This window comes from Shinella sumterensis (genome assembly GCF_004514425.2).
GTDB lineage: Bacteria > Pseudomonadota > Alphaproteobacteria > Rhizobiales > Rhizobiaceae > Shinella > Shinella sumterensis.
Genome location: NZ_MYFN02000002.1, coordinates 110823 through 559271 on the forward strand (window position 1 = coordinate 110823; position 448449 = coordinate 559271).

At 63.8% G+C, this 448449-nt stretch carries 417 protein-coding genes, 3 tRNA genes, 1 other RNA gene, 1 pseudogene and 1 riboswitch (2 of these 423 running past the window's edge); of the genes and pseudogenes, 226 read left to right on the forward strand and 196 right to left on the reverse strand.

All coding sequences use genetic code 11. The features are described 5' to 3' along the window. Nucleotides 1-714 carry the 3' portion of a dihydrodipicolinate synthase family protein gene (locus tag B5M41_RS04360; RefSeq protein WP_167718755.1) on the forward strand. The gene continues 453 nt to the left of window position 1, outside the view, so only the last 714 of its 1167 coding nucleotides appear in the window; the start codon falls outside the window, past its left edge; the stop codon is at nt 712-714. Nucleotides 715-803: 89 nt separating this feature from the next. Continuing rightward, nucleotides 804-1499 carry a uracil-DNA glycosylase gene (ung, locus tag B5M41_RS04365; protein WP_134646089.1) on the forward strand — a complete coding sequence of 232 codons (696 nt, stop codon included), beginning with the start codon at nt 804-806 and terminating at the stop codon, nt 1497-1499. A 16-nt stretch (nt 1500-1515) separates the two neighbouring features. Here ung and B5M41_RS04370 read toward each other — a convergent pair whose 3' ends face one another. The 6 genes from B5M41_RS04370 to B5M41_RS04395 form a co-directional block, all read right to left on the reverse strand. Then, nucleotides 1516-2466 (reverse strand): nucleoside hydrolase, encoded by a 951-nt coding sequence (locus B5M41_RS04370; RefSeq protein ID WP_134646087.1) that lies wholly within the window; start codon nt 2464-2466, stop codon nt 1516-1518. 38 nt (nt 2467-2504) lie between these two features. Then, the gene (locus B5M41_RS04375) at nt 2505-3740 is read right to left on the reverse strand and encodes an NAD(P)/FAD-dependent oxidoreductase (RefSeq protein WP_134646085.1); all 1236 of its coding nucleotides are present in this window, start codon (nt 3738-3740) and stop codon (nt 2505-2507) included. A gap of 110 nt (nt 3741-3850) precedes the next feature. Further along, nucleotides 3851-4693: a metal ABC transporter permease gene (locus B5M41_RS04380; RefSeq protein WP_134646083.1), complete on the reverse strand. Its 843-nt coding sequence runs from the start codon at nt 4691-4693 to the stop codon at nt 3851-3853. Then, on the reverse strand, nt 4690-5562 hold the full coding sequence (locus B5M41_RS04385; protein ID WP_306037507.1) for a metal ABC transporter permease: 873 nt from the start codon (nt 5560-5562) through the stop codon (nt 4690-4692). Before B5M41_RS04385 ends, B5M41_RS04380 begins: the two co-directional genes overlap by 4 nt. Further along, entirely contained in the window at nt 5559-6428 is an 870-nt protein-coding gene (locus B5M41_RS04390) for a manganese/iron ABC transporter ATP-binding protein (RefSeq protein WP_329959074.1), read from the reverse strand. The genes B5M41_RS04385 and B5M41_RS04390 overlap by 4 nt, the downstream gene beginning before the upstream one ends. Further along, nucleotides 6425-7315 (reverse strand): metal ABC transporter substrate-binding protein, encoded by an 891-nt coding sequence (locus tag B5M41_RS04395; RefSeq protein ID WP_134646081.1) that lies wholly within the window; start codon nt 7313-7315, stop codon nt 6425-6427. Before B5M41_RS04395 ends, B5M41_RS04390 begins: the two co-directional genes overlap by 4 nt. Nucleotides 7316-7526: 211 nt before the next feature. Here B5M41_RS04395 and B5M41_RS04400 point away from each other — a divergent pair, with 211 nt between their 5' ends. The 3 genes from B5M41_RS04400 to B5M41_RS04410 all read left to right on the forward strand — a co-directional run bounded on the left by B5M41_RS04400 (nt 7527) and on the right by B5M41_RS04410 (nt 10990). After that, complete coding sequence (locus B5M41_RS04400; RefSeq protein ID WP_134646079.1) at nt 7527-8231, forward strand: hypothetical protein; 705 nt, start codon at nt 7527-7529, stop codon at nt 8229-8231. Nucleotides 8232-8368: 137 nt separating this feature from the next. Then, nucleotides 8369-10483 carry a glycine--tRNA ligase subunit beta gene (gene glyS / locus B5M41_RS04405; RefSeq protein WP_134646077.1) on the forward strand — a complete coding sequence of 705 codons (2115 nt, stop codon included), beginning with the start codon at nt 8369-8371 and terminating at the stop codon, nt 10481-10483. 12 nt (nt 10484-10495) lie between these two features. Then, nucleotides 10496-10990, forward strand: coding sequence for a 2-thiouracil desulfurase family protein (locus B5M41_RS04410; RefSeq protein WP_134646075.1), 495 nt, complete (start codon nt 10496-10498; stop codon nt 10988-10990). A gap of 100 nt (nt 10991-11090) precedes the next feature. On the opposite strand, the gene B5M41_RS04415 is transcribed toward B5M41_RS04410, so the two are convergent. Continuing rightward, nucleotides 11091-11561 carry a plant virulence effector HPE1-like domain-containing protein gene (locus tag B5M41_RS04415; RefSeq protein ID WP_134646073.1) on the reverse strand — a complete coding sequence of 157 codons (471 nt, stop codon included), beginning with the start codon at nt 11559-11561 and terminating at the stop codon, nt 11091-11093. Nucleotides 11562-11665: 104 nt separating this feature from the next. Then, nucleotides 11666-12937: a phosphoribosylamine--glycine ligase gene (gene purD, locus B5M41_RS04420; protein WP_134646071.1), complete on the reverse strand. Its 1272-nt coding sequence runs from the start codon at nt 12935-12937 to the stop codon at nt 11666-11668. A 269-nt stretch (nt 12938-13206) separates the two neighbouring features. Here purD and B5M41_RS04425 point away from each other — a divergent pair, with 269 nt between their 5' ends. After that, nucleotides 13207-14010 (forward strand): MipA/OmpV family protein, encoded by an 804-nt coding sequence (locus B5M41_RS04425; protein WP_370359124.1) that lies wholly within the window; start codon nt 13207-13209, stop codon nt 14008-14010. Between the two features lie 82 nt (nt 14011-14092). After that, nucleotides 14093-15046 carry a 4-hydroxybenzoate octaprenyltransferase gene (ubiA, locus tag B5M41_RS04430; RefSeq protein ID WP_134646069.1) on the forward strand — a complete coding sequence of 318 codons (954 nt, stop codon included), beginning with the start codon at nt 14093-14095 and terminating at the stop codon, nt 15044-15046. 3 nt (nt 15047-15049) lie between these two features. On the opposite strand, the gene B5M41_RS04435 is transcribed toward ubiA, so the two are convergent. Both B5M41_RS04435 and B5M41_RS04440 read right to left on the reverse strand, forming a co-directional pair. Beyond that, complete coding sequence (locus B5M41_RS04435) at nt 15050-15211, reverse strand: hypothetical protein (RefSeq protein ID WP_167718751.1); 162 nt, start codon at nt 15209-15211, stop codon at nt 15050-15052. 150 nt (nt 15212-15361) lie between these two features. Continuing rightward, the gene (locus tag B5M41_RS04440; protein ID WP_134646067.1) at nt 15362-15925 is read right to left on the reverse strand and encodes a DUF6101 family protein; all 564 of its coding nucleotides are present in this window, start codon (nt 15923-15925) and stop codon (nt 15362-15364) included. Between the two features lie 285 nt (nt 15926-16210). Here B5M41_RS04440 and B5M41_RS04445 point away from each other — a divergent pair, with 285 nt between their 5' ends. After that, nucleotides 16211-18793, forward strand: a complete 2583-nt coding sequence (locus tag B5M41_RS04445; protein WP_461675918.1) for a DUF1217 domain-containing protein — start codon at nt 16211-16213, stop codon at nt 18791-18793. A gap of 2 nt (nt 18794-18795) precedes the next feature. Here B5M41_RS04445 and B5M41_RS04450 read toward each other — a convergent pair whose 3' ends face one another. Next, nucleotides 18796-20226 (reverse strand): FAD-binding oxidoreductase, encoded by a 1431-nt coding sequence (locus B5M41_RS04450; RefSeq protein WP_134646063.1) that lies wholly within the window; start codon nt 20224-20226, stop codon nt 18796-18798. 72 nt (nt 20227-20298) lie between these two features. After that, the gene (locus B5M41_RS04455; RefSeq protein ID WP_134646061.1) at nt 20299-21273 is read right to left on the reverse strand and encodes an L-threonylcarbamoyladenylate synthase; all 975 of its coding nucleotides are present in this window, start codon (nt 21271-21273) and stop codon (nt 20299-20301) included. Nucleotides 21274-21430: 157 nt separating this feature from the next. Here B5M41_RS04455 and B5M41_RS04460 point away from each other — a divergent pair, with 157 nt between their 5' ends. Continuing rightward, nucleotides 21431-22495 carry a diguanylate cyclase domain-containing protein gene (locus B5M41_RS04460; protein WP_167718748.1) on the forward strand — a complete coding sequence of 355 codons (1065 nt, stop codon included), beginning with the start codon at nt 21431-21433 and terminating at the stop codon, nt 22493-22495. A gap of 19 nt (nt 22496-22514) precedes the next feature. On the opposite strand, the gene B5M41_RS04465 is transcribed toward B5M41_RS04460, so the two are convergent. After that, the gene (locus tag B5M41_RS04465; protein WP_134646057.1) at nt 22515-23129 is read right to left on the reverse strand and encodes a DUF6656 family protein; all 615 of its coding nucleotides are present in this window, start codon (nt 23127-23129) and stop codon (nt 22515-22517) included. A gap of 295 nt (nt 23130-23424) precedes the next feature. Then, nucleotides 23425-23678: riboswitch (cobalamin riboswitch) on the forward strand. Between the two features lie 107 nt (nt 23679-23785). Here B5M41_RS04465 and B5M41_RS04470 point away from each other — a divergent pair. Both B5M41_RS04470 and B5M41_RS04475 read left to right on the forward strand, forming a co-directional pair. Further along, nucleotides 23786-25030, forward strand: a complete 1245-nt coding sequence (locus B5M41_RS04470; protein WP_134646055.1) for an aromatic ring-hydroxylating oxygenase subunit alpha — start codon at nt 23786-23788, stop codon at nt 25028-25030. A 1-nt stretch (nt 25031) separates the two neighbouring features. Further along, entirely contained in the window at nt 25032-26135 is a 1104-nt protein-coding gene (locus B5M41_RS04475; RefSeq protein ID WP_134646053.1) for an FAD-binding oxidoreductase, read from the forward strand. Between the two features lie 80 nt (nt 26136-26215). Here the strand turns inward: B5M41_RS04475 and lysS are convergent, their stop codons facing one another. The 5 genes from lysS to B5M41_RS04500 all read right to left on the reverse strand — a co-directional run bounded on the left by lysS (nt 26216) and on the right by B5M41_RS04500 (nt 32986). Then, nucleotides 26216-27712 carry a lysine--tRNA ligase gene (gene lysS / locus B5M41_RS04480; protein ID WP_134646051.1) on the reverse strand — a complete coding sequence of 499 codons (1497 nt, stop codon included), beginning with the start codon at nt 27710-27712 and terminating at the stop codon, nt 26216-26218. A gap of 183 nt (nt 27713-27895) precedes the next feature. Further along, entirely contained in the window at nt 27896-29365 is a 1470-nt protein-coding gene (gltX, locus tag B5M41_RS04485; RefSeq protein ID WP_134646049.1) for a glutamate--tRNA ligase, read from the reverse strand. A gap of 128 nt (nt 29366-29493) precedes the next feature. Continuing rightward, nucleotides 29494-31266 carry an SLC13 family permease gene (locus B5M41_RS04490; RefSeq protein WP_134646047.1) on the reverse strand — a complete coding sequence of 591 codons (1773 nt, stop codon included), beginning with the start codon at nt 31264-31266 and terminating at the stop codon, nt 29494-29496. 304 nt (nt 31267-31570) lie between these two features. Beyond that, nucleotides 31571-32323 carry a TerC family protein gene (locus tag B5M41_RS04495; RefSeq protein WP_134646045.1) on the reverse strand — a complete coding sequence of 251 codons (753 nt, stop codon included), beginning with the start codon at nt 32321-32323 and terminating at the stop codon, nt 31571-31573. A gap of 138 nt (nt 32324-32461) precedes the next feature. Continuing rightward, nucleotides 32462-32986 carry a TetR/AcrR family transcriptional regulator gene (locus B5M41_RS04500; protein WP_230639992.1) on the reverse strand — a complete coding sequence of 175 codons (525 nt, stop codon included), beginning with the start codon at nt 32984-32986 and terminating at the stop codon, nt 32462-32464. Between the two features lie 279 nt (nt 32987-33265). Here B5M41_RS04500 and B5M41_RS04505 point away from each other — a divergent pair, with 279 nt between their 5' ends. The 7 genes from B5M41_RS04505 to B5M41_RS04535 all read left to right on the forward strand — a co-directional run bounded on the left by B5M41_RS04505 (nt 33266) and on the right by B5M41_RS04535 (nt 43051). Then, the gene (locus tag B5M41_RS04505) at nt 33266-34468 is read left to right on the forward strand and encodes an HlyD family secretion protein (protein WP_134646041.1); all 1203 of its coding nucleotides are present in this window, start codon (nt 33266-33268) and stop codon (nt 34466-34468) included. A gap of 26 nt (nt 34469-34494) precedes the next feature. Further along, nucleotides 34495-36087, forward strand: a complete 1593-nt coding sequence (locus tag B5M41_RS04510; RefSeq protein ID WP_134646039.1) for a DHA2 family efflux MFS transporter permease subunit — start codon at nt 34495-34497, stop codon at nt 36085-36087. A 77-nt stretch (nt 36088-36164) separates the two neighbouring features. Beyond that, nucleotides 36165-37283 (forward strand): metallophosphoesterase, encoded by a 1119-nt coding sequence (locus B5M41_RS04515; RefSeq protein ID WP_134646037.1) that lies wholly within the window; start codon nt 36165-36167, stop codon nt 37281-37283. Between the two features lie 83 nt (nt 37284-37366). Next, nucleotides 37367-38434, forward strand: a complete 1068-nt coding sequence (locus B5M41_RS04520; protein WP_134646035.1) for a LacI family DNA-binding transcriptional regulator — start codon at nt 37367-37369, stop codon at nt 38432-38434. 10 nt (nt 38435-38444) lie between these two features. Continuing rightward, entirely contained in the window at nt 38445-39899 is a 1455-nt protein-coding gene (gene xylB / locus B5M41_RS04525; RefSeq protein ID WP_134646033.1) for a xylulokinase, read from the forward strand. Between the two features lie 24 nt (nt 39900-39923). Then, nucleotides 39924-41234 carry a xylose isomerase gene (gene xylA, locus B5M41_RS04530; protein WP_134646031.1) on the forward strand — a complete coding sequence of 437 codons (1311 nt, stop codon included), beginning with the start codon at nt 39924-39926 and terminating at the stop codon, nt 41232-41234. 308 nt (nt 41235-41542) lie between these two features. Further along, entirely contained in the window at nt 41543-43051 is a 1509-nt protein-coding gene (locus B5M41_RS04535) for a methyl-accepting chemotaxis protein (RefSeq protein WP_134646029.1), read from the forward strand. A 3-nt stretch (nt 43052-43054) separates the two neighbouring features. Here the strand turns inward: B5M41_RS04535 and B5M41_RS04540 are convergent, their stop codons facing one another. Next, a complete protein-coding gene (locus tag B5M41_RS04540) occupies nt 43055-44086 on the reverse strand; it encodes a LacI family DNA-binding transcriptional regulator (protein WP_134646027.1) in 1032 nt (343 codons plus the stop codon). A 218-nt stretch (nt 44087-44304) separates the two neighbouring features. Here B5M41_RS04540 and B5M41_RS04545 point away from each other — a divergent pair, with 218 nt between their 5' ends. The 5 genes from B5M41_RS04545 (at nt 44305) to B5M41_RS04565 (ending at nt 50535) form a co-directional block, all read left to right on the forward strand. Beyond that, entirely contained in the window at nt 44305-45831 is a 1527-nt protein-coding gene (locus B5M41_RS04545; protein ID WP_134646025.1) for a sugar ABC transporter ATP-binding protein, read from the forward strand. Nucleotides 45832-45882: 51 nt separating this feature from the next. Next, the gene (locus B5M41_RS04550) at nt 45883-46893 is read left to right on the forward strand and encodes an ABC transporter permease (RefSeq protein ID WP_134646023.1); all 1011 of its coding nucleotides are present in this window, start codon (nt 45883-45885) and stop codon (nt 46891-46893) included. Nucleotides 46894-46999: 106 nt separating this feature from the next. Continuing rightward, nucleotides 47000-47953, forward strand: coding sequence for a substrate-binding domain-containing protein (locus tag B5M41_RS04555; RefSeq protein WP_134646021.1), 954 nt, complete (start codon nt 47000-47002; stop codon nt 47951-47953). A gap of 180 nt (nt 47954-48133) precedes the next feature. Continuing rightward, entirely contained in the window at nt 48134-49186 is a 1053-nt protein-coding gene (locus B5M41_RS04560) for a sugar phosphate isomerase/epimerase family protein (protein ID WP_134646019.1), read from the forward strand. Between the two features lie 164 nt (nt 49187-49350). Beyond that, nucleotides 49351-50535 (forward strand): Gfo/Idh/MocA family protein, encoded by a 1185-nt coding sequence (locus B5M41_RS04565; RefSeq protein WP_134646017.1) that lies wholly within the window; start codon nt 49351-49353, stop codon nt 50533-50535. Nucleotides 50536-50583: 48 nt separating this feature from the next. Here B5M41_RS04565 and B5M41_RS04570 read toward each other — a convergent pair whose 3' ends face one another. After that, a complete protein-coding gene (locus B5M41_RS04570) occupies nt 50584-51486 on the reverse strand; it encodes an HD-GYP domain-containing protein (RefSeq protein WP_134646015.1) in 903 nt (300 codons plus the stop codon). 191 nt (nt 51487-51677) lie between these two features. On the opposite strand from B5M41_RS04570, the gene B5M41_RS04575 reads away from it, so the two are divergent. Continuing rightward, nucleotides 51678-53051, forward strand: coding sequence for a GH1 family beta-glucosidase (locus B5M41_RS04575; protein WP_134646013.1), 1374 nt, complete (start codon nt 51678-51680; stop codon nt 53049-53051). Nucleotides 53052-53065: 14 nt separating this feature from the next. Here B5M41_RS04575 and trhO read toward each other — a convergent pair whose 3' ends face one another. Continuing rightward, nucleotides 53066-54004 (reverse strand): oxygen-dependent tRNA uridine(34) hydroxylase TrhO, encoded by a 939-nt coding sequence (gene trhO / locus B5M41_RS04580; protein ID WP_134646011.1) that lies wholly within the window; start codon nt 54002-54004, stop codon nt 53066-53068. A 54-nt stretch (nt 54005-54058) separates the two neighbouring features. Then, nucleotides 54059-54544, reverse strand: a complete 486-nt coding sequence (locus B5M41_RS04585; RefSeq protein WP_134646009.1) for a CYTH domain-containing protein — start codon at nt 54542-54544, stop codon at nt 54059-54061. Nucleotides 54545-54698: 154 nt separating this feature from the next. On the opposite strand from B5M41_RS04585, the gene B5M41_RS04590 reads away from it, so the two are divergent. The 4 genes from B5M41_RS04590 to B5M41_RS04605 all read left to right on the forward strand — a co-directional run bounded on the left by B5M41_RS04590 (nt 54699) and on the right by B5M41_RS04605 (nt 57142). Next, nucleotides 54699-55337, forward strand: a complete 639-nt coding sequence (locus tag B5M41_RS04590; RefSeq protein ID WP_134646007.1) for a 2-dehydro-3-deoxy-phosphogluconate aldolase — start codon at nt 54699-54701, stop codon at nt 55335-55337. A gap of 114 nt (nt 55338-55451) precedes the next feature. Further along, complete coding sequence (locus B5M41_RS04595; protein ID WP_134646005.1) at nt 55452-56144, forward strand: tellurite resistance TerB family protein; 693 nt, start codon at nt 55452-55454, stop codon at nt 56142-56144. 96 nt (nt 56145-56240) lie between these two features. Then, a complete protein-coding gene (locus B5M41_RS04600) occupies nt 56241-56933 on the forward strand; it encodes a GNAT family N-acetyltransferase (RefSeq protein WP_134646003.1) in 693 nt (230 codons plus the stop codon). Then, entirely contained in the window at nt 56930-57142 is a 213-nt protein-coding gene (locus B5M41_RS04605) for a hypothetical protein (RefSeq protein WP_134646001.1), read from the forward strand. The genes B5M41_RS04600 and B5M41_RS04605 overlap by 4 nt, the downstream gene beginning before the upstream one ends. Here B5M41_RS04605 and B5M41_RS04610 read toward each other — a convergent pair. From B5M41_RS04610 to B5M41_RS04625, 4 genes are all read right to left on the reverse strand, one after another. Then, nucleotides 57139-58143 carry a nickel/cobalt transporter gene (locus B5M41_RS04610; protein WP_134645999.1) on the reverse strand — a complete coding sequence of 335 codons (1005 nt, stop codon included), beginning with the start codon at nt 58141-58143 and terminating at the stop codon, nt 57139-57141. The two genes, B5M41_RS04605 and B5M41_RS04610, sit on opposite strands and share 4 nt — an antisense overlap. Beyond that, nucleotides 58137-58778, reverse strand: a complete 642-nt coding sequence (locus tag B5M41_RS04615) for a DUF1007 family protein (RefSeq protein WP_134645997.1) — start codon at nt 58776-58778, stop codon at nt 58137-58139. The genes B5M41_RS04610 and B5M41_RS04615 overlap by 7 nt, the downstream gene beginning before the upstream one ends. Nucleotides 58779-58848: 70 nt before the next feature. Next, on the reverse strand, nt 58849-59754 hold the full coding sequence (locus tag B5M41_RS04620; RefSeq protein ID WP_134645995.1) for a LysR family transcriptional regulator: 906 nt from the start codon (nt 59752-59754) through the stop codon (nt 58849-58851). After that, nucleotides 59742-60008 (reverse strand): hypothetical protein, encoded by a 267-nt coding sequence (locus tag B5M41_RS04625; protein WP_134645993.1) that lies wholly within the window; start codon nt 60006-60008, stop codon nt 59742-59744. The genes B5M41_RS04620 and B5M41_RS04625 overlap by 13 nt, the downstream gene beginning before the upstream one ends. 346 nt (nt 60009-60354) lie before the next feature. Here B5M41_RS04625 and odc2 point away from each other — a divergent pair, with 346 nt between their 5' ends. The 4 genes from odc2 to B5M41_RS04645 all read left to right on the forward strand — a co-directional run bounded on the left by odc2 (nt 60355) and on the right by B5M41_RS04645 (nt 64182). Next, nucleotides 60355-61488: an ornithine/lysine decarboxylase gene (gene odc2 / locus B5M41_RS04630; RefSeq protein ID WP_134645991.1), complete on the forward strand. Its 1134-nt coding sequence runs from the start codon at nt 60355-60357 to the stop codon at nt 61486-61488. A gap of 92 nt (nt 61489-61580) precedes the next feature. Further along, nucleotides 61581-62171 (forward strand): GNAT family N-acetyltransferase, encoded by a 591-nt coding sequence (locus B5M41_RS04635; protein ID WP_134645989.1) that lies wholly within the window; start codon nt 61581-61583, stop codon nt 62169-62171. Nucleotides 62172-62367: 196 nt separating this feature from the next. Then, a complete protein-coding gene (locus B5M41_RS04640; protein WP_134645987.1) occupies nt 62368-63063 on the forward strand; it encodes an OmpW/AlkL family protein in 696 nt (231 codons plus the stop codon). A gap of 102 nt (nt 63064-63165) precedes the next feature. After that, nucleotides 63166-64182 (forward strand): serine hydrolase domain-containing protein, encoded by a 1017-nt coding sequence (locus B5M41_RS04645; RefSeq protein ID WP_134645985.1) that lies wholly within the window; start codon nt 63166-63168, stop codon nt 64180-64182. On the opposite strand, the gene B5M41_RS04650 is transcribed toward B5M41_RS04645, so the two are convergent. Continuing rightward, on the reverse strand, nt 64183-64818 hold the full coding sequence (locus B5M41_RS04650) for a LysE family translocator (RefSeq protein WP_134645983.1): 636 nt from the start codon (nt 64816-64818) through the stop codon (nt 64183-64185). A 235-nt stretch (nt 64819-65053) separates the two neighbouring features. On the opposite strand from B5M41_RS04650, the gene B5M41_RS04655 reads away from it, so the two are divergent. After that, nucleotides 65054-65500, forward strand: coding sequence for a glyoxalase superfamily protein (locus B5M41_RS04655; RefSeq protein ID WP_134645981.1), 447 nt, complete (start codon nt 65054-65056; stop codon nt 65498-65500). A gap of 3 nt (nt 65501-65503) precedes the next feature. On the opposite strand, the gene B5M41_RS04660 is transcribed toward B5M41_RS04655, so the two are convergent. Further along, a complete protein-coding gene (locus B5M41_RS04660; protein ID WP_134645979.1) occupies nt 65504-66667 on the reverse strand; it encodes an outer membrane beta-barrel protein in 1164 nt (387 codons plus the stop codon). Nucleotides 66668-66919: 252 nt separating this feature from the next. Between B5M41_RS04660 and B5M41_RS04665 the strand changes: the two genes are divergently transcribed. Further along, nucleotides 66920-67225 carry a hypothetical protein gene (locus B5M41_RS04665; RefSeq protein ID WP_230639993.1) on the forward strand — a complete coding sequence of 102 codons (306 nt, stop codon included), beginning with the start codon at nt 66920-66922 and terminating at the stop codon, nt 67223-67225. Nucleotides 67226-67309: 84 nt separating this feature from the next. Here the strand turns inward: B5M41_RS04665 and B5M41_RS04670 are convergent, their stop codons facing one another. From B5M41_RS04670 to B5M41_RS04680, 3 genes are all read right to left on the reverse strand, one after another. After that, a complete protein-coding gene (locus tag B5M41_RS04670) occupies nt 67310-68299 on the reverse strand; it encodes a WD40 repeat domain-containing protein (RefSeq protein WP_134645977.1) in 990 nt (329 codons plus the stop codon). A gap of 55 nt (nt 68300-68354) precedes the next feature. After that, nucleotides 68355-69443 (reverse strand): CobW family GTP-binding protein, encoded by a 1089-nt coding sequence (locus B5M41_RS04675; RefSeq protein WP_134645975.1) that lies wholly within the window; start codon nt 69441-69443, stop codon nt 68355-68357. Between the two features lie 77 nt (nt 69444-69520). Then, nucleotides 69521-70312, reverse strand: a complete 792-nt coding sequence (locus tag B5M41_RS04680) for a creatininase family protein (RefSeq protein ID WP_134645973.1) — start codon at nt 70310-70312, stop codon at nt 69521-69523. A gap of 90 nt (nt 70313-70402) precedes the next feature. On the opposite strand from B5M41_RS04680, the gene B5M41_RS04685 reads away from it, so the two are divergent. Genes B5M41_RS04685 through B5M41_RS04700 form a run of 4 tightly spaced genes read left to right on the forward strand, consistent with a single transcriptional unit; the run spans nt 70403 to nt 73489 of the window. Continuing rightward, nucleotides 70403-70939: a MarR family winged helix-turn-helix transcriptional regulator gene (locus B5M41_RS04685; RefSeq protein WP_134645971.1), complete on the forward strand. Its 537-nt coding sequence runs from the start codon at nt 70403-70405 to the stop codon at nt 70937-70939. A 57-nt stretch (nt 70940-70996) separates the two neighbouring features. Continuing rightward, nucleotides 70997-72025, forward strand: a complete 1029-nt coding sequence (locus tag B5M41_RS04690) for a LacI family DNA-binding transcriptional regulator (RefSeq protein ID WP_134645969.1) — start codon at nt 70997-70999, stop codon at nt 72023-72025. Between the two features lie 13 nt (nt 72026-72038). Further along, nucleotides 72039-73025: a 2-hydroxyacid dehydrogenase gene (locus B5M41_RS04695; protein ID WP_134645967.1), complete on the forward strand. Its 987-nt coding sequence runs from the start codon at nt 72039-72041 to the stop codon at nt 73023-73025. Nucleotides 73026-73084: 59 nt separating this feature from the next. Next, entirely contained in the window at nt 73085-73489 is a 405-nt protein-coding gene (locus B5M41_RS04700; RefSeq protein ID WP_134645965.1) for a hypothetical protein, read from the forward strand. Between the two features lie 5 nt (nt 73490-73494). Here the strand turns inward: B5M41_RS04700 and B5M41_RS04705 are convergent, their stop codons facing one another. Continuing rightward, a complete protein-coding gene (locus B5M41_RS04705; protein WP_134645963.1) occupies nt 73495-74274 on the reverse strand; it encodes a gamma-glutamyl-gamma-aminobutyrate hydrolase family protein in 780 nt (259 codons plus the stop codon). A gap of 446 nt (nt 74275-74720) precedes the next feature. On the opposite strand from B5M41_RS04705, the gene B5M41_RS04710 reads away from it, so the two are divergent. From B5M41_RS04710 to B5M41_RS04735, 6 genes are all read left to right on the forward strand, one after another. Next, the gene (locus B5M41_RS04710) at nt 74721-77030 is read left to right on the forward strand and encodes a putative bifunctional diguanylate cyclase/phosphodiesterase (protein ID WP_134645961.1); all 2310 of its coding nucleotides are present in this window, start codon (nt 74721-74723) and stop codon (nt 77028-77030) included. A 167-nt stretch (nt 77031-77197) separates the two neighbouring features. After that, a complete protein-coding gene (locus B5M41_RS04715) occupies nt 77198-77971 on the forward strand; it encodes an N-acyl amino acid synthase FeeM domain-containing protein (protein WP_134645959.1) in 774 nt (257 codons plus the stop codon). Between the two features lie 254 nt (nt 77972-78225). Then, entirely contained in the window at nt 78226-78450 is a 225-nt protein-coding gene (locus B5M41_RS04720) for an aa3-type cytochrome c oxidase subunit IV (protein ID WP_134645957.1), read from the forward strand. An 85-nt stretch (nt 78451-78535) separates the two neighbouring features. Continuing rightward, nucleotides 78536-79690 (forward strand): Re/Si-specific NAD(P)(+) transhydrogenase subunit alpha, encoded by a 1155-nt coding sequence (locus B5M41_RS04725; protein ID WP_134645955.1) that lies wholly within the window; start codon nt 78536-78538, stop codon nt 79688-79690. Beyond that, nucleotides 79690-80100, forward strand: a complete 411-nt coding sequence (locus B5M41_RS04730) for an NAD(P) transhydrogenase subunit alpha part 2 (protein WP_023515780.1) — start codon at nt 79690-79692, stop codon at nt 80098-80100. Before B5M41_RS04725 ends, B5M41_RS04730 begins: the two co-directional genes overlap by 1 nt. A gap of 10 nt (nt 80101-80110) precedes the next feature. Continuing rightward, a complete protein-coding gene (locus B5M41_RS04735) occupies nt 80111-81511 on the forward strand; it encodes an NAD(P)(+) transhydrogenase (Re/Si-specific) subunit beta (protein ID WP_134645953.1) in 1401 nt (466 codons plus the stop codon). Nucleotides 81512-81589: 78 nt separating this feature from the next. Here B5M41_RS04735 and B5M41_RS04740 read toward each other — a convergent pair whose 3' ends face one another. Beyond that, complete coding sequence (locus B5M41_RS04740) at nt 81590-82429, reverse strand: tetratricopeptide repeat protein (protein WP_230640011.1); 840 nt, start codon at nt 82427-82429, stop codon at nt 81590-81592. A 273-nt stretch (nt 82430-82702) separates the two neighbouring features. Continuing rightward, nucleotides 82703-82930, reverse strand: a complete 228-nt coding sequence (rpsU, locus tag B5M41_RS04745; RefSeq protein ID WP_134645949.1) for a 30S ribosomal protein S21 — start codon at nt 82928-82930, stop codon at nt 82703-82705. 325 nt (nt 82931-83255) lie between these two features. Here rpsU and B5M41_RS04750 point away from each other — a divergent pair, with 325 nt between their 5' ends. From B5M41_RS04750 to B5M41_RS04765, 4 genes are all read left to right on the forward strand, one after another. Beyond that, nucleotides 83256-84509 carry a sarcosine oxidase subunit beta family protein gene (locus B5M41_RS04750; protein ID WP_134645947.1) on the forward strand — a complete coding sequence of 418 codons (1254 nt, stop codon included), beginning with the start codon at nt 83256-83258 and terminating at the stop codon, nt 84507-84509. Nucleotides 84510-84574: 65 nt separating this feature from the next. Beyond that, the gene (locus B5M41_RS04755) at nt 84575-84919 is read left to right on the forward strand and encodes a sarcosine oxidase subunit delta (RefSeq protein ID WP_134645945.1); all 345 of its coding nucleotides are present in this window, start codon (nt 84575-84577) and stop codon (nt 84917-84919) included. Beyond that, complete coding sequence (locus B5M41_RS04760; RefSeq protein ID WP_134645943.1) at nt 84916-87909, forward strand: sarcosine oxidase subunit alpha; 2994 nt, start codon at nt 84916-84918, stop codon at nt 87907-87909. The genes B5M41_RS04755 and B5M41_RS04760 overlap by 4 nt, the downstream gene beginning before the upstream one ends. Next, nucleotides 87902-88450, forward strand: coding sequence for a sarcosine oxidase subunit gamma (locus B5M41_RS04765; RefSeq protein WP_134645941.1), 549 nt, complete (start codon nt 87902-87904; stop codon nt 88448-88450). Before B5M41_RS04760 ends, B5M41_RS04765 begins: the two co-directional genes overlap by 8 nt. A 30-nt stretch (nt 88451-88480) precedes the next feature. Here B5M41_RS04765 and B5M41_RS04770 read toward each other — a convergent pair whose 3' ends face one another. From B5M41_RS04770 to ilvD, 13 genes are all read right to left on the reverse strand, one after another. Continuing rightward, entirely contained in the window at nt 88481-88969 is a 489-nt protein-coding gene (locus B5M41_RS04770) for a MaoC family dehydratase (protein WP_134645939.1), read from the reverse strand. Between the two features lie 62 nt (nt 88970-89031). Continuing rightward, a complete protein-coding gene (gene glgX, locus B5M41_RS04775) occupies nt 89032-91005 on the reverse strand; it encodes a glycogen debranching protein GlgX (protein ID WP_134645937.1) in 1974 nt (657 codons plus the stop codon). Nucleotide 91006: 1 nt separating this feature from the next. Next, nucleotides 91007-92638 carry an alpha-D-glucose phosphate-specific phosphoglucomutase gene (locus B5M41_RS04780; RefSeq protein ID WP_134645935.1) on the reverse strand — a complete coding sequence of 544 codons (1632 nt, stop codon included), beginning with the start codon at nt 92636-92638 and terminating at the stop codon, nt 91007-91009. A 13-nt stretch (nt 92639-92651) separates the two neighbouring features. Further along, the gene (gene glgA / locus B5M41_RS04785) at nt 92652-94100 is read right to left on the reverse strand and encodes a glycogen synthase GlgA (RefSeq protein ID WP_134645933.1); all 1449 of its coding nucleotides are present in this window, start codon (nt 94098-94100) and stop codon (nt 92652-92654) included. Nucleotides 94101-94107: 7 nt separating this feature from the next. Continuing rightward, nucleotides 94108-95370: a glucose-1-phosphate adenylyltransferase gene (gene glgC, locus B5M41_RS04790; RefSeq protein WP_134645931.1), complete on the reverse strand. Its 1263-nt coding sequence runs from the start codon at nt 95368-95370 to the stop codon at nt 94108-94110. Nucleotides 95371-95392: 22 nt separating this feature from the next. Then, nucleotides 95393-97606: a 1,4-alpha-glucan branching protein GlgB gene (glgB, locus tag B5M41_RS04795; RefSeq protein WP_134645929.1), complete on the reverse strand. Its 2214-nt coding sequence runs from the start codon at nt 97604-97606 to the stop codon at nt 95393-95395. Beyond that, nucleotides 97606-100065: a glycogen/starch/alpha-glucan phosphorylase gene (locus tag B5M41_RS04800; RefSeq protein ID WP_134645927.1), complete on the reverse strand. Its 2460-nt coding sequence runs from the start codon at nt 100063-100065 to the stop codon at nt 97606-97608. The genes glgB and B5M41_RS04800 overlap by 1 nt, the downstream gene beginning before the upstream one ends. A 204-nt stretch (nt 100066-100269) precedes the next feature. Then, nucleotides 100270-101454 carry a vWA domain-containing protein gene (locus B5M41_RS04805; RefSeq protein WP_134645925.1) on the reverse strand — a complete coding sequence of 395 codons (1185 nt, stop codon included), beginning with the start codon at nt 101452-101454 and terminating at the stop codon, nt 100270-100272. Nucleotides 101455-101594: 140 nt separating this feature from the next. Then, a complete protein-coding gene (locus B5M41_RS04810) occupies nt 101595-102482 on the reverse strand; it encodes a transglutaminase family protein (RefSeq protein ID WP_134646235.1) in 888 nt (295 codons plus the stop codon). Between the two features lie 22 nt (nt 102483-102504). Further along, complete coding sequence (locus tag B5M41_RS04815; protein WP_230639994.1) at nt 102505-104910, reverse strand: circularly permuted type 2 ATP-grasp protein; 2406 nt, start codon at nt 104908-104910, stop codon at nt 102505-102507. A 21-nt stretch (nt 104911-104931) separates the two neighbouring features. Next, complete coding sequence (locus B5M41_RS04820) at nt 104932-108273, reverse strand: transglutaminase family protein (protein WP_134645923.1); 3342 nt, start codon at nt 108271-108273, stop codon at nt 104932-104934. A 100-nt stretch (nt 108274-108373) separates the two neighbouring features. Further along, complete coding sequence (locus B5M41_RS04825) at nt 108374-110620, reverse strand: methyl-accepting chemotaxis protein (protein WP_167718745.1); 2247 nt, start codon at nt 110618-110620, stop codon at nt 108374-108376. A 226-nt stretch (nt 110621-110846) separates the two neighbouring features. Next, entirely contained in the window at nt 110847-112682 is a 1836-nt protein-coding gene (ilvD, locus tag B5M41_RS04830; protein ID WP_134645919.1) for a dihydroxy-acid dehydratase, read from the reverse strand. A gap of 205 nt (nt 112683-112887) precedes the next feature. Between ilvD and B5M41_RS04835 the strand changes: the two genes are divergently transcribed. Beyond that, nucleotides 112888-113940: a GntR family transcriptional regulator gene (locus B5M41_RS04835; protein WP_167718742.1), complete on the forward strand. Its 1053-nt coding sequence runs from the start codon at nt 112888-112890 to the stop codon at nt 113938-113940. After that, the gene (locus B5M41_RS04840) at nt 113937-114290 is read left to right on the forward strand and encodes a VOC family protein (protein ID WP_134645915.1); all 354 of its coding nucleotides are present in this window, start codon (nt 113937-113939) and stop codon (nt 114288-114290) included. The genes B5M41_RS04835 and B5M41_RS04840 overlap by 4 nt, the downstream gene beginning before the upstream one ends. On the opposite strand, the gene B5M41_RS04845 is transcribed toward B5M41_RS04840, so the two are convergent. Next, nucleotides 114291-115820, reverse strand: a complete 1530-nt coding sequence (locus B5M41_RS04845; protein WP_134645913.1) for a UxaA family hydrolase — start codon at nt 115818-115820, stop codon at nt 114291-114293. It lies immediately after the preceding gene. A 180-nt stretch (nt 115821-116000) separates the two neighbouring features. Here B5M41_RS04845 and B5M41_RS04850 point away from each other — a divergent pair, with 180 nt between their 5' ends. Next, nucleotides 116001-116141 (forward strand): hypothetical protein, encoded by a 141-nt coding sequence (locus B5M41_RS04850; RefSeq protein WP_160871555.1) that lies wholly within the window; start codon nt 116001-116003, stop codon nt 116139-116141. Between the two features lie 69 nt (nt 116142-116210). Here B5M41_RS04850 and B5M41_RS04855 read toward each other — a convergent pair whose 3' ends face one another. From B5M41_RS04855 to cpdR1, 5 genes are all read right to left on the reverse strand, one after another. Further along, complete coding sequence (locus B5M41_RS04855; protein WP_134645911.1) at nt 116211-117695, reverse strand: nucleobase:cation symporter-2 family protein; 1485 nt, start codon at nt 117693-117695, stop codon at nt 116211-116213. Nucleotides 117696-117994: 299 nt separating this feature from the next. Continuing rightward, nucleotides 117995-118447: an energy transducer TonB gene (locus B5M41_RS04860; RefSeq protein ID WP_134645909.1), complete on the reverse strand. Its 453-nt coding sequence runs from the start codon at nt 118445-118447 to the stop codon at nt 117995-117997. 53 nt (nt 118448-118500) lie between these two features. Then, nucleotides 118501-118749, reverse strand: a complete 249-nt coding sequence (locus tag B5M41_RS04865; protein ID WP_134645907.1) for a hypothetical protein — start codon at nt 118747-118749, stop codon at nt 118501-118503. A gap of 111 nt (nt 118750-118860) precedes the next feature. Then, nucleotides 118861-118935 (reverse strand) — tRNA-Val (locus B5M41_RS04870). A 95-nt stretch (nt 118936-119030) separates the two neighbouring features. Then, complete coding sequence (gene cpdR1, locus B5M41_RS04875; protein ID WP_023512679.1) at nt 119031-119393, reverse strand: response regulator CpdR1; 363 nt, start codon at nt 119391-119393, stop codon at nt 119031-119033. Between the two features lie 191 nt (nt 119394-119584). Between cpdR1 and B5M41_RS04880 the strand changes: the two genes are divergently transcribed. Beyond that, nucleotides 119585-120469: an N-formylglutamate amidohydrolase gene (locus tag B5M41_RS04880; RefSeq protein WP_134645905.1), complete on the forward strand. Its 885-nt coding sequence runs from the start codon at nt 119585-119587 to the stop codon at nt 120467-120469. A gap of 250 nt (nt 120470-120719) precedes the next feature. Further along, on the forward strand, nt 120720-121493 hold the full coding sequence (gene hisN / locus B5M41_RS04885) for a histidinol-phosphatase (protein WP_134645903.1): 774 nt from the start codon (nt 120720-120722) through the stop codon (nt 121491-121493). Between the two features lie 5 nt (nt 121494-121498). Here hisN and B5M41_RS04890 read toward each other — a convergent pair whose 3' ends face one another. Further along, complete coding sequence (locus B5M41_RS04890; RefSeq protein ID WP_134645901.1) at nt 121499-122461, reverse strand: alpha/beta fold hydrolase; 963 nt, start codon at nt 122459-122461, stop codon at nt 121499-121501. A 445-nt stretch (nt 122462-122906) separates the two neighbouring features. Between B5M41_RS04890 and B5M41_RS04895 the strand changes: the two genes are divergently transcribed. Continuing rightward, nucleotides 122907-123368, forward strand: a complete 462-nt coding sequence (locus B5M41_RS04895; protein WP_134645899.1) for an Hsp20 family protein — start codon at nt 122907-122909, stop codon at nt 123366-123368. Nucleotides 123369-123437: 69 nt separating this feature from the next. Here B5M41_RS04895 and B5M41_RS04900 read toward each other — a convergent pair whose 3' ends face one another. Then, nucleotides 123438-124484 carry a threonine aldolase family protein gene (locus tag B5M41_RS04900; protein WP_134645897.1) on the reverse strand — a complete coding sequence of 349 codons (1047 nt, stop codon included), beginning with the start codon at nt 124482-124484 and terminating at the stop codon, nt 123438-123440. Between the two features lie 508 nt (nt 124485-124992). Between B5M41_RS04900 and gltB the strand changes: the two genes are divergently transcribed. Further along, the gene (gltB, locus tag B5M41_RS04905) at nt 124993-129717 is read left to right on the forward strand and encodes a glutamate synthase large subunit (protein WP_167718740.1); all 4725 of its coding nucleotides are present in this window, start codon (nt 124993-124995) and stop codon (nt 129715-129717) included. Between the two features lie 182 nt (nt 129718-129899). Next, the gene (locus B5M41_RS04910; RefSeq protein ID WP_134645895.1) at nt 129900-131357 is read left to right on the forward strand and encodes a glutamate synthase subunit beta; all 1458 of its coding nucleotides are present in this window, start codon (nt 129900-129902) and stop codon (nt 131355-131357) included. A 105-nt stretch (nt 131358-131462) separates the two neighbouring features. Here the strand turns inward: B5M41_RS04910 and B5M41_RS04915 are convergent, their stop codons facing one another. Together B5M41_RS04915 and B5M41_RS04920 are read right to left on the reverse strand one after the other, a co-directional pair. Beyond that, a complete protein-coding gene (locus B5M41_RS04915) occupies nt 131463-132608 on the reverse strand; it encodes an SGNH/GDSL hydrolase family protein (RefSeq protein WP_134645892.1) in 1146 nt (381 codons plus the stop codon). A 124-nt stretch (nt 132609-132732) separates the two neighbouring features. After that, nucleotides 132733-133953, reverse strand: coding sequence for a lytic murein transglycosylase (locus tag B5M41_RS04920; protein WP_134645890.1), 1221 nt, complete (start codon nt 133951-133953; stop codon nt 132733-132735). A 196-nt stretch (nt 133954-134149) separates the two neighbouring features. On the opposite strand from B5M41_RS04920, the gene galU reads away from it, so the two are divergent. Then, a complete protein-coding gene (gene galU / locus B5M41_RS04925) occupies nt 134150-135037 on the forward strand; it encodes a UTP--glucose-1-phosphate uridylyltransferase GalU (protein ID WP_134645888.1) in 888 nt (295 codons plus the stop codon). Between the two features lie 3 nt (nt 135038-135040). Here the strand turns inward: galU and B5M41_RS04930 are convergent, their stop codons facing one another. Further along, the gene (locus B5M41_RS04930; RefSeq protein WP_167718733.1) at nt 135041-136561 is read right to left on the reverse strand and encodes an outer membrane beta-barrel protein; all 1521 of its coding nucleotides are present in this window, start codon (nt 136559-136561) and stop codon (nt 135041-135043) included. Between the two features lie 130 nt (nt 136562-136691). Here B5M41_RS04930 and B5M41_RS04935 point away from each other — a divergent pair, with 130 nt between their 5' ends. Beyond that, nucleotides 136692-137687 carry a KpsF/GutQ family sugar-phosphate isomerase gene (locus B5M41_RS04935; RefSeq protein WP_134645884.1) on the forward strand — a complete coding sequence of 332 codons (996 nt, stop codon included), beginning with the start codon at nt 136692-136694 and terminating at the stop codon, nt 137685-137687. Nucleotides 137688-137690: 3 nt separating this feature from the next. On the opposite strand, the gene B5M41_RS04940 is transcribed toward B5M41_RS04935, so the two are convergent. The 9 genes from B5M41_RS04940 to B5M41_RS04980 form a co-directional block, all read right to left on the reverse strand. Beyond that, nucleotides 137691-138149 (reverse strand): NfeD family protein, encoded by a 459-nt coding sequence (locus B5M41_RS04940; protein WP_134645882.1) that lies wholly within the window; start codon nt 138147-138149, stop codon nt 137691-137693. A gap of 2 nt (nt 138150-138151) precedes the next feature. Continuing rightward, nucleotides 138152-139186 (reverse strand): SPFH domain-containing protein, encoded by a 1035-nt coding sequence (locus B5M41_RS04945; protein ID WP_134645880.1) that lies wholly within the window; start codon nt 139184-139186, stop codon nt 138152-138154. Nucleotides 139187-139280: 94 nt separating this feature from the next. Continuing rightward, on the reverse strand, nt 139281-140315 hold the full coding sequence (hemH, locus tag B5M41_RS04950; protein ID WP_134645877.1) for a ferrochelatase: 1035 nt from the start codon (nt 140313-140315) through the stop codon (nt 139281-139283). A gap of 137 nt (nt 140316-140452) precedes the next feature. Further along, nucleotides 140453-142324 carry a 5'-nucleotidase C-terminal domain-containing protein gene (locus tag B5M41_RS04955; protein ID WP_134645875.1) on the reverse strand — a complete coding sequence of 624 codons (1872 nt, stop codon included), beginning with the start codon at nt 142322-142324 and terminating at the stop codon, nt 140453-140455. A gap of 207 nt (nt 142325-142531) precedes the next feature. After that, nucleotides 142532-142903: an outer membrane lipoprotein Omp10 gene (gene omp10 / locus B5M41_RS04960; RefSeq protein ID WP_134645873.1), complete on the reverse strand. Its 372-nt coding sequence runs from the start codon at nt 142901-142903 to the stop codon at nt 142532-142534. Nucleotides 142904-143078: 175 nt separating this feature from the next. Next, nucleotides 143079-144530, reverse strand: coding sequence for a homospermidine synthase (locus B5M41_RS04965; RefSeq protein ID WP_134645871.1), 1452 nt, complete (start codon nt 144528-144530; stop codon nt 143079-143081). Between the two features lie 164 nt (nt 144531-144694). Then, nucleotides 144695-145357: an aminotransferase class IV family protein gene (locus B5M41_RS04970; protein WP_230639995.1), complete on the reverse strand. Its 663-nt coding sequence runs from the start codon at nt 145355-145357 to the stop codon at nt 144695-144697. After that, nucleotides 145342-146502 carry an aminodeoxychorismate synthase component I gene (locus tag B5M41_RS04975; RefSeq protein WP_134645867.1) on the reverse strand — a complete coding sequence of 387 codons (1161 nt, stop codon included), beginning with the start codon at nt 146500-146502 and terminating at the stop codon, nt 145342-145344. Before B5M41_RS04975 ends, B5M41_RS04970 begins: the two co-directional genes overlap by 16 nt. Before the next feature lie 27 nt (nt 146503-146529). Then, a complete protein-coding gene (locus tag B5M41_RS04980) occupies nt 146530-148377 on the reverse strand; it encodes a M3 family oligoendopeptidase (protein ID WP_134645865.1) in 1848 nt (615 codons plus the stop codon). A 165-nt stretch (nt 148378-148542) separates the two neighbouring features. Between B5M41_RS04980 and B5M41_RS04985 the strand changes: the two genes are divergently transcribed. Together B5M41_RS04985 and B5M41_RS04990 are read left to right on the forward strand one after the other, a co-directional pair. Then, the gene (locus B5M41_RS04985) at nt 148543-150069 is read left to right on the forward strand and encodes a sigma-54-dependent transcriptional regulator (RefSeq protein ID WP_134645863.1); all 1527 of its coding nucleotides are present in this window, start codon (nt 148543-148545) and stop codon (nt 150067-150069) included. 196 nt (nt 150070-150265) lie between these two features. Then, nucleotides 150266-152038: a DUF882 domain-containing protein gene (locus tag B5M41_RS04990; RefSeq protein WP_134646231.1), complete on the forward strand. Its 1773-nt coding sequence runs from the start codon at nt 150266-150268 to the stop codon at nt 152036-152038. 74 nt (nt 152039-152112) lie between these two features. Here B5M41_RS04990 and B5M41_RS04995 read toward each other — a convergent pair whose 3' ends face one another. The 3 genes from B5M41_RS04995 to B5M41_RS05005 form a co-directional block, all read right to left on the reverse strand. After that, nucleotides 152113-152379: a DUF2312 domain-containing protein gene (locus tag B5M41_RS04995; RefSeq protein WP_134645861.1), complete on the reverse strand. Its 267-nt coding sequence runs from the start codon at nt 152377-152379 to the stop codon at nt 152113-152115. 111 nt (nt 152380-152490) lie between these two features. After that, entirely contained in the window at nt 152491-152796 is a 306-nt protein-coding gene (locus B5M41_RS05000) for a DUF1244 domain-containing protein (protein ID WP_134645859.1), read from the reverse strand. A 10-nt stretch (nt 152797-152806) separates the two neighbouring features. Beyond that, nucleotides 152807-153595, reverse strand: coding sequence for an N-formylglutamate amidohydrolase (locus B5M41_RS05005; RefSeq protein WP_134645857.1), 789 nt, complete (start codon nt 153593-153595; stop codon nt 152807-152809). Between the two features lie 243 nt (nt 153596-153838). Between B5M41_RS05005 and B5M41_RS05010 the strand changes: the two genes are divergently transcribed. Then, nucleotides 153839-154267: a DUF1036 domain-containing protein gene (locus B5M41_RS05010; RefSeq protein ID WP_134646229.1), complete on the forward strand. Its 429-nt coding sequence runs from the start codon at nt 153839-153841 to the stop codon at nt 154265-154267. Then, complete coding sequence (gene pyk / locus B5M41_RS05015) at nt 154267-155706, forward strand: pyruvate kinase (RefSeq protein ID WP_134645855.1); 1440 nt, start codon at nt 154267-154269, stop codon at nt 155704-155706. The genes B5M41_RS05010 and pyk overlap by 1 nt, the downstream gene beginning before the upstream one ends. Here pyk and B5M41_RS05020 read toward each other — a convergent pair. The 6 genes from B5M41_RS05020 to B5M41_RS05045 all read right to left on the reverse strand — a co-directional run bounded on the left by B5M41_RS05020 (nt 155693) and on the right by B5M41_RS05045 (nt 159577). Beyond that, nucleotides 155693-156721: an alpha/beta fold hydrolase gene (locus tag B5M41_RS05020; RefSeq protein ID WP_134645853.1), complete on the reverse strand. Its 1029-nt coding sequence runs from the start codon at nt 156719-156721 to the stop codon at nt 155693-155695. The two genes, pyk and B5M41_RS05020, sit on opposite strands and share 14 nt — an antisense overlap. 89 nt (nt 156722-156810) lie before the next feature. Then, a complete protein-coding gene (locus B5M41_RS05025) occupies nt 156811-157431 on the reverse strand; it encodes a tetratricopeptide repeat protein (protein WP_134645851.1) in 621 nt (206 codons plus the stop codon). 74 nt (nt 157432-157505) lie between these two features. Beyond that, nucleotides 157506-157631, reverse strand: a complete 126-nt coding sequence (gene ykgO / locus B5M41_RS05030) for a type B 50S ribosomal protein L36 (RefSeq protein WP_024271182.1) — start codon at nt 157629-157631, stop codon at nt 157506-157508. Nucleotides 157632-157799: 168 nt separating this feature from the next. Then, complete coding sequence (locus tag B5M41_RS05035; RefSeq protein WP_134645849.1) at nt 157800-158858, reverse strand: 5-(carboxyamino)imidazole ribonucleotide synthase; 1059 nt, start codon at nt 158856-158858, stop codon at nt 157800-157802. Beyond that, the gene (gene purE, locus B5M41_RS05040; protein WP_134646227.1) at nt 158855-159322 is read right to left on the reverse strand and encodes a 5-(carboxyamino)imidazole ribonucleotide mutase; all 468 of its coding nucleotides are present in this window, start codon (nt 159320-159322) and stop codon (nt 158855-158857) included. The genes B5M41_RS05035 and purE overlap by 4 nt, the downstream gene beginning before the upstream one ends. Nucleotides 159323-159373: 51 nt before the next feature. Next, complete coding sequence (locus B5M41_RS05045) at nt 159374-159577, reverse strand: YdcH family protein (RefSeq protein ID WP_134645846.1); 204 nt, start codon at nt 159575-159577, stop codon at nt 159374-159376. A gap of 217 nt (nt 159578-159794) precedes the next feature. On the opposite strand from B5M41_RS05045, the gene B5M41_RS05050 reads away from it, so the two are divergent. Next, entirely contained in the window at nt 159795-159965 is a 171-nt protein-coding gene (locus tag B5M41_RS05050) for a YdcH family protein (protein WP_134645844.1), read from the forward strand. A 177-nt stretch (nt 159966-160142) separates the two neighbouring features. On the opposite strand, the gene B5M41_RS05055 is transcribed toward B5M41_RS05050, so the two are convergent. Together B5M41_RS05055 and B5M41_RS05060 are read right to left on the reverse strand one after the other, a co-directional pair. Next, nucleotides 160143-160403, reverse strand: a complete 261-nt coding sequence (locus tag B5M41_RS05055) for an ArsR/SmtB family transcription factor (protein WP_134645842.1) — start codon at nt 160401-160403, stop codon at nt 160143-160145. A gap of 59 nt (nt 160404-160462) precedes the next feature. Continuing rightward, entirely contained in the window at nt 160463-161233 is a 771-nt protein-coding gene (locus B5M41_RS05060) for a sulfite exporter TauE/SafE family protein (RefSeq protein WP_134645840.1), read from the reverse strand. 92 nt (nt 161234-161325) lie between these two features. Between B5M41_RS05060 and B5M41_RS05065 the strand changes: the two genes are divergently transcribed. The 5 genes from B5M41_RS05065 to B5M41_RS05085 all read left to right on the forward strand — a co-directional run bounded on the left by B5M41_RS05065 (nt 161326) and on the right by B5M41_RS05085 (nt 166283). After that, nucleotides 161326-161979 (forward strand): thiamine phosphate synthase, encoded by a 654-nt coding sequence (locus B5M41_RS05065; RefSeq protein WP_134645838.1) that lies wholly within the window; start codon nt 161326-161328, stop codon nt 161977-161979. 9 nt (nt 161980-161988) lie between these two features. Then, complete coding sequence (locus tag B5M41_RS05070) at nt 161989-163104, forward strand: tetratricopeptide repeat protein (RefSeq protein ID WP_134645836.1); 1116 nt, start codon at nt 161989-161991, stop codon at nt 163102-163104. Between the two features lie 179 nt (nt 163105-163283). Continuing rightward, nucleotides 163284-164084 (forward strand): inositol monophosphatase family protein, encoded by an 801-nt coding sequence (locus B5M41_RS05075; RefSeq protein ID WP_134645834.1) that lies wholly within the window; start codon nt 163284-163286, stop codon nt 164082-164084. Between the two features lie 109 nt (nt 164085-164193). Then, on the forward strand, nt 164194-165249 hold the full coding sequence (locus B5M41_RS05080; protein WP_134645832.1) for a MotA/TolQ/ExbB proton channel family protein: 1056 nt from the start codon (nt 164194-164196) through the stop codon (nt 165247-165249). A gap of 2 nt (nt 165250-165251) precedes the next feature. Continuing rightward, nucleotides 165252-166283, forward strand: coding sequence for a peptidoglycan -binding protein (locus B5M41_RS05085; RefSeq protein ID WP_134645830.1), 1032 nt, complete (start codon nt 165252-165254; stop codon nt 166281-166283). Between the two features lie 46 nt (nt 166284-166329). Here B5M41_RS05085 and B5M41_RS05090 read toward each other — a convergent pair whose 3' ends face one another. Beyond that, the gene (locus tag B5M41_RS05090) at nt 166330-168153 is read right to left on the reverse strand and encodes an ABC transporter transmembrane domain-containing protein (protein ID WP_134645828.1); all 1824 of its coding nucleotides are present in this window, start codon (nt 168151-168153) and stop codon (nt 166330-166332) included. A 190-nt stretch (nt 168154-168343) separates the two neighbouring features. On the opposite strand from B5M41_RS05090, the gene rpmE reads away from it, so the two are divergent. Further along, nucleotides 168344-168565: a 50S ribosomal protein L31 gene (rpmE, locus tag B5M41_RS05095; RefSeq protein ID WP_117370525.1), complete on the forward strand. Its 222-nt coding sequence runs from the start codon at nt 168344-168346 to the stop codon at nt 168563-168565. A gap of 290 nt (nt 168566-168855) precedes the next feature. Here the strand turns inward: rpmE and rcdA are convergent, their stop codons facing one another. The 3 genes from rcdA to B5M41_RS05110 form a co-directional block, all read right to left on the reverse strand. Further along, on the reverse strand, nt 168856-169374 hold the full coding sequence (rcdA, locus tag B5M41_RS05100; RefSeq protein ID WP_134645826.1) for a protease adaptor protein RcdA: 519 nt from the start codon (nt 169372-169374) through the stop codon (nt 168856-168858). Nucleotides 169375-169748: 374 nt separating this feature from the next. Continuing rightward, on the reverse strand, nt 169749-169937 hold the full coding sequence (locus tag B5M41_RS05105; protein ID WP_134645824.1) for a DUF1192 domain-containing protein: 189 nt from the start codon (nt 169935-169937) through the stop codon (nt 169749-169751). Further along, entirely contained in the window at nt 169934-171214 is a 1281-nt protein-coding gene (locus B5M41_RS05110) for an MFS transporter (protein ID WP_134645822.1), read from the reverse strand. The genes B5M41_RS05105 and B5M41_RS05110 overlap by 4 nt, the downstream gene beginning before the upstream one ends. A gap of 151 nt (nt 171215-171365) precedes the next feature. Between B5M41_RS05110 and B5M41_RS05115 the strand changes: the two genes are divergently transcribed. Next, entirely contained in the window at nt 171366-171521 is a 156-nt protein-coding gene (locus B5M41_RS05115; protein ID WP_167718723.1) for a hypothetical protein, read from the forward strand. A 234-nt stretch (nt 171522-171755) separates the two neighbouring features. Here B5M41_RS05115 and B5M41_RS05120 read toward each other — a convergent pair whose 3' ends face one another. The 4 genes from B5M41_RS05120 to tkt all read right to left on the reverse strand — a co-directional run bounded on the left by B5M41_RS05120 (nt 171756) and on the right by tkt (nt 176608). Next, the gene (locus tag B5M41_RS05120; protein WP_134645820.1) at nt 171756-172955 is read right to left on the reverse strand and encodes a phosphoglycerate kinase; all 1200 of its coding nucleotides are present in this window, start codon (nt 172953-172955) and stop codon (nt 171756-171758) included. Between the two features lie 13 nt (nt 172956-172968). After that, a complete protein-coding gene (locus B5M41_RS05125; RefSeq protein ID WP_134645818.1) occupies nt 172969-173535 on the reverse strand; it encodes a putative glycolipid-binding domain-containing protein in 567 nt (188 codons plus the stop codon). 11 nt (nt 173536-173546) lie between these two features. Then, nucleotides 173547-174557 (reverse strand): type I glyceraldehyde-3-phosphate dehydrogenase, encoded by a 1011-nt coding sequence (gene gap / locus B5M41_RS05130; protein ID WP_134645816.1) that lies wholly within the window; start codon nt 174555-174557, stop codon nt 173547-173549. Between the two features lie 68 nt (nt 174558-174625). Continuing rightward, nucleotides 174626-176608: a transketolase gene (gene tkt / locus B5M41_RS05135; protein ID WP_134645814.1), complete on the reverse strand. Its 1983-nt coding sequence runs from the start codon at nt 176606-176608 to the stop codon at nt 174626-174628. Between the two features lie 329 nt (nt 176609-176937). Here tkt and B5M41_RS05140 point away from each other — a divergent pair, with 329 nt between their 5' ends. The 3 genes from B5M41_RS05140 (at nt 176938) to ssrS (ending at nt 177845) form a co-directional block, all read left to right on the forward strand. Next, a complete protein-coding gene (locus B5M41_RS05140; protein WP_134645812.1) occupies nt 176938-177210 on the forward strand; it encodes a DUF4164 domain-containing protein in 273 nt (90 codons plus the stop codon). A 20-nt stretch (nt 177211-177230) separates the two neighbouring features. After that, complete coding sequence (locus B5M41_RS05145; RefSeq protein ID WP_134645810.1) at nt 177231-177602, forward strand: cell division protein ZapA; 372 nt, start codon at nt 177231-177233, stop codon at nt 177600-177602. 84 nt (nt 177603-177686) lie between these two features. Continuing rightward, a non-coding RNA gene (ssrS, locus tag B5M41_RS05150) (6S RNA) lies at nt 177687-177845 on the forward strand. A 41-nt stretch (nt 177846-177886) separates the two neighbouring features. On the opposite strand, the gene B5M41_RS05155 is transcribed toward ssrS, so the two are convergent. Both B5M41_RS05155 and tal read right to left on the reverse strand, forming a co-directional pair. After that, nucleotides 177887-178270 carry a hypothetical protein gene (locus B5M41_RS05155; RefSeq protein WP_134645808.1) on the reverse strand — a complete coding sequence of 128 codons (384 nt, stop codon included), beginning with the start codon at nt 178268-178270 and terminating at the stop codon, nt 177887-177889. A 142-nt stretch (nt 178271-178412) separates the two neighbouring features. Beyond that, nucleotides 178413-179375 carry a transaldolase gene (tal, locus tag B5M41_RS05160; RefSeq protein ID WP_134645806.1) on the reverse strand — a complete coding sequence of 321 codons (963 nt, stop codon included), beginning with the start codon at nt 179373-179375 and terminating at the stop codon, nt 178413-178415. A gap of 304 nt (nt 179376-179679) precedes the next feature. Here tal and B5M41_RS05165 point away from each other — a divergent pair, with 304 nt between their 5' ends. Next, nucleotides 179680-180681 (forward strand): sugar-binding transcriptional regulator, encoded by a 1002-nt coding sequence (locus B5M41_RS05165; protein ID WP_134645804.1) that lies wholly within the window; start codon nt 179680-179682, stop codon nt 180679-180681. Here the strand turns inward: B5M41_RS05165 and B5M41_RS05170 are convergent. After that, entirely contained in the window at nt 180668-180889 is a 222-nt protein-coding gene (locus tag B5M41_RS05170) for a helix-turn-helix domain-containing protein (RefSeq protein ID WP_160871586.1), read from the reverse strand. The genes B5M41_RS05165 and B5M41_RS05170 overlap by 14 nt on opposite strands. 200 nt (nt 180890-181089) lie before the next feature. Between B5M41_RS05170 and B5M41_RS05175 the strand changes: the two genes are divergently transcribed. Together B5M41_RS05175 and B5M41_RS05180 are read left to right on the forward strand one after the other, a co-directional pair. Next, a complete protein-coding gene (locus tag B5M41_RS05175) occupies nt 181090-181674 on the forward strand; it encodes a 5-formyltetrahydrofolate cyclo-ligase (RefSeq protein ID WP_134646225.1) in 585 nt (194 codons plus the stop codon). Nucleotides 181675-181683: 9 nt separating this feature from the next. Next, the gene (locus B5M41_RS05180; protein ID WP_134645802.1) at nt 181684-182505 is read left to right on the forward strand and encodes a TIGR00282 family metallophosphoesterase; all 822 of its coding nucleotides are present in this window, start codon (nt 181684-181686) and stop codon (nt 182503-182505) included. A 2-nt stretch (nt 182506-182507) separates the two neighbouring features. Here the strand turns inward: B5M41_RS05180 and B5M41_RS05185 are convergent, their stop codons facing one another. Further along, complete coding sequence (locus B5M41_RS05185; protein WP_134645800.1) at nt 182508-183044, reverse strand: pyridoxamine 5'-phosphate oxidase family protein; 537 nt, start codon at nt 183042-183044, stop codon at nt 182508-182510. Nucleotides 183045-183200: 156 nt separating this feature from the next. On the opposite strand from B5M41_RS05185, the gene B5M41_RS05190 reads away from it, so the two are divergent. The 3 genes from B5M41_RS05190 to B5M41_RS05200 all read left to right on the forward strand — a co-directional run bounded on the left by B5M41_RS05190 (nt 183201) and on the right by B5M41_RS05200 (nt 185462). Continuing rightward, nucleotides 183201-184037, forward strand: coding sequence for an MBL fold metallo-hydrolase (locus tag B5M41_RS05190; protein ID WP_134645797.1), 837 nt, complete (start codon nt 183201-183203; stop codon nt 184035-184037). A 17-nt stretch (nt 184038-184054) separates the two neighbouring features. Next, nucleotides 184055-184549 carry a hypothetical protein gene (locus B5M41_RS05195; protein WP_134645795.1) on the forward strand — a complete coding sequence of 165 codons (495 nt, stop codon included), beginning with the start codon at nt 184055-184057 and terminating at the stop codon, nt 184547-184549. Nucleotides 184550-184715: 166 nt separating this feature from the next. Next, the gene (locus B5M41_RS05200) at nt 184716-185462 is read left to right on the forward strand and encodes a YebC/PmpR family DNA-binding transcriptional regulator (RefSeq protein ID WP_134645793.1); all 747 of its coding nucleotides are present in this window, start codon (nt 184716-184718) and stop codon (nt 185460-185462) included. A 100-nt stretch (nt 185463-185562) separates the two neighbouring features. Here B5M41_RS05200 and B5M41_RS05205 read toward each other — a convergent pair whose 3' ends face one another. After that, nucleotides 185563-186564, reverse strand: coding sequence for an LLM class flavin-dependent oxidoreductase (locus B5M41_RS05205; protein WP_134645791.1), 1002 nt, complete (start codon nt 186562-186564; stop codon nt 185563-185565). 158 nt (nt 186565-186722) lie between these two features. Here B5M41_RS05205 and ruvC point away from each other — a divergent pair, with 158 nt between their 5' ends. The 20 genes from ruvC (at nt 186723) to serA (ending at nt 206703) form a co-directional block, all read left to right on the forward strand. Further along, nucleotides 186723-187235, forward strand: coding sequence for a crossover junction endodeoxyribonuclease RuvC (gene ruvC / locus B5M41_RS05210; RefSeq protein ID WP_134645788.1), 513 nt, complete (start codon nt 186723-186725; stop codon nt 187233-187235). A 55-nt stretch (nt 187236-187290) separates the two neighbouring features. Then, complete coding sequence (locus B5M41_RS05215; protein WP_134645786.1) at nt 187291-187554, forward strand: AbrB/MazE/SpoVT family DNA-binding domain-containing protein; 264 nt, start codon at nt 187291-187293, stop codon at nt 187552-187554. Beyond that, nucleotides 187535-187951, forward strand: a complete 417-nt coding sequence (locus tag B5M41_RS05220; RefSeq protein WP_134645784.1) for a type II toxin-antitoxin system VapC family toxin — start codon at nt 187535-187537, stop codon at nt 187949-187951. The genes B5M41_RS05215 and B5M41_RS05220 overlap by 20 nt, the downstream gene beginning before the upstream one ends. Nucleotides 187952-187962: 11 nt before the next feature. Further along, on the forward strand, nt 187963-188580 hold the full coding sequence (ruvA, locus tag B5M41_RS05225) for a Holliday junction branch migration protein RuvA (protein WP_134645782.1): 618 nt from the start codon (nt 187963-187965) through the stop codon (nt 188578-188580). 40 nt (nt 188581-188620) lie between these two features. Further along, a complete protein-coding gene (ruvB, locus tag B5M41_RS05230) occupies nt 188621-189661 on the forward strand; it encodes a Holliday junction branch migration DNA helicase RuvB (RefSeq protein ID WP_134645780.1) in 1041 nt (346 codons plus the stop codon). 13 nt (nt 189662-189674) lie between these two features. Beyond that, entirely contained in the window at nt 189675-190184 is a 510-nt protein-coding gene (locus tag B5M41_RS05235) for an NUDIX hydrolase (RefSeq protein WP_134645778.1), read from the forward strand. Nucleotides 190185-190189: 5 nt separating this feature from the next. Then, complete coding sequence (gene ybgC, locus B5M41_RS05240) at nt 190190-190651, forward strand: tol-pal system-associated acyl-CoA thioesterase (protein ID WP_134646223.1); 462 nt, start codon at nt 190190-190192, stop codon at nt 190649-190651. A gap of 310 nt (nt 190652-190961) precedes the next feature. Further along, entirely contained in the window at nt 190962-191678 is a 717-nt protein-coding gene (tolQ, locus tag B5M41_RS05245) for a protein TolQ (RefSeq protein WP_134645776.1), read from the forward strand. A 26-nt stretch (nt 191679-191704) separates the two neighbouring features. Further along, nucleotides 191705-192157 carry a protein TolR gene (tolR, locus tag B5M41_RS05250; protein WP_134645774.1) on the forward strand — a complete coding sequence of 151 codons (453 nt, stop codon included), beginning with the start codon at nt 191705-191707 and terminating at the stop codon, nt 192155-192157. 9 nt (nt 192158-192166) lie between these two features. Next, entirely contained in the window at nt 192167-193279 is a 1113-nt protein-coding gene (locus tag B5M41_RS05255; RefSeq protein ID WP_134645772.1) for a hypothetical protein, read from the forward strand. 22 nt (nt 193280-193301) lie between these two features. Further along, complete coding sequence (gene tolB, locus B5M41_RS05260) at nt 193302-194606, forward strand: Tol-Pal system beta propeller repeat protein TolB (RefSeq protein WP_134645770.1); 1305 nt, start codon at nt 193302-193304, stop codon at nt 194604-194606. Nucleotides 194607-194846: 240 nt separating this feature from the next. Beyond that, entirely contained in the window at nt 194847-195386 is a 540-nt protein-coding gene (pal, locus tag B5M41_RS05265; protein WP_134645768.1) for a peptidoglycan-associated lipoprotein Pal, read from the forward strand. Between the two features lie 153 nt (nt 195387-195539). Continuing rightward, on the forward strand, nt 195540-196538 hold the full coding sequence (gene ybgF, locus B5M41_RS05270) for a tol-pal system protein YbgF (RefSeq protein WP_134645766.1): 999 nt from the start codon (nt 195540-195542) through the stop codon (nt 196536-196538). A 20-nt stretch (nt 196539-196558) separates the two neighbouring features. Further along, on the forward strand, nt 196559-197839 hold the full coding sequence (tilS, locus tag B5M41_RS05275) for a tRNA lysidine(34) synthetase TilS (RefSeq protein ID WP_167718720.1): 1281 nt from the start codon (nt 196559-196561) through the stop codon (nt 197837-197839). Nucleotides 197840-198040: 201 nt separating this feature from the next. After that, a complete protein-coding gene (gene ftsH / locus B5M41_RS05280; protein WP_134645762.1) occupies nt 198041-199963 on the forward strand; it encodes an ATP-dependent zinc metalloprotease FtsH in 1923 nt (640 codons plus the stop codon). 284 nt (nt 199964-200247) lie between these two features. Beyond that, nucleotides 200248-201600, forward strand: coding sequence for a phosphoglucosamine mutase (gene glmM, locus B5M41_RS05285; protein ID WP_134645760.1), 1353 nt, complete (start codon nt 200248-200250; stop codon nt 201598-201600). 243 nt (nt 201601-201843) lie between these two features. Next, a complete protein-coding gene (locus tag B5M41_RS05290; protein WP_134645758.1) occupies nt 201844-202674 on the forward strand; it encodes an outer membrane protein in 831 nt (276 codons plus the stop codon). A 166-nt stretch (nt 202675-202840) separates the two neighbouring features. Beyond that, nucleotides 202841-203671: an outer membrane protein gene (locus B5M41_RS05295; protein WP_134645756.1), complete on the forward strand. Its 831-nt coding sequence runs from the start codon at nt 202841-202843 to the stop codon at nt 203669-203671. Nucleotides 203672-203849: 178 nt separating this feature from the next. Beyond that, the gene (locus B5M41_RS05300; RefSeq protein ID WP_134645753.1) at nt 203850-205031 is read left to right on the forward strand and encodes a phosphoserine transaminase; all 1182 of its coding nucleotides are present in this window, start codon (nt 203850-203852) and stop codon (nt 205029-205031) included. A 76-nt stretch (nt 205032-205107) separates the two neighbouring features. Then, complete coding sequence (serA, locus tag B5M41_RS05305) at nt 205108-206703, forward strand: phosphoglycerate dehydrogenase (RefSeq protein ID WP_134645751.1); 1596 nt, start codon at nt 205108-205110, stop codon at nt 206701-206703. A gap of 63 nt (nt 206704-206766) precedes the next feature. Here the strand turns inward: serA and B5M41_RS05310 are convergent, their stop codons facing one another. Continuing rightward, complete coding sequence (locus tag B5M41_RS05310; protein WP_134645749.1) at nt 206767-207660, reverse strand: DMT family transporter; 894 nt, start codon at nt 207658-207660, stop codon at nt 206767-206769. A 214-nt stretch (nt 207661-207874) separates the two neighbouring features. On the opposite strand from B5M41_RS05310, the gene B5M41_RS05315 reads away from it, so the two are divergent. Then, entirely contained in the window at nt 207875-209170 is a 1296-nt protein-coding gene (locus tag B5M41_RS05315) for an adenylosuccinate synthase (protein ID WP_134645747.1), read from the forward strand. A gap of 69 nt (nt 209171-209239) precedes the next feature. Continuing rightward, complete coding sequence (locus B5M41_RS05320; RefSeq protein WP_134645745.1) at nt 209240-211480, forward strand: hypothetical protein; 2241 nt, start codon at nt 209240-209242, stop codon at nt 211478-211480. Between the two features lie 75 nt (nt 211481-211555). Here B5M41_RS05320 and rpoH read toward each other — a convergent pair whose 3' ends face one another. Further along, a complete protein-coding gene (gene rpoH / locus B5M41_RS05325; protein ID WP_134645743.1) occupies nt 211556-212461 on the reverse strand; it encodes an RNA polymerase sigma factor RpoH in 906 nt (301 codons plus the stop codon). Between the two features lie 235 nt (nt 212462-212696). Then, a complete protein-coding gene (locus B5M41_RS05330; protein WP_134645741.1) occupies nt 212697-213740 on the reverse strand; it encodes an RluA family pseudouridine synthase in 1044 nt (347 codons plus the stop codon). 35 nt (nt 213741-213775) lie between these two features. Between B5M41_RS05330 and B5M41_RS05335 the strand changes: the two genes are divergently transcribed. Then, on the forward strand, nt 213776-214165 hold the full coding sequence (locus tag B5M41_RS05335; protein WP_134645739.1) for a hypothetical protein: 390 nt from the start codon (nt 213776-213778) through the stop codon (nt 214163-214165). Between the two features lie 5 nt (nt 214166-214170). Then, nucleotides 214171-215001 (forward strand): TrmH family RNA methyltransferase, encoded by an 831-nt coding sequence (locus B5M41_RS05340; RefSeq protein WP_134645737.1) that lies wholly within the window; start codon nt 214171-214173, stop codon nt 214999-215001. A gap of 8 nt (nt 215002-215009) precedes the next feature. Here the strand turns inward: B5M41_RS05340 and B5M41_RS05345 are convergent, their stop codons facing one another. Both B5M41_RS05345 and B5M41_RS05350 read right to left on the reverse strand, forming a co-directional pair. Next, the gene (locus B5M41_RS05345) at nt 215010-216161 is read right to left on the reverse strand and encodes a hypothetical protein (protein ID WP_134645735.1); all 1152 of its coding nucleotides are present in this window, start codon (nt 216159-216161) and stop codon (nt 215010-215012) included. Nucleotides 216162-216306: 145 nt separating this feature from the next. Next, nucleotides 216307-216831: a DUF1134 domain-containing protein gene (locus tag B5M41_RS05350; RefSeq protein ID WP_370340519.1), complete on the reverse strand. Its 525-nt coding sequence runs from the start codon at nt 216829-216831 to the stop codon at nt 216307-216309. Nucleotides 216832-217105: 274 nt separating this feature from the next. On the opposite strand from B5M41_RS05350, the gene chpT reads away from it, so the two are divergent. Both chpT and B5M41_RS05360 read left to right on the forward strand, forming a co-directional pair. Further along, the gene (gene chpT / locus B5M41_RS05355) at nt 217106-217759 is read left to right on the forward strand and encodes a histidine phosphotransferase ChpT (protein WP_134645731.1); all 654 of its coding nucleotides are present in this window, start codon (nt 217106-217108) and stop codon (nt 217757-217759) included. Nucleotides 217760-217872: 113 nt separating this feature from the next. Then, a complete protein-coding gene (locus B5M41_RS05360; protein ID WP_134645729.1) occupies nt 217873-218235 on the forward strand; it encodes a response regulator in 363 nt (120 codons plus the stop codon). A gap of 153 nt (nt 218236-218388) precedes the next feature. Here the strand turns inward: B5M41_RS05360 and ctrA are convergent, their stop codons facing one another. Further along, nucleotides 218389-219087, reverse strand: coding sequence for a response regulator transcription factor CtrA (ctrA, locus tag B5M41_RS05365; protein ID WP_018327818.1), 699 nt, complete (start codon nt 219085-219087; stop codon nt 218389-218391). 530 nt (nt 219088-219617) lie between these two features. Between ctrA and B5M41_RS05370 the strand changes: the two genes are divergently transcribed. Then, nucleotides 219618-219968, forward strand: a complete 351-nt coding sequence (locus tag B5M41_RS05370; protein ID WP_134650592.1) for a flagellar export protein FliJ — start codon at nt 219618-219620, stop codon at nt 219966-219968. Nucleotides 219969-220033: 65 nt separating this feature from the next. On the opposite strand, the gene B5M41_RS05375 is transcribed toward B5M41_RS05370, so the two are convergent. Beyond that, on the reverse strand, nt 220034-220315 hold the full coding sequence (locus B5M41_RS05375) for a GNAT family N-acetyltransferase (RefSeq protein ID WP_134650662.1): 282 nt from the start codon (nt 220313-220315) through the stop codon (nt 220034-220036). Nucleotides 220316-220410: 95 nt separating this feature from the next. Between B5M41_RS05375 and B5M41_RS05380 the strand changes: the two genes are divergently transcribed. Next, nucleotides 220411-220905, forward strand: a complete 495-nt coding sequence (locus B5M41_RS05380; RefSeq protein ID WP_134650593.1) for a paraquat-inducible protein A — start codon at nt 220411-220413, stop codon at nt 220903-220905. 36 nt (nt 220906-220941) lie between these two features. Here B5M41_RS05380 and sciP read toward each other — a convergent pair whose 3' ends face one another. Further along, nucleotides 220942-221217, reverse strand: a complete 276-nt coding sequence (gene sciP, locus B5M41_RS05385) for a CtrA inhibitor SciP (protein WP_023515011.1) — start codon at nt 221215-221217, stop codon at nt 220942-220944. A 438-nt stretch (nt 221218-221655) separates the two neighbouring features. Here sciP and B5M41_RS05390 point away from each other — a divergent pair, with 438 nt between their 5' ends. The 4 genes from B5M41_RS05390 to B5M41_RS05405 all read left to right on the forward strand — a co-directional run bounded on the left by B5M41_RS05390 (nt 221656) and on the right by B5M41_RS05405 (nt 225341). Then, nucleotides 221656-222405, forward strand: coding sequence for a helix-turn-helix transcriptional regulator (locus B5M41_RS05390; RefSeq protein WP_134650594.1), 750 nt, complete (start codon nt 221656-221658; stop codon nt 222403-222405). 183 nt (nt 222406-222588) lie between these two features. After that, nucleotides 222589-223785 (forward strand): tRNA 2-thiouridine(34) synthase MnmA, encoded by a 1197-nt coding sequence (gene mnmA, locus B5M41_RS05395; RefSeq protein ID WP_134650595.1) that lies wholly within the window; start codon nt 222589-222591, stop codon nt 223783-223785. 134 nt (nt 223786-223919) lie between these two features. After that, nucleotides 223920-223996 (forward strand) — tRNA-Met (locus B5M41_RS05400). Between the two features lie 340 nt (nt 223997-224336). Beyond that, entirely contained in the window at nt 224337-225341 is a 1005-nt protein-coding gene (locus B5M41_RS05405; protein WP_134650596.1) for a hypothetical protein, read from the forward strand. A gap of 12 nt (nt 225342-225353) precedes the next feature. Here B5M41_RS05405 and B5M41_RS05410 read toward each other — a convergent pair whose 3' ends face one another. Both B5M41_RS05410 and B5M41_RS05415 read right to left on the reverse strand, forming a co-directional pair. After that, nucleotides 225354-226781 carry an oligosaccharide flippase family protein gene (locus B5M41_RS05410; protein WP_134650597.1) on the reverse strand — a complete coding sequence of 476 codons (1428 nt, stop codon included), beginning with the start codon at nt 226779-226781 and terminating at the stop codon, nt 225354-225356. A gap of 3 nt (nt 226782-226784) precedes the next feature. After that, nucleotides 226785-227843, reverse strand: a complete 1059-nt coding sequence (locus B5M41_RS05415) for an endo-1,4-beta-xylanase (RefSeq protein WP_134650598.1) — start codon at nt 227841-227843, stop codon at nt 226785-226787. Between the two features lie 210 nt (nt 227844-228053). Between B5M41_RS05415 and B5M41_RS05420 the strand changes: the two genes are divergently transcribed. After that, nucleotides 228054-228998 carry a glycosyltransferase family 2 protein gene (locus B5M41_RS05420; protein ID WP_134650599.1) on the forward strand — a complete coding sequence of 315 codons (945 nt, stop codon included), beginning with the start codon at nt 228054-228056 and terminating at the stop codon, nt 228996-228998. Nucleotides 228999-229001: 3 nt separating this feature from the next. On the opposite strand, the gene B5M41_RS05425 is transcribed toward B5M41_RS05420, so the two are convergent. Then, nucleotides 229002-230339 (reverse strand): O-antigen ligase family protein, encoded by a 1338-nt coding sequence (locus B5M41_RS05425; protein WP_134650600.1) that lies wholly within the window; start codon nt 230337-230339, stop codon nt 229002-229004. Nucleotides 230340-230356: 17 nt separating this feature from the next. Continuing rightward, the gene (locus tag B5M41_RS05430) at nt 230357-231871 is read right to left on the reverse strand and encodes a GumC family protein (RefSeq protein ID WP_134650601.1); all 1515 of its coding nucleotides are present in this window, start codon (nt 231869-231871) and stop codon (nt 230357-230359) included. Nucleotides 231872-232187: 316 nt separating this feature from the next. Between B5M41_RS05430 and B5M41_RS05435 the strand changes: the two genes are divergently transcribed. The 5 genes from B5M41_RS05435 to B5M41_RS05455 are packed head-to-tail and all read left to right on the forward strand — an operon-like array spanning nt 232188 to nt 237924. After that, nucleotides 232188-233627: a UbiA family prenyltransferase gene (locus tag B5M41_RS05435; protein WP_134650602.1), complete on the forward strand. Its 1440-nt coding sequence runs from the start codon at nt 232188-232190 to the stop codon at nt 233625-233627. Beyond that, on the forward strand, nt 233627-234979 hold the full coding sequence (locus B5M41_RS05440) for an FAD-binding oxidoreductase (protein WP_134650603.1): 1353 nt from the start codon (nt 233627-233629) through the stop codon (nt 234977-234979). Before B5M41_RS05435 ends, B5M41_RS05440 begins: the two co-directional genes overlap by 1 nt. A 7-nt stretch (nt 234980-234986) precedes the next feature. Further along, on the forward strand, nt 234987-235409 hold the full coding sequence (locus B5M41_RS05445) for an EamA family transporter (protein ID WP_134650604.1): 423 nt from the start codon (nt 234987-234989) through the stop codon (nt 235407-235409). 48 nt (nt 235410-235457) lie between these two features. Next, nucleotides 235458-236468, forward strand: coding sequence for an NAD-dependent epimerase/dehydratase family protein (locus B5M41_RS05450; RefSeq protein ID WP_134650605.1), 1011 nt, complete (start codon nt 235458-235460; stop codon nt 236466-236468). Nucleotides 236469-236478: 10 nt separating this feature from the next. Next, a complete protein-coding gene (locus B5M41_RS05455) occupies nt 236479-237924 on the forward strand; it encodes an aspartate aminotransferase family protein (RefSeq protein ID WP_134650606.1) in 1446 nt (481 codons plus the stop codon). Nucleotides 237925-237970: 46 nt separating this feature from the next. Here B5M41_RS05455 and B5M41_RS05460 read toward each other — a convergent pair whose 3' ends face one another. From B5M41_RS05460 to B5M41_RS05470, 3 genes are all read right to left on the reverse strand, one after another. Beyond that, the gene (locus tag B5M41_RS05460) at nt 237971-239650 is read right to left on the reverse strand and encodes a hypothetical protein (RefSeq protein WP_413713158.1); all 1680 of its coding nucleotides are present in this window, start codon (nt 239648-239650) and stop codon (nt 237971-237973) included. Nucleotides 239651-239778: 128 nt separating this feature from the next. Further along, nucleotides 239779-240723: a glycosyltransferase family 2 protein gene (locus B5M41_RS05465; RefSeq protein WP_134650607.1), complete on the reverse strand. Its 945-nt coding sequence runs from the start codon at nt 240721-240723 to the stop codon at nt 239779-239781. Nucleotides 240724-240825: 102 nt separating this feature from the next. Beyond that, nucleotides 240826-241617: a WecB/TagA/CpsF family glycosyltransferase gene (locus tag B5M41_RS05470; RefSeq protein WP_134650608.1), complete on the reverse strand. Its 792-nt coding sequence runs from the start codon at nt 241615-241617 to the stop codon at nt 240826-240828. Between the two features lie 287 nt (nt 241618-241904). On the opposite strand from B5M41_RS05470, the gene B5M41_RS05475 reads away from it, so the two are divergent. Then, nucleotides 241905-242555 (forward strand): hypothetical protein, encoded by a 651-nt coding sequence (locus B5M41_RS05475; protein ID WP_134650609.1) that lies wholly within the window; start codon nt 241905-241907, stop codon nt 242553-242555. Between the two features lie 112 nt (nt 242556-242667). Beyond that, entirely contained in the window at nt 242668-242829 is a 162-nt protein-coding gene (locus tag B5M41_RS05480) for a hypothetical protein (RefSeq protein WP_167719284.1), read from the forward strand. Between the two features lie 53 nt (nt 242830-242882). Here the strand turns inward: B5M41_RS05480 and B5M41_RS05485 are convergent, their stop codons facing one another. Then, nucleotides 242883-243722, reverse strand: a complete 840-nt coding sequence (locus tag B5M41_RS05485; protein WP_134650610.1) for a fumarylacetoacetate hydrolase family protein — start codon at nt 243720-243722, stop codon at nt 242883-242885. Nucleotides 243723-243837: 115 nt separating this feature from the next. Between B5M41_RS05485 and B5M41_RS05490 the strand changes: the two genes are divergently transcribed. Beyond that, entirely contained in the window at nt 243838-244512 is a 675-nt protein-coding gene (locus B5M41_RS05490) for a GntR family transcriptional regulator (protein WP_167719287.1), read from the forward strand. A gap of 4 nt (nt 244513-244516) precedes the next feature. Here the strand turns inward: B5M41_RS05490 and B5M41_RS05495 are convergent, their stop codons facing one another. Beyond that, nucleotides 244517-245944: an efflux transporter outer membrane subunit gene (locus tag B5M41_RS05495; RefSeq protein ID WP_134650612.1), complete on the reverse strand. Its 1428-nt coding sequence runs from the start codon at nt 245942-245944 to the stop codon at nt 244517-244519. 646 nt (nt 245945-246590) lie between these two features. On the opposite strand from B5M41_RS05495, the gene B5M41_RS05500 reads away from it, so the two are divergent. Further along, complete coding sequence (locus B5M41_RS05500; RefSeq protein ID WP_134650613.1) at nt 246591-246809, forward strand: hypothetical protein; 219 nt, start codon at nt 246591-246593, stop codon at nt 246807-246809. A 158-nt stretch (nt 246810-246967) separates the two neighbouring features. Then, on the forward strand, nt 246968-248524 hold the full coding sequence (locus B5M41_RS05505) for a VOC family protein (protein WP_134650614.1): 1557 nt from the start codon (nt 246968-246970) through the stop codon (nt 248522-248524). A gap of 70 nt (nt 248525-248594) precedes the next feature. Here B5M41_RS05505 and B5M41_RS05510 read toward each other — a convergent pair whose 3' ends face one another. Together B5M41_RS05510 and B5M41_RS05515 are read right to left on the reverse strand one after the other, a co-directional pair. Then, a complete protein-coding gene (locus B5M41_RS05510; RefSeq protein ID WP_134650615.1) occupies nt 248595-249152 on the reverse strand; it encodes an NADPH-dependent FMN reductase in 558 nt (185 codons plus the stop codon). Between the two features lie 67 nt (nt 249153-249219). Continuing rightward, on the reverse strand, nt 249220-250173 hold the full coding sequence (locus B5M41_RS05515) for a ring-cleaving dioxygenase (RefSeq protein WP_134650616.1): 954 nt from the start codon (nt 250171-250173) through the stop codon (nt 249220-249222). Between the two features lie 363 nt (nt 250174-250536). On the opposite strand from B5M41_RS05515, the gene B5M41_RS05520 reads away from it, so the two are divergent. The 4 genes from B5M41_RS05520 to B5M41_RS05535 all read left to right on the forward strand — a co-directional run bounded on the left by B5M41_RS05520 (nt 250537) and on the right by B5M41_RS05535 (nt 258606). After that, on the forward strand, nt 250537-252846 hold the full coding sequence (locus B5M41_RS05520) for a methyl-accepting chemotaxis protein (protein WP_134650617.1): 2310 nt from the start codon (nt 250537-250539) through the stop codon (nt 252844-252846). A gap of 539 nt (nt 252847-253385) precedes the next feature. Beyond that, nucleotides 253386-254456 carry an efflux RND transporter periplasmic adaptor subunit gene (locus B5M41_RS05525; protein ID WP_167719293.1) on the forward strand — a complete coding sequence of 357 codons (1071 nt, stop codon included), beginning with the start codon at nt 253386-253388 and terminating at the stop codon, nt 254454-254456. Beyond that, nucleotides 254453-255526 (forward strand): efflux RND transporter periplasmic adaptor subunit, encoded by a 1074-nt coding sequence (locus B5M41_RS05530; protein ID WP_134650619.1) that lies wholly within the window; start codon nt 254453-254455, stop codon nt 255524-255526. Before B5M41_RS05525 ends, B5M41_RS05530 begins: the two co-directional genes overlap by 4 nt. Then, on the forward strand, nt 255523-258606 hold the full coding sequence (locus B5M41_RS05535; protein ID WP_134650620.1) for an efflux RND transporter permease subunit: 3084 nt from the start codon (nt 255523-255525) through the stop codon (nt 258604-258606). The genes B5M41_RS05530 and B5M41_RS05535 overlap by 4 nt, the downstream gene beginning before the upstream one ends. Before the next feature lie 33 nt (nt 258607-258639). On the opposite strand, the gene cysQ is transcribed toward B5M41_RS05535, so the two are convergent. Then, the gene (gene cysQ / locus B5M41_RS05540; protein ID WP_167719297.1) at nt 258640-259446 is read right to left on the reverse strand and encodes a 3'(2'),5'-bisphosphate nucleotidase CysQ; all 807 of its coding nucleotides are present in this window, start codon (nt 259444-259446) and stop codon (nt 258640-258642) included. 180 nt (nt 259447-259626) lie between these two features. Here cysQ and B5M41_RS05545 point away from each other — a divergent pair, with 180 nt between their 5' ends. From B5M41_RS05545 to ureG, 21 genes are all read left to right on the forward strand, one after another. Continuing rightward, nucleotides 259627-260877, forward strand: coding sequence for a sarcosine oxidase subunit beta family protein (locus tag B5M41_RS05545; RefSeq protein ID WP_134650622.1), 1251 nt, complete (start codon nt 259627-259629; stop codon nt 260875-260877). Between the two features lie 7 nt (nt 260878-260884). Next, nucleotides 260885-261154, forward strand: coding sequence for a sarcosine oxidase subunit delta (locus tag B5M41_RS05550; protein ID WP_134650623.1), 270 nt, complete (start codon nt 260885-260887; stop codon nt 261152-261154). Next, the gene (locus B5M41_RS05555) at nt 261151-264108 is read left to right on the forward strand and encodes a sarcosine oxidase subunit alpha family protein (RefSeq protein WP_134650624.1); all 2958 of its coding nucleotides are present in this window, start codon (nt 261151-261153) and stop codon (nt 264106-264108) included. The genes B5M41_RS05550 and B5M41_RS05555 overlap by 4 nt, the downstream gene beginning before the upstream one ends. 9 nt (nt 264109-264117) lie before the next feature. Next, nucleotides 264118-264672, forward strand: coding sequence for a sarcosine oxidase subunit gamma (locus B5M41_RS05560; RefSeq protein ID WP_134650625.1), 555 nt, complete (start codon nt 264118-264120; stop codon nt 264670-264672). A gap of 148 nt (nt 264673-264820) precedes the next feature. Next, a complete protein-coding gene (locus B5M41_RS05565) occupies nt 264821-267247 on the forward strand; it encodes a GcvT family protein (RefSeq protein WP_134650626.1) in 2427 nt (808 codons plus the stop codon). Between the two features lie 283 nt (nt 267248-267530). Beyond that, complete coding sequence (locus B5M41_RS05570) at nt 267531-268433, forward strand: branched-chain amino acid ABC transporter permease (RefSeq protein ID WP_134650627.1); 903 nt, start codon at nt 267531-267533, stop codon at nt 268431-268433. A 3-nt stretch (nt 268434-268436) separates the two neighbouring features. After that, nucleotides 268437-269822: a high-affinity branched-chain amino acid ABC transporter permease LivM gene (livM, locus tag B5M41_RS05575; protein WP_134650628.1), complete on the forward strand. Its 1386-nt coding sequence runs from the start codon at nt 268437-268439 to the stop codon at nt 269820-269822. Continuing rightward, nucleotides 269822-270715 (forward strand): ABC transporter ATP-binding protein, encoded by an 894-nt coding sequence (locus B5M41_RS05580; RefSeq protein ID WP_167719295.1) that lies wholly within the window; start codon nt 269822-269824, stop codon nt 270713-270715. The genes livM and B5M41_RS05580 overlap by 1 nt, the downstream gene beginning before the upstream one ends. After that, nucleotides 270715-271440, forward strand: coding sequence for an ABC transporter ATP-binding protein (locus B5M41_RS05585; RefSeq protein ID WP_370340505.1), 726 nt, complete (start codon nt 270715-270717; stop codon nt 271438-271440). The genes B5M41_RS05580 and B5M41_RS05585 overlap by 1 nt, the downstream gene beginning before the upstream one ends. Nucleotides 271441-271456: 16 nt before the next feature. Beyond that, nucleotides 271457-271801, forward strand: a complete 345-nt coding sequence (locus B5M41_RS05590) for a DUF6867 family protein (protein WP_134650630.1) — start codon at nt 271457-271459, stop codon at nt 271799-271801. A gap of 106 nt (nt 271802-271907) precedes the next feature. Next, the gene (locus tag B5M41_RS05595) at nt 271908-273026 is read left to right on the forward strand and encodes a branched-chain amino acid ABC transporter substrate-binding protein (RefSeq protein ID WP_134650631.1); all 1119 of its coding nucleotides are present in this window, start codon (nt 271908-271910) and stop codon (nt 273024-273026) included. A gap of 143 nt (nt 273027-273169) precedes the next feature. Further along, nucleotides 273170-274006 carry an urease accessory protein UreD gene (locus B5M41_RS05600; protein ID WP_134650632.1) on the forward strand — a complete coding sequence of 279 codons (837 nt, stop codon included), beginning with the start codon at nt 273170-273172 and terminating at the stop codon, nt 274004-274006. A 111-nt stretch (nt 274007-274117) separates the two neighbouring features. Beyond that, the gene (locus B5M41_RS05605) at nt 274118-274420 is read left to right on the forward strand and encodes an urease subunit gamma (protein ID WP_134650633.1); all 303 of its coding nucleotides are present in this window, start codon (nt 274118-274120) and stop codon (nt 274418-274420) included. 4 nt (nt 274421-274424) lie between these two features. Then, entirely contained in the window at nt 274425-274691 is a 267-nt protein-coding gene (locus tag B5M41_RS05610) for a DUF1272 domain-containing protein (protein ID WP_134650634.1), read from the forward strand. Beyond that, complete coding sequence (locus B5M41_RS05615; protein WP_134650635.1) at nt 274688-274993, forward strand: urease subunit beta; 306 nt, start codon at nt 274688-274690, stop codon at nt 274991-274993. The genes B5M41_RS05610 and B5M41_RS05615 overlap by 4 nt, the downstream gene beginning before the upstream one ends. A 1-nt stretch (nt 274994) precedes the next feature. Continuing rightward, nucleotides 274995-275420, forward strand: a complete 426-nt coding sequence (locus tag B5M41_RS05620) for a lysozyme inhibitor LprI family protein (RefSeq protein WP_134650636.1) — start codon at nt 274995-274997, stop codon at nt 275418-275420. Nucleotides 275421-275429: 9 nt separating this feature from the next. Next, on the forward strand, nt 275430-276065 hold the full coding sequence (locus B5M41_RS05625) for a glycosyltransferase family 29 protein (RefSeq protein ID WP_134650637.1): 636 nt from the start codon (nt 275430-275432) through the stop codon (nt 276063-276065). A gap of 3 nt (nt 276066-276068) precedes the next feature. Further along, nucleotides 276069-277775 carry an urease subunit alpha gene (ureC, locus tag B5M41_RS05630; protein ID WP_134650638.1) on the forward strand — a complete coding sequence of 569 codons (1707 nt, stop codon included), beginning with the start codon at nt 276069-276071 and terminating at the stop codon, nt 277773-277775. Nucleotides 277776-277800: 25 nt separating this feature from the next. Further along, nucleotides 277801-278271, forward strand: coding sequence for an urease accessory protein UreE (gene ureE, locus B5M41_RS05635; RefSeq protein ID WP_134650639.1), 471 nt, complete (start codon nt 277801-277803; stop codon nt 278269-278271). After that, nucleotides 278255-278926 (forward strand): urease accessory protein UreF, encoded by a 672-nt coding sequence (locus B5M41_RS05640; protein ID WP_413713160.1) that lies wholly within the window; start codon nt 278255-278257, stop codon nt 278924-278926. Before ureE ends, B5M41_RS05640 begins: the two co-directional genes overlap by 17 nt. A gap of 94 nt (nt 278927-279020) precedes the next feature. Next, nucleotides 279021-279632 (forward strand): urease accessory protein UreG, encoded by a 612-nt coding sequence (ureG, locus tag B5M41_RS05645; protein ID WP_134650641.1) that lies wholly within the window; start codon nt 279021-279023, stop codon nt 279630-279632. A 1-nt stretch (nt 279633) separates the two neighbouring features. Here the strand turns inward: ureG and B5M41_RS05650 are convergent, their stop codons facing one another. The 8 genes from B5M41_RS05650 to B5M41_RS05685 form a co-directional block, all read right to left on the reverse strand. Further along, a complete protein-coding gene (locus B5M41_RS05650; RefSeq protein WP_134650642.1) occupies nt 279634-280317 on the reverse strand; it encodes a Crp/Fnr family transcriptional regulator in 684 nt (227 codons plus the stop codon). Nucleotides 280318-280469: 152 nt separating this feature from the next. Continuing rightward, a complete protein-coding gene (locus tag B5M41_RS05655) occupies nt 280470-283781 on the reverse strand; it encodes an efflux RND transporter permease subunit (protein ID WP_134650643.1) in 3312 nt (1103 codons plus the stop codon). Between the two features lie 96 nt (nt 283782-283877). Beyond that, nucleotides 283878-285065: an efflux RND transporter periplasmic adaptor subunit gene (locus B5M41_RS05660; protein WP_134650644.1), complete on the reverse strand. Its 1188-nt coding sequence runs from the start codon at nt 285063-285065 to the stop codon at nt 283878-283880. 317 nt (nt 285066-285382) lie between these two features. Next, nucleotides 285383-286375 carry an ABC transporter substrate-binding protein gene (locus B5M41_RS05665; RefSeq protein WP_134650645.1) on the reverse strand — a complete coding sequence of 331 codons (993 nt, stop codon included), beginning with the start codon at nt 286373-286375 and terminating at the stop codon, nt 285383-285385. A 25-nt stretch (nt 286376-286400) separates the two neighbouring features. Next, nucleotides 286401-287267 (reverse strand): ABC transporter permease, encoded by an 867-nt coding sequence (locus B5M41_RS05670; protein WP_134650646.1) that lies wholly within the window; start codon nt 287265-287267, stop codon nt 286401-286403. Then, a complete protein-coding gene (locus B5M41_RS05675; RefSeq protein WP_134650647.1) occupies nt 287264-288148 on the reverse strand; it encodes an ABC transporter permease in 885 nt (294 codons plus the stop codon). The genes B5M41_RS05670 and B5M41_RS05675 overlap by 4 nt, the downstream gene beginning before the upstream one ends. 2 nt (nt 288149-288150) lie before the next feature. Continuing rightward, complete coding sequence (locus tag B5M41_RS05680; protein ID WP_134650648.1) at nt 288151-288486, reverse strand: hypothetical protein; 336 nt, start codon at nt 288484-288486, stop codon at nt 288151-288153. After that, nucleotides 288486-289280 carry an ABC transporter ATP-binding protein gene (locus tag B5M41_RS05685; protein ID WP_413713159.1) on the reverse strand — a complete coding sequence of 265 codons (795 nt, stop codon included), beginning with the start codon at nt 289278-289280 and terminating at the stop codon, nt 288486-288488. Before B5M41_RS05685 ends, B5M41_RS05680 begins: the two co-directional genes overlap by 1 nt. Before the next feature lie 125 nt (nt 289281-289405). Between B5M41_RS05685 and B5M41_RS05690 the strand changes: the two genes are divergently transcribed. Further along, on the forward strand, nt 289406-289819 hold the full coding sequence (locus B5M41_RS05690) for a cupin domain-containing protein (protein ID WP_134650650.1): 414 nt from the start codon (nt 289406-289408) through the stop codon (nt 289817-289819). 26 nt (nt 289820-289845) lie between these two features. Here B5M41_RS05690 and B5M41_RS05695 read toward each other — a convergent pair whose 3' ends face one another. From B5M41_RS05695 to B5M41_RS05710, 4 genes are read right to left on the reverse strand one after another with little or no spacing between them, the layout of a single operon-like run. Then, nucleotides 289846-290223, reverse strand: coding sequence for a hypothetical protein (locus B5M41_RS05695; protein WP_134650651.1), 378 nt, complete (start codon nt 290221-290223; stop codon nt 289846-289848). Continuing rightward, complete coding sequence (gene hydA, locus B5M41_RS05700; protein WP_134650652.1) at nt 290223-291677, reverse strand: dihydropyrimidinase; 1455 nt, start codon at nt 291675-291677, stop codon at nt 290223-290225. Before hydA ends, B5M41_RS05695 begins: the two co-directional genes overlap by 1 nt. Then, on the reverse strand, nt 291674-292315 hold the full coding sequence (locus B5M41_RS05705) for an endonuclease domain-containing protein (protein ID WP_134650653.1): 642 nt from the start codon (nt 292313-292315) through the stop codon (nt 291674-291676). Before B5M41_RS05705 ends, hydA begins: the two co-directional genes overlap by 4 nt. Before the next feature lie 4 nt (nt 292316-292319). Then, nucleotides 292320-293570, reverse strand: a complete 1251-nt coding sequence (locus B5M41_RS05710) for a Zn-dependent hydrolase (RefSeq protein WP_134650654.1) — start codon at nt 293568-293570, stop codon at nt 292320-292322. Between the two features lie 271 nt (nt 293571-293841). Here B5M41_RS05710 and B5M41_RS05715 point away from each other — a divergent pair, with 271 nt between their 5' ends. Then, nucleotides 293842-294492: a TetR family transcriptional regulator C-terminal domain-containing protein gene (locus B5M41_RS05715; protein ID WP_134650655.1), complete on the forward strand. Its 651-nt coding sequence runs from the start codon at nt 293842-293844 to the stop codon at nt 294490-294492. Here B5M41_RS05715 and B5M41_RS05720 read toward each other — a convergent pair. After that, nucleotides 294473-295696 carry an OpgC family protein gene (locus tag B5M41_RS05720; RefSeq protein WP_134650656.1) on the reverse strand — a complete coding sequence of 408 codons (1224 nt, stop codon included), beginning with the start codon at nt 295694-295696 and terminating at the stop codon, nt 294473-294475. The genes B5M41_RS05715 and B5M41_RS05720 overlap by 20 nt on opposite strands. Nucleotides 295697-295969: 273 nt before the next feature. On the opposite strand from B5M41_RS05720, the gene B5M41_RS05725 reads away from it, so the two are divergent. Continuing rightward, complete coding sequence (locus B5M41_RS05725; RefSeq protein ID WP_134650657.1) at nt 295970-296608, forward strand: exopolysaccharide biosynthesis protein; 639 nt, start codon at nt 295970-295972, stop codon at nt 296606-296608. A gap of 38 nt (nt 296609-296646) precedes the next feature. Here B5M41_RS05725 and preA read toward each other — a convergent pair whose 3' ends face one another. Together preA and B5M41_RS05735 are read right to left on the reverse strand one after the other, a co-directional pair. Continuing rightward, on the reverse strand, nt 296647-297960 hold the full coding sequence (preA, locus tag B5M41_RS05730) for an NAD-dependent dihydropyrimidine dehydrogenase subunit PreA (protein WP_134650658.1): 1314 nt from the start codon (nt 297958-297960) through the stop codon (nt 296647-296649). A 12-nt stretch (nt 297961-297972) separates the two neighbouring features. Continuing rightward, complete coding sequence (locus tag B5M41_RS05735) at nt 297973-299334, reverse strand: NAD(P)-dependent oxidoreductase (RefSeq protein ID WP_134650659.1); 1362 nt, start codon at nt 299332-299334, stop codon at nt 297973-297975. 257 nt (nt 299335-299591) lie between these two features. Here B5M41_RS05735 and B5M41_RS05740 point away from each other — a divergent pair, with 257 nt between their 5' ends. The 8 genes from B5M41_RS05740 (at nt 299592) to B5M41_RS05775 (ending at nt 308778) form a co-directional block, all read left to right on the forward strand. Further along, nucleotides 299592-300545: a sugar-binding transcriptional regulator gene (locus tag B5M41_RS05740; protein ID WP_134650660.1), complete on the forward strand. Its 954-nt coding sequence runs from the start codon at nt 299592-299594 to the stop codon at nt 300543-300545. A 169-nt stretch (nt 300546-300714) separates the two neighbouring features. After that, nucleotides 300715-302025, forward strand: coding sequence for an ABC transporter substrate-binding protein (locus tag B5M41_RS05745; RefSeq protein ID WP_134650661.1), 1311 nt, complete (start codon nt 300715-300717; stop codon nt 302023-302025). A 203-nt stretch (nt 302026-302228) separates the two neighbouring features. Beyond that, on the forward strand, nt 302229-303008 hold the full coding sequence (locus B5M41_RS05750) for a carbohydrate ABC transporter permease (protein WP_230639999.1): 780 nt from the start codon (nt 302229-302231) through the stop codon (nt 303006-303008). 11 nt (nt 303009-303019) lie between these two features. Next, complete coding sequence (locus B5M41_RS05755; RefSeq protein ID WP_134652361.1) at nt 303020-303844, forward strand: carbohydrate ABC transporter permease; 825 nt, start codon at nt 303020-303022, stop codon at nt 303842-303844. A gap of 13 nt (nt 303845-303857) precedes the next feature. After that, nucleotides 303858-304859, forward strand: a complete 1002-nt coding sequence (locus tag B5M41_RS05760; RefSeq protein ID WP_134652363.1) for an ABC transporter ATP-binding protein — start codon at nt 303858-303860, stop codon at nt 304857-304859. 80 nt (nt 304860-304939) lie between these two features. After that, nucleotides 304940-306424 carry a mannitol dehydrogenase family protein gene (locus B5M41_RS05765; RefSeq protein WP_134652365.1) on the forward strand — a complete coding sequence of 495 codons (1485 nt, stop codon included), beginning with the start codon at nt 304940-304942 and terminating at the stop codon, nt 306422-306424. A 78-nt stretch (nt 306425-306502) separates the two neighbouring features. Next, nucleotides 306503-307195 (forward strand): HAD family hydrolase, encoded by a 693-nt coding sequence (locus B5M41_RS05770; protein ID WP_134652367.1) that lies wholly within the window; start codon nt 306503-306505, stop codon nt 307193-307195. Further along, a complete protein-coding gene (locus tag B5M41_RS05775) occupies nt 307195-308778 on the forward strand; it encodes an FGGY-family carbohydrate kinase (RefSeq protein WP_134652369.1) in 1584 nt (527 codons plus the stop codon). Before B5M41_RS05770 ends, B5M41_RS05775 begins: the two co-directional genes overlap by 1 nt. Before the next feature lie 274 nt (nt 308779-309052). Here the strand turns inward: B5M41_RS05775 and B5M41_RS05780 are convergent, their stop codons facing one another. Beyond that, nucleotides 309053-309847, reverse strand: a complete 795-nt coding sequence (locus B5M41_RS05780; protein ID WP_134652371.1) for a response regulator — start codon at nt 309845-309847, stop codon at nt 309053-309055. A 166-nt stretch (nt 309848-310013) separates the two neighbouring features. Here B5M41_RS05780 and B5M41_RS05785 point away from each other — a divergent pair, with 166 nt between their 5' ends. The 3 genes from B5M41_RS05785 (at nt 310014) to B5M41_RS05795 (ending at nt 312375) form a co-directional block, all read left to right on the forward strand. Then, the gene (locus B5M41_RS05785) at nt 310014-310193 is read left to right on the forward strand and encodes a NepR family anti-sigma factor (RefSeq protein ID WP_202402124.1); all 180 of its coding nucleotides are present in this window, start codon (nt 310014-310016) and stop codon (nt 310191-310193) included. Nucleotides 310194-310203: 10 nt separating this feature from the next. Continuing rightward, complete coding sequence (locus B5M41_RS05790) at nt 310204-310755, forward strand: RNA polymerase sigma factor (RefSeq protein WP_134652375.1); 552 nt, start codon at nt 310204-310206, stop codon at nt 310753-310755. Nucleotides 310756-310872: 117 nt separating this feature from the next. Continuing rightward, nucleotides 310873-312375, forward strand: coding sequence for a sensor histidine kinase (locus B5M41_RS05795; RefSeq protein ID WP_134652377.1), 1503 nt, complete (start codon nt 310873-310875; stop codon nt 312373-312375). Between the two features lie 28 nt (nt 312376-312403). Here B5M41_RS05795 and B5M41_RS05800 read toward each other — a convergent pair whose 3' ends face one another. From B5M41_RS05800 to B5M41_RS05825, 6 genes are all read right to left on the reverse strand, one after another. Continuing rightward, complete coding sequence (locus B5M41_RS05800) at nt 312404-312835, reverse strand: hypothetical protein (protein ID WP_134652379.1); 432 nt, start codon at nt 312833-312835, stop codon at nt 312404-312406. A 68-nt stretch (nt 312836-312903) separates the two neighbouring features. After that, nucleotides 312904-313302, reverse strand: coding sequence for a glycine zipper domain-containing protein (locus B5M41_RS05805; RefSeq protein ID WP_160869919.1), 399 nt, complete (start codon nt 313300-313302; stop codon nt 312904-312906). Between the two features lie 115 nt (nt 313303-313417). After that, nucleotides 313418-314206 (reverse strand): heme ABC transporter ATP-binding protein, encoded by a 789-nt coding sequence (locus tag B5M41_RS05810; RefSeq protein WP_134652383.1) that lies wholly within the window; start codon nt 314204-314206, stop codon nt 313418-313420. A 5-nt stretch (nt 314207-314211) separates the two neighbouring features. Continuing rightward, nucleotides 314212-315330, reverse strand: a complete 1119-nt coding sequence (locus B5M41_RS05815) for a FecCD family ABC transporter permease (protein WP_134652385.1) — start codon at nt 315328-315330, stop codon at nt 314212-314214. Further along, complete coding sequence (locus B5M41_RS05820) at nt 315317-316267, reverse strand: heme/hemin ABC transporter substrate-binding protein (protein ID WP_134652387.1); 951 nt, start codon at nt 316265-316267, stop codon at nt 315317-315319. Before B5M41_RS05820 ends, B5M41_RS05815 begins: the two co-directional genes overlap by 14 nt. Before the next feature lie 39 nt (nt 316268-316306). Further along, nucleotides 316307-317353 (reverse strand): hemin-degrading factor, encoded by a 1047-nt coding sequence (locus B5M41_RS05825; protein ID WP_134652389.1) that lies wholly within the window; start codon nt 317351-317353, stop codon nt 316307-316309. A 234-nt stretch (nt 317354-317587) separates the two neighbouring features. On the opposite strand from B5M41_RS05825, the gene B5M41_RS05830 reads away from it, so the two are divergent. The 5 genes from B5M41_RS05830 to B5M41_RS05850 all read left to right on the forward strand — a co-directional run bounded on the left by B5M41_RS05830 (nt 317588) and on the right by B5M41_RS05850 (nt 320361). Then, nucleotides 317588-318019: a hypothetical protein gene (locus B5M41_RS05830; RefSeq protein ID WP_134652391.1), complete on the forward strand. Its 432-nt coding sequence runs from the start codon at nt 317588-317590 to the stop codon at nt 318017-318019. Between the two features lie 72 nt (nt 318020-318091). Then, nucleotides 318092-318985, forward strand: a complete 894-nt coding sequence (locus B5M41_RS05835) for an energy transducer TonB family protein (RefSeq protein ID WP_134652393.1) — start codon at nt 318092-318094, stop codon at nt 318983-318985. Between the two features lie 392 nt (nt 318986-319377). Next, the gene (locus B5M41_RS05840) at nt 319378-319773 is read left to right on the forward strand and encodes a DUF2325 domain-containing protein (protein ID WP_230640014.1); all 396 of its coding nucleotides are present in this window, start codon (nt 319378-319380) and stop codon (nt 319771-319773) included. 23 nt (nt 319774-319796) lie between these two features. After that, on the forward strand, nt 319797-320036 hold the full coding sequence (locus B5M41_RS05845; RefSeq protein WP_370359604.1) for a hypothetical protein: 240 nt from the start codon (nt 319797-319799) through the stop codon (nt 320034-320036). A gap of 10 nt (nt 320037-320046) precedes the next feature. Continuing rightward, nucleotides 320047-320361 (forward strand): antibiotic biosynthesis monooxygenase family protein, encoded by a 315-nt coding sequence (locus B5M41_RS05850; RefSeq protein ID WP_134652397.1) that lies wholly within the window; start codon nt 320047-320049, stop codon nt 320359-320361. Nucleotides 320362-320438: 77 nt separating this feature from the next. Here the strand turns inward: B5M41_RS05850 and B5M41_RS05855 are convergent, their stop codons facing one another. Then, nucleotides 320439-320804: a DUF423 domain-containing protein gene (locus B5M41_RS05855; protein WP_134652399.1), complete on the reverse strand. Its 366-nt coding sequence runs from the start codon at nt 320802-320804 to the stop codon at nt 320439-320441. Between the two features lie 16 nt (nt 320805-320820). After that, nucleotides 320821-321231, reverse strand: a complete 411-nt coding sequence (locus tag B5M41_RS05860) for a group II truncated hemoglobin (RefSeq protein WP_134652401.1) — start codon at nt 321229-321231, stop codon at nt 320821-320823. A 137-nt stretch (nt 321232-321368) separates the two neighbouring features. Here B5M41_RS05860 and B5M41_RS05865 point away from each other — a divergent pair, with 137 nt between their 5' ends. From B5M41_RS05865 to B5M41_RS05880, 4 genes are all read left to right on the forward strand, one after another. Further along, the gene (locus tag B5M41_RS05865; RefSeq protein ID WP_134652403.1) at nt 321369-321929 is read left to right on the forward strand and encodes a TetR/AcrR family transcriptional regulator; all 561 of its coding nucleotides are present in this window, start codon (nt 321369-321371) and stop codon (nt 321927-321929) included. A gap of 34 nt (nt 321930-321963) precedes the next feature. Next, entirely contained in the window at nt 321964-322305 is a 342-nt protein-coding gene (locus B5M41_RS05870) for a DMT family transporter (protein WP_134652405.1), read from the forward strand. A 107-nt stretch (nt 322306-322412) separates the two neighbouring features. Continuing rightward, a complete protein-coding gene (locus B5M41_RS05875) occupies nt 322413-323198 on the forward strand; it encodes a ThuA domain-containing protein (protein ID WP_134652407.1) in 786 nt (261 codons plus the stop codon). A 7-nt stretch (nt 323199-323205) separates the two neighbouring features. Next, complete coding sequence (locus tag B5M41_RS05880) at nt 323206-324249, forward strand: Gfo/Idh/MocA family protein (protein WP_134652409.1); 1044 nt, start codon at nt 323206-323208, stop codon at nt 324247-324249. 2 nt (nt 324250-324251) lie between these two features. On the opposite strand, the gene B5M41_RS05885 is transcribed toward B5M41_RS05880, so the two are convergent. Further along, a complete protein-coding gene (locus B5M41_RS05885; RefSeq protein WP_134652411.1) occupies nt 324252-325268 on the reverse strand; it encodes a substrate-binding domain-containing protein in 1017 nt (338 codons plus the stop codon). Between the two features lie 664 nt (nt 325269-325932). On the opposite strand from B5M41_RS05885, the gene B5M41_RS05890 reads away from it, so the two are divergent. Beyond that, entirely contained in the window at nt 325933-326730 is a 798-nt protein-coding gene (locus tag B5M41_RS05890; RefSeq protein ID WP_134653362.1) for a glycosyltransferase family protein, read from the forward strand. A 247-nt stretch (nt 326731-326977) separates the two neighbouring features. Here B5M41_RS05890 and B5M41_RS05895 read toward each other — a convergent pair whose 3' ends face one another. Further along, a complete protein-coding gene (locus B5M41_RS05895) occupies nt 326978-327622 on the reverse strand; it encodes an outer membrane protein (protein ID WP_134653360.1) in 645 nt (214 codons plus the stop codon). Nucleotides 327623-327836: 214 nt separating this feature from the next. On the opposite strand from B5M41_RS05895, the pseudogene B5M41_RS05900 reads away from it, so the two are divergent. Continuing rightward, nucleotides 327837-328059, forward strand: a pseudogene (locus B5M41_RS05900) (transposase); the annotation flags it as partial. Between the two features lie 209 nt (nt 328060-328268). Here the strand turns inward: B5M41_RS05900 and B5M41_RS05905 are convergent. From B5M41_RS05905 to xylF, 4 genes are all read right to left on the reverse strand, one after another. Beyond that, nucleotides 328269-328345, reverse strand: a tRNA-Arg gene (locus B5M41_RS05905). A 149-nt stretch (nt 328346-328494) separates the two neighbouring features. Beyond that, a complete protein-coding gene (locus B5M41_RS05910) occupies nt 328495-329280 on the reverse strand; it encodes an ATP-binding cassette domain-containing protein (RefSeq protein ID WP_134646800.1) in 786 nt (261 codons plus the stop codon). A gap of 12 nt (nt 329281-329292) precedes the next feature. Further along, nucleotides 329293-330603 carry a sugar ABC transporter permease gene (locus B5M41_RS05915; RefSeq protein WP_134646803.1) on the reverse strand — a complete coding sequence of 437 codons (1311 nt, stop codon included), beginning with the start codon at nt 330601-330603 and terminating at the stop codon, nt 329293-329295. A gap of 164 nt (nt 330604-330767) precedes the next feature. Beyond that, the gene (xylF, locus tag B5M41_RS05920) at nt 330768-331808 is read right to left on the reverse strand and encodes a D-xylose ABC transporter substrate-binding protein (protein WP_134646805.1); all 1041 of its coding nucleotides are present in this window, start codon (nt 331806-331808) and stop codon (nt 330768-330770) included. Nucleotides 331809-332051: 243 nt separating this feature from the next. Here xylF and B5M41_RS05925 point away from each other — a divergent pair, with 243 nt between their 5' ends. After that, the gene (locus tag B5M41_RS05925; RefSeq protein WP_134646807.1) at nt 332052-333269 is read left to right on the forward strand and encodes an ROK family transcriptional regulator; all 1218 of its coding nucleotides are present in this window, start codon (nt 332052-332054) and stop codon (nt 333267-333269) included. A 61-nt stretch (nt 333270-333330) separates the two neighbouring features. Here the strand turns inward: B5M41_RS05925 and iolG are convergent, their stop codons facing one another. From iolG to B5M41_RS05950, 5 genes are all read right to left on the reverse strand, one after another. Then, nucleotides 333331-334323: an inositol 2-dehydrogenase gene (gene iolG, locus B5M41_RS05930; RefSeq protein WP_134646809.1), complete on the reverse strand. Its 993-nt coding sequence runs from the start codon at nt 334321-334323 to the stop codon at nt 333331-333333. A gap of 91 nt (nt 334324-334414) precedes the next feature. Further along, nucleotides 334415-335434, reverse strand: coding sequence for an ABC transporter permease (locus B5M41_RS05935; RefSeq protein ID WP_134646811.1), 1020 nt, complete (start codon nt 335432-335434; stop codon nt 334415-334417). A 32-nt stretch (nt 335435-335466) separates the two neighbouring features. Beyond that, entirely contained in the window at nt 335467-337005 is a 1539-nt protein-coding gene (locus tag B5M41_RS05940; RefSeq protein WP_134646814.1) for a sugar ABC transporter ATP-binding protein, read from the reverse strand. Between the two features lie 90 nt (nt 337006-337095). Then, nucleotides 337096-338025, reverse strand: a complete 930-nt coding sequence (locus B5M41_RS05945; RefSeq protein WP_134646816.1) for a sugar ABC transporter substrate-binding protein — start codon at nt 338023-338025, stop codon at nt 337096-337098. Nucleotides 338026-338274: 249 nt separating this feature from the next. Further along, the gene (locus B5M41_RS05950; RefSeq protein ID WP_134646818.1) at nt 338275-339087 is read right to left on the reverse strand and encodes a TIM barrel protein; all 813 of its coding nucleotides are present in this window, start codon (nt 339085-339087) and stop codon (nt 338275-338277) included. A 191-nt stretch (nt 339088-339278) separates the two neighbouring features. Between B5M41_RS05950 and B5M41_RS05955 the strand changes: the two genes are divergently transcribed. Continuing rightward, nucleotides 339279-339509, forward strand: coding sequence for a hypothetical protein (locus B5M41_RS05955; RefSeq protein ID WP_134646820.1), 231 nt, complete (start codon nt 339279-339281; stop codon nt 339507-339509). Here the strand turns inward: B5M41_RS05955 and B5M41_RS05960 are convergent. Both B5M41_RS05960 and B5M41_RS05965 read right to left on the reverse strand, forming a co-directional pair. Further along, nucleotides 339506-339994, reverse strand: a complete 489-nt coding sequence (locus B5M41_RS05960; protein ID WP_134646822.1) for a hypothetical protein — start codon at nt 339992-339994, stop codon at nt 339506-339508. The two genes, B5M41_RS05955 and B5M41_RS05960, sit on opposite strands and share 4 nt — an antisense overlap. 22 nt (nt 339995-340016) lie before the next feature. Further along, the gene (locus B5M41_RS05965) at nt 340017-341024 is read right to left on the reverse strand and encodes a LysR family transcriptional regulator (protein WP_134646824.1); all 1008 of its coding nucleotides are present in this window, start codon (nt 341022-341024) and stop codon (nt 340017-340019) included. A gap of 254 nt (nt 341025-341278) precedes the next feature. On the opposite strand from B5M41_RS05965, the gene chvE reads away from it, so the two are divergent. From chvE to B5M41_RS06000, 7 genes are all read left to right on the forward strand, one after another. After that, complete coding sequence (chvE, locus tag B5M41_RS05970; RefSeq protein ID WP_134646826.1) at nt 341279-342352, forward strand: multiple monosaccharide ABC transporter substrate-binding protein; 1074 nt, start codon at nt 341279-341281, stop codon at nt 342350-342352. 118 nt (nt 342353-342470) lie between these two features. Continuing rightward, nucleotides 342471-344006 (forward strand): multiple monosaccharide ABC transporter ATP-binding protein, encoded by a 1536-nt coding sequence (gene mmsA, locus B5M41_RS05975; protein WP_134646828.1) that lies wholly within the window; start codon nt 342471-342473, stop codon nt 344004-344006. Continuing rightward, nucleotides 344006-345214 (forward strand): multiple monosaccharide ABC transporter permease, encoded by a 1209-nt coding sequence (gene mmsB / locus B5M41_RS05980; RefSeq protein WP_134646830.1) that lies wholly within the window; start codon nt 344006-344008, stop codon nt 345212-345214. The genes mmsA and mmsB overlap by 1 nt, the downstream gene beginning before the upstream one ends. 129 nt (nt 345215-345343) lie before the next feature. After that, nucleotides 345344-346339: an AraD1 family protein gene (araD1, locus tag B5M41_RS05985; RefSeq protein WP_134646832.1), complete on the forward strand. Its 996-nt coding sequence runs from the start codon at nt 345344-345346 to the stop codon at nt 346337-346339. Nucleotides 346340-346363: 24 nt separating this feature from the next. Beyond that, the gene (locus B5M41_RS05990; protein ID WP_134646834.1) at nt 346364-347797 is read left to right on the forward strand and encodes an aldehyde dehydrogenase family protein; all 1434 of its coding nucleotides are present in this window, start codon (nt 346364-346366) and stop codon (nt 347795-347797) included. Between the two features lie 48 nt (nt 347798-347845). Beyond that, the gene (gene araD, locus B5M41_RS05995; RefSeq protein ID WP_134646836.1) at nt 347846-349585 is read left to right on the forward strand and encodes an L-arabinonate dehydratase; all 1740 of its coding nucleotides are present in this window, start codon (nt 347846-347848) and stop codon (nt 349583-349585) included. A 201-nt stretch (nt 349586-349786) separates the two neighbouring features. Next, nucleotides 349787-350485: a hypothetical protein gene (locus B5M41_RS06000; protein WP_134646838.1), complete on the forward strand. Its 699-nt coding sequence runs from the start codon at nt 349787-349789 to the stop codon at nt 350483-350485. A gap of 38 nt (nt 350486-350523) precedes the next feature. On the opposite strand, the gene B5M41_RS06005 is transcribed toward B5M41_RS06000, so the two are convergent. Genes B5M41_RS06005 through B5M41_RS06015 form a run of 3 tightly spaced genes read right to left on the reverse strand, consistent with a single transcriptional unit; the run spans nt 350524 to nt 353706 of the window. Further along, entirely contained in the window at nt 350524-351345 is an 822-nt protein-coding gene (locus B5M41_RS06005) for a transglutaminase family protein (protein WP_134646840.1), read from the reverse strand. 20 nt (nt 351346-351365) lie between these two features. Next, on the reverse strand, nt 351366-352307 hold the full coding sequence (locus B5M41_RS06010) for an alpha-E domain-containing protein (RefSeq protein WP_134646842.1): 942 nt from the start codon (nt 352305-352307) through the stop codon (nt 351366-351368). Between the two features lie 4 nt (nt 352308-352311). Continuing rightward, a complete protein-coding gene (locus B5M41_RS06015; RefSeq protein ID WP_202402138.1) occupies nt 352312-353706 on the reverse strand; it encodes a circularly permuted type 2 ATP-grasp protein in 1395 nt (464 codons plus the stop codon). Between the two features lie 333 nt (nt 353707-354039). On the opposite strand from B5M41_RS06015, the gene B5M41_RS06020 reads away from it, so the two are divergent. After that, the gene (locus B5M41_RS06020) at nt 354040-354924 is read left to right on the forward strand and encodes a DMT family transporter (RefSeq protein ID WP_134646846.1); all 885 of its coding nucleotides are present in this window, start codon (nt 354040-354042) and stop codon (nt 354922-354924) included. Nucleotides 354925-354948: 24 nt separating this feature from the next. Here B5M41_RS06020 and B5M41_RS06025 read toward each other — a convergent pair whose 3' ends face one another. The 3 genes from B5M41_RS06025 to B5M41_RS06035 all read right to left on the reverse strand — a co-directional run bounded on the left by B5M41_RS06025 (nt 354949) and on the right by B5M41_RS06035 (nt 359770). Continuing rightward, nucleotides 354949-356688 carry a peptidoglycan D,D-transpeptidase FtsI family protein gene (locus tag B5M41_RS06025; protein WP_134646848.1) on the reverse strand — a complete coding sequence of 580 codons (1740 nt, stop codon included), beginning with the start codon at nt 356686-356688 and terminating at the stop codon, nt 354949-354951. 219 nt (nt 356689-356907) lie between these two features. After that, nucleotides 356908-358317 (reverse strand): DEAD/DEAH box helicase, encoded by a 1410-nt coding sequence (locus B5M41_RS06030; RefSeq protein ID WP_134646851.1) that lies wholly within the window; start codon nt 358315-358317, stop codon nt 356908-356910. 352 nt (nt 358318-358669) lie between these two features. Further along, the gene (locus B5M41_RS06035; RefSeq protein ID WP_134646853.1) at nt 358670-359770 is read right to left on the reverse strand and encodes a DNA alkylation repair protein; all 1101 of its coding nucleotides are present in this window, start codon (nt 359768-359770) and stop codon (nt 358670-358672) included. A gap of 208 nt (nt 359771-359978) precedes the next feature. Between B5M41_RS06035 and B5M41_RS06040 the strand changes: the two genes are divergently transcribed. Continuing rightward, nucleotides 359979-360431 (forward strand): host attachment protein, encoded by a 453-nt coding sequence (locus tag B5M41_RS06040; protein ID WP_134646855.1) that lies wholly within the window; start codon nt 359979-359981, stop codon nt 360429-360431. An 84-nt stretch (nt 360432-360515) separates the two neighbouring features. Here the strand turns inward: B5M41_RS06040 and B5M41_RS06045 are convergent, their stop codons facing one another. After that, nucleotides 360516-362108: a trimethylamine methyltransferase family protein gene (locus tag B5M41_RS06045; protein ID WP_134646857.1), complete on the reverse strand. Its 1593-nt coding sequence runs from the start codon at nt 362106-362108 to the stop codon at nt 360516-360518. 206 nt (nt 362109-362314) lie between these two features. Here B5M41_RS06045 and B5M41_RS06050 point away from each other — a divergent pair, with 206 nt between their 5' ends. Next, on the forward strand, nt 362315-365947 hold the full coding sequence (locus B5M41_RS06050) for a PAS-domain containing protein (protein ID WP_134646859.1): 3633 nt from the start codon (nt 362315-362317) through the stop codon (nt 365945-365947). 3 nt (nt 365948-365950) lie between these two features. On the opposite strand, the gene mnmC2 is transcribed toward B5M41_RS06050, so the two are convergent. Beyond that, the gene (gene mnmC2, locus B5M41_RS06055; RefSeq protein ID WP_134646861.1) at nt 365951-366670 is read right to left on the reverse strand and encodes a tRNA (5-methylaminomethyl-2-thiouridine)(34)-methyltransferase MnmC2; all 720 of its coding nucleotides are present in this window, start codon (nt 366668-366670) and stop codon (nt 365951-365953) included. Here mnmC2 and B5M41_RS06060 point away from each other — a divergent pair. Further along, nucleotides 366669-367847, forward strand: coding sequence for an NAD(P)/FAD-dependent oxidoreductase (locus tag B5M41_RS06060; protein ID WP_134646863.1), 1179 nt, complete (start codon nt 366669-366671; stop codon nt 367845-367847). The genes mnmC2 and B5M41_RS06060 overlap by 2 nt on opposite strands. A gap of 6 nt (nt 367848-367853) precedes the next feature. On the opposite strand, the gene B5M41_RS06065 is transcribed toward B5M41_RS06060, so the two are convergent. Then, nucleotides 367854-368228, reverse strand: a complete 375-nt coding sequence (locus B5M41_RS06065) for a PRC-barrel domain-containing protein (protein WP_134646865.1) — start codon at nt 368226-368228, stop codon at nt 367854-367856. A gap of 150 nt (nt 368229-368378) precedes the next feature. Here B5M41_RS06065 and puuE point away from each other — a divergent pair, with 150 nt between their 5' ends. From puuE to uraH, 4 genes are read left to right on the forward strand one after another with little or no spacing between them, the layout of a single operon-like run. Then, complete coding sequence (gene puuE / locus B5M41_RS06070; RefSeq protein ID WP_134646867.1) at nt 368379-369311, forward strand: allantoinase PuuE; 933 nt, start codon at nt 368379-368381, stop codon at nt 369309-369311. Then, on the forward strand, nt 369308-369805 hold the full coding sequence (gene uraD, locus B5M41_RS06075; RefSeq protein ID WP_134646870.1) for a 2-oxo-4-hydroxy-4-carboxy-5-ureidoimidazoline decarboxylase: 498 nt from the start codon (nt 369308-369310) through the stop codon (nt 369803-369805). Before puuE ends, uraD begins: the two co-directional genes overlap by 4 nt. A 51-nt stretch (nt 369806-369856) precedes the next feature. Continuing rightward, a complete protein-coding gene (locus B5M41_RS06080; protein ID WP_134646872.1) occupies nt 369857-370351 on the forward strand; it encodes an ureidoglycolate lyase in 495 nt (164 codons plus the stop codon). Nucleotides 370352-370360: 9 nt separating this feature from the next. After that, nucleotides 370361-370723, forward strand: coding sequence for a hydroxyisourate hydrolase (gene uraH, locus B5M41_RS06085; RefSeq protein WP_134646874.1), 363 nt, complete (start codon nt 370361-370363; stop codon nt 370721-370723). On the opposite strand, the gene guaD is transcribed toward uraH, so the two are convergent. Next, nucleotides 370720-372027: a guanine deaminase gene (gene guaD, locus B5M41_RS06090; protein ID WP_134646876.1), complete on the reverse strand. Its 1308-nt coding sequence runs from the start codon at nt 372025-372027 to the stop codon at nt 370720-370722. The two genes, uraH and guaD, sit on opposite strands and share 4 nt — an antisense overlap. A gap of 5 nt (nt 372028-372032) precedes the next feature. After that, nucleotides 372033-373265, reverse strand: coding sequence for a urate hydroxylase PuuD (puuD, locus tag B5M41_RS06095; protein ID WP_134646878.1), 1233 nt, complete (start codon nt 373263-373265; stop codon nt 372033-372035). A 159-nt stretch (nt 373266-373424) separates the two neighbouring features. Here puuD and B5M41_RS06100 point away from each other — a divergent pair, with 159 nt between their 5' ends. Next, nucleotides 373425-374138, forward strand: a complete 714-nt coding sequence (locus B5M41_RS06100) for a glutathione S-transferase (RefSeq protein WP_134646880.1) — start codon at nt 373425-373427, stop codon at nt 374136-374138. Between the two features lie 3 nt (nt 374139-374141). Here B5M41_RS06100 and B5M41_RS06105 read toward each other — a convergent pair whose 3' ends face one another. The 3 genes from B5M41_RS06105 to B5M41_RS06115 form a co-directional block, all read right to left on the reverse strand. Further along, the gene (locus B5M41_RS06105) at nt 374142-375029 is read right to left on the reverse strand and encodes a LysR substrate-binding domain-containing protein (protein ID WP_230640000.1); all 888 of its coding nucleotides are present in this window, start codon (nt 375027-375029) and stop codon (nt 374142-374144) included. 327 nt (nt 375030-375356) lie between these two features. Then, the gene (gene xdhC, locus B5M41_RS06110; RefSeq protein WP_134646884.1) at nt 375357-376166 is read right to left on the reverse strand and encodes a xanthine dehydrogenase accessory protein XdhC; all 810 of its coding nucleotides are present in this window, start codon (nt 376164-376166) and stop codon (nt 375357-375359) included. A 37-nt stretch (nt 376167-376203) separates the two neighbouring features. Continuing rightward, nucleotides 376204-376977 (reverse strand): 3-hydroxybutyrate dehydrogenase, encoded by a 774-nt coding sequence (locus tag B5M41_RS06115; RefSeq protein ID WP_134646886.1) that lies wholly within the window; start codon nt 376975-376977, stop codon nt 376204-376206. 196 nt (nt 376978-377173) lie between these two features. Here B5M41_RS06115 and glpK point away from each other — a divergent pair, with 196 nt between their 5' ends. Further along, nucleotides 377174-378667, forward strand: coding sequence for a glycerol kinase GlpK (glpK, locus tag B5M41_RS06120; protein WP_134646888.1), 1494 nt, complete (start codon nt 377174-377176; stop codon nt 378665-378667). Between the two features lie 24 nt (nt 378668-378691). Here the strand turns inward: glpK and B5M41_RS06125 are convergent, their stop codons facing one another. After that, nucleotides 378692-379225, reverse strand: a complete 534-nt coding sequence (locus tag B5M41_RS06125) for a GNAT family N-acetyltransferase (RefSeq protein WP_134646890.1) — start codon at nt 379223-379225, stop codon at nt 378692-378694. 140 nt (nt 379226-379365) lie between these two features. Between B5M41_RS06125 and B5M41_RS06130 the strand changes: the two genes are divergently transcribed. The 7 genes from B5M41_RS06130 (at nt 379366) to sbmA (ending at nt 386092) form a co-directional block, all read left to right on the forward strand. After that, nucleotides 379366-379794, forward strand: coding sequence for a YkgJ family cysteine cluster protein (locus tag B5M41_RS06130; protein ID WP_230640001.1), 429 nt, complete (start codon nt 379366-379368; stop codon nt 379792-379794). Nucleotides 379795-379869: 75 nt separating this feature from the next. Continuing rightward, entirely contained in the window at nt 379870-380244 is a 375-nt protein-coding gene (locus B5M41_RS06135) for a YciI family protein (RefSeq protein WP_134646892.1), read from the forward strand. Further along, nucleotides 380241-381512: an RNA polymerase sigma factor gene (locus tag B5M41_RS06140; RefSeq protein WP_134646894.1), complete on the forward strand. Its 1272-nt coding sequence runs from the start codon at nt 380241-380243 to the stop codon at nt 381510-381512. Before B5M41_RS06135 ends, B5M41_RS06140 begins: the two co-directional genes overlap by 4 nt. A gap of 81 nt (nt 381513-381593) precedes the next feature. Beyond that, nucleotides 381594-382655, forward strand: a complete 1062-nt coding sequence (locus tag B5M41_RS06145) for an LLM class flavin-dependent oxidoreductase (protein ID WP_134646896.1) — start codon at nt 381594-381596, stop codon at nt 382653-382655. Nucleotides 382656-382701: 46 nt separating this feature from the next. Continuing rightward, nucleotides 382702-383454, forward strand: coding sequence for a type I methionyl aminopeptidase (gene map, locus B5M41_RS06150; RefSeq protein WP_134646898.1), 753 nt, complete (start codon nt 382702-382704; stop codon nt 383452-383454). A 74-nt stretch (nt 383455-383528) separates the two neighbouring features. After that, nucleotides 383529-384719 (forward strand): YbfB/YjiJ family MFS transporter, encoded by a 1191-nt coding sequence (locus tag B5M41_RS06155; RefSeq protein WP_230640002.1) that lies wholly within the window; start codon nt 383529-383531, stop codon nt 384717-384719. Between the two features lie 95 nt (nt 384720-384814). Continuing rightward, the gene (gene sbmA / locus B5M41_RS06160) at nt 384815-386092 is read left to right on the forward strand and encodes a peptide antibiotic transporter SbmA (protein ID WP_134646900.1); all 1278 of its coding nucleotides are present in this window, start codon (nt 384815-384817) and stop codon (nt 386090-386092) included. 30 nt (nt 386093-386122) lie between these two features. On the opposite strand, the gene B5M41_RS06165 is transcribed toward sbmA, so the two are convergent. Then, entirely contained in the window at nt 386123-387085 is a 963-nt protein-coding gene (locus B5M41_RS06165; protein ID WP_134647244.1) for a polysaccharide deacetylase family protein, read from the reverse strand. Between the two features lie 190 nt (nt 387086-387275). Here B5M41_RS06165 and B5M41_RS06170 point away from each other — a divergent pair, with 190 nt between their 5' ends. The 3 genes from B5M41_RS06170 to der all read left to right on the forward strand — a co-directional run bounded on the left by B5M41_RS06170 (nt 387276) and on the right by der (nt 390103). Further along, nucleotides 387276-387860, forward strand: coding sequence for an NnrU family protein (locus tag B5M41_RS06170; RefSeq protein ID WP_134646902.1), 585 nt, complete (start codon nt 387276-387278; stop codon nt 387858-387860). A 101-nt stretch (nt 387861-387961) separates the two neighbouring features. After that, nucleotides 387962-388633, forward strand: coding sequence for a tetratricopeptide repeat protein (locus B5M41_RS06175; protein ID WP_134646904.1), 672 nt, complete (start codon nt 387962-387964; stop codon nt 388631-388633). Between the two features lie 36 nt (nt 388634-388669). Beyond that, nucleotides 388670-390103: a ribosome biogenesis GTPase Der gene (gene der, locus B5M41_RS06180; protein ID WP_134646906.1), complete on the forward strand. Its 1434-nt coding sequence runs from the start codon at nt 388670-388672 to the stop codon at nt 390101-390103. On the opposite strand, the gene B5M41_RS06185 is transcribed toward der, so the two are convergent. The 4 genes from B5M41_RS06185 to B5M41_RS06200 all read right to left on the reverse strand — a co-directional run bounded on the left by B5M41_RS06185 (nt 390054) and on the right by B5M41_RS06200 (nt 393661). Next, the gene (locus B5M41_RS06185; protein ID WP_134646908.1) at nt 390054-390911 is read right to left on the reverse strand and encodes a helix-turn-helix transcriptional regulator; all 858 of its coding nucleotides are present in this window, start codon (nt 390909-390911) and stop codon (nt 390054-390056) included. The genes der and B5M41_RS06185 overlap by 50 nt on opposite strands. Before the next feature lie 167 nt (nt 390912-391078). Beyond that, nucleotides 391079-391630, reverse strand: a complete 552-nt coding sequence (locus tag B5M41_RS06190; RefSeq protein ID WP_134646910.1) for a YbhB/YbcL family Raf kinase inhibitor-like protein — start codon at nt 391628-391630, stop codon at nt 391079-391081. Between the two features lie 92 nt (nt 391631-391722). Then, complete coding sequence (locus B5M41_RS06195; RefSeq protein WP_134646912.1) at nt 391723-392640, reverse strand: sugar kinase; 918 nt, start codon at nt 392638-392640, stop codon at nt 391723-391725. Nucleotides 392641-392656: 16 nt separating this feature from the next. Further along, complete coding sequence (locus B5M41_RS06200) at nt 392657-393661, reverse strand: Ldh family oxidoreductase (RefSeq protein ID WP_134646914.1); 1005 nt, start codon at nt 393659-393661, stop codon at nt 392657-392659. A gap of 148 nt (nt 393662-393809) precedes the next feature. On the opposite strand from B5M41_RS06200, the gene bglA reads away from it, so the two are divergent. Next, entirely contained in the window at nt 393810-395453 is a 1644-nt protein-coding gene (gene bglA / locus B5M41_RS06205) for a beta-galactosidase BglA (RefSeq protein WP_134646916.1), read from the forward strand. Here bglA and B5M41_RS27210 read toward each other — a convergent pair. From B5M41_RS27210 to B5M41_RS06260, 11 genes are all read right to left on the reverse strand, one after another. Beyond that, nucleotides 395450-395719, reverse strand: a complete 270-nt coding sequence (locus B5M41_RS27210) for a ParE family toxin-like protein (protein WP_134646918.1) — start codon at nt 395717-395719, stop codon at nt 395450-395452. The genes bglA and B5M41_RS27210 overlap by 4 nt on opposite strands. Continuing rightward, nucleotides 395716-395916: a hypothetical protein gene (locus B5M41_RS06215; protein WP_134646920.1), complete on the reverse strand. Its 201-nt coding sequence runs from the start codon at nt 395914-395916 to the stop codon at nt 395716-395718. Before B5M41_RS06215 ends, B5M41_RS27210 begins: the two co-directional genes overlap by 4 nt. 73 nt (nt 395917-395989) lie before the next feature. Continuing rightward, entirely contained in the window at nt 395990-397684 is a 1695-nt protein-coding gene (gene ade / locus B5M41_RS06220; RefSeq protein ID WP_134646922.1) for an adenine deaminase, read from the reverse strand. Between the two features lie 74 nt (nt 397685-397758). Further along, nucleotides 397759-398628 (reverse strand): aldose 1-epimerase family protein, encoded by an 870-nt coding sequence (locus tag B5M41_RS06225; protein ID WP_134646924.1) that lies wholly within the window; start codon nt 398626-398628, stop codon nt 397759-397761. Between the two features lie 44 nt (nt 398629-398672). After that, nucleotides 398673-399569, reverse strand: coding sequence for a DMT family transporter (locus B5M41_RS06230; RefSeq protein WP_134646926.1), 897 nt, complete (start codon nt 399567-399569; stop codon nt 398673-398675). A gap of 138 nt (nt 399570-399707) precedes the next feature. Beyond that, the gene (aptA, locus tag B5M41_RS06235; RefSeq protein ID WP_134646928.1) at nt 399708-401033 is read right to left on the reverse strand and encodes an omega-aminotransferase AptA; all 1326 of its coding nucleotides are present in this window, start codon (nt 401031-401033) and stop codon (nt 399708-399710) included. Nucleotides 401034-401220: 187 nt separating this feature from the next. Beyond that, complete coding sequence (locus tag B5M41_RS06240) at nt 401221-401550, reverse strand: ArsR/SmtB family transcription factor (RefSeq protein ID WP_134646930.1); 330 nt, start codon at nt 401548-401550, stop codon at nt 401221-401223. A gap of 194 nt (nt 401551-401744) precedes the next feature. After that, nucleotides 401745-402509 (reverse strand): HugZ family pyridoxamine 5'-phosphate oxidase, encoded by a 765-nt coding sequence (locus B5M41_RS06245; protein WP_134646932.1) that lies wholly within the window; start codon nt 402507-402509, stop codon nt 401745-401747. A gap of 76 nt (nt 402510-402585) precedes the next feature. Beyond that, the gene (choV, locus tag B5M41_RS06250) at nt 402586-403626 is read right to left on the reverse strand and encodes a choline ABC transporter ATP-binding protein (protein WP_134646934.1); all 1041 of its coding nucleotides are present in this window, start codon (nt 403624-403626) and stop codon (nt 402586-402588) included. After that, on the reverse strand, nt 403623-404495 hold the full coding sequence (gene choW / locus B5M41_RS06255; RefSeq protein WP_134646936.1) for a choline ABC transporter permease subunit: 873 nt from the start codon (nt 404493-404495) through the stop codon (nt 403623-403625). The genes choV and choW overlap by 4 nt, the downstream gene beginning before the upstream one ends. A gap of 147 nt (nt 404496-404642) precedes the next feature. Beyond that, nucleotides 404643-405602 (reverse strand): choline ABC transporter substrate-binding protein, encoded by a 960-nt coding sequence (locus B5M41_RS06260; protein WP_134646938.1) that lies wholly within the window; start codon nt 405600-405602, stop codon nt 404643-404645. A 229-nt stretch (nt 405603-405831) separates the two neighbouring features. On the opposite strand from B5M41_RS06260, the gene B5M41_RS06265 reads away from it, so the two are divergent. From B5M41_RS06265 to B5M41_RS06310, 10 genes are all read left to right on the forward strand, one after another. Continuing rightward, nucleotides 405832-406419, forward strand: coding sequence for a thymidine kinase (locus B5M41_RS06265; protein ID WP_134646940.1), 588 nt, complete (start codon nt 405832-405834; stop codon nt 406417-406419). Nucleotides 406420-406446: 27 nt separating this feature from the next. Continuing rightward, on the forward strand, nt 406447-406821 hold the full coding sequence (locus tag B5M41_RS06270; protein WP_134646942.1) for a c-type cytochrome: 375 nt from the start codon (nt 406447-406449) through the stop codon (nt 406819-406821). A gap of 172 nt (nt 406822-406993) precedes the next feature. Next, nucleotides 406994-408082 (forward strand): hypothetical protein, encoded by a 1089-nt coding sequence (locus B5M41_RS06275; RefSeq protein WP_134646944.1) that lies wholly within the window; start codon nt 406994-406996, stop codon nt 408080-408082. A gap of 247 nt (nt 408083-408329) precedes the next feature. Next, the gene (locus tag B5M41_RS06280; protein WP_134646946.1) at nt 408330-409478 is read left to right on the forward strand and encodes a hypothetical protein; all 1149 of its coding nucleotides are present in this window, start codon (nt 408330-408332) and stop codon (nt 409476-409478) included. 49 nt (nt 409479-409527) lie between these two features. Next, entirely contained in the window at nt 409528-411438 is a 1911-nt protein-coding gene (locus B5M41_RS06285; protein WP_134646948.1) for an AAA family ATPase, read from the forward strand. Nucleotides 411439-411507: 69 nt separating this feature from the next. After that, entirely contained in the window at nt 411508-411741 is a 234-nt protein-coding gene (gene relB, locus B5M41_RS06290; protein ID WP_134646950.1) for a type II toxin-antitoxin system RelB family antitoxin, read from the forward strand. After that, complete coding sequence (locus tag B5M41_RS06295; RefSeq protein ID WP_134646952.1) at nt 411725-411994, forward strand: type II toxin-antitoxin system RelE family toxin; 270 nt, start codon at nt 411725-411727, stop codon at nt 411992-411994. Before relB ends, B5M41_RS06295 begins: the two co-directional genes overlap by 17 nt. Before the next feature lie 18 nt (nt 411995-412012). Then, nucleotides 412013-413314, forward strand: coding sequence for a DUF6638 family protein (locus B5M41_RS06300; protein WP_134646954.1), 1302 nt, complete (start codon nt 412013-412015; stop codon nt 413312-413314). Then, nucleotides 413307-414455: a DUF2333 family protein gene (locus tag B5M41_RS06305; RefSeq protein WP_134646956.1), complete on the forward strand. Its 1149-nt coding sequence runs from the start codon at nt 413307-413309 to the stop codon at nt 414453-414455. The genes B5M41_RS06300 and B5M41_RS06305 overlap by 8 nt, the downstream gene beginning before the upstream one ends. A 217-nt stretch (nt 414456-414672) precedes the next feature. Further along, entirely contained in the window at nt 414673-416352 is a 1680-nt protein-coding gene (locus B5M41_RS06310) for a formate--tetrahydrofolate ligase (RefSeq protein WP_134647246.1), read from the forward strand. A 51-nt stretch (nt 416353-416403) separates the two neighbouring features. On the opposite strand, the gene B5M41_RS06315 is transcribed toward B5M41_RS06310, so the two are convergent. The 3 genes from B5M41_RS06315 to B5M41_RS06325 form a co-directional block, all read right to left on the reverse strand. Beyond that, nucleotides 416404-416910 (reverse strand): DUF1993 domain-containing protein, encoded by a 507-nt coding sequence (locus tag B5M41_RS06315; RefSeq protein ID WP_134646958.1) that lies wholly within the window; start codon nt 416908-416910, stop codon nt 416404-416406. A gap of 86 nt (nt 416911-416996) precedes the next feature. After that, nucleotides 416997-417698, reverse strand: a complete 702-nt coding sequence (locus B5M41_RS06320) for an extensin-like domain-containing protein (RefSeq protein WP_230640003.1) — start codon at nt 417696-417698, stop codon at nt 416997-416999. Between the two features lie 229 nt (nt 417699-417927). Further along, on the reverse strand, nt 417928-420228 hold the full coding sequence (locus B5M41_RS06325; protein ID WP_134646962.1) for a TonB-dependent hemoglobin/transferrin/lactoferrin family receptor: 2301 nt from the start codon (nt 420226-420228) through the stop codon (nt 417928-417930). A gap of 351 nt (nt 420229-420579) precedes the next feature. Between B5M41_RS06325 and B5M41_RS06330 the strand changes: the two genes are divergently transcribed. From B5M41_RS06330 to queF, 4 genes are all read left to right on the forward strand, one after another. Then, nucleotides 420580-422775 (forward strand): anthranilate synthase, encoded by a 2196-nt coding sequence (locus B5M41_RS06330; RefSeq protein ID WP_134646964.1) that lies wholly within the window; start codon nt 420580-420582, stop codon nt 422773-422775. 57 nt (nt 422776-422832) lie between these two features. Continuing rightward, complete coding sequence (lepB, locus tag B5M41_RS06335) at nt 422833-423642, forward strand: signal peptidase I (protein ID WP_134646966.1); 810 nt, start codon at nt 422833-422835, stop codon at nt 423640-423642. A 151-nt stretch (nt 423643-423793) separates the two neighbouring features. After that, nucleotides 423794-424711, forward strand: a complete 918-nt coding sequence (locus B5M41_RS06340) for a cation diffusion facilitator family transporter (RefSeq protein ID WP_134646970.1) — start codon at nt 423794-423796, stop codon at nt 424709-424711. Then, on the forward strand, nt 424708-425172 hold the full coding sequence (gene queF, locus B5M41_RS06345; protein ID WP_134646972.1) for a preQ(1) synthase: 465 nt from the start codon (nt 424708-424710) through the stop codon (nt 425170-425172). Before B5M41_RS06340 ends, queF begins: the two co-directional genes overlap by 4 nt. Before the next feature lie 6 nt (nt 425173-425178). Here the strand turns inward: queF and B5M41_RS06350 are convergent, their stop codons facing one another. Next, nucleotides 425179-425757, reverse strand: coding sequence for a HupE/UreJ family protein (locus B5M41_RS06350; RefSeq protein ID WP_134646974.1), 579 nt, complete (start codon nt 425755-425757; stop codon nt 425179-425181). A 279-nt stretch (nt 425758-426036) separates the two neighbouring features. Here B5M41_RS06350 and B5M41_RS06355 point away from each other — a divergent pair, with 279 nt between their 5' ends. From B5M41_RS06355 to B5M41_RS06365, 3 genes are all read left to right on the forward strand, one after another. Then, nucleotides 426037-426615 carry an ATP-dependent Clp protease proteolytic subunit gene (locus B5M41_RS06355; protein ID WP_117366840.1) on the forward strand — a complete coding sequence of 193 codons (579 nt, stop codon included), beginning with the start codon at nt 426037-426039 and terminating at the stop codon, nt 426613-426615. Between the two features lie 472 nt (nt 426616-427087). Continuing rightward, nucleotides 427088-428794, forward strand: a complete 1707-nt coding sequence (gene leuA, locus B5M41_RS06360; RefSeq protein ID WP_134646976.1) for a 2-isopropylmalate synthase — start codon at nt 427088-427090, stop codon at nt 428792-428794. A gap of 130 nt (nt 428795-428924) precedes the next feature. Then, nucleotides 428925-429398 carry a VOC family protein gene (locus tag B5M41_RS06365; protein ID WP_134646978.1) on the forward strand — a complete coding sequence of 158 codons (474 nt, stop codon included), beginning with the start codon at nt 428925-428927 and terminating at the stop codon, nt 429396-429398. Nucleotides 429399-429463: 65 nt separating this feature from the next. Here the strand turns inward: B5M41_RS06365 and B5M41_RS06370 are convergent, their stop codons facing one another. From B5M41_RS06370 to B5M41_RS06385, 4 genes are all read right to left on the reverse strand, one after another. Next, a complete protein-coding gene (locus B5M41_RS06370; protein WP_134646980.1) occupies nt 429464-430324 on the reverse strand; it encodes an anti-sigma factor family protein in 861 nt (286 codons plus the stop codon). After that, the gene (locus B5M41_RS06375) at nt 430324-430842 is read right to left on the reverse strand and encodes an RNA polymerase sigma factor (protein ID WP_134646982.1); all 519 of its coding nucleotides are present in this window, start codon (nt 430840-430842) and stop codon (nt 430324-430326) included. Before B5M41_RS06375 ends, B5M41_RS06370 begins: the two co-directional genes overlap by 1 nt. 192 nt (nt 430843-431034) lie before the next feature. Then, the gene (locus tag B5M41_RS06380; RefSeq protein WP_134646984.1) at nt 431035-431637 is read right to left on the reverse strand and encodes a tetratricopeptide repeat protein; all 603 of its coding nucleotides are present in this window, start codon (nt 431635-431637) and stop codon (nt 431035-431037) included. Nucleotides 431638-431767: 130 nt separating this feature from the next. Beyond that, entirely contained in the window at nt 431768-432670 is a 903-nt protein-coding gene (locus B5M41_RS06385; protein WP_134646986.1) for a metallophosphoesterase family protein, read from the reverse strand. A 109-nt stretch (nt 432671-432779) separates the two neighbouring features. Here B5M41_RS06385 and B5M41_RS06390 point away from each other — a divergent pair, with 109 nt between their 5' ends. Then, nucleotides 432780-433277, forward strand: a complete 498-nt coding sequence (locus tag B5M41_RS06390; protein WP_134646988.1) for an NUDIX domain-containing protein — start codon at nt 432780-432782, stop codon at nt 433275-433277. A 1-nt stretch (nt 433278) separates the two neighbouring features. Here the strand turns inward: B5M41_RS06390 and B5M41_RS06395 are convergent, their stop codons facing one another. Further along, nucleotides 433279-434265: a glutathione S-transferase family protein gene (locus B5M41_RS06395; protein ID WP_134646990.1), complete on the reverse strand. Its 987-nt coding sequence runs from the start codon at nt 434263-434265 to the stop codon at nt 433279-433281. Between the two features lie 291 nt (nt 434266-434556). Here B5M41_RS06395 and B5M41_RS06400 point away from each other — a divergent pair, with 291 nt between their 5' ends. Next, complete coding sequence (locus B5M41_RS06400) at nt 434557-435057, forward strand: GNAT family N-acetyltransferase (protein WP_134647248.1); 501 nt, start codon at nt 434557-434559, stop codon at nt 435055-435057. A 138-nt stretch (nt 435058-435195) separates the two neighbouring features. On the opposite strand, the gene B5M41_RS06405 is transcribed toward B5M41_RS06400, so the two are convergent. The 5 genes from B5M41_RS06405 to B5M41_RS06425 all read right to left on the reverse strand — a co-directional run bounded on the left by B5M41_RS06405 (nt 435196) and on the right by B5M41_RS06425 (nt 442752). After that, nucleotides 435196-435732, reverse strand: coding sequence for a glyoxalase superfamily protein (locus B5M41_RS06405; protein ID WP_134646992.1), 537 nt, complete (start codon nt 435730-435732; stop codon nt 435196-435198). 194 nt (nt 435733-435926) lie between these two features. Then, the gene (locus B5M41_RS06410) at nt 435927-437999 is read right to left on the reverse strand and encodes a hypothetical protein (RefSeq protein WP_134646994.1); all 2073 of its coding nucleotides are present in this window, start codon (nt 437997-437999) and stop codon (nt 435927-435929) included. A gap of 1 nt (nt 438000) precedes the next feature. Beyond that, on the reverse strand, nt 438001-440811 hold the full coding sequence (locus tag B5M41_RS06415; protein ID WP_134646996.1) for a DUF4159 domain-containing protein: 2811 nt from the start codon (nt 440809-440811) through the stop codon (nt 438001-438003). Beyond that, entirely contained in the window at nt 440808-441725 is a 918-nt protein-coding gene (locus B5M41_RS06420; RefSeq protein ID WP_134646998.1) for a DUF58 domain-containing protein, read from the reverse strand. Before B5M41_RS06420 ends, B5M41_RS06415 begins: the two co-directional genes overlap by 4 nt. A gap of 13 nt (nt 441726-441738) precedes the next feature. Further along, complete coding sequence (locus B5M41_RS06425) at nt 441739-442752, reverse strand: AAA family ATPase (protein WP_134647000.1); 1014 nt, start codon at nt 442750-442752, stop codon at nt 441739-441741. 191 nt (nt 442753-442943) lie between these two features. Between B5M41_RS06425 and B5M41_RS06430 the strand changes: the two genes are divergently transcribed. Genes B5M41_RS06430 through B5M41_RS06440 form a run of 3 tightly spaced genes read left to right on the forward strand, consistent with a single transcriptional unit; the run spans nt 442944 to nt 445446 of the window. Next, on the forward strand, nt 442944-443561 hold the full coding sequence (locus B5M41_RS06430; RefSeq protein WP_134647002.1) for a DUF1285 domain-containing protein: 618 nt from the start codon (nt 442944-442946) through the stop codon (nt 443559-443561). Continuing rightward, the gene (locus tag B5M41_RS06435) at nt 443558-444190 is read left to right on the forward strand and encodes a CoA pyrophosphatase (protein WP_134647004.1); all 633 of its coding nucleotides are present in this window, start codon (nt 443558-443560) and stop codon (nt 444188-444190) included. The genes B5M41_RS06430 and B5M41_RS06435 overlap by 4 nt, the downstream gene beginning before the upstream one ends. Further along, nucleotides 444187-445446, forward strand: coding sequence for a CCA tRNA nucleotidyltransferase (locus B5M41_RS06440; RefSeq protein ID WP_134647006.1), 1260 nt, complete (start codon nt 444187-444189; stop codon nt 445444-445446). Before B5M41_RS06435 ends, B5M41_RS06440 begins: the two co-directional genes overlap by 4 nt. 25 nt (nt 445447-445471) lie before the next feature. Here the strand turns inward: B5M41_RS06440 and B5M41_RS06445 are convergent, their stop codons facing one another. The 3 genes from B5M41_RS06445 to hemF form a co-directional block, all read right to left on the reverse strand. Continuing rightward, on the reverse strand, nt 445472-445663 hold the full coding sequence (locus tag B5M41_RS06445) for a DUF1059 domain-containing protein (protein WP_134647008.1): 192 nt from the start codon (nt 445661-445663) through the stop codon (nt 445472-445474). A 97-nt stretch (nt 445664-445760) separates the two neighbouring features. Then, nucleotides 445761-446012, reverse strand: coding sequence for a hypothetical protein (locus B5M41_RS06450; protein WP_134647010.1), 252 nt, complete (start codon nt 446010-446012; stop codon nt 445761-445763). Between the two features lie 112 nt (nt 446013-446124). Continuing rightward, the gene (gene hemF, locus B5M41_RS06455) at nt 446125-447036 is read right to left on the reverse strand and encodes an oxygen-dependent coproporphyrinogen oxidase (RefSeq protein ID WP_134647012.1); all 912 of its coding nucleotides are present in this window, start codon (nt 447034-447036) and stop codon (nt 446125-446127) included. A gap of 171 nt (nt 447037-447207) precedes the next feature. On the opposite strand from hemF, the gene B5M41_RS06460 reads away from it, so the two are divergent. After that, entirely contained in the window at nt 447208-447465 is a 258-nt protein-coding gene (locus B5M41_RS06460) for a hypothetical protein (RefSeq protein WP_134647014.1), read from the forward strand. A gap of 133 nt (nt 447466-447598) precedes the next feature. Then, on the forward strand, nt 447599-448449 hold the 5' portion of the coding sequence (locus B5M41_RS06465; RefSeq protein ID WP_134647016.1) for a hemolysin family protein. The gene runs 430 nt beyond the window's last position; only the first 851 of its 1281 coding nucleotides appear in the window; its start codon is at nt 447599-447601; the stop codon falls past the right edge of the window.

A 448449-nucleotide genomic window follows, 5' to 3' on the forward strand; every position in this document is an offset into this window, starting at 1 on the left:
CGCCCCATCATGATGGCAAGCCGGGCGCTGGCGCGCATCGCTCGCTCGCCGGACGACTACCGCAAGGTCTATGGCGGAATTCTCGGCCAGGCGAAGGACAGGGTCGTGCTGCACTGGCTGGGCGACATGTTCGATCCGCAACTGCGGGGTTACTGGGGCTCGCAGAATTTCGAGCCGGCACTCGATACGGTCATCTCGATCATCGAGGAGAACCGCGCCAAGGTCGAAGGCATCAAGATCTCCCTGCTCGACAATGCCTACGAAGTGGCGCTGCGCAATCGCCTGCCGGAAGGGGTGCTCTGCTTCACGGGTGACGACTTCAACTATGCCGAACTGATCGAAGGCGACGGGGTGAAGTACAGCCACGCACTGCTCGGCATCTTCGATGCCGTCGCGCCGCAGGCCTCGCAGGCATTGGCTTCGCTTGCGGCAGGCGACGTGGCAACGTTCCGGGCCGTTATCGAACCGACGGTTCCGCTGTCGCGCAAGATCTTCGAAGCGCCGACGCAGTATTACAAGGCCGGCGTCGTCTTCCTTGCCTGGCTGAATGGCCACCAGGATCATTTCACCATGCCGGCCGGCATGCAGTCCGCCCGCGGTGTCGTGCATTATGCGGATGTTTTCCGTCTGGCCGACAAGGCCAATGTGCTCGACAAGCCGGAGCTGGCGGCCGCACGGATGAAAAGCCTGATGACGGTGCTCGGCGTTTCCTGAGATAGCTGTGGATGACCGGCCGTTTGGCCGGTCGATCGCGCCGTCAGGCGTTAAACTCCCGGTCTCGAAATGTGTGACGGGAGCAGGATATGACGGCTGGCGACGTGAAGATCGGCGAGAGCTGGAAGGCGCCGCTGGCGGCGGAATTCTCCAGCCCGTACATGGCGGAGCTGAAAGCCTTCCTGCTGGAACAGAAGCAGGAGGGCAAGCGGATCTTTCCCAAGGGCGCGGAATATTTCCGGGCGCTCGATCTGACGCCGCTCGACGAGGTGCGCGTCGTCATCCTCGGTCAGGATCCCTATCACGGCGAAGGACAGGCCATGGGACTGTCCTTTTCGGTGCAGCCGGGCGTGCGCATTCCGCCCTCGCTCGTCAACATCTACAAGGAATTGCAGGATGATCTCGGCATTCCCCCGGCGCGGCACGGCTCTCTGGAGCATTGGGCGAAACAGGGCGTGCTGCTGTTGAACAGCGTGCTGACGGTGGAGATGGGCCGCGCGGCCTCACATCAGGGCAAGGGCTGGGAACGCTTTACGGATGCGGTGATCCGCGTGGTGAACGAGCAGGAAAAGCCCGTCGTCTTCATTCTCTGGGGCTCCTACGCCCAGAAGAAGGCGGCCTTCGTCGATAGCCGCCGTCACCTCGTGCTGCGCTCGCCGCATCCTTCGCCGCTCTCGGCGCATAACGGCTTCTTCGGCACCAAGCCCTTCTCCAAGGCAAATGCCTTTCTCGAAAAGCATGGCCGCAAGCCGATCGACTGGCAGCTGCCGGCGACGCCTCAGTAGTGCGCCGGGTTGCTTCTTAACGCACCAGTGTCTCGTCAAGCAGGGCCATAACCTTTTCCGCGTCGATGCCGATGCAGGCTTGCTGGCTCGGCAGGCCGTCCCAGTCGCCCGGCGGGAAAGCGCGACCGTCCGGCTTCTGGATGGTCTGGCCGTCCGCGATACCGCCGGTCACGACGCGGATCGCGCCGCGGCGGGTGGTGAAGAGTTCCGGTGCGACGAGGTAGACGCAGGCGCAGCTGTCATGCACCACCATGCCCTCGTCCTGCACGTGCCGGCCGTAGAAATCGATATAGAACTGGGAGATATCGGAGAGCAGCTTCAGGTGCCTGCCGTTGGCTGCGGTGAGTTCAGCCAGGCGCTTGCGCGTCATCACGGTTTTCATCGTGACGTCGAGACCGACGACGACCACGTTCCAAGATGCGCCCATCACCACGTCGGCCGCTTCCGGGTCACCATGGATATTGGCCTCGGCGGCGGGCGTGATGTTGCCCGACACGTCAAAGGCGCCGCCCATGATGATGACCTGCTTCACGAGGTTCGCGATGTCAGGGTCTTCCCGCAGCGCGTCGGCGAGGTTCGACATGCGGCCGACGGCAATCAGCGTCACTTCACCCGGATTGGCGCGAACGGTGTCGATGATGAAGCGGTGGGCAGGACGCGGATCGACGGGAAGATCGATCGTCTCGGGCACGCCGATATTGCCCAGTCCGTCATGGCCGTGGATCATCACCGGCCAGTCGGCCGTGTTGCGTGCGGGATCGTAGGTCTGGCCGTTGCCCTTGGCGACGGGGGCATCGATGCCCCATTCGCGCTTGAGAAACAGCGCGTTGCGCGTGGTCGTCTCGATAGAGGCATTGCCGAAGACGGTGGTGATGCCGATCAGGTCGATTTCGGGATGGTTGTGCAGGAACAGCAGCGCCATGGCGTCATCGACGCCCGGGTCCGTGTCGAAAATTACCTTATGCATATGGTTCTCTGTCTTGTTGTTCTTATGAGAGGTGCCGCTTACTGGAAGCGGGTGATGGAGAAGGGGGCAAGCGCATCGTCGCGTTCGCCGGCCAGCAGCCGGGCGACGTGGCGTCCGGTCGTGGCGGAAAGCGTCAGGCCGAGATGGCCGTGGCCGAAGGCGAAGGCAATACGCGGGTCGCGCGGGTGCAGGCTGATCACCGGCAGCGAATCCGGTGTCGAGGGGCGACGCCCCATCCATTCCGTGCCGCCTTCCTCCTGAAGATCGGGCACGTAGCGGCGCATCTTCCTGCGCATGGCGGCGGCGCGCTTGTAGTTTGCAGGCGCTTCCGGCGATGCGAGCTCGACGGCGCCGCCGATGCGCAAGGCGTTCTCGAAGGGTGTCGCGACAAAGCCGTGCTCGGAGAAGAACACCGGCATTTCGAGCGTCGTCGACGGGTTCATGAAGGTCGTGTTGTAGCCGCGCTCCGTTTCCAGGAGCACCTTCAGGTCGAGATCGGCCACGAAGCGGCGCGACCAGACGCCGGCGGTGATCACCAGCTTGTCGAAGGTGAACTCCCGCCCGCCCTCGGTCCTGACGGTCACGCCGTCTGCGGCCTGCGCCACGGACGCGATCGTCGCATCCAGCAACGTGGCGCGCTCGCGCAATACAGCCTGCAAGCGGCGCAGGAAGGTCAGCGGATAATCGAAGGTGCGGTAGCCATCGTTGAAGATGGCGCCGGCGAAGGTGCCCTGCAGGGCCGGCACGCGGCGGCGTGCCTCTTCCGGATCGAGTTTCTCGACATTGCAGCCGATCAGCCGGGCATTCTCCGCCTCGTGGGCGAACGCCTTGTCGCGCGCGGCAACGTTATCGAAGACCGTCAGCGCGCCGGTGTCGCGCATATGGCCGGAAATACCGGCGAGATGGCCGAGGTGCACATGGTCGGCCTCGGCCGTCTTCATGAGATGCAGCAGGGCGGCGCGGCTGGCGGCGACCTTGCCGGCGCGGGCGCAGAGCAGCAACCGGATGAGCCACGGGGCAAGTGCCGGCAGATCCTGCCATCGCAGGGTGAGTGGGCCGAGCGGATCGAGCAGCCATTTCGGAACGGAGAGCAACATGTCCGGACGGGCGATCGGGTCGATTTCCGGCACCGCCAGGATGCCGGCATTGCCGACGGATGCGGGAAGGCCGCCGGCGTCGCGCTCCAGAACGGTGACGCTGTGGCCTTGCTCAAGCAGATGAAGGGCTGTGGCGCAGCCGATGATGCCGCCGCCGACGATTCCGATATGCGCCATGCCGTCCCGTCTGTGTCGATTTCCACGCTGGCGGCCGAAGCATGCCGGCCGTTTGCGCGGGACGATAAACGCAAACGGCATGGCTGTCGACAGCGCGCAAAGCGTCTCGATCAGACCTGTTCGGCCGGCCTGCGGTTGCGGACGATCTGCCGCAGGAAGGCGAAAACGAAGAGGATCGACATCAAAAGCACGATGGTCGGTGCCGGTGCGCTGTCGATGATGAAACTCAGCCAGATACCGCAGAACGAGGACCCGACGGCGACGAGCACGGCGACGGCCAGCATGGCCGGGAAACGGCGCGTCAGGAGCGCGGCGATGGCCCCCGGCGCAACCAGCATGGCGATGGCGATGATGATGCCGACAGCTTTCAGCGCGCCGACGACGACGAGCGACAGCACGGCCAGCAGCCCGTAATGCAGCAGCCTGACCGGCAGCCCGATGGCCGACGCGTGCTGCCGGTCGAAGGCATGGACCAGCAGATCCTTGCGGAAGGCGAGAATGAAGCTTGTGGAGGCCGCTGCGATGACGGCGGTTTCCAGAAGGTCGGAAGCACCGATACCCAGCATGTCGCCGAACAGGATGTGGTCGAGGTGGATATCGGGCTGGATTTTCACATAGAGCACCAGGCCGAGCGCGAACATGCCGGAAAAGACGATCCCGAGAATCGTATCCTCCTTCACGCGGCTGTTGTCCTTGAGGTAGCCGGCCGCCAGCGCACAGAACAGGCCCGCGACGAAGGCGCCGGCCGCGAAGGGCAGGCCGAGCACATAGGCACCGACGACGCCGGGCAACACGGCATGGGAGACGGCATCGCCCATCAGCGACCAGCCCTTCAGGACGAGATAGCAGGATAGCAGTGCCATCGGCACGGCGATCATCAGCGTCACCAGAAAGGCATTCTGCATGAAGCCGAGCTGGAAGGGCAGGAGCGCGAGTTCAAGCGTTTCGCTCATGACGGAAGGCTTTCGGTGGTTGCAAGCGCCAGCCGGCTTTTGCGGCGGGCGGCCAGCAATCCGTGTTTCGGTGCGAACAGGAAGGCAAGGAGGAAGATCGCCGTTTGAAGCACGACGATGATGCCCCCGGTCGCGCCATCCAGGAAATAGGAAAGATAGGCGCCAACGAAACTCGTTCCCGCCCCGAGCGCGGCGGCGATCACGATAAGACGCTGGAAGCGGTCCGTCAGGAGGTAGGCGGTTGCGCCCGGTGTCACCACCATCGCGACAACGAGGAAGGCGCCGACGGTCTGCATGGCGGCAACCGTGGAGGCGCTGAGCAGCGTGAAGAACAGGATCTTCAGGCCCGTCGGGTTTATGCCGATGGAGCGGGCATGGCTCTCGTCGAAGAAGGCGACCATCAGGTCCTTCCACTTGAGAAGGAGGATGACCAGCGTGACGAAGCCGATGATGGCGAGCTGGATCGTGTCCTCGCGGGTGATGGCGAGGATGTTGCCGAGCACGATGGTCTGGATGTTCACCGGGGTGGGCGAGAGCGACACCATGAAGAGGCCGAGGCCGAAGAAGGAGGAGAAGATCATGCCGATGATGGCATCTTCCTTCAGCCGCGTCTGACGGTTCAGGAACAGCATGGCCGCGGCGGCAAGCCCGCCGGACAGGAACGCGCCCGCCGCGAAGGGCAGGCCGAGCATATAGGCGCCCGCCACGCCCGGCACGATGGAGTGCGAGAGCGCGTCGCCGATCAGCGACCAGCCCTTCAGCATCAGATAGGCCGAAAGAAAGCCGCAGATGCAGCCCACCAGCGCGCTCACCCACATGGCATTGACCATGTAGCCATAGGTGAAGGGCTCGAGGAGCAGGTCGGTCACGGCACCTTCTCCTGCTCGCGCTCGCTGTAGATGACGAACGGGCGCTCATCGTCGGTGATGACCTTGACCGAACGCTTGTCCTCGTCGTCATGCAGGTCCTGGCCGCCGAGAATGAAGTGGCGCAGCACGCCGCCGAAGGCCTTTTCGAGATTGGCCTCGGTGAAGGTCTCGGCGGTCGGGCCGGAGGCGATGACCGTGCCCTTGACGAAGACGGTCCGATCGCAGAAATCCGGGACGCTGCCCAGATTGTGCGTGGAAACCAGCATGACGCGGCCTTCGTCGCGCAGCTTGCCGAGCAGTTCGATGATCTGCTCCTCGGTGGTGACGTCGACACCGGTGAACGGCTCGTCGAGCAGGATCACCTGGCCTTCCTGCGCAAGCGCCCGCGCGAGGAAGACGCGCTTTCTCTGTCCGCCCGAGAGTTCGCCGATCTGGCGCTTGCGATAGGCGCTCATGTTGACGCGCGTAAGCGCCTCGTCGACCATCTCGTGGTCGCGCTTGGAGGGGATGCGCAGCCAGTTCATGTGGCCGTAGCGCCCCATCATCACCACGTCCTCGACAAGCACGGGAAAGGTCCAGTCGACCTCCTCGGCCTGCGGCACATAGGCGACGAGGTTCTTCTTCAAGGCTTCCTGTACGGAAAGGCCGAGGATCGTCACATTTCCGGCGGCGATGGGCACGAAGCCCATGATCGCCTTGAAGAGCGTCGACTTGCCGGCGCCGTTGACGCCGACAAGGGCGGTGATGGTGCCTTTCGGCACGGAGAAGCTGGCCTGCCGAAGGGCGGTGTGCCCGTTGCGATAGGTGACCGTCACATTGTCGGCGACGATGCCGTCGACCTTCCTGGGCTTGCTTCCCATCATCATTTCGAGAGGCCTTCCACGATTGTCTCCGACGTCACGCGCAAGAGGTCGAGATAGGTCGGGACGGGGCCGTCCGCTTCGCTCAGCGAGTCGACATAGAGCACGCCGCCATAGGCTGCGCCCGTTTCCGCTGCGACCTGCTTGGCCGGGTCGGCCGAGACGGTGCTTTCGCTGAAGACGACATGGATGTTGTGCTCGCGCACCGCGTCGATGACGGCCTTCACCTGCTTGGGCGTGCCTTGCTGGTCGGCGTTGATCGGCCAGAGGAAGAGTTCCTTCAGGCCGAAATCGCGGGCGAGGTAGCTGAAGGCGCCTTCGCTGGTGACGAGCCAGCGCTTCTCTTCCGGCAGCGCGCCGATCTTCGCCTTCATCTCCTCGTCGAGCGCCTTGATCTTCTCGCCATAGGCCTTGGCATTGGCGTCATAGGTTGCGGCGTTCGCCGGATCGAGCGCGACCAGCGCCTTGCGGATGTTCTCGACGTAAACAAGCGCATTGTCCGGCGACATCCAGGCATGCGGGTTCGGCTTGCCCTGATAGGGGCCCTCGACGATGCTCATCGGTTCGATGCCGTCGCTCACGACGACGTTCGGCACGTCGCCGAGATTGGCGAGGAATTTCTGAAACCAGAGTTCCAGGTTGAGGCCGTTCCACAGCACCAGCTTGGCGTCCTGCGCCTTGAGGATATCGCGCGGCGTCGGCTGGTAGTTGTGGATCTCCGCACCCGGCTTGGTGATGGATTCCACCACTGCGGCATCACCGGCAACATTGGCAGCGATATCGGCGATGATCGTGAACGTCGTCACCACCTTCGGCTTTTCCTGGGCGAAGGCGGGCGCTACGGCGAGAAGGGGCAGGCTGAGGATAAGGGCATTGAACGAACGGCGGAACATGAAGGGTCCTAAACTGCTTTTGCGAATGAGTTGCATTAAACTATAGGGCGCTTTCGGCCGCTGTCAACGCTATTGCAAATCATTCGCAACTATGTGCCGAAATGAACCCGTCCCCCTTAAAACTTCCGAAACGCCCTGCTTGTAGAGTGTGCTCAGTTCGCGCGCTCTCGGCGCGTTCGTTGTTCTGCGTTCCAAGAGAAGTCCGTCGCCCGTGAAGCTGCTCCCGATCTCGTTCCGCTTGTCCCGGAAGCTTCTGATCATCGTTGCCGGTGTAACGGTGCTGACCGGTGCGTCCGGTGCCGCCGCCATCTTCGTCGGGCGCGACGTTCTGCTCGGCCCCTCGACGGAAACGGTATCAGGGGCCGCCTGCACGACGGTCACCACCGTGCGGCTTGATCGCGACGGGCAGCAGTGGCTGCGCAAATATGTGCGCTCCGATGCCAAGGACGGCGAGGTTCGCGTCAAGACCGCGCTGCGTGTCGCCGGTGCGGTTTCCAATGCGGAAGAGGCCGATCTCTACCAGGTGATCATGCTCGATGCCGCCGGTCCGGTCTATCGGGCCGACATGCGCGGCCGTGCCATCGGCGCCGAAGTGCTTTTCGCGCGTGACCCCTCGGCCATTCCCGGCATGAGCGCGCCCTTCGTCGCCCGCTATACGGATGGAAAGCCGGCGGGCAACGGCGAATTCTACGGTGAACGCAAGGAGCTTTCGCTCGACGAGATCAAGACCATCGTCACCGCCATGACGGAACGGGAAGACTGTGTCGATCCCAATGCGGTGGCCGAGGCTGGCAAATCCGGCGGGCATGGCGAGGCGAAGCCGGAGGAGGGCGGCCACGAGGCGCCGGCCGATGGCCACGCCTCTGCCGACACGGCCGAGGAAGGCTCGCACGAGGTTGCCGCGAGCGGTCACTGACGGCGGTTCCATCCGCCGCAAGGCAACTTTGCCGTTGTACAGCACCGCCCAACTTTGCTAGCAGAAGCACACGATTTTGACCCCGTACCGGCCGGTGTGCCGACCTTCTCCCGGCGGAGAGGGTGAGGAAAGTTGACATGCCCGATCTTCTGCTTGAACTCCGCTCCGAGGAAATCCCTGCCCGCATGCAGCGCAAGGCGGCAGGCGACCTGAAGAAGCTGGTCACCGATGCGCTTGTCGAGGCGGGCCTGACCTATGAGGGCGCACGCGAATACTGGACCCCGCGTCGCCTGACACTGGATATCCGCGGCCTCAACGCCCGCTCCAGCGACGTGCGCGAGGATATCAAGGGCCCCGCGACATCCGCGCCGGAGCAGGCGATCCAGGGCTTTCTCCGCAAGGCCGGCCTTTCCTCGATTGCCGAGGCCCACGTTCACAGCGATCCGAAGAAGGGCGACTTCTACGTCGCCCACGTCGTCAAGCCGGGCCGTGTAGCCGATGAGATCATCGCCGAGGTGATGCCCGGCATCATCAGGAACTTCCCGTGGCCAAAGCCGATGCGCTCCGGCGCGGAATCGGCCAGGCCCGGCTCGCTGCAATGGGTGCGCCCGCTGCAATCCATCGTCTGCACCTTCGGTTCGGAAACCGAGGAAACCCGCGTCGTGCCGTTCGAGATCGGCGGCATTGTCGCCGGCAATGTCACCTATGGCCACCGTTTCCACGCGCCGGAGCCGATCATCGTGCGCCGCTTCGAGGATTATGCCGCCAGCCTCGAGAAGGCCAAGGTCGTGCTCGATGCCGAGCGCCGCAAGCAGATCATCGCGACCGACGCCAACAATATCGCCTTTGCCAACGGTCTTGAACTGGTCGAGGACGAGGGGCTTCTGGAAGAGGTGTCCGGCCTCGTCGAATGGCCGCAGGTGCTGATGGGCACGTTCGAGGAGGATTTCCTGTCGATCCCGTCGGAAATCATCCGCCTGACGATCAAGACGAACCAGAAGTGTTTCGTGACCCGCAAGCCGGGCGCCGATACGCTCTCTAACCACTTCATCCTCGTTTCGAATATCGAGGCGAAGGATGGCGGCAAGGAGATCGTGCACGGCAACGGCAAGGTCGTGCGCGCGCGGCTCTCCGATGCCAAGCATTTCTGGCTGCGCGACCAGGGCGATCTGCCGGATCTCGACACGCTGAAGGCCTCGGCCGAAAAGTTCGGTCTCGATCTTTCGAAGCCGCTCGACCAGCGCATGGCCAAGCTCGACGCTCTCAACGTGACCTTCCACGCCAAGCTGGGCACGCAGGGCGAGCGCGTCGCGCGCATCCGCACGCTCGCAGCCGAACTCGCCCCGATCATCGGCGCCGATCCGGCGCTGGTCGACCGGGCCGTGGTGCTCGCCAAGGCGGACCTGCGCACGGAGGCCGTCGGCGAGTTTCCCGAACTCCAGGGCATCATGGGCCGCAAATATGCGCTCCTGCAGGGTGAGGATGCGTCGGTGGCCGAGGCCATCGAGGATCATTACAAGCCGCAGGGCCCGTCCGACCGGGTGCCGTCGGGCAAGGTCGGCCTCACGGTCGCGCTGGCCGACAAGCTCGATACGCTGATCGGCTTCTGGGCGATCGACGAAAAGCCGACCGGCTCGAAGGACCCCTACGCACTGCGCCGCGCCGCGCTCGGCGTGATCCGCATGCTGCTAGAAAAGAACATCCGGCTGCCGCTCTCGACCGTGGTGAAGGATGCCGACCTCGTGTCGTTCTTCCACGACCGTCTGAAGGTCTACCTGCGCGACATGGGCGCGCGCCATGACCTGATCGACGCGGTCCTGACGCCTGACGCCGACGATCTCCTGATGGTGGCACGTCGCGTGGAAGCACTGACGGCGTTCATCACCTCGGAGGAGGGGCGCAACCTGCTCGCCGGCACCAAGCGCGCGACGCAGCTGTTGGCTGCCGAGGAGAAGAAGGGCACGGTGATCGAAGTCGCCGTCTCGCCCGATCTTCTGGCGCTGGATGCCGAGAAGACGCTTTATACCGCGATCGAGACGGCCTCCAGGGATGCCGCGGTCGCCGTGGCCGGCGAGGATTTCCGCTCCGCCATGGCCGCGCTTTCGACGCTTCGCGCGCCGGTCGACCAGTTCTTCACCGACGTTCTCGTGAATGACGAAGACCCGGCGATCCGCGCCAACCGGCTGGCGCTCTTGTCTTCCATTCGTGCGGCGACCGGCACGGTTGCCGATTTCTCCAAGATCGCGGGATGAGGCGCTGCGCTGATGACAGGAAAGATCCTCATCAGCGCCTGCCTCGCCGGTCTGCCGGTCCGCTACAACGGATCGGCCAAGCCGCTGCTCCATGAGGCCGTGGACCGTTGGCGTGCGGCCGGGCGGCTGGTGACGCTCTGTCCCGAACTGGCCGGCGGCTTTGCCGTGCCACGGCCGCCTGCCGAAATCGAAAACGGTCTGGATGGCGACGATGTGCTCGACGGGCGGGCGCGCGTGTTGGAAATTTCCGGCGGGGATGTGTCGGCGGCCTATATCGAAGGCGCGCATATCGCGCTCGATGTGGCGCTGGCGCATGGCTGCCGGCATGCGCTGCTCATCGACGGCAGCCCGTCCTGCGGCTCGGGCTTTGTCTATGACGGCTCGTTTTCCGGCGTCCGGCATGTCGGGAAGGGCGTGACGGCTGCGCTTTTGCGCCGCAACGGCATTGCCGTCTATTCCGATGGGCAAGTGGATGCGCTGGCGCGTGATCTCGCGGAGACCGCCTGACACGCATACGCCCCTGCTTGAGGTCAGGGGCGCAACGTCCGCTTTCGCGAATTCCCGTCAGTCTGGAGGGACCGAGAGGCAGGGTTCCTCCAATATGGGGTCATTCCACGCGAAGTTCAAATTTTGTCGGATCAAACTCCCGTGAGGTGGCGACCGCTGCGGTCGCTGTTTCGCGCGCTGCATCGGTTCCCAGCGCGCTCGTCTTGGCGCTGGTGTCGACGGTTTCGGCCGCGGCGTTCTCGTCCAGCGGCTTTTCAGCCTCGGCCGCCTGGACGGTTTCAGCGGGCGCCTTGTTGACGAACAGCACGGGCGAGCCGCCCATCCACGCTTCCGTCCGGAAAACCTTGCGCTCGCCGTTCTGTTCGCGGATTTCGATCTTCTGCGTGCCCGGTGCGATGGCATCGACGTGATAGGTCGAGGTCTCTGCCTTCGGCTTCAGCGCGGGGCACCCATCGCAGCGCACCGTCGAGATGCTCGAGGATGACGTGGTGGCAGGCATGGTCTCGATCGAACCGGCAAAGGCAGGCGCGGCGAGCAGAAGCAAGCCAAAGGTCGGCAGCAGGGTACGCATCAACGGGTCTCCCTCATGGTTGAGGGAAGAATAGCCGTTACCGGTTACGGTCCCGTCAGGAGAGATGGTAAAATTTGAGCAAACCGGCCCGTTTCGGCCGGGCCTCAGGCCTGTTCGCGGGCGACGGCGCGCCAGCCGATATCGCGGCGGCAGAAGCCGTTGTCCCATGTCACGGCGTCGACGGCGGCATAAGCGGCCTTTTGCGCTTCCGCCACCGTCGGCGCGACGGCGGTGACGTTGAGAACGCGGCCGCCTGTCGCGACCAGGTGTCCGTCCTTCAGGGCTGTCCCGGCGTGGAACACCTTCGTCGCCGCGTCATCCGCCGGCAGCGACAGGATCGGCGTGTTCTTCTCATAGGCGCCCGGATAACCCTTCGATGCCATGACGACGGTGAGCGCCGGCGCGTCGCGCCATTCCGCGGTGACCTTGTCGAGCCGGCCAACGGCGGATGCGTGGAGGATCGGCAGCAGGTCGCTGTCCAGGCGCATCATCAGCACCTGGCATTCGGGATCGCCGAAACGCACGTTGTATTCGATGAGTTCGGGACCCTTGGCGGTGATCATCAGGCCGGCGAAAAGCACGCCCTGGAACGCATGGCCATCCGCCGCCATGCCACGGATCGTCGGCTCGATGATTTCCCTCATCGTGCGGTCGACCATGTCAGGCGTCATGACCGGGGCGGGCGAATAGGCGCCCATGCCGCCCGTATTGGGTCCGGTATCGCCGTCACCGACGCGCTTGTGATCCTGTGCCGAGGCGAGCGGCAGGGCGTTTACGCCGTCGCACAGGCAGAAGAAGCTCGCCTCCTCGCCGTCGAGGAAGGCTTCCACCACCACTTCGGCACCGGCCGCGCCGAAGGCGCCGTCGAAGCAATCGTCGATCGCTGCAAGTGCCTCATCCAGCGTCATGGCGACGGTCACGCCCTTGCCGGCGGCAAGGCCATCGGCCTTGATGACGATGGGCGCACCCTGCTCGTTGACATAGGCCTTGGCGGCGGCTGCATCGATGAAGCGCTGGTAGGCGCCCGTGGGAATGTCGTATTTCGCGCAGAGATCCTTGGTGAAGCCCTTGGAGCCTTCGAGTTGGGCGGCCGCCGCCGACGGGCCGAAAACGTCGATGCCCTTGGCGCGCAGCACGTCGGCCAATCCTGCGACCAGAGGCGCTTCCGGACCGACGACGACGAAGGATACGCCGTTATCGGCACAGAAGGCGGCAACGGCTTCGTGGTCTTCGATATCGAGCGCGACGAGCGTCGCGCATTCGGCTATGCCGGGATTGCCGGGTGCGGCATAGAGCGTCGTCAGCAGCGGCGACTGCGCCAGCTTCCAGGCAAGGGCGTGTTCGCGTCCGCCTGATCCGATCAACAGAACCTTCATGCCCGTACCCTCGATCCGTCCGTGATTAGCAGGCGGGTTAAGGGGACGGGGCGCAAAGGTCAAGGGCCTGCGGCTTCAGAGGGTGGCGGCACCCTTTTCCGCGACGGGACGGCCGAGGTTTTCCAGTTCGGTGTCGATCAGGTGCACGTCCTCGTACCAGTCGCGGGAACGCGATGGTTAGCGAATCGGTAATCAAACATGGATAATTCTAGGCAATCAAAGTTCACGGCGGCCTACTGCGGGGCCGTCGGTCAAACGAGGATTGTGTTTTGAGTATCCGTGTTACGACCGCAATGACTGCGGCTGCGCTTCTGTTTGCGCCCATATCCGCCCGTGCCGGCGATTACTTCTGGTCCGGCGACTGGTATCTGAAGGTGGGTGCGGCGGGCTTCTCCGCTCCGCGTTACGAAGGCTCCAAGAAGTACCTTTTCCAGGTCACGCCGCTGATCTCGCTCGGCAAGGCCGGCAGCACGGTTCGTTTCTCCTCGCGCAACGACAACCCGTCCTTCGCGCTGATCGACAACGGCGCCTTCCGCGCGGGTGCGACCGGCAAGCTGATCATGCCGCGCGACGAGGGTGATTCGGACGATCTGAAGGGCCTGACGCCGGTGAAGTTCGGCGGCGAACTCGGTGCTTTCGCCGAGGTCTATCCGACGGATTTCCTGCGCCTGCGCGGCGAAGTGCGCCACGGCATCCGCAGCCATCATGGTGTGGTCGCCGATATCGCGGCGGATGCCTTCGTCGACGTCGTGCCGAATGTCCGCGTTTCGGCAGGCCCGCGCATGACCATCGCGTCCAAGGACTACATGAAGACCTACTACGGCGTGAAGCCGAGCGAAGTCGCCGCGTCCGGTCTCGCGGCCTACGATCCGGGCGGCGGCATCCAGTCCGTCGGCGCGGGTGCGGCGATCACCTGGCAGGTCAACGAGAAGATCGAGACCAGCGCCTTTGCGGAATACAAACGCCTCGTCGGCCCGGCGGCGGATTCGAGCCTCGTCAAGCAGCGCGGTGACCGCGATCAGTTCCTGATCGGCGTCGCGGCGACCTACAAGTTCGATTTCACGCTCCGCTAAACCGCAACAGGGCGCCGTCGCAGGCTCACGGTTGCGACGGCGTGACGCTTGACCGGAACGTGAGCGCTTGCGATCAAGGTGCATGATCACCACCTCGACCGATTCCGGCCGCGTCGCCGACGCACCGTCCAACAACTGGGTCTATCGCGTGCTGCCGCGCGCGCTCTGGCCCTATGCGCAGCTTGCCCGCTGGGACCGGCCGATCGGCTGGCAGCTGCTCATGTGGCCGTGCTTCTGGTCGGCTGCGCTCGCCGCCAATGTCGCGGCCGCCGCCGGGACGTTCGACTGGACGCGCTTCGTCTTCCATCTCGTGCTGTTCTTCATCGGCTCGGTGGCGATGCGCGGTGCGGGCTGCACCTATAACGACCTCGTCGACCACGATATCGACAATGCGGTGGCGCGCACCCGCTCGCGCCCGCTGCCATCCGGTCGCGTCACGCGCCGGCAGGCGAAGGTGTTCATGCTCCTGCAGACGCTGGTCGGCCTCGTCGTGCTGCTGCAATTCAACCGCTTCGCCGTGCTGCTTGCCATCGCCTCGTTGCTGATCGTCGCGATCTATCCCTTTGCGAAGCGCTTCACGGACTGGCCGCAGTTCTTTCTCGGCATGGCGTTTTCCTGGGGTGCGCTGATGGGCTGGGCCGCCGAATTCGGCACGCTCTCCCTGGCTGCCGGCACCCTCTATGTCGCCGCCATCGCCTGGACGGTGGGCTATGACACGATCTACGCCCATCAGGACAAGGAAGACGATGCGCTGATCGGCGTGCGCTCCACCGCGCGCCTGTTCGGCGATCGGACCAAGCAATGGCTGGTCGCTCTTTACGGTCTGACGGTCGCACTCATCGCCGTCTCGTTCTGGCTTGCCGGCGTCGGCATCGTCGCCTGGCTGGGGCTCGTCGTCGCGGCTTTCATGCTGGCCTGGCAGATCAGGACGCTCGACATCGACGATCCGGAGCAGTGTCTGGCGCTCTTCAAGTTCAACGGCGTCGTCGGCCTCAGCATCTTCCTCGCGCTGGCCGTCGCCATTCCTTTCGCCTGATCCTTAGCCCCGGCGCGCACTGTTCTGCGGGCAAAGGCCCGTGCGGCGGAGCGTTGCGGGATGCATGGCCAGCTCGAAGCCGCGGCGGGGCGGCCGGCCGTGCGAGACGAGGGCTGCATCCGCCTTGCGCAGATGGATGAGGAGTGTGGTGAAGAGCTTTGCCATGTGATCCGTCCCTTGCGCTCGTTTCCGGCCGGGCCGGCGTTGACGCTATGTGGCATGGAGGGGCGGAGACGGCTGTTCCTGCGGGAACAGGGGGGCGCGAAAAAGCCGGCCGCAGGGAACGGCCGGCTTTTCATGGAGGTCAGCGCATGCTCAACGGCGGGCGATGATTTCCCGTCCGTCGATCTTCATCTGGACGCCGAGCTTGCCCGTCGTGCGGCGCACGAGGAAACGCGGACGGCGGTCCGCAAAGTAGGAATGGCGGCGGCGCGGCTTGGCCGGGCGGCTGCCGACGGTGAGGTTTTCATCGAGGGGCCGGGCGATGCCGTCGGCCTCCACCATCAGCATCGGAATGCGGTAGGCATCCGACCAGCTGCGCCAGTCGGCGGCGATATCGCAAAGATCGTGCGCCACCAGCAGCGGAATGCAGAGATCCGGGTCGTCGTGGTGGAGTTCGAGGGTAACGGTCACGTCGCCGTTGCCATGGTCGATGGCGCGCGCGGCGACGCCCTTGAAGGCGCGGGCAGGCAGCGCGATGGAAAGCGGAAGCCCGCTCGACGGCAGGACCTTGCGCAAAACGGCGCCGCGCTCGTCGAGGGTGATGGTGGCATCGGTTCCCTCGGCGCGCAGCTCGAACGATACCTGCTGCGGGAAGCGCTTGGGATCGAGCCGGAGCGTGTTGCCGGCCCATGCCGGCTTGGAAACGGTATTCAGCATGTCTTTCACCCTTGTTTTCCTTGAGAGCCGGTTTCCGGTCTTCTCATCGGGACTTTTCGTCCTCTGAGGGCGAGAATAGGCGCAGCCCCTTCCGAGCCGCTTAAAAATTGCGGTTAAGAAAACTTTGCGGTTCCCGATGGTTAGCAAAACCGAACCGGCTAGGGTTTCGAACTTATGAATGCCGGCGGCGCGATGTGTGGCGCGCCAGCCCGACAGGCCGGGGCAAGGCTCGGCAGCGAAAATGACGCCGATCGGCTTGCCGATGACTGGAAGGAACGGTTCCCGATGCTGTCGACCTATACGAGCTACAACCTCATCGCGAAGGACCTGTTGAAGTCGCTGAACCGAACGGCGGCGGAGACGGTCAATGCGCGCGACGCCGCCTATTACAAGGAGAATATCGGCAAGGTTACCTCGGTCGACGCGTTCCTCGATGATCACCGGCTCTACTCCTATGCGGTCAAGGCCTATGGCCTGGACGACATGGGCTATGCCAAGGCCTTCATGCGCAAGGTGCTCGACAGCGACCTCGCCGATCCCAACAGCTTTGCCAACAAGCTGACGGACGAGCGCTACCGGAACTTCGCAAGCGCCTTCACCTTCAACACCTCCACGACGGCGACGGCCCAGACCGAGGCGCAGCTCGATGAGGTCATCGGCCTCTATACGGCGGGCGCCGCCAATGCCGGAGCGGCGATCAAGGAAGAGAGCCGGTACTACAACGCCGTGATCGATCAGGTCACAAACGTCGATCAGCTTCTCAACAATGACCGGCTGCGAAGCTATGTCTTCACGGCCTTCGGTATCGATCCCAAGACATACTCGCGCGAGGCCGTGCGTGGGGCGCTGTCGAGCGACCTGAACGATCCGTCCAGTTACATCAACACACAGTTCGGTGGTGGCGTAACGGCGGCGCAGGAGGCCAGGCAGGTGGCGAGCGATGCACTGGCGCCGCTACAGCTGCGCGAGACGCATCTCGCCCGTATCACCAAGCTCGAAACCGATATTCCGGCCTTGCAGACGCAGATCACCGATCTGGATGCCGAGATCGCCCGGCTTTCGACCAATCCGGATGGGCTTGGCGCCGCGGAGCTGCAGGCGCTCATCGACAGCAAGGAGGCGGCGAAGGCAACCCTCCAGACCCGCCGGTCGGATTACCAGGCCGAACTGGTCGAAAAGCAGGCCGCCGTGGCCGATCTCGATGCGGTGCTGGTTCCGCGCGCGGAGGCGGCGTCCCGCATCGCGTCGCTCAAGACGGAAATCGCGCGTCAGGACACGATCATTTCGAGCGCCAACAAGTACTTCATGCTCGCGGCAGCTTTCAACTTCGCAGCGGACGGGACGGCGGCGCCCGGAACGGTTCAGGATGCCAGCCAGAAGACGAGCACGCAGGAACTCTACACGCTTTCCAATCCGCGTGTGACGACGGCCGCGGCGCTGATCCATCAGGACTACTTCGAAAGCCGGATCGGCAGCATCACCACCGCGCAGGAACTCGCCGACGACGCGCGTCTCGTCTCCTATCTCAAGGTCGCCTATGGGCTCGACAAGCTGTCGGTCGGCAGCCTGACGATCCGCAACATCATCACGAGCGATCCGGATCCGGACAACCCGTCGAGCTATATCAATGCCTTCGGCGGTGCCGACAAGGCGAAATACATCGCGCTGCGGGCGGCCTTCAATTTCCAGGAAGACGGTACGCTTGCGGCAGGCGACAGCGCCCAGACGGCGACACAGACCGCGAAAACCGCCAGCGCTTATCTCACACATTACAATGACAAGGACGAAGAGGCCGACGAACTCGCCATCAAGCGCTTCAAGGGGCAGATCGGCGCGGTGAAGACCGTGCAGGACTTCCTGGGCGAGTCCACGCTCTACAGCTTCGCGTTGAAGGCCTTCGGCATCGATCCGGCCAAGGTCTCGGCGTTTACGATCAAGAATGTGCTGAAAAGCGATCTCAACGATCCGAAAAGCTACGTGTATCAATTGAAGGACGAGCGCTTCGTCGAACTGGCGAAGGCGTTCAATTTCGGGCCGGACGGCAATGTCACGGCTCCAAAGCTGGCACAGTCGGAAGCCGAAATTCTCGTGATGTCGCGCGCCTATCTCACGGCGAAATCCCGTTTCGGCACGAAAGACGACAAGGAACTGGCGCAGAAGGAGGCGGAATATTACTCCGCCCAGATGCAGAAGGTGGAGACCGTCAAGGAATTCCTGTCGGACGAACGCCTCGTGGCTTTCGTGCTCACGGCAAACGGGATCGACACCCAAAGCGTCGATGCGGAGTTCATGGCGAAGATCTTCACCTCCGATCTCGACGACCCCAAGAGCTTCGTGAACCAGCAGTCCAATCGCGCCTACCGCAAGATGGTCGCTTCCTTCAACTTCAATGCCGATGGCAGGGTCGTGCAGCCGGACGTCGATGCCGTGCAGTCGCGGCGCGGCATCTACGAGACCATCGACAGCCATGTCCGGCAGATGCTGGAAGAGGAAGCGGGCAGCGACAATGCCGGCGTGCGCCTCGCACTCTATTTCGAGCGCAAGGCTCCATCGGTCGGCAGCGCCTACGACATCCTTGCCGACGACGCGCTGTTTGCGGTCTTCAAGACACTGTTCCAATTGCCCGATGAGGTCGGCAGCGCCAACATCGATGCGCAGGCCGACATGATCAAGCGCCATCTCGACCTGAAGGACCTGCAGGACCCGGAAAAGGTGTCCAAGATGATCGTGAAGTTCTCGGTGCTCTACGATCTGGACAATCAGGCCACGACCGATCCCGCCCTGTCGGTGCTGACCAGCAATGGTTCGGCCGGTATCAGCGCCGATCTCATGATGTCGCTGGCGCAGCTGCGCACCGGCGGCGCCTGACGTCAGGCCTTCAGGACCTTTCCGGGGTTCATGATGCCGGCGGGGTCGAAGGCGCGCTTGACCCTGCGCATCAGGTCCATCTCGATCGGCGCGCGCACCGCGGCAAGCTCGTCGCGCTTCAATTGGCCGATGCCATGCTCGGCTGAAATCGAGCCGTGGTATTTCAGCACGATGCCGTGGACGAGGTGGTTGATTTCCCGCCAACGGTCCAGGAACGCCTGCTTGTCGGCGCCGATGGGCTGGGAGATGTTGTAATGGATATTGCCGTCGCCCATGTGCCCGAAGGAGCAGATGCGCGCGCCGGGAATGGCCGCCATGACGGCGGCGTCCGCTTCCGCCATGAAGTCCGGGATGGCGGAAACCGGCACCGAGACATCGTGCTTGATCGATCCGCCTTCCGGCTTCTGCGCCGGCGACATGCTTTCGCGCATGTGCCAGAGCGCCTTGCGCTGTTCCTCGCTTGCCGCGACCACCGCATCCTCGACCAGCCCGGCTTCCAAACCTTCGGACAGAAGCGCCTCCATCATGCGCGTGGCGGTCTCGGCGGCATCGGAGGTCGAGATGTCGATCAGGACATACCAGTCATGCGCGGTGGCGAGCGGGTCGCGGACGCCTGGAATGTGCCGTGTGGTGAAGTCGACGCCGAGGCGCGGCATCAGTTCGAACCCGGTAAGCGCGGTACCGCACCGGCTGGAAGCGCGTTCGAACAGCGCCAGCGCGTCCTTGACCGATTTCAGCCCGGCGAAGGCGACTTCGTGGCCGAGTGGACGGGGAAACAGCTTGAGCACAGCGCCGGTGATGACGCCGAGCGTGCCCTCCGCGCCGATGAAGAGGTCGCGCAGATCGTAGCCCGTATTGTCCTTCTTGAGGCGACGCAGCCCGTTCCAGATCTCGCCTGTCGGCAAAACGACCTCGAGCCCGAGGCAGAGCTGGCGCATGCCGCCATAGGCGAGCACGGCGGTGCCGCCGGCATTGGTGGAAAGGTTGCCGCCGATCTGGCAGGAGCCCTCCGAGCCGAGCGACAGCGGAAAGAGCCGGCCCACCGCCTCGGCTTGCGCCTGGATGTCGGCCAGGACGCAGCCGCCGTCGGCGACGATGACATCGCCCACCGGATCGACATCGCGAATGCGGTTGAGGCGGGAGAGCGAGAGCACGACGTCGGCGGCCCCTTCACGCGGGACGCTTCCGCCGACATGGCCGGTGTTGCCCCCCTGCGGCACGATCGCCGTGCGCGTTTCCGTGGCGAGCGCCAGGATATCGGCGACCTCCTGCACGGTTCCGGGCCGCAGCACCAGCGGCGAGACACCGTGATACAGGCCGCGGCTTTCGATCAGGTAGGGGGCGATATCGCCATCGTCGACAAGGGCGTGTGCCGGGCCGACGATGGCGGCGAACCGCGCGATGAGGTCGGGGGAAAGGGTCGCCTGGATCATGCGTCGTCGTTCCTTCCTGTGCATCTCCCGCCCACACGCATGGCATCGGCGCCGGGGAATGCCGTCATAAATCTAGCCGCGCGGCGCGGCGGCCCGTTGCAGGCGGTCGTTGATGGCCTCGCCGAGGCCGGTCTCCGGGATCGGCGAGAAGGCGATGGAGCCGGCACCGGTCGCGTCCGCACGCTTCATATAGCCGAACAGGTTGGCGGCGGCTTCGGCCAGGTTGCCGGCCGGGCTCAGATCCAGCACGAGTGCTGCGGCGTCCTCGCCGGGAAGCGGTGCGCCGCCGAAGCGAATGAGCACTTCGCCCGGTTTGACGTCGCTTGCGTCAAGCCGCACGGGCGCCACGGGTGCATAGTGCGAGGCCAGCATGCCGGGGGCCTCGATGGCGGCACCGGCCTTTTCGTTGCGCTGGACGCGCCGGCCGGTCACGCGTTCGATTTCGCTGACATCGAGGCCGCCCGGCCGCAACAGACGGATCGCGTCGCCCTCGACCTTGAGGATGGTGGATTCGAGCCCGACCGCCGCCGGACCGCCGTCGAGAACCAGTTCCAGCCTGTCCCCGAAGTCATCGGCGACGTGGCGGGCCGTCGTCGGGCTGATCCTGCCTGACGTGTTGGCGCTGGGTGCCGCCAGCGGCCGGCCGAAGGCGGTGAGCAGACGGCTTGCAAAGCCCGCCGGCACGCGGATGCCGACCGTATCCAGGCCGGCACGCGCCAGCGGATGGATGGCGCTTTCGGGACGGATCGGCACAATGAGCGTCAGCGGTCCCGGCCAGAAGGCTTGCGCGAGTGCCCGCGACAGGGGATCGAAGACCGCGTGTTGCTCCGCCATCGCGAGATCGGCCATGTGGCAGATCAGGGGGTTGAAGCGCGGCCTGCCCTTCATTTCATAGATGCGGGTGATCGCCAGCGGGTCGGTGGCGTCGGCTGCCAGGCCGTAGACCGTTTCCGTGGGAATGGCGACGGGCACGCCGCGGGACAGGGCCTCGCAGGCGCGCTCCAGGGCTGCCGCCGCATCCGTCCTCGTGTCCACGATATCAGCCATTTCGCGCTTCCGTTTCGTCGGCTTCCTTTACAGGGCTTTGGCGGCGAATGCCAAGAGGCCAGCCCATTGCCTAAAATTGGAGCGACCTGATTAGACTGGCCGTAAGGGCGCACTGATATGCCTGATGGTAACAGGTTGTGCCCACAGGTTCCGGTTGATGACACACAAGAAATCCTCCACGATCGATGTTGCGCTGCGCGTTGCGACGGCCATGAAGCAGATGGGCATCGAGGGCCTGCCGCGAAACTACGAGCTGGTTTACGAGGCCTACGCGGGCAACAACCCCGACCTCGTGCGCGAGTTCATTGCGCTCGGCAAGTACAAGACCCAGGCGGGGCTCGACGAGCTTGGGCGCAAATACCTGCCGCATCAGCACGAGGCGAGCGTACTGCAGCGCTCGGCGGGCGCGATCACCAACGAGATGGCCAATTTCATGGACCTGCTCGGCCAGGAGCGCGCCTCGCTTTCCGACTATGGCCGCCTGATCGGCGAAGCGTCGCAGGTGATCCGCAATGCCAGCGGCATGGGCGAGGGCGCGCTCGGCACTTCGCTCGAGGCGCTCCAGCGGGCAACGGAGCTGCGTGTCACGCACACGGCGGAAATGGAGAAGAAGGTCGCGGCGCAATCGGTCGTAATGGACGGCATCCAGAAGGAGATGGCGGAATTCGAGGCGATGAAGTTCATCGATCCGCCGACGAAACTCGGCAATCGCCGGGCCTTCAACAAGGCGCTTGCCGGCGTCTATGCCAATGCCGAACTGCCCATGCTGTGCGGCGTCGCCATCGCCGAGGTCGATGCAGGACGGCGCTTTTCTCCCGCGCAGATCGAGGCGCTTTCGGATCACCTTGTGACCTTCTATGGCGGCCTCATTCGCCAGGTGTTCCCCGGTGAAGACCTCGCCGTCCGTTTCGATGGCCTGCGCTTCGGGTTCTTGTTCCACACGGGGGACGAAGCCGAGGTGTTGCGGCTCATCGATCAGTTGCGCAATACGTTCGAGACGGTGGCGCTGCGCGATCCGCGCACGGGCCGCAATCTCGGCCATCTGACCCTGTCCGCCGGTGTCTGCATGGCCGACCGGGCCGATAGCGCGCTGGCTCTGTCATCGGCCTGCGAGCAGGCATTGGCGGAGGCGCGGGCTGGCGGCGGTGACAGGGTCGTCGTGCATGGACCGGGCGTATCCGCCGCTTCCGGTCGTGACTGGATGCTCTACCGGGCGTCTTGAGCCAACGGTCGCTGCCCCGCTACATCGCCCGGATGATCTTGCGCAGCGCCTCGTTGCCTGCGCCAAGCATGAGAACGTTCTTCATCGCCAGCTTCGGGTCATCGGTGCGAAACAGCACGCCGTTTCCGCGTATCTTGCTGTCGATCCTGAGCCGTCCGGCTTCTTCCGCAGGCATGATGGCGACGGCGAAGTACATGCGGCCCGGCGTGTGGGAGATGCTATCGAAAAACTGCTCGCCGTGGTCGCTGTCGGCGCCGATCTCGGCCTGGAAATTGGCCATGTAGAAGGCCCACTGAACATTCTCGAATTCGGCAAAGCGGGACTTGGCGACGGTGATGTGGCAATAGCCGAGATGCGGCGTGCCGGCGAGCGTTCGGTGAAAGATCAGGCGGGGAAACTGGATGGACTGGTGGAAGCGGTTGATACGGCCGTGGGTGATGCTGCCGGCCCGTTCCAGCTTGCGGCCGGTGCGCTCGGCGACTTCTTCGTAGCTGAGATACCGCTTTTCCGTAGCGCTCCAGGTCGGCGTGCGATCGATCCGCCCCGTGCGCAGGAATTCGGTATGCGCGGATCGGGGCGGGTTCGCGCGCTTGAAGGCGACAGCGTCGTAGTATCGGAAACCTGTCTGCTGCACCCGTCGCACCCCATCGTCGCGCCTTTATCGACGAAAGAGTATGGAAACGTCGTTAAGCTTTCCTTTCCGACAGCGTGCCGTTTCCAGATGCACCCTTTGTGGTCGCAATATGACAACCTGACGTCATGTGGCAGTCCGCTGCCAAAACTATACGCATAGCGCCGCAAAATTAGGCTCATCGCATTGAAACCTTTGGCTTAATGAAAGCGATTCAGATGGAACCCCTGCAAAGGCGGCTGTCGTCAAAACATGATGGCATGTCGTTTTCCGGCATGCCGCCCGGACATTCTTGCGGTTAGATAAGAACACTCAAGGTGCCCGCCTCCAAGGGAGGGGTGGAGAATTGGGAAGCCGGTTTAAATCCGGCGCTGCCCCCGCAACGGTGTTGGAGCAAGGTGCAGCAGGAAGCCACTGGACGGGAGGTCCGGGAAGGCGCTGCACCAGGTCCGGAAGGCATGGTCCCAGACGAGCCGCGAGGCTTTCTGTCCGGATCATGATCGGCCAAGGACACTCCTCAGCCCGGAAACCAGCCTGGAGTAACGATCGTGACTGGCTGCGGCGGGCGGCCGGGAAGCGTGCAGACCGTGCGGCTTGCCGCCCGGATGCCGTCTCCTCAGCGCGCCTCGGCAAATTATTGGATATTCTGAGGATCCGGCATGGACATTCACAGCGACGTGCTCCGCAAGCTCAAGAACCGGCGCGAAGGCCACAGCCTCGAGCAGGCTTTCTACATCGACCCCGATTACTACAAGCTCGATCTTGAGACGATCTGGTACCGCGACTGGCTGTTCATCGGCCACGACTGCGAGATCCCCAAGTCCGGCAACTATTTCACGGTGCAGGTGGGCGATTATCCCGTCGTCGTCACCCGCGACCGGACCGGCACCGTTCGCGCCCTTCACAATTCCTGCCGCCATCGCGGCTCGCGCGTGTGCACGCAGCACAAGGGCTCTTCCGCCAAGCTCGTCTGTCCCTACCACCAGTGGACCTACGAACTCGACGGTTCGCTGCTCTTCGCGCGCCACATGGCCGAGGATTTCGACAAGACCCAGCACGGCCTGAAGCAGATCCACTGCCAGACGGTCGGCGGCTATATCTTCATCTGCCTTGCCGACGAGGCGCCCGATTTCGCGCCGTTCCGCAATCTCGTCGATCCCTATCTCGCCCGCCACCGCCTCGGCGAGACGAAGGTCGCTTTCGAGAGCACGATCATCGAGAAGGGCAACTGGAAGCTCGTTTGGGAAAACAACCGCGAGTGCTACCACTGCGCCGCCAACCATCCGGAACTCTGCCGCACCTATCCCGAAGCGCCGAGCGCGACGGGCGTACAGGGCGCCAAGGATGATCCTGTCATCGCGGAGCACTGGGCGAAGTGCGAAGCCGCCGGCCTGCCGAGCGAGTTCAAGATCTCGCCCTCCGGCCAGTTCCGTGCCGCCCGCATGCCGCTCATCCAGGATGCCGAGAGCTACACCATGTCCGGCGCGCGCGCCGTGCAGCGGCCGCTGTCGAGCGACGTGCTGGAAAGCCATATCGGCACGCTGCTGCTCTTCCATTACCCGACGACCTGGAACCATGTGCTGGCCGATCACGCCATCACCTTCCGCGTCCTGCCGCTCGGCCCCGAGCTGACGCAGGTCACGACGAAGTGGCTGGTCAACAAGGATGCGGTCGAGGGCGTGGATTACCGGCTCGACGAGCTTACGCATGTCTGGACGGAAACCAACGACCAGGACCGCCGGATCGTCGAGGAAAACGCCTTCGGCATTCGCTCGCCGGCCTACCAGCCCGGCCCCTACTCGCCCGAAGACGAGGGCGGCGTGATGCAGTTCGTCGAGTGGTACACCAACTTCATGGTGGAGCGGCTCGACGGTGCCAAGAAGCCGCTGTCGCGGGTCGCCTGACATGACGGCCACGAGCGATTTCCGCCATTTCGACGAACTCCAGCCGTGGAACGATCGCCAGCATATGCTGGAGTGCATCGCCGTCACGGTGGAGACGGCTGATGTGATGACCTTCACCTTCCGTTCCGATCGCGACAACTGGTTCCGGTACCTGCCGGGCCAGTTCGTCACGTTGGAATTGCCGGTCTCGGAAGACGATCCCGTCATGCGGACCTATACGCTGTCTTCGACGCCTTCGCGTCCCTTCTCCGTCGCGGTGACGGTGAAGGCGCAGAAGAACTCGATCGGCACGCGCTGGATGTTCGATCATCTGCGTCCCGGCATGAAGCTGAAGGCCTTCGGCCCACTCGGCGATTTCTCCTTCGTGCGCTATCCCGCGGAAAAGTACCTCTTCATCTCGGCCGGCTCCGGCGTGACGCCGATGATGTCGATGACGCGGTGGATGTCGGACTGCAGCCCGCAATCGGATGTCGCCTTCGTCACCTGCGCCCGCAAGCCGGAAGACCTGCTGTTCAAGGCGGAGCTCGAATGTCTCGCGGCCCAGATGCCCAACCTGTCGCTGGGCTTCGTCGTGGAAGGCCACAATCCGCGTGACGGATGGCATGGCGTGCGCGGCCGTATCGATGCGGCCCGGCTGTCGCTGCTGGCACCCGATTTCCGTGACCGCACCGTCTTCTGCTGCGGCCCGGAACCCTTCATGCGTGGCGTGCGCGACATGCTCAAGGTCTGCGGCTTCAACATGGACCGCTACCACGAGGAAAGCTTCCAGCCGGCGGCCGCGCCGGCGCCGGAGGAAATCGCGATCCGTGCGGGTGCGGGTGAGCAGGAGGTCGATGCCAACGCGGTCTCGACCGTCACCTTCACCATGGCGGGCAAGGATGCGAAATGCCCGCCCGGCCAGACGATCCTCCAGACGGCGCGATCGGCCGGGGTGCGTATCGGCGCGGCCTGCGAAGGCGGCCTGTGCGGCACCTGCCGGGTGATGAAGATTTCCGGCGAGGTCGAGATGAACCACAATGGCGGCATTCTCGATGATGAAATCGAGGAAGGCTACATCCTTGCCTGCTGCTCGCGGCCGATCGGCGACGTTTCGATCGAAGCGTAAGGCAGCACTGCACGATCTCGATAAAAAGCCCCGTCACCGGCCGGTGACGGGGCTTTGTGTTTTCGGATTATGATCCGGCCTCAGTCCGCCTTTGCGCGGCGGGCCGGGAAGAGGATGACGTCGCGGATCGACGGGGCGTTGGTGAGCAGCATGATCAGGCGGTCCACGCCGATACCGAGGCCGCCGGCGGGCGGCATGCCCTGGTCGATCGCATCCAGGAACTCGTCGTCGAGCTGCTTGTCCTTCTCGCCGCGGGCATGGGCCTGGTTGAGCTGCTCGACCATGCGGGCGCGCTGCTCTTCCGGATCGTTGAGTTCGGAGAAGGCATTGCCGAGTTCCCAGGCGTTGCAATAAGTCTCGAAACGCTCGACGAGGCGCGGCTCACCCGGCACTTCCTTGGCGAAGGGCGAGATGTCCTTCGGGAAATGGGTGACATGGCTCGGCTGGATCAACGTGCCCTCGACCTTCTCTTCGAAGATGAAGGCAAGGCACTCGCCCCAGGTCCAGTCCTTTTCGACTTCGAAGCCGGCCGCCTTGGCCGCGGCGCGGGCTTCCTCGTCCGTTTTGATGGCCAGGAAGTCGATGCCGGTCGCTTCCTTGACCGCATCGGGCATCGGCACACGCTTGAACGGGCCCTTGAAGGAGAGCTCCTTGTCGCCATAGGCGAATTCGGTCGAGCCGTGAATCTTGACGGCCAGTTCGGCGAAGAGGCGTTCCACGAGGTCCATGATGTCCTCGTAGTCGGCATAGGCCCAGTAGCACTCCATCATCGTGAATTCGGGATTGTGCCTCGTCGACACGCCCTCATTGCGGAAGTTGCGGTTGATCTCGAACACCTTGTCGGTGAGGCCGGAGACCAGCGTGCGCTTCAAAAACAGTTCCGGCGCGATGCGCAGGTACATGTCGAGCTTCAGCGTGTTGTGGTGCGTCTTGAAGGGCTCGGCCGTCGCGCCGCCGTACACCGAGTGCAGCATGGGCGTCTCGACTTCCATGAAGCCATCGTTTTCCATGAAGCGGCGGATGCCCGAGACGATCTTCGAGCGCTGCTGGAAGCGCAGCTTCGATTCCTCGTTGGTCATGATATCGAGATGGCGCTTGCGGTAGCGGATCTCGACATCCGAAACGCCGTGCCACTTCTCGGGCATCGGCAGCAGCGTCTTCGTCAGCATGACGATCTCCTGCGCGTTGATCGTCAGCTCGCCGCGCTTGGTGCGGCGCACGGTGCCGGTGACGCCGATAATGTCGCCGATATCGATCATCGGCAGCAGGTCGCGGGCCTCCTGCGGGGTCGTATCCTTGTGGCTGAAGATCTGGATCTTGCCCGAGGCGTCATGGATGTCCATGAACATGCCGGAATTGCGCGAGGAATAGACGCGGCCGGCGACCGTAACGACGTCGCCGCTTTCCGTATCGGGTTCCAGCGTCTCGTATTTGTCTGCCAGTTCCGCATTGGTCATCGTGCGGTGGAAATGCGCCGGATACACATCGCCGATCGTCTTGCGCAGCTGCTCGAGCTTCTGGCGGCGGACTTCCGTCGGATCGGAGGAAAGGGCGGTTTCTGTCTTCGTGTCGGTCATTTTTTCGAACTCTGTTGCGGCGCTTGCCGCGCAATTAATTGCAAAACGCCGCCCCTGGCTACCCCCTCACCCTAACCCTCGCCCCGAGGGGAGAGGGGACTGGAGTGCGTCGTGGGCGCCATATTCCCCTTCTCCCCTCGGGGAGAAGGTGCCGGCAGGCGGATGAGGGGGAACCCCTCTTTCTTACTTCCCGCTACCGACCATCGAGGCCACCACCTGCGCGGCGACCTTGAGGCGCTGGCGCACGACGGAGCGGCCGAGAATGGCCATCGAGTCGAACAGCGGCAGCGAGCGCGACGAACCGGAGACGGCGACGAAGAGCGGGGCGACGACGACCTTCAGCTTCTTGCCGAGCTTGTCGGCGCTGGTGCGCAGTTCCGCCTCGATGCTTTCGACCGTCCATTCCGGCATCTTTTCGAGATCCGGCTGTACCTGGTTCAGCACGTCCAGAATCTCTTCCGGCGTGGACTTCACCTTGGCGAAGGACTCCGGCGTCAGGCCGAGATCGGATTTCAGCAGGAAGCCGGCGAGGTCGGGCAGTTCGCCGAGCTTGGAGATGCGCGACTGCGAGAGCTTCAAGCCCTGGCGGACGCGGTCGTTCTCCATGGCCCATTCCAGCACGCGCTGGGTGAACTGTTCCTCGGTCAGCTGTTCGCGAAGCCAGCGGCCGTTCAGCCAGTCGAGCTTCTGGATGTCGAAGATGGCGCCGGCCTTGGACAGGTTCTCCGGATCGAACTTCTCGGCGAGCTGATCCATGGTCAGCAATTCCTCGCCCTCGGCGATCTGGATGAAGAACAGGCCGAGGAAGTTCATCAGCGCTTCCGGCAGGTAGCCGAGCGCCGAGTAATAGGAGATCGAGGTCGGGTTCTTGCGCTTCGACAGCTTCGACTTGTCGTGATTGCGCATCAGCGACAGGTGCATGAAGACCGGCGGCTCGAGCCCGAGATATTGATAGATCAGGATATGCTTCGGTACGGAGGCGAGCCATTCCTCGCCCCGCGCCACATGGGTGATCTTCATCAGGTGGTCGTCGACCACATTGGCCATGTGGTAGGTCGGCATGCCGTCGGCCTTGAGCAGAACCTGCATGTCGACCGCATCCCACGGGATCTCGACCTCGCCATAGACGCCGTCGACGAACTTGCAGGAGCCTTCGGTCGGGATCTTCATGCGCACGACATGCGGCTCGCCGGCTTCGACGCGACTGGTCACTTCTTCTGCCGAAAGATGCAGGCAGCGGCCGTCATATTTCGGCGGCTTGCCGGCGGCGCGCTGGGCCTCGCGCATCTGCTCCAGCCGCTCGGGCGTGCAGAAACACTTGAAGCCGTGGCCGCTCTCGACGATCTTGTCGACGAAGGGACGGTAGATGTCCTTGCGGTCGGACTGGCGGTAGGGACCGTAGGGTCCGCCGATGTCAGGACCTTCGGACCATTCCAGGCCGCACCATTTCAGCGCATCCAGCACCTTCTGTTCGAACTCCGGCGTGGAGCGCGTGGCGTCCGTATCCTCGATGCGCAGGATGAACGTGCCGTTGTGCTTCTTGGCGAAGAGATAGTTGAACAGCGCGATATAGGCGGTGCCGACATGCGGTTCGCCGGTCGGGGAGGGTGCGATGCGTACGCGAACGCCGGATGCGGTTCCGGAAGTGCTCATGATGTGGCCCGTCTTGACTTATGGAGGGGAGAGCCCGGTTTTGAGCCGTTTCAAACGGCGGAAAGAGGCTTTCCATTGGGCTGGGTGAGACCATATTCAGCCCGGCGCGTCAAGAAAAACTCCGCCTGTTACCGTACGGGCCAGACGGCGAGCAGGGCCGGAACGCTGACGATGACGATGAGGACCGAAAGCGGCAGGCCGACGCGCGGGTAGTCGGAGAACCTGTAGCCGCCCGGCCCCATGACCAGCGTGTTGCACTGGTGGCCGACGGGCGTGAGGAAGTCGCAGCCGGCGCCGATTGCGACCGCCATCAGGAAAGCCTCGGGCCTGTAACCCAGCGTGGCGGCAAAGCTCGCCGCGATCGGGGCCATCACGAGCACGGTGGCGGCATTGTTGAGGAAGGGTGTCACGGCCATCGCTGTGAGCAGGATCAGGGCTATGGCACCGAAGGGCGGCAGGTGCACGGCGACTGCGCCGAGCCATTCGGCGATGAGTTCGCTGGCGCCCGTCGTGCGCAGGCTGTCGGATACGGGAATGAGGGCCGCAAGCATCACGAGGATAGGCCCGTCGAGCGCGGCATAGGCCTCACGCAGCGGCACGGTTTTGAACAGGACCATAGCGACGGCCGCGGCAAAGAATCCCGTCGCGACAGGCACAATCCCAAAAGCGGTGGCCGCCATGGCGGCCACCAGGATCAGCACGGGTATCATGGCGCGCCGCGGCGCACCGAGCAGGATTTCGCGCTGGGCGAGGGGCAGAAGGCCGAGTTCCGGCAGGAGCGATGGCAAGGTGCGGTCGTTGCCCTGGATGACGATGAGGTCGCCGGGGCGCAGGCGCACTTCCGAGAGCTTTTCCCGCAGGCGCTGGCCCTGGCGGCTCACCGCCAGCAGGTTGATGCCATAGGAGTGGAAAAGGCCGATGCTGCGTGCCGAGAGGTCGACAAGGCGCGATTCCGTGCCGACCACCGCCTCGATCGCGCTGATTTCTCCGTCTTCTCCGCGTTCCAGGAGGATCGGCTTGCCGGAGAGCGCGAGCCCTGCCGCCGAAACCACCTTGTCGAGCCCGCCGGCCGTGCCTTCCATCAAGATGGTGTCGTGGGCCTGCAGGACGATGTCGGGCAGCGGCCGCAGATGGGCATTGCCGCGGATGACGGCGGTCGCGATCACCTCGCCGTCGCCATTGCGCAGCACCTCGTTCAGGGATTTGCCGACGGAGGATGAGCCTTCTTCAACCGTCGCATCCGATGAATAGGGAGCGGCCTCCAGCGATTCCTCGATGCTGGCATTGTTGTTGCCGCGCTTCGGCACGATGCGGTTGAAGAACAGCATGAAAAGAATGCCGCAGACGGCAAGCGTCGCGCCGACCGGCGTGAAGTCGAACATTGTGAAGCTCTCGCCGGTGATTTCCTGGCGCATGCGGGACACGACGATGTTGGGCGAGGTGCCGATCTGGGTCATGAGGCCGCCGAGCAACGCCGCGAAGGCCATGGGCATCAGGAATTTCGAAGCGGGCGCGCCGGATTTGCGCGCGAACTGGAAGGCGAGCGGCATCATGATCGCAAGCGCGCCGATATTCTTGATGAAGGCCGAGAGCACCGCGACCGATACGAGCAGAAGGGCAAGCTGGGCGCGCATCGCCGTGAGGTTCGGGAAGAAGCGCTTCACCGCAACGTTGACGATGCCCGAGCGCGCGACGGCCGCGCTCACCAGCAGTGCGCTGCCGACGATGATCACGATGTCGTCGGAGAACCCGGAAAAAGCCTTGTCGAAGGGCACGATGCCGAGCGCCAGCGCAAGAAGCAGCGAACAGCATGCAACCAGATCATACCGGAACCGACCCCACATGAACGCCGCCATCATCAGCGCGATAACGGCGAAGGCGAAGGTCTGCTCTAGGGTCATGTCGGGATCCATGCATGAAGCAAATGTCTGCGGAAATTCCTTCGGAACGGCTGCGGTTCCACCGTGGGCGTGAGAAGATATGCGCCGCTTCTTTCAGGAACAATCCGTCTCCGGCACGGTTTGCAAGGGGAGGGCGGGCCGTGTCAACCGGACCCGACGGCGATGGAGAACACGGGGATTTTTCCGGTTTCTTCCCGTGGCCAACGAAACGGCAGGCGAGCTCCCAACCCGTCCGGTCCGCCTTCGACCTTCATCGGTACCCACAAAAGAAACCGGCGGGATGAATGTCCCGCCGGTTTTTCTGTCAGTGATGGGTGGTGCCCTTGTTTTTCTGCCGTGCCCGGCGAGAAAACATGTTCAGAAGTTCAACGAGAGCCGAGAACGCCATGGCGGCGTAGATGTAGCCCTTAGGCACATGGAAGCCCATGCCTTCGGCAATCAGCGTCGTTCCGATCATCAGCAGGAAGGCGAGCGCCAGCATGACGATGGTCGGGTTCTTCTCGATGAAGTTCGCGAGCGGTGTTGCGGCGAGCAGCATGACAGCCACGGCAAAGACCACGGCGACGACCATGATGGGCAGATGCGGCGTCATGCCGACGGCGGTGATGATGCTGTCGACCGAGAAAACCAGGTCGAGCAACAGGATCTGGCCAATCGCTGCGCCGAAGTTCGTTGCTACCGTGCGGCCGACCATGTCTTCCTTGTGGTCGATAGGGTCCACATTGTGATGGATTTCCTTGGTCGCCTTCCAGACGAGGAAGAGACCACCGGCGATGAGGATGACGTCCTTCCAGGAGAAGCCGTGGCCGAAGAGTTCGAAAATAGGGGTGGTCAGCTTGACGATCCATGCGACCGTGCCCAGCAGGGCGAGGCGCATAACGAGTGCAAGCCCGATGCCGATGCGCCGCGCGCGTTCGCGCTGCTCCACCGGGAGCTTGTTCGTCAGGATCGAGATGAAGATGAGGTTGTCGATGCCGAGGACGACTTCCATCACGATGAGCGTGACGAGTGCGATCCAAGCGGCCGGGTCTTGCATGAGTGCAAGAATGCTGTCCATCCGGTGTGTTCCTCTCCAAGGTACGGTGTGTGAACGGTTCCGTATGTATGAGGAAATTGGCGGCTGACAAGCGGATGAGCCACCCGGCGCACATTATTTCACGAATTCGTTATAAGATTGCGACGATAGCGGGTGTTTTCAGGACCTGACGCCATAGGCGGCGGTGAAAACCCGGATCGCGGAGGCGACATTCTTCTCGATCGTCGCTTTCAGCGGCGCTTCTTCCATTACGCCGAAGATGCGGGGCTTGAAGAGGCCGACCGTGGTGAGTTCCATGAACTGCCGGGCCGCATGAGCCGTGTCGTCGCAGACGAGGACACCCGCCGCGACCTGCCTGTCCAGATAGGCCTGGAGAACGGACATGGGATTGACCGTCGAGGTGGAGAAGAAATTGCGACACAGTTTCGGAAGGCGATGATTGGCGGCGATCACCATGCGCATGGCGCGGATGGTGGAATCGTTGGTGACATGGGTGGCGAAGAGCGTACCGAACTCCTCCAGCGTCTTTTCCAGTTCCTGATTTGCATCGAGCACATGGCGTACCGACTCCGTGAGCTTGCTGCGCTCGCGCTCGACCATGTCCTCGAACAGGTCTTCCTTGTTCTGGAAGTAGACGTAGATCGTGCCCTTGGAGACGCCGGCAGCACGCGTGATGTCATTCATGCTCGCGGCTTCGAAACCTTGCTTCATGAAAACGCGTTTTGCGCCGTCGAGAATCTGTTCACGCTTCGCCGGGTCTTCTCCGGCGGCGCGCCTTCCCGGCTGCGTAACGGTCGATCTGTCTGCCGTCGTGTCCATCTGGCGTTGTGTGTCCGAAACCCTGGGTGAACTATTTCGAACCGGTTGGTTCGATTTCACTTGATATGGGGGAAAAATAGCATTATGTCAAATCGAACCGAACAGTTCAGTTCGAATGATTATCCAGAGAATGGTGACGCTCGCATGTCGACTTCCCATGGTGCCGGCACGGCAAAGGTCCGTCCAGTCAACGATGATTTCGAGGCGGAGACCGGCGAGGCCCCGCCGGCCGCCGCAGAGGTGTCCGCGTCCGCGGATGCTGCGCGCGAGCCCGAGAAAAAGAAGGGCGGGCGTCGTCTGCTGCTGCCTGTTATCGCGCTCGCCTTGCTGGCCGGTGCCGGCTGGTTCGGCTACGAGTGGTGGACCAACGGCCGCTTCATGATTTCGACCGATGACGCCTATATCGAGGGCGACATTGCCTCCATCTCGCCGAAGGTCTCCGGCTATGTGGCGGCCGTGAACGTCGTGGCGAACCAGACGGTGAAGGCCGGCGATCCGCTCGTGACGCTCGATGACGGCGACTACCGCATCGCCCACGAGCAGGCGGATGCCCAGATTGCGACCCAGAAGCTGGCGCTCAACCGCATCGATGCGCAGATCGAAGGTGCCAAGGCCAGCCTTGCCCAGGCGGAAGCGCAGAAGACCGCCTATCAAGCCGCCCTCGAAGGTGCGCAGGTCGCCGAGACGCGCGCGAAGGAGCTGAATTCGAAGGCTGTCGGCACGACCGCCTCGCTGGACAGCGCCACCGTCGCGCTCGACCAGGCCAAGGCGAACCTCGTCGGCGCGGATGCCAACATTGTCTCGGCCAGGGCCAACATCGCCGTCTTGCAGGCGCAGCGCGCCGAGGCGGAAAGCACGGTCCGGTCGCTGCAGCTGGCCAGCGACAAGGCAGCGCGCGACCTCGGTTTCACGGTGCTGAAGGCGCCCTATGACGGCGTCGTCGGCAATGTTTCGGTGCAGGTCGGCGATCTCGTCTCGGCCGGACAGAGGCTTGCCGCGCTGGTTCCGGTCACGCAGCTTTACGTCGAGGCCAATTTCAAGGAAACGCAGATCGCGCATCTGGTGCCGGGCTCGAAGGTTCACCTGCATGTCGATGCCTTCGACAAGGACGATATCGTCGGTACGGTCACGTCAATTGCGCCGGCATCCGGTTCGGTGTTCTCGTTGCTGCCGGCAGAAAATGCTACCGGCAACTTCACCAAGATCACGCAGCGCGTGCCGGTCCGCATCGCCATCCCGCAGGATGCCCTCGATACGGGCAAGCTGAGGGCCGGGCTCAGCGTCGTCGTTGATGTGGACAGCCGGACGGCGCCGACCGACACGGCGGCAGTGGCGAAAGCCGAATAGGCCTCACGAACGAAGGAGCGCGGGCGATGGCCGCGACCGCTCAGCCGACTGCTGGCGCCCTGACGGCGGCGCCAACGCAGTCTGACAAGGTTCCCGTCCGCCGGATGGTCGCGTTCTTCGCGATGGTCTTCGGCATGTTCATGTCGATCCTCGACATCCAGATCGTTTCCGCCTCGCTCGCCGAAATTCAGGCGGGCCTGAGTGCGGGTGCAGATGAAATCGGCTGGGTTCAGACCTCCTACCTGATCGCCGAAGTCATCATGATCCCGCTGTCCGGAACGCTGGCGCGCATCGTTTCGACGCGTGTGCTGTTCGCGACGTCGGCGGCCGGATTCACGATTGCCAGCGCCCTTGCGGCGACCGCGACAAACATCGACCAGATGATCGTCTACCGCGCGATCCAGGGGTTTATCGGCGGCGGCATGATCCCGTCGGTCTTCGCGGCCGCCTTCACCATCTTTCCGCCGTCGAAGCGCTCCGTCGTCTCGCCGATGATCGGCCTCGTCGCGACGCTTGCGCCGACCATCGGTCCGACGGTCGGCGGTTATTTGAGCCATGCCTTCTCCTGGCACTGGCTGTTCCTCGTCAATATCGTGCCCGGCATCATCGTGACGGTGCTGACCTGGAACCTCATCGATTTCGACAAGCCGCAGTTCAGCCTCATGAAGAAGTTCGACTGGCTCGGACTTGCCGCCATGGCGGTCTTCCTGGGCGCGCTCGAATATGTGCTGGAAGAGGGCAATGCCAACGACTGGTTCAACGACGAATATATCGTCATGGGCGCCGTCGCCTCGACCATCGGCGGGCTGATCTTCTTCTATCGGGTGTTCTCGGTGGAATTTCCCGTGGTGGACCTGCGTGCCTTCAGCAACCGGAATTTCGCGTTTGGCTCGCTGTTTTCCTTCGTCATGGGCATTGGCCTCTATGGGCTGACCTATCTCTACCCGCTCTATCTCGGGCGCATCCGCGGCTACGATTCGCTGATGATCGGCGAAACCATGTTCGTCAGCGGCCTTGCGATGTTCTGCACCGCGCCCATCGCCGGCGCCTTGTCGAGCCGCATGGATCCGCGCTTCATGATGATGATCGGCTTCGCGTGTTTTGCCTACGGCACGTGGATCATGAGCAGCCTGACGACGGACTGGGACTTCTACGAGCTGCTTCTGCCCCAAATCCTGCGCGGTTTCGGCCTGATGATCTGCATGGTGCCGATCAACAACGTCGCCTTGGGAACCCTGCCGCCCGACAAGATCCGCGGCGCCTCGGGGGTTTTCAACCTGACGCGAAACCTTGGGGGTGCGGTCGGGCTCGCGGTGATCAACACGATCCTGACGCAGCGGCAGCAGGAGCATTATGCCCGGCTTTCCGAGCACGTGCAGTGGGGCAATCCCGCAGCGATGGACCAGCTGCGCAATATGGCGTCGAACTACAATGCGCACGGTCTCGACGGCAACACGATCGCCATCCAGAGGATGTCGGGGCTCGTCCAGCAGCAGGCCACGATCCTGTCCTTCGCGGATGTCTTCCTGCTGCTGACGGTCTTGTTCGGCACCCTTGTCCTATGCGCCTTCATCATCAAGAAGCCGCAATCCGGCGTCGGCGGTGGCGGCGGGCACTGATTGCCCGTCATGCCTCTTGCCCGCGCCTGGGCAATGCCATCAGAATGCGGGCCTACAATCGCTGTCCGGAGGCCCGCATGCCCATTTCCGTTTCACGTCGTCATCTGCTCGCCGCGGCCGGCGGGCTCGGCCTCTCGATGATCCTGCCGGGGCAGCGTGGCCTCGCGCAGGCGCAGCGTCCGGCGACGGACGTCACCTTCCTGTTTTCCTGCGACGTGCATGCCTGCCTCGTTTCCGCAGACGCCCTCAGCCCGAATTGCGCGGATGAGGGCAAGACCGACGCGGCTTTGCTGAAGCACGTCGCAGCGGTCAACGGAATTGCCGGTCACGCCTGGCCTAGCGAGATCGATGGCAAGCCTACGGGCCTTGCTGGCGCGGGAAGCCCGATCGCCACGCCGCGCGGTCTCGTGTTCGGTGGCGACATGACGGATGATGGCGGCGGACAGGTGAAGGTTCCTGGCGAAGGGCGCCAGCTTCAGCAGTTCGCCAGCCGCTATCAGCAGGGCACGGGGCCGGATCGTGTGCATTATCCCGTCTATACCGGGCTTGGAAACCATGACCTCGATCAGGACGGCGTGCCGCCGCACGCCGACTGGTACCGCCGCGAGCTGCGTGACTACGTCGAGCTGAACCATCGCTCCACCGTTTTCTACAAGGCGCCGGTTCCCGTCACCAATTACGATATCGATTCGGACAACTATTCCTGGGATTGGAGCGGGCTGCATCTCGTCCAGCTCCAGCGCTTCGGCGGCGACGGCACGAAGGGCGCGATCAGCGGCCTGCCCTGGCTTCAGCAGGACCTTGCCACCTACGCTTCAGACGGCCGGCCGGTCGTGCTGTTCCAGCACTATGGCTGGGACGATTTTTCCACCGAACACTGGGATCCCGTGGCCAAGACCTTCGATCCGCACGGCTCCGGTCCCGCGCACTGGTGGACGGACGAGGCGCGCGCCGCCCTTCTGGCGACGCTGACCAAATACAATGTCGTCGGCATTTTCCACGGCCACGAACACCCGACGCCGATGATCTACAACCGCGACGGCCACGACATCTTCAAGCCAGTCGCGGCCTTCATGGGCGGTCTTGCCGTGGTCCGCGTCACGGATCGGTTCATGGACGTGGTGCTCGCCCGTGCCGGGACGAGCGCCACGGACATCGTCTTCACCCACGCGTTCAGCAAGCGCCTGAGCGGTTAAAAAAGCCGGTTTCGAAGCGTCGATCCATTTTTTTGATTTACGTACATCAAAAACTCCTCTAAGGGTCTGGCCACGGAGGAGACATGCGACCGACAGTTCACGACATTGCCGAACGGGCAGGCGTCAGCCTCGCGACCGTCGATCGGGTTCTGAACGATCGGCCGGGTGTGCGCGGCGTGACACGCGCCAAGGTCGAAGGGGCCATCGCCGAGCTCGGCTATGTCCGCGACGTGGCTGCGGCCAATCTTGCCAAGAGCCGTGTTTATCCGCTCGTCTTCATCCTGCCCGAGGGCGATAATCCGTTCATGCGCGGGCTGGAGGACGAGGTTCGTCGCGCCGGCGCCCATTCGATGGTCGAGCGCACGCAGCTTTCCGTGGTGACGGTTCCGGCCTTCGATGGTCGTGCTCTTGCACGGGAAATCGACGGTGCGATCGAACGGGCGGTTGCCGGTATCGCTGCCGTCGCGGTCGATGCGCCGGAGGTGCTGGCTGCGATCGGCCGGGCGCGCGAGGCCGGCATACCCTTCGTCACCCTCGTATCGGACCTTGCCAATTCCGGCCGCGACCATTTCATCGGCGTCGACAACATCGCCGCGGGCCGCACCGCCGGCAGCCTGATGGGGCGGTTCCTGGGCGAGAGGCCCGGGCCGGTCGCGGTGCTCGCGGGCTCGATGCGGGTGCGCGACCACGGTGAACGCCTCGAAGGCTTCCTGGCCGCCATGTCGGCCATGCCGGTATCCCGCGCGGTCCTGCCCGTGCTGGAAGGACAGGACGATCCCGAGCTTTCCTTCGGCCTCATCGCCAAATGTCTCGCCGACGTGCCCGATCTTGCCGGCATCTACAGCCTCGGCGCGGGCAACCGGGGACTGGTGAAGGCGCTTGCTGCGACCGGCGCGGCCCGAAGCCTCTGCGTGATCGCCCACGAAGTGACCGACGAGACCCGCGCCGCGCTCGAAGGCGGACTGGTCGATGCCGTGCTCAACCAGGATGCCGGCCATGAGGTGCGCAGCGCCATTCGCGTGCTGCGCGCCAAGGCCGATGGCCTGCCGGTGATTGCCGCGCAGGAGCGCATCCGGCTCGAAATCTTCATCAAGGACAATCTTCCGTCCGAACCGGGCGCAGATGATACGCCCGGCGCGGCCGGCAATTAGGGAGAAGCGCATGTATCTCGGGATCGATCTCGGCACATCGGGCGTCAAGGCCATGCTGATCGGCGACGACCAGGCCGTCGTCGGCTCGGCCTCCAGCAAGGAAGTCACGACCACGCGGCTGCACGACGGCTGGTCCGAGCAGGATCCAGCCGACTGGATCCGCGCCACGGAAGAAGCGATCGCAGGCCTGCGCTCGGCCCATCCCGACGCGTTTTCCGCCGTGCGCGGCATCGGTCTTTCCGGCCACATGCACGGTGCGACGCTTCTCGACGCCGATGACAAGGTTCTCCGGCCCTGCATCATGTGGAACGATACGCGCAGCCACCGCGAAGCGGCAGCGCTGGATGCCGATCCGCGCTTCCGCAAGATCACCGGCAATATCGTTTTTCCGGGCTTCACCGCGCCCAAGCTCGCCTGGGTGAAGAACAATGAGCCGGATATCTTCGCCAAGGTGCGCTGGGTGCTGCTGCCCAAGGACTACCTGCGCCTCTGGCTCGCCGGCGAGCATCTCTCGGAAATGTCGGATTCGGCGGGCACATCCTGGCTCGACACGGGCGCACGCAAATGGTCCAGCGAGTTGCTTGCAGCAACGGGGCTCGATGAAAGCCAGATGCCCGGTCTCGTGGAAGGCACCGCGCCGGCGGGAACGTTGCGGCCGGAGCTTGCCGCGAAGTGGGGCCTTCGCGAGGGCATCGTCATTGCCGGCGGCGCCGGCGACAACGCCGCCTCCGCCTGCGGCATGGGAACGGTGCGCGAGGGCACGGCTTTCGTCTCGCTCGGCACATCCGGCGTGCTCTTTGCGGCCAATGCCCGCTACCTGCCCAATCCGGAAAGCGCCGTGCACGCCTTCTGCCACGCACTTCCCGACACCTGGCACCAGATGGGCGTCATCCTCTCGGCCACGGATGCGCTGAACTGGCACGCCCGCGTCACCGGCGCGTCCGCCGCCGACCTGACGAAGGAGCTGGGCGATACGCTGAAGACGCCGTCCCACGTGACCTTCCTGCCCTATCTCTCCGGCGAACGCACGCCGCACAACGACGCGACGATCCGCGGCGCCTTCCTCGGTCTCGGCCATGAGGCCGACCGCACGGTTCTGACCCAAGCCGTGCTGGAAGGGGTCGCGTTCGCCATTCGCGACAGTCTGGAAGCCCTGAAATCCGCCGGCACCGCGCTCACGCGCGTCACCGCCATCGGCGGCGGATCGCGTTCGCGCTACTGGCTGAAGTCCATCGCCACCGCGCTCGGCCTGCCGGTCGACCTGCCGGCGGATGGTGACTTCGGCGCTGCCTTCGGTGCGGCACGCCTCGGCCTGATCGCTGCGACCGGCGCCAACCCGACGGACATCCTGACACCTCCGGCGACGGCGGAGACGATCCATCCGGAGGCAGCGCTGTCGGCCGCCTACGAGGATGCCTATCAGCGCTACCGCCGCCTCTACCCGGCGATCCGCGCTGCCTACTGACCAACGAGAACGAGAGGAGACACCATGTCCACCGGCTTCTTCGGCGATATCGCCAAGATCAAATATGAAGGCCCCGAGAGCACCAACCCGCTCGCCTTCCGCCATTACAATCCGGATGAGATTGTCCTGGGCAAGCGCATGGAGGACCATCTGCGCTTCGCCGTCGCCTATTGGCACACGTTCGTGTGGCCGGGCGGCGACCCCTTCGGCGGCCAGACCTTCGAGCGTCCCTGGTTCGACGACACGATGAAGGCAGCCAAGCTCAAGGCAGACGTCGCCTTCGAGTTCTTCCAGCTGCTCGGCGTGCCGTTCTACTGCTTCCACGATGCGGATGTGCGCCCGGAAGGCAAGGACTTCATCGAGAACACGAAGAACCTCAACGAGATCGTCGACTATTTCGAGAAGAAGCAGGCCGAGACCGGCGTCAAGCTTTTGTGGGGCACGGCAAACCTGTTCTCCAACCGCCGCTACATGGGCGGCGCCGCCACCAATCCCGACCCTGACGTCTTCGCCTTCGGCGCTGCGACCGTGAAGACCTGCCTGGACGCCACGCACCGCCTCGGCGGCGACAACTATGTGCTGTGGGGCGGCCGTGAAGGCTACGAGACGCTGCTCAACACCAATATCGGCCAGGAACTCGACCAGCTCGGCCGTTTCGTCAACATGGTGGTGGAGTACAAGCACAAGATCGGCTTCAAGGGCGCGATCCTCATCGAGCCGAAGCCGCAGGAGCCGACCAAGCACCAGTACGACTACGATGTCGCGACGGTCTACGGCTTCCTCAAGAAGTACGGCCTGGAAAACGAGGTCAAGCTCAATATCGAGCAGGGCCATGCCATCCTGGCCGGCCACTCCTTCGAGCACGAGCTGTCTTTGGCCAATGCGCTCGGCATCTTCGGTTCGATCGATATGAACCGCAACGACTATCAGTCCGGCTGGGACACCGACCAGTTCCCGAACAATGTGCCTGAAATGGCGCTGGCCTTCTACCAGGTTCTGTCCGGTGGCGGCTTCACGACTGGCGGCACCAATTTCGATGCGAAGCTGCGCCGCCAGTCGATCGATCCGGCGGATCTGCTGATCGGTCACATCGGCGGCATGGATTGCTGCGCGCGCGGCGTGAAGGCTGCGGCGAAGATGATCGAGGACAAGGCGTTGTCGGCGCCGCTCGCCGATCGTTATGCCGGATGGCAGACGCCGGAAGCGCAGAAGATCCTGTCGGGCGGTTCGTCGCTGGAAGCGCTGGAAGCCTATGTGGTCAACGGAAACGTCAATCCGCAGCCGCGCTCCGGCCGTCAGGAATATCTGGAGAACGTGGTCAACCGCTACGTTTGATTGCGCTTTACAGACTATACGAAGGGCGCCGCTGGCGCCCTTCTTCGTTTCAGACGGTTGAAGCCTCGCCCGTGGCAGATGTACTGCCTTACGTTACGTTATGTAGAATTCTAGTCTTAGGCCGGTTGTATTTTGTATCGTTTCAGTTGTCCGCATTACGTTATAAAATTGATGTCCATCAAGTTTTGTGCGATTTTCGGTGGCGATATAGGCTTTATTTACCATCATTCCCAAGAGTTAAAGGGAATCAGGGGTGTCGTGGCCTCAACCTTTGATTGATTCCGGGGCGGCCACCAGGACTATTTCCGATGACCGCGCAGGATGCCAAGACCAAGCAGCTGAATGACCGCCTCCAGTTTGTCGATCTCGACGTGACGCAGCGCGCAGCGCTGAAGCGCGTCCTGCCGACGATTTCCGCTTCGCTGGACGGTGCGCTCGACACATTCTACCGCAAGGCGCGCGCGACGCCCGAGACCGCGCGCTTCTTTTCCAGCGAGGCGCACATCCAGGGCGCGAAGGGCCGCCAGATCAAGCATTGGGAACTGATCGGTTCGGCGACATTCGATGCGCAGTATGTCGACGCGGTCACGATGATCGGCAAGACGCATGCCCGCCTCGGGCTCGAGCCGCGCTGGTATATCGGCGGCTATGCGCTGATCCTCGATTCCATCCTTCAGAACGTCATCGCCAAGCATCTTGAAGGCTTCCTCTTCCGCAAGAAGGCAGCGGCGCTGAGCGAGGAGGTTTCGTCCATCGTCAAGGCCGCGCTCGTCGACATGGACTATGCGATCTCGGTATATCTCGAAGCGTTGCAGGAAGAGCGTGACAAGGTCGAGACCGAACGGCAGGCGCAGAATGCCGAGCAGGAGGAGGCCCTTGCCGCGCTCGATACGTCTTTGAACCGTGTGGCCGGGGGCGATCTGACGGCGTCCATCACCAAGCCGCTTGCGCCGCAGTTCGAGCGGCTGCGATCCAATTTCAACGCCGCCATCGGCAAGCTCGACGATACGCTGGGCTCCATTGCCGCCGCGGCCGAGGACGCTGCCGGCAATTCCAGCGAGCTGGTGGCCGCGACGAACGACATGTCCAGGCGGACGGAGCAGCAGGCGGCTTCGCTGGAAGAGACTGCGGCGGCGGTCGAGGAAATCACCACGATCTCACGCGAAGCCGCCAACCGCGCGGAGGAGGCGAGGCGCGTCGTGGGCAGCGCCACCGAGGAGGCGCGCCGCTCCGGCGCCGTCGTCGAGCAGGCCGTATCGGCGATGAGCGCGATCGAGGATTCTTCGCGTCAGATCACTCAGATCATCGGCGTGATCGACCAGATTTCCTTCCAGACCAATCTTCTGGCGCTCAATGCCGGCGTCGAGGCCGCCCGCGCCGGCGAGGCGGGCAAGGGCTTTGCCGTCGTGGCGCAGGAGGTTCGCGAACTCGCGCAGAAATCCGCCGAGGCCGCCAAGGAAATCAAGGCATTGATCGACAAGTCCTTCGAGGATGTGTTGCTCGGCGTATCCCTGGTCAACAAGACCGGCGAGGCGTTGCGCCATATCGGCGAGCAGGTGGTCCATATCAACGGGCATATCGATGCCATCGCCAGCTCCGCGCGCGAGCAATCCGCCGGCATTTCAGAGATCAACACCGCCGTCGTCAGCATGGACCAGATGACGCAGAAGAATGCCGGCATGGTGGAAGAGACCAATGCCGCCACGCACAGCCTGATGCAGATCAGCACGAAGCTGAAAGGGCTGGTCGACAGCTTCACGGTCTCGGCCGGGCGCGCCCGGGCAGCATCCTTTGCCGAAGAGCGGCGCTACGGCTGAGGTTTAGCGCTTCTGGAAACGCCGCGAAGGTGCCGAGACGGAATTGCGCACGATGAGGTCGGGGCGCAGTAGGATTTCCGTTTCGGCCGGCTCGCTGTCTGACAGCAGTTCAAAGAGCAGCGCCATGGCGCTCTTGCCGATGGCCGTGCGCGGCTGGCGGATCGTCGTCAGCGACGGGCTCATGAAGCTCGCTTGCGGGACGTCATCAAAACCGGTGACGGAGAAGTCTTTCGGAATGTCATAGCCGCGCGCGCCAAGCCCGATCATGACGCCGATGGCCGTCTGGTCGTTCACGCACATGAAGGCGCTCGGCAGCGTGTCGCGCATGAAGAGCTGTTCGAGCGCAAGCCGTCCGCTTTCGATGGTGCCGTCGCCCTCCAGCACGATCCGGTCGCTCTCCGGTACGCCCGCTGCGTCCAGCCCCGCGTCATAACCCTGGCGCCGGCGGGCATAGGCGAGGCGCGTGCGTGAATCGCCGACGAAGGCGATCTTGCGGTGGCCTTCGGCGATCAGCAGATCGATCGCCTTGCGTGCGCCCTCGATATCGTCGACGCCGACATAGGGAATGCCGCCATTATAGACGGGCTCGAAGACGCCGACGCTGGGCGGCAACCGTGCCGTCATGCTCTGGTGCCCGAAGGGCAGGATGCCGGTGAAGAGGATCAGCCCGGCAGCCTGGTTCGAATTGAGGAACTTCAGATATTCCAGCCCGCGCTGCGGATCGTTCTGCGTATGGCCGATCAGGATGCCGTAGCCGTGCGCGCGCGCCTCGTTCTCAAGGCCGACGAGGATATTGGAGAAGTTCGGATCGCCGATGTCGGGTGCGACCACGAGGATCATGTTCGACCGGCCAAGCCGCAGGCTGCGCGCCATCGCATTGGTCGTGTAGCCGGTGATGGCGATCGCCTGGTTCACCTTCAGCCGCGTCGAGTTGGCCACTTTCTCCGGTGTGTGGATCGCCCGCGACACGGTCGCGATCGAGACTTGCGCGATACGCGCGACATCCTCGATCGTGGCTGGGCTGGACATCGACAAACTGGCTCTCACTCGGCGGCGACGGTTCCAGATATGCGAAACGATTCTCTATCCGGAACGGCTGGTACAAACGATTTGCGGGACACTACACAGACTGGCCCGAGGGTCAAACGACGCTTGATGAAAATTCCTGATGTCCGATGATGTAAACCTTTACATAGATCGTGTAAAGGTTTACATAGGGCTCAAGCGGTCGAGGAGCCGCAGGGAGGAAATCGATGAATTCGGACGTTGCCGACGGCGCACCCGTTGTTCTGGCCGCACGCCGTGTCTCGAAGTCGTTCAACGGCGTGCAGGTGCTGTTCAGCGTCAACTTCGAGCTGCGCGCCGGCGAAATCCATGCGTTGATGGGAGAGAACGGCGCCGGCAAGTCGACGCTGGTGAAGATTCTTTCGGGCTTCGAGCAGCCCACCTCCGGTGAAATCCTTCTCGACGGCCAGCCGATCAAACTGCCGCCGAACGGCCAGGCCGAGGCGCTCGGCATCGTCATCATCCACCAGGAATTCAATCTCGCGGAGCACCTGACGGTATCCGAGAGCCTTTTCCTCGGGCGCGAAGTCACGCGCTTCGGGGTGCTGGATCGCAAGTTCATGCGTGCGGAAACGCGCCGCGTGCTCGATCAGCTCGGCTCTCATGTCGATGAAAATGCGCTGATCAGTTCGCTATCCATCGCCGACAAGCAGATGGTGGAAATCGCCAAGGCGATCAGCCGCGATGCGCGCATCATCTTCATGGACGAGCCGACGGCCGTTCTCTCCCGCGAGGAGACCAATTACCTGTTCCGCCAGGTGCGCAAGCTGCGCGAGCGGGGCACCTCGTTCGTCTTCGTCTCGCACAAGCTGGACGAGGTGATGGAGCTGACCGATCGCGTCACCGTGCTGCGCGATGGCCAATGGGTGAAGACGGCGCCGACCAGCATTCTCGACGGCGAGTCCATTGCCCAGCTGATGGTCGGCCGCGAGCTTTCCAGCCTTTACCCGGCCAAGCAGGAGCCGAGCGTCGACGAAGACGTGATGCTTTCCGTCACGGGACTGTCGACGCATTACGTGCAGGACGCCAGCTTCGATGTGCGCAAGGGCGAAATCCTCGGTTTCTCCGGCCTTATCGGGTCCGGGCGCACGGAGTTGATGGAAGCGGTTGCCGGTCTCAGGTCCCGTACGGCGGGAGAAGTGTCCGTGCGCGGCACGCCGGTGCCGGCAGGCGATGTGCATGCCGCCAATCGCGTCGGCATCGCCTACATGACCAAGGACCGCAAGCACAAGGGCCTGCTTTTGAACTCCGGCATGACGGCGAACCTTACCTTGCAATCGCTGGATCGGCACGGTGACCATGGCTACCTGAGCCCGAAGAGCGAAGCGGCCGCCCTGGAGCGGGCGCGCCGACGCTTCGACATCCGCGTGCGCGACGGCCGCGTCGTCGCCGGCCGCATGTCGGGCGGCAACCAGCAGAAGCTTCTTCTTGCCAAGGTCATGGAAACCGAGCCCGACGTCATCATCATCGATGAGCCGACGCGCGGCATCGATGTGGGCACCAAGCAGCAGATCTATCACTTCATCTCCGCGCTCGCGCGCGACGGCAAGTCGATCATCGTCGTCTCCTCAGAGATGCCGGAGATCATCGGGCTTTGCACCCGCGTCGCGGTGATGCGGGAAGGGCGGATCGTCGGCATTCTCGAAGGCGAAGAGATCTCCGAGCAGGAGATCATGCGCTACTCGGCCGGCCTCAAGAAAAAGACCGCTGCCTGACCCTTAAAGGGCGGGCGGCAACACAACAACGCATTCACGTCGGGGACGAACATGACGGCAAGCGAAGACGCGGCAGAAACCAGCGCGAGGGGCCGCACCTGGCGAGATATCGACCTGAGAGCGGTCGCGCCCTTTGCGGCGCTGGCACTGCTTTTGATCGTCGGTGCGCTGGTCAATCCGAATTTCATCGGGCTCAACAATCTCGCGAACGTGGCGACACGCAGCGCCTTCATCGCGATCATCGCGGTTGGCGCGACCTTCGTCATCTCGTCGGGCGACCTCGATCTTTCGGTCGGGTCTATGGTGGCCTTCGTGGCCAGCATCATGATCCTCTTCATGAATTCCGGTGCGATTGCCGATCCGTCGCTGATGCTGGCGGCTGCGGTGGCGCTGACGATCATCATCGGCGCCGGCTGCGGCCTGGCGAACGGCCTGATCACCACCGTCGGCAAGATCGAACCCTTCATCGCCACGCTCGGCACGATGGGCATCTATCGCGGTCTCACCACCTGGCTATCGCAGGGCGGCGCGATCACGCTGCGCGAACCGGAATTGCAGGCGCTCTATCGGCCGGCCTATTTCGGCAGCATTCTCGGCGTGCCGGTTCCGATCGTCGTCATCCTGGCGGTGACGATCGTCGCAGCCTTCGTTCTCTACCGCACCCGCTATGGCCGTCATGTGGTCGCTGTCGGTTCCAACAGCGATGTCGCACGCTATTCCGGCATTCCGGTGAACCGCGTGCGCACCATTGCCTTTGTCATCCAGGGGGTCTGTGTGGCGATTGCGGTGCTGCTCTATGTGCCGCGTCTCGGCTCCACTTCGGCCACCACCGGCATTCTGTGGGAATTGCAGGCGATCACTGCCGTCGTCGTCGGCGGCACGGCGCTGAAGGGCGGGGCAGGGCGCGTCTGGGGCACGATCTGCGGCGCCTTCATTCTCGAACTGGTCGGCAACATCATGCTGCTTTCCAACTTCATCAGCGAATATCTGATCGGGGCCATCCAGGGCGCGATCATCATCATTGCGATGCTCGTCCAGCGCTCGCTGGTACGCAAGTCGTAAGCCAGGCAATTCCGGCCACAGCACAAGGCGGCCGGGGTTGTGGGAGAACAGTCGGGTTCACAGGTCGCCCGGCCACGAAGCAAGACCTGCTTTTGGGAGGAAACTCATGCGCAAGAAACTATTGGGCCTGACGGTCGCCGCGGTTGCCGCCTTTGCCGGCTTCGCCCACGCCCAGGAAGAGAAGAAGGTCACGATCGGCGTCTCGATCCCGGCCGCCAGCCACGGCTGGACGGCAGGCGTGATCTATCATGCCGAGCGTGTCGCCAAGCAGCTCATGGCCAGCCATCCGGGCCTCAACGTCGTGGTCAAGACCTCGCCGGATCCGGCAAGCCAGGCGAATGCCGTGCAGGATCTTGCCACGCAGGGCATCGACGCGCTCGTCATCCTGCCGACCGATCCGGATCCGCTGGTCAACGCCATCAAGGAAATCAAGGGCAACGGCACCTTCGTCGCGCTTGTCGACCGCGCGCCGAGCGTCAACGACGGCACCGTGCGCGATCTCTATGTCGCCGGCAACAACTTCGCGCTCGGTGAAGTGGCCGGTCAGTACATCAAGGAGACCACGCCGGAAGCCGAAGTCGTCGTCATCCGCGGCATGCCGATCCCGATCGACCAGGAGCGCCAGAACGGCTTCGACAAGGGCATCGAAGGCTCGGGCGTCAAGGTTCTCGACCGTCAGTACGGTAACTGGAACCGCGACGATGCCTTCAAGGTCATGCAGGACTACCTGACCAAGTACCAGAAGATCGATGTCGTATGGTGCCAGGACGACGACATGGCCGTCGGCGTTCTCCAGGCCATCGAGCAGGCCGGCCGCACGGACATCCAGTATGTCGTCGCGGGCGCCGGTTCGAAGGACATGATCAAGAAGGTCATGGACGGCGACAAGATGATCCCCGTCGATGTTCTCTATCCGCCGGCAATGGTCGGTACCGCCCTTGAGATGGCGGCTGCCCATTTCTACGGTCAGGTTCCGGTCCGCGGCGTCTACACGATCGACGCGACGCTGGTGACGAAGGACAACGCGAAGGACTTCTACTTCCCGGATTCGCCGTTCTGATCCATTCCTGATGCGCCGCCCGGGACATCGTGTTCCGGGCGGCCTTTCATTGGCGGGCGCGTCGATTTCGCATTGCCCGCACTGTTAAAGGTCGCTAGTTTTCAAAATCTGCGGTACGTACCGCAAGAATATCTTTAACCCGTCGCGGGGAGCGGCCGGGTGCATGGGAGGAAGCCGAATATGAAGACGATCAAGGGCCCGGCCCTGTTTCTTGCACAGTTCGCCGGCGATGCCGCGCCGTTCAACTCCTGGGACAGCATCACCAAGTGGGCCGCCGATATCGGTTACAAGGGCGTGCAGGTTCCCACCTGGGACGCGCGGCTGATCGACCTGAAGAAGGCGGCGGAATCCAAGACCTATTGCGACGAATTCGCCGGCAAAGCGCGCGAGAACGGCGTCGAGGTCACCGAGCTTTCCACCCATCTTCAGGGCCAGCTGGTCGCCGTGCATCCCGCCTATGACGAGGCCTTCGACGGCTTCGCCGCACCCGAAGTGCGCGGCAATCCGAAGGCCCGGCAGGAATGGGCCGTCGAACAGGTAAAGCTCGCGTTGACCGCATCGCGTAATCTCGGCCTGAACGCCATGGCGAGCTTCTCGGGCGCGCTCGCCTGGCCGTTCGTCTATCCCTGGCCGCAGCGCCCGGCCGGTCTTGTCGAGACCGCGTTCGACGAGCTTGCGAAGCGCTGGAAGCCGCTGCTCGACCATGCGGATGAGAATGGCGTGGACGTCTGCTACGAGATCCATCCCGGCGAAGACCTGCACGACGGCATAACCTATGAGATGTTCCTGGAGCGCACCGGCAATCATGCCCGCGCCTGCATGCTCTACGACCCCTCGCACTATGTGCTGCAATGCCTTGACTATCTCGACAACATCGACATCTACAAGGATCGTATCCGCATGTTCCATGTGAAGGATGCGGAGTTCAATCCGACGGGCCGGCAGGGCGTCTATGGCGGCTACCAGGGCTGGGTCAACCGCGCAGGCCGCTTCCGCTCGCTGGGTGACGGACAGGTGGATTTCGGCGCCGTCTTCTCCAAGATGGCGGCCAACGATTTTGCCGGCTGGGCCGTGGTCGAATGGGAATGCGCGCTGAAGCATCCCGAGGACGGTGCCCGCGAAGGCGCGGAATTCGTCAAGGCGCATATCATCCGCGTGACGGACAAGGCCTTCGACGACTTTGCCGACGGCGGTACCGACGAGGCGGCCAACCGGCGCATGCTGGGGCTTTAAGGATGATCCTGTCCCTCTCTCCGCATGCGGGAGAGAGGGTTCGCCCACGCAGTGGTGAAGGTTGGATAACGGTGCGGCCTATCTCCCTTCCCGCTCGCGGGGCGAAGGTGGCCGGCAGACCGGATGGGGCTTGCCCCGCGAGAAACGTGAAGGAGGACCAAAGGATGGCAATCGAAGGAAGCGCAAGCGAAACGCGCGAACGCCGGATCCGGCTCGGCATGGTCGGCGGTGGTTCCGGCGCCTTTATCGGTGCGGTGCACCGCATGGCAGCCCGGCTCGACGATCACTACGAACTGGTCGCCGGCGCGCTGTCTTCCTCGCCCGAAAAGGCCGAGCAGTCGGCGCGCGAACTGGGCCTCGACCCGGCCCGCAGCTATGGCAGCTTCAAGGAAATGGCGATCCGCGAGGCCAAGCTGAAGAACGGTATCGAGGCGGTGGCGATCGTCACGCCCAACCATGTGCACTACGAGGCGGCCAAGGAGTTCCTCAAGCGCGGCATCCACGTCATCTGCGACAAGCCGCTGACTTCGACGCTCGGCGATGCGCGCAAGCTGAAGAAGCTGGCCGACGAAAGCGACGCCCTCTTCGTGCTGACCCACAACTATACCGGCTATCCGATGGTGCGGCAGGCCCGCGAGATGATCGCAAACGGCGATCTCGGCACCATCCGCCTGGTGCAGATGGAATATCCGCAGGACTGGCTGACCGAGGATATCGAGTCGAGCGGCCAGAAGCAGGCGGCGTGGCGGACGGACCCCTCCAAGTCGGGCGCGGGTGGCTCGACGGGCGACATCGGAACGCACGCCTACAATCTCGGATGCTTCGTCTCGGGCCTCGAGCTTGAAGAACTCTCGGCCGATCTGGACAGCTTCGTGCCGGGCCGCAAGCTCGACGACAACGCCCATGTCCTGATGCGCTTCAAGGAGAAGGACGGTGCGCGCGCCAAGGGCATGCTGTGGTGCAGCCAGGTCGCGCCCGGTCACGAAAACGGCCTGAAGGTTCGCGTCTATGGCACGAAGGGCGGCCTGGAATGGGTGCAGGCCGATCCGAACTATCTCTGGTACACGCCCTTCGGCGAGCCGAAGCGCCTCATCACCCGCAACGGCGCCGGCGCCGGCGCCGCAGCCGGCCGTGTCAGCCGCATTCCGTCCGGTCATCCGGAGGGGTATCTCGAAGGCTTTGCGAATATCTATTCGGAAGCTGCCCGCGCGATCTATGCCAAGCGCAATGGCGCGCCCGTCGATGCCGCCGTTGTCTATCCCACGGTGGACGATGGGCTGAAGGGCATGCTCTTTGTGGATGCCTGCGTGCAGTCTTCAAAGAAGAACGGCGCCTGGATCAAGATCTGAGAACCGCAACCCCGTGGCCGCCGCATCTTCGCGGCGGCTGCGATACCATCATGAGAACATGCTGCCGAGGCGCAGGACCAGCTTCGTGTCGAACATCTGGTTGTGATCGAACATCCAGTTGATGGCGTCCTTCGTCGACCAGGCCTTCTTGTAGGGCCGGGCGCTCGTCAATGCCTCGAAGACGTCGCACACGGTGGCCAGCCGCACCTCGGCGCTGATCCTGTCGCCCTTCAGGCCGAGCGGGTAGCCTGTGCCGTCAAGGGCTTCGTGGTGCAGCCGGCAGACATCCAGAACGATACCGGAAACATTGCCCTGCTGTTTGAGCATGCGGTAGCCGACTTCCGGGTGATTGCGGACCAGCTGGCGTTCGTTCGCGTCGAGCCTGCCGGTCTTGTTCAGCACGGCGTTGGGAACCATCAGCTTGCCGACGTCATGCAGCAGGCCGGCGACGCCCAGTTCGCGTACGGCATCGTCATCGTATCCCAGCGCGCGGGCGAGCTGCATCATCAGCGCGCTGACGGCCAGCGAATGAACATAGGTTCCTTCATCCTTCGTCTTGAGGCGCGTGACCTCCAGAAAGACATCGGGTGCGGCCTCGATGCGCTCGGCAATCTCGTCGGCGACCGGCCCCAGCGTCTCGATCTTCAGCGTGCCGGCTTGCGCCGCCAGGAAGCTTTCGCGCAGGGAGCGCGCCGATTGGGACACCGTTTCGAGTGTATGCTGGCGTTGTTCTTCCTGCGCCTTCGCAGCGCCGTTCATCACGGCATCCACGTCGATCGTGCTTTGTTGCTGGTTGACCAGGGCGTGGGTGGCTGATGTGGCCAGAATGGCGCGAACCGCATCTTCGGATTTGATCAGAAAGCGTCGGGCCTGAAATTCGGTAACCGGGCATTCCACCGTTTCGATGAACATGCCCTTGCGCACGAGATGCTTCGGAATTCTGAGTACCACGCCCTTATCCCCGCAGAACCTGACGCAGCTTAGGCGACGAAGCCTAATTACTGATTAAGTGTCATCTGATTTACATATGAATAGAAGACGGTCGTCAGCGCGCGCCGTGGCTCTCCAGAAACCGTTTGATTTTTCACGCTGCCACTTTTACGGCGACGTTGCAGTGGTTTCATCATACTGAAAGGGCCGCCATGACCGATCCCAAGATTCTTGCCGACCGCTTTCCCGGCGATTTCGTCTTTGGCGTGGCGACCGCCGCGTTCCAGATCGAAGGCGCCACCAAGGCGGACGGCCGGAAAGCGTCGATATGGGATGCCTTTTCCAACATGCCGGGTCGGGTCCATGGCGGCCACAACGGCGATGTCGCATGCGATCACTACAACCGGCTGGACCAGGATCTCGACCTGATCAAGGATCTCGGCGTGGAAGCCTACCGCTTCTCCATCGCATGGCCGCGGATCATTCCGGAGGGGACGGGACCGATAAACGAGAAGGGGCTGGACTTCTACGACCGCCTTGTCGATGGCCTCAAGGCACGCGGCATCAAGGCGTTCGCGACGCTCTACCATTGGGACCTGCCGCTCATGCTGGCCGGCGATGGTGGCTGGACGGCGCGCCGGACGGCCTACGCCTTCCAGCGCTACGCCAAAGCCACGATCGCGCGCCTCGGCGACCGGCTCGATGCGGTGGCGACCTTCAACGAGCCATGGTGCTCCGTGTGGCTCAGCCATCTCTATGGCATCCACGCGCCCGGCGAGCGTAACATGGACGCCGCGCTGCACGCTTTGCACGTCACGAACCTCGCGCATGGACTTGGTGTTTCCGCCATTCGCTCCGAACGGCCCAACCTGCCGGTCGGGCTCGTCCTGAACGCGCACAGCATCTATGCCGGCAGCGACAGCGATGAGGATAAGGCCGCTGCCGACCGCGCCTTCGATTTCCACAACGGCGTTTTCTTCGGGCCGGTCTTCAAGGGCGCGTATCCCGAGCGTTTCCTGTCGGCGCTCGGACATCGCATGCCGAAGATCGAGGCGGGCGACATGGAGACCATCGCCCAGCCGCTCGACTGGTGGGGGCTCAACTACTACACCCCGATGCGTGTCGCGCATGATCCGTCGGAGGCGGCGCTCTTCCCGGCAACGGTCGATGCGCCACCGGTTTCCGCTGCGAGGACCGATATCGGCTGGGAGGTTTATGCGCCGGCACTCGGCGACCTCGTCCGCAAGCTCAACGCCGCTTACGCGCTTCCGGATTGCTACATCACGGAGAACGGCGCCTGCGACAACACCGAAGTCGAGAACGGCGCGGTGAATGACGGGATGCGGCTCGACTACATCGCCGACCATCTCGGCGTCACCGCGGACCTGATCGGTGAAGGTTACGCGATGCGCGGTTATTTCGCCTGGAGCCTGATGGACAATTTCGAATGGGCGGAAGGCTACCGCATGCGGTTCGGCATCGTGCATGTCGATTACGAAACACAGGTGCGCACGGTGAAGAAGAGCGGCCATTGGTACAGCGCGCTGGCCGGGCAATTTCCGAAGGGCAACCATCGCACCGGCTGATGCCGGCGCCGGCGTTATTTGCCGAGATGGCGCTCGCCGCGCTGCCGTGCCAGGTCCATCTGCTTCTGTCGTTGACGGAAGCGCAGGCGATCGTCCTCGCTGCGCGTGGCATGGCAATGCGGACAGGACACACCGGCCTCGTAGAGCGGCGACGCAATATCCTCCGGCGTGAGCGGATGACGGCAGGCGCGGCAAAGCCGGTGCTCGCCCTCCTCAAGGCCATGCGTGACGGAGACACGTTCGTCGAAGACGAAACACGCACCCTCCCACAGGCTTTCCTCCTGCGGAATCTCCTCAAGATATTTCAGGATGCCGCCCTTGAGGTGATAGACCTCGTCAAAGCCCTGTTCCTTCATGAAGGCCGTGGCCTTCTCGCAGCGGATGCCGCCGGTGCAGTACATGGCGATCTTCGGCTTGTTGTGCAGGCCGGTGTTTTCGCGCACCCAATCGGGAAACTCGCGAAAGGTCTTGGTGTTGGGATCGACCGCGCCCTTGAACATGCCGATGGCGGTCTCGTAGTCGTTGCGCGTGTCGATGACGATTGTGTCAGGGTCGGAGATCAGCGCGTTCCAGTCCGCCGGCGCAACATAGGTGCCGACGGAGCGGGTGGGGTCGATGTCCTCGACGCCCATGGTCACGATCTCCTTCTTGAGCCGCACCTTCATGCGCAGGAAGGGCATGTCGGCCGCATGGCTTTCCTTGTGCTCGAGACCGGCGAATTCCGGCTGGCTGCGCAGGAAGGAGAGGACCGCGCGGATGCCGGCGGCACGACCGGCGATGGTGCCGTTGATGCCCTCATGGGCGAGCAGCAGCGTGCCGCGCACGCCGTTCTCCTCGCAGAGTGCCTGCAAGGGCGCGCGCAGCTCCGCAAAGCGCGGAACAGAGACGAAATGGTAAAGCGCGGCCACCAGGAAGCCGCTCTCTTCAGTCGGTGAGGCAATCTCGTTTGTCATGGTCGCCACATACCGCGTCGCCGCATTTCCCGCAATGCGGCGTGACGTAGCGGTTCAGGTGAGCTGGCGCAGGCTGGCGCCGTTGCTGATGCCGAGCGCCATCGACTGGTTGGAATACCGGCTTTCGCCGGTCACTTCGCGGCCCACCCAATCGGGCAGCTCCGGCTCGTCGAGGCGGGAGGAAAGCTCGACCTCCGCAATGACCAGACCGCGATGGACGCCCTGGTAGACATCGATCTCCCAGACATGGCCCTTGTGGGGCACACGGTAGCGCACCTTCTCGATTACCTTGCCGATCGCATGGCGCAGCATGTCCTCGGCTTCGTCGCGATCGACGTCGTACTCGTATTCGTCGCGGACAAGGACGGCATGGCCGATCTTCAGGGTGATGCGCGCGCGTCCGTCGCCAAAGATCCGCACCCGGAGAGAGCGGTCATCCTGCGCGACGATGTAGGCTTGTCTTATGGCGATGCCTTCATCCGCGAAGGCGCGCCACCGCTGGCTCGACACCAGAAACTTCCGTTCGATCTCTTTTGCCATAGGCACGCTTTCGCTGTTGGAGACACGTCAGGAGCGGGCAAACACTACACGATACAGGTGTCATGACAAGTCCAAGAATTGCGCGTAAGGCTCGACACGTGGTCGCAGACGCGATATGCCCGATTTCAATTCAATCGTTTTAAAAGGTGGTGTCATGAGCGACAAGAATGCCAAGCTGCTTTCCGTCCTGAAGCTCCAGCCGGTCGTGCCGGTTCTTATCATCGACGACGTCAAGACCGCCGTTCCCCTGGCGCGCGCGCTCGTCGCCGGCGGGCTGAAGGCCATCGAGATCACGCTTCGTACGCCTGCCGCCCTCGAAGCGATCCGCGCCGTGGCCAACGAAGTGGAGGGCGCTGTCGCCGGCGCCGGCACGATCCTCAATGCCGCGCAGTTCGAAGCGGCCGTCGAGGCCGGTTCGCAGTTCATCGTCAGCCCCGGCACCACGCAGGAGTTGATCGATGCGGCCTCCGATTCCGACATTCCGCTCCTGCCGGGCGCGGCGACGGCAAGCGAGGTCATGGGCCTTCGCGAGGAAGGCTATGAAGTGCTGAAGTTCTTCCCCGCCGAGCAGGCGGGCGGTGCGGCCTATCTGAAATCGCTGTCGTCGCCGCTTGCCAGCACGCTGTTCTGCCCGACGGGCGGCATCTCGCTTGCCAATGCCCGCGATTATCTTTCGCTGCCGAACGTCGTCTGCGTCGGCGGTTCGTGGGTCGCGCCGAAGGATCTCGTCGCCAGGGGCGACTGGGCGGGCATCGAGAAACTGGCCGCCGAAGCGGCTGCCCTGAAGGGCTGATCGCAATTCTCGGAATTTGCAGACGGGCGGCCCTAGCCGCCCGTTATGCGTTTGTAATCGGCAAAGGTCATTCCTATCTTGCCTGATAGTCGGCAGAACAACGGAGACCGCCCCATGTTTGACGCGAAGAAGTTGCTTGATCAGTTCCTCGGTTCGCAGGTGCCCGGCGCCGGTGGAACCGTGCGGGATCGCGCAGGTCAGGTCACGCAGCTTGCCAAGGACAATCCGCTCGCCAGCATCGCCATTGCCGGTGTCCTGCTGGGCACAGACAGCGGCCGCAAGGTTGCCGGCTCCGCTCTGAAGATCGGCGGCCTCGCCGCGATCGCCGGCCTCGGCTACCAGGCCTACAAGAATTATCGCGACGGTCAGAACCCCGCCGAAGCCGCGCAGGGCGGGACGCCCGAACTTCTGCCGCCTCCGGCCGATTCCGGTTTTCATCCGCAAGCGGTAAGCAGCGACTTCGCACTCATCCTCGTGCGCGCCATGATCGCAGCCGCCCGTGCCGACGGCCATATCGACGATGCCGAGCGTGCCCGCATCATCGACAAGCTGAAGGTGTCGGGCCTCGGCGACGATGCCGCGGCGTTCCTGGAAACGGAACTTGCCAACCCGATCGATATCGATGCCATCGTCGCGGCCGCGCAGACCGAAGAACAGCGCGTCGAGCTTTATACGGCCTCGCGGCTTGCCATAGAGCCGAAGTCGCGCGCCGAACGCGGTTATCTCGATCTCCTCGCCGGCCGTCTTGGACTGGCGGATGCGCTGGTCGACCATATCGAGGCGACGGTTTCTGCCGCCACCGTCTGATTGTATCGGGGGGCGGCGGAACGCCGCTCCCTGCTTTGCGCATTGCGCGCAACCGCCCGCTGCTCTATCCCTTCGGGACGACCGATGGAGGATATCATGCGCGATCTCAAGGACTGGAAAGGGGCACCGCCTCCCGCTCCCGTTTTGCTCGAAGGCCGTTACGTGCGGCTGGAGCCCTATGATCGTGCGCGCCATCTTAACGCGTTGTGGGATGCGTTCGGCGGCATGGCCATCAACCCTTTGCTGCGCTATTTCGCGCAGCCCGACTTTACCGGCATCGAGGCTTTCGATGCCTGGTCGGACGCAGTGATCAAATCCGGTTGGGTGCGTGAGGTCATCGTGGACAAAGCCAATGGCAAGGTCGTCGGCATGGCGCATTACATGCGGCCTGACCCGGCGAACGGCGTCGTGGAGATCGGCGGCATTGCCCATGGCAGCGGCATGTCGCGTTCGCCGCTTTCTACAGAGGCGCAATATCTGCTTGCCAGGCACGTCTTCGAAGACCTCGGCTACCGTCGTTATGAATGGAAGTGCCACAACGACAATTCGGCCAGCAAACGCACCGCCGCCCGTCTCGGCTTCTCCTTCGAAGGGGTCTTTCGCCAGCACATGCTCTCCAAGGGAGAGAACCGCGACACGGCCTGGTTCTCCATCATCGACGGCGAATGGCCGGTGATCGCAAAGGCCTTCGAGGCCTGGCTGGCACCCGACAATTTCGATGCTGATGGCAACCAGAAGCGCCGGCTCGAGGATATAAGGGCGGACATCGTGGCAGGAGGTGCGGCATGAGCGGCGGCGACAAGGGACGGTCGACGGCGATTGCCGCCATCCTCATTCTGCTGGGAACGGGCGTGGTGTTCTACTTCGTGCCCAGGATCATGATCGCGCTGGGCGATCTTTCGCCATGGCTGGCGGGCGCCTTCGGCGCGGCGATGGTGCTGTGCTTCTTCCTGCTCTTCTGGCTGCGGGCGCGCTATCAGCGCAAGCACGGAAACTAGAGCTGGAGCGAGGCTCCGAGCAGGAGCAATCCCAGGACCATGACCATCAGTGCGCCGGCGATCTCGATCGCCGTGCCGACACGCACGGCTGCCGAGCCGTTGCCGGCAAAGCGCACGGCGGCGCCCTTGGCCGTGACCGCGAGCGTAGCGAGGATCGAGACGGTGATGGCCGTGCCGATCGACATGGCCAGAACGGCAAGCATGCCGCCGAGGTAAAGGCCGTTGAGCAGCGCGAAGCTCAGAACGATCAAAGCACCGGAGCAGGGGCGAAGACCGACCGCGACGATGGCCGACCATGCTTCGCGCAGCGCGAAGCGGTCGCCTTTCAGGAGCGACGGGTCCGGCGCGTGCGCGTGGCCGCAGGTCGAGCAAACCTCGCCTGCATGATGATGGTGCCCGTGCGAATGGTGATGGTGGTGGTCATGGACTTCCACGGCCTGCGCGCCCAGCGCCGACGCGCGGCGTGCCGGACGCAGTTTCCGGAAGAGCAGCCAGGCACCGAAAAGCGTGATGAGCGCGTAACTTCCCGTCTCCAGCGCCCGGGTAGCGTCCGTCATCGAGACGGTCGTGCCGCGCAGGAAGAGATAGGCGGCGCCCACCAGCAGGATGGCGACGATACCCTGGAGGATGGAGGACAAGAAGGAGAGCAGTACGCCGCGCCGAAGTTCCACCTCGTTCGCCAGCATGTAGGACGAGATGACCGCCTTGCCGTGGCCCGGGCCGGCGGCATGGAACACGCCGTAAGCGAAGGAGAGGCCGACCAGCGTGGATGCCGCCCAGGGGTTTTCGCGCATATCCTTCAGCGCGCCGGTCATCATGCGGTAGAAGCCCTGTTGCTGGGCGTTGATCCACGAGAACAGCCCGCCGAAAGCGCCGTTGGTGTTGAAACCAGGCTCCGCAGCGCCGATGCCGAGCGGCGACTGTGCATGGGCGAACGTTGCGGTGGCGGCGATGGCTAGCGTGACGGTGACAAAAACGATGGCGCGGTTGCGGGTCAGCATGTCAACTCCAGGCGGGTGGCGAACATCTTCGACATGTCGGTACCGGCGGGATCGTTGAAGAATGCCTCGGTCAGGCTGGCCTGGTTCTGGGCCAGAACCTCGTCGGGGTCCGGACGCACCACCTCGCGCTTGCAGGCGGCGAACTTGTTTCCGACCACGACGAGATCGTCGTCGGAGGCGAAATCCATCGCGGCATACATGGTGGGATCATAGACGCCGAAGGTGAGCTTGCCCTTGAGCGGCATGACTTCGCCCGGCTTCACCGTGAAGAACATCAGGAGCTGGCCGTCCTTGTAATCGACATTGATTGCATCCGGCTTGGCCACCTTCACGGTTTTTCCGTCCTCGGTGATGGTGGTGTAGTAGCTGAACTCCTCCAGCGATTCGAGCACCGTCTTGCCGATTTCGGCAAGCTCGTCCGGATCGAGCTGGTTGTCGCCGTTCTTGTCGAAGTCCATCACGACGCTGGCGGAGAACATCTCGTCGAAACGCCAGACATTGCGCAGTTCGCTGATGGTGCCGTCCTCGTTTGCGGTCACTTCCAGCCGTGCCTCCGCGAAGATGTGCGGATGGGCGAAGGCGGTGGCCGGCGCCAGCAGGGCTGCTCCGGCGAGCAGGCGAGGCAGGAAGCGCATGAAGTTCAGTCCTCTCGGCGATAGGAATCGACCGGATGAATCTAACGCAAATGGGTCGGAATTGGGACCCTCAGGCCTCTATGCCCGGATTGCGGCGGAACCAGCCGTGCAGGAAATCGACGAAGGTGCGCACCTTGGCCGGCAGATAGCGTCTGTGCGGGTAGATCGCATAGATGCCGCGGTCGGTCGGCAGATAATCCTCGAGGATCGAAACGACCTGCCCCGCATCCAGGCAGGGCCGCGCGATGAACGCCGGCACCTGGGCGACGCCGAGTCCGCTCGCGGCCGCGCGTATGGCGGCGGTCGGGCTGTTGACCTCGATATGCCCGCCGACCGGCACGCTGAAACCCGCACCCTTGTCATCCACGAAGCGCCAGTTGCTGTGCGACTTGCCGTTCGTGTCGATGATGCAGGGCAGGTGGGCGAGATCGCTCGGGTGATTGATCGGCCCGGTGCGGTCGAGGAACTCCTGCGTCACGCAGATCTTGAGAAGGAAATCACCGAGCTTGCGGGCGATGAGGGCGGAATCCTCCAGCCGCGTGATGCGGATCGCCACGTCGAAGCCTTCCTCGACGAGATCGACGAAGCGGTCGTCGGCGACGATTTCAAGCGACAGTTCCGGATATTCCTTGCCGAAATCGATCAGCGACTGGCCGATCTCGGCATCGACGAAGGTGCGCGGCGCCGAAACCTTCAGCTTGCCGCGCAGGTCCGTGTTCTTTTCGCGCACGAGATCGGCGAGGTTGTCGATCTCCTTCAGGATATCGGAGGCGGTGCGGTAATAGGTGTGGCCGGGCTCGGTCATCGAGAACTGGCGGGTGGTGCGGTTGAGCAACAGAGCGCCGAGCTCGTCTTCCAGTTCGCGTACATATTTGGACAGAAGCGCCTTGGACCGGCCGGTCTTGCGCGATGCAGCGGAAAATCCCTCGGCGTCGACGACGTCGATGAAGGCCCGGATTCGGGTCAAAGTGTCCATGTGTCCCCACTTAAATAGACGTGCCGCTGGATCGCGGGTGCGGCCTGCGGCTGAAGACGGCGCTTGGGTCGCCGATCGTAGAAAAAAGTTCCATCGAAAGCCAGTTTCGCGAATGTCGTGGCTGGCGGATTATTTTCAATAGCGCCACGCAAAAAAAGCTCTTGATTACGACAGCGATTCTTCTTATCTCCCGTGCTGCCCAAAGTCGCACGTGCCTGTGGGTGTCCGCCGACCCTCGATTTGGTGAGGATCATCGGTAAGGTACCTGGAACTAACCGCTCCAGTCGCTATTCCGGCCAACCGGGAAATGCGAGGACATCTTGAAGCAACGACGGTGCGGGCCTTTCTGGTGTCTGCCGGCTTTCCATCAGCCGGGGTTACTGAAGAGGCACACCTTCATTGCCGGACGTGCGGTCGGGTTTCCCACCAATCCAAGGCAGACAAAGCCGAATTGAAGCCTAGGCGGGCTTCGGTTCACCGTTCGCGCTGATGCGCATGCTTGGTACCGGGGTCTCCACCGGCTGGTTCCAGAGCGTGTTCGTATCCGCCCTTTGTCCTCCGGGATTTTCCCGGAGCAACCTGGATATGGGGAATACCGAGATGGCAACCGCACGTATCATCGACTTCCTGAACACCCGACGTCCCGACGGCCCGTGCCTCGTGGTCGACCTCGACGTGGTGCGCGACAATTTCAAGGCTTTCCGCCACGCCCTGCCGGACAGCGCGATCTACTATGCCGTCAAGGCCAACCCGGCGCCGGAAATCCTGCGCCTTCTCGCCAGCATGGGCTCCAATTTCGATTGCGCGTCTGTCGCAGAAATCGAGATGGCGCTCGATGCCGGCGCGACCCCGACCCGCATTTCGTTCGGCAACACGATCAAGAAGGAACGCGATGTCGCGCGCGCTCATGCGCTCGGTGTCTCCCTTTTCGCCGTCGACAGCCATGAGGAAGTGGAGAAGGTCGCACGCGCCGCTCCCGGCGCGCGTGTCTTCTGCCGCGTCCTCACGGATGGCGAAGGTGCGGAATGGCCCCTGTCGCGCAAGTTCGGCTGCGTGCCGCAGATGGCCGTCGACGTGCTCGTCTATGCGCACCAGCTGGGCCTGACGTCCTATGGCGTGTCTTTCCATGTCGGCTCTCAAATGACGAAGCTCGACGCGTGGGATGCGGCTCTCGCCGATGCCAAGCGCGTCTTCGTGCAGCTGGCCAAGCAGGGCATCGAGCTGAAGATGGTCAATATGGGCGGCGGCTTCCCGACGAAGTATCTGCGTGATATCCCGTCGGCCGAAGCCTATGGCAAGGCGATCTTCTCGGCGCTGAAGAAGCATTTCGGCAACCAGATCCCGGAAACCATCATCGAGCCGGGCCGCGGCATGGTCGGCAATGCGGGTGTCATCAAGGCGGAAGTCGTTCTCGTCTCGAAGAAGTCCGATAACGACGCGCATCGCTGGGTCTTCCTCGACATCGGCAAGTTCGGCGGCCTTGCCGAAACCATGGACGAGGCGATCCGCTACCCCATCCGCACGGCGCGCGATGCCGACGAGATGGAGCCCTGCGTGCTCGCCGGCCCGACCTGCGATTCGGCCGACGTGATGTACGAGAAGAACATGTATCCGCTGCCGATCACCCTTTCGATCGGTGACGAGGTTCTGATCGAAAGCGCCGGCGCCTACACAACCACCTATTCGGCGGTCGCCTTCAACGGCTTCGAGCCGCTCAAGGCTTTTGTCATCTGACCGCCCCGGCGCTCCCGTCCCTGCGGGAGCGCCATCTTCACAATTCGTTCCGGATACCGTTTGAATCGGTTTTGAGCACGGGAGGCCCAGAGATGGCCACTGTTCTTGATTCTGTCCGCGCGTTCTTCGCGCATTCCGCCTTTACCATCGACCAGGAGAATGCCGGCGATGTCGTTGCGCGCGAGCGTCTGCTCGACCGTGTCATGGGCGAGGCGCGCTTCCGCAAGTCGTCGGAGACGCTGCGCCGCGGTCGCCTGCCGGCCGAAGGCCTTGCCTTCGTTGCGCGTGATGCCGAAGGGCATGTGATCGGCACCGTGCGTCTGTGGAATGTCGAAGCGGGCGTCGATGCCGATGGCAATGCCGTGCCGGCGCTCCTGCTCGGCCCGCTCGCCGTCGACTGCGAGCACGAAGGCAAGGGCATCGGCGGCGCGCTGATGCGGGCTGCCATCACCGAGGCGCGCGACCGTGGACACGGTGCGGTGCTTCTGGTCGGCGACCCTGAATATTACGAGCGCTTCGGCTTTTTCGCCGCCAAGGCGCAGCATCTCGTCATGCCCGGTCCCTTCGAGCGCCGCCGCTTCCTCGCGCTGGAACTGAAGGACGGCTGGCTGGATGGTGCGGCGGGCGTGCTCGTTCCCAGCGGTCGCCGCCGCGTGATGCCGGCTGCGCGAAAGGCTGCCTGAGGAATGGCCGGCTGCGGGCCGGCCATTCCATTCTTGACGCTTGTCATTGTTTTAATTGGACGTTTGACAAGTCTCCCGTCGATTTCCATGCAATCGTCCATTCGCATGCCTCTCACTTGATCCATCTCAAAGGCTTCTCTCGCGCCGGGCTCTCATAGTCGCGTCGCAAAACGAGTCGTGATGATGGAGAGACGACATGAAGAGAGATGGGATTGTGCGGATCAGGCGCGCGGCGCTTGCCGCGGCGGTGACGCTGATCGGCAGCGGGGCTTTTGCGGCTGATCTTGCAGAGCGCATGGCGCCTGCGGAAGCGCCGGTGGATATCGCGGCGCAGAGCCCCTGGCAGATCCGCGTGCGCGGGCTTGGCGTCATCACGAACGATTCGGGTTATGTGGACGCGATCCCGGGTTCGGGCCTGACCTATTCCAATACGGTCGTCCCGGAACTCGACATTTCCTACTTCTTCACGGACAACATCGCGGCGGAACTCATCCTCGGCACCACCTATGCGAATGTGAACGCGGCGGATTCCATCGCCGGCCTTGGCAAGGTCGGCAAGACCTGGCTCCTGCCGCCGACGCTGACCCTGCAATATCACTTCACCGATTTCGGCGCATTCAAACCCTATGTCGGCGCGGGCGTGAACTATACGCTGTTCTATAACCAGTCCGGTTCCGGTGATTTCGCCGATCTCGACGTCAAGAACAAGGTCGGCGCGGCCCTGCAGGTCGGCTTCGACTACATGATCGACCAGCACTGGGGCGTGAACTTCGACGTGAAGAAACTGTTCCTGGAGCCCGAATGGAAGGTCAATTACCAGGGGACGCCGCTGACCGGCAAGGCGAAGCTGGATCCGTGGCTGGTGGGCGCCGGTATCACCTACCGCTTCTGAGGACGAATCGGCTTATGGCCGGGTGCTCACAGGTTTTCAACACTGCGTGAAGCCCGGCCATCGGCCATGAAATTGCGCTGCCCGTCGCCTATCTGCCTTCCCATGAGGAAGCAGCTTTTCATCATTGGCCTTGCCCTGGCATTCCCGCTCGCCGGCGCCCGCGCGCAGGAACCCGTTGTCGCCCAGCCGGCGCGGACGGTCGCCGAGACGCTGTCTGCGGCCTCGTCGCTGTCGCAGCTGAAGGCGGTCGTCGTCGCGCATAACGGCAAGATCGTCGCCGAGCGCGGTTATGGCGGGCATACGCCGGCCGAAAGCGCGAACATCAAGTCGGCGTCGAAATCGATCATCTCGGCCCTCGTCGGCATTGCCATCGCCAAGGGCCTGCTCGAAGGCGTCGACCAGCCGATCGCGCCCATCCTTGCCAGCGACCTGCCGGCGGAACGTGACCCGCGGCTCGGCCGCATCACCATCGGCAACCTGCTTTCCATGCAGGCAGGGTTGGAGCGCACCTCCGGCGGCAATTACGGGCGCTGGGTCGCCAGCCGCAACTGGGTGCGTGCGGCGCTCGCCATGCCCTTCGTCGACGATCCGGGCGGGACAATGCTCTATTCCACGGGCTCGACGCATCTTCTCTCGGCTATCCTGACGAAGGTCGGCGGCAAGTCGACACTGGCGCTGGCGCGCGACTGGCTCGGCCCGCTCGACGGTTTCCGCATCGGTGCCTGGGATCGAGACCCGCAGGGCATCTATCTCGGCGGCAACCAGATGGCGATGAGCACACGCTCGCTGCTGGCCTTCGGCGAGCTCTACCGCAATGGCGGGCGCACCGCCGACGGCACGCAGCTCGTGCCGGAGGACTGGATCCGCCAATCCTGGCAGTCGCGCACCAATTCGCGCTTTTCCAACGACGGGTACGGCTACGGATGGTTCGAGCGGGTAATCGGCGGCAAGACGGTTCACTATGCCTGGGGTTTTGGCGGCCAGATGCTCTATATCGTGCCCGACCTCGGCCTGACCGTCGCCATGACTTCCGAAGAGGGCGATCCTTCCGCCCGCTCCGGCTATCGCGACAACCTGCATGACCTCCTTGCGAAGATCATTGGCACGGCTGAGAGCTGATCAGTTCGCGGCGCGACGATAGAAGGCGAGTGAGCCCGCAAGCGCCAGCAATGCGCCGCCGCAGACGCGGTCGAGCCAAGCAGCGCCCGATGTCTTGAGCATGCGCGCGGCCTGCGAGCCGAGTGCTGCGTAACCGAACATTACCAGGAAATCGATGGCTGCGAAGACAAGCGCGAGCAGTGCATATTGCTGCGTCTGAGGGGCTGCTGGATCGATGAATTGGGGCAGGAAGGCCGAGAAAAACAGGTAGCCCTTGGGATTGGTTACGGCGACCAGCAGGCTTTTGGAGAAGATCGCCTGCGACGTCTTGCGGTCGGCGGCCTGCATGTCGTCGAGAGTGCGGCCGAGCGAGCCGGTGGAACGCAGCATCTGGATGCCGAGGAAGGCGAGATAGGCCGCACCCAGCCATTTGACGACCGAGAACCAGAATTCCGAAGCCGCCAGCAGCGCGCCGAGGCCAAGCGCGACTGCGCCGATCAGCATGAAGTCTGACAGAACGGCGCCAACCATGCCGGGAAGTGCCCGGCGGATGCCGTAGCGCGAGCCGTTGGTGAGGGCGAGAAGCACAGTGGGGCCGGGCGTGGCAATGCCAATGAAGGCGACGGCGGCGAAGGCGATGAGGGTAACGGATGTCATGGTGGGTTCCTCCTGGGAAAGTGCTCCCACGCTTCCGGCCCTCGTGCAAGCGGGAGATTTGACAGACGGGCCGCGAAGACCTATGTGCAGGGCAGGGTGAGAGCCCCTGCCGTCCGCGAGCGCAAGCTTTGGTGAAGTCTCTCTTAGGATAATCGGTCTTCCAGCATCACGCATGCGAACCGGTGGCAATGCGGGCTCCCTCCGAAATGACGCATGCAGACACTGGAGTTCCGACATGCGTCCTCTCTCGACGCCCCTTCCTTCCCTCGATACCCTGAAAGACCAGGCGAAGCGGCTGCGTGCGCGCTTTGCGGACGAGATGCAGCCCGTTTCGCATTCACGTGCCCTGGAGCTGATCGCGGCCCAATACGGCTTTCGCGACTGGAATACGTTGCATGCCGCGGTCGGCAACCGGCCGCCGTTCAATCCCTGGATGCTCGGCTCGCGCGTGCGCGGCACCTATCTTGGCCAGCCGTTCGATGCCGAGGTCATCGGCGTGCAGGCGCTGACCAGCCAGCCGGGCCGCTACCGCATGACACTGCATTTCGACACGCCCGTCGATGTGGTGACCTTCGACAGTTTCTCCGCCTTCCGCCAGCGTGTGAACTGCACCGTCGACGAAACGGGGCGGACGCTGGAGAAGACCTCGAACGGCCGGCCGCATCTGGAACTGGAGTGGTGAGGCTCAGAACGAGCCCTGGAACCGCGCAGCGAGACCGTTGACCTTGAAGTCGGCGGTCTCGTCGGTCTCCTTGCGCACGAGGTGGCTGTATTCCAGCGCCACGGACGCGCCCTTTTCGAGCGTGTAGGTGAGGGTCGCCGTCGTGGCATTCGTGCGTGTCCGATAGTCGTAAGTGAGCCAGTCGCTGTACGCCTGCTCGAAGGCGAGGCTGAGCTTCAGCTTCTCCGTCAGCGCGGTTTCCAGCGCCAGGCTGAGCGTCCGTACATCCTCGCCCAGGGGATCATCGATGTCGGCAAGTGCGATATCCCGTGACAGCTTTCCCTTGAGCGCGACCGTCTCGGTCATCGCCCAGGCGAGTTCGGTTTTCAGGAACGGACGGGTCGGATCGACGCTCGCGCCCAGGTCCGGGCTCTCAACGCGCACGAGACCCGCCTCCGCCAGCAATGTCACGGCGCCGAACACGCGGCCGAAGGCGATCGAGCCGCGCAGGGTCCGTGCGGGGTAGCGCTCGAAATTGTCCTGGGGATCGCATGGAATACGGTTGGTGCGAAACTGCACCGTTGCGCCCACCTCGCCGCCGAGCAGCGGGCGGATATGCCCTGCCGTTACTTCGTAGAGCGTGTTGCCGCCCTCAAGCTGCACGCGCGGCAGTCCTGGAATTGTCAATCGCGCCTTGCCGGGGCCGAAGCGGGCGAGTGATGCCGTGAGGTGGCTCTTGCCGCCGGCGTGCTCGATCGTGAGGCCCGTGCTGGCATTGGCCAGAATGTCCGCCTGGCGGTAGCCGATGAGAAGGCCAGGCAGGGCGAGGAGGACATCGCCCGTCTGCCGGTGTTCGATACTGCCGCGAAGCGTGAACTTGACAGCCTCGCCGATATCGCGCGCAAGGCCGATTTCAATGCCTGCCGCCCGCTCGTCCGCGAAACGGTAGCGGGGCACCTTTCGCGCCCGCGTCGTCACCGCATAGGCGATATCGGTTTCCTCAAGGTCGAAACTGCCGCGAAGGCTCAGCGCTGCTTCGGCGAAGGAGGCGGGAAGCCGCGTCGTGTCCTTGAAGATATTCGATGTGCGGCCACTACCGAATGTGTAATCTATGGTTGAATCCGCCAGCGACGGATTGCCGCCCGCCACCAGCAGGATCGTGGCCAGCATGGCCTGTGAAATACGCATCCGGTTCCGCGCCCCGTATCGGTTATCGGCTCGAAATCCTGGACTTATGTGGTTAAAAAACCCTCAAAGGTTGAGATATCGCAGGTAAATCCCGCGATAATTCCGCAATGGTTGCATTCCGGAGGTATTCGTTAAACTTGTCTACGTTATGGTTAACTCTTTGCTATATCGAGCAAATCCGGTTGTGTTGATGGAATCTTGCATTACTTTTAGTTGTGCATCTTTGAGGTGCGCAACCAAAGGAGAGAGACCATGAACAAGACCCGCATCATCGCAATCGCTACCGTGATCGCTCTTGCCGGTGCCGGCCAGGCGTCCGCCGGCGGCCTGCTCGGCCTCGGCATCCTCAGCGGCAACAAGACCAAGACCGGCGGCATCGTGATCGCCCCGAGCGTCGGCGTGGGCGTCGGCAACGTCCTCAGCGACAACAATGTCCTGAACGGCGTGCTGAACAACAGCCTGAACGGCACGCTTTCGGGCGTGCTCAACGGCTCGGCCCTCGGCATCCTGAGCGGCAGCGGCGGCAGCGATTGCGGCTGCAAGAAGCGCAGACACTGACCGTAATCCCCGCCCTGTCCCTGCGGTCAGTGGCCCGGGAGAGCTTGCTCTCCCGGGTTCCTCATTTTAGGGGGGTGCGGAAGATCAGCCGGCCAGATCGATGACGCCGCAGTCGCCCGTCTCGCTGGCGAAGGCAAGCAATTTGCCGTTGCGGTTCCAGCCCATCGATGTGATGGCACCCTTGCCGGGGCGGCGCAGCAGCACTTCACGGCTGTCGGCAAAGCGGGCCGCCAGAACCATGCCGTCGGAATAGCCGATGGCGACGACATCTTCCGCCGGATGACACGAGACGCAGGTGACCATGACATCGGCGCGGGTGCCGAGTTCGAGCGGCGGCTTGCCCATCGGGCCGTCCTTGGCCGAGAAGGGCCAGACGATGGCGGCGGGCGCGCCGGAAGACGCGAGCCATTTGCCCTTGGCGGACCAGGAGAACGATTTCACCTTGGCAGGGTAACCCGTCATGCGCATATGGCGGGTGTCGGCACCCGCTTTCGGATCGAGCTTCCAGCCGTGCAGGGCGTTTTCCTGCATGGTGGTGACGACGAAGCGGCCGTCCGGCGAGAAGGTGATGCCGTTATGCGCGCCCTTCCATTCCAGTTCGACCGGCTGGGCCGCCATCGCGACCCAGTGCAGCGAAACGCCATTGTAACGGGCGATCCCGATGCGCAGGCCTTTCGGCGCGAAGGCCATGCCCTCGACGGATCGGCTTTCCGGAAACTCCTTGATCGTCCCGTCTGCCAACCGTACGCGCGCCGTGCGTCCCTCGGCGAAGCCGACGGCGCCCTGCGGGCCGGCCGCCACGACGGATATCCACTTGCGCGGCACCTCCGCCAGCAAGGTCGCGGTGCCGTCGGCGGCGATGCGCTGCACCTTGCCGTCCTCGCCGCCGGTGATCAGCGTATCGTTTGCTTCGTCGCGCACGCAGGCCAGCAGGCCGTCATGCGCCTCGCTGGCCTTCTGGCCATGATCGAGACGATGGATGACGCCGGAGGCGGAGGCGAAGAACGGCACGTCGCCGAGAAAGGCGGTCGCGACGACATGGCCGTCGAGATCGAGAGGGGCGACTGTCGGCATTACACGTCTTTCCTGCGTATGGCGTTATCCGAAAACCGGGTCACACTGTCCGGCGTCATGCCTTCTGTGCCTCGCAGGCCTTGAAGGTCCGTTCGATCTTCTCGCGATCGAGATCGCGGCCGATGAAGACGAGGCGGCTTTCCCGCTTCTCGCCGTCCTTCCAGGCGCGCTGGTGATCGCCTTCGACGATCATGTGCACGCCCTGCACGACATAACGCTCCTCGTCGCCGGCGAAGGCGATGATGCCCTTCAGGCGCAGGATGTTCGGCCCGTCCGTCTGGGTGATCTTCTGGATCCAGGGGAAGAAGCGTTCCGGGTTCATCTCGCCGCCGCGCAGCGAAATCGACTGCACCGTCACGTCATGGATCGGCGAGACGCCGTGGTCATGATCATGGTCGTGATGGTGATGGTCGTGATCGTGGTCGTGCCCATGATGATGGTGATCATGGCCGCAATCGGGGCCGCAGACATGGTCAGGATGATCGTGATCGAGGAAGTGCGGATCGTTTTCGAGCGCCCGCTCCAGGTTGAAAGCGCCCTGGTCGAGAACCTTGGTGAGGTCGATATCCGAGCGGGTCGTGCGATGGATGCGGGCGGACGGGTTGATCACGCGCACCGTCGCCTCGATCCTTGCAAGCTCTTCCGGGCTGACGAGGTCGGTCTTGTTGATGAGCACGACGTCTGCAAAGGCGATCTGGTCCTCGGCCTCGCGGCTGTCCTTGAGGCGCAGGGGCAGGTGCTTGGCATCGACCAGCGCGACGACCGCGTCGAGTTCGGTCTTCTGGCGAACATCGTCGTCCATGAAAAAGGTCTGGGCGACCGGAACCGGATCGGCAAGGCCCGTCGTCTCGACGATGATGGCGTCGAAGCGGCCGGGGCGGCGCATCAGGCCTTCCACGACGCGGATCAGGTCGCCGCGCACGGTGCAGCAGATGCAGCCATTGTTCATTTCGTAGATTTCTTCATCCGACTCGACGATCAGGTCGTTGTCGATGCCGATCTCGCCGAACTCGTTGACGATGACGGCGTATTTCTTGCCGTGGTTCTCCGTGAGGATACGGTTGAGCAGCGTCGTCTTGCCGGCACCGAGATAGCCGGTGAGCACGGTGACGGGAATGGGCTTGGGAAGAGCTGTTTCGGTCATGGGAACCTCGAGGGATGGGACGTCTGGTCCGTCGTCGCGACTGATATAGGAGATCGAACGGGCCAGCGCAAATGCCGTCAGCGAAGTGTTTCGACGTCGAATCCGTCAACATCCTCGAGAAGGCCGACAAGACCGCGCACGGCGTGCATGATCAGTTGTTCGCCCTTTTCGGCCGTCGCGGCACTGGCGTCTCCGGCCACGCCCAGCGGATTGAGGTCGGACATCTTCCAGCCGAAGGCGTGCGGGCCGTAGGCGCGCAGATGGGCGAAACGCGCGGCGAATTCCGCCTGACGGGAGCCGAAGCGCTCCGCCTTGTCCATCCGTACCTTTTCGGGGTGCAGCGCCAGCATCACGGAGGTCTCGATGTCTCCGCCATGGATGTCGATCGCCTTGTCCTCCGGCTTGATCCATCCGTCCGGCTGGCCGAACCGCGTCCAGGCCGTCGCCACGACAAGCATATCGAAACGCACGCGCGCTTCCGTCGCCACGATGGTCATCAGCGGCGCGTTGCCGCCGTGCGCATTGAGAAGGACGAGTTTGCGCAGGCCGAAGCGGTTGAGATCCTCGGCGATGCGTAGCCATCGTTCGATAGCGACGGCATAGTCCAGCGAGCGTGTGCCGGGCACGTCGAGATGCTCCGGCGAATAACCGATGGGTTCTGCAGGCAGGAACGTTACGGGCAGGTGCGCCGGCAGGACGGCCATCAGGCGCTCCGCAATGCCCTCGGCGATCAGCGTGTCGGTTTCGAACGGCAGGTGGGGGCCGTGGCTCTCATGGGCGCCGAGCGGCAACACGGCAATCCAGCCAGCGCGGTCCGCCGGCGCAAGCATGGGGTCGTTTTCGGTCCACCGCATCTTCGGATGCGCCATGCCTGCCTCCGATCCTCACTTGCCGCCAGCCTTCAACCTGAGTCATACAAGGACAGGCCCGTGATGCAAGGGCGTGGAGCGAGGCGATCGATGGGCAAGAAGCACAAAGACGGCAAGGACGGAAAGAAGGCCAAGAAGAAGAAATCGCACGATGCCGTTTCCGGCTCGGGCCTTGCTGCGGCCGTCGTGAATGCGGCACGCTCCATGCGTACGGTGCTTTCCCGCAATCTGCTCGCCACCGGCCTCTATGCCGGACAGGACGGCGTGATCCTCGCGCTTGCCGAAGAGGGCGGGCTGACCGCCGGGGCGCTTGCCAACCGCCTCGGCGTCAAGGCTCCGACCATGACGCGCACGATCGGGCGGCTCGAAGCGCAGGGTTTCGTCGAACGGCGGGCGGATGGCACGGATGGTCGCCTGACCGTCGTGCATCTCACCGAGGCGGGGCATGCCTCCATCGAGAAAATCACCGAGGCGGGACGATTGAGCGAGCAGCAGGCTGCCGAGGGCCTGAGCGAAAAGGACGTCCGCAATCTCCTGAAACTGCTGCGGGCCATGGACGAAAACCTGCACGGCGCAGGGCCCGACGACGCCCGGGACAGCGAAAAGACAGTTGCCGACGAGATTTAAACTGTTTAAATAAACGGTTTTAAACGCGCAGGATGGCGCGGTCGCCGGGGAGGGGTCGTGGCACAGAAAATCAAGCTTTCCACCATCGCGGAGACGCTCGGCGTTTCCACGGCGACGGTGTCGCTTGCGCTGAGGGACAGCCCGCTGGTGGCGGCGTCGACGCGCGACCGGATCAAGGAGCAGGCCCGCGCGCTCGGCTATATCTACAACCGTCGCGCAGCGAGCCTGCGCACGTCGCGCTCCGGCATCATCGGGGTCGTGGTGCATGACATCATGAACCCGTTCTACGCGGAAATCCTGAAGGCCATCGAAAGCGAGCTGGACCGGGACCGGCAGACCTTCATCCTCTCCAACCACTACGATTCGGTCGAAAAACAGCGCAACTTCGTCGAGACGCTGCTTCAACTCGGCGGTGACGGTGTCATCATGTCGCCGGCGATCGGCACGCCGCCGGAGGATATCCGGCTTGCCGAGGACAACGGCATGCCGGCGATCCTGATCGCGCGCTCCATCGAGGGGCTGGACGTGCCGATCTTCCGCGGTGACGACAGCTATGGAATCTCGCTTGCCACCAATCATCTGATCGGCCTTGGTCATCGCACCATCGCAATGGTGGGTGGCACGGACCAGACCTCCACCGGCCGCGATCGCTACCAGGGTTACGTGAACGCCTTGCGCAAGGCCAATATCGAGGTCGATCCCAGCCTGCGCATTCCGGGGCCACGCACCAAGCAGGGCGGTTTCGAGGCGGCGGTGCATTTCCTGTCGCTGCCGCAGAAGCCGACGGCGGCCGTCTGCTGGAACGATCTCGTCGCCATCGGCCTGATGAACGGCATCGCGCGCGCCGGCCTCGTGCCCGGTCGCGACGTCTCCGTCACCGGCTATGACGACCTGGAGGAGGCGGCAATCGCCACGCCCGCGCTCACCACGGTCTGGAACGGCCAGTCGGAAGTGGGACGCAACGCCGCGCGTGCGCTCCTCGACAAGCTGTCCGGCAGCCACGAGCCTGACGGCATCCATCTCATCAAGCCGGAAATGCGCATTCGCCAGTCCACCGGACCGCTGAAGCCGCATCCGGAAGGTTGAGAGGTCGACGTCCATGGGCAAGCCGCGCATCCTTATTCCGGGCATCATCCGTGAACGTGTCGTCGATCGCCTGAAGGAGGCTTTCGACATCGTGCGCATCGACAACGCGGATCCGTCGCTGGTGGCGCGGTCCGAAGCCGCTTCGGTGTCCGGGGTGGCGGTTTCCGGGCGGTTCGACGCGTCGATGATCGCGCATCTGCCGGCGCTTGAGATCATCGCGAGTTTCGGCGTCGGCTATGATGGCGTGGACGTGTCGGCGGCTACTGAGCGCGGCGTCGTCGTGACCAATACGCCTGACGTCTTGAACGACGAGGTTGCCGATACGGCGATCGGGCTTCTGCTCAACACCGTACGCCGTTTCCCGCAGGCCGAGGCGTGGCTGCGCGAAGGGCGCTGGCAGCGCGATGGCGCCTTTCCGCTCTCGCCGCTCAGCCTTCGCGGTCGCAAGGCCGGCATCTATGGGTTGGGGCGCATCGGCCTGGCGATCGCACGGCGACTCGAAGGTTTCGGCGTCGACATCGCCTACCACACCCGCCGGCCGCGCGAAGGCGTGCCCTATACATACCATCCTTCGCTGATGGCCCTGGCGCAGGCGGTCGATATCCTGATAGCGATCGTGCCCAAGACGCCGGAAACGCATCGGACGATCGATGCTGATGTCCTCCAGGCGCTGGGTGGCAACGGGGTGCTGATCAATGTCGGACGCGGCTGGACCGTCGATGAGCCGGCGCTTATCGCTGCGCTGAAGAACGGCGTTATCGCCGCCGCCGGGCTCGACGTGTTCTATGACGAGCCGAACGTTCCTGACGGCCTGCTCGATCTGCCGAACGTCTCGCTTCTGCCGCATGTCGCGTCCGCCTCGGTTGCGACGCGCGACGCGATGGCCGACCTCGTTGCCGACAATCTCTTCGCCTGGTTCGAGCGCGGCCAGGCCGTGACGCCGGTGCCGGAAACGCCCTTTACCCGCAAATCAGGCCAGCATCCGGAAAGTCTTCGTTAACCATTCGGCAAGCTTGCGAGCGCATGCTTTTCGTGTCGAATCGCGCGAAGGAGATTTCCATGAAGACGCTCACAATCGCCGCTCTGGCCGCTGTCGTCTCCCTGGGGCTCTGGGCCGCCCGTGACCGGGCTCCGGACGTGGATCCGATGGTGTCGGGTTCCATTCCCAGCCCGTCGGCCGGTCACAGCTACACGATCACCAACGCCGTCGCGAAGACCGCCTGCCTTGCCGAACGCGGTGCGGCGATCTCGGGGCGCAGTACGCGCTTTACCGCCGGTCCGGATTGCGATGCCGTATGGCCCGGCCTTGCCGGTGCGCGGACATGGACGCAGAACGGCGACGGCACCGTCGATGTGCTGGATGCGCGCGGCGAGCCGCTTCTCACAGTCGTCGATGGCGATGGTCTGGCTTATGAGGCCGTCGAACCGGCCGATGCCATGGTCACCTTCATCGGGGCGGACTGAGCGACCTATTCGGCCGCCGTCCTATGCGCAATGCCGTGCCTTGTCGCAGCGTAATCGCGCACGGCCTCGCCAAAGGCGGCAAACAGCTTGTTGGAAGGCTGATCGGAACCGACCCAATATTCCGGGTGCCACTGTACGCCGACCGCAAATGCCTTCGCGCCGATGACGGAGACCGCTTCGATCGTGCCGTCTTCCGCGACCGCTTCGACGGCCAGGCGCGGCGCCATGTCCGAAATGGCCTGGCGGTGCAGCGAATTGACCTGGATTTCCCCGGCGCCGACGACGCCCGCAAGGCAGCTGCCTTCCTTGACGATCACCTTCTGGCGGATGCCATAGGCGACGTCGAGTTCGGGCGTGTCGGGCTTGCGGTGGTCCCATATGCCGGGCTGTTCCTGAATCTCGTTGGCAAGCGTCCCGCCGAGCACGACGTTGAGCTCCTGAATGCCGCGGCAGATGGCAAGCAACGGAATGCCGCGCTCCAGCGCGCGCTTGATGAGCGGCAGGCTGGTCGCGTCGCGGGCGCGGTCATAGGGGCCTTCCGCTTCGGTTGCCTCCTTGCCGTAAAGCGAAGGATGCACATTCGTGCGCGAGCCGCTGACGAGAAGCCCATCCACCCGGTCGAGGATGCCGTCGAAGTCGTTGTCCGCATCAAGCGCCGGCACGAGAAAGACGGTGACATCGGCGCCTTTCACGGCGGCGCGCACATACTGGTTCGGGGTTGCCTGCCAGACGTTGCCTTCGATCTCCCTGATATCGGCGGGAATGGCGACGACGGGTTTCGACATGCTGGGCTCCAGGGAAAGAAATACCAAAACAGGATTTGATATCAAATCCTGTTTCAGTCAATTCCTCTTTTCAGGCGAAATGACGACGGCCGCCGTTCCTCACCGGTGCCCATCATCCGTGGGACCACTATTTTCCGCGGGTGGATTCGAAAATAATTGTTAACCAAACATTTGTGAATTTAGGTTGTACCCAGCAGTTATTCATACGCTTTTTGGATAAATACTTTCGCGTATCCTCATCCCTATAGTTGCGCAATCAGCCTATGGAGGGTTGAGTATCTTTACTTTCCGCCTTTATTTTGCAATATTTGGTTGAAACTGTTCTTCCTGGGTTGGGGGTGCGCGCGAAAATTGCCGGGTGAGTCCCCCGTTGTTGGGTAATCTCCCGAAATCATTCATTAAATTTTGGCCGGTAACCCTCGCATGCCATAGGGAGTGCCGAGTCCATGACGGATAAGGGTCAAAACACACTGCCGGCTGATGTATACCTGTCGTTCGTCAGCTCGCTGTACGGAAACCGTCAGACCCTTTTCGTGGGCATGATTTCGCATGTCATCACGTTCGCCTTCGTATTCGCCAAGACCTCCGATCCCTTTTTCCTGCTGTGGAGCGCGTTCGTCGTGCTCATCTGGTCGCTGCGCGCGCATGGTATGCGCCGGTTCGACCGCGCTGACAAAACCGCGCTCGACATGGCGGGCATCCGCTATTGGGAGAACTGGTACAATCTGGGCGCGGTCGGCACCACATTCGCGCTGGGCACGGCCTGTTGCTACAGCCTGGTCGTCAGCCGCGATGCCTTTGCGGAGATCGCCTGTATCTCCGTGACCTTCGGCACCATGGTGTCGGTCGTCGGTCGAAACTATGGCTCGCCGAGGACCGTCAACTACATGGTTCTCGCGGCCTGCCTGCCAATCGCCGCCGGCTTCCTGGCTTTACAGGATTTTTATCACGCGGTTCTCGCCACGCTTGTCCTGCCCTTCGCGATGACCACGCGTTCCATGGCCAACGGCGTCCGCACGTTCCTGTACGAGAACGTGCTTGCGGCGCGCGACCTCGCAACGATCGCCGACCGTTTCGACACGGCGCTGAACAACATGCCGCACGGCCTGTTCATGCTGGACGCGGACCATCGCATTCTGGTGGCCAACCGGCGTGCCTGCGAGCTCTTGCATCTCGGCAGCCAGGACCGGCTGAAGGATTGCCATCTCGATCTCGTCCTGCGCTACGGCGTGCGCAACACGTTCCTGAACCTGGAGCAGAGCAAGGCGATCCTGCGCCAGCTCCAGGAGCTTCTGAGCGGTGACCGCTCGCGTGCTCTCTTGCAGGTCAGGGAGGGACTGTATCTCGAGTTCACCGCGGCGCGCCGGGAAAACGGCGGCGCCGTGCTCATTTTCGAGGATGTCACAGCGCGTGTGCGGGCGGAAAACAAGATTCTCCACATGGTGCGTTACGACAGCCTGACCGGGCTTCCCAACCGCGCCTACTTCTCCGATCTCGTTCAGGATGCGCTTACGGAGCGCAAGAAGCCCGGCATGGTGGGCTTCATGGTGCTCGACGTCGACGATTTCAAACATGTCAACGACATGAAGGGACACATTACGGGCGACCGCCTCCTCTGCGCGATCAGCGAGCGGCTGCGTCGGCTTGCGACGGACAAGATCGTCGTCAGCCATCTGATGGGTGATGAATTCATCCTGTTCTTCCCGAACGAAGCCAATCGTCGCGACTTGGAGGCACGCATGCGCCGCTTCCATGAGCAGCTGCGCGGCACCTATGAGTTCGACGGCATGACCTTCCTCGTCTCGTTCAGTGCGGGATGCGTGATGGTGCCGAGCGACGAGTTCCGGCTGGATGAAATGCAGATCCGCGCCGACCTCGCGCTGTTCGAGACGAAGTCCCGAGCCAAGGGCAGCGTCACCGTCTTCGAAGAAGAGATGGACGCCCGCTACGTGGATCGCCAGAAGCTCAAGGAAGACCTGCGCGAAGCCTTGGCCGCCGATGCGTTGTCCGTCGCTTACCAACCGATGTTCGTCCCTGATGGCACGAGTATCGAATGCTGCGAGGCGCTTGCGCGCTGGACGCATCCCGAACGCGGCGCCGTTGCGCCGAATGTCTTCATCCAGATTGCCGAGGAGATGGGCATCGTCTCCGAGATCACCCGCTTCATGATCAACCGCGCCTGCGCCGATTGCGCGACGTGGCCGCCGCATATGAGCGTCTCCGTCAATCTCTCCGTTCAGGACCTGCGTGGAACGTCGATCATCGGCGTTGTGACGGAAGCATTGGAGGCGGCCGGGCTTGCGCCGCACCGTCTGCATCTGGAGGTGACCGAAAGCTGCCTGATGGAAGAGCCGGTCAAGGTGCAGGCCATCCTGCAGGAACTGCGCGCCCGCGACATCACCATCGCCATCGACGATTTCGGCACGGGCTATTCGAGCCTCAGCTATCTCGATCAGCTTCCGCTCGATGTCATCAAGATCGACCGCTCCTTCGTGCGCAACATCGGCGAGGACGCGCGCCGTTTCAAGCTTCTGCGCGGCACGGTCAACCTGTCGCGGGAACTCGGCTTGCGCATCGTCATCGAAGGTGTCGAGACGCAGGAACAGCTCGCGCTTATCAACAAGTATCACTGCGCCGATCTGGTGCAGGGCTATGTCTTTGCGGCGCCGATGTCGCCTGATGCCCTTCGCGACCGCTATGAAAGCCTCGCCCGCAAGCCGGGTGAAGCGCGCCGCCGCGGCCGCCGCGTCGCCTGATCCATCCCCCGTTCACTTGAAAACCCGCCGCTTGCATCAGTTTATGCAAATTTAGCGTTAACCATATATTAAGGTTAATGAATGGTATTTTACACAAATTGTCTTATATCGCTGATTATCAGTCCGGGGATGTCGTATCGCCGGTGTGTATTCGGGGGTGTTGGGCTATGGCGAGCGTTGGAACGGTGGCCAATCGCTTTTCTGAGAAACTGCTGGGGCTGCTTGACGGGGTGGAGTACCGCCGCGTCGAGACGAGCGAGGACATGGAGGATATCGCCCGCATCCGCTACAAGGCCTACAAGGCCGGCAGCGTGATGCATCTGGGCGAGGAGACGCCGCTTCTCATCGATGAAGTCGACTTCGACAGTCATGCCTATGTCTTCGGCATCTATTACGAAGAGCGCCTGATTTCGACGGTTCGTCTGCACCACGTCACGCCCGATCACCGCGTGACCTCGTCGGGCAAGGTGTTCCCGGACGAGACCAAGGCGTTTCTCGATGCGGGCCTGACGCTGATCGACCCGGTGCGTCTGGCGGCCGATCCCGAAATCTGGAGCGAGATGCCGGCCATCCCGTATCTGACCTTGCGTCTTGCGACGATGGCGGCCGACTATTTCGATGCCGATCGCGTTCTCCAGATGGTGAAGCCGGCGCATGCAGCCTTCTACAAGCGGGTGTTCGACGGCGACTTCGTGGCATCGCCGAAAAGCAACCAGGGCAAGTTCATCATCGACCTGATGCTGATGGCGACGCGCTGCAAGGACGTGCGGTCCTCGCTCTATGCCCGTTTCCCGTTCTTCCAGTCCGAGCCTTTCGAGCGGCGCATGCTCTTTGCCCGCGGCGACGATATGCCGTTCAGCCCGCTGACCGTACGGCCGACGGCGCGCCTTGCCGACAGCCATCGCCGGATACAGCTATCGGGCGGCGCTTACGCTGGATGAGCCTTGCGCCCTTATGTCGCAGTGCAGGCTGGTTTCACCCGAAACCGGCCTGCATCGTTTCCGGAAGGAGAAAGTGGCCAAGGCTAAGTCACCCTTGCCGTTGCGCTTTGGCGATCCATTGTGTATGGCCTGAACAACGTGCGCTTCTGGCGCTTGGGGAAGAGCCGGGTCGCTACGCAGGCCCGACGGATGTAAGCGCTCATCGGATGGGGGATTTCCGGCTGGCGAGCGTGGCTGCTTAGGAGAAGGTGACTATGGCTGAACATCATACCGGACCGATCGAAATGGGCGCTCCGATGGATTATCCCGAGCACGAGAAGACCTACAATCTCTTCATTGCAGGCGCCAAGTACGGCACGCTGATCTGCGTCGCCCTGTTGATCGCCATGGCTGCCGGTTTCTTCACCAGCGCCGGCTTCTTCAGCGCCTTCCTGCTTTTCATCATTCTCAACGTCGCCGGTTTCTTCCTGCTTCGTTAATCCAGACATCTGCATTCCGCAGCTTGTTCCGGCGCCATCCGGCGCCGCGATTCTACACGGCCAGTCTCGGGGGGAGGACCACGGTTTGAGTCAGTGTGTTTTTGTAGCGCGTGAAAGTGATACGGCAGAAGGTCGTGTCGCGGCTTCCGTGGAAACCGTCAAGAGAATGAGAGGCCTCGGGCTGGACGTGCTCGTCGAGGCCGGAGCGGGGCTTAAATCCCGAATTCTCGATGCCGACTATGAAGCTGTCGGCGCGCGCATCGTCGGGGCCGAAGAGGCCAGGTCCGCCGATGTCGTTCTGAAGGTGCGCCGGCCCACATCAGGGGAAGCCGCCACCTACAAGCCCGGCGCCATCGTCATCGCCACGATGGATCCCTACGGCAACGAAGTCGCCATCGCCGAGATGGCGAACGCCGGCCTCACCACCTTCGCCATGGAACTGATGCCGCGCATCACGCGCGCCCAGTCGATGGACATCCTGTCCTCGCAGGCCAACCTTGCCGGCTATCAGGCCGTCATCGATGCGGCCCATGAATTCGACCGCGCCATGCCGATGATGATGACCGCAGCCGGCACGGTGCCGGCCGCCAAGGTCTTCGTGATGGGTGCCGGCGTGGCAGGGCTTCAGGCCATCGCCACCGCCCGCCGCCTCGGTGCCGCCGTTTCCGCGACGGACGTGCGTCCGGCCGCCAAGGAGCAGGTCGCTTCGCTCGGCGCCAAGTTCATCGCCGTCGAGGACGATGAGTTCAAGGCTGCCGAAACCGCCGGCGGCTATGCGAAAGAGATGTCGAAAGAGTACCAGGCGAAGCAGGCCGCTTTGTTGGCGGACCATATCGCCAAGCAGGACATCGTCATCACGACGGCGCTCATTCCGGGTCGCCCGGCGCCGCGCCTCGTGACCCGCCAGATGCTCGCCGCCATGCGCAACGGCTCCGTTGCGGTGGACCTCGCCGTCGAACGCGGCGGCAATGTGGAAGGCGCCGAGCCCGGCAGGATCGTCGAGGTCGAGGGCGTCAAGGTCATCGGCTATCTCAACGTGCCGGGCCGCATCGCGGCCTCCGCTTCCGCGCTCTACGCCAAGAACCTGCTGACGTTCCTGGAGACCATGGTCGACAAGGAAACGAAATCGGTTTCGGTCAATGTCGAGGATGAACTCGTCAAGGCGACGATGCTGACCAACGGCGGCGCCGTTGTGCATCCGAACTTCGGCGGCTCCGTTCAGCAAGGGGAGGGCAAGTGATGGCGAACGAACTTCTCGACAAGGCAATCACCGATCTCGAACGTGCTGTCGAAGCTGTTCGCGCGGCATCCGAATATGTGCCGGATGCGGCTGCAGCTGCGGCCCACGGCGTTTCCGGCGGCGCGATCGATCCCTTCGTCTTCCGCCTGGCGATCTTCGTGCTGTCGATCTTCGTCGGCTACTACGTGGTGTGGTCGGTCACGCCGGCGCTGCACACGCCGCTGATGGCCGTCACCAACGCGATCTCGTCGGTCATCGTGGTCGGCGCGCTCCTGGCCGTCGGCATCTCGCTCTCGGGTGTGGCGACGGGCTTCGGCTTCGTCGCGCTCATCCTCGCCTCCGTCAACATTTTCGGCGGCTTCCTCGTCACCCAGCGCATGCTGGCGATGTACAAGAAAAAAGAGAAGTGAGGGCGGCCCGATGAACGCAAACTTCGCAGCCTTCCTCTACCTCGTCTCCGGGGTGCTCTTCATCATGGCTCTGCGCGGCCTGTCGCATCCCACGACCAGCCGCCGCGGCAACATGCTCGGCATGATCGGCATGGGTATCGCCATCGGCACGACGCTGCTTCTGGCAACGCCGTCCTTCGGCGGTCTCGTGCTCATCGTGCTCGGCATTGCCATCGGCGGCGGTGCCGGCGCCTATATCGCGCGCTCCATCGCCATGACCTCGATGCCGCAGCTCGTCGCCGGTTTCCACTCGCTCGTCGGCCTTGCCGCCGTGCTGGTGGCTGCTGCCGCACTTTACTCGCCGGTGTCCTTCGGCATCGGCCAGATCGGTGAGATCCACGGTCAGGCGCTCGTCGAAATGGCGCTTGGTGCGGCCATCGGCGCGATTACCTTCACCGGCTCGATCATCGCCTTCCTGAAGCTCGACGGGCGCATGTCCGGCAAGCCGATCATGCTGCCTTACCGGCATGTGATCAACATCGTGCTCTTGGCCGCGATCGTCTTCTTCATCGTCGGGCTCACCTTGTCGGAAAGCCACTTCGATTTCTGGTTGATCGTCATTCTTGCCCTGGCGCTCGGCGTGCTCCTGATCGTTCCGATCGGCGGCGCGGACATGCCGGTCGTCGTGTCCATGCTCAACTCCTATTCGGGTTGGGCGGCAGCCGGCATCGGCTTCACGCTCGGCAACCTCGCGCTCATCATCACGGGTGCGTTGGTCGGCTCCTCGGGTGCGATCCTGTCCTACATCATGTGCAAGGGCATGAATCGCTCATTCATCTCGGTCATCCTCGGTGGCTTCGGTGGCGACAGCGGTGCGGCGGCGACCGACGATGGCGTGCAGCGCACGGTCAAGCAGGGCTCGGCCGACGACGCGGCCTTCCTGATGGCGAATGCCTCCAAAGTCATCATCGTGCCGGGCTACGGCATGGCGGTGGCGCAGGCGCAGCATGCGGTTCGCGAACTGGCCGACGCGCTGAAGAAGAACGGCGTGGAAGTCAAATACGCGATCCATCCGGTGGCCGGCCGCATGCCCGGCCATATGAACGTGCTGCTTGCCGAGGCGAATGTGCCCTATGACGAAGTGTTCGAACTCGAGGACATCAACTCGGAATTCGCACAGGCCGACGTCGCCTATGTCATCGGTGCCAACGACGTGACGAACCCGGCCGCGCGCGACGACAAGTCATCGCCGATCTACGGCATGCCGATCCTCGACGTCGACAAGGCCAAGACCTGCCTCTTCGTCAAGCGCTCGCTCGGCTCCGGTTACGCCGGCATCGACAATACGCTGTTCTACAAGGACGGCACCATGATGCTGCTGGGCGACGCCAAGAAGATGACGGACGATATCGTCAAGGCGATGAACCACTAGACGGTCCACGCCGGTCTGAAATGAAAAAGCCCGCGAGACGATCGCGGGCTTTTTGTTTGGGAAAGCGCAAGCGGCCTGTCAGGTGGGCTGGGGCTTGTTGCCGGCGCCGCGCGTGCGGGCGAGGCCATCCTTGGCCGGCTTGTAGTTCGGGTCGAGACGCAGCGCCTGGGAGTAGGAGCGGGAAGCCTTGGCCATTTCGCCGCGGCGCTCGTAGATCAGCGCCTGGTTGGCCCAGGACTCGGCCAGCTTGCCATCCAGGTTGATGGCCGTGTTGAAGTCCGAGAACGCGTTGTCGTCGTCACCCTGCGCCGCATAGGAAATGCCGCGGCCGTTATAGGGTTCGGCCGAGTTCGGCGACAGCGAGATGGCCTTCGAGAAATCCTCGATTGCCTTGGGATGCTGGCGGCGTGCCTGATAGATCAGGCCGCGATTGTGGTAGGCACGGGGATCGGTCGTATCGAGTTCGATGGCGCGGTTGAAATCGCGGAACGCATCGTCCAGGCGTCCGGCCTGACGGTAGAGATTGCCGCGACCGATATAGGCCACGTCATAACGCGGGTTGATCTGCAGCGCGGTGTTGTAGTCGGACACCGCCTGCGCCTGATCGCCCAGGCTGCGCTGCACAAGCGCGCGGTTCGCATAGGCCTGGTAGAAGCGCGGATTGAGTTCGATCGCACGGTTGAAATCGTCCAGCGCGCGGCGGTTTTCGCCGGCGCGGCCATAGGCCGAACCGCGCACGTTGTAGCCTTCGGGATCCTGCGGATTGGCGGCGATCACGGCCGAAAGCGACGCGATGTTCTGCTGCGAACCCTGGGCGCGTTCGACCTTGAGGACATCCGTCGAGGTCGTCGACTGGCAGCCGGCCAGAAGAACGGCGAGCGATGTCGCGGCAACCGCGGCCATCAGGGAGCGACGCATGTCGGCGGCGGGAAAGCGATTGTTCAGAAACCCGGTAGATGCAGCCATATTCAAGTGCGAGTCCTCAAAGTAAGCTTCTCTCACGCCTCATGCGCAAGGAAACCGCTACGGCTTTGTCAGCAATTCCGGCGGGTGATTGTAGCGGGTGCGCCCGAAATTGCACGGAACGTCTTTCATAAGGGTGAAAAAACATCCGTTCACGTCAAAAAAGGCGGCGGCGATATGTTCGCCCCCGCCCGGTCTTGCATCCGAAAACGTCTAAAAGACGGCCGATTAACGGGCGCCCGGACGTGCGCTGACGAGGCCTTCGCGCTGTGCACGCTTGCGAGCGAGCTTGCGAACGCGACGGACGGCTTCAGCCTTCTCGCGTGCACGCTTCTCAGACGGCTTTTCGTAATAGTCGCGCATCTTCATTTCACGGAAAATGCCTTCGCGCTGCATCTTCTTCTTGAGAGCGCGGAGAGCCTGATCAACGTTGTTGTCGCGGACAAGTACCTGCACGAGAATCCCGTTCCTTTGGTTGTTGTAAGCCAGGCGAGGACTGGTCGCGAGGCAAATGGATGACGTTCGCTCAGCCCAACGGGCCGGCAATTGGCGGGTCGGATATCAGATCGCTGCGGGAAAGTCCAGCCTGTCGGCGCGCGTGTTAAGGATATTTGCATGGGCCCGGCATAAATCCCCAGCAAAGCGCGGATGCCGGTCATGTCGCATGTGGTACAAGGTGCGCCTGAATGCGTCGCAAAGGATACGGCGCGAAACGCCAGGATTTGCTTTTTATCGGGGCAGGAAACAGCCGGCGCGACCGGCGAGATATTGAGGATACGGGATGCGCAAATATTCGGTTTTCGCCGTCGCCCGGGAGGCGATGCGCGGCCACAAGGGGTGGGAGGCGCAGTGGACCTCCCCCGAGCCGCGCAAGGAATACGACGTGATCATCGTCGGCGGCGGCGGCCATGGCCTGGGCGCAGCCTATTATCTCGCCAAGGAGCACGGCATCACCAATGTCGCCGTCATCGAAAAGGGTTGGCTCGGCGGCGGCAATACCGGCCGCAACACGACCATCATCCGCTCGAACTATCTCTATGACGAGAGCATGGACATCTACGAGCACTCGCTCAAGCTCTGGGAAGGGCTGAGCCAGGACCTCAACTACAACGTCATGTACTCGCCGCGTGGCGTGATGATGCTGTCGCACAACGTGCACGACAAGCAGTCCTTCAGCCGCCATATCCACGCCAATCGCCTTTATGGCATCGACAACGAATGGCTGACCCCCCAGCAGGCGAAGGACTTCGTTCCGGTTCTCGATATCTCGGCATCCGCCCGGTATCCGATCAACGGTGCTGCCCTCCAGCGCCGCGGCGGCACGGCCCGCCACGACGCGGTCGCCTGGGGTTATGCCCGTGCGGCATCGGATCGCGGCGTGCATGTCATCCAGAACTGCGAAGTGAAGGGCATCCGCCGCGGGCCTGACGGCGCCGTGACGGGCGTGGAGACCTCGAAGGGCTTCATCGGCGCCAAGAAGATCGCGGTTTCGGCGTCCGGCCACAACTCGGTCATCCTGTCGATGGCCGACGTCAAGCTGCCGCTGCACTCCGTGCCGCTGCAGGCGCTCGTTTCCGAGCCGATGAAGCCGATCTTCCCCTGCGTGGTCATGTCCAACTCAGTGCATGCCTATATCTCGCAGTCGGACAAAGGCGAGCTCGTCATCGGCGCCGGTACGGACCAGTACAATTCGTACTCCCAGACGGGCGGCCTGCAGATCATCACGCATACGCTGGACGCCATCTGCGAACTCTTCCCGATGTTCCGCCGCGTGAAGATGATGCGCCAGTGGGGCGGCATCACCGACAACACGCCTGATCGTTCCGCGATTCAGGGCGTGACACCGGTGAAGAACCTCTTCGTCAACTGCGGCTGGGGCACCGGCGGCTTCAAGGCCACGCCCGGTTCCGCTCACCTCTTCGCGCATCTCATCGCGAAGGGCGAGCCGCACAAGCTGGCCGCCGGCCTGACGCTCGACCGCTTCCGCACCGGCCGCCTCATCGACGAGGCAGCGGCCGCGGCCGTCGCGCACTGATACCCCGTTATTCACCCGCGCGTCCGGCGGCTTGAGGCCTGCCGGCGCGGGACAGGAGAAACCCGATGCTTCTCATCTACTGCCCCTATTGCGAGGAAGAGCGCTCCGAGCTCGAATTCCGCCACGGTGGCGATGCGCATATCGCGCGCCCGACCAATATCGCCGACGTCACGGACGAGGCGTTCGAGGAATATTTTTTCCTGCGCGACAATCCGAAGGGCCTGATCTTCGAGCGCTGGCGCCACATCCATGGCTGCGGCCGCTTCTTCAACGCGGCGCGCGATACCGTCAGCGACAAGTTCTACCTGACCTACAAGGCCGGTGAGCCGAAGCCCGTCATTCCCGGTGTTTCTCCCGCCACCGAGAAAACCGTCGAAACCTATGAAGCCACGGAAGGAACCGCGAAATGAGCGGCGCCAATCGCATTGCCGGTCAGGGCCGCCTGACGCCCGCCAAGACAGCGCGTTTCACCTTCGACGGAAAGACCTATCACGCGCTTGAGGGCGATACCGTTGCCTCCGCGCTGCTCGCCAACGGCGTGCATCTGGTTGGCCGTTCGTTCAAGTACCATCGTCCGCGCGGCATTCTTTCGGCCGGTCCGGAAGAACCCAATGCCCTGATCGACGTTTCCCGCGATGCCGCGCGCCGCCAGCCGAATGTCCGCGCGCCGGTGCAGGAAGTCTTCGACGGCATGAAGGTGGAATCGCAGAACCGCTGGCCTTCGCTCGCCTTCGATATCGGCGGCGTGAACAACCTGCTGTCGCCGTTCTTCGCTGCCGGCTTCTACTACAAGACCTTCATGTGGCCGAAGGCCGCCTGGGAGAAGGTCTACGAGCCTTTCATCCGCAAGGCCGCCGGCCTCGGCGTGTCGCCGACGGAAGACGATCCGGACCATTATGCCAACCGCTACGCGCATTGCGACGTGCTGGTTGCCGGTGCCGGCGTCGCGGGCCTTTCCGCCGCGCTTGCCGCCGCTGAAGCGGGCGCCCGCGTGATCCTCGTCGACGAGCAGCCGGAAGTCGGCGGTGCGCTGCACTTCGACACCTCCGTCAAGATCGACGGCCAGAACGGTTACGACTGGGCGCAGGCGACGGCTGCCAAGCTGAAGGCGATGGAGAACGTCACCGTTCTCACCCGCACGACGGCCTTCGGCTACTACAACCACAATTTCGTCGGCCTCGTCGAACGCGTCACCGATCATCTCCCCAAGCCGGACAAGAAGCTGCCGCGCGAGCGTCTTTGGCAGGTCCGCGCCAAGCGCGTCATTCTCGCGACCGGTTCGATCGAGCGCCACATGGTGTTCGCCAACAACGACCGTCCGGGCATCATGCTCGCCTCGGCCGCGCGCACCTATCTCAACCATTTCGGCGTCGCCGTCGGCCGCAAGGTCGGCGTCTATACGGCAAGCGATTCTGCCTATGAGGCCGCCTTCGACCTGAAGCGGGCGGGCGTCACCATCGCCGCCATCGTTGATAACCGCGAGAAGCCCGGCGAGGCCGTCCTGGCTGAAGCCCGAAAGCTCGGCATCGAGGTTCTGACCGGTCATTCCGTCGTCGACACCAAGGGCAAGCTGCGTGTCTCCGCCATGTCGGTCGCCCGCAACGGCGGCGGCTCGGCGCGCTGGATCCCCATCGACGCGCTTTTGATGTCGGCCGGCTGGACGCCCTCCGTGCATCTCTTCTCGCAGTCGCGCGGCAAGGTGGCCTATGACGCCGCTTCGGGCCGCTTCCTGCCGGGTACCTATGCGCAGGATTGCCTGTCGGTCGGTTCGTGCAACGGCACGGACGGGCTTCAGGCGACCATCGAGGAATCGCTGGCTGCCGGCGAGCTGATGGCACGTGCCACCGGCAACGAAAATGGCGTCAAGGTCGAGCTTCGTGGCGAAAGCGCCTTCGAATGGACCGGCGGCATGGCAGGTGCTGGCGAAGGCGCAGGTGCCGACACCACGGTCAAGGCCTTCGTCGACTTCCAGAACGACGTTTGTGCCAAGGATATCCGCCTTGCCGTGCGCGAAGGCATGCACTCGATCGAGCACATCAAGCGCTTCACCACCAACGGCATGGCGACGGACCAGGGCAAGCTGTCCAATATCCATGGCCTCGCCATCGCTTCTGAAGTGCTGAACCGCGAGATTCCGAAGATTGGCCTCACGACCTTCCGCGCGCCCTACACGCCCGTCACCTTCGGTGCGCTGATCAGCCATTCGCGTGGCGCGCTTTTCGACCCGGCCCGCAAGACGCCCATGCATGCCTGGGAAGAAGCGCATGGCGCCGTCTTTGAGGACGTCGGCAACTGGAAGCGCGCCTGGTACTATCCGCGTTCGGGCGAGACGATGCACGATGCGGTCAACCGCGAGTGCCGCACGGTGCGTAATGTCGCCGGTCTCTTCGACGCCTCCACGCTCGGCAAGATCGAGGTCGTCGGTCCGGATGCCGAAGTGTTCATGAACCTCATGTACACCAATGCCTGGGACACGCTGAAGCCCGGTCGTTGCCGCTATGGCATCATGCTGCGCGAAGACGGCTTCGTCTATGACGACGGTGTCGTCGGCCGCCTGTCGCAGGATCGCTTCCACGTCACCACCACGACGGGCGGCGCGCCGCGCGTCATGCACCACATGGAAGACTATCTCCAGACGGAATTCCCGCATCTCAAGGTGTGGCTGACGTCGACCACCGAACAGTGGGCGGTCATCGCCGTGCAGGGCCCGAAGGCGCGCGAAATCCTGGAGCCGCTGGTCGAAGGCATCGACATCTCGAACGAGGCCTTCCCGCATATGAGCGTGCGCGAAGGTCAGATCTGCGGCGTGCCGACCCGGCTCTTCCGCATGTCGTTCACCGGTGAAGCGGGCTATGAAGTCAACGTTCCCGCGGATTACGGCCAGGCCGTCTGGGAGGCCATCTGGGCACGGGCGGAGCCGCTCGGCGCCTGCGCCTACGGCACCGAGACCATGCACGTGCTGCGCGCCGAGAAGGGTTACATCATCGTCGGCCAGGATACGGACGGCACGGTCACGCCGCACGACGCCAGCCTCAGCTGGGCCGTCTCCAAGAAGAAGACGGACTTCGTCGGCATCCGCGGCCTCAAGCGGCCGGATCTCGTCAAGGAAGGCCGCAAGCAGCTGGTCGGCCTCCTGACGAAGGACCCGAACGTGGTGCTGGAGGAGGGGGCGCAGATCGTCGCCGATCCGAACCAGCCCAAGCCCATGACCATGCTTGGCCATGTCACGTCGTCCTACTGGTCGGAGAATTGCGGCCGGTCGATCGCCTTGGCGCTGGTAGCCGGCGGTCAGGCCCGTCTGGGCCAGACGCTCTACGTGCCGATGCCGGACCGTACCATCGCGGTCGAGGTCAGCGACATGGTCTTTGTCGACAAGGAAGGAGGACGCCTCAATGGCTGATCAAGCTCTTCGCAAGCCGCCGCTTGGCCGCAGCCATGGCGGTTCCGCCGGTGCACGCGTCACGCCTGCCGCACCCGCAACCCGTCTTTCGCTGCGCGCCGGCGCGGATGCCATCGGTACGCTCTCCCTGGCCTTCGGCCTCGAACTGCCGCAGCGTCCAAAGACTTCCGCCTCGGTCGGTGGTCGCCACGCGCTCTGGCTCGGCCCGGACGAATGGCTGCTGATCGACGAGACCGGCGCGGACCTGATGGGCATTGCTGCTGGCGTTTCGGCGCTGCATTCGGCGACGGATGTCTCTCACCGCAATGTGGGCATCACCGTTTCCGGCCCGGATGCGGGCGCGGCGATTGCCAGCGCCTGCCCGCTCGATCTGAATAACGGGGCCTTCCCGGTCGGCGCTGCGGCACGCACCGTTCTCGGCAAGATCGAGATCGTCCTGCTGCGCACCGGAGAGGAAGACTATCGCGTCGAATGCTGGCGCTCGTTTTCGCCCTATGCCTTCGGCCTTCTCTCGGAAGGCGCTGAAGACGCCGGTCTCTGATGAAAAATCCCGCTTTCGAGGCGGGATTTTTTAGACGTTCTCCGGCCGATCCTTCGGATCGAACTGAATGATGGTGATCCAGTCGGCGGTGAGCGCCGGCTTGCGCTCGTCCTCGATCTCGACGGAAACATCATAACGGATCGTCACCATGCCCGCGCCGCGGAAGCGCGCTTCGTCGAGCACGAACCGGCCGCGCACCCGCACACCGCTTTTCACCGGCGTGATGAAGCGGACCTTGTCGAACCCGTAATTGATGCCCATCGTCTGCTCGAGGATGCGCGGCACGCAATCGAAGTTCATGGCCGAGAGCAGCGACAGGGTGAGAAAACCGTGCGCGATGGTTCCGCCGAACGGCGTCTCGGCCGCCGCGCGCACGGGATCCGTGTGAATGAACTGGTGATCCTCGGTGGCGTCGGCGAAACGGTCGATCATCGTCTGGTCGACGACGAACCAGCGGGAAACGCCGAGTTCGCTTCCGACGAGCGCGGGCACATCTTTCAAATGAATATCTGCGGGCATAGGGCCTTCCATTGATCGATCGGGATTCGTTCTAGAGACGCGCTTTGGCCGGGCAATGAATTTCAGTAGTTTTCGACAAGAATTTCGACTGTGCGCGCGCCCACCATCACGTTGGGCGCATGGCCGACGGTAAGCAGGCTGACCCATTCGCGGCCGTCCGGCAAGGGGAAGGCGAGCGGTTGTTCGCCATGGCTGCGATTGACGATAACCGCGAGGCGGACGGTGCGCCGTTGCTGCACATCCGGCGTCTTGAAAAGGGCCATGAAGGTTGCCGCCCCGGGCTGCTCCCAGTCCTCGACTGTCATCGGTGTGCCGGCAGCGGTCAGCCACTCAACATCGCCGTCTCCGTTCAGAAACGTCGTCTCCGTGAGGGCCGGAAAGCGCTTGCGGATCGCCGATAGCATGGCGGTATGCTCGATCAGGCCTTCGTCCAGACCCTTCCAGTCGAGCCAGGTCATTGCATTGTCCTGGCAGTAGGCGTTGTTATTGCCCTGCTGCGACCGGCCGCCCTCGTCGCCCGCCGTCAGCATCACCGTGCCGCGCGAAAGGAACAGGCTGGAGAGCAGGGCCTTTACATCGGCGCGCCGGGCGGAAAGCACCACGCCGTCCGTCGACGCGCCCTCGGCCCCGTTGTTCCAGGAATGGTTTTCGCTGTGACCATCCCGATTGTCCTCGCCGTTCGCCTCGTTGTGCTTGTGCGTATAGGAAACCAGGTCCATGAGCGTGAAACCGTCATGGGCGGCGAGGAAGTTGACGCTGCGTGTGCGATGCCCGCCATGGCGGGAGAAGATGTCGGAGGAGCCCGCGAGCGCCGTGACGAAAGCGCCGAGCTTGTAGCTGTCACCGCGCCAGAACATCCGCGTGTCGTCGCGATAGCGGTCGTTCCATTCGAGAAAGGGAGCGGGAAAGTTGCCGAGCTGGTAGCCGCCGGGTCCGATATCCCAGGGTTCGGCAATCAGCACGCGGTCTTTCAGCAGTGGATCGGCGCAGATATCGGCCAAGAGGGCGGCATTGGTGGAAAAGCCGTCGGCCTCGCGGCCGAGAATGGTTGCGAGATCGAAGCGGAAACCGTCGACCCCGGCCTGACGCACGAAATGGCGCAGGCTGTCGAGCACCAGCTGGCGCACCACGGGATGTTCGCCTGCAATGGTATTGCCGCAGCCGGTATCGTTGATCAGCTCGCCCGGCCGATCCGGCACGTGGCGATAGTAGGTGAGATTGTCGAGGCCGCGCATGGAGAGCGTCGTGCCGTGGCGGTCGCTTTCGCCGGAATGGTTGAAGACGAGGTCGAGGATCACGCCGATATTCTCGGCCCTGAGGGCGGCGACCGTATCGGCAAGCTCCTGCATTCCGCCGGGCACCAGGCGCGGATCGAGTGCCATCAGCGCGATCGGATTGTAGCCCCAGCTGTTCGAAAGGCCGAGCGGCGGCAGATGCCGCTCATCGATCCAGGCGGTGATCGGCATGAGCTCGACGGCATCGACACCGAGGCGCTTCAGGTGTGCGAGCACCGAGGGATGAGCCAGCGCGCCGACCGTTCCGCGCATGGCCTCCGGCACGTCGGGATTGAGCATGGTGAAGCCACGCACCGCGGTCTCGTAGATGAACCCGCCGGGGCGGAAAAGCGGTGGCTTCACCTCGACGGGTCGGTCGCACGTGACGATGGCCTTCGGCACGATATCGGCCGTTTCGGTGCCGAACTGTGTCAGGCGAACGTCATGCACAAAGCGGCGGTCTAGCTCCTTTGCATAGGGATCGACGAGCAGCTTGGCAGGATCGAACCACAGGCCATGGTCGGGCGAGTAGATGCCATCGGCGCGAAAGCCGTAACGTGTTCCTTCCTGCGCGCCCTCGACGAAGACGCGGTGAAAGCCGTTCTCGTCCCGACCCATGGCGAGGCGGGCGAGTTCCTTGTCGTCGCTGCCGTCGAACAGGCAGAGATCGATGCGGGCGGCATCGCGGGAATAGACCGAAAACTCCACTCCGTCCCCGGAGAGCGTGGCGCCCGGCGCGAAGGAAGGAGGGGTGAGGGCCATCTTACGTGATCACGCTGGGTTCTTGGCGGCCGGTGCGTGCCTTGATGGAGGCAATCTCGTCGGCGACGGCGATAAGGTCCGCCAGTGCTTCCTGCGTGTCGATGTCGTGGCGGGCCGCATCCGGCTCGTAGCGCTCGATGTAGACCCGCAGCGTCGCGCCGGATGTGCCTGTGCCGGAGAGGCGGAAGACGACGCGCGAGCCGCCTTCGAACAGGATGCGGATGCCCTGGTTCCGGCTGACGGACTGATCGACCGGGTCGTTATAGGCGAAGTCGTCGGCGGTCTCGACCGTCAGCGCGCCGAAGCGTTTGCCGGGCAGGGTCGCGAGCTGGTCGCGCAGGTTGGCCATCAGGCCGTTCGCAGCCTCGCTGTCAACCTCCTCATAGTCATGGCGTGAATAGTAGTTGCGGCCAAAGCTCGCCCAGTGCTGCTTGACGATGTCGAGCACGCTTTCCTTGCGAACCGCCAGGATGTTGAGCCACAGCAGCACGGCCCAGAGGCCATCCTTCTCGCGCACATGGTTGGAGCCGGTGCCCGCGCTTTCCTCGCCGCAGATCGTGGCAAGGCCGGCATCGAGCAGGTTGCCGAAGAATTTCCACCCGGTCGGGGTCTCGTAGAGACCGATGCCGAGCTTTTCGGCAACGCGGTCGGCCGCACCCGAAGTGGGCATCGAACGGGCGATGCCGGCAAGGCCCTGCGCATAGCCGGGCGCCAGATGCGCGTTGGCGGCCAGGAGGGCGAGGCTGTCGGAGGGGGTGACGAAGATGCCCCGGCCAATGATGAGGTTGCGGTCGCCGTCGCCGTCGGAGGCGGCGCCGAAATCCGGCGCGTCATCGGCCATCATCGTTTCATAGAGCGCACGCGCGTGGACGAGATTTGGATCGGGGTGATGGCCACCGAAATCCGGCAGCGGCATGAAGTTCAGCACCGAGCCCTTGGCGGCGCCAAGACGGTTTTCGAGGATTTCCTTGGCATAGGGGCCGGTCACGGCGCTCATGGCATCGAAGACGATGCGGAAGCCGCCGGCGAGCAGGTCGCTGATGGCCTCGAAGTCGAAAAGCTGCTCCATCAGCTCGGCATAATCGGCGACGGGATCAATGACGTTGACGGTCATCCCGGCGATTTCGTGCGTGCCTTCCAGGTCGAGATTGACGTCCTCGACATCGGCGATCTTGTAGCTGTCGATGGTCTTGGTGCGGGCGAAGATGGCGTCGGTGATCTTTTCCGGCGCAGGGCCGCCATTGCCGATATTGTACTTGATGCCGAAGTCTTCGGTCGGCCCGCCCGGATTGTGGCTGGCGGAAAGCACGATACCGCCGAACGCCCTGTTCTTGCGGATGACATTGGAGGCGGCCGGCGTGGACAAGATGCCGCCGCGCCCGACGAGAACGCGGCCGAAGCCGTTGGCGGCCGCCATCTTGATGGCGAGCTGGATGACCTCGCGGTTGTAGTAGCGGCCATCGCCGCCGATCACCAGCGTCTCGCCTTCAAAGCCTTCCAGCGAATCGAAAATCGCCTGGATGAAGTTCTCCGCGTAGTTCTGCTGCTGGAAGACCGGCACTTTCTTGCGCAGGCCGGACGTGCCGGGCTTCTGGTCGGTATAGGGCGCGGTCGTTACGGTCTTGATGGTCATAAGCTGATACTCTTCAGGAAAGGTTGGCTCGCGTCAGGAGACTGGAAAAGAGGTCGGCATAGCGGGCGGCGCTGCTTTCCCAGGAAACCTCGGATTTCATGCCCTGGTTCTGGATGCGGCCCCAGACCTTCGGCTCGCGCCAGGCCTTGAAGACGCGGCGCAGTGCCTGGCGCAGACCATCCGCATTGATGGGCGTGAACTGGAAACCGGTGGCGACGCGGGCGGACAGGGCGGCCTCATTCGCGTCGATGACCGTGTCGGCAAGGCCGCCTGTGCGGGCCACGACGGGGATGCAGCCGTAACGTAGACCGTAGAGCTGGGTGAGGCCACACGGTTCGAAGCGCGACGGGATGAGAATGGCATCCGCGCCGGCCTGCATGAGATGCGACAGCGGCTCGTTGTAACCGATGACGATGCCAATACGGCCGCGATGCCGCGAGGCGGCGGCGAGAAGCGCGCCCTCCAGCCCCTGGTCGCCGGAACCGAGAACCACCAGCTTGCCGCCCTGCTCGACGATCCAGTCGGCGACATCGGCGATGATATCGATGCCCTTCTGCCAGGTCAGGCGGCTGATGACGCAGAAGATCGGACCGCCATCCTGCTCGATGTTGAAACGCTCGGCGACCGCCTGCCGGTTGACCGCACGCTGCTTCAGCGAGCCCGCCGTATAGGGCCTGGCGATATGCGCATCGCTTTCCGGGTTCCAGACGCTGGTGTCGATGCCGTTGACGATGCCTTCAAGGTCTGCCGAACGGGCATTGAGCAGCCCTTCGAGGCCCATGCCGTATTCCGGCGTCATGATCTCCTGTGCGTAGTTTGGGCTGACTGTGGTGATCGACCACGCCGTACGCAGACCGCCTTTGAGGAAACCGACGTCGCCGTAATATTCCAGGCCGTCGACGGTAAAGGCTTCCGGCGGGAGGCGCAGCTGCCCGAAAATATCGGCTCCGAACTGGCCCTGGAAAGCCAGGTTGTGCACGGTGAGGATGGTCGGGATGTGCTGCAGGCCGGTGTAGCGCATGTAGACCGTGGTCATCGCCGCCTGCCAGTCATGCGCCTGAACGATGTCCGGCCGCCAGTCCGGCAACAGGCCCCGGGCGATTTCGGCGCCGGCGAAGGAGAGCGCTGCGAAGCGGTGCCAATTGTCGATGAAGTCGTTTCCGTTGCCGTCTGTATAGGGACCGCCCGCGCGGTCGAAGAAGGCAGGTGCGTCGAGCACGAGGAGATCGAGCCCCTCGTGGGTCGCTGCGAGAACGCGGGCAGGCTCACCGAGCAGATCGTCGAAGGTGGCGACGACCCTTGTATCGGCGAGGCGCTGCAAGACGATCGGATAACCGGGCATCAGCGTACGTACGCGTATTCCATGTCCCGCCAATGCGAGCGGCAGCGCGCCGGCAACGTCGGCAAGGCCTCCCGTCTTGATGAGCGGGAACACTTCGGATGCCACCGAAAGGATATTCATGTCCGGGTTAGAGCTCCAGCTTGTCGATCATGTTCTGGGTGATGAGGCATATGCCGTTCTCGGAACGGCGGAAACGCTTGGCGTCGAAGTCCGGATCCTCGCCGACGACAAGGCCCTCGGGTATGACGACGCCGCGATCGATGACAACATTCCTGAGTTGCGCGTGGCGCCCGATCATGACATTGGGCAGGACCACCGCACCATCGAGCCGCGAGTAGGAGTTCGCCCGCACGCCGGTGAACAGAAGACTGCGGTGCAGCGTCGAGCCGGAAATGATGCAGTCGCCCGAGACGAGCGAGGAGATGGCCGAGCCGCGGCGGTTCTCGTCGTCATGCACGAATTTGGCCGGCGGCTTGATCTCGGCGAAGGTCCAGATCGGCCAGGAGCTGTCGTAGATGTCGAGTTCCGGCGTGATGTGTGTGAGGTCGATATTCGCCTGCCAGTAGGCATCGACCGTACCGACGTCGCGCCAGTAGGCCTCGCGCTCGAAATCGGAACGCACGCAGGAAGCGGTGAAGCGGTGGGCCACGGCCTTACCGTGCTGCACGATGTAGGGAATGATGTCCTTGCCGAAATCGCGACTGGATGTCGGGTCGGCGGCGTCGCGGCGCAGCAGGTCCATCAGGAACTTCGTGTGGAACACGTAGATGCCCATGGAGGCAAGCGCCATCTCGGGATTGCCGGGAATGCCGGGCGGGTCCGCCGGCTTTTCCACGAAGGCGATGATCTCGTCCTTCTCGTCGACATGCATGACGCCGAAGCCGGTCGCCTCCATGCGAGGCACTTCCAGGCAGCCGATGGTGACCTGAGCGCCGGAATCCACGTGCTGCTGAAGCATCAGCTCGTAGTCCATCTTGTAGATATGGTCGCCGGCAAGGATGACCATGTATTCGACGCCGTAATCCTCGATGATGTCGATGTTCTGGTAGACGGCGTCGGCGGTGCCTTCATACCACTGCGTCTCGGAGACGCGCTGGGAGGCGGGAAGGATGTCGAAGCTTTCGTTGCGTTCGGGACGGAAAAAGTTCCAGCCGCGCTGCAGGTGGCGGATCAGCGAATGCGCCTTGTACTGGGTGGCCACGCCGATGCGGCGGATACCGGAATTCAGCGCATTGGACAGTGCGAAATCGATGATGCGCGCCTTGCCGCCGAAATAGACGGCGGGTTTCGCCCGCCGGTCGGTCAGTTCCTTGAGGCGGCTGCCGCGTCCGCCGGCCAGGACATACGCCATGGCGTCACGGGCAAGGGGTTGAATGCGCTTCTGCTCCATAGGTTTCCTCCCGATTCTTGTTTTATGCATCCAGCTCGAGCATCAGCGTCGCCAGCGGCGGCAGCGTGATATTGGCTGTTATCGTTCCATCGCCGTGTCTTTTTGCCTGGACGGCGCCGCCATTGCCCTTGCCGCTGCCGCCGTAGATTTCGGCATCGGTGTTCAGTATCTCCCGCCACCGTCCCTCTGCCGGAAGCGGCACGCCGTAGTTCTCGCGGTAAACGGGCGTGAAATTCGTGACGATGGCGATCGGCTTTTCGCCCGGCGCCTTGCGCAACCATGCGAAGACGGAGTTCTCGCGGTCGTCGGCGATCAGCCATTCGAAGCCGTCGCCCTCGCAATCGCGCGCGTGTAGCGCCGCCTTGCGCCGATAGGTGCCGTTCAGGTCGCGCACGAGCCGGCGCATGCCTTCATGCAGCGGGTATTCGAGCAGGTTCCAATCGAGCGCGCGTTCCTCGCTCCATTCCTGCCACTGGGCGAATTCCTGCCCCATGAACAGCAGCTTCTTGCCGGGATAGCCCCACATGAAGCCGTAATAGGCTCTGAGATTGGCGAACTTCTGCCAGTCGTCGCCCTGCATCTTGGCGATCAGCGAGCCCTTGCCGTGCACAACCTCGTCATGGCTGAGCGGCAGCACGAAGTTCTCCGTGAAGGCGTAGAGCAGGCCGAAGGTCATGTCGTTGTGGTGGAACTTGCGGTGAACCGGCTCGCGCGACAGATATTGCAGCGTGTCGTGCATGAAGCCCATGTTCCACTTGAAGCCGAAGCCGAGGCCGCCGTCATGCACCGGCGCCGAGACCTTCGGCCAGGAGGTGGATTCCTCGGCGATGGTCAGCACGCCGGGATGAGCGGCATAGACGCGGGCGTTCATCGTTTGCAGGAAGCGCACGGCCTCGAGGTTCTCGTTGCCGCCATACTCGTTCGGCACCCATTCCCCATGCTTGCGGGAATAGTCGAGATAGAGCATCGAGGCGACGGCATCGACGCGCAGGCCGTCCAGGTGGAACTTCTCGGTCCAGTAGAGCGCGTTGTTGACGAGATAGGAGAGAACCTCGGCGCGGCCGAAATTGTAGATTGCGGTGTTCCAGTCGGGATGAAAACCCTGTCGCGGATCTTCATGCTCATAGAGGGCGGTGCCGTCGAAACGGCCAAGGCCATGCGCGTCCGTCGGGAAATGCGCCGGCACCCAGTCGAGAATGACGCCGATGCCCACCTTGTGGCAGCCGTTGACGAAGCGCGCGAACCCGTCCGGCTCGCCAAAGCGCGCGGTCGGCGAATAGAGGCCGGTGGTCTGGTAGCCCCACGACGGATCGAAGGGAAATTCGGAGATCGGCAGGAACTCGATATGGGTGAAGCCCATGTCGACGCAGTAGGATATGAGACGTTCGGCCAGTTCGTCCCAGGTGAGGAAGCCGCCGCCGTGCTGGCGCTGCCACGAACCGGCATGGACCTCGTAGATCGAGATCGGCTGACGACGGGCGTCGGCCTCGGCCCAATGTTTGAGATGCGCCTCGTCTTCCCATTTCTGGTCGATCTGGCCGGTGGTGACCGAGGCGTTGGCCGGGCGCAGTTCCGAGCGGCGCGCGAAAGGATCGGCCTTGAGCGGCACAAGCGCACCGTCCGGCCCGACGATCTCGTATTTGTAGGCATGGCCGGGCCCGATTTCGGGAAGGAAGATTTCCCAGATGCCGGTGTCGCGGCGCAGGCGCATCATGTGCCGGCGACCGTCCCAGGCATTGAAGTCCCCGACGACGGAAACGCGCTTGGCATTGGGGGCCCAGACGGCAAAGTGGAAGCCGTCGATGCCTTCCAGCGTCATGGGATGGGCGCCCATCTTGTCGAAGAGACGAAGGTGCGAGCCCTGACGGATGTAATAATCGTCCATCGGGCCGAGAACCGGCCCGAAGCTGTAGGGGTCGATCACCACCCATTCCCCGCCCTCATTGCGGGCGTGGTAGCGGATGGGCTGCAACTTCCTGATCGACACCTCGCCGGCGAAGATGCCGGCCGGGTCGAGCTGTTGCAGCGTGCCGATCTCCTTGCCGGCCAGCGTCTGGGCGGTCACTTCCGTCGCACCGGGCAGGAAGCAGCGGGCGATGTAACGATCGCCGGAAGCATGAAGGCCGAGCACGGCGAACGGGTCCCAGTGCCGGCTTTCGAGGATTGCATCGATGTCCGCCTTCGCCAGAAGCTCTAACGGTTGGTCCGTCGTGCCTTTGTTCGGCGGTGTGGTCATCAAGCTCTCCAGATTTCCTTGGCGTATTGACGTATGGTGCGGTCGGAGGAAAACCAGCCCATACGCGCTGTGTTCCGGATTGTTTTTGAATACCACGACGTTTTGTCGTTCCAGATGCCGTCGACCTCGCGCTGGGCCTTGGCATAGGCATCGAAGTCGGCAGCCACCATGAACCAGTCGTGGTTGTAGATGCCATCCACGAGGCCGGTGAAACGAGTGCGGTCATCAGGGGAGAAGACGCCGGAGGAGATGGCGGCGAGCGCCTGCGAAAGCTCCTTCGACTGCTCGATGATGGCGCGCGGATTGTGCCCTTCGGCCCGCATCGTTGCGACCTCTTCCGCCGTCATGCCGAAGATGACGATGTTTTCCTCGCCGACATGGTCGCGCATCTCGACATTGGCACCGTCGAGGGTGCCGATGGTGAGGGCGCCGTTCAGCGCGAACTTCATGTTGCCGGTGCCCGAGGCTTCCATGCCGGCGGTGGAGATCTGCTCGGACAGGTCGGCGGCGGGAACCATGATCTCTGCAAGCGAGACGTTGTAGTTCGGCACGAAGACGACCTTGAGCAGGCCACGCACGGCCGGGTCATTGTTGATCACCCGGGCGACGTCGTTCGCGAGCTTTATGATGAGCTTTGCATTGTGATAGCTCGGCGCCGCCTTGCCGGCGAAAAGCTTGACGCGGGGCGTCCAGTCGAGTTCGGGATGCGAGCGGATCTGATCGTAGAGCGCGACCGCCTCGATGATGTTGAGAAGCTGCCGCTTGTATTCGTGAATGCGCTTGATCTGGATGTCGAACATCGCGGTCGGGTCGATGCGCACGCCCATGCGGCTGCCGACGAGATTGGCGAGGCGGTTCTTGTTCTCGCGCTTGATCGCCGCGAAACGCTCCTGGAAGTCCCTGTCGTCGGCGAAGGCGTCGAGCGCCGTCAGGGCCTCGGCGTCGTCCATGAACGCATCGCCGATCGCTTCGCGGATCAGGTTGAACAGGCCCGGATTGCACTGCATCAGCCAGCGGCGCGGCGTGATCCCGTTCGTCTTGTTGTTGATGCGGTCGGGATAGAGCTTGTGAAGGTCCGCAAAGACGGTCTCCTTCATCAGCTCGGTGTGGAGTGCGGAAACGCCGTTGATCGAGTGGGAGCCGACGAAGGCGAGGTTGCCCATGCGCACGCGCCGTTCGCCCGATTCCTCGATCAGCGAGATGCTGCGGATCCGCTGGTCCTCGAAGTCCTTTTCCTTGCGGGCCTGCAGGAGGATCTTCGCATTGATCGCGTAGACGATCTGCATGTGGCGCGGCAGCAGGCGCTCGAACAGCGGCACCGGCCAGCTTTCCAGCGCTTCGGGAAGCAGGGTGTGGTTCGTGTAGGAGAAGGTGCGGCGCGAGATGTCCCACGCCGTATCGAAGTCGAGGCCATGCACATCGCTCAAAAGGCGGACGAGCTCGGCGACGGAGACGGCGGGATGCGTGTCGTTGAGTTGGATCGCGACCGCATCCGGCAGCGACGTGAAATCCGGGTATTGCTGGAGATGGCGGCGCAGGATGTCCTGCAAGGAGGCCGAACAGAAGAAGAATTCCTGTCGCAGGCGCAGTTCCTGGCCGGCCGGGGTGGCATCGGCGGGGTAGAGAACACGCGTGAGGCTCTCGGCCTTGTTGCTTTCCTTAAGCGCGCCGATGTGGTCGCCGGCGTTGAAGGCCTCGAGCAGGATCGGATCGATCGGATTGGCGGCCCAAAGGCGCAACGTGTTGACACGCTTCGCCCGCCAGCCGACGGCCGGCGTATCGTAGGCGGTCGCGATGACGCGCTCTGCCGGCTTCCAGACGAAGCGCTGCTTATCCTCGCCGATATTGATCGTTTCGACGACACCGCCGTAACCGATCTCGTAGGAGCTCTCGCGCCGCTCGAATTCCCAGGGGTTGCCATGGGCAAGCCAGGTCTCGGGCAGTTCCACCTGCCAGCCATCGGCCATCTGCTGGCGGAAAAGGCCGTGCACGTAGCGGATGCCGTAGCCATAGGCTGGTACGTCCACCGTCGCCATGCTTTCCATGAAACAGGCGGCCAGACGCCCGAGGCCGCCGTTGCCGAGGGCGGCATCCGGCTCCAGTTCGGCGATGACATCGATATCGACGCCGAGCGAGGCGAGTGCCTGGCGCATTTCTTCCATGATGCCGATATTGGTCATGGCATCGCGCATCAAGCGGCCGATGAGGAACTCCAGCGACAGGTAGTAGACGCGCTTGGCGCCCGTCGCATAGGTGCGGCGGGTCGAGTCCATCCAGGCGTCGGTGATACGGTCGCGGGCGACGAGAATGGCAGCCGTCAGCCAGTCATGCGGCTTGGCGACTTTCGGGTCCTTGCCGATACGGTACTTCAGCCGTTCGAGAAGTTCGACCGCCAGCTGTTCGACATCTGAGGTGCGGGGCGCCGGAGTGAGGTCGTTGCTGTTAACCCGGTTCATCATCGGCGAACTATGCCCCTCGCGTCAGTCGGTTTTCGGTGCTTCGAAAAGCGCGTTTAAATCAATTTATGCATCTATCCGAAGCGCTTGCAATATGCGTTTTCAAGAAAGGACGCATGCATTTTCGAAGTGTCTTACATGCCATGAAAATACGGAAAACCCGCCTTGCAGGAGCAAGACGGGCCCGATCCGAAGCAAAATTCGGGCTTATTTCGTAAGACGCGACATGATGGCGGCGGCACGCTCACCGATCGCCTTGAATGCGGCGACGAGCTGATCCATTTTTTCTGCCGCGAAATAGTTTCCGGGCTCGCTCACGCAGGCTTTCAAAAGCTGCTGGCCGCGCGTCGGCGCCATGAAAGCCACGCCGTAGACCACCATCCCGTCAGCCTTCGCCTTCGCGCAGATGTCCTTGGTTTTTGTGTCGTCGGACGTGTTGTTGTTGTTACCGTCGGTCATCAGGATGATGTATTTGGTCGGGACCTGGCCGTTCTTTTTCTTGTGCTCATCGTTTTCGGTCGATGCCTTCAGTTTGTTATAGGCTGCCTCCATTGCAGCACCTGAGGCCGTGCCGCCACCTGCAGACAGCGCATTCACTTGGGTGAGGGATGCGCCCGTGCCCCAAACCAAGTTTGATGCCGTGGACATGGAGCTGTTATAGGAGACGGTGCCTGTTCGCACGTACATCGTCTTTGGGTCCGCGGCGTTGAGCTGCGTGAACAAGCTTGCCGCAGCCAATTTCAGGGCCTCGATTTTCTTGATGTAGCAAGGGCTGAAAGTGCCGATGGAAGAACCGCTGTCATTGTATTGTGTACAGCTTTTCTCGGGTATGATCTTCTCGTTGGTATTCGCGAGCATCGAGCCCGATTTGTCGAGCACGAGATACATCGAGAGTGCGTTCTTGGATTCGGTCGCGCTTTCCGTGAAACTCTTTGCGGTAAGCTTGATCCCGTCGTGACCGAGCATCCTCGTAAAGGCGCTGAACTTCACGGAATAGGTTGCTGTGATGTCGATGTTGTAGATCTTGCCATTATTCTCGGTCGTCTTTTGCGAGATGTTGATGATAGGGGCAGCGTCCACGATCGTGGTGTCCCCTTCCTTGACGACGCCGGATGTGCCGCTGATTTGCATGGCAAAGAGCTCTTCGGCGATCTGCTTTGCCTGCGTCGCGGTCTTTTTTTCGTTGGCCAGAGCGGAGGCCGCCGCAAGTGCTGCGGCATCGGTCGCATCCTGAAGCTCGGCTTTCGCCAACACCATCTTGGTCATGTCGATGGCGACGCCGCCGGCGGCGAGGATGACGGGGATCGTGACGGCCGTCACCATGGCGAAATTGCCAAAGCGATCCTTCAGCAGCCGCGATAGAATCGTCCGTCCTTGCGTCTTCTTCGTCATGAGAGTCCACCCGCCATTGCCCTGATATGCGGTGAACCTATCAGCGAAGTCTTATTCAACGGTTGGAAGGCGTGGTATAGTTTTCGTAAAATTGCGCCGATGCCGCAATTCCGCGCGCGGTTCTGTTTCCAAACGGGAATTCAGGCCGATTGGCGCACCGGAACCACATCGACCGCCTGGCTGGTCTGGTGTTCGCCGTAGCCCTTGAGAACACCGATGACGGGGGCCACATCGGCGTAATCGCGGCCATAGGCGACGACGATGTGATCGTTTCCGGCGGGGATATTATTGGTCGGGTCGAGTTCCATCCAGCCATTGACCCGGCCGCACCAGTAGCGCACCCAGGCATGCATGGCATCCGCGCCCTCCAGGCGCTCCTTGCCCGGCGGCGGAATGGTGCGCAGGAAGCCGCTGACATAGCCTGCGGGTATGCCGAGGCTGCGCAACGCGACGATCATCACATGCGTAAAGTCCTGGCACACGCCGCGTTTCAGCTTGAAGGCTTCGCGTGGCGTCGTGCCCACGCTCGTCGCCTTGGCATCGTAGGTGAAGTCCTTGTGGATGCGTGCGCAGATCGCCGTCGCGATCTCGCGAACGGTCATATCCGGGTTGACGGTGCTGCGGGCGTAGTCGGCGATTTCAGGGCAGTCCTTCAGGCGCGGGCTGGGGCCGGTGTAATGATGCGGCGAATTGGCATCGAGCGACCAATGGCCGGCGATCTCCGACGGCAGCGCCTCCAGGCGCGGCGAGAAGTCCGCGGCGGTTTGCGGCACGTCGACATGAACGCGGGCCTGCATGCGGATGTCCAGCCGCTCGTGGTTGCTGCGAAACAGGATCGCGCTCATCGGATTTTCGAAGAAGTCGCTGTGATCGACACGCTCGCCGGGCACCGGCGCAACGCCGATCGTGCCGGCGACCAGCCGCTGGCGCCGGCCGAGCGAAAGCGGCAGCACACGCACGATATGCCGGCCGCCGGAAACGGGTGTGTCATAGAGGTAGCCGATGTGAAGGTTGACGTCGTAGAGCATGGTCACAGCGTCTTCCTCCCGCTCAGCTCAGATAGGTTTGCGCAAGGATATCGGAAAGCTTTTCGAGCTCCGCCTCGAAGCGCTTGTAGACAGCGTCGGTCATCGTCTCCGGCGTCATCACGGCAAGGCCGGCATGCAGGCGCATCGCCTCGCGGTAGAACGGCGACATCTGGCCGTTGGCATAGGCGTTCGGCAGCTGCTCGACCTCGTTCTTGATCTCGTTGAGCTGATAGAGGATCGAGCGCGGATTGAGCGGGTCGAGCGCGAGCAGGTCGGTCACGGTGAGGCGCGCCGTGGCGACGTTGTAGCGACGTCTGTGGGTCATCACGCTGTCGCCGATTTCCAAGAGCATGTCGAGCGCGCCGTCAGGCGCATCCTCACCCGACATGTGCCCGAGAAGGCGCGTCATGTGCAGGCCGCGCTCGAGATAGCGGCCGATCGACAGGAAGCGCCAGCCGGTGAAGCGGTACATATTTTCATGCACGAGGCCCGCGAAGCCCGCGAGCTTGCGCAGAAGGACGGTCATGGCCCGCGTCGCGTCATCGCCCGGCTCGACGCTGACGTGGAAGCGCCGGGCGGTCTTTGACAGGTCGTTCAGCGCCAGCCAGCCGTCAGGCGAGAAGCGATCGCGGATGTTGCTGGCGGAGAAGACGGCGCTGTCGATGTTGCGGATGAGGCTTGTCGGCACGGCTTCCGACGTGTCGATATCCAGCGCGTCGAGATAATCGGTGACATCCTTCAGCAGCGGCTGGGACGGATCGGCATATTCGGCATAGCGGCCATGCCAGGCCCGCAGGATGCGCAACGCGCCCTCGGCGCGTTCGATATAACGGCCGAGCCAGAAGAGGTTGTCGGCCGCGCGGCTCGGCAGGCTGCCGGGCATGTTGCGGATGAACACCTCTTCCGCGGGCAGCAGGCTGGTGCGCTCCACCGGTTTTTGGCTGACGATCCAGACATCCGCCGCCGAACCGCCCTCCTGCATGGCGATCGCCGACACGTTGTCGCCAGCGCCGATGCGGGCGAAGCCGCCGGGCATGATCTGCCAGCCGTCGCGGGTGCGGGCGGCGAAGACCCGAAGCGACATCGGCCGCGGCACGAGCTTGCCATCGACGAAGGCGGGTGTGGTGGAAAGCGTGACGGCTTCCTGCCCGACGAGGCTCGGGCCATCCGTCTCAAGCCATTCCGTAATCGACTGTTTTGCCGTTTCGCGCAGCGAGGAACCCAGGACGGACTGCTCGTTGTCGTCGAAGAACGGCCGGGTCGAATAGGCAGGGCCGACGATCATGCGTTCGATATGGGCTGCGACATGGGCGCGCTCGTCTTCCTGGCCGCACCACCAGGTGGCGATGGAGGGAAGGCGCTGATCCTCGCCGAGCAGATGGCGACAGATATTGGGCAGGAAAGAAAGGAAAGCACGCGTTTCCACGATACCGGCGCCAAGCGCATTGACGAAGGTGACGGAACCGGCGCGCAACGCCTCCACCATGCCGGGCGTGCCGATATGGGAGTTCTGGTTCAGTTCGAGCGGATCGGCGAAGGCGGCATCGAGGCGTCGCCAAAGCACGCCGACGGGTTTCAGGCCCGCGACGGTGCGCACCATGACCTTGCCGCCGACGACGGTGAGATCCTCCCCCTCCAGCAGCATGAAGCCGAGATAGCGGGCGATATAGGCGTGCTCGAAATAGGTCTCGTTGGCAAGCCCGGGTGTCAGGACGGCGATACGGTCTTCGGCCGGCTTGCCCGCTTGCAAGGCGTTGCGGAAGGCGCCGAAGAAACCGGCGAGACGGTGCGCATGGGTTTCGGCATAGACGTCGGAGAAGGCGCGTGTCGTCGCCACGCGGTTTTCCAGCGCGAAGCCCGCGCCGGAAGGGGCCTGTGTTCGATCCGAAAGCACCCACCAGTTGCCGTCAGGCCCGCGGCCGATCTCGAAGGACACGAAATGCAGGAAATGCTGGCCGGCCGGCTGTACGCCCACGAGCGGCCGAAGGAATTCGTTGTTGGATGCGACGAGGGCCGGCGGCAGGAGACCGTTCGCGACAAGGTCGTTCTTGCCGTAGATATCGGCCACCACGGCTTCGAGCAGTTCGGCGCGCTGGATCAGACCGCGCGAGAGTTGTTCCCATTCGGCCTCGTCGATGAGGACCGGAATATGGGAGAGCGGCCAGGCGCGGTCGGTGATCGTCTCCTTGCCATAGGCACGGTAGAACACGCCGGCATCGCGAAGGTAGCGGTCGGCGCGGGCGAAGCGGCCGGAAAGCTCCGTCTCGTCCATCCGCTCCAGCGCCGAGAGGAAATGGCGCCAGACCGGGCGGACATGGCCGTCCGTGTCGACCATCTCATCGGCGACGCCGGGGAGTGGCGCATAGCCGCGGGCCGGCTTTTCGGCCGGTCCGGTTTCGGGCTGTGCCTGCGCACTCGTGGTCTTCACTCACATTCTCCTACAGGCCGCTCAAAGCCCCGGCGGCCGGCGCAGATCCAGCGTCAGCGGGAAATCCGCCGACGGCGTTTCCGGCCACAGCGTGTAGCCGCCCGCCCGATGACCCCACGGTTCGAATCGCGCCAGCCGGCGCGCCTCGGCCTCGTTTCCGTTTACAGGGAAGGTGTCATAGTTGCGTCCGCCGGGATGGGCAACGTGATAAATGCAGCCCCCGATCGCCCGGCGCGACCATGTATCATAAATGTCAAATGTCAGCGGTGCGTTGACGGGCAGCACCGGGTGCAGGCCGGAGGCGGGCTGCCAGGCCTTGTAGCGCACGCCGGCGACCGAAACCCCTTGCGTGCCCGCCGGTTTCAGCGGGACGGGGCGACCGTTGCAGGCGACGGTGTAGCGCGCCGGGTTCGTTGTTTCGAGCTTTACCTGGAGACGCTCGACAGAGGAATCGACATAGCGGACAGTGCCGCCGATCGCGCCCTGTTCGCCCATGACGTGCCATGGCTCCAGCGCCTGGCGCACCTCCAGGCCGACACCCTCATATTCCACCTCGCCGCAGAACGGGAAGCGGAACTCGAGCTGGGCGGCGAACCATTCGGGCCTCAGGTCGAAGCCGTTGGCGCGCAGGTCGGCCAGCACGTCGAGAAAATCCTGCCAGACATAATGCGGCAGCATGAAACGGTCGTGCAGCGTCGTGCCCCAGCGCACGAAGCCGCCTTCGGCCGGGTTCAGCCAGAAACGCGCGATCAACGCGCGGATCAGCAATTGCTGGGCAAGGCTCATGCGGGCATTGGGCGGCATTTCGAAACCGCGAAACTCCACAAGGCCCAGTCGTCCGGTCGGCCCGTCCGGCGAGAAGAGCTTGTCGATGCAGATTTCCGAGCGATGCGTGTTGCCGGTGACATCGGTGAGCAGGTTGCGGAAGAGCCTGTCGACGAGCCACGGCAGGGGCGGCGCGCCCTGGCCGGGCGGCGGGACCTGCGCGAGCGCAATCTCCAGTTCATACAGCGAATCATGGCGCGCCTCGTCCATGCGCGGTGCCTGGCTCGTCGGGCCGATGAAGAGACCCGAGAAGAGATAGGAAAGCGAGGGGTGGCGCTGCCAGTGCAGCACGAGGCTCTTCAGCAGGTCCGGCCTGCGCAGGAACGGGCTGTCGTTCGGGTTCCTGCCGCCCACGACCACGTGGTTTCCGCCGCCGGTGCCGGTATGGCGGCCATCGATCATGAACTTGTCGGCGCCGAGGCGTGAAAGCCGCGCCTCCTCGTAGACCGCGGTGGTGATGTCGACGCAGTCCTGCCAGTCGGAGGCAGGGTGGATATTGACCTCGATGACGCCGGGGTCCGGCGCGACACGAATGACGTTGAGGCGCTCGTCCTGCGGCGGCGCATAGCCTTCGATATGGACGGCGAGCCCGAGACGGGTCGCCGCCTGTTCGGCGGCCGTCACCAGTTCGAGATAATCTTCCACGCGCTCGACGGGCGGCATGAAGACGCACAGCCTGCCATCGCGGGCCTCGACGCTCATGGCCGTGCGCACGGCGCCGACGATATCGCTGCGCACCTGCTCGACGCGGGCCTGTCCGGCGTCGCTCGCCTGAAACGACGCCTCGGCCATTGCGCGGCCGCCTTCCGCCATCACCTTGCCGGCCTGGGCAAAGTCCGGCAGCGGCGGCCTCGCCTCTGAGGGATCGGCGGGGTTGATGTAGGGATAGTCGGACGGCGCGAGGTAGGGCAGGGCGCCGAGCGGCAGGCGATAGCCAACGGGACTGTCGCCGGGCACGAGAAAGATCTTGCCGCGGCGCGTCTGCCAGCGTTCGCTGATCCAGCGCTTGCCGCTCGCCTTGGCGTTCCACGCCTGCACCGGCAGGATGTGGCCTGTCGGCTTGGTCAGGCCGCGTTCGAAGACGCGCGCGATGCGGTTACGCTCCTCGGGATCTTCGAGTTTCGAGTTCGACGGATCGACATTGTCGGGCAGGTTGCCTTCCTTGATGATCCACTCGGCAGGATCCTCGTAGGCAGGCTGCACCAGATCGGGCGCAAGACCGAGTTCCTGTGCGATGGCGCCCAGAAGAGCCGCCGCGTCGGCTTCACTTACGCCGGCATCGTTGCCTTCCTCCGCAATCAGGTCCGGATTGTGCCAGATCGGCTTGCCGTCGCGTCGCCAGTACAGCGAGAATGTCCAGCGCGGCAGGCTTTCACCGGGATACCATTTGCCCTGGCCGTAATGCAGGAAGCCGCCCGGCGCGAAGCGCTGGCGCAGGCGCCGGATCAGTTGGTCGGCTTTTTCGCGCTTGGTGGGGCCGACGGCATCGGTATTCCATTCGCCGGATTCGAAATCGTCGATGGAAACGAAGGTCGGCTCGCCGCCCATGGTGAGGCGCACGTCGTTTGTCGCCAGCACGCCGTCCACATCGCGGCCAAGCGCATTCAATGCTTCCCAGCTTTCTTCGGAGAAAGGCTTGGTGATGCGCGGATGCTCGGCCACGCGGTCAACCGTCATGGCGAAATCGAATGTGGTGTTCGCCTCGCCGAAATAGCCGCCGCTGATCGGGGCTGCATTGCGGTAGTGCGGCGTGGCGGCAAGCGGTATGTGGCTCTCGCCGGTCAGCAGGCCGGATGTCGGGTCCAAGCCGATCCAGCCCGCGCCGGGCAGATAGACTTCGCACCAGGCATGCAGGTCCGTGAAATCGACTTCGGTGCCGGAGGGGCCGTCAAGCGCCTTCAGGTCCGGCGTCAGCTGGATGAGATAGCCGGAGACAAAGCGCGCCGCAAAGCCGAGATTGCGCAGGATCTGCACCAGCAGCCAGCTCGAATCGCGGCACGAGCCCAGGCCGACCTGCAACGTCTCCTCCGGCGTCTGCACGCCCGGTTCCATGCGGATGACATAGCCGATCGTCTGCTGCAGGCGCGCGTTCAGGCCGACGACCATGTCCACCGTGCGCTGTCCGAGCGTGCGGTCGACCGTCGCCATGAAGGCTTCGAGCGCCGGGCCCATGGGCTCCGGGGTCCGGTAGATCTCGAGATCTTCGCGCAGGTCTTCCGGATAGTGGAACGGCCAGTGCTCCGCCTGCTCCTCGACGAAGAAGTCGAAGGGATTGTAGACGGTCATGTCGGCGACGAGGTCGACCTCGATCTTCAGTTCGGTGACCGGATCGGGAAAGACGTAGCGGGCAAGGTAATTGCCGTACGGGTCCTGCTGCAGGTTTACGAAGTGGTTTTCGGGCGAGACCTTCAGCGCGTGACTGATGACCTTGGTCTTGGAATGCGCCGCCGGCTTCAGCCGGATGATCTGGGGTCCGAGGCGGACCGGTTTATCGTAGATGTAATGGGTCAGGTGGTAGATACCGGCCTTGATCGACATGCGCGCTCTTGTTCCCCTCGGGCGGTCTCATGCCGCCATCGAGAGGATTTTGTGCGCTGCGAAGAAAGATTGCAAGCGGGATCGCAGCCGGCCTCTCCGATCAGGCGCGGCGGTACAGGGCCGGGTGCGCGGCTATGGTCGCGCCGGGAACCTCGAACTGGCCGACGAGCCGGGCGAGGGCCGCGGATTCGCCGGAGAGGCGGTGCGTTACGGCGCTGCTTTCCTCCACCATGGCGGCATTCTGTTGTGTCACGGCATCGAGCTGGCGGATCGTCGCGTTGATCTCGCGTATAGCTACCGACTGGTCGCGGGCGGCGCGGGCGATCTCCTTGACCTCCGCATCGATCGCATGGACCTTGCCGGTGATGTCGCGCAGCACTGTTCCCGTCTCGCGCACGAGGCCGACGCCGCGCGTGACTTCGCCTGCGGATTTCGTGATGAGCGCCTTCACCTCGCGTGCTGCCCCTGCGGTGCGCTGCGCCAGCTCGCGCACCTCCTGGGCCACGACGGCAAAGCCCTTGCCGGCCTCGCCGGCTCGGGCCGCCTCGACGCCGGCATTCAACGCCAGAAGGTTGGTCTGGAAGGCGATATCGTCGATGACGCCGATAATATTCTCGATCTCGTGCGAGGACGCCTCGATCTTGCCGATCGCTTGAACCACGTTGTCCACCACCACCTCCGACGCGGTCGAACTCTTCTTCGTGTCCGAGGCCAGCCGCTCGGCGACCGTCGTGCGCTCGGCAGCTGACTGCACGGCCTGCGTCATTTCGGTGAGCGCCGTCGCGGCCTCTCCGAGCGAGGCGGCCTGCCGCTCGGTGCGTTCGGAAAGCTGGACGAGCGCCTCGTGCATTTCGCTGGAATCGTCCCGGATGCGGTGGGTGTTCGTACGCACCGTCGTCATGGCTTCCGCCAGCCGTTCGACGGACGCGTTGTAGTCGGTGCGGATACGGTCGAGCGCTGCGATGAAGGGCGTGTCGATGCGTTGCGTGAGATCGCCCCGGGCGAGATGCTGGAGTGCCTCGGCCAGATGCTGGACGGCGGTTTCCGTCGCCACGTCCTCCGCTTCCTTGGCTGCATCCCGGGCCGCGCGTTCGTGTTCAGCTTCCGCCCGCATGGTGGCGGTTTCCTGCTGGAGGCGTTCTTTTTCGACGGCTGCGTCGCGGAAAACGACGACGGAGCGAGCCATGTCGCCAATCTCGTCGCGGCGCTCCCGGCCCTCGCAGGCGATCGTCGTATCTCCCGCGGCGAGCCGGTTCATGTCGGCGACGAGGGCGGTGATCGGGCGTGAAAGGCGGCCGGCGAACACAAGGCCGATGGCCGCCGTCATCACGAGGACGCAGAGCGAGACGAGCAGGGTCCAGTTGATGAGGCGTGTGAGGCCGGAAAACACTTCGCTCGATGCCATGACGGCGGCCACGGTGAAGGTGCGGCCGAGGAAATCGAAGCTGGCGGCCGCGAGCCTTGCTTCGGCGCCGCGATGCGCGGGCAGCGTGGCCTGTGAAATGGCTGCACCATCGGTGCTTGTCAGCAGTTCCGGTGCGATGTGCATCGAAAGCACATCGTCGCTCTCGCCATGGGAGGTGCGGCTAAGAAGATACCCGTCGGCGTCGAGCAGCATGGCCTCGCCGGTTTCGCCGAGCCCGACGTGATTGTTCAGCTTGGCAGCGATACGTTCGATCGGCAGGGCGACGACGAGGACGCCGATCTTGCCGGCGACCGACGAAACGGGAACGGCCAGGAAGGCCGATACGCCTCCCCCCGGCGCATAGCTCTCAAAGCCGCCGAAAGCGACGATCGCGGTATCGGTGCCCGGGGCTGCCTGGGCGAAGACCCGCCCGAGGCCGGTGTCCTTCAAGGCCGGATCGCGGACGACGTTGCCACCGAAATCACGCCGCTTTCGCAGCGAATAGACGACATCGCCGCTCAGGTTGACCAGCAGCATGTCCTCGAAGCCGATAGCCTCGGCATTGCGCTGGAAAAAACCGTGATAGCGGCTGTGCATCCGGTCGTACTCGGCGTCTCCCGCGGATTTGAGATCGGCTTTGCCGCCGTAACGCCTCCGCAATTCAGCTGCCTTGTCGCCCTCCGCCGAGCCAAACGCACCCGACAGATCGTCGAGCGCCTTGGTGACGACCTTCTCGCCGGCAAGATCGCGCGTTTTCTCGACGATGGACTGAAGATATTGCGCCAGCTCGTTGCGGCGACCATCCGCCAGCGTCTCCAGTTTCGTCATCGCCGCTGCTGTTGCCTGGCTGGCGCTCAGATACAGACTCGCGACACTGGTTGCCGAAATGGCGACAACGGCCAGCAGCAGCGCTGCCAGCGAAAGCTTCAGGGAAAGACGCATGGAGATGATTTCTGAAAATACGCAGCTACAGAGCATGCCGGCAAGGCGGCTGTCAGAAAATGCATCCTGCGTCCGGAGGCGTATCCGGTTCTGACCGTCGCATTCTAACCGCTGGACATGACGGTTGCGTGACGGTCCGGAGCAGCCTGGCGGTAAGCCCCGTGTTTGTATGTCGCGCCGGAGGCAAGCCGGGCGCGGAGCAAAAGCTGCGCGCCCGGGAAAAATCTTATTCCGGCAAGATGCGCACCGCGCCCTTGTCGGCGCTCGCGGCGAAGGCGGCATAGGCCTTCAGCGCGGTCGTGACATTGCGCTTGCGCGGAGCCGCCGGCTTCCAGCCGAGCTTGTCCTGTTCGGCGCGGCGGGCAGCGAGCTCGTCTTCCGGAACCGCGAGGTTGATCGTGCGGTTGGGGATGTCGATCTCGATCAGGTCGCCCTGGCGCACGAGGCCGATGGCGCCGCCCTGGGCTGCCTCGGGCGAGGCATGGCCGATCGACAGGCCGGACGTGCCGCCGGAGAAGCGGCCATCGGTGATCAGTGCGCAGGCCTTGCCGAGGCCCTTCGATTTCAGGTAGCTCGTCGGATAGAGCATTTCCTGCATGCCCGGGCCGCCCTTCGGGCCTTCGTAGCGGATGACAACGACATCGCCCGCCTTCACCTCGTTGCCGAGAATGCCCTTCACCGCCGCGTCCTGGCTTTCATAGACGACGGCCGGGCCGGAGAATTTCAGGATCGATTCGTCGACGCCGGCGGTCTTCACGATGCAGCCGTCGAGCGCGATGTTGCCGGAGAGGACGGCGAGGCCGCCATCCTTGGAGAACGGGTGCTCGACGGAGCGGATGACGCCCTTTTCGCCGTCCGTATCCAGCTCATCCCAACGGGCTTCCTGGCTGAAGGCGACCTGGGTCGGGATGCCGCCCGGTGCGGCGCGGAAGAAGGTGCGCACGGTCTCGCTGGAGGTGCGGGTGATATCCCAGCGGTCGATGGCGTCGCCCAGCGTTTCGGCATGCACGGTCGGCGTATCGCGGTGGATGAGGCCGCCGCGTTCCAGTTCACCGAGAATGCGCATGATGCCGCCGGCGCGGTGCACGTCTTCCATGTGCACGTCCTGCTTGGCGGGCGCCACCTTGGAAAGGCAGGGAACGCGGCGCGACAGGGCGTCGATATCGTCGAGATCGAAGTCGATGCCGCCCTCATAGGCGGCGGCGAGGATATGCAGGACCGTGTTGGTCGAACCGCCCATGGCGATATCGAGCGACATGGCGTTCTCGAAAGCCTTCTTGTTGGCGACGTTGCGCGGCAGGATGCTCTCGTCCTCCTGCTCGTAGTAACGGCGGGCGAGATCGACGATCAGGTGGCCGGCCTCGACGAAGAGGCGCTTGCGGTCGGCGTGGGTTGCCAGCGTCGAGCCGTTGCCCGGCAGCGAAAGGCCGAGTGCCTCGGTCAGACAGTTCATCGAGTTGGCCGTGAACATGCCCGAGCACGAGCCGCAGGTCGGGCAGGCGGAGCGCTCGATGACCTTGACGTCCTCGTCCGAAACCTTGTCGTCGGCGGCCGCGACCATGGCGTCGACGAGGTCGAGCGCGTGGGTCTTGCCGTGCAGCACGACCTTGCCGGCTTCCATCGGGCCGCCGGATACGAAGACCGCGGGGATGTTGAGGCGCATGGCGGCATTCAGCATGCCGGGCGTGATCTTGTCGCAGTTGGAGATGCAGACCATCGCGTCGGCGCAGTGCGCATTGACCATGTACTCGACGCTGTCGGCGATGATTTCGCGCGACGGCAGCGAATAGAGCATGCCGTCATGGCCCATGGCGATGCCGTCGTCCACGGCGATCGTGTTGAATTCCTTGGCGACACCGCCGGCCTTCTCGATCTCGCGGGCGACGAGCTGGCCGAGGTCCTTGAGATGCACATGGCCGGGCACGAACTGGGTGAAGGAATTCACCACCGCAATGATCGGCTTGCCGAAATCCGAGTCCTTCATGCCCGTCGCGCGCCAGAGGCCGCGGGCACCGGCCATGTTGCGGCCGTGGGTGGTGGTTCGGGAGCGATATGCGGGCATGGTCAGTTCCTCGGAGATGGACGCGGCTGGCATATGGGGCCTTGGCGGCCGCATTGCGAGCCTTGAGAGGGTTCCCTAGCGCAAAACACCCCGCGCGTCACGAAAGGAATGATGATTTTTTGACGGCGCGGCGCAATTTCCTTGCTGGTGGCGGGCTCGGTGCTGACCGTTGTCGGCATGGTGCATTCGTGGCATGGTCCGCGCCATGAACGACAGCAGTCAGGGTTTGGCCGAGGCCGGCGGAGAAGGCATGGAGGCGGCGCTCGACAAGAGCCCGCTCTACCTGCGTATTCGCGATGTGCTGGCCGATGCGATCTCCCGCGGCCGCCTGCCGAAAGGCGCGCTCCTGCTGGAGGGGCCGGTCGCAACGCTCTTTGCCTCCACCCGTACACCGGTGCGCCAGGCGCTCGCCCTTCTCGAAGAGGGGGGAATGGTGCGCCGGTTCGACGGGCGCGGGTTCCTGGTCGGACAGGGCCGCACCGGCCCGAAACGGGTAACGCTGACGGCCGACATGCTGGGCCTCGACGAGGAGGCGCCGGCGTTGCGCAAGGCGCCGGGCTGGGAGGCGATCTACGAGAGCCTGGAACGGGAGATGGTGCACCTCTCCGTCTTCGGCCGCTACCGCATCAACGAGGTGGAGCTTGCGCGTGCCCGGGGTGTGGGCAGGCAGGTGGCGCGTGATGCGCTCATGCGGCTGGAAGCGCTCGGTATCGTCGAGAAGGACGAGCGGATGCGCTGGACGCTGGTTCCGCTCGACGAACAGCGCATGCGCGACCTGCATGCCATCCGTATCGCGCTGGAGCCCGTCGCATTGCTCCAGGCGGCGCCCTTCATTCCGCCCTCTGACCGGAAGGCGATGACGGAGCGGCTGGAGGAGGCGCTGGCCGTCTATCCCGCCCTGTCCGTCGAGGCGATGGACGATCTGGAAACGGACCTGCACATCACCTGCCTCGGCTATTGCCCGAACCGTGAACTGCTGATCGCGTTGCGCCGTGCCCATTTCATGCTGAATGTCAGCAAGCACGTTATCGGCGTCTCACACCGCATGCCCGAAGACGAGCCCTTCATCGCCGAGCACCTCGCGGTGTTCCGTGCGCTCGACGTCGAGGATTTCGCCCGGGCGGCCGAGACGCTGCGTCATCATATCGTGGTCTCACTGCCCAAGGTAATTGGGCGGGTTGCGGAATTGCGCGGGGTGCACCGGCCGGACATGCCGGCCTATGCGACGCCGGTGGCGCGCGCCGGAGAACCCGCATGAAGGTGAAGCGCATCGTCGCCAATATCGCGACGACCGATCCCGCATTGGTGGCCGGCTTCTACAAGGATGTGCTGGGGCTGGACCTGCTGATGGATCACGGCTGGATCGTCACCTATGGCAACGAAAGCCCGACATCGCCGCAGGTGAGTTTCGCCTCCGAGGGCGGTGCCGGCACGCCGGTGCCGGCGCTTTCGGTCGAGGTGGACGACGTGGAAGCCGCGTATCTGGCTGCTTGCGCGGGCGGTCATGACATCGAGTACGGGCCGGTGGATGAGCCCTGGGGCGTGCGCCGCTTCTTCGTGCGCGATCCCGCCGGCACGCTGGTCAATATCGTCATGCACAAACGATGATCAGGTAATCGCGCCGACCTGCCAGGGCACGAATTCGTTGTCGCCGTAATCGAAGGCCTCGCTCGCGGTCTTGCGTCCGGACGCGGTTTCGATGACGAATTCGAAAATACGGCGGCCAGCCTCTTCGATCGTCTCGCTGCCATCGACGATCGTGCCGCAGTTGATATCCATGTCGTCCTTGATGTGCTCGTACATGGGCGTGTTCGTGGCGATCTTGATGCAGGGCGCCGGCTTGTAGCCGGAGACCGAGCCGCGACCCGTGGTGAAGGCGACGAGATTGCAGCCACCGGCGATCTGCCCGGTCACGGCTGCCGGATCGTAACCGGGCGTATCCATGAAGACGAAGCCCGGCTCCGTCACCTCCTCGGCATATTCATAGACGGCGTTAAGCGGCATGGAGCCGCCCTTGGCGACCGCGCCGAGCGATTTTTCGAGAATGGTCGTCAGGCCGCCGGCCTTGTTGCCGAACGAGGGGTTGTTGTTGAGTTCGGCATCGTTGCGCGCCGTGTAGTCGCGCCACCAGTCGATGCGCGACAGGAGCTTTTCCGCGACCTCCGGCCGGGCGGCACGGCGGGTCAGCAGGTGTTCTGCGCCGTAGATTTCGGGTGTTTCGGAAAGCACCGTCGTCGCGCCCTCCTTTACAAGAAGGTCGGAGGCGACGCCGAGCGCGGGGTTGGCGGAGATGCCCGAGTAACCGTCCGATCCACCGCATTCGAGCGCCAGCTTGATGCCCGACAGCGGTTGCGGCGTTCGGCGGATGCGGCCGACATCCGGCAGCATGTCGTCGATCATCTCGCAGGCCGCGTCGATGGTCTTGCGCGTGCCGCCCTGGTTCTGGATCATCATGGTGCGGAAGGTCTTGCCTTCCTCTAGACCGGCCTCTTCCACGAGCGGGCCGTATTGAAAGGTCTCGCAACCGAGACCGATCATCAGGATGCCGCCGAAATTCGGATTGCGCGCATAGCCCTTGAAGGTGCGGGTGAGAATGCGCCCGCCCTCGGATTTGAGGTTCAGCGCGCAGCCGCCGCCATAGGTGAGCGCCACGACGCCATCGATATTGTCGTGGCCGGCCTCGCGGAACCGGCGGGCATAATGCTCCGCCACGTAGCGCGAGACCGTGGCGGAACAGTTCACCGTTGAGAGGATGCCGATATAGTTGCGCGTGCCGATGCGGCCGTTGCCGCGATCGAAGCCATCGAAGGTGCGCCGCTGCTCCTCCGGCACCATGACAGCAGGTGCGTTGTCCACGCAGAATTCATGCTTCAGCGCCAGGTCGAGGATGGCGAGGTTTTGCAGATGCACATGTTCGCCAGGCTGGATGGCCTTCGTCGCGTAACCGATGATCTGGCCGTATTTCAGCACCGGCGCGCCTTCGGCGATATGTGAGATCGCCACCTTGTGGCCGCGCGGAATGCGCTCGGCGGCGACGACGCCGTTCACCAGCGCCCGGCCGGCATCGACATTGGCCGGCACGACGCCGACATTGTCTTTCGCGTTGAGTACGAGCACGGCGGGAAGGTCGGCAATCATCGCAGTTCCTCTGTTGCGTCTGCGCATTATGCACTTTGCCGGCAAAAGTCAATATTGCCGGCCGCCCGTCGCGACGGTGTGTGGAGCATCGGCCGGCCGGACGCTTTTCGCTGTGCCGCGCCGGTGGACGAATGACGCCCGAGCGCCTATGTGTTTTGCGTACACCAGAAGGAGAGGTCCATGCGTCCCATCATCGGCGTCATCGCCGCCGCTTTTGCCGTTCTGTCGCTTGCGGGTTGCAACACGACGTCGTCGGCCGACAACACCACCTATGCACGCCCGCCGGTTTCGGACGGTGGCGTGCGGGTTCCGCTGAACTGATCATTCGATCACGACAATAGAAAAGCCGGCCCGCGATGAACGGGCCGGCTTTCTTTTTAGGCTCATGGTTCAGTGGCTGTCGGCGAGCCTCGCGGCATCGATCGCCGAGGCCTGTTCGAAGCGCACGCCGTTGAAGAAGGCGTTGAGAACCACGGCGGCGATGGAAGCGAGCACGATGCCCGATTCGATGATCGGGTGGATCGCATGCGGCATCCACATCAGGTAGTTCGGCGCCAGAAGCGGGATCAGGCCGAAGCCGACGGACACCGCGACGATGAACAGGTTGTTGCGCGAGGACTTGAAGTCCACCGTCGAGAGGATGCGCACGCCCGTTGCCGCGACCATGCCGAACATCACCAATCCTGCGCCGCCCAGAACGAATGTGGGCACGGCTTCCACCAGCGCGCCCATCTTCGGGATGAGGCCGAGCACGATCATGATGACGCCGCCGGCCACGCAGACATGGCGGCTCTTCACGCCGGTGACGCCGACGAGGCCGACATTCTGCGAGAAGCTCGTATAGGGGAAGGTGTTGAACAGGCCGCCGATCATGGTGCCGATGCCGTCGACGCGCAGGCCCGCCGTCAGCTGTTGCTGCGAAACCTGCCTGCCGGTGATTTCACCAAGCGCCAGGAACATGCCGGTCGATTCGATCATGACCACGATCATCACGAGCGTCATGGTGGCGATCAGCACGGGATCGAAGATCGGCATGCCGAAATGCAGCGGGGTGACGACCGCAAACCAGCCGGCATCCGACACGCGGTCGAAATGCATCATGCCGAGGATGGACGCGGCGAGACAGCCGATGATCACCCCGCAGAGCACCGCGATATTGCTGATGAGGCCGCGGCCGAAACGGGCGATCAGCAGGATGGAGACGAGCACCAGCGCCGAAAGCGCGATATGGCCGGGCTCGGCATAGATCGGGTTTGGAACGCTCGGTGCGAGCGCCAGGCCATCCGGCACGGCCGGGCCGCCGGTTTCGGCGAGCGTCTTCATCTGGGCGAGCCATTCGCTATGGGCCGGGTCCACCAGCTTGGGGGCGGTGGGTCCGAAGGGATTGCCGAAGATCCAGTTGATGCCCACGCGCATCAGCGAAACGCCGATGACGAGAATGATCGTGCCCGTCACGATGGGCGGAAAGAAGCGCAGCAGCCGGCCCATGACCGGGGCAAGCAGCAGAGCGATGAAGCCGGCACCGATGATGGCGCCGAAGATCATGCGCGCGCCCTCGATGCCCGGGACGGCATTGGCCATGGAGACCATGGGCCCGACGGAGGCGAAGGTCACGCCCATCATGACCGGCAGGCGGATGCCGACATGACGCCCGAAGCCGAGAGACTGGATGATGGTGACGATGCCGCAGACGAAGAGGTCGGCGGAGATGAGGAAGGCGACGTCCTGCGGGCTGAGCTGCAAGGCGCGTCCGACGATCAGCGGCACCGCGACCGCGCCGCCATACATGACGAGCACATGCTGGATGCCGAGGGTGGCGAGCCTGCCCGTGGGCAACCTCTCATCCACGGGATGTATGCTGGATGCGTCGCTCATGGATACTCCTCCTATCACGTCGACCCCTCACGTCCCGTCCTCCAACGGGAGGGGGCATCTTTGGGAGCCGCGGTGCGGGCTGCAAGTATAGGCGGGCGATAAACACTTTACGGATTTCCGGGGTAATCCCGCACGGGCGGATCCACCGGAAACACGATGCACTGCTTAAATTCCATTTTTGCTTCAAGTGCTTGCGTACCGGTCAAGACCGTCGCGCAAGCCGTATGTGACGCTATTTGAACGTCAAAGATCGCGTGCCGTCAACTTTTTCTTGCACTGCACAACTGTCTTGCCGAACATTATTCGGCCGCGGCGGGCGGGGCCGGTTCGGACAGCGTGTCGGCCGTTTCCGGCTTCTTCAGCTTCAGAATGATCGGCGCGAGCATCGATACCGGCTCGTCTCCCATGTCTGGTGTAAAAGTGGGGAAGGGCGCGGCGCGATTGGCCATGTCAATGGCCACCGCATCCAGTTCGGGATGACCTGACGACGTAACGATGCGGGCACCGGAGACCTTGCCATCGGGTGAAATCGTAAATCCGACGCTGACCTGGAAATCACCGTCCAGTCCGAGCTCGCGGGCTTTTATCACGGCGTGCGCGCTCTGGCGCTTGATCTTCGCGCCGACCGCCTGCGTCCAGTCCTCCTTGTCGCTGGGAGCGGGGCGTTGCGACTTTGTATCCTGTGCGAAGGCGGGAGGAGAAAGCGAAATGGCCGCTGCGGCGAAGGCCGCAAGAATGAAACGTGTCGTCATGTCATCCTCGTTGTCCGGTGGAACATCGGTGGTGGCGACGAGCGTTCAATGCGTCATTCCTTCATGTCTCCGGCCTTCATGTCGCCGGATGGCTGCGCAGCTTTCAGCGCCTCGTCGGCGGCGCCGATCGCCTCGGCCTTGCTTGCGGCCGCGCGCGCTTCCGCATCCGCCTGTTCCTCGGCGGTACGCCGAGCATATCCACCCTGCGCGCGCTCTCCAATAGTCGGCCCGAAATCGATCGTCAGCATGGCCAGGAAGAGGGTGGCGGTGATGACCGCGATGAGCCAGAGGGAAAGCCGCATGCGAGCTCCGTTGCGCGTTGCCGGTCTCTGGGAACGGGGGCTGCGGGCAACCCTGCCTTCAAACCCGCAAAAACAAAAAAGCCCTGTGAAAACAGGGCCTTTTGGATCGAATGGTGGGCGTGACAGGGATTGAACCTGTGACCCCTACGATGTCAACGTAGTGCTCTCCCGCTGAGCTACACGCCCGTTCGATGAGGCGCATAGACCACAAAACATCCGGCGGCGTCAATAGGCTTTTTGAAGCTTTTTTTACGTGCCGTTTTCGTGGTCTTTTCCGTGGCTTAGGCCGCCAGCATCTTGTTGACCTCTTCCACGAGATCACGCAGGTGGAAGGGCTTGGAGAGCACCTTGGCGTCCTTCGGAGCCTTGGAATCCGGGTTCAGGGCAACAGCCGCAAAGCCGGTGATGAACATGACCTTGAGGTCGGGATCGAGCTCGGTCGCGCGGCGCGCCAGTTCGATACCGTCCATTTCCGGCATCACGATATCGGTCAGGAGAAGCGAAAAGGGTTCTTCGCGAAGCCGGTCATAAGCGCTGGCGCCGTTGTCATAGGACAGCACCTGATAGCCCGCCTTTTCGAGCGCCTTCACGAGGAAGCGGCGCATGTCGTTGTCGTCTTCTGCGAGGAGAATCTTTGGTGTCATGGGAATTCGGGAACCATTGCTGAGGTTATCTGCCCGCGGACGGGCGCTGTTGCTACAAGATCGTATTCCGGTAAATATCCGGTGAATGGGCCAGGACAAGCCCCATCCAGATGCCATCGAGTATGGACACGGCCCAAGCCCGCTGGCAACATGGGCGACGCAATGACTTTCAGGCATGGTAAAGGACGGCAATGGCGGAGGCTTTCAGCGAAATCAGCCACTTCGAAGTGCTGGAGCCGGTTTCGCAGAGCGTGCCCCTCGTTTTCAACTCGCCGCATAGCGGACGACGTTATCCACAGGACTTCCTTGACCGCTCGCGTCTCGACGCCCTCGGCATCCGCCGGTCGGAAGACCATTATGTCGACCAGCTCTTTTCCGTCGCCCCCGCACTGGGGGCTCCCATGCTCGTGGCGCACTTTCCGCGCGCCTGGCTCGATGTGAACCGCGAGCCCTATGAGCTCGATCCGCGCATGTTCGACGGGCCGTTGCCCTCCTATGCCAATATCAGCTCCATCCGCGTCGCGGGCGGGCTTGGCACGGTGCCGCGGGTCGTGGCGGAGAACATGGAGATCTACAAAGGCCGTCTGCCGCTGGAAGAAGCGCTCGAGCGGGTGGAAACCGTCTACAAGCCCTACCATGCCTGCCTGCGTCGCCTCGTGGTGCGAACGCATGTCGCCTTCGGCTTTGCCGTGCTGATCGATTGCCATTCCATGCCCGGCAATATCCGTGTTTCGGGCTCGGGCCTGCGGCCGGACTTCATCATCGGCGACCGGTATGGCACCAGCGCCTCCGGCGACCTGTCGCGGGTCGCCATGCGGCTGCTCGATGACATGGGATTTTCCGTCGTGCGCAACAAGCCCTATGCCGGCGGTTTCATCACCGAGCATTATGGCCGGCCGGCCAAAGGGCTGCATGCCTTGCAGATCGAGGTAAACCGCGGGCTCTATATCGACGAGACGACGCTGGAGAAGAAACCCGACTTCCCGGTGCTGCAGACGGCCATCTCCGCCTTTCTTCAGGACTTTTCGGATTACGTCGAGGAATATGCGGCCGATCGGTCGCTGGCCGCGGAATAGGCCCTGTTTCCTCTCAAAAAAAACCGCGCTTGTGGCGCGGTTCAAGTCTAGGGAGGAAACACCCAAGGAGGGTATTACAGCCACAAGTGACTGCCAGAAGACCCTAATATTGCGCTGCACAAATGTCAAGTGCAGCTGCGAAGAATTCAGCGCTTCGAACAATCGAATCGACCAGCCGAGATTCTCCCCGGTTTCGTTTTGCCTCCCGATGTTTTATGGGGAGAGAGTTTCCTTCGCTTGAGAGAATTCCATGCTACCTGACCGTGCCTTTTTCGACCTTCTCGCCGAAGCGGCCAAGAAGGAAACCCTTCCGCGTTTCCGTGTCGGCGCCGATGTGGTCAACAAGGAAGCCGGCGGCTTCGATCCGGTGACGGAAGGCGACCGCGCCGCCGAAACCGCAATCCGCGCACTGATCGAGCAGCATTTTCCCGAACACGGCATTCTCGGCGAGGAGCACGGCTCCGTCGGTCTCGACCGCGAATATGTCTGGGTGATCGATCCCATCGACGGCACCCGCGCCTTCATTTCCGGCGTGCCGGTCTGGGGTACGCTGATCGGCCTCTACCGCAACGGCGATGCCGTGATGGGGCTGGTTGACCAGCCCTTTACGGGCGAGCGCTATTTCGCGGATGGCAAGGCGGCGCATTATGCCGGCCCCGATGGCAGCAAGACCCTCTCCACCCGTCCGTGCGCCAGCCTTGCCGATGCGATCATGTTCACGACCTCGCCGCATCTCTTTACCGGCGACAGGCGGGCCCGTTTCGAGGCCGTCCAGGACAAGGTCCGCCTCTTCCGCTACGGCGTGGACTGCTACGCCTATGCGCTGCTGGCGGCCGGCCATGTCGACCTCGTCGTGGAATGCGGGCTGAAGCCCTACGATGTCGGCGGCCTCATCCCCGTCATCGAGCAGGCGGGCGGCATCATCACGGCCTGGGATGGCGGGCCGGCGGAGCGCGGCGGGGAGATTATCGCCGCCGGAAGCCGCGCGGTCTATGACGAGGCGATCGCGCTGCTCCGCGGCTGAGCGGTTCAGGCGCCGAGGCTGGTGTCCTCGGCGTCGCTGCCAGGAATGAATGCCTCGATGGCCGCCAGCACCTGGGCGCGATAGCGGTCGGCCTCCTGAAACAGTTCATGCCGTGCGCCGTCGATCTCGATCAGGCGTCCGGCGCGGAAGACGCGGGCAAGATGTCCGACAGCCGCGCGGGGCACGAGCGCATCGGAGGTCGCGCAGAGCAAAAGCGTGGGGATGCGGATGCGGGTGAGGTGATCCTGCCGCGTCACCTTCGCCATCGTCGCCAGCGCCTGGTTGAGCCAGCGCGCGGTCGGCCAGCTGATCGACAATTCCGGATGTTCCGCGACGATGGCGAGATTGCGCTGGAAGCGACGCTCGTCCGATGTGACGATGTTGCGTGGAAAGTCGAGCCCGGGATCGCCCTTGCGGAAGGTGCGCTTGCCAAGCCCGGACCAGGAGGCGAGCCGCGCGATGATGGAAATCTTGCGCTGGCTCATCGTCTGTCCGTCGAGCGCGATGAAGGGCGAGGCCAGCACCATGCGTTCGATGCGGTTTTCCAGGCTCGGCGCCTGCGAGAGCGCGACCAGCGCGCCCGTCGAGTGGGCGACGATGAAGAAGGGCAGGCGGGCGTCCGGCAGCACGATCTTTTCAAGAAAGAGCGAGAGGTCCGCCTCATAGTCGGAGAAGCGGGCGACATGCCCGGCCCGGTTGCCTGCGATCAGGCGGTCCGAGCCGCCCTGGCCGCGCCAGTCGAATGTCGCGACCCACAGGCCGCGGGCGGTGAGGTCGTTGATCGTCTCAAAATATTTCTCGATGCATTCGCTGCGGCCCTGCAACAGAACGACCGTGCCTTTCGCCTCCCGCGTGCTGGAGCGAAACACGGCGTAACGGATCTTCACGCCGCCGCGCCCTTCGAGGAAACCGGCAAAATGGTTCTCGGGAACGGGATTGTCGGTGCTGGCGTGGAGGATCGAATCCATCGGGCAGGCGGTCTCGAGGTTGCTACAGGATGGATAGGCGCTTGGTCTTGAGCCGTCAAAGAAAAAAGCCGGATGCATGTGGCAACGGGGGTGGCACACATGCAGCCGGCACAATTTAACCAGGGCGGAAGGGACGTTGCACCCCGGTCTTCGAAAGCTTTCGCTTCCGATGTTGCGTTTCTAGCAGGGCCAAGCTGAACGATATCCGAAGTGCGTGTTCATCCGCCGTTCATGCCGGAAAAAATTCGGATGGCGGCCTTCGAGGCCACGGCAACCTCTTGAACGGGCCAAAAACCGTTCCCATCTCATCGTCACGGGCGCCGAAAGGGCCCGTCGAGGTCTTCGTCGCCAGAATGGGGCGCGGACCGGATGAACCGGGCTGACCCTTCGGAAATCAGGGGCAGCCTTCAGAAAGATCGCAACCGTTGCTCTGAAGGAGGACACCATGCGTCACGTCGATTTCTCCCCCCTCTACCGTTCCACCGTCGGTTTCGACCGTCTCTTCACCATGCTCGACAGTCTCGGCCAGCCTGACCAGGCCCAGACCTACCCGCCCTACAATATCGAGCGCACCGGCGAAGACACCTACCGCATCACCATGGCCGTTGCCGGCTTCGATGAAAGCGAGCTTTCGATCGAAGCGCGCGAACATGCGCTGACCGTCAAGGGCGAAAAGAAAGACGAAACGGCCGATGACAGCCAGTATCTCTATCGCGGCATTGCCAAGCGCGCCTTCGAGCGCCGCTTCCAGCTCGCCGATCATGTGGAAGTGCGCGCTGCTTCGCTGAAGAACGGCCTTCTCCACATCGATCTCCTTCGCGAGATTCCGGAAGCCGCCAAGCCGCGCCGGATCGAGATTGCGGCCGTCAACCGCGAAACCAAGCAGATCGAAGCCCAGAGCAACTAAGCCGGGTTTTATCGGCCGGATTTATCGGAATGAAGAGGGCGGTGCCGCAAGGCGCCGCCTTTTTTCGTATCAGAGAGCCGAGAGGAAGGCGTCCACATCCGCCTCGCGGGTCGCGAAGCTCGTGACGAGGCGGACCAGGGTCTCGTCCTCGCGCATGGTGGCTTTCACCGCTGGGCCGGCGGGCCAGTCGTAAAAGGCCGCACCCTTCTCCCGCAGCGTCTTCAGGGCATCGTTGCTGACGATGGCGAAGAGCTCGTTCGATCCGGTCGGCCAGGCAAGGCGGGCCTTGTCGGAGGCGGCAAAGCCGTCGGCGAGGCGGTTCGCCATGCCATTGGAATGGCGGGCGAGGGTCAGCCACAAATCATTCCGGAAATAGGCGTCGAATTGCGCGGCGATGAAGCGCGACTTGGAAAAGAGCTGGGCGGAGCGCTTGCGCAGGAAATGCATCTGCTGGGCCTTCGATGTGTCGAAGAGGACCAGAGCCTCCGCACACCAGCAGCCGTTCTTCGTGCCGCCGAAGGAGAGGATGTCGACGCCGCGTTTCCAGGTCATCTCCGCAGGGCTCGCCCCCAGATGCACGAGCGCATTGGCAAAGCGGGCGCCGTCCATATGGAGCGGGAGCCCGGCTTTCCTGGCGATATCGGACAGGGCCGCGATCTCGTCCAGCGTGTAGGCCGTGCCGGCTTCGGTCGCCTGCGTCATGCTGACCGCCATCGGCTGGCCGCCATGCACGAAATTTGGTGGGAAGCGGCCGATGGCGGCGGCGAGCGCCTCCGGCGCGATCTTGCCTGCCGGGCCATCGACGGGCACGAGCTTGGCGCCGGTTGCGAAGAATTCGGGCGCGTTGCATTCATCGACATTTATATGGGCCTCGCGGTGGCAGAAGATCTGGCCGCCCGGCCTGTTGAAGCTCGCCAGGGCGAGCGAGTTCGCTGCCGTGCCGGTGCCGACGAAGAACACGGCCACCTCGCGCTCGAAAATCTCCGAGAACGTCTTTTCCACATGCTTGTCGAGGTCGCTGGTGCCGTAGGCCGGGGCGAAGCCTTGGGCCGCGTCCACCAGGCTCTGTGCGATGTCGGGATGGGCGCCGGCCCAGTTGTCGGAAGCGAAAAACATTGGAATCTCTGTGCCATTGGAAGCTGCGGAGACCATAATGCAGAAACGAGGGCGATCAATCGGCGCCTTGATCCGGCGACACGCCATCCCTGGAAAATGAAACGAACGGAAACAATGTGACGCCATGCCGTAATTTAATTTCGGCCTTTCGCGGAAGGCGGCAATTTTTCTTCATAAGGTCGTGTTTATTTGGCATGATGGCCTTGCAGCCCAAGGGCGTTTCTGGCATAGAGCACATGAAATAGGACAGGGTTGCTGTCCTATTTCGGTCAAGAGACCGAGCGACGCCCCTCCCACGAGGCCGGGGCAGAGGCAACGGGCCGGGAGAGCCACTCTCCAGAACGCCCCGCCGCCCAGGACGGTCCGATGATCACAAGCTGATCGGTCGTCTTGTTTGACCGCGTCACGCTCAGGAACAGACAGTCATGGCCGAGGCTTGCCGAAACGCAGGCCGCGGCCATGTGGGTGGAAGCAGAAGCCGGCGAAACGCAGGCGACAGGAGAGAGACATGGTGAAGACCCAAGCACATGCTTATCGGCAGACCCGGGCGCAGACGAAGACTGCGACGGGCGCCAAAACGCGCGCTTCCGCCCTGGGCCTGCCAAAGAAACAAGGACTCTACGATCCGCGCAATGAGCACGATGCCTGCGGCGTCGGTTTCGTTGCGCATCTGAAAGGCAAGAAGTCGCACCAGATCGTCCAGGACGGGCTTTTCATGCTCGAAAACCTGACGCATCGCGGTGCCGTCGGCGCCGACCCGTTGATGGGCGACGGTGCGGGCATTCTCGTACAGATTCCGGACCGCTTCTTCCGCGAGGAGATGGCCAAGCAGGGCGTCACGCTGCCCAAGGCAGGCGAATACGCCGTCGGCCACATCTTCATGCCGCAGGACGAGAAGCTGGTCGACTATTTCAAGAAGGTCATCGCGGACGTCGTCGCGGAGGAGGGGCAGGTTCTTCTCGGCTTCCGTGACGTGCCGGTCGACAACTCCTCGCTCTCCAAGGCGCCCGAGATCGCCGCCACCGAACCGCGCCACGTTCAGGTCTTCATCGGCGCCGGCCGTGAAGCCGCGACGAGCGACGAGTTCGAGCGCCGTCTCTTCACGCTGCGCAAGGTGATCTCCAACCGCATCTACGACGAATATGAAGGCGAGGAGAGCAACTTCTATCCGGTCTCGCTCTCCGCGACGACCATCGTCTACAAGGGCATGTTCCTGGCCTATCAGGTCGGCGCCTATTACAAGGACCTCGCCGACCCGCGCTTCGAATCGGCCGTTGCCCTCGTGCACCAGCGCTTCTCGACCAACACCTTCCCGTCGTGGAAGCTCGCGCATCCCTATCGCATGGTCGCGCATAACGGCGAGATCAACACGCTGCGCGGCAACGTCAACTGGATGGCGGCCCGCCAGGCCTCCGTTTCCTCGCCGCTCTTCGGTGAAGACATCACCAAGCTCTGGCCGATCTCCTACGAGGGGCAGTCGGATACCGCCTGTTTCGACAACGCGCTCGAATTCCTTGTTCGCGGCGGCTATTCCATGGCCCATGCGGTGATGATGCTCATCCCCGAGGCCTGGGCCGGCAACCAGCTGATGAGCCCCGAGCGCAAGGCGTTCTACGAGTACCACGCCGCCCTGATGGAGCCGTGGGACGGCCCGGCTGCCGTCGCCTTCACCGATGGCAAGCAGATCGGCGCGACGCTGGACCGCAACGGCCTGCGTCCGGCTCGCTATCTCGTGACGGATGACGACCGCGTCATCCTCGCCTCCGAAGCCGGCACGCTGCCGGTCAAGGAAGAGAGCATCATCAAGAAGTGGCGCCTCCAGCCCGGCAAGATGCTGCTCATCGACATGGAAGAAGGCCGCATCATCTCCGATGAGGAGGTGAAGTCCTCGCTCGCCGCCAAGCACCCCTATCGTGACTGGCTGGACAACACCCAGATCATCCTCGAGGATCTCGGCCCGGTCGAGCCGCGGGCGCTGCGCCGCGACGTGTCGCTGCGCGACCGCCAGCAGGCTTTCGGCTATACCCAGGAAGACACCAAGCTCCTGATGTCGCCCATGGCGACGACGGGGCAGGAGGCGATCGGCTCCATGGGCACGGATACACCGATCTCGGCGATGTCCGACAAGACCAAGCTGCTCTACACCTACTTCAAGCAGAACTTCGCGCAGGTGACGAACCCGCCCATCGACCCGATCCGCGAGGAACTGGTCATGAGCCTCGTTTCCTTCATCGGTCCGCGGCCGAACATCCTCGATCATGGCGGTGCGGCCAAGGCCAAGCGCATGGAAGTGCGTCAGCCGATCCTTACCAACGGCGATCTCGAAAAGATCCGCTCCATCGGCCATGTCGAGGATCTCTTCGACACCAAGACGCTGGACTTCACCTATGACGTGGCGCGTGGCGCCGACGGCATGCCGGAAATGCTGGAGCGGCTGTGCGAGCGCGCCGAGCAGGCCGTTACTAGCGGCTACAACATCATCGTTCTGTCCGACCGGCAGATCGGTCCGGACCGCGTGGCGATCCCCGCACTGCTCGCAACGGCGGCCGTGCACCATCACCTGATCCGCAAGGGCCTTCGCACCTCGGTCGGTCTCGTCGTCGAGACGGGCGAGCCGCGTGAGGTGCACCATTTCTGCCTGCTCGCCGGCTATGGCGCGGAAGCGATCAACCCTTACCTCGCCTTCGACACGCTCACCGACATGCACAAGCGCGGCGAGTTCCCGAAGGAAGTGGATGCCGAGGAAGTCGTCTACCGCTACATCAAGGCGATCGGCAAGGGCATCCTCAAGGTCATGTCCAAGATGGGCATTTCGACCTACCAGTCCTATTGCGGCGCGCAGATCTTCGACGCCATCGGGCTGTCGTCCGAACTGGTCGACAAGTTCTTCTTCGGTACGGCGACCACCATCGAAGGCGTCGGCCTGGAGCAGATCGCCCGGGAGACCTTCAACCGGCACAAGGCGGCCTTCGGGCGCGATCCGCTGCTCGCCAACACACTCGATATCGGCGGTGAATACGCCTATCGCATGCGCGGCGAGGAACATGCCTGGACGCCCGACGTCATCGCCTCGCTGCAGCATGCGGTGCGCGGCAATGCTGCCGATCGCTACAAGGAATTCGCCGAACTGGTGAATGCCTCGTCGTTGCGCATGAACACGATCCGCGGCCTGTTCTCCATCAAGAGCGCGGAAGCGGCGGGTCGCAAGCCCATCTCCATCGATGAGGTCGAGTCCGCGGCCGATATCGTCAAGCGCTTCTCGACGGGCGCCATGTCCTTCGGTTCGATCTCGCGCGAGGCGCATACGACGCTGGCGGTGGCCATGAACCGGATCGGCGGCAAGTCGAACACCGGCGAGGGCGGCGAGGAGAGCGATCGCTACCTGCCGCTGCCGGATGGTTCGTCCAATCCCGAGCGTTCGGCGATCAAGCAGATCGCATCGGGCCGCTTCGGTGTGACGACGGAATATCTCGTCAACGCCGACATGCTCCAGATCAAGGTCGCGCAGGGAGCCAAGCCCGGTGAAGGCGGTCAGCTGCCCGGCCATAAGGTGGATGCGACGGTCGCCAAGACCCGTCACTCCACGCCCGGCGTCGGCCTCATCTCGCCGCCGCCGCACCATGACATCTACTCGATCGAAGACCTGGCCCAGCTCATCTACGACCTGAAGAACGTCAATCCCGAGGCCGATATCTCGGTGAAGCTCGTCTCGGAGGTCGGCGTCGGCACGGTCGCTGCCGGGGTCGCCAAGGCGCGCGCGGACCATATCACGGTCGCGGGCTTCGACGGCGGCACCGGTGCTTCGCCGCTCACCTCGTTGAAGCATGCCGGCTCTCCCTGGGAGATCGGCCTTGCCGAGACGCACCAGACGCTGGTGCTCAACAAGCTGCGTTCGCGCATCGCCTTGCAGGTCGATGGCGGCCTGAAGACCGGCCGTGACGTCGTCATCGGCGCGCTGCTGGGCGCCGACGAATTCGGTTTTGCCACCGCGCCGCTGATTGCGGCCGGCTGCATCATGATGCGCAAGTGCCACCTCAACACCTGTCCGGTAGGGGTCGCCACGCAGGACCCGGTTCTGCGCAAGCGTTTCAAGGGCACGCCCGAACACGTCATCAACTACTTCTTCTTCGTGGCCGAAGAGGTGCGCGAAATCCTGGCCTCGCTCGGCGTGCGTTCGCTGAACGAGATCATCGGCGCCTCCGAACTGCTCGAAAAGGAGAAGATGATCTCGCACTGGAAGGCCAATGGTCTCGACTTCTCGCGCATCTTCCACAAGGTGGACGCGCCGAAGGAGGCGACCTACTGGACCGAGCGGCAGAACCATCCGATCCACGACATCCTCGACCGCAAGCTCATCGAGCAGGCGAAGCCGGCGCTTGAATCCAAGACGCCCGTCGCCTTCGAGGTCGACATCAAGAACGTCGACCGTTCGGCCGGCGCGATGCTCTCGGGCGAAGTGGCCAAGCGCTATGGCTTCAAGGGCCTGAAAGACGATACGATCTCCGTGAAGCTGCACGGCACGGCCGGCCAATCCTTCGCAGCGTTCCTTGCCCGCGGCATCACCTTCGATCTGGTCGGTGCCGGCAACGACTATGTCGGCAAGGGCCTGTCGGGTGGCCGCATCGTCGTGCGTCCGCCGGAAAACAACCGTGCGGTGCCGCATGAATCGATCATCGTCGGCAATACCGTGCTCTACGGCGCGATTGCAGGCGAGTGCTACTTCAACGGCGTGGCTGGCGAACGTTTCGCCGTGCGCAACTCCGGTGCGGTCGCGGTCGTCGAGGGCGTGGGCGACCACGGCTGCGAGTACATGACGGGCGGTGTCGTCGTCGTCATCGGCCAGACGGGGCGCAACTTCGCGGCCGGCATGTCGGGTGGTGTCGCCTATGTGCTTGACGAGGCCGGCGATTTCGCGCGTCGCTGCAACATGGCGATGGTCGAACTCGAGCCTGTGCCGGAAGAAGACGACATGCTGGAGAAGCTGCACCACCATGGCGGCGACCTCATGCACAAGGGCATGGTCGACGTGTCCGACGACATGACGCGCCATGACGAGGAGCGGCTTTATCAGCTCGTCTCGAACCACCTGCACTATACGGGTTCGCCGCGGGCCAAGGAGATCCTCGACCACTGGGCCGATTATCGTCCGAAATTCCGCAAGGTGATGCCGGTCGAGTACCGCCGCGCGCTCGAAGAGATGGAGCGCATGAGGATGGGGGTCGCTGCCGAGTGAGGCAGCGGTTCACCACCCTTCACCGGCTGATTTCGCTGGGCTTGGCAGTCGCGGTCCCGGGGATCGCGACCCTCGTGAACGGCGAGATCAGGATCGAATTCATCGTACTGGGTTTGGTGGTTGGAGCCGCCTACTGGTACTGGGGGCCTGCGGGCGCCCCGCTCTGAGCAAGGATTATTGAAGTGGGCAAGGTAACTGGTTTCATGGAAATCGACCGGCAGGTGGCGAAGTATCAGCCGGCCTCCGACCGCATCCGCCATTTCCGCGAATTCACCATCCCGATGTCGGATGCCGAGGTGCAGAAGCAGGCCGCGCGCTGCATGGATTGCGGCATTCCCTACTGCCACGGTCCGACCGGGTGTCCGGTGCACAACCAGATCCCGGACTGGAACGACCTCGTCTATAACGGCAACTGGGAAGAGGCGATCCGCAACCTGCATTCGACCAACAACTTCCCGGAATTCACCGGCCGCGTCTGCCCCGCACCCTGCGAGGAGGCCTGCACGCTGAATCTTGAAGATGCGCCGGTTTCCATCAAGACCGTCGAGCAGGCGATTGCCGACAAGGCCTACGAGATGGGCTATATCGTGCCGCAGCCGGCCACGGTGAAGACGGGCAAGAAGGTTGCCGTCATCGGTTCCGGTCCTGCCGGCATGGCTGCTGCCCAGCAGCTCGCCCGCGCCGGCCACGAAGTGCACCTCTACGAGCGCGAATCCAAGGCCGGCGGCCTGCTGCGCTACGGCATCCCGGACTTCAAGATGGAGAAGAACTTCATCGACCGTCGCGTCGACCAGATGCGCGGTGAGGGCGTGACGTTCCACTACGGCGTCAATGTCGGCGTCGACAAGCCGATGGACGAGATGTTCGCCGAGCATGATGCCGTGCTCTATTGCGGCGGCTCCGAGACCCCGCGCGATGCCGGCATTCCCGGCGTCGATTTCGCCGGGGTGCACGATGCCATGCCCTATCTGGTGCAGCAGAACCGCCGCGTCGGGCGGGAGAACGTCGACAGCGTCGGCTGGCCGTCCGAGCCTATCCTGGCGGGCGGCAAGCATGTCGTCGTCGTTGGCGGCGGCGACACCGCATCGGACTGCGTCGGCACGGCGTTCCGCCAGGGAGCGGTGAAGGTCACGCAGCTCGACATCCGTCCGCAGCCGCCGGAAAAGGAAGACAAGCTTGCCGTCTGGCCGTTCTGGGCGACGAAGATGCGCACCTCCTCCTCGCAGGCCGAAGGCGCCGTGCGCGAGTTCCAGGTCGGTACGCTCGAATTCGTCGGCGATGAAGATGGCGTGCTGACGGGCGTGAAGTGCTGCCAGGTGGACGATCGCCGCAAGCCGATCGCCGGCACGGAGTTCATCATCAAGGCGGATCTCGCCTTCATCGCCATCGGTTTCCGCGGCCCCTTCACCGACAGCGTGCTGAAGGATCTCGGCGACAAGCTTGCGATCAACACCGACAAGCGCGGCTCGTCGAACGTCATCGCCAATGACCGCGACTACAAGACCTCGGTCGACAAGCTCTGGACGGCTGGCGACGTGCGCCGCGGCCAGTCGCTCGTCGTCTGGGCGATCCGCGAAGGCCGTCAGGCCGCACGCGCGATCGACGAGGCGCTGATGGGCACGACCACGCTGCCGCGTTAAGGTAAACGGGAGCGCGCAAGAAAGCCGCGCTCCCGACTATTCGGGATAAGGGTATCCACGGATCCCGCTGCGGTCATGACAAGATGACCGCAGCCATTTCCTGGTTCAGGGCGTCGCGGTCTTGTTGAGGCGGAAATCGTCCACACGGCCGAGTGGGGCATCGGCAGTCTCGCCCTTGTCGACCAGCTTCTCCCTCAGGCTCTTGCCGTTCCCCTTGATGGCCGCCCCGCCCAGAAGCGCGGTACCACCGTCGAGCGACGGGTCGGAGAGGCTGATCGGCTGAGTCTTGGTGATCTCGGCATCGACCGGCGGCGTGGCGACGACGAGGTCTTTCAGGTCGTTCTGCAGGCTCGGGCCGTCGGCCGCCGCATCGCCCAGGATCCGGCGGATTTCCTTTTCCACATAGAAGGCGAGCTTGCGTTTGCCGGCGGGCGTGAAATTGATGCCGTCGGAGCCGCGCAGGCGAACCTGCTGGCCGTTGATATCGGAGCCCGAGGTCACGAACTTGCCGGCCTCGTCGACGAAGCCGTCCCATATATCGACGAAGGTTCCGCCAGTCTTTTCGGCACTGGCGCGATAGATGCCGTTCAGTGTCGTCATGTCGGCGGTGAGCGCGGAGGACTGGAAGGCCGGCATGCCCATCCAGAGCGTCGGCTTGTTGCCCTCATGCGCGATGGCGGCGATCCGCTCGACCCGGCTTTCATATTCCTTCGTCCAGGCGTCGGAGCGGAATTTCTCCTTCTCGCCTGCAATCGTCATTTGCTGCCGGTCGTTTGCGCCCAGGCTGATCACGACGAGCGCCGGTTTCGTTTCCGCGATAAGGCCGGGCAGCGAGTTGGGCCAGTCGTAATAATCGTCGCGCACAAGGCCGGAGGAGCCGTTCGTGCGCTTGTCGACGATGATGCCGGGGGTTGTCTTGAAGGCCTCGATCAGGCCGTCACCGAGGCTGCCGGCAATGAAGTCGCCGACGACGAGCACGACCTTCGCGTCCGCCAGCTTTTCCACCGGTGCGGGTTCCGGGCTCTTCGCCACCGTCGTTGCCGGGCGCTTTTTCCTGACGGCGGCGCGGGGTTTGCGAATGGTCGGTTCGGGCGCGACTTCCCTGGGCTTCTTTTTGCCGAAGAGGAATTCGAGGATCGATCTGCGCTCGACACGTTCCTGCGCGCCTGCGGGCGTCGCCATGGGGGCTGCGAGGCTTGCGGAGACGGCGAGGGCAAGCCCGAGGCGGATGATCCGGATCGTCATGCTCATTGCAGGGCTCCGCGATTTCTACGCATTCTGCCGGCGGTCGATGGCGGCATGATGGCAAATGCCGGTGGCGAGGGAAAGCAAAAAGGGGCGCCGAAGCGCCCCTCATGCGGGATCGTAGCCATTTTCAACGCTGGAGCGCGCGCAGGACCTTCTGGCTCGGCTCGCCATCGGCGGGCAGGCCCATGCGGTTCTGGAAGGCCTGGATGGCGGCCTTCGAGCCGGAGCCGAAGTTGCCGTCGACCTCGCCGTCGTAATAGCCGAGTTCCTTCAGGCGCGTCTGGAGTTCGAACTTCTCGGTGATGTCGAGCGTGCCGTCGGGCCGCGGCCAACGCTGCTTGACGCCACCGTAGCCGGCGATCTGGTCGGCGAGCATGCCGACGCCCATCGCGTAGGAATCCGAGGCGTTGTAGCGCTTGATGACGAAGAAGTTCTTGGTCATCAGGAAGCCCGGCCCGCCATTGGCCGGCATCTTCAGCTCCGCCCGGTCCGAGCCGTTCTTGAAGCCGCTGCCGCCCGGCCGCGTGAAACCGAGCTTCGCCCACTGTGCGAGCGTCTTGGTCTGGCCGGAATATTTGCCGCCACCCGGCGGCACGACGATCTCGTAGCCCCAGGTCTTGCCCGATTGCCAGCCGTTCTTGGCCAGAAGGTTGGCCGCGGTCGCGAGCGCGTCGGGGATGGAGTTCCAGATGTCGCGATGGCCGTTGCCGTCGGCATCCACCGCATAGAGCATATAGCTTGTCGGGATGAACTGCGTGTGCCCCATCGCGCCGGCCCAGGAGCCGGTCATGTCCCGTGCGGCAATGTCGCCGCGCTGGATGATCTTGAGGGCGGCGATCAGCTGTGTGCGCGCATATTTCGCCCGCTTCTTGTCTGCGTAGGCGAGCGTTGCGAGCGCGCGCGGCACGTAGTGCAGCCGGTCGTCCTTGGCCAGCACAGCGCCGTAGTTCGATTCCATCGACCAGATGGCAAGCAGGATGTTGCGGTCCACACCGAAATGACGTTCGACCGCCGCGAGCGTGCGGGCATGCTTCTTGGCCATTTCACGGCCGATGCGCACCGTGTAGGGATTGACGCGGGAGTCGAGGTAATCCCAGATCTGGTGCTTGAATTCCGGCTGGTACGCGGCCTTCTCCAGCACGTCCGGATCGGGCGTCTTGATGCCGGCAAAGGCCTGCTGGTAGGTCGATTTGCTGATGCCCGCCTCTGCTGCTGTCTGATAGAAATCGGCGATCCACTTCTGGAAGCGCGCATCCGCATGTGCGACCGCGGTCTGGGCAAAAAGGCCGGCCGAGAGGAGGAGGGTGAGCGCGGATCGGCGCAGAACGGTTTTGAGATTCTGTGTCATCAGCTGTTTCCGTTTTCAAATTTCGGTTCGGTGGCCGGGAACCACCGGCGAGGACGCAAACTTATAAAAACGAAGTCAACAAATTCTTTACCATCAAACTTTTGCCCCGTCTCTCTTTGCAAAAAAATAGCAATTGGACACTATTCCGGCACAGTGATGGCTAGCCATGAGGGCAACTGGCTCAACGAGGTGAAAAATGTCGCAGACACGCAAGGTTCGCAAAGCAGTCTTCCCGGTGGCCGGTCTCGGCACCCGCTTCCTTCCGGCCACCAAGGCCGTGCCGAAGGAAATGTTGACCGTGGTGGACAAGCCGGTGATCCAATACGTGGTGGATGAAGCGCTGGACGCCGGCATCGAGCACCTCATTTTCGTGACGGGCCGCTCCAAGGCCGTCATCGAGGATTATTTCGATATCCAGGTCGAGCTGGAGCAGACGCTGCGCCAGCGCAACAAGACCGCCGAGCTCACGCTTCTGGAAAGCATCCTGCCGGTTGCGGGCTCGACGAGCTTCACGCGCCAACAGGAGCCGCTCGGCCTTGGCCATGCGGTGTGGTGCGCGCGCGAATTGGTCGGCAACGAGCCTTTCGCGCTGCTTCTCCCCGATATGATCATGAAGGCCGAAAAGGGCTGCATGAAGGGCATGGTCGAGCTGTTCGAACACAGCGGTGCCAATGTCATCGCCGTCGAGGAATGCGCGCCGGACCAGGCGCACAAATACGGTATCGTCGGCGTCGGCGAGAAGGTCGGCGAGGGCTTTGCCATCACCGAGATGGTCGAGAAGCCGCCGAAGGGCACCGCGCCCTCCAACTTCTTCATCAACGGCCGCTACATTCTTCAGCCGGAAATCTTCCCGATCCTGTCGACGCAGGAGCGCGGCGCGGGCAACGAGATCCAGCTGACCGACGCCATGGTGAAGCTTGCGACCGAACAGAAGTTCGCCGCCTACCATTTCCGCGGCGAGACCTATGACTGTGGTGCCAAGGATGGCTTCATCCTGGCCAATATCGCGTTTGCGCTGGCGCGCGCCGATATTCGTCCTTCGGTCGAGGGGCCGCTGAAGGAGCTCGTCGCGGGTCTGAAATAAGGCTCAGCGACGCAAGACGAGACCGATGCCGGCACGCGTGATGCCGGTATCGTCCGCACCACGCTGGCGGGTCAGTTCGTAGGAGACGTCGCCCGTGAGCGCGAGCCAGCGGTTGAGGTTCCATGTCAGGCCCGCACCCGCAAGGTAGACGCTCTGGTTGGGGATGACCGTCGCGGACTTGAAGTCGCGCCACGTATAGGCGCCGGTCAGCCGTGCCACGAGGTTATCCCGCAGTTCGTGGGTCAGGGTCGCATCGGTCGTATATTCGACATAGCCGCTCTGTCCGGGGGCGGTCGACGGCTCCAGCTCCGTGCGCAGGCCAAGCCGCAGATCGGTACCGCGCTGCGGCGACCAGAACACGGCGCCGTCCAGCGCGATGCCCTGGAGTGTGGCAAGGCGACTGTCATCGAACGACGCGCGCTTGTAGCCGAGGCCTAGGTCGCCGCGCAGCTTTTCGCCGAGATCGACTTCCACGCCTGCGCGGCCGCCGAGGGTGAGGGCAGAGCGTTCGTAGCCGAGCGAATCCCGCTTCTGATCATAGAACGACCGACCGACCGAGGCTTCGAGATAGGGGATCAGGGCAGGCGACAGCGCATAGCCGACACGACCGGTCAGCGTTCCCGCCGAGAAGTTGCGGTCCGAGAGATCCAACTTGCTGCCGTCCTGAAGTGCTGCGTCGCCGTAGACCTCGCGGTCGAAATCCGCGCTGATCGTGCCGCGGATAAGGCCGAAATCGCGCTTCAGGCTCGCGCCGGCGGCGAATTTATGCACGCCGGACTGGGTCGTGGCGCCGTTGATCGCGTTGGGATCGCTGGAGCTTTCGCGCTCGAACGCGTAGCCGGCGGTCAGGTTGGCGATCGTGTCGTTGCTGAGGTCGAGCCGCAGGTCGGCATTGACATTGACCTTGGGCTCGGTTTCGCCGGTGCCGCTGATATTGCGCTGGTGTATACCCTCGGCATCGATCGTCAGCTGATGGCGCGACCAATCGGAGGTAAGCGACCCCTTCAGGCCCGTCTGCCAGAAGGAACGGCTTGTCGAGACGGAGCCGGTCTTGGTCTTTTCGTGGTTGATGCCCTGCGAAAGCGAGGGCTTCAGGATGAAGGTGCCGAGGCGGATACCGATCGGGTCATAGGGATTGCCGAAATTGCTGCGCACATTGTCGAGGTCGGCCTCGCGCTGGTTCAGCCGCTCGGTGCGACGTTCGGCCGGCAGGAACGCGCCGTTTTCGCCAGGTGTCGTCTCCACCAGTCGGGCCGCATCCTCGTCGGACATGGGCGCGCGCGCCGGTATCGCACCGGTGGTCCCAGGCGTACCGGATGTGCTGCCCGTCGCGCTCGTGTCCGTATCGGTTTCCGTGTCAGTCGAGGCCAGCGGGTCCTGAAAGGCGCTCGACGCGGGGACGACCTTTTGCTGGGCCATCGCCGGCATGGTTGCAAGCACGGTGCCGGCAAGCAGCAACGCGGCCAGACGCCGTGTCGGGCGTGACCACGGGGTCCCGCGTGCCTGTAGCTGTGCCTTCGCCATGATCGGCCCTGCGATTCTCGAATTCCTAAGCGAACGTAAATCACCATGGTTAACGCTTGGTTTCCGTGGCGGCTCAGGCGCTGCAAGGTTCTGCATGGACAGGTTCGGACAAAAACGCTAACGAGGCGCCATGATCAAGAGACAGGCAAATGTTGATGGCGAGGGCGCTATTGCCTCTGCGCTGAGGACCGTTGAGACGGAAAAGGCGGGGCTGCTTGCCCTTTCAACGGCGTTGCAGGGCGATCTGCACGATGCGTTCTGCGAGGCCGTGCGGTTGATCGGCAGCATTGCAGGCCGGGTCATCGTCACCGGCATCGGCAAGTCCGGGCATATCGGCGTGAAGATCGCCGCAACCCTGGCCTCCACCGGTACGCCCTCCTTCTTCGTCCACCCCGTCGAAGCCAACCATGGCGACCTCGGCATGATCGGCCGTGACGATGTCATCCTGGCGCTCTCCTGGAGTGGTGAGACGGCAGAGCTTCAGGGCATCGTTTCCTATTCGCGCCGCTTCTCGATCCCGCTGATCGCCATGACGTCAGGCGAGCGCTCGGCGCTGGCGCGCGAGGCCGATACGGTTTTGCTGCTGCCCAAGGTTCAGGAAGCCTGCCCGCATGGGCTCGCGCCGACGACATCGACGCTCATGCAGCTGTCGCTGGGCGATGCGATCGCTGTGGCGCTTCTGGAGGCGCGCGGCTTCACGGCCGTCGATTTCAAGACGTTCCATCCCGGCGGCAAGCTGGGCGCGAGCCTCTCTTACGTGGGCGATATCATGCACAGCGGCGAAAACATCCCGCTGGTGGGGCTCGGCACGTCGATGCCGGATGCGGTGCTGATGCTGGCGCAGAAGCGCTACGGCTGTGTCGGCGTCGTCAATGACGAGGGCCTTCTCGTGGGGATCGTCACGGATGGCGACATTGCCCGCAACCTGTCGCGCAATCTCTCCGAACTCATCGTCGACGAAGTGATGACGCGCAGTCCGAAGACCGTGAAGCCGGGCACGCTCGCGACATCGGCGCTGGCGCTTCTCAACCAGCACAATATCTCGGCGCTGATCGTGACCGACGAGGCGTTTCGCCCCGTCGGCATCGTGCATTTCCACGATCTCCTGCGGATCGGCGTCGCCTGAGGCTCAGGCCACCTCGACGGTGAGGTCACGGCCATTGCTGGCCGTGACGCGCACGCGCGTGCCGATCGGCAGGTCCGGTCCCTGCACACTCCACATCGTATCGTCCAGCCGGATGCGGCCGCGTCCTTCGGCGATGGGGTGCTCGAGCGTGGCGGTGCGGCCGACGAGGCTCTGGCCTCGCTGGTTCAGGTAGGGCTGGTCGCTCGCCGTGTCGCTACGGCTGACGATGCGCCGGCCAAGGACGGCCGCGACCAGCGACAGAACGGCAAAGACCAGCCATTGCACCTGCCAGACCCAGAAAGCCTCACCCCACAGGAGAAGCGACAGCGCGCCCGTTATGATGGCGGCAATGCCGATCCAGACGAGGAAGACGCCGGGCAGCAGCACTTCGAGGATCAGGAGGACGATGCCGAGCACCCACCACGCCCAGGGGCCAAGCTCGGTGACGATGCGCTGGATCATGCTCAGCTTCCCTGCGGCGTGTCGAAGGGGTTACGGAAGGCGGGTGTAGCGGCGGTCGTGGTCGTCGCAGGAGTCGTCTGGCGTGCACGCTGCGGATTGCCGCCGGCCGCAGCAGGGCCGTTTCCGAACACTTCCTTGGCGATGGCGCCGATGCCGCCGAGCGAGCCGATGAGCGACGATGCCTCCATCGGCATCAGCACGATCTTCGAGTTCGGCGCCTTGCCGATCGCGGCCATGGCTTCGGTGTATTTCTGCGCGACGAAGTAGTTGATCGCCTGCACGTCGCCGGCGGCAATGGCTTCCGATACCATCTTCGTCGCCTTCGCTTCGGCTTCGGCAAGGCGTTCGCGTGCTTCGGCGTCACGGAAGGCGGCTTCGCGCTGGCCTTCGGCCTCGAGGATCGCGGACTGCTTGGCGCCTTCCGCGCGCAGGATCTGCGCGTTGCGGGCGCCTTCGGCTTCCAGAACCTGCGCGCGCTTCTCGCGCTCGGCCTTCATCTGCCGGCCCATCGAATCGACCAGATCCTTCGGCGGCGCGATGTCCTTGATCTCGACGCGGGTGATCTTGATACCCCACGGATTGGCCGCTTCATCGACGACGCGCAGCAGCTTGTCGTTGATAACGTCACGATTGGACAAAAGCTCGTCCAGATCCATCGAGCCCATGACCGAGCGGATGTTGGTCATGGTGAGGTTGAGGATGGCGTTTTCCAGGTTGGCGACCTGATAGGCCGCTTGGGCCGGATTGAGAATCTGGTAGAACGCGACGCCATCGGCCGAGACGCTGGCATTGTCACGGGTGATGACTTCCTGCGTGGGGATATCCAGCACCTGTTCCATCACGTTCATCTTCGCGCCGATGCGATCGATGAAGGGGATGATGAGGTTGAGGCCGGGCTGCAGAGTGCGGGTGTAGCGGCCGAAGCGCTCCACCGTGTACTGGTAACCCTGCGGAATCGTCTTGATCCCGGCGAAGAGGATGAGGACCACCAGCACCACGAGGGCGATGACGACAATGTCCAGTCCTGCAAAATTCATTCTTCTTCTCCTGACAGCCATGTATCGCGGCGCACTGTAAGCAATACGTGCCGCGATACCAGTCTATTTGCTCAGGGCGAAGATTTATCCTGGCTCAGACCCAGCCGGAAAGCTCGCGGCGCACGACCGTTTCCAGCACGGCCATGCCTTCGCGACTGTCATTGAGACAGGGAATATGCGCGAACTTCTCGCCGCCATTGTGCAGGAAGCTTTCAGCGGCCTGCTCGGCGATCTCCTCCAGCGTCTCCAAGCAGTCGGAAACGAAGCCGGGATTGAGCACGGCGATCCGCTTGATGCCCTCCTGCGCCAGTTTCTCGACCGTCTTGTCCGTATAGGGCTGCAGCCATTCTTCCGGCCCGAAGCGGGACTGGAAGGTGACCACCAGCTTTTCCTTCGACCAGCCGAGCCGTTCGCGCAGCAGGCGCGCGGTCTTCTGGCACTGGCAGTAATAGGGGTCGCCCTTGTCGAAATAGCTTTGCGGAATGCCGTGGAAGGAGGTCAGCACGCGTTCCGGCTCCCAATCGAGCGTGGCGAGATGCTTTTCGATCGAGACGGCGAGCGCGTCGATATAAGCCGGGTCGTCGTGATAGGGCGGTACGGTGCGCAGCGCCGGCTGCCAGCGCTGCTTGAGCAGGAACTCGAAGGCCTTGTCGTTGACCGTCGCGGTCGTCGCGGCTGCATATTGCGGATAGAGCGGGAAGAGCAGGATGCGTTCGCAGCCCTGCTTCTGGAGGGCCTCCATGCGCGATGCGATGGACGGCTGGCCATAGCGCATCGCCCAGTCGACGATGACGTTGGAATGTTCGGCGAGCGAGGCGGCCATCAGCTCGGCCTGGCTGCGCGTGTAGGTGCGCAGGTAGCTCTCGTTCTTGTCCTTGTTCCAGATCATCTCATAGGCCTTGCCGACCTTGCCGGGGCGCGTGTTGAGCACGATGCCGAAGAGGATCGGATACCACGCGATCTTTGGCCACTCGATGACGCGCTTGTCCGTCAGGAACTCCTTCAGGTAGCGGCGCATGGACGTGTAGTCGGTGCCGTCGGGCGTGCCCAGGTTGACAAGCAGAACGCCCACCTTGCCGTGCTTGACGGGCGGATGACTGGTGGGCTTGGCGGTAGCGCTGTCCTGCATGGTTCGGTCCTGTGCGTGCGGGGTTTCGGTCGTTGTTCTTCTACGCGGCGGTGGGCCGTTCGGTTCGGAATGGTTCTAAAAAGAAATGCCGGCCCGGAAAAGACCGGACCGGCAGAAAATGTGGAGACAAATTGTCCTTATTTTCCGGGAATGGAAAGTTCCGTCCCGATATGTAGGGCGCGCGGTCGCGGATTGCCGTTGGCGTCCGCGATACGGTGCCACAGCGTTCCATCGCCATAGGCCGCCTTGGCGATGTCCCACAGCGTATCGCCTCGCGCGATGATATGTTTGCCGCCGGCGGTGGCGGTGCCGGACGCGCCCTCGGCGGGCGTCGACCCGGCTGTCGTCTCATCAGTGGCGGTCTTCGCCCCCTCCGACGCGGGTTGCGCCGCTGTCGCCGCGGCGACCTCGGCGATACGGCCGTCGGTATAGGGCTTGTAGGGGCGGTGCGCGGCAAGATAATCCGCAACGACCAGTTCGAGGTTCGGGCCGAAGTCGTAGGCGTTCTGCCCTGCGGTTGCGAAGACCGAATAGCCGTCGCCTCCGGCACGCATATAGTTGTTGGAGACGACGCCGTAGGTCTTCGCCGGATCGAGCGGGACGAAGGTCTCGCCTTCCTTCACCTCGGCGGAAAGGACGCGGCTGCCGGCCGGCTTCGACCGGTCGAAGGTGTATTTCAGGCCGGAGACCTGCGGGAACCGGCCCGCGCCCTCCTCGATCTCGCTGAGCCCGTTCTCCAGCGCCAGGATCACGTCGGATCCCTTGAGCTGGAACGTCGCAAGCGAATTCTGGAAGGGCAGCACGGTCAGCACCTCGCCCATGGTGACGACGCCCTTGTCGATCGACGCACGCAGGCCGCCGCCGTTCTGGATGGCGATCGATATGCCCTGCGCCTTGACGCGATCGAGGATGGCATCGGCGACCAGGTTGCCCATGGTGCATTCCTGCGCGCGGCAGGTCTCGCGTGAACCGTCGATGGTGTCGGCCGTCTCGGCGACCTCCTTCTTCTTCAGTTCCTCGATCGGCGCGCCCAGTTCCTTCACGCGTGCGGCAAAGCCCGTATGCGGTTTTACTGCGGCGTCGAGCAGGAGGGGCGCCCCGCTTGCCGCCTTCACCTTGCCGGCGTCGTCGAAGACGACCTTCAGTTCACCGAGATATTTCGAATAGGCATAGGCCTGCACGATCGGAACCTCGACGCCGGCCGGGTTCTTCACGAGCGTGGGATAGGGGCCGGCCGCCTTGTCGTCGGTGCTGGAAAGCAACGTATGGCTATGGCCCCCGACGATCACGTCGATGCCGTCAACGGCGGCGGCGATTTCCTGGTCACGCTTGTAGCCGACATGGGAAAGCAGGATGATCTTGTTGACGCCCTCGGCTTCGATCGTCGGAATGACGCTCTTGAGGTAGGTGATCTCGTCCTCGAAGAACACGCCCTTGCCGGGCGACGAGGTCTCGCCGGTATCCGTCGCCAGAACCGAGACGACGGCGACCTTCTCGCCGCCGATCTCCTTGACGACATAGCCCTTGATCCGGTTGGCGATAGGCGTGTCGGCGCCGGCGACCGTGTTGCCCGAGATGACCGGGAACTTCACCTGGTCGAGGAACTTCGCGAGCTCCTCCGGGCCGTCGTCGAATTCGTGGTTGCCGACCGCCATCGCATCGAAGCCGATGCCGTTCATGAATTCGGCGACGGCCTGGCTCTTGTAGGTGGTGTAGAAGAGGGATCCCTGGAACTGGTCGCCGGCATCCAGCACCAGCACGTTCGCCTTCGCATCGGTCAGCGCCTTGCGCGCATTGTCGATGGCCGTCTTCACGCGGGCGATGCCGCCGAAGCATTCGTTCTTGCCATCTTCCTCCGCCGTGCAGGTGGAATCGTACTTGTTGATGGCCTCGATGCGCGAATGCAGATCGTTGATATGCAGGATGTGCAGCTCGTAGTCGGCGAGAGCCGAGCCGCTGGAAAGCGCGATGAGGGAGGCGGCCAGAAGGCCGGAGCGGAAAATCGTCATGGTCCTCTTCTCCTTGTTTGCCGCGCCTCTGAGCACGGAACGCTGGCCGATCTCAGATAGACCGCGAACATGACAGCCAGCCGGCGAATGTTTTCACCGGTCAGCGGCAACTTCAAGAAAAAACCGGGCGCGTGCGGCTCTGCCGGATCGGTGCGCCAACGAAAAAGGGGCCTTTCGGCCCCTCGATCGTAACCAGGACAGCGCGTCTCAGGCGCGGCGTGCGAGCGAGAACTGTGCACCGGCGGAGGTGGTGCAGTTCAGCTGTTGCTGGCTGACCAGCGCGCAATTGACCTTCGACTGCGTGTTGCGCACGAGCGAGGTCATGTTGATCTCGACGAGCGTCGGCGAGGTATTGATGTAGGTGCCGGATGCCAGGAGCTGGTTGGTATCGGTCGTGCGGGTCGTGAACGTGCCGGCCGCGAAGGTCGATACGATACCGTTCGGGTCCACCCATGCGCCTTCGACGCCGGTCGGAGCCGGGCGGTGCGCCGTCGGCATCTCGCGCGGTGCGCGTTCCGTCTGGCAGGAAGCGAGTGCTGCTGCGGCGGCAAGCAGGCCCAGGACAGCGATTGGTTTCATCTGAAGTCTCCCGAGGTCGTGGCCGGCGCGAAGCACCCGTCCATTTCGCCCGAACATGCCGCGAAGAGACTTTGAAAGCAAGACGCGCAGCCCGGCGGATCGGCATTATCCCATTGAAAGCGAAGACGCCCGCGGCAGGCCGCGGGCGTCTTTGAAGCGGGTGACGGGTAGCGGATCAGCGAACGAGAATGTTCTTGAACTGCCAGGGGTCCTTCGTGTCGAGGTCTTCCGGGAAGAGGCCCGGGCGGCCGTCGAGCGGGGTCCAGTCGGTGTAATGGCCTTCGACCGGGCCGAGATAGGGCGTCTGCACTTCCAGGCAGCGCTTGTAATCGATCTCGTCGGCCTCGACGATGCCGGCCTTCGGGTTCTCGACCGCCCATACCATGCCGGCCAGCACGGCCGACGTCACCTGCAGGCCGGTGGCGTTCTGGTAGGGAGCGATGCGGCGGGTCTCCTCCAGCGAGAGGCGCGAGCCGTACCAGTAGGCATTCTTGTCGTGGCCGTAGAGCAGGACGCCGAGTTCGTCGACGCCGTCCACCAGTTCATTCTCGTCGAGAACGTGCAGGACGGGCTGCTGGTTGCCGCCGTTGCCGAACATCTCGTGCAGCGAAAGCACGGCGTCGTTGCAGGGATGATAGGCGTAGTGGCAGGTCGGCCGGTAGGTCACGTCACCGTCCTTGTCGCGTACCGTGAAGTAATCGGCAATCGAAATGGACTCGTTGTGCGTCACCAGGAAGCCGTATTGCGGGCCGGGCGTCGGGCACCAGGTGCGCACGCGGGTGTTCGCGCCGGGCTGCTCCAGATAGATCGCTGCCTTGCAGCCCTTCTTGTGCTTCTTGGCGTTCTTCGGCATCCACTTTTCGTGGGTGCCCCAGCCGAGTTCGGACGGCTGCAGGCCTTCGGAAATGAAGCCTTCGACCGACCAGGTGTTCCAGAACGTATTGAGGGGCTTCGGGTTCTTCGTGCGCTGGGTATCGCGCTCGGCGATGTGGACGCCCTTGACGCCGACCTTCTTCATCAGCTTGGCCCAGCCTTCGCGGTCATGCTGCGCAGGCTCTTCGAACTTGATGTCGAGGTCCTTGGCGAGGTTCAGGAGGGCCTGCTTGACGAACCAGGAGACCATGCCCGGATTGGCGCCGCAGGTGGAGATGGCTGTGGTGCCGCCGGGGTTCTTGTCCTTCTCCTTGCGCAGCGTCTCGCGCAGGGCGTAGTTCGTGCGGTCGGCATTCTTCATGCCCTTGTCGAAGTAGAAGCCGAGCCAGGGCTCGACCACCGTGTCGATATAGAGCACGTCGAGCTTGCGGCAGAGCTTGATGAGGTCGACGGAGCCCGTATCCACCGAGAGGTTTACGCAGAAGCCCTGGCCTTCGCCTTCCGTCAGCAGCGGCTTCAGGAGGGTCTTGTAATTGTCCTTCGTGACATGTGCCTTGATGTGACGGACGCCGTGGCGCGCATAGATTTCCGCATCGGCGGCATCTTCACGCGGCTCGATGACGATCAGCCGGTTCCGGTCATACTTGAAATGGCGCTCGATGAGCGGCAGCGTGCCGCGACCGATGGAGCCGAAACCGATCATCACGATCGGACCGGTAATTTCGCCATGTACCGGGTAGGTGCTGTCTGCCATTTGGTTCTCCTGCGGGGCGGCCGCTTTGCGCTCGAAAAAGGGCCTCGAAGGCCCCCATAGCATAATATGTCAGCGCTAGAGCACAGTTTTCTGTCACAATAAAGATTGCTACGGAATTCCTTGGCGATATTCTTAACCGGTTGGAAGCACCGGTAATTCCAGCCTCAGGCGAGGCGTGCCCGGATGAGGCCACGCAGCGAATTGCCCACCAGGACGTCGCTCTTTTCGATGTCATCGGGGCGCAGCACAGCTTCGACGGCCCGGCCGCTCTCCAGCAGCTCTTCCCGCAGCACCCCCGCAAGCAGGCCCGATGCCAGCGGAGGCGTTTTCAGGATGCCGGAGCCGTCATCGAGGAAGAACGAGGTGATGGTGCCCTCGCAAAGCTCGCCGCGCTCGTTGAGCAGGATGACCTCGTCCGCCTCGCTTGCGGGAAATTCGGCGCGGGCCGCAGTGTAGAGGCCACGGCGGGAGGTCTTGTGGCGCAGTAGCGGGTCGTCGGAGGCCAGGCGAGTGGTCGCGAGCTTGACGCGCCAGACGGCATCCGCCGCAAGAGGTACGAAGGCTGCGGTCTGCACGTCGATCCGGCCGTCGGCGAAGAGTTCGAGGCGGATGCGGAGATACGGCGGTTGCTGTGCCTCCCCCCCTGTGGGGGAGAAACCCGGCAGGGCAGAGGGGGGTAGCGCGGCAAACAGGGCGTCGTGCGCCTTTACCGCTCCCGGCAGGCCGAGCGCCTTCGCCGACCGCTCCAATCGCGCCAGATGTCTTTCCAGCCGCACGAAACCGGTGCCGGGTTCGAAGCGCAGGGTCTCGATCAGCGAGATATCCATTGGTCCCCCACGGCGAAACGCGCCTTGAGCAGGCATTCCTCATATTCAGATTCCGCGGTGGAATCGAAGACGATGCCGCCGCCGACATTGAAGACCGCGTTGCCGTCCTCGAACAGCGAGACCGTCCGGATGGCGACGTTGAAGCGCATGGTTCCATCGGGAGCGATGAAGCCGATTGCGCCGCAATAGGCGTCGCGCGGGCCGTCCTCCAGGTCGTGCAGGATCTCCATTGCGCGCATCTTCGGCGCGCCCGTGATCGAGCCGCAGGGAAAGAGCGCGGCGAAAATCTCGCGAATGGTGGTGCCGGGCGTGAGCTTCGCCCGCACATGGCTCACCATCTGGTGCACGGTCGGATAGGTCTCGACGGCAAAGAGTTTCGGCACATGCAGGGTGCCGACCTCGGTGATGCGCGAGATATCGTTGCGCAGCAGATCGACGATCATGCGGTTTTCCGCCTGCGACTTCGGATCGGCCTGCATGGCGGCGATGATGCTGGCGTCTTCGGACGCACTCGCGCCACGCGCGGCCGTGCCCTTCATGGGATGCGTCTCGATCCAGCCGTCGTTGTCGATGTCGAAGAAGAGTTCCGGCGAACGGGACAGCAGTTTCGGGCCGTCGAGGGAGACGAAGGCGCCGTAGCGCACCGGCTGGCGTTCGATCAGCGACCAGAAGGCGGCAAGCGGATCGCCGTTCCAGCGCGCGCGGATCGGCATGGTGAGGTTGGCCTGATAGCAGTCGCCCTGTCGTAGATGCTGGTGCAGGCGGTCGAAGCGGCTGCGGTAGCTCTCGAAATTCCAGTCCGCCTTCGGCTCTGTCAGGAACGGCTCGTTTTCGGTGCGTTGGCGTGGTCTTGCCAGTGGGTGGCCATCCGCCGCCGGTTTTTCGAAGATGCCGAAGCTCATCAGCGGCGTTGGGCGGTGTTCCTCGGCAAAGGGGGCGAGCTTCTCCTCGAAGAGATGGCCGGCCTCATAGCTCATGAAGCCGGCGATCCAGTGGCCTTTCGCCTGCGCAGCCTGAAGCGCCGCGAAGGCCGGCTCGAACCCGGCGCGGTCCCGCACGGTAACGACTGCCAGCGGATCGGCGAAAACCACCGTCCGGTCCTCGCGGTCGTCCCTGAGGAGCACAAAGCGTTCGCGGTCGGTCATGCAGGCGGCGTCCGGCTTCCGTTTCGATTACGCCTTATCAAGCGCTTCCAGTTCGTCGATCAGCCCCTCGATCATCGACAGTCCCTTGCTCCAGAACGACGGATCGCTCGCATCGAGACCGAAGGGCTTGAGAAGCTCCGTGTGATGCTTGGTTCCACCGGCCTTCAGCAGGTCGAAATATTTCGCCTGGAAGCCCGCCTCGGCCTGGCTGTAGACGGCGTAGAGCGAGTTCACGAGGCAATCACCGAAGGCATAGGCATAGACGTAGAACGGCGAGTGAATGAAGTGCGGGATATAGGCCCAATAGGTCTCGTAGCCCTCGGAAATGCGGATCGCCGGGCCGAGGCTCTCTTCCTGCACGGAGAGCCAGAGTTCGCCGATCTGATCGGACGTGAGCTCGCCTTCCTTGCGGGCGGTGTGCACCTTGCGCTCGAATTCGTAGAAGGCGATCTGGCGCACGACCGTGTTGATCATGTCCTCGACCTTCTGGGCGAGCATGGCCTTGCGTTCGCGCTTGTCCTTGGTCTTGTCGAGCAGGCTGCGGAAGGTCAGCATCTCGCCGAAGACCGAAGCGGTTTCGGCCAGCGTCAACGGCGTGGACGCCATCAGCGCGCCCTGGCCGCCGGCCAGAACCTGATGCACGCCGTGCCCGAGTTCATGGGCGAGCGTCATCACGTCGCGCGGCTTGCCCATGTAGTTGACGAGCACATAGGGATGCGCCGACGGAACGGTGGGATGGGCGAAGGCGCCCGGAGCCTTGCCGGGGCGAACCGGCGCGTCGATCCAGCCCTTGTCGAAGAATTCCCGGGCGATATCGGCCATTTCAGGTGCGAAGGCGCCGTAGGCGGCAAGAACGGTGTCGCGGGCTTCGTTCCACGGAATGACCGCGTCGGGCGTTTCCGGCAGCGGCGCATTGCGGTCCCAGAACTCCATCTGCTCCATTCCGAGCCACTTCGCCTTCATCGCGTAGTAGCGGTGGGACAGGCGCGGATATGCGTTGCGCACGGCTTCCGCCAGCGCCGCGACGACTTCGGGCTCGACCCGATTGGCGAGATGGCGGCTGTCGGCGATGTCGGCGAAACCGCGCCAGCGGTCGGAGATTTCCTTGTCCTTGGCGAGCGTGTTGGTGATCAGCGTGAAGGTGCGGATGTTGTCCTTGAACGTCTTGGCCAGCGCTTCGGCTGCCTTGCGGCGGGCGTCGCGGTCAGGTGACTGCAACTGGTTGAGGGCGATTTCGAGCGGCAGTTCTTCCCCGTCGATCGTATAGCGCAGCGATGCCATCGTCTCGTCGAACAAGCGGTTCCAGGCGGCCGCGCCCGTCATGGACTTCTCGAGGAAGAGCTGTTCCGTCTTGTCGTCGAGCTGGTAGGGCTTGTCCTTGCGCAGGTCCTCTATCCACGGGCGATAGTGCGCTGCCAGCGCATCGTTTTTCAGCGCAGCCTCTATGCGGTCGTCGGCTATCCTGTTGAGTTCAAGGGAGAAAAACAGGAGATGCGCGCCGAGGTCGGTCAGCTTCGCCTGGATGTCGCCGTAGAACTTGCCGTTGGCCGGCTCGGTCGTATTGGTGAAATAGGTGAGGCCGGCAAAGGAGATGAGGCGGCCCATCACGTCTTCCAGTGCCTCGAATTCGCGCACCGCCGCGCCGATGCCCTCGTCACCGGTCTTTTCGGTGGCGGCGTCGAGCTTGCCCTTCCATCTGGCCTCGAAGGCGAGCGTATCGGTTTCGGCCTTCTTCATGTCGGCCTGGAATTCGGGTGAAGTCTGCGAAGGATAGAGATCGGTGAGGTTCCAGCCGGGAAGGTCGCCCAGTTCGGCGCTTGCGGCGGCTTCGGCCGGGGCGAAGGTGATCCGGGGCTCGGGGAAATTGCGGGTCATCTCTATCTCTCTTCCAGAATGGGCAGATCGGCGTCCTGCTTGCGTCGGCAATGGTTAAAATGCAAGCCTTTCTCAAAACGGCATGTTCAACCCTTTCTGCCAAGGTCCACCGGTATTCAGTTTCCCGGGGCACGCATGACGCGTGCCTTAGGCAAGGAGGTTCCAGTGACGGCCCATATTCTTGTCATCGATGACGATCCTGTCCAGCGCCGGCTTCTCAAGAACATGATCGAGCGTTCCGGCCATGTCGCCCATATGGCGGAAAACGGCCGCGCGGGCCTCGATCTGCTCGATCGCAAGGGCGGCCTGATCAATGTGATCCTGCTCGACCTGATGATGCCGGAGATGAACGGTACGGCGTTTCTCGAAGTGCTCGCCGAGCGCGAGAACACCATTCCCGTCATCGTGCAGACGGGGCAGGGCGGCATCGAGACGGTCGTCATGGCCATGCGCGCCGGCGCCTTCGATTTCGTCGTGAAGCCGGTATCGCCGGAGCGTCTGGGCGTTGCCGTCGGCAATGCGCTCAAGATGGACCAGCGCGAAGGCCGCAGCCGCGCCGGGCGCCGCAACCGGGCCGAGACGATCCATTTCGAGGACATCATCTCGGCGAGCCCGGAAATGCTGCGGGTCATCGAGCTTGGCCGCCGCGCCGCGCAATCCAATATTCCGGTCGTGCTGGAAGGCGAGTCGGGCGTCGGCAAGGAAATGGTGGCGCGTGCCATCCAGGCCGCGAGCGACCGGGCCAACAAGCCCTTCGTCACCGTCAATTGCGGCGCCATTCCGCACAATCTGGTCGAGAGCATCCTGTTCGGCCACGAGAAGGGCGCCTTCACGGGCGCGACGGAGCGCCATACCGGCAAGTTCATGGAGGCCGACGGCGGCACGCTGTTCCTCGACGAGATCGGCGACCTGCCGCTCGAAGTGCAGGTGAAGCTGCTGCGCGCCGTGCAGCAGGGCGAGATCGAGACGATCGGCGCGCGTTTCCCGCAAAAGGTCAATGTGCGCCTGATCTCGGCGACCAACCGTGACCTCATCAACGAGGTGCGCGAGGGTCGCTTCCGCGAGGATCTCTACTATCGCCTGAACGTCTTCCCGATCACGATCCCCGCGCTGCATCGCCGCAAGGAGGACATCCCGGTCCTGGTGCGTGCCTTCGTCCAGCGCTTCGCAGGCGAACAGAAGCTTGCCCGGCCGCTCGGCGTATCGGCCGGCGCGATGGCGCTTTTGACGGCCTATGACTGGCCGGGCAATATCCGCCAGCTGGAAAATGCCATCTTCCGCGCCGTGGTTCTGGCGGAAGGCGATGAGCTGACGGCCACGGACTTCCCGCAGATCGCGGCGCAGGTTCCCGGCTACGGCCTTGCGGAAAACGGCGGGGTGAATTTCGAAGCCGTGGCGGCCCGTGCGCCGGAGCATTCCATGGACAGCCGCCTGCCCGGCGTCTATCCGGATTTCCGCGCCGCCGAGCCCGTGGAAACGACACCCGACAACGCCATTGCGAGCGTCGACAGGGGCGGCCATGTGCGCAAGCTGGCCGATGTGGAAGAGGAACTGATCCGCTTTGCCCTGAAGTTCTATCATGGCCAGATGAGTCAGGTTGCCCGCAAATTGGGCATCGGGCGTTCGACTCTCTACCGGAAACTGAAGGACTATGGCATCGATCCTGACGATCCGATGAAGGAAGCCGCGTAAAAACTGCTGGAATCCCCGTTACTTGAGATTTCCTGATTGCCGTTTATTCCCTGTTAGTGGATTGTTCACTATAACGGGTGCGCGAGGATGAGTGTGGCCGATTTGCCATGCTCTCACCGCATTTGGCATTCATCTGAGGCAACGGACGCTCGTTGTCCTTCGGACGGGGAAAGAGTTGGCAAATTTGTTCGCATCGATGAAGCGCACGGGGACCTCCCTGAGCAGCCTGTGCAGGACCGTATTGCATAAGCTGCCCAAGGTCGTGACCACGGCTGTGCTCTCGGCTGCCCTCGTCCTGCCGGCGGCCATTCCTGCGACGGTCCAGGCCGAAAGCGGCAACCGCACGCTCAAGCTCTATTACATCCATACGAAGGAAAAGGCCGAGATCACCTTCAAGCGCAACGGGCGCTACGATCAGCGCGGCCTCAAGCAGCTCAACAACTTCCTGCGTGACTGGCGCCGCAACGAGCCGACGAAGATGGACCCGCGCCTCTTCGACCTCGTCTGGGAGGTCTACCGCAAGACCGGCGCGACGGGTTATATCAACGTCGTTTCCGCCTATCGTTCGCCCGCGACCAATTCGATGCTGCGCACGCGCTCGAAGGGCGTCGCCAAGAAGAGCCAGCACATGCTCGGCAAGGCGATGGACTTCTACATTCCCGGCGTGAAGCTCTCGACGCTGCGCGCCACCGCCATGAAATTCCAGGTGGGCGGGGTCGGCTATTACCCGACATCCGGCTCGCCCTTCGTGCATCTCGATGTCGGCAGCGTGCGGGCATGGCCGCGCATGAGCCGCCAGGAACTCGTCCAGCTGTTCCCCGATGGCAAGACCATGCACGTGCCCACGGACGGGCGGCCTCTGCCGGGCTATGAGCAGGCCGTGGCCGATTACAAGCGCCGCGTCGGTTCGAACGCCATCCAGGTGGCGGGCGGTGGTTCGTCGCCGACGGCGTCCAAGCGCAAGGGCGGCTTCCTTGCCGCTCTGTTCGGCGGAGGCGGCGACGAGGATGAAGAACCCGAAATGATCGCAAGCACCACGGCGATCGCCGACGACTTCGACGAAGGCGTGGCATCCGGCCGGAAGTCGACACAGCAGGCCGAGCAGCCTGTCGCCGTCGCGGCCGAAACGGAAGTCGCCTTCACCGCGCCGGTTCCGGGCAGCCGTCCCGCCTTCAAGTCGAACGAGACCGCAAGCGAGCTTGCCCTCGTCGCGCCGACGACGAGCGGCGCCGTGGCAGCCCTCGAAGCCGCGACGACGGAAGGCCAGAAGCCCGAATTCGAAGATCTCGCCGCCTACAAGATTCCGCTTCCCGTATCGCTCGGTGCCCGCGGCCAGGCGGGCGACGCCCAGCCTGCGCAGCCTGAGACCGTCATGACCGCCGAGGCGACGACGGAGGATGCGGAGGAACTGGCGATGGTTCCCGTGCCGGGCCTGCGTCCGCAGGTCGAGCTCGACAAGTCGCAGACGGCACTGATGGCTGCCGCGGAAGCGGATGTCGCGCTGCCGACGTCCGCCGACCGTTCCGGCCTTGCCGCGCTCGGTTCGCCAGCCACCGGTGTGGAGGGCGATCCGGTCGAGATGGCAGCACTTGCATCCGATCGTAGTGCGACCCGCTCGCTTTCCGGCGTCGACGCCTTTGAAAACAATGCCGCGGCCGAAGAAATCCCCACGAAGGGCGGTCGTCCGAAGAAGAAGGATGCCGAAGCCGCGAACCGTGGCGCCATCCGCACGGAGCCGAAGGCAACGCAGAAGATCCTGTCGCAATGGGCGCTGGCCCAGGACAGCGTCTCGACGAATGCCAAGCCGGTCAAGGCGCCCCGTTTCGTCAGCCGTACGTTGCGCGCCGCGCCGACGACGGTCTATCTCGCCGGCTTCCAGCCGGAGGGCAGGTCCGTGGACTCGGGCCGTTTCAGCGGAACGGCGGTGAACTTCATGGAAGTGCGCAAGTTCGATCGGGCTGAAAACTAGGCCCGTCCCACGCCTCAAAGAAAAACCCCGCTGGAGCGATCCGCGGGGTTTTTTCTTGGCACTGATGTTTCGGCTTATTCGGCGTTCGGCGGCAGCTCGATCATGCCGAGGGCCTGCAGGTAGGTGTCGAGGATGGCTTCCTGCTCCATGCGCTCGTCCTTGTCCTGCTTGCGGATCTGAATGACCTTGCGCAGGATCTTGGTGTCGAAGCCGGTACCCTTGGCTTCGCCATAGACGTCCTTGATGTCGTCGGCGATGGTTTTCTTTTCTTCTTCGAGACGCTCGATGCGTTCGATGAAAGCGCGAAGCTGGTCGCGTGCGACGCCGTGGGCATCCGACATGATGTTCTCCTTGGGTGGGCTAGAAACTCGTGAGGGCCGTGACTTGCCGTGAACTTCCGGCAAGATCAAGACCTATCGCGCAGTCCTTCAGGATTTTCGCAACGGTGTCGCCTATTCCTTCGGGCGGTTGGCCTCGAAGGCGGTCTTCTGCGCGTCGGAGGCGTCGCGCTGATAGCGGTCGCGCCATTCCTCATAGGGCATGCCGTAGACGATCTCCCGGGAGCTTTCCTTGTCGAGCGGCACGCCGGCTTCGTTCGCCGCATCGCGATACCAGTTCGACAGGCAGTTGCGGCAGAAGCCGGCGAGGTTCATCAGGTCGATGTTCTGCACGTCGGTGCGCTCGCGCAGGTGCTTCACCAGCCGGCGGAAGGCGGCCGCCTCGAATTCGGTCTGCTGCTCTTTGCTCAGTTCGGTCATGGTCTCGGCCTCAGTAAGGTCCCGTGCGGGACGGGAATATCTCGTATGTGTGCAGGCTTTCGTCTGCATTCAACCGCGCGAATATCGGTGCCAGGCGATCGGCCCATCGCGCGATCCCCGCGGCATCGCCGATCTCGTCCTGGCGGATCTCGATGAGCGCGTGCGCGATCCCCGGCTTCATACAGTGGCGGAACATGGTGTCGCCGCGCAACGCGCCGTCATAGGGTTCGTTGTCGCCGACCACCACGTCGCCCGGTGCCTCCAGTGCCGCAAGCAGCGGGCGTACGGCACGATGGTCACTATCCCACAGCACCGTGACCTGCCAGGGACGCGCAACACCTTTCCAGGCGGGTGTGAAGGAGTGCATGGACAGAACGAGCGGTGCCTTGCCGGTCTTCTCGGTGACGGCGGCGATCGTGCTGGACACCGCATCGTGATAGGGGCGATGATAGGTATCGAGGCGATATTGCCATTCTTCCGGCGTGATCGGGTGATTGCCTGGAACGATCGCGCCGTCGGAAATGCGCATGACGAGCGTCGGGTCGTCCTCGCCGCGATTGGGATCGATCAGCAGGCGGGAAAAGCGGCTCATGACCACAGGCGCGTTCAGACGCCGGTTGAGGCCCCGAACGACGCCCTCGACGCCGATGTCGTAGGCGATGTGGCGTTCGAAGGCGCTTTCCGGCAGGCCGAGGCGGCCGTAGCGCGCGGGCACGAGATTGGTGGCATGGTCCGCCAGGATGACGAGCCCGAGTGAAAGGTCGCCATCGATGATTTCGAAAGGAGGATGGTCCAGCATGTCTCTTGCCGTCTGCGTGTCACACAAGCCGATTGATCGCACGGGGTGGTGTTGCCCGCAAGAAGTGTGGCCTCGCCCGCCGGAAGGATTCACTGCGTTGTCGTTAAAATGTAATCGATTAGTGTTGCGTTGACATTCATGCCCCGCCGTCGCAAGAAAGCGCATATTCAAATCAACGGAGTTCCATTGGAAGCCGTGAGAACCAAGAGCAAACGCCCGTTTTTCCCGAAAGCCAGCGGCCTTCTGCAGGCCGGTCTTTTTCTCGCATCGGCTTTTTTCGCCCTTTCCGTTCCCGATGCCGCAAAGGCGGAGTTCCGTGTGTGCAACGGAACCCAGAACCTGGTTGGCGTCGCCATCGGCTATCGCGCCAAGGAGGGCTGGATCAGCGAAGGCTGGTGGCAGGTGCCCGCCACGACCTGCGCGACGCTGATCGAGGGCGAGCTGCAATCGCGCTACTATTATCTCTATGCCGAAGACGCCGCCCGCGGCGGCCGCTGGACCGGTGACGTCAACATGTGCGTCGCCGAAAACGAGTTCAAGGTCACCGGTGTCGAAGACTGCTTCGCACGCGGGTTCCAGCGCATGGGCTTCAAGGAATATGACACGGGGCGGCAGGGAAGCTGGATGGTACAGCTTTCCGATACGCCCGGCACGCAGGAAAGCCAGAACTGATGAGACGGAACAGAAAAGTCAAAATCCTCGCCACGCTCGGACCCGCATCGGCTGAAGAGCAGATGATCCAGAAGCTGCACGAGGCGGGAGCAGACCTGTTCCGCATCAACATGAGCCATGCCAGCCATGACCTCATGCGCACGCTGATCAGCCGCATCCGCGCTGTCGAGGCCCGTTGCGGCCGCCCGATCGGCATTCTCGCCGACCTTCAGGGCCCGAAGCTGCGCGTCGGCAAGTTCGCCAAGGGATCGGAAGAACTCACGCCCGGACAGACCTTCACGCTCGACAACCGTGACGAGCCCGGCGACAACACCCGCGTTTTCCTGCCGCATCCGGAAATCCTGGAATCCGTCAAGGCCGGCGACCGGCTCCTCATCGACGACGGCAAGCTGCATCTTCGCGCCGAAAGCGCCGACGGCAAGGCGATTGTCTGTACCGTCGTTTCGGGCACCAAGATCTCCGACCGCAAGGGCGTGAGCCTGCCCGATACGCTGCTCGGTGTCGGCGCACTCACGGAGAAGGACCGCGTCGACCTCGACGCCGTGCTGGCGACCGGCAGCGTCGACTGGGTCGCGCTTTCCTTCATCCAGCGCCCGGAAGACCTCGTGGAAGTGCGCAAGATCGCGCGCGGCCGCGTCGGCCTGATGTCCAAGATCGAAAAGCCGCAGGCCGTCGAGCGCATCGATGAAATCATCGAGCTTTCCGATGCGCTGATGGTGGCGCGTGGCGACCTCGGCGTGGAAATGCCGCTCGAAGCCGTGCCGGGCATCCAGAAGCAGCTCATACGTGCCTGCCGCCGCGCCGGCAAGCCGGTCGTCGTTGCGACCCAGATGCTGGAATCGATGATCTCCGCGCCGGTGCCCACCCGCGCCGAGGTTTCCGACGTCGCGACCGCGGTGTTCGAAGGCGCCGACGCCGTGATGCTTTCGGCCGAGTCCGCTTCCGGTGCCTATCCGATCGAGGCTGTCTCCACCATGGCGTCCATCGCCAGCACGGTCGAGCGCGATCCGCATTATCCCGGCATCATCTACGCGCAGCGTTCGACGCCGGAAGCCACGGGCGCCGACGCCATCTCGCTTGCCGCGCGCCAGATCGCCGAGACGCTGCAGCTGTCGGCCATCGTCTGCTACACCTCGTCGGGCACGACGGGACTGCGCGCCGCCCGCGAGCGGCCCGAGGTTCCGGTCCTGGCGCTGTCGCCGGTCATCGAGACGGCCCGCCGTCTTTCGGTCGTGTGGGGTCTGCACTGCGTCGTCACGGGCGATGCCGAGGACCTCGACGACATGGTCAACCGCGCCTGCCGCATCGTCGTGGCCGAGGAGTTCGGCAAGCCGGGCGACCGCATCATCATCTCGGCCGGCGTTCCCCTGCGCACACCGGGCGCCACGAACATGCTGCGCATCGCCTATATCGGAGCCGACGGCGTCAGCGGCGTCTGAGCCGCAGGCTATCCGTGACGTCCTTGGCAAGGCGGGCTTCGGCCCGCCTTGCTGATTCCTGGAGGTCGCGATCGCGACCGGCGATCTTTTCGATGGCCTCGATCGCGAGGTCGGTCACGATGTAATCCGGCTTGTGACCGAGGTCGCGGATCCAGACGAGTTCCGATCCGGCAATGTCGCGGGCCAGCCCGCGGGAATGGATTTCCTCGTAAACGATCCCGTCCGAATCGCCCGTGACGATAACCGTGGGCGTACGGATTTCCCGATAGCGGGGTTGCACGCGGCGGACATAGTCAAGCAGGCTCGCAACGTCGATCGCATTGTTGCGGAACGTCGCCGGACGCAACACCAGGGCGGGGCCCGTCGCATCGACATAATCCAGCGGCCGCGGATTCGGATCGAAGACGGAAAGCGATCCGCTTTCGATGCGCGTAAGGCCGGCCGGCATCGCCACGATATGGCTGAACAGCCAGCCGACCACCGGCAGCTTCGCGATGTCATAGTACCAGTCGACACCGCCCGGCCAGGGATGGGTCGCGGGGGCGAGGAAAAGCAGGCCGGCGGTCTTCTCCGGATGTTCCAGTGCGAAGCTCGCAGCGATGGCGCCGCCGAAGGAGTGGCCGACGATGATCGCCCGCTCCATGCCGCGCGCCTCCATCAGGCGGGCGATGGCGCGGGCCTGCCCGTCGGGCCGAGCGTTTTCAGGGCCGCCACGGTCGGAATAGCCGTGGCCGGGCCGGTCGAGAAATAGCAGGTCGGCCCGGCCCTCCAGCGCCGGACGGAAGGCGTGCATGGGGTCGCGCAGATTGCCGCTTGCGCCGTGGATGAAGACGATCGGCGGCAGGTCGGCCTCTCCGCCGGCGGGCACGAACACGCTGTTCATGCGCATGCCGCCGATATCGATGCGTTCGCCGACATTGCCGTAACGCCGTTCGAGAGACTGCGTCTGCCATGCGCTGAAGAGAAAGCCGGCAAGCGCCAGGGCAAAGGGGACGGCGAGGAGGGCTGTCAGCATGGAGGCGCGGCGCTGCATGGAGAAGGGGATAACGCTGTCTGGTCTACAGCGCTTTTACGAGGACGGAGCGATGGCGGATCACCCGCGGGTCAGGTCCTCTGTCCCGTCAGCTTTTCGGCGAGTTCACCGAGCGCCTTCTGCGCCTGCCGCTCGGTCGGATAGACAAGGAGGAAACGCTCCCAGGCTTTCAGCGCCAGCTCGTCCCGCCCGGTCTGGGTCATGATGCCCGCCATGCCGGCGAGCGCGCCGAAGTGGCGGGGCTCAAGCCGCAGGACCTGGTTGATGTCGGACATCGACTTGCGATAGTTGCCCATCTTGAAATGCAGCGTGGCGCGCCGGTTCCAGCCCTCCGCATAGTCGGGCCGCAGGCGAATCGCCTCATCGAGGAAATCGAGCGCGGCGGCGTTCCGGTTTTCTTCGACGGCCTTGTCCGACTGCTGGATGAGGAAGTTGATGGTGGCGCTGCCGGAATCCTGCCACTCGCGGCGGATCTGGTTGGCAATGCCTTTCGCCTTGTCGGGATCGCCCTCGCGCTTCAACTCGACGAAAAGCTTGTCCACACGCTGTGCCTGAGTCGTGAAGGCACCGCCGGACGATGGATCGACGGAGACCTTGTCGGGCTGCTGTGCCCATGCAGCGGCCGGAGCCGTGCCGGCAACGGCGAACGAAAGGAGCAATACGGGAAACGAGAAAAAGCGCATGGCGGTCATGGTAAACCGCCAGCGCGCAACTTCAAACAGTTTTTCGATCATCACTGTCCGCACGAGGGGACAGGCAGACGCGATCAGCCCTGACGAGCCTTGAAGCGCGGGTTCTGCTTGTTGATGATGTAGATGCGGCCCTTGCGGCGAACAAGGCGGTTCTCGCGGTGGCGAGCCTTGAGCGACTTGAGCGAATTCTTGATCTTCATTTTTCTGATCCGCGTATTGCAGGGCGATGGACTCGCCGGATTTCCTCAATCAAAAACGCGCCGTTTCGGGCGCGCTTTCAGGTTGGGCAGGCATGTAACCCGTGACATTTCCGCTGTCAACCACAGGCGCCGGGTTTTCCGCGACGATGGCCGGTTTTCCAGCCTCTCTCAATCGAAAATCTGGGTGACATGCCCCATCTTGCGGCCCGGACGGGCTTCCGTCTTGCCGTAGAGATGCACGAGCACGCCGGGGCGGGCGAGCCAGGCGGGAACGTCGTCGATATCGTCGCCGATGAGATTCTGCATCACGCAATCCGAGTGGCGGCGCGGGTCGCCGAGCGGGTGGCCGGCGATGGCGCGGATATGCTGCTCGAACTGCGATACCACGCAGGCCGCTTCCGTCCAGTGGCCGGAATTGTGCACGCGCGGCGCGATTTCGTTGGCCACGAGCCCGCCATCCGGCAGCACGAAAAACTCGACGCCGATAACGCCCACATAGCCGAGATTGTCGAGAATGGCGCGGGCAGCCTTGCGGGCGAGATCCGCCGTCGCCTCGCTCACCCGGGCGGGCAGGGTGGAGGTGTGGAGAATACCGTTGGTATGAACGTTCTCCGCCGGATCGTAGCAGGCGATGGTGCCGTCACGATCGCGCGCGGCGATGATCGAGATCTCGCGCTCGAAGGGCACGAGGCTTTCGAGAATCAGCGGCACGCCGCCCAGCGCCTCGAAAGCGCCATCGCGGTTTTCGGCCGGCGAGCGGAAGACGCGCTGGCCCTTGCCATCATAGCCGAGCCGTCGCGTCTTGAGCACGCCGACGCCGCCGAAGTGATCGAGGGCGGCCTCGAGGTCGCCCTGGCTGTCGACGGCAGCGAAATCGGCGGTGAGGATGCCGCAGTCACGGATGAAGCTTTTTTCGACCAGCCGGTCCTGCGAGACTTCCAATGCGCGCGGCGGCGGATAGACCGGAACGGCGGCGGCCAGCGCCTGGGCGGCGGCGACGGGCACGTTCTCGAATTCGTAGGTGACGACGTCGCAGATGCGGGCGAGCTCGGCGAGCGCGTCGGCGTCGTCATAGGCCGCGACGATCTGGCCGTTCGCCACCTGTGCTGCCGGACAATCGGCCTGCGGCTCAAGGATGACGGTGCGCAGGTTGAGACGTGCAGCCGCCATGGCGAGCATGCGGCCGAGCTGGCCGCCGCCGATGATGCCGATCGTGCGTGCGGTCATAGCGGGCCGTCCACGGGATATTCCGCCACCGTGTTCGTCTGTGCCTCGCGCCATTCGTCGAGGCGATGGGCGAGTTCCGGGTCGTTGAGCGCCAGGACCGCAGCCGACAGCAGCGCAGCATTGACGGCGCCGGCGCGGCCGATGGCGAGCGTTCCGACGGGAATGCCGGCCGGCATCTGGACGATCGACAGCAGGCTGTCCTGGCCGGAAAGCGCCTTGGACTGGACCGGCACGCCGAACACCGGCAGCGGCGTCATGGCCGCGGCCATGCCGGGAAGGTGCGCTGCGCCGCCGGCACCGGCAATAATGATCTTGAAACCCTCGGCCTTGGCGCCGCGCGCGAAGCTGTAGAGCCGCTCGGGCGTGCGATGCGCCGAAATGATACGAGCCTCGTAATCCACGCCGAGCGCATCGAGCGTGTCGGCGGCATTCTTCATCGTCTCCCAGTCGGACTGGCTACCCATGATGATGGCGACGGGGGGCGTTTCTGTGGTGTCCAAGGCGTCTCGTCCGGTTCAGGCGATGATATCGGGAATGATCTGGTCTTCCAGCTTGGAAATCTTGTCCTTCAGGACCAGTTTCTTCTTCTTCATGCGCTGGATTCTCAGGGCTTCGCAGCCGGTCTGGATCATGGCGTTGATGGCTGCGTCATAATCTTCATGCTCCTGGCGAAGCCGTGCGACCGCAAGCCGCAATTCCGCCTGGTCCTGATCTGCCATGCTGCTTTTCCCCGTCGTCGGAAACAGCGGTTGGCCCGCTTGCCTCCATTCTCAATCAATCGTGCTCCTATCACGAAACCCGTGGTAACGGGAAGTTATCCCTTGCCACGTTTTCGCCTTCGACAAATGAAAAATGAAATGGCACACTGACTTTGTTGCAACCTGGACCATCCGGTCCGTGCTGGACCGGGTGAAAACAAAAGGAAGGAACTGTCACATGACGATTGAGGCTCACCTGGCTACGCTGGAAAAGAAGCATTTCGCTCTGGAGGAAGAGCTGCATGCTGCGGTCACGCGTCCCTCCTCGGAGGATCAGACGATCGCGGAGATCAAGCGTCGCAAGCTGCGCATCAAGGATGAGATCGAGCGGCTTCGCTCGGCACACTGAAGACAGGAATTCCACGGAGAATATTCGGGAGCACGTCGCGGAACAGACGGTCTGTATGGGAAGATCAGGGTAGGAGCCCGTTCCGCGAAACCGCTTCCCACAATGGAAATACAGCAATAGAAATCATCGATGTCGTGACGCCCTGGCACCCGGATTTCCGTGCTGGGGCGTTCTGTTTCAGGACCAGAACTGGTCGAGCCAGAGGTTGAGCCTGTCGAAGCCCTTCGCATTGATCGCGTAGATGCGCTTCGTGCCCTCGGACGTCACGCTGACGAGATTGCAATCCAGCAGCGCCCTCAGATGCTGCGACACCGCCGGCCGGCTGATCGGCAACCCCTCGGACAATTCATTGACGGTGCGTGGCGCCCGGCGCAATTCCTCCAGCAGGAACCTGCGGTTGGGATCGGCAATCGCCGCAAAGGGATCAGGGTTCGCCATGGCCGAACGCTATGGCAAAGCAGCATTTCCGGCAAGTATTTTGTGCGCTGCGGCAATGCTCAGGTGAAGGCGAGGATGCCGTCATAGACGAGCTTCGTGCCCGCGATCAGAGCCATGGAGTACATGAAGGGATAGAACACTTCGGGCTTCATGCGCTTGACCATGAAGCCCCCGAAGGCCGTGGCGGCAATTGCAAGCGGTACCAGGGTCGCGGAGATGGTCAGGTTCGTCGTGTCGAGCTGGCCGAGCGCGAAATAGGGGCCGAGCTTGATGAAGTTGAGAATGGCGAAGAACCGCACGGCTGCACCCGTGTAATCGCGCGGCGGCAGTTTGAGCGGCAGGCCGTAAACCTGGAAGGGCGCCCCGCCGGCATGGGCGACGAAGCTGCCATAGCCGGAAAGTGTGCCGAAGAAGGCCGCGGGCAGCAGGCGATGCGGCTTCGGTTCGATGATGTGGCCGTGGCGGACGCGCCAGCTGTTGTAGAAGTAGCGCAGCACGAACAGCACGGTGATGAGGCCGATGATGAGGCGTAGCGCATCGCGCGGCACATAGGCCGAGGTGGCCCAGCCGATGGCGATGCCGAGCAGGGCGCCCGGCAGCATCATCTTCAGGAGCTGGCGGTTGTTGTGCTTGCGCCATATCCAGAGCGACACCCAATCCATCACCACGAGAATGGGCAGGAGGATCGCCGCGGCCTGGACCGGCGGCACCGCCATGGCGAGCAGCGGCACGCCCATGAGGGCAAGCGCCTCGCCCATGCCGCCCTTGGTGAGGCCGACGAGAAGCACGGCGGGAATGGCGGCGTAATAGATGGTAGGGTCTATGGACATTGCGGACGGTTGATCCTGTTCGTCCTTCCGTCTATCCGCTTTGTTCTGTTATGACGAGCCTGGCTATCGCAAATCCTAGGAAAGTGCCTTTCATGTCCGATGTCGAAAACCGCTGCCGCCTGGTGCTGATCCTTCCGGAAGGCGATGACCTTTCCGCGCGGGCGGCAATGCTGGAGGGCGCGCTGAAGGGCGGTGACGTGGCGTCGGTCATCCTGCCGCAATACGGCCTCGACGACAGCGCGTTCCAGAAGCACGCGGAAGTGCTGGTGAAGATCGTGCAGGACGCGGGCGCGGCCGCACTCGTTGCCGGCGACACGCGCGTCGCGGGCCGTGCGAAAGCCGACGGCATCCATGTGACCGGCGGACTTGAGGCATTGGCCGAAGCCGTCGAGAAATTCACGCCCAAGCTGATCGTCGGCGGCGGCAATGCCACGGATCGCCACAAGGCGCTGGAAATCGGCGAAATCCAGCCGGACTACATCTTCTTCGGCAAGATCGGCGGCGACATCAAGCCGGAGGCGCATCCCAAGAATGTGGCGCTCGCCGAATGGTGGGCGTCCATGGTGGAAATCCCCTGCATCGTGCTGGGCGGAACGGACCCGCAGTCTGCGCTGGCTGTCGCCGAAAGCGGCGCGGAGTTCGTGGCGCTCGACAAGGCCGTTTTTGCCGAGCCGGCACAGGCGCCCCACATCGTTGCCGCCGTAAATGCACTGCTTGACGAAAAAGCGCCACGGTTTGGGGAATAGTAGCCGCTCATGATCAGGGTCGTCCTTTCGCAAGCTTGCCGTATCGTGCCGGTGGCGCTTCTTGCCGCGGGCGTTTTCACGTGCGCGCCGGCCTTTGCGCAGGTCGCGAAGAAAGGGCCGGCTGTGACTGCCGGCGATACCGGAAAGGAAGACCAGCCGGCGGCGGGGACGCAGTCCGCAACGCCCGCCGAGAAGGGCGGCCAGGCTGATGGTCCTTCCGGCGGCCTGGGCGTTCTGGACCGCATGGGCGCGGAACTTCCCGACCTGCCAGCGGAAAAGCCTTTCACCGGAAAAGTCGACGAGGCCTATGGCGCCTTCCAGCGTGGCCGATACCTGACGGCGATGGAACTGGCTCTGCCGCGTGCGCAGCTGGGAGACCCGGCCGCGCAAACGCTGGTCGCCGAAATCCTCGACCGCGGTCTTGGCGTGAAGCGCAACCGCGATCAGGCGATGTTCTGGTATGAGCAGGCCGCCAATGGCGGCGACCCGACCGGCATGTTCAAATATGCGGTGCTCCTGATGGAGCGCTCGCGCTCGAAGGAGGATCGCAAGAAGGCCGACGAGCTGATGAAGAAGGCGGCCGATCTCGGCAATGCGTCGGCGCAATTCAACTACGCGCAGGTCCTCGTGGCCGACAGCCCGGGCGAGAAAGGCCTGCGCGAGGCTATGCCCTATTATGAGAAATCGGCCGAGCAGGGCATTGCGGATGCGCAATATGCGCTGTCGCAGATTTATATCAGCCTGAAGGACCTGCCGGAAGAAAAGACCAGGCGTGCCCGCGAATGGCTGTTGCGGGCCGCGCGCGCCGGTTACGATACCGCGCAGCTCGACCTCGGCATGTGGCTGGTGAACGGCACGGCCGGCGAGCGGGATTACGAGGCTGGCTTCAACTGGCTGAAGCGCGCCGCCGAAGGTGGCAACGCCGTCGCCCAGAGCAAGCTCGCCCAGCTCTATATCCACGCCATCGGTACGAAATCCGATCCCGTCGAGGCGGCGAAGTGGTTCGTTTTGGCGCGTCGCGCGGGGCTGAGCGATCCCTCTCTGGAGGACTTCTATCTGGGTCTTGACGAGTCGCAGCAGAAGGCGGCGATTACGGCCGCCAACAAGTTCCGCACCGGGTCCTGAGCGGTCCCGTTTACCCTGTTGCACGATCGGTGCCCCTGCTTTGCGTGCCGTGCAGAGGCTTGAGGCTTGAAACTTCGGGGGATTTGTGGTCTTGAGGCCCCACATCCGGTCCCGGTACATTTTCGCGCTGCGGCTTTTGCCGCCCGATGCGCCGGACATTCCCGAAGGACATTCATTTCATGGCACGTTCCGCTCTTCTCAACGTCATGGTTCAGGCCGCCTTCAAGGCCGGCAAGTCGCTCGCGCGCGATTTCGGTGAGGTGCAGAACCTGCAGGTTTCGCTGAAAGGTCCGGGCGACTACGTCTCGCAGGCCGACCGCAAGGCCGAAAAGCTCATCCGCGAGGAACTGATGAAGGCCCGCCCGACCTACGGTTTCCTCGGTGAGGAATCCGAGGAGATCATCGGCACGGACGGCGCGCATCGCTGGATCGTCGATCCGCTCGACGGCACGACGAACTTCCTGCACGGCATTCCCTTCTTCGCGATTTCGATCGCGCTCGAGCGCAATGGCGAGATCGTCGCGGGCGTCGTGCTGAACCCCGGCACGGACGAGCTCTTCACCGCCGAGCGCGGCGGCGGCGCCTTCCTCAACGATCGCCGCCTGCGCGTTGCGGCCCGCAAGAACCTGTCGGATGCCGTCATCGGCTGCGGCATCCCGCATCTGGGCGACGTCAACCACGGCAAGTTCCTCATCGAGCTGCGCCATGTCATGGGCGAAGTCGCCGGCGTGCGCCGCCTTGGCTCTGCCTCGCTCGATCTCGCCTATGTGGCGGCCGGGCGTTTCGACGGTTTCTGGGAGCGCGACCTCATGCCGTGGGACATCGCCGCCAGCGTTCTCCTGATTCGCGAAGCCGGCGGTTATGCAACCGATCTCGACGGCAGCAACGCCGTGCTGGCGAGCGGCACTGTCGTCGCGGGCAACGAATATATCCACAAGGCGCTGCGCGAGGTCGTGCAGCGGCCCGTACCGGCACGCTGACGGGTGAAACACGCGGTGCAGGAATGCACCGCTGTTGCCGCCAAGCCCTTCAATTCGGCTCAATCTTCCACTAGTCTCCGCCCCGACGAGGAAGCGGAGATGCGACTATATGGCTAAGCTGGCGCTGTCGGGCTGGGGCGGAAGCGACGAGACCGGGCACGACGACCCGCACAAACTCTCAAGCCCCATGGCCTTCTTCTGGACGATGGTGATCTTCCTCATCATCGTCGGTTTCGTGGCCGCCATCCTCTTCCGGCAGGCGCAGACGGCGTTCCTCAGCAATCCCGGCCTCAACGGCCTTATCCTCGGCGTCCTGTTGATCGGTATCCTGCTGGTGTTCAATCATGTGCTGGCGCTGCGGCCGGAGGTGCGCTGGTTCAATTCCTTCCGTGCGGCCGGCAGCGCGGAGAAGGTCGGGCGTGATCCGGTGCTGCTGGCGCCGATGCGCGCCTTGATCGGCCGCCGTCATTCGATGACGCTGTCGACCACGACCCTGCGCTCCATTCTCGATTCCATCGCCACGCGCCTCGATGAATCCCGCGATACCTCGCGCTACCTCATCGGCCTGCTCGTCTTCCTCGGTCTTCTCGGCACGTTCTGGGGACTTCTCGGCACGATCGGCTCGATCAGCTCGGTGATCCAGTCGCTCGATGCCGGCGGCGGTACGGCGAACGACATCCTCAATGCCTTGAAGGAGGGGCTGTCCGCGCCGCTTCAGGGCATGGGCACCGCCTTCTCCACGTCGCTGTTCGGCCTGTCCTCCTCGCTGGTGCTCGGCTTCCTCGACCTTCAGGCCGGCCGCGCGCAGAACCGCTTCTACACGGAGCTGGAAAACTGGCTCTCGTCCGTGACCGATGTCGGCTCCGAACATCAGCCGATTGCCGGCGCGCTCGAAGCCTCATCCTCGGCCGACGTGCAGGCGCTGGCCGAACAGATCCTCAAGCTCGCGCAGGATGGCGGCGGCAGCCGTTCGACGGCGGCGATGGCAAGTCTCGCCGAGGGCATTCAGGGCCTCGTGAAGAACATGCGCAGCGAGCAGCAGATGCTGCGGGACTGGATCGAGGCGCAGCAGGAGGAATCGAAGGCGCTGCGCCGCACGCTCGACCGCCTCGTCGCGCGCACGGCCGAGAAGGCTGAAAAAGCCAAGATTCCAGGGGGCGAATAGACATGGCGCTCGCCCGAAACAGGCGCAGCCAACGCACGGTGGATTACTGGCCGGGCTTCGTCGATGCCCTGTCGACGCTGCTGCTCGCCATCATGTTCCTGCTCACCGTTTTCGTGCTGGCGCAGTTCTTTCTCAGCCGCGAGATTTCCGGCAAGGACGACGTGCTGAACCGGCTGACGAGCCAGATCAACGAGCTGACGCAGCTTCTGGCGCTGGAGAAGAGCGGCAAGCAGGACCTCGAGGATGCGCTGGCCAATCTCCAGGTCTCCCTTGCCCAATCGGAAAGCGACCGCACGCGCCTTCAGCAGCTGCTCGACAGCGGCGCCGGCGCCTCCGATGCGGCGAGCGCCCGTGCGACGACGCTCGAAGGCGAGCTTGACGCGGAAAAGCAGGTGTCCGCCCGTGCGATGAGCCAGATCGAACTGCTCAACCAGCAGATCGCCGCCCTGCGCAGCCAGATCGCCGCCGTCGAGGAGGCGTTGCAGGCGTCGGAAGCGAAGGATCAGTCATCGCAGGCAAAGATCGCCGATCTCGGCCGTCGCCTGAACGTGGCGCTGGCACAGCGCGTGCAGGAACTCAACCGCTACCGTTCGGACTTCTTCGGCCGGCTGCGGGAAATCCTGTCGGACCGCGAGAACATCCGCATCGTCGGCGACCGTTTCGTGTTCCAGTCCGAGGTGTTGTTCCCTTCGGGCGGCAGCGATCTCAACGAGGAGGGGCAGGTGGAGATGCGCAAGCTGGCCGCCGCCCTGCTCGATCTCGCGCGGGAGATCCCGCCGGAGATCAACTGGGTGCTGCGGGTCGACGGCCACACGGACAATGTGCCGCTTTCCGGGACGGGACGGTATCGCGACAATTGGGAACTGTCGTCTGCCCGCGCCACGTCGGTGGTGAAGTTCCTCATTGCCAACGGCGTGCCGGCCAACCGGCTGGTGGCCGCGGGCTTCGGCGAGTTCCAGCCGATCGCCGAAGGCGACGATACAACCGCGCGCGCCACCAACCGGCGCATCGAACTCAAGCTGACGGAGAAGTAGCGGCCGGCATCTTTGGGTGCCGACCCGATGGTTCAGGCCGTCGCGGTCAGCTCGCGGCGCGCGCTTCGCCCAGGAAGGCCTGGCCGCCGTGGTCGAACTGCAGCCGGGCGAGACGGGCGTAAAGTCCGCCCTGCTGGATCAGCGACTGGTGCGTTCCCTCTTCCACCAGGCGGCCGCCATCCATGACGAGGATACGGTCGGCCTTCAGCACGGTGGCGAGACGATGCGCGATGACAATGGTGGTACGCTTGCCCATCTGCCCGTCCAGGGCGCGCTGCACCAACGTCTCGCTTTCCGCGTCAAGGGCGGAGGTGGCTTCGTCGAGCAGCAGGAGCGGTGCGTCCTTGAGGATGGCGCGGGCGATGGCGATACGCTGGCGCTGGCCGCCGGAGAGCGTCACGCCGCGTTCGCCGACCATGGTGTCGTAACCCCTGTCGAGGCGCGCGATGAACTCCTCGGCCTGCGCGGCGCGGGCGGCGGCATGGATCGCGTCGCCGCTGACATCAGGCATGCCAAAGGCGATGTTGTCCCGGATCGATGCGGCAAAGATCGTGACATCCTGCGGCACGAGCGCCATGCGGCGGCGGATTTCTTCCGGATCGGCGGCGCGCAGGTCCACGCCATCGAGCAGGACGCTGCCGAAATCGGGATCGTAGAAGCGCTCGACCAGCGACAGGATCGTGCTCTTGCCGGCACCCGAAGGGCCGACGACCGCGACGGTCTCACCCGGCTTCACCGCGAAGGAAAGGCCGTTCAGGCTGCGGTAGCCCGGCCGGGCCGGATAGGAGAAGTGCACATCCCGGAAGGCCAGTTCGCCGCGTGCGGGCACCGGCAGTGCAACCGGATTGGCGGGTGCCGTGATGGCCGGCTGCTCCTCCAGCAATTCGGTCAGGCGTTCGGCCGCACCGGCGGCCTGCGAGAGTTCACCCCAGACTTCCGAGAGCGCGCCGAGGCTGCCGGCGGCGAAGACGGCATAAAGCAGGAACTGGCCGAGCGTGCCGGCCGACAGCGTGCCTGCCAGCACATCGCGCGCGCCGAACCACAGCACGGCGACGACCGAACCGAAGATCATGGCGATGGCGAAGCCGGTCAGAAGCGAGCGGGCGCGGATGGCGCTGCGGGCCGCTTCATAGGCGCTTTCCACTTCGCCGAAAAAGCGGGCGCGGGCCGCATTCTCTGCATTGAAGGCCTGGAGCGTGCGCGTCGCACCGATCGCCTCGCCGGCATATGCGGAGGCGCTGGCAAGCGTATCCTGCGCCTCGCGCGAGCGGCGGCGCACCGAGCGGCCGAAGGCCACGAGCGGAAAGACGATGACCGGAATGGCCGCGATCACCAGGCTCGACAGCTTCGGGCTGGTATAGACCATCATGGCGACGGCCCCGAGACAGAGGATGAGGTTGCGCAGGGCGACGGATGCGGTGGCGCCGACGGCGGACTTGATCTGCGTGGTGTCGGCCGTCAGCCGCGAAACGATCTCGCCGGATTGGTTGACGTCGAAGAAGGCCGGGGAAAGCTTCGTCACATGGGCGAAGACGTCGCGGCGCAAGTCGGCGACGATGCGTTCGCCAAGCGTGATGACGAAGTAGTATCGGAGGCCGCTGGCCAAGGCCAGCAGGCCGGCCAGCACGAAGAGCATCGAGAAGTAGGTGTTGATGAACCCGGCATCGGCGCCCGAAAAACCGTTGTCGATCATGCGGCGCACGGCGATCGGCAAGACCAGCGTTGTGACGGCCGCCAGCACGAGGGCGACCAGCGCGCCGCCGACGAGGCCACGATAACGACCGATATAGGGAGCAAGCCTGCCCAGCGGACGAATATTGCGACGCGCGGTTTTCTGTGCCGCGTTTGTCTCTCTGTCTGTGGACACCATACCCCCGTTTCCAGTGCCTGGCGGCACGAATTCTCTTTCGGCTCTTGTTATCCAGACGGCCTTCATGTATAGGCTCGCCATCGAATTGGGAAGCCGTAGGTCTAGCCGACTGCGGCTTCATTTACGTCTTTGGCTCCGCTGTCGCAATGCGTTGCGACAAATGGCCCCCGGAACAAGCAGGAAGAGTGTCATGAAGGCTGATATCCATCCCGACTACCACGTCATCAAGGTCGTCATGACCGATGGCACCGAGTACGAAACCCGCTCGACCTGGGGTTCGGAAGGCGCCACGATGAACCTCGAAATCGATCCGAAGTCGCACCCGGCCTGGACCGGCGGCAACCAGCAGATGCTGGACCGTGGCGGCCGCGTTTCCAAGTTCAAGAAGCGCTTCGAAGGCCTCGGCCTCTAATCTGCCCTTCGCGGACGGTTTTGAAGAACCCGGCTTCGGCCGGGTTTTTTGTTGTCTGCTGTTCGGCGCTGCCCCTCACCTGCCTGCCGGCATCCTCTCCCCGCAAGCGGGGCGAGGAGGGCGGGGCGCACCGTTTTCCTGCATTCTAAGGCTGGAGGAGAACGGTGCAACATCCCCTTCTCCCGTTTGCGGGGAGAAGGTCCCGGCAGGGGGATGAGGGGCTGCAACACGCAATACAGACAAAAAAACCCGGCCGAAGCCGGGTTATCATGCGTTCACCTGCGCCGTCTTCAGCTGTTGCCGAAGGCTGTCTGCAGCAGGTTGAGCTGGGCCTGGACGCTGTTCTGGTTGTCCGGCTGGAAGGTCTGGACATCTTCAGGACGGTAGATTTCGCGGTCGAGCAGGGCGATGCGGTTCTGCAGGCGAAGCGAGCGCTCGATCAGGTCGCGGAAGGCTTCGGGCAGGTCGTTCCAGCCGGGCGCGGTCTTGTCGACGTTGAAGCTGTCGAGGCGGACCTTGCTCTTCTCCGACAGGATCTGGTCGCGGCTCATCTCGCCATTGTTGACCGCACGCTGGAGCAGCAGCCAGGAGGCCATCTGCATCAGGCGTGTCGTGAGGCGCATCGATTCCGCTGCGTACAGCACCGAAGCCATCCGCGGCAGGACCTTGGAAGCCTGGCGACCGACACCGTCAAGATAGCTCGCGGTTTCCTCGACAAGACCCATGCCCTCGGCATAGATGGACTTGAATTGTGCGGACGACGCAACATGGCCAGCGAAGCTGACGGTATTCAATCCTCTTTCGGACATGGTTCTTTCCCTGTTGAACGCATCACTTGCAGGTAACGGCAGGTCGGACGCTGGTGTTCCAGCTCTTCGTTCCATGGCGTAAGGATGATCTCTTAGCCTACTTCGCGCAAGGGTATTCTTAAGAAAGGGTTAATCTCCACAATTGTTTCCGGACACTTTGCGGCGGCTTTGCGGCAAACAAAAAAAGAGCCGCGAAAAGCGGCTCTCAAGGTAAAACAGGGAGAAAATCAGACCGATTCGCCAAGCGGTGAAAATGTCTGAACCCGGAAGGACCGGATGGGCAAGTAATAGGCTGTAAGGCTTAATGTCCGGTTAACTTTGTTCCAGCTTTGCCGATAACTGTGCCTTTTCGGCCAGGGTGCGACGATTGCTGCCTATCGGAACAGGTTTTCGGCCGCCGAACGGCTGGCATCCTTCTTCTCCCGCTCCGCTTCCAGCCGGGTGATTTCCTGCTTCAGCAGGTCGATTCGCACCGTCAGTTCATCCACCGAAAGCAGCGACAGGTCGCTGCCGATCTCGTGCGCGATCTTTTTCTTGGGACGGTCGTCTTCGAAGAGGCTCATGCGGTCTGCTCCTCCTGGGGCGCGTCGGCGCCGGCCTGCACGGGCGGCAGGGCGCGTGGCGACAGCTGCAGGCTTTCCGGCGTGGTCATCGTGCCGGGGTTGATGGTGGTGTAGGCGTCGCGCATGTCGGCCGGCAGGGCGGCGCGGCGACGGCTGCGCAGGATCGCATAGGCGGTGATCAGGATGTGGGCGCAGCAGGTGACGGCGAAAAGGGCATAGGGGCCGACGGCCGACATGATCGGGCCGCCGATGGTCGGGCCGATGATCGTGCCGACGCCATAGAGCAGGAGCAGACCGCCGGAGACCTTCACGAAATCCTCGGCGCTGGCAAAGTCGTTGGCGTGCGAGACCGCGATGGGATAGAGCGCGTTCGCCATGGCGCCGTAAAGGGCCGTCAGCACGAGCAGGAGCGTGACGGAGGCCGGCTGGAAGACGAAGATGGCAAACCCGGCGCCGGCGGCGATCGCCGAGAGTACGGCGAGCACGATGCGGCGGTCGACGCGATCGGAAATGCGGCCGGCCGGCAGCTGCATGATCGCGCCGGCGAAGATGGCGACGCTCATCATGATGGCGATGGTGCCGGACGTCAGGCCCGCATTGGCGCCGAAGACCGCGCCGAGCGTGCCGAAGGCCCCGTTGGCGATGCCGATCAGCACGATACCGACGCAGGCGATGGGCGATGTGCGGTATAAAGCGGGGATATCGAGCCTGACCTGCTTCAGCGGCTGCGGCGATGCCGCGGTGGAGAGCGTCGTCGGCAGCATGGCCAGGCAGTAGAGGATGCCGGCGAACATGAAGAGCATCGGCGTCGTCACGTCGCCGAGCGCGACGGTCATCTGGCCGCCGACGGTGCCGACCAGGGTGATGGCGATGTAGAGGGAGAAGATGAGGCCGCGGCTCTCGTTCGTGGCGCGCTCGTTCAGCCAGCTCTCGATGATCATCGACGTGCCGGCAATCGAAAAGCCGGTGACGGCGCGCAGCGCGATCCACCAGACGGGGTCGACGAGCATGCCGGTCAGCAGCGCGATGATGGCGATGAGCGAGGCGAAGCCCGAAAAGGCACGGACATGGCCGATGCGTTTCACCACCGTCGGCGCCAGCAGGCAGCCCAGCACGAAGCCCGTTGCCCAAGACGTACCCAGAAGGCCGAGCATGGTCGTCTCATATCCCTCGAAAGCACCACGCATCGGCAGGAGCAGGCCGTGCAGGCCGTTGCCGAGGAAGAGGAACAGGGTGCCCATCAGAAGCGAGAAGACGGATATGAGGTTTTTTCGCATGAGCTCTTCACAAATTCATCGATAGCAAAGCAATAGCGCACCTGTTGCTGATTGCCAGATGCAAAGACGGCGGCGGGGCGAATTTGACCCTACCGGCTGATCGCTTGGAAAAGTGTCTGAGGTGTGACAGGAAGGGACAAGAAAGGCCGCCATGTCGAAAATCCTGCCAGCACTTCTTCTCGCCGTCATGCTGCTTCATGTCATCCGGCCGCTCGGCCTGCCGGGGCTGCGTCGGCGTGCGGATTTCTGGAAGATCGCGGTGGGCGCCATCGCCCTAATGATGCTGACGGTTCTCATCCGCCCCTGAAACGCAAAAGGGCCACCCGAAGGTGGCCCCCATGAGGTTTGGTCCGGTGCGGACCCGAGCCTTGCGGCTCGAAGGAAGGCGGGATCAGAACGAGGGCTGCCTCGTTTCGTTCACCACAATTCCCATGCCCGAAGCCAAGACCGAAATCTCATTAGACATTGGATCACCTTCCTTTCTGTTCGTTGACGATAACAGCAATGTAGGTGATCCGGCGCGCTACACAAGCCCTTCTGGTTATTTCTGCTGATTGAGCACGTCGACGCCAGGAAGCGGCTTGCCTTCCATCCATTCCAGGAACGCCCCGCCGGCCGTCGAGACATAGGTGAAGTCGTCGGCGACGCCGGCATGGTTGAGAGCAGCGACGGTATCGCCGCCACCGGCGACGGAAACGAGCTTGCCTTCCCGGGTACGGGTGGCGGCATGTTTGGCGGCAGCCACCGTGGCGGTGTCGAAGGGGGCGATCTCGAAGGCGCCGAGCGGACCGTTCCAGACCAGCGTCGAGGCGCGCGAAATCCAGGCATTGACGGCTTCGATGGTCTTCGGACCGACGTCGAGCATCATCGCGTCCGCCGGGATGGCGCTGACATCGACGACCTCGTTTTCGGCATTGGCCTTGAATTCGCGAGCGACGACGCCGTCTTCGGGCAGCACGATGGCGCAGCCGGCGCCCGCAGCCTCGATCATGATCTGCTTGGCGGTGTCAGCGAGGTCATGTTCGCAGAGCGACTTGCCGACATCCGTGCCGCGGGCGGCGAGGAAGGTGTTCGCCATGCCGCCGCCGATGACCAGCGCGTCGACCTTCTTCACGAGGTTCATGAGCAGGTCGATCTTGGTGGAGACCTTCGCGCCGCCGACGATGGCGACGACGGGCCGGTTCGGATTGCCGAGACCCTTTTCGAGCGCTTCCAGTTCGGCCTGCATGGTGCGGCCGGCATAGGCGGGCAGAAGATGGGCGAGGCCCTCGGTCGAGGAATGGGCGCGATGCGCGGCGGAGAAGGCGTCGTTGACGTAGATGTCGCCATTGGCGGCGAGGGCGGCGGTGAAGTCCGGGTTGTTCTTCTCCTCGCCCTTGTGGAAGCGGGTGTTTTCCAGAAGCAGGATGCCGCCGTTGTCGAGCGCTGCGATGGCGGATGCAGCGGCATCGCCGATGCAGTCGGATGCGAAGGCGACGGTCGTGCCGAGAACCTCGTTCACCGCCGGCAGGATCTGCTTCAGCGACATGTCGGCGACCACCTCGCCCTTCGGGCGGCCGAAATGCGCCAGCAGGATGACCTTCGCGCCTTTCTTCGACAGTTCGAGGATGGTGGGCGCGACGCGCTCGATGCGGGTGGCATCGGTGACCTTGCCGTCCTTGACCGGCACGTTGAGATCGACGCGGACGAGCACGCGCTTGCCGGCGATGTCGGTGAGGTTGTCGAGGGTCTTGAAGGTCATGGGAGGGCTCCCGTCAGAGTCTTGCGAATAGGGTGGGATAGTCGGTCACGAAGCCGTCTGCATCGACGGGCAATTCCGCTTGGAAGGTCCGGTCATCGGCCTGGTAGAGGTAACGTCGTGCCCGGTCGAGGCACGTGTAGTTCTGCCCGTCCGGAAACGGAGAAAACGTGTCGAACGGCACGTAGACCATTTTCAGCCGCAATGTTCCGGCTTCGGGGGCAAGCCCCAGCCGGCGGATCGGCAGGGTGTTGGTGAAGGGCGTTCCCGCCAGATCGATATCGATGCAGCCGTCGAAGGCCGCAAGCGGTTCGCCGCTTTCGCTTCGCCACCGGCCTTCGCCGTCAGAGGTCATCGCAACGCCGCTGCCGTCCGTCTCCTCCACGCGAAAGGAACGCACGCGCCAGCCAGCGTCGAGATCGATACGATAGTGCACGCCATAAAGACGCCCGTCGTCGCGGTCGCCGATAACGGCACTTTCGGCGCGGATGCCGCCTTCGACGGCACGCACGGTCAGATGTTCCAGCCCCTCGCCCTCCAACGGACGCCAGCGGACCGTCTTCAAGGTGAGGGGCGGAAACATGATGAGCGTCCTTAGATCAGCTTCGCGAAGGCGACAGCCGTGTCGGACATGCGGTTCGAGAAGCCCCATTCGTTGTCGTACCACGCCAGGATACGGACGAACTTGCCTTCAAGGACCTTTGTCTGGTCGGTCGCGAAGATCGACGAGTGGCTGTCGTGGTTGAAGTCCTTCGAGACGAGCGGCTCGTCGGTGTAGCCGAGGATGCCCTTCAGCTTGCCGTTGGAGGCAGCCTTGATGGCTTCGTTGATCTCGGCGGCCGTCGTGTCGCGCTTGGCGACGAACTTGAAGTCGACGACGGAGACGTTCGGCGTGGGAACGCGGATCGAGGTGCCGTCGAGCTTGCCCTTGAGGTGCGGCAGGACGAGGCCGACAGCCTTTGCAGCACCCGTCGAGGTCGGGATCATCGAAAGGGCGGCAGCGCGGGCGCGGTACAGATCCTTGTGCATCTGGTCGAGCGACGGCTGGTCGTTGGTGTAGGAGTGGATAGTCGTCATGAAGCCGTGATCGATGCCGACGAGGTCGTCGATGACCTTCACGACGGGCACGAGGCAGTTCGTCGTGCACGAGGCGTTGGAGATGACGAGGTGATCCTTCGTCAGCTGGTCATCGTTGACGCCGTAGACGACGGTCAGGTCGGCGCCGTCGGCCGGAGCCGAGACGATGACGCGCTTGGCGCCGGCCGTCAGGTGAGCGGCGGCCTTGTCGCGGGCGGTGAAGATGCCCGTGCATTCCATGGCGATGTCGACGCCCATGGCGCCGTGCGGCAGCGTCGCCGGATCCTTGATGGCGGTCACCTTGATCGGCTTGCCGCCGCCGACGGTGATCGTGTCGCCGTCGACCTTCACTTCAGCCGGGAAACGGCCGTGGATGGAATCGTAGCGCAGGAGGTGCGCGTTGGTCTCGACCGGGCCCAGATCGTTGATCGCCACGACCTCGATGTCGGTGCGGCCGGATTCGACGATGGCGCGCAGGATGTTGCGGCCGATGCGGCCGAAGCCGTTGATGGCAACTTTCACAGTCATTTGGGGTCTCTCCCTATGGATAAATGTTTTGGCGGTGAGAGGCGCGGCGGGGCCGCGCCCTCGTGCACTCAGCCGAGCTTGGCTTCCGCGGCGGCGACGACAGCTTCCGGCGTGATGCCGAAATGCTTGTAGAGCTCCTTGTAGGGGCCCGATGCGCCGAAGGAGGACATGCCGATGAAGGTGCCATCCGAACCGATGAAGTAATCCCAGCCCTGGCGGATGCCGGCTTCGACGGCGATCTTGACCGGCGAGTTGCCGATAACGGCCTTCTGGTAGGCCTCCGGCTGCTCGGCGAAGAGCTCGAAGCAGGGGACGGAGACGACGCGGGTCGAGATGCCCTTGGCCGTGAGCGCCTGCTCGGCCTTCACCGCGATCTCGACTTCCGAGCCGGATGCGAAGATCGTCACTTGGGCGTCACTGGCCGACACGAGGTCATAGGCGCCGCGCGCGCAGAGGTTTTCCTCTTCGTATTCCAGACGGACCGGCATCAGGTTCTGGCGGGTCAGCGCCAGACCCGACGGGCGGTTGTGGCTTTCAAGCGCTAGCTGCCAGCACTCCGCCGTTTCCGTGGCATCGGCCGGACGGAACATCAGCAGGTTCGGAATGGCGCGCAGTGCAGCCATCTGCTCGACCGGCTGGTGGGTCGGGCCGTCTTCGCCCAGACCGATGGAATCGTGGGTCAGGACGTGGATGACGCGGATGCCCATCAGCGCGGCGAGGCGGATCGACGGACGGCAATAGTCCGAGAAGATCAGGAAGCCGCCGGAATAAGGGATCAGGCCGCCATGCAGCGCGATACCGTTCATCGCCGCGGCCATGCCGTGCTCGCGGATGCCGTAGTGGATGTAACGGCCCGAGAAATCGGTCGGGGTGATCGACTTGGTCTGGCTCGTCTTGGTGTTGTTCGAGCCGGTCAGGTCGGCCGAGCCGCCGATCGTTTCGCTGAGAACGCCGTTGATGACTTCGAGCGCATCTTCCGAAGCCTTGCGGGTCGCCGGGTTCGGCTTCGTTTCGGCAAGCTTCTTCTTGTAGGCGGCGATTGCGGAATCGAGGCTGCCTTCGAGCTCGCCGGCAAAGCGGCGGACGAACTGGGCCTTCTTTTCGGCATCCGTCTTTTCCAGACGGGCTTCCCACTCCTTGTGCGCCTTGGCGGAGCGGAGGCCGGCGAGACGCCAGGCATCGAGCACGTCGGAGGGAACCACGAAGGCTTCCGCTTCCCAGTTCAGCGCCTTGCGGGTGGCGGCGATTTCTTCCGCGCCGAGCGGCGAACCGTGCACCTTGTGCGTGCCGGCCTTGTTGGGCGCGCCGAAGCCGATGGTCGTCTTGCAGGCGATCATCGTGGGCTTGTCGGACTTGTGGGCTTCCTCGATGGCCGCGGCAATCGCGTCCGGATCATGGCCGTCGACCGCGATCGTGTGCCATTGGCTCGCACGGAAGCGGGCGTGCTGGTCGGTCGAATCGGCCATGGAGATCGGGCCGTCGATCGAGATGTTGTTGTCATCCCAGAACACGATCAGCTTGTTGAGCTTCAGGTGGCCTGCGAGGGAGATTGCTTCCTGGCTGATACCTTCCATGAGGCAGCCGTCACCGACGAGCGCGTAGGTGTAGTGCTCCATCAGGTCCGAGCCGAACTCGTCGCGCAGCTTGCGCTCGGCGATCGCCATGCCGACGGCATTGGCAATGCCCTGGCCGAGCGGGCCGGTCGTTGTCTCGATGCCGGCGGCGTGGCCGTATTCCGGGTGGCCGGCGGTTTTGGCGCCGAGCTGGCGGAAGTTCTTGATCTCGTCGATCGTGATGTCCTCGTAGCCCGTCAGATAGAGCAGCGAATAGAGGAGCATCGAGCCGTGGCCGGCCGACAGGACGAAACGGTCGCGGTTCGGCCAGTGCGGGGTCTTCGGATCGAAGGAGAGAAAGCGGGTGAAAAGAACCGTTGCGATGTCTGCTGCGCCCATGGGAAGGCCGGGGTGGCCGGAGTTCGCCTTTTCCACGGCATCCATGGAAAGGAAGCGAATTGCGTTCGCCATCCGGTCGTGTTTTTCGCGAGAGATCATGACTGTTCCGTATTCTTCGGGGTGTCAGGGCCGGTGTCCCTGAGGGGCGCCGGTTGGAAGCGGCTGACACATAGCAGGTGCACCGTCTAAGTCAACGAATTCGGCGGTTCCTGCGGCCTTTGAGCGCCGAATCCGCCGGGTTTTTTGGCGTTTTCGGGCGAGGTGGAACGCCACCACGCACCATAGGTCGCGAAGCTGATCCACAGCGGCTTTCCGGCGGGTGCGCCCGCGCTGTTGACGCTCTGCCCCGCAGTTGAATACTGTCAATGCGTGGGAACCGGCGCCGGCGGCGGCGATTCGTGTTTTTTGAGAGTGCCGGTGAAGGCTTTATGACACACGGGGAAACAGTCAGGGCTGCAATCGAGGAGCTTCGCAAGGCGCTTGGCAGTCTCGAGAATGCGCTCGACATGCGCTTTGACCGTGAACGGGAACACGGCGAGGTGGAGGGCGAGGTGCGGCGTGTCAATGCCGACCGTTCGCGGCTTGCCCAGGAGCTGGACCAGTCCGAATTCCGCGCCAACCGGCTGGAAGAGGTCAACCGCGAGGTCTCCCGCCGTCTCGTCACGGCGATGGAGACCATCCGCGCCGTGCTCGACCGTTAGGCGCAACAGAAAGAATCCGCATGGCTCAGGTAACCGTTCAGATCGATGGCAAGGCCTATCGCATGGCATGCGAGGAGGGGCAGGAGTCCCACCTGGAAGACCTCGCCGCCGGGTTCGATCGCTATGTCGGGCACCTCAAGGCGCAGTTCGGCGAGATCGGCGATCTGCGCATCACCGTCATGGCCGGCATCATGGTCATGGATGAACTGAACGACGTGACCCGCCGGCTTGAAACGCTCGAGAAAGAAACCGAGCAACTGCGCAGCGGCCGCGAAGGCGTGCTGGTCGAGGTCTCGCGCAGCGAAGAGGCGATCGCCCAGGCGCTCGGCGAACTCACCAACCAGATCCAGGGCATGGCGGCAAAGCTCAACGGCAAGCCGCAGGTCAACTGATCCCGACGCAATTTTTCGTTTCAGCCGGCCAACGCCTGGTCGATTGCCACTGGCGAAGACGCTGCTTTCGGCCTATATGTCATGAGCGATCTGCGCTTCCCGACAGGAACCACAATCCCTGGGGCCATACTCGATCCAACGGGAGCTGTCCCTGACCAGGCTCGTGGGCCTGGACATATGGCGCCCACCTACGTTTGTAGGCACCCAGGATCGTAAATCTCCATCGGTCGCCGCGGATCGCACCTCTCTGTTTTGTCGGCATGCAATGCGCGACCGGCGCTCGTTCAGCCGCAGGAGGCAACCGGCGTGAATATCTTGCGCAGCTGGGAAAGCGGCGCGGCGCCGGGATTGGTTTCCCGGTAAACCTCGTTGTCGAACCAGGTGTCGGATGTGCCGATCTCGATGGCGCTGTCCGCCCACCACGGCTTGAAGACGCCGCTGACCAGCTTCATTTTAACCTCACTCGCGCCGACGCTTTCCACCTGCCAGCATCCGTCTCCTTCGCCCTCTTCCGCGCCGGGCAGGAAGCCGTTCGTCTTGGAGTCCCAGTGCTGGGTCTGCCGCACAAAAAGCCCGGGCTTGAATACCGTGTCGGCATGGGCTGCCGATGGCCCGCAAAGGGTAAGAGCAAGGGCGAGTACGCAAGGAGACGGTGTCGTCGGTTTCATGAAAACCCCTTCATGCCATGGCTGGTCAGTCCCCACCTATGGCACGGGCCGCCAAAGTCAAAGCCGAGACAGCCTGGCCCCGCACATGAAAAAGGCCGCCCGTTCGGCGGCCTTTCGGTAGCATCGGCTTGAAGGTCCTCGCTTACGCGGCTGCCTTCAGTTCCTTGTCGATCATGGCGCGCAGTCCGCCAAGGTCCTTTGCAAAGGCGCGGATGCCTTCGGAGAGCTTGTCGGTCGCCATGGCGTCTTCGTTCAGCATCCAGCGGAAGGTCTTCTCGTCGATCTTGATCGGCGAGACCTTGGCGGCCTTTTCCGGCGAAAGCTTGCGCTCCAGCGTACCTTCGGCGGCGTCCAACTCCTCGAGCAGGGCCGGGCTGATCGTCAGGCGATCGCAGCCGGCCAGCGCCTCGATTTCGCCGGTGTTGCGGAAGGAGGCGCCCATGACGATCGTGTTGATGCCGTTGGACTTGTAATAGTCGTAGATCGAGCGGACCGACAGCACGCCCGGATCGTCTTCGGCCGTGAAGGTCTTGCCCGATGCCTTGACGTGCCAGTCGAGGATGCGGCCGACGAAGGGCGAGATGAGGAAGGCGCCGGCATCGGCGCAGGCGATCGCCTGGGCCTTGTTGAAGAGCAGCGTCAGGTTGCAGTCGATGCCGTCCTTCTGGAGAACTTCCGCGGCGCGGATGCCTTCCCAGGTGGAGGCGAGCTTGATGAGGATGCGGTCGCGGGTGATGCCGCGCGCTTCATAGGCCTTGATGATGTCGCGACCCTTGGTAATCGAGGCTTCGGTGTCGAAGGAAAGGTCTGCATCGACCTCGGTCGAAACACGGCCCGGGACGAGCTCGGCCAGTGCCGCGCCGACGGAAATGGCGAGGCGGTCGGCAACGGCCGCCACGACGCCTTCACGGTTTCCGCCCTGGGACTGGCCCCAGCGGATCGCTTCTGCGACCGTGTCGGCAAACATCGGCGTGCCGAGCGCCTTGAGGACGATCGTGGGATTGGTGGTGCAATCGACCGGCTTCAGGCGGCGCACGGCTTCGATGTCGCCGGTGTCTGCCACGACGGTCGTCATCGCGCGGAGTTGTTCAAGCTTGGACGTCATATCCGAAATCCCGAAATGGTTGTTGCTGGGCGGCGTTCCAGCGGAACGCCAAACCCTCCTCCATGTTCCTCGTCGGCAAACGCGTGCGGCGACAGTGCTTCCTTTTCCGTCGCCGCGCGTGCCCGCACAACCAATCCGCCGACGGAGTGCCGCCAGCCGATATGAGCGGACTATCATCCTTTGCGGGCAAAAAAGCAAGTACTTTTGCTGATCGTTTTGAACATATGTCGCATTTTTTACGGGACGTGTTATGGTGCCCGCAAGTTGCCAGGCAGCATATGTAATGGCGGAAACGGGAGGCGACGTGGCAAGGCTTCGGCGCGACACACATACGGCCTATTCGGAATCGGCGGCCCTTCGGCTGCGCGCCGCGTGGCTCTATTACAATCAAGGCCTTACCCAGAAGGATGTTGCCGAAAAGATCGGCGTCAGCCGCTCGACGGTCATCCGCATGCTGGACGAGGCGCTGAAGCGCTCGGAAGTTCAGATCTGGATCAACGAGGGCATCGCCGACTGCGTGGAACTGGCCGTGCGGCTCGAAAAGGCCTACGGGCTCGACGAGGCCGTGGTGGTGCCGGCGGCCGACAGCGCGGAGGCAACGGCCAAGAGCGTGGGGCTGGCGCTCGGGCAGTTCCTGACCGAGGCGATCCCCGACGACTGCACGGTCGGCGTCGGCTGGGGCCGGACGCTGACGGCGTCGCTCGCGAGTTTCCGCCCGGCGCGACGCGAGCGCGTCAAGGTCGTCTCGCTGCTCGGCGGCGTGGTGGAGGCGCACCACATCAACCCGATCGAATACACCTGGCAGCTCGCGAGCCAGCTCGGAGCGGAATGCTATCTGTTCCTCGCGCCGCTGCTGGTGGATTCACGCGAGACCAAACGGAGCCTCATCGAGAAATGCGGCCTGAAGACCCTCTTCGACCTCGCCGAGAACATGGACATCGCGGTCGTCAGCTGCGGCGATATCGGCCCGCGCTCCAGTTCGCTGTCGCGCGATTTCATCGCCCGGCATGAGCTGGAGGAACTGGTCGCGGCAGGTTGCGTCTGCGACACGATGTGCAATTTCCTCGATGCGCAGGGGCGCACGATCGATCATCCGATCCGCGACCGGGTCATGTCGATCGATCTCGATACGGTGAAGAAGGCGCGCCATATCGTGCTCGTCTCGGGCGGCGCGCACAGGGCTCCGGCCATCCGGGCGACGATCCGGCGCGTCGGCTGCAATACGCTCATTACCGACGAGGGTGCGGCGCTGGCCATGCTGCAACTGGCCGAAGACGCGGCGGCCGCCGATATCAAATCAGGTTGAGACGCAGCGCGCGGGTGATCGCGCCCGTTATGTTGCGGGCGCCGAGCTTGTCGGTGGCGCTGCGCATCGCTTCCGCCACGCGCTGCGACGACAGGTCGGTTTCCAGCACGATATCACTCGGGCTCCTGCCGAGGGCTGCGAGCTCGAGACATCTCTTCTCGATTTCCGTCAGTTCGGGGAAAGGGGGGCGGTCGTTCTGCGCAGGCATGCGGCCCGGTTAGAGACTTGGCCTGCCTGCGGAAAGTTCAAACTGTCGCAATGCTTAACGCCTCTCCTCGATCCCGTGCACGTTTGTGCCATTCCGGGACTCGACGTCGCTGCCACGTTTGGCTGGATGGGGGATTTGCCTTTGCGCACTTTCACCTGATAAGGCACGGCAAAATGCTGGAGATACCCGTGACATCTTCCATGACGGCGAAGGAACTGAAGGCGGTGATCCGCAACGAACGGCTGGCCTTGCGCGACGCGATGACGCCGCAGGCGCGTCTCGAAGCGGGACAGGCAATGACCGACCATGCCGGCGAACGTATCCTCTTTGCGCCGGGCGCCGTCATTTCGGGTTTCTGGCCGATTCGCTCGGAAGCGGATATCCGGCCGCTCATGGCGCAGTTGCGCGCGCGGGGCGCCAGGCTCTGCCTGCCCGTCGTGCTCGACCGGGAGACAATCGTGTTTCGCGCGTGGGAACCGGATGCCCCCGTGGTCAAGACGGGCTTCGGCACGACCGGGCCGGGGCCGGAAGCCACTGTGCTCGAACCCGATATTCTCCTCGTGCCGCTTTCGGCGTTCGACAGGGCGGGCAACCGCATCGGCTACGGCGCCGGTCACTATGACCGTGCCATCGACCGGCTGAAGGCGAAAGGACGGACACCGAAACTGATCGGCATTGCGTTCGACTGCCAGGAAGTGGCATCAGTACCGGCGGAACCGCACGACGTCCCTCTCGACGCTATTCTCACGGAAAGCGGTCTCCGCACGGTCCAACAGGTTTCTTAAGGCAGTTCGATGCGTTTTCTCTTTCTGGGCGACATGGTGGGCAAGACCGGGCGGACGGCCGTCTGGGAGCGCCTGCCGGGATTGATCAGCGATTTCAAGCTGGATTTCGTCGTCGTCAACGGGGAGAACGCGGCCGGCGGCTTCGGTATCACCGAGGATATCTTCCTCAGCACCATCGATGCCGGTGCCGATGTGGTGACGACCGGCAACCACGTCTGGGACCAGAAGGAGGCGGTGGGTTTTGCGGGCCGGCACGACCAGTTCCTGCGCCCCGCCAACTATCCCGCCGGCACGCCCGGCCGCGGCGCGAACCTTTTCATCGCCCGCAACGGGGCGCGCGTGCTGGTCGCCAACATCATGGGGCGCGTCTTCATGCATCCCGAGCTGGACGATCCCTTCACGGCGGGTGAGGCGATCCTCGCATCCTGCCCGCTCGGCGAGCAGGCGGATGCCATCATTTTCGATTTCCACGCGGAAGCGACAAGCGAGAAGCAATGCTTCGGCCATTTCGTCGATGGCCGCGCCAGCGTCGTCGTCGGTACGCATACGCATGTGCCGACCGCCGACTGCCAGATCCTGAGCGGCGGTACGGGTTACCTGTCGGATGCCGGCATGTGCGGCGATTACGATTCGTCGCTCGGCATGGAAAAGGAAGAACCGTTGAACCGGTTCATTTCGAAGATGCCGAAGGGGCGGTTCGAGGCCGCGTCCGGCCCTGCCACGATCTGTGGCCTCGCCGTCGAGATATCTGATCGCACCGGCCTTGCCGAGAAGATCGCACCGCTTCGCCTGGGGCCGCGCCTCAGCGAAACGGTGCCGAGCTTCTGGTAACGTCAGATCATGCGGCGCAGCTGATCGGCTGACCCTTCGTTGAAGCGCAGATGCGCCTTCACGCCGACATCCGGCTCTTCTTCCGGATTGAAGTTCGCCTTGGCGATCTCCCAGCCGAATTTCAGCTTGCTGCCGGTCGAAGCCCAGATCTCGGCATCGTCCATTTCCAGCGCGAGCATCGTGAGCTTCGGGTCGCTCTTGCCGTGGTCGAACCATGCCTCGACGATGGAGCTCCAGTATTCGTCGATCTTCACCGGATCCTTGCGCACGCTCAGGCGGCCGGCGATGCAGGCATGATAATCGTGATCCTTGCCGACGACGCAGAAATGCGCATGGGCGCCCGGTGTCAGCGCCTTGACGATCTCGGCGTCCGTCCGGGTGAAGAACCAGATCGTCGCCGTCTGGCGATCGAGCTGCGGCGACATCGGCTGCATGTGCATGTGCGCGCCTTCGATGCCGAGCATGCCCGCATGGATCTTGTCGATCTCGTCGAACAGCTGTTCTTTCGGATTTTCGCGCGCACGGGTGATGTTGGACATGGTGTTCCTCGCAATCGTTGGTTTGTTCCCGCAGAAAACGTGAGGTCCCCGGCGAAGGTTCCGCTCAACGGATTGTGATCGCGCTCCCGGCATCGCGGCCTCGACCTGCGGAAGCGTCGGGCGCATAGTCGCGCCGACCAATGAACGGAGCCGCTCATGCCGCATCTCCTGCTCATTCCGTTGATCGTAGCCGCCGTGTATCTGCTGGCGCCGCGCCCATCCCTCGCCCAGACAGAGACGCCACCGATCAGCCAGTGCCAGATGATCGCGCGCGCCTTGCCGTCCGTCACCTTCGCCAGCTTCTCCGCCGACCCGGTGCTGAAGGTGCAGGCCAAGGCGGATGAGGAGGTGCGCATCACCTATGTCGGCCATTCGACCTTCTTCATCGAGACGCCCGCGGGCGTGCGGATCGCCACCGATTATAACGGCTGGTATGCGCCGCCGGCGTTGCCGGATGTGGTGACGATGAACAAGGCGCATTCCAGCCACTACACGCTGAACCCTGATCCCGGGATCGACCATGTCCTGCACGGCTGGGACGAGACGTCGGAAAACGGTGCCGACCACGACGTCGTCGTCGGCGATGCCTATATCCGCAATGTGCCCACCGATATCCGGGGCTGGGGCGGCGCGATGGAGCCGAACGGCAACTCCATCTTCATCTTCGAGGTCGCGGGCCTGTGCATCGGCCATCTCGGCCACCTGCATCATGAACTGACGGAAAAGCAGTATGCCGAGATCGGCCGGCTCGACGTCCTCATGGTGCCGGTCGATGGCGGCTTGACCATGGGCGCGGAAAGCATGAGCCGCGTCGTGCAGCGTCTTCGTTCGGCGCTCATTCTGCCCATGCACCGCCGCGGGCCGCCGATCAGCCAGTTCCTCTCGATGTTCGGCAGCGGCTTCGATGCCGTGACCGACGATGACGCCACCGTCACGGTCTCCATCCGCAGCTTGCCGAAGCGGCCGACGATTCATATTCTCTCCGGCGTCTGATGCCGGAGTAGACCCGCATGCGTCTTGTTCTTGCCCTGCCTGCACTGCTGCTTTCGTCGGCCCTCGCCTTCGCAAGCGGTGCGCCGACACCTGTCAGCCCTGCGGGAGATGCCGGCAAGCCGCGGCAGACGGAAACGAAGCCCGCCGAAAGGCTGCCCACGCGCGCCTTGGGCGTGGCGGAACATTTCGTCATGCCCTCGGGCAATATCGGTTGCACCTACATTCCCGAGGGCGGGACCGATGTCTATCAGCCGCCCGACGGTGGGCCGGAACTCTCCTGCGATCGTATCGAGCCGAAATATCTGCGGGCGATCCTCGGGCGCAGCGGCAAGGCGACCGTCCTGTCCGATGTCGGCGACCAGGGCTGCTGCAGCGCGGACCGCACAATCGCCTATGGCGACGTGTGGCGCGGCGGCCCGTTCACCTGCTATTCGGAGCGCACGGGGCTGACCTGCGAGCGCAACGATGGTCATTCCTTCCTGCTCAGCCGGGCCCATGTGCGCGCCGACTGAACCGCCCTCGCTTTGTTCCGTGGCCCTGCTGGACGTGTGGCGGCAATGAAATTATAAGGCGGCATTCCGAAAATCGGGGCGGCAGGCCGGCGCGATACAGCGCCCTTGTGCTCCAGCGTACAGACCGGCGACCGAAACGACGGGCGCCAAACGAGACAGGGGTGCCATGGCTGGCCATTCACAGTTCAAGAATATCATGCACCGCAAGGGTCGGCAGGACGCCGTGCGGTCGAAAATGTTTTCCAAGCTCGCCCGTGAAATCACGGTTGCGGCCAAGACGGGCCTGCCTGACCCGGCCATGAACGCCCGCCTGCGTCTGGCGATCCAGAACGCCAAGGCGCAGTCCATGCCGAAGGACAATATCGAGCGCGCCATCAAGAAGGCCTCGGGCGCCGACAGCGAGAACTACGAAGAAGTCCGCTACGAAGGTTATGGCCCGGGCGGCGTCGCCGTCATCGTCGAGGCGCTGACGGACAACCGCAACCGCACGGCTTCCTCCGTCCGCTCGACCTTCTCCAAGGCCGGCGGCGCGCTGGGTGAAACCGGTTCGGTTTCCTTCTCCTTCGACCGCGTCGGCGAAATCACCTACAAGCTTTCCGTCGGTGATGCCGACGCCGTCATGGAAGCCGCCATCGAGGCCGGCGCCGAGGACGTGACGACGGACGAGGACGGCCACACGATCATCTGCGGTTTCGAGGATATCGGCGACGTCTCCAAGGCGCTGGAAGACAAGCTCGGCGAAGCCGAGACCGTCAAGGCGATCTGGAAGCCGCAGAACACGGTGCCGGTCGACGAGGAAAAGGCGCAGTCGCTGATGAAGCTCATCGACACGCTGGAAGACGATGACGACGTGCAGAACGTCTATTCGAACTTCGAAGTCTCCGACGAAGTCATGGCCAAGCTTTCGGCCTGATCGGATTTTCGATCTCTTCCGTCGCCCCCGGGCCGGGCCTGAGGATGACGCAGGGAGCACACAGCAAAAAGGCCGGGTGACGTTGTCCCCCGGCCTTTTGTTATGCCGCCTCGGCCAATTCCCGCTGCGCCTGCGCAAACAGCCGCACCGATTTCAGCCGCGCGTCCATGTCGTAGATCGGCATGGAGATGATCAGTTCGTCCGCCTTCGTCAGATCCAGGAAATCGGCGATGCGCCTGCGGATTTTTTCCGGGCCGCCGACGACGGCATATTGCAGCGTGTGCTCGACATTGATGTGCTCCTGTTCGCTCCAGAAGCCGTCCATGCTGTCCACCGGCGCCGGGAAGGCGCCGGGCGTGCCGCGGCGCAGGCGCACGAAGGATTGCTGCATGGACGTGAAGAGGTGGTCGGCTTCCGCATCCGTATCGGCAGCGGCCCCCATCACGCCCACCATGGCGTGAGGCTTGTCGAGATACTGCGACGGCTCGAAGCGCTCACGGTAGATTTCCAGCGCCGAGAGCAGCATGTCGGGTGCGAAATGCGAGGCGAAGGCGAAGGGCAGGCCGAGCATGCCGGCGAGATGCGCCGAATAATGGCTGGAGCCCAGCAGCCAGACAGGCACGTTGCTGCCCGCACCGGGAATGGCGATGACCTTCTGCTCCGGGCTGATCGGCCCCATGAGCTGCATCAGCTCCACGACATCCTGCGGGAAATTGTTGGAACTGGTTTCGAGATTGCGCCGCAGCGCCTGCGCGGTGCGCATGTCGGTTCCCGGCGCACGGCCGAGGCCGAGGTCGATACGGTCGGGGAAGAGGGCTGCAAGCGTGCCGAACTGTTCTGCGATGACCAGCGGCGAATGGTTCGGCAGCATGATGCCGCCGGAGCCGACGCGGATTTTCTGCGTGCCGGCGGCGACATGCTGGATGACGAGCGCGGTGGCGGCGCTGGCAATGCCGCGCATGCCGTGATGCTCGGCAAGCCAGAAGCGCTTGTAACCCTGCGCTTCGGCTTCCTGCGCGAGGCGTCGGGAACTGGCCAGCGATTGGGCGACGGTGCCGCCTTCGATGACCGGTGAAAGGTCGAGGATGGAGAAGGGCACCATGATGCAGCCTCATGTAAGGGAATTTGATCGTCCTCCCATGTAGGTTCAGTTTCCTGAAATCCAAGCGACGCTTTCCGAGTTTATGGGAATGGCGTCAATGTTTTTGTTTTGTTCACATTTGGCTGGCAGGGTTCCTCCGAGAGGATTAGGGTTCACCCATGCAGGAAACGATTCGCATCATCGGCATCGATCCGGGGCTTCGCCGCACCGGCTGGGGCGTTATCGAGACACTCGGCAATTCGCTGCGCTTCGTTGCGTCCGGAACCGTGACTTCCGATGGCGACATGGATCTTGCCTCGCGCCTGTGCCAGCTACATGACGGGCTCGCTGACATCATACACAGCCACCAGCCGCACGAAGCCGCCGTCGAGCAGACCTTCGTCAACAAGGATGCGGTGGCAACGCTGAAACTCGGCCAGGCCCGCGGCATCGCCATGCTGGTGCCCGCCCGCGCCGGCCTGCGTGTTGCCGAATATGCGCCGAATGCCGTGAAGAAGGCGGTCATCGGAGTCGGTCATGGCGAGAAACAGCAGATCCACATGATGCTGAAGGTCCTGATGCCCAAGGCAACCTTCGTGGGCAACGATGCCGCCGACGCGCTGGCCATCGCCATCTGCCACGCGCACAATCGCCAGGGCCTTTCCGGCCGTCTCGCCAAGCTCGTCGGTTGATTTGTTCTTGACTTGTTCCTGTTTGGCGGGTAAGTAATACCGCAGAGGTATTACCATGCGTGTGACGGAAAAAGGTCAGGTGACCATCCCCAAGGAGATCCGCGATCGATTGAATATCGGTCCGGGATCGGAGGTGGATTTCGTGGCGGACGACAAGGGCGCGCGGCTGATCGTCGTTGCGGGTGGCAAGAGTGCGGAGCCGGACGATTTCGAGGCCTGGCTGAAAAGCCGAAGCGGTATCTTCGACACCGGAGGCATGACGACGGACGAATATATGGAATGGCTCCGTGGACCCCGCGATGACCTCGGTTCTGATTGATACGAACATCATCATCGATGTCTTCGGGCTCGAAACGCCGTTCAAGGACTGGTCGTCGCGCACCATTCTCGCGCTCAAGCCGGATGTTCAGTTCGTCCTCTCCCCCATCGTCTGGGCGGAGCTTGCCGGGATGATGGCGAGCGAGGACGCCCTTGCGCAGACGCTTTCACGGCTCAACCCGGTGCGCGAGGCCTTGCCGTTTTCCGCCGCCTACCAGGCGGGGCTGGCGCATCAACGCTATAAGCGGGCCGGCGGGTTGCGCGAGCGCACGCTTCCCGACTTCCTGATCGGTGCGCATGCCGCGGTGCGGGCTCATCGGCTTCTCACCCGCGACGCTGCCCGCTATCGCAGCTATTTCCCGGCCCTCGACATCATCTCTCCCGAAACCCATCCCTGACGGATCCTTCCATGATCGGCAAACTCAAAGGCACCATCGACGAGATCGGAGAGGATCATGTGGTTCTCGACGTGCACGGGGTGGGCTATGTCGCCCATTGCTCGGCGCGCACGCTCGGCAAGCTCGGTTCGACCGGAGAGGCGGCTGTCCTGTTCATCGAGACCTATGTGCGCGAGGATCAGTTCCGGCTTTTCGGCTTCCTGACGGCGCTGGAGCGGGAATGGTTCCGCCTGTTGCAGAGCGTGCAGGGCGTCGGCTCCAAGGTCGCGCTCGCCGTGCTCTCGACGCTCACGCCGGGCGAACTGGCCAATGCCATCGCGCTGCAGGACAAGACGGCGGTGTCGCGGGCGCCGGGTGTCGGGCCAAAGGTGGCCGTGCGCATCATGACGGAACTGCGCAACAAGGCGCCGGCCTTTTCCGGCGAGGCCGGCGCTGCAATCGGGCTCAAGCAGGAGCTCGGCGAGGGCGTCGCCTCGGCGCCCGTCTCCGATGCCGTCTCGGCGCTCACCAATCTCGGCTACTCGCGCGACCAGGCCGCCAATGCCATCGCGGCCGCGCTGAAGAACGGCGGGGAGGGCGCCGACAGCGCCAAGCTCATCCGTCTCGGCCTGAAGGAATTGTCGCGGTGATGCGGTTGCCTTCCGCCGTGGACAATGGGATTAGGGCGCGATGAGCGACGAAAACAGACTGCTTTCGCCGGACAAGCGCGGCGAGGACATCGACACGGCCCTGAGGCCGCAAACGCTGGACGACTTCACCGGCCAGGCGGAGGCGCGCGCCAACCTCAAGATTTTCATCGAGGCGGCGAAGAACCGCGGCGAAGCACTCGACCATGTGCTGTTCGTCGGCCCGCCCGGGCTCGGCAAGACCACGCTTGCCCAGATCATGGCGAAGGAACTCGGCGTCAATTTCCGCTCGACCTCCGGCCCTGTCATCGCCAAGGCCGGCGACCTTGCGGCGCTGCTCACCAATCTCGAAGAGCGCGACGTGCTCTTCATCGATGAAATCCACCGCCTCAATCCGGCCGTCGAGGAAATCCTCTATCCGGCCATGGAGGATTTCCAGCTCGACCTCATCATCGGCGAGGGCCCGGCGGCGCGCTCGGTGAAGATCGACCTGTCGAAATTCACCCTCGTGGCTGCGACCACCCGCCTCGGCCTCCTGACGACGCCGCTGCGTGACCGTTTCGGCATTCCGGTGCGGCTGAATTTCTATACGGTCGAGGAACTGGAATCGATCGTGCGCCGCGGCGCCCGGCTGATGGGGCTCGGCATGACGGATGAAGGCGCGCGCGAAATCGCGCGCCGTGCCCGCGGGACCCCGCGTATCGCAGGCCGGCTTCTGCGGCGCGTGCGCGATTTCGCCGAGGTCGCACGGGCGGAAGCCGTCACGCAGACGATTGCCGACGAGGCGCTGACGCGACTTCTGGTCGACAATATGGGCCTCGACCAGCTCGACCGGCGTTATCTGTCGATGATCGCGCATAATTTCGGCGGCGGACCTGTCGGCATCGAGACGATCGCGGCAGGGCTTTCCGAGCCGCGCGACGCCATCGAGGACATCATCGAGCCCTATATGATCCAGCAGGGCTTCATTCAGCGCACGCCGCGCGGGCGGGTTCTGACGGCGAATGCCTGGAAGCATATGGGCCTCACGCCGCCGAAGGATCTGGAAGCCACGCAGTTCCGGCTGGGGCTGGAGGATGAGTGAGCGGGATCGCCACATGATCCGTATCGACCGCAAGCCGCAGCTCTTCAGTTTTCGTGTGGCGGGCCTGATTTTTCGCGACGGTTACATTCTTGCGCAGCGCGGAGTGAAGGACGATTACTGGGCGTTGCCCGGTGGGCGCGCCGAGATCGGCGAAAGCTCGCAGGAGACGATCCTGCGGGAAATGCGCGAAGAACTTGATAGGGACGTGCGCATCGAGCGCCTTCTGTGGACGGTCGAGAGCTTCTTCACCTATGAAGGTTACGCCGCGCACGAACTCGGTTTCTATTATCTGCTATCCATGGACGACGACTTTCCCTTCCACGAGACCGACACCGTCCACCGCATCGTCGATGGTGTCGAGGTCGAGTTCCGCTGGTTGCGCGCCAACCGCGCGGCACGGGGCGATCATGTGCTGAAACCGCAATTCATTGCCGATCGCCTGGATCGGCTGCCGGCCGCGGTCGAACATGTCATTCTTCGGGAAGGATTGTCGCGGCAGGCCGCAAAGGAGACCGCAGCTTGACGGACATGTATCACCACCTCTCGGGTGAATTGACCGAAACGGGCCATCGGCTCGTGCAACGTGTCTATTACGAGGACACGGATTTCTCCGGCGTGGTCTATCACGCGCGCTACCTGCATTTCCTGGAGCGCGGGCGCACGGACTATCTTCGCCTGCTCGGCGTCGAGCAGGGCAGTCTCGTGCTGGAGGAGGATCGCGAGGGCCTCGTTTTCGTCGTGCATCGCATGGAGATCGACTTCAAGGCGCCGGCGCGCATGGATGATATCCTGACAATCCTCACCTCCACCGAAAAGGCCGGCGGCGCCAAGATGATCCTGACGCAGGAGATTCGTCGCGGCGAACAGCTTCTGATTGCCGCGCGCGTCATCATCGCCGTTATCAATGCGCAGGGCCGGCCGCGTCGCCTGCCGGAGGCGCTCGCCACCCGTTTTCTTGCCAGAGCGCAAGAATTGACCGGTGTCGTTTAGCGGTAACGCTCCCTTAACCATAATGATGTCTTACTCGGTTGGTGAGGATTTTGTGCACTGCACGTCATCCTTTAACCAAATTTGCCGTGAAGAAGGCAGGTTGTAAGCGTTTGACCGGCATGGCGGCCGGCAGCATCAACCGGACATTCTTGACGGGCTGCGAAGCGGGTGCGGATCGAGATCCTGGCTGCGACGTGCGTTTGTGAATGCCCTAGCGGTCCCACCTCCCAGGCGGTCGCGACGGCGGAATGTTACCCGGTCGGGCTGCGATGTGCCCGTGCCGGGTATTTGGATTCGGGGACATAGGTCTATGGAACAAGTGGGTTTGGATGCCGCGCACAGTGTGACCCTCTGGGGTCTCTTCATGCAGGCCGGTTTCGTCGTAAAGCTCGTCATGCTCGGCCTGATCGCCGCGTCCGTCTGGACGTGGGCGATCGTCGTCGACAAGACGGTGACATATGGGCGCGCCCGTCGTCAGCTCGACAATTTCGAGCAGGTCTTCTGGTCCGGGCAATCGCTGGAAGAGCTTTATCGCACGCTGTCCGACCGTCAGACGTCGGGCATGAGCGCCATCTTCGTGGCGGCGATGCGCGAGTGGAAGAAGAGTTTCGAGCGCGGTGCGCGTTCGCCCATCGGCCTTCAGATGCGTATCGACCGGGCAATGGACGTGACGCTGTCGCGTGAATCCGAAACGCTGGAAGCGCGCCTCGGGTCGCTCGCCACCATCGGTTCGGCGGCCCCGTTCGTCGGTCTTTTCGGTACGGTCGTCGGTATCATGACGTCGTTCCAGGCCATCGCCGGTTCCAAGCAGACGAGCCTTGCCGTCGTGGCGCCGGGTATTGCGGAAGCGCTTCTGGCGACGGCGATCGGCCTCCTCGCCGCAATTCCGGCGGTTATCGCCTACAACAAGTTCTCCGCAGATGCAGGCAAACTGACCTCGCGCATGGAAGGTTTCGCCGACGAGTTCTCGGCCATCCTTTCGCGCCAGATCGACGAAAAGCTCCAGCCGCGCGCCGCAGCGCAGTGATGGCAGATTGAAACGGAGACGACGCCATGGGCATGTCAGTCGGTGCAAAGAATTCTGGTGGCGGCCGCCGCCGTCGCGGCGGTGGCAGACGAGCCCCGATGAGCGAAATCAACGTGACGCCCTTCGTGGACGTCATGCTCGTGCTGCTCATCATCTTCATGGTCGCAGCACCCCTCATGACGGTCGGCGTGCCGATCGACCTGCCGAAGACGCAGGCCGCGGCCCTCAATGCCGATACGCAGCCGATCACCGTTTCGGTCAAGTCGGACGGGCAGGTCTACCTGCAGGAAACGGCAATCCCGATCGACGAGATCGCCGCCAAGCTGCAGGCCGTCGCGACGACGGGCTACACCGAACGCGTCTTCGTGCGCGGCGACGGCAATGCGCCCTATGGCGTGGTCGCCGACGTCATGTCGCGCATCCAGGCCGGTGGTTTCACCAATATCGGCCTTGTCACCGAGCAGAAACCGGACAGGTAACAGCACGCCATGAAGGGCAGCCTTGCCACATCCGCCGTGCTCCACTCCCTGGTTCTGACCTGGGCGCTGGTCTCGCTCGGCTCTCCCGAAAGCTTCGACGTGGCCAACGTCGAGGCGATGCCGGTCGACATCGTGTCGATCGAGGAACTGACGCAGATCCAGCAGGGCGACAAGAAAGCCGAAATGAAGGAAAAGGCCGCGCCGGTTCCGACGAAGAAGGAAACGCCGGTCGAAAACGCGGAAAATGTCGGCGACAACGAGGTCGACCTGAAGAACCTGCCGACGCCGGGTGAAAAGCCGCGTGATATCGAGACCGCGGCGGCACCGGAAAAGGCGGAGAAGGTCGTTCAGACGCCCGATTCCAAGCCCGTCGAACAGGTGCAGGACGAGCAGAAGGCCAGCGAGCCTTCGACCGAGGTCGCGGCCATTGCCGAGCCCAAGCAGGAGGTCAAGCCCGACCCGAAGCCGGAGGCCACGCCTTCCGAGGACAAGCCCGCCGCAGACCCCGAAGCAGAAGCGCTGCCGGACAAGATTCCGCTGCCGGAAATGAAGCCGAAGGTCGAGACGAAGAAGGCCGAGACGGCCGAAAAGCCTGCCGAGAAGAAGACGGAGACGGCCAAGGCCGAGACCGCCAAGACGCCGGATCGCAAGAAGGACGAGAAGAAGAAGCAGGAGAAGGCGACGTCGCAGAACGACAGCGACTTCAACTCCGATGAGATCGCGGCGCTTCTCAACAAGGAAAAGGCAGCTGGTGGCGGTGCCAAGCGTTCTCAGGAGCAGGCGGCGCTGGGTGGCAAGAAGACGACCAGCGGCACCAAGCTGTCCATGAGCGAGATGGACGCCCTGCGCGGCCAGATCCAGAACAACTGGTCGATCACGCCCGGCATGTCGGGCGCCGAGGATGTGCGCATCAAGGTGACGATGCAGCTCGACCAGAACGGCGACATTATCGGCGAACCCGAAGTCGTGGCGACCGGCGGCACGGACTCCGCGCGCCGGGCCCTTGCCGGCGGCGCGCGCCGCGCCATCATGAAATCGCGGCCGTTCAAGGGACTGCCGCCGGAAAAATATGATGCCTGGAGCGAAGTCGTCGTGAACTTCGACCCCAGCCAGATGATGTAAGAACTAGGGAAGGCCTAGATACATGCTGAGACGTAACCTCATTCGATTTCTGATCGTGCTGACCGGTCTTGCGGCGTCCATGCCGATCGCGTCGGCAAGAGTTGAAATCAACATCAACAAGGGCAATGTCGAGCCTCTGCCGATCGCCGTGACCGACTTCATCGCCAGTGGTGATCTCGGCCAGCGCATTACCGATGTGATCGCGGCGGACCTGAAGCGTTCCGGCCTTTTCGCGCCTGTCAACAAGCAGGCTTTCATCGAGAAGATTTCCAATCCCGACCAGCCGCCGCGCTTCGAAGACTGGAAGGTCATCAATGCGCAGGCGCTTGTGACGGGCCGCGTGACGCAGGAGGGTGACGGCCGTCTGCGCGCCGAGTTCCGCCTGTGGGATACGTTCGGCGGGCAGCAGCTCACGGGCCAGCAGTTCTTCACGCAGCCGGAAAACTGGCGTCGTGTGGCCCATATCATCGCCGATGCGATCTATGAGAACCTGACCGGCGAGAAGGGCTACTTCGATACGCGCATCGTCTATGTCGCCGAAAGCGGTCCGAAGACCGCCCGCAAGCGCCAGCTTGCCATCATGGACCAGGACGGTTTCAACGCCCGCGCGCTGACCAATGGCAACGATATCGTGCTGACGCCGCGCTTCTCGCCGAGCCGTCAGGAAATCACCTACATGTCCTTCGAGGGCAACCAGCCGCGCGTCTACCTGCTCCAGCTGGAGACCGGGCAGCGCGAAGTGGTGGGCAACTTCCCGGGCATGACCTTCTCGCCGCGCTTTTCGCCGGATGGACAGAAGGTCATCATGAGCCTGCAGCAGGAAGGCAATTCCAACATCTACACGATGGACCTGCGGTCGCGGACAACGACGCGCCTGACCTCGACGGCGGCGATCGATACCTCGCCGTCCTATGCGCCCGATGGTGCGCAGGTCGTGTTCGAAAGCGACCGCGGCGGTCGCCCGCAGCTCTACGTCATGGGTGCCGACGGTTCCAACCAGCGCCGCATTTCCTTCGGTGACGGTTCCTACTCCACGCCGGTCTGGTCGCCGCGCGGCGACCTCATCGCCTTCACCAAGCAGTCGGGCGGCAAGTTTTCGATCGGCGTGATGAAGCCGGATGGTTCGGGCGAGCGCATCCTGACGACGGGCTTCCATAACGAAGGTCCGACCTGGGCGCCGAACGGCCGTGTGCTGATGTTCTTCCGCCAGGCGGCCGGCGCCGGCGGTCCGCAGATTTATTCGATCGACCTTTCGGGCTATAATGAACAGTTGGTCCAGACGAAGGGCTTTGCGTCCGACCCGGCCTGGTCACCACTTCTGGAATAGTGACGTTTATGAGACGGGCCTGCCGCGTTCTTGCCGCAAAGTCCTGCAAGGCAGTGACGAGGCGAGATGCGGCAGGCCCGTATCCACTGGAATGCGAGGGGCCGGGGACGGTCTTGCAAGCAATCATTAACCATAATTGTTGAATGCGGATTAACCGCTCGCGGTTACAGTCTGGCAACTCTGATTGAAACCGACGCTTCAACGAACTTGACGCTAGACCTGATGCAAGGAGACCGGCTCATGAGCCGCATTGATACCCCGGCCGCTGGCCGCATGCAGACCATCGCCCGTAACCCGGCCGTTATCGCCCTGTTCATGACGCTGGCTCTCGCCGGCTGCGCTTCCAAGAAGAACCTGCCCAACAGCGCCGGCGATCTCGGCCTGAACGGCGGCGCCGGCGGCTCGGCCACGCCGGGCTCGCAGCAGGACTTCACGGTCAATGTCGGCGACCGCATCTTCTTCGACACCGACTCCTCGTCGGTTCGTGCAGATGCCGCCGCGACGCTCGATCGTCAGGCCCAGTGGCTGCAGCGCTATCCGAACTACGCCATCACGGTCGAAGGCCATGCCGACGAACGCGGTACGCGTGAATACAACCTCGCGCTCGGTGCACGCCGTGCGGCTGCGACCCGCCAGTACCTGGCCTCGCGCGGCATCCCGGCCAACCGCATCAAGACGATCTCCTACGGCAAGGAAAAGCCGGTCGCGGTTTGCGACGACATTTCCTGCTGGTCGCAGAACCGCCGCGCCGTCACCGTTCTGGGTGGCGCAGGCATGTAATCTCCCGCCAAGGGGACGAAACGGAGAGGCGGCCGCGAGGCCGCCTTTCTTTTTTCAACACACTTTGGCCGAACTCCGTTGCTTTTTAAGAGCATTTGGAAAACTCTTGCGCCTGTGCTTCGGCGCATTTTTCGATCAACAGGACGACGATAGATGAAGAAACTTGTCGCGGCAGGCGTTCTCAGTCTGGCAGCGGTTGTGGGCATTGTCGGCCCGACCGGCGCATCGCCGCTTTCCACGCTGGCAAGCGGCCTCTTTCCGGCCAAGGGCGAGCGGGCAGGGACCGGCAATGTCATTCTCGCACAGGCCATGGATCCCCGGGTCGGCCAGCTTGAAGAGCAGATCCGCACCCTCAACGGCCGCATCGAGGAGATGAGCTACCAGCTTCTCCAGATGCAGGAACAGATCCGCAAGGCGCAGGAAGACAACGAATACCGCTTCCAGGAACTGGAAGGCGGAAAATCCGGCGCCAGCGGAAAGAGCGGCTCGCTCGACAGGCCGGTCAATGGCGGAACGGCCGACAACCAGATCGCAACGAACAACGTGCCGGCGGATGATACCGCCGGTGCGAACACCCGTACCAATACCGGCGGCGGCGCGCTGCCGCAGGAGCTCGGCTCCATCAAGTTCGACGAGAACGGCAATCCGATCGGTGCTGAGACCAATCCCGATCTCAACAACCAGAGCGCTTCGATCGGCAATGACAATGCGCTGCCGGGCGTCGATAGCGGCCAGTCGCAGGCGACGCAGTCCTCGACCGCTTCGCTCGACAACCCCGACGATCTCTACAAGGTCGCCTACGGGCATGTGCTTTCGGGCGATTACCAGCTCGCCGAGCGGGAATTCCGCGATTATCTCGACATCTACCCCAATACGGAAAAGGCCGCTGACGCCAATTTCTGGCTTGGCGAGGCCCAGTATTCGCAGGGCAATTTCAACGACGCGGCCAAGACCTTCCTCAACGCGCACCAGACGTTCGGCAAGTCGAAGAAGGCGCCGGAAATGCTGTTGAAGCTCGGCATGTCGCTCGCTGCCCTCGACAATCGTGAAACCGCTTGCGCCACGCTGCGCGAGGTGAACAAGCGCTATCCGGACGCGTCCAAGGCCGTGAAAAGCAAGGTCTCTTCCGAACAGAGCCGGCTGTCCTGCTGATTGCGGGGCGTGTAAAGGTCGTGGCCCGCGCGGACGATAGCGTCATCGAGGCAGCCGACCGCCTTCTCAAAAGTTTCAAGCGCCCCGCGACACTGCTGGTCGCCGTTTCCGGCGGCAGCGATTCGCTGGGGCTCCTCCTCTCGCTCGCGGAGCTTTGCGCAACCGGGGATTATCCGGGCATCCGCCTTCGCGCCTGCACCGTCGACCATGATCTGCGCGCCGGCTCTGCCGAAGAGGCGCAAGGGGTCGCCCAAATCTGTGCGCGTCTTGGCGTGGCGCATGTCACCCGCCGCTGGAGCGGTCCGAAGCCTCAGGCCGGCCTGCAGGCCGCCGCCCGCGCCAGCCGCTACGCGCTGCTCGTCGATGCCGCGGGTGAGACGGGCGCCGATGCGATCCTTTCGGCCCACACCCTGGATGACCAGCGCGAGACCGTCGCCATGCGCGCCGCCCGGTCAAAGGAGGAGATCGGGCTTTCCGGCATGGCGGACGCTGTGTTGTTGGAGGGCGCCATCTGGCTGCTTCGGCCGTTCCTCGGCATCGGCCGCGCCGAAATCCGCTCGTTCCTTGGAGCGCGCGAACAGGGCTGGATCGACGATCCCAGCAACAGCAATCCGAAATTCGAGCGGGTGCGTATACGCTCTGGCGACGACCCGCGGCTTTCCGCCACCGAGCCAGGCCGGCGGTTTTCCCTTGCAGTGCGCGGGGCGGATTTCCTGTGCGACCATGTGCAAGCCACGCATGAGACCTTCACGCTCTCGCCGAACGGCGTTCGCGCGGCGCTGGGCGATCCGGCTGCGTGGCGGGCGCTTCTGCTGCTGGCCGCGACGGCGGGCGGGCGTCCCCATATCATCGAGGCGCGTGCGGCCGGCCGGCTGCGTGCCTTTCTTGCCAGCGACACGCTGTCGCGGCTGACGGCGGGCCGCGTGGTGTTCGATCGTCGCCGTGACGGTCTTCATCTCTATCGCGAATGCCGTGACGTTCCCGTGTTGGCCGTTCCGGCGGCAAGCGTCGCGCTCTGGGATGGCCGGTATCGGCTTGCCAACCGCACGGACCGCGCGATTGTCGTCACGGCCTCCGGGGAGGGGGCCGGGCAGGGGCTGCACGGTCCGGCCTTGCGGGCGGCAAGTGCCGCGCCAAGCCTCATTTTCGAGGATGGCGCTCGCGTGCCTGACGGCGCCGTACGTCTGGAGCGGGTGATAGCGCCCTACACGCATTTCCTGCCGCGGTTCGACTTGCCGCTGGCGCAGACGCTGGCGGCGTTGTGCGGCCGGCTGCCGTTTCCCGCGCCGCCCAACGAATGAAGGCCCTGCGTCACGCGTCGTACCGGAATGCAGCGATGCGGGCGCAAGGCAAGACAGCCGCTATCGCGCGCTTGTTGACGATAGTTCGAGAAATGCCCGCTTGCCGTGCTCTTTGCCTTGGCAAGGCGGCGTCGCGACCCTATGTTAGAGACCAGAGAAGCGGCCGGGACAGCCCGGCCGGGAAAGTACCCGGACCATTCGATGAATCCCAATTTCCGAAACTTCGCCCTCTGGGCGATCATCGCCCTCCTGCTGATCGCGCTGTTCAGCATGTTCCAGACGAGCCCGACACAGACGGGGTCGCGGGACATCCCCTATTCGCAGTTCCTCAAGGAAGTCGATGCGAGCCGGGTGAAGGAAGTCGTCATCACCGGCGAGAAGATCGTCGGCAGCTATGTCGAGACGGGCGCCACCTTCCAGACCTATGCGCCGAACGGCGACAACTCGCTCGTCCAGCGCCTGGAAGCGAAGAACGTCGTGGTGAGCGCGCGGCCTGAAACGGATGGCTCGTCGGGCTTCCTCAGCTATATCGGCACCTTGTTGCCCATGCTGCTCATCCTCGGCGTCTGGCTCTTCTTCATGCGCCAGATGCAGGGTGGTTCGCGTGGCGCGATGGGTTTCGGCAAGTCCAAGGCCAAGCTTCTGACCGAAGCACATGGCCGCGTGACCTTCGCGGACGTCGCGGGTGTGGATGAAGCCAAGCAGGACTTGGAGGAAATCGTCGAATTCCTGCGCGATCCGCAGAAGTTCCAGCGCCTTGGCGGCCGTATCCCGCGCGGCGTGCTGCTCGTCGGCCCGCCCGGTACGGGTAAGACGCTGCTTGCGCGCTCCGTCGCCGGTGAAGCCAATGTGCCCTTCTTCACCATCTCCGGTTCGGACTTCGTCGAAATGTTCGTCGGTGTCGGTGCCAGCCGTGTGCGCGACATGTTCGAGCAGGCCAAGAAGAACGCGCCCTGCATCATCTTCATCGACGAAATCGATGCCGTGGGTCGCCACCGCGGCGCCGGCCTCGGCGGCGGCAACGACGAGCGCGAGCAGACGCTGAACCAGCTCCTCGTCGAGATGGACGGCTTCGAGGCCAACGAAGGCATCATCCTGATCGCCGCGACCAACCGTCCTGACGTTCTCGACCCCGCGCTTCTGCGTCCGGGCCGCTTCGACCGTCAGGTCGTGGTGCCGAACCCCGACATCGTCGGCCGCGAGCGCATCCTCAAGGTCCACGTCCGTAATGTGCCTCTGGCGCCGAATGTCGACCTCAAGGTTCTCGCCCGCGGCACGCCCGGCTTTTCCGGTGCTGACCTCATGAACCTCGTCAACGAAGCCGCCCTCATGGCTGCGCGCCGCAACAAGCGCCTCGTCACCATGCAGGAGTTCGAGGACGCGAAGGACAAGATCATGATGGGCGCGGAGCGCCGCTCCACGGCCATGACCGAGGCGGAAAAGAAGCTCACCGCCTATCACGAAGCCGGCCACGCCATCGTCGCGCTCAACGTTCCGCTCGCCGATCCGCTGCACAAGGCGACGATCATTCCGCGCGGCCGTGCGCTCGGCATGGTCATGCAGCTGCCCGAGGGCGACCGCTATTCGATGAGCTACAAGTGGATGGTCTCGCGTCTTGCCATCATGATGGGCGGCCGCGTTGCCGAGGAAGTGACCTTCGGCAAGGACAACATCACCTCAGGCGCCTCCTCCGATATCGAGCAGGCGACCAAGCTTGCGCGTGCGATGGTGACCCAGTGGGGCTTCTCCGACCAGCTTGGCCTCGTCGCTTACGGCGAAAATCAGCAGGAAGTCTTCCTCGGGCATTCGGTGTCGCAGCAGAAGAACGTATCCGAAGCCACCGCGCAGAAGATCGACAATGAAGTGCGCCGCCTGATCGACGAGGCCTATACCGAGGCCAAGCGCATCATCACCGAGCAGCACCATGAGTTCGTGGCGCTTGCCGAAGGCCTGCTCGAATACGAGACGCTGACGGGTGACGAGATCAAGGCGTTGATCCGCGGCGAAAAGCCCGCGCGCGACCTTGGCGACGATACGCCGCCCAGCCGCGGCTCCGCCGTTCCGAAGGCCGGCCACAAGAAGGGCGGCGAGCCGGAAGGCGGACTGGAGCCCCAGCCGCAATAGGGCTAGTCGTCTCGACAAAGCATGCCACACGGCCGGGAAGCAGTTCCCGGCCGTTTTCTTTTGGTAACGGGCTGTAATGAATTCTGATGCACAGGTGGATGTGCTTTGCCCGCATTTGTGGCAAAGAAGCGCGATGGCCGCGCGCATTTAAGGATAATATGATGTTGCGCGCCTGAACGGTTTCCGTCGCGCCTGCCTTGATATATGGCATAGCGACAACTGCAGGTGGAGCCTTTTGCGGGTGGAGAGCGCCGCACCGGCCTGCGCTATTTTCAGGAGCGAACATGAAACGTCGTTATTTCGGCACGGATGGTATCCGGGGACAGTCCAACATCTTCCCGATGACGCCGGATCTCGCCATGCGGGTCGGCATTGCCGTGGGTACGATTTTCCGCAACGGCGACCACCGCCACCGTGTGGTGATCGGCAAGGACACGCGCCTTTCCGGCTACATGCTGGAAAACGCCATGGTGGCGGGCTTCACCGCCGCCGGCCTCGATGTCTTCCTGCTCGGCCCGATCCCCACGCCTGCGGTTGCCATGCTGACCCGTTCGCTGCGCGCGGATATCGGCGTGATGATCTCGGCGTCGCACAATCCCTATCAGGACAACGGCATCAAGCTGTTCGGTCCTGATGGCTACAAGCTCTCCGACGCCATCGAAATGCAGATCGAGGAACTGCTCGACAGCGACCTTTCCACGCAGCTGGCAAAGCCAGCCGATATCGGCCGGGCCAAGCGCGTCGAGGGCGACATCTATCGCTACATCGAACAGGCCAAGCGAACGCTGCCGCGCGATGTCACGTTGCAGGGCCTGCGGATCGCCGTCGACTGTGCCAATGGTGCGGCCTACAAGGTCGCACCGCTCGCGCTGTGGGAACTCGGTGCCGACGTGGTGACGATCGGCGCGGAGCCGGATGGACGCAACATCAATCTCGAATGTGGCTCGACTCATCCCGAAACGCTCCAGCGCAAGGTGCACGAAGTGCGGGCCGATATCGGCATCGCGCTTGATGGCGACGCCGACCGCGTGCAGATCATCGACGAGAACGGCAAGATCATCGACGGCGACCAGCTGATGGCCGTGATCGCCGAAAGCTGGGCGGCAGACGGCATGCTGCGCGGGAACGGCATCGTCGCGACCGTCATGTCCAATCTCGGCCTCGAACGCTTCCTCAAGGGCAGGGGGCTCGGCCTCGAGCGCACCAAGGTCGGTGACCGCTACGTCGTGGAGCATATGCGCCAGAACGATTACAATGTCGGCGGCGAGCAATCGGGCCATATCGTGCTTTCCGATTTCGGCACGACGGGCGACGGCCTCGTCGCCGCCCTGCAAATCCTCGCCTGCGTCAAGCGCAGCGGCAAAACGGTCAGCGACGTGTGCAACCGTTTCGAGCCGGTGCCGCAGGTTCTGAAGAACGTCCGGGTGAAGGCGGGTGCACCGCTCGAAGACGCCTCCGTCCTGCAGGCCATTGCCGATGCCGAAAGCGAACTTGCAAAGAACGGCCGCCTGCTGATCCGTCCGTCGGGCACCGAGCCGCTCATCCGCGTCATGGCTGAAGGCGATGACCGCGCCCAGGTCGAGCGCATCGTGGATGAACTGATCAGCGTGATCGGCGCGGTGCGCAACGCCGCCTGAGGCGTCACTTATCGAATGTTCTCGAAGGCCGGAGCGGATGCTTCGGCCTTTTCTTTTTCGGTGCAGTGAATCCGGGTGTTTTATTTAAAAGTTTACCGAATGGGTGAACGACTGTTAATGAACAGGGTAAATCTTTGTAGTTAATCGCCGCTTAACCTTTCTTCTTCATTATCCATGCCGGATCGAAGGGCTTGGGGACCGGGGTGCCGGGCGTGCCAAGCGCAAGCCTATTGGAGTCAGGCGATGAGGAAAGTTTTGAGTGGCGTCGCGGCCGTCCTGCTGACAGGGACGTCGGCCTATGCGGCCGATGTCTATCAGCCGCAGGTTATCGAGGCGCCGGTCCAGGAGGCCGCTATCGTCGAGACGGGCGGCTGGTATCTGCGTGGTGACGCAGGCTGGTCCTACAACAAGCTGCGCGGTGCGCACTACTTCCAGGGCTCCAATAGCCTGGATCGTGATTTCGACACGACCAAGCTGAAGAGCGGCTTCATCATCGGCGGTGGTGTCGGTTATCAGATCACCGATCACTTCCGTACGGACGTGACGCTCGACTACATGTTCAAGTCCAAGTTCCGCGGCAGCACCAGCGGCGTGTGCGGCGGCTTCCCCTGCACGTCGAGCGACGAGTCCTCGCTGACGGCCCTGACCCTCCTTGCCAACGCCTATGTCGATATCGGCAAGTACGGCGTCTTCACGCCGTATGTCGGTGGCGGTATCGGCGGCTCCTACGTCAAGTGGAACAAGCTGCGGAACACCATCTGCGACGATCCGGGCAATCCGGGTTGCAGCACCACCGAACATGGCGGCAAGAAGAGCTGGCGCTTTACCTACGCGCTGATGGCCGGTACGGCGATCGACCTGACCTGCAACCTGAAGGCCGACGTGGGCTATCGGTTCCGCCATGTCACCAAGGGCGACATGTTCGGTTACGTCGACAATGGCGGCCCGGGTTACGACAAGGGCTTCTACAGCCACGAAGCGCGTGCGGGCCTTCGCTACTCCTTCAACGGCTGCGAAACGGCGACCTACATTCCGCCGGCCGAGATCCCGATCGAGCAGCCCGTCTACAAGTAAGCGACATCAGCCATCTGAAATCCGAAGGCCGCCCGAAAGGGCGGCCTTCTTGCATTTAACCGTTTTTTCACCGGTTAACGAATATGGTTAACCAACGGTGTAGCGTGTCGGATTCGGCCTGCGCCGATGGCTCAACCGCCGGCTTTCGGCTGCAAGGATAGAGATCATGGTCCGTCGCATCGCATTGCCCGTCATCGCGGCCTTCGCCGGCCTGTTTGCCACGGGCGCCCTTGCCAGCGACCTCGATATCATCAATGCGCCGGAGATCGACGTCTCCCAGGCGACGCTGGCGCGGGGCTGGTACATTCGCGGCGACCTCGGCTATTCCGGCTGGGGCAGCACCGACAGGCCGGATTACACGGCGGAGCGGGCAGGCGGCGGAACCTTCTCGCAGCCGTTCGACAGCGCGCGCTTCTCCAAGCCGGTCTCCTACGGCGTCGGCGTGGGCTACCAGTTCAGCGATTTCAGCCGTGCGGACCTGACGACGGACTTCTTCAGCGGCGACATGTCCGGCACTTCGGCCGTCGGCGGCGGCTGCGGGGCGGGCGCGCCAGGCGGTACGAACTGCCGCTTCGATTACAAGGGCGACTATTCGGCCGTGAACGTCATGGCCAACGGTTATGTCGATCTCGGCACGGTCGCGGGCATCACGCCCTATGTCGGCATCGGTGCCGGCGCGACCTACGTGAAGTGGAGCGACACCAGCGTTCTGCCGGTCTGCCTCGATGGCGCCGGGAACTGCGCGGGCGCGAGCAATGGTGCGATCGGCCTCCAGGGCGAGGACAGCTGGCGCTTCACCTACGCCCTGATGGCCGGCGCATCCGTCGATCTGACCGAGCGCGTGAAGCTCGACTTCGGCTATCGATTCTCCGACACGGCCGGCGGAAAGGCCTTCAGCGGGCGTGGCCTGGGAACCTCCATCGACGCCGTCAACGGTCGTGACGACGGCTTCCAGAAGCATGAGATCCGCGCCGGTATCCGCGTGACCACCTGGTAAATCCGGACGATTCACTCTGTTTTGCGGCGCGTCGGGTACCCGGCGCGCCGTCTTCGTTGCGCCGGATTATTTTTCGATAACGACAGAATCCGCTTGACGAGAAAAGAGGGTTTCCATATTCACGGCGGCGGGACACTCCTCCCCAACGAGGAGCTATCTATCTGGAAGGATAGCGATCATGACGAAGACCGTCACCGCGCCGGACGTACGTCCGAACAATACTCATTTCTCTTCTGGCCCTTGCTCGAAGCGCCCCAACTGGTCGCTCGAAGCGCTTTCCGATGCACCGCTCGGTCGTTCGCACCGCGCCAAGATCGGCAAGACAAAACTCAAGCAGGCCATCGATCTCACCCGCGACGTCCTGGAAGTGCCTGCGGATTACCGCATCGGCATCGTGCCCGCTTCGGACACCGGCGCCGTCGAAATGGCGCTCTGGTCGCTGCTCGGCCCGCGCGGCGTCGATATGGTCGCCTGGGAAAGCTTCGGTTCGGGCTGGGTGTCGGATGTCGTCAAGGAACTGAAGCTTCCGGACACGCGCAAGATCACGGCCGACTATGGCCTTCTCCCCGACCTTTCCACGATCGATTTCGACCGTGACGTGGTCTTCACCTGGAACGGTACGACCTCCGGCGTGCGCGTCCCGAACGCCGACTTCATCCCTGCCGATCGCAAGGGCCTGACGATCTGCGATGCGACCTCGGCCGCCTTCGCGCAGAACCTCGATTTCGCCAAGCTCGATGTCGTCACCTTCTCCTGGCAGAAGGTTCTCGGCGGCGAGGGCGCCCATGGCGTCATCATCCTGTCGCCGCGCGCCGTCGAGCGTCTGGAGAGCTATACGCCGGCCTGGCCGATGCCGAAGATCTTCCGCATGACCAAGGGCGGCAAGCTCATCGAGGGCATCTTCCAGGGCGAGACGATCAATACGCCCTCCATGCTGTGCGTCGAGGATTACATCGACGCGCTGCTGTGGGCCAAGCAGGTCGGCGGTCTCAAGGGCCTGATGGCCCGGGCGGATGCCAATGCCAAGGTCATCTTCGATTTCGTCGAACAGAACGACTGGATCGCCAACCTTGCCAAGGACCCGGCGACCCGCTCGAACACCTCGGTGTGCCTGACGATTGCCGACAGGGACGTGCTGGCGCTGGACGCCGATGCACAGGCGGCCTTCGCCAAGGGCCTCGTGTCCCTCCTCGACAAGCAGGGTGTCGCCTACGACATCGGCGCCTATCGCGATGCCCCTTCGGGCCTGCGCATCTGGGCCGGTGCCACCATCGACACCGCCGATCTCGAGGCGTTGATGCCCTGGCTGACCTGGGCCTTCGAGACCCAGAAGGCGACGCTTTCCAAGGCTGCGGCCTGATCTCGCGACCGGCTTCGTCCCCTGGGCGAAGCCACCTTTGATCTCATCTTTTCTGTTTCATTGAAGGAGGCCTCTCATGGCACCTCGCGTACTCGTATCCGACGAACTGTCGGAAACCGCCGTCCAGATCTTCCGCGATCGCGGCGTAGACGTCGATTTCCAGCCGAAGCTTGGCAAGGACAAGGAAAAGCTTGCCGAGATCATCGGCAATTATGACGGCCTCGCCATCCGTTCGGCCACCAAGGCGACGGAAAAGCTGATCGCCGCTGCGACCAATCTCAAGGTCATCGGCCGCGCCGGCATCGGCGTCGACAATGTCGATATCCCGGCCGCCTCGCGCCGCGGTATCATCGTGATGAACACGCCCTTCGGCAACTCGATCACGACCGCGGAGCACGCCATCGCGCTGATGTTCGCCGTCGCCCGCCAGCTGCCCGCCGCCGATACCTCCACGCAGGCCGGCAAGTGGGAAAAGTCCAAGTTCATGGGCGTCGAGATCACCGGCAAGGTGCTGGGTGTCATCGGCGCCGGCAATATCGGCGGTATCGTTTGCAAAAAGGCCATCGGCCTTGGCATGCATGTCATCGCCTACGATCCCTTCCTCTCGGCCGAACGCGCCCAGGAAATGGGTGTCGAGAAGGTCGAGCTGGACGACCTGCTCGCCCGCGCCGACTTCATCACGCTGCACGTCCCGATGACCGACAAGACGCGCGGCATCCTGGGCAAGGAAGCGCTGGCCAAGACCAAGAAGGGCGTGCGCATCATCAACTGCGCCCGCGGCGGTCTCGTCGATGAAGCAGCACTCGCCGAAGCCATCAAGTCCGGCCATGTCGCCGGCGCCGGCTTCGACGTGTTCGAGGTCGAGCCCGCAACCGAAAGCCCGCTCTTCGGTCTGCCGAACGTCGTCTGCACGCCGCATCTCGGCGCGTCGACCACGGAAGCACAGGAAAACGTTGCCCTGCAGGTTGCCGAGCAGATGTCGGATTACCTCGTCAAGGGTGCGGTTTCCAACGCCATCAACATGCCGTCGATCACGGCCGAGGAAGCGCCGATCCTGAAGCCCTTCATCCGCCTTGCGGACGTGCTCGGCGCCTTCGTCGGCCAGGTCACGGAAAGCGCGATCAAGGAAATCGAGATCCTCTATGACGGTGCGACCGCGTCGATGAACACCAAGGCGCTGACCAGCGCGGTGCTTGCCGGCCTCATCCGCCCGCAGGTGGCCGACGTCAACATGGTTTCGGCCCCTGTCATGATCAAGGAAAAGGGCGTCATCCTGTCCGAGGTCAAGCGCGACAAGTCGGGCGTGTTCGACGGCTATATCCGCCTGACCGTCAAGACGGAGAACCAGACGCGTTCGATCGCCGGCACGGTCTTCTCCGATGGCAAGCCGCGCTTCATCCAGATCAAGGGCATCAACCTCGATGCCGACGTGGGCAACCACATGGTCTACATCACCAACACCGACGTTCCCGGCATGATCGGCTTCATCGGCACGACGCTCGGCGAAGCCGGCGTGAACATCGCGAACTTCCAGCTTGGCCGTGACAAGCAGGGCGGCGATGCGATCGCTCTGCTCTATGTCGATGCTGCCGTCTCCGAGGATGTGCTGAACAAGCTGCGCGCCAATCCGGCGATCCGCCAGATCAAGCCGCTGGTCTTCAACGTCGACTGATCTTCGTCCTCCCAAGACGGAAACCAGGGCCCGCAGATCCGTTCTGCGGGCCTTTTGCGTGAATCAAGCTGCCTTTTCCTTGGGGCGGCCCCATTCGGCTATCGCGATGCCGCCCAGCACGAAGAGTAGGGCGATTACATGGAACAGGTGCAGCGTCTCGCCGATGAGGATCACCGAGAGGATCGTGCCGAAGATGGGAATTGCGTTGATGAACAGGCCCGCGCGGTTGGCGCCGATCATCTCGACCCCTCGCACGTACAGCACCTGCGAGAGCAGGGATGGGAAGATGCCGGCATAGAGCACCACCGCCCAGCCGATGGTGTCCGGAAAGATCGCAGCGCCCCTCGACAGTTCCCAGAAGAAGAGGGGGATGGCGCTGAGCAGGGCGCCGAATGCGGAAGCTGCGATGAGCCCCTGCCACTGCAGGTCCGGTTTCCAGCGCAGAGCAACGGTATAGGCGGCGTAGACGATGCCCGCGACCAGCATGAGCGCGTCGCCGAAGTTGAACTCCAGTTCCGCAAGCGCTGAAAAATCGCCGTGCGAGGCGGTGATGAGCACCCCGATCAGCGTCACGCTAAAGCCCAAAACCTGTGCGAGAGACGCCTGTATGCGAAACAGCACGAAGTTGAAGGCGAAGATCAACATGGGAATGCCGGCCTGTTCGATGACGGCATTGATGGCGCTGGTATAGCCGAGTGCCGTGTAGAGCAGGGCGTTGAACGCGGTAAAACCGAAGGCGCCGTAGAGCAGAAGCTGGAGCCAGTGCTTGCGGATGACCGGCCAGTCGCGCTTCACCTGCGGCAGCAGGAACGCCAGGATGATGAGGAGCGCGATGATCCAGCGGTATGTCGTCAGAACCATCGGGCTCACATGGCCCACGGCTATTTTGCCCGCCACGGAGTTCGCGCCCCAGAAAAGCGCGGTGACGGACAGGTAGAAATAGGCTCTGCTGTTCACGGCTGTATTGTCTCGATGGAGGAAGGGCGCGCGAACGGGCGCCGGCGGGTGCCACAGATAAGGCGAAAAAGCGCGGGAAGTCACTCAAAAAGCGGATGCCGGCCGTCATAACAGGGTCGCATTCCCAAAGACAACACAGTATAGATGCGCGGGTTTGAAGTCTGGCGCCCGCGCATGTGTTCATGCGTTTTCGCGCGAAAACGGGAAAGATGAAATGGCAAGTGTGGTGGTTGTCGGTTCGCAATGGGGTGACGAAGGCAAGGGCAAGATTGTCGACTGGCTTTCGGAACGGGCCGAGGTAATCGTTCGCTACCAGGGCGGTCACAATGCCGGCCATACCCTTGTCATCAACGGCATCAGCTACAAGCTGGCTCTGCTGCCCTCCGGTCTGGTGCGCGGCAAGCTCAGCGTCATCGGCAATGGCGTCGTTGTCGATCCGCACCACTTCGTCGCCGAAGTCGAGAAGCTGCGCGCACAGGGCGTCGCCGTGACGCCGGACGTGCTGCGCATCGCCGACAACGCGCCGCTCATCCTCTCGCTCCACCGCGATCTCGACGCGCTGCGCGAGGATGCCGCGTCGGCCAGCGGCACCAAGATCGGCACGACCCGCCGCGGCATCGGCCCGGCTTATGAAGACAAGGTCGGCCGTCGTGCCATCCGTGTCATCGATCTCGTGGAGCCCGAGACGCTGCGCCCGAAGATCGAGCGCCTCCTGACGCACCACAACGCGCTGCGTCGCGGCATGGACCTCCCGGAAATCTCCGTCGAGTCGATCGAAGAGGAGCTGTCCGCCGTCGCCGCGCACATCCTGCCCTATGTCGACCGGGTCTGGGACCTTCTCGACAAGCAGCGCAAGGCCGGCGCGCGCATCCTGTTCGAAGGCGCCCAGGGCGCGCTGCTCGACAACGACCACGGCACCTATCCGTTCGTGACCTCGTCCAACACGGTCGCCGGGCAGGCTTCGGCCGGCTCGGGCCTCGGTCCCACGGCGATCAACTATGTCTTGGGCATCACCAAGGCCTACACGACCCGTGTCGGCGAAGGCCCGTTCCCGTGCGAGCTGGAAGACGAGATCGGCAAGCACCTGGCGACGGTCGGCCGCGAGGTCGGCGTTAACACCGGTCGCCCGCGCCGTTGCGGCTGGTTCGATGCGGTTCTGGTGCGCCAGACGGTCAAGACGAACGGCATCACCGGCATCGCGCTCACCAAGCTCGACGTTCTCGATGGTCTGGACGAGCTCAAGATCTGCGTCGGCTACAAGCTCGACGGCAAGGAGATCGACTACCTGCCGGCCAGCCAGGGGCAGCAGGCCCGCGTCGAGCCCATCTACATCACGCTGGAAGGCTGGAAGGAATCGACCGTCGGCGCACGCCGCTGGGCAGACCTGCCGGCACAGGCGATCAAGTATGTCCGTCAGGTCGAGGAGCTGATCGGCGCGCCGGTCGCGCTGCTTTCGACAAGCCCGGAACGTGACGACACCATACTTGTGACGGACCCGTTTGAGGATTAATCTCAAAATCAAAACAAGTTCCGCGACCTATTCCAATGGGATAGAGCGCGGGCACGATGGAAAGTTCTGATGGCGGATTTTGTAGCAGTCATTCGAAGGGCCGTTGACGGTCTCTCGGACAACAATGCCGAGATGCGGCAGAAGGTTTATGACAAGGCGCGCGGCGCGGTTCGCCGTCAGCTTGAATCCATGAACCCGCGCCCTTCCGATGACCTCATGAAGCGCCAGCTGGACAAGCTGGAAGCGGCGATCGAAAGCGTGGAAATCGACCACGCCGAGGCGCTGCCGGTCGAGGAGACCGTGCCGGAGCCCGTCGAGGAGATCGCCCCGGTTGCGGCAGTCGAGCCGGAACCCGTCATCGAGGATCCGGCTCCCGCCGGCGAAACCGTCGAAGAGCCTGCAACGCTCGAGGCCGAGCGTTATGACGCCCCGCCTGCGATCACCGACGTCTCGGAGCCGGAGGAGCCCGTCGAGGCCGAGGCGGATGTCTACGAGCCCGAGGCTTATCACCATGAGCCGATGGCCGAAGAGCCGGTTCACGCGCCGGTAGAGGCGCATCGTGAGGATGTTTTCGTCGAGGCCGCACCGGTGGACGAACCGGTCGCGTATGGCGAGCCCGAACCGGAAACGGAACCGCAGATCGTCGAGGCCCGGTCCGAGCCGTCCTGGCAGGTGGAGGCCACGCCCGCGGACGATTACGTGCCGTCCTGGCAGGAGCCCGAGAGCGAGCCGCATTCGGTGGTGACACCTGACGCGGTTGAGACCGCCGAGGCTTTCGATCCGGTCCCGCATCAGGACTACGAGGTGCATGGCGCGCATGTGCCCGAGGCCGAGCCAGTGGCCGATGCGCACCTGCCCGATGTCGATGCCCAGTGGGAATGGCACGAACAGCCTTCCATCGAAACGACGGCGGAAAAGTCGGTGCCGGCCGCTCAGGAACCCGACCTGCTTGCCTGGGAATGGCCGCAGGACAAGGGCGCCGATGCCGAGAGCCAGCCCGAAAAGCCTGCCCGTGCCGACAGCTGGGGCGATCTCGACACGTTGCTCGGCAGCACGCCGGCCGCCGCCGCGTCGGCAGCCGCCGCCTCGCAGGCCAATATCGCCGGGGATGCATCTTCGCCGGCTGCGACGTCCTCCATTTCGACGGCTGATACGGCCCGCGCACCGCAACGCTCGTTCCGCGCCGAGCCGCGCAAGTCCCGGCTCAATCTCGGCGCGCTTGCGGCAACCGTCGCGCTGCTGGCGATCGTCGGCGGTGCCGGCGCCGCATACTGGTTCAACCGCGATGCGGTGAACGTCTGGGTCAACGATCTCGTGGCCTCGGTCTCCGGCTCTGCGAGCGATGACCAGCCTGTAGAAACGGCCGAGGGCACGCGCAACTTGTCGGCCGAGACGCCGCCGGCCGAGACTGCGCAGACGCCGCAGGAGAATACGGCAGGCGGCACGGAAGTCGCCGCCGTCACGCCGTCGAGCGGCGGCAAGTTCACCCAGCGTCTCCTGGCGGACGGCACGGAAGTGGACAACGGCCCCGCGCAGGCGCTCGATGGCACGGCGGAAGAAGGCAAATCCGTTGCCGCACAGACGACGGAATCGGCGTCCGCGGCTGCCGGAACCGGCACGCCCGCCGCTGGCGGCGAGACGGCAACGGCCGCCACCGAGGGTGCCGCGCAGACGCCGGCAGGCGGTACGACTGCTGCTGCCGGGACCGACACGCAGACGACGGCAGCCGGGGGCGAGCAGGCTGCTGCCATCGGCGTGACGCAGAAGATGTTCCTCTACGAGGAGCGGCTCGGCCAGACATCGCCGACGGCGATCGAAGGCACGGTCGCATGGTCATCCGGTGAGGAATCACCGGGCGGAGACGCCAAGCCGGAACCGGTGGTGCGCGCGCAGATCAACGTTCCCTCGAAGGGCCTGACGGCGCTCGTCACCTTCCGCCGCAATGCCGACAATTCCCTGCCGGCAAGCCATATCATCGAACTCGTCTTCTCCCTGCCGGAGAACTTCGAGGGCGGCGGCATCGAAAGCGTGCAGCGCGTGGCGATGAAGCGCACGGAGCAGGATCGCGGCGACGCCCTCATCGCCGTGCCGGCGAAGATCACCGACGATTTCCACATGATCGCGCTGAACGACTTCCCCGAGGCGATTGCCAAGAATACGGAACTCCTGCGCACGCGGCCGTGGATCGATATCCCGATCACCTACCGCAACGGCCGTCGCGCCCTGCTGACCCTCGACAAGGGCACGGCCGGCTCCGAGGCCTTCGACAAGGTCATGCGCGCCTGGGCAGCGGCGGGCACCAGCCAGTAACGACCGCAGCCCGATCGGAACGAAAAAGGCCCGGCATTTCTGCCGGGCCTTTTCGTTCCTGATGTCGCTCGTGTTTCAGGCGTCTTCGATCACGCGGACGGCGTTGGCCTGTTCAGCCGCGTATTTCTGGACGGCCTCCTGCACCTTCTCGAAGGCGCGGACCTCGATCTGGCGGACGCGCTCGCGGCTGATATCGAACTCGGAGGAGAGTTCTTCCAGCGTGACCGGATCTTCCGCAAGGCGGCGGGCCTCGAAGATGCGGCGCTCACGATCGTTCAGCACGCGCATGGCACGATCAAGCATCGCACGGCGCGTTTCCAGCTCGTCCTGCTCGATGAGCGTCTGTTCCTGGCTGTCGTGATCGTCGACGAGCCAATCCTGCCACTGGCCGGAATCGCCTTCGGATGCCTTGATGGGCGCGTTCAGCGATGCGTCGCCGGACAGGCGGCGGTTCATCGAGACGACTTCTTCCTCGGACACCTTCAGCTTGGTCGCGATTTCCTTGACCTGATCGGGCCGCAGATCGCCATCGTCGATCGCCTGGATCTTGCTCTTCATCCGGCGCAGGTTGAAGAACAGGCGCTTCTGGTTGGCGGTCGTGCCCATCTTCACGAGCGACCACGAACGCAGGATATATTCCTGGATCGACGCCTTGATCCACCACATGGCATAGGTCGCCAGGCGGAAGCCACGCTCCGGATCAAACTTCTTGACGGCCTGCATCAGGCCGACATTGCCCTCGGAGACGACTTCGCCGATCGGCAGGCCGTAGCCGCGATAGCCCATGGCGATCTTCGCCACGAGACGAAGGTGGCTCGTCACGAGTTGATGGGCGGCGTTGCGGTCGTCGTGTTCCTGGTAGCGCTTGGCGAGCATGTATTCCTGCTGCGGCTCAAGCATCGGAAATTTACGGATTTCGTCGAGATAGCGGTTGAGACCACCTTCTCCAGACGTAATAGACGGCAGTGTATTGCGGGCCATTCAGCACCCCTTTCTGAGACGGCTTCCATCGAGGCAAGCCTTGGTATGGAGCTTGATCCTGAAACAGGCTCCCCGTCAGCAACCACGCTCCCTGTGGGACATGGCGTCCCCACGATCCTAAAGATAGGTATGGCGAAACAATGGTTCAAGACGCCGCGCGCTTCACGGCTGCGTGAAGGCGGCGATGACGGACGGCTTTGCGCACTGTGCTGAGATGGTGCACAAAGCCGGAAAATCAAGGGGTATCGGCGTCGTCCATGCCGCGCAGTGCGTTGATCAGCTGCTCCATGTCGGCCGGCGGCGGCGCTTCGAAATGCATGGTTTCACCGGATGTCGGATGCTCGAACTGCAGCATGAAGGCATGCAGCGCCTGCCGATGGAAACCGTTGACGACGGCGCGGGCCTTTTCGGGCAGGAGGTTGGCCTTGGTGCGGAAGGCCGCGCCATATTCGGGATCGCCAATCAGCGGATGGCCGATATGGGCCATATGCACGCGGATCTGGTGTGTGCGGCCCGTCTCCAGGCGGCATTCGACGAGCGAGGCGAGGCTGGTCGCCGCCTCCGTCTCCATGTAGCGCTCGATCACCGTATAGTGCGTGATGGCCTCGCGGGCGTCATCGGCGTCTTCGCGCTTGACGGCCCGCTTGGTCCGGTCATTGCCTCGTCCCAGCGGCGCGTCGATGGTGCCCTTCAGCTGGCGGGGGCGGCCCCAGACGACGGCCTGGTAGGCACGTTCCAGCGGGCCGGAGCGGCCGTGATCTGCGAACTGGTCGGAGAGGTGGCGGTGGGCGGCATCGTTCTTCGCGGCGACCATGACGCCGCTCGTTTCCTTGTCGAGCCGGTGCACGATGCCCGGGCGGCGCACGCCGCCGATGCCGGAAAGGCTCGTACCACAATGGGCGATCAGCGCGTTGACGAGCGTGCCCGTCCAGTTGCCGGCGCCGGGATGCACGACGAGCCCCGCGGGCTTGACGAGCACGATCAGGTCGTCGTCCTCGTAGAGCACGTCAAGCGGGATATCCTCGCCCTGGGGTTCCGGGTCTCGGGGAGCGGGGAGCGCCAGTTCCACCACGTCGCCCGGCTGGATCTTGCGCTTCGGCTCCGTCGTGACCTTGCCGTTGACGACGACCGCGCCTTCCTCGATCAGCGCCTTGATGCGGCTGCGCGAAAAGTCGCCGGCAAGGGTCGTGGCCAGCCAGACATCCATGCGTCCCTCGGCATCTTCGGGCACGGTCAGGACTTTTCTTGTGGCGTCGGCTTCTTTAAAGGGGTCGGTCATCGTTCAATCATACTCATTGCCGGAAGGGCGCCGCCATGTCCAACATCGAAAACGACGATCAGGAAGACAAGCCGCTCGACCCGGTCATGGAAAACGTCCGTCGCAAGATGATGCGCCTGCAACTGATCTCCGGCGGCATCATGTTCCTGATGTTCCTGGCGGTGCTTGCCGCCATTGTCTATAAGATCAACACGCGGGATGGCAAGCCGGAAGCGATGGCAACCTCCAGCGGCCTGTCCGTGCCGAGCGATGCGCCGGTCAAGGCGACGGCGGTGCTGCCTGATGGCTTTGCCGTGTCGGCTGTATCGCAGTCGGGCAGCCAGATACTCTTCTACGGTGTCATGCCCGGCGGCGCGCGCAAGGCTTTGGTGTTCGATATCGCCGCCGGCCGCATCGTCGCCGAGATCGACGTCGCGGGCAACTGAACAGCATGGCCGCGACACCGGTCCGCATCGATGATCCGGCCGATCCGCGCATCGCCGGCTTCGTTTCCATCCGCGAGCGTGACCTGACCGGCCGGGACGGCCTGTTCATCGCCGAGGGCACCGTGGTGTTGCGTATGCTCGGCCAGCCCGCAGCTTTGGCCAACGGTTTTGCCGCCGAGTCGATCCTGCTCCTGGAAAATCGCCTTTCGGGCGTTGCGGATATCCTGGCGTCGTTTCCGAACACCGTCCCGGTTTATGTCGCGTCGCAGGCGGTGTTCGATGCCGTGGCCGGTTTCAACATGCATCGCGGCGTGCTTGCCCTCGGCCGCAAACCGCCCCTGGACCGGACGGCCTCCCTCATGGATCGCCTGCCGGAGGCGAGCCTGGTGCTCGCCGGCTGCGGCCTTTCCAACCACGACAATGTCGGGTCGATCTTCCGCAACGCCGCGGCCTTCGGGGCCGATGCCGTGTTTCTCGACGAGACGTCCTGCGACCCGCTCTATCGCAAGGCCATCCGCGTCTCCGTCGGCTCGGTCCTGAGCGTGCCGTTCTCGCGCGGCCTTGCGGCCCAGGTCATGCTGGAGCGGCTTGCGGCGGAAGGCTTCGAGATCTGGGGGCTTTCGCCGCGCGGCGCGGTTTCCGTGTCGGCCATTCCGGCGACGAGGCGTATTGCGCTGGTGCTGGGCACCGAAGGGGAGGGGTTGCCGGAAAACATCCTGTCCTCCTTCCGCACGGCCCGCATTCCGCAACGGCCGGGTCTCGACAGCCTGAATGTCGCGACGGCCAGCGGAATCGCGCTTTACCAGATTGCGCTTGCGATGGGCCGGGTCGGCTGAGGGGCCGATCAGCTCTCGTCGCTGCCGAGCCGTTCGCGGACCCGGCCTGCCAGGCTTCTGTCGTCGCCTTCGAGTGACGGGTCGATCGTTGCGATCAAATCGTGGACAGGCGAGTTGGCGCCTTCGCGCGCCGCGGTCAGCACGATCATCTTGCTGGCGAGATCCGCCATTTCCTCGCGAAGCGCCGCATCGTTGCCGCCATTGCCCGCTGCCATCAGCCGTTCCGTCAGCGCGGTGCCCTGGTTCCGGACGTCCTCTTCCAGCGTGGCGATATCGATTGGCGGCACCGAATTGGCCTTGACCGGGCGGCGGGGCGTGATCCGGTTGGCGGCGATCGTATGGGCAAGCCCGGTGGTGCGCGCGGCCTTGGCCGCTTCCTTGTTTTCCGCGGTCAGTGTCTTCACCTTGTCCCGAAGGCGATCGATTTCGGCAATACGCCGCTCGATGGCGTTGTCCTTGTCGGCGCTGCCGGCAAGCTCGCGTGTCAGCCGGGTTTCCAGCTGGCGCGCGCGGCCTTCCTCGCGCGACACGCGAAGCTCCAGCGATTTTGCCTTCTCGCCCGCCGTCTTCAGGTCTTCGCGCGCCTTGTCGCGCTCGTCCTTCAGGTTGGTGATGCGGCTCTTCAGGGCTTCGATCGTGGTGTCGCGCGTGGCGATATCGATCTTCATGTTGTCGATGTCGGCCTCAAAATGTGCGATCGTGGCGTTGAGGCGTTCGATCTCGTCCAGTCGTGCACGGATCTCGCGGTCGGCATTGGCGAGGGCAGCGCGCAACTGCTCGCTCTTCATCTCCTCGCGGCGCAGCGCCGAACGCATGTCGCCGGCCTCGATGTTCATATCGGCGATCTGGGCGTGCAGTTCGGCATTTTCCGTGCCGACGGCGGCGGCATCCGCAAGAAGCTTTTCGCTGCGGACCATCTCCTGCGTGCGCTTCTCGCGTTCGCGGCGCACGCTCTGCGCCAGCCGGGCGTTTTCGGCTGCAAAGGCGGCGCGGGCCATGTCCTTCTGCGCGCGCACTTCCTGCGGGCTGAGCGGCATGGTGGCGCGCATGCGGTCTTCGGTGAACTTGACGACGCGCTTCTGGATGGCCGGCGCGACAAGGAGACCGGTCAGCGTGGCGGCGAGGAAGCCGAGCGCGAAGAGAAGGGCATACTCGATCACGGATCTACCTAACAGCGCCAAGACGGAAGCCCGGCGCGGAACCGGGCGGCTGCATTATAGCGGCTCGCCCGGATTTGCGGGAGGGGGTGTCCCGGCGAAATCAACTTTCGGTTAACCAGGCGGGCCGGGACGGATTTTCCTTCGATCAGAAGGGGTTCCAGGTCGGCTGGCGTGTCAGTTTGAGATAGCCGGCATTGATGCCGAGGCGCGCGCCGACGCCGGTGCGGATCGGCACCAGAACGATATCGCGGTTGACGTTCACCTGCATGCCGACGCCGGCAATGACATAGGCCGAGCCGGAAACGCCGCCGAAACGATCGTAAAGCGCGTTCACGTCAGGCAGATTGTAGACGAGCATCATCGTGCGGCTGCCCTGACCGCCCCAGTCGAGGCCGAGGGACGGGCCCTGCCAGAAAACCGGATGCTGGCCGGCATTCTTGGTGTTCAACGTGCCTTCGCCATAGGTCAGGCCGGCGACGAAGGCGCCGGACCCTTCCTGGCCGAGGATGTAGCCGTTCGGCAGGCCGTAGGATTCGAAGGCGCGTTCCACCACCTTGGCCAGCCCGCCGGAAGCCTCACCGAAGAAGCCGTGCCCGGCATCGATGATTTCCTGCATGCTGTACTGATTCGATTGCTGCGCGGCGGCCGGTCCTGCGAGGACGATTGCCATGGCCGCCGCCGTCACGATCCTGAACGCCGCGGTGAGGAGATTTGAACCAATCATATCCCGTTCGCCTTCCTTTTGTTCTAGGCTCCGTTCCTTGCAGCAATTTGATCCGAGGGTATTAACAATCGGTTTACCAAATGTGGTGTCATTATGGCTGTCTTTAAATGGAACACGCCTCGCGCAATTCAGGCGTGCTATGCGTCGCGCGGAATGTATCCGCGTGCGCCTTTAACGAGGCGTCCCGCGATGAATGAATGCGTGGATCTGGGAGAATTTTATGGCGAAAAATCCGAACCTTACGCTGACAGGTCCCGATCTGGCAGCGCTTCTTTGCAGCCGCGTCTGCCATGATGTCATCTCGCCCGTCGGTGCGATCAACAACGGGCTCGAACTGCTCGACGAGGGCGGCGCGGATGCCGAGGCGATGGATCTCATCCGCGCCAGTGCGCTCAATGCATCCGTCCGGCTGAAGTTCGCACGCCTTGCCTTCGGCGCCTCCGGCTCTGTCGGCGCGTCGATCGATACGGGCGAGGCGGAGAAGGCCGCGCGCGATTTCGCGGCTGCCGAAAAGAAGACGGAAGTCACCTGGACCGGCCCGCGCGCCATCATCCCGAAGAACAAGGTCAAGCTGTTGCTCAACCTGTTCCTCGTGGCCTACAGCGCGATACCGCGCGGCGGTTCGATCGATATCAGCCTCGAGAATCCCGAGAGCGACACGGTCTTCAAGCTCGCCGCCAAGGGCCGCATGCTGCGCGTTCCGCCGAAGTTCACGGAACTGCTTTCCGGCACGCCGGAAGAGGCGGTCGATGCCCATTCGATCCAGCCCTATTATACCGTTCTGCTGGCCGATGAAGCCGGCATGGAGCTCGCCGTGGAGCCGGGCGACGACGAGATCGTGTTCTCGGCCCGCTCGATTGTTGCTTCTGAATGATCCGCGTCGGCGGCTGTGGCGTTAACCATGGCCGCTAACGCTTTGTTTGCCAGCCGACGGTAAGCTGCATCTGTATCGTTCCTGCCGGATGGCGGGAGACCTAGGAGCAGATAATGCAGCGGTTGATGATCGCCGACGGTTCCGATGTCGTCCGGAAGGTCGGCAAGCGTATTCTTTCCGGTTTGGATTTCCTCGTTCTCGAAGCGTCCAGTGCTCTTGAAGCGCTGGTGCGCTGTGAGGCGGAATTGCCCAACATCCTCATCGTCGATGCCACCATGGACGGCGCGCTCGAGCTGATCGGCAATGTCCGCAACCTGCCGCAGGGCAAATCCGTCCGCATCTTCTATTGCGTGGTCGAGGCCGACCTGAAGAAGATGATGATGGGCAAGCGCGCCGGCGCCGACGATTTCCTGCTCAAGCCCTTCGATCGCAAGATCCTGACGCAGGTCTTCGGCAGCCTCTCGATCGCTGCCTGATCAGACGTCCCGTTCAGAAATGTCGCGACGCGGCCGCTCCCCGGAGCCGGCCGCGTTCTGCTTTTCGTGACACAGAAGGCAGGCGGGAACCGTGCCCAAAAGAAAACCCGCCGGCAAGCGGCGGGTTTCGAAATACGTGAGCGGGGAGGGGGATCAGGCGCTCTCGGCGTAGTCGCCGTCCGGTTCGCGCAGCACATAGCCGCGGCCCCAGACCGTCTCGATGTAATTGGCGCCGCCGGCAGCGTTTGCGAGCTTCTTGCGCAGCTTGCAGATGAAGACGTCGATGATCTTCAGTTCCGGCTCGTCCATGCCGCCGTAGAGGTGGTTCAGGAACATTTCCTTGGTGAGCGTCGTGCCCTTGCGCAGCGAGAGCAGCTCGAGCATCTGGTATTCCTTGCCCGTCAGGTGCACGCGCTGGCCGCCGACTTCGACGGTCTTGGCGTCGAGGTTGACGATGAGCTCGCCCGTGGAGATGACCGACTGGGCATGGCCCTTGGAGCGGCGCACGATGGCGTGAATGCGGGCGACCAGTTCGTCCTTGTGGAACGGCTTGGTCATGTAGTCGTCAGCGCCGAAGCCGAGGCCGCGCACCTTATCCTCGATGCCGGCCATGCCGGAGAGGATGAGGATCGGCGTCTTGACCTTGGACAGGCGCAACGTGCGAAGAACTTCGTAACCCGACATGTCGGGCAGGTTCAGGTCGAGCAGGATGATGTCGTAATCATACAGCTTGCCCAGATCCACGCCTTCCTCGCCGAGGTCGGTGGTGTAGACATTAAAGCTTTCGGACTTCAGCATCAGTTCGATGCTCTGCGCTGTCGCGCTATCGTCCTCGATGAGTAGAACCCGCATATCTGTCCCCTTTTCCGCCGCTCAAGGTATCCTGGCCCCCTACGCGATACGGATCCAGTCGTTGCCTGATTTGGAGGCTGCCACGAAATGGTTAACAAATCCTGATTCACTTTGGCAAGGTGTATCGATCTGTTAATTATTTCGGGCAGTCCCCTGATTTTTCATATGAATCAGAATTGTGACTCTTAACATACAAAGTGAAGAAACACAGCTAACCGACTCTTTAGACTCGTCAATGCGGAACATGTCGTTTTTTGCGAACCGCATTTACCGGGCCTTAAACCATGGTCCCTATGATTAACGATGCCCGTAAACGAAAGGTTACCAGCGGTAGGATTTCATTAATCTCGCTGAATTTTTTTTAAGGTCCGGCACTCTGGCCGGTCTGCGGGCGAAAATGACGGTGCGCGGCGCGTGGTGATTCACCATGGTCCGTGTGCCGATTTGGAGTGCCGGTGAGCGGTCGGATGTGTTTTTCGGCGATCGTTCACTTCAATGCCGGGGTCTCGCTATCCACGGGAGTATTGCGTATGAAGTCGCGTGAGAGCCTAGTTCGCCTGAAGGAATTTCAGGTCAAAGACAAGAGACGGCAGCTGGCCCAGCTTCAGTTGATGATGTCCGAATTCGAACGGATGTCGAAGGAACTGGAAACCCAGATCGCCATCGAAGAGAAGAAGTCCGGGATCACAGATCCCACCCACTTCGCCTATCCCACGTTTGCCAAGGCAGCACGGCAGCGGTCCGACAACCTGCAGGTCTCCATTCGGGAACTGAAGGTACAGCAGGACGCGGCCGAACTTTCGCTGGAAGAGGCGGAAGCGGAGTTCGCCAAGGCGGCGGCGCTGGAAGAGCGCGACAACGCGGTGCGTCTGCGCGCCTGAGGACAAGACCTCTGAAGACCCCTCGCGAGTGGCCGCAAGACCGCTCACGAGGGTTCTTGGTGTTTTCAGGCGTTGACGACGTCCGCCCACTCCTTGTGGCGAAGCGCCTGAGCCCGGAAGAACGGGCAGAGCGGCATGATCTTCCAGCCGCCTTTGCGTGCTTCTTCAACGGCATGAGCCGCGAGCGCCTGCCCGACGCCCTTGCCGCGCAGCGCATCGGGAACACCCGTGTGATCGATGATGACGAGCTGCGCCGATGCGCGGGAATAGGTCATTTCCGCTTCGTGCCCCTCGACGACGGTGTAGTAGCGGCCCTTCGAGCCGGTGTCTTCGTGCCGGATGTCCATGATGATGTCCTCGCTCCTTTGCGTTGACGCCATATTTTCCTCTTCCGGGACAGACGGCAAGCTCCGCTGCGGTGAACAGTTCGTGCTGCATCCGGATGCGGCGGGTGGTATCGAAGGCAATTCGAAACGTGAAACCGCCCATGATTCTCGTCGTGCCCGTTTTCCTGGTTCTCTCAGCGATGTCGCTGGCGCTCGGCCTCGTCCTGCCGCTTGTGCATTTCAAGAAGCTCTACTTTTTCAACGAAACACCGTCGCTGATCGATATCGTCGTTTCGCTCTGGGGGCAGGGGAGTGGCGGCCTGGCGGTGCTGATCGCGCTGTTTTCCATCGTCTTTCCGGTGGTGAAACTGTTCGCCATCACGCTGGAGGCGACAGCGCCCGCGTCGGCCGGCAGCCAGAAGACCTGGCTTGCGCAATTGCTGCCGGTGCTCGGAAAATGGTCGATGATGGATGTCATGCTGGTGGCGCTGGTCATCGTCGCGGCGAAGACGAGCGGCATGGCCTCGGCGTTCACGCAGCCGGGCCTGTGGTTCTATGCAGCCTCGGCCATCATGACGGGCCTTCTGCAAACGACATTGCGGCCGCATTGAGCGGCCGCTGTCGGTCTTGACGAATGGTGGACTTGCCTAGTGGCGGTACTGCTGGATGCGCGTGGTGCGCAGGCCGGCGAGGCCATGGTCGTTGATGGAGGATTGCCAGGACAGGAATTCTTCGACCGTCAGCGTGTAGCGTTCACAGGCTTCCTCGAGGCTGAGCAGCCCGCCACGCACGGCGGCGACGACTTCGGCCTTCCGGCGAATCACCCAGCGCCGTGTATTGGCCGGCGGCAGATCGGCGATCGTCAGTGGGCTGCCATCGGGGCCGATGACGTATTTAACGCGGGGTCGTATCAGATCGGTCATTGTACTCTCTACATAAACGCAAGACCATATGAGCGAACTGTAGCCCGCCACATTTAAGATTTGCCTAAGCGCATGCTAACAATTTTCTAATCTTTTGAGCGGGTTCGCAGGCAAAGCTCCGCTTGGAAACGCTTTACTTTCCGGAACGTCGGGCGGATTGCCCGCCGCATGGCCCGCATGGGAGCCATGCAAATATTTCATTTCTATTTTATTCAAATGCTGCTAATACGCGCCAAAATTCGGAGGCTGCTATCGGATCGATGGCACCGGAAGCCTCCAGGAAGCACCCAATCGCATACCATCCGCAAGCTGTTTCCCCTCGGGAGATGGCTTTAAGCGGCGTTTTTCGCCGCCATTTGAACGCCGGGTGCCCCTGAAATTTTCCGGACGAGAATACACCCGAGCCCGGTGCGCAAGCGCCGGCGTTGGAAACGGAAAATGAAAGACCAAGACAACATGCTCGTGCGGCAGGGCTGGTTGCCCGAATTTCTGGTCGCGGCAAACATCGAGACCGTGCAGACCGAATACGAGGTGCTTCACCTCATGCGTCAGTGCGCCAATCATTTCTCTTTCACGCACTTTCTCGTGACGCGCTTTCCGGCGAATGCCCAGCAGCGTTTTGCCGAGCGCTTGATGGTCAGCAACTGGCCGGCCGATCTCGTGCGCAAGTACGATGCGATGAACCTCTTCCACATCAGCCGGCTTGCGCTCGACACGGGTGCGACCAAGCTGCCGGTGCAGGGCGACAGCTCGCTTCTCGCGCCCGCCGACTGGGAGAATACCCAGGCCGGCGAGGCGGTCGCGCTTGCCGAAAGCCATGGGCTTTCCACCTCGACGGCGTTCCTTTTGCACTCCACGACGTCGGACCCCTATCTCATGATGTTTTCCGGCATACGCAAACCGTTGTCGCGCCCGGAGCTCGCGGAGCTGCATTTCGCCGCGTTGCAGCTTTTCGAATGTCTCGAGAAGACCTTCACGGCGGCCACCGCCGGACGCGAAAAGCTCTCCAGCCGCGAGGTCGAGTGCCTGCGCTGGGCTGCCGCCGGCAAGAGCAGCGACGAGATCGCCGTCATCCTCGGCATCTCGGTCTATACGGTCAGCAGCTACTTCAAGAGCGTGACCCGCAAGCTGAAAGCGGTCAATCGCATGCAGGCCATCGCCATCGCCATGCGCCTGCGCCTCATCTGAGGGCGTCGGACGCGCTGGTGGTCAGAACGAGGCGGTTTCAGGCCTTCTCTTGCCCTTGGAGCGGCAAGTTTCTATATGTCGCCCGAAAGGCGCTCCGGCTTGACGGGGCGCCGCAACGGCCGATTTCGGCCCCAGGACAAGGTGTCCGGTGACAAGGGTCCCGCGCACCGGAACGGACCTCGCGTGAACAGTCTCGATTTCGATCGCAAGCCGGAAGATACCCGCGTCGTCGTCGCCATGTCCGGCGGCGTCGACAGTTCCGTCGTGGCCGGCATTCTGAAACGCGAGGGCTACGACGTTCTCGGCATCACGCTGCAGCTCTATGACCATGGTGCGGCCGTGCACCGCGCCGGCTCCTGCTGTGCCGGCCAGGACATCGATGATGCGCGCCGTGTGTGCGAAACGCTGGGCATTCCCCATTACGTGCTCGACTACGAGAAGCGTTTCCGCGAAACGGTGATCAATCCCTTCGCCGAAAGCTACGTCGCCGGCGAAACGCCGATCCCCTGCGTCGCCTGCAACCAGACCGTCAAGTTCGCCGATCTTCTGGCGACCGCCAAGGATCTCGGCGCGGACGCACTGGCGACGGGACATTATATCCGCTCGCGACCCAATCCGGTGCCCGGCGCGCCGGAGCGCCGCGCGCTCTATCGCCCCGTCGATGCGGAACGCGACCAGAGCTATTTCCTTTTCGCCACCACCCAGGAACAGATCGACTACCTGCGCTTTCCGCTCGGCCATCTTTCCAAGGCTGAAACCCGCGCGCTGGCCGAAGACATGGGCCTTGTCGTCGCCAAGAAGGCGGATAGCCAGGACATCTGTTTCGTTCCGCAGGGCAAGTATTCCGATATCGTCAACAAGCTGAAGCCCAATGCCGCACTGGCCGGTGACATCGTGCATATCGATGGCCGCCATCTGGGACAGCATGACGGTATCCTGCACTACACGATCGGCCAGCGCCGCGGCATTGGCGTGGCGACGGGCGAGCCGCTTTATGTGGTCTATCTCGATGCGCGCTCGCGGCGCGTGATCGTCGGCCCGAAGGAAGCGCTCGAAACGCGCCGCCTTTATCTGCGTGACATCAACTGGCTCGGAGACGGCGATCTCGATGCCGTCGCCGCGGCCGGCTTCGATTGCTATGCCAAGGTCCGCTCCACCCGTCCGCCGCGCCCGGCGCGCCTTCAGGCGAACGAAGGCGGCATCTATGTCGAGCTTGAAGAAGGCGAGGCCGGTGTCGCTCCGGGGCAGGCCTGTGCGCTTTACTCCGGCGAAGGCGAGGACGCCCGCATCTATGGCGGGGGTTTCATCCAGCGCTCCGAGCGCGAACCTGCGGCCGAAGAGGCGTTGAAGCGCATCCTGTCGACCCCGGTCGCCGCCTAGCGCCAAGCCCTTGCCAAGGCCCTTGCGGACAAAGCGATTTTTCCTGCGAAGGTCGCTTGACACCCGCGGGAACAGCGCCTTATAAGCCGCGCACCGGACGCGAACGCACATCGTTGTCGATCGTCCCTTCGGGCGGCGGAGTAGCTCAGTAGGTTAGAGCAGAGGAATCATAATCCTTGTGTCGGGGGTTCGAATCCCTCCTCCGCTACCATCGAATTTTCCCGGGAAATCATATCGAGAATGCGCGTTCGAAGGACGGCATACGTCGACACCGTCCGTTGTTTAACGAACGGGGAAGCTCTCCCGTATAGGATGCTGCCAGTTTATTCCCGCCCGTTGCGCGTCACCGCGCAGGTGGCTTGCAACGTGCGAAATGCATTATGACTGAAACGCCGTCCTCATCTCTTCTGTCGATCGTCCGGCTTTCGGATTTTTCGCCGTTCCAGCGGGAGCCGCAGCGGCCGGCGGAATTCAGGACGGATGATTTCGATCGCAAGTTCGATAGCGATGTCCTGATCTACGATGCGTTTCGTCGGCTGGATGGCAAGGTCGTGTTGCTCGGGCCGCCGCTTTTCAATCTCGAGCCGCTGCTGCGGCCCGACAGCATCCGTGCGCTGCCCGGCAACGGCGTCTGTGCATTTCGTTACCGCAAGCTCGACCGCCACATGCAGATCATCGTGGAGGCGCCGACCGATTGCACGGCGCTCTCGCTGACCCTCGGGGGGCACCGCGCCGAGGTGGTCGTCGGGGCCAATCTGTCCGAACGCTTTGCCGGACGTCGCGTGCTGCTGACGAAAACCAAAAACAACGATCCGGTTTGGATCCGCGACTGGGTAAGCTTCAACCAACGGTTCCATGGTGCAGATGCGTTGCTGCTCTATGACAATCTTTCGGATACTGACGTGACCCAGGCCGTGAAGGAGGAGCTTCGCAGGCTCGGTGGGCTTGAAGCCGTCGAGGTGTTGTCGTGGCCCTTCAAGTTCGGACCGCAGGGGCTCGATGCCCGCCGGTTCTGGGATTCGGATTTCTGTGAACTGGGTGCATTGGAGCATGCCCGTTGGCGCCTGCTCGCAGAGGCGCGTTCGGTGCAGACCGGCGATGTCGATGAACTGCTGTTGTCGACGTCGGGCAGGAGCGTGTTCGCTGCCGCCGAAAAGGATCCGTTCGGCGTCGTGCGTTATCGCGGCCGCTGGATCGTCGGGACAGACAGGACGAAGGTCCTGGATGGTACGCTCCGGCGGCATGCGCAGTACGATACCGTTTTACGCCGCCGAATGGCACGCCGGCTGGGCCTGCTTGCCTATGATAGCGTTGCTTGTCCTCCGAAGTGGACGGCCGTGCCGCGGCGCTGCCCGGAAAAGGCCCAGTGGGGCGTGCATCGCATTCTAAGCTGGCTGCCGGCAATGCGGGTAAGTACGGATTTCTGCTATCGGCACTTCCGCGAGATCACCAGCAACTGGAAGTACGATCGCCTCGATCGCGACGCCTTCGATTCCGCCGTGCATGAGATCGATCAGGACCTGATCGATTATTTCGCGCGGTGGAAAGCGGGCTGACGTCGTTCGGAATCAGGCCAGCCTGGCGCGCAGTCGGACCAACATCGTCCAGGCCGTCGCGCGCAGCGAGAGCACGTCGAGCAGGATGGCCGAAAGGCCGTAGGCGGCGATGCCGACGCTGACGGCGAGCAGCAGCGACAGGGCCGGTCCGAAGGGGCTCATGGCCAGCACGGCGAATGTCGATCCGGCCATGATCGCCGTGGCGAGCGTCACCTTGCCGATATCCGTCAGCCGGAAGGATAGCGGCTGGGCCCGGAACGACAGCACATAGCCGAGAACCATGCCGCAGAATTCGGTGAAGACGAGCGCCCAGGCCGCGCCGACGAGGCCATAGGACGGTACGAGCAGGAACATCGCGCCCAGATTGACCGCGAGCATCGCCAGCCCCTGATAGAGCATCATCGACGGCTTCCGGCCGAGATGGAAGCTTGCATGCACATATTGCTGGGTGATCGCCTGGAACAGCCACGAGAAGGCGAGGATCGGCATGACCGTTTCGCCCGCCTCGCGAAATTCTGCGCCCAGCATCAGCTGCGAGAGCGGGCGCGCGACAAGCGCCAATCCCACGACCGCCGGCAGCACGACGGCCAGCAGCAACTCCGCGCTGCGCTCCAGATGGTGGCGGGCGGCCACAGGCTCGTCGTTCGCCAACAGCCTCGCCGCGACGGGAATGATGGCCGAGCCGATGGCGATGGACGGGAAGAGAATGATCTGCCGCACGAGATCGGCGACGGCGCCGTAGGTTCCGGCACCGGCCTCGCCGAGATAGGCGAGGATGATGAGGCGGTCCAGCAGGGCGTGCAGCGCAAAGGCGCCGCCCGAAATGGTCATCGGCACGCCGAACTGCACGAGATTGCGCAGGATCGCCTGGTCGAAGCCGCGGCGGGGCGCCCGCCAGACGCTGGGCGCGGAAACCAGTGCCGCCAGCGCATAGCCCAGACAGATGCCGATCAGGAAGCCTTCCCCTCCGTAACCCGCAAGCACGAAGACCATGGAAAGTGCGAAGGAGGCGACCGAACGCAGGATGACGGCGCGCGCATAGGAGCCCGCCTCCTGCCTGACCCGGAAGATATCCTGGCCGAATTCGAAGAAGGCGAGGAGGAAAGCGACGAGGACGGCGAACGCGCCCTGCCAGAACGGCACATTCGCGAGGACGGATGCGATGCCGGCCGTAACTGGGGCGAGCAGCAGCAGGCCGAGATAGCAGACGAGGGCGGTGCCGCGCATATCCGTTTCCGGTCCGCCGTGATTGAAGCGGACGACGGAAAGCCGGATCCAGGAGAAGGCGATTGCCGAGATCACGCCGGCAAGCCCCATGACGACGACGTAGAGGCCGTATTGATCGGGCGTCAAGAGATGCGTGAAGACGACGATGGACAAGAAGCCGAGGATCGCCGACACCATATGCGCCGCAAGATATGTGGAAGCCTGCCGCAACATGCCTCAGGCCCCCGCGATGGCCTGTTTGATCGTCCGCATCATCGGCTTTTCCCTGTAGTCCTCGTCCAGTGGCAGTGGTCGGTTGGCGTGTCCGTCCGCGCGCTTGTACCAGATGGGAACCCAGGTATAGCGGTCCGTTATGCCCCATGTGACGACCGCGGTCGGCCGCGTGACGTCAAGGATTGCACCCAGGAGGGCGCCGACGCGCTTGGCGGCGATCGCGTCTCTCTCCTGGATGTCGGCGGGAAGCTGGTCATCGATCACATCGAGTTCCGTCACCAGGACGTCGAGACCCATATCCTTGACGTCCGACACGAAACGCGAAACCTCGTCCTTGTCGATCTCTTCGTTGCCGGGAAGGTGGGCCTGGAAGCCGAGCGCCTGAACGGGCACATCACGGTCGCGCAAGCGACGCAACAGATCGAGCATCGCCCGGCGGCGCGCGCTGGATTTCGCCGTCGCTGCCTCGAGCCCGTAGTCGTTGATAACGAGCTGGGCAGCCGGGTCGGCGGCGCGGGCGGTGTGGAACGCGAGGTCGATGTAATATTCGCCGAGATTGGCCGACCAGACGGAGTCGCGCAGGCCCACACGCGGTCCATCATCGGAAAGCGCCTCGTTGACGACGTCCCAGCTCGGGATGCGTCCCTTGTAGCGCCCGACGACGGTTTCGATATGCGTCATCAGCTCCCGGCTCGTCTCGGTCTCGCCCTTCAGTTGCAGTGCCCAGTCCGGCATGGCGGCATACCAGGCAAGCGTATGGCCGCGCATCTTCATGCCGTTGGCTTCTGCAAAGGCGATGAGGCGGTCGGGCTGGTCATAGACATATTGCGAGGGGGAGGGGCGCAGATCCGCCCATTTCAACCCGCCTTCGCCCACGAGGAGCTGGCAGTGCTCGATGAGGGCCTTCTGGTAGGCGGCGTCCGTCTGGAGCGGCCCGTCGCTGACGGCGGCCCCGAAGGGAATGGCCGAATGCGATGCGGCGGCGGCGCCCTCGAAGAGCCCGCGGGTCCACAGTGCAAGACCGGCGGCACCGGCCGCCGTGACGAAATCTCGTCTGCGCATTCAAGCCACACTTTCCGTTCGACCCGCGGCGCTTCATGCGCGCAAGGCTGCGCCAGCGGGGCTGGCTTGTTCCCGCGATCATAGGGCCGACGGGTAATTGCAACGTTAAGAGTAGTCCTTAACGCGTTCTTCAGACGGCAAATCTAAAGTCGGAACCATCGTCGCGATCCCTGCACCAGTCGCGCGCGGCTCGATTTCGCGGAAAATGTAATGAACAGCACTCCTCTCGACAGCAACGTGGACGCCGTGGTCTGCATCCCGACCTTCCGCCGCCCGGACTGGCTGCGCCAGACGCTCGAATCCGTGCTCTCGCAGAAAACCGACTTTCCCTTCGCCATCGTGGTCGTCGACAACGACGCGGCCAATCCCGCCGGCCACGCCGTGGCGAAGGCGATGCTCGATACGACCGATATACCCTCCACACTGGAGATCGAGCCGTCGCAGGGCAATTGTCATGCGATCAACCGCGCCTTTTCCTCCGCGCTCGACACCTATCCGTCGGCGCGCTGGTTTCTGATGATCGATGACGACGAGATCGCCGAAGCCGGCTGGCTGCAACATATGGTGGAGACGGCGCGACGCACCGCTGCCGATATCGTCGGCGGGCCCGTCACGCGGACATTCGATGCGGATGTGCCTGCGTCCATCCGCAACCATGCGATCTTCGGTTCCATCGAGGGCGCGACCCGTCAGGTCAATATGATCCACGGATCGGGAAACTGCCTGATCGCGCGGCACGTCTTCGAACGCTTCGGAGCGCCGTTCTTCGACCTGCGTTTCAATTTCCTGGGCGGCGGCGACATGGAGTTCTTCACCCGCTGCCGGCTCGCCGGATACAAGACGTGGTGGTGCGCCGAGGCGATCATCCACGAGACGGTTCCGTCCGACCGGTCCAATCCGAAGTGGCTCATGAAGCGGTCGATCCGTATAGGCAGCATCAATTTCGTGATTGACCGGCTGCATATGGGCGCCTTTGCCGGCGTGAAGGTCTTTGCGAAGAACCTCGTCAGCCTCAGTCTCGGCGTCGTGCGCTCGCTGGGGATCCTGTTGCGGACGGGCGAGATCGTTCCGGCGACGCATCCGCTGCTGATGTCGGTCGGCCGCATGGCGCCGCTTCTGGGGCTAACGCCGCGGCCGTATGAGGCGAAGGCCTGAGGTTCATCCGCGTCCTGCGCGTTTGCCGGCAACGGCCGGACCATCGCCCTTCGAAAGCTTCGAGCGGGCCTGCAGGCCCAGACCGAAGACGCTGAGCAGGATGGTGAACCACACCGGCCCGGTGTTCACGTAGAAAGCGCTTTCCAGGCACGACAGGAAAAGGCCGAAAAGCCAGATCCGCAGGAAGAGCCGTGTGAGGCGGATATCGTTTTCGCTTTCCAGCGCTGCGGCGGCGTTGCGCAGCGGCGAATACACCATCCAGACCAATGTCAGGATCAGGCCGGGAACGCCGGCATTCACCATCGCTTCCACATAGGCATTGTGGGCGTTTGCCGCCGTCACGGCCCAGGTTTCGAGGGCGGCGTCGCTGTCGAACAGCGCCTGGGTCTGCCAGAAGGACTGGAAGCCGTAGCCCAGCAGCGGCCGCTGTTCGATGGCGTCGATGGAGAGCCGCCAGATGGAACTCCGGTCCGTGAAGGTCGCATCGACGCCGAGGCTCGTCAGCGTGTCCGCAACCGAGGGCGACAATGCCGAGCCGAGGAGGATGGTGTTGGCGACGATGAGGATGCCCCACACCATCAGCCCCCGGATCTTTCTGAACCGCTCGAAGGCCCAGGCGACGACCAGGGTGAAGGGCACCATGATCGTCGAGGTCTTGCCGCCGGAAAACAGGACGAAAAGCAGCGCGCCGACCGCCAGCGCCCAGCCCAGGCGTTTCGACCCGGTGGACGCGATGTAGAGCCCGATGAAGACGGCCATCGCCATGGCGGCGGCGGTGATGTTCTTGTGGCTGTAGATGCCGCGCCAACTGCCGGCGAGCGAAGCTTCGAGCCCGTCCGTCGCCTGGTGGATAGCGCGCACCGGCAGCGCGATCACGCCGATATAGGAGAGGCCGACGACGATGCTGACGATGCAGGCGAGGGTGAAGGTGAAGTCCGCCTGGCTGCGCGGCACGAGCAGGAAGGCGTTCGCGCAGAAACAGACGATGACCACGAACATCATGCGCCGGAAGCCGGCGGAAGGGTCGTTGCCGAGCAGGGCCGTGGCCGTGAACCACACGAGAATGAGCGCCAGGAGAAGGCGCTGCTGGAAGATGAGCTTCCACGCCTTCGTGGCCGCGAGGCTGGCGAGGACACCGCCGGCCATGAGCAGCACGATGACCTGATTGAGCGCACTGGAGTTCGCGCCCCATCCGGCGTCCGATGTCAGTTCGGACATGTCGGGCAGCGGCGAAAGCGTGATCCAGAAATACGCCATCACGATGAAGAGGATGGGCCTGACCGAGCGGCGGCTTGCGGAGGTCTCGTGCTCGAAGGGCTTGATGACGGCGGTCGTTGCCATGCCGGTCCTCCCCGGCATTACCCTGCCCGGCGTGGCGAAAGGCTTCGCCACAGGCCGAAGAGGATGGCAAGGCCTGCGCCGGCGATGAACCCGGCCATCAAGCCGGCAGCGAGGATAATGACGCCCCGCGGCGGATAGCTGCGGTGGATCGGCGGCATCGGCTGGGTCACGACACGCACATTGGTCGCATCGATGCGCTGGCGTTGCGCGGCTTCGCTCGCGCGGTTCATGTAGCTTTCGTAAACAGACGCCTTTGCCTGTGCCTCGCGCTCCAGCTGGCGCAGCTGGAGCTGCGCTTCGGATTCCTTGAAGACGACGGACTGGGCGGTGCCGAGCTCGGCATTCAGCCGGTCGTAGGCGCCCTGTGCCTGTTCAAGCTCGGCCTTGCTCGCCTGGACGACGCGCTGGATTTCGGCCTGGATCTGCGACTGGATCGCGTCGGCGCGCGGTTTCAGCGCCAGAAGGCTCGGATGGCGGGGACCGAGAACCGCCGACTGCGAGCGGATCTGCTGCTGGATCAGCGATTGCTGCGTGAGCAGGGCGGTCATCGTTTCCGATTGCGCGCTTGCGGCGTTGAGGCGGCTTTCGGGATCGTTCGAGGTCAGGTCCTTGTGGCGCGCCTGTGCGAGAATGAGCCGTGCGCGCGCATCGATGACCTGGCTGTTCACGCGGGTCGCGCTTGTCGAGCTTGCCAGTTCGCCGGCGCTCGACCGCAGGCCGTTTTCGCGCTTGAAGGTCTCCACCTTGGCTTCGGCCTTTTCCACCTCGACCTTCAGGTCGTCGATGCGGGCCACAAGCGCCTTGGCGGCCCGACCGGCGCCTTCCACCTGGGCATTGCCGAGTTCATCCTGGAAGGATTCGATCAACTTGTTGGCGATCTCGACGGACTTGTCGGGATTACCGCTCCACACACTGAGGCTGACGAGGAAGGAACGTGTGTCGCGCCGCGCATCGATGCGCTTTTCAAGCGCGGCAAGGGCGTTCCGGTCCGCGTCAGATGCGCGGGTTCCGCCGAATTCCGGGTCCTTCGCGAGGTCGAGGCTCGTGACGACGCGTTCGAGGACATTGCCTGATGTGATGAGGCGCAGCTTGCTTTCGACCGCCAGCAGCTGCGAGTCGCGCTGTGCGCTCTGCGAAAAGATGTCGTCCGCCACGACGTTCAGATCCGTCGGCTCGACCAGCAGTTCGGCATAGGTCGTATAGCGTGGCGGCGTGAACTTGAGGAAGGCGACGGCCGCGAGGCCGCCGACAATGACGGTCGCGAGGATGATCAGCTTGTAGGCAAGCAACCACCCGAAAAGATTGGAGACGGTGAAGAGGTCCAGCCAGCCGGACGTGCCTGCCGTTTCCTCCTCCGGTACATCGCGTTCAGCGGAATAGCCAGGCTGGGCAAGGCTGTAATCGTTCGTGTCGCGGCGTTTCAGATAGTCGCGTGCGCTCACCCGCGGCTTTGACGTGTGAGCGGCGACAGCCGGCGGCGATGCACGCAGCCGCTTCCTGTGTCCCCGGTCCGGGTGATGGTCAGTGTACATCGTCGAGCTCGCAGCGAATCCACGATCGTTTAGAACAAATCAACCTTAACAGCCGATTAAAATGCCACTTCGAAGGGAGCTCTGGTGCGCGCAAATCCGGGGACGTTGCGCGCTGGAGTGTCGCGTTCCGATGCACTAAAACTGAAGGTTTCTTAACTGTAATCCCAGTTTGCCGGCCTCTAACGTCGTGGCGGTCTATCCCATTAACGGGAGTTTCCGATCTTTCCATCTAGGGTTTCGGCGAATTCCACGGAGGCAAACCGTCCTGCGGCCCGCATCATGGGCGCGGGCGAGGGGCCGGGGGCTGATTGAGACGATGAACGCGCCTGTACAACATAGAATGGATTTACCGCTGGCGGTCGACCTGGACGGGACGCTCGTCTCGACGGACATGCTGTGGGAAACCGTCTTCCTTCTCCTCAAGAAGAACCCGCTTTATCTTTTCCTGCTTCCCGTCTGGCTGTGCTCCGGCAAGGCGCGGCTGAAATGGGAGATCGCACGGCGCGTTACCGTGGATGCCAGCCATCTGCCCTATCGCAGGGACTTTCTCGCCTTCCTGCGCCGCGAGCATGCGGCAGGGCGGCAGATCGTGCTGGCGACCGCATCGGCCGAGCCGATCGCCCGGGCCGTCGCGGATGAGTTGAAGATTTTCAGCGCGGTTTATTCGACAAGTGCGGGAAACAACCTGTCCGCCAAACGCAAGGCGTCAGCGCTCTGCGCCGCCTATGGCGAAAGGGGCTTCGACTTCGCCGGCAACGACCGTGCGGATATTCCCGTGTTCGACGTCGCGCGCAGCGCCATCATCGTCGCGCCGGATCCTGCCGCCGACCGCTATCAGAGACGCCACGGCACCCAGCGCTTCGATTCCCACAAGGCGAGCCTGAAGACCTATGTGAAGATGCTGCGGGTGCATCAGTGGCTGAAGAACTTGCTCGTCTTCGCCCCGGCCGTGCTGGCCCATACGATCGCCTATTCGGAAACGATCATCGCCTCCTCCATCGCCTTCCTGGCGTTTTCGTTCTCGGCCTCGGCGATCTATATCCTGAACGATATCATCGACCTGCCGCTCGACCGGCGTCATCCCACCAAGCGCAACCGGCCGTTTGCCTCCGGCGCGCTGTCCATCCCGTTCGGGCTGACCATGTCGGCCTGCCTGCTGCTTGCCGCGGCGTCGCTGTGCCTGCTGCTGCCGGTGGGATTCGCTTTCGTCATCGTGATCTATCTCATCGCCACGACCGCCTATTCGCTGGCGGTGAAGCGGATGCTTCTGATCGACGTTCTGTGCCTCGCCGGCCTCTACAGCCTTCGCCTGCTGGGCGGAAAGGCCGCGACCGAGCTGCCTCTGTCGTTCTGGCTCGTGGCTTTCGCACTGTTCTTCTTCCTCTCGCTCGCCCTCGTCAAACGTTATGTCGAATTGCAGGGCGCGACGGTCGACGAGCGGGACAGGATCGCCGGCCGCGGCTATCGCCCGGAGGATATCCAAGTTGTCGGCCAGAGTGGCGTGGCATCCGCCTTCGCGGCGGCGCTCGTTCTGTCGCTCTATATCCAGTCGCGGGAAATCGCCGAGCTTTATACGCAGCCGTGGCTCATCTGGCCGATCGTGCCCATCGTCCTCTACATCAATGTGCGTGTGTGGATCCTCGCGCACCGCCGCGAGATGCATGACGATCCCGTCGTGTTCATCGCCACCGACTGGCGCAGCCAGGCCTTTATCGTGCTGGGCGCCTCCCTGCTCCTTGTCGCGAGTTTCATGTGATGCGGGGAGCGTTCGACAGTTTCGGTCGCGTGGACCGGCACGAAAGACAGGGCCTCGCGCTCGATCTCGCGCTGAACGCCTTGCGTCGCCCGACGGGCACGCTTCCGAGCCTGCTCGCTTATGGCAACGGCCGCTCCTATGGTGACAGCTGCCACAACGATGCGGGGGCGCTGGTGGCGATGCGCGCGCGCCACGCGATCATCGATTTCGATCCCGCGACGGGCCTCATCGAGGCGGAGGCGGGCGTGAGCCTTGCCGAAATCATCGCGCATGCGGCTCCCTTCGGCTATTTCCTGCCGGTGACACCGGGCACGCGTTTCGTGACGCTGGGCGGCGCGATCGCCAACGACGTGCATGGCAAGAACCACCATGTCCGCGGCACCTTCGGCTGCCATGTCGAGAGCCTGGAGCTTCTGCGCTCCGATGGTGTCGTGCATCATTGCTCGTCTTCGGAGAATTCCGGTCTCTTCGCCGCCACCATCGGCGGCATGGGCCTGACCGGTCTGGTGCTGAGCGCGAAGCTCCGCCTCATGCCCGTCGGCTCGCTCGACATCGAGGAACGGATCACCGCCTTCGCCAATCTCGACGGCTATTTCGATCTGGCCGAGGCCGCCGACGCGGAAAATGAATATGCGGTCGCCTGGGTGGATCAGCTTGCCGCCGGTGCTTCGGCCGGCCGTGGCGTGCTGATCACCGGCAATCACGCGAGAAACGGCAACTTCAAGACGGACGATGGGGTAGCGCGCCTGAGCGTGCCCTTCGACCTGCCGTTTTCCATGCTCAACGGCTTGAGCCTTCGGCTGTTCAACGGCGCCTATTTCCATGCCAAGAAGCGCAAGCAAGCGCCGCATCTCAGCGGTTACGGCGCATTCTTCTACCCGCTCGACGGGATCGGCGACTGGAACCGGCTCTATGGGCCGGCCGGTCTCTACCAGCACCAGAGCGTCATTCCCTTCGATGCGGCACGTGCGGTCATTCCGGCGATGCTGGAAGCCAGCCGTACAGCCGGTCATGCCTCGTTCCTGACCGTGCTGAAGCGGTTCGGAGCTGTGCCGTCGCCGGGCCTGATGTCGTTCCCGCGACCCGGCTACACGCTGACGATGGATTTTCCCAATCGCGGTGCCGCGACCCATGCCCTGCTCGAAACCCTTGACCGGATGACGGTCGCGGCCGGCGGACGGGTCAATCCCTACAAGGACGGACGGATGCGTGCGCAGACCTTCCAGGCCGGTTTCCCGGAATGGGAAGCGCTGGAAAACATGCGCGACCCCGCCTTCTGCTCGGATTTCTGGCGGCGCACCGCGCTGACGCTAAAGGGCCGCGATGATACCGCTGGCCGCAAGGACATATGAGGACACCATGAAGTACATTCCGTTCATCCTGTTCACGGTCATGACCAATGCGGCCGCGCAGCTGCTCCTGAAATACGGCATGATCACGCTCGGCCCGCTCAGCTTCTCCTCGGAATCGCTGATCCAGAAGATTTTCCAGATCGTGTTCAATCCGTGGGTCTTCGCCGGGTTGGCGATGTTCGTGATCTCCATGGCCTCGCATCTCTACGTGCTGTCGAAGGTCGACCTTTCCTTCGCCTATCCGTTCCTCAGCCTTGCCTATGTCGCCGTCGCGCTTTGCGCATGGCTGCTGTTCAAGGAGGAACTGGGCACGCTGAAGATCGCGGGCATCGCCTTCATCTGCGTCGGCACGATCCTGATTGCGCAGAGCGGCAGCAAGCCGGCCGAAGCCGAAACCGCGGCGGCGAGCTACAAGCTCAACAAGACCTGACATCGATCCACAAACAAGAACTCCATCAGATAAGACAGGGATAGGACCATGAAACATATTATTTTCGGCGGTGACGGTTTTGTCGGGCGCTACCTCGCACCTCGCCTCGTGGCCGACGGCCATGAGGTCGTCGTCGCCGACATCGTGAAGAGCGATCTCGCCCATTATCGCGACGTGCGTTTCGTGGAGACCGACGTCACGGACCCGGCGTCCATCGCCAGGCTCGGCATCGGCGCCGACGACATGGTCTACAACCTGTCCGCCAAGATGCTGTCGCCCATCCAGGTGCGCGCCAAGCGCCACGATTTCTTCTTCCCGGTCAACTATTACGGCACCGAGAACATCATCAAGGCGATGGATGCGGCGGGCGCAAAATCGCTCGTGCACTTCACCACCGATATGGTCTACGGCCATACCTATACCTGGCCGCAGACGGAGGATCACCCCTGCGCGCCGCTGGGCGAATACGGGCTCTCCAAGCTCAAGACGGAGGAACTGGCGGCCGCGTGGCGCCAGCGTGGCATGAACATCTCGCTCTTCCGTCCGCGTCTCATCATCGGCCCCGGGCGCCTCGGCATCCTGTCCAAGCTGTTCAAGCTGATCGACAACAATCTTCCGGTGCCGATGATCGGCTCGGGCAAGAATCCCTACCAGTTCATCTCGGTGTTCGACTGCGCGTCGGCCGCGCATGCGGCCTTCAAGGCCGGCGTGCCGAACGAGGTCTACAATCTCGGCTCGCTGAACCCGCCGCCGGTGCGCAAGCTGCTCGGCGACCTGGTCAAGCATGCCGGCTCGAAATCGATCCTGCTGCCGACGCCCGCCTGGGCGGTCAAGCAGGTCCTCAACATGCTGGATCTCGTCAACATGCCGCTGATGGATCCCGAGCAGTACCTCATCGCCGACGAGATGTGCGTTCTCGATGTGTCCAAGGGCGAGCGCGAGCTTGGCTGGGTGCCGCAGTATCGCGACGAGGACATGCTGATCGCCGCCTATACGGAATATCGCAAGAAAATCGGCGGCAGCGTCGAAGCCCATGTCGGCCAGTCCAAAGCGGCCTGAGGAGAACACCATGAACAGTCAAGTCCGCCTCGCCCACACCGAGGTCTCCACGCCGGTCACGCCGAAGCCCGCCCTTCTTTCCGTCGAGGATGCCAAGGCGCTCGAGCTTGCGAAGATGACGGAGATCTTCACCAGCCATCTCAACCCCGGCCAGCTGCATTTCATGAAGCTGCTCGGTTTCCACAAGATCAAGGTCGAGCGTGCCGACGGCATGTACTATTATGATCAGAACGGCCGGAAGATCCTCGACTTCTTCGGCGGTTTCGGATCGCTCGCCTTCGGCCACAACCATCCGCGCATCGTCGCCGCGCGCCAGGCCTTCCAGAACGAGAAGCGCCACGAGATCGCGATCGCCTTCATGTCGCAATATGCGACCGCGCTCGCCCATAACCTTGCCGCCTGCTCGCCGGGCGATCTCGACATGGTGTTCCTCGGCTCGTCCGGTTCGGAGGCCATGGAGGCCGCCATCAAGGTGGCCGAGCGCGCCGCCGGCCCCGCCAGGCCGAAGATCGTCTATGCGACGAACTCCTTCCACGGCAAGACCAAGGGTGTTTTGTCCATCACGGACGGCCAGCTCTACCGCGGCGAATTCAAGCTCGTCGAAAACAATGTGCGCGTGCCCTTCGGCGATATCGAAGCCATCGAGAACGCCTTCCGCTCCGATCCGCAGATCGGCGTGATCGTGCTGGAAACCGTGCAGGGCGGCGGCGGCATCATCCAGGCAGACGAGGCCTTCTGGAAGAAGCTGCGCCAGCTCTGCGACCAGTACGGCGTACTGTGGGTGGCCGACGAGGTCCAGTGCGGTTTCGGCCGCACGGGCAAGTTCTACGCCTTCGAACACTACGGCGTCGTGCCCGACGTCACGGCGCTCGCCAAGTCGCTCGGCGGCGGCAAGGCGGCCGTGGGCGCGATGATCGCCCGCCGCGAAGTCTATATGAAGGCCTATGGCACGCCGAAGACGGCGATGATCCATGCCATGGCCACCTTCGGCGGCATCGGCGAGGCCTGCATCACGTCCATCGAAGCGCTGAATGTGCTTTACGACGAGGGCCTGATCGACAACTCGGCAGAGGTCGGCGACTATCTGCTCGAGCGGCTGCGGGCCTTGCAGGCGCGTTATCCGACGCTCCTCAAGGAGGTGCGCGGCAAGGGCATGATGGTGGGCCTGGAGTTCCACGATTTCTCCCAGGCCATGCCGATGGTCCTGCGTCCGCTGCTTTCCGTGCTGGACGAAAAGCTCAAGGGCTCGCTGCCCGGCTTCATCGGCAGCCACCTGCTGCGCGATCACGGCGTGCTGGTGGCCTTCACGGAGTACAACCGCAACGTCATCCGGCTGGAGCCGCCGCTCATCTGCGAGCGCAGCCATGTGGACGATTTCATCACCGCGCTGGACGAGGTCCTGTCGCGCGGCATCGTCAAGATCGTCCGCGATTTCGTGACGGCGCAGATGAAATAACCGGCAATATTGAGGGGAAGAGAAGGCCGGGGAAACCCGGCCTTTTTTATTGCGCCTGCAGGTCGGGCCGAAGCAGCAGATCCCAGCAGGGCGTGAGCGCGATGACCTTGCGGCCCTGGAGCGCCTGGGCATAGGTGGCCTGCAGATCCCGTCGCGCCCAGGTATAGGGGCAATTCGGCTTCAGCACGCCCGCCGTCGCCTCAATGGCCTGCCGGGTCTCCGGGGTCATCTCGCCGACGGTTCTCGACGGGTCGCGACCGATCTGGACATGGCGGGTCGGCGTGCGGTTCAGGATCCAGGGGAAGGGGTCGGTGAAGTCGAGCGTCATGACGCTGTCGAGCCGGATGTTGTTCGATGTCTCGAACGTTTCCAGCGCCGCCAGCATCCTGTTTGCTGAGAGCAGCCATTGCAGCTGGTTGTCCGGTTCGGCGTAGTACTGCCAGCCGGGCATCTGCTCGTGCCTGGCAAGGTCTTCGTAGGCCGGTTCGAAGCTGGCAAAGTGGTCATCGAGCATCTCGGCGCGCGCCAGGATGTCGTGGCGTGCCGAGACCTCGCCGACATTGCGCAGGCGTGACAGGTCGGGCTGCTCGTAAAGCGGCATCACCGCGACGGCCCTGAGCGTCTTGGCGCCGATGGCCGATGCCGTCGGGATGGTGCAGAAGGCGGCGAGCGCGACGAAGATGACGCGTGTCCGCTTTTGCAGTGGTGCGACGCGGCGATAGATCATCAGCAGGACCGGCCAGATGAAGATGAACTCCTGGCTGCCGGTGTTCTGCGTCTCGTAGATCACGCCGCCGGCCATCGCCGCGCAGAACCATACCGTGCTGCTGTCGAGGAGGCGTACGGAGCGGTCACGATGACGCAGATCGAGCCAGGCGAGAAGCACGGCAAGGGCAGCCGCCGGCACGATGACATCGAATTTCGCCGAAACCACCGTGCGGAAGCGCGGCAGGAAGGTGCCTTCGTTGAGCGCGGCGAGTTGCAGGATATCGCGGATATAGGCGGAAACCATTCCGGTGGCGAGCTCAAGAGCTGCGAGCGGCACCGCAAAGGCAACGGCCGCGAGAAGGGCGGTCCGCACGGAAAGCCGGCCGGACAGCAGGGCAACGACACCAAGCAGGCCGCCGACGAGAAAGCCGGTGATCTTGATCGTGAACAGGGCGAGGCCTGCGACGGCGCAGAACAGGGCGAGCCGGCGCCCGTCGGGCAGGAAGAGCAGCCCGCAGGTCAGCACGTAAAGCAGGATGACGCCCTGCCGGTTATAGATGCCGAAGCCGTCCACGCCGGGCAGGGGATGGTAGAACTGCGCATTGGCGGGGAAGGCGGCAAAGGCCAGTGCCGGGATGAGGAGCGCGAAGGCAAGGCCGCGACTGGTCTTCGACACCTCCGCTACGACCACCGCCATCAGGGGGGCGATGACGACGAGGAGCGACCACTGTGCCAAGAGGAGCGGCTGCGCCGCCGGAAAAAGCTTCAGCCCCCATGCGAACAGGTAGTAGCCGAGGGGCCCGACCGGCGCGGCAAAATCGACGCTCGGCATCTGGCCGACGGCAATGCGTTGCGCCGCATCGATATACAGGAACGTGTCCCAGTACATCGGGCCGATGGGCAGCACGAGCCGGATGCAGAGCAGTGCGGCCAGCAGTGCGACGATCAGCCAGAGCCAGAATGCGGGCGCGCCGAGGGCGCGCAGGATGGCGGAAGGCTGCTGGGCTGTCGGCGTCACGGTCGATCCAATCGTTCTTGGGCAAGGCCGCATCGGGCCCGGCGGAAAGCGAGATGCGAAACTCGCGCGAGTCGACCGACCGTTGCAAGCACTGGCGGTGGTCTTCACGTAAAAAGAAGGCCCGGGCCTCAGATTCCCGCCAGCGCGGCCGCCGACAGCAACATTGCGCGCGGGCTCTGTCGCGGGCGGTTCAGCATCGTGTCGGCAAGCGAAAGGAAGGCATCGCGATAGCGGTGCGCGCGAAACGCCTGTGCCACGACATAGGCGTTCATGTGGGCCTCTGCCTTGCGGCGCAACTCCGTCAAGCGATCGGGTGCGACGGCCGCAACGATGGCCGGGTCCGTAAAGACCGCATCGATCGCGGGGCTGCAATCGGCATAGGTCAGAAGCTTCTTCATCATGACGCTTGCGGTGTGCACCCGGTAATCGAGCACATAGCAGCCGGGCAGGTAGACGAAGGTCCCGAGCGCGGCCAGCCGGCACCAGCCGTGCCAGTCCTCCGCATAGCGCAGGGTCTCGTCGAAACCGCCGATCGACCGGAACGCTTCCGTCCGTACCAGCATGATGCCGCCATTGACGATGAAGTTGCGGCCAAGCAGCGTCTCCAAGACATGCCCGTCGCTCTTGCGCCGCGCCCGGATCAGGTTGCGGCGGCCGATCTTGGCACCGGTTTCGCTGATGCGCTCGTAGTCGCCATAGACGGCCACCGTGCCCGCGTCGCCCGCACCCTTGTGCAGGGCGGCAATCGCGCCGTCGCGCAATCGGTCGTCGGCGTCGAGGAACATGGTCCATTCGCCGGTCGCCTGCAAAAGCCCGTCATTGCGCACGGCCGAAACGCCTTGCCGTCCCGAAGAATGGTCGAGCAGCCGGATTCGGGGATCCCTCATCGCCGCCACCTTCGCAGCGGTGCCGTCGGTGGAGCGGTCGTTGATGACGAGGATCTCGCGGACGAGCGGGCCCTGCCGCAGCACGCTCTCGAGCGCTTCTTCGATGTAGGGCTCGCCGTTGCGAACCGGGATGACAATCGAGACGGACGTCAAGGCCTTGCTCCGTAACCGTGGCTCATCGAGCATTCGCATCGCCGGGTTACCATGCTGTAAATACACACGCTGCATTTGTATTCGGTTGCAAAATTCGGGCACGCGGGGATGCGTGTGCCTCACCCGCGATTTGCCTCACCGCGAGTTGAACATGATCTGCCACAGCGCGATGGGGTTCGTCTTCAGGTATCGCGACAAGAGCCGGCGCGGTTCCAGAATGGTGCGGTAGAGCCATTCGAGACCGACATTCTGCATCCAGGCCGGTGCGCGGCTGTTCTTGCCGGAGATGAAGTCGAACAGGCCGCCAGAGGTCTTGATGACGCCGACGCCGGTGAGCTTGTCGATGTTGCGGGCCACGAACTGCTGCTCCAGCGGCACGCCAAGCCCGATCCACAGGATATCGGGCTTCAGCGCGGCGATTTCGGCGACGATGGCCGCTTCCTTGTCGGCGGTGAAGTAGCCGTCGCGGGCACCCGCGAAGCGCAGTTTCGGATAGGCCTCCTGAAGGCGCGCGACGGCCGTGCGGTTCACGTCGGGCGTGCCGCCGAGGAAATAGAAGCTGAGCCCGGCCTGTTCGGCCTGCGCGGCGACGCTGTGCACGAGGTCCGTGGTCGCCACGCGCTCCTTCAGTGCCTTGCGGGAAAAGAAGCGCGAGAGCAGCACCATCGGCATACCGTCTGCATGGATCTGGTCGGCGCCAAGCAGCAGGGCCTTGAATGGCGCATCGCTGCGCGCGAGCGCGATGACCTGGCCGTTCGCGGAGGTGGAATAGTAGGGACGCTTGTTGCCGGCGCGCGCCGAAAGCGCGGCCTCGACGAACAGGCGCGCGGATTCCTCCAGATCGAGAAGCGTGATCGGCAGACCGCCAATGATCGTGGTCTGGTCGACCCGATCCTGCCGCTCTCCTCCGAGCCCGTCCGTCTCCATTAGGCACACCTCTGACATTGCAACGTCTGCGAAAGCACTGGCACAGCGAGGCATGGGGGTGCAAGCGCGTTCCCTTGTTATTACTAATTTGCGGTGAAGCCCGGGGCCGGGAAAGCCCCGGAAAATCGGGGATTCCCGCGCGCGTTGAAGTGGCGGGTATTGCGAGGCGCCCGCTTTTCAGCACCCTCTGCGCCTCTCGCATGCTTTCCGTCCTATGCTGTGCCTTTGCATTTTCCGGTAACCATATCTTCAAGAGATCGTCGCACTGTCTCGGCCAGGAGAAGGCCATGGCAAAGACGACGAAAAGAAAGAAGCGGACAAGTACGCGGCGAAGTGCAGGCGCGCGCAAGGGCGGCATGGCGCCGTGGTATGTGCTCGGCGCGGCAATCGTCGGCGGCATGCTCTACATGGACAACATGCCTCCGGGCCCCGAGAAGGGGTCTTCGGCGGTTCGCACCGCTTCCATCGAGCGCAAGGACAAGGATAGCCGCAAGGTCGAGCACCGCGAAGCTGCCTTGCCGCGCCCCAAGCTGGCCGTCGGAGAGAAAAAAGCGGAAGCCGTGCCGATGCCGGAGGCGCTTCCGGCATTCTCCGGCAAATGGTTCATCTGCACCACGCAGACCGATTACTGCGTGCTGGACGGCAGCACCATCCTCTATGCCGGCCGCAAGGTGCGGCTTGCCGATATCGATGTGCCGGCCATCGACAAGGCACGCTGCGAGGCCGAGCGTTTGCGCGGCGGGGACGCCAAGCTGCGCCTGCGGGAAATCCTCAACGAGGGCAACGTGACGCTCGTCGCCGCCCGCGGCGCGGGCGCGGGAAAAACCGGCGCTGCACCGCATCTCGTGCTGCGCGGCGGCCAGTCGGTCGGTCACCGCCTTGTCAGCGAGGGGCTGGCAAGGCCATGGAACGGACAGCACCAATCCTGGTGCGGCTGAGGGCTTTTTGCCTTGCCTCTCCTGTGCCTTTCCGGCACAAGCCATGCGCAAGCCTGCGTTCCTATACTTTCCGTTAACCGGGATGGTGCCGGCTGGAATGGGGACAAATGATATGTCGAACGACCTCGAACACTACAGCGATCTGGACAACACGGCGGTCGCGCTCTTCCTCCTCGAAAACGAGGCCGATGAATTGACGGATATCTTGGTGGCTGCGCTCAGCGAGGCCTTCCGGATCCTCGAGGACGAAATCTCGCCTGCAACGGTGCACTGAGCGCCGGCACGAAAAAGGGGCCCGCAGGCCCCTTCCGAATCACCTCGATGACATCAGCTGGCGGCGACGTTCTGGCGCTGCACGCCGAGGCCCGCAATGGCAACTTCCATCGTATCGCCGGGCTTGAGATAGCGCGGCGGCTTCATGCCCATGCCGACGCCCGGAGGGGTGCCCGTCGTAATGATGTCGCCCGGCTCCAGGATCATGAACTGCGAAATGTAGTGGACGAGGAACGGCACCTTGAAGACCATGGTGCTTGAGGAACCGTCCTGCACCCGTTCGCCGTTGACGCTGAGCGTCATGGCAAGATCGCTCGTGTCCACCTCGTCGGTCGTCACCAGCCATGGGCCGATCGGCCCGAAGGTCGGGCAGCCCTTGCCCTTGGTCCACTGGCCGCCGCGCTCGGTCTGGAAGGCGCGTTCCGAAACATCGTTGCAGATGCAGTAGCCTGCCACATAGTTCAGCGCGTCCGCTTCCGAGACGTAGGAGGCGCGCTCGCCGATGACGACGGCAAGCTCGACCTCCCAATCGGTCTTTTCCGAGCCGCGCGGAATGAGGACCGTGTCGTCGGGGCCGACGATGCAGGAGGGGGCCTTGTTGAAAAGCACGGGTTCGCTTGGCACGGCCATGCCGCTTTCGGCCGCGTGGTCGGCATAGTTGAGGCCGACGGCGACGAAATTGCCGACGCGGCCCACGCAGGGTCCGACGCGGCTGCCTTCCGGCGCGAGCGGAAGGCTTGCGGGATCGATTGCACGCAGACGCGCAAGGCTTTCGCGGCCGAGGACCGCGCCGGCGAGATCGGGAACGACGCCCGAAAGGTCGCGGATCTTGCCGTCCGCATCGATGATGCCGGGCTTTTCCGCGCCCGCCGCGCCAAAGCGCACCAGTTTCATGACGATCTCCCTTGATTGCCGGGCCTGCCGATTTCGATTGCGGACACCATCCCCGCTGCCGTACATCAAGTCAACGATTTTCGAAAATCCTTCGGATTTTGCACAGGAGGTGTCGATGACGCAGAACCGGGATGGGGCGGGTACACGCGCCGGCGATGCCTATGATGCCATTCGGCAGGCGATTCGCACCGGGCATTTCGGCCCGGGCGAACGTCTGCGGTTCTCGTCGCTCCAGGCCTTGTGCGGCATGAGCGTGACGCCGGTCCGCGAGGCTCTGACCCGGTTGACGGCGGAAGGCTTCACCGTGCTGGACGATCATCGCGGCTACAGCGTCGCGCGCCTGTCGCTTGCCGAGCTGCGCGACATCACGGCGACCAGGCAATTGTGCGAGGGCGAGGCGTTGAGGCTTGCGGTGATGAAGGGCGATGCGGACTGGGAAGCGCGTGTCGTGGCCGCGCACCATCTTCTGGCGCGCATTCCGCAGGGTCGGGAGGGCATGCCCTCGGTCATGCGCGAGGACTGGGAGGCGCGGCATGGTGCGTTCCACGCCGCGCTGATCTCAGCCTGCGGTTCGCCGACCTTGCTGGAAATCTGCGGGAAACTGTCGTTACAGGCCGACCGCTACCGCCGCATGTCCGTCAGCGTGTCGGGCGCGGCGCGGGATGTGCTGGGAGAGCATCGCGAGTTGCTGGAGCGCGCGCTTGCGCGGGATACGGACGGTGCCGCGGAGGCGCTTCGCGAGCATTACGGCAGAACCGCCGCGATGCTCGCGAATTTCTTCGAGCCCTGATCGCTTACTTGCTGGCGACCGTTGCCGGTGCTGCGCCGATCTCCGCGCCGCCGCCGATCGCCACGTTGAGGGCGACGTAGTCGCGGGCCAGCTGGCGGATTGCGGATGCAAGCGACAGACGGGCCGAGGCCACGTTGCGCTCGGCATCGAGCACATCGAGGATGGTGCTGGCGCCGCCGCGATAGCTTTCGCGGGCGAGGTTCAGCGTCTGCTCGTAGGAATTGACCACCTTGCGCAGGGCGGCGACCGTCTGGCCGTCGCGAATGAGCGCGGTCTGGGCGTTCTCGACTTCTTCGACCGCGTTCAGCACCGTGGACTTCCAGGTGAGGTACTGCTGTTCCGCATTCGAGCGTGCGGCCTTCACCTGCGCCTTGAGCGCGCCGCCGTTCAGGATCGGCAGGCTCAGCGAGGGGCCGAACGACCAGTTCGAAACGCTGCCGGTCACGAGGTTGAAGTTGCGGGACGCGCCGATCGAGCCGCCGAGCTCGATGCTCGGGTAAAGCTGCGCTTCGGCCACGCCGATTTCGGCCGTCGCGGCCTGCAGGCGGCGTTCGGCGGCGCGAATGTCGGGGCGGTTGCGGATCAGGTCGGCCGGAATGCCGACGCGGGTCGAATAACGCGGCATCGGCTGGGCGGAGCCCTTGATCAGGCTGGCCGTGATCGTGCTGGCGGGAACGCCGAGAAGGGTCGCGATATGGTTGGCGGACTGATGGAAGCCGGTTTCGAGGCCGGGCAACTCGGCGAGCGTCTGGTTGACGAGGCCTTCGGTCTGCAGCACGTCGAGGCTGGAAGCCGCACCCGCTTCCTTGATTTCGTTGGTCAGCTTGAGCGTCTCGCGGCGCGACTCAAGGTTCTTGCGGTTGAGCGCCAGCGCCTCCTGATAATAGCGCGCGTTCACATAGCTCGACACGAGATCGGAGAGATAGGCGAGGCGTGCGACGTTCACGTCGTCATAGGCCGCATCGAGCGAGGCGGTCGCGGCTTCCTTCGAGCGGCGATACTGGCCGAAGAAGTCGAGCAGCCAGGATGCGCTCAGGCCCCCGCTGATGGACTTCGTTTCCGAATGGTCGTTGCCGGTGGTGCGGCGCAGATAGCTGCCGTCCTGACCGCCTACGTTGCCTTCGGCCGACGCGCCGAGGCTCGGCAGGGCGCCGGCGCCCGCGATGACGACGTTCGCTTCGGCGGCCGTGATTCGCTCGAGCGCCTGGCGGACCGAAAGGTTCTCGGCGAGGCCCTGGTGCACGAGGTCGTTCAGGCGCCGGTCACGGAAGGATTCCCACCAGGGGTTCAGCGTGACGTTTTCGGCGCTGGCTGCCTTGCTCTCGGAGAATTTGGCCGGCAGCACGGCATCCGGCTTCTGGTAATCCGGACCGACGACACAGCCGGACAAGAGAATCATGCTCAGCGGAAAAAACGCTCTGGTGAAATTCATTGCCACACTACCCTGCCGGCCATCTCGGCTTATCTTAACGGAACGGATTGCTGATTCATCCTTTATTTATAATTGGCTCGAAGATCGAGCCTCCTTTCAAAAAAAGAATGGTCCCACAGCGTTTTTCCCCCGCTTCGCAAGGGCTGTGTGTCCGCCTTGCAACGACTAGGGAGGATTTTATACGCGCCTCGCGAAAGTTGACAAGCCGCGTGACGCCGCTGGGTTGCGTCATCGATATGCCCGCCAATTTTCGTCTTTGTGACATATTTTTCTGCATAATGCTGCGAGCGCGAACATTATTTTGTGTTTCGCGTTGTCTTGTGGATTCGATGGTAATTTTTTTCAAAATGCTGCGAATTTCCTTGACAGGAGCCACACCGACGATTAACTATCGCAGCATCGCATGAGGGCCGCATGCTGTTTTGATCCGGTCCGCCTCTGACATCCGGTTTGGGTGTCGGCGCCAACCAAAGGGAGTGTGTCATGTACGATATCGAATGCATCGCCTCCGTGCGCGTGGCGAGCTCCTGTCGTGAAACGATTACAGGGAAAGTGCATACGGCGTTCTGCCGAATGTGATCCGAGTACCCTCTTCGAATTCATCGCAAAGAGAATTGGCTGTGCCTCCGGTACGGCAGGAGTTGTTATGCAAAAGCAGGTTATCGAAATCGGTGGTGAAGCCGTCGGCGTCGTCGTTCCGGATGAGGATCGGCTGAAGTTCGTTGCCGTCAAGTATTCCGTCTGGGACCTGGATTCCCAGCGTTTTTCCTCGGCAGAAGAAGTGCGAGCGGCGATCCGCCGCCTCCTCAGCAATCCATCTGCCGCCACCCGGGCACTGCCGCCGGAACGAATCGCGGCTGCCTGAGCGATCCATATCGGATGGACCGGCACTGTCTTATGTCGGTTGACGACCGGCCTCGTTTATCGCGAGGCCGGTCTCTTTTTGTGAACAATGCATTCACCGTCACTCGGCTGGCGCGACCCGGCAAATCCTGATTTTCTCACCGTGAAAGGAGGTGCCTCATGACTAGCGGCATCCATCACATCACGGCGATCACCCGGAAAATCCAGGAGAATGTCGATTTTTATGCGGGGTTTCTCGGCCTCAGGCTCGTCAAGCGGACGGCCGGTTATGAGGACGCCGACCAGCTTCATCTCTTCTATGGCGACGCGGCCGCAAGCCCCGGCTCGCTGATCACGTTCCTGGCGTGGGAGGACGGTTCTCCCGGCCGGGTCGGGCTCGGCCAGCCTTCGGAGATCGCGTTTTCGATCAAGCCGGAGGCCATCGGCTTCTGGCTGACGCGCGCGCTTCGCTACAATGTGGCGATGACCGGCCCCGTGCAGGAATTCGGCGAAGCCGTGCTGCGCCTGAAGGATCCCGACGGCATCATCGTCAAGCTTGTCGGCGAGGCGGATGTCGAGGGCCCGGCCCCGCATGTCTTGAAAGACATCGCAGCGGCGGACGCGATCCAGCGTGTCAGGGGTGCAACCATCCTGTCGGAGGCGCCGGCGGCGACGGCTGACTTCATTCAGCGCCATTTCGGTTTCCGCAAGGTCGCCGACGCGAACGGCATCCTGCGGCTGGCCGGTGATGCCGGCGATATCCTGGATATCCGCGATGCGAGCGGTTTCTGGACGTCGGCGCCAGGCACGGGGACCATCGACCATATCGCGCTGCGCGCACCCGATCGCGCCGCGGTGGAAGCCGTGGCCGGCCGGCTGGCGAACGAAGATGCGGGCGACACCAACATGCACGACCGCACCTACTTCTATTCGCTCTATGTCCGCGAGCCGGGCGGTTCGCTCCTCGAATACGCGACCGACGGTCCGGGCATGACGGTGGATGAACCGCTTGAGACACTCGGCACACGACTGTTCGTGCCGAGGCATTTCCGCGCCGACCCGGAGGATGTCCGGGCTCGGCTTCCGCAATTTTCACTGCCGGGAGAAGAAAGAATGCGTGAAAGAGACCTTCCCTTCGTCCATCGGGTACACAATCCGGAAAATCCCGATGGAACCGCCGTCGTGCTGCTGCACGGCACGGGCGGCAACGAAACGAGCCTTCTGCCCTTCGGTGCGCGGCTCGCACCGGGCGCCGTGCTGCTGAGCCCCCGCGGCCGCAGCGCCGATGAGGGCTATCCGCGGTTCTTCCGCCGCCTGACCGCCGTCACCTTCGACCAGAAGGACATCGTTCAAGAGGCGGAAGCCTTCGCGGCCTTCATGGAGGGGGCGAATGCCGCCTACGGGCTGAACCCGGACAAGACGCTGTTCGTAGGCTATTCGAATGGCGCCAACATGATCGGCGCCGTGATGCTCCTGCATCCGGGCCTCATCCGCAACGCGGTGCTGCTGCGTGGCATGAATGTGCTGGAAACCGTGCCGAAGGCCGATCTATCGGGCGCCAACGTCCTGATGATCACCGGCCAGTCGGATCCCTACGGCCGCTATGCGGGGGACCTGGAGGCGCATTTGAAGGCCGCCGGCGCAACGGTGGAAAACACGCTGCTTGGCGCCGGCCATGATATCGGCGCCGCCGATCTCGAACTGGCGAAGGCCTACAAGGAACGCGTCATCGGCTGATACCGGACGCAGAAACAGAAAGGGGCGTGTCGCAGGACACGCCCCTTTTCGATTCGGTGGAATGGAGACGTCAGCTTTTGCAATCGCGCACGAAGGCGGCAAAACCCGCCACGAAATCACGCAGCTTCTTCTCTGTCGCTTCGTCGGCGATGGCGCCATCCTGGATGACGGTGCCGGCGCGCGAGACCATGAGCTTCGCGCCGAACCACGGCACCGTGCCGAGCGTGCGCATCACGGGCAGCCACGCTTCCTGTGACAGGAGCGTGCCGAAATTGCCGGGGGAGGCGCCGGTGATGGCGAAGGGTTTGCCGCCGAACACGCGCGGGATGTCGGAGGAGGGGCGACTCAGCCAGTCGATGGCGTTCTTGAAGACGCCGGGAATGCCGTTGTTGTATTCGGGGGTGAACAGCAGGACGCCGTCGGCCTCGGCGATCTGGTCTTTAAGGCGAACGACGGCTTCGGGAATGCCATCGGCGGCTTCCGCATCGCCGTCGTAGAGCGGGATGCCATGGATGGAGCCCGCCGTGATGGTGACACCCTCCGGCGCCATGCCGAGGGCGGCGCGCAGCAGCGCGGTGTTGAAGGATCCCTTGCGCAGGCTGCCGGAAATAGCGACCAGTTTTGTCATCTCGTGTCTCCGTTCATGGATGGAAAAACCCCGGCGGATTGTTCGTCGCGCCGGGGTCTCGGTCAAGTCAGGCGAGCGGCTTCAGCCGGGCCTCGATCTGCGCGCGGCGCGGTTCGAGGAAGGGCGGCAGCGAGAGGCTTTCGCCCAGCGTTTCGAGCGGTTCGTCCACGGCGAAGCCGGGGCCGTCCGTCGCGATCTCGAACAGGATGCCGTTCGGCTCGCGGAAGTAGAGCGAGCGGAAGTAGAAGCGCTCGACCTCGCCGCTGGAAGGCAGGCGGAAGCCGCGCAGCCGTTCCGTCCAGGCATGCAGGGCCTCGACATCAGGCGCGCGGAACGCGACGTGATGCACGGCGCCCGCACCCTGGTGGGCTGCCGGCAGGTTCGGTTCGACGGCCACGTGCAGTTCGGCTGCCGGGCCGCCTTCACCCATCGAGAAGACATGAACATCGCCCTCGCCATCCGGGTTGGGATAGGTCGAGGTTTCCCGCATGTTCATCACCTGCACGAGCACGGCCTGCGTGTTGCGGATGTCAGGCACGCTGAGCGTGATCGGGCCAAGACCCTTGATCTGGTGCTCTGCCGGGACCGGGCTCCTGTCCCAGGGATTGGACGGCGCGCCGGCATCGTCCACGGTCAGGCGGAAGCGCTGGCCTTCGCCATCCTCGAAGTCGAGCGAGGCGCGGCCCGCGACGTCGCGGATGTCGCCGGCCTTGACCTTGTGTTCGGCAAGGCGTGCCTTCCACCATTCGAGCGACGTCAGGCTGGCGACGCGCAGGCCCGTGCGGGAGACGCTGTGCGTGCCGCGCCGCTCATGGCCGACCGGCCAGTCGAAGAAGGTGAGGTCGGAGCCCGGCGAGGCAAGGCCGTCGGCGTAGAATAGGTGGTAGGCGCTGGTATCGTCCTGGTTGACCGTCTTCTTGACGAGGCGCAAACCCAGAACCTTCGTATAGAAGCGCAGGTTCTCGCGCGCATTCGCGGTGATCGCGGTCAGGTGGTGGATGCCTGTCAGTTGCATGGTCATGTTGAACTCCTCTCCGGAACTCCGGCACATCGGGCGGCCTCGGGGCGAGGCCTGTCGTTGGTCCGAATATCGTTTGTCGCCGCATTTCCCGAAAGCCCGGGCGGGACGAACGGATTGTTCACTTTTATTGAACGGCCATTTCTGCCGTATCGTTGGTTAAGGGGAAATCCGGTCGTTCCGTTCCTGTGCAAGGGGCATGTTTTTGGTGCGACGCAAATCGTTCCGTTAAATTTTATCGTTTCGTAAACCAGCACATGCTTACGTTTATCGTTGCGAAATGAATTTCGTCTCTCCGGGCCGCTCGCGGCGGCATGTCCGAGCCTTCCCACCGATCGCCGATGCGCCCAATTCAGGAGACGATGTATGCTGCCCAAAACTGCGACCGCCAGAAACATGCTCGCCATCGTGGCGGCCGGTGTCGCCACGACGGTGGCCACCGCAGGTGTCCTGGTCTGGCTTTCCTATCGGGCGGTTGAGGAACGGTCGATTTCCGAAATGGTCAATGCCGCCGAGGCCAGCGCCGGCAAGGTCGAGACCTATTTCGCGCAGGTCAAGGCGTTGAGCTGGAACATGCGCTCCACCCTCTATGCGATGAAGGAGACGGGCGCGCCGAGCCGCGAGACGATGAACCTGATCTTCGAGCGGCTGATGGCCGACAATGCCTTCGCCCTCGGCGTCAGCACCGGCTGGGAGCCGAATGCCTTCGATGGCAAGGACGATGCCTACAAGGGCAAGCCCGGCCATGACGCCACGGGCCGCTACGTTCCCTATTTCGCGCGCAGCGAAGGCAAGGTCGGCCTGGAAGCGCTGGTCGATTACGACAAGCCCGGTCCCGGGGATTATTACCAGGTGCCGAAGGCCACGGGTAAGGACTTCCTGACCGAGCCCTACAGCTATGCCGTCGGCGGCAAGAACGTGCTGATGACGTCCTTCATGGTGCCGCTGCTGTTCGACGGCAAGTTCCTCGGCGAGACCGGCGTGGATATCGCGCTGGATGCACTGGCCGGCGACGTCATGCAGCTGAAGCCGCTGGGTGCCGGTTACGTTGCCCTGCTCAGCCAGAACGGCGGCATCGTCAGCCATCCGGATACCGCTCTCCTCGGGAAGTCGCTGGCCGATTCGGGGCTCGACACCGCCGCGTGGCAGGACCTGATCGCCAATCCAAGGGCGGTGAAGGAGATCGCGGATCCTGCCGGCGTGGCGCTCGAGGCGGTGGCCGTGCCAATTCCGCTGACGCCGGATACGACATGGTTTGCCGTGGTCGCCGTTCCCAAATCGGTGCTTTTCGCAAGCGTCTCGTCGCTTGCTACCACGTCCATCGTCGTGATCGCCATCGCGGCGGGCTTCATGGCGGCGATCGGCTGGGCTCTCGCCGCACGCTTCCGCAAGCGCCTCGCCAAGGTGATCAACGCGACGAGCGCGATCGCCGCGGGTCGCATGGACGCCGACCTTTCCGAATCGACGCGTCAGGACGAGATCGGTGAAATGGCGCGCTCGCTTGCCGTGCTGCGCGATGCCGCGCTCGCCAAGGTTCGCCTGGAAGGGGAGGCGGAACAGAGCCGCGCCCTTTCCGAAGAGGAGCGCCGGCAGCGCGCCGAAGAGGCCGCCGAGCGCGAGCGTCAGACCCGCGTGGCCGTCGAGGCCCTTGCCGACGGCCTGCAGAAGCTGGCGGACGGTGACATGACCTGTCGGATCGAGAAGAGCTTTGCCGGTTCGCTCGATCAGGTGCGCCACGATTTCAACGCCTCCGTCGAAAAGCTGCAGGCCGTCCTGCGGTCGGTGGGCGGCAACGCTAATGCGATCCAGGCCGGATCCGCGGAAATCCGCACGGCCTCCAACGATCTTGCCCAGCGCACCGAACAGCAGGCCGCCTCCGTCGAGGAGACCGCGGCGGCGCTCGAGCAGATCACCACGTCGCTCAAGGATGCGACAAAGCGTGCGGAGGATGCCGGGCAACTGGTCGAGCGCACCCGCATCGGCGCGGAAAAGTCCGGCGACGTGGTTCGCCGGGCCGTGGGCGCGATGAGCGGCATCGAGACCTCGTCGCGCGAGATTTCCAACATCATCGGCGTGATCGACGAGATCGCCTTCCAGACCAACCTGCTGGCGCTCAATGCCGGTGTGGAAGCCGCGCGCGCCGGTGAGGCCGGCAAGGGCTTTGCGGTCGTCGCACAGGAAGTCCGTGAACTCGCCCAGCGCTCGGCCAATGCGGCCAAGGAGATCAAGGCGCTGATTACCAAGTCCGGCGAGCAGGTCAATCTCGGCGTGGCGCTTGTCGGCGAGACCGGCTCGGCGCTGGCGCAGATCGTCAACCAGGTGCAGGAGATCGACGAGAACGTTGCGGCCATCGTGCGTTCGGCACGCGAGCAGTCGACGGGCCTTCACGAGATCAACGCCGCCGTCAACTCCATCGACCAGGGGACGCAGAAGAACGCGGCCATGGTGGAAGAGCAGACCGCCGCAAGCCACGCGCTGGCAAGCGAGGCCGCCGCACTCAACGAACTGGTCGCGCAGTTCCGTCTGGGCACGGGCGGCGGCATTGCTGCGCGCCCGACGATCGCATCGGCGGGCGAACACCGTCCCGTCGCATCCGGCGCCCGTGCGCGCGGCAACAAGCTCGTCGCGGCGATGGGCGGCGGGCAGGCCGCCGCGCAGGATTGGGAAGAATTCTGAGATTTGCCGTCAGACCTCAGGAGGGCGGCCACGGAGAGCCGCCTTTCGCAACTGCATCGAAAAGCGTGCTTAAGTTTTGTGCGCTGCATGAATTTTGGTCTGTTTTGGTGCGAAGGCATAGAGGCTTTATTTTAGGGTCTCATTTACAACATTGAATCATTTATATTTTATTGGTTATAACGAAGCTGGCACGCTTCCTGCTTCCTTGGTTTCAGGTCCAGAGGGGACCGAGATAGAAGCGTCCGAAAAACGGTGCTCCGATCAAGCCGCCGCGCAGCCTGAAGGAACCAGCAAGGTTCCGGGATTGCCGGCGGCTTTATTGTTTCAAGCGATGGCCGCATGGCCCTTCGGGGATGGGTACGAAACGCCCGTCTTCCAAATTTCCATCCTCAGCGTTTCGTGGTTGGACTTTCCTCAAGACTGCGTCAGAATTCATCAACATGGAACGCGACGTCCAGTTGTGCCGTCGCTTGCCAGATTGTTCTTCTCGATATAATGAGGACCCACATTAAGTGGGTGTTCCGCAGTTGGAGATGACGATGACCCGATCCGGCAGGATGATGTTGACTGTGCTGGCGCTGTCCTTGGTCTGCCTGCCTGCCCGCGCGGATGGTCTGGCGCATCCGGTTCATGTTGCGCCTATTCATTTCGAGGAGCGGGAGCAGACGGTCTCCATCACGGGGGAGGTCACCGCGCGGGTGGAAAGCGATCTGTCCTTCCGCGTCGGCGGCCGTATTACGGGCTGGTTCGTGGATGTCGGCGATGCCGTTCGTGCCGGCCAGGTCCTTGCGCGGATCGATCCCGAGGAACAGAAGGCGGATGTCGAGGCGGCCGAAGCCGGGGTGCAGGCGGCGGAAGCGCAGCTCAAGCTCGCCCGCGCCAATTTCGACCGCCAGAAATCGTTGCTTGATGACGGCATCAGCACACAGCGCGATTTCGACGATGCGGAGGCGGCGCTGCGCACCGCCGAGGGCGCGCGCGAAACCGCCATCGCCCAGCGTGATACGGCGAAGGACGTGCTCTCCTATACGGAGCTTCGCGCGCCGGCCGATGGCATCGTGACGGCACGCCTGGCCGAAGCGGGCCAGGTGGTGCAGGCGGCGCAGACCATGTTTTCCGTCGCCGATAACGGGCCGCGCGATGCGGTGTTCAACGTCTACGAATCCCTGTTCTTCGAACAGCCGTCCAAGCATTCCGTGCAGGTGACGCTGCTCAGCGACGACAAGGTGCAGACCACGGGCAATGTCCGGGAGGTCTCGCCGACCATCGATACGCAGACCGGCACGGTGCGCGTGAAGGTCGCGATGGACCGCACGCCGCCGGAGATGACGCTGGGCGCGTCTGTGCTCGGTGTGGGCACGCTTGCGCCGCGCCGTGTCGTCGTCGTGCCGTGGCAGGCACTCGCCGAATCCGGTGGCAAGCCGGCCCTCTGGATCGTCGACAAGACGGACAACACCGTAAAACTGCGCCCCGTCGAAATCTTCTCCTTCGAAACGGGCTCGGCACTGGTTTCCGGCGGCGTCGAGGAAGGCGAGACCTACGTCACCGACGGAACGAAACTGCTGCGGCCCGGCCAGACGATCACCGTGACCGAGGAGAAAGCCCAATGAGACGGTTCCTTGTCCTGAGCGCGGCTCTCATCGCCGCGACGGCGCTTGCCGGCTGCAAGAAGGAAGAAGAGGCCGCCGCGCCGCCGCGGCCCGTGCTGTATTCCGTGGTAAAGCCGGTCGCGCTGCCGGGCACCCGCTTCGCCGGCACGGTGCAGGCGAAGGTGCAGTCCGCGCTCGGTTCCCGTGTCGCCGGGCGTCTGGTTTCGCGCAGCGTCCACGTCGGCGATCTCGTGGCGAAGGGCGATGAACTCGCCGTGCTGGATGCGACGGCTTATGAACTGGCGGTTCGCTCCGCACGGGCCGAGCTGTCCAGCGCCGAGGCGACGCTTGCGAGCGCGGTGGCGGCCGATGAGCGGCAACGGACGCTGCTTCAGTCCAACGCTGCCGCAAGGGCGGCCGTCGAGAGCGCCGAGCAATCGCGCGCTGCGGCGGAAGCCGGTCTGACCCGGGCGCGCACGGCGCTCAAGAAGGCCGAGGAGCAGCTTTCCTATACGAGAATCCAGGCCGAGTTCGATGGCGTCGTCGTCGCCACGGGGGCGGAAGTCGGGCAGACCGTGTCGCCGGGCGAGGCGATCGTGACCATTGCCCGCCCGGACGAACGCGATGCGGTGGTGGATATCCCCGAGACCGCGGTCGCCATTGCGGTTGGCAGCCGGTTCCGCGTCTCGCTCCAGATCAATCCTGCCATCACCGTCATGGGTGCCGTGCGCGAGGTCGCGCCGTCCGCCGACGCGGTCACCCGCACGCGGCGTGTGAAGATCGCCCTGGAAAACCCGCCGGACACGGTGCGGCTCGGCACGACGATTACGGCCGAACTGGAGGGTCCGGACCTCACGACGATCATGGTGCCGGAGACGGCCATCCTCGTGAAGGACGGCAAGCCGCATGTCTGGATCGTCGATGCGCAGAAGGGTGAAGTGCATCTCGCCGCCGTCGAGACGGGGGCTGCCGCCGGCCGGTATCTCTCCGTCTCAAGCGGGCTCAAAGAGGGCGACCGCGTGGTTACCGCCGGGGTGAACAGCCTGGAGGACGGCCAGAAAGTGAAGATCGAAGACGAGGCAAGCCTATGAAGAAGTTCAACCTTTCGGACTGGGCGCTCGATCATGCGTCGCTTGTCTGGTATTTCATGATCGTCTTCGCGCTGCTCGGCTTCTTCACCTACCAGAATCTCGGGCGTGAGGAGGATCCGTCCTTCGTCATCAAGACCATGACGGTCAGCGCCGCCTGGCCGGGCGCCTCCGTCGAGGAGACGACGCGGCAGGTGACGGAGCGCATCGAGCGCAAGCTGGAGGAGCTGGAATCGCTCGATTTCACACGCAGCGTGACGACGCCCGGCCAGACGCTGGTCTTCGTCAACCTGAAGCCGACGACGCGCGCCCGCGACGTGGCGCCGACGTGGCAGACCGTCCGCAACATGATCAACGATATCAGGGGGGAATTTCCCTCCGGTGTCGTCGGCCCCGCCTTCAACGACCGCTTCGGCGATGTGTTCGGCAATATCTATGCCTTCACCGCCGATGGCCTGACCCAGCGCCAGCTGCGCGATTATGTCGAGGATGCCCGCAGGCGCGTGCTGACGGTGCCGAATATCGGCAAGGTCGATCTCATCGGTGCGCAGGATGAGGTCATCTATCTCGAATTCTCCACGCGCCAGCTTGCCGCGCTCGGCATTTCCACCCAGCAGGTCGTCTCGACGCTGCAGGCGCAGAACGCAATCGCACCATCCGGCGTGGTGCAGGGCGGCGGGGAACGTGTCAGCGTGCGCGTCGGCGGGCAGTTCAGTTCGGAGGACAGCCTCCGCGAGGTCAATCTGCGCGTCAATAACCGCTTCTTCCGGCTGAGCGACATCGCCACCATCACGCGGGGTTACGAAGACCCGCCGTCCGCACTGTTCCGGTTCAACGGCCAACCGGCGATCGGCCTGGCGATCGGCATGAAGCAGGGCTCGAACCTGCTGGAATTCGGCGCGGCGGTCGAGAAAAAGATCGAGACGCTGTCTGAGGAGCTGCCCGTCGGCGTCGACGTGCATCTCGTCTCCGACCAGCCGAAGGTCGTCGAGGAAGCGGTGTCGGGCTTCACGCGTGCGCTGTTCGAGGCGGTGGCCATCGTCCTCATCGTCAGTTTCGTGAGCCTCGGCCTGCGGGCGGGCCTCGTCGTGGCGCTCTCCATACCGCTGACGCTCGGCATCACCTTCGTCTTCATGTATTATGACGGCATATCGCTCCAGCGCGTTTCGCTCGGCGCACTCATCATCGCGCTCGGGCTTCTCGTCGACGATGCCATGATCGCGGTGGAAATGATGGTGGCGCGGCTGGAGGCGGGGGATACGCTGCGCAAGGCGGCGACCTATGTCTATACATCCACCGCCTTCCCGATGCTAACAGGCACGCTGGTGACCGTGGCGGGCTTCATCCCGATCGGCCTCAACAACAGTGCTGCCGGCGAATTCACCTTCTCGCTGTTCGTCGTCATCGCGATCTCGCTTGTCGTGTCATGGGTCGTGGCGGTCGTGTTCACGCCGCTGCTCGGCGTGACGATCCTGCCCAAGAGCATGAAGCAGCATCACGACCAGAAGGGCTGGTTCGGACGCATCTTCGCCCGTATCCTCGATGTCTGCATGCGCTGGAAATGGACCACGATCGTCGCGACCATCGCCGTCTTCGCCGTCTCCGTCTTCGGCATGGGCTTCGTGCAGCAACAGTTCTTCCCGTCGTCCGACCGCCCGGAACTCGTCATCGACTGGGCGCTGCCGCAGAACGCCTCGATTGCCGAAACGAACGCACAGATCGCCAAGCTCGAAGAGGAAAAGCTCAAGGGCAATCCCGATATCGAGCGCTGGTCTTCCTATGTGGGCGAGGGCGCGGTGCGCTTCCTCCTTTCCTTCGACGTGCAGCCCCCGTCGCCGGCCTTCGGCCAGACGGTCATCGTCACCAAGGACCTCGAAGCGCGCGACAGGGTCAAGGCGGATCTCGATGCCTATCTGCGCACGACTTTTGTCGGCACGGATGCGCTCGTGAAGCTGCTCGACATCGGCCCGCCGGTCGGCCGTCCGGTCCAGTACCGTGTCAGCGGTCCCGACATCCAGGAAGTGCGCAAGCAGGCGCTGGCCTTCGGCGAGATTCTCGGCCGTAACGACCGGCTGGGCGATATCGTCTATGACTGGAACGAGCCCGCCCGCGTCGTGAAGGTCGATGTCCTCCAGGACAAGGCGCGCCAGCTCGGCGTGACCTCGCAGGATATCGCGTCTGCGCTCAACGGCGTCGTCGGCGGCACCACGGTTACGCAGATCCGCGACGACACCTACCTGATCGACGTCATCGGCCGGGCGAAGGCCGGCGAGCGCCAGTCCATCGAGACGCTGCGCCAGTTGCAGCTGCCGACGGCCAACGGAACCTCCGTGCCGCTCGCCGCCGTCGCCAACTTCCGCTACGAGATGGAGCAGCCGGTAGTGTGGCGCCGCTCTCGCCAGCCCACCATCACGGTCAAGGCCAGCGTGACCGGCGGCGTGCAGCCTGCCACCATCGTTTCCCAGATGGAAAAGCAGGTCGATGCCTTCCGCGCCGAGCTGCCCTCCGGCTATGACATCGCCGTCGGTGGTGCCGTTGAAGAAAGCGCCAACAGCCAGGCGCCCATCGTTGCCGTCGTCCCGCTCATGCTCTTTGCCATGGCGACGATCCTGATGCTGCAGTTGCAGAGCTTCTCGCGGCTGTTCCTGGTCTTCGCGGTGGCGCCGCTGGCGCTTATCGGCGTGGTCATCGCACTGCTCGGCAGCGGGGCGCCTCTCGGCTTCGTCGCCATCCTCGGCGTGCTGGCGCTGATCGGCATCCTCATCCGCAACTCGGTGATCCTCGTGGTGCAGATCGAGCATCTGCGGCTGGAGGGCAAACATGCCTGGGACGCGGTGCGGGAGGCGACGGAACACCGCATGCGTCCGATCATGCTGACGGCGGCGGCCGCCAGCCTTGCGCTCATTCCGATCTCGCGGGAGGTGTTCTGGGGGCCGATGGCTTACGCCATGATGGGCGGCATTATCGTCGGTACGGTGCTGACGCTGCTCTTCCTGCCGGCGCTTTATATCGCCTGGTTCCGCATCAAGCCGGAAGACAAGGACGAGGCGACGCCGGGGCCCGAACCCGTCGCCGCCGCCTGACGCAACCTGCAAATGACCTCGCCGAAAGCGAGGTCATTTCGTTTCGGGTGACGGGGCCGTGTTCCAGTCGGCTCGCGCGGCGATGAAGTCCGGATTGGCGAAGTCGCTGTCGTGCTTCTGGTTGCGCTTGCCATAGACAAGCGGCTCGCCGTCCAGCGTGCGCGTGCCGCCGCCGGCGGCGCGCAGCACGGCGTCGCCCGCCGCCGTATCCCATTCCATGGTGCGGCTGAAGCGCGGATAGACGTCCGCCACGCCCTCCGCTACCAGGCAGAACTTCAGCGAAGAGCCGATGGCCGTGCAGGCATCGATGCCGTGATCGTCGAGAAAGCGGGCGGTCTGCGGCGTGTCATGCGATCGGCTGGCGACGGCGGTGATTGCCGCGCCATGCTTGCGGCAGCCGATGGCCTGTCGTTCGGCGATCGTCCGGCCGCCCGTCACCGTGAAGCGTTCCGCCCGGTTATCCACCGCCACGAAGCCGGAGGAAAGCGCTGGCGCGAAGACGATGCCGGCAATCGGCGCGCCGTTTTCGATGAGAGCGATGTTGACGGTGAATTCGCTGCGGCCCGCCACGAATTCCTTGGTTCCGTCGAGCGGATCGACAAGGAAGAACCGGCCGCCTGAAATGTCCGGCACGATCCCCGCGGCGACGGCCTCTTCGGCGACGACGGGTATGGCGGGGAAATGCCGGCGCAGCGCCGCAAGGATCACCTGCTCTGCCTCTTCGTCCGCTTCCGTCACGGGGGAACTGTCGGGCTTGTGCCGGATATGGGCGCCCGCATCGTGGACAACCATGATGGCGCGGCCGGCGGCGAGCGCCGCGGTCTCCAGCACCTGTTTCAGCTCTGCAAGGTCCGTGTGCATGATGGAATGGCTTAATCCCGGCGCGCTCCGAAAGCAAATGCCAAGACATCGCCGGCTGCGGGTGTGGAAAGATCGGCGCTGCGGGCAGGGTGCGGCGATCTCCCGTCTTGCCGTTTGCGCGCCATGTGCGAAGGTGGCGCATCTCATATGGGACATCGCATGCGCTACTCCGCCCTTTCGATCTTCAGGCAAGCCTTCGCCGGCAATCTTGGCTGGAAACCCGCCTGGCGGGAGCCGGACCCGAAGCCGCATTATGACGTGATCATCGTGGGCGGCGGCGGCCACGGCCTTGCGACGGCCTACTACCTCGCAAAGGAATTCGGCCTGCGCAACGTCGCCGTCATCGAGAAGGGCTATCTCGGCTCGGGCAATGTCGGGCGTAACACGACGATCGTTCGCTCCAACTACATGCTTCCCGGCAACGAGCCGTTCTACGAGTTCTCGCTGAAACTGTGGGAAGGTCTGGAGCAGGACCTCAACTACAATGTGATGTTCTCGCAGCGCGGCATCATCAACCTCTATCACAATGACGGCCAGCGCGATCAGTACATCCGCCGCGGCAATGCCATGATGATGGAAGGCGTGGCGGCCGAGCTTCTCGATCGCGACACGCTGAAGAAGATGCTGCCCTTCCTCAACTTCGATCATGCGCGCTTCCCCATCATGGGCGGCCTCCTTCAGCGTCGCGCCGGCACGGCGCGACATGACGCGGTCGCCTGGGGCTTTGCGCGCGGTGCCGACCGGCATGGTGTCGATCTCATCCAGAACTGCGAGGTGACGGGGATCCGTCGGGAAAATGGCGTGGTCACGGGCGTCGAGACGACGAAGGGCTTCATCGGCTGCAACAAGCTGGCGCTGGCGGCTGCCGGCAATTCGTCGCGCGTCGCCGAAATGGCGGGGCTGAAGCTGCCGCTGGAAAGCCATGTGCTGCAGGCCTTCGTGACGGAGGGGCTGAAGCCCTGCATCGACCATGTCATCACCTACGGCGCGGGGCATTTCTACATTTCGCAGTCCGACAAGGGCGGGCTGGTGTTCGGCGCGGAAATCGACGGTTACTCCTCCTATGCGCAGCGCGGCAATCTCGCGACGGCCGAGCATGTGATGGAGGAGGGGGTGACGATGATCCCCGGCCTTTCGCGCGTGCGGGTGCTGCGCTCCTGGGGCGGCGTCATGGACATGTCGATGGACGGCTCGCCGATCATAGACCGTACGTCGATCGACAACCTCTATCTCAACTGCGGCTGGTGCTACGGCGGCTTCAAGGCGACGCCGGCCTCGGGCTTCTGCTTCGCGCACCTGATCGCCAAGGGCGAGAGCCACCATGTGGCGCGCGCGTTGCGGCTCGATCGCTTCGAGCGCGGCTTCCCCATCGACGAGGCGGGTGCCGGCACCCAGCCCAACCTGCATTGAGCGCGCCATGGCCAGCCTGATTTCCTGCCCGCATTGCGGCACGCGCCCCAAGGAAGAATTCGCGATCCGAGGCGACGCCACGCCCCTCCGCCCGTCGTCCATGGCATCCGACGAAGCATGGCACGACTATGTGCATTTGCGGACCAACCCGCGCGGCCGCGTGCGGGAACACTGGCAGCACGTCGCCGGATGCCGGCGCTGGCTCGTCGTGGAGCGCGACAATCTCAGCCATGCCGTCTTTTCCGTGACCGATGCCGCGACGGAGGTTGACCGATGACCGCGTATCGCCTTCCGGCCGGCGGCCTGATCGACCGCAGCCACACGCTTGCCTTCTCCTTCGACGGCAAGAGCCTGTCCGGCCATGCCGGCGATACGCTCGCCTCGGCGCTTCTGGCCAACGACCGGCTGCTCGTCGGCCGCAGCTTCAAGTATCACCGCCCGCGCGGCATCGTGACGGCCGGCCCCTCCGAGCCGAATGCGCTGGTCACGGTCGGCAGCGGCGTGCGCCGGGATCCCAACACGAAGGCGACGGTTGCCGAACTCTATGACGGCCTCGTCGCCACCAGCCAGAACCGCTGGCCGAGCCTCGCCTTCGATATCGGCGCGGTCAACGGCCTGATGGCGCGCTTCCTGTCGGCCGGCTTCTACTACAAGACCTTCATGTGGCCGGCGGCCTTCTGGGAAAAGGTCTACGAGCCGCTTATCCGGCGCGCCGCCGGGCTTGGCCGTACCGATCTTTCACCCGATCCCGATTCCTACGAGAAGAGCTGGGCGCATTGCGATCTGCTGGTGGTCGGCTCCGGGCCGGCAGGTCTTGCCGCCGCTCTGGTCGCGGCGCGATCCGGCCTGCGTGTCATCCTCGCCGAGCAGGATTTCGCTCTCGGCGGCACGCTGCTTTCCGAGACGACGCGGCTCGACGGCGAGGCGCCCTATATCTTCGCCCGCCGCGTGCTGGACGAATTGCAGAACAGCCCGAATGTCACCTTGCTGCCGCGCACGACGGTTTTCGGCTGGTACGACGACAATGTGTTCGGCGCCCTCGAACGGGTGCAGAAACACGGTGCGGCGGTGGATGCGGTGAAGCCCGTCGAACGCCTGTGGCGCATCGTGGCGAAGCACGCCATCCTGGCCTCGGGCGCGGAGGAACGGCCGCTGGTCTTCGGCGGCAATGACCGGCCGGGCGTGATGACGGCCAGTGCTGCCGCCACCTATGCCAACCGCTTCGGCGTGGCCGCCGGCAAGGCCGTCGCGATCTTCACCAACGGTGCCTCGGGCTATCGCACCGCACGCGACCTCGCCGCACAAGGCATCGGGATCGCCGCCCTGATCGACAGCCGGCCGGACGCCGCCGAAGCGGCGCCGGCCGGCGTTCGTCTCATCCGCGGCGGTTCCATCATCGACACGAGAGGCGGTGCGGGCCTTCGCGGCATCGTCGCGGACCGCGGCGGTTTCGAGGACCTGATTGCCTGTGACGCCGTGGCGATGTCCGGCGGCTGGAGCCCGGTCATCCATCTTGCCTGCCAGCGCGGCGGCAGGCCCGTGTGGTCGGATGCCTTGCAGGCCTTTCTGGCGCCCGATGTCGGTGCCGGTCTCGTGCCCGCCGGTGCGGCGGCGGGACAGTACCGCCTGTCGGCCTGTTTCGAGGACGGTGCGCGCAAGGCGGCTGATATCGTCGAAGCGCTCGGACGGCAGGCTGCCGGCTTCCAGGCGCCGGTGGTCGGCGAGGAACCCGATCCGTCGTTCACGGCGCTCTGGCATGTGCCGGGCGCGAAGTCGAAGGCCTTCGTGGATTTCCAGAACGACGTGCATCTCGGCGATCTCGGGCTTGCCGTGCGCGAGGGCTTCGGCCATGTCGAACATGCCAAGCGCTACACGACGGGCGGCATGGCGACGGACCAGGGCAAGCTTGGCAACATCAATGCCATCGGCATTCTCGCCGCCATGCGCGGCGTTAGTCCCGCGGAGGTCGGCACGACGACGTTCCGCCCGTTCTACACGCCGGTCTCCTTCGGGGCGCTCGCCGGCACGTCGGTGGGCGGGCACGCCATGCCCGTTCGCCGCTCGCCGCTGCATGGCTGGGCGGCGCGCAACGGCGCTACCTTCATCGAGGCGGGCCTCTGGTATCGCTCGTCGTGGTTTGCCAAAGGCGAGGAGAAGACATGGCGGGAGAGCGTCGACCGTGAGGTGCGTAGCGTTCGCGAGAATGCCGGTCTCTGCGATGTCTCGACGCTCGGCAAGATCGAGGTGTTCGGGCCGGATGCGGCCGAATTCCTCAACCGGCTCTATTGCAATCCGCTGCTCAAACTGCCTGTCGGCAAGGCCCGCTATGGGCTGATGCTGCGTGAAGACGGCATGGTTTTCGATGACGGCACGGTCAGCAGGCTGGGCGAAGCGCATTTTCTCATCACGACCACGACCGCCATGGCGGGGGGCGTGCTCTCGCATATGGAGTTCGCGGCGCAGGTGCTGTGGCCGCAGCTGCGCGTGCGTTTCCTCTCCGTCTCCGACCAATGGGCGCAGATGTCGATTGCCGGGCCGAAGGCGCGCGTCATCCTTCAGTCCATCGTGGAGGACGACATCTCCCATGCGGCTTTTCCGTTCCTGGCCGCCCGCGAGGTCCGTCTCAAGGGCAATCTCAAGGGGCGGCTCTTCCGGATCTCCTTTTCCGGCGAACTCGCCTATGAGCTTGCGGTGCCGGCCGGCTACGGCGAGGCGGTGGCCGACGCGCTGATGCGCGCAGGTCTGCCGCACGGCATGTGCGCCTATGGTGTGGAAGCGCTCAACGTGCTGCGTATCGAGAAGGGCCATGTCACGCACGCCGAACTCGACGGTCGCGTGACGCCGGACGATGCCGGGCTCGGCCACATGATGGGGACCGGCAAGGCGGATTTCATCGGCAAGCGGCTCTCCAATCGCTTCGGCCTGACGGCGGCGGACCGGGCGCAGCTCGTCGGCCTCAAGGCGCTGGAGGCGGACCAGGAGATGCGGGCCGGCGCGCATCTGCTGAAGGACGGCGCCAAGCCCTCGACGATCAACGACCAGGGCTGGGTGAGTTCCGCCTGTTTCTCGCCGACGCTCCGCATGCCCATCGCGCTTGCCTTCCTCAAGTCCGGCCGTGAGCGCTACGGCGAGAAGATCGTGGTGTGGGACCGGCTGCGCGGTGTCGAGACCATGGCGGAGGTCTGCCATCCGGTCTTCGTCGATCCTGATAACAGCAAGCTCACGGCATAGGGGGCAGGCATGGCTTACGACTATCACGCGGTTCATGCTCTGGACGGGACGATCGGGGCGATTGCCGAGCGGCGGGCCAACCACCTGGCCGTCCACCGTGCGACGGCGATGGCCATGGTGTTGGCCTCGCCGGGCCGGGTGCCCGAGGCGGCCGGCATTCTGGTCGCGAACGGCGACTTCGAGGTCCGGTTTTCCGGTCCCGGCGAGTGGCTGGTCCTGTCGGAGGTCCATGCGCCCGAAACGCTTGCCGCCGAACTCGGCGTGCGGCTCGGCGATGCGGCTTTCGTCATCGACCAGAGCCATGGCCGGGTCGCTCTGACCCTGACCGGGCCGGACGCCGCGCGCATCCTGGCAAACGGCGTCGCGGTCGATCTTCACGCCGACAGCTTCCCCGTCGGCCGCGCGGCGAACGTTCTGTGCCATCACATTTCGGTCAATCTGGCCCGCACCAGTGCGCAAAGCTTCGATCTCGTCGTCATGCGCAGTTTCGCCGAGGCGCTGGTGGACGACATCAAGGTCATGGCGCGCAGCCACGATCTGTCGGTCGATTTCGCGACGCGCTGACAGGCTTGCGCGCCGCCCCCCGACATTGGAAATCGATAAAGCGACATGAGGTTTCGCAACCCGGGCTTGCCGGGCCGGCGAGGGACAAAATAGGCTGCCTTCACGCACTGCCTCTCGTTCCTTCAACCGTCACAAGCCGGAGATTTTCATGAAGAGCCATGCCAGGGTCGTGGTCATCGGGGGCGGCGTCGTCGGCTGCTCCGTCCTCTATCATCTCACCAAGTTCGGCTGGACCGATGTCGTGCTCGTGGAACGGTCCGAACTGACCTCCGGCTCGACCTGGCATGCCGCCGGCGGCATGCACACGATCAACGGCGATCCGAACGTCGCCAAGCTCCAGAAATACACGGTGGAACTCTACAAGGAGATCGAGGACTATTCCGGCCAGGATATCGGCCTGCACATGACATCGGGCATGATGCTTGCGGCGACGAAGGAACGCTTTGACTGGATGAAGTCAATCCTCGCCAAGGGCCGCTATATGGGGCTGGAGGCGGAACTGCTGACGCCCAAGGAAGCGCACGACCTCATGCCGCTCATCGATCCCGACCAGTTCGTCGGTGCGGTGTTCGATCCGGTGGAAGGCCATCTCGACCCCTACGGCACCACCCATGCCTATGCGAAATCGGCCAAGAAGAACGGTGCGGAAATCTACCTTCACACCAAGGTCGAGGACCTCGCGCAGCGCGAGGACGGCAGCTGGCGCGTCATCACCAACAAGGGCGAGATCATCGCCGAACACGTGGTCAACTGCGGTGGCCTCTGGGCGCGAGAGGTCGGCCGCATGGTCGGTCTCGAACTGCCGGTCCTGGCCATGGAACACATGTATCTCATCACCGAGGACATGCCGGAGGTGATCGAGTTCAACCAGACCGCTGGCCGGGAGCTGATGCATTGCGTGGATTTCGACGGGGAAATCTATCTCCGCCAGGAACGCAACGGCATGCTGATGGGCACGTATGAAAAGGCCTGCCGCCCGTGGTCGCCGCTGACCACGCCGTGGGATTTCGGTCACGAGCTGCTGGAAGAGGATATCGAGCGCATCACGCCGGAGCTGGAAGTGGGCTTCCGTCATTTTCCGGCCTTCAACAAGGCGGGCATCAAGAAGATCATCAATGGCCCCTTCACCTTCTCGCCCGACGGCAATCCGCTTGTCGGGCCGGTGCGCGGCATGACGAATTTCTGGTCGGCCTGTGCGGTCATGGCCGGCTTCAGCCAGGGCGGCGGTGTGGGACTGGCGCTCGCCAACTGGATGATCCACGGCGATCCCGGTTTCGACGTCTTCGCCATGGACGTGGCGCGCTACGGCGATTTCGCCACACTCGGCTATACCAATGCCAAGGTGCGCGAAAACTACTCGCGGCGTTTCTCCATCCGCTATCCGAACGAGGAGCTGCCGGCCGGGCGCCCGCTTCTGACGACCCCGGTCTATGACAGGCTGAAGGCTGCCGGTGCCGTCTTCGGCGCGTCCTACGGCCTGGAGCAGCCGCTGTGGTTTGCGCCCGCAGGTGTCGAGGACCATTTCTCCTGGCGGCGATCGACGGATTTCGAGACGGTCGGCGCGGAGGCCAGGGCCGTGCGCGAGGGCGTCGGCCTGATGGAAACGTCGGGTTTTGCCAAATATGCCGTGAAGGGCAGGGGGGCGGAAGCCTTCCTCGACCGGCTGCTTGCCTGCCGAATGCCCGCGACCGGCCGCATGACGCTCGCCCCCATGCTGAAGGCGGACGGCAAGCTGATCGGCGATTTCACGCTGGCCAAGCTCGGCGAGGGCGATTTCCTGCTCATCGGCTCCGGCATCGCCGAGGACTATCACATGCGCTGGTTCGAAGCGCATCTGCCGAAGGATGGGTCCGTCACGCTCGAGGCCCTCAATCTCGGCCTGGTCGGTCTCGCGATCGCCGGCCCGAATGCCCGCGAGGTCCTGCGCAAGCTGACGCACCAGGATCTGTCGACGGCGGCCTTCCCGTTCATGGCGGTGCGGCGCATGGATCTGGGCATGGCGCCCGCCATCGTCGGCCGCGTCAGCTATACCGGCGATCTCGGCTACGAGATCTGGATGAAGCCGCAATACCAGCGCTACCTCTATGACCTGATCCTCGAAGCCGGTGAGGAATTCGGCATTCGCCTGTTCGGGCTGCGCGCGCTCAACGCGCTGCGGCTCGAAAAATCCTATGGCAGCTGGTCGCGGGAATATCGCCCGCTCTACGGCCCGCTGGAAGCGCGGCTGGATCGCTTCGTCGCGCTGGACAAGGCGGCGGACTTCATCGGCAAGGCCGCCGCCAGATTAGAGCGCGAGAACGGCGGCACATTGCGGCTGTGCACCTTTATCCTCGAGGCGAAGGATGCCGATGTCATCGGCGACGAACCGATCTATCTCGACGGCGTCGTGCGTGGCTGGGTGACATCGGGTGGATATGCGCATGCGGCCGGCGTGTCGGTCGCGGTGGGATATGTGCCGAAGGAGATCGCCGACGTGACCGGGGACTGGTCGGTCGAGCTCCTCGGGGAGATGCTGCCCGCCCGCCTGCAGCGGGAGCCGCTCTTCGACCCCACGGGCGCGACGATGCGAAAATGAGACCTGCCGCGGCGTCGCGACGGTGTTTCGTCATGAACCACCCGTCATGCCGCCGCGGTGCTTCATTTTGCACCGGCGGGCTGATTTTCCTGCCGCTTTTTTGGATATCGTGGCGTTAATAACGTCATTTACCGCTTTCGCCCAAAGAAATTGTCGATCCGATTTTTTTTGGCTTCCCTTTTGTATCGAAAGCGGTATGGAATTCATTTGTCTACACAAGCTCAAAAAATGAGCGCAAGAACAAGAGATGCGGCCAAAGCGGACTGCATCCGGGGGATTGTATATGGAGTATTTCGTCCAGCAGCTCGTCAACGGGCTGACTCTTGGCTCGATTTATGGTTTGATAGCCATTGGCTACACCATGGTTTACGGCATCATCGGCATGATCAACTTCGCCCATGGCGATATCTTCATGCTGGGTGGGTTTGCCGCTCTCATCACCTTTCTCGTCCTGACCAGCGTGTTCGTCGGCCTTCCGGTCGTGCTGCTGCTTCTGGTGATGATGGTGGCCGCGATGCTGACGGCGTCGCTTTGGAACTGGACGATCGAGAAGATGGCGTACCGGCCGCTGCGCGGTTCGTTCCGCCTTGCGCCGCTGATCACGGCGATCGGTATGTCGATTGCGCTGTCGAACTTCATCCAGGTCACGCAGGGCCCGCGCAACAAGCCGATCCCGCCGCTGGTGTCGTCGGTCTACAATGTCTTCGGCATCGCGATCTCGCTCAAGCAGATCATCATCATGCTCCTGACGGCGATCCTGCTGACGACCTTCTGGTACATCGTCAACAAGACCGCGCTGGGCCGCGCGCAGCGTGCGACCGAACAGGACCGCAAGATGGCGGCGCTGCTGGGCATCGACGTCGACCGCACGATCTCCGTGACCTTCGTCATGGGCGCATCGCTGGCGGCGGTGGCCGGCACCATGTACCTGATGTATTACGGCGTGACCGTCTTCACCGACGGCTTCATTCCGGGCGTCAAGGCCTTCACGGCCGCGGTCCTGGGCGGCATCGGCTCGCTTCCGGGCGCGGTTCTCGGCGGCATGCTCATCGGTCTCATCGAGAGCCTGTGGTCGGCCTATTTCACCATCGACTACAAGGACGTCGCGACGTTCTCCATCCTCGCCATCGTCCTGATCTTCAAGCCGTCCGGCATTCTCGGACGACCGGAAGTCGAGAAGGTTTGATCCATGTCCAACATTTCCCACTCTCCCGAGAGCGCCGGCGGTAACCTGACGGCGCGGGCTCTGCGCGAGGGCATTTTTGCCGGTATCGTGGCGCTTGGCCTGTTCGTGCTCTTCGTCGGTCTGGAGACCACGCAGAACATCCGCAACGAGCTGGTGCTGAACCAGCGCTGGGGCCTGCTTGCCATCTTCGTCGCCGTCGCCGCCGTCGGGCGCTTCCTCACGGTCGCCTATATCCGTCCGTGGATGGACGCCCGCAAGGCCGCCGCCAAGGCGCCGGCCGAGGCGGACGAAAGCTTCTTCAAGCGCAACTTCAGCAAGATCGCCATCGTCGCGCTCCTGATCTATCCGCCGCTGATGGTCATGCTGTTCGGTGTGCAGGGCTCGCTGAAGTGGGTCGACAATTTCGGCATCCAGATCCTCATCTACGTGATGCTCGCCTGGGGCCTCAACATCGTGGTGGGTCTGGCCGGCCTGCTCGACCTCGGCTACGTCGCCTTCTATGCGGTGGGCGCCTATTCCTATGCGCTGCTGTCGCAGTATTTCGGGCTGTCCTTCTGGATCCTGCTGCCGCTCGCCGGCATCCTGGCCGCCTTCTGGGGCATGATCCTCGGCTTTCCGGTGCTGCGCCTGAAGGGCGACTACCTCGCCATCGTCACGCTCGCCTTCGGTGAGATCATCCGCCTCGTGCTGATCAACTGGACGGAGGTCACGCGCGGCACCTTCGGCGTCTCGGGCATTCCCAAGGCCTCCGTCTTCGGCATCTGGTCGTTCGACGTCAGCGCGCCGAACAACTTCGCCAAGGCCTTTAGCCTGCCGATGTCGTCGGCCTACTACAAGATCTTCCTGTTCTATCTCATCCTGGCGCTGGCGCTGCTCACCGCCTATGTGACGATCCGCCTGCGCCGCATGCCGATCGGCCGCGCCTGGGAAGCCCTGCGCGAGGACGAGATCGCCTGCCGCTCGCTCGGCATCAACACGGTCACGACCAAGCTGACGGCGTTTTCCATCGGCGCGATGTTCGGCGGCTTCGCCGGCTCCTTCTTCGCCGTGCGCCAGGGCTTCGTGTCGCCGGAAAGCTTCGTCTTCCTGGAATCGGCGATCATTCTGGCCATCGTGGTCCTCGGCGGCATGGGCTCGCTCGTCGGCATCGCGGTTGCGGCCGTCGTGATGGTCGGCGGCACGGAACTGCTGCGCGAGATGACCTTCCTCAAGGCCATTTTCGGCCCCGACTTCACGCCGGAACTCTACCGCATGCTGATCTTCGGCCTCGCCATGGTCATCGTGATGGTCTGGAAACCGCGTGGCTTCGTCGGCAGCCGTGAACCGACCGCCTTCCTGAAGGAACGCAAGGCGGTCTCCGGCAGCTTCACCAAGGAAGGACACGGCTGATGGTGTCCGAAACAATGACAACGAACACGATGACGGCTGACCCCATTCTCAAGGTCGAGCATCTCTCGATGCGCTTCGGCGGCCTCATGGCCATCAACGACTTCTCCTTCGAGGCGCAGCGTGGCGAGATCACCGCGCTGATCGGCCCCAACGGCGCGGGCAAGACCACGGTCTTCAACTGCGTGACCGGCTTCTACAAGCCGACCATGGGCATGATCACCATGCGCCAGAAGGGCGGTAAGGAGTTCCTGCTGGAGCGGCTGAACGACTTCGAGATCACCCGCGATGCCAAGGTGGCGCGCACCTTCCAGAACATCCGGCTCTTCTCGGGCCTCACCGTTCTGGAGAACCTGCTGGTGGCCCAGCACAACACGCTGATGAAGGCGTCGGGCTATACGGTCCTCGGCCTTCTGGGCCTGCCCGGATACAAGAAGGCCGCGGCCGAATCCATCGAGGTCGCCCGGCACTGGCTGGAGAAGGCCGATCTCATCGCGCGTGCCGACGACCCGGCCGGCGATCTGCCCTACGGCGCCCAGCGGCGCCTGGAGATCGCCCGTGCCATGTGCACGGGACCGGAGGTCCTGTGCCTCGACGAGCCGGCGGCGGGCCTCAACCCGCGTGAATCGCTCGCCCTCAACGAACTCCTGCGTTCCATCCGCAAGGACAGCGGCACGTCGATCCTGCTCATCGAGCACGACATGTCCGTGGTCATGGAGATCTCCGACCATGTGGTCGTGCTCGAATACGGGCAGAAGATCTCCGATGGCACGCCGGACCATGTGAAGAACGATCCGAAGGTTATCGCGGCCTATCTCGGTGTGGAAGATGATGAGGTCGAAGAGGTGATCGAGGAAATCGAGGAGATCGAGGGCACGGCGGGAGGGTCGCACTGATGAGCGATACGCTTCTCAGCGTCCAGGGCGTTGAAACCTATTACGGCAACATTCGCGCCCTGGCCGGCGTCGATGTCACGGTGCAGAAGGGCGAGATCGTCAGCCTCATCGGCGCCAACGGCGCGGGCAAGTCGACCCTGATGATGACGATCTGCGGCAGCCCCCAGGCGCGCAACGGCACCATCACCTTCGACGGCGAGGACATCACCCGCCTGCCGACGCATCTTATCGCGCGCCGCCGCATCGCGCAGTCGCCGGAGGGACGCCGCATCTTCCCGCGCATGACCGTCTACGAAAACCTCCAGATGGGCGCGAGCCTCGACAACCTGAAGTATTTCGACGAGGACGTGGAGAAGATCTTCACGCTCTTCCCGCGCCTCAAGGAGCGCCAGTCGCAGCGCGGCGGCACGCTCTCGGGCGGCGAACAGCAGATGCTGTCCATCGGCCGCGCGCTGATGGCGCGTCCCAAGCTCCTGCTTCTCGACGAGCCGTCGCTGGGCCTGGCGCCGCTGATCGTCAAGGGCATCTTCGACGCCATCAAGGTGCTGAACAAGGAAGAGGGCCTGACCGTGTTCCTCGTGGAGCAGAACGCCTTTGCCGCGCTCAAGCTGTCGGACCGCGCCTATGTGATGGTCAACGGCAAGGTGACGATGAGCGGCTCGGGCAAGGAGCTTCTGGCCAATCCGGAAGTGCGCGCGGCCTATCTCGAAGGCGGCAGGCACTAGGACAAGGAGACGGACAATGCAGGGAATTCTCTACGAGGAGCCGTCTGTCTGGCAGTTCCTGTTCATCACCGTCATCATGGGCGGCTGGACCGCATGGCGGACCGGAAAGAGCGTCGCCGAGGGATGGCAACCCTACCGAACCCTCGTCATCTACACCCTCCTGCTCGGCGTCGCCATCCGCTTCATCCACCACGCCCTGTTCAACGGAACCATGCTCACGCCGCAGTACTATGTCGTGGACACCGCCGTGCTTTTGTTGTTTGCTACGCTCGGTTACCGCTACTACCGGACGCGGCAGATGACCAACAATTACTACTGGCTTTATGAGAAGGTCTCGCCCTTTTCCTGGAAGTCGAAATAATCAAGGGAACACCCGTCCGCCCGGACGGGGCAAACGATACCGGCGCAATGAATGCGGGTGTTGCGCCCGGTTGAAACCAGCCCGCTATAAATCTGGGAGTAACCAAATGAAGAAGTCTCTCATGTCGGCTGTTGCTTTGGCTGCAATGGTCGCTTTCAGCGGCAGCGCTTGGGCCGACATCCTGGTCGGCGTCGGCGGCCCGCTGACCGGTCCGAACGCCGCTTTCGGCGCGCAGATCCAGAAGGGCGTCGAGCAGGCTGCTGCCGACATCAATGCGGCCGGCGGCATCAACGGCGAGCAGATCAAGATCGTTCTGGGCGATGACGTTTCCGACCCGAAGCAGGGCGTTTCCGTCGCCAACAAGTTCGTTGCCGATGGCGTGAAGTTCGTTGTCGGTCACTTCAACTCGGGCGTTTCCATCCCGACGTCGGAAATCTACGCCGAAAACGGCATCCTGCAGGTTTCGCCGGCGTCCACGAACCCGACCTACACCGAGCGCGGCCTGTGGAACACGTTCCGTACCTGCGGCCGTGACGACCAGCAGGGCGCCGTAGCCGGCGCCTTCATCGCCGCCAACTTCAAGGATGCGAAGCTCGCCGTTCTCCACGACAAGACCCCGTATGGCCAGGGCCTCGCTGACGAAACCAAGAAGTCGGCCAACGAAGCCGGCGTCAAGGAAGTCATCTACGAAGGCGTCAACATCGGCGACAAGGACTTCTCGGCCCTTATCGCGAAGATGAAGGAAGCCGGCGTCTCCGTCGTCTACTGGGGCGGCCTGCACACCGAGTTCGGTCTGATGGAACGCCAGGCTGCCGACCAGGGCCTGAAGGCAACCTTCATCTCGGGCGACGGTATCGTTTCGAACGAACTGGCTTCGATCGCCGGCGACGCCGTCGACGGCACGCTGATGACCTTCGCGCCCGATCCGCGCAAGAACCCCGCCGCCAAGGAACTCGTCGAGAAGTTCCGCGCGGCCGGTTTCGAGCCGGAAGCCTATACGCTGTACTCCTACGCCGCTCTTCAGGTCATCGCCGAAGCCGCCAAGGCTGCCGGCGGCAACGACCCGCAGGCCGTTGCAGAAGCGATCAAGGCAAAGGGCCCGTTCAACACGGCCATCGGTGAGCTCTCCTTCGACGAGAAGGGCGACATCACCCGTCCGGACTACGTCATGTACACCTGGAAGAAGGGTGAAGACGGCAAGTACACCTACGTCGAAAACGAATAATCGTTTCATGGAACGGGCGGCGCACGCATGCCGCCCGGCCGTGTCGACTTCAAGCCCGGCCTTGCGCCGGGCTTTTTCGTGAAGGCTGGCGCAGGTGCCTGGGCCAGACGCATCGGCAGGGTGAAGACGAAAGGAATGGCAGCATGGATGCAGCGCTTGTCCGGGATGAGCCCATCGGCCGCCAGCAGCGGGCGCGCGGCGTCGGACGCCTGGTGGCGAAGCGGTCGGCGCAGAGCACGCGGCTCGACGTGCTCTATCAGGAAGGCTGCGCCAAGATCCGGCTACCCGCCACGTTCGACGGCGCGATGGAGGCCGTCCTCATCAACACGGCCGGTGGCCTGACGGGCGGCGATCATGTGGAATGGTCGCTTGCAGCCGGCGCCGAAACGCGCCTGACCGTGACCACGCAGGCCTGCGAGCGTGTCTACAAGGCAAGCGCCTCGACCGCACGGCTGGAAACACGCATCACCGTGGCCGACGGCGCGCGTGTCGACTGGCTGCCGCAGGAAACGATCCTGTTCGATCGGTCGTCGCTGAACCGCCGGCTGGAGGTGGACCTGGCTGCCGATGCCGTCTTCCTCGCCGTGGAGGCCGTGATCCTCGGCCGCAAGGCGATGGGCGAGACGGTGGAGACGGGGTTCTTCCGCGACCGCTGGCGTGTTCGCCGCGCAGGCAAGCTTATCCATGCCGAGGAAACGCGGCTTGATGGCGAGGTTGCCGCCCTTACGGGCGAGTTGGCGACGCTGCGCGGTGCGCGCGCCTTCGCAACCGTGCTGTTATGCGGCCCCGACGCCGAAGGGCATGTCGAACCGTTGCGCCGCCTGATCGGCGCGGGCGCGGCGGCCGGCGTCAGCCACTGGCAGGACAAGCTCGTCGCGCGTGTCGTGGCGGATGACGGCTTCTCCCTGCGAAAAATGCTGATCCCGATCATTTCGCACTTGCGCAAGGGCGCGGGCGTGCCGAAACTCTGGTCACTCTGAAATCGGCTGGCCCGGCCCGATCCGTGGTCGCCGCCGGCTTCCTGTTTTGCGTATATCGCGCGCGCAAACAGCCGCCTATTGTCGCGCGACGGAACCAGCGACGGACCACACATGAACCTGACCCCCCGCGAAAAAGACAAACTGCTGATCGCCATGGCCGCGATCGTGGCGCGCAAGCGTCTGGAGCGCGGAGTGAAGCTCAATCATCCCGAGGCGATCGCGCTCATCACCGATTTCGTGGTGGAGGGTGCGCGCGACGGCCGGGCGGTTGCCGACCTGATGGAGGCGGGCGCACATGTGCTCACCCGGGACCAGGTGATGGATGGCATCCCCGAGATGATCCACGACATTCAGGTGGAGGCGACCTTCCCCGACGGTACCAAGCTCGTGACCGTGCACGAGCCGATCCGGTAGATCCATGCTGGCGCTCAGGCCCAATTGCGAATGCTGCGACCGCGACCTGCCGCCCGAAAGCGGCGAGGCGATGATCTGCACGTTCGAATGCACCTTCTGTGCGCAGTGCGTGAGCACGGTTCTGCACGGCGCGTGCCCGAACTGCGGCGGCGGGTTCATGCACCGTCCGGTGCGGCCGGCCGCGATGCTTGCAAAATATCCGGCGTCGACGAAACGTATCCTGAAAGCCGAGGGCTGTGGCCCGGCGGAAGCTGCGAGAGGAAATCCATGATCCCGGGCGAAATCATCGCCGCCGACGGCGATATCGAACTCAATGTCGGACTGCCTGTCACCGTGCTGGACGTTTCCAACACGGGCGACCGCCCGATCCAGGTCGGCAGTCATTATCATTTCTACGAAACCAATCCCGGCCTGTCGTTCGAGCGTGAGCAGACGCGGGGGCTCAGGCTCGATATCCCCGCCGGAACCGCCGTGCGTTTCGAGCCGGGCCAGACGCGCAGCGTGAGGCTCGTGCCGTTTGCCGGCAAGCGGGAAATTTACGGCTTCCGGCAGGCCGTTATGGGAAAACTCTGACATGACTTTGCGACATTCACTTCTCCTCGCCGCCGCCTCGCTCATCGTTTCGGCCACGGTCACCATGGCGCAGGAGCCCGAAGTCGACTGCGACAACGCGGAGACGCAGATGGACATGAACATCTGCGCCGGACGCGACTACAAGGCGGCCGACGAAGAATTGAACGTCGTCTACAAGAAGGCCCTGGCGGCTGCCGTGGAGACCGATGAAGGCTTCAAGGATATGGGCGACCAGCATGTCGGTGCGGTCGACGCGCTGAAACGAGCCCAGCGCTCGTGGATCGGCTATCGCGACGGCCAGTGCGATCTTGCAGGCTTCGAGGCACGCGGCGGCTCCCTGGAGCCCTTGCTGGTTTCCAGCTGCCTTGCGGATCTCACACGCAAGCGGACGGCGGAGCTCAAGACGTTCTACGAGCAGGAAAACTGAGGAGCGGCGGTGTCACGCAGGATCGTCATTGTCGGCAATGGCGCCATCCCGCAGGGGCTGGCTGCGACGATCGATGCGGCTGACATCGTGATCCGTTTCAATGGCTGCCGGTCGGCAGGTGCGGGCGGCGTGAAGACGGATATCATCGCCGTGTGCAACACCGGCCGCCCGGCGCTCGACATGCTGGGTGGCGGCCGCTGGAAGGACAGCGAGACCGTGCGGCAGGCCGGCGAGATCTGGTGCGTGCGCTCTTCCGATGTGTTTGCGGCCATGCGCGCGCCGCTGGCCATCAGCCACCCCGATCTCGACGACTTCTGCGACGATTACACTGATGGCTTCGAGGCCTTCGCGGCGGCGACCGGCCGTCGGTTGCGTGTCATCCCCGCCGCCCTCCATCGTGCCGTCGACGCCGGACTGGCCGCCTTCGATCCCGCGCCCTACGTCGTACCGAGCTCGGGCCTCGTCACCATCGCGCATGCCCTTGAAAACCTTGCCGAAGAAGGCGACCGCGTTTCCATTGCCGGCTTCAGCCACGAAGGCTGGGAATGGCATCCTTTCGCCGCCGAGCGGCGCTGGGTCGATGCGCTCGTCACCGCCGGCCGCCTCGACCGTCTCGATCATCCTCCCGCCTCCCGGAGAAGCTGACCCATGTCCTACACCATGTCCCGCGCCGCCTATGCCCGCATGTTCGGTCCCACCACCGGCGACAAGGTGCGCCTTGCCGATACGGAACTCTTCGCCGAGGTGGAGAGGGACTTCACCAGCTACGGCGACGAGGTGAAGTTCGGCGGCGGCAAGGTCATTCGCGACGGCATGGGACAGAGCCAGGCGACGCGCGGCGAGGGCGCGGTCGATACCGTCATCACCAACGCGCTCGTCATCGATCACAGCGGCATCTTCAAGGCGGATATCGGCCTCAGCAACGGCCGCATCGCCGGCATCGGCAAGGCGGGCAACCCCGATACGCAGCCGGGCGTGACCATCATCGTCGGTCCCTCGACCGAGGTGATCGCCGGGGAGGGCAAGATCCTCACCGCCGGGACGATGGATGCGCATATACACTATATCTGCCCGCAGCAGATCGAGCATGCGCTGGCGAGCGGCGTCACGACGATGCTGGGCGGCGGCACGGGGCCTGCCCACGGCACGCTCGCCACCACCTGCACGGGCGCCTGGCACATCGAGCGCATGATCGAGAGCTTCGATGCCTTTCCGATGAACCTGGCACTGGCAGGCAAGGGCAACGCGTCGGTGGCCGCGCCGATCGAGGAGATGATCCGCGCCGGCGCCTCATCGCTCAAGCTGCACGAGGACTGGGGCACGACGCCCGCGGCCATCGACTGCTGCCTTTCCGTCGCCGACGCGTATGATGTGCAGGTGATGATCCACACCGACACGCTCAACGAAAGCGGCTTCGTGGAGGACACGGTGGCGGCGATCGGCGGGCGAACCATTCACGCCTTCCACACGGAAGGGGCCGGCGGCGGCCATGCGCCCGATATCATCAAGGTCTGCGGCCACGCCAACGTCATCCCGTCTTCGACGAACCCGACACGGCCCTATACGGTCAACACCATCTCCGAGCATCTCGACATGCTGATGGTCTGCCACCACCTGTCGCCGTCCATCCCGGAGGATATCGCGTTCGCCGAAAGCCGCATCCGCAAGGAAACCATCGCGGCAGAGGACATCCTGCACGATATCGGCGCCTTCTCCGTCATCTCCTCCGACAGCCAGGCCATGGGCCGTGTCGGCGAGGTCGCGATCCGCACCTGGCAGACGGCGGACAAGATGAAGCGCCAGCGCGGCCGCCTTGCCGGCGAGACCGGTGACAACGACAACCTGCGCATCCGCCGCTACATCGCCAAATATACGATCAACCCGGCCATCGCGCAGGGCTTGAGCCACGAGATCGGCTCGGTCGAAGTGGGCAAGCGCGCCGACCTCGTGCTGTGGAACCCGGCCTTCTTCGGTGTGAAGCCCGACATGGTCCTGCTCGGCGGCGTCATCGCCATGGCGCCGATGGGCGATCCGAACGCATCGATTCCGACGCCGCAGCCGGTCCATTATCGCCCGATGTTCGGGGCCTACGGCAAGATGCGCACCAACTCGTCCGTCACTTTCGTTTCTCAGGCGGCCATCGATCTCGGGCTTCGCGAGCGTCTCGGCGTCGCCAAGCAGCTTCTGCCGGTCCGCAACACGCGCAACATCTCCAAGGCGTCGATGATCCTCAACGATCTCACGCCGCATATCGAGGTCGATCCGGAAACCTACGAGGTGCGTGCGGACGGCGAGTTGCTGACCTGCGAACCCGCAACCGTGCTGCCGATGGCGCAGCGCTATTTCCTCTTCTGATACTCTTCTGCCCCGAAAGTCCCTTATGCCCTATCGCTCCACCCAGATCCTGCCGCAGGGAACCGCCATCGACCAGACGCCCATCGATGTCGTCATTCTCCCGCACGACCAGCGCCATATTCGCCGCAAGCTCCTGCACATGCAGCACGACGATGTCGTGATGGTCGACCTGCGCGAGCCGGTCCAGCTTTCGCATGGCGATCTGCTGTGGACGGAAAGCGGTGAGACGATCGAGGTCGTGGCGGCGGAAGAACTTCTCTACGAGGTCACCCCGAAGGGTTCGCTTCATCTCGTCGAGCTCGCCTGGCATCTCGGCAATCGCCACCTGCCGGCGCAGATCGAGGAGACGCGCATCCTCATCCTGCGCGATCACGTGATCCGCGACATGCTGAACGGGCTCGGCGCGACGGTGCAGGAGGTCTCGGAGCCGTTCCATCCGGTGCGCGGCGCCTATCACGGTTCCGGCCACGGGCATCACCATCACGGCCATGACTGAGCCGGCAGCCCTCGTGCGGCTGATGACCTGGTTGTCACCGGCCTTTCCCGTCGGCGCCTTCTCTTATTCGGGCGGTCTCGAGCAGGTGGTGAGCGACGGTGACGTGCGCGACGCCGCCACGCTTCGCGACTGGCTCTCGAGCCTGCTTTCGCACGGCAATCTCTGGAACGACGCCGTGCTGTTTGCCGAAGCGCATCGCAACGTCGATGCGGAGGAGCAGCTGAAGGCGGTCGCCGACCTTGCAGAGGCGCTTGCGGGCTCAGCCGAGCGGCACAGGGAAACCATGCTTCAGGGCGGCGCATTCCTGGCGGCGGCCTCGGGCTGGCCGCATCCGGTTCTGGGCGTATTGGGTGAGGCGGCGGCCTATCCGGTCGCCGTGGGCGCGGTTGCAGGCGGGCACGGCATTTCGGCAGAGGCGGCGCTGGCCGCCTTTCTCCACGCGGTCGCCTCCAACCTCGTGTCGGTGGCGATCCGTTGCGGTGTCATCGGCCAGCGCGATGGCGTGGCCGTTCTTGCCGGGCTGGAGCCGCAGGTGATCGCAACGGCCGAACGGGCCGCGGGCTCGACGCTCGACGATCTCGGTTCCGCCACCATCCGCGCGGAGATTGCCAGCCTGCGGCATGAAACACTGACGACGCGGCTGTTCCGCTCATGAGCAGGTTTGCTGCCAAACCCTGCTGGGCACAGATAGACAGAGGTGGACCGATGGCGTTGCCGTCCGTCCGCCGCAAAACTTTCGGAGAGTGACGATGACATCGAAAAACGGTCCCCTGCGCGTCGGCATCGGCGGCCCCGTCGGTTCGGGCAAGACGGCGCTGACGGAGAAGCTCTGCAAGGCCATGGCCGCGCACTATTCCGTGGCCGTTGTGACCAACGACATCTACACCAAGGAGGATGCGGAAGCGCTGGTGCGCATGCAGGCGCTGCCATCCGACCGAATCGTCGGCGTGGAGACGGGCGGCTGCCCGCATACAGCCATCCGCGAGGATGCCTCGATCAACCTCCAGGCCATCGCCGATCTCAACCGGCGTTTTCCCGATCTGGATGTTGTCTTCATCGAATCCGGCGGCGACAATCTCGCGGCAACCTTCTCGCCCGACCTCGCGGACCTGACGATCTATGTCATCTCGGTCTGCCAGGGCGAGGAAATCCCGCGCAAGGGCGGGCCCGGCATTACGCGCTCTGACCTTCTCGTCATCAACAAGAAGGACCTCGCGCCTTATGTCGGGGCGGATCTCGACGTGATGGAGGCGGATGCCGGGCGCATGCGCGCGGCGCGGCCCTTCGTTTTCTCCGACATGAAACGCGGCGAGGGGGTCGACACCATCGTCGATTTCCTGCGCGTGCAGGGCGGGCTCTAGCTCAGACCCTCTTCAGCGCCTCGGGATCGCCGATATGGACGAGCCGGCCGCGGACATGGACGCCGTGGTTGCGCAGGAGCGAGAAGGCGCGTGACAGGGCCTCGGGGGCGAGGCCGAGCTTCCCTGCGAGCAGGCTCTTCTGGTAGGGCAGGCGGAAACTCGTCGCCTTGCCGTCCGCCGGGCAATGATCGAGCAGATAGCGCGACACGCGTTGGGGTGCGGTGTGCAGCCGGTCATCGGCAAGGCTGGTGAAGCTGGCGGCAAGCTGCGCGGACACGATGTTGACGAGCGCGAGCGCCAGGTCCGCTCGGCGGCTTGCGATATCGCGCACGCGCCTGAGATCGAAGCGGGCGAGCAGCGCCGGTTCGGCAGCCTGCGCCGTCGCGGCATAACGGCCGCCGTCGAGCACCACGCTCGCGCCGATCAGGTCGCCGGGGCCATAGAGGCTCACGTCGGCCTCGCGGCCGTCAGGGTCGAGCTTGTAGAGGCGGATATAGCCGGACAGAACGCAATGCAGCATGTCGGCGGGCTCGCCTTCCCGGAACAGCATCTGGCGGGCGGGAAGATTGCCGATAATAGCGATTTCCATCAGCGCCGCGACACTCTCCACGCCGAGCGAAGCCAGAAAACCTGAATTCAGAAGCGTTTCCCGTTCCCGTGCGCCGGGTTTCATCAGCCTGTTCATCGATCTCACTCCATGCTCCCGCAGGCTTCGTTCCTTCTTCCAGCTGAAACGATAGTCCAGGGCGGGAATACGCGTCTTGATTTCGATCAAACAACGCAAAACGGCCGGCGGGGCAGAAGCCGCGCCGGCCGTTCATCCGTGAACGCAGCGGTTTATTCTGCCGCGAGCGTGGAGTGATGCACCACGGTGAAGGGTTTTCGCTCGCCATTCTTCTTTTCGAGCGTCTCGATGCGCTTTTCCAGTTCCGTGACGGTGCGTGCCGTCTGGTCGGCGAGCTGTGTCAGCGCCTGCGGTTCCATGGCCAGCAACTCGTCGTCCTTCTTGCCGACGAAACGGCCGAAGGCCCAGCCGAGGAAGCGCGAGAGGTCGTCCATGATCAGGAAGAAGGACGGCACGACGACCAGCGACAGAACGGTCGAGACGATGATGCCACCGATCACCGCGATCGCCATGGGCGAGCGGAAGGCGCCGCCTTCGCCGACGCCGAGCGCAGACGGCAGCATGCCCGCGGACATGGCGATGGAGGTCATGACGATCGGCCGCGCGCGCTTGCGGCCCGCCTCGATCATGGCTTCCACGCGCTCCATGCCGGCATGGCGCATCTCGATGGCGAAATCGACGAGCAGGATGGCGTTCTTGGTCACGATGCCCATCAGCATGAGAATGCCGATGAGAACGGGCATGGAAAGCGCGTTCTGCGTGAGGATGAGGCCGGCCGCCACGCCGCCGATGGCGAGCGGCAGCGACAGAAGGATGGTGAAGGGCTGGATCACATCCTTGAACAGCAGGATCAGCACCATCAGCACGAGCAGCAGGCCGAGCAGCATGGCGTTGCCGAAGGATTGCTGCATCTCGGCCTGGATTTCCGCGTCACCGCTTTCGGCGAACTGGACCGTCGACGGCATGTCGATGCCCGAGGCGATCTCCTTGAAGCGGGCGGTGGCGGTGTCGAGCGCCACGCCCTGCTGGAGATCGGAGCCGATCGAGACGACGCGGTTGCGGTTGTGCCGCTTCACGGCGCTCGGGCCTTCCGAATAGTCGATATCGGCGACGCTGGAGAGCGGCACGAACTGGCCGCCCGCGGTCTGGATCTTCAGGTTGCGGATGGCGGCGAGATCGGCGCGGAACGCGCGGTCCACCTGCACGCGGATGGGGATGAGCCGGTTGTCGAGCGAGACCTTGCTGAGCTGCGAGTCGATATCGCCGATGGTCGCGACGCGCACGACCTCCGATATCTGCGCGGTGGTGATGCCGAAGCGGGCCATCTGGTCGTCGCGCGGGCGGATCTGCAGTTCCGGCCGCGGCAGCGAGCCTTCCGAGCTCACATTTGCCAGCAGCGGGTCGGCGCGCAGCTTGGCTTCCAGCACCGCGACCGTGTCGTTCAGGTCCGCCTCGTTGTTGGAGAGCAGGTTGAAGGCGAGGTCGCGCTCGCCGCGGTCGTTGAGCTTGATGATGCGCACATCAGGGATATCGCGAAGCTTCGCGAAGATTTCCTTCTCGATATCCCATTGCGGTCGCAGGCGGCCATGCGCTTCCATCTTCGGCAGGTAGGGGCCGATCACGGGAATGCCACCGAGAACGTCGTTCACCAGGCGGTAGGCGAGGGAATGCTCCAGCCTGTCGAGGATGACGGTAACGGAGGCGCGGCGCAGTTCCAGATCGCCCTTCGGCGAGGAACCGCCGAGCACGAAGACGCTTTTCACGCCGTCGATATCCTTCACCTCGTCATAGACCTGCGTGGTCGTGCGGTCGGTATCGTCGAGCATCGCATCCGGCGGCAGTTCGACGGACAGCACGACGCGGGACGCGTCTTCCGGCGGCATGAAGCTGCCGGGCACCGTGAAGAGCAGCATGACGGAGGCGATCAGGAAGGCGAAGGCGCCGAGCAGGGTGGCGTAACGGGCATACCATGTGCCGGTCGTCTTGCTGACGAGCCAGGTGTAGCCGCGCATGAAGCGGCCTTCCTTTTCTTCGCCATGGCCGTCGGCATCGTTGGAGCGCATCAGATAGGCTGCCATGACCGGCGTGATCAGGCGCGCCACCGCAAGCGAGAAGAACACGGCAACGGCGACGGTCAGGCCGAACTGGATGAAGTACTGGCCCGGGATGCCCGGCATGAACGACACCGGCACGAAGACCGCGATGATGGTGAAGGTGGTCGCGATCACCGCAAGGCCGATCTCGTCGGCCGCCTCGATCGCGGCGCGATAGGGCGATTTTCCCATGCGGATGTGGCGCGCGATGTTCTCGACCTCCACGATGGCATCGTCCACCAGGATCCCCGTCGCGAGCGTTAGCGCCAGGAACGACACGAGGTTCAGCGAGAACCCCAGCATGTCCATGACGAAGAATGTCGGGATTGCCGAGAGCGGCAGTGCGACCGCGGAAATCAGCGTCGCCCGCCAGTTGCGCAGGAAGAGCAGCACGACGGCGACCGCAAGCAATGCGCCTTCGATCAGCGTGTGAAGTGCCGCCTCATAGTTGCCGTAGGTGAAGTAGACGGCGTCGTCGACCATCTCGATCGACACATCGGGATTTTGCGCGCGCACGCTGCCCAGCGCCTTCTCGACGGAGCCGGCGACGGTCACCTCGCTTGCGCCCTTCGAGCGGAAGACCGCGAAGGTCACGACCGGATTACCGTTGAAGCGCGAGAAGGAGCGCGGCTCCTCGTAGGTATCGGAAATCTTGCCGAGTTCGGAGAGCCGCACGAAGCGGCCGTTCGGCAGCGCGATCATCGTGTTCGTCAGCTTCTCGACCGAGCGGGCGTCGCCGAGCGTGCGGATGGCCTGTTCGGCGCCGGCGATCTGGCCCCGGCCGGAGCCGGCATCGGCGTTCATGCTGCGGATCTGGCGGTTCACGTCGGCGGCGGAAATGCCGTAGGAATCGAGCTTGTCCTGGTTGAGGTCGACGCGCACCTCGCGGTCGGCGCCGCCGAAGCGGTCGATCTTGCCGATGCCCGGCTGGCCCTGAAGCGCGCGCTTGACCTTGTCGTCGACGAACCACGACAGTTCTTCCAGCGTCATGTTCGGCGAGGAGACGGCGAAGGTCTGGATCGCCTGGCCTTCCACGTCGATCTTGCTGACGACCGGCTCCTCGATGGAGGCCGGCAGGTCGCTGCGGATGCGGTCGATCGCGTCCTTGACGTCCTGTAGCGCTTGGTTCGTCGGCTTTTCGATCTTGAAGAGGACGGATGTGACGGAGCTGCCGTCCGTGACGGTCGACACGATGTCGTCCACGCCTTCGATGCCGGCGACGGCGTCCTCGATTTCCTTGGTGACCTGGACCTCAAGCTCGGCCGGAGCGGCACCGCTCTGTGTCACCGAAATGGCGATGACGGGAACGTCGATATTGGGGAAGCGCGTGATCGGCAGCGAATAGAAGGACTGGATACCGACATAGAGCAGCAGCGCGAAAGCGAGCAGCGGCGCAATCGGGTTGCGGATTGACCAAGCTGAAAAGTTCATGTCCCCAAAGTCCTCGATAAGAGACCAGATGCTTCCGGGGAGGGGCTCCGACCCTGTTGCCCGGCTGCCGGCTCCGCTTGCGGCGGAGCCTATCCGTCATTTCGTGGCCGAAGCCTGCTCGCCCTTGACCGGATTGATCCGGTCGCCATCGCGAACATAGGCGCCGGCCTTGGCGACGACCTCGTCGCCGGCTGCAAGCCCGCTGACGATCTCGATCCCCTGGCCGTCCTGAATGCCGGTCTCGACCGGCACCAGCCTGACGACGCCGTTCTCGACCTTTCGGGCCACCGTCTTGCCGTCCGCCGTCGTGATGGCGGAGAGGGGAAGGACAATACCCTGCTTTTCCTCGACGACAATGTCGGCGCTCGCAAACATGCCGGCGCGGGCCCGCTCCGGCTCGTCGAAGCCGATATAGACGCGGCCGAGGCGGCTTTGCGGATCGAGCGTCGGTTCGACGAGGCGGATGGTGCCGGTCAGCGTCGCCGCTCCGCCCGCAAGCGAGACCTTGGCCTTGAGGCCGGGCTTGAGCTTGAGGATCGTGTCTTCCGATACGTCGGCCTTGAGTTCGATGGCGCCGTCGCGGATGACGGTGAAGAGCGGCGAGGCCGATCCGCTGGCGATGGCGCCGATCTTGGCGGTGCGCGCGGACACGACGCCGGCGACCGGCGACTTGACGGCGGTGCGGGCAAGCCTCAGGTCGATATCGTCGATCTGCGACTGCGCGACATTGATGTCGGCCTCGGCGACGGCGACGGCCTGCTCGGCGGAATTGACGCGGGCGAGCGCTGCGTCCGCCGCGGCGATCGCCTGGTCGGCACCGGCCTGTGACTGGGAGCCGGACTTCACGAGCCGCTGCGCGCGGTCGCGGGCCCGGACGGCCTCGTCCGCATTGGCCTTCGCTTCGACCAGTTGTGCCTTGATCTGTTCGAGGCCGGCGCGTGCCTTGGCAAGTGAAGCCTCGGTCTGGCTTTTCTGGAGAAGGAGCGCATCGTCGTTCAGCGTGGCGAGCGTGCCGTCCGCCGCGACGCGATCGCCGACATCGGCTTCAAGCGTGCGGATCGAAAGACCTTCGACGAGCGGCGTCACATAGACTTCCTCGACAGCCTGGATCGTGCCGGTGGCGATTACGCGATCGACGAGGCTGCGCTGTTCGGCAGCGGTGACGACAATGGCGGGCAGGTTCTGGACCTGCTGGGCGCCATCGGCGTTTCCGCTCGCCGCATCGGCAGCAAAAGCGGATGTCTGCGCGACAGCCATCACGACCGCGGCAGAAAAGAAGCGCATTGTCCCGTGTCCAAAAGCCATAGGCAGAGCTATCCCAAAAGCGTGACTGCGTGTTTCGTGTCCGGGCGCTTTTCTGGTTTCCGCCGAACCTGTTCCTGCCAGTGTGGAGGGTACAGATGGCGCAGCGGCCTCCCGTTCCGACTGTGCGGTCTTTGTAATCGGGGCCGGCCAACCATACAAGAGGCAACGGAATGGTGCCTCATTATTCCAGATGTTTGGCCTTTCCAAGGCAATGGGGCGTGTGGCCGTCTCCTGCCGTCTGCTCAAAGATGTGCGGGGCCCTGGGGGGCCCCGCACGATGTCGTCAAGCGGCGCGATTATTTCAGCGCTTCGTCCGTCACGGCATGGGTCCACGCGCCTTCCGGCTCCTTGGAGATGACCGGATCGGAACCGCCGCCGAGCAGAGTTGCGACGGTGCGCTTGTAGTCGGCTTCGTCGAGCGCGCCGTTGGAGCCGGCGGTCAGCTTGGCGACTTCGCTCATCATGCGCTTCTGATGCGCTTCGGTCTGGGCACCGGTCGAGTCGTTTTCCAGCACGATATCGGCGGCTTCGTCGGGATGCTCCTCGGCATATTTCCAGCCCTTCATGGAGGCGCGCACGAACTTGACCATCTTCTCCTTGAAGGCGGGGTCGGCGAGCTTGTCTTCCAGCACGTAAAGACCGTCTTCCAGCGTGGCGACGCCCTGGTCCTCGTACTTGAAGGTCACGAGGTCCTCGGCCTTGATGCCGGCATCCAGCACCTGGCCGTATTCGTTGTAGGTCATGGTCGAGATGCAGGCGGCCTGCTTCTGGATCAGCGGATCGACGTTGAAGCCCTGCTTGAGCACGGTCACGCCATCCGGTCCGCCCTCGGTCGGGATCTTCAGATGCGCCATCCAGGAGAGGAACGGATATTCGTTGCCGAAGAACCACACGCCGAGCGTCTTGCCCTTGAAGTCCTCGGGCGTCTTCACGCCGGATTCCTTCAGACAGGTGAGCATCATGCCCGAGGATTTGAACGGTTGGGCGATGTTGACGAGCGCGACGCCCTTTTCACGGGTGGCGAGGGCAGACGGCATCCAGTCCACGATGACGTCGGCGCCGCCGCCGGCGATGACCTGTGCCGGGGCGATATCCGGGCCACCCGGCTTGATGTCGACGTCGAGGCCTTCCTCTTCGTAGAAGCCTTTGTCCTTGGCGACGTAGTAGCCGGCGAACTGGGCCTGGGTGACCCATTTCAGCTGGAGTGTCACCTTGTCGGCGGCCTCCGCCTGGAACGCGGCAAGCGAGAACGCGCTTGCCAGAAGCATCGATGCGATCGTCTTTTTCATGTCAGTTCCCTCTTTCTTCTTTGTTTTACGCCTGCCCACCACGGACAGACGGATGCCAGAACGTGACGATCCGCTCGATGAGCGCGACCGCCCCATAGAAGGCGGAACCAGCCACCGCGGCAACCGCGATTTCGGCCCAGACCATGTCGACATTCATGCGGCCCACTTCCGTGGAAATCCGGAAGCCCATGCCGACGATGGGGGTTCCGAAGAACTCGGCGACGATCGCGCCGATCAGCGCCAGCGTCGAGTTGATCTTGAGAGCGTTGAAGATGAAGGGCCAGGCGGCGGGAAGGCGCAGCTTGACGAGCGTCTGGAACCAGTCGGCGGCATAGGTGCGCATCAGGTCGCGTTCCATGTGGCTGGTCGCGGCAAGGCCCGAGACCGTGTTCACCAGCATGGGGAAGAACGTCATGATGACCACGACCGCGACCTTCGACTGCCAGTCGAAGCCGAACCACATGACCATGATGGGCGCCACCCCGATGACCGGCAGGGCGGACACGAAGTTGCCGAGCGGCAAGAGCCCCTTTTGCAGGAACGGCGAGCGGTCGACAAGGATGGCGACGAGGAAGCCAAGGCCGCAGCCCAGCGCATAGCCGACCAGCACGGATTTGAGGAAGGTCTGGCGGAAATCCGCCCACAGGGTCGGCACGGAACTGATCAGCCGCGCCCAGATCATGCTCGGCGGCGGCAACAGCACGGAGGGCACGTTGAAGCCCCTGACGATGCCTTCCCACAGCACGAGAATGGTGATGCCGAAGATCAGCGGCACGGCGAGGCGGGCGGCCCTGTCGGCCGCGCCGGTGAGTTTGCGCCGCACCAGCCACTCGTTGAACGCCCATGCGGCGAGCCAGAAGACGATGGCGGCGATCAGGATGGAAAGGTTCATGCCCGTGCCCCCATGCGCTTGAGGACAAGGCTGTGCGCAAAGCCGACGATGATGACCAGCAGCGCCGCGACGGCCGCCGCCATGAACAGCGCCGCCCAGATCTGCACCGTCTGGCCGTAGTACGAGCCGGCGAGCAGGCGGGCGCCGAGGCCCGCGACGGCCCCGGTCGGCAATTCGCCCACGATGGCGCCGACCAGCGAGATGGCGATCGCGACCTTCAGCGAGGTGAAGAGATAGGGCATCGAGCAGGGCCAGCGCAGCTTCCAGAAAGTCTGGGACGCCGAGGCATTGTAGGTGTGCATCAGGTCGAGCTGGATCTGTTCGGCGCTGCGCAGGCCCTTCACCATGCCGACGACGACGGGGAAGAAGGACAGGTAGGTCGAGATCAGCGCCTTCGGCATCAGCCCGGAAATACCCACCGCGTTCAGCACGACGATGATCATCGGCGCGATGGCGAGGATGGGGATCGTCTGGCTGGCGATGACCCAGGGCATCAGCGAGCGGTCCATCGCCCGGTTGTGCACGACGGCGATGGCAAGCAGGATGCCGAGAACGGCGCCCATGCCGAAGCCCATCAGCGTGGCGGAAAGCGTGACCCAGGCGTGGTAGACGAGGCTGCGCTTGGAGGTGATCGCCTTGTTGACGGTCGTGTCCCACAATTCGGCAAGGACCTGGTGCGGCGCTGGCAGCACGGGCCGCTCCTGCGCCATCGTTCTCGGCAGGAGCTCCGAGAAGCTTATGGTCGTTCCGGCGCGCGCGGCCGTGTCACGCTCGAAGGGCGCATTCAGCACCACCACGAAGACATACCAGAGCACGATGAGGGAGAGCACGACGGTGCCGATGGGAAGCAGGCGGTCCTTGAAGAAGCTGGCCCGTTCCATCGTCAGCTCCGTGCCGGGGAGGGCAGGAGCATCAGCCCCATGGCGACGATGCCGAGGCCGACGCCTGCCATCTGGGTGGTGCTCAGCCGTTCGCCGAAGAACAGGAAGGCGATGACGTTGACGAGCAGCAGCTGGGTGATGGCGGAGAGCGAGATGGCAAGACCCAGCCCGCCTTCGCGCATGAGCTTCAGCATCATCAGGTTGCCGACGATATAGAGGGCGAGCGACAGCAGGAGATAGAGGATGTTCGTCGTGCCGATATAGGCGCGCGATGCGGTCGCCGCGCCGATGAAGACGGTGGTGGCGCCAAACAGCCAGAGCACGAAGGGCAGCTTCATCAGGCATGCTCCTCGTAGCTGTGGCCGGCGCGCAGGCCCTCCCGCACGCGGTGCGCGACCGCGAGGAATTCGGGTGTCTCGCGAATGTCGAGCGGGCGCTCCTTCGGCAGCGGCGACTCGATGATATCGGTGACGCGGCCGGGCCGCGGGCTCATGACGACGATCTTCGTCGAGAGATAGACGGCTTCCGGGATCGAATGCGTGACGAAGCAGATGGTCTTCCGGGTGGCGGCCCAGAGTTTCAGGAGCTGTTCGTTGAGGTGGTCGCGGACGATCTCGTCCAGCGCGCCGAAGGGCTCGTCCATCAGCAGCAGGTCGGCGTCGAAGGCGAGCGCACGGGCGATGGACGCGCGCTGCTGCATGCCGCCCGAAAGCTGCCAGGGATATTTCTTGCCGAAGCCCGCGAGGTTGACGAGGTCGAGCGTGCGGTCGATGCGGGCCTTCTGGTCCTGCCTGGAGTAGCCCATGATCTCGAGCGGCAGCGCAATATTCTTCTCTATGGTGCGCCAGGGATAGAGCGCGGCCGCCTGGAAGACATAGCCGTAGGCGCGTTGCCGGCGGGCTTCCTCGGGCGTCATGCCGTTGACGGTGATGGTGCCTGAGGTCGGCTTTTCGAGATCGGCGATGACGCGCAGGAACGTGGTCTTGCCGCAGCCGGAGGGGCCGATGAAGGAAACGAAATCGCCCTTCTCGACATTGAGATTGACCCCCGTCAGCGCCGTTACGGGGCCGTCGGCCGTCTGGAAGGTGAGGCCGAGATCGTTTGCGGAGACGACGGTATTCGATGGGGCCATGCTCATCATCTTTCGGCGCCTCGCAGGGCGCGGTTTCCGGCAGACTGCATGTCCCTTTCCGGCATTGCAATCGGCATTGTCTGCGGTATCAATCTGCGCACGGAATTCTTTCTTGGGAGAGAGACATGGCGCTTGAAGGAAAGGCCACGTGCCACGTCGTGCGCCCGGGCAGCACCTATGATGGAAAGCAGGGGTTCAGCTATTTCGAGGGCATCGCCCGCGAGAGCGTCGGCGCCACCGGCATCTGCATGCATCTTCTGACGATCCCGCCGGGCGGGCGCGCGAAGGCGCATATGCACGAGAGCCACGAGACAGCGATCTACATGCTCTCCGGCGAGGCGCATACCTGGTACGGCGAGCGGCTGGAGAACCATGTCGTCGTCAGGGCGGGGGAGATGTTCTATATTCCCGCCGGCGTGCCGCATCTGCCCGCCAATCTCTCCGATCAACCGGCCTCGGCCGTCATTGCGCGGACAGATCCCCACGAGCAGGAGAGCGTGGTGCTTCTGCCGCATCTCGAAGCGCTCGTTCCGGCGTAACAGCCTGTATGCGGGGTGCCTGACCGTCATTTCTTGCATCGCGCCAGCGGCCCCCAGCGTGTGCCGTCGGGAAAGCTGACCGTGTAGCCGCCGTCATCCGGCGTCAGCGTCAGCTCGAAGGATGCCGGTTCCTCCGAGCCTTCGTCGTTGCATTCGGCCATGACGACGGTGGCGCCGCCGACCTTCCTGGCCTCGCCCTTGAACTCGCAATAGGAGGCTGCGGTCGTCACACCCTCCTTGTTGAGCAGGAAGAAGACGTCGGCACCGGAGGACTCTCCGGTTCCGGAATACAGGCAGCCTTCCTTGTTGCCATAGCTGCCGTCGACGATGTCGGCCGCCGCCGATGCCTGGCCGCATAAGGCCAGGCCCACGGCGACGGATAAGAGGAAGCGGCGCGCGCGCATCACACGCCGCTCGCCGGAATGCCGCTGCGCTCCACCTTGCGCGGCGCGGTGATTTCCTTCCAGGTCGACAGCGCCTTGTTGACGGCGGCGAAGGGTTCGCGCTTTACGAACTGGCCGTGGCCCTCGCGGGTCTTGACGGTCGATTCCTCGATGGCCACGACACCGCGCGTGAGCGTGTAGCGCGGCAGGCCGACGACCTCCTTGCCCTCGAAGACGTTGTAATCGATGGAGGATTGCTGGCTCTTTGCCGAAATCGTCTTCGAACGCTTGGGATCCCACACCACGATATCGGCATCCGCGCCCACAAGGATCGCGCCCTTGCGCGGATAGACGTTGAGGATCTTGGCGATGTTGGTGGAGGTGACGGCGACGAATTCGTTCATCGTCAGGCGGCCGGTGTTGACGCCATAGGTCCAGAGCATCGGCATGCGGTCCTCAAGACCACCGGTGCCGTTCGGGATCTTGCGGAAATCGCCCACCCCGGTGCGCTTCTGGTCGGTGGTAAAGGCGCAATGATCGGTCGCCACCACCTGCAGCGAGCCCGCCGCAAGGCCGGCCCACAGCGAATCCTGGTGCTGCTTGTTGCGGAAGGGCGGGCTCATGACGCGGCGCGCCGAGTGGTCCCAGTCCTTGTTGAAATATTCGCTCTCGTCGAGCGTCAGGTGCTGGATCAGCGGCTCGCCATAGACGCGCATGCCGTTCTGCCGGGCACGGCGGATGGCCTCGTGCGCCTGTTCGCAGGAGGTGTGCACGACATAGAGGGGCGCGCCCGCCATATCGGCGATGATGATGGCGCGGTTCGTCGCCTCGCCTTCGACGGACGGCGGGCGCGAATAGGCATGGCCTTCCGGCCCGTTGTTGCCCTCGTCCATCAGCTTGGCCTGCATGGCGGCGACCACGTCGCCGTTTTCCGCATGCACGAGCGGCAACGCGCCGAGCGCCGCACAGCGCTGGAACGACGCGAACATCTCGTCGTCGTTCACCATCAGCGCGCCCTTGTAGGCCATGAAATGCTTGAAGGTGTTGATGCCCTTGTCCTCGACGATCGTCTTCATCTCGTCGAAGACCTGCTCGCCCCACCAGGTCACGGACATGTGGAAGGAATAGTCGCAATTGGCGCGGGTCGACTTGTTGTCCCAGCGCTTCAGCGCATCGAGCAGCGACTGGCCGGGGTCGGGCAGGCAGAAATCCACCACCATGGTCGTGCCGCCGGCAAGGCCCGCGCGCGTGCCGCTTTCGAAATCGTCGGCCGAATAGGTGCCCATGAAGGGCATTTCGAGATGCACATGCGGATCGATACCACCCGGCATGACATAACAGCCCGCCGCATCCAGCACCTCGTCGCCGGAGAGGTTCGGCCCGATCTCGACGATCTTCCCGCCCTCGATCCTGACATCCGCCTTGTAGGTCAGGTCCGCGGTGACAACGGTTCCGCCCTTGATGACTGTGCTCATGTTGGTCCCCCTGTTCTTCGGGTTTCGGCAGGAATGGCCGGATAGAAACGCGCTGCATGACAACGTTCGATCATTCGACCTTCCAGCGCGGCAAGGATTGTTTCGAGGACTGCGCGCCGCTCGCGGGTCACTTCATGATTCCAGAAACGCAGAAGCGAGTAGCCCGATGCGTTGAGCCAATGTGCTCGTGCTTCGTCTAAAGGACTTTCGGCGTGGTGGAAGCCATCGACCTCGATGATGAGATGGCGATCGCGACAGAGGAAATCGACGACATAGACTCCCAAAGGTATTTGCCGGGAGAACTTGAAACCGTTGAGGCGACGGTCGCGAAGGTCACTCCAGAGGAGGCGCTCTTCTTCTGTTTCTATCCGTCGTAACCGTCGGGCCTGATGGGTCTTTCCAGGGCGTCGTTTTGTAATGTCGTTGGCGTTCGGCATGTCCCCCTCATCCGACCCTTCGGGCCACCTTCTCCCCGCGGGGGAGAAGGAAAGGCTCGGCAAAGCCGTCTCATTTGATTCCTCGATGCACGTGTTGCGCCGTAGAGACGAGAAAAGTGGTTCGGCAGGTATCCCCTTCTCCCCAGCGGGGAGAAGGTGGCCCGAAGGGCCGGATGAGGGGGTGTTCACCGCCGATACCATCCGATCACTCCGCAATCCCCGCCGTCTCGATCACAGCATGCAAGAGCACGTCCGCACCGGCCGCGGCCCATTCCTTGGAAATCTCCTCCGCCTCGTTGTGTGAGAGGCCGCCGACGCAGGGGCACATGATCATGGTGGCAGGCGCCACCTTGGCGGCCCAGCAGGCGTCGTGGCCGGCGCCGGAGATGATGTTCATGTGGCTGTAGCCGAGGTCTTCCGCGGCCTTGCGGACACTGGTGACCAATGTCGGATCGAAGGTGACGGGATCGAAATGGCCGACGGCCTCGACGCTGCAGCCAACGCCGAGCGCCTCGCAGATCCGGGGCGCTTCCGCCTCGATGCGCGCACGCATGCCGTCGAGCTTCGCCTGGTCGGGCGAGCGGATGTCGACGGTGAAGACCACCTTGCCGGGCAGTACATTGCGCGAGTTTGGCGAGAAGAACACCTGGCCGACGCCGCCGACGGCGCCTGGCTGGTTCTCCATGGCGACGGTCTGCACCATTTCGAGGATGCGCGCCATCGCAAGGCCGGCATTGACGCGCAGGTTCATCGGCGTGGAGCCGGTATGCGCCTCGCGGCCCGTCAGCGTAAACTCCAGCCACCACAGGCCCTGACAGTGGGTGACGACGCCGATCTGCTTGTCTTCGGCCTCGAGGATCGGGCCCTGTTCGATGTGGTATTCGAAATAGGCGTGCATCTTGCGCGCGCCGACCTCTTCATCGCCGACCCAGCCGATGCGCTTCAGCTCTTCACCGAACGTCTTTCCCTCGGGATCCTTGCGGGCATAGGCGTAATCCTGGGTGTGAATGCCCGCGAAGACCCCAGAGGCAAGCATGGCCGGCGCGAAGCGGGCGCCTTCCTCGTTCGTCCAGTTGGTGACGACGATCGGATGCTTCGTTCTGATGCCGAGATCGTTCAGCGAGCGGACGACCTCCAGCCCAGCCAGCACGCCGAGCACGCCATCGTATTTGCCGCCGGTCGGCTGCGTATCGAGATGCGAGCCGACATAGACGGGCAAGGCATCCGGGTCGGTGCCGGCGCGCGTCATGAACATGTTGCCCATGGTGTCGACGCCCATCGAAAGGCCCGCGTCGTCGCACCAGGTCTGGAAGAGGCGCCGGCCTTCGGCGTCAGCGTCGGTCAGTGTCTGGCGATTGTTGCCGCCGGCAATGCCGGGGCCGATCTTCGCCATGTCCATGAGGGAATCCCACAGGCGGTCCGCGTTGACACGCATGTTCTCGCCGGGTGCGGCCATGTCGTATGCTCCCACGTCTTCGGGCTTTGAAAGCCTCAATTTTGTTCCCACCGGCGGCAGCGCTCTTGTTTGTTTTGCGCCTACCGTCCAGATTCGTCGTCTTTACTTGACAACGGCCTGATAATTTGACCGGTTGGTAAACATTACAGCTTCCGGGGCGGCACTCAAGCCGAAAAACCAAAAACCTTGAAGCTTCGCCCCAGAAAATGGCGGCGCTTAAACTGGTGAATTTTGCGGCACTTTTCCAGCGGGAGCAGGCCGGAGGGGCACGATGGCATTACCGAGGGCGGCAAGGACACAGCGGCGCACGCGCATCCAGGAGGCTAAGGAGGAGCAGATCCTCGAAGCCGCTCTGGAGGTCTTTTCATTGCACGGTTTTCGCGGGGCGACGGTGGACCAGATCGCCGACGTGGCCGGCATGTCGAAGCCCAACCTGCTCTATTATTTCCGCACCAAGGAGGCGATGCACCGCGCGCTGATCACCCGCGTGCTCGACACGTGGCTCGATCCGCTGCGCGAGTTCGACGCCGGTGGAAATCCGGTCTCGGAAATCCGCTCCTATATCCGCCGCAAGCTGGAGATGGCCCGTGACTTTCCGCGCGAAAGCCGGCTCTTCGCCAACGAAATCCTCCAGGGTGCGCCGAATATCGAGGACGAGCTGAAGGGGCCGCTGAAAGCGCTGGTGGACGAGAAGGCGGAGGTCATTCGCGCCTGGGCCAAGGCCGGCAAGATCGCCAAATGCGACCCGTACCACCTGATCTTCTCGATCTGGTCTACCACGCAGCACTATGCCGACTTCGACGTGCAGGTGCGCGCGGTGCTGGGCCAGGACCAGTCCGGCGACGGGCGGTTCGAGGATGCGGCCCGCTTCCTCGAACAGCTTTTCCTCACCGGCCTCCACATCAACGAGCAGCCAACCTAGGCTTGCTGCGCGCCGGCTCCGCCTTCGGCTGGCCAAAGAGGCTTGCAACGATCTGATCACGCTCGCGCCACAGCGCCGGCAGGGCAAGCAGGCCGATGCAGACGACGGCAATCGTCGTCTTGGTGAGCTGGGAAAGCTCCGGGGTGCGCCCGTCGGCGTAATAGACGGCATAGACGATGGCCACGTGCCAGACATAGACCTGCAAGGAATGCCGCCCGAGAAGGCGAAGGAAGCGGAAGGTGAAAACGGCCGTGACGATGCCCGCGAGCTTCCGGATCCACAGATTGTGGTGCTTCGGCCCGGCGATCAGCAGCCAGGCGAGGCCGGTCGCGACGGCGGCGAAGTTCAGGAGGTAGACCGGGCCGAAGTCGGCGCGGATCTCCATCGTCGCGAACTTGTCGAGCACGGCCTGCGGCAGCAGATCCCAGGCGGTGACGATCCGCAGCGGCAGGAAGAACAGGCAAACGACCAGCGCGACCTTGGGTAACATCGTCTTCTCGGGCGAGAAGATCTGCGTCCACGCGATCTTGTTCTGCGCCGTCAGCACGCCGATGACCATGGCGGAGAAGAACACGATCTGCCAGCCGAGCATGTTGAAGCTCGCGCGGATGCCCTGCTCGTCCGGGCCCATGACGAGCGCGTTCAGCGGTTCGGTGAGGAAGCGCTGCAGGCCAAGCTGCGCGGCCATCCAGACGATCAGCGAGCCCGCCAGCACATGGGCCCACTTTCCGCGAAGGCAGAGCCAGACGAGCGGCGGGGCAAACAGCATGTAGACGATATATTGCGGCAGGATATCCATGAAGGTCGGCTGGAACAGGAAGGTGGCGATCGCCGCCAGCCGGAGCGGCTCGTCGAAATTCGTGGTGCCGAGCCAGTTGTACCAGAGCCTTTGGGCATCCGGCAGGATCAGCTGCACCACGAGCACCGCCATCACCGTTCCCATGGCGTAGCGGTAGAGTTCGAAGGCGCGGTCGAACAGGAGCTGCCGGCCCTTTTCGTAGCCGTTCTTGATCATCTTGCGGGCATAGACCATGCCGATGAGCAGGCCGGACAGGAAGACGAAGCCCTGTGCGTCCTCGACAAAGGCGAACTGGCGATGGTTGACCTCCATCATCCAATAGCCGCCGACGAAGATCAGGTGATTGATGAGCATGAAGACGAGGAAATAGCCTCGCATGCCGTCGATGATCTCAAATCGCTTCAAAATGCGCGCTCCGCTGAAAACAAGATGCGCCCCAACGGGAGGCGGAACGCATGGAGCGGATGATCGTTCCCGATAAATTTACCGGCGACGGCGCTTTCGGACGGTTTTTGTGATCATGAACGGCCGTGAGGGGCATGTTTCGTCAAGGAAATCACCCTATCGTTCCACCCTTCGTCGATATGGCGGATGGCGAAAATGCGCCTTCATGCCGGTCGCGGCGGCACAGGAAAGCCGCAATAACCGCCTAGGCAGCGGCACGGAAAAGGAGAAGCAATGACGACAGGAATCGGTTTCAGGGACACGGACCGCAAGACGAGCGAACTGCTTGAGGACATCCTGCATTCCATCAAGGGCGAGCACATCACGTTGCGCGATCTTCTGGCGATGATGGGCGAAAGCGGGTTGCTTCTGCTTTGTGCCTTCCTGTCGCTGCCCTTTCTGTTTCCCGTCTCCATTCCGGGCGTTTCCACCGTCTTCGGCGCCGGGATCGTGCTGATCAGCGCCGCGATCACACTCAATCGCCTGCCCTGGCTGCCGCGGAAAGTCGCCGACCGGCGGCTGGAAAGCGGCAAGCTGCGCCCGGTGCTCGAGCGCGGCGTGACGTTCCTGCGGCGGATCGACCGGTTCTTCAAGCCGCGGTACTCGGGCCTGACGAACGGCGCGGCCATGAACCGGCTCAACGGTCTCGTGTTGATGGGCGCGGGCCTGCTGCTGATGGCGCCGCTCGGCCTCATTCCCTTCTCCAACACGCTTCCGGGTGTCGCGATCCTGCTGATGGCGGCGGGCATTTCGCAGCGTGACGGGCTGGTGGTGCTGGGCGGTTATGTGATGGTCGTGCTGACCATCGTCTACTTCTGCGCCATTGCGCTCCTGGCCTACAGTGCGGGCCGCAGCTTCAATCTTTTCGGCTGAGGGTCCAGCCGGGGCCTGTGCGGCCCCGGCTCACGCCTTTACTCGGCGGCCTGACGGGCCATCGGGTTGTTGGGGTGCGTCGTCCAGTTGGCGTAGTTCGGATCGACGATCTTGCCGGTGCGCTGGTCCAGCGTGCCGGGCTCGAGGCCGACCATGGTGATGCAGTTCTCGACGGGGCAGACGTTGACGCAGAGATTGCAGCCGACGCACTCGTCTTCCATCACCTCGAAATGCCTTACGCCATCGACGAACTGCGTGATCGCCTGGTGCGAGGTGTCCTCGCAGGCGATGTGGCAACGGCCGCACTTGATGCAGGCATCCTGGTCGATATGCGCCTTCGCGATGTAGTTGAGGTCGAGATACTGCCAGTCGGTGACGTTGGGCACCGCACGGCCGCAGATATCGTCGAGCGAGCGATGGCCCTTGGCGTCCATCCAGTCCGACAGGCCCGATATCATCTCCTGCACGATCTTGAAGCCGTAGGTCATGGCCGCGGTGCAGACCTGCACGTTGCCGGCCCCCAGCACCAGGAATTCCGCCGCGTCACGCCACGTCGTCACGCCGCCGATGCCTGATATCGGCAGGCCGTAGGTTTCCGGATCGCGCGCGATCTCGGCCACCATGTTGAGCGCGATGGGCTTGACCGCCGGGCCGCAATAGCCGCCATGCGTACCCTTGCCGCCGACGGTGGGGTTCGGGGCGAAGCTGTCGAGATCGACCGACACGATGGAGTTGATCGTGTTGATCAGCGACACCGCGTCGGTGCCGCCGGCCTTGGCCGCGCGGGCGGGCTTGCGGATATCGGTGATATTCGGCGTCAGCTTGGTGATGACGGGCATGCGGGTGTACTGCTTGCACCAGCGCACGACCATTTCGATATATTCGGGCACCTGGCCGACGGCCGCGCCCATGCCGCGTTCGGACATGCCGTGCGGACAGCCGAAGTTCAGCTCGATGCCGTCGGCGCCGGTTTCCTCCACCAGCGGCAGGATCGCCTTCCAGCTCTCCTCCTCACAGGGCACCATGATCGAGGCGATCAGCGCCCGGTCCGGCCAATTCATCTTGACCTGCTTCATCTCGCGCAGGTTGGTGTAGAGGTCGCGGTCGGTGATGAGTTCGATATTGTTGAGGCCGAGGAGGCGGCGGTCGGCGCCCCAGATCGCGCCGTAACGCGGGCCGTTGACGTTGACGACAGGCGGGCCTTCCTCGCCCAGCGTCTTCCAGACCACGCCGCCCCAGCCCGCCTTGAAGGCGCGCTCGACATTGTAGGCCTTGTCGGTGGGTGGCGCGGAGGCGAGCCAGAACGGGTTTGGCGACTTGATGCCGACGAAGTTGTTGCGAAGATCAGCCATGTCTCATCTCCCTCAAGCGACGGCAACGGCGGGCTGCGCACCGGCAGCCAGCATGCGGTTGATCGAATCGGCGGCATCGCGGCCCTGCGCGACGGAGGTGACGGTCAGGTCTTCGCCGGCCTTCACGCAGTCCCCGCCCGCCCAGACATTGGCGATGGAGGTGCGGCCTTCCGCATCGATGGCGATGCGCCCGCCCGCCATGGCGAGCGAGCCAAGGCCGGCCGGCTCGAAGGTCTGGCCGATCGCCTTGAAGATCTGGTCGGCGGCGAGCACGCCGGTCTCGCCGGTGCCCGTCAGCTTGCCGTCGCGCATCTCGGTATATTCGACCTCGATGCCGGCGACATGGCCGTCACGCGCGATGACGCGCCTGGGCTGGAGCCAGTGGCGGATCATCACGCCCTTGGATGCCGCGAGGTCCTGTTCGAATTCCGAGGCGTTCATGTGCTCCTTGCCGCGGCGGTAGCAGATCGTCACCTCTTCGGCGCCGAGCAGCTTGGCCTGGACGGCGGCGTCGATGGCGGTCATGCCGCCGCCGATCACCACGACACGCCGGCCGACCGGAACAGTCGCCTTGTCGGCGGCCTGGCGCAGTTCGGCGATGAAGTCGACGGCGTCGACGACACCGGGCAGGTTCTCGCCTTCCGCTCCAAGCGCGTTGACACCGGACAATCCCATGCCGAGGAAGACGGCGTCGAAATTGGCGGTGAGGTCGGAGAGCGTGAAGTCCCGCCCGAGCTTCAGGCCGTTCTTTACTTCGATGCCGCCGATGGCCAGCACGTAATCGACTTCGGCCTGTGCAAAGTCATCGACCGCCTTGTAGGTGGCGATGCCGTATTCGTTGAGGCCGCCGGCCTTCTCGCGCGCTTCGAAGATCACCACGTCATGGCCCGCCATGGCAAGGCGGTGGGCGCAGGCGAGGCCGGCGGGGCCGGCGCCGACGACGGCGATGGCCTTTCCGGTGCGCGCGGCGCGCTCATAGAATTGCGTGTTGCTGGCGATTGCAACATCGGTGGCGTAGCGCTGCAGGCGGCCGATCTCCACGGGGCGATGCTCGGCGGTGTTGCGCACGCAAACCTGTTCGCAGAGCGTTTCGGTGGGACAGACCCGGGCGCACATGCCGCCCAGAATGTTCTGGTCGAAGATCGTCTTGGCCGAACCGATCGGATTGCCGGTCGAGATCTGGCGGATGAACAGCGGAATGTCGATGGAGGTCGGACAGGCCGTCATGCACGGCGCGTCGTAACAGAAGTAGCAGCGGTCGGCTGCGACCAGCGCCTCGTGATCGTCAAGGCGCGGGTGAAGGTCGGAAAAGTTCGTTTCGTATTCGGCAGGCGCAAGACGCCCCCGATGTATCCCAGACTGCGTCGTTCCCATTGTTATCTCCCATTCGCGTGGGCTTTTTGAATAGGAGAACGGTAACTCAGCTTTATTTTTTTATCAAACGGTAAAATTTCAAAAGAAATGCTGGTTTTTCAAGGCTTGCCGCAAAAATAAACATGAGTTTCGCGGTATTCTTTAAGCCTCTCCAGTCATCATTGCCGCGCTTGCTCGCCGCGTCCGCGCTCGCACATGAGGTTTGACAGAATGACGGAAAAGATGCAGCAAATCGCGTGAAACGATCGGGGTGAGCGATGGCAAGGCGGACGGAAACAGCCGGACGGCTGGACGATGCGGCACGGGCCGGATGGCTCTACTACGTTGCGGGCCGCACGCAGGATGAAATCGCCTCCGCCATGGGCATTTCCCGCCAGTCGGCGCAGCGCCTCGTGTCGCTGGCCGTCGCCGAACGCCTGATCAAGGTGCGTCTCGACCATCCCATCGCCGAATGCCTGGAACTGGGCGAGGCGATGCGCAGCAAGTTCGGCCTGACGCATGTCGATATCGTGCCGAGCGATCCGGGCTCGTCCTCCACCACGATCGGCATCGCTGAGGCCGGGGCCGCGGAAATCGAGCGCTGGCTGAAGAGGCCCGATCCGATCGTGCTTGCGGTCGGGACCGGGCGCACGCTCAAGGCGGCGATCGACCAGCTCCCGGCCATGGAATGCCCGCAGCACCGCATCATGTCGCTGACCGGCAATATCGGGCCGGACGGCTCGGCCGCCTATTACAACGTCATCTTCTCCATGGCCGATGCCGTGAAGGCGCGGCATTATCCCATGCCGTTGCCGGTGCTCGTCTCCTCAAGCGAGGAGCGTGACCTTCTGCACCGGCAAAGCCTTGTCCAGTCGACGCTCAAGCTCGGCCGCGAGGCGGATGTCGCCTTCGTCGGCATCGGCGAACTCGGCGTGGATGCCCCCCTCTGCCTCGACGGCTTTCTCGATCCCGCGGAGATGACCCGGCTGATGGAGGAGGGGGCGACCGGCGAGATCTGTGGCTGGATGTATGATGGCGAGGGCCGGCTGCTGGACGGCAGCATCAACGAGCGCGTCGCATCCGTTCCGCTGCCGTCGCGCGAGAGCACCACCGTCATCGGTCTTGCCAAGGGCAAGCGAAAGTATGCCGCCCTGCTCGCTGCCCTTCGCGGCCGCATGATCAACGGCGTCATCACGGACGAGGCGACCGCCCGCCATCTGCTTTCGGCCTGAGTCGGTCCCCGGCGCTCCGCGTAGCCGACAGAAAATTCCCATGAAATTCAAAGGCTGCCTGCCCCCTTTGTGCGGCGCAGCAACGAATGCCGGTTGACTTTTCGCGCCAGTTTGTGAGTAATTGCCCATGAGCGAAGCAAATGCTCATAAGCTTTCTGGGAGGAAGATGATGAATTTGAGAACCCTTCTGCTGGGCGTCAGCTCGGCTGCTCTCCTGTGCGGTTTCGCCAATGCCGAAACCCTGACCATCGCCACCGTCAACAACGGCGACATGATCCGCATGCAGGGCCTGACGGACGATTTTGCCGCGAAGAACCCGGACATCCAGCTCGAGTGGGTCACGCTCGAGGAAAACGTGCTGCGCGAGCGCGTCACGACCGACATCGCGACGAAGGGCGGCCAGTATGACATCGTCACGATCGGCAACTACGAAGTGCCGATCTGGGCCAAGCAGGGCTGGCTGGTCGCGCTCGACGGCCTCGGCGCCGATTACGACGTCGACGACCTGCTGCCGGCCATCCGCGGCGGCCTTTCCGTCGACGGCAAGCTCTATGCCGCGCCGTTCTACGGCGAATCCGCCATGATCATGTATCGCAAGGACCTGTTCGAGAAGGCCGGCCTCACCATGCCCGATTCCCCGACCTGGGAATTCATCGGTGAAGCCGCCCGCAAGATCACGGACCGCAGCGCCGACATCAGCGGCATGTGCCTTCGCGGCAAGGCCGGCTGGGGCGAGAACATGGCGTTCCTGACCGCGCTCAACAATTCGTTCGGCGGTCGCTGGTTCGACGAGAACTGGCAGCCGCAGTTCGACCAGCCGGAGTGGAAGACATCCCTCCAGTTCTACGTCGACCTGATGAAGGATGCCGGCCCGCAGGGTGCCTCTTCCAACGGCTTCAACGAAAACCTGACGCTCTTCCAGCAGGGCAAGTGCGGCATGTGGATCGACGCGACCGTGGCCGCGTCCTTCGTGTCCAACCCGAAGGATTCGACGGTTGCCGACAAGGTCGGCTACGCGATCTTCCCGGACACGGGCAACGGCAACCACGGTCATTGGCTGTGGTCCTGGAACCTCGCCGTTCCGGCAAGCTCGACCAAGGCGGAAGCCGCGCAGAAGTTCATCGCCTGGGCAACCAGCAAGGGCTACACCGAGCTCGTCGCCAGCAAGGAAGGCTGGGCGAACGTTCCTCCGGGCACGCGCACCTCGCTCTACAAGAACGCCGACTACGAGAAGGCAGCACCCTTCGCAGCACCGACGCTTGCCGCCATGGACGCGGCCGACATCACCAAGCCGTCGGTCAAGCCGGTGCCCTATACGGGTGGCCAGTTCGTCGCCATTCCTGAATTCCAGGGTCTCGGCACGACGGTCGGCCAGCTCTTCTCGGCGGTGCTTGCCGGCCAGTCCTCCGTGGACGACGCGCTTGCACAGGCCCAGACGGCGGCCGTGCGTGAAATGACCCGCGCCGGCTACATCAAGTAAGTACGCCTCCTCCCCAAGGACAGGCTGCCCGGAATGCGTTCCGGGCAGCCGCTGGAAGGCAGTCTCTTCCGGCGCGGGCTGCTTGCAGGCGTCCGCGCCGGCTCAACAAAAACAAGTGACAAGAACATCTGGGTTCCACCCAATGCGGGGAAGCGAAACCTGTCCGGCGTTTTGGCGCGCCGGCAAACCGGGAGGTCACGATCATGGCGACGGAGAATACGCGTGGATTGGCGCGTCTTATGTTGGCACCCTCTGTGGGTTTGCTTCTGATCTGGATGATCGTGCCGCTGGCGATGACATTGTGGTTCTCGTTCCAGAACTACAATCTCCTGAACCCGGCGAATGTCAGCTGGACAGGTCTCTTCAATTACAAGTTCTTCTATACGGATCCGGCCTTCTTCCAGTCGATCTGGAACACGCTGCTGATCGTCGGCGGCGCGCCCTTCTTCGTCATGCCGCCGGTGGCAGCGCTSGTGTGGAAGAACATGATCATGCATCCCGGCTACGGGGTGCTCGCGGACATCAACCGSGCCTTCGGYTTCCAGCCGGTCGACTGGTTCGCCCAGTTCCCGYTGTTTTCGATCATCATCATCGTCGCCTGGCAATGGCTGCCCTTCGCCACCCTGATCCTGCTCACGGCGCTGCARTCGCTCGATGGCGAGCAGAAGGAAGCGGCGGAGATGGATGGCGCGGGCTTCGTGAGCCGCTTCGTCTACCTGACGCTGCCGCATCTGTCGCGCGCCATCACGGTCGTCATCCTCATCCAGACCATCTTCCTGCTCGGCGTCTATGCGGAAATCCTCGTCACGACCAATGGCGGGCCGGGCTATGCCTCCACCAACCTCGCCTTCCTGATCTATCGCACCGCGCTTCTGGGCTATGACGTGGGCGGCGCATCGGCGGGCGGCATCATCGCGGTCATCCTGGCCAATATCATCGCCATCTTCCTGATGCGCGCCGTCGGCAAGAACCTGGACAAGTAGGGAGAAACGTCATGGCACGAGCAGTCTCGACCCGCCGCATGGCCGTGGCCACCGCCGCCGCCTGGATCATCGCCCTCATCATCTTCTTCCCGATCCTCTACACCGTCATCACCTCGCTGAAGACGGAGACGGAAGCGATCAAGGGCTTCAACCTCATCCCGTCCTTCACGCTGGAAAGCTATGTGTCGGTGCAGACGCAGAGCGGTTATCTGAAGCCGTTCATGAATTCGGTGATCATCGCGGTCGGCTCCACGATCCTCGCGCTCTTCGTCGCCATACCGGCCGCATGGTCCATGGCGTTTTCGCCGACGAAGCGCACCAAGGACATCCTGATGTGGATGCTCTCCACCAAGATGATGCCGGCGGTCGCCGTGCTGGTGCCGATCTACCTCATCTTCCGCGATTTCGGCCTGCTCGACACGCGCATCGGCCTGACGGTGATGCTGACGCTGATCAACCTGCCGATCGTCGTGTGGATGCTCTACACCTACTTCCGCGAAATCCCGGGCGAAATCCTGGAAGCGGCCCGCATGGACGGCGCCTCGCTGTTCGACGAGATCGTGCATGTGCTCACGCCCATGGCGGTGCCGGGCATCGCCTCGACGCTGCTGCTCAACATCATCCTCGCCTGGAACGAATCGTTCTGGACAATCCGCCTGACGACGACGAACGCCGCGCCGCTGACGGCCTTCATCGCCTCGTTCTCGAGCCCGCAGGGTCTCTTCTGGGCGAAACTATCGGCGGCCTCGACGCTCGCCATCGCCCCCATCCTGATCATGGGATGGTTCTCGCAGAAACAGCTCGTCCGCGGCCTGACCTTCGGCGCCGTGAAGTAAGGGGAGGGAACACATGGGCAAGATCATCCTGAAAAAGGTCAACAAGTCCTTTGGCGCCACGCAGGTCATTCCGGGCATCGACCTCACCATCGAGGACGGCGAGTTCGTCGTCTTCGTCGGTCCGTCCGGCTGCGGCAAGTCCACGCTGCTGCGCCTCATCGCGGGCCTGGAGGACACCACGTCCGGCACCATCGAGATCGACGGCAAGGACGTGACGTCGGCGGCACCCGCCAAGCGGGGTCTTGCCATGGTGTTCCAGTCCTATGCGCTCTATCCGCATATGACGGTGCGCAAGAACATCGCCTTCCCGCTCAAGATGGCGAAGGCCAGCCCGGAGGTGATCGAGAAGAAGGTGACGGAAGCCGCCCGCGTGCTGAACCTCACCAACTATCTCGAACGCCGCCCGGGCCAGCTTTCCGGCGGTCAGCGCCAGCGTGTGGCCATCGGCCGCGCGATCGTGCGCGAACCGTCGGCTTTTCTGTTCGACGAGCCGCTGTCCAACCTCGACGCGGCGCTGCGCGGCACGATGCGGCTGGAGATCAGCGAACTGCATCACCAGCTGAAGACCACGATGATCTATGTCACCCACGACCAGGTCGAGGCCATGACCATGGCCGACAAGATCGTGGTGCTGAATGCCGGCAATATCGAACAGGTCGGCTCGCCGCTCGATCTCTACAACAAGCCCGACAACCTCTTCGTCGCCGGCTTCATCGGCTCGCCGCGCATGAACTTCGTCAAGGGCGAGTCCGCAAAGCCGTGGAACGCGCCGACCGTCGGCATCCGCCCCGAGCATATCAGGCTCTCCAAGGATGCCGGCACCTGGAAGGGCGTCGTCGGCGTCGCCGAGCACCTCGGCTCCGACACGTTCCTGCATGTCAACGTCGAGGGCGTCGGCATGCTCACCGTCCGCGCCGACGGGGATTTCCCCGTCACCCACGGCGACATCGTCCATCTCACCCCCGATGACGGCCGTATCCACCGCTTCGACGAAAGCGACAAGGCAATCCGATAGGGGCGCCTGCCGGATGGGCGAAAACCGCTTCGCGGCGGACCTGCACAAGCGTTGACCGGAGCAAACCGGAAGGAATGACCATGACCACGAAACTGTCGCTCGCTACCCTCAAGGATGTCTCAGGCACTGCCAGCGTGCCGTCCTACGACCGGGGCAGCCTCAAGGCCGGCATCGTGCATTTCGGCGTCGGCAATTTCCACCGCGCGCATCAGGCGATCTATCTCGACGATCTCTTCAACCTCGGCCGCGATCATGACTGGGCGATCGTCGGCGCCGGCGTCCTTCCGTCCGATGCGGCCATGCGCGACAAGCTGGCCGGGCAGGATTTCCTGACGACGGTGGTCGAGCAGGACAACAACAGGTCCGGCGCACGCGTAACCGGCGCGATGATCGATTATCTCGCACCCGGCAATGCCGCCGCCACCATCGCGGCGCTTGCCGATCCGGCCATCCGCATCGTGTCGCTGACGATCACCGAGGGCGGCTACTTCATCAACCCGGCGTCCGGTGTCTTCGATCCGACCCACCCGGCCATCGCCGCGGACGCGGCCGATCCCGGCGCGCCGAAAACCGTGTTCGGCCTCATCCTCGCCGGCCTGAAGGCCCGCAGGGACAAGGGCATCGCGCCCTATACGGTGATGTCCTGCGACAACATTCCCGGCAATGGCGAGGTTACGCATGCGGCGGTCTCCGGCCTCGCGCGGCTTTCCGATCCCGGTCTTGCCGACTGGGTCGATGCCAGCGTCGCCTTCCCGAACGGCATGGTCGACCGTATCACGCCGGCCACCGGTTCGCGCGAGATCGGCATCGTCGCGGACGAATACGGCATTGCGGATGCCTGGCCGGTCTTCTGCGAGGAATTCAAGCAATGGGTGCTGGAGGACAATTTCCCTCAGGGACGCCCGGCGCTGGAAGAGGTCGGCGTGCAGTTCGTGGCTGACGTCGCGCCCTACGAGCACATGAAGATCCGCATCCTCAATGGCGGCCATGCGGCCATCGCCTATCCCGCCGCGCTGCTCGACATCCATTTCGTGCACGAGGCGATGGAGGATGCCGATATCCGCGCCTTCCTGGCCAAGCTGGAACGCGAGGAGATCATTCCGGTCATCCCGCCGGTGCCGGACACCGACCTCAACGATTATTTCGCGCTCATCGAGCATCGTTTCTCCAACCCCAAGATCGGCGACACCATTCCGCGGCTTGCGCAGGACGGGTCCAACCGCCAGCCCAAATTCATCCTGCCCTCCACCGCAGACCGGCTTTCACGCGGCGAGGATGTCGTCGGTCTCGCACTGGTTTCGGCGCTGTGGTGCCATTATCTGGCCGGCACGACGGACAGCGGCAAGGCGATCAGCTTCAACGATCCCAACATCGACCGCATCCATGCGGCCGCCCTGGCCGCCAGGGACAATCCGGCCGCGTTCCTCGAATTGAAGGAGATTTTCGGGTCGGTGGCGGATTCCGATCTGTTCCGCCGACGTTTTGCAGACGCGCTGCAAACCCTCCAGCGCGATGGAACGCGGGCGACCCTGAAGCGCTATCTGGAAGGCAATCTCGCAAATTGAAGGATCCCGGCCCATCCGGGCCTTTTCATCGCATTTGGCAGGAAGTAGGAGGGGGCTCTGAACACGGAACGGAACCTCATGGCCGCCAAACCGACGGAACTGGTCATCTTCGATTGCGACGGCGTGCTTGTCGACAGCGAGCCGATCTCGCTTGCGGTTCTCGTCGAGGCGCTGGCGACGGCAGGCGTGGTGATGAGCGAGGCGGAGGCGCATGCCCGCTTTCTCGGCCGCAGCCTCAAGAGCATGTCGGAAATCCTGCATGACGAATATGGTCTTGCGGTGGATGCGGCTTTTCTGGAAGCCATGCGCACGGCGCTTTATGCGCGCTTCCGTGCCGAACTCCAGCCGATCGACGGCATTGCCGAGACGGTCGACAGGCTCGGCATCGCCCATTGCGTGGCGTCGTCCAGCCAGCCCGAGCGCATCCGCCTCTCGCTTGCCGTGACGGGCCTTATCGACCGGTTCGAACCGAACATCTTCAGTGCCACCATGGTCTCGCGCGGCAAGCCGGCGCCTGATCTTTTCCTTCATGCGAGTGCTGCGATGGGCGTCGAGCCGGCGCGCTGCGTCGTGGTGGAAGACAGTCCGGCCGGCATTACGGCGGCCAAGTCGGCCGGCATGCGGGTTGTGGCCTTCACCGGCGGCTCGCATGCGCGCTCCCCGGAGCACCGCGACGCTCTTTATCGCCTTGAACCCGACGCGCTGTTTGACGACATGCGGGAATTGTTACAGTTTGTCGGCAACGAAAAGGGCGACGGGAAAGAGCATTGATGCGCGATCTGATCGTTGCGGTGGACATCGGCACCGGCAGCGCCCGTGCGGGCGTGTTCGACCGGAGCGGTGCTTTGCTGGGCCGGTCCGACCATGCCATCGCGATGCGCCGGCCGGCTGCGGATTACGCCGAACACGATTCCGAAGACATCTGGAGGGCGACCTGCGCCGCCGTGAGGGGCGCGGTGGCGGCTAGCGGCGTGGTTGCGTCGCGGGTCGCAGCGCTCGGCGTGGACGCCACCTGCTCCCTTGTCATGCGCGACACGCAGGGACGGCCTCTTGCCGTCTCCGACGCGGATGACAACTGGGACACGATCGTCTGGCTCGATCACCGTGCCCTCAAGGAGGCGGATATCTGCACGGAAACGGCGCATCCGGTGCTGGCGCATTCGGGCTTCGTGATGTCGCCGGAAATGCAGATGCCCAAGCTGATGTGGCTGAAGCGCCACCAGCCGGCGCAATGGGCGCAGGCCGGCTATTTCTTCGACCTCGCCGACTTCATCACCTGGCGCGCGACGGGATCGAATGCCCGCTCGCGCTGCACCATGACGGCGAAGTGGTGCTATCTCTCCCATGAGGCGAAACCTTGGAACGACAGTTTTCTCCAGGCGATCGGTCTGGAGGACATGGACCCCAGGGGCCTGCTGCCGCACGATATCCTGCCCGCAGGCGAAGCCGTCGGGCAGCTGACGCCGCAGGCGGCGGCGGATCTCGGCCTCGATATCGGCTGCGTCGTGGCGACCGGCCTCATCGATGCCTATGCCGGCACGCTGGGCCTTCTCGGTCCCTTCGCGGGTCAACCCGAAACGATGGAAACGCAGCTCGCGCTGATCGGGGGCACCTCGAGCTGCATCGCAGCCTTTGCGCGGGACAAGAAGTTCGGCCACGGCACATGGGGCCCTTATTACGAAGTGCTGCTACCCGGGTGGTGGCTTGTCGAGGCAGGACAGTCGGCCACCGGGGCACTGCTCGACCATATCGTGCGTTCGCACAGCGCCGGCGGAGAGCCGTCCACTTACAACCATGCCCGCATCGTCACCCGCATTCGCAAGATGCTTGAGGACGGGGGCGGCGCGCTCGCCGGGCGCCTGCATGTGCTGCCGGATTTCCACGGCAATCGCGCGCCGCTGGCTGATCCGCATGCGCTGGGCGTCATCAGCGGCCTGACGCTCGACGCATCCTTCGATGGTCTTTGCCGACTGTACTGGCGGACCTGTGTCGGCATTGCGCTCGGCATCCGGCATATCCTGGAAACCTTCAGCGAGCGGGGCTATCGGTTCGATACGCTGCATGTCGCGGGCGGCCATGTGCGCAACCCGCTGCTGATGGAACTCTATCGCGACGTCACGGGCTGCCGTGTCGTCGTGCCGGAAACCGAGGATGCCGTGCTTCTCGGCACCGCCATGGTCGCGGCCGTGGCAGGCGGCCTGCATCCCGATCTCCCGGCAGCCGGCGCCGGCATGTATCCGGGCGGCCCGGCCTTTCTGCCGGATCCCGCCCGCAAGGCCGGATATGACAGCGACTACAAGCGGTTCCTGGCGCTCCACCGGCACCGGGCGGAGCTCGAAAGCCTCGACGCATAATTTCTCAATAAATCTGCAAAGCGACGGAACCAAATCCCGGGCCGTGGGTTCTTATCCTCGTAACCGGTCTGCGCATATCCCCCAAATGCGAGGCCCTCGACCGGTTCACGGCCACGAGACCGTCCCCCCTCCGGTTCGTGGACAGTCAAGCAGCCAGTGCCGCAACGGCACTGGCTGTTTTTTTTACAAAAATTCCCGAACAAAAAGCGGCGGTGGGCGTGCCATCCCACCGCCGCCCAGCCGCGCCGCCGCTACAGCTTGTCCGGGAGCAGGATCAAGCTGCTACGCGGGGCTGCGGCGTGAAGAGGAGAGCCTGATTGATGAGTACCTTCACCTGTTCGGGATCGAACGGCTTGGAGACGAGGAAGGCGGGTTCCGGCCGCTCGCCCGTGAGCAGGCGTTCCGGATAGGCAGTGATGAAGATGACGGGAATGTCCACCCTCGACAGGATGGTGTTCACGGCATCGATGCCCGAGGAGCCATCGGCGAGCCGCACGTCGGCGAGCACGAGGCCCGGCTGGCTGTCGCGCCACAGCGCCTCGGCTTCGTTCTGCGTCCGGGCGATGCCGGCGACGCGGTGGCCCATGCCGCTGACCATATGCGCGAGATCGAGCGCGATGAGGGGCTCGTCCTCGATGATCATGATGCCGGTCTCGGCTTGTGCCGCGATATCGGCGAAGGTTGCGTCGAGCAGGCGCCTGACGGTTTCGATTTCCTGATCGAGGATTTCGGCGGTGACTTCGACGGGGAAGCCCTCGACGGTCGCAAGAAGCAAGGCCTGGCGCGCGAGCGGCGGAACGGTGGAGAGGTCGAAGGGGTTTGCGACGCCCGGCAGCGGTGCATCCCTGCCGCGGCTGATCGAGACCGGCAGCGAGGAAATGATGCGGCTGAGAAGGCAGAAGAGGCGTTTCTTGTCGTCGCCGCTCTCCGCCATGGTGGAGGGATCGATGAGGATCGTCTCCAGCATTGCGGCCACATAGGCATCGCCGGAGGACTGGGTTCCGGTGAGCGCGCGCGCATAACGGCGCAGCGCCGGCAGGTGTGGCCCGATGCGGTCGGAAATCGGCATGATTTATCCCCTGTTCTTGGAATTGCGACAATCGCAGTTGACGGCATGAACGCGCTCGCCGAAATTAGGTTCCGAACCATGGAACTTTTTTCAATGCCGGGCATTTCCAAGCCAAATCCGCCTGACGGGCGCCTGGGACAACGAAAGTGGGCCGTGAGTGAATAGCTTGGAAAAGAAAAAAGAAACGAGACAGCCTCCCGCGAAGGTGAATGGCGCCAATGCGCAGATCGCGGTGAAATTGCGTGCATTCTATCATTCGGTGCAGGAGGAGACGCTTCCACAGAAGTTTCTGGATCTCCTCGAAAAGCTCGACGCTGTTGAAAACAGCGCCCAGCGGGTCGAGTGAGGGCACGCATATGGAGCAACCGACCACGTTCAAGCGGGAACTGCTGGCAGTTCTTCCCAGCCTGCGCGCCTTTGCGATCTCCCTGATCGGCCGGCACGATCAGGCCGACGACCTCGTCCAGGACACGATCATGAAAGCCTGGGCGAAACAGGAACAGTTCGAGATGGGCACGAACATGAAGGCCTGGCTCTTCACGATCCTGCGCAACGAACTTTACAGCAAGATGCGCAAGCGCGGCCGCGAGGTGCAGGATTCCGACGGGGTCTTCACGGAGAATATGGCCCAGCATCCCTCGCAGTACGGCTCCCTGGACATGCAGGACTTCAAGAAAGCGCTGGAAAAGCTGCCGGATGAGCAGCGCGAAGCGATTATCCTTGTCGGCGCGTCCGGGTTCTCCTACGAAGAGGCGGCCGAGATTTGCGGTTGCGCGCTCGGTACCATCAAGAGCCGCGTCAATCGTGCCCGGCAGCGCCTGCAGGAGCTCCTTCAGGTGAGCGGGGAGAGCGACTACGGTCCCGATGCCGTGTCGGCGCCGATCACATCGCGCGCCTTTGCATCGTGAGATGGTGAGGGGGGTGCCGTCACGATGACGGGGAAGGTAGAGGGGTAGGCGAAACGCGGCTGTGCCGGGCCTTCGGGTGCGCTCGGCGCGATACGCGATTGCCTGACGAGAAGGTGTATGAAGAACACAGTTCAAGCATTGCCTATCGCTGACGCCGCGGTTCTGGACGTTCCAGACCGCTTGCCGGCGCTCGGCAATGCGATGCCGGAATTCTTCGGCCCCGACGCCGATTTCGACGGCATCGTCACACTTGCAGCAGGGTTCGTTTCCGCGCCGGTTTCGGTCGTCAGCCTGTTTGCTGATCAGGACCAGTGTTTTCTGGCGCGGCTCGGCACGTCGGAGATACGGGCGCCTTTGAAGCGGAGCTTCAACGCCTCTCTCATGGCCCACGGCGGTGATGCGCTGCTGGTGCCGGATGCCGGCGCTGACCCCCGCTTCTCCGATATCGAGACCCTTGGTGGTGCGCCCGATCTCTTGTCCTACGCGGGTGCGCCGATCATGATCGACGGCCGGCCGGTCGGCTCCGTTTTCGTCGGTGATGTGGCTGCCCGCCCTGATTGGCCTGCGGATCTGTTACAGCGGCTGGAGCAGCTTGCATCGCTCGCGGCATCGCTGATCAAGCTTAAGGAAGAGACCCGCCGCCGCACGCTCGCGGCGGAGGCCATTTCGCGCGATGAGAAGCGCCATGCGCTGGCGCTGGATGCGGCCAATGTCGCAAGCTGGCTCTGGGATATTTCGACAGGGCTCATCTCGGGCAACGACACGTTCTATCGCATGTTCGGCGTGCAGCCTGCGCGCCCGCTCAGTGCGCGCAAGTTCTTCATGACCGTCCACGGCGCCGACCGCAAGCTCGCCATCGGGCGGCTGCGCCGGGCGCTGGCCTCCGGCAAGGAATATGACGGTCTCTTCCGCACCGCCAAGTCCGGTCGTTGGCTTCTAGGGCGCGGGCGGGTGCATGAGCGCGATGCGAACGGCAAACCGACGGTTTTCCTTGGCATCAACGTGGATGTGACCGATGCGCAGATCGCAACGGACCGCACGCGCCTTCTGCTGCGTGAATTGAATCATCGCGTGAAGAATACGCTGGCCATGCTGCAATCGCTCGCGCGGCAAACGCTGCGCCAGACGAGCGATCCGGCGGCCTTCATGGACGCGTTTGCCGGGCGCCTGCAATCGCTCTCAGAGGCGCACGGGCTGCTCAGCGATCATGAGTGGGGCGTCATCCGGCTGAAAATGCTGCTCGAAAAGCAGATCGCGCCCTATGCCATCGATTTCGACCAGCAGGTGGAAATCCACAAGGACGAGGTGCAGCTCGGGCCAGACCAGGCCGTCGGCCTCGGTCTTGTGCTGCATGAACTGGCGACCAATGCGCGCAAATACGGTGCCTTCTCGGTTCCGTCGGGCAAGGTGGTCATCACCGCGCGTGTCGTTGCCGAGGAAGGGCAGGGCGTGCTCAACATGACCTGGCATGAGATGGGCGGCCCGCCGGTCGCTCCCGCGTCTCGTCGCGGCTTCGGCTCCGTGCTTATCGAGCGCAGCCTCGACAAGATCCTCGGCAGCAGCGTTCATGTGGAATATCTGCCGCAAGGCGTAACGGCAGTCATACGGCTGCCGCTTTAAACCTCACGCTTTTTTGGAAATGCAATGCTCAGTCGTCGTCGCGGCGGGATTTCGGAGCGAGCATGAAACCGAGCGCGAGTGCGATGGCCGTCGCGGCGAAGGGTTTGCGTGTCGCCATGGTGGCGGCAGCCGCCATGAGGTCACGGCGTGCGGCGAGCTGTTGCCGGCGCAGGCGGCGCAGTTCCCGCTCGCGCTTGTTGCGGGCGGCGACGATGCCGAGAATGATCAGCGCCAGGACAAGAAAGCCGCCCGCCAGTCCGAACAGGGCAGGGCCGGCGCCGTAATGCCGCGCAAGCAGGATGGCAGCGCCGACGATCGTCAGGACATAGGCAGTCAGCAGAAGCAGCCCGATCACAAGGCCGGCGATTGCACTTCGCTTGGCGATGTCCACGGTCTCGTCGACCCGGTCGGTGACGCGGCTGACGAGATTTTGGACGAGAACAGCCCCCAGTGACAGCATGCTTTTGCGCTCCGCAAACTAACAAGGCGGGGAAGCCGCGCGGCCTCCCCGTTGAAAGACGTGTTCGATCAGCGGCGCAGCAGGCCGGCCAGCAGGAAACCGGCGGCAGCAGCGATGCCGAGGGTCGCCAGCGGATGCTCCCGCACGGCTTCGCGTGCCTTGCGGCCGGAATCCTGGTAGCGGGACTGGAATTCCGCCAGAATATCCTCGCCGGCGGCGATCATGTCGCGGATATCGGTGTCTGCGCGGTTCTTCAGGCCGCGAACGGTATCGCGCGCATCCGCCTTGGCGGCGCGCGCCTTTTTGCGAATGCTGCTCGCGCCGCTTGCGGCATCGTCGGCCATGCTGCGGGCCAGCGCGGCGAGCTCTTCGCGCAGTTCGGCAATCTGGTCTTCGACGGCGCTTGCCTTGTCGTTCAGATCTTCGCGGATGCTCTTCTTGCGCGATGAAAACATTCCGTTGGCCATACCGTTTCTCCTTTTCCGGACGCCTGCGTCAGGCGCGTGCGATACGCGCTCCACCCCCTTGGCGGAACGGTTTTCCGGCAACTTAACGTGGCAGGCGCAAAAAGGTTCCGAGAAATCAGTACGAGGCGGTGTGCGGAAGGACAAAAGGCACGCCCGGACCGGGCACGCCGTTGATGCGCATGCGGCAGCCGAAAACCGCTTCCATGGCATCGTCCGTCATGACGTCGGCCGGGCGGCCGGCATGGGCGACGCTGCCGTTCTTCATCATCACCATGTGATCGGCGAACATCGCCGTCAGGTTGAGGTCGTGCATGACCGCGATCACGCCGCCGCCGCCCTCGCAATAGCGCCGGGCCAGCTGCATGATGGTGAGCTGGTGGCGGATATCGAGCGCGGAAACGGGCTCGTCGAGCATGAGGAAGCAGGGCTCGCCGTCGAGCACCGGCTCCCAGATCTGCGAGAGCACGCGGGCCACCTGCACGCGCTGCTGTTCGCCGCCGGAAAGCTCCTGGTAGAAGCGGCCGGCAAAACCGCCGAGATCGACCGCGGCGAGCGCTTCGGACGTGATGGCGTCGATGCGCTCGGCATGGCGGTTGGGGCCGACGGTGAGGCCGAGACGCACGATCTCCCGCACCGTGAAGGGGAAGGCGATGGCTGCGGCCTGCGGCAGCACGGCGCGCTTGACGGCAAGCTGCCACGGCTCGAGCGCGCGGATATCGTGGCCGTTCAGGGTGATCTCGCCCTTGCTGGGCAGTTCACCCGCAATGGCTTTCATGGTGGTCGTCTTGCCGGAGCCGTTGGGGCCGACGATTGCGGTGATCTCGCCGGCTTTCGCGGTCAGCGAAACGCTGTGCACGATGGTCTTGCCGGAGAGGCTGACCGTCAGGTTTCTGGCGTCGATCATGTATCCTACCAGCCGTTGCGTCCGCGATGGCGCAGCAGCACCCAGAGGAAGAAGGGTGCGCCGGCGAGCGCGGTGATGATGCCGATCGGCACTTCGGCCGGCGCGACGATGGTGCGCGCCAGCATATCGGCGCCGAGCAGCAGGACGCCGCCCAGCAGGGCTGACGCCGGCAGGAGATAGCGGTGATCGGGGCCGATGACGAGGCGCAGCAGATGCGGCACCACGATGCCGACGAAACCGATGCCGCCGCTGACGGCGACCGATGCTCCGACCGCGCCGGCAACGGCGACGATGGCGGTGTATTTAAGCCGCTGGACCTTCACACCCATGTGGAAGGCGGCGGCCTCGCCGAGCGTGATGGCGTTGAGCCCGCGTGACAGGAAGGGCACGACGACGAGGGCGAGCAGGATGATCGGCGCCGCGGCGGCGACCTTCGTCCAGGTCATGCCGGAAAGCGAGCCCAGGCCCCAGAAGGTGATGTCGCGCAGCTGCTTGTCATCGGCCATGTAGATGAGGATGCCGGTGACGGCGCCGGCCAGCGCGGAAATGGCGATGCCGGCGAGCAGCATCGTGGCGACCGACGTCTGGCCGCCGCGCGTGGCGATGCGATAGAGCAGCAGCGTCGTCAGGAGACCGCCGACAAAGGCAGCCGCCGGCAAGGTGAAGGCGCCGAGCGAGGCCATGAGGCCGGCGGGCACGCTGGCGCCGAGCACGATCATCAGGACCGCGCCCAGGGCGGAACCGGAGGATATGCCGACCAGGCCGGGATCGGCGAGCGGGTTGCGGAAGAGCCCCTGCATGACGGCGCCGGACATGGCGAGCGCCGCACCGATCAGGAAGCCGAGCAGCGCACGCGGCATGCGGATATCGAGCACGATGATGCGGTCGCGCATGCTCAGCACGGTATCTTCGGTGCCGCCGAGCAGTGCGCCGATGACGCGCAGCGCGGATGCATCGGACGCGCCCGTCGCGATGGAGAGCGCGAGCGCGATCAGGGACAGCCCGACGAGGACGACCAGCGTCAGGCGGGCGACCGCGCTCCTGTCGCCTTCGGCGCGGGGCCGCGCGGTGCGCATCAGGCGGGAACCGTGCGCAGAATTGCGCAAGGCATCATTGAGAGACATTGCCGGTCTTGCCGTACAGTGCTTTGTTGAGGTCGCGGATGGCGGAAGCGGTGCGCGGACCGAAGCCGAGCAGGTGCAGACCGTCCATGCGCAGGATCGCCTTGTTCGCGGCGGCCGGCGTCAGCGAGATCGCCGGATGCTTCAGGACCTCCTCGTCGCTCGATCCGTGGCCCGGACGATCCATCAGCATGATGACATCCGGCTTGGCGTTGACGACGGCCTCGTCGGTCAGCGGCTTGTAGCCTTCGAAAGCGCCGTCCGTTGCATTGATGCCGCCCGACAGGCCGATGATGCCGTCCGCTGCCGTGTGGCCGCCGGCCGCCATGACCTTGCCGTTCTGGAAGCTCAGGACGAAGAGGACGCGCTTGCGCTCGCTTTCCGGCCGCTTGGCGGCTTCGGCGATGGCGGCATCCAGATCGGCGCCGACCTTTTCTTCCAGCGCCTTCGCCTTTTCCGGCACGCCGAGGAAGGTGCCGACGATATCGATCTTCTTCAGGATGGCCGCACGGTCGAAGCCTTCCGGAACCGTTTCGAAGGGAATGCCGCTGCTCTTCAGCACCGCCAGCGCATCGGCGGGACCGCTGCCTTCGATGGCGAGGATGGCGGTCGGGTTGACGGCCATCACGCCTTCGGGCGAAAGCGCGCGCATATAGCCGACATCGGGCAGCTTCATGGCTTCCCTGGGATACATGCTGGTGGAATCGCGCGCCACGAGGCGGCCTTCTTCGCCCAGCGCATAAATGATCTCGGTGAGCGCACCGCCGATCACCACCACCTTGGAGGTGTCGACCTGCTGCATCTCCTGGGCGACCGCCTGGCGGACGAAGCCTTGCGAGCCCGCCGTCGACAAGGGCAGAAGCAGCGGGGCGGACAGCGCGAAGACGGTCAGGGCCACTTCCCAGGGGCGGGCGCGGCGGAAGTCGAAGCTCTTGCTCATGGTCTTATCCTCGGGTGGTGATCCTGCGGCGAAAGGTCCTCAGGCGGCGGCGCTGTCGGGGCGCGGCAGGCTTTCGAGAATCTCGCGCCAGGCGGCGCGCTCCGTCATGCCTTCCTTCCGCTTGCCGAAGAACTGCACGATCATTTCGCCGCTGGCATCGTAGGCCTCGAGCGACGTGACATGGCCGTCGCTGGTCGGCTTGCGCACGACCCAGCATTCGGCGACGTGATCGGTGCGCAGGTGCATGTGGAAGGTCGGATCCATGACGTTGATCCAAGGGCCCATCGGCTGGATGTTGTGGACGGGGCCGGTGTGGATCTGGATCGTGCCATGGTTGCCGACGAAGCACATGATATCGGCGCCCCGTTCGGCGGAGGCATGCAACAGGGCGCTCACGGCATCGGCGCGCACTTCATGGGCGAAGTCTTCACCAACGCTGCGGACGGCATCCTGACGGGCGATCTTGAGCTTGCGCAACATGCCGAAGAACTGGTGCGTATCCGTCATCGCGCTCCAGTTTTCGCGCAGCGCCTCCACGTCGACCGGGCCGGTCTCGACGGTCTTTTCCGAGATGACCTCGACGAATTCCTGCGACTGGTCGTCCAGGCGGAAGTCGGCGACGATCGCCTCATAGGCATCGAGGTTGGAAGCCGGGCGCAGATGCACCTTGTGGACCGCATCGCCGGCCTTGTCGAAGAACTGGAGGCTGCGGCGAACCTGGTCGCCGTCGGTCTTCGTCACGGCGAAGCCATGCGCCCAGGTGCCGGGGAAGATGCGCAGGTCGATGTTCTCGCCGAGCACGATGGAGGCATGCTTGCCGGTGTTGATCTTCTCGAAGACGCCGATCTTTTCGTGCACCACGCTCTCGTTGCGGGTCAGCGCCAAGACCTCGCCCAGCGCTTCGGAGCGCTCCAGGAAGCGGTTGGCGTCGCCATCGATGCGCACGGCCGTCAGCCCGACTTCCGCCGCCACGAGCGCCGCTTCCGAAATGCCGAGCTGGGCGGCGATGTCGCGCTCGCGCATCTTGGGATTTTCGGCGCGGAAGGCGCGGATTTCAGCAGGGGTCGGTCGGGTCGTATCGGTCATTGGGCGCGGCCTTCGTCGATATGTGTGTTGCAATTTCTTGGGCCTGCTTTTTTCCCGGGATTTTTCTCGGTGCAGCAGGGGTTTGACAGGAATTCTGGTGTTTACTATCTTGACTTGCTTACTCATATTTATCTATTGACGCAATACCAGTCTCAAGAAGTCATGTTAATTGTTCGGGCTGGTGGAAATGGCGATGGCCGCGCGAGCCGGCCGACAAGGAAGCAGGCGAGACCCATGATCCGACGCACCCTTCTGATTTCCGCGATGCTGTCCGCTGCCGCCGTCACCGGTGCCGCAGCCCAGGAGGCCGCAACAGCCAAGGGGCTGGATATCGAGTTGAACGCGCTGGCCGCATCGCAGAAGGGCTGCCTCTTCACCTTCGTCGCCGGCAACGGATTTGCACAGAACGTTTCGAAGGTGTCGTTCGAATTCGTGATCTTCAATGACAAGGGCACGGTGGAGCGCCTTGCGCTGCTCGACTTCCGTGACCTGCCGGCCGGCAAGTCCAAGGTGCGCCAGTTCGACGTGCCGGGCATCAAGTGCGAGACGGTGAAGAACCTGCTGGTCAACGACGCCCCGGTCTGCGAGGGCGAAGGGCTTGATAAGGGCCGCTGCATGGATGGCATTGTCACGCGCAGCAAGGCGCCTGCCGGTCTCGACGGTTGAGCCGAAGGTATTGAGGCGAGTGCGCGGTGCATGACGCGTCGCGATGCGTGAAACGGAAATACGGGTGACGTGATGGCTGGAAGCAAGTGGCTCTGGGGCGGTGCGGGCATTCTTTCCCTGCTTGCTCACGCGGGCGCGGCTGCAATCCTCACCATGGCGCCGCAACCGCCGGAGGAAGAGGCGCTGGTTGCCGGCGGCGTCGTCGCCGAGGTGGCGATGCTCGGCAATGGCGCATTCGAGGCGGTCGAATCGGGCAAGCCCGACGACACGATCACGCCCGAGACCATCCAGCCCGAGGTCACGGAGCCCGAGCGGCAGGAAGTGGCCGAGATCCAGCCGACGGAAGTCACGCCCGATACAAGCGAGATCGCGCCCGTCGAGCCGATCGTTTCCCAGCCGGTCGAGGAAATGATCGTTCCCTCAGCGGAGGTCGAGATCGCGGCCGTGCCGATTCCGGAGATCAAGCCGGAAATCGAGCCCGAGCGCGAGATCAAGCCGGTTCCCGAGGTTAAGAAGGAAAAGCCGGCCAAGAAGGTGGAGCGCAAGAAGCCCAAGCAGAAGGTCGTGCGCAAGGCCGGCGAGGACGGCAAGGCCCGGGAAAATGCGACCCGTGGCGAGGTGGATGGTTCCGCCGATGTGACGGCGGGCGCTGTCGGCGGCCAGAAGAAGGGCAACTCGTCGATGGCCGGCAACGCCGCCGTCAGCAACTATCCCGGCAAGGTGCGCAGCAAGATCAACCGCGCCAAGCGACGCGTGTCGGGCGGTGATCGCGGTAGCGTCGTGGTGAGCTTCACCGTGGGGGCCGGCGGTCAGGCGAGCGGCGTCAGGGTTGCGCGCAGTTCCGGCAGCGGCGCGCTGGACAATGCGGCCGTGGAGGCCGTGATGCGTGCTGCTCCCTTCGCGAAGATTCCCGAGGCGGCCGGGCGTTCGTCCTGGGCGTTTACGGTCCCGATCGTCTTCAACTGACGCTGTTATCCCGCCGTCCTGCGACAGGCGGGATTCTTTTGCCAGAAAATATGAGTTTTATGGTCATGTTTATACTTTACTATGAAAATCAAGTTTTGTAGGTTGCGTCCGACTGAGGCTCTGCAGCGGCAGAGTACCAAAGGGGATGTTGCATGAACGGAATGACTGCGGGGCGTATGGAATCGATCCTGAAGGCGAAGATTGCCGAGCGTGACCGGCGTATCGCCGACCTGGAACGCCAGTTGGCCGCGCTCAGGAAGCAGATGGCGGCAGCAGCGGACGCGGTTGCCCCGGCAGTGGTGGATGCCACGGTGCAGGCCGAGGTAAAGGCGCCGCATAGCGTGGAAGTGACCACCATCAAGCGCAGGACGGGTGAAGCGGAGAGGAAAGCCATGCGTGAGAAGAACAGGCAGAAGCATCAGGCCCGCCGGGACGTCGAGACCGACCAGAAGTCGGACGGCAAGGCCGAACTGAAGGGGCGCAGCTTCCTGTATGTCGGCGGCCGCGATTGCCAGGTTGCGCATCTCAGACAGATCGCAAGCTCCTACGGCGCCAACCTCATCCATCATGACGGCGGTCTGCGCGAGGCGGTTTCCCGCATCGACAATGTACTGCCCTCGGTCGACTGCGTGTTCTGCCCCATCGACTGTATCAGCCACGATGCCTGCATCCGCGTGAAGACGGGCTGCAAGAAGTGGGAGAAGGCCTTCGTGCCGCTGCGCAACGGCAGCAAATCCTCCTTCGAGCGCGCCTTGCAGAGCATGAGCCAGGGAGACAACGTGCAGTGAGTGACGAGAGACCCGAGCCCTTCATGATGATCGGCCTTCACAAGCTCGCTGCCCAGAATGGCGACGGCCTCGTGCCGGAACTCTACGAATGGATGGCGAACCGGGCGGAGATGCTTGAGAGCGACAATGTGACGGCGTTCCCCTTCCGGAATGTCCGTCCCGTCCGCGCAGCCGGTTTCGAGGGCCAACCTGGTCTTGATGCGCGCAACGACAATGTCGTAGCTTTCCCCGTGCCGCATCGCCTGCGGCGGGAAAAGCACTGAGAGGTCCCGCATGTTCGTCGCCATGAACCGCTTTCGCATCGCCGTCGGCCACGAGGAGGCTTTCGAGACTATCTGGAAGGGCCGAGAATCCAGCCTTGCCGAAATGCCCGGCTTCAAGACCTTTCACCTGTTGCGCGGCGATACCGATGCGGAGGAAGGTTATACGCTGTTTGCCTCTCATACCGTGTGGGCGAGCAAGGACGACTTTGTTGCCTGGACGAAATCGGAGAATTTCCGGCAGGCCCACAAGAACGCCGGTGACAACAGGGCCATGTATCTCGGCCCGCCGAAATTCGAAGGTTTCACCGCCGTCGTCGGCGCCTGAGGTGACCTTTATCAGCGTCAATTCACGATGGCCCGGTGTTACGACGCCGGGCCTTTCTCGTTGGCGGACGAGTGCTATCAGGCGTCGTTGTGCGGCAGGAAGGCGCCCAGCGCCACGGCGAGCCACCCCGCCATCATGATGACGCCACCGGTGGGCGCGGATATCGGAAACAGCCCGTGGCCTGCGAAATGGCGCATGACGAGATCGCCCGCGAAAAGCGCGGTCCCGACAATCATCAGAAGGGCGGCAACCGGCGCGGTGCGCACGGACCCCCAAGCGCCGTAGAGCGCGATCAGTGCGGGCGCATGGGCGAGACACATGGCCGACGCGCCCGCCATCAGGCGCGGATCGCTGCCATGGGAGGCGGCGGCCGCCGCCACGATGCCGGTGAGGCCCATGAGGCCGGCGATCAGAAGACTCGTCGAGCGAAACGAAAACGACATTGGTTCAATCCCGGGTTCAATCCTGGTTCTGCATGTGGTGGGCGAGGCGCGTTACCGGTTCGAGAATGATTTTCCGCAGGCCCTCGCTCGGCACTGTTTCCTCCAGCGCCTGCACGAAACAGAGCAGCCATTCGTCGCGCTCCGCCGGGCCGATCGCCGCATCGAAATGCCGGCGGCGCAGCATCGGATGCCCGCGCTTTTCGCTATAGAGCGGCGGGCCGCCAAGCCAGCCCGTCAGGTATTCGTAGAGCTTTTCCTCGCTGCCGGTGAGGTCCGCCGGGTGGATGGCCCTGCACCGCGCAGCTTCCGGCAAGGTATCCATCAACTGGTAGAAACGACGCGTCAGCGCGCGCACGCCGGCGTCACCGCCGACCGCCTCGTAAAGCGTGATCGTCTCTCGTCCCTGACCGTCGGGTTCGTCCGTCATGGTGCTCTTCCGTTTGGTCGGTCTTAGCGCCTGCTCGCGGGGCTGACAATGGCGGCGCGATGCCTGCGACGAAGCGCGCGTCAGCGCGTCCGTACAGGCTTTATTGACAGAAAACCGTCCAGACGGTATGTTTTCTCATGAGCAAGGCACATCATCGAAAGAAACATCCCGAGGCCGTCCGCCGGCAGGTGCTGGCGGTGGCAGCGCGTCTGTCGCTGGAAAAAGGGCCGGCGAGCGTGACGCTCGATGCAGTCTCCCAGGCCGCAGGCGTCAGCAAGGGCGGCCTGCTGCATCATTTCCCCAACAAGCTTTCGCTGCTCGATGGCCTGTTCGACGATGTGACGCAGAGCCTCGATCGGGTCCTGGCCGAGCGGATGAAGGTCGATCCGGAGCCGAAGGGCCGGTTCACGCGCGCCTATATCGCCGCCTTCTTCCAGCCGGAAGGGCTGGAGGACGGCGAGAGGTGGAAGGTGCTGACCGTTGCGCTGATTTCCGAGCCGCATCTGCGCGACCGTTGGCGGGAATGGTTCGACCGGCATCTTGTCGAGAATGTCGGTACGGACTCGTCACTCGATGCCACGCTTGCCCGCTACGCGGTGGACGGCCTGTGGCTCGACGACCTGCTCGGCGTGTCGGTCATAGACACTGCGATGCGGGCGACCCTGTTGAAGCGGTTGCTGGATATGTCCCGCCTCTGATCTTCTGTTGGCGCCTGCGCGCCGGAGCAAAGCCATGAACCCCGCCATCGTCTACGCCGTCCTCGTGGTCGCCATCGTTTTCGAGGTGCTCGGCACCTCCGCCATGCAGGCCGCGCAGCATTTCACCCGCCTCGTTCCCACCATGGCGATGGTCGTCTGCTACGCCATCGCCTTCTTCTTCCTGTCCTGGAGCCTGCGCTATGTGCCCGTGGGTATCGCCTACGCAATCTGGAGCGGTCTCGGCATCGTTCTGATCTCGCTCGTCGGCTATTTTTTCTTCGGCCAGAAGCTCGATCCGGCGGCCCTTGTCGGCCTCGGTTTGATCATTGCCGGCGTTCTTGTGCTGAACCTTTTCTCCAAGTCGACATTCCACTGAAGGATACCGGAATCCGCAGGGCATCCCGCTTGCAAAGAATCGGGACTGGTTCTAACGATTCGGGAAAATTGAAAGCGGTTTCAATTTTGGCTTCAGAGGAACGACACATGGCGATACGCACCATTGTATGGGGTGAAAACATCCACGAGCAGACGAACGAGATCGTACGCTCGATCTATCCCGACGGCATGCACAACACGATCGCCGACGCGCTCAACAGGGATGCCGCCATTGAAGCCACGACGGCCACGCTTCAGGAGCCGGAACACGGCCTCAGCGAACAGCGCCTTGCCGAGACGGATGTGCTTCTGTGGTGGGGCCACAAGGACCACGGTGCCGTCGATGATGCGGTGGTGGAGCGTGTGGCCAGGCGCGTCTGGGAGGGCATGGGGCTGCTCGTCCTTCACTCCGGCCATTTTTCGAAGATCTTCAAGCGGCTGATGGGCACGCCCTGCGCGCTGAAATGGCGCGAGGCGGGCGAGCGCGAGCGCCTGTGGGTGATCAATCCGCGTCACCCTATCGCCGAGGGGCTGGGCGAAAACTTCGTCCTGGAAAACGAGGAGATGTATGGCGAGCAGTTTTCGGTGCCGGAACCGCTCGAAACGGTCTTCATCTCGTGGTTTGCCGGCGGGGAGGTCTTCCGCTCGGGCATGACCTGGCGGCGCGGCGCCGGCAACATCTTCTACTTCCGCCCCGGCCACGAGACCTATCCGACCTATCACGACGCCACCGTGCAGAAGGTGCTGGTCAACGGCGTCAAGTGGGCCTTCAATCCGCAAGGCACCTATGCGGCCATCCACGACGCGCCGAACGTGCCGGTCGAACAGGCGCTGGAGCCGATCGAGGAACGCGGGCCCAAACTGCATGAAGCCGGCGAAGCCGGATATCGTTGAGGTTTCCATGCGTCTTCTCATTCTCGGAACCGGCGGCATGGCAAAGGCCCATGCCCAGCATTTCGCCGCAATCCCAGGCGTCACCCTCGTCGGTGCCGTCGATGTGGATCCCTCGCGGGCAAAAGCGTTTGCCGATATGCACGACATTCCCAATGTCTTTACTTCGCTGGACGATGCCATCGCATGGAACGGCTTCGATGCCGCAACCAATGTGACGCCGGACCGGGCGCACCACCCGACCACCCTGGCGCTGCTGGCCGCCGGAAAGCATGTCATGTGCGAAAAGCCGCTGGCCGAGACCTACGCCAAGGCCGACGAGATGGCGCGCATCGCCGAGGCATCGGGTCTGGTCACCATGGTCAACCTCACCTACCGCAACGTCGCGCCGCTCCAGGTCGCGCGGACGATGGTTCTGGCCGGCGAGATCGGCCATGTCCGCCATGTCGAGGCCTCCTATCTCCAGAGCTGGCTGGTCTCGAAGGCCTGGGGCAACTGGGCCACGGAGAGCCAGTGGCTCTGGCGCCTTTCCACGCGCCACGGTTCCAACGGCGTTCTCGGCGATGTCGGAATCCACATTCTCGACTTCGCGAGCTACGGTGCTGCGAGCGATGTGGAGCATGTGTTTGCCCGGATGAAGGCTTTCGACAAGGCGCCGGACAATCGCATCGGCGAATATGATCTCGATGCCAATGACAGCTTCACCATGACCGTCGACTTCGCGAACGGTGCGCTCGGCGTCATCCATGCCAGCCGCTGGGCGACGGGCCACCTCAACGAGTTGCGCCTGCGCATGCATGGCGACAGGGGCGCGCTCGAGGTGGTGCACTCGACGGAAGGATCAAGGCTGCGCGGCTGCCTGGGCGAGGATGTCGAGAAGGCCATCTGGCGCGATATAGATGCGGGCACCGTCCTCACCAACTACCAGCGCTTCGCCGCCGCGGTTGAAGCGCGCACCGCTATCGAGCCGGGCTTCCGCCACGCCGCGGACCTCCAGAAAGTGCTCGATCTTGCCATGGAAACCGAGAGGGAGCGGCGCGAACTCGCGGTGTGATCTCAGGCCGGGGCAGGGCGCGTGGAGTCGCGCACGATAAGCTCGACCGGCCAGACCTCCTGCAACGCCTCCGGTGGTTCACCTTGCAGCAGCCGCAGCGCCATGTCGCCGATACGCTCGCCGGCCGCACGCATCGGCGATTGCGTGGTCGTGACGGCCGGCACGAGGTTATCGGGGCTGAGATAGGGAAAGACGTCGTCATGGGCGACGATCGCGATATCGGTTCCGGGCGAGAGCCCCGCGATGCGTATGGCCCGCATGGCACCGAGCGCCGACATCATGGAGCCCGCAATGACCGCGGTCGGCGGGGCGGATAGGGCGAGAAAGCCCTGCGTGAGGCGGAAGCCGGTTTCGTCGGTGAACTCGCCACGGCTCATCAGCGCGGTGTCGGGCGTCAGGCCATGCTCCTCCAGCGCCGTGCGATAGCCGTCCTCGCGGTCGCGGGCGTAGGTGCTTGCTGTATCGCCGTTGATGAGGGCGATGCGGCGATGGCCAAGCCCGGCAAGATACCGCGTCGCCTCTGCGATAGCCCCGAAATTGTCTATGTCGAGAAAGGCAAAGGGCTTTTCCGCCTCGCTTCTCCCGTGCACGACGAAGGGAAGACCGAGCGCCTGGAGCAGCGCGATGCGCTCGTCTTTGCAGGCCGGCGTATGGAGGATCACCGCGTCGACCCGCTTGCTGGCGGCAAGCCGGCGGTAGGCCGCCATTTCCTCCTCTTCCGTCTCGACGGTCGAGACGAGGATATCGATGCCGTCCCGTTGCAGGCGCGTCGACAGCCCGCCCATGAGTTCGCTTGAATGCGGGCCGAAGCGTCCGCCCCCCTGGAACACGATGCCGATGGCGCCGGCCCGGCCCGTCGCAAGGCGTTGCGCGCTGATGTTCGGCCGGTAGCCCAGCTTCTCGGCGGCCTCCAGCACCCGCGCGCGCGTTTCGGGCCGCACTTCCGGATAGCCGCTCATCGCCCGGCTTATCGTCGTCGCTGACAGTCCGATACGGCTGGCGAATTCCTTGAGGTTCATGCGGATCTCGGTTGCTTGGGTGAGGGGTCTTTATGGACGCTGCGGCGGCGCGCGACAAGCATGCAACCCGATCCGACGGCGTGCCTTTCCAGGTTGTGGAACGCGCTTGATCTTTGTTAAAAACAAGTTAAAATCTCAGTATTAGCGAGAAAGTTGCATTCCAAGGTGTCTCGCCTTCGGATGAATTGATTTAGACGGCAGGCCGGGGGCGCGGCGTGCCGGGCGGTTTTCGTGTGCGCCGAAAAGCACGCTGCGCTACATCCGGGGGACAGGCATGCAGGCTGACGCAGGACAGCCGGCGGCGTCGGGTACGCTTGCGCGGTCGGACAGTACGGGGGCGTGGGGCGCCTGGTTGGGGGGGCGGCAACGGACCGGCGGGAGGGCTGACTGTCCCGCCGGTCCTGTCGTTTACATACACAGCGAGACGGGGCGCCGGCCGGCCTATCTGCACGTGCTGGAACGGCTTTTCGGTGCGCGTCGCGGGCGTGTGCGCGATCTCTTCCTGTCGCGGGCGGCGGTGATTTTCCTCGCGGTCGAGGAGACATTCTTTCTCTATGTCCTGGTCGCCCTTGTTCGCGCCCTGGCCGGCCGGCGGACCGTTGGGCTGTTGTTGCGGCCCATGCCGATTGTCGTTTCCCCGCGCCTGCGCTGCCGCTTTCGGCGCATGGTGCTGCGCGCGATGAAGCGCTGTCGAACGGTGCGCACGCTCACGATCGTGCCGTTCAATGTCTTTCCGGCCTTCTCGACGATCGCAGACGACTGGATATACGACTTCCAGCTCTGGGATGTGACGGAAGAGGAGCGTGAGGCGGTGGAGCAGCTGCGTCGGGAACGCCGGCCGGGAAACCGCTTCGTGATGACGGCGCTCGGCACACAAAGCCGGGGCAAGGGTTTCGATCTCTTTTCAGACGCCTTCGCGCGCTTTTCCGTCCTGCGGAAGCGCTTCACCTTTCTGGCCTGTGGCAAAGTCTCGCCTGATATCGCCGAATACGCTCTGGTGCTGGAAGAGGCCGGCGGTGTCGCGGTGAATCGTGCGCTGTCGCATGCCGAACTGCTGGGCGCCTACGCGGCGAGCGATGCGATCTGGTGCTTCTATCCGCGCGCCGGCGATCATGCCAGCGGCATCCTGGGACGGGCCGTGCAGCTCGGCATACCCGTGGTGGTGCGGCAGGGCTCGCTTGCCCACCGTCTGTGCACGGTGGAAAACCTTCTGCACATCGCCGTCGCGCCGGAACAGATCATCGAACGCCTGACCGGTCCCCTGCCACCGCAAAACATTGCCTGGGGTCGTTACGCGGCCCGACGGTTCGCCCAAAGAAGCGAGGCGACGCTCAGAGAAGCATTCGGCATGGCACCGGAGCCGGCGGCAAAAACTGCCGATGCCAGCCAAGGAGCGTCTCCGGCAATATCTCCGTCACGAGATCCGACGACCACCACCGCCGCGTTTCAAGAGCCGCCCTGACAGGCAGGCGCTTGATCACGGTGGGCATGGCCTTGTCCATCCTTACAGCTCATCAGCCTCGTGGCGCTGCTGGCGACTGGTATTTATGTGTAGACAGTGTGAACGCGATGTAGACGAGCTGCAACGATGATGCATGGCCTCGCGCAATGCCACGAGGGTGGCTGCCGAAGTCGTGGCTGGCTGGCGGTTGCGTGCAATACGGAAAACCCCGCCGAAGCGGGGTTAACATTGAAGTCCTGCGAGGAATTTAGAACTTTACGCCCAAGCCGAATTTGACGACGCTTTGGTCGAAGTCGACGTTGATGATGCCAGGACCGACGTCGATGTCCTTATCGCCGAAGTTGTTGTAGCGATACTCACCACGGACAAAGACGTTGTCGGTAACCGCATATTCGACGCCTGCGCCGATGGTCCAGCCGCTGAAAGTCTTCGAGAATTCCTGGCCCGACGGAATGTCCTTGACGAATCCGCGTGTTGCGGTCCAGCCGCCAGCGCCATAAACGAGCGCGCGGTCAATCGCGAAACCGACCCGGCCCCGCACCGACCCGGCCCACTCCGTGCCGGACTCGCCGTTGTTGAATTCCTTGTCATTCCAGTTGTACGATACATCACCCTCGACGCCGGTCACGAAGCCGTTTGAGAACTGCCAGTTGTAGCCAACAAAGCCCCCAAGCGTCGCGCCATTGAAATCTTCGCTGATGGTCGTTCCGAGAGCGGAGAAATCGCCGTTGAGCCAGCCATGACCGATATCGGCACCAACATAGGCGCCGGACCATTGGAACGGCGTTGCATAGTCAGCTTCGGGAGAGGTCATCGGACTCGCCATGTCCGCCGCGTAGGCGCTCATCGTCATCAGAGACATGGCAACTGCCGAAAGTACTGCTTTGCGCATTCGTTGATTCCCCCTTGGCCGGCTTGCGTTTCGATGCTTCTAACCCCGATAACGCCGATTTGCTGTAGCCGGCACGCAACAGTTGTTATTCTCGTTGGATCCGGTTGGCTATCTACGATGCTGGCGTCTCGGGATGCGCTACCGGCAATTGACCTGAGCCCCTGAACTTCCTCCAGATTTTGGTAGAGTCCGTCGTATCAAGAAGACGGACGGAATGAGGCGTGCACGGTTTACGGACGAGCAGATTATCGGAATGCTGAAGGAGCAGGAGAGCGGCCAGAGAACGGCTGATGTCTGCCGCAAGCACGGAATATCCGAGGCGACCTTCTATAAATACAAGGCCAAGTATGGCGGCATGGAGGTATCCGATGCCCGCAAGCTGAAGGCTTTGGAAGATGAGAATGCCAAGCTGAAGAAGCTGCTCGCCGAGGCGATGTGTCAATCGGCGCGGAATGTTGACCCCTTATCGGCGTCCAATATTCACCCCCCTGTAGGCGATCAGCGCTTGGCCTGCCCGGCGCGGGCCGGGGTTGCAGAGGGTAGGCCAAGTGCGGGTGATGGGTATCTTCGGCTTTAGCTTTGAGAACGGTTCTTGAAGCGCCAGGACAATGTAGAACTGATAAATCAATGATTTCAAATAGTTCAGTGGCGCACCCGACAGGATTCGAACCTGTGACCTTTGGAATCGGAATCCAACACTCTATCCAGCTGAGCTACGGGTGCATCCAGGGCGATGAATCGCCTGTCCGATGAAGGGTTCTTAGCCCAGGTGGGGACGGGCTTCAATCGGGAAATTGGAGAAAAGGTGAACTGATGGCTGGCTGTGGCGGCGAGGCGGAAGCCGCCGGGGGCGGCTTCCGTTGTCGGGTGGATCAGGTGGTCTGCATGGCGCCGGGGCCGGGGATGGCCTTTTCGGGCACCTTGCCGAGGATGATCATGCCGAGCACCTCGTCCTTGGTGACGTCCTCGGTGCGGGCGTGTCCCACGACCTGGCCGTTCTTCATCACCGAGACGCGGTCGGCGAGGTCGAAGACGTCGTGGATGTCGTGGCTGATCAGGAAGATGCCGATACCCTCCTTCTTCAGCTGCTTGATGAGTTCGCCGACCTGCGCGGTCTCCTGTGGGCCAAGCGCTGCCGTCGGCTCGTCCATGATGAGGATGCGGGCGTTGAACAGGATGGCGCGGGCGATCGCCACCGACTGGCGCTGGCCGCCGGAAAGCGCCTTTACCGGCTCCTTGAAGCGCTGGAAGTTCGGGTTGAGCCTTCCCATCACCTCGCGCGTCTTGGCCTCCATCGCCACATCGTCGAGCGTGCCCCAGGGGGTGCGCAGCTCGCGGCCGAGATAGAGGTTGGCGGCGGCGTCAACATTGTCGGCGACGGCGAGCGTCTGGTAGATTGTCTCGATGCCGTATTTCTTGGCGTCGCGCGGGTTGTTGATGTCGGCGGGTTCGCCGTTGATCAGGATGTCGCCGCTGTCGCGCTTGTAGGCGCCGGAGAGGATCTTGATCAGCGTCGACTTGCCCGCGCCGTTGTGGCCGAGCAGCGCCACGACCTCGCCGGGATAAAGGTCGACGGAGGCGTTGTCGACGGCGTGGATGCCGCCGAAGGAAATGGAGATGTTCCTCATCTCCACGAGGGGCGTACGAGTGTCCGTCATTGGTGCGGCTCCTTACTTGGCGCGGGCGCGGTAGACCGTGTCGAGCCAGACGGCGACGACGAGGACCATACCGACCACGATGCGCTGGAACGGGGTATCGATGCCAACCAGCACCATGCCCGATTGCAGCGATTGCATGACGAGGGCGCCGAGCATGGCGCCGGCGATTGTGCCCATGCCGCCGGCAAGCGACGTGCCGCCGATCACGGCAGCCGCGATCGTGTAGAGCTCGTCGAGCTCGCCCTGCGCGTTGGTCGCGGCATTCAGGCGGGCGGTGGAGATGGCGGCGGCGATGGCGCAGAGCATGCCCATCAGCGCAAAGATCTTGACCGTCACCCAGCGTGTCTTGATGCCGGCGAGCTCGGCCGCTTCCGGGTTGCCGCCGAGCGCGAAGACGTAGCGGCCGAAGCGCAGGCGCGTGGCGATGAAGGTCATGACGATGCCGACGATGATGGCGATCAGCACGGGAATGGCGATGCCGTGCGGAATGAAGAGCCCGCCGTCAGGCCAGGCGATGCCGTTGGCATCGGCATATTTGCGGGCGATGGCGACCGGCCAGGGATAGCTGTTGACGACGGCGATGGCGCCGAGCACCAGCGCGCAACCGACGGCGGTGAGGAAATATTCCGCCCACATCGGCCGCTGCGGGAAGCCGAAGCGCTGGCGCTGCTTGCGCGAATTGATGATGGTGGCGACGATCGCGATGCAGGCCAGCGCGCCGACGATCCAGCTTGCCGTGGCGCCGATCGAGCCTTCGGTGCCGCCGCCCATCAGGCGGAACGTGGCATCCATGGGCGCGACCGTGCGGCCGCTGGTGACGAACCAGGTGGCGCCGCGCCAGACGAGAAGGCCGCCGAGCGTGACGATGAAGGAGGGGACGTTGAGGAAGGCGATGATCGCGCCGTGCAGCGCACCGATGGCCGCGCCGAGCAACAGGCCCGCGAGAAGGGCGAGGATCCAGGTTGCCGGGTGGTTGAAGCCCAGCACCTGCGGCAGGATTTCGGCCTGTAGCACGCCCATGATCATGCCGACGAAGCCGAGGATGGAGCCGACCGAGAGATCGATGTTGCGCGTGACGATGACCAGCACCATGCCGGTCGCCATGACGGCGACGGACGCGGTCTGAACGGAGAGGTTCCACAGGTTGCGCGGTGTCAGGAACAGGCCGCCCGACAGGATGTTGAAGCCGATCCAGATGATCAGCAGGGCACCGACCATGCCGAGCAGGCGCGTGTCGATTTCGGTGGCGCGAAAGAAGCGCTTCACCGGGTTCTCGCTTGCCGATCGCGCGCGATTGGCGGCGGTAGTGGTGATGTCGGCCATGGCTTTGCCGTTCCCCTCATGTCTGTTGAACGTATCCGTCCGGGCGGTTTTTCAAGGATCGATTGCCGTCTCGTCCCGCGCCCGCTGCCGATCTCGCACAGGCGCCGCAACGTGTGGGTCGCGGCGCCTGGTCAATGGTCAGCTTGTTGCCCGGATGCGGGCGGTCAGTTGCAGGCCGCGACGGAGCCGGCTGCAACGCCCTGGCAGGCTGCTTCCTTGGAGATCCAGCCCGCGTCGATGACGACGTTCAGGTTGTCCTTGGTGATGGGCAGCGGTGCGAGGAAGACAGACTTCATCTCGACGCCCTTCGGGCCGCCGTTGAAGGTGGTGACGCCTTCGATTTCGTCCATGGTCTTGCCGCCGGCGAGCTGGGCTGCGATTTCCGCGGCGCGCTTGCCGAGTTCACGCGAGTCCTTCCAGACGGAGACCGTCTGCGTGCCGAGCGCGACGCGGTTGAGCGCGGCGTGGTCGGCATCCTGGCCGGAAACCGGAACGGAACCGGCAAGGCCCTGGGCTGCGAGTGCGGCAATCGCACCGCCGGCCGTGCCGTCGTTGGAGGCGACGACCGCGTCGACCTTGTTGTCGTTCGCCGTCAGGAACTGCTCCATGTTCTTCTGGGCATTTTCCGGCTTCCAGCCATCGGTGTAGGCTTCGCCGACATTCTTGATCTTGCCGGCATCGATCGCTTCCTTCAGCACTTCCTGCTGACCGGCGAAGAGGAAGTCGGCGTTCGGATCGGCCGAGTTGCCCTTGATGAAGACGTAGTTGCCTTCCGGCTTCACCTTGAACACTTCGCGGGCCTGCATGCGGCCGACTTCCTTGTTGTCGAAGGTGATGTAGAAGGCCGAGGGGTTCTCGATCAGGCGGTCGTAACCGACGACCGGGATGCCTTCTGCCGCGGCCTTCTCGATGGCCGGGCCGATGGCGTCGCTGTCCTGGGCAAGCACGATGATGGCGTTGGCGCCCTGGGCGATCAGCGACTCGACGTCGGTCAGCTGCTTGGCTGCCGACGACTGGGCGTCAGCGGAAATGTACTTGTCGCCGGTCGCCTCGAGAGCGGCCTTGATGGCGGCTTCGTCGGTTTTCCAGCGCTCTTCCTGGAAGTTGGACCAGGAAACGCCGACCACGAGGTCCTTGGCGTGAACAGCGGAATGCATGGAAACGATGATGGCAGCCCCTGCCATCAGCTTCAAAACGGACTTCATAATATCCTCCCAAGTGAACGCCGGCCGCCGGGCGAACCTCCCGCCCCATCAACGACCGGTCACGAAAATACTGCCTCGATGCCCCTCCCGACAATGCCGGGACTTTTTTCTCGACAGTCGAGAAAATAAATGTCAGAAGTTTTCCAAGCTGTCAACCAGGGCGTGAAGGCCTTGAACGACAGCGTGACAGATGCTTTGGGAGGAGCATGTGTTGCCGCCTGAAAGAGCGAATGGAATCGGAAAATGCTGACAAAATCGAGCACGGAGCTTGTGCGTCAGCAAAACAGCGCGCTCGTTCTGGCATCGCTTCGCCGGCATGGCCCGCTCGCCCACACCGACATTTCCCAGCATACCGGCCTGGCATCCGCCACCGTCTCCGCCATCACCGCGGATCTGGAGAGGGCGGAGGTTCTGGAGCGCCGCGAACAGCAGGCGGCGGCCTCGCGCGGACGTCCCCGCGTCATCTTCGGGCAGCGACGCGAAGCCGGCTATCTCATCGCCGTGCGCATCTCGTCCGATATGGTGCAATATTCGTTGGCCGACTATGGCGGCACGCTGCTCGACCGTTTCGAGGAGCCGCGCAATCATGCGGATGTCTCGACCGGGCCGTTCGCGGCCTCCTTTGTGGCGGCGCTTGAAAGGCTGGTGGAGCGGTCGCAGATCCGGCGCGACGATGTGCTCGTCGTCTCCATCAGCAGCAAGGGGCTTGTCGATCCGGCATCGGCGCGGCTGGTCTGGTCGCCGGTCTTCGGGGCGCAGCAGGTCGATTTCGCCGCTCTGCTCCAGCCGGCCTGGCGGGCGAAGATCCTGCTCAGCAACGAAACGCTGCTGGTGGCCCATGCCATGGCCTCGCGCATGGAAAAGGCGCGCGTGAACGATCTGCATGCCGTGGCGGCCCTGTCGCTCGGGCACAGTATCGGACTTGGCATCGCCCGTTTCGATCACATGGGCGAACTGAGCGTCACGGCGCCGAATTTCGGCCATATGCTCAATTCGGCGGATGGCAAGCTCTGCCGGTGCGGCGCGCAGGGCTGCATCGAGGCCTCCGCGGGCTTTTACGGCATCCTGCGCACCGCGTTCGAAGTGCCGCCGGATACCATCCCGGCCAAGTTCGTGCCGCTCGCGGAAATGGACAAGATCGCGCTCAGGGCCCGCCAGGGCCACCGCATGTCCGAATACGCTTTCCGCCAGGCGGGCCTTGCGCTGGGGCAGGGGCTGTCGCGCATGGTGAGCCTCTACGAGACCATGCCGATCGCCATCACCGGGCCTGGCACGCGTTTCTTCGATCTCATGCAGCGCGGCGTGGAGGAGGGGCTTGCGCAATCGCAGCAGGTCCGCCTTTTCGGCGCGCCGCCGATCTCCATCGTGCCGGAGGAGGCAACGCTGGCGCTGGAAGGGCATCTCGCCCGCGCGCTTGCGGAGATGGATCACGACATCATCGCGGCCAAGGCCGCGGAATGACGCCCGACAAAAAAGGCCGGACGACGAAGCGCCCGGCCAGTTGCTTGGGAGGAGACGGCCGTCAGGCGACGGCGATCTGCCGTTTCTCTTCCACGGATTTCACGGCGGCATCGGCGAGCAGCAGGGCCGCAAGGCCATCGGCGCCGGACGGCGTGATCGTGGCGCCCTTCTCGATTGCAGCAATGAAGCTCGCGATCTCGTTGGCATAGGCTTCCGTGTAGCGGGTCATGAAGAAGTCGTGCAGCGGCGGGCGCGTATAGCCGTCGCCATTGGCGATCTCGATGGAGACCGGGCGCTGGTTTTCGGCCGAGACGACGCCCTTGGAGCCGTGCACCTCGATGCGCTGGTCGTAGCCGTAGGTGGCGCGGCGCGAGTTGGAGATGATGGCCTGCCTGCCGGACTTCGTCTGGAGGATGACGGAGACGCTGTCATAGTCGCCGGCCTTGCCGATTTCCGGATCGACCAGCACGGCGGCAGTTGCCGAAACCGTTGCCACCTCTTCGCCGAGCAGGAAGCGCGCCATGTCGAAGTCATGGATCGTCATGTCGCGGAAGATGCCGCCCGACCGCTTGATATAGTCCACCGGCGGGGCGCCCGGGTCGCGCGAGGTGATCGTCACCATCTCGACGTCGCCGATGCGGCCGTCGTCGATAGCCTTGCGCACGGCCATGAAATGCGGATCGAAGCGGCGGTTGAAGCCGACCATCAGCTTGCCCTTGGTCTCCTCGACCACCTTCATGCAAGCCCTGACGCGCTCGACCGAGAGATCGATCGGCTTTTCGCAGAAGATGGCCTTGCCGGCGCGCGAGAAGCGCTCGATCAGATCGGCATGGGTGTCCGTCGGCGTGCAGATCACGACGGCATCGATGTCGCTTGCTGCCTCGATGGCCTCGATCGTGCGCACGTCGCAGCCATATTGCTGGGCGATGGCCTCGGCCGCCGCCGGGAAGGCATCGGCGACCGCGACCAGCCTGGCGTCCGGATTGCCGGTCACGGCCTTGGCATGGACCTTGCCGATACGGCCGGCGCCGAGAAGACCAAATCTTACAGTCATGTTGTCCTCATGTGAGTGAGTAGCGAGTAGGAATAGCGAATAGTTTTTGAAAAGGCATAGCTATTCGCTACTCCCTATTCGCTCTTTTAAATCACGTCTTACGCTTCTTCTGTCTGTAGACGTCGACGACCACGGCGGCCACGATGATCACGCCCTTGACGATTTCCTGATAGTAGGCGTCGACGCGCAGGAAGGTAAAGCCCGAGGTCATGACGCCGAGGATGACGGTGCCGATGACCGTGCCGGTGATGCGGCCGACGCCGCCGGCAAGCGAGGTGCCGCCGATCACGGTGGCCGCGATGGCGTCGAGTTCGTACATCACGCCCATGCCGGCCTGGGCCGTCTGGGCGCGCGCCGCCGTGACGACGCCGGCGAGGCCGGCCAGCGCGCCGGCGATGGCGTAAACCTTCACGAGATGCGATTCGACATTGATGCCGGAGACGCGCGCGGCCTGCACATTGGCGCCGATGGCATAGGTGAACTTGCCGTAGCGCGTGTAGCGCAGCGCGATGTGGAAGATCACGGCGACGACCAGGAAGATGACGACGGGCCAGATGCCGGTGCCGATGAAGGTGAACTGTTCGGTAAGGCCGGAGACCGGCTGGCCCTTCGTGTACCACTTGGACATGCCGCGCGCCGACACCATCATGCCGAGCGTCGCGATGAAGGGCGGGATCTTGGTCCTGGCGATCAGCTGCCCGTTGATGATGCCGGCGAGCAGGCCGACGCCGATGCCGACGGCGAGCGGCACGATGACCGGCAGGTCGGTCAGTGAGGGATAGAGCGCGCGCGGCCAGGTGGAGGCCTGGGCGAGGGAGGCGCTGAACATCGCCGTCATGCCGACGACCGAGCCCGACGACAGATCGATGCCGCCGGTGATGATGACCTGCGTCACGCCCACCGCGATGATTCCGATGACCGCGACCTGGAGGATGATGATCGTCAGGCGCTGGGTGTTCATCAGGAAGCTCTGGCCGACGAAGATCCAGCCGAGGACTTCATAGACCAGCGCGATGCCGATGAGGACGAGAAAGATGTTGAGTTCCGGCGGGAGCCGGCGGGCAGATTTCTGCGCTGCGGCCTGTGCCTGCGCTGCGGAATTCGTGCTCATGATTACCTCCCTGGTGGCCGTTGGGCCTGAATTTACTGGGCTGCCAGTTCCATGACCTTGATCTGCGTCGCCTCGGCGCGGTCGAGGAAGCCGGTGACGCGGCCCTCATGCATGACCATGACGCGGTCGCTCATGCCGAGAACCTCGGGCATTTCCGACGAGATCATGATCACGGCCACGCCATCGCGCGCGAGCTCGGTCACGAAACGGTGGATTTCGGCCTTGGCGCCGACGTCGATGCCGCGCGTCGGCTCGTCGAGGATGAGAATGCGCGGATTGGTCAGAAGCCAGCGGCCGATCAGCACCTTCTGCTGGTTGCCGCCCGACAGGTTCTCGATACGCTCCGACAGGTTCGGCGTCTTGACGCGCAGCTTGCGGCTCATCTCCTCGCAGACTTTGGCCAGCTCTCCCTCGGAAACGAAGCCGCCCTTGACGAACCGGTCCTGGAGAACGGCGATCTGCATGTTCTCGAGGATGTCGAGGATCAGCAGGCAGCCGGTCTCCTTGCGGTCTTCGGTCAGGAACGCCATGCGGTGCCTGATCGCCGTGTTCGGGCTGTCGATGTCGACTTCTTTGCCATGGATCGAGATCGTGCCCGACGTGGCCGGCACCACACCGAAGATCGCCTCGGCGACATTCGAGCGGCCCGAACCCACGAGGCCGGCGATACCGAGGATTTCGCCTGCGCGCACATCGAAGGACACGTCGTGGAAAACACCCTTGAGGCTCAAGTCCTTCACCGACAGGACGACATCGCCGATCGGCACGTCTTCCTTGGGGAACATCTGCGTGATCTCGCGGCCCACCATCATGCGGATGATGTCGTCGCGGGTCACGTCGCTGGAGGCGTGCGTGCCGATATACTTGCCGTCGCGGAACACCGAGAACTCGTCGGCGATCTCGAACAGCTCGTTCATCTTGTGGGTGATGTAGACGATGCCGATGCCCTGCGAACGCAGGTCGCGGATGATCGTGAAGAGGTGGGCCACCTCGCGCTCGGTTAGCGCGGAGGTCGGCTCGTCCATGATGAGGACATCGCTTTCATAGGAGACGGCCTTGGCTATCTCCACCATCTGGCGGTTGGCGACGGAGAGGTCGCGCACCTGCGTTTCCGGGTCCATGGTAATGTTGAGACGCTTGAACAGCGCGGCCGTCTTGCGGTTCATCTCGCCGTGGTCGACGAAGCCGAAGCGGTTCTTCGGCTCGCGGCGGATCCAGATGTTTTCCGCGACCGTCATGAAGGGCATCAGGTTCAGCTCCTGATGGATCATGGCGATGCCGTTTTCCAAGGCGTCGAGCGGTGATTGCAGGCGGATCTTCTGGCCCTTCAGCAGCACCTCGCCCTGGTCGGGCGTGTAGATGCCGGCAAGGATCTTCATCAGCGTGGACTTGCCCGCGCCGTTTTCGCCCATCAGCGCATGCACCGAGCCACGCTTGAGCTTGAATTCCACGTCGTCAAGCGCGACGACACCCGGAAATTCCTTGCGGATGCCCTCTGCGGACAGCAGGTATTCGGCATTCGGAATGGCGCCGCTTGCGCGAACCGCGGCCATGGTGGTCGGACTGACCATCGTCCTCTCCCTCCCGGATCGACCTGAAACCGGAGGACCGCGCGCGAAGGCGCGGCCCTCCTTGTCATGGGCTTTCGATGCCCTGTTCGATCAGTTCTTCTGCTGGTAGTCGGCGATGTTGGCGGGGGTCACGAGCTGGAAGGGGATGTAGACCTTCGCCTCGACCTTCTCGCCCTTGGCAAGCTTGATCGCCGCGTCGAGCGCGCCCTTGCCCTGGCCGGCCGCGTCCTGGAAGACGGTGACGTCGAGATCGCCGGCTGCCATTGCGGCGAGCGCGTCCTGGGTGGCGTCGACGCCTGCGATGACGACGCTGTCCATCGAGCGGCCGGCGGCCTTGAGCGCCTGGACCGCGCCGATCGCCATCTCGTCGTTGTTGGCGATCACGGCGTCGAATTCGACGCCGGCAGCCAGCCAGTTGGTGACGAGGTCCTGGCCCTGCGTGCGCTGCCAGTTGGCGGTCTGCTCCTCGACGATCTCGATGCCCTTGCATGCGTCGGTGGCGAGAACGTCATGGACGGCCTTGGTGCGCATGCGCGCGCCCTGGTTGGAAAGCTCGCCCATCATCACGACGGCCTTGCCCTTGCCGTTGAGCAGGCGGCAGACTTCCTGCGTTTCCAGCGTGCCGGCGACGGTTTCTTCCGAAGCGACGAACGCCTGCTTTTCGGGCAGCTGGTCGACATTGACCGGCTCGCGGTTGACGTAGACGAGCGGAATGCCCGCATCGGCCGCGGCCTTCGACATGGCGGCGGTCGCATCGGTGTCGACCGCGGTCACGATGATGGCGTCGACGCCGGAGGCGATGAAGTTCTGGATCTGGCTCTGCTGCTTGGCGACGTCGTTCTGTGCGTCCTCGATCTGCAGCTGCACGCCGTCCATCGTCTTGGCGTAATCGGACATGCCGTTGCGCAGAACGGTCAGGAAGTTGTCGTCGAACTGCGCCATCGTCACGCCGATCGTCTCGGCATGGGCGGCGGTGGACATCATGACGGCAAGCGCCGAGCCAAGGATGAATTTTTTCATGTCGTATCCTCCTCAAGGTGGTGTCCGGCGCACCACAGACATATCCGGATGGTCGGCCCTTGCGGGCCCATGACCTTTGCTCCTCCCGGGATGCAAGGATCAAAACAGAATAAACAAACCGCAAATTTCAAACTTCGGAATGTTTATTCCATTTTGTGCGCATGGCGTCAAGTCTGTTCCATTGCAGTCCGGGTTCGACACGAGGGGCAGGGATAAGCAGCGGCGGGACGTGTGGTCCGCTTCGTGCGCTCAGACGGTTTCGCGAAGGAAAGCCATGCTCCGGGCGATGGCGGCCTTCGGGTCGGACAGGTCATGGACGGCGGAGGCGAAGGGTTCGAAGGACAGCGGTCCAGCATAGCCGGCGGCAACCAGCGCCTTGATCTGCTCGATATTGCCCAGCCTGTCGCCGGGGCCGACCAGCACCCGGTGGCCGTCACGCATATCGCCGATGGAAATGCCGCTGTCCTCGACGCCCGAGATGTGGACGAGGCCCGTTAGGTCCGCAAAGAGCGCGGGCTCACCGGCAAGGTGATGATGGAACGTGTCGTGCACGAGGCGGAACGTGCCGGCACCGCCAATGGATCGGATCGCTTCTGCCGCTTCGCGCTTCGAGCGAAGCGAGCAGGTTTCGAAACCGAGCGGTTCGACGAGCCCGATGATGCCGGCCTCATCCAGCAGCGGTTTGAGCGCTGTCAGGGCCGCGCGCAGACGGGTCTGTCGTTCGCCGTCGGCTTGTCCGGTGCCGTCGTTCGTCGGCACGAGCACCAGCGCCCGGGCGCCGCAGGCTGCGGCGTAGTCGATGAGGGCGCGCGCTTCGGCCTCACGGTCGGGCGACCATTCGTTGAAGCGTTGCAGGGCGTTGATGGAGACGATGGTGAGGCCGTGACGCCGCGCCGCTGCCTTCACGTCGGCGGGCGTCGTGCCGTCGAGAATGGCGTTGCCTGGCAGGTCGTTGCGGATTTCGATCGCCGCGATCCCGAGGTCGGCCGCCAGGGCGAAAAAGCTTTCGAGCGGCAGGGTTGGAGCGGCCATGTGGTTGAGGGCAAAGGTCAGCTGCGGCATGAATGGTTTTCCTCCGGTCCGTGGCACCGCCGAGCGGCGGTCTCGCATGCACGCACGATGATCGGCAGTTCAGGAGGGCGCGTCAAAGTCGATTGTTGCGATGCTGCCTCTGGGGCGCAGGCGAACGCAAAGCCGGTTTCCTAATGCTGGAAAACCGCCTATGTAGGCGCGAGAGGCCCGAGGAGACGTTCATGAAAATCATCGACACCGACCACCCGTTCTACCGTCCGCTGTGGCGGCGGCTGCTGCTGGTCGCGGTGTGCGCCGCATGGACGGCCGTGGAATTCTACAACAACGAGCAGACCTGGGGCACGATTTTCCTCGTCGTGACCGCCTATGTTTTCGCCAACCTGATCCTCTTCTTCAAGCCGTCCGCCGCCGCCGAAAAATCGGCGGAAGAGACTGGCGAAACAAAGGGCTAGCGCGATAGGCCGAGGCTCTTTTCCACGTTGATCCGCCGGATCGTTTCGTCGATCAGCATGTTGGCGATCTTCATGCGCAGGGTGGCGTTGGCGCGCATGTCCGGCGGGGCCTGGTCGGGATGGTTCTCGCGTGCGAAGCGCCGGCGCAGCCCGACGAGATCATCGACGTTTTCCGTTCCATCCAGCGCCAGATCGTCGGCCACCTCCTCGGGCGTGGTGCGCAACAGATGCGGCGGTGGCGCCGGGGGCGGGGGAGACGGTGCGGGCTCGACGGGCTCCGGCGGAGTCGTCTCCTCGTAGAGATCGAGATAGGCGGCCGCCGCCTGCGAGCCGGAAACGAAGGCGTCGTTGCCGCCGGGACCGGTAAAGCCGCTGGTCAGGCCGCGGATCGTCGGAACCGGCGTAATCGGCTCGGCGTCGTCTTCCGGCTCGGCCTGAAGCGCCTCGGCCTTCAGCCTTTCCAGTACCGATTCGAAAACCGTCATGCCGAGCATCGTGTGTCCTTGCTCATTCCGGCGAGAGCGTCTGGCTGCGCTGCCAGATCAGATCGTAGAGCAGTTTGGCGCTGGGTGGCAGCGCCCGCCCTTTGACCGAGATAAGGCTGTAAGGCTTGATGTCAATCTCGAAATCCGTGTTGAGAATGCGGATTTCGCCGGCCTGCGCGCCGACATCGGCGATGAAGGTCGCCATGTCGCGCGCGACGGGGGCAATCGCGTTCGAGCCGTGCACGATGGCGGTCGTGAGCAGGATCGACGAGGTGTTGACGACGGTGGACGGCAACGGCACGCCGGCGGCGATGAACAGCTCCTCGATGCGCCGGCGCAAAAGCGTGCCGGCGGACTGGAAGACCCAGTCGTAATGCGGCAGGTCGGTCAACTGGACGACCGGCTTTTCCGTCAGCGGATGCCCCTTGCGCACGATGAGGCAGGCCTTCTCGATGCCGATCTCGGTGACGTCGAACAGACGCGGATTGAGGTCGTCGGGCACACGGGCGATGATGAAATCCTGTTTCGCGTCAAGCAATTCGCGGGCGAGAACGTTGCTCGTTTCAACGCGCACATTCACTTCGATGCCGGGATAGGCGGCGCTGACCTGCTTGATGGCGGGCACGGCCAGGCTGATGGCCGGCGCCGTCACCGAGCCCAGAAAGACCGAGCCGCCGGTGCCGGATTTCAGCGCCGAAAGCTCGCGGTCGACCTCGCGCAGTTCCAGCAGGATGGCGCGGGCGCGCCGCGCGAGCGCCCGGCCAGCGGCGGTGAGCGTGACGCCCCGCGCCGCGCGTTCACAAAGCTGTGCCTTGAGAATGGTCTCCATGTCCGTCAGCATGCGGGAGGCGGCAGGTTGCGAGATGTTGAGAACGTCGGCGGCGGCGCTGACCTGCTTGTGCTCCTCGATGGCGAGGATCATGCGCAGGTGGTTGAGCTTGAGGCCGCTGCGCAGCAGGCCGACATTCTGCAGGGCATCGGCGCCCTCGTCGATGAAGCCTGGATCGTCTCTTGTGTCATCGGAACGCATTGCGATCGCTTTTCCTAAAAATAATATATATCGGCTTTTATATATCAATTTTGATATCTCTTTAGAAGCTTATTGCATTTGACAGTTATGGCAATTCCGTGGATTTTTTGCGGAATGTGCGCTGGGCTCTGGGGAGGGGAACGGCTGGACGAAGTATCCGCCAGTCTGGACCGCCGTCTGAATGCGGCCTATCGCGCACAGAACAATGCCTGGCTGGAAGTTCGGGCCAGTGCGCAAAAGGGAGAGACCTTTCAATGAAAATGATCACTTCGCTGCTCGCCGCCGCTGCCATGAGCGTCGCGTCGTTCGTGGCGCCGTCCTTTGCCCAGGATAAGGGCATGGTCGGCATCTCCATGCCCACCAAGACGTCCACCCGCTGGATTTCCGACGGCGAGACGATGGAAAAGCTGTTCAAGGAAGCCGGCTATACCCCGGACCTGCAGTTTGCTGACGACGATATCCCGAACCAGCTGGCCCAGATCGAGAACATGGTCACCAAGGGTGCCAAGGTTCTGGTCATCGGCGCCATCGACGGCACGACGCTGTCCGACATTCTCCAGAAGGCTGCCGATGCCGGCGTAAAGGTCATCGCCTATGACCGCCTCATCCGCGACTCGGGCAATGTCAGCTACTACGCCACCTTCGACAACTTCCAGGTCGGCGTGCTCCAGGCCACCAGCCTCGTCGACGGCCTCAAGGCGAAGTTCCCGGACACCAAGCCGTGGAACGTCGAGCTCTTCGGTGGTTCGCCTGATGACAACAACGCCTTCTTCTTCTATGACGGCGCGATGTCGGTTCTCCAGCCGCTGATCGACAAGGGTGACATCGTCATCAAGTCCGGCCAGACTGGCATGGAAACCGTCGGCACGCTGCGTTGGGATGGCGCGGTCGCTCAGGCCCGCATGGAAAACCTGCTGTCCTCGACCTATACCGATGGCCGCGTCGATGGCGTTCTGTCGCCCTATGACGGCCTTTCCATCGGCATCATCTCGGCCCTGAAGGGCGTCGGCTACGGCTCGGGCGACCAGCCGATGGCCATCGTCACCGGTCAGGACGCCGAACTGCCGTCCGTCAAGTCGATCCTCGCCGACGAACAGTATTCGACGGTCTTCAAGGACACGCGCGAACTCGCCAAGGTCACCGTCGGCATGGTCAACGCGATCATGGAAGGCAAGGAGCCGGAAGTGAACGACACCAAGACCTACGACAATGGCGTCAAGGTCGTTCCGTCCTACCTGCTGAAGCCGGTTGCCGTGGACAAGTCCAATGCCGAGAAGATCCTCGTCACGGACTCGCACTACTACACGGAAGACCAGATCAAGAACTGATCGTTCTTTTGTTCCCGGGGGTTCGCGCGTCGCGTGCGGACCCTCTTTTCTCCGGATCGCAGAGCGAATAGGCTCGGTTCCCCCGCCGCCCGGTGGGGATGACCGCTGGAAACTTTATATGAGCAAGACCCTTCTCGAAATGCGTGGCATCACGAAGACGTTCCCGGGCGTGAAAGCGCTCGACAACGTCAACCTGAAGGTCCGCGAAGGCGAGATCCACGCCCTTGTCGGCGAAAACGGCGCCGGCAAATCCACCCTGATGAAAGTGTTGAGCGGGGTCTATCCGGCCGGCTCCTACGAGGGTGAAATCCATTTCGACGGCGAAGTCCGCCGTTTCTCCACGATCTCCGACAGCGAGCATCTGGGCATCATCATCATTCACCAGGAGCTGGCGCTCGTGCCGCTGCTCTCGATTGCCGAAAACATCTTCCTCGGCAACGAGGTCGCGACCAACGGCATCATCGACTGGAAGAAGGCGTTCCGCCGCACACAGGAACTGCTGGACAAGGTCGGCCTCAAGGAATCGCCCGGCACGCTGATCACCGATATCGGCGTGGGCAAGCAGCAGCTCGTCGAGATCGCCAAGGCGCTCTCCAAGAAGGTGCGCCTGCTCATTCTCGACGAGCCGACGGCCTCGCTCAACGAGAAGGACTCCGATGCGCTCCTGAAGCTGCTCGTGGAGTTCCGCGCCCAGGGCATGACCTCGATCATCATTTCGCACAAGCTGAACGAGATCAAGAAGGTCGCCGACCAGATCACCATCCTGCGCGACGGTGGCACGGTCGAGACTCTCGACTGTCATAACGAGGACATCTCCGAGGACCGCATCATCAAGGGCATGGTCGGCCGCGAGATGGAAGACCGCTACCCGCCGCGCGAGCCCAAGGTCGGCGAGACGCTGCTGGAGGTGAAGAACTGGAACGTCTTCCACCAGCATCACCGCGACCGGCAATTCCTGCACGATGTGAACTTCACCGTGCGCGCCGGCGAAGTCGTCGGCATTGCCGGCCTCATGGGGGCAGGGCGGACGGAAACGGCGATGAGCCTGTTCGGCCGCAGCTGGGGCCACAAGATCACCGGTGAAGTCACCATGCGCGGCAAGCCGGTCGATGTCAGCACGATCCCCAAGGCCATCGACGCCGGCCTCGCCTATGTGACTGAGGACCGCAAGCATCTCGGCCTCGTGCTGATCGACAACATCATGCACAACACGACGCTCGCCAATCTCGGCGGTGTGTCCAAGGGCACTGTCATCGACAACCACGAGGAAGCGAAGGTCGCCTCCGGCTATCGCCAGAAGCTGCGCATCCGCTCGCATTCGATCTATCAGGAAACGGTCAATCTTTCGGGCGGCAACCAGCAGAAGGTGGTTCTGTCGAAATGGCTGTTCACCAATCCCGAGGTGCTGATCCTCGATGAACCCACGCGCGGCATCGATGTCGGCGCCAAGTTCGAAATCTATACCATCATCAACCAGCTTGCCGCCGAGGGCAAGGGCATCCTGATGATCTCGTCGGAGATGCCGGAACTGCTCGGGACCTGCGATCGCATCTATGTCATGAACGAAGGACGCATCGTGGCCGAGCTTTCCAAGGCGGAAGCAAGCCAGGAATCCATCATGCGCGCCATCATGCGCTCCGGGGAGAAACACTAATGGCCACCGATACAGCGACAAAGACGACCCAGCCTTCGGTGGGGGATTATCTCAGGAAGAACATCCGCGAGTATGGCCTGCTGGTCGCGCTCGTCGTCATCATGATCTTCTTCCAGGTCATCACCAACGGCGTTCTCTTCCGTCCGGTCAACATCACCAACCTCGTCCTGCAGAACTCGTTCATCGTCATCATGGCGCTGGGCATGCTGCTGATCATCGTGGCGGGGCATATCGACCTGTCGGTCGGCTCCATCGTCGCCTTCATCGGCGCGATCTCGGCGATCATGCTGGTGAAATGGGGGCTTCCGGCCATCGTCGTGGTGCCGCTCTGCATCCTGGTCGGCGCCGTCATGGGGGCCGCACAGGGCTACTGGGTCGCCTACCAGAAGATCCCGTCCTTCATCGTGACGCTCGCCGGCATGCTGGTCTTCCGCGGCATGACCTATGTCGTGCTCGGCGGTCGCCCGGTCGGTCCGTTCCCGAAGGACTTCCAGATCCTCTCGACGGGTTTCGTGCCGGATTTCCTGTCCTTTACCGATCCCGCGACGAGCCTGATCAAGAACTACTTCGCGCTTGTCATGGTCGTGCTGCTCGTGGCCTACGCCATCTATGCCGGCCTGCGCGAGCGTCGCCTCAATGCGCTGCATGAGACCGAAAACGAGCCCTTCGCTTTCTTCGCCGTGCAGATGCTCATCATCGGCGCCGTGGCGATCTTCCTTGGCTTCCAGCTCGCGACCTATCGCGGCCTGCCGAACGTTCTCGTCGTCATGGGCGTGCTGATCGCCTTCTACACCTTCGTGACCACGCGCACGACGATCGGCCGTCGCGTCTATGCGATGGGCGGCAACGAGAAGGCGGCGAAGCTTTCGGGCATCAACACCGAGCGGCTGACCTTCTACACCTTCGTCAATATGGGCGCGCTTGCAGCCCTTGCCGGCATGATCATCGCGGCCCGCCTGAATTCGGCCACGCCCAAGGCCGGCGTCGGCTTCGAGCTCGACGTCATCGCGGCCTGCTTCATCGGCGGCGCCTCGGCGTCGGGCGGCGTGGGCAAGATCACGGGCGCGGTCATCGGCGCGTTCATCATGGGCGTCATGAACAACGGCATGTCGATCATGGGCATCGGCATCGACTACCAGCAGCTCATCAAGGGCCTGGTGCTGCTCGCCGCCGTGTTCTTCGACGTCTACAACAAGAACAAGGGCTGACCGGGGAACCGGCCAGGCCACACGGGTTGCAAGCATGTTTGACCGGCCGCGCCTGCGGCCAGTGCGGCGGCGTGTGTCCGCCGCAGGTGCGAAGCCTTGGCTGATGCCGGCTTGAGGAAGGAAACGGAAATGCTGATTTCGCAGGTATCCAACGCTGACGGTTCGATCACTGTCGTGGCGCGTGAAGAGGGCGGCAAGGGCCGCGCGGTCAAGGGTGCTGAAAGCGTCTATGCGCTCGCCATGGAAGCCGCCAATGCGGGCACGTCCCTGAAGGCCGTCATCGACGGCAAGGGCCTCGGCGACGAAGTCGATCTCGAAGCCGCCTATGCCGCGGGCCGCCTGCTGCCGCCGATCACCCATCCGGACGCCGCGCATCTGCATCTCACGGGCACGGGCCTCACCCATCTCGGTTCGGCCGCCACGCGCGATTCCATGCACAAAAAGACGTCGGAAGCCGCCGAGGAAACGCTGACGGATTCGATGAAGATGTTCCGCATGGGGCTTGAGAACGGCAAGCCGAAGCCCGGCGAGAAGGGCGTCCAGCCGGAATGGTTCTACAAGGGCAACGGCACGCAGGCCGTCGCGCCCGGTGCCGCGCTCACTTCGCCGTCCTTCGCGCTCGATGGCGGCGAAGAACCAGAAATGGCCGGCATCTACGTCATCGCTGCCGATGGCTCGCCGTTCCGCATCGGCTTTGCCGTGTCGAACGAATTCTCCGATCATGTGACGGAGCGCATCAACTATCTCTATCTCGCGCATTCGAAGCTGCGTCAGGCGAGCTTCGGCCCGGAAATCCGCGTCGGCGCCGCGCCCGATGACATCAGGGGTTTCTCGCGCATCGTCCGCGACGGCAAGGTCCTGTGGGAAAAGCCCTTCGTTTCCGGTGAGGCGAACATGTCCCACACCTTCGCCAATCTCGAATACCACCACTTCAAATACGGCCTGTTCCGCGCGCCGGGCGATATCCATGTCCATATGTTCGGCACGGCGACGCTATCCTTCGGCGATGGCATCCGCACGCAGGAAGGCGATGTGTTCGAGATCGGCGCTGACGGGTTCGGCCTGCCGCTGCGCAATCCGCTTGACATCGCCAAGGAAGAAGAGATCGAAATCCGCCAGCTCTGAGGCTGCGGACTGGAGGCTGAGACCATGACGATCCACCAGAACCTGATTGCCGGCGAATGGGTCGGCGCGGACGGGGTCGAGAACATCAACCCGTCGAATACCGGCGACGTCGTCGGCACCTATGCCCGAGCCTCCGCCGAGGACACCAAGTCGGCCATCGCGGCGGCCAAGGCGGCGTTTCCGGCCTGGTCGCGCTCGGGCATTCTCGAGCGCCACGCCATCCTGCGCAAGGCCGCCGACGAGATCCTTGCCCGAAAGGAGGAGCTTGGCCGTCTCCTGTCGCGCGAGGAGGGCAAGACGCTGGCGGAAGGTATCGGTGAAACGGTGCGCGCCGGCCAGATCTTCGATTTCTTCGCCGGTGAATGTCTGCGCCTTGCCGGCGAGGTGCTGCCGTCGGTGCGTCCGAATATCGGTGTCGAGATCACCCGCGAGCCTGTCGGTGTCGTCGGCATCATCACGCCCTGGAATTTCCCCATTGCCATTCCCGCCTGGAAGATCGCGCCCGCGCTCTGCTATGGCAACACTGTCGTCTTCAAGCCGGCCGAACTGGTGCCGGGCTGCTCCTGGGCCATCGTCGATATCCTGGTGCGCGCCGGGCTGCCGAAGGGCGTCTTGAACCTTGTCATGGGCAAGGGCTCGGTTGTCGGCCAGACCATGCTCGACAGCCCGGACGTCAACGCCATCACCTTCACCGGGTCTACGGGCACCGGCAAGCGCGTGGCCGTCGCCTCCGTCGAGCATAACCGCAAGTACCAGCTCGAAATGGGCGGCAAGAACCCCTTCGTCGTGCTCGATGATGCTGACCTCGACGTGGCTGTCGAAGCCGCCGTCAACTCGGCCTTCTTCTCGACCGGCCAGCGCTGCACGGCGTCCTCGCGCGTCATCGTGACGGAAGGCATCCATGACCGCTTCGTCGCGGCCGTGGGCGAGCGGCTGAAGAGCGTCGTCGTGGACGATGCGCTCAAGGCCGGCACGCATATCGGCCCGGTCGTGGACGAAACGCAGCTCAAGCAGGACACCGACTATATCGAGATCGGCCAAAAGGAAGGCGCAAAGCTTGCCTTCGGCGGCGAGCTCCTGAAGCGCGACACGCCCGGTTTCTACCTGGCGCCGGCGCTCTTCACCGAGGCGACGAACGAGATGCGCATCTCGCGCGAAGAGATCTTCGGCCCGGTTGCCGCCGTCATCCGCGTCAAGGATTACGAGGAGGCGCTGGCGATTGCCAACGACACGCCGTTCGGCCTCTCTTCGGGCATCGCGACGACCAGCCTCAAGCACGCCACGCATTTCAAGCGCAATGCCGAGGCCGGCATGGTGATGGTCAACCTGCCGACGGCGGGCGTCGATTTCCATGTGCCGTTCGGCGGCCGCAAGGGATCGTCCTTCGGCTCGCGCGAGCAGGGCAAATACGCCAACGAATTCTACACAACCGTCAAGACCGCCTACACCCTGGCGTGAGACAAAGGCCGTTCGGGCTTCCGGGCGGTCCCTTCAAGGACTGGAAAGATGACGAAGAAAGCGGAATGGCCGCGCAGGCTGCGGTCGCAGGAATGGTACGGCGGCACGAGCCGTGACGTGATCTACCATCGCGGCTGGATGAAGAACCAGGGTTATCCGCACGACCTGTTCGACGGGCGCCCGGTGATCGGCATCCTCAACACGTGGTCGGACATGACGCCGTGCAACGGCCATCTGCGCGAGCTTGCCGAAAAGGTGAAGGCCGGCATCTGGGAGGCCGGCGGCTTCCCAATGGAAGTGCCCGTCTTCTCCGCCTCTGAAAACACCTTCCGCCCCACGGCGATGATGTACCGCAACCTTGCGGCGCTTGCCATCGAGGAAACCATTCGCGGCCAGCCGATGGATGGCTGCGTCCTCATGGTCGGCTGCGACAAGACCACGCCGTCGCTGATCATGGCGGCCGCCTCCGTCGACCTGCCCTCGATCGTCGTCACGGGTGGGCCGATGCTGAACGGTTACTTCCGCGGCGAGCGCGTCGGCTCCGGCACGCATCTGTGGAAATTCTCCGAGATGGTGAAGGCCGGCGAGATGACGCAGGAGGAGTTCCTCGAGGCCGAGGCTTCGATGAGCCGCTCGTCGGGCACCTGCAACACGATGGGCACGGCCTCCACCATGGCCTCCATGGCCGAGGCGCTCGGCATGGCTCTGTCCGGCAACGCCGCCATTCCGGGTGTCGACAGCCGCCGCAAGGTCATGGCGCAGCTTACCGGCCGGCGCATCGTGCAGATGGTCAAGGACGACCTGAAGCCCTCCGATATCATGACCAAGCAGGCCTTCGAGAACGCCATCCGCACCAATGCGGCGATCGGCGGCTCGACCAATGCCGTCATCCACCTGCTGGCCATGGCCGGCCGCGTCGGCATCGATCTGACGCTGGACGATTGGGACCGCTGCGGCCGCGACGTGCCGACGATCGTCAACCTCATGCCGTCGGGCAAGTACCTGATGGAGGAGTTCTTCTATGCCGGCGGCCTGCCGGTCGTGCTGAAGCGCCTCGGCGAAGCGGGCCTCCTGCACAAGGACGCCATCACCGTTTCCGGCGAGACCGTCTGGGACGAGGTGAAGGACGTCGTCAACTGGAACGAGGACGTCATCCTGCCGGCAGAGAAGGCGCTGACGCAGTCGGGCGGCATCGTCGTCGTGCGCGGCAATCTCGCGCCGAAGGGTGCGGTGCTGAAGCCTTCGGCAGCCTCGCCGCATCTTTTGACGCATCGCGGCCGCGCCGTGGTGTTCGAGGATATCGACGACTACAAGGCCAAGATCAACGACGACAATCTCGATATCGACGAGACCTGCGTCATGGTCATGAAGAACTGCGGCCCCAAGGGCTATCCGGGCATGGCCGAGGTCGGCAATATGGGCCTTCCGCCGAAGGTGCTGAAGAAGGGTATTACCGACATGGTGCGCATCTCGGACGCGCGCATGTCCGGCACCGCCTACGGCACCGTCGTCCTGCACACCTCGCCGGAAGCCGCCGTCGGCGGTCCGCTGGCCGTGGTCAGAAACGGCGACATGATCGAGCTCGACGTGCCGAACCGTCGCCTGCATCTCGACATTTCCGATGAAGAGCTGGCGCGCCGCCTTGCGGAGTGGACGCCGAACCACGAGTTGCCGACGTCGGGTTATGCCTGGTTGCACCAGCAGCACGTACAGGGCGCCGATACCGGCGCCGACCTTGATTTCCTCAAGGGCTGCCGTGGCAACGCGGTGGGCAAGGACAGCCACTGAACGTCTGCGGGCGCGGTTCTGTGAATCGCGCCCGTCCTGTGTCATTTCGATACAGTTCGGATGACGCCTCGGCCCGCTGGCAACAGTTTTTTTTCCTTCGTCAATTTTTTCTACAGTCGCACGGAACCGGCGAGGGCGGGATCTCCTTTCAACTTACGATATCGGTCCAATTCCGGCCCGGTCGCTGAAGGGAGGTTCCCCATGTTTGAAAGATCACAAGGCGTATCGATCCCCAGAATAACGGGCGTATTGCTGGCCGCGGCGGTTCTTGCCGTTCCAGTTCATGCGCTCGCCCAGCAGAAAAGCCGTAGCGGCGGACTGGGTGTTGGCGTTGGCGTCAGCGTCGGCGGTCTGAATGCCGGTGTCGGTGCGAAAGTTGGAGGCAGCGGGGGGCTTGCAAACGTTGGCGTCAATGCCAGTGTCGGCGGCTCCAACGGTATCAATGCACGCTCGAACACAACGGTTGGCGGCTCGAACGGACTGGCGGATTCCCGCACGACCGCATCGATCGGCGGCCGTAACGGCGTGAATGCGGGTGTGAATGCGAATGTCGGCGGGTCGCGCGGACTGGTCGATGCCAACGTGAATGCGCGTGTCGGCGGTTCGAACGGCCTGCGTGCCAATGTCGGCGCCAATGTCGGCGGGCGCGGATTGGTCGATGCGAATGTCGATGTCGGCATCGGCGGCGGCACGGGTACCAACCCGGGCACGGGCGTGAACCCCAGCAATCCGGGTGGCGGCGTATCGACCGGCCGGGATCGAGACGTCGTGCGGCAGTTCTCGCAGATGTCGCGCGGCGAACGCATGCAGCTCATCAAGCGTTGCCGCAGCGTCAACAGCAGCGGTTACGATGCGAGCCTCGTGTCGCTCTGTCGTCTGCTGGAAACGGCATCCCGCTGATATAAATGGCGTGGCGGTCTTTTCGGGGCCGCCACGCCTCAACTTTGGCTCTGCGACTGGCTCTGGCCGGCCGTCTCCACGCGGATCGCAACGTTCATCGTCTCGGCAGCGTGCCCAACCACCATGCCGGAAACGGGTGCGGCGTCCTTGTAGTCGAGGCCCGTCGACAGGCGCACATAGCGGTCGTCGGGGCAGATCTTGTTGGCCGCATCGAACCCCACCCAGCCGAGGCCCTGCAGATGCACCTCCGCCCAGGCGTGGCTCGCCGTCTGCGCCGGCTCGTCCATCAGCAGGTAGCCCGAGACATAGCGCGCCGGCAGGCCGAGGTAGCGTGCGGCGGAGAGGAAAATATGGGCATGGTCCTGGCAGACGCCCTGCTTCTTCTCCAGCGCCTGTTCGGCCGTCGTGTCCGGTGCGGTCTCGCCCGGCCGGTAGGCCACCGCCGCGTGCAGCTTCGCCATCAGGTCGTGCATGCGCGAAAGCTCGCTGTCGCCGGCAGAGGCCCTGGCCAGTTCACGGACAAGCCTGCCGGGTTTCGTGAGCGGCGTCTCGCGCAGGTAGAGCCAGAGCGGCACGAAGCCCTGATGCGGACCGAAGACGCCGGCCCGGTCTTCCGTCTCCACCTCGCCTTCGGCGACGATGCGGATCGTCACCTGCTCGGCCTCGGTGCTCACGAGATCGACATGGTTTCCGAAATGGTCGGTATAGCCGGCCTCCAGATGAGCGCCATGCACGGTTGTCTTCCAATCCCGCACCGTCTGGCCCGGATGGTTCCTGGGCGTCAGCCGCAGCCGTTGCAGCGAATACTGCACGGGGTCGGCGTAATGATACTCGGTCGTGTGGCTGATCTTCAGTCGCATCCTTTGTCCTCGTCCAGCCACTAGCGATAGAAACGGTAGCCTTCGGAGATCTCTTCCCCGAGGCGGTTGTTGTGCACGATGAATTCCTCGATGAATTCGTGCAGGCCCTGTTCCATGATGTCTTCCATGGCGCGGCTGCGTAGCAGCATCATGGTCGACGACGCCGTGTCATGGGCGGCATGGTTCTCGCCGTAGAGCTTGGCGAGGTATCCGAGATTGGTGACGATCTTGTCGTAGCTATAGGCCAGCGAGCGCGGCATGCGATCGTTGAGGATCAGGAAATCCGCGATGTTGGCCGGCGAGTAGTCGCCGTCATAGACCCAGCTGTAGGAGCGGTGTGCCGATACGGAGCGCAGGATGGATTCCCATTGCTTGTTGTCGAGCGAGGAACCGACCTTGGCGATGGCCGGCAGCAGCACGTAGTACTTGACGTCGAGGATGCGCGCGGTGTTGTCCGCCCGCTCGATGAAGGTGCCGATGCGCGAGAAGTTGTAGATGTCGTCGCGCAGCATGGTGCCGTGGAACGCGCCGCGGATAAGGCCGGTCCGGCGCTTGATGACGTCGATGATCTCGGGCATGTCGGCCGGCTTCGCGCGCCTGGACAGGAGCTGCTTGAGCTCGATCCAGCATTCGTTGGTCGCTTCCCATGTCTCCCGGGTCAGCGCGGTGCGCACCATGCGGGCATTGTTGCGCGCCGAATCGATGCATGACATCACGCTGGAGGGATTGGCGCGGTCGCGCAGCAGGAAGTCGATCGCATCCGCGCTTGTCAGCGTGGCGTGCACGGCGTCGAAATCCTCTCTCACGCCGGCGCTTTGCAGCACGCCGTCCCAGTCCTCGTCGGAGGAGCCGGAGCGCGTGAGCGCCATGCGCAGGCCCGCGTCGATCAGGCGGGCAATGTTTTCAGCCCGCTCGATATAGCGGAACATCCAGTATAGGCCGTTTGCAGTGCGTCCCAGCATCGGCTCAGTCCTCCAGTACCCAGGTGTCCTTCGTGCCGCCGCCCTGGCTGGAGTTGACCACCAGCGAGCCTTCTTTCAGCGCCACGCGGGTCAGCCCGCCGGGAATGATCTGCACCTTGTCGGACACGAGCACATAGGGTCGAAGATCGACGTGCCGCGGCGCGATGCCCTTGTTGACCATGATGGGAACGGTGGAAAGCGACAGCGTCGGCTGCGCGATATAGTTGGAGGGCCGGGCCTTCAGCTTTTCGGCGAAGGCCGCGCATTCCTTCTTCGAGGCGGTGGGACCGACCAGCATGCCGTAGCCGCCGGAGCCGTGCACTTCCTTCACGACGAGTTCGCTCAGGTGTTCCAGCACGTATTTCAGGCTGTCCTCTTCCGAGCAGCGCCAGGTCGGCACGTTCTCCAGCATGGCCTTGCGGCCCGTGTAGAACTCCACGATCTCGGGCATGTAGGAATAGATCGCCTTGTCATCCGAAATGCCGGTGCCGGGCGCGTTGGCGATCGTGATGTTGCCGGCGCGGTAGACGTCCATGATGCCGGGAATGCCGAGGGCGGAATCCGGCCGGAAGGTCAGCGGATCGAGGAAATCGTCGTCGACGCGGCGGTACAGCACGTCGATGGCTTCATAGCCGCGCGTCGTGCGCATCTTCACCTTGCCGTCGACGACGCGCAGGTCCGAACCCTCCACCAGCTCCACGCCCATCATGTCGGCGAGGAAGGCGTGCTCGTAGTATGCGGAGTTGAAGATGCCGGGCGTCAGCACAGCCACGCGCGGCTTGCCCGAGCAGCCGGGAGGGGCGAGCGAGGCAAGGCTCTGGCGCAGGAGTTTTGGATAATCCTCGACGGGCCGCACCTTGTTGATGTGGAACAGCTCCGGGAACATCTGCATCATGGTTTCCCGGTTTTCCAGCATGTAGCTGACGCCGGAAGGGGTGCGGGCATTGTCTTCCAGCACGTAGAACTGGTCTTCGCCCGTGCGCACGATGTCGGTGCCGACGATATGGGTGTAGACGCCGCCCGGCGGCTTGAAGCCGATCATCTGCGGCAGGAAGGCCTCGTTGCGCTCGATCAGCTCGCGGGGAATGCGGCCGGCCTTGATGATTTCCTGCTTGTGGTAGATGTCGTCGAGAAAGGCGTTGAGCGCGATGACCCGCTGTTCGATGCCCTGGGCGAGCTTGCGCCATTCGCGTCCGGAAATGATGCGGGGAATGATGTCGAAGGGGATGAGCTTTTCGGAGCTGTCTTCGTGGCCGTAGACCGCGAAGGTAATGCCGGTCTTTCGAAAGAGGTTTTCGGCTTCCTTCGATTTGGCGATCAGGCGGGCCCGATCCTGCCCCTCGTACCATTCATGATAGTGTTCGTAAGGCTGGCGCGGGTTCGAAGCCGCATTCATCATTTCGTCAAATGCCAAAGGCGTGTTCCCCTTTTTTCCCATTTGAGTACAACATAGGGGGCAATGCAAGAACCATGCTCAATTAGCGATGAAGAATTCGCGTGAGGGTTGGCGCGCCGGCGAAACCGTCCTGCTCGGCCCTTCGCTGCCGCGAAGGAGGCCGGCTTGCGTGGGCGGCGGCGGGGCCGGGCTGAGTGGTTGCTCAAAAAAGCGGCAGTTGCCGCAGGGCTGATCGGCGACATTTTTTGCTGAACCTAAGCTTCAGGGAAATTCCTTTGACCGGCACGCGGGCGGGCCTTATCGCTCGCGCACGATTGTTCTCCTGCCGGTACTTCCATGTCGCTCGACCGCCTGGCGCCTGCCATCTTCGTTCTGCTCTGGTCGACCGGCTGGGTGGTCGCGAAATATGCGACCATCGTCTCCGAGCCGCTGACCTTCCTCGGCGTCCGCTACCTCGTCGCGGCCGTGCTGTTTGCCGGCCTGTGCCTGGTATCGGGCGTATCCTGGCCGCGCGACGGGCGCACCATTGCCCACGCCGTCATCTCCGGCGCGTTCCTGCACGGTTTTTATCTCGGTGCGCTGTGGTGGGCGATCGGGCAGGGGGTTCCGGCGGCGCTTTCCTCCATCATCGCCGCGCTCCAGCCGCTGATGACGGCGCTCGCCGCACCGTTCTTCATCGGCGAGCGGCTGAGTAGGGCGCAGAAGGCGGGCCTCGGTCTCGGCTTTTCCGGCGTGCTGCTTGCCGTCGTACCGAAGTTCTTCGGCCATGGCGCGTCCGAGATCCCGGCCTTCGCCATCGTCATCAACATGCTCGGCATGGCGGCCGTGACCTACGGCACGATCTACCAGAAGCAATATCTGCGCACGGGCGACATCAGGGCGATCGCCACGCTGCAATATATCGGCGCGCTGATCGTAACCGTGCCCTTCGCGTTGGCGCTCGAGACGCAGCATATCGATTTCGGCTTTGCCTTCGTCGCGCTGGTCGCCTGGTCCGTCCTGGGCATTTCGATGGGTGCGATCCTGCTACTGCTCTATCTCCTGCGCCGCGGCCAGGTCTCGCGCGCAGCGTCGCTGATCTATCTGGTGCCGCCGCTCGCAGCCCTTCAGGCGGCCGCGGTCTTCGGGGAGGAGCTGACCGTCCCGATGATCCTCGGCACGGCCATCGTGGTCGTCGGCGTCTATCTTACCAACCGCAAGGACGTCGCCCAGGCTGCGTGACGCGACGCCCGCCGCACGGCCGTCTCAGTAGTCGACGAGCTGCAGTGGATCGTCCGTCGTTCCGAACGTGGGGTGTACGCCGAGCAGGGCGGCCGAGCGCGCGATGATGTCCTTGGTGATGGGTGCGGCGGTCGAGGCCGCGGTGCGCCCTCCGTTCTCGCCGGTCTTCGGCGCGTCGACGAAGGTCAGCACGACGTAGCGCGGCTTCGCCATCGGGAAACCCGCGATAAAGGCGTTGAAGTTGATATCCTTGGCGTATCGCCCATTGATCACCTTGTCGGCCGTACCGGTCTTGCCGCCCACGTCGAAGCCCTCGACCTGTGCGGAGCGGCCGGAGCCGTTCATGCCGTTCCAGCGGTAGAGGAAGCGCATGTCGTTGCTGGTCTTGTCCTTCACCACCGCGCGGGCGATCTCCGCGGCTGCGTCTTTCGACCGGGGAAGGAAGGTCGGGTTGATGAGGTTTCCGCCATTGATGAGCGCCGCCGCCGCGACGGCCGTCTGGAGCGGCGTCGTGGCGACGCCGTGGCCGAAGGAGATGGTGACCGAATTGATCTTCTTCCATGTCCGCGGCTGGGTGGGTGTCGCGACGCCCGGCATCTCGGTCTCCATCTTCGACAGCAGGCCAAGCCGGGTCAGGAATTCGCGATGCCCGTCGATGCCGACCCGGTCGGCGACGGCGGCCGTGCCGATATTGGAGGAATACTGGAACACCTCCGGGATGGTGAGAGGCCGGTTCTTGCCCCTGAAATCGCGGATGGTGAAGCCGCCCATGCGGATCGGGCGGGAGGCATCGACCACGGAGGACAGCGTGATATGTCCCGCGTCGAGCCCCATGGCGAGCGTGAAGCCCTTGAAGGTCGAACCCATTTCGAAGGTCGCGTTGCTGACCCGGTTGAACCAGCCCTTTTCGTAGTCCCGGTCGATGCTGCCATCGGCCAGCGTGCGCGAGGGCTGGTTGGGATCGTAATCGGGCACGGAGGCCATCGCGAGCACCTCGCCGGTCTCGGCGTCGACGATGACGGCGCCGGCGGCTTCCGCCTCGTACTTGGTCATCGCATTCTGGACGACATCGCGGACGATATGCTGGACGCGCAGGTCGATGGATAGCCGCACGGGCTCCATGCGCGTGTCGTTGGTCAGGCCGGCGGCCCTCAGATCGGCATAGCCCTGCTGGTCGATATAGCGCTCCATGCCGGCCAGGCCGAGATTGTCGATGTTGACGTGGCCCACGACATGGGCTGCGGTTGGCCCCCCGGGGTAAAAGCGCCGTTTTTCCGGGCGAAAGCCGATGCCGGGGATACCGAGTGCGAGAATGTCGGCCTGCTGGCGCGGCGTGAGCTGGCGGCGCAGCCATTGGAAGGCCGACTTCGATTTGAGCCTGCGGTGCGTTTCGCTCCAGTCGAGGTCGGGCATGACGGTGGCAAGCTTCTCGACGACCTCGTCGGCATCGATGACCTTGCGTGGCTCGGCATAGAGCGAGACCGTGTTGATATCCGTCGCCAGAAGCTGCCCGTGGCGATCGAGGATATCGGGGCGAGACGCGACGGTGTGCTGGTTGAAATTGATGGCGCCCGCCGTGAGCGTGTCCGTCAGGCCGTATTGCACGAGGCGCGCGCCGACGCCGGCATAAAGCATGACGAAGCCGGCGATGAGCAAGGCGATGCGCCGGCGCGGGTCAGGCCGCGAAAGCAGCACGCCGCGGTTCGCCTTGGCCCGGATGGTGAAATGGGCGCGGCTCCTCAGCCTGACGATGAAGGATATCATTCGGGCAAAACTCGCGCATGAAACGAAGCGCAAGCCTGCCTGCCGCCGGCCCGAAAGCCAACCGACGGCCGGGCAAATGGCCGTATGTCATTAAAACTGCATTAATATACATTTAAAATTGGCAAAGACGGCTTAACGCTTTCGCAGCGGTGAAGAGCCGCCTTGCACATACGAAAACGGCGGGCCGAGGCCCGCCGTCTGCATTGATCTGTCGTGGGTTCAGGCCTGTTCGCGGCGCTGGCCTTCCGGCCGGCGCGGCTTGCCCTGACGCTGCGGACGGCCCTGGCCGTTGCCGCCGCCATGGTTGCGGTTCTGGCGTTCGCCCTGCTTCTGGGCGGGGCGGCCGTGCTGCGGACGCTTTGCGCCCGAAGGGGCCGCACCTTCCGCCGCCTGCGCGCCATCGCCGAAGGGCTTGCGGGCCGGGCGCTGGCCGGCGCGGCCGCCGCCGTTGCCGCGACCCTTGCGCGACTTGCCGCCGGGGCCGGCGGTGATGACGGCAGGTGCTTCGCCGCTGGCGACGGTGATCTGGATGCCCATCAGCTTCTCGATGTCGCGCAGCAGGTGCGCTTCGTCGGGCGTGCAGAAGGCGATCGCGATGCCGTCGCGGCCGTTGCGGGCCGTGCGGCCGATGCGGTGGACATAGGCGTCCGGTACTTCCGGCAGGTCATAGTTGTAGACATGCGTGACGCCGAGAATGTCGATGCCGCGGGCGGCGACGTCGGTCGCCACGAGGACGCGGATCTCGCCGTCACGGAAGGCCTTGAGCGCGCGCTCGCGCTGGCCCTGGCTCTTGTTGCCGTGGATGGACGCGGCCTTGAAGCCGATATGGTCGAGATGCTTCATCAGCTTCTCGGCGCCATGCTTGGTGCGCGAGAAGACGAGCGACAGGCCATCCGGATTGTCGGTGAGCGTCTTGCGCAGGATCTGCGCCTTCTGGTCCTTGCCCGGAACGTGGTGGACATACTGCTCCACCTTGTCGGCCGCCTTGCCCGGAGGGGTCACTTCGACCTTCTTCGGGTTGACGAGATATTCGCCGGCCAGTTCGCCGATCAGCTTCGGCATGGTGGCCGAGAAGAGCAGCGTCTGGCGGTTCTTCGGCACCATCTTGGAAATCTTGCGCAGGTCATGGATGAAGCCGAGGTCCAGCATCTGGTCGGCTTCGTCGAGCACGAGATAGCGGGCCTGCGTCAGCGTCACCGACTTGCGCGCGACGAGGTCGAGCAGGCGGCCGGGCGTGGCAACGAGGATGTCCGTGCCGCGGGACAGCATTTCCGACTGCTTGTTGATGGAGGCGCCGCCGACGACGGTGACGACACGCAGCGGCGTCTTCTTCACGAAATCGCGCAGGTTGTCGGCGATCTGGTTCACCAGTTCGCGGGTCGGGGCGAGAATGAGGGCGCGGATGTTGCGCGGGTCGGGACGGCGGGCGTCGGCCAGCAGCTTCTCGATCATCGGCAGGCCGAAGGCGGCCGTCTTGCCGGTGCCGGTCTGGGCGAGACCGATCAGGTCGGAGCCTTCGAGGACGAGCGGGATGGCCTTTTCCTGGATCGGCGTCGCTTTTTCGAAGCCGAGGGCGGAGAGGGTAGCGACGATGGTCTTCGAGAGGCCGAGGTCGTGAAAAGTGGTCAAGTCAAATACCTTTCGGGGCGCCAAACGACTTTCCTAAGCAGTTCCGGACGCAAAACCGCGTCACACTTTTGCTGGAACTGCTTCAGGCCGGAACGCACCATGCGTTTCCGGTTTCGTTCGGCGTCAAGAACCCCGCGTGAATTGGGAACTTGTGGGTTGGTTGGCAGTCGTCTGCGCAGTCATCCGAAAAATGGGAGTCGGATCGTTCTCTTGCGCTTGTCCTTCTTAGCATCCCTCAAGCGGGAAATCGCAGGCTCGCTCACGCGGCGGCCGAAGGGCGACGCTGGGCCTCATGTCGTTGTTTTACGGCAAAAAGTCAAGTCCTGATTTCGCAGCTGCGAAAGCAGAGCCGTCATTCCATGCGCAGATCAAAGTCGGCCGACGCGGATATGGCGCCATTGATCAGCACCTCGATGCGGTGCGTTCCGGGATAGTAGACGCGCGTGGTGATCGCCCGGATGGCGTGGTCCCTGATGATCGTCTGGCGCGCGCCGGCGGGCAGGTCGAGCTGCTTCCACTTGAAAACCTTCGGCGCCAGCGTGCCGTTCGCCTTCACATGATGGATGGCATAGTCGATCATCAGCCGCTGCGGGGCCGTGTCGCCGTTGGTGACGTCGATCGCGAAGCCCAGCTTGTCGCCGAAAACAACGACGGGCGTCGAGACCGCCAGCGTTGCCTCTATGCCCCTGGCGGCGGCGAAGCCGAAATTGGCGAGCGCCTTGGCATTCCCCTTCTTGAGAAGGGTGCGCGAGGCGTGGCGCAGCAGTTGCCGCCGCGCGGGCGACGCGCCCTCGATATGGCGCTCCACGAAATCGGCGACGAGGGCAGGATGGTCCTTGGCGATGTCGTTCAGGCTGTTGGCGACGGAGCGGCGCACATAGTCCTCGGGGTCGTCGAGAAGGGCAACCAGGATCGGCAGGATCGGATGAGGGTTCCTGACGAGACCGGGCAGGCGCATGGCCCAGGGCAGGCGGGGCCGGGTGCCCTCGCTGGCGAGCCGGCGGGCATGGTGATTGGGGTCCGTCACCCAGCCGGAGATTTCGGCAAGCGCCCGGTCCTCATCGGCATGGATGAAGCGGCGAATGCCGAACTCGGCGGTGAAATGGGGCGTCAGCGCTTTCAGGAGCGCGAGCGACAGATCGAAATGCGCCAGGCCGTATTCGGACACGAACTGGTTGACCGGCAACAGCGCCCAGCCGGAGAGACCGGGCCTGCCTTCCGCCGGCAAGGCGCGGCGCAGGATGTCGGCGGCAGCGGGATAGTCGGCGGGAAGGGTTTGCGCCAGCGCCTGACGGATCCGGTCGGCCCGCTGCATCAGCTCGAGCGCATCCATGCCGGCGGTCGCCAGCCCGGTGAACCGGCCGCCATCGAAATCGGGCGCCGCGCGGGAGATGTGCGTGGCCATCTCCTTCACGAGCCCGGGATGCAGCAGGTTCTTCAGCGGTTCGGCCATCGGTCTTCTCCTGTCGGTGGGCGAGTTTACCGGGCGTCTGCGCCACGGTGATAGGGGGCGGCACGGCTTTCCAACAGCTTCGTGCCTATCGCCATCCGGAACCGGAAAGGGCGCCTTGCGTTGGATGATACGTATCTGGCCACAATCATGTGGGATGCTTCTCGGTGCAGACGAGCTGCACCGATGAACCTTGCTACGGGAGTGAAATATGACCGCTACGACTTGGATTCTCGCCGCCGACGGCAATCAGGCCCGCCTCCTCAAGGGCGTGAACCTGCTGAAGGACGAACAGCAGAGCCCTGAGCAGGAAGTCTTCCGCTGGGAGCCGAAGCGGGTGCAGGACATCATGGCCGACAAGCCCGGCCGCAGCCATTCTTCGGTCGGCCCCGGCCGCTCCGCCATGGAATATTCCAGTGATCCGGTGCGTGACGAACAGCAGAAATTCACCGCCGAGGTGGCCGGCCGTATCGATGATTACGCCGCCGAAGGCGCCTTCGACCGTCTGGTCGTCTGCGCCGCCCCGCAGACGCTCGGCGACCTGCGCAGCAAGCTTTCCGACAAGGCCCGCACGCTGACCATGGCCGAGATCGACAAGAACTTCTCGAACCTTCCGACGGAGAAGCTGATCTCTTCCGTCCGCTCGATCATGTTCAACGCCTAAGAAGCGGTCAGAGGCAGATTGAACGTGTGTTTCTTTCCCCTTCTCCCCGGTGGGGAGAAGGGCAGGCAACGGTATCCGACAAATCTAGAAATCCGTGGGAACGCCGCCCTCTTCCTTGCGCCTGGCGACGAACGCATCCAGTTCGTCCTCGATCGCGGGGTCGAGCGGCGGTCGCTCATACGCGTTGAGCTTTTCCTTGAAGACCCGGTTGGCGTGATCGTAGGTGGTCGGCCGGCCGGCTTCCGTCCATGTCTCGAAATTACGCCAGTCCGACAGGATCGGCGAATAGAACGCGGTTTCGTAGCGCGCCAATGTATGCGGCGTGCCGAAGAAATGCCCGCCCGGGCCGACATCGCGCACCGCGTCCACACCCAGCGCATCCGCGCTCACATCGAGCGGTGTCAGGTACTCGGCCACCATCTGCAGCATGTCCACGTCGAGGATGAACTTTTCGAAGGACGCCGTCAGGCCGCCCTCGGTCCAGCCGGCCGCATGCATGATGAAATTGCCGCCGCCCTGGGTCAGTGCCCACAGCGAGAAGGCGGTTTCATAGGCCGATTGCGCATCGAGCGTGTTGGACGCGTTGGTGTTGGAGGTGCGGTAGGGGATGTTGTACTTGCGGGCGAGCTGGCCGCCGGCAATGACCGCCTTCATGTATTCCGGCGTGCCGAAGGCCGGTGCGCCCGTCTTCATGTCGACATTCGAGGTGAAGCCGCCATACATGACCGGCGCGCCGCGCCGCACCATCTGCGTGAAGGCGATGCCGGCGAGCGCTTCGGCATTCTGCTGCACCACCGCGCCGGCGACGGTGACCGGCGCCATGGCGCCCGCAAGCGTGAAGGGCGTGACCACCACGACCTGATTGCGCGACGACATCTCGATGATGCCCTGCAACATCGGCCCGTCGAGACGCAGCGGCGAAGAGGTGTTGATGATGGTGAAGAGCGAAGGCTCGCGCTCCATCTGCTCCATCGAGATACCGCGGCCTATGCGGGCGATCTCGATGCCGTCGAGATTGCGCTGCCTGCCGAGCGAATAGACGTGGAACACCTTGTCGGTGAGTTTCACGAGGTCGGACAGGCAATCGAGGTGGCGCACCGAAGCGTGGATGTCGACCGGCTCGACGGGGTAACCGCCCGTCGTGTGGATGATGTCGTAGGACTGGGCGAGCTTCACCAGCTTGCGGAAGTCCTCCTGGTTGCCGGCGCGGCGGCCACCCTCGCGATCCGCCACGAAGGGTGCGGACGCGACCTGCGCGAAGACGAGATTGTTCCCGCCGATCTCGACATTGCGCTCGGGATTTCGTGCATGCATCGTGAAGCCCGACGGCACGGAGGCGATCATGTCCATGATGAGGCCGCGGTCGAAGCGCACCCGGTCTGTGCCGGGCGTGACGTCGGCGCCGGCCGCCTTCATGCGCTCGCGTGCTTCCGGCAGGATGATATCCATGCCGATCTCTTCGAGGATGGTGAGCGAGGCCTGGTGCACGGCCTCGAGCGCGTCCGCCGAAAGCACGGCCGACGGGGCCGTCGTGTTGACGAGGTTGAGATATTTCGCGGTGGCCGGCGGTCGTCGCACCCGTTCGGCGCCGCGTCCGCCGGTGCGGCGTCGGCGCTCCTGCGGCGCGTCGGACGCTTGATGGTCGAGATGGTTTTCGAGCTTGATGACGTCACCCATGCGGCACGACCCCGGTCTGTTCTGCCATTCACGCCTTTTCTCATATCTGCCGGCGACATGCGCAGCCATTTGCGACAGGCAAGCGCCCTGATGGAGAAGAGCCCCTCAAGTCATGGCAACGAAGTATTAACCATCCGTTCAAGGATTGGTGATACTCCCCGAGCTGTGTGAAACCTTCCTTCCGTGCCGCTTCGGGGAGTACTGGCATGGCCGAAACGCAAGACGAGTTGCTGGAAGCGGCCTGTGCGCGGGTCCGCGCCCATCCGCATCCGGCCTATGTCAAGAGCAGCGAACTGCGCTATCTCGCTGTCAACGCGGCCTATGCGGAGCTCTTCGGCCTGGACGCTGCGGCGATGATCGGCCAGCGCAGCGACGAGATCGGCGAGGCTCCAGGCCTCGGCGATCGGGACGACCCGGAACGTCGTTGTCTCGTCTTCGGCAATCCCGAACAGGCCCGTTTCATCCATCCCTTCGGCAGCGGCAGTTTCGACATCGCGCTTCGGCGTGAGCGCCTTTCGCCGGCGCTCTCCATCCTCGTCGGCCTGTTCACGCCGTCGACCGCGGCCGCCGCGCCTCCTGCGGCAAACGGCAACGGAACGCTTCCTGCAAGCCCCGACAGCCGGGACGGGATTGTGGATGCGCTCGAAACGCTGGGCGCGGGCGTCGCCGTCTTCGGGTCGGATAATCGTCTGACCTATGCAAACCGCGTGATGCGGGAATTCTACAAGAGGCTTCTCGGCGACGCGGCGGATGGATCGGTCGATCTTGCCGCTGTTGCCGCCGCCCTTCACGACCTTGAGGTCGGAGAAAGGCCGCAGGCCGAGCGCGCGGCCTGGATCGCAGCGCGCCTTGCCAGTTACGACCTGCCGCTCTTCGAGACCACCGTTCGGGTCGGGGAGGAGTGGGTGCGCATCGTCACGCAGCGCCGTCCGGATGGCGCGCTTGTGGTCCTGCGGATAGATGCGACCGCCGTGCGCGACAGCGAACATCGCCTGACGCAGCAATTGCAGGAGATCAGCCTCTACCGCGCATTGCTCGACGAGCTTCCCGTCGCCAGCTTCATGCGCGACGAAGAGCAGCGCATGATCTTCGCCAACCGCGCCTTCATCGAGCTGACCGGCCGGCATCCGGAGGAACTGCTCGGGCGAACCACGCGCGAGATGTATCCCGAACAGGGCGAGGCGTTTCACGAGCAGAACCAGTTCGTGCTCGACACCGGCGAACTCGTCGAAAGCGAGATCGAGTATCTGCGTGCGGACGGCTCCGCTTTGCCGACGATTTCGCGGCTCTACCGCGTCACGACGCTGGACGAGAAGCGCTACCTGATCGGTTCGATCACCGACACGACCGTGTTGATGAAGCGCGAGGCGCAGCTGATCGAGGCGCAGCGGCAGGCCGAAGCCGCCCGCGCGGATCTCGAAAGCGTCGTGGAATCGCTGCCCGTCGGCATCGTTGTGGTGGATGGCATCGGCGTTATCGAGCTCGTCAATGGCGCCTTCCAGTCCTTGTGGGATGGCGCCTTGCCGCCCATGAAGGGGCGTCCGCTCGGCCAGCTGATGCGGTTCCTGCGCGAGCAGGGCGGGGAAAGCGAAGGCGGCTGTGGCTCGAGCCCCGAAAGTCACGAGCAGGCGCTGTGTTCCATTCGGTCCGGCACCCGATCGGCACGCGAGGTCGCCTATGCGAACGGCCGCACGCTGATCGAGGCCGGCTGCACGATTTCGGGCGACCGCTGCCTTTTGACCTTTATCGACATCACGGACCGGCGTGAACGCGAGCGCGAGGTTCTTCAGACCCGCAGCGCCCTGGAAGAGGTCGGCAGCCTCATGAAGGACGCGGTTTCCTCGATGAGCCAGGGCCTGCTCATCGTCGAGGATGGGACCGTCGTCCTGTCCAACGAGGCGCTGGCATCGATGATCGCGATGCCGCCGCACCTGCTCCAGCCCGGCGCGCGGCTTGAGGATCTGGTGCAAAGCTGCGTCGACCGCGAGATCGCCGGTTTCGTGGGAGACGAGCCGGTCGAGACCAGCGCGTTCGGGCGCATCCTGTTCACCGGCAGGCCGGCCACGCTCACCGTCTTCAGCGGGTACAAGCGCTGGTTGCGCCTGGATGTGACGCCGACAGGACGCGGCCGCTCGGTCATCGTCTTCTCCGACATCACGGACATCAAGAGCCGCGAGGACGAGTTGCGCCGGCTCGTCGCGCACGCCGAGATGGCCGACCGTGCCAAATCCGAGTTCCTGGCCAATATGAGCCACGAAATCCGCACGCCCATGAACGGCGTGCTCGGCATGGCCGAACTGCTCGCCAAATCGCAGCTCGATACGCGCCAGAAGACCTTCATCGATATCATGGTCAAGTCGGGCAATGCACTGCTGACGATCATCAACGATATCCTCGATTTCTCGAAGATCGATGCCGGTCAGATGACGCTGCGCGACGTGGTGTTCAACCCGGTCGAGGCCGTGGAGGACGTTGCGACGCTGCTGTCGGCGCGGGCGGCGGAAAAGGATATCGAGCTCGTCGTGCGCGGCGCGGCCAACATGCCCGCCGCCGTGAGCGGCGACGCCGGACGCTTTCGCCAGATCATCACGAACCTCGTCGGCAATGCGGTGAAGTTCACCGAGCGGGGCCACGTCCTCATCGACCTCGCGTCGCGCCTGACGGAAACGGGCGTGGAGATCGTCATCCGTGTCGAGGATACCGGCGCCGGCATTCCCATCGAGAAGATGGAATCGATCTTCGAGAAGTTCTCGCAGGTCGACAGTTCCTCGACCCGGCGCCACGAGGGAACGGGTCTCGGCCTTGCAATCACGGACGGGCTGACGCGCCTTTTCGGGGGCACGCTGGAGGCAAAGAGCGAGATCGGCACGGGCTCGGTCTTCACCGTGCGCCTGCCGATGGCGCTTGCCGCCGCACCGGTGCCGGACCGCATCGTGCCGGCTCGGGTGAAAACCGCGCGGATCGTCGTGGTCGATGCGCATGCGCTGTCGCGCAAGGCGTCTCACGACATGCTGCTCGACTGGGGGTTCGACGCCACGGCGGTCGCCTCGGAAGACGAGGCGCTTGCGGTGCTGGCGGCGGCCGAGGATGCCGGTGTGCGGGTCGATGCCGTCATTCTGGATTACAGGCCCGATCATTCCCCTGCCTTCGTAGCGGCCCTTCGCAACCATCCCGGCACGGCGGCCATTTCGCTGATCGTGCTGACCTCGATGAACCTGTCGTCCGAAGACGACATGCTCGCCGGGCAGGATGTGCAGGCACATCTCATGAAGCCGGTGCGCGCGGACCAGCTCCACGAGACCGTTTCGGAGGTGCTGCGTGCGGCACGCGGCGCCAAAAACCGGGGCGGCGCCGCACCGGCGGCGGAGAACAATATCCTGCCCCTGCGCCCCGCCTCTTTGCCGGCGACACCGGCAACGCAGGCCGAGGGCGAGACGCTCGATGTTCTTGTGGCCGAAGACAACGAGGTCAACCAGATTCTCTTCACGCAGATGCTCACCGCCGCGGGGCTGCGCTTCCGCATCGTGGGCAATGGCGAGGAGGCGGTCGCGATCTTCCGGGAAAGTCGGCCCGGCGTCATCCTGATGGACATTTCCATGCCGCTGATGAACGGGCTGGAGGCGAGCCGCGCGATCCGCGCGCTGGAGCGGGGCACCGGCAACCGCGTTCCCATCATCGCTGTCACGGCGCATGTGCTGCACGGCGACCGCGAGGAATGCCTTGCCGCCGGCATGGACGACTATCTCGCCAAGCCGATCAGCACCGAGAAACTGGAAGAACAGCTCGACCGCTGGCTGAAGCGCAGCAACGCCGCCGCCGCAAACGGCAGGCAGCACTGAGCGTCAGGAAACGGGTTTTTCGCCGCACAGCATCTCGCGCTTGCCTGCAAAGCCGGGCCGCCGCTCGACGGTGAAGCCGGCCGCGGCGAGATTGCGCCGCACGAAGCCGGCTGCGGCATAGGTCGCAAAACGCCCGCCCGCTGCGGTGAGCCGGAAAACCGCCTGCATCAGCTCCGGCGACCACATGTCCGGGTTGCGGGACGGCGCGAAGCCGTCGAGATACCACGCGTCGAAGGGCTCTTTCTCGTCGTTCAGGCTGTCGAGTGCCGCGCCGCAGACGACGGTGAGGCGGACTCTGGGTTCAAGCGCGATCTCCACGCGTCCCGTCGGCGCATCGGGCCATTTTTCCGCGAGCAGACTGCGTTCGCGGTCGATTTCCGGCCAATGCGCGAGCGCGCGGTCGATGTCGGCGCGGGCCATCGGGAAGAGCTCGAAAGATGTGAAGTGAAGGCTTGCGCCTTCGGGCGCGCTTTCGCGCCATTGCCGCCAGGTTTCGCACAGGTTGAGGCCGGTGCCGAAGCCGAGTTCGCCGATGCGGAAGGTCCCGTCGCGCTGCCAGCGGCGCGGCAGGTCGTTGCCATCAAGGAAGACGTGGCCGCATTCCAGCCGACCGTCGCTGCGGCAATAAAAGTGATCGTCAAAGGCACGGGAATAGGGCATATCGCCCTCGTGCCAATCGAGGGCCGTTTCAACAGTCGTATTTTCAGGATCGTGATCAGCCATGGCGCATGCCGATAATCGCGGGAAGGCCGCCGGTCAACCGGGCGTGGACCTGCTTGTCGTCGGCGGCGGTGTCATGGGCCTGTGGACGGCGCTCCATGCCGCGCGCAGCGGCCGCTCGGTCACGCTCGTGGAGAAGCGCCGGATCGGCGCCGGTGCCAGCGGCGGCGTGCTCGGCGCGCTGATGGCGCATCTGCCGGATCGCTGGAACGCCAAGAAGGCTTTTCAGTTCGAGGCGCTCGTCTCGCTGGAGGCCGAGATCGCCGCGCTGGAGGCTGAAACGGGCCTCTCGGCCGGCTACCGCCGCTCCGGCCGCCTCATCCCGCTGCCCAAACCGCACAACCGCGATCTCGCTGTGCGCACGGCCGGTGAGGCGCTGTCCCATTGGCGAACGCCGGATCGCGCCTTCGCCTTCGAGGTTCTGGATCGCGCGCCCGCGGCCGGCTGGCCGGCCTCTGCGGCCATGGCGCATGGCGTCGTACACGACCAGCTTGCAGCCCGTCTCTCGCCCCGCGCGCTTCTTGCCGCCCTGAGGGCTGCGCTTGGGCAACTGGCGAATGTCACGATCCGCGAAGGTGTCGGGGTCTCCGGTCTCGATCCTCATGCCGGAGCGGTGGGGTTCGACGATGGTACGGATCTCTCCTTCGGTCATTGTGTGCTGGCGGCCGGTGTTGAGGCGTTCGACCTGCTCGAATCCCTTTCTCTGCCGGTCGCGCGCCCGCTCGGCAGTGCGGTCAAGGGGCAGGCGGCGCTGCTCAAGGCATCGGTCGATCCGGAATTGCCGGTGATATTCGCCGATGGTCTCTATATCGTGCCGCATGACGATGGCCTCGTTGCCGTGGGCAGCACCAGCGAGAACGACTTTACCGATCCGCACGGAACCGACGGCCTGCTCGACGCACTGATCGAGAGGGCGCGCGTGACGGCGCCGGTCCTTGCCGACGCGCCCGTCGTGGAGCGCTGGGCGGGGCTGCGGCCCAGGGCGATCGGCCGAGAACCGCTGGTCGGCCGCCATCCCGATCACGCCCGCATCAGCCTCATGGCGGGCGGCTTCAAGGTCAGTTTCGGCATCGCGCACCGCCTTGCGCGCCAGGTGCTGAACGAGATCGAGGGCGGCACGCTCGACGTACCGCCCTCTTTCGCCGTCGCAGCCCACTTCGAGGAAGCCCGACGTCTCTAGCGTTCCTTACATCCAGTAGGGCGGAACGCCGTAGTAGTCGTGGATCACCTTGCCGTTCTGGCGGTTCCACTCATATTCCGCATCGCTTTCGTAGTGCGGCGCCTTCTCGACCTGGTCCTTGGTGACGTCGACGCGGTAGCCGCCGAGGCCTTCGTCATAGTTCAGCTTGCTCCAGGGCAGCGGATAGTGATCGCTGCCGATACCGAGGAATCCGCCGAAGCTGAGCACCGCGTAGGAAACATGGCCGCTTCTCTTGTCGAGGATCAGGCGCTCGACCGAGCCGATATGCTTGCCATCGGCACCGTAGACGCTCGTGCCTTCGACCTTGTCACTGGCAATGAGATCCTGGGTTTCGCGAATGTTTGCATCCTGCATGGTCATAGTGTTTCTCCTTGGTTGACATGGACAGAAAACGGTTCCCGACGCTAATGGTTCCTCTCAAGTGCCAGATTTCGTTCGACTTCGGGCAGTCCGGTGCTAGGGTGAGGCTCTCCGCGACGGAGGGCGCGAGGCGATGGCCAAGGAGGTGGAATGACGGACAAGACTTACGCACGCGACCTTGTCGGCTACGGCCGTAATGCCCCGCAAGTGCGCTGGCCGGGCGATGCAAACATCGCCGTGCAGTTCGTGATCAACTACGAGGAAGGCGGCGAGAGCTGCATTCTGGACGGCGACCCGGCCTCCGAATGCCTGCTGTCGGAAATCGTCGGCGCAGCGGCCTGGCCGGGCCAGCGCAACCTCAACATGGAATCGATCTACGAATATGGATCGCGCGCCGGCTTCTGGCGGCTGCACCGTCTCTTCACCAGCCGCAATGTCACGACCACCGTCTACGGCGTGACGCTCGCCATGGCGCGCAATCCCGAAGCGGTCGCGGCCATGAAGGAAGCCGGCTGGGAGATTGCCAGCCACGGCTATCGCTGGCTGGAATACAAGGATTTCTCCGAGGAGACGGAACGCCAGCATATCCGCGAGGCCGTGCGCCTGCACAAGGAACTGACCGGCTCGCATCCGCTCGGCATGTACCAGGGCAAGCCCTCGGCCAACACGCTGCGGCTTGTCATGGAGGAGGGCGGCTTCGTCTATTCTTCCGATTCCTACGCCGACGATCTGCCCTACTGGGTGCCGGGGCTCGACGGCGAGCCCTTCCTCATCATTCCCTACACGCTCGAAACCAACGACATGCGTTTCGCCACGCCGCAGGGGTTCAACACCGGCGACCAGTTCTTCACCTACCTGAAGGACGCCTTCGACGTTCTGTATCAGGAAGGTGCGGAAGGCAGCCCGAAGATGCTGAATATCGGCCTGCACTGCCGCCTCGTCGGGCGTCCGGGCCGTGTCGCAGCACTTGCCCGCTTCGTCGATTACGTGCTTGGCCACGAGAAGGTGTGGATCCCGCGCCGTATCGACATCGCCCGCCACTGGATCGAGAACCATCATCCGTCGAAGGGCCGGGGCGCATGATCGAGCGCGTGGATTTCCTTGCCCGTTTCGGCGGCGTCTTCGAGCATTCGCCCTTCATTGCCGAGCGGGCGCTGGATGCCGGCACCGTGGCGGAGCCGCTGACGGCTGCCGGCGTGCATGCGGCATTGACCGCGGTTTTCCGCAAGGCGAGCCCGGACGAACAGATGGGCGTGCTGCGCGCGCATCCGGACCTTGCCGGCAAGCTGGCGATTGCCGGCGAGCTGACGGAGAACAGCCGCAAGGAACAGGCCGGCGCCGGGCTCGACCGGCTGAGCGCCGAAGAACATGCCCGCTTCACCGCGCTCAACTCGGCCTATACCCAAAGATTCGGCTTCCCCTTCATCATCGCCGTGAAAGGGCTGACGAAGGACGATATTCTCGCTGCCTTCGAGACGCGGATCGGCAATTCCGCGCAGGAGGAATTCGAGACCGCGAAAACCCAGGTGGAGCGCATCGCGCTCCTGAGATTGACTGCTCTGCTCCCCGGAGACTGACGATGCCCGATGACCCACGACCGCCCTTCCTCTCCCCGGGAGGGCTGTCCGATGGCTGAGACACTGACGATCCGGCCCCTGAGCCCAGACGCCTTCGCGCCGTTCGGCACGGTGATCGAAGCGGACCCCGCCACCATGCGCCACATCAACGGCGGTACGACCGAGCGCTATCACGCGCTCGCGGAGGCCGAAGCGACGGGCGAGGATGCGAAGGTCATCATCAACCTCTTTCGCGGCAGTCCGCGCACCTTCCCCTATGCGATCGACATGATGGAGCGCCATCCGTTCGGCAGCCAGAGCTTCTCGCCGCTGGACGACAGGCCCTGGCTGGTCGTGGTGGCCGAGGACGAGGGCGGCAGGCCCGGCAGGCCGCAGGTGTTTCGCGCGGGCGGGCGCCAGGGCGTCAATTACCGGCGCAATGTGTGGCACCACCCGCTGATCGCGGTGGGTGCCGTCAGCGATTTTCTCGTCGTCGACCGCCTCGGCGGAGGCGTCAATCTGGAAGAGCATTTCTTCGACACGCCTTACATCATCGAGAAACCCTGAGAGGACGCCATGAGCAAGCCCGGACGCCTCACCACCCATGTGCTCGATACCGCGCTCGGCAAACCCGCCGCCGGCCTGCGCATCGATCTCTACTGGATCGAAAACGAGGAGCGCCAGCATATTACCACCGTCACGACCAACGGGGACGGACGCGTGGATGGCGCACTTGTCGAGGGCGTCGGTTTCATGGCGGGTGTCTATGAGCTGGTGTTCCACGCCGGCGATTATCTGCAGGGCACCGGCGCCGATCTGCCGGATCCGGCCTTCCTCGACCGCATCCCGCTGCGCTTCGGCGTGGCGGATCCGTCAAGCCACTATCACGTGCCCCTGCTGCTTTCGCCCTACGGCTACTCGACCTATCGCGGGAGCTAGAGCACGGCTTTCATCGCCTTGCCCGCCACATAGGTCTCGCGCACCGCGCGGTCGTCGCCCATGGTCTGGAGCAGGAAAAGCTCGTCGGTGAGGGAGCGTGTGACTTCCATCTTCAGCGCCATGGCCGGGGTGGCGGCGGCGTCCAGCACGACGAAATCGGCATCCGTGCCGGCCTCCAGCGTGCCGATATGGTCGGATAGCGAAAGCGCTTCCGCATTGCCGAGCGTCATGTGATAGAAGCTCTCGAACGGGTTCAGCCGCTCGCCGAGCAGCTGCTGGATCTTGTAGGCCTCGTCCATCGTCTTCAGCATGGAATAGCTCGTGCCGCCGCCGATATCGGTGGCGACGCCGATCCGCACGGGTTTTTCGCGCCGCGACAGCGCCTTCAAGGGGAAGAGGCCGGAGCCGAGGAAGAGGTTCGAGGTGGGGCAATGCACCGCGACCGCGCCGGCCTCGCTCATCGCATCCGCCTCGCGCTCGGAGAGGTGGATGCAGTGGCCGAACAGGCTTTTGGGGCCGAGCAGGCCGTATTTGGCGTAGATATCCGTGTAATCGATGGCGTCGGGGTAGAGCTCGCCGGTGAAGCGGATTTCCTCGTGGTTCTCCGACAGGTGCGTCTGGATGTGCAGGTCGGGGAACTCCCGGGCGAGGGCGGCCGTCATTTCCATCTGCGCCGGCGTCGAGGTGATGGCGAAGCGCGGCGTGATGGCCACATGGTTGCGGCCCTTGCCGTGCCATTCGGCGATCACGGCGCGTGTCTCGTCATAACCCATCTGCGGCGTGTCGAGCAGGCCCTGCGGGGCGTTGCGGTCCATCATGACCTTGCCGCCGACCATGCGCATGCCGCGCTTCAGGGCCTCGGCGAAATAGGCGTCGGCCGAGGCCTTGTGCACGGAGCAGTAGGCGACCGCCGTCGTGGTGCCGTGGCGGATCATCTCGTCGTAGAAGTGCCTTGCGATGCGGGCGGCGTGCTCGCTTTCGACGAAACGGCATTCCTCGGGAAAGGTGTAGGCGTTCAGCCATTCGAGCAGGTTTGCGGCATAGGAGCCGATCACCTGCATCTGCGGGAAATGCAGATGCGTGTCGATGAGGCCGGGCAGGATGAGGTGCGGGCGGTGATCGATCTCGTCGGCATCCGCGGCGGCCTCGGCGCGCACGGCACTGTAGGGGCCGGCCGCGACGATCGTACCGTTCTCGACCAGCAGGCCGCCGTCTTCCTCGTAGCGATAGCTTTCCGTGTCGTCGATGGCCTGCGGGCGGCGCAGGAAGGAGAGCAGGCGTCCGCGAACGAGGGTTTGTGTCATGGCGGTCAGCTTCCTTCCGTTGATGTTTCGAACCACGCGGTGATGAGGGCGCGCTCCTGAGGCGTCATGCCGGTGAGGTTGCCCGGCGGCATGGCGTGGCTGCGTCCTGCCTGCAGATAGATCTCGCGGGCATGAAGGGCAATCTGCTTATCGCTTTCGAACACAACGTCTTTCGGTGCAGCCCGAAGCCCCTCCCAGGCGGGCTCGGCCGCATGGCACATGGAACAGCGCGTCGAGACGAGATCGCGCACCGCGGGGAAATGGCCGTTGGCGGCGAAGCGCTGGGCGGTCGGGGGCAGGGCGGCGTCGGCACTCTCGCCGGTCAGCACCTTCGGCACGGTGGAGAGCCACATGATGACGAGGAAGATCAGCGCCGTCACGAGCCAGGTCCAGGTCGGCCTGCCCTTGCGGGCGTGGGTGGTGTTGAACCAGTGGCGGATGGTGACGCCCATCAGGAAGACGAGGGCGGCGATGATCCAGTTGAAAGGCGTCGCGAAGGCGAGCGGATAGTGGTTCGACAGCATGAAGAAGATGACGGGCAGCGTCAGGTAGTTGTTGTGGGTCGAGCGCTGCTTGGCGATGACGCCGTATTTCGGATCGGGCGTGCGGCCGGCGATGAGATCGGCCACCACGACGCGCTGGTTCGGCATGATGATGAAGAAGACGTTCGCCGACATGATCGTGGCGGTGAAGGCGCCGAGATGCAGGAAGGCGGCGCGGCCGGTGAAGACCTGCGTGTAGCCCCAGGCCATGGCGACGAGGATGAAATAGAGGACGATCATCAGTCCCCAGGTGTTTTTGCCGAGCGGCGACTTGCAAAGCAGGTCGTAGAGGATCCAGCCGAGCGCCAGGGAGGCGAGCGAGATGAGGATCGCCACCGGGGTTGAGACATCCAGCACGTTGCGATCGACGAGGAAGAGATCGGCGCCGCCGTAATAGACGAGACAGAGCAGCGCAAAGCCGGAAAGCCAGGTCATGTAGCTTTCCCATTTGAACCACGTCAGATGCTCGGGCATCGAGGCCGGGGCCACGAGATATTTCTGGATGTGGTAGAAGCCGCCGCCATGCACCTGCCATTCCTCACCATAGGCGCCGGCGGGAAGATGCGGCCGTTTCACCAGGCCGAGATCGAGCGCGATGAAGTAGAAGGACGAGCCGATCCAGGCGATGGCGGTGATGACATGCAGCCAGCGGACGGCGAAGGTCATCCATTCCCAGGCAATGGCATATTCGTACATGCGACGCGTCCCCTTCTCGATTTGTCCCGCAGTGCACATTGCGCAAGAATCGACGGGGAGGGAAGGGCCGCATTGGCGAGACTGCCTCTGCCTGCGGATGCGGCACGCAAAACGTCGCCCTGAACGGAACCGGCGCGGGGCGCAGGGTATTTCCGTATCATGACCTATGAACTCTATTACTGGACCGGCCTTCAGGGGCGCGGCGAATATGTCCGCCTTGTGCTTGAGGCCGCCGGAGCACCCTATCGCGACGTCGCGCGCGAGAAGGGTGACGATATCATCGGCAAAGTGACCGAGGAGATGGCCACCCCTTCCTTCGCTCCGCCTTTCCTGAGGGATGGCGAGGTGGTCGTCGGTCAGGTGGCCGCCATTCTGCTCTATCTGGGAGACAAGCTGGACCTTGCGCCGAAGGACCCGAAGCTCAGGCTCTGGACGCATCAAATACAGCTTACCATCGCCGATTTCGTCTTGGAGGGCCACGACGTGCACCATCCGATCGGCGCCGGGGAATATTATGAGAACCAGAAGCCGGAAGCGCTGCGCAGGGCGCGGGAATTCCGCAGCGCGCGCGTTCCCAAATTCCTCGACTGGTTCGAGCGGATCCTGGAGCGAAACGAGCAAAGCTCCGAGCATCTCGTCGGGAAAGATCTGAGCTATGCGGATCTGTCGCTCTTCCAGGTCATGGACGGCCTTACCTATGCTTTCCCGACGCTGATGGACGACCTTTACGGAGACTATCCGAAGATCAAAGCGGTTTGCGCCGTTGTTGCCGGGCACCCGCGGATCAGGGCGTATCTGGAGAGCGAGCGCCGCCTTGCGAGCAATGAGAGCGACCTTTTCCGGCATTACCCCGAACTGGATGCCGAGGCTTGAACCTTACGCCTCCGCTGGCATCGTCGCGAGGATCCAGTCGCGAAAAGCACGTATTTTTGCGACGTTACGGCGATTTGACGGATAGGCCAGCCAGTAGTCCCGACCATCGTTGCAGGTAAGCTCGAATGGCTGGAAGAGCTGTCCGGCGGCGATCTCGGAGCGGAAATGGCCGGGATTGAGGATGGCGACGCCCTGACCGGCGATCGCCACCTGCGCGTCTATGGTCTGCGTGCCAAGTTCGTTTGGCGGGAAGCGTTCGAGGCCGGGATCGTCGATGCCAGCGGCGGAAAACCAGCTGCGCCACCAGTCGTCTCGCGCGCTGACGATCGGCAGTTTCAGCAGGTCCGAAGGCGTTTTGACGCCGCCGATCGCCTCGGCCAACGCCGGGCTGAGCATGGGCGTGAAGTTCATGCGCATCACGCGGTGGCATTCGAGGCCGGGCCAGTCGCCTTTCCCCCAGCGGATCGCCACATCTGCCTCTTCCTTGGCGAAGTCGATCACGTCCTGCGAGGTGGAGAGGCGCACGGCGATGCTCGGGTGCTTCAGTTGGAAATCGCCGATGGAACGGCTTAGCCATTGCAGCGCAAAAGTGGGCGTCGAGTGTATGTGCAGTTTTTGCTCGCTCGCGCCGCGCAGGTCCCCGACCGCCTCGGCGAGCTTGGCGAGACCTTCCGCCACCTTGGGCCGCAGACGCTCGCCCGCTTCGCTCAGCACGACCTGGCGGGGCTGGCGCAGGAAAAGCGTCACGCCAAGCATCTCCTCCAGAAGCTTGATCTGGTAGCTGACCGCCGTCTGGGTCATGCCGAGCTCGTCGCCGGCGCGGGTGAAGCTGCCGTGGCGCGCGGCGGCTTCGAAGACGCGCAGCGCGTTGAGCGGGAGTGACCGGGACATCTTCAAGGCCAAGTTCTCTTTATGGATACAGATGAACGTTCGATTGGAATTCCAACATTTTCCGGCGCATCGTGCAATCCATCATTGGAATTTTCGAGGCTTCATCATGTCCTATGCTGTTCAAAGGGAGCCTGCTGGTACCCTGCCGTTTCGGGAACTCACCGTCTGGCAAAGGCTGTCCCATGGCATTTTCCGCCGGCGGCGGGCGGCCGTTGCGCGGCTCGACATAGCTGCGCTGTCGGACCACCTGAAGCGGGATCTCGGATTTCTTGACGGGCGCTGCTAGAGCCACCGTCTGGTGCCGCAGTTGATCCCGCTTCGGCTGCTTCAGGTCTTCGCGGCGAAGGCGACGAGCAGTTCGGCGGCGGTCATGGCGGCGATGACCTCCGGGCGCTTGTCGTTCACAACCGTTCCGCCGATCGGCAGCACGAGCCTGTCGGCCACGCTGCGGTCGATGCCGTCCTCATCCAGCGTGTGCAGGAAGCTGGCGCGCTTCGACTTCGAGCCGACCATGCCGATATAGGCGAGGTCGGTGCGGGCGAGCGCCTCGCGTGCGATCAGGAAGTCGAGCGCGTGATCATGCGTGACGATGACGACGGCCGAGCCTGGCGGAATATCGGCGATCAGCGATTCCGGCATGGCGCTCAGCCTGTGATGCACCTCCGAGGTCATCTGGTCGAGTTCGGTCTCGCGGGCTTCCACGACGAAGACCTTGAACGGCAGGGGCGTGAGCGCATCGGCCAGAGCGCGCCCGACATGGCCGGCGCCGAAGATCCAGACCTGCGGCTTGCGCCGCTCGTCCTCGGCCAGCCGTGCATCCAATGCGGCGCGGGCGGGCTCGTCCGCAAAGGTGAAGGACAGCGTGACGCGCCCGCCGCAGCACTGGCCGATTTCGGGGCCGAGCGGGATATCCAGTACCGCCTCGCCGCCGGCTCCTGCCAGCAGCTTGCGCGCGTTCTCGATGGCTTCATATTCCAGTTGCCCGCCGCCGATGGTGCCGTGGATATCGGCCGGCGCCACCAGCATGAAGGCGCCCGCGTCGCGCGGGGCCGAGCCCTTGACCTCGGTGATGTCGATGATGATGACGCGGTGTTCCCGGGCGAGAAAACCCTCCAGGCTGTCCTGCAGAAAATTCATTGCTGTCTTCTTGTTCGCTTCTTATTGGTTGTTCTTCTTACTGGGCGGTCCAGCCGCCATCGACGGAGATATGGGTACCGTTGATCGATTTCGCCGCATCGGAGGCGAGGAAAAGCGCGATGGCCGCGACCTCGTCCGTACCGACGAATTCCTTGGTCGGCTGGAATTTCAGCATGACATCTGATTTGACCTCGGCCTCGCTGATGCCGCGGGCCTTGGCCGTGTCAGGGATCTGCTTTTCGACGAGGGGTGTCAGCACATAGCCGGGGCAGATGGTGTTGGCGGTGATGTGGTTTTCGGCGACTTCGAGCGCCACCGTCTTCGTGAGACCCATGACGCCATGCTTGGCGGCGACATAGGCGGCCTTGAAGGGGGAGGCGACCAGGCCGTGCGCGGAGGCGATGTTGATGATGCGGCCCCAGCCCTTGCGCTTCATGTGCGGCACGGCGTTGCGGATGGTGTGGAAGGAGCTGGAGAGGTTGATCGCGATGATCTGGTCCCACTTCTCGACGGGGAAGTCCTCGATCTTCTCGACATGCTGGATGCCGGCATTGTTGACGAGGATATCGACACCGTCGAACTGTTCCACCGCCGTCTGGATGAGGTCGGAAATCTCGTGCGGCTTGGTCATGTCGGCGGGATGGTAGAGCACCTTGCCCGCGCCGAGCCCGTCGAGCTTGGCGCGGATCGCCTCGATCTCATCGGCCGCGCCGAAGCCGTTGATGACGACATTGGCATTGTTTTCGGCAAAGGCGGTGGCGATGGCGAGACCGATGCCGCTGGTCGAGCCGGTGACGACGACGCTTTTCATGAAGGCAATCTCCAGTTCATGCTCTGATGTCGGCAGCCTACGCCCAAAATTCAAGCAATGACAATTGCGTTTTGCGCGCGGTACAGTCCCGCTGGAAGCGGAGCGGAAAGTGCGTTTTATTTTCCTTTGACATTCGTTTTTGTATCGTATTGAAGATTTCGAAGGGTCCTGGAGAGACCCGCAACGGGAGGGCGGAATGAGCGGATATGTTCTCGCGATCGATCAGGGCACGACATCGAGCCGGGCGATCGTCTTCGACGGCAAGCAGAAGGTCGTCGGTTCGGGACAGAAGGAATTCACGCAGATCTTTCCGCAGTCCGGCTGGGTGGAGCACGATCCCGAGGAGATCTGGGAGAGCGTCGTCTGGTCGGTGAAGGCCGCGTTGAAAAAGGCCGACGTCAAGGCCTCCGACATTTCCGCCATCGGTATCACCAACCAGCGCGAGACCGTCGTGGTGTGGGAGCGCGCGAGCGGCAAGGCGATCCACAACGCCATCGTCTGGCAGGACCGCCGCACGGCCTCCTATTGCGAGAAGCTGAAGCGGCAGGACCTGGAAAAGACCTTCACGAAGAAGACCGGCCTGCTGCTCGATCCCTATTTCTCCGGCACCAAGCTGTCGTGGCTGCTGTCCAATGTGAAGGGTGCACGGGCGCGTGCGGCCAAGGGCGACCTGTGCTTCGGCACCATCGATTCGTTCCTGATCTGGCGGCTGACGGGCGGCAAGGCCCATGTCACCGACGCCACCAATGCCAGCCGCACGCTGATGTACAACATCGCCGACAACGGCTGGGACGACGACCTCCTCGACATCCTGCGCGTGCCCGAGGCCATGCTGCCCGAGGTGCTGGACTGCGCGGCGGATTTCGGCGTGACGGAGAAGAGCCTGTTCGGTGCGGAAATCCCGATCCTCGGCGTGGCCGGCGACCAGCAGGCGGCGACCATCGGTCAGGCCTGTTTCGAGCCGGGCATGATGAAATCCACCTACGGCACCGGCTGCTTTGCGCTGCTAAACACCGGCACCGACATGGTGCGCTCCAAGAACCGTCTGCTCACCACCATCGCCTACCGGCTCGATGGCGAGACGACCTATGCGCTGGAAGGATCGATCTTCATTGCGGGTGCGGCCGTGCAATGGCTGCGCGACGGGCTGAAGGTCATCAAGGCCGCGCCCGATACCGGCGATCTCGCGGCCAAGGCCGACCCGACGCAGAATGTCTATCTCGTTCCTGCCTTCACGGGGCTGGGCGCGCCGCACTGGGACCCGGAGGCGCGCGCGGCGATCTACGGCATGACGCGCAATACGGGGCCGGCGGAATTCGCCCGCGCCGCGCTTGAAGCCGTGTGCTACCAGACGCGCGACCTGCTCGACGCCATGCACAAGGACTGGAAGGCGAACGGCAAGGAAACGGTGCTGCGTGTCGATGGCGGCATGGTCGCCTCCGACTGGACGATGCAGCGCCTTGCCGACATCCTCGACGCGCCCGTCGACCGTCCGACGATTCTGGAGACGACGGCGCTGGGGGCCGCCTGGCTTGCCGGCCAGCGCGCCGGCGTGTGGCCGGACCGCAAGGGCTTCGCCAAGTCCTGGGCGCGCGATACGTGCTTCGAGCCCAAGATGGACGAGAAGACCCGCGCCGTGAAGATCAAGGGCTGGAAGGACGCTGTGCGCCGCACGCTGAGCGCCGGCTGATATTCGTTTCCGAAGGGAGGGCGGTCAGCCGCCCTTCCAGTCCGCGCGGTTCAATTCGTACCACACCTCGCCCTGTTCGCAGCCCGGGAAGATGTCCGGGCCGGAGACGGCGACGGTGCGCGTGTGGCGCATGCCGAGCTTTTCCATGACGCGGCGCGAGGGATGGTTCACCGCCATGGTGCAGGCGGTGATGGTGTCGTAGCCGGCGTATTCGAACCCCCAGTTCACCAGCGCGGCAGCACTTTCCGATGCAAAACCGTGGCCCCATTCGGCCTGTCGCAGGCGGTAGCCGAGTTCGGCCAGCGTTGCCGTTTCCGGCCACAGGCATATCCAGCCGACGAAGGTGCCGGTGGCCGTGCGGCGCATCGTCCAGACGTAGGGCTCGGTTCCGCGCGGCATGAGGAAGGTCGCATCCGGGTCGCTCTCCTCTTTTCCGACCGCGTGGCCGCCATTGAGAAAACGCATGACGGCGGGATCGCTTTCGAGCGCGATGAAATCGGCGCTGTCGTCGGGTGTGCACGGGGTGAGTGTCAGCTGCTTCGTCTGCAACACGGTCATCGGTGCGGTCCTCTTTCTGGCTGCGACTATGCCCCGGTTTTTCCGCTTGGCCAGTCCGTTATGTCGGATCCACGCAGAAAAACGGTGCATGGCGGCGGGCGGGGCTGTATGGATCGACCGTTTCGTCAAGGGAGATCGCCATGCCGCAGGCCGAAGACCGGTGCGCGCCGCCGATGCCCGCCACCGTGCCGGGCCGGGCTTGCGACAGTTGCACGCTCTGTTGCCGGCTGCCGGATATCGACCTGTTCGACAAACCGGCCAATGCCTGGTGCAGGCATTGCATCGAGCACAAGGGCTGTTCGATCTATGCGGCGCGGCCGTCCGTCTGCCGGGATTTCTTCTGTCTGTGGATGACGGACGCGGCACTCGGCGCCGACTGGGATCCGTCGCGTTCGCACATGATGATCTACCGGCAGGGACCGCAGATGACCGTCCTGGTCGATCCTGACCACGCGGATATCTGGCGGCGGGATCCGTATCACGCGCAGTTGCAGGCCTGGGCCGCCGAAGGGGCGCCTGTGGGCGGCTATGTCATCGTGTTCCAGCAGGACGACGTCTTCAAGATCTGACCCGGTGAAAATAATCCGGTGCGGCCTGTCGGAAGACGCGCTACCTCTACGTCTTCCAGCCAACGGGAGGTTTCCATGCTGTACGCTGTTCTCTGCTACGATTCCGAAAGCGAAGTCTGTGCCTGGTCGAAGGAGCAGGACGACAAGGTCATGGCCGATCTTGGCGCCGTCAACCAGCGTTATGCCGAGGCCGGCAAGCTGGGGCCCGTCGCCCGCCTGATGCCGACGACCGCGGCCGTGACGGTGCGCAAGGGCGCGACCGACGCCATCGTGATGGACGGGCCGTTTGCCGAGACCAAGGAACAGTTCCTCGGCTTCTTCGTGGTGCAGGCCGAGACTCTTGAAGAGGCGATCACCTTCGCGCGCGAGCTGTCCGCTGCCAATCCGGCCCACGGCACCTATGAAATCCGTCCGCTGCAATATTTCATGCCGGGAGTGCCCATCGCATGACAGACCCCGGCTGGATCGATCTTGCGCTCACATCGGCGCGGCCGCAGGCCATGGGCGCGCTTCTGCGCTATTTCCGTGACCTCGACCTCGCGCAGGAGGCCTTTCAGGAGGCCTGCCTTCGGGCGCTGAAGACCTGGCCGGAAAAGGGACCGCCGCGCGACCCGGCGGCCTGGCTGATCTTCGTCGGCCGCAACAGCGGCATCGACCAGGTGCGCAAGCGGGCGAAAACCCAGCCGCTGCCACCCGAAGAAGTGCTGTCCGACCTCGAGGACCGGGAGGCCGACATGGCCGACCGGCTGGACGGCGCGCATTACCGCGACGATATCCTGCGGCTGCTCTTCGTGTGCTGCCATCCCGAACTGCCGGCGACACAGCAGATCGCGCTGGCGCTGCGCATCGTGTCCGGGCTTTCCGTGCGGCAGATCGCGCGCGCCTTCCTCGTCTCCGAAGCGGCAATGGAACAGCGCATCACGCGCGCCAAGGCGCGGATCGGCGCGGCGGGCGTTGCCTTCGAGACGCCGGACGCGGTGGCGCGGGCCGAACGGCTCGGCCGCGTCGCCGCGATGATCTATCTCGTCTTCAACGAGGGCTATTCGGCCGGCGAGCCGGAGAAGCTCGACACGCCGTTCTGCGCCGAAGCGATCCGGCTGGCGCGGCTTCTGCTCATGCTGTTTCCGGCCGAGCCGGAGATCATGGGCCTGACGGCGCTGCTGCTGCTCCAGCACGCGCGGCGCAAGGCGCGTTTCGACGGCGACGGGCAGATCGTGCTTCTGGAAGACCAGGACCGGTCGCTCTGGGACCGCGGAATGATCGACGAGGCGCTGGTGCTGATCGACAAGGCGCTGCGCCACCGCGCCCCCGGGCCATTCCAGATCCAGGCGGCGATTGCCGCGCTGCATGCCCGCGCGCCGACGGCGGCGCAAACCGACTGGCTGGAGATCGACCTTCTCTACCAGACGCTGGAACGGCTTCAGCCGTCTCCCGTCGTCACGCTCAACCGGGCGGTGGCGGTGTCCAAGCGGGCAGGGCCGGAGGCCGCACTGGCGCTGGTGGAGCCGCTTGCCGATGTGCTTTCGGGCTATTTCTATTTCCACGGCCTGCGCGGCGGGCTGTTGAAGCAGCTCGGCCGCTATGCCGAGGCCCGCGACGCCTTCGGCAAGGCGATCGCGCTGGCCACGAGCACGGCGGAAGCGGCCCATATCCGCCAGCATCTCGACAGCCTGCAACGCGAGATGGCGGCGGGTAGGGCGCCTTCGGCCGCTCCGTAAACACACTGTTTCCCGCGCGGGGGTTTCAACTGCGTCGTCGACGCCATATTTCAGGGGAAATCCTCTCATCTGGAACATCCCATGGAACTTGGTCTCTATACCTTTGCCGATGTCGATCCCAATGCCGCCGACAGGGGGCAGGAAGGAGAGCGGCGGCTGAAAGAGCTGCTGGAGGAGATCGAGCTTGCCGATCAGGTCGGGCTGGACGTGTTCGGGCTCGGCGAGCATCATCGTCCGGACTACGCGGCGTCTGCCCCCGCCGTCGTGCTGGCGGCGGCTGCGGCGCGCACGAGGACCATCCGGCTTTCCAGCGCGGTGACGGTTCTGTCGTCGGACGATCCGGTGCGTGTGTTCCAGCAGTTTTCGACCGTCGATCTCATTTCCGGCGGGCGGGCCGAGATCATGGCGGGGCGCGGTTCCTTCATCGAATCCTTCCCGCTGTTCGGCTATGCGCTCGACGATTACGACAAGCTCTTCGAGGAGAAGCTGGATCTGCTCCTGGCGCTCAACGACAGCGAAAAGGTCTCGTGGAACGGCACCACGCGCGCGCCGCTGCCGGGGCTTGGCGTTTATCCGCGGCCCGTCCATGGCCGGCTGCCGATCTGGATCGCCGTCGGCGGCACGCCGCAATCGGTGGCGCGGGCGGGCGCCTATGGCCTGCCGCTGGCGCTTGCCATCATCGGCGGTACGCCTGCGCGCTATGCGCCGCTCTTCGACCTCTACCGCGAGGCCGCGCGCCGCGCGGGCCAGGATGCGGCGGGGCTGAAGACGAGCATCAACGTTCACGGCTTCATCGCCGACACGACGCAGGAGGCGGCCGACACGTTCTACGGCCCGCAGGCCGCGGTGATGAACCGCATCGGCGGCGAGCGCGGCTGGGGACCGACCAGCCGGGCGCAGTTCGACCAGTCCATCGGGCCGGAGGGCCATCTGTTCCTGGGCGACCCGGAGACGGTGGCGCGCAAGATCGTGGCGCATCAGCGGATCTTCCGCAACGACCGCTTCCTGTTGCAGATGGCGATCGGGCTGATGCCGCATGACCGGCTTCTGCGCGGGATCGAACTTTACGGCACGAAGGTCGCGCCGCTGGTTCGCGAGATGCTGGCCGAGGAGAAGACGGCGGAGGCGTCCGCTTCCGCCTGACAGCGGCGCGCGGTTGTGCTAGGACGCCCCGCGAAAGAGAGATGCGATGACCCTGGAGAATGACGAAGACCTGGAGGGCCTGAAAGCCATCGGGCGGATCTGCGCCAATGTGCTGCAGCATATGTCGACGGCCGCGCGGCCGGGCATGACCACCGGTGAACTCGACCTGATCGGCCGGCGCATGCTGGAGGAGGCGGGCGCCACCTCCGCACCGGAGAGCTGCTACAAGTTTCCGGGTGCGACCTGCATCAGCATCAACGAGGAAGTGGCGCACGGCATTCCCGGCGACCGCGTGATCCGGAACGGCGATCTCATCAATATCGACGTTTCGGCGGTGCGGGACGGCTATTTCGCCGATACGGGCGCGTCCTTTACCATGGGCCGGTCGTCGCCGGCCGTCGAGCGCCTGTGCCGTGACGGCAAGCGGGCGCTCTGGGTGGGGCTGAAGGAGGTCAAGGCCGGAAAGCCGTTCGCGCAGGTGGGCAACGCGATCGGCGAATTCGCCCGCAAGAACCGCTATACGCTGATCGCCAATCTTGCGAGCCACGGCGTCGGCCGGTCGCTGCACGAGGAGCCGGCGGAAATCGCGACCTGGCCCGACCCGCAGGAAAAGCGCCGCATGACGGAAGGGCTGGTCTTCACCGTGGAGCCGTTCCTGTCGCTCGGCGCCAACTGGGCGGGTAGCGGTGAGAAGGACGAGTGGACGCTCTACAGCGAGCCGAGCGCGCCGACGGTGCAGTTCGAGCATACCGTGGTGGCCACCCGCAACGGGCCGCTCGTCGTCACGCTGCCGGGCTGAGCCTTCAACGGCGCTGATCGACGGATCAATTTATCTCGTTTGTTCGCCTGCTGCCGCGGTGCCATGGTCGCATCATGACGCAGTGCACAAAATTCCTGTCCCGCGAGCCGGTCCGCGCCGCGCTATCCGGCGCGGTGGCGATGGCTGTTGCGATGGGCATCGGCCGGTTCTTCTACACACCCGTGCTGCCGGGCATGATGGCGGGGCTCGGCCTCGACGCGGCTGAAGCCGGCGTGATCGCCGCGGCGAATTTCGCGGGCTACCTGCTGGGGGCGCTGCTCGCCGCGCAAGGCTGGGCCGCGAGGCGCGAGAGGCATCTGGCGGTCGGCGCGCTTGCCGCCACCGTGTTGTTGCTCTTTGCCATGGCGCTGGCGTCCGATGTCGCCGTTCTCTCCGTCATTCGGTTCCTGGCGGGGCTCGCCAGCGCCTTCGCCATGATCTTCACCTCCGGCATCGTGCTCTCCATCGGCCTCAGCCACGGCGATCCGCGTGTGCAGCGGGTGCATTTTTCCGGCGTCGGCTGTGGCATCGCGGTTTCGGCGCTGCTGGTTTATGGGCTGTCGCTGGTTCCGCCGACGGCGATTTCGCCATGGCGCATCGACTGGCTGGCCGGCGGGCTTCTGGGCGCTGCCGGCCTTGCTCTGGTCGTGCTGCTTCTGCCCAGTCCGGCCGCGCAGAGCGGCATCGGGCGCGAGCCGCCCATCCGATGGACGCGGCCGCTCGTCGCGTTGACGGCGAGCTATGGGTTGTTCGGCATCGGCTATGTCGTCACCGCCACCTTCATCGTGGCCATTGCGCGCGAGGGCGCCCATGATCCGCTGCTGGAATGCCTCACCTGGCTGGTGACAGGGGCGACGGCGGCGATCTCCCTCTTCGCTTGGCGCCCTGCCGAGCGCCGTCTCGGTATCGCGGCGACCTATGTGGCGGCACTTCTGCTGGAGGTCGTCGGTGTCGCCGCGACCGTCGTGCTGCCGTTTCCGGCATCGGCCCTCATCGGCGGCGCGCTGCTCGGCTTCACCTTCATGATCGTGACGGCTTACGGGTTGCAGCTCGGCCGCAGGCTGGCGAGCGAAAGCCCGCGCCAGGCGCTGGCGCTGATGACGGCCGCCTTCGGCGTCGGCCAGATCGTCGGTCCGCTCGGCGCCGGCGTGCTGGCCGCGCACACGGGCAGCTACGTGCTGCCCAGCCTCGTTGCAGCCGGCATCCTGCTGATCGCCGCGGTGACGGCCGCCGCCGGCGGAACGCTTTCCATTAAATCTCCGTAATGCCGGCGCACGGGAATTGTTGCGGCGCGCAAACTCCTCTAGATTCAGGGTGAATTGGCGGTGCCGCTGCCGCTGAACGATCGAGAGTCTCGCCCTTGTTCCATTCCTTTTTCCCGCAGCCCAAGCTGTTCTTCTCGTCCTTCGTCGTCTGGTCGATCATCTGCATGGTGGTCTGGTATACGGTGGGGCCGCAAATGGGGGCGGCGATCGGCTTGCCGCCGCTGGCGCCCGGTGAGGCCGCGCCGCTCGGCTTCGCCTATTTCATCTCGCCCGACAATCTCTGGTTCTACCTGTATTTCGCGATCTTCGTCGCGATCTTCGGCGGGGCCTGGAAGCTGATCGCGCGTGACCATCCCTGGACGAACTGGTCGATCTGGGGCACTGCGTTCCTCATCTTCATCGCCTATTTCACCGTGCAGGCCTATGTCGCCATCAACAACTGGCGCGGCCCGTTCTTCGACCTCTTCCAGAAAGGCCTGACCGGGCCCGGAAACGTCACCGCCACCGAATTGTGGGACATGCAGATCTACTTCCTGCAGATCGGTGCCGTCGCCGTCGTCATCAATGTCGTCACGGCCTTCTTCACCAACCACTACGTCTTCCGCTGGCGTACCGCGATGAACGACTACTACATGTCGCTCTGGCCGAAGCTGCGCCACATCGAAGGCGCCTCGCAGCGTGTGCAGGAAGACACGATGCGCTTCGCCAATATCGTCGAAGGCCTCGGCGTCGTCTTCATCAACTCCATCATGACGCTCGTCGTGTTCCTGCCGCTGCTCTTCAAGCTGTCGGAACATATGGCGGATGTACCTATTCTCGGCGCCATTCCGCATTCGCTGTTCTGGCTTGCCATCGGCTGGTCGATCTTCGGCACCGCGCTGCTGGCGCTCGCCGGCATCAAGCTGCCCGGCCTGCAATTCCGCAACCAGCGCGTCGAGGCGGCCTACCGTAAGGAACTCGTCTATGGCGAGGACGATGCGGACCGGGCACAGCCGGTCACGGTGCGGGAGCTGTTCAACAATGTGCGCAAGAACTACTTCCGCATGTACTGGCACTATTGCTACTTCAACATTGCGCGCTTCGGCTACAACCAGCTCGACGGCAGCTTCCTCACCTTCATCCTGATCCCCACCGTTGCGGCGGGCAAGATCACAATGGGCCTGTGGCAGCAGATCAGCACGGCCTTCGGGCAGGTGACGGATTCCTTCCAGTATCTCGTCAGCTACTGGTCGACGATCATCGAACTGCTGTCCATCTACAAGCGTCTGAAAGCCTTCGAGGCGGCCATCGACGACAAGCCGCTGCCGGAAATCGACCAGCGTTACCTGGAGCGGGAAGCCGCCGAAGGCGAGCTTGCGGCCAACCGGCCGTAAGGTTTCGGCTTTAACCCATCAGAAAAACGATCAGAGGGTGGCTCCGGCCGCCCTCTTTTCCGTCGCAAGAATGTCCAGCGCCTGCGCATAGCTGACACAGGCGACATCCGCCTTGCCGCAGGTCTCGGTGAGGAAACGATCGAGCGCCCGCCAATAGGCACCGGCATTCATCTCGACGAAGTGGAAGCCGAGCTGGAGGGGGATGCGCGCGCCGTCATATTGTCGATTGAAGGCGTCGCGGTAGGCTTTCAGCGTGCTGTCCTCGAAGGTGGAACTCTTGTCCGGGTTCTCCTTGCCCTTGGAGTGGCGGACATAGAGATTGTAATCCATCGCGATGACCGGGCGCTGCGAGGCGCCTTCGGGAATGAGCGGCAGGCCGAAGCGGGCGATATCGCCGCTCGTGACCGGCATGGCCGGTCCCTTGGTCACGAGGCTTGCATCATAGGTGAAGCCCTTCGCCTCCAGCGCCTTGACGAGGCCGGGGCCGGCCGAGAGGTAGGGCGCGCGAAAACCCTTGATGTCCTCCGTCACGAAGCGCTGCCAGTCGGCGGGCTCGCGCTCGGGCGCACCGGCATTGCGCCAGCCGTTCTTCAGCGCATCGGCGAAGAAGGTGAATTCGGCCGTCCAGTCCTTCTCGCTCCATTTGCCGCCATCGAAATGGCCGCAGGCATGGCTGCCGATATCGTGGCCTTCCTCCTTCGCCATCCAGATTTCGCTTAGCCTGAGCAGCGTATCCTGCCTGTCGGGCGAGAAGCCCACATTCGAGCGGCCGCGCTTTTCATGCGGCGCCTGGTAGGTCGCGCGGTCCTCGCGCGGAAAGAGGAAGGTGCAGGAGAGGAAATAGGTGAAATGTGCGCCGGTGCGCTTGGCCATGGCGCGGCTCTTCTCCCAGAGCGCATTGTCATGCGCGCCGTCGAAGGAGACGATGACGAGCTGCTTGCGCTTGACCGTTTCGCCGGCCTTGTCCTCGGCGAGCGCCGGCGCAGCCGCCATGGCTGCGGAAAGGCAAAGAAGGACGAAACGAGACGAAAACAACGACAAGAGGACCACCCGCGACAATTTGCAAAGGGTTCGTCTTCGATTGTGAATGCGGCAATCCTTTGATCGGGCTGGCATTATCGCTCCGCGACGGATATTCCTGCGCAAACGGCCTTGGGCCGAAGGTTCATCATGGGGCATTATCATGACGCTGCTCGTCGCCGGTCTCGTTCTCTTCATCGCCACGCATCTGCTGCGGCCCATCGCGCCGGGGCTGCGCAATGCCGCCATCGCCGCGCTTGGCAAGCCGGGCTGGATGGCGCTGCACGGCATCGCCTCGCTCGTAAGCCTTGCGCTCATCGCCTACGGCTTCGTCGTGGCGCGCGAGAATGGTGGCCAGATGCTCTATTACCCGCCGACATTCCTGTCGCATATCGCGCTGACGCTGATGCTGATCGCCTCGATCTGTCTCGTCGCCGGGTTCCTCCCGGCCGGCCATATCCGCACGAAGCTGAAGTTCCCCATCCTCGTGGCCATCAAGATCTGGGCGCTGGCGCATCTCCTCGCCAACGGCGAGAGCTATTCCGTGCTGCTCTTCGTGACCGTCCTCGCCTGGGCGGTGATCCTGCGCATCACGCTGAAGAAGCGCATCGCCACCGGCGAGACGAAACTGCCGGTCTTCGTGTCGGCGAAATACGATGCGATTTCCGTCGTCATCGGCCTCGTGCTTTACCTCGCGATCGTCTTCGAGCTTCACGAGTGGGTGATCGGCGTCTCTCCGCTGCCGTGATTGCGGGCTGAACCGGCGCTTTTCGCGCCTGCCCCCTTACAACGCGGCCAAAATGGAGTAGAAGGCGCGAACTCCAATCGTCAGCAAGAGCCGGGCAGGGAATGGTAAATCAGGACGACAGCTTTATCCGCGAGGTGAATGAGGAACTGCGCTCGGATCAGATGCGACTGGTCTGGAAGCGTTTCGGACGCATCCTCATCGGCATTGCCGTGCTCGTCGTTCTCGGCACGATCGGCAAGGTGAGCTACGAATACTGGCGGGATTCGCAAGCATCCGCCGCCGGCGACGAGTTCCTGGCCGCGCTGACACTGGCCCGCGACGGCAAGAAGGACGAGGCGCTCGCAGCGCTCGGCAAGCTGGAGCAGGAAGGCTTCGGCTCTTATCCCGTGCTCGCCCGCATGCGCTCGGCCTCGCTGCTCGCCGAGACGGATACGCAAGGCGCCGTCAACGCCTTCACCGCCATCGCCAAGGATACGTCCGTGCCGCAGCCGGTGCGCGACGCCGCCCGCCTGCGTGCCGCCTATCTGCTGGTCGATACCGGAACCTACGAGCAGGTTTCCGCCGAAGTCGAGCAGCTGACGACGCCGCAGAGCGCCACGCGCCATTCCGCGCGCGAGGTTCTCGGCCTCTCCGCCTACAAGCATGGGGATTATGCGCGCGCCAAGGAATGGTTCGACGCGATCCTCAACGACAACGAGACGCCGCGCAACGTCGCCAACCGCGCGCAGATGCTGCTTGACCTGATTGCGGCAAGCGGCAAGCTGTCCTCCTGATCCGGCGTTTACCGGACACCGAAACGGAACTGATCCATGAGCTTCACCGTCGCCATTGTCGGACGCCCGAATGTCGGCAAGTCCACCCTGTTCAACAGGCTCGTGGGCAAGAAGCTTGCGCTGGTCGACGACACGCCCGGCGTGACGCGTGACCGCCGCCCGGGCGATGCGCGCCTCATCGACCTGAAATTCCGCATCGTCGACACGGCGGGCCTTGAAGAGGCCGCGCCGGACACCTTGCAGGGCCGCATGCGCGCCCAGACGGAAGCTGCCATCGACGAGGCCGACCTGTCGCTTTTCGTGGTGGATGCCAAGATGGGCCTGACACCCGTCGACCAGGCGCTTGCCGAAATGCTGCGCAAGAAGGGCAAGCCCGTCGTTCTCGTCGCCAACAAGTCGGAAGCCCGCGGTTCCGACGGCGGTTTCTATGACGCCTTCACGCTCGGGCTTGGCGAGCCGACGCCGATTTCGGCCGAACACGGCCAGGGCATGCTCGACCTGCGCGACGCCATCGTCGCCGCCATCGGCGAGGAGCGCGCCTATCCGGAAGACGACGAGGCCGTCACCAATATCGACCTGCGCGCGGAAGCCGCCGAGCAGGGCATCGAGCGCGATGACGATTACGAGCCGGAATATGACGAGACGAAGCCGCTGCGCGTGGCCATCGTCGGCCGGCCGAATGCCGGCAAGTCGACGCTGATCAATCGTTTCCTCGGTGAGGATCGGCTGCTCACCGGCCCGGAGGCGGGCATCACGCGCGATTCCATCTCCGTCGACTGGAGCTGGAACGGCCGCACGATCAAGATGTTCGACACGGCCGGCATGCGGCGCAAGGCGCGCGTGCAGGAGAAGCTGGAGAAGTTGTCCGTCGCCGATGGCCTGCGCGCCATCCGCTTCGCCGAGACTGTCGTCATCGTCTTCGATTCCACCATTCCCTTCGAAAAGCAGGATCTGCAGATCGTCGACCTCGTATTGCGCGAGGGCCGGGCTGCCGTGCTCGCCTTCAACAAGTGGGACCTGATCGACGATCCGCAGGCGGTGCTGGCGGATCTGCGCGAGAAGACGGATCGGCTGTTGCCGCAGGCGCGCGGTATCCGCGCCGTTCCCGTTTCCGGCCAGACCGGCCGCGGCCTCGACAAGCTGATGCAGGCCGTGATCGACACGGACCGCACCTGGAACCGCCGCATCTCCACCGCCAAGCTCAACCGCTGGCTCGATGCGCAGCAGACCCAGCATCCGCCGCCGGCCGTTTCCGGCCGCCGCCTGAAGCTGAAATACATGACGCAGGTGAAGGCCCGCCCGCCGGGCTTCATGATCTCCTGCACGCGTCCCGATGCCGTGCCGGAATCCTATATCCGCTACCTCACCAACGGCCTGCGCAACGACTTCAACATGCCGGGCGTGCCGATCCGCATCCACTTCAGGGCAACGGACAATCCGTATGCCTCGAAGGCGAAGAAGAAGCGCTGATTTTCGGATCGGGCCTGACGTGTCCGCGGATCGCGCTTGGCGCAAAGCCGAAGCGCGCGCGAAACCGCGCGGCAAAACGGGATTGCGATTCGTAGCCGACCGCCTCCGCGATGCGCAGGATCGAAAGATCCGTCGATTGCAGGAGCTGCATGGCGATGGACATGCGCACATCGATCAGCAGCGACTGGAGCGACCATTTTTCCGCCGCGAGCTTGCGCCGCAAGGTCGCCTCGCTGGCGCCGATGAGGCGGCAGAGCCGCGCGCTCGTCCAGTCCCCGTCCGGTTCATTGGAGATGAGGTCGCGGACGCGGTCGCTGAAGCCGGGTGGTCTCGGCCGGGCGAAGCGCCCACCGGCCAGATCGAGCCAGAGCAGCAGTTCGCCGAGGCGGTGGCGGGCAATCTCGACCGGGATGCTGCCCGGCTCGGTGATCGCCTGCGCGCAATCGGCGAAGGCCTCATGGAACCCCTTGTGGGGGCTGTGGACCGGGAAAGCGCGGGGGAAGGGCCGGCCTTGTCCAGCCTTGGCGGCGAAGGCGGCCACGGTCTCCGGCTCGAAGGCGATCCAGCGCGCCTCATAGGCGTGCTCGCCCTCGGCCGCATTCACCACATCGAAGGTCTCTCCCGGGGCAAGCGCAATGCATCCGCCGGCCGGCACCACCCATTCGTCTTCGCCGCTGCGCAGGATCTTCGTACCGCGCTCGACAAGGATAAGGGCCGGGCGATTGATCAGGATATTGGCATAGCGCAGCCGGTTGTACTGCACGATGCGCGCGGAAGCGCCGATATCGGGGCGTATGGCGATGCTCATCCGATCCTTCCTGTTCCTGCCCGAGCCTAGAGCATTTCCGGTGAACTCCGGTTCACCGGAAATGCTCTAGATTCCTGTTTTTACCGCATTATCCGACGCCGAAGCGGCTTCGCTTCGGCTGGAAATGCTCTAGCCTTTCGCGGCCGGGCCGGGCAAGACGTCGGCCGTCACCGCTTGCCCTTGGCGGAGATGGTCGCGGTGGCAAGCGCATTCATGTTGCTCACGAAGCCGACCATGGCGGGCGTCGCGTTGTCGGGCACCGGCAGCGTGTCGATGCCGAGCGCTTTCACGGTGATGGTGTAATCGTGCTCCGGTCCTTCCGGCGGGCAGGCGCCGAGGAAGCCGGGTGCCCCCATATCCGTCGGCGTCATGCGTGCGCCATCCGGTATCCTGGCTTTGCCGCTGCCCGCGCCGGCAGGGAGCGAGGTTGCGTCCGCCGGCAGGTCCACCACGACCCAGTGCCACCAGCCGGAGCCTGTCGGGGCATCCTTGTCATAGATCGTCACCACGAAACTCTTCGTGCCCTCGGGCGCGTTGGACCAGTGGATATCGGGTGAGAGATTTTCCCCCGTGCAGCCCATGATGTCGGAGAACTGTGCCGGCTGGACGCGGCCCGAAGCAAAGGCCTCGCTGGTGACGGTGAAATCGGCCGCATGGACGGCGAGTGGGCAAAAGGCGAGGGCAGCGGCGAGGGTCGCCATGCAGCGGGATATGATCATGGTCTTTCCTGTGTATCGTGGAGACAGGAAAAGTGTAGGCGCAGGCTGCACCCGCGTCGGTGCGCGGCCGATCGATTTTGGCGCCGATCCGATCAATCGGCTGCCGGCAGCTTGTCCCTGGCCACCAATGCGCCGTGGTGCTGGATGACGGCGGCGGCGACATTCGCGGCGAAACGCGCGGCGTCCTCAGGACTTGCGCCCGTGGCGAGGCGGGCGAGGAAGGCGCCGTTGAAACTGTCGCCGGCGCTGGTGGTGTCGACGATCGTCTCGACCTTGGCCGATGGGGCATGGCTGCGCTCCTCGCCGAAGACCAGCGTCGCGCCCTCGGCGCCGTCCTTCACCACGAGGTCGGCCACGCCAAGCGCGCGGTAGCGGACGATGGTCTCTTCCAGCCCGGCATCGCCGAAATGGGTCGTTTCGTCGTCGAGGCTCGGCATGACAAGGGTGGCGGCGCGTGCGCCTTCGCTAATCGTGGCGCGCATGCGTCTGGCATCGTCCCACAGGCGCGGGCGGATATTGGGATCGAAGGCGATGCGCTTGCCGGCGGCGCGCGCCCGGCGCAGTTCGGCCAGCAGCGTTTCGACATCTTCTGGCGGCAGGATCGCCAGCGTGATGCCGGAGAAGACGATGAGATCGGAGGCCTCCATCGCCGCGCGCAGACGGTCGCCGTCATGCGCCAGCAGCCGGGCGGCGGAGGCGGAGCGCCAGTAGGAGAAGCTGCGCTCGCCATCCTTCAGATGGATCATGTAGAGGCCGGGCGAACGGCCCTCGATGCGGGCGACATGCGCCGTGCCGATGCCATGGCCCTGCATGAAGGCAAGCATCTCGTCCGAAATCGTGTCCGTCCCGACGGCGGAGAGATAGTCGACGCTCCACTCGGAGGGCAGGTATTGGCGGGCATAATAGGCGGTGTTGAAGGTATCGCCGGCATAGCCCTTGCGCAGGAGCCCGCCGTCGGCCTGCATCAGTTCCACCATGCATTCGCCGATTGCAAGCAAACGCCCTGCCATGCCCTGTCCCTCCCGCCTAATTGCGTCGGAAAGAGGAAATACTGTCAAAGAGTTGGCGCGGCAAGACGATGCCCGCGCTTTCGGCGGCCTGTTGCCGCGAAAGGCGACCCAGGCCCGGCACATGGACACCGTAATCGCGGGAAAGCCGTTCCACCTGTGCTTCGAGACGGGCGGTGAAATCGTCGGCGAGAAGCTGCGGCGACAGGGCCAGCACGAAGAGGCCGGCGCCGGGCGACGCGTCTCCCGCCTGGAAATCCGGTGCGTCGAGCGACCAGTTCGCGCCGGTCAGGCCTGCCGCGAGGATTTCGACCATCAAGGCGATGTTGGCGCCGCGCGCGCCGCCGAAGGCGAGAAGCGCGCCCTGCATGGCGGCGAAGGGATCGGTGGTCGGCCGGCCGTCCTGGTCGAGCGCCCAGTCGCCCGGGATCGGCTCACCGCGCGCTGCGGCCTCGCGCACCTTCACGAAGGCGGTGGCGCTGGAGGACTGGTCCATCAGTACGAAGCGGCCGTCGGCGAGCGGAGCGGCGAAGGCGAGCGGATTGGTGGAATAGACCGGCTGGGTGGCGCCGGCGCCGGCAAGCAGAGCCGGCCCGTTCGTCGCAGCGATGGCGACGAGGCCTTCCGTCGCGAGGCGTGCGGCATACCAGCCGAGTTCGCCCGTCGTGTAGCTGTTGTGCGCGGTGAAGATGGAGACGCCGAGCGCTCTGGCCTTCGTGACGAGCTCCTCTGACGCGATGTCGAAGCCATACTGCGCCACGCCGCCCATGACGTCGCATTTCAGGATGGCCGGCACGGGGGACGTGATGAGGGGCTCGGCGCGCCCGTCGATGCGGCCATCGACGAGGGCGTGGAGATAATCGGTGAGGTGCGCGAAGCCGACCGCGCCCTTGCCGGCGGCTTCGGCGTCCATCGTCGCGCGGGCTAGCGCAGTCGCCGCCGCCTCGACCATGCCGACGCGCATCAGCGCGGTTTTTGCAAGTGCGAGGGCTTCATCTGGCAAAAGGGTGACGTCAGCTGTCATGCGGTCAACCTGTCTTGGAAAATCGGGGCATCATCCAGACCCGCCGCTGCTTCGTCAACCTGCGAAAAATCCCGCCGTGCGCCGTTTACCCTCCACCGGGCGCGCGCTACATCTTGGCCGAAAGCAAACCAAGCCGGAGCGAGAACGAATGACGAAGCCCCCTGGGAAGGCCGACGACTGGTGGCGCGGCGCGGTGATCTATCAGGTCTATCCCCGCTCGTTCCAGGATACGACCGGGGATGGCATGGGAGACCTGCGCGGCATCACCCGGCGGCTCGGGCACATCGCCTCGCTCGGCGTCGATGCCATCTGGCTGTCGCCGTTCTTCAAGTCGCCGATGGCGGATATGGGCTATGACGTCTCGGATTACTGCGATGTCGATCCGATGTTCGGCACGCTCGCCGATTTCGACGCCATGCTGGCGGAGGCGCACCGCCTCGGCATGAAGGTCGTCATCGATCAGGTGATCTCGCACACGTCGGACCAGCATCCGTGGTTCATCGAGAGCCGTGCGAGCCGGGACAATCCAAAGGCGGACTGGTATGTCTGGGCCGACCCCAAGCGCGACGGCACGGCGCCCAATAACTGGCTGTCGATCTTCGGCGGCCCGGGCTGGGAATGGGACGGCGTGCGCAAGCAATATTACATGCACAACTTCCTGACCTCGCAGCCGGACCTCAACTTCCACAATCCGGATGTGCAGGATGCGCTCTTGAAGACCGTGCGCTTCTGGCTCGACCGCGGCGTGGACGGTTTCCGGCTCGACACCGTGAACTTCTATTTCCACGACAGGAAGCTGCGCGACAACCCTCCGCACGAGCCCGACCCCGAAGAGATCGGCCTGGATGCGCCCGACGTGAACCCCTACGGCATGCAATCGCACCGCTATGACAAGACGCAGCCAGAGAACATCGACTTTCTCAAGCGCTTTCGCGCGCTGCTCGACGAGTACGATGGGCGCATGACGGTAGGCGAGGTCGGCGACGGCGCGCGCTCGCTGAAGACGGTGGCCGACTACACGAGCGGCGGCGACAAGCTCAACATGTGCTACACCTTCGACCTGCTCGGTCCGGATTTCACCGCCGAGCACATCCGCAAATGCGTGCAGGCCTTCCAGCGCGCGGTAACGGACGGCTGGGTCTGCTGGGCCTTCTCCAATCACGACGTCAATCGCCATGTCAGCCGATTCATCAAAGGGCCGGAGGAGCGTGAGCGGGTGGCCAAGCTTGCGATCACGCTGCTGTCGACGTTGCGCGGTTCGATCTGCCTCTACCAGGGCGAAGAGCTTGGGCTGACGGAAGCGGAACTTGCCTTCGAGGACCTGCGTGACCCCTACGGCATCCGCTTCTGGCCCGCCTTCAAGGGACGTGACGGATGCCGCACGCCGATGCCCTGGCAGCACGGCGAGGCGCATGCCGGCTTCAGCACGGCCAAGCCGTGGCTTCCCGTGCCGGAGGACCACGCGCGCCACGCCGTCGATACGCAGGAAAAGATCGCGGGCTCGGTGCTCAACCACTATCGCGCGACGCTTGCCTTCCGCAAGGCGCACGACCTGCTGCATGACGGCGACATGGCCTTCGTGCATTCCAACCAGGACATCCTCGCCTTCACGCGCGAGAAGGGAGGCGAGAAGTTGCTGTTCGTCTTCAACCTGACGCGCGAGAAGGCCGAATTCGTGCCGGCAAAATCGCTGAAGCTCGGCGAGCCGGTGCCCGTTCCGGGTTTCGGCGCGAAGCTGAAGGACGGTACGATCGAACTGGACGGGCTGGATATGGCGTGTGTGCGGGTTTAGCCTTTTCGCCCTACGAGCCGGTCATAGTCGGCATGAGAGCCGATCCAGAACCAGACAAGCGTGTCGGTCCCATTATCCCGCGCCGCGAGGGCGCGCCAGGAAAGGCCGACACGGACCGACCATAAGCGTCCGACTGGTTTCAGTTGCAGGGACGGATGCGCAGGATTGGCTTTCAGCAGCGTGAAGTTCTTATCGGCTTGCTCACGGATATGGGACGGCAAAGCGTTGTAGCATGCCCAGAACGCCTCCGTGGCATGGTGTTTCAAAGCGGCCGGGTCCGATTGTTGCGAAAATCGGACAGGGCGCGTTCGGCAAGGTCGTCCAGGACGCCCTTGCTGGCGTCGTCGATCAGGTCTCGATCCCAGCGTTGGGCCTGAAGTGCTTCGAACCAGGCGGAGAAACGGTCGAATTCTTCAGGGCTCAGTTCTGCGACGCTCTTTTCTATCTGTTCAAGTTTCGTCATGCCTTGCTCCTTTTGTACAATATGTACGGGTTTCGTACATATTGTACGAGAAAAGCTGCCTTTAAGGCAAACATCACCCGATCAGCGCGAACCGATCCACATCCACCATGCCGCGGTCCGAGATCTTCAGGTGGGGGATGACGGGGAGCGGCAGGAAGGCGAGCTGGAGGAAGGGTTCTTCCAGCGTGGCGCCGAGCGCGAAGGCGGCCTGGCGGAGGTGGTGCAACGTGTCGCGCACGCTCTCATAGGGCTCCAGGCTCATCAGGCCTGCGACGGGCAGGGCGATCTCGCCGGTGACCACGCCATTCTCGACCACGACGAAGCCGCCCTTGATCTCGCTCAGCCGGTTTGCGGCGCGGGCCATGTCGTCTTCGTCGACGCCGACCACGCAGATGTTGTGGCTGTCATGGCCGACGGTGGAGGCGATGGCGCCCTTCTTCAGGCCGAAGCCCTGCACGAAGCCGTTGGCGTGGTTGCCGTTCTTGCCGTGGCGCTCGATGACGGCGACCTTGATGATGTCCTGCGCCAGATCGACGGTCGTCTGGTTGCCTTTGGCGGGCAGGCGGTAGCGCCGGTGTTCGGTGATGATCTTGCCCGGCAGCACGCCAATGACGGGCGTCTCGGCGTCGGTGGCGGGCACGGCGAAATGGGCGGCCTCCACGACGCGGGCCTTGACGCTATCCAGCCCGACGGGCTCCACGGCGGCGCGGGTGGCGAAGAGGGCATCGTCCACACGCCTGCCGGCGGAAAGGACCATCTCCGCCTTGCAGTTCTCCAGCGTGTCGATGACGACGAGGTCGGCGCGCCAGCCGGGGGCGACGAGGCCGCGGTCGCTGAGGCCGAAGGCCTTCGCAGCGGAAATGGAGGCGGCGCGGTAGACGGCGAGCGGCGCCCGGCCATGGGCGATCGCGGTGCGGATCATGTAATCGAGGTGGCCCTGCTCGGCGATATCGAGCGGGTTGCGGTCGTCCGTGCACAGCGCAAGGAAGGGTGACAGGCGTTCCGTCATGATGGGCAGCAGCGCCAGAAGGTCCTTGGAAACGGAGCCCTCGCGAATGAGGATATGCATGCCCTTGCGGATCTTCTCCAGCGCCTCCTCGGCGGTGGTGCATTCATGCTCGGTGCGGATGCCGGCGGAAAGATAACCGTTGAGGTCGTTGCCCAGAAGAAGCGGCGCGTGCCCGTCGATATGCCCGCCCCGGAAGGCCTCCAGCTTGGCGAGACAGACCGGGTCCTTGTGGATGACACCAGGGAAATTCATGAACTCGGCGAGGCCGATGACCTTGGGATGATCGCGGAACGGCAGGAGCCGTTCCACGGGCAGATCGGCGCCCGATGTTTCCAGATGCGTGGCCGGCACGCAGCTCGACAGCTGCACGCGAATATCCATGATCGTCTGCATGGCGCTGTCGAGGAAGAACTGTATGCCCTCCGTGCCGAGCACATTGGCGATTTCGTGCGGATCGCAGATCACCGTCGTGACGCCGTAGGGCAGGACGCAGCGGTCGAATTCGTGCGGCGTCACCAGCGAGGATTCGATGTGCAGATGCGTGTCGATGAAGCCGGGCACGACGATGCGGCCGGTGATGTCGATTTCCGTTCTACCCGTGTAGGTGCCGCAGGTGCCGACGATGCGGTCACCGCAGATCGCGATGTCCGACGCCACGAGTTCGCCCGTCACCAGATCGAAGAACTGCCCGCCCTTCAGGACGATATCGGCCGGCTCGCGGCCGGTTCCCTGGTCGATGAGGCGTTCCAAGTCGGTCATGGCGGGTCTCCCGAATCCTTTTCTGCGACTCTAGCGGGGTGCGCGCCGGAGGGAAGGGCTATGCCGGGAAAACCTCAGGCCGCAAAGGTCACGGAAAAGGCGAAGCGTGTCGTTTCGCCACCGTCAAGCACGCTGGTATAGGGCCGGTCCTTCAGTTCGGGCGACGCGCCGTATTCGGCCGCCGTGCCATGCCAGGGCTCGATGCACAGGAAGGGCGCGCCGGGCTTTGTCCACAGCGCGAGGTTGGGCAAGTTCTCGAAACGAAAGGCGAGGGACGGACCGTCCTCGGCGGCGTAGACGAGGCTGTCGCCGGCCCCTTGCGGGAAGACCAGGGCGTCGTTGGCGAACAGGTCGTGCGCGAGCACGAGGCGGCCGTGGTCGAAGGGGGATGGCGTGCGGCTCGTGGAGAGAAGGCCGTTTTCCAAGGGCTGGCGCAGCGGCTCGCCGCCGTTTGCAAGGGTCACCATATGCGGTTTTCCCGCGGCGCCCGGCAGCGGCCAGGAGAAGGCGGGATGGTAGCCGAAGCCGAAGGGCATCGGCTCGCCGCCCCGGTTTTCGACCATGCTGGCCACCGTCAACGTGCGGTTGTCGAGCCTGTGTTCGACGGTGAGACGGAAATCGAAAGGGTAGACGGCGCGGGTTTCGTCGGAGGCCTCCAGCGCATAGCGGCAGGCCGTGGCCGACGTGGTCTCGATGGTGAATTCCCGTCGCCGGGCAAAGCCGTGCTGGGCCATGGGATAGGGCCTGCCGTCGATCAGCAGCCTATCGTCCGGCGCCTTGCCGACGATGGGAAACAGCACCGGCGAGCGGCCGGTCCAGAAGGCGGCGTCGCCGTTCCATAGCCAGCTGCCGCCATCCCCAGATGTTATGGACTGCATCTCGGCGCCGAGGGACGAGACCTCGACGGTCAGGAAGGCGTTCTCGATACGGGTGGTCGTCGGCATCGAATCTCCTTTTGCGGAAAGCCGGTCCTACTGTAGCGCAAATCTTAACGCCGCGTCTCGCGAAGGGCACGTTGCCGGCCGATCTGCAACATCGCGATGCTGGCGAGCACGAGGATGATGGCGGCGATTTCCAGCATGCCGACCGTTTCTCCGGCCGCCCAGCCGATCAGCAGGGCGACGTTCGGCGTGATGTAGGTCGCGCCGGAGGCGGCAACGGCGCCCAGTTCCTGCAACAGGTAATAATAGATCAGGAAGGCCATGCCCGTGCCGAGAATGCCGAGCCCCACGGCAACGCCGGCCGCCGCGTGCCAGTCGCCGAGGATGGCCGTGATGCCCGTGCGGTCGGTGAGCGCCAGCAGCACGAGAAGGGCAAGCCCCGTCTGCCATGTGGCGAGTGCCAGCGGCGGCAGGTTATGGGGCGAGAGAAAGCGGCGCACATAGACATAGGAGAGACCGAGGATGCTCGTGGCGGCAAGCATCCACAGCACGCCGTCGATATCGATGCTGCCGCCCGACCGCTCCCACGGGCGGGCGATCAGGACGATGCCGGCAAAGCCCGTCACCACGCCGGCGAGCATCAGGGCATTGGGCCGTTCGGTGCGCAGCACGAGAAGCGTGGCGAGCGTGGTGAAGAGCGAGATCGAGCCGCCGAGAACGCCCGCAATGCCGGACGGCAGGCGCGCGGTGCCCTCCGCGATGGCGAAATAGTAGAAGGCCGTCGCCAGAACCGCCATGACGAGGAAATGCGGAAGGTGCCGTATCTGCTCCCTGTGGATCACGCCGTTCCGCCAGGCGACCACGGCAAGCGGCAGGAAGCCGAAGAAGACTCGCAGAAGCGTGATCTGCGCGGGTGTGATCAGCTCGGACGCCCATTTCATGTAGATGAAGTTCGATCCCCAGAAGAGGCCGAGCAGGACAAAAGCCAGATAGATCGATCGCATGGACGTGCTCCCACCATGCGGGCCTCCGCCGCCAAGGCGGAGCCGACCCGGATCACGGTACGGAGATGATGCGGCCCGCCGCGCCATCCCTGTGGGACCGGCGCGACGGGAAGTCGCCTGTATACGACCTGAATAGTCTCAGATGTTGTTCTGGAGCACGTCGCGCAGCTTGCCGAACAACTCGTCGATATGGTGTTTTTCGATGATCAGCGGCGGCGAGAGCGCGATGATGTCGCCCGTCGTGCGTATGAGCAGGCCCTGCTCATAGGCTTTGAGGAAGGCATTGAAGGCGCGCTTGGTCGGCTCGCCGGCAATGGGCGAAAGCTCGATGGCGCCGATCAGGCCGACATTTCTGATGTCGATGACGTTGGGGCAATCCTTGAGCGAATGCAGGCCGTCTTCCCAATAGGAGGCGAGTTCGCTGGCGCGGGTGAGCAGGCCCTCTTCCTTGTAGGTGTCGAGCGTGCCGAGGGCCGCCGCACACGCGATCGGGTTGCCGGAATAGGTGTAGCCGTGGAAGAACTCGATCATGTGCTCCGGTCCGTTCATGAACGTGTCATGGATCTCGGAGGTGACGAAGACGGCGCCCATCGGGATCACGCCGTTGGTGAGGCCCTTGGCGGTGGTGATGATATCGGGCTTCACGTCGAAGTACTGGGCGGCGAAGGGCGCGCCAAGGCGGCCGAAACCGGTGATGACCTCGTCGAAGATCAAGAGGATGCCGTGCTGCGTGCAGATTTCGCGCAGCTTCTGGAGGTAACCCTTCGGCGGGATGAGAACGCCGGTGGAGCCGGCCACCGGCTCGACGATGACGGCCGCGATGGTGGAGGCGTCATGCAGGGTGATGATACGCTGCAACTCGCTGGCGATATCGCCGCCATGCTCCGGCTCGCCGCGCGAAAACGCATTCTTGTCGGGGAAATGGGTGTGCGGCATGTGGTCGACGCCGGTCAACAGCGTGCCGAACATCTTGCGGTTGGAGACGATGCCGCCGACGGAGATGCCGCCGAAATTGACGCCGTGATAGCCGCGTTCACGCCCGACGAGGCGGAAGCGCGAGCCGTCGCCCTTGGCGCGGTGATAGGCGAGCGCCACTTTCAGCGCCGTTTCGACCGATTCGGAGCCGGAATTGGTGTAGAGCACGTGGTTCATGCCCTCGGGCGCAATGTCCACCAGACGGTTGGCGAGTTCGAACGCCTTGGGGTGGCCGAGCTGGAAGGCGGGCGCATAGTCGAGTTCGCCTGCCTGTTCGCGGATCGCCTCGGTGATCTTGGGCCGGCAGTGGCCGGCATTCACACACCACAGGCCGGCGGTGCCATCCAGCACCTGACGACCGTCATGGGTCGTGTAGTACATGTCCTTGGCGCCGACGAACAGGCGCGGCTCCTTCTTGAACTGCCGGTTTGCCGTGAACGGCATCCAGAAGGCACGCAGATCGTTGGGGGTATTCAGGCGGTTGGACATGCGGTTCTCCATGGTCCCTAAAGTGCCCGGCCCCGCAGGGCGGTGCCGGCCGGCAGATGCTTGGCGATTTTTACCCGATGGTCAAACTATCAACGCGCCGGCCACCGTCAAGGCGTCGTACGGAGGAGCGCATAGCAAAGCGCCCCGGACTTTCGGCCGAGGCGCAGAGAGGCGGTTATCGGGTGTATCAGGCGATGCGCAGTTTCTTTTCCGCACCCGGCGCGGCGTAGATGCGGTCCAGCGAATCGAGGATCGTGAGAACGGCTGCGGACTTGCTGGAATAGTAGATCGTCTGGGCGTCGCGACGGGTCGTGACGAGGTTCTGCGCGCGCAGCTTGGACAGGTGCTGCGAGAGCGCCGACTGGCTGAGGCCGACCTTGGTGGCCAGCGCGCCGACGGCAATTTCGCCACCGACCAGAACCCGCAGGATCAATAACCGTTTGGGGTTGGCCATCGCGGACAGGAAGTCGGATGCAACTTCGGCCTGCGCATGCTCAGCCTCTGAAATCTTATCCATCTGAAAACTCCTTCTGGCGTTTCCGCTTCAAATCATGACGTTTTAAGTTAATGCGCTTGTAAGCATATAAACAAAACCTCCTGCATCAAGGGCAAGAAATGGGGGTAGGGGTACACTCATAGCGCTAATATGAATGCGATATTCAAGTCTTGATGCTCGGGAGGTCGAGGTCGCTGGAAAGGCTCCGGCGCTGCTCAGCCAGATGCGCGCGCCTCCCGCAGCAGGCGGGCCAGTTCACCGCGCAGCGCGCCGGCATCCGTCAGCTCTTGCGGGAATTCGAGGCGCTTCAGCCGGTCGCCGCTGGCGAGATCGACACCGGCCGCATCCAGGCCGACGATGCTCCAGTTCCCCTCTTTAGCGCCGCAATAGTGGGCTGCGTAGACGCCGGCGGCCTCTGCATGGTCGCTGTTCATGTGGTCGATCGCGCCTTGTTCCATGGCTGCGAGCGCGTCGCGGGCCGGCGAACGAATCAGAAGATCGTCCGCCGTCAGCACGAAGGCCTTGCCGAAACCGCCGTTGAGATGGGCGCGCAGCGGCACGAGCCGGAAGAAGGCGAAGTCGGGAAAATCGACATAGAGTTTCGCCTTTGGGTGGCGGCGGATGAAGCGCTCGCGAAGTGCCGTGCGGGCTTCACTTTCGCGTGATACTTCCTCGGCCTCGCACAGCACGGTGAGGCGGGGATGGGCGAGCGGGTCGCCCTTGCCGGGTTCGCCCGCCAGCAGGGACGCGCGCGGATCGGCGCGCAGTGCCGTGGTGTGCACGGAGAGCGCCGAAACGAGGATGACAGGTGTTCCGTCCGTATCGGTGCCCGTCAGCGTGCGGCTTGCGAAGGGCGCGCCCGTTTCCGGCTCGAGCACGGCCAGCGCGCAGGAGCGGGCGGAACGCAGCAGCGTGCGGGCGAGGTGGCGCGCCTCGTCGTCGGTGTCGCGCAGAACGCTGGGCTTGTCGTTCTCGGTCATGGCTGGGCTCCGTATCGGCAGAAAAAGGCGGCGCCCCGGAGAGCGCCGCCCTGTCTAGACCGAAGCGGGCCGGTTGTCAGCCGCGCCGGCGGTGGCGCGTCAATCCGCCTATGACGTCCTGCGCGCTGATCGTGCCGACGACGGTGCCGTTTTCGACGACGCCGACATTGCCGGGCGTGCGCGCCATGGCGTCGAGCACGTCGACCAGCGGCGTTTCCGGCGCGGTGGTGGCCGTGACGGTGCCGCTGTGCGAGGCGCCGGGCTGCATGACATCGTGCGCCGTCAGCATGTTGATCGGGTTCATGTTCTGCACGAAGTCCGCGACATACTGGTTGGCCGGGTTCTTCACGATCTCCTGCGGCGTGCCGCACTGGATGATGCGCCCGCCCTCCATGATGGCGATGCGGTTGCCGATGCGGAAGGCCTCGTCCAGGTCATGGCTGACGAAGATGATGGTCTTCTTCAGCCGGTGCTGGAACTCCAGGAGTTCGTCCTGCAGGCGGGTGCGGATCAGCGGGTCGAGCGCGGAGAACGGCTCGTCCATGAGCAGGATCGGCGCGCCCGTCGCAAAGGCCCGGGCGAGGCCGACACGCTGCTGCATGCCGCCCGAGAGCTCGTTGACCTTGCGGTTCGCCCATTTGGTGAGGTTGACGAGTTCGAGCTGCTCGGCGACCCGCGCCTTGCGCTCGCTGTCCGGCACGCCGGCAAGCTCGAGGCCGAAGCCGACATTGTCGGCGACGGTGCGCCAGGGCAGGAGCGCGAACTGCTGGAACACCATGGACACGGTGTGCATGCGGAAATCGCGTAGCGCCTTGGGCGTTGCCTTGTAGGGGTTCACCGCGCCGGTGCCGGCCTTGACCGCCACATCGCCGCGCACGACGGGTGCAAGCCCGTTGACGGCGCGCAGCAGCGTCGACTTGCCCGAGCCGGACAGGCCCATCAACACGAGGATTTCGCCCTCGTTGATCGACAGCGTGGCATCGGCAACGCCGAGGACGAGGCCCGTTTCGGCGCCGATCTCGTCACGCGACTTGCCGGCATCGGCCAGAGCGAGCGCTCTCTGCGGATTGTCGCCGAAGATGATGGATACGTTGTTGAAGACGACAGCGTCGGTCATTTGCCGTCTCCTTCGTCAGCGGCGCGGAAGAGGCGATCGAGAATGATCGCGAGGATGACGATACACAGGCCCGCCTCGAAACCCATGGAGATGTTCACGGTATTGAGCGCGCGCACCACGGGAACGCCGAGGCCCTTGGCGCCGACGAGGGCCGCGATGACCACCATGGAAAGCGACAGCATGATCGTCTGCGTGAGGCCGGCCATGATCTGCGGGGTCGCGAAGGGCAGCTCGACCTTGCGCAGCACCTGGCCCGGTGTCGCACCGAAGGCCTGTGCTGCTTCGACCAGCGCGGGCGGCGTGGAGATGATGCCGAGGCGGGTGAGGCGGATCGGCGCGGGGATGGCGAAGATCACCGTCGCGATCAGGCCGGGCACCATGCCGAGCCCGAAGAGGATGAGGGCCGGGATCAGGTAGACGAAGGTCGGGATCGTCTGCATGAGATCGAGGATCGGCCGCAGGATGGAATAGAACCATGGCCGGCGGGCGGCCGCGATGCCGAGCGGCACGCCGACGATCATGCTGACGCCGGTCGCCGCCAGCACGAGGGCCAGCGTTTCCGTGGTTTCCTTCCAGTAGCCCTGGTTCACGATGAGCAGCAGGCCGAGAAAGGTGAAGAGCGCCACCCCGACGGACCGGCGGAAATACCAGCTTGCGGCCGAGACGAGCAGGATGAGGGCAATGGAATAGCCGAATTTGCCGCCGGCGCTGGCGAACGGGCCCTGCAGCACATAGAGCACCGCATCGATGCCGGCCTGCAGGAAGACTTTCAGGAAATCAAACAGTCCCTTGCCGTTCGTCGTCAGCCAGCTGACGGCCTCTTTGGCGATGGGTCCGATCGGAATTTTGGAAACGGTAAGCCAATCCACGAGAATAGGTCCCTGGCTGGAGTGCGAATATTGGCAGCAAGGCGTCCGCAGGCGCAGGCGCAAAGCCGCTCGGATATGTCTGAAGCGCCAGCAGTATCCGGCGGCAAGAAGGGCGGGAAAGTTTCCTCCCCGCCCGATTCTTGTCTGTTAGAGACCAAGTGCGGTTTTCACCGCCGGCAGGGCCTCGCCGCTGCCGTCCTTCGTCGTGACGCCGGCGAGCCACGGCTCGATGGCGGCGGGGTTGGCCTTCAGCCACTCGGTCGCTGCGGCTTCCGGATCCTGACCGTCGTTCAGGATCTTGCCCATGATCTGGTTTTCCATCTCCAGCGAGAACTTGAGGTTCTGCAGGAACTTGCCGACGTTCGGGCACTCGGTCGTGTAGCCCTTGCGCACGTTGGTGTAGATCGTCGCGCCGCCGAAATTGGGGCCGAAGACATCGTCGCCGCCGGTGAGGTAGGTCAGCTTGAAGTTGGCGTTCATCGGGTGCGGCTCCCAGCCCAGGAAGACGACCGGCGTGCCTTCCTGCTCGGCGCGGGCGACTTCGGCCAGCATGCCCTGCTCGGAGGATTCGACCACTTCGAAGCCCGAAAGATCGAACTTGTTGCCCGACACCATGTCGATGATCAGGCGGTTGCCGTCATTGCCCGGCTCGATGCCGTAGATCTTGGAGCCGAGCTCGTCCTTGTGCTTGGCGATGTCGGCGAAATCCTTGATGCCGAGTTCCGCACCCTTGGCATTGGTCGCCAGCGTGTACTTGGCGCCCTCGAGGTTTTCGCGAACGGTTTCGACCGAGCCGTCCTCGCGGAAGGGCTTGATGTCGGCTTCCATCGTCGGCATCCAGTTGCCGAGGAACACGTCGATGTCCTTGTTCGACAGCGAGGTGTAGGTGACGGGAACGGACAGCACGGTGACTTCCGTCTCGTAGCCGAGGTTCTTGAGGATGGTCGTGGCGGTCGCGGTGGTGGCGGTGATGTCCGTCCAGCCGACATCCGAGAAGCGGACCTTGCCACAGCTTTCGGCCTCGGCGGCGGATGCGCCGGCCACGCCCAGCGCGATGACCGAGACGGCGGCGGCAAGCAGTGTCTTGAATGGTGATGCAGCGTTCATTTTATGGCTCCCCTTATAACTGGTGTATTAGACAATCATCAAAACAATGGGCTTTCAAGACGTCTGAACTAGCCGGAAGCCCCTGAAAGGTCCAATAAATTTCGGGCTTGTTCGCAATTAAACACATTGATGTCGCACTGGATGGGCCCCGGTGTTTTCTGTGGTTTTCAGCCGTTTGCGGCTGGAAAATCGCCCCCTGACGGGCCATGAGGCGGGGACGGAGAAATTCATGGCCAAACTCTATTTCAGCTATGCGACGATGAATGCGGGCAAGTCGACGCTCCTGCTTCAGGCATCCTACAATTACCGCGAACGCGGCATGCGCACGGCGATCTTCATCGCCTCCTTCGACGACCGCGCCGGCGCCGGCCGCATCTCCTCGCGCATCGGCCTCTCCGCGGATGCCATCGCCTTCGACCAGAGCGACGATCTCTATCGCCATATCGAGGATCTGAACGGCAACGGCGAGGGGCCGATCGCCTGCGTCTTCGTCGACGAGGCGCAGTTCCTGACGGAGGAACAGGTCTGGCAGCTCGCCCGCGTGGCCGACCGGCTGCATATTCCCGTCATGGCCTATGGCCTGCGCACGGATTTCCAGGGCAAGCTGTTTCCCGGCTCGAAGGCGCTGCTCGCCATCGCCGACGAGATGCGCGAGGTGCGCACCATCTGCCATTGCGGGCGCAAGGCCACGATGGTGGTGCGGCTCGGCGCCGACGGCAAGGTGGCGAAGCACGGTGCGCAGGTGGAAATCGGCGGCAATGACAAATATGTATCCTATTGTCGCCGGCACTGGGACGACATCATGAACGCCGACTGATATCGGCGCCGGCAGAGGAGCCCTCCGATGAAGCCGCTTGCCGCACTGGCCGCCTTGCTCTGTCTTGCCACCCCGGCGCGCGCCGACGGGGACGCTGCCGCGGGTGCCGTGGTTTTCCGCAAATGCCAGGCCTGTCACTCCACCGAACCGGTCAATCGCGTGGGGCCGACCCTTGCCGGGATCGTCGGCCGGCCCGTCGCGTCCGTGGCGGATTACACATATTCGCCCGCCATGACGGCCTTTGCCGAGGGCGGCAAGGTTTGGGACGAGGCGCTCCTTGCCGAATATCTCCTGTCGCCCAAGGCGATGGTGCCCGGCACGCGCATGACGTTTGCCGGATTGCGCAAGGCGGAGGATATCGCAGATCTCATCGCGTTTCTGAAAGCGGCGCCGGCTCCTTAGCGGGCGCGGAAAAATTTTCCGTGCAGCCTTGCGGCGCGTCCGGCCTGTCCCACATGTTCTGCGGGAAAACCCGCAGGCAGGTTCCTATCTGTCTGAAATCGTATAGTGTTGCGACGGAATAAATCGGGGGGCGAGGACGTCTGCCGTGGAGAGCTCAAGGGGATAGAGGCATATGGCCACACTTCAGAACTTCGATACGGAAATCGAGAAAACCCGCTCGGTCGTCGACCAGATGCGCGGCAAGCTGGAGCAGTCCGGCATCGTGCTGGAGCAATTCGCCAAGGCGGATACCAAGCTCGGCGACGTGAATTTCGATATCGAGAACGCCCGTATCCAGGACGTCATCAACCAGCAGAAGGTGATGGAGGGCAATATCGCCGACCTCATCATCGGGCTGGAGGATGCGACCAATATCTTCGGCACCGAATTCGAGAGCATGAAGAGCTACACGGGCTACGAAAAATTCATCGGCATGTTCTCCAAGCAGAAGATGCAGCGCATGCGCACCGACCGCGTGCGCAACATGTCGCTCGCCGGCAACCTGCAGGAGCTGCTTGCGAAATCCGACACGATCGTCGGCATCCTCAAGGAGCAGAAGTCGATCCTTGAACAGCGCTACAAGACCTCCGAAGCGAGCCTGATCAGCGTGATCGAGCGCCGCAAGGGCACGATGACCAATCTGGAGGCCACGCAGAAGCGCATCGAGGAATTGAACCCGCTCCTGATGGACCTCGAGAACCGCATCGCCGCCTCCACCGACCAGCGTGCCCGCACCGACCTCGAAGGCGAGCGCTCGGCGCTGGCGACCGAATACAACCAGATGCAGGCGAAGGAACAGGAGCTTCTGGCCGAGAGCCAGACGCTGGAGCGCTACACCTCGATGTTCCAGACCTTCGTCGATTCGCTCAACAACCAGATCGCCGCCCAGAACACGCTGATCAACAAGCTGACCATCGATACCGAGCAGCGCATCGTGCTCTACAAGGCGCTGGAAGACTCGCTGAAGACCGCAGCCCAGCAGGACGTGGCGCACAAGATCAACACGCTCGGTTCGCAGGTCGATACGGCGGCCGAGGAAACGATGGCCGGCATCGGCTCCGCCTCGCAGCGCCATATCGGCGACCTCCTGGAGATGCACGAGAAGAACATGCTGGCGACGCAGGACATCCAGCGCCGCAAGAAACTCGCCGACGACGCCTTCGCCCGCCGGTTCCAGGCCGTCATGGACAAGCACAACGCCGCGAACTACGTGAAGTCGTGATGGTTTCAGGCATGGGATTGCGGGGCGCGGCGACACCCCCCTCTGCCCTGCCGGGCATCTCCCCCACAAGGGGGGAGATCGGCAGTTCGCGCGGTCTGCGCCGCGATCGTGACGGCAAAAAAGTGCCGGCGATTGACGTCAGGCAAGGGCAGGTCGCCCACCCCACCCGATCTCCCCCCTTGTGGGGGAGATGCCCGGCAGGACAGAGGGGGGTATACGCCTTCACACACCATGGGGCACACGTCCGATGAACGCCCCTGCCGACAGCGCCATCGCGCAATATTTCTCCACCATCCGGTCCGCCCTCGGCGGCCTCGAGATCTTCCTGGGCGACCGCAACTCCCCGCTCTACCGCAATTCCGTGGTGGGCGAGGTGATCATGCCCTATCTTGCGCGGCTGAAGGCGTCCTTTGCCTGCTGGGAGAACCGCATCGGCTTCGTCGACCAGTTCCGCGTGTCGCGGGCCGAAAGCGGATTTCCGGTGTTCCAGAACGTGCTGGAGCTGGAAAACGACCGGCAGAGCGCGGAAAAGCGGCTTGCCGCCATGCCGAATGCCGACCAGCTGCGCACGGAAATGGCGGATTTCATTCTTCGCCAGAAGGCATTCCCGAGCGACCTTCAGGCCCGCATGGCCGAGCGGCTCTATCTGGAGCAGATCGGCAAGGGCGACATCTTCTCGCCCTTCGTGCTGCCCGAGACCATTCGCGTCGCGGTCAATCCCAAGACCATGCGGCCCTATTACGTGGTGTGCTGGGGGGCGTTCGACGGCTCGGCGACGCTGCCGATGGTCTATATGGCGATGATCGAGGATTCGAGCGACAACGTCGTGAAGATGCTCGTGACGAAGGACGGCAAGCTCAATCCGGATGTCGACATTCCGCTGCCCGTCGGCGGGCTGCTCAACCCGGAACTCGCCAGCCGCTTCGACGATTTCGCGCTGAAGAACAGCGCCTATTCGCTGACACCGGTGACGATCGCCACCAATCTCGACAAGGATTTCCCCACGCTGCATCCCAAGCAGCTGCGCCGCATCGTGCTGGGGCCGTTCTATTCGGCCGGCATCACGGAGAACAATGCGCGTATCAACGACATCCTCTCCAAGGTGCGCCGGCCGGAAAATGCCTGGCTTCTGACCTGGACGGTGCAGGAGGTGTTTTCCAAGGCGGAGCGCCCCGCCCAGAAGGGGTTCTGGAGCTCGACGCCGGCGCAGGAGGAATTCCACATCGAGACCAGCGATCTCGAAGCCACGCGCATGGGCGTCAGCGCCTATGAGAAACATGCGCTGGTGCCGCACGATGCCTATCAGGCGCTCTACGCCGCCGGCGAGACCGAAGGCATTTTCGGCGCCTACAAGGTGCATGTGATTTCAGGAAACCAGGTGATCAGCGAGGTTTGAGACCAATGGTCTCGGCCCGCTGTTCCCGGATTTTGCATAAGGATTCCCGATGAGCCTCAACGCCGGACTGACGACGATCCACGAAGACGACATTGCCAAACACCAGGCCGCCGCGCAGAGCCTCGTGTCCAAGCTCGTCATTCTCGAAAGCGACGATGGCCAGAACGGAACCGCCCTTGCCGGCACCGGCCGTCGTTTCGTCTCCACCGTCTCGACCGCCGGTGCGCGGCGCACGCGGGAGGTGGAACTGGCAAAGACCATCCAGGCGGTGCGGGCCGGCGATCCGCTGCTGTCGCCGCAGCAGCACGCCGTGCTGTACCGGGCGCGGCGCGGGCTGCAGGTGGCGCTTGCCGTGACGGACGCCTTCTCGCGCCAGACCAACCTCGAAGGGTTGCAATCGCGCAATCTTGCCGCGCCGCTTTCCGGTGACGAGGCCAACCAGTTCAAGGCGCTGCTTGCGGCCTCCGCCTATATCGCCGCCTTCACCTTCGCCGCCTATCTCGGCGCGACGCTGCCGGGCGAGGGCGAGCCGGTCGAGGATGGCGGGGAGCCGGACTATCTGTTCGACACGCCGCAGGATGCGCTGAAGAGCATGGTCTCGGGGCTTGACCGCACACTTGCCGGCGCGCCCGACGATGCCGCGCTCGTCAGCCGTGCGCGCGCCTTTTCGCGCGTCGCCATCGAGGGACTGATCTCGCGCCGCGCCCGTTTCACGGGGCTTGCCGGCTTCGAGAACGCGCATATCCGTATCGAGCAGGACGATTTCACGCTCTCCGGTTTCGACGTGGCGCCGGGCCAGAAGCGCAAGCCGCTGTCCATGACCTTCAAGAAGCCGAACGAGATCATCGGCAACCACATCGCCAAGTATCAAGCGATGAAGCTTGCCAAGATGCTGGTCGCCTACGACTTCGAACGGCAGATGAACCCGTTCGTGGAACTCGGAGGCTTCCTTTTCACCTTCATTGGCGATGGCATGCCGGGCACGGGCAAGACGATCCTGATCCAGATGCTGGCCGGCCTCGTCAACGATTACTGCCAGACCGCCGGCTATGCTTTCCACTACGAGAATTTCGGCGTCGACCAGATCTCGTCCTACCAGGGCAAGTCCGGCCAGAACTGCAAGGAGTTCGTCACCAACGTCATGAACCCGAAGGCGATCGGCTTCGGGACCATCGACGATGTCGACCAGGTGGCCGCCAAGCGCTCCGATGACCGGGCGTCCGCCGGCCAGCACGAAGTGACGGCGGTGCTGATGGAAAGCTTCGCCGGCGCCTCGACGGTGGTGCGCGGCAACTGCACCTTCGGCATGTTCTCCAACTATCCGGAGAATGTCGATGACGCGCTGCGCCAGCGCGCCGGCGCCCGCTGGCTGGTGGATGGGCCGCAGACCGAGGACGACTATATCGACATCTTCGCCATGCTGGTGGGCAAGAACCACTCGATCCCGCTCGGCGAGCACACCTTGTTCGAGGGGCAGGAGATCAAGCGCGCCGTCTCGACCTCCTACGGGCAGCACGCCAGGCCGCAGGAAGAGGGGTTGCTTGCCGTGTGGGAGGCGCACGAGAAGGAGCATGGCGCGATCCGCTCGCTCGCCGATGTCGGCGCCTATCTTCACCGCATCAAGGTCGCCGAGCCGCGCTTCACCGGCCGCGCGATCAAGAACATCACCGACGCGATCAAGATGCGCGCCATGGACGTGGACCTGCCGGACGACTGGTTCGCGGACGCGGGCACCTTCATGCACAAGAGCTACGACGAGAAGAAGGCCATGATCGAGGAGCTGCGCGGGCCGATCTCGATGGACATGGTGCTGCAGGAGATAAACCGCTACGCCGACTCGGAATTCCGCTACACCGACAAATCCGACGACGCCGCCGTCTCCGACATCATCCGCCGCGAACGCCAGCGCGAGAAGGCCATCCGCGAAATGGAGAAGATGAAGGCGGAGGGGCGGTGGTAGCGGCCTTGTTGGAAAAGTCTTGGCACAGATGCTATATGTTCGGGATGCATGTACCCCAAGGAGGATGGCATGGCGAGACAGACGGCAATCCGACTTCCTGACGAAACCTATGAGCGGCTACAGGCATTGGCCGCGCGGACTGGGCGCACAGCGACATATTATATTCGCGAGGCCATTGAACAGCATATCGAGGATCTCGAGGACATTTATCTCGCGGAGCAGGAACTTGAGCGCGTGCGGCGTGGCGAAAGCCGTGTCTATTCTCTGAAGGAGGTTGAGGAAGAGCTTGGCCTGGGCGATTGAGATCACCGAAGGGGCTAAGAAAGAGCTCGATAAGCTCGGTCATGTCGAGGCAAAGCGCATTCGTAATTTTCTTGTCACGAAGCTCGCTTCCTCCGAAAATCCCCGTTTGCTCGGAAGCGCTTTGCAAGGCGCGCGGCTGGGAAGCTATTGGCGGTATCGCATCGGCGACTATCGGGTCATTTGTGACATCCAGGACAACAGGCTTGTCGTGGTCGTCGTTCGTGTAGGACATCGGCGTGAAATATATTCCTGAAGCTTCCGGTGTCTCGGCATGAAACTCCTCCTCGAAGCCGAATTGATCTATGGGCGTTTGCTGCCGATCGATGAGCCGCATCTTGTCGAGCGCTACAACAAGGCACTTGACGGGTTCGGCATGCGGCGCACGCAGCTTTCGCGTTTCCGCATCGACATGACGGGCTTTTCGCCTGAAATCGCGGATGAACTGGGCGACCGGGATTATCTCGATCCGAACCGCGTCAACCGCCGCTTCATCATCATGACGCCGGAGCAGGTGAACCTGCCTGTGGTGCATACAAGCTTTTCCAACACCGCCGCGCTGATGCACGAGTTCTTCTCGGCCAATGCACGCGCGATCAACGCGATCACCATCCGCGATGCGCTCTATGGCGAGATCGAGGACTCGGTGTCTGTCGTCAACGATATCGACGACCTGCTGTCGATCAACGAAGTGCGCTTCAAGGTGCTGTCGGCGGAGGACATGCTCGGCAAGGCGGCGGAGCTGCGCGGGCTGGTCGACCGGCTGAAGACGGTGCCGAATGCCTGGTCGGACGATGCGATGCTCAACCGCATGGTGGACCTCGCCAAGCAGACCGGCGACATCAGGCAGAACGCGCTGGTGCCCGACCAGCTCGTGTTTCGCCATGATGCCTATTGGGCGAACCATTTCGGCGGCGTCTATGTCTTTCTCGACGACAAGACGACGACGGTCATCTGCGATCCGACCGTGCCGGGCTTCCGCCGTTCGCGCCCGTGGCAGGTCAGCTATATCGCGCTCGACGACCACAAGCGCATCTTCGATTTCCTTGCCTCCACCGGAAGGCTGGAACTGCCGCGTGCCTCCTGGGTCGAGCCGTCCGGGCTCTTCCAGCACCGGGCGGACATGACGATCGTGAACCTCGTCAACCAGGCCGATCCCACGACCGATCTGGAGAAGATGGACCGGATCTGGCTGCAGACCTGGATGCACCGCAATGCCGGTCTCGTGGCGCGCGACGGAACCTATCCCTTCCTGCAGGAAGCGATCCGCACGGTAGCGGCGACAGGCGAGATCAAGATTGCCGACGTCGCGCCGGAGCGGCGGTTCATGCTGGTGCGGGCAGCCCCGGCGCATCCCGATCAGTGGCTGGTCAACCGTCTGATTTCACAGATGGTTCCCTACGACTTCGTGTCCCGCTTCGTGTTCGACAAGCAGGGTTTCTACACCGCCTATGATCAATACAGCGAAAAGTTCCGCGCCTATGTTGTTGCAACGTTGACGCGGACCTATCTGCAAGACAAGGCTGCCTTCCGCAGGAAACTTTACGGCATCAGAGAGGATGACCCCTATGCTTGATCCGGTCGTCGCGTTCTTCCAGCGCATCTTTTCGGCCATCGGCCGGGGCATCGGCACGGCGGTCGCCTGGCTGCTCTGGCCCTTCGTCACCGCCACCAACTGGTGCCGGGAGCGCAGCTGGATCATCAAGGGACCGATCGGTATCGGCGTGCTTCTACTTGTGGGCTTCTATGCCTATTTCATCTGGCAGACGCAGGTGTGGAGCGGGTTCAATCCCGACTACGTCAACGCCTACAACCTCGCGCAGCGCAAGCAGGATGCCGGGGTCGCATCGGGTACCGCCGCCACCACGCCGGCAACCGGCGAAATCGCAGAGCCTGCGCCAAAGACCTGCGTGCGCTCGGCCATCGTCGACGTGACGGCCGATCTCATCGATTATAACGTCAACCAGAACGCCTGGATTTCCTCCATGCTGCTCTACAAGCTCGGCCTGTTCGGGCTCGACTGGGACAGGACGCCGTGGTTCGACAACAAGGCGGCCTTCCAGCGCGGCGTCAACCAGACCGTCCGCCGCACGGCCGTCGAGCTTGTGGACGCGCTCGGCCGCGTTCGCGGTACTTCCGGCATCAATGCCGATCTCCAGCGCGCCCGCGGTAACATGCAGTTCGACGAGGAGACCTGGTATTTCAGATCGAATTCGATCCTGCCCACGACCCCGACGCCGAACTATTATCGTACCGCCATTGCGGACCTGCGCAAGTTCAACGCGTCGCTCGAAGCCTGTGATGCGATCTTCGACGGCCGTTCCGACAACCTGATCGAGTTCCTCGACCGCATTTCGAACGACATCGGTTCCACCTCGGCCATTATTCGCGAGCGCTCCGAGTTCCACAATGGCGGCTGGTTCGATACGCGGGCGGACGATCGCTTCTGGTTCGCCTATGGCCAGCTCTACGGCTATTACGGCATTCTCTCCGCCGCCGGTGCGGATTTCGATGCTGTGATCAAGGCGCGCGGCATCGAGCCGCTGTGGACGGAAAGCATCAAGCAGCTGCGTTCGGCGCTCAACATCCAGCCGGCGATCATCTCCAACGGCCGTGAGGACGGCTGGATCATGCCGACGCATCTGGCCACCATCGGCTTCTACATCCTGCGCGTGCGCTCCAACCTCGTGGAAATGCGCGACGTCCTGGCACGCTGATCGCCGATCCATTCCGGACGGCACGCATCCTTCGATGCGTGCCGTTTTCGTTTGGGCGCAATTTAAAAGCCGCATGTCGCTTCTGGTGTATCGGGCGGCAAATTCCGGCGTGGCATCGCGCACGGCTTCACGATGAAATGACGCGCCAGGACAAGAAAGTGCCGCTGCGGGAGAGGAGCCCGTGGTAGCCAGAACGCTGAAGAGGGAGCGACACCGTATGGCCGATGTGAAGTCCGATATCGAAATTGCCCGCGCCGCGAAAAAGAAACCGATCGTCGAGATCGGGGCGAAGCTCGGCATTCCGTCCGAACACCTGATCCCCTATGGCCACGACAAGGCCAAGATCGACGCCGCGTTCATCGCCGCGCAGAAGGGCCGCAAGAACGGTAAGCTTATCCTCGTCACCGCCATCAATCCAACACCGGCGGGCGAGGGCAAGACGACGACCACGGTCGGCCTCGGCGATGGCCTCAACCGCATCGGCAGGAAGGCGATCACCTGTATCCGCGAGGCGTCGCTCGGGCCATGCTTCGGCGTGAAGGGCGGGGCAGCTGGCGGTGGCTATGCGCAGGTCGTGCCGATGGAGGACATGAACCTCCATTTCACCGGCGATTTCCACGCCATCACCTCGGCGCACAACCTTTTGTCCGCCCTGATCGACAACCACATCTACTGGGGCAACGAGCAGAATATCGACATCCGCCGCATCGCCTGGCGTCGCGTGATGGACATGAACGACCGGGCGCTGCGCCATATCGTCGGCTCGCTCGGCGGTGTCGCCAACGGCTATCCGCGCGAGACGGGTTTCGACATCACGGTCGCCTCCGAGGTCATGGCGATCCTGTGTCTTTCGGTCGATCTCAAGGACCTCGAAACGCGCCTCGGAAACATCATCGTCGGCTACCGGCGCGACAAGTCGCCGGTTTTCGCGCGCGACATCAAGGCGGATGGCGCGATGACGGTGCTGTTGAAGGATGCCATGCAGCCGAACCTCGTGCAGACGCTGGAGAACAATCCCGCCTTCGTGCACGGCGGTCCCTTCGCCAATATCGCGCATGGCTGCAACTCCGTCATCGCCACGACGACGGCCCTGAAGCTCGCCGACTATGTGGTGACGGAAGCCGGCTTCGGCGCGGACCTCGGTGCGGAAAAGTTCTTCGACATCAAGTGCCGCAAGGCCGGGCTGAAGCCCGATGCTGCCGTCATCGTCGCCACGGTGCGCGCGATGAAGATGAACGGCGGGGTGAAGAAGGACGATCTCGGCCGCGAGAATATCGAGGCAGTCAACAAGGGCTGCGCCAATCTCGGCCGGCATGTGCAGAACGTCAAGAAATTCGGCGTTCCCGTCGTGGTGGCGATCAACCACTTCACCACCGACACGGATGCAGAAATCCAGGCGGTGAAGGACTATGTCGCGACGCTGGGTGCAGAAGCCGTTCTGTGCAAGCATTGGGCGGAGGGTTCGGCCGGTATCGAGGAACTGGCGCACAAGGTGGTGGAACTCGCCGAATCCGGCCTCGCGCAGTTTTCCCCGCTCTACCCCGACGAGATGTCGCTTTTCGAGAAGATCGATACCATCGCCCGTGAAATCTACCACGCCTCGGAGGTCACCGCCGACAAGAGCGTGCGCGACCAGTTGCGGGCGTGGGAGGAGCAGGGCTACGGGCACCTGCCGGTCTGCATGGCCAAGACGCAATATTCGTTCTCGACCGATCCGAACCTGCGCGGCGCGCCCTCCGGCCATGTCGTGCCGGTGCGCGAGGTGCGGCTGTCGGCCGGCGCCGGTTTCGTCGTCGTCATCACCGGCGAGATCATGACCATGCCCGGCCTGCCGAAATCGCCATCGTCGGAGCGGATCCGCCTCAACGAGCAGGGCCAAATCGAAGGCCTGTTCTGAGAGTGGAGGGGCGCCGCAGGGCGCCCCTTTTGCTTTCGCTGAAAGTGGCGGCTACGCGCGGCCGAGATAATCCAGCTTGCCCACCGGCACGCCATTGTGCCGCAGGATCGCGTAGGCGGTCGTAAGGTGGAAGTAGAAGTTCGGCAGCGCGAAGGTGAGGAGATATTCCTTGCCGGTCGACGTATTGTCGCCACCGCGCGATTTCACCGTGACCATGCGCTCCATCGCGCCCTCGAAGGCGGCCTGCGGCACGGACGCGAGGTAATCGGTGGTCCTGGCGATACGGGCGCGCAGGTCGGCAAGCGTCTTCTCGTTGTCCGCGAAGCTCGGCGCTTCCGTGCCGGTGAGGCGTGCGGCGGCGAACTTCGCCGTGTCGCTCATGCGCTGGACCTGGCCGGCCAGAGACAGCATGTCCGGCGCCAGCCGCGCTTCGACCAGGACCTCCGGCTTGATCTTGCGTTCCGCCGCAAAGGCCTCCGCCTTGTCGAGCAATTTGGAGAGCACGGTAAAGCCACGCTGGAAGGCGGGCACGGAGATTTCGTAGGGCGTGATCGACATGGAGGGACCTTTGCGGATAAATCGGGTCCGGGACAGATAGGTGGCGTGACCGGTCTTTTCAGGGGGACTGCGCGATTAATCCGCGCCTACCAGCAATAGCGGTAGCCGCCGCGCCGTTCCTTCACGTCGAGATGCAGATGGTTCTCGTGGGCGGCGTCGCTGCCGGGATCGAGCACCGTCGTGAAATAGAGGCAGGCGGCCTCCGTGATGGCGCGCTGGAACGCGCCTTCAAGGGACGGGTCCTTGTCGGCCGGGCGGATGGTGATGGTCTTGCCGCCTTTCAGCGTGAAACCCGCGATATCGATGGCGTTGCCGAAAGCATGCTCGGAAATCCGCCCCGTCTCGGCATTGTTGCGGTTGCGGCAGACATAGGCGGATGCCTGAGAGACTTGACTGACCGTCTCGCCCGGCATGGCCGTCGACAGCGCTGGCGCCACCGAGCCTTCCATCCAGCGGGCCAGCTGGAGCGCCGTGTCGCAGCGCACCGTGGCGGGCGGCTCGACCTTCACGCCGTCCTTGAGCGCACTGAGGAGGAGCGGCTTGTCGATGCCGCAAGCCTTGCCGTCCTCGATGGCCGGCGCCTCCGTGAAGACGGCGCCGATCTCCTGCAAGGCAACCCGGCACGCCGCCTCGTCGGCAGCGCTCTCCTTCGGCCGCTCCGCAGCCTTCTCCTCCTCTTCAGCGCTCTCCTTGTCCTTTTGTGCCGCCTTGTCCTGTTCGGTGGACTTGCCCTTGTCGGCCTCGGCGGCGGCGCCCTCCGGCGCGGCCTTTCCCTTCTCAGGCGTCACCGTTTCCTCCGGCCGCGGAACCGGTCGAGGCCCGTTCTCCGGCAGCTCGGCGGCGCCGGTGAGGGTGAGGATGGCCGCAAGAAGCGCGATGCGAGAAATGGTAGCGATCGGACCCGTCTCCTACGAAAGAGCAGGTTGAAAACGCGGTAGGACCGATTTGGTTGCCGCAACCGGCCCCATAAATGCAAAAGCCCGCCGTCAGGCGGGCTTTCTCAGGTTCTGCGATCGATCAGAACTTCTTCGTAATCGAGACCTTGAACGTCCGGCCCGGTTCGCTGAAATAGTCTCGGGCGGCAAGCGCCGTGTCCGCCGGCACATCGAGAGCATTCCAGTACCGCTTGTTGAAGACGTTGAAGACGCCGGCCTGGACGCGCAGGCCGCTCAGATCGGTGTCGCCGATCTTTTCCGGCTGCCACCAGACGGTCGCGTCAACGATGCCGTAACCGGGAGCCTCAAAGCCCTTGCCCGTGACCTGGCCGTTGCTGGTTTCGCCGCGGCTGACCTTGTTGCGAGCCGACGCCATGCTCAGGGAGAGATCGCCGCCCCATGTTTCCGTTGCGTAACCGAGACCGACAATGGCGCGCAGCGGAGCGACGGAGTTGAGGTAGTCGTCCTTCTGCGTGTCCTTGCCATGCGACCAGGCGACCGAACCCCATGTGCGCCAGTTCTCATGGAAGCGCCATTCGCCGCCGAGCTCGACACCGTAGATCCGGACCTTGTTGCGATTTTCGTAACCGGTGATGCCGCCGACCGGATAATCGCCGCCCGGGGGAGCGATGACGACGGTGTCGATGAAGTTGCGGTAGTAGTTGTTGAAGACCGTGGCGGACAGCGTGTAGTCGTCGCTCTCGTACCGGGCACCGGCTTCAAAGCCGTTGCTGGTTTCCGTATCCAGATCCGGGTTGCCCAGGCGGGCATACGAGCCGGGCGCGCCGTAGTTCTGATAGAGTTCGGTCACTGTCGGCGCACGGAAGCCGCGGGCGTACTGGGTGAAGAGTTCCAGTTCCTCGGTTGCCTGCCATGCAAGGCGCAGCTTGGGCGAGATGCCGAAGTCATCGGCCTTTTTCATATAGGCCGGGTCATAGTTCGGGCTGCTTTCGAAGGTCGCCGTCCGCTGAGGCGAATGGCTGTACCAGTCAAGGCGCACGCCGGGCGTAACGGTCAGGCGGTTGTCGAAGAACTTGATGTCGTCCTCCAGAAACAGGCCTGCCACGCTGCTGTCCACATCCGGCATGTCGGATGCGTTGGTGTGCAGCATGCGGCACGACTGCGGTCCGAATGGTTGAGGAATGCCGTTCCAGTTGATCGTCGGGCAATTGTCCTTGCCTGCGGAATACTGATGGGTGTCCTGCCAGTAGATTTCGCCGCCGAAGCGGAAGTTATGAGTGACGCCGCCGAGTACCAATTCCTTCGAAGCATTCCCGGTCAGGCCGTAGGAGGACTGCTCGAGCATGTTGTCGCGCATGTAGTCGCCGGTCGGGAAACCGTACCGGAAGGGGTCTCCGGGGATGATGTCGGCGCGTGCGTCGCGGAGACGGAAGCCGTTCGTCGTGCGGTTGAGGGTTTCCTTTTGCCAATAGGCGGTGAGGCTTGCCTTGTCGACGATGTCCGAACCATCGGGGGATTCGAAGTCGTAGCTTGCGGAGAGACGCTTGCGATCGACTTCCTCGCCGGTCTTCAGCGTGCCCGGCCGATAGCTGGCGGTCGTGCCACGCCGATCGTCGATGTCCTCGTCGCGGTTGTATAGGTCTGCCGTCAGGCCGAGACGGTGACCGCCTTCGAGATACTGATGGAATTTGACGAGGAGGTTTCTCTGTACGAAGTCGGACGGATTGGCTTCCGTGCGGGTGTTGCCGTAACCACCGATTTCACCGCGGTTTTTCGTTTCATGGCCTTTCTTGTAGCCACCCTGCACGAGAACCCAGCTATCGTCATAACGCGCGGCAACGGCGGCATTGCCTCCCGTGCTGCGATCGGTGCTGTCATATCCGCTCTTCACGAGGCCGCCAAAAGCCTTGCCGTCTTCGATGAGGTCTTCCGGATTGAGCGTGCGCAGTTCGACGACACCGCCGAGCGCACCTGAACCGTACTTGCTCGAATCCGCTCCCTTGGTGATGTCGAGCGAAGACAGGCTGTCGAAATCAAAGGCGTTGACGCCGCCCCTGGCGCTGTCGCGCGGGTCGGTCAGCCATGGCAACCGGATGCCGTCGATCGTCGTGAGAACGCGGTTATCCTGAAGGCCGCGCAGGTTGACGCTCTTGCTGGTGCTGTTGAAGTTCACACCGGCGTCGACACGGCGGGAGAAGTCGTTGAAATCGGTGACCATTCGTTGGTCGAGTGTGGACCGTTCAGTCGTCTTCGTCAGGGGCGACTGTGCGACGCGCGCCTGCTTCTTTCCCTGGACCGTGATGGTTTCGAGTTGCGTCTCGGTGGTCGTCGCCTGCTGGGCGAGGGCGACCGGGGGCATGCAGAAGATGAGGGCGACCGATCCACTCAACAGACGTAGACGCGGCGATTGGGACCAGCGCATGAAGGCTCCTTGGCATTTTGCAATTGGGCGGAAATGTGGCTACTAAATGTTTCCTCAATGAGTCAAGTTTGAATATGATTTTTTTAATCATGTTTTTTCGGCGTTGCGCTTTTGCGACATGTGAGGAAATGCCCTGCCTGCGCATGCGGTGGTCTTGCGCTGTTGCGCATCTCGCGCTAACAATCCCGCCATGACAAACATGAACATCATCGCTGGCTGGTGGTGGGCTCGCTGAGGCGGCCTTGACCAGTCATGCGTGATTGAGACGACAAGCCGCCCGGAAAATTCGAGGCGGCTTTTTTGTGTTTTGGGCCGCCTTCTCGAAGACCGGGCCTGAAAACGGAGTGGGGAATGGCGACGAAAGTTCTGGATGACGGCAGCGAGGCCTATGAGACCAAGGGCGGGGTGGCCGTCACGCGGCGGCGTCGCGCGGCAGATTACGCCAATGCGATCTCGACCTATGTCGACAAGCTCGACGAGCGGCGCGGCGCGGTGTTCTCGTCGAACTACGAATATCCGGGGCGCTACACCCGTTGGGATACGGCCGTCGTCGATCCGCCGATCGGCATTTCCTCCTTCGGCCGCGCCGTCTGGATCGAGGCCTATAATGCACGCGGCGAGGTGTTGCTCGCCTTCATCGCCGACCGTCTCGCCGCTGTGCCGGAACTGGCGCTCGGAGCCCGTTCGGCGACCCGCCTCGATCTCGACGTGAAGATGCCCGACCGGGTGTTCACCGAGGAAGAGCGCTCGAAGATGCCGACGGTCTTCACGGTGCTGCGCGCCGTGACCGATCTCTTCCATTCCGATCAGGACGCCAATCTCGGTCTTTATGGCGCCTTCGGCTACGATCTCGCCTTCCAGTTCGACGCCATCGACCTGAAGCTCAAGCGGCCGGACGACCAGCGCGACATGGTGCTGTTCCTGCCGGACGAAATCCTCGTCGTGGATCACTATGCCGCCAAGGCCTGGATCGACCGCTACGACTTCGCAAAGGATGGGCAATCGACCGAGGGCAAGGCCGAGACGATCGCGGCCGAGCCGTTTGAGACCGTCAATGTCATCCCGCCGCATGGCGACCATCGCCCGGGCGAATATGCCGAACTCGTCGTCAAGGCGAAGGAAAGCTTCCGGCGCGGCGACCTTTTCGAAGTGGTGCCCGGCCAGAAATTCTTCGAGCGCTGCGAAAGCAAGCCCTCGGAAATCTCGCGCCGTCTCAAGGCGATCAATCCGTCGCCCTATTCCTTCTTCATCAATCTCGGCAACCAGGAATATCTCGTCGGCGCCTCGCCGGAAATGTTCGTGCGCGTGTCGGGTCGGCGCATCGAGACCTGCCCGATCTCCGGCACGATCAAGCGCGGCGACGACCCGATTGCCGATTCGGAGCAGATCCTGAAGCTGCTCAACTCGAAGAAGGACGAGTCCGAGCTCACCATGTGCTCGGATGTCGACCGCAACGACAAGAGCCGCGTGTGCGAGCCCGGTTCGGTGAAGGTCATCGGCCGCCGGCAGATCGAGATGTATTCGCGCCTCATCCACACGGTCGACCATATCGAGGGGCGGCTGCGCGACGACATGGATGCTTTCGACGGCTTCCTGTCGCATGCCTGGGCCGTCACCGTCACCGGTGCGCCAAAGCTCTGGGCGATGCGCTTCATCGAGGCGCATGAGAAGAGCCCGCGCGCCTGGTATGGCGGGGCGATCGGCATGGTCGGCTTCAACGGCGACATGAACACGGGTCTGACGCTGCGCACCATCCGCATCAAGGACGGCATTGCGGAAGTGCGCGCCGGCGCCACGCTGCTCTACGATTCCAACCCGGACGAAGAAGAAGCCGAAACCGAACTGAAGGCCTCCGCCATGATCGCAGCCATTCGTGACGCAAAGTCCGGCAATGCCGCCAAGGTCCAGCGCGATGTCGCTTCGGTCGGGGCGGGGGTGAAGATCCTGCTCGTCGACCACGAAGACAGCTTCGTTCACACGCTCGCCAACTACTTCCGCCAGACCGGCGCGGAGGTGACGACCGTGCGCACACCGGTGCCGGAAGAGGTGTTCGATCGCATCAAGCCGGATCTCGTCGTGCTGTCGCCCGGTCCGGGCAACCCGAAGGATTTCGACTGCAAGGCGACGATCAAGAAGGCGCGCGCTCGCAGCCTGCCGATCTTCGGCGTCTGCCTGGGCCTGCAGGCGCTGGCGGAGGCCTATGGCGGGGAGTTGCGGCAGCTCGCCATTCCCATGCACGGCAAGCCCTCGCGCATCCGCGTGCTGGAGCCGGGCGTCGTGTTTTCCGGGCTGGGCCGCGAAGTCACGGTCGGCCGCTATCACTCGATCTTCGCCGATCCCTCGACCCTGCCGCGTGATTTCATCATCACGGCCGAGAGCGAGGATGGCACGATCATGGGCATCGAGCATGCCAGCGAACCCGTCGCCGCCGTGCAGTTCCATCCGGAATCGATCATGACGCTCGGGCAGGATGCCGGCATGCGCATGATCGAAAACGTGGTGGCGCATCTTTCCAAGAAGAAGGACGCCAAAAGCAAGGTGGCCTGACCGACCGTTTGCCGCGCCCGTCCACGGGACAGGCGCGGCGCAGCCGGAGATGATGGAATGATACAGTCAAAGCGAATGATCGCCGGAATTTTTGCGGCTCTCGGCCTGTCGGCGGCAGGGGCCCTTGCGGCGGACCAGCGGGAGGCGGCGGCCAGGACCCTCGTTACGGCCAGCCTGCCGGTCTGGCTGGCGCAGGCCGGCGCCTTCACCGCCGATACGACGGCGATCAAGGCGGCGACCGAACGTTCCGCGCATGGTCTGGCATCCACGCTCCCCGAGACCTGCGACGTGGCGCGCATGAACCGCGACCTCTGCGGCGTGAAGCTGGTGCGCATTCCATCGTTATCGATGGCGCCGGGACTACTCGAAAAAGACACCGTCGCCGTGCTGCAAAAGGATTTCGGCGCTGTCCGCCGGGGCGATGTCCTCGTGCACAATGCGAAGTACCAAGGCGCCACCTCGCTGGGCATAACGCGGGTGATCGGCATGCCGGGCGATACGGTTGAGATCCGGGCGGGGGACGTGCTTGTCAACGGCACGCCGTTTGCCCGCGAGGCGACCGGCGAGACCTATGGCGACGACATCTTCTCCGCTGCCGTCGTGCGCGAGACGACGCCGGAAGGGCGCAGCTACACGATCGCCATGCCGGACCCGCGTCCGCAGACCCAGGCGGACAATTTCGGGCCCGTGACGGTGCCGGCCGGCAAGTATTTCGTCATGGGCGACAACCGGTACAACTCGCTCGACAGCCGGTTTCCCGACATGTTCAACGAAGACGGCTTCGTCGCGCAGTCCGACGTCGTCGGCATCGCCGCCTCGGTTCTTGCGGCCAACGACCATGCGCGCATAGGCCTGACGCTCCGCTGAGTGGCCGAAGGCCGTTTGCGGTTTTGACAAACCCGCCCGTCTGCTCTAAACGCCATCATTAACAAACCGCCTGCGCGACACACCGCGCGGGCGGTTTTGCGTTGATGGGCCAGGCTTTTTGCAACTCGGTTGCATGCGCATGGAGAGCGGCATGGAAAAATCGGATATCAGGACGGTCCAGCGGCTGGCGCTGTGGGGCATTCCCTTCGCATTCTTCGTGATGGGCCTGAAGCTCGTCGCCTGGTGGGTGACCGGGTCGGTCGCGCTCCTGTCGGATGCGATGGAATCGAGCGTCAACGTGATCGCCGCCATCGTGGCCTTCGCGGCGATCAGCTATGCGGCGAAACCAGCGGACAAGACGCATCCCTTCGGCCATCACAAGGCGGAATATCTTTCGGCGGTGCTGGAGGGCGTGCTGATCGTCGTCGCAGCACTTCTCATCGTGAAGGAGGCGCTACCGGCGGTCTTCGCCCCGACGAGGATGGATGCGCCGGCGCTCGGCCTTGCCATCAATTTCGCGGCCGCGCTTTGCAATGCGATCTGGGCGACGGTGCTCATTCGTGCCGGCAAGCGCTACCGCTCGCCGGCGCTGGCGGCCGACGGGCAGCATATCCTTTCGGACGTCGTGACATCCGTCGGCGTGCTCGTCGGCCTCGTGCTGGCGATCCTCACCGGCTATGCGGTGCTTGATCCGCTGCTTGCCGTGCTGGTCGCGCTCAACATCCTCTATCAGGGCTGGAAGGTCATCACGCATTCGGTCGACGGGTTGATGGACCATGCGGTGGAGCCTGAGGAGGCCGAGGCGATTAAGGCGGCGATCGCCGCCAATGCCACGGGTTCGCTCGGCGCGCACGATCTCAAGACCCGGCGTGCGGGCGCCGCGACATTCGTGGATTTCCATCTGGTCGTTCCCGCGACGATGCCGGTCGGGCAGGCGCATGATATCTGCGATCGCCTTGAAGATGCCATCCGGGTGGTGCAGCCCGGCGCACAGATCGCCATCCATGTCGAGCCGGAAACGGAGCAGGCGCATGGCATCAAAGTCAAGATTGAAAGGACCATACGATGAGCAAGACAGACGTTTCAGGCCTTTCCCAATTGGGCCAGAAGGTCGATCTTCCCGCAGATCCGGACGCGGCGGTGCTGGAAAGGGTGCCGAGCAGCCATGCCGGCACGGATTTCGTGGTGCGTTTCACCGCGCCCGAATTCACCTCGCTCTGCCCGATGACCGGTCAGCCGGACTTCGCGCATATCGTCATCGACTACATTCCCAACGGCTGGCTGGTCGAATCGAAGTCGCTGAAGCTCTACCTGCATTCCTTCCGCAACCACGGCGCCTTCCATGAGGACTGCACCATCGACATCGCCAAGCGGCTGGTCGACCTCCTGGAGCCGAAATGGCTGCGCATCGGCGCATACTGGTATCCGCGCGGCGGCATTCCGATCGACGTTTTCTGGCAGACCGGAGATGCGCCGCAGGGCGTGTGGATTCCCGAGCAGGGCGTGCAGCCCTATCGCGGACGCGGCTGAAGCGGTTCAGCCGAAGGCAAGCGCGAGGCCGGCCAGTGCCGTCAGGCCGCCGATGATCCGGGCCACGATGCCGTTGCCCGAAAGCCGGGCAATGCCGAGACCGAGCCCGATGCCGGCGGCATGCAGCAGGGCTGTCGCGATGACGAAGCCGACGCCGAAGGGCAGGGCGCCCGCAGCACCGAGCTCGCCGCCATGGGCGTGGCCATGGAACAGCGCGAAGACCGCGACGATCGCCATCGACATCGCGGTATCCAGCCGGACGGCCATGGCGACAAGCAGGCCGAGCGCCACGACGGAGGCGAGGATGGCGGGCTCGACGAAGGGCAGGCCGATGCCGGCGATGGCGAGGCCGAAGCCCACGGCCATGGTCGCGACGAAGGCGAGCGGCACGCGCCACAGGGCATTTCCGCCGATCTGCGCGGCCCAGAGGCCGACGGCGACCATCACGAGAATGTGGTCGAGGCCGAAGAGCGGATGCGAGAAGCCGGCCATGAAGGAGCCGTGTTCGGCCGGGTTGAGATGGGCGAAGGCGGGTGCGGTTGTGGCGGCGAAGGCGAGGGCCGCCAGCGCAAGGATCCTGATCATGATGTCCCCTGTCTTCCGGCCCCGGGAGCGGGCCGGGCATCGATTTATCACCATGTCATCCTATGGGCAGCGCGGCGGCCAAGTCCATACGCAATTCATGCAGGGTCGGGTCATGCAGGGTCGGGCGTGACCGTTGTCCGCCCGCACGGCGTTTACCCTGTTTTCCGGTGTCGCGGCGAGGCTCTATCGCGCCTTATCCGTTTTGTTGCATTGTCTTGGCGGGTGAGTCGCATTATCTGACAGCGACACGACTATTGACGAGCAATCCGGAGACTTTGGATGAGCGACGAGGACGACAAGAAGACGGAACTGCCCCTGGGCAAGGAAACGGAGGCGAACCTTTTCAAGTCGCGTTCGATCTTCATCTACGGGCCGATCAATCAGGAACTGGCGCAGAAGGTCTGCTCGCAGCTCGTGGCGCTTGCCGCCGCCAGCGACGAGGATATCCGCATCTACGTCAATTCGCCGGGCGGCCATGTCGAATCGGGCGATTCGATCCACGACATGATCAAGTTCATCAAGCCGAAGGTCTGGATGATCGGTACGGGCTGGGTGGCCTCCGCCGGCGCGCTGATCTATGTCGCCGCTCCCAAGGAGCAGCGCCTTTGCCTGCCCAACACCCGCTTCCTGCTGCATCAACCGTCGGGCGGCACCCGCGGCATGGCGTCGGATATCGAGATCCAGGCCCGCGAAATCATCAAGATGAACGAGCGCCTGAACAAGATCTTCGCGGACGCCACCGGCCAGCCGATCGAGAAGATCGCCAAGGACACGGACCGCGACTACTGGCTCTCGGCTGAAGAGGCCAAGGGTTACGGCCTCGTCTCGCGCATCGTGACGTCTCAGGCGGATATCTGAGCGTCACAGCATTGCTTTCCCCTTCTCCCCGCTCGTGGGGAGAAGGTCCCGGTCGTGGGATGAGGGGCATCTGCTAAAAATTTCATCCCCCGCTTGCCCTTTTATCATTCAAAAGTTATAGACGCCTCATGTTGAAGACCGGCGCACAGATCATCGAACGAGTTTCCCGCGGCAGCGCAGCCGTACGCGAGCGTTCGCGCGGCTTCTCCTCGCTTCTTCTTCTCGGCCTTACGCGCGGTTGCCGGGTTCGTTGAGGAGCGCCCGGCGGCCGAAAAGCCCGCCCAGGCCATAGCTCCTCGTTTCACCCCTATGCATTCATTCCGGTTCTGGCCGCCATGGCCACATTCGCCGTCGCAAAATGCGCATGGTCCTTGCTACAGCGGCCTTTGCACGTCATGAAATGACGTGCGGCGCTGGAGAGCTTGCGCTAAGACGCTTTCGCGAATGCCGGGACGACGAAGAGACGAAGACGATGATTTTGAAGACCCATACGCCCAAGCAGGGCATGCCCGAAGCCGCCGCCAAGTATCAGCCCTATCCCGCCATCAACATTCCCGACCGCACCTGGCCGGGCAAGGTGATCGACAAGGCGCCGATCTGGTGTTCGGTGGACCTGCGCGACGGCAACCAGTCGCTGGTCAACCCGATGGGCCACGACCGCAAGGCCCGCATGTTCCAGTTGTTGCTGGACATGGGCTTCAAGGAAATCGAGATCGGTTTCCCCTCTGCATCGCAGACCGATTTCGATTTCGCCCGTTGGTGCGTCGAGCAGGGCAATGTGCCGGAAGATGTATCGCTGCAGGTGCTGGTGCAGTGCCGGCCGGAGTTGATCACCCGCACCTTCGAGGCGCTGGAAGGCGCACAGAACCCGATCATCCACTTCTACAACTCGACGAGCGAATTGCAGCGCCGCGTGGTGTTCGGCAAGGACGTCCATGGCATCAAGCAGATCGCGACCGATGCCGCCAAGATGATCACCGATATGGCCGCCAAGGCCGGCGGCGGCTACCGTTTCGAATATTCGCCGGAAAGCTTCACCGGCACCGAGCTGGAAGTGGCGCTGGAGATCTGCAACGCGGTCGTCGAGATCGTGAAGCCGACGGCCGACAACAAGCTGATCCTGAACCTGCCCTCGACCGTCGAGATGGCGACGCCGAACGTCTATGCCGACCAGATCGAGTGGATGTGCCGCAACATCGACAACCGCGAGAACGTCATCATCTCGCTGCATCCCCACAACGACCGCGGCACGGGTATCGCGGCCACCGAACTGGGCCTGATGGCGGGTGCGGACCGCGTCGAAGGCACGCTGTTCGGCAATGGCGAGCGCACCGGCAATGTCGACGTGGTGACGCTGGCGCTCAACATGTACACGCAGGGCGTCGATCCCAAGCTGGACTGCTCGGATATCGAGCGCATCAAGTCGGTCTATGAATATTCCAACGAGATGGTCATTCCCGAGCGGCACCCCTATGTCGGCGAACTGGTCTATACGGCTTTCTCCGGCTCGCACCAGGATGCGATCAACAAGGGCATGAAGGCCATCAAGAAGGCCAACAAGTCGCTCTGGGAAGTGCCCTACCTGCCGATCGATCCGCAGGATGTCGGCCGTTCCTACGAGGCGATCATCCGTATCAACTCGCAGTCCGGCAAGGGCGGCATCGCCTATATCCTGCAGGAAGACTACGGCATCAACCTGCCGCGCAACCTGCAGGTCGAGTTCCGCGACGAGATCCAGCGCATCACCGACGAGGAGGGCGTCGAGCTGCCGGCCAAGCGCATCCACGAAGAGTTCATGCGCACCTATGTCACGCAGCCCGACACGCGCCTGCGCTTCGTCGACCATCACACCTATCCCGATACGAACGGCAAGGGTGGCCGCATCGTTGCCGCCGAGATCACAGACGGCGGCGAGACGAAGCGCATCGAGGGCAAGGGCACCGGCCCGATCGACGGCTTCATTCACGCCCTGTCGATCTACCTGGGCATCGACATGTCGGTCGCCGACTATTCCGAACACTCGCTGCAACAGGGTTCTAATGCCGCGGCCATCGCCTATGTCGAGGTCGTGCATCCCGGCGGCAAGCTGTTCGGCGTCGGCATCAACACGAATATCGTGACCGCCTCGCTCGAGGCGATCGTGTCTGCCGCCAACAGGGTGCTCACGACACGCCGCTGATCGGCCGTCATCAGACATCGAAACCCGGCAATCGCATTGCCGGGTTTTTTGTTTTGGGTCTGTCGGTCTGGCCGAATGCCGTTCGTCTTCCAGATATCGATCAACCAGACACCGAAGAGAGGATCATGTCATGGCGAAGAACACCATCTGCATCTGGTACGACAAGGATGCCGAGGCGGCCGCACGCTTCTATGCGCAAACCTTTCCCGACAGCTCTGTCGGCGCCGTCACGCGTGCGCCCGGCGACTATCCCAGCGGCAAGGAGGGGGAGGTGATCGTCGTCGCCTTCACCGTGGCGGGTGTTGAATGCATCGGCCTCAACGGGGGCCCGATCTTCAAGCACAACGAGGCCTTCTCCTTCCAGATCTCCACGGAGGACCAGGAGGAGACCGACCGCTACTGGAACGCCATCGTCGGCAATGGCGGGCAGGAAAGCGAATGCGGCTGGTGCAAGGATCGCTGGGGCATTTCCTGGCAGATCACGCCGCGTGTGCTGACGGAGGCGCTTGCCGCAGGTGGTGCGGAAGCCAAGCGCGCTTTCAATGCGATGATGACAATGAAGAAGATCGACGTCGCGGCGATCGAAGCGGCACGGCGCGGCTGAGGCCGGAGCCTTTCCATCCGGCGCGGAATCGCTTCCGCGTCGGACGATTCGGCAGAACGAAAAACTCAGATCGTCGTGGAGACAGCCTCGGCGATACGCTCGAGATCCGGGTCGGCGGACGGGCCGACGACCACAAAGGAGGCATCGCCCTTCTGCCAGGAAATGAGCCCGACATCGTTGCGCATGCTTTCCACCATCGCGGTGGTCCCCTCGACCGGGTCGCTCTTCAGGAAACAGATCGCGAAGATCTCGTTTTCGGCGTCCCGGTAGAGCAGTTGCGCCGTCGGCTTGCCGTTGGCGACCAAGAGACGTGCGCCTTCGAAGGTCAGCTTCTGCGCCGTCAGGTCGGGCACGGTGAAGGCCACGCCGGTGCTCGCCGAGAGCCACTCCGCGATATGGTCCTTCTCGCTTGCCGGCACTTCCACGAGATGACGCGCCTGCCGCGCATAGATGCGGTGATAATCGGCGATATCGTCGAGCCAGGTTCGGGCGGGCGTGAATTCGTTTGCGGCGGACTGGAACGAGGTCTGCTTCTGCTCCGAAATCAGGTAGCCCACGGCGCCGCCGGCGAGAAAGATCACCAGCGAGGCAGCCAGCGCCTGCGGCCAGAAGGCGCTCCGGCGCGGGGCGCGGGTTTCCGAAATCGGGATGGCGGCAAAGCCGAGAGACGACGACGTGTCGTCATCGCGGCCGCGGGCTTCCTTGATGTTGCGCACCAGATCGAGCGGGATCGGCTCCTGCAGCATCCTCTCGAAGGCGCGGGCGCCGAACTCGCTGCCGAGCTTGAGCTTTTCGTAGACGGCGCGTGCGGCGGCATCCTCGGCGAGGATCGCGTCGATTTCGGCCACTTCGTCCGCCGGCAACTGGCCGTCGAGATAGGCGGACAGGCGGACTTCCAACGGGAGACCCTGCGTACTTCCAACCATCAGGCCCTCCTTTCCGTCTGCTCGGAGACCATGGCCGACAGCCTGATGCGCGCCGCCGAAAGCCGGCTCATCACGGTGCCGATCGGTATGCCGAGAATATCGGCCGCCTCGCGGTAGCTGTGGCCTTCGACATTCACCAGAAGGAAGACGCTGGACAGGCCTTCAGGCATCGTCATGATCAATTTGTGCAACTGCTTGGCATAGACCGCCTTGTCGGCCGATGCCTCGATATGCAGGCTATCCTGCTCGGCCACGTCTACCGTGCCGGACCCTGTGCGGACCTTTCGCTTGCGGATTTCGTCCACCCAGAGATTGCGCGTCATTGCATAAACCCAGCTTTCGAGCCGACCCTCACCGTTCCAGAGATGGCACCGCGTGATCGCTCTTTCGCACGCCTCCTGCACGAGATCGTCTGCATCGCTGCCGTTGCGCGTCAGGGTCATGGCGAAACGACGCAGCTTCGGCAGCAAATTGACCAGTTCTCGCCGGAACTCATTCGATTCAGCCGTCGGACGCATTGCTTTTCCAGGGAAACGTTTGGGATCAAAGCTCTATTCGCCGCCGCGATGACGGCGAATGCCTGATATGAAACATTCTTCCACTGGTCTGCAAGCATGAACGGCACCCGGATGAGCAGTTTCCTGCGTTCCCGTCTGGATTGTCTGTCGGTTTCCGGCGTCGTCAGTGTCCCAAGGCACGCAAGGCCGATGTCAGTAGGCGGTGCGTTCGCCGCCGAGCGATTGCAGGAGCGCGCGATAGGCCCAGGTGTTTTCACCGCCGCGGTCGCGAATCTCGACGAGCTGCACGCGGGCACCCTCGACATCGCCCTGCTCGAGCAGCGCCTGGCCCATATAGGAGCGGGCGAGAATGTAGTTCTCGTCCTTCTGAAGCGCGCGCTTGTAGTAGGTCATGCCGAGCTCGATGTTGCCCAGCTTGCGGGTGTTGTAGCCCATATAGTTGAGGATGCGCGGATCCTCCTGGTCATAGGCGGCGCGCAGCGCTCGAAGCGCATTTTCATGCTGGCCGGCATAGGCGAATTCGCGCGCGGCTTCATAGAGCTTGTCGTCGATGCGGCGCTCGCTCTTTTTCTGTTCCTCTTCCGTCGGCTTCTTCTCCGCCGGTTTCAGGTCTTCCGGCGCGACGCATTCCTTCTTTTCGTCGCTCCAGATCTTGCCGTCGGTGCAGGTCGTCGTGGTCTCGGTCGCGACAGGGGGTGTCGTCGTATCGGACTCTGCGGCCCGCGCCGGCAAGAAGGCCGCAAGCGAGACGGCGGCGCAAAGTGAGAGCAGCAGTTTATGGCGGTGAATGGTCATGGGTTCCCTCCGAACGTGTCGACTGCCGGGTGCTGGCCGTCAGGGAAGCGGGCCCGTCCGATGTCGTCGCATCCGCCGGGGCTGTCCAAGAAATCATGACGGATCAATGGTGTGATTTATTCGGAGGTTTCTAGAATTTTGTCATTTCCGCAAGTGCCAGACTTTGGGCGTCCAGCGTCAGGGCGTAACGTTCGCGCAGGATGTTCCAATCGCCCGGCGAACCGGAGATCGAGAAGAGATTGTAGCCCGCCGGCGGCTTGTGCCCGCCCGGCCCCTGCGAGGCGGACGCGATGCCGACGACCGGCACGGGCTTCGTCTGGCCGGGCAGCCAGTGCACGGTGTCGAGATGGGTATGGCCGTGCAGCACGAGCTCGGCGCCGCCGCTGGTGATGGTCGCGGCGAAGCGGCGGATGCCGATCATGCGCTTGTGGAAGGCGGTGGCGCCGCGGATGGGCGGATGGTGGATGAGCACGACGCGGAACAGGCCGGCTTCGCCCGCCGCCCGCAGCATGTTGACGGTCTCGCGCGCCTGCCGCCTGCCGAAATAGCCGGAGGCGGAGAAGGGCGGGGTCGCGACCGCCGTCGAGCAGCCGATGATGGCGACCGGCCCGCGCACGCGCAGATAGGGGAAGACATGCATGTCCTCCTGCCATTCCACCGGGGCGGCGTCGCCGCGCATATAGGGATACCAGGCGCGCGTCGATTTCTCGTAGGCGCCGCGCACATAGGCATCGTGATTGCCCGGCACGACCGAGACGTTTTCCGGCTGGCCCGCCTCGGCGAGCCAGTGGCGCACGGCCGCAATCTCCAGCCGCGAGGCGAGGTTCACGAGGTCGCCGGTGATCGCCAGATGATCGGGCGCCTTTTGCTCGATATCGTCGAGCACGAGGTCGAGCGTGTTGGTGAAGAGATGCCGTCGGCGATTGCGATGCCAGTTGACGAAGCCCGTGATGCGCTTGGAAAACAGTTCCACGAAGGTGAGGGCGGGCAGCGGCCCGAGATGGACATCCGAGATATGGGCAAGTCTGAACATACCCTTCCTTAGAGCATAAGGTCGTTAAGGGAAACGCAAGGCGTGGATATTCCGGCCTGGGCGATCACGCAGGCTTGATTTGCGGACGGCGTTGCTGCGAAGTGCCGGAATGGAACAGGACACGCTGCCCGATTTTCCGACCCGAAGCCTTCAGGCGCGGCTCCTGACATGGGTGCTGCACCGCTATTTCGCATGGTCTCGCGGCATGACGATGGGCGTGCGTGCGGCCTGTTTCGATGCCGATGGCCGTGTCTTCCTCGTGCGCCACAGCTACGTGCCCGGTTGGCATCTGCCCGGCGGCGGGATCGAACGCGGCGAGACCGCGCTTCAGGCGCTCGCCAAGGAGATGCGCGAGGAGGGCAATCTCGAAATCGGTGCCGCGCCGCGCCTGCTCCACGTCTATTTCAACCGGCGGACCAGCAAGCGCGACCACGTGCTGTTCTACCGCTGCGACGGCGTGACCCAGACCGCCCCGCGCCTCAAGGACCGGGAGATCGTCGAGGCAGGTTTCTTCAGCCTGGACGCACTGCCGGCCGGAACGACCGCGGCCACCCGCCGGCGGCTGGAGGAAATCGCCGGCCGGTTGCCTTTCGCGGATATCTGGTAGGTCAGGCCGCCTTCAGCTTCTCCCGGCCGTGGGGCGCGTTTAGGTCGAGAGACGGGCCGACCGGGACGATGCCCGTCGGGTTGATCATGGTGTGGGAGCGGTAATAGTGCTCCTTGATGTGGCGCATGTTGACGGTCTCGGCGACGCCCGGCACCTGGTAGAGCTCGCGCAGGTAGCCGTATAGGTTGGGGTAATCGGCGATCCGGCGGATGTTGCATTTGAAGTGGCCGACATAGACCGGATCGAAGCGCACCAGCGTCGTGAAGAGCCGCCAGTCTGCCTCGGTGATGCGGCCGCCCGTCAGGTAGCGGTTCTTTTCGAGCCGGTCCTCCAGGCTGTCGAGCGTTTCGAACAGCGTGGTGACGCTGCCCTCATAGGCCTCCTGGGTGGTAGCGAAGCCGGCCTTGTAGACGCCGTTGTTGACGGTGTCGTAGATCCGGTCGTTCAGCGCGTCGATTTCGCTGCGCAGCATTTCGGGGTAGAAATCGTCGGTCGAACCGGTCAGGTGGTCGAAGGCGGAGTTGAACATGCGGATGATCTCGGCGGATTCGTTCGAGACCATGCGGTTCTGCTTCTTGTCCCACAGGACCGGGACGGTGACGCGGCCGGAATAGTGCGGATCGGCCTTGAGATAGACCTCGTAGAGCGCAGAGGCGCCGAACAGGGGATCGAGCGTGCCGCCGTTCTCGCCCTTGAATTCCCAGCCCTTCGATAGCATCAGCGGATCGACGACGGAGACGGTGATGAGGTCTTCCAGCTTCTTCAGCGTGCGGAAGATCAGCGTGCGGTGCGCCCAGGGGCAGGCATAGGAGACATAGAGATGGTAGCGGTCGGCTTCGGCCGCAAAGCCGCCTTCGCCGCTCGGGCCCGGCGCGCCGTCCGGCGTGATCCAGTTGCGGAACTGCGAAACGGAGCGCTTGAAATGACCCTTGGTGGCCTTCGTGTCGTACCAGACGTCGTGCCAGACGCCGTCAACCAGCATGCCCATGATCTTCTCCTTCTGATCGGCCCGGCGGCCGTGAACTTGGGGTCATAGATAGCGCATGGGTCCGCACTGGATAGGCGCAATTTCGTGAACAGTGCGTTTTGCCCTTTGACGAAAGCAAATTTTCTGCTATCGGCGCAGTCCAGCACCGGCACTCAAGCCGGCGAGGAAGACGAACGCATGTTCCATACGGGAAACCCACGACGACGCTGATGCTCCTGCTGCGCCCCCTTCGGCGGCGGCGCGATAACCCGCATCCCCAAGCTTCGTATCCGGTTTCCTATCGCCATGAACATGCTCAAGCACGATCTCGTCTACCTGACGGAAGATGTCTCCCACGACGCCGCCATCGAACTCATCAATGAAGAAGCCTTCGGTCCCGGCCGGCATGTGCGCGCTGCCGCGCGCATCCGCGAGCAGGGCCCGCACGACCTGTCGCTTTCCTTCGTCTGCACGGATGACGGCGAGACGATCGCCTCGGTGCGCATGACCCCGGTTCTGGCCGGCGGCGTGAAGGGCCATCTGCTCGGTCCGCTCGCCGTGCGGCCCTCGCACAAGAACCAGGGTATCGGCCGCGAACTGCTGCGCATCGCCTGCGCTTCTGCCCGGCGTAAGGGTTCCGAAGCCGTCATCCTGGTCGGCGACCCGCCCTATTACGGCCCGCTCGGCTTCGAGAAGGTCGCGTGGAATGCGCTGTCGTTTCCGGGACCGGTCGACCCGGCACGGGTACTGGTCATGCCGTTTGCGGCGGATACGCACGAGCGGCTGAAGGGTGTGATCGCCTGGCGGGGGTGAGGGGCGCTACCCCCTCATCCGACCCTTCGGGCCACCTTCTCCCCGCGGGGGAGAAGGAAAAACGAGACGTTCGCGATCCTCCCCTTCTCCCGACGGGGAGAAGGTGCCGGCAGGCGGATGAGGGGGCTTCTCGACGCCTCAATCCTTCACTTCCATGAAGCGGATGCGGTTCTGGAACGGGTCCGTCACCGTCACTTCCAGACGCGAGCCTTCATCCTCCAGCCCGGGCTTCATGTAGCGATAGTCCTTGTCGATCAGTTCCTTCTGGAAGGCGCGGATGCCCTTCATGTAGACGACCATGTTGCCGCCGGGCGTGGCGTCGCCTGCATGTTCGGAGAGATGCAGCCTGAGGCCGCCGCGCGAGACCTGCGTGTAGAGCGGGAAGTTCTCGCCATAGCGATGCTCCCAGTCGACCGAGAAACCCAGGAAACCGAGATAGAATTCATGCGCCTTCGCAACATCGAAGATGCGCACGATCGGCACCGCCTGCTCGAAGGCGATGCCGCGCTCGGCGGGCTTTGCCTCGATCCTGGCGGACAGGATGTTCCAGGTGTCCGCGCCGAACTGGCGGGCGACGATTTCTAGCGCTTCGCTGTGGGTGATCTCGATCTTGCGGGCGGCCAGCATGTCCCGCATGGCTTTCGCCATGGCCTTGGCATCGCGAAAATCGCGCATGTCTGTTCCTCGTCTTCCGGCGAAGTCCCCGTCAGTGCCCGCATTGCCGACGCCTTCGCCCAACGATGAACGGTGGAGAAAGGTTCTGGTGGAGGCGTTCGCCATACCTTGGGGAAAGGCGCGGGTCTGCAGGCCGCCTCCGGCCGTGCGGCAAGTCTAGCCCAGGCCGGCGTGGCCCGCCAGCGCTATTCGCGCTAGCGGCCTTCGCGATACCACATGGCCGAGAAGGCGAGCAGCAACAGCCCGGCACCGGCAAAGCCGGCGAACAGCGGCAGCGAATTGATGCCCTTCAGAACGGTCTCGTCCGTCATGCGCAACGACAGGCGGCCTTCATCGACGGTGCGGACCTGCCCGGAGACCGGCAGCAGGGGCGGCAGCGAAACCGCGTCGCCCTCGGCGTCCACCAGCCGGCGCACGGTGCCCTTGGTGGCATCGGCAAGCGGCTTCAGCGTCTGCGTGGTGGAGATCGTCGCCTTGAACTCGGGCGCATCGACCGCGCCGACATGGACGAGGGCGTTGAGATCGCCGTTGGTGATCTCGTAGAGGCCGGTTTCCGTGGTCTGGACCTCGGCGCGGTAGAGGCCGGGTTCGGCCTCTGTGAGCGCGACCTGCTGCGTTGCGCCGGATGGCAGCTTGAGCGTCGCCTCGCCGGGCGCATCGCCGATGGTCTGTCGGTTGATCTGCAAGGTGCGGCCGAAGGTTCGCGCCGTCAGCGCCTCCTCCTCCAGCGCCGGCTCCTGCATCAGCCAGTGCGCGGTGCGCCGGTAGAGCGAGACATGCGGGCCGCCGCCTTCGAAGCCGCGTGCCCACAGCCAGCCCTGGTCGGAGAGCAGCATGGCGACGCGGCCCTTGCCGGCGCGGTTGAGCACGAGAAGCGGCTTGCCGTCATTGGCTTCCATCACGACGTTGCCCTCGGGGCGTTGCACGTCCACGGTGCGGAACCAGCGGCCCCAGTGCGGCGGCTCGTCGTTGGCGCCTTCCAGGCCGCGCGTCACGGGATGTTTCCTGCCCTGGTCGGACAGCCGCGGATAGAACGGCGTATCGTTCATCGCGCCGGTCGGGGCGGCGGGCAGCACGACCGAGAGCGGCGTCAATGCAATGGAATCGCTGCCGGCATGTTCGGGCCCGGCGGCAATCAGCAGGGCCCCGCCGTTTTCCACATATTGCGCGATGTTGTCATAGTAGAGGATCGGCAGCACGCCGCGGTGCTGGTAGCGGTCGAAGATGATGAGGTCGAACTCGTTGATCTTGTCCACGAACAGTTCGCGCGTCGGGAAGGCGATGAGCGAGAGTTCGTTGATCGGCGTGCCGTCCTGCTTTTCCGGCGGGCGCAGGATGGTGAAGTGCACGAGGTCGATGGCGGTGTCCGACTTCAAGAGGTTGCGCCAGGCGCGTTCGCCGGCATGCGGCTCGCCTGACACCAGGAGCACGCGCAGGTTCTCGCGAATGCCCTCGATGACGTGGACGGCGCGGTTGTTGGCCGCCGTGATCTCGCCTTCGACCGGCGCCACCTCGAATTCGAGGATGTTGTTGCCGCCGCGCGGCACGGTGAATTCGAGCGGCTGTTCGGTGCCGGGCGTGGCATTTTCGGCCGCGATCTCGTTGCCGTTGAGGCGCACGGTGACACGCGCCGTGCCGCCGGGGCCGGCACCATCATCTACCACGCGGAACTTCAGTGCCTGCTTTTCGCCGACAATGCCGAAGCGCGGGGCGCTGACCACCTCGATCCGGCGGTCGAATTCGTCGGGACGCCCTGTCACGAGCGCATGCAGCGGCGCGTCGAAGCCGGTGAAGGCGGCGGCGTCGGGAATGTCGTGCACCTGCCCGTCGGTGATCATGATCGCGCCGCCCACCCGCGAACGCGGCACATCGGCAATGGCGGCATTGAGCGCATCGAACAGGCGCGTCGAGGGCGTGTCCGAGGTGCCGTCGTCGCGGGCTTCGACGATGCGCGGCTCGATGCGCGGATAGCGGGCGAAGCGCTCCTTGAGGCCCTCCAGCGCCGCATCGGTCTGGGCGGTGCGGGTCTCGTTGTCCTGGCTCTGGCTGCGGTCGACGATGACGGGGACGATGGTGGACAGCGCCTCGCGGTCTTCCTGAAGGAAGACCGGATTGGCGAGCGCCAGGACCAGAAGCGCGAGCGCCAGCGCCCGGATGACGGAGCCGCGCAGGCCGCGCCAGAAACCGAGGGCGGCAAGCGCAAGCCCGACGAGGCCGATGGCGGCGATCGCGATCCAGGGCAGGAAGGGGGAGAACTGAAGCGTCATGTCACTGCCCCAGCCGTTCGAGGAGGGCGGGCACGTGCACCTGGTCCGCCTTGTAGTTGCCGGTCAGCATATACATCATGATGTTGACGCCGGAGCGGAAGGCGTGTTCGCGCTGCATCTCATCCGGCGGCACCGTCGGCAGCAGCGCCATGCCGTTGGTGTCGATGGCCCAGGCGCCGGCGAAATCGTTGCCGGTGATCATGATCGGCGAAACGCCGTCGCCCGCGCGCGCCGGCCGTGAGGGGTCTTCCGCGCGGTCGAGTTCCGCTTCGATCCACAGCGGGCTTCCGGCATAGCGGCCCGGGAAATTCGCCAGCAAATAGAAGGATTTGGTGAGCACATGGTCCGCAGGCACGGGTTCCAGCGGCGGAATGTCGAGATTGGCGAGGATCGCCTGCAGGCGCTCCGTATTGGGGCTCGTCGCATTGCCGTCGAGCGTCACGAACTGGTCGCGCGTGTCGAACAGCACCGTGCCGCCGTTGCGCATATAGGCGTCGATGCGGCTGATCGCGGCGTTGGACGGCATGGGCGCGGTGGCGCTGACCGGCCAGTAGATGATCGGGTAGAGCGCCAGCTCGTCCTTTTCGATGTCGATGCCGACAGGCTCGCCGGGCTCCAGCGTCGTGCGGTAGGTCAGGAACTCCGTGAGGCCGGCAAGCCCGCGTTCGGAGATGCGGTCCACCTCGCTTTCGCCGGTCACGACATAGGCGAGATGCGTGGTGTCGAGCCGTGACAGGATGGTCTTGTCGCCGGGTTTGCTATCGGCCGCATGACCTTGCTGCGGCACCGCCATCAGCGCGCCCGCGCAGAGGGCGAGCAGCACGGCGGCCGTCGCACCGCGGCGCGGCACGCGGCGGGCGGCAGCGGCAAAGGCGCCGCCCATCAGGAGCACGATGGCGCAATCGAGGATCAGCAGCAGGGCCGCGAGCGTGAAGAGATAGGGTTTCAGCGACCAGGTCTCCTTGCCGGCAAGCGGCTCGCGCAGGATACTTGCGCCTTCGGGCAGGACAAGGGGGCGGATGGCGTATTCCGGCGGGAAGAGGTTGCGCGCGACATAGCCATCCTCCGAGCCGTAGAGGCCGGGGGGATTGTCGAAGCTCGCGACGACCTTCGATCCATCACCGGCCGCGAGCGGCTTGGCCTCGCCGGTTGCGGCGGCAAGCGTACCGCTCGCCGTCATCAGTCGGTAGGGGGGAAGGCCCGCCGCCGCCTGGCCGCCTTCGGCCGAGACGCCGCCGCCGCGCGACAGCTGCACGGTGCGGCGGAGCATTTCCACGAAATCGCCCGACAGCGGCAGGTTCGACCAGCCGGTTTCCGCACTGATATGGAAAAGCACGATGCGGCCGGAGCCCAGTGGGCCCGTCGTGACCAGCGGCGTGCCGTCGGCAAGGCTCGCCCAGGTGCGTTCGGCGAGGTCGGGCGTCGGCTCGGCAAGCACCTGCCGCTTGATCAGGATGTCCTGCGGCGCGCGCATGCCGAAGAACGGGCTGTTTGCCGGATAGGCCGACAGCGGCTGCGGCTCGGACCAGGACAGCGCGCCGCCGAGCGCGCGTTCGCCCTTGCGCAGCACGACAGGCACGAGCGGATCGTCGCCCGGAGCGGCTGCAAGGCGCGGGCCTGCGAAGCGGATGAGCATGCCGCCGGCCTCGATCCAGCGCTGGACCTCGCCTTGCACGTCTTCGGGAAGGCGGCCGATATCGGCCATGATCAGGACGGACGGGTTCTGCTCGAGAATCTGGGGAATGGCGACGGAAAGGTCTGCCACATCAGGTTCGATGAGATCGGCATAGGGCGCAAGCGCCCGGTTGATGTAGTGCAGCGGCGACAGCAGCGGCTGGCTCGCATCCACCACCTCGCCGGACAGGAAGGCGACGCGCCGACGGCGGAAGCCGTCATCGAGCAGGTAGGCGCCGCCGGCATTGGCGAGGCCGTCGATGCTGATGCGGGCAAAGTCGTTGCGCAGCTCGAAGGGGGCCGTGATGGTCCCGGTCGTCGTCGTCGCGCCCGCCGCGAAGCTCGCGGTGCCGGTGGCGATGGGGCGGCTGCGCGAATCGAATGCCGTCAGCGGCAGGCTGCGCGCCGGGCCGCCATCGAGGCGGGTCAGGGTGACGGTCAGCGCATCCGCGCCGTTCACCGCCGAGGTGATGGCGACGGCGGCCGCACCGTCGCCCTCGATCAGGCGGAAATCGGCGGGCGAGAGCCCTTGCAGGGCGGCAACGGTTTCGTCCGTTTCGCTGCCGGCCATGCCGTCGCTGATGAAGGCGAGCGTGCCGGGTGCCGCGCCATCGAGCGCGGTGCGCAGCGAGGCGATGGCGGCGGTGCGGTCGGCGGGCAACGGGCGCGGTTCGGCGGCGGCAAGGCGGGTGCGCGCGGTCGCGGCATCGACCGGCACCGCATCATGCTGGCGGTCGGCGGTCAGCACCAGCGCGATCGGCACGTTGCGGCTTTCGGCATCGTCGATCAACGTGGCGGCGGTGTCCACACGGTTTTGCCAGTCGGTGGCCGAAGCCCAGGTGTTGTCGACGACGAGCGCGAGCGGGCCGCTCGATGCGAGCGTGTTGGTGCGCGGGTTGAAGACGGGGTCGGCGATGGCGAATATGACCGCGGCCGCCATCAGCATGCGCAGCAGCGTGAGCCACCAGGGGCTCTGCGCCGGCGTCTCCTCGCGCTTCAGGATCGAGGCGAGGATGGCGAAGGGCGGGAAGACCTCGGCCTGCGGCTTGGGCGGCGTGAGGCGCAGCAGCCACCAGATGACGGGCAGCAGCACGAGCGTGGTCAGCACGGCGGGAAAGGCGAACGCGAAGGCGCTCATCGGCCGCCCTCCGCCCGCATCGCCGGCATGCCGGAGAGATACATGTGCACCGCGACCAGCGCTTCGGAGGCGAGACGATCGGTCCGGTGCGGCACGAAGCTCCAGCCGAGATGGCGCAGGCTTTCGGCCAGCGTCTGACGGCGCGCGACATAGGCGCGGGCATAGTCGTCCTTCAGCGTCTCGGCACGGCCGGCGGTGATCTTCTGGCCGCTTTCGGGATCGGTGAATTCGGTGCGGCCCGTATAGGGGAAGGTCTCTTCCGCCGGGTCCGCGACCTCGATGACGTGGCCCTTGAGGCCGCGGCGGGCAAGCGGGCCGAGACGCGCCATGACGTTTTCGACCGGATCGAGGAAATCGCCGATCAGCACCACATCGCTGTTGCCGCGGATCATGCCGGTGTCCGGCAGGCCGCCGGTGGCGGGATTGTGCATGAGCGCGGTGGCAAGGCGCTCGGCGGCGTTGCGCGCGGCGATCGGCTCCATGATTCCAGGGCAGCCGATGCGTTCGCCCGAGCGCGCGAGAATTTCGGCCAGCGCCAGCATGATGACGAGCGCGCGGCTCTCCTTCGAGACCGCTCCGAAGGTCGACTTGTACATCATGGAGGGGGAAAGGTCGGCCCAGACCCAGACGGTGTGAGCGGCCTCCCATTCACGGTCGCGCACATAGGTATGGTCGTCGCGGGCCGAGCGCCGCCAGTCGATGCGCGACAGGCTCTCGCCGTCGACATAGGGGCGGAACTGCCAGAAATTCTCGCCGATGCCGCGCTTGCGGCGACCGTGCCAGCCGGCGATCACCGTGTTGGCGAGGCGCTGGGCCTCGACCATGCAATCGGGAATGAGGGCGGCACGCGCCTGCGCGCGCGAAAGCACATCGCGGGTCGGTGTTGGCTCGACGATCTGCCCGACGGAGGCCATGCGCTTTCTCCGCTCAGCCGCCCGCCTGCCGGACGAGATCGGCGATCACATCCCGAACCGACATGCCCTCGGCGCGGGCGGCGAAGGTCAGCGCCATGCGGTGCTGGAGCACGGGTTCGGCAAGCGCCAGCACGTCGTCGACCGAAGGCGCGAGGCGGCCTTCATAGAGCGCGCGGGCGCGGGCGCACAGCATCATCGCCTGGCCGGCGCGCGGGCCCGGGCCCCAGGCGACATGCTTGTCCGTCGAGGCGATGCCGTTGCCGGGGCGGGCGGAACGCACGAGCGAGAGGATCGCATCGAGCACCTTCTCGCTGACCGGCATCTGGCGGATGAGGGTCTGGATTTCCACCAGCCGCTCGGCCGAGATGGCGGCCTCGGCCCGCGTCTCGCTGACGCCGGTCGTCTCCAGCAGGATCTGCCGTTCGGCGGCAAGCTCGGGATAGTCGACATCGACCTGCAGCAGGAAGCGGTCCAGCTGCGCCTCGGGCAGGGGGTAGGTGCCTTCCTGCTCCAGCGGGTTCTGGGTCGCCAGGACGTGGAAGGGCTTCGGCAGGTCGTTGCGGGCGCCGGCCACGGTCACATGGTATTCCTGCATGGCCTGGAGCAGGGCGGACTGGGTGCGCGGCGAGGCGCGGTTGATCTCGTCGGCCATCAGGAGCTGGGTGAAGATCGGACCGGGGACGAAGCGGAAGGAGCGCTTGCCGTTCTCGTCCTGGTCCATCACTTCCGAGCCGAGGATATCCGACGGCATGAGGTCGGGCGTGAACTGGATGCGGCTGGACGCCAACCCGAGCACGGTGCCGAGCGTGACCACCAGCTTCGTCTTGGCGAGGCCCGGCACGCCGACGAGCAGCGCGTGGCCGCCGGAGAGCACGGCAAGCATGGTCTGCTCGACCACGCTTTCCTGGCCGAAGATGACCTTGGAGACTTCCTTGCGAATGACGGCGATATCCGAAAGCGCCCGTTCCGCCGCCGCGATCACCGCCTTTTCGTCCAGGCCTGCCTCGTGGGAATTCTGAACGCCCATGCTCATCTCCAGTGCCGGTAAAGGATATCCGCGAATCGTGGTCCTGCCGCGTCCGCGTCCTACATAAAGACCTTATTAGCGTAGCCGTGGCTGACAAGCGGCCACGAAATGACTATCTCGTGAGTGTATCCACCCTTTCCTCGCGGGAAGAACGGTCTCTTGTCGAGATAGGGGTGAACCGGGACGGAACAATGGCAACGGGTGAAATTCGCGAAAGCACGGATGCAGTGGGACTGGCCGCCCTGATCGCGCGCGCCGGCGCGGAGACGGGCGGACGCGGCCTGCCGCCGGTCGAACGCTGGAATCCGCCGTTCTGCGGCGATATCGACATGGAAATCCGCGCCGACGGCACGTGGTTCTATCTGGGCACGCCCATCGGCCGCGCGCCGCTGGTGCGCCTCTTTTCCACCGTCCTGCGCAAGGACGAGGACGGCCGGACCTATCTGGTGACTCCGGTCGAGAAGGTCGGCATCCGCGTCGTCGATGCGCCGTTCCTGGCGGTGGAGATGAATGCGAGCGGGAAGGGCGATGCGCAAACGCTCACCTTCCGCACCAATGTCGGCGACGTGGTCGAGGCCGGGCCGGAGCATCCGCTGCGTTTCGTGATCGCAGGCGAAAACAGCGAATTGAAGCCCTATCTGCTCGTGCGCGGCCGGCTGGAGGCGCTCGTCTCGCGCGCCGTGATGTACGATCTGGTGGCGCTCGGCGAAACCATCGCCATCGACGATGTGGATATGTTTGCCGTGCGCTCGGGCGGCAGGGTCTTTCCCGTCATGCCGGCCGCCGAGCTGGATGCGCTTTCACGATGAGTTCTGCGCCGTACAGTGCCGCGGAGTTCCGCCGCCGCGCGGGCGAGCAGATGCTCACCATCGGCGACGAGACCTGGCGCGAGCATGGCGACAGCCTGCTCAATCCCGCCGTCATTCCCCATCTGGAAGGCATGAAGCTGCGTGACGCGGCGGTGCTGATTCCCGTCGTCGACGACGGCGAGGAGGCGCGGGTGATCTTCACCCAGCGCACGGCGACCCTGCGCAAGCATTCCGGCCAGATCGCCTTTCCGGGCGGGGCCGTGGATGACGAGGACGCGGATGTGGAAGCGGCCGCCCTGCGCGAGGCGGAGGAGGAAATCAGCCTCGACCGCCGTTTCGTGGAGCCGGTCGGCCGCCTGCCGCAATACAAGGCGCTGTCGGGCTTTTCCATCACGCCGGTGCTGGCGGTGGTGCAGCCGGGTTTCGAGCTCGTTCCCAACCCGTCGGAAGTCGACAAGGTCTTCGATGTGCCGCTGTCCTTCCTGATGGATCCGCGCAATCACGAGCGGGGCAGCGGCGTCTGGCTCGGCAGCGAACGCCATTATTATCGCATGCCCTATGAGGGGCATAACATCTGGGGCATCACCGCCGGCATCGTGCGGGTGATCTATGAAAGGCTTTATGCATGAGTTCGGTTGCGGGCGAGGCGTGGTTTTCCGATCCGGCGCTCGTGCGGGTGCTGTCGCTGCTGAACAGCGACGGAGGCGAGGCGCGCGTGGCGGGCGGTGCGGTGCGCAACAGCCTGATGGGCGTGGCGGTCGCCGATATCGACATCGCCACCACCCTGCCGCCGCAGGATGTCGTGGAGCGGGCCAAGGCAGCGGATATCAAGGCGGTGCCGACGGGCATCGAGCACGGCACGGTCACGCTCGTCATCGGCGGCAAGCCCTTCGAGGTAACGACCCTGCGCCGTGACGTGGCGACAGACGGACGCCATGCCGAAGTCATGTTCGGCACCGACTGGCAGACCGATGCCGAGCGGCGCGACCTGACCATCAACGCGCTTTACGCGACGCAGGACGGCACGGTGATCGACCTCGTGAACGGCCTGCCGGATATCGTAAGCCGCACCGTGCGCTTCATCGGCGACGCAGCAAAGCGCATCGCCGAGGATCATCTGCGCATCCTGCGCTTCTTCCGCTTCTTCGCGCTCTACGGCAGCGGCCGGCCGGATGCCGAGGGGCTGAAGGCCTGCGCGCGGGCAAAGGACAAGCTCGGGCGGCTGTCGGCCGAGCGGGTCTGGTCCGAGACGAAGAAACTTCTAGCTGCGCCCGATCCGGGCCGTGCGCTGCTGTGGATGCGGCAGGCCGGCGTGCTGAGCGAGATCCTGCCCGAGACGGAGAAATGGGGCATCGACGCCATCCCCGGGCTGGTCGAGGCCGAAAAGGCGTTCGGCTGGCAGCCGGATGCACTGCTCAGGCTGGCGGCCATCGTGCCGCCGGATCGCGAACGGCTAAAGGCTCTTGCCGAGCGGCTGCGTCTCTCCAAGGCGGAGGCCGCGGTTCTCGACGGTTGGGCGGCCGCGCCAGAGATCGCGCCGAAATTGGCGGAAACCGCCTTCGACCGGCTGCTCTACCGCAATGGCCCGAAGGGACTTTCGATGCGGTTGAGGCTTGCGCTTGCCTCGGCCCGCGCGCGCGGGCTTGGCGATGCGGATGCACTTGCCTTCGCCGGACTTTGCCAGCGGCTGTTGGCGCGGGCTGACAAATGGCAAAAGCCCGCTTTCCCGCTCACGGGGGCGGACGTGCTTGCCACCGGTGTGCCGGCCGGACCGGACGTCGGTACGATGCTCGCGCGCATCGAAGATGAATGGGTGGGTGGGAATTTCCATGATGACCGGGCAAGGCTTCTTGCCCGGCTGAAGGCGCTCGCCGGGGAGGGCTGACCCTCCCGTCATTCCGCTTCCGCCGTCAGGCGGCGTCGGCGGTGTTTTCGTCCACGATGCGCTGCTTGATGTTTTCCACCATGTTTTCGCGGATCGTGGTTTCGCCATGGGCTGTGCGCATGTGCTCGACGGCGCGGCGCACGACTTCGGCGTCGTCGCTGGCGCGTGTGTGCCATTCGCATCCCGGGACAAGTGAACCGCATTCAAAAAGTCTCATGACTATCTCCTGTCGTTTCAACGGGGGCAGTTTAGCAGACAAGGCCCCGAGGACCAAATCCGCAGAGCTGGGCAGGGTTCCGCCCGAGGCTTCGAAATCAGCCGTTGTGGCCGGCCTTCGCCCAGGCGTCGAAGCAGGCCGAGGTCTCCGGCTTGGCCGGTTTGGCGGCCTTGCCGGACAGATGGTGGACGCCGCCACCGGAAAGGCGCATCCGGGCTTCCGCGACGAAATAGTCGTGCGGGAGATCCACGCCGCTTTCGGCGCGCATGGTTTCGGCGAACTGATTGATAAAGTCGACGGACTGCGGGCCGTGGCCCGGCTGCAATCCGGTCTTTGCGGCATTGCTCATGACTGTCTCCTCCACGAGTACGTCAATGGAGGTAGTGTACCATGCAAAAGGATCAAGTGCCGATCACAACACCGCTAGCGGTGAAGATCGTGTACAGGCAAACGGTGAAACGTCAGGGCCAGCGCACCACGGGCGGGAGCGACGACAGGATGGAATCCACGTTGCCACCGGTCTTCAGGCCGAAGAGCGTGCCGCGGTCATAGAGCAGGTTGAACTCGACATAACGGCCGCGGCGCACGAGCTGTTCGTCGCGGTCCTCTTCCGTCCAGCCCTTGTTGAAATTGGAGCGCACGATACGGGGATAGACCATGGCAAAGGCGCGGCCGACATCCTGCGTGAAGGCGAAATCCGCGTCCCAGCCGCCGAGCTCTTCCGGCGAATGCAGCCAGTCAAAGAAAATGCCGCCGGTGCCGCGCGGCTCGTTGCGGTGCTTCAGGAAGAAGTATTCGTCGCACCATTCCTTGAACTTCGCATGATCGGCGACCGCATGGCGGTTGCAGGTGATCTCCATCGCCTTGTGGAACAGCGCGGTATCAGGATCGCTCATCACCCGGCGACGGTCGAGCACCGGGGTCAGGTCCGCGCCGCCGCCGAACCAGCGGCTGGTGGTGACGACCATGCGCGTGTTCATGTGAACGGCGGGGACGTTGGGGTTGACCGGATGGGCGATCAGCGAAATGCCCGAGGCCCAGAAGCGTGGATCTTCGGCCGCGCCCGGAATCTGCTCGCGGAATTCGGGGGAGAATTCGCCGTAGACGGTGGATGTGTGGACGCCGACCTTCTCGAAGACGCGGCCTTCCATCATTGACATGCGGCCGCCGCCGCCTTCGCCACCCTCGCGAAGCCAGTCCTTGCCGACGAAACGGCCGGGCTGCATGTCGGAGAGGGGGCCTTCCAGGTCGTCCTCGATGGCTTCGAAGCTCGCGCAGATCGCGTCGCGCAGATGCTCGAACCACGCACGGGCAGCGGCCTTCTTATCCTCGATGTCGTCGGGCAGGCCTTTCGGCAGGGCTGGTCGTTCCATGATGTTTCCCGCTGACGGCCGCGCCGCCGAATCGCATTTCGGTCACACTCCTTAACTTTGCACCATTTGGCAACAAAGCGGGGCATTTCCGCTGGGGACGGCGGGACTCGCAAAACGGGCGCAGCCGGCCTATATTGAGCGTATAGAATGTGCTGCCAGGAGGAAACCTGCATGGCGCGTGTTCCAGGACCGCCGCCCCTCGACGGGCTCCGCCGCCATATCGAGCGCAGCAGGCTCGCGAAAGGCGCGAGCGGAGGGCATTTCGTGCGCGAGACCTTCTGCATGGAGCGCCAGGACGCCCGGGAAAAGGCCCGGGAGTGGTTCGACCAATGGCCGAAGGCCGCCTACTGGACAGAGGTGGAAAGCTGGCGGGCGCTGGACGGCGACCGTATCGAGTTCACCATGCGCCGGCTGCCGAGCGCCGATTGAGGCGCTGCTGCAGGGCGTGATGGAGCGCCGTACGTGCAAGCTTGATTGACGGCGGACCGCGGCCCCCCTATTTTACCGCTATCGTCATCAACAGAAAGGCGCCGTTGCGGTTCTCAAGCACGGCTCATAGTCCTTGTTCGAACTCGCGATTGCTGTCTTCCTTATCCTCTTCAACGGGGTTTTTGCCCTTTCCGAACTTTCCATCGTTTCCGCCCGCAAGCCCCGCCTGAAAACCATGGCGGCGCAGGGTGTGCGCGGCGCGGCGACAGCGCTGCGACTGGCCGAAGACCCCGGCAAGTTCCTCTCCACCGTCCAGATCGGCATCACGCTCATCGGCATTCTCGCCGGTGCGTTTTCGGGTGCCGCGCTCGGTGGCCGCCTGCGCGATATCCTCGCCGCCGAAGGCGTGCCGGACTGGCTGGCCGACCCACTCGGCTTCGGTATCGTCATCTTCATCATCACCTATCTGTCCGTCGTCGTCGGCGAGCTGGTGCCCAAGCAGATCGCGTTGCGCAATCCCGAGCGCTTCGCCTCGATGGTGGCGCCCTCCATGTCGCTTCTGTCGAAGATCGGCGCGCCGGCCGTCTGGGCGCTCGATGCCTCGACACGGCTGATCTTCCGCCTCATGGGGCAGCACGCGGCGTCGGAAACGGTCGTGACGGATGAGGAAATCAGGACCATCGTGGCCGAGGCGGAAGCCGCCGGCGTCATCGAAGGCGGCGAGAAGCTGATGATCGCCGGTGTCATGCGCTTTTCGGACCGCGAGGCGCGTGGCCTCATGACGCCGCGCAACGATGTCGACTGGGTCGACCTCGGCGACACCATCGAGGAAATCCACCAGCAGCTCGTCGAAAGCCAGCATTCGCGCCTGCCGGTCGCCGATGGCGGACCGGAAACCATCGTGGGCGTTGTGCAGAAGCGCGAGTTGCTTTCCGCCCTGCTGAGCGGCCAGTCCCTCGACATCCGCTCCTTCGTGCGCCCCGC

What these genes read in the sequence shown, in the direction of transcription:
- B5M41_RS05000 (WP_134645859.1), bottom strand. Translation starts at nt 152,796, where the DNA reads ATGACCGAACTGAGCAAAGAGCAGCAGACCGAATTCGAGGCGGCCGCC.
- B5M41_RS04680 (WP_134645973.1), bottom strand. Translation starts at nt 70,312, where the DNA reads ATGGCGCATCCGAAGATGCGGTGGACCGAAAACGACCCCATGCTTGCG.
- B5M41_RS05500 (WP_134650613.1), top strand. Translation starts at nt 246,591, where the DNA reads ATGCAAAAGCAGGTTATCGAAATCGGTGGTGAAGCCGTCGGCGTCGTC.
- B5M41_RS06195 (WP_134646912.1), bottom strand. Translation starts at nt 392,640, where the DNA reads ATGGCAGGGCGTTTGCTTGCAATCGGCGAATGCATGGTGGAACTGATG.
- B5M41_RS06115 (WP_134646886.1), bottom strand. Translation starts at nt 376,977, where the DNA reads ATGAAAAGCGTCGTCGTCACCGGCTCGACCAGCGGCATCGGTCTCGCC.
- B5M41_RS04380 (WP_134646083.1), bottom strand. Translation starts at nt 4,693, where the DNA reads ATGAGCGAAACGCTTGAACTCGCGCTCCTGCCCTTCCAGCTCGGCTTC.
- aptA (WP_134646928.1), bottom strand. Translation starts at nt 401,033, where the DNA reads ATGTCCAACCGCCTGAATACCCCCAACGATCTGCGTGCCTTCTGGATG.
- B5M41_RS05215 (WP_134645786.1), top strand. Translation starts at nt 187,291, where the DNA reads ATGCGTGTGACGGAAAAAGGTCAGGTGACCATCCCCAAGGAGATCCGC.
- ubiA (WP_134646069.1), top strand. Translation starts at nt 14,093, where the DNA reads ATGATCACCACCTCGACCGATTCCGGCCGCGTCGCCGACGCACCGTCC.
- B5M41_RS05375 (WP_134650662.1), bottom strand. Translation starts at nt 220,315, where the DNA reads ATGGACATCCGGCACGAAGACACCGGCTCGAAGGGCCGCTACTACACC.
- B5M41_RS06440 (WP_134647006.1), top strand. Translation starts at nt 444,187, where the DNA reads ATGAGTTCGGTTGCGGGCGAGGCGTGGTTTTCCGATCCGGCGCTCGTG.
- tolB (WP_134645770.1), top strand. Translation starts at nt 193,302, where the DNA reads ATGCTGAGACGTAACCTCATTCGATTTCTGATCGTGCTGACCGGTCTT.
- glpK (WP_134646888.1), top strand. Translation starts at nt 377,174, where the DNA reads ATGAGCGGATATGTTCTCGCGATCGATCAGGGCACGACATCGAGCCGG.
- B5M41_RS05780 (WP_134652371.1), bottom strand. Translation starts at nt 309,847, where the DNA reads ATGCCGATTTCCGACCGCATCGGGCCACACCTGCCGGCGCTGCGCCGT.
- B5M41_RS04470 (WP_134646055.1), top strand. Translation starts at nt 23,786, where the DNA reads ATGGACATTCACAGCGACGTGCTCCGCAAGCTCAAGAACCGGCGCGAA.
- B5M41_RS05860 (WP_134652401.1), bottom strand. Translation starts at nt 321,231, where the DNA reads ATGACGGACGAACCCGACGGTCAGGGACGAGAGACGATCACGCTTTAC.
- B5M41_RS06300 (WP_134646954.1), top strand. Translation starts at nt 412,013, where the DNA reads ATGAAACTCCTCCTCGAAGCCGAATTGATCTATGGGCGTTTGCTGCCG.
- B5M41_RS05085 (WP_134645830.1), top strand. Translation starts at nt 165,252, where the DNA reads ATGGCGCTCGCCCGAAACAGGCGCAGCCAACGCACGGTGGATTACTGG.
- B5M41_RS04490 (WP_134646047.1), bottom strand. Translation starts at nt 31,266, where the DNA reads ATGACCCTAGAGCAGACCTTCGCCTTCGCCGTTATCGCGCTGATGATG.
- B5M41_RS05200 (WP_134645793.1), top strand. Translation starts at nt 184,716, where the DNA reads ATGGCTGGCCATTCACAGTTCAAGAATATCATGCACCGCAAGGGTCGG.
- rcdA (WP_134645826.1), bottom strand. Translation starts at nt 169,374, where the DNA reads ATGTCCGAAAGAGGATTGAATACCGTCAGCTTCGCTGGCCATGTTGCG.
- B5M41_RS05140 (WP_134645812.1), top strand. Translation starts at nt 176,938, where the DNA reads ATGACACACGGGGAAACAGTCAGGGCTGCAATCGAGGAGCTTCGCAAG.
- B5M41_RS04595 (WP_134646005.1), top strand. Translation starts at nt 55,452, where the DNA reads ATGTTTGACGCGAAGAAGTTGCTTGATCAGTTCCTCGGTTCGCAGGTG.
- B5M41_RS05380 (WP_134650593.1), top strand. Translation starts at nt 220,411, where the DNA reads ATGCGGCGGGTGGTATCGAAGGCAATTCGAAACGTGAAACCGCCCATG.
- B5M41_RS06175 (WP_134646904.1), top strand. Translation starts at nt 387,962, where the DNA reads ATGGTAAATCAGGACGACAGCTTTATCCGCGAGGTGAATGAGGAACTG.
- preA (WP_134650658.1), bottom strand. Translation starts at nt 297,960, where the DNA reads ATGGCTGATCTTCGCAACAACTTCGTCGGCATCAAGTCGCCAAACCCG.
- B5M41_RS04930 (WP_167718733.1), bottom strand. Translation starts at nt 136,561, where the DNA reads ATGGCGAAGGCACAGCTACAGGCACGCGGGACCCCGTGGTCACGCCCG.
- B5M41_RS04695 (WP_134645967.1), top strand. Translation starts at nt 72,039, where the DNA reads ATGGGCAAGCCGCGCATCCTTATTCCGGGCATCATCCGTGAACGTGTC.
- B5M41_RS05370 (WP_134650592.1), top strand. Translation starts at nt 219,618, where the DNA reads ATGAAGTCGCGTGAGAGCCTAGTTCGCCTGAAGGAATTTCAGGTCAAA.
- B5M41_RS05885 (WP_134652411.1), bottom strand. Translation starts at nt 325,268, where the DNA reads ATGAACCTCAAGGAATTCGCCAGCCGTATCGGACTGTCAGCGACGACG.
- B5M41_RS06375 (WP_134646982.1), bottom strand. Translation starts at nt 430,842, where the DNA reads ATGCGTCCGACGGCTGAATCGAATGAGTTCCGGCGAGAACTGGTCAAT.
- B5M41_RS05715 (WP_134650655.1), top strand. Translation starts at nt 293,842, where the DNA reads ATGGCATTACCGAGGGCGGCAAGGACACAGCGGCGCACGCGCATCCAG.
- B5M41_RS06045 (WP_134646857.1), bottom strand. Translation starts at nt 362,108, where the DNA reads ATGGGTGACGTCATCAAGCTCGAAAACCATCTCGACCATCAAGCGTCC.
- B5M41_RS05665 (WP_134650645.1), bottom strand. Translation starts at nt 286,375, where the DNA reads ATGAAAAAGACGATCGCATCGATGCTTCTGGCAAGCGCGTTCTCGCTT.
- B5M41_RS04740 (WP_230640011.1), bottom strand. Translation starts at nt 82,429, where the DNA reads ATGCGTCGCTCCCTGATGGCCGCGGTTGCCGCGACATCGCTCGCCGTT.
- B5M41_RS05180 (WP_134645802.1), top strand. Translation starts at nt 181,684, where the DNA reads ATGCGTTTTCTCTTTCTGGGCGACATGGTGGGCAAGACCGGGCGGACG.
- B5M41_RS04640 (WP_134645987.1), top strand. Translation starts at nt 62,368, where the DNA reads ATGAAGAGAGATGGGATTGTGCGGATCAGGCGCGCGGCGCTTGCCGCG.
- B5M41_RS05105 (WP_134645824.1), bottom strand. Translation starts at nt 169,937, where the DNA reads ATGAGCCTCTTCGAAGACGACCGTCCCAAGAAAAAGATCGCGCACGAG.
- B5M41_RS04945 (WP_134645880.1), bottom strand. Translation starts at nt 139,186, where the DNA reads ATGAATTTTGCAGGACTGGACATTGTCGTCATCGCCCTCGTGGTGCTG.
- B5M41_RS04535 (WP_134646029.1), top strand. Translation starts at nt 41,543, where the DNA reads ATGACCGCGCAGGATGCCAAGACCAAGCAGCTGAATGACCGCCTCCAG.
- B5M41_RS05950 (WP_134646818.1), bottom strand. Translation starts at nt 339,087, where the DNA reads ATGCCGCAGCTGACCTTTGCCCTCAACCACATGGCCGCTCCAACCCTG.
- B5M41_RS06340 (WP_134646970.1), top strand. Translation starts at nt 423,794, where the DNA reads ATGGAAAAATCGGATATCAGGACGGTCCAGCGGCTGGCGCTGTGGGGC.
- B5M41_RS04650 (WP_134645983.1), bottom strand. Translation starts at nt 64,818, where the DNA reads ATGACATCCGTTACCCTCATCGCCTTCGCCGCCGTCGCCTTCATTGGC.
- B5M41_RS06410 (WP_134646994.1), bottom strand. Translation starts at nt 437,999, where the DNA reads ATGACGCTTCAGTTCTCCCCCTTCCTGCCCTGGATCGCGATCGCCGCC.
- B5M41_RS04800 (WP_134645927.1), bottom strand. Translation starts at nt 100,065, where the DNA reads ATGATGAACCGGGTTAACAGCAACGACCTCACTCCGGCGCCCCGCACC.
- B5M41_RS06040 (WP_134646855.1), top strand. Translation starts at nt 359,979, where the DNA reads ATGACCGCTACGACTTGGATTCTCGCCGCCGACGGCAATCAGGCCCGC.
- B5M41_RS05680 (WP_134650648.1), bottom strand. Translation starts at nt 288,486, where the DNA reads ATGAAGCTGCCCTTCGTGCTCTGGCTGTTTGGCGCCACCACCGTCTTC.
- B5M41_RS06285 (WP_134646948.1), top strand. Translation starts at nt 409,528, where the DNA reads ATGAGCCTCAACGCCGGACTGACGACGATCCACGAAGACGACATTGCC.
- B5M41_RS04980 (WP_134645865.1), bottom strand. Translation starts at nt 148,377, where the DNA reads ATGACCCGCAATTTCCCCGAGCCCCGGATCACCTTCGCCCCGGCCGAA.
- B5M41_RS05620 (WP_134650636.1), top strand. Translation starts at nt 274,995, where the DNA reads ATGACTTTGCGACATTCACTTCTCCTCGCCGCCGCCTCGCTCATCGTT.
- ureE (WP_134650639.1), top strand. Translation starts at nt 277,801, where the DNA reads ATGCCCTATCGCTCCACCCAGATCCTGCCGCAGGGAACCGCCATCGAC.
- B5M41_RS04625 (WP_134645993.1), bottom strand. Translation starts at nt 60,008, where the DNA reads ATGATCCTCACCAAATCGAGGGTCGGCGGACACCCACAGGCACGTGCG.
- B5M41_RS06200 (WP_134646914.1), bottom strand. Translation starts at nt 393,661, where the DNA reads ATGACAGCTGACGTCACCCTTTTGCCAGATGAAGCCCTCGCACTTGCA.
- B5M41_RS06270 (WP_134646942.1), top strand. Translation starts at nt 406,447, where the DNA reads ATGAAGCCGCTTGCCGCACTGGCCGCCTTGCTCTGTCTTGCCACCCCG.
- B5M41_RS05070 (WP_134645836.1), top strand. Translation starts at nt 161,989, where the DNA reads ATGATCAGGGTCGTCCTTTCGCAAGCTTGCCGTATCGTGCCGGTGGCG.
- B5M41_RS06260 (WP_134646938.1), bottom strand. Translation starts at nt 405,602, where the DNA reads ATGAACGCTGCATCACCATTCAAGACACTGCTTGCCGCCGCCGTCTCG.
- B5M41_RS04450 (WP_134646063.1), bottom strand. Translation starts at nt 20,226, where the DNA reads ATGATCCAGGCGACCCTTTCCCCCGACCTCATCGCGCGGTTCGCCGCC.
- relB (WP_134646950.1), top strand. Translation starts at nt 411,508, where the DNA reads ATGGCGAGACAGACGGCAATCCGACTTCCTGACGAAACCTATGAGCGG.
- B5M41_RS04375 (WP_134646085.1), bottom strand. Translation starts at nt 3,740, where the DNA reads ATGGCGCATATCGGAATCGTCGGCGGCGGCATCATCGGCTGCGCCACA.
- B5M41_RS05510 (WP_134650615.1), bottom strand. Translation starts at nt 249,152, where the DNA reads ATGACAAAACTGGTCGCTATTTCCGGCAGCCTGCGCAAGGGATCCTTC.
- B5M41_RS05895 (WP_134653360.1), bottom strand. Translation starts at nt 327,622, where the DNA reads ATGCGCAAAGCAGTACTTTCGGCAGTTGCCATGTCTCTGATGACGATG.
- B5M41_RS05865 (WP_134652403.1), top strand. Translation starts at nt 321,369, where the DNA reads ATGAGCAAGGCACATCATCGAAAGAAACATCCCGAGGCCGTCCGCCGG.
- B5M41_RS05430 (WP_134650601.1), bottom strand. Translation starts at nt 231,871, where the DNA reads ATGTACACTGACCATCACCCGGACCGGGGACACAGGAAGCGGCTGCGT.
- B5M41_RS06415 (WP_134646996.1), bottom strand. Translation starts at nt 440,811, where the DNA reads ATGAGCGCCTTCGCGTTCGCCTTTCCCGCCGTGCTGACCACGCTCGTG.
- B5M41_RS05695 (WP_134650651.1), bottom strand. Translation starts at nt 290,223, where the DNA reads ATGCGCGCGCGCCGCTTCCTCTTATCCGTCGCCGTGGGCCTGGCCTTA.
- B5M41_RS05890 (WP_134653362.1), top strand. Translation starts at nt 325,933, where the DNA reads ATGGTGCTGCGCGCGATGAAGCGCTGTCGAACGGTGCGCACGCTCACG.
- B5M41_RS06005 (WP_134646840.1), bottom strand. Translation starts at nt 351,345, where the DNA reads ATGCGACTGAAGATCAGCCACACGACCGAGTATCATTACGCCGACCCC.
- B5M41_RS04735 (WP_134645953.1), top strand. Translation starts at nt 80,111, where the DNA reads ATGAACGCAAACTTCGCAGCCTTCCTCTACCTCGTCTCCGGGGTGCTC.
- B5M41_RS04900 (WP_134645897.1), bottom strand. Translation starts at nt 124,484, where the DNA reads ATGTTTTTCGCTTCCGACAACTGGGCCGGCGCCCATCCCGACATCGCA.
- galU (WP_134645888.1), top strand. Translation starts at nt 134,150, where the DNA reads ATGTCGCAGACACGCAAGGTTCGCAAAGCAGTCTTCCCGGTGGCCGGT.
- B5M41_RS06020 (WP_134646846.1), top strand. Translation starts at nt 354,040, where the DNA reads ATGTCGCTCGACCGCCTGGCGCCTGCCATCTTCGTTCTGCTCTGGTCG.
- B5M41_RS05145 (WP_134645810.1), top strand. Translation starts at nt 177,231, where the DNA reads ATGGCTCAGGTAACCGTTCAGATCGATGGCAAGGCCTATCGCATGGCA.
- B5M41_RS04520 (WP_134646035.1), top strand. Translation starts at nt 37,367, where the DNA reads ATGCGACCGACAGTTCACGACATTGCCGAACGGGCAGGCGTCAGCCTC.
- B5M41_RS04940 (WP_134645882.1), bottom strand. Translation starts at nt 138,149, where the DNA reads ATGATCCAGCGCATCGTCACCGAGCTTGGCCCCTGGGCGTGGTGGGTG.
- B5M41_RS05060 (WP_134645840.1), bottom strand. Translation starts at nt 161,233, where the DNA reads ATGTCCATAGACCCTACCATCTATTACGCCGCCATTCCCGCCGTGCTT.
- glgC (WP_134645931.1), bottom strand. Translation starts at nt 95,370, where the DNA reads ATGGAGCAGAAGCGCATTCAACCCCTTGCCCGTGACGCCATGGCGTAT.
- B5M41_RS05955 (WP_134646820.1), top strand. Translation starts at nt 339,279, where the DNA reads ATGAAAATCATCGACACCGACCACCCGTTCTACCGTCCGCTGTGGCGG.
- B5M41_RS04700 (WP_134645965.1), top strand. Translation starts at nt 73,085, where the DNA reads ATGAAGACGCTCACAATCGCCGCTCTGGCCGCTGTCGTCTCCCTGGGG.
- B5M41_RS04760 (WP_134645943.1), top strand. Translation starts at nt 84,916, where the DNA reads ATGAGCGGCGCCAATCGCATTGCCGGTCAGGGCCGCCTGACGCCCGCC.
- hemF (WP_134647012.1), bottom strand. Translation starts at nt 447,036, where the DNA reads ATGGAACGACCAGCCCTGCCGAAAGGCCTGCCCGACGACATCGAGGAT.
- guaD (WP_134646876.1), bottom strand. Translation starts at nt 372,027, where the DNA reads ATGACACAAACCCTCGTTCGCGGACGCCTGCTCTCCTTCCTGCGCCGC.
- B5M41_RS05360 (WP_134645729.1), top strand. Translation starts at nt 217,873, where the DNA reads ATGCAGCGGTTGATGATCGCCGACGGTTCCGATGTCGTCCGGAAGGTC.
- B5M41_RS06350 (WP_134646974.1), bottom strand. Translation starts at nt 425,757, where the DNA reads ATGATCAGGATCCTTGCGCTGGCGGCCCTCGCCTTCGCCGCCACAACC.
- B5M41_RS06105 (WP_230640000.1), bottom strand. Translation starts at nt 375,029, where the DNA reads ATGTCCCGGTCACTCCCGCTCAACGCGCTGCGCGTCTTCGAAGCCGCC.
- B5M41_RS05910 (WP_134646800.1), bottom strand. Translation starts at nt 329,280, where the DNA reads ATGACGGACACTCGTACGCCCCTCGTGGAGATGAGGAACATCTCCATT.
- B5M41_RS06400 (WP_134647248.1), top strand. Translation starts at nt 434,557, where the DNA reads ATGCTCAAGCACGATCTCGTCTACCTGACGGAAGATGTCTCCCACGAC.
- B5M41_RS05120 (WP_134645820.1), bottom strand. Translation starts at nt 172,955, where the DNA reads ATGACCTTCAAGACCCTCGACAACCTCACCGACATCGCCGGCAAGCGC.
- B5M41_RS05650 (WP_134650642.1), bottom strand. Translation starts at nt 280,317, where the DNA reads ATGAACAGGCTGATGAAACCCGGCGCACGGGAACGGGAAACGCTTCTG.
- B5M41_RS06140 (WP_134646894.1), top strand. Translation starts at nt 380,241, where the DNA reads ATGACAGACCCCGGCTGGATCGATCTTGCGCTCACATCGGCGCGGCCG.
- B5M41_RS04435 (WP_167718751.1), bottom strand. Translation starts at nt 15,211, where the DNA reads ATGGCAAAGCTCTTCACCACACTCCTCATCCATCTGCGCAAGGCGGAT.
- gap (WP_134645816.1), bottom strand. Translation starts at nt 174,557, where the DNA reads ATGACTGTGAAAGTTGCCATCAACGGCTTCGGCCGCATCGGCCGCAAC.
- B5M41_RS05805 (WP_160869919.1), bottom strand. Translation starts at nt 313,302, where the DNA reads ATGGCCAACGGAATGTTTTCATCGCGCAAGAAGAGCATCCGCGAAGAT.
- B5M41_RS05790 (WP_134652375.1), top strand. Translation starts at nt 310,204, where the DNA reads ATGGAGCAACCGACCACGTTCAAGCGGGAACTGCTGGCAGTTCTTCCC.
- B5M41_RS06215 (WP_134646920.1), bottom strand. Translation starts at nt 395,916, where the DNA reads ATGACGAAACTTGAACAGATAGAAAAGAGCGTCGCAGAACTGAGCCCT.
- sciP (WP_023515011.1), bottom strand. Translation starts at nt 221,217, where the DNA reads ATGACCGATCTGATACGACCCCGCGTTAAATACGTCATCGGCCCCGAT.
- B5M41_RS04720 (WP_134645957.1), top strand. Translation starts at nt 78,226, where the DNA reads ATGGCTGAACATCATACCGGACCGATCGAAATGGGCGCTCCGATGGAT.
- bglA (WP_134646916.1), top strand. Translation starts at nt 393,810, where the DNA reads ATGACGAAGCCCCCTGGGAAGGCCGACGACTGGTGGCGCGGCGCGGTG.
- B5M41_RS04500 (WP_230639992.1), bottom strand. Translation starts at nt 32,986, where the DNA reads ATGAATGACATCACGCGTGCTGCCGGCGTCTCCAAGGGCACGATCTAC.
- B5M41_RS05125 (WP_134645818.1), bottom strand. Translation starts at nt 173,535, where the DNA reads ATGTTTCCGCCCCTCACCTTGAAGACGGTCCGCTGGCGTCCGTTGGAG.
- B5M41_RS05490 (WP_167719287.1), top strand. Translation starts at nt 243,838, where the DNA reads ATGACGCAGAACCGGGATGGGGCGGGTACACGCGCCGGCGATGCCTAT.
- B5M41_RS06080 (WP_134646872.1), top strand. Translation starts at nt 369,857, where the DNA reads ATGGCTGAGACACTGACGATCCGGCCCCTGAGCCCAGACGCCTTCGCG.
- B5M41_RS04410 (WP_134646075.1), top strand. Translation starts at nt 10,496, where the DNA reads ATGACAGGAAAGATCCTCATCAGCGCCTGCCTCGCCGGTCTGCCGGTC.
- B5M41_RS05435 (WP_134650602.1), top strand. Translation starts at nt 232,188, where the DNA reads ATGAACGCGCCTGTACAACATAGAATGGATTTACCGCTGGCGGTCGAC.
- B5M41_RS05610 (WP_134650634.1), top strand. Translation starts at nt 274,425, where the DNA reads ATGCTGGCGCTCAGGCCCAATTGCGAATGCTGCGACCGCGACCTGCCG.
- B5M41_RS04610 (WP_134645999.1), bottom strand. Translation starts at nt 58,143, where the DNA reads ATGCTGACCCGCAACCGCGCCATCGTTTTTGTCACCGTCACGCTAGCC.
- B5M41_RS05205 (WP_134645791.1), bottom strand. Translation starts at nt 186,564, where the DNA reads ATGGTGCCCTTCTCCATCCTCGACCTTTCACCGGTCATCGAAGGCGGC.
- B5M41_RS04840 (WP_134645915.1), top strand. Translation starts at nt 113,937, where the DNA reads ATGAAGGTGAAGCGCATCGTCGCCAATATCGCGACGACCGATCCCGCA.
- B5M41_RS05845 (WP_370359604.1), top strand. Translation starts at nt 319,797, where the DNA reads ATGATGATCGGCCTTCACAAGCTCGCTGCCCAGAATGGCGACGGCCTC.
- B5M41_RS04615 (WP_134645997.1), bottom strand. Translation starts at nt 58,778, where the DNA reads ATGCGCTTCCTGCCTCGCCTGCTCGCCGGAGCAGCCCTGCTGGCGCCG.
- B5M41_RS05740 (WP_134650660.1), top strand. Translation starts at nt 299,592, where the DNA reads ATGGCAAGGCGGACGGAAACAGCCGGACGGCTGGACGATGCGGCACGG.
- B5M41_RS05600 (WP_134650632.1), top strand. Translation starts at nt 273,170, where the DNA reads ATGGATGCAGCGCTTGTCCGGGATGAGCCCATCGGCCGCCAGCAGCGG.
- B5M41_RS05075 (WP_134645834.1), top strand. Translation starts at nt 163,284, where the DNA reads ATGGCACGTTCCGCTCTTCTCAACGTCATGGTTCAGGCCGCCTTCAAG.
- B5M41_RS04820 (WP_134645923.1), bottom strand. Translation starts at nt 108,273, where the DNA reads ATGTCGATCAAGGCCGGTATCTACCACCTGACCCATTACATCTACGAT.
- B5M41_RS04770 (WP_134645939.1), bottom strand. Translation starts at nt 88,969, where the DNA reads ATGCCCGCAGATATTCATTTGAAAGATGTGCCCGCGCTCGTCGGAAGC.
- B5M41_RS05545 (WP_134650622.1), top strand. Translation starts at nt 259,627, where the DNA reads ATGCGCTACTCCGCCCTTTCGATCTTCAGGCAAGCCTTCGCCGGCAAT.
- B5M41_RS04780 (WP_134645935.1), bottom strand. Translation starts at nt 92,638, where the DNA reads ATGACCATCAAGACCGTAACGACCGCGCCCTATACCGACCAGAAGCCC.
- ade (WP_134646922.1), bottom strand. Translation starts at nt 397,684, where the DNA reads ATGACCGACTTGGAACGCCTCATCGACCAGGGAACCGGCCGCGAGCCG.
- B5M41_RS06230 (WP_134646926.1), bottom strand. Translation starts at nt 399,569, where the DNA reads ATGCGATCGATCTATCTGGCTTTTGTCCTGCTCGGCCTCTTCTGGGGA.
- B5M41_RS04975 (WP_134645867.1), bottom strand. Translation starts at nt 146,502, where the DNA reads ATGACCGACCGCGAACGCTTTGTGCTCCTCAGGGACGACCGCGAGGAC.
- B5M41_RS05255 (WP_134645772.1), top strand. Translation starts at nt 192,167, where the DNA reads ATGAAGGGCAGCCTTGCCACATCCGCCGTGCTCCACTCCCTGGTTCTG.
- ruvA (WP_134645782.1), top strand. Translation starts at nt 187,963, where the DNA reads ATGATCGGCAAACTCAAAGGCACCATCGACGAGATCGGAGAGGATCAT.
- B5M41_RS06330 (WP_134646964.1), top strand. Translation starts at nt 420,580, where the DNA reads ATGGCGACGAAAGTTCTGGATGACGGCAGCGAGGCCTATGAGACCAAG.
- B5M41_RS05535 (WP_134650620.1), top strand. Translation starts at nt 255,523, where the DNA reads ATGAAGAAGTTCAACCTTTCGGACTGGGCGCTCGATCATGCGTCGCTT.
- B5M41_RS04635 (WP_134645989.1), top strand. Translation starts at nt 61,581, where the DNA reads ATGGCCACTGTTCTTGATTCTGTCCGCGCGTTCTTCGCGCATTCCGCC.
- B5M41_RS06170 (WP_134646902.1), top strand. Translation starts at nt 387,276, where the DNA reads ATGACGCTGCTCGTCGCCGGTCTCGTTCTCTTCATCGCCACGCATCTG.
- B5M41_RS04890 (WP_134645901.1), bottom strand. Translation starts at nt 122,461, where the DNA reads ATGGATTCGATCCTCCACGCCAGCACCGACAATCCCGTTCCCGAGAAC.
- B5M41_RS06155 (WP_230640002.1), top strand. Translation starts at nt 383,529, where the DNA reads ATGACGCAGTGCACAAAATTCCTGTCCCGCGAGCCGGTCCGCGCCGCG.
- B5M41_RS04995 (WP_134645861.1), bottom strand. Translation starts at nt 152,379, where the DNA reads ATGTCGGATGCCCACGGCGTCGCACGCGACCAGCTTCGCGCTTTCATC.
- B5M41_RS06425 (WP_134647000.1), bottom strand. Translation starts at nt 442,752, where the DNA reads ATGGGCGTTCAGAATTCCCACGAGGCAGGCCTGGACGAAAAGGCGGTG.
- B5M41_RS05580 (WP_167719295.1), top strand. Translation starts at nt 269,822, where the DNA reads ATGGTGTCCGAAACAATGACAACGAACACGATGACGGCTGACCCCATT.
- B5M41_RS06385 (WP_134646986.1), bottom strand. Translation starts at nt 432,670, where the DNA reads ATGTTCAGACTTGCCCATATCTCGGATGTCCATCTCGGGCCGCTGCCC.
- B5M41_RS05705 (WP_134650653.1), bottom strand. Translation starts at nt 292,315, where the DNA reads ATGGTATCGGCGGTGAACACCCCCTCATCCGGCCCTTCGGGCCACCTT.
- B5M41_RS05350 (WP_370340519.1), bottom strand. Translation starts at nt 216,831, where the DNA reads ATGGCAATCGTCCTCGCAGGACCGGCCGCCGCGCAGCAATCGAATCAG.
- rpmE (WP_117370525.1), top strand. Translation starts at nt 168,344, where the DNA reads ATGAAGGCTGATATCCATCCCGACTACCACGTCATCAAGGTCGTCATG.
- B5M41_RS05330 (WP_134645741.1), bottom strand. Translation starts at nt 213,740, where the DNA reads ATGACCGACCCCTTTAAAGAAGCCGACGCCACAAGAAAAGTCCTGACC.
- B5M41_RS04445 (WP_461675918.1), top strand. Translation starts at nt 16,211, where the DNA reads ATGCTGTCGACCTATACGAGCTACAACCTCATCGCGAAGGACCTGTTG.
- B5M41_RS04370 (WP_134646087.1), bottom strand. Translation starts at nt 2,466, where the DNA reads ATGCATAAGGTAATTTTCGACACGGACCCGGGCGTCGATGACGCCATG.
- ykgO (WP_024271182.1), bottom strand. Translation starts at nt 157,631, where the DNA reads ATGAAGATCAAGAATTCGCTCAAGTCGCTCAAGGCTCGCCACCGCGAG.
- B5M41_RS05850 (WP_134652397.1), top strand. Translation starts at nt 320,047, where the DNA reads ATGTTCGTCGCCATGAACCGCTTTCGCATCGCCGTCGGCCACGAGGAG.
- B5M41_RS06025 (WP_134646848.1), bottom strand. Translation starts at nt 356,688, where the DNA reads ATGATATCCTTCATCGTCAGGCTGAGGAGCCGCGCCCATTTCACCATC.
- B5M41_RS05560 (WP_134650625.1), top strand. Translation starts at nt 264,118, where the DNA reads ATGGCTTACGACTATCACGCGGTTCATGCTCTGGACGGGACGATCGGG.
- B5M41_RS06430 (WP_134647002.1), top strand. Translation starts at nt 442,944, where the DNA reads ATGGCAACGGGTGAAATTCGCGAAAGCACGGATGCAGTGGGACTGGCC.
- B5M41_RS05155 (WP_134645808.1), bottom strand. Translation starts at nt 178,270, where the DNA reads ATGAAACCGACGACACCGTCTCCTTGCGTACTCGCCCTTGCTCTTACC.
- queF (WP_134646972.1), top strand. Translation starts at nt 424,708, where the DNA reads ATGAGCAAGACAGACGTTTCAGGCCTTTCCCAATTGGGCCAGAAGGTC.
- B5M41_RS04835 (WP_167718742.1), top strand. Translation starts at nt 112,888, where the DNA reads ATGAACGACAGCAGTCAGGGTTTGGCCGAGGCCGGCGGAGAAGGCATG.
- B5M41_RS05655 (WP_134650643.1), bottom strand. Translation starts at nt 283,781, where the DNA reads ATGAACTTTTCAGCTTGGTCAATCCGCAACCCGATTGCGCCGCTGCTC.
- B5M41_RS05775 (WP_134652369.1), top strand. Translation starts at nt 307,195, where the DNA reads ATGCGCGATCTGATCGTTGCGGTGGACATCGGCACCGGCAGCGCCCGT.
- map (WP_134646898.1), top strand. Translation starts at nt 382,702, where the DNA reads ATGACCCTGGAGAATGACGAAGACCTGGAGGGCCTGAAAGCCATCGGG.
- B5M41_RS04895 (WP_134645899.1), top strand. Translation starts at nt 122,907, where the DNA reads ATGCGTCACGTCGATTTCTCCCCCCTCTACCGTTCCACCGTCGGTTTC.
- B5M41_RS05585 (WP_370340505.1), top strand. Translation starts at nt 270,715, where the DNA reads ATGAGCGATACGCTTCTCAGCGTCCAGGGCGTTGAAACCTATTACGGC.
- B5M41_RS04670 (WP_134645977.1), bottom strand. Translation starts at nt 68,299, where the DNA reads ATGCCGACAGTCGCCCCTCTCGATCTCGACGGCCATGTCGTCGCGACC.
- B5M41_RS05320 (WP_134645745.1), top strand. Translation starts at nt 209,240, where the DNA reads ATGGCGGATTTTGTAGCAGTCATTCGAAGGGCCGTTGACGGTCTCTCG.
- lysS (WP_134646051.1), bottom strand. Translation starts at nt 27,712, where the DNA reads ATGACCGACACGAAGACAGAAACCGCCCTTTCCTCCGATCCGACGGAA.
- B5M41_RS04455 (WP_134646061.1), bottom strand. Translation starts at nt 21,273, where the DNA reads ATGGCTGATATCGTGGACACGAGGACGGATGCGGCGGCAGCCCTGGAG.
- B5M41_RS04710 (WP_134645961.1), top strand. Translation starts at nt 74,721, where the DNA reads ATGACGGATAAGGGTCAAAACACACTGCCGGCTGATGTATACCTGTCG.
- B5M41_RS05485 (WP_134650610.1), bottom strand. Translation starts at nt 243,722, where the DNA reads ATGAAACTGGTGCGCTTTGGCGCGGCGGGCGCGGAAAAGCCCGGCATC.
- B5M41_RS04645 (WP_134645985.1), top strand. Translation starts at nt 63,166, where the DNA reads ATGAGGAAGCAGCTTTTCATCATTGGCCTTGCCCTGGCATTCCCGCTC.
- B5M41_RS06315 (WP_134646958.1), bottom strand. Translation starts at nt 416,910, where the DNA reads ATGTCGATCACGCCCTACGAAATCTCCGTGCCCGCCTTCCAGCGTGGC.
- ybgF (WP_134645766.1), top strand. Translation starts at nt 195,540, where the DNA reads ATGAAGAAACTTGTCGCGGCAGGCGTTCTCAGTCTGGCAGCGGTTGTG.
- B5M41_RS06190 (WP_134646910.1), bottom strand. Translation starts at nt 391,630, where the DNA reads ATGATCATATCCCGCTGCATGGCGACCCTCGCCGCTGCCCTCGCCTTT.
- ung (WP_134646089.1), top strand. Translation starts at nt 804, where the DNA reads ATGACGGCTGGCGACGTGAAGATCGGCGAGAGCTGGAAGGCGCCGCTG.
- B5M41_RS05925 (WP_134646807.1), top strand. Translation starts at nt 332,052, where the DNA reads ATGCTGACAAAATCGAGCACGGAGCTTGTGCGTCAGCAAAACAGCGCG.
- xdhC (WP_134646884.1), bottom strand. Translation starts at nt 376,166, where the DNA reads ATGAATTTTCTGCAGGACAGCCTGGAGGGTTTTCTCGCCCGGGAACAC.
- pyk (WP_134645855.1), top strand. Translation starts at nt 154,267, where the DNA reads ATGAGACGGAACAGAAAAGTCAAAATCCTCGCCACGCTCGGACCCGCA.
- B5M41_RS04755 (WP_134645945.1), top strand. Translation starts at nt 84,575, where the DNA reads ATGCTTCTCATCTACTGCCCCTATTGCGAGGAAGAGCGCTCCGAGCTC.
- B5M41_RS05450 (WP_134650605.1), top strand. Translation starts at nt 235,458, where the DNA reads ATGAAACATATTATTTTCGGCGGTGACGGTTTTGTCGGGCGCTACCTC.
- B5M41_RS05445 (WP_134650604.1), top strand. Translation starts at nt 234,987, where the DNA reads ATGAAGTACATTCCGTTCATCCTGTTCACGGTCATGACCAATGCGGCC.
- B5M41_RS05735 (WP_134650659.1), bottom strand. Translation starts at nt 299,334, where the DNA reads ATGGGAACGACGCAGTCTGGGATACATCGGGGGCGTCTTGCGCCTGCC.
- B5M41_RS04965 (WP_134645871.1), bottom strand. Translation starts at nt 144,530, where the DNA reads ATGGCAGACAGCACCTACCCGGTACATGGCGAAATTACCGGTCCGATC.
- B5M41_RS06420 (WP_134646998.1), bottom strand. Translation starts at nt 441,725, where the DNA reads ATGGCCTCCGTCGGGCAGATCGTCGAGCCAACACCGACCCGCGATGTG.
- mmsA (WP_134646828.1), top strand. Translation starts at nt 342,471, where the DNA reads ATGAGCAAGACCCTTCTCGAAATGCGTGGCATCACGAAGACGTTCCCG.
- B5M41_RS06000 (WP_134646838.1), top strand. Translation starts at nt 349,787, where the DNA reads ATGTTTGAAAGATCACAAGGCGTATCGATCCCCAGAATAACGGGCGTA.
- tkt (WP_134645814.1), bottom strand. Translation starts at nt 176,608, where the DNA reads ATGATCTCTCGCGAAAAACACGACCGGATGGCGAACGCAATTCGCTTC.
- xylA (WP_134646031.1), top strand. Translation starts at nt 39,924, where the DNA reads ATGTCCACCGGCTTCTTCGGCGATATCGCCAAGATCAAATATGAAGGC.
- pal (WP_134645768.1), top strand. Translation starts at nt 194,847, where the DNA reads ATGAGCCGCATTGATACCCCGGCCGCTGGCCGCATGCAGACCATCGCC.
- B5M41_RS06010 (WP_134646842.1), bottom strand. Translation starts at nt 352,307, where the DNA reads ATGCTGGGACGCACTGCAAACGGCCTATACTGGATGTTCCGCTATATC.
- B5M41_RS04660 (WP_134645979.1), bottom strand. Translation starts at nt 66,667, where the DNA reads ATGCGTATTTCACAGGCCATGCTGGCCACGATCCTGCTGGTGGCGGGC.
- B5M41_RS06405 (WP_134646992.1), bottom strand. Translation starts at nt 435,732, where the DNA reads ATGCGCGATTTTCGCGATGCCAAGGCCATGGCGAAAGCCATGCGGGAC.
- B5M41_RS05480 (WP_167719284.1), top strand. Translation starts at nt 242,668, where the DNA reads ATGTCGAACGACCTCGAACACTACAGCGATCTGGACAACACGGCGGTC.
- ureG (WP_134650641.1), top strand. Translation starts at nt 279,021, where the DNA reads ATGACATCGAAAAACGGTCCCCTGCGCGTCGGCATCGGCGGCCCCGTC.
- B5M41_RS04585 (WP_134646009.1), bottom strand. Translation starts at nt 54,544, where the DNA reads ATGGCAAAAGAGATCGAACGGAAGTTTCTGGTGTCGAGCCAGCGGTGG.
- B5M41_RS06265 (WP_134646940.1), top strand. Translation starts at nt 405,832, where the DNA reads ATGGCCAAACTCTATTTCAGCTATGCGACGATGAATGCGGGCAAGTCG.
- B5M41_RS05605 (WP_134650633.1), top strand. Translation starts at nt 274,118, where the DNA reads ATGAACCTGACCCCCCGCGAAAAAGACAAACTGCTGATCGCCATGGCC.
- B5M41_RS06130 (WP_230640001.1), top strand. Translation starts at nt 379,366, where the DNA reads ATGCCGCAGGCCGAAGACCGGTGCGCGCCGCCGATGCCCGCCACCGTG.
- B5M41_RS04665 (WP_230639993.1), top strand. Translation starts at nt 66,920, where the DNA reads ATGAACAAGACCCGCATCATCGCAATCGCTACCGTGATCGCTCTTGCC.
- B5M41_RS06310 (WP_134647246.1), top strand. Translation starts at nt 414,673, where the DNA reads ATGGCCGATGTGAAGTCCGATATCGAAATTGCCCGCGCCGCGAAAAAG.
- uraH (WP_134646874.1), top strand. Translation starts at nt 370,361, where the DNA reads ATGAGCAAGCCCGGACGCCTCACCACCCATGTGCTCGATACCGCGCTC.
- B5M41_RS05005 (WP_134645857.1), bottom strand. Translation starts at nt 153,595, where the DNA reads ATGCTGGACCATCCTCCTTTCGAAATCATCGATGGCGACCTTTCACTC.
- glgX (WP_134645937.1), bottom strand. Translation starts at nt 91,005, where the DNA reads ATGGCCCTCACCCCTCCTTCCTTCGCGCCGGGCGCCACGCTCTCCGGG.
- B5M41_RS05760 (WP_134652363.1), top strand. Translation starts at nt 303,858, where the DNA reads ATGGGCAAGATCATCCTGAAAAAGGTCAACAAGTCCTTTGGCGCCACG.
- glyS (WP_134646077.1), top strand. Translation starts at nt 8,369, where the DNA reads ATGCCCGATCTTCTGCTTGAACTCCGCTCCGAGGAAATCCCTGCCCGC.
- B5M41_RS04730 (WP_023515780.1), top strand. Translation starts at nt 79,690, where the DNA reads ATGGCGAACGAACTTCTCGACAAGGCAATCACCGATCTCGAACGTGCT.
- B5M41_RS05875 (WP_134652407.1), top strand. Translation starts at nt 322,413, where the DNA reads ATGGCGATACGCACCATTGTATGGGGTGAAAACATCCACGAGCAGACG.
- B5M41_RS05455 (WP_134650606.1), top strand. Translation starts at nt 236,479, where the DNA reads ATGAACAGTCAAGTCCGCCTCGCCCACACCGAGGTCTCCACGCCGGTC.
- B5M41_RS05570 (WP_134650627.1), top strand. Translation starts at nt 267,531, where the DNA reads ATGGAGTATTTCGTCCAGCAGCTCGTCAACGGGCTGACTCTTGGCTCG.
- B5M41_RS05555 (WP_134650624.1), top strand. Translation starts at nt 261,151, where the DNA reads ATGACCGCGTATCGCCTTCCGGCCGGCGGCCTGATCGACCGCAGCCAC.
- B5M41_RS06390 (WP_134646988.1), top strand. Translation starts at nt 432,780, where the DNA reads ATGGAACAGGACACGCTGCCCGATTTTCCGACCCGAAGCCTTCAGGCG.
- B5M41_RS06280 (WP_134646946.1), top strand. Translation starts at nt 408,330, where the DNA reads ATGAACGCCCCTGCCGACAGCGCCATCGCGCAATATTTCTCCACCATC.
- araD1 (WP_134646832.1), top strand. Translation starts at nt 345,344, where the DNA reads ATGCTGATTTCGCAGGTATCCAACGCTGACGGTTCGATCACTGTCGTG.
- B5M41_RS04935 (WP_134645884.1), top strand. Translation starts at nt 136,692, where the DNA reads ATGATCAAGAGACAGGCAAATGTTGATGGCGAGGGCGCTATTGCCTCT.
- B5M41_RS05295 (WP_134645756.1), top strand. Translation starts at nt 202,841, where the DNA reads ATGGTCCGTCGCATCGCATTGCCCGTCATCGCGGCCTTCGCCGGCCTG.
- B5M41_RS05935 (WP_134646811.1), bottom strand. Translation starts at nt 335,434, where the DNA reads ATGAGCACGAATTCCGCAGCGCAGGCACAGGCCGCAGCGCAGAAATCT.
- B5M41_RS06065 (WP_134646865.1), bottom strand. Translation starts at nt 368,228, where the DNA reads ATGACCATGCAGGATGCAAACATTCGCGAAACCCAGGATCTCATTGCC.
- gltB (WP_167718740.1), top strand. Translation starts at nt 124,993, where the DNA reads ATGGTGAAGACCCAAGCACATGCTTATCGGCAGACCCGGGCGCAGACG.
- omp10 (WP_134645873.1), bottom strand. Translation starts at nt 142,903, where the DNA reads ATGAAACCAATCGCTGTCCTGGGCCTGCTTGCCGCCGCAGCAGCACTC.
- B5M41_RS05725 (WP_134650657.1), top strand. Translation starts at nt 295,970, where the DNA reads ATGACGACAGGAATCGGTTTCAGGGACACGGACCGCAAGACGAGCGAA.
- B5M41_RS05195 (WP_134645795.1), top strand. Translation starts at nt 184,055, where the DNA reads ATGCGTCTTGTTCTTGCCCTGCCTGCACTGCTGCTTTCGTCGGCCCTC.
- ilvD (WP_134645919.1), bottom strand. Translation starts at nt 112,682, where the DNA reads ATGCCCGCATATCGCTCCCGAACCACCACCCACGGCCGCAACATGGCC.
- B5M41_RS06245 (WP_134646932.1), bottom strand. Translation starts at nt 402,509, where the DNA reads ATGACCGAGAACGACAAGCCCAGCGTTCTGCGCGACACCGACGACGAG.
- B5M41_RS06305 (WP_134646956.1), top strand. Translation starts at nt 413,307, where the DNA reads ATGCTTGATCCGGTCGTCGCGTTCTTCCAGCGCATCTTTTCGGCCATC.
- xylF (WP_134646805.1), bottom strand. Translation starts at nt 331,808, where the DNA reads ATGAAGTCCGTTTTGAAGCTGATGGCAGGGGCTGCCATCATCGTTTCC.
- trhO (WP_134646011.1), bottom strand. Translation starts at nt 54,004, where the DNA reads ATGACAAACGAGATTGCCTCACCGACTGAAGAGAGCGGCTTCCTGGTG.
- B5M41_RS05855 (WP_134652399.1), bottom strand. Translation starts at nt 320,804, where the DNA reads ATGTCGTTTTCGTTTCGCTCGACGAGTCTTCTGATCGCCGGCCTCATG.
- B5M41_RS05235 (WP_134645778.1), top strand. Translation starts at nt 189,675, where the DNA reads ATGATCCGTATCGACCGCAAGCCGCAGCTCTTCAGTTTTCGTGTGGCG.
- B5M41_RS05810 (WP_134652383.1), bottom strand. Translation starts at nt 314,206, where the DNA reads ATGATCGACGCCAGAAACCTGACGGTCAGCCTCTCCGGCAAGACCATC.
- B5M41_RS05415 (WP_134650598.1), bottom strand. Translation starts at nt 227,843, where the DNA reads ATGCGCAGACGAGATTTCGTCACGGCGGCCGGTGCCGCCGGTCTTGCA.
- B5M41_RS04655 (WP_134645981.1), top strand. Translation starts at nt 65,054, where the DNA reads ATGCGTCCTCTCTCGACGCCCCTTCCTTCCCTCGATACCCTGAAAGAC.
- B5M41_RS05945 (WP_134646816.1), bottom strand. Translation starts at nt 338,025, where the DNA reads ATGAAAAAATTCATCCTTGGCTCGGCGCTTGCCGTCATGATGTCCACC.
- B5M41_RS05220 (WP_134645784.1), top strand. Translation starts at nt 187,535, where the DNA reads ATGACCTCGGTTCTGATTGATACGAACATCATCATCGATGTCTTCGGG.
- B5M41_RS05050 (WP_134645844.1), top strand. Translation starts at nt 159,795, where the DNA reads ATGACGATTGAGGCTCACCTGGCTACGCTGGAAAAGAAGCATTTCGCT.
- B5M41_RS05410 (WP_134650597.1), bottom strand. Translation starts at nt 226,781, where the DNA reads ATGTTGCGGCAGGCTTCCACATATCTTGCGGCGCATATGGTGTCGGCG.
- B5M41_RS05565 (WP_134650626.1), top strand. Translation starts at nt 264,821, where the DNA reads ATGAAGAGCCATGCCAGGGTCGTGGTCATCGGGGGCGGCGTCGTCGGC.
- B5M41_RS05080 (WP_134645832.1), top strand. Translation starts at nt 164,194, where the DNA reads ATGGCTAAGCTGGCGCTGTCGGGCTGGGGCGGAAGCGACGAGACCGGG.
- B5M41_RS05745 (WP_134650661.1), top strand. Translation starts at nt 300,715, where the DNA reads ATGAATTTGAGAACCCTTCTGCTGGGCGTCAGCTCGGCTGCTCTCCTG.
- B5M41_RS05690 (WP_134650650.1), top strand. Translation starts at nt 289,406, where the DNA reads ATGGCGCTTGAAGGAAAGGCCACGTGCCACGTCGTGCGCCCGGGCAGC.
- B5M41_RS05110 (WP_134645822.1), bottom strand. Translation starts at nt 171,214, where the DNA reads ATGCGAAAAAACCTCATATCCGTCTTCTCGCTTCTGATGGGCACCCTG.
- lepB (WP_134646966.1), top strand. Translation starts at nt 422,833, where the DNA reads ATGATACAGTCAAAGCGAATGATCGCCGGAATTTTTGCGGCTCTCGGC.
- B5M41_RS05840 (WP_230640014.1), top strand. Translation starts at nt 319,378, where the DNA reads ATGCGTGAGAAGAACAGGCAGAAGCATCAGGCCCGCCGGGACGTCGAG.
- B5M41_RS06050 (WP_134646859.1), top strand. Translation starts at nt 362,315, where the DNA reads ATGGCCGAAACGCAAGACGAGTTGCTGGAAGCGGCCTGTGCGCGGGTC.
- B5M41_RS04990 (WP_134646231.1), top strand. Translation starts at nt 150,266, where the DNA reads ATGAAGCGCACGGGGACCTCCCTGAGCAGCCTGTGCAGGACCGTATTG.
- purD (WP_134646071.1), bottom strand. Translation starts at nt 12,937, where the DNA reads ATGAAGGTTCTGTTGATCGGATCAGGCGGACGCGAACACGCCCTTGCC.
- B5M41_RS06395 (WP_134646990.1), bottom strand. Translation starts at nt 434,265, where the DNA reads ATGGGCATGCTGGTTGACGGCGTCTGGCACGACGTCTGGTACGACACG.
- glgA (WP_134645933.1), bottom strand. Translation starts at nt 94,100, where the DNA reads ATGAATATCCTTTCGGTGGCATCCGAAGTGTTCCCGCTCATCAAGACG.
- B5M41_RS05990 (WP_134646834.1), top strand. Translation starts at nt 346,364, where the DNA reads ATGACGATCCACCAGAACCTGATTGCCGGCGAATGGGTCGGCGCGGAC.
- B5M41_RS05820 (WP_134652387.1), bottom strand. Translation starts at nt 316,267, where the DNA reads ATGAGCAAGAGCTTCGACTTCCGCCGCGCCCGCCCCTGGGAAGTGGCC.
- mmsB (WP_134646830.1), top strand. Translation starts at nt 344,006, where the DNA reads ATGGCCACCGATACAGCGACAAAGACGACCCAGCCTTCGGTGGGGGAT.
- B5M41_RS04705 (WP_134645963.1), bottom strand. Translation starts at nt 74,274, where the DNA reads ATGTCGAAACCCGTCGTCGCCATTCCCGCCGATATCAGGGAGATCGAA.
- B5M41_RS05835 (WP_134652393.1), top strand. Translation starts at nt 318,092, where the DNA reads ATGGCTGGAAGCAAGTGGCTCTGGGGCGGTGCGGGCATTCTTTCCCTG.
- B5M41_RS05115 (WP_167718723.1), top strand. Translation starts at nt 171,366, where the DNA reads ATGTCGAAAATCCTGCCAGCACTTCTTCTCGCCGTCATGCTGCTTCAT.
- B5M41_RS05300 (WP_134645753.1), top strand. Translation starts at nt 203,850, where the DNA reads ATGACGAAGACCGTCACCGCGCCGGACGTACGTCCGAACAATACTCAT.
- B5M41_RS05465 (WP_134650607.1), bottom strand. Translation starts at nt 240,723, where the DNA reads ATGCTCGATGAGCCACGGTTACGGAGCAAGGCCTTGACGTCCGTCTCG.
- mnmC2 (WP_134646861.1), bottom strand. Translation starts at nt 366,670, where the DNA reads ATGGCTGATCACGATCCTGAAAATACGACTGTTGAAACGGCCCTCGAT.
- B5M41_RS06365 (WP_134646978.1), top strand. Translation starts at nt 428,925, where the DNA reads ATGGCGAAGAACACCATCTGCATCTGGTACGACAAGGATGCCGAGGCG.
- B5M41_RS04590 (WP_134646007.1), top strand. Translation starts at nt 54,699, where the DNA reads ATGAGCGACAAGAATGCCAAGCTGCTTTCCGTCCTGAAGCTCCAGCCG.
- B5M41_RS05530 (WP_134650619.1), top strand. Translation starts at nt 254,453, where the DNA reads ATGAGACGGTTCCTTGTCCTGAGCGCGGCTCTCATCGCCGCGACGGCG.
- B5M41_RS06100 (WP_134646880.1), top strand. Translation starts at nt 373,425, where the DNA reads ATGACCTATGAACTCTATTACTGGACCGGCCTTCAGGGGCGCGGCGAA.
- hydA (WP_134650652.1), bottom strand. Translation starts at nt 291,677, where the DNA reads ATGAGCACAGTCATCAAGGGCGGAACCGTTGTCACCGCGGACCTGACC.
- B5M41_RS06060 (WP_134646863.1), top strand. Translation starts at nt 366,669, where the DNA reads ATGGCGCATGCCGATAATCGCGGGAAGGCCGCCGGTCAACCGGGCGTG.
- B5M41_RS05675 (WP_134650647.1), bottom strand. Translation starts at nt 288,148, where the DNA reads ATGGAACGGGCCAGCTTCTTCAAGGACCGCCTGCTTCCCATCGGCACC.
- B5M41_RS05515 (WP_134650616.1), bottom strand. Translation starts at nt 250,173, where the DNA reads ATGACCATGCAACTGACAGGCATCCACCACCTGACCGCGATCACCGCG.
- B5M41_RS05185 (WP_134645800.1), bottom strand. Translation starts at nt 183,044, where the DNA reads ATGTCCAACATCACCCGTGCGCGCGAAAATCCGAAAGAACAGCTGTTC.
- B5M41_RS05710 (WP_134650654.1), bottom strand. Translation starts at nt 293,570, where the DNA reads ATGGCCGCACCCGGCGAGAACATGCGTGTCAACGCGGACCGCCTGTGG.
- B5M41_RS04850 (WP_160871555.1), top strand. Translation starts at nt 116,001, where the DNA reads ATGCGTCCCATCATCGGCGTCATCGCCGCCGCTTTTGCCGTTCTGTCG.
- hemH (WP_134645877.1), bottom strand. Translation starts at nt 140,315, where the DNA reads ATGCAGGACAGCGCTACCGCCAAGCCCACCAGTCATCCGCCCGTCAAG.
- B5M41_RS05940 (WP_134646814.1), bottom strand. Translation starts at nt 337,005, where the DNA reads ATGGTCAGTCCGACCACCATGGCCGCGGTTCGCGCAAGCGGCGCCATT.
- B5M41_RS04510 (WP_134646039.1), top strand. Translation starts at nt 34,495, where the DNA reads ATGGCCGCGACCGCTCAGCCGACTGCTGGCGCCCTGACGGCGGCGCCA.
- B5M41_RS05800 (WP_134652379.1), bottom strand. Translation starts at nt 312,835, where the DNA reads ATGCTGTCACTGGGGGCTGTTCTCGTCCAAAATCTCGTCAGCCGCGTC.
- B5M41_RS04860 (WP_134645909.1), bottom strand. Translation starts at nt 118,447, where the DNA reads ATGACGACACGTTTCATTCTTGCGGCCTTCGCCGCAGCGGCCATTTCG.
- B5M41_RS04765 (WP_134645941.1), top strand. Translation starts at nt 87,902, where the DNA reads ATGGCTGATCAAGCTCTTCGCAAGCCGCCGCTTGGCCGCAGCCATGGC.
- uraD (WP_134646870.1), top strand. Translation starts at nt 369,308, where the DNA reads ATGATCGAGCGCGTGGATTTCCTTGCCCGTTTCGGCGGCGTCTTCGAG.
- B5M41_RS06185 (WP_134646908.1), bottom strand. Translation starts at nt 390,911, where the DNA reads ATGAGCATCGCCATACGCCCCGATATCGGCGCTTCCGCGCGCATCGTG.
- hisN (WP_134645903.1), top strand. Translation starts at nt 120,720, where the DNA reads ATGCTACCTGACCGTGCCTTTTTCGACCTTCTCGCCGAAGCGGCCAAG.
- B5M41_RS04715 (WP_134645959.1), top strand. Translation starts at nt 77,198, where the DNA reads ATGGCGAGCGTTGGAACGGTGGCCAATCGCTTTTCTGAGAAACTGCTG.
- rpoH (WP_134645743.1), bottom strand. Translation starts at nt 212,461, where the DNA reads ATGGCCCGCAATACACTGCCGTCTATTACGTCTGGAGAAGGTGGTCTC.
- ruvB (WP_134645780.1), top strand. Translation starts at nt 188,621, where the DNA reads ATGAGCGACGAAAACAGACTGCTTTCGCCGGACAAGCGCGGCGAGGAC.
- B5M41_RS05335 (WP_134645739.1), top strand. Translation starts at nt 213,776, where the DNA reads ATGTCCAACATCGAAAACGACGATCAGGAAGACAAGCCGCTCGACCCG.
- B5M41_RS05525 (WP_167719293.1), top strand. Translation starts at nt 253,386, where the DNA reads ATGACCCGATCCGGCAGGATGATGTTGACTGTGCTGGCGCTGTCCTTG.
- B5M41_RS05755 (WP_134652361.1), top strand. Translation starts at nt 303,020, where the DNA reads ATGGCACGAGCAGTCTCGACCCGCCGCATGGCCGTGGCCACCGCCGCC.
- B5M41_RS05065 (WP_134645838.1), top strand. Translation starts at nt 161,326, where the DNA reads ATGTCCGATGTCGAAAACCGCTGCCGCCTGGTGCTGATCCTTCCGGAA.
- B5M41_RS05090 (WP_134645828.1), bottom strand. Translation starts at nt 168,153, where the DNA reads ATGGTGTCCACAGACAGAGAGACAAACGCGGCACAGAAAACCGCGCGT.
- B5M41_RS05440 (WP_134650603.1), top strand. Translation starts at nt 233,627, where the DNA reads ATGCGGGGAGCGTTCGACAGTTTCGGTCGCGTGGACCGGCACGAAAGA.
- B5M41_RS06325 (WP_134646962.1), bottom strand. Translation starts at nt 420,228, where the DNA reads ATGCGCTGGTCCCAATCGCCGCGTCTACGTCTGTTGAGTGGATCGGTC.
- B5M41_RS05520 (WP_134650617.1), top strand. Translation starts at nt 250,537, where the DNA reads ATGCTGCCCAAAACTGCGACCGCCAGAAACATGCTCGCCATCGTGGCG.
- B5M41_RS04865 (WP_134645907.1), bottom strand. Translation starts at nt 118,749, where the DNA reads ATGCGGCTTTCCCTCTGGCTCATCGCGGTCATCACCGCCACCCTCTTC.
- gltX (WP_134646049.1), bottom strand. Translation starts at nt 29,365, where the DNA reads ATGAGCACTTCCGGAACCGCATCCGGCGTTCGCGTACGCATCGCACCC.
- B5M41_RS04685 (WP_134645971.1), top strand. Translation starts at nt 70,403, where the DNA reads ATGGGCAAGAAGCACAAAGACGGCAAGGACGGAAAGAAGGCCAAGAAG.
- B5M41_RS04545 (WP_134646025.1), top strand. Translation starts at nt 44,305, where the DNA reads ATGAATTCGGACGTTGCCGACGGCGCACCCGTTGTTCTGGCCGCACGC.
- B5M41_RS05825 (WP_134652389.1), bottom strand. Translation starts at nt 317,353, where the DNA reads ATGACCGATACGACCCGACCGACCCCTGCTGAAATCCGCGCCTTCCGC.
- xylB (WP_134646033.1), top strand. Translation starts at nt 38,445, where the DNA reads ATGTATCTCGGGATCGATCTCGGCACATCGGGCGTCAAGGCCATGCTG.
- chpT (WP_134645731.1), top strand. Translation starts at nt 217,106, where the DNA reads ATGGCGAAAAATCCGAACCTTACGCTGACAGGTCCCGATCTGGCAGCG.
- B5M41_RS04675 (WP_134645975.1), bottom strand. Translation starts at nt 69,443, where the DNA reads ATGACCGAAACAGCTCTTCCCAAGCCCATTCCCGTCACCGTGCTCACC.
- B5M41_RS05815 (WP_134652385.1), bottom strand. Translation starts at nt 315,330, where the DNA reads ATGTCTCTCAATGATGCCTTGCGCAATTCTGCGCACGGTTCCCGCCTG.
- B5M41_RS04880 (WP_134645905.1), top strand. Translation starts at nt 119,585, where the DNA reads ATGGCGGAGGCTTTCAGCGAAATCAGCCACTTCGAAGTGCTGGAGCCG.
- B5M41_RS06435 (WP_134647004.1), top strand. Translation starts at nt 443,558, where the DNA reads ATGAGTTCTGCGCCGTACAGTGCCGCGGAGTTCCGCCGCCGCGCGGGC.
- B5M41_RS05915 (WP_134646803.1), bottom strand. Translation starts at nt 330,603, where the DNA reads ATGGCCGACATCACCACTACCGCCGCCAATCGCGCGCGATCGGCAAGC.
- B5M41_RS05175 (WP_134646225.1), top strand. Translation starts at nt 181,090, where the DNA reads ATGACGGCGAAGGAACTGAAGGCGGTGATCCGCAACGAACGGCTGGCC.
- choV (WP_134646934.1), bottom strand. Translation starts at nt 403,626, where the DNA reads ATGACCGACGCTGTCGTCTTCAACAACGTATCCATCATCTTCGGCGAC.
- B5M41_RS04415 (WP_134646073.1), bottom strand. Translation starts at nt 11,561, where the DNA reads ATGCGTACCCTGCTGCCGACCTTTGGCTTGCTTCTGCTCGCCGCGCCT.
- B5M41_RS05590 (WP_134650630.1), top strand. Translation starts at nt 271,457, where the DNA reads ATGCAGGGAATTCTCTACGAGGAGCCGTCTGTCTGGCAGTTCCTGTTC.
- B5M41_RS06165 (WP_134647244.1), bottom strand. Translation starts at nt 387,085, where the DNA reads ATGGCGGCTGCGCCGGCGCTCGCCGAGGACAAGGCCGGCGAAACGGTC.
- B5M41_RS06145 (WP_134646896.1), top strand. Translation starts at nt 381,594, where the DNA reads ATGGAACTTGGTCTCTATACCTTTGCCGATGTCGATCCCAATGCCGCC.
- B5M41_RS05025 (WP_134645851.1), bottom strand. Translation starts at nt 157,431, where the DNA reads ATGACCGCCATGCGCTTTTTCTCGTTTCCCGTATTGCTCCTTTCGTTC.
- leuA (WP_134646976.1), top strand. Translation starts at nt 427,088, where the DNA reads ATGATTTTGAAGACCCATACGCCCAAGCAGGGCATGCCCGAAGCCGCC.
- B5M41_RS06240 (WP_134646930.1), bottom strand. Translation starts at nt 401,550, where the DNA reads ATGGATAAGATTTCAGAGGCTGAGCATGCGCAGGCCGAAGTTGCATCC.
- serA (WP_134645751.1), top strand. Translation starts at nt 205,108, where the DNA reads ATGGCACCTCGCGTACTCGTATCCGACGAACTGTCGGAAACCGCCGTC.
- B5M41_RS05475 (WP_134650609.1), top strand. Translation starts at nt 241,905, where the DNA reads ATGGCAAAGACGACGAAAAGAAAGAAGCGGACAAGTACGCGGCGAAGT.
- B5M41_RS04810 (WP_134646235.1), bottom strand. Translation starts at nt 102,482, where the DNA reads ATGCTCTACGACGTCAACCTTCACATCGGCTACCTCTATGACACACCC.
- B5M41_RS04565 (WP_134646017.1), top strand. Translation starts at nt 49,351, where the DNA reads ATGGCAATCGAAGGAAGCGCAAGCGAAACGCGCGAACGCCGGATCCGG.
- B5M41_RS05595 (WP_134650631.1), top strand. Translation starts at nt 271,908, where the DNA reads ATGAAGAAGTCTCTCATGTCGGCTGTTGCTTTGGCTGCAATGGTCGCT.
- B5M41_RS06125 (WP_134646890.1), bottom strand. Translation starts at nt 379,225, where the DNA reads ATGACCGTGTTGCAGACGAAGCAGCTGACACTCACCCCGTGCACACCC.
- ruvC (WP_134645788.1), top strand. Translation starts at nt 186,723, where the DNA reads ATGCAGGAAACGATTCGCATCATCGGCATCGATCCGGGGCTTCGCCGC.
- B5M41_RS05960 (WP_134646822.1), bottom strand. Translation starts at nt 339,994, where the DNA reads ATGACGGTTTTCGAATCGGTACTGGAAAGGCTGAAGGCCGAGGCGCTT.
- B5M41_RS06275 (WP_134646944.1), top strand. Translation starts at nt 406,994, where the DNA reads ATGGCCACACTTCAGAACTTCGATACGGAAATCGAGAAAACCCGCTCG.
- B5M41_RS04620 (WP_134645995.1), bottom strand. Translation starts at nt 59,754, where the DNA reads ATGGACACTTTGACCCGAATCCGGGCCTTCATCGACGTCGTCGACGCC.
- B5M41_RS04845 (WP_134645913.1), bottom strand. Translation starts at nt 115,820, where the DNA reads ATGATTGCCGACCTTCCCGCCGTGCTCGTACTCAACGCGAAAGACAAT.
- B5M41_RS05830 (WP_134652391.1), top strand. Translation starts at nt 317,588, where the DNA reads ATGATCCGACGCACCCTTCTGATTTCCGCGATGCTGTCCGCTGCCGCC.
- purE (WP_134646227.1), bottom strand. Translation starts at nt 159,322, where the DNA reads ATGGGTAGCCAGTCCGACTGGGAGACGATGAAGAATGCCGCCGACACG.
- B5M41_RS05290 (WP_134645758.1), top strand. Translation starts at nt 201,844, where the DNA reads ATGAGGAAAGTTTTGAGTGGCGTCGCGGCCGTCCTGCTGACAGGGACG.
- B5M41_RS04750 (WP_134645947.1), top strand. Translation starts at nt 83,256, where the DNA reads ATGCGCAAATATTCGGTTTTCGCCGTCGCCCGGGAGGCGATGCGCGGC.
- B5M41_RS05880 (WP_134652409.1), top strand. Translation starts at nt 323,206, where the DNA reads ATGCGTCTTCTCATTCTCGGAACCGGCGGCATGGCAAAGGCCCATGCC.
- B5M41_RS06445 (WP_134647008.1), bottom strand. Translation starts at nt 445,663, where the DNA reads ATGAGACTTTTTGAATGCGGTTCACTTGTCCCGGGATGCGAATGGCAC.
- B5M41_RS04475 (WP_134646053.1), top strand. Translation starts at nt 25,032, where the DNA reads ATGACGGCCACGAGCGATTTCCGCCATTTCGACGAACTCCAGCCGTGG.
- B5M41_RS05390 (WP_134650594.1), top strand. Translation starts at nt 221,656, where the DNA reads ATGAAAGACCAAGACAACATGCTCGTGCGGCAGGGCTGGTTGCCCGAA.
- B5M41_RS04915 (WP_134645892.1), bottom strand. Translation starts at nt 132,608, where the DNA reads ATGAGCATGACGATCCGGATCATCCGCCTCGGGCTTGCCCTCGCCGTC.
- B5M41_RS05670 (WP_134650646.1), bottom strand. Translation starts at nt 287,267, where the DNA reads ATGAACCTTTCCATCCTGATCGCCGCCATCGTCTTCTGGCTCGCCGCA.
- B5M41_RS04955 (WP_134645875.1), bottom strand. Translation starts at nt 142,324, where the DNA reads ATGACGATTTTCCGCTCCGGCCTTCTGGCCGCCTCCCTCATCGCGCTT.
- B5M41_RS06035 (WP_134646853.1), bottom strand. Translation starts at nt 359,770, where the DNA reads ATGGCCGAACCGCTGAAGAACCTGCTGCATCCCGGGCTCGTGAAGGAG.
- ctrA (WP_018327818.1), bottom strand. Translation starts at nt 219,087, where the DNA reads ATGCGGGTTCTACTCATCGAGGACGATAGCGCGACAGCGCAGAGCATC.
- B5M41_RS05770 (WP_134652367.1), top strand. Translation starts at nt 306,503, where the DNA reads ATGGCCGCCAAACCGACGGAACTGGTCATCTTCGATTGCGACGGCGTG.
- tolQ (WP_134645776.1), top strand. Translation starts at nt 190,962, where the DNA reads ATGGAACAAGTGGGTTTGGATGCCGCGCACAGTGTGACCCTCTGGGGT.
- B5M41_RS06135 (WP_134646892.1), top strand. Translation starts at nt 379,870, where the DNA reads ATGCTGTACGCTGTTCTCTGCTACGATTCCGAAAGCGAAGTCTGTGCC.
- B5M41_RS04970 (WP_230639995.1), bottom strand. Translation starts at nt 145,357, where the DNA reads ATGGATATCTCGCTGATCGAGACCCTGCGCTTCGAACCCGGCACCGGT.
- B5M41_RS05055 (WP_134645842.1), bottom strand. Translation starts at nt 160,403, where the DNA reads ATGGCGAACCCTGATCCCTTTGCGGCGATTGCCGATCCCAACCGCAGG.
- B5M41_RS05965 (WP_134646824.1), bottom strand. Translation starts at nt 341,024, where the DNA reads ATGCGTTCCGATGACACAAGAGACGATCCAGGCTTCATCGACGAGGGC.
- ftsH (WP_134645762.1), top strand. Translation starts at nt 198,041, where the DNA reads ATGAATCCCAATTTCCGAAACTTCGCCCTCTGGGCGATCATCGCCCTC.
- B5M41_RS06450 (WP_134647010.1), bottom strand. Translation starts at nt 446,012, where the DNA reads ATGAGCAATGCCGCAAAGACCGGATTGCAGCCGGGCCACGGCCCGCAG.
- B5M41_RS05190 (WP_134645797.1), top strand. Translation starts at nt 183,201, where the DNA reads ATGCCGCATCTCCTGCTCATTCCGTTGATCGTAGCCGCCGTGTATCTG.
- B5M41_RS05045 (WP_134645846.1), bottom strand. Translation starts at nt 159,577, where the DNA reads ATGGCAGATCAGGACCAGGCGGAATTGCGGCTTGCGGTCGCACGGCTT.
- B5M41_RS06015 (WP_202402138.1), bottom strand. Translation starts at nt 353,706, where the DNA reads ATGATGAATGCGGCTTCGAACCCGCGCCAGCCTTACGAACACTATCAT.
- chvE (WP_134646826.1), top strand. Translation starts at nt 341,279, where the DNA reads ATGAAAATGATCACTTCGCTGCTCGCCGCCGCTGCCATGAGCGTCGCG.
- glgB (WP_134645929.1), bottom strand. Translation starts at nt 97,606, where the DNA reads ATGACCACACCGCCGAACAAAGGCACGACGGACCAACCGTTAGAGCTT.
- B5M41_RS05315 (WP_134645747.1), top strand. Translation starts at nt 207,875, where the DNA reads ATGGCAAGTGTGGTGGTTGTCGGTTCGCAATGGGGTGACGAAGGCAAG.
- B5M41_RS06355 (WP_117366840.1), top strand. Translation starts at nt 426,037, where the DNA reads ATGAGCGACGAGGACGACAAGAAGACGGAACTGCCCCTGGGCAAGGAA.
- B5M41_RS04440 (WP_134646067.1), bottom strand. Translation starts at nt 15,925, where the DNA reads ATGCTGAATACCGTTTCCAAGCCGGCATGGGCCGGCAACACGCTCCGG.
- B5M41_RS05495 (WP_134650612.1), bottom strand. Translation starts at nt 245,944, where the DNA reads ATGAATTTCACCAGAGCGTTTTTTCCGCTGAGCATGATTCTCTTGTCC.
- cpdR1 (WP_023512679.1), bottom strand. Translation starts at nt 119,393, where the DNA reads ATGACACCAAAGATTCTCCTCGCAGAAGACGACAACGACATGCGCCGC.
- B5M41_RS04395 (WP_134646081.1), bottom strand. Translation starts at nt 7,315, where the DNA reads ATGTTCCGCCGTTCGTTCAATGCCCTTATCCTCAGCCTGCCCCTTCTC.
- B5M41_RS05505 (WP_134650614.1), top strand. Translation starts at nt 246,968, where the DNA reads ATGACTAGCGGCATCCATCACATCACGGCGATCACCCGGAAAATCCAG.
- der (WP_134646906.1), top strand. Translation starts at nt 388,670, where the DNA reads ATGAGCTTCACCGTCGCCATTGTCGGACGCCCGAATGTCGGCAAGTCC.
- B5M41_RS06380 (WP_134646984.1), bottom strand. Translation starts at nt 431,637, where the DNA reads ATGACCATTCACCGCCATAAACTGCTGCTCTCACTTTGCGCCGCCGTC.
- B5M41_RS04825 (WP_167718745.1), bottom strand. Translation starts at nt 110,620, where the DNA reads ATGCGTCTTTCCCTGAAGCTTTCGCTGGCAGCGCTGCTGCTGGCCGTT.
- B5M41_RS04515 (WP_134646037.1), top strand. Translation starts at nt 36,165, where the DNA reads ATGCCCATTTCCGTTTCACGTCGTCATCTGCTCGCCGCGGCCGGCGGG.
- B5M41_RS05420 (WP_134650599.1), top strand. Translation starts at nt 228,054, where the DNA reads ATGAACAGCACTCCTCTCGACAGCAACGTGGACGCCGTGGTCTGCATC.
- B5M41_RS04560 (WP_134646019.1), top strand. Translation starts at nt 48,134, where the DNA reads ATGAAGACGATCAAGGGCCCGGCCCTGTTTCTTGCACAGTTCGCCGGC.
- B5M41_RS04605 (WP_134646001.1), top strand. Translation starts at nt 56,930, where the DNA reads ATGAGCGGCGGCGACAAGGGACGGTCGACGGCGATTGCCGCCATCCTC.
- tolR (WP_134645774.1), top strand. Translation starts at nt 191,705, where the DNA reads ATGGGCATGTCAGTCGGTGCAAAGAATTCTGGTGGCGGCCGCCGCCGT.
- puuD (WP_134646878.1), bottom strand. Translation starts at nt 373,265, where the DNA reads ATGTACGAATATGCCATTGCCTGGGAATGGATGACCTTCGCCGTCCGC.
- B5M41_RS05660 (WP_134650644.1), bottom strand. Translation starts at nt 285,065, where the DNA reads ATGCGCTTCTTTTCTGCCGCGGTCGTGATGGCTGTCGCGCAGACATCC.
- livM (WP_134650628.1), top strand. Translation starts at nt 268,437, where the DNA reads ATGTCCAACATTTCCCACTCTCCCGAGAGCGCCGGCGGTAACCTGACG.
- B5M41_RS04555 (WP_134646021.1), top strand. Translation starts at nt 47,000, where the DNA reads ATGCGCAAGAAACTATTGGGCCTGACGGTCGCCGCGGTTGCCGCCTTT.
- B5M41_RS05020 (WP_134645853.1), bottom strand. Translation starts at nt 156,721, where the DNA reads ATGCTGACAGCCCTCCTCGCCGTCCCCTTTGCCCTGGCGCTTGCCGGC.
- B5M41_RS05795 (WP_134652377.1), top strand. Translation starts at nt 310,873, where the DNA reads ATGAAGAACACAGTTCAAGCATTGCCTATCGCTGACGCCGCGGTTCTG.
- ureC (WP_134650638.1), top strand. Translation starts at nt 276,069, where the DNA reads ATGTCCTACACCATGTCCCGCGCCGCCTATGCCCGCATGTTCGGTCCC.
- B5M41_RS04505 (WP_134646041.1), top strand. Translation starts at nt 33,266, where the DNA reads ATGTCGACTTCCCATGGTGCCGGCACGGCAAAGGTCCGTCCAGTCAAC.
- B5M41_RS04550 (WP_134646023.1), top strand. Translation starts at nt 45,883, where the DNA reads ATGACGGCAAGCGAAGACGCGGCAGAAACCAGCGCGAGGGGCCGCACC.
- B5M41_RS04805 (WP_134645925.1), bottom strand. Translation starts at nt 101,454, where the DNA reads ATGACGAAGAAGACGCAAGGACGGACGATTCTATCGCGGCTGCTGAAG.
- B5M41_RS05470 (WP_134650608.1), bottom strand. Translation starts at nt 241,617, where the DNA reads ATGGAGACGGACGGGCTCGGAGGAGAGCGGCAGGATCGGGTCGACCAG.
- B5M41_RS04495 (WP_134646045.1), bottom strand. Translation starts at nt 32,323, where the DNA reads ATGGACAGCATTCTTGCACTCATGCAAGACCCGGCCGCTTGGATCGCA.
- B5M41_RS05685 (WP_413713159.1), bottom strand. Translation starts at nt 289,280, where the DNA reads ATGGCCCCATCGAATACCGTCGTCTCCGCAAACGATCTCGGCCTCACC.
- B5M41_RS05550 (WP_134650623.1), top strand. Translation starts at nt 260,885, where the DNA reads ATGGCCAGCCTGATTTCCTGCCCGCATTGCGGCACGCGCCCCAAGGAA.
- B5M41_RS06370 (WP_134646980.1), bottom strand. Translation starts at nt 430,324, where the DNA reads ATGGTTGGAAGTACGCAGGGTCTCCCGTTGGAAGTCCGCCTGTCCGCC.
- B5M41_RS06225 (WP_134646924.1), bottom strand. Translation starts at nt 398,628, where the DNA reads ATGCCGACGACCACCCGTATCGAGAACGCCTTCCTGACCGTCGAGGTC.
- iolG (WP_134646809.1), bottom strand. Translation starts at nt 334,323, where the DNA reads ATGACTGTAAGATTTGGTCTTCTCGGCGCCGGCCGTATCGGCAAGGTC.
- B5M41_RS05870 (WP_134652405.1), top strand. Translation starts at nt 321,964, where the DNA reads ATGAACCCCGCCATCGTCTACGCCGTCCTCGTGGTCGCCATCGTTTTC.
- B5M41_RS04600 (WP_134646003.1), top strand. Translation starts at nt 56,241, where the DNA reads ATGCGCGATCTCAAGGACTGGAAAGGGGCACCGCCTCCCGCTCCCGTT.
- araD (WP_134646836.1), top strand. Translation starts at nt 347,846, where the DNA reads ATGACGAAGAAAGCGGAATGGCCGCGCAGGCTGCGGTCGCAGGAATGG.
- tal (WP_134645806.1), bottom strand. Translation starts at nt 179,375, where the DNA reads ATGACGTCCAAGCTTGAACAACTCCGCGCGATGACGACCGTCGTGGCA.
- B5M41_RS05035 (WP_134645849.1), bottom strand. Translation starts at nt 158,858, where the DNA reads ATGACCGCACGCACGATCGGCATCATCGGCGGCGGCCAGCTCGGCCGC.
- B5M41_RS04575 (WP_134646013.1), top strand. Translation starts at nt 51,678, where the DNA reads ATGACCGATCCCAAGATTCTTGCCGACCGCTTTCCCGGCGATTTCGTC.
- B5M41_RS04920 (WP_134645890.1), bottom strand. Translation starts at nt 133,953, where the DNA reads ATGACACAGAATCTCAAAACCGTTCTGCGCCGATCCGCGCTCACCCTC.
- B5M41_RS05615 (WP_134650635.1), top strand. Translation starts at nt 274,688, where the DNA reads ATGATCCCGGGCGAAATCATCGCCGCCGACGGCGATATCGAACTCAAT.
- B5M41_RS05170 (WP_160871586.1), bottom strand. Translation starts at nt 180,889, where the DNA reads ATGCCTGCGCAGAACGACCGCCCCCCTTTCCCCGAACTGACGGAAATC.
- B5M41_RS04855 (WP_134645911.1), bottom strand. Translation starts at nt 117,695, where the DNA reads ATGAGCGACGCATCCAGCATACATCCCGTGGATGAGAGGTTGCCCACG.
- glmM (WP_134645760.1), top strand. Translation starts at nt 200,248, where the DNA reads ATGAAACGTCGTTATTTCGGCACGGATGGTATCCGGGGACAGTCCAAC.
- B5M41_RS06460 (WP_134647014.1), top strand. Translation starts at nt 447,208, where the DNA reads ATGGCGCGTGTTCCAGGACCGCCGCCCCTCGACGGGCTCCGCCGCCAT.
- B5M41_RS04460 (WP_167718748.1), top strand. Translation starts at nt 21,431, where the DNA reads ATGACACACAAGAAATCCTCCACGATCGATGTTGCGCTGCGCGTTGCG.
- odc2 (WP_134645991.1), top strand. Translation starts at nt 60,355, where the DNA reads ATGGCAACCGCACGTATCATCGACTTCCTGAACACCCGACGTCCCGAC.
- B5M41_RS05340 (WP_134645737.1), top strand. Translation starts at nt 214,171, where the DNA reads ATGGCCGCGACACCGGTCCGCATCGATGATCCGGCCGATCCGCGCATC.
- B5M41_RS05425 (WP_134650600.1), bottom strand. Translation starts at nt 230,339, where the DNA reads ATGGCAACGACCGCCGTCATCAAGCCCTTCGAGCACGAGACCTCCGCA.
- puuE (WP_134646867.1), top strand. Translation starts at nt 368,379, where the DNA reads ATGACGGACAAGACTTACGCACGCGACCTTGTCGGCTACGGCCGTAAT.
- B5M41_RS04390 (WP_329959074.1), bottom strand. Translation starts at nt 6,428, where the DNA reads ATGATGATGGGAAGCAAGCCCAGGAAGGTCGACGGCATCGTCGCCGAC.
- ybgC (WP_134646223.1), top strand. Translation starts at nt 190,190, where the DNA reads ATGTATCACCACCTCTCGGGTGAATTGACCGAAACGGGCCATCGGCTC.
- B5M41_RS05765 (WP_134652365.1), top strand. Translation starts at nt 304,940, where the DNA reads ATGACCACGAAACTGTCGCTCGCTACCCTCAAGGATGTCTCAGGCACT.